The following is a 461373-nucleotide window of genomic DNA, read 5'->3' as shown; positions in this document are numbered from 1 at the left end:
ATCGTAAAAACTGTAGGTTGTTTCTGGAAGCAACAGGGGTAGGTCCTGGCGGAAAAAAGCCATAAAGGCTAACGCCAGTACTTCGTCGGAGCCGTTACCCACAAAGACGTTGTTGTACTCAAGTTGAAAATGGTTTGCCAGTGACTGCTTTAAAGCCGTTGCGTCCGGGTCACAATAGAGTCGTAAACGTTCAATAGGGTAATTACGAATGGCCTCTTCGACTTGTGGCGAGGGAGGGTAAGGGTTTTCATTTGTATTTAGCTTGATCAGGTTATCAACTTTGGGCTGCTCTCCCGGAACGTAAGGGGTCAGCTGGTTGATTGCCGGGCTCCAGAATTTGCTCATGATGGATCGCGGGTCGCTTTTATAAAGAGGTTGCAGGAAGTGAGCTACATAGTAGCACTGGTAAGGATCAAGCATATCAAATAGGGGGATGTTCCCGCTATATGCGATTTAGAGATGGAGAGAATAAGCCAGCTATTTCTTTATAGAGGTTGAAACTGCCAGTAGCAGAAGTCAGATATTGGGCTAAAGCCCGGGGCAGGCGTAGGCTCTTTTCTTTGTTCAGAATAAAAAACTGCCCGGTAGGAAGGGGTTCCACCGGGCAGTTGTAGTTTACATAAAGCCTTAAAAAGACCCTACATAGTACGTTGATGTATTGGTTTAGAGACAACTGTTCAAAAAAAGTTCAGTAAAAAAATAATTTAATTACATTAATCGAAGCGGTTGCTTATAAGAGGCGGTTAGCTTCTTAGTGAGGTATATGGGGCTACAATAAAAAAAACTGCCCGGTGGAAAGGGGGGCCACCGGGCAGTTCTCTGTCTTGCGTAGTACGTTGATGTATATATATAGAGACGATTGTTCAGATAAAGTTCAGGAAAAATTCATTTTTTTTGAATTATTTTTAACTTTTCTATAACACTATGATTTATATTGATTTTTACTAATTAAGTATATCAATTTATAGTGTTATAGACCTGTCTGATAGATCGGTTGTATCTGGTAGGGGTCAGGCTGCTGATTGGTCGTAACGCCCGACGAACATCGCTGTTACGGTATCCATTGTTGAAATATGATTGATCAGCCAGTCGCACAGTGTTTTATCTACATAAGCTGCCAATTGATTCAGGTCACCGCTTTCTTGCCATTGTTGTAGTACCGAGCTGAGTTCTTCAAGAACTCGTTTGTGCTCACCACTATGGCAGCCATACGCTGGGAAATTCACCCGCATCATCTCAGCCTCTTCACGGGCAAAATGAGTTTCACTGTGCTCATACATCGCTATCAACAGTGGCTCAATTTTTTCTTGCGATGATAAGTCGCCAGCTAGTCCGTCTTTGATCAACTGGTCTAAACTATTTATCTGTTGGCTGGCTTCGGCATGATCGTGGTTCATGAAATCAAGTTCTACCGTTGGGATCTGTGTCGCTGTTAACCGTTCCATATCTGTATCCTGAAAAATGGTTTCTTGAGCGCCTTTATCAAAGAGCGTAATAGAGGACCTTATAAATAACCTTTAACAAGAGTACTTAAATTGCTTTGTGATACCTTGTCTAAAATCAAGGCTTAGGCTGAAGGTTGAAAAGTTCTTCATCAGGAGGAGGGGTGTGGAATGATAACCCAGTGAAAAGGTCTGCCTGGAGGTATGACCGTATATGATTCAGAAATGCACATTTAGAAGGCAAAAAAAAGCCCCGCTAGTGCGGGGCTTAAAGGGAACTAAGTGAAAATTACTTAGCTAACTTGGAAACTTCAGCCAGAGCTTCTTCACCAGACTCTTTAGCCAGAGAAGTGAAGGCTTCGCCTTGTGCTTTCAACAGTTCGAACAAAGAAGTGTTAGCTTCAACGTTGAACTTAACTACGTCTTCAGGAGTTTTCAATTCTTTAGCTTTTTCAGCTTCAGTCTTGAAGAATGCAGCCAGCTCTTCGCCAGATTGCTTCTGCAGTTCAACAGATTTAGTGATGACAGCAGCTTGCATTTCCATCAGAGTTTTTACAGAGTCGAAAGACTTTTGAAAATCGATTGTGTTAGTCATGGTGTTTCTCCAGTAAGTTATGGTGCAGTGCACAATGAAGCCTATTGTATGCATCTCTGCGGGTAAGTCAAATACTTTTTTTGTGCACTGCACAAAATAATTAAAAAATAGCCTCTCAGAGGCCTAACTGCTGAAATTCAGCCGAAAAAAAACCCGGTAGTGTTAGCTACCAGGCTTTTTGAAAAGGGTTCGCTTAGCTAGCCATTTTCTGGATTTCAGCCATCGCTTCTTCGCTAGACTCTTTAGCCAGAGAAGTGAATGCTTCACCTTGAGTCTTCAGCAATTCGAAAAGAGCTTTATTAGATTCAACGTTGAATTTAACGAAATCTTCTGGAGATTTAAGTTCTTGAGCTTTTCCAGCTTCAGCTTTGAAGAAAGAAGCCAGTTGCTCACCAGCCTGCTTCTGCAGTTCAACAGTCTTAGTGATGGCAGCAGTTTGCAGGCCCATCAGAGTTTGAACAGACTCGAAAGGCTTCTTGAAATCGATGTTAGCGTTGATCATGGTTATCTCCTAAGATTAATGGTGCAGCGCACAATAAAGTCTATTTTAGAGTAAAAAGTGCTTCGGTCAAGTTTTTTTGTGCAGCGCACAAAAAAATAATTTATCGACTGCATGTTATCAGTCTGGTGTGACACTTAGGTGACAATGTGAAAGTAAGGGAAAAATTGTTGCCTTGTGTAGGTTGCGCAGAGCTGGCGAAGGGAAAGCGGCACTCATAGACTTTTTCTTACGTCCAGAGTGCGTTTCGAGCTTCTTAGCTGATATCCAGTGCTTCTTTCAATTGTGCAATTACTTTCGTGGAGAGACGATTAATTCGCAATGAATTTGTTTGCGCATCAAATTCTATTTCACTGTCGGTATGAAGGTGGCCCAGAGAGCGGCGGGCAAAGTCTAATTGCCAGTTATCCATTTTGGTTTTAACCTGCGTGTAGGCGTTTATCGTGCTGGTATGAGGCTGGAATTCCTGGCTTACCTGGTAATCTTCGGAGTTGGCAAACTTACCAAAAGCGCCCGTGGCTTTTTCAACGTGCTCTGGGGGCAAATGATCATCAAAGATTTTTTCAACGTCTGGCAGGTACGCGGACTGTCGGTCTTCTCGCTGGCGTGACAGGTAGCTAACGACATCTTCAACGATCTCATCCTGTTTTTCCTGCAGTTGATAACGACGACAGAAATCTTCGCTGGCACGGATAAGGTCGGATGTAGATTTTTTCGAGGGTACAACATCGGTACAGCCAAGGGCATTGGAAAAGTAGTGGGTAATATTGCCTTGCTGACGGGTGCCGATAAAGCTTAGATAACTATCACTATCTTCTTTATAGGTGGTGATATTTATTTTGGCCGCTTGGTGTAGCTTTTCCAAATCGACTTCGATGACCTTCGTGGGGTTCAGTTCTTCATCAAAAGCGAGTCCGGTTTTGTCTCGCACTAAAGCAATTAACAGATAATCAAATACATCAGATGAATAGTAGATAAAGATCGCATAGCCGCCGGTCGCTGAACGGGCTGAGGGTTGCTGAAGCGAGGCAGCCAATTGGGCCAGCGCCTGGTCACAGAGATGCAGAAACTTACCTTCGTCAACAGGGCCTTTAATGAAGTTTTCGAATCCCGAAATGAATGGGTAACCTTCACTATTTTCCTGGTTGAACGAACCGTGGGTGAGAGTCGATCGTCGCCCATAAGCGGTAACCAGCGCATTAAACAGTTGTTGAGCCATCGGATCAGAAACATCTAACGGGCCACCTTTTTCGCTGATGGTTGCAACGCTGTCGTCGGCTTCTTTTATCAGTTCTCGGATAGCTAGAAATTTAAGATCCATAGGGTGTGTTCCGGTTGTATATTCGGTTGTTCATAATGATGACGGGCAAGTGTAGCTTATTCAGGGGGGCGATCAACTACCTGGCGCTGTTTCCAGTTCTAATTGGGTCAGGATTTTAAGTGCTTGGTGGCGCTCCTCACCGCAATGTTCTTCATTGGGCAGAAATGCACGACAAAGGGGAGGGTAGTCTAAAGTGTTCCATATTCTGCAATTCAGGTGTTCATCTAAATTTTTGCAGGGGATCCCCGCAGGCTTGCCATCAGGCATATTGGGAATAGGGGTGCTGATGTGCGGTGCAATACAGCAGGCGGCGCAACCTGAACGGCATTTCATATAACAATATGTTCCCATGTCTAAATCGCTATAATAGCGCTGCTTGCTCATCAATATAAGCTCACAATATAAGCTCATCGACAAAAAGGCGTACTTGCATGGCACTGAAGCCAACAATTTATAAAGTAGAATTGCAACTGAGTGACACGGATAGACATTGCTATGAAACTTGTCATATGACTCTGGCGCAGCACCCCTCTGAGACGTTGCAGCGGATGATGGTACGCTTGATGGTTTTTGGTATTAATTACCATCAGGATTTGAGCTTTACCCGGGGGCTATCGAGTACAGATGAACCTGAACTCTGGCAGGTGGGGCCTGATGGTCAGATCGAGCATTGGATAGAGCTGGGGCAGGCATCGCCAGACAGGTTACGTAAAGCGGTAAGCCGAGCGCCCAAGATCTCCCTTTACGCGTACGGCCGAGAGGTTGATACCTGGTGGGAAAAGCAGGGGCAGGCTATTTCAGGTTTGCCAAAGGTGACGGTGTGGCGGTTTGAGGACCGTGAAGTAGAGCCGCTAGAAATGTTCGTTAGTCGTTCGATGCAGCTTTCTTTGACGATTAGCGATGGCGAGCTGTATTTGAGCGACAGTAATAATCATCTGAGCTTGAAAGCGGTACAGCTTCACTTTGAAAAATAATAAAACCTGGACAGCGATGCTTAAGATGAAGAGATCCGGGCCCTGCAGCATAAATCAGGCTCTGCTGGAAAGAACCTAGCGTCGATTTGAGAAGGGCCCGGATAACCTTCAGTCTATACGGTAAAAATTTTGGTGCAATGATTCGGTCTGAACACGGGCTGAATCATTTCTCAAAGTGGGTAATTATAGGGTTACAGGTGGTTTGTTTTTATCCATTGCTTCCATCATGGCCAGCTCAGGTTGTGTGAACCCCGCTTTGAGTCTTTCTTCATAGTTAAACGGCCCTTTCAGAGGCCCTTTCATATATTTCCAAAGCAGATTTATAAAGGTCTGATTCGGATCGAGTTGGCGTTTGTTGCATTGATAGTGATACCAGCGAGTACCGGAGCTCACATGGCCGACCTCTTCATTAGCAATCATAGTGAGAACGTCGACCATTTTTTTGTCGCCTAATTGATCGAAGCGCTGAACCGCTTTGGGTATCACATCCAACGCTCTGGCTTCAAATACCCGATGAACGATACCCATTCTTTCAAGCATATCATCGCCGGTATCAACGGCCATGCTCCAAAGCTCCCCGTGAGCTGAAAAACTGCCGTAGTCATAACCCATCTCTCGTAAACGGCCACGCAGGGCTATAAAATGATTGGCTTCTTCTCCAGCGCATTGCATCCAGTCAGCGTAAAACTCTTTGGGCATATCACGGTAGCGGTAAACAGAATCTAACGCCAGGTTGACGGCTGTCAGTTCGATATGCGCCAGCGCATGAATGAGTGCCGCGCGTCCTTTTTCCTTTCCAAATTTTCGCTTGTTTACCTCAGCAGGGGCCACTATTTCAGGTGTGTCGAGTCGACCAGGCTGGTTTAAAAGCTCCGGGCGGGCCCCCTCAAGCCATTCAAGTTCACCCGCATTCCACCGGCTGACAACCTGCCGGGTTTGCTCGATCTTCAGATCAGGGTCCGCGGTGAGGAAAGCTTGCTTGGTTTGTTCGTATAGGTTTTGCAAAGGAATACCGATTTGACGAAAAAATTTCAGCAATTGTACCTTCTGGAAAGCCTACATTGGAGAGTTAGGTGGCTTTTTTATGATTTGAATCGCCGCTGTTCATACGGAAAGAGTGAACATTGTGCGTAATAACGTCATTACCAATGATTGTAAGAACGCTGGTGACGAAATTTACGATAATCATAATGTCGGGAGTCACGAATAATTATTTGTCGATTGTGGCGGTGGTTATTGAAACGTCGATTATGCCCAGGGCTTTTGTAGTGTCTGGAAGAGTAATGCTTTCTATATTGCTTATGATCGTTATAACTATGTTTTTTGTATCCACGATTGTTATAGCTACGATGACCGCTGTTGCGATAGTAATGCTGTGATCTATAGCGATCTGACCTGTGATTTAATCTGTCGTTATAGAAATCATTACGTCCGAAGTATAGATGGCTACTAAGTTGTCGATCGCTGAGATATAGACGTACATTGCCCGTGTCGATAGTGATGCCGGCATGGACGCGGATATCGCTATCTGCCTGAAGGCTTAGTGGAAGGCAGCATAAAATTAATAACAGGCTTCTTAGATAATACATAATTCAACCTCATCTCTGAGTTAAATTTTAGTCTATCCAGAAGCCTGGTGAGTCACTTTCAAGTGGATCATTTTTCAGCTTAAACTTTACGTGATTCAGCCTGTGTACAGCTATAGCTCGGGCACAAACCTGGCAGGCCAGCTGCTGCGAAGAGCCCCAAAGATTAATCGTCGTAGTTTGTACCAATAAGTGCCGAACAGAACGATGAATACGCCAAAACCGATAAAAATGATTAGTGGCAGGTTACTGCTATCGAGAAGGTTGCTGCTGACAACCTGAAAGATTGCATAGATTGCGTATGACAGGCTGGAGACCAGCATCGCCCGGCGGTCGACAAAGAGTGCGGTGAGCAGAAAAAATATAAAGAATATTAGTAGTCCGATCTCGCGGTTGGTGCCGGCTTCGAGCAAGCCTGTTTCACTAAACAGCAGAGTGGTCATCATGCCATGGACAATTAATGGTGATGCCAGCAAGTGGAGCCAGAATCCGCAATCGCTGGCCCGCAGCTGGCGTTTGCGATCGCGGGCATCAAAGCCCATTGCGGTGATGAAAACGATGAGTCCAAGCGCAGTAAACAGTATCTGATGTTTAAACATATCAATACCTACAGTGCTGACCGTTGCGGCGACAAGCCCTGCTGCGACGGGTAACAGGCTGAAAGGCATCCGGTAACGCAGGTAAAACAATAATGAACAACCACTGAGGGTGATAAACTGCAAGCTTGCCGTTTCAAACTCAGAAATACCCAGTGCTTTACTGAGAAAGTAGAGTGTTGATATCAGGATGGCGATACCTGGGAGCGCCAGTCTGCGAATACGTACAAGCCATTCGGCAGCGCCCAGAAAAAGAGCTGCCGGCAGTAGCCATTGTAGCTGTGTCAGATCCATTGCCGCGACAGAGAAGGTGACAAACAGTACGCCTAAGGTGATAAAAATATCACCAAAATTTCGCACGAAGCGTAGCTGTTCTTCGCCAACGGGTTCATCGGAACCTTCAGCAGTACTGAAAACGATTAATTCTTTCAGCTGTTGTTGAGATATGATGCCCCGCCGGGCCGCTCTTTCCAGAGTCTCTCTGTCCACAATGTTTCCTAAAGGCATTTAAAAGCAGTAGCTTAGACCTATTTTGCCGTATAGGTAAGAGGGAGGAGGGTATTGCCTCCTTTAGCGGCGGCGAATACTTATTCTTCGTCCAATATTAGTCGGCATCGAGAGGTTGGACTGTTGCTCTGCCATATTGTTAATTGTCAGGGCTATCGCCTCTGGAAACGCGCAACTGCTGCGGCTATTGAGATCAACACACATCGCCATCTGTTCCAGAGTTGAAGCAAGGTACTCTGTTCCATCTTCCGCCTGGGCATACATCTCAAAGTAGAGGTGCAGGCGCTTAGTATCATGGTCTATGAGCTGGCAGCGGATCTCAACTGGCTGGTCTAGTACGACTTCACTGTTATAGGTGATGTGATTTTCCAATACCATCCAGGAAATGCCCGTAGCCTCAGTGACTTTTTCACTCAGCCCTAGTTGACTGACCAGCTCAACGCCTGCCAGGTCAAATATCAGGACATAGTAAGCAACGTTCATATGGTTATTATAATCCAGCCACTCTTGTTTGATCTGAGTGCGATAGATAACCGGCGCCTTATTGGACATCAGTTCAGCCTCTTCGTTAAGTTGATTCAGTCTTGTTTTTTTGGGTTTCAGATTCTTTTAATGCTGCTTGCTCTGCATTCCAGGTTTTCAGTTCTTCGAAGTAAGTATCCCATACACAGGGGGAGCATTCGCTTTCGCAACATTCAGAGTTGGCGGGCGGGGTTGGTTTTTCTCGGTTCATCATCGCTCTGCATACTTTGTAATGGCCTAAATCCGAGTATTTTACTGTGTTTTTGCCCTCGCGCCCAGTAAACATCAGTGTAGGCCGTATTTTTACTACCTGTTGGTAGCGCTTTCTGAGACAATAAACATCCTCGAATTATGTCGTCTCGCTGAACTTCCATGAAAAAAACTGCGCCTGATCTATTTTCCTATCCTCGCTACTGGGCTGAATGCTTTGGTATCGCTCCTTTTCTGCCAACCAGTCGCAAGGAGATGGAGCAACTAGGGTGGGATAGCTGCGATATTGTCATTGTTACCGGTGATGCTTATGTCGACCACCCCAGTTTTGGTATGGCTGTGATGGGGCGTTTACTTGAAGCACAGGGTTTCAGAGTCGGGATTATCGCTCAGCCAGACTGGCGTAGTGCAGATCCTTTCATGGCGTTAGGAAAGCCCAATCTCTATTTTGGTATTACGGCGGGTAATATGGACTCCATGATTAACCGTTATACGGCTGATCTTCGGATGCGTCATGATGATGCTTATACTGCTGGGGGTAAGGGAGGGGAACGTCCCGATCGGGCGGTCATCGTTTATAGCCAGCGTTGTAAGGAGGCTTATACCGATGTACCAGTGGTACTGGGAGGTATTGAAGCCAGTTTGCGGCGTATCGCACAGTATGATTACTGGAGTAATAAGGTTCGTCGTTCAGTGTTGATGGATGCGACGGCTGATATTTTGCTTTATGGCAATGCGGAGCGGGCGATTGTTGAATTGAGTCACGGACTTGCAGCCGGTAAAACCCTGGATGAGCTCTGGGATCTGCGTGGAACGGTACATATTCGCCAGGCCCCTCCAGCAGGCTTTGTTGAGCTGGACTCAACCCGGATAGATTGGCCGGGAAATATCGATAAGCTTCCCAATCCTTACGATTTTGGCAACGATCAGAGTGGTGCGGATAAACTACTGGACCCAACAACCAAACGTTGTGGTGCTGATAATTCGGTTAATACACAGTCTGAAGATGATCACGTAGCGCCGATACGTATCATTCCAATGCCGTTAAAGCGCAAAGAAAAACTCGATGCAGCCACGACTTATGTACGTCTGCCATCCTTTGACAAGGTCGCTAAAGATTCATCGCTGTATGCCCACGCATCCCGGGTATTACATCAGGAATCAAATCCGCATAACGCCCGGGCACTGATTCAGAAGCACGGGAACCGGGAGATCTGGGTCAATCCGCCGCCGATACCGCTGGAAACTGCTGAGATGGACGGTGTCTTTGGTTTGCCTTATCAGCGGATTCCGCATCCCCGCTATGGTAAGAATAAGATTCCTGCCTATGACATGATCCGCTTTTCGATCAATATTATGCGAGGCTGTTTTGGTGGCTGTACTTTCTGTTCTATTACCGAGCATGAAGGACGGATTATTCAGAGTCGATCCCATGAGTCGATTTTGAGCGAAATTGAGGATATTAAAGACAAGGTGCCTGGTTTTACCGGGTCTATTTCGGACCTTGGCGGGCCGACTTCAAATATGTATTTTCTTAATTGTAACGATGATGAAATCCAGTCGAACTGCCGTAAGCTTTCCTGTGTCTATCCGGTCATCTGTAAGAACCTGAATACCGATCACAGCCCAACGACTCAGTTGTATCGTAAAGCGAGAAAGATGGAGGGGATTCATAACATCGCTATCGCTTCAGGCTTGCGCTATGACCTCGCGGTAAAAGACCCTGATTATGTGCGTGAATTAGTAACTTATCACGTTGGTGGCTATCTCAAGATCGCCCCGGAGCACAGTGAACAGAACACCCTGAATAAAATGATGAAGCCGGGTATGGATACCTATTACGACTTCAAGAAAATGTTTGATCGCTTTTCCCGTGAGGCAGGTAAGAAGCAGTACCTGATTCCTTATTTTATTGCCGCACATCCGGGTTGCGAAGATGAAGATATGCTTAATCTTTCACTCTGGCTGAAGGACAATGATGTCAAAGTAGATCAGGTGCAGAACTTCTATCCATCGCCGATGTCTCTGGCGACGGCGATGTACCATTCTGAGAAAAACCCGCTGAAGCAGGTAACCTACAAGAGTGAGACGCTTTATATTCCCCGGGATAAGGACCAGCGCAAAGCCCATAAAACACTGCTGCGCTACCATGACCCGGAAAACTGGCCCGCCTTACGGGTGAAGTTAAAAGAGATGGGACGCGAAGACCTGATTGGTTCCCGGCCAGGGCAGCTGGTTGCGCCTGAGGAAGAGCCTAAGCGACGGGATGCTGGCCTGAAGACTAAGCTGCGAAATAAGCCTGCTCCTATGGCAAAAAATGGAGTCAGAGGGAAAAAAACCGCTGCTTCGCGCCAGGGTAAAAAGCGCAAGAATACGGGACAAAGCAGCGTTAAAAAGCAACAGCGCTGAGCGCTGGTATGGGAACGTGGCACGTCAGGCTCAAAGCATGTCGTAAGATTCGGTTATGCGGCGTTTGAGTGAACGTTCTTCTATGTAATCTTCAATCATCTGACGGTTAGGTTTTTTCCGGTTGTTCCGTTTTTTACGTTTAGATTCGGGGCCCAGAAAATGGTCGCTATCGATATCACTCAGATCATTAATTATCAGGTCATCCAGACGAATTTTGCTGCTCATAAATATCTACCAAAGGTTGTATTTTGTTTTTGAGTAGACCCTTTGCAGATTAAAGTTGGGTGACGGATTGATGAAGCTTTGGTAACAGATGCACTTATTTTTTTATCCGATATGAAAAAGGGCAGTATAGAGCCGCCCTTATCTGTTTTCTCTCGAATGCTTAATCATCATAGAATTCACGAAGCTCGCGTTCCAGTGCACGTTCTTCTCTCAGTTGTTCAATACGTTTACGTTTCTCTGTATCGCAGCAATACTGCTTTTCAATAGCATCCATCTCAATATCTGTGTCTTCCATGATTTCATTGATATCGAGGGGGTCGGCTGTTGTACTTTCTGCTTTCTCTGTCATGGCTTCGCTCTCTCATGCAAATGGCTTAATGTAACCAGCCAGTACTGATGAATCACATGATCAAACCTGCCTGCCTTGCAGGTTCACGTCTATCCTGATTATGGGACATTATTTTTCTGGGTAAAATGATATTTTTGATATTAAAAGGAAGAATTTGTTGAATAAATTTCGAGATTAATTAATGGAAAAAAATGAGATTAATGCTAGTTGTAGGCATGCAAAAAAAACGCCCCTCAGGGCGTTTTAATAAAGAGTATGCGACTAGCGACTCTGAAGCGCTGCGATACGATCATCTAATGGTGGGTGAGAGGCCATGAGAGCCATCAGGCCGTCTTTCATATGACTGCTGATGCCGAAGGCGGTCAGAGTCTCGGGCATCTGATCAGGGACGTTGTATTCCGCTTTCAGTCGTTGCAAAGCGCCAATCATGGCGTGAGGGGAGGCCAGTGACGCGCCTGCCTCATCCGCTTTAAATTCTCTGCGGCGACTGAACCAGCAGACAATCGTTGAAGCGAGAACGCCTAGTACAATTTGTGCCACGATAGTGGTAATCAGATACCCAATCCCGTGTCCCTGCTCGTTTTTGAGAATAACCCGGTCGACGAAGTGGCCAATAATGCGGGCGAAAAACATAACAAAGGTATTCACTACCCCTTGAATCAGCGCCAGTGTCACCATATCACCGTTGGCAACGTGACCGATCTCGTGGGCGAGGACCGCTTTGATCTCTTCTTTACGAAAACGTTGTAAAAGTCCGAGACTGACAGCAACCAACGCACTGTTTTTATTCCAGCCGGTGGCAAAAGCGTTAGCCTGTTGAGCGGGGAAAATACCCACTTCAGGCATACCGATCTGTGCTTTGTCAGCGAGCTCTTTAACGGTATCCAGGAGCCATTGTTCGTCTGCGTTTCTCGCCTGAGTGATGATTTCAGTTCCTGTACCACTCTTTGCCATAAATTTGGAAAGCAAAAGAGAGATTATTGAACCTGCAAAGCCGAAGACCGTGCAAATAATTAGCAGGTTTCCAAGGTCGAGATCTATACCGTTAGCTTGTAGCGAGGAGCCAACCCCAAAAAAGCTTAAGCCTATACTTAGCAGTAAGATAACTGCCAAATTAGTTAGAAAGAAGAGACCGATTCGCATCATAGTAGTGGTAGCTCATTTTTAGTTACATTGTTCATATAGATATAGGCGATGAGATTAAGTTTCAACTGCATTAACTATCTAAAGGATAAAAAACTGGCTCGCAGATAAGCAGATCTCTATAATCGCGACTTTTTACGATGTGATGATGCAAACGGATCTTTCATGCAGGTAATTTTTGACTCAATTTCAGCGCAGCTGGCAAGCACTTCTGGTGAGGTTCGGCGCTTGTTTCACGGCCGTGGTCGCTGCTTTCCCGGTTACGAACAGTTGGTTATCGATTTATTACCGCCGGTGGCGGTTATTCGATTGTTTACTGAGCATCCACCTGAGCTGCTAGAACAGCTGAATCAGTACTTTCAGCAGCTGGATGAGAGGGTAAAGCCTGATGTGCTTGTTGTTCAGCACCGTTACCGTCGAGAGGGCTTAATTGAAGTGCTCTGGAACAATAGCGAGATTGATCCTGAGCAGTTGCTACAGGTCAAGGAGCTGGGGCTGAGTTATAATGTTCGTCCGCTAAAAAATCAAAATAGTGGACTGTTTCTGGATATGCGCGAGGGTCGCCGCTGGGTTAATGAGAACAGCAAGGGCCGGAATATTCTTAACCTGTTTTCTTATACCTGTGGTTTTTCCGTCGCGGCAATTGCTGGTGGTGCCGAGCGTGTTGTTAACCTTGATATGAGCCGTAGTGCGCTGAGTGCTGGTAGAGAAAATCACCGGCTTAATCAGCATCCTATGGAAAAGGTAAAGTTTCTCTCCCACGACTTGTTCCGTTCCTGGGGAAAGCTCAGACGAGAAGGGCCCTATGATCTGGTTGTGATAGATCCCCCTAGCTTTCAAAAGGGCAGTTTTGTCGCTACTAACGATTATCGAAAAGTATTAAAACGCCTTCCTGAACTGACGAAAGATCAGGCTGAGGTGCTTTTGTGTCTTAATTCGCCTCAGTTGGATAGCCAGTTTTTGATTGGGCTCGTAGAAGAAAATTGTCCTGAATTCGTGTTTATTGAACGAATCAATAACCCAGAAGATTTTCCGGATCAGGACGATGAGCAAGCCCTTAAGGTTTTGTTATTCAAAAAGACAGGCTAAACGCCTGCACGCAAAATATTGATGTTTATAGGACTGCTATGAAATTAATCTGCCTGGATCTGGAAGCTAGTGGCTTAGGGCCTGGCTCCTATCCGATCGAAGTTGCGTGGAAAAGCACTGAGCACGAGTGCGATAATTTTTTTATAGATCCCGGCTCAGTTCCAGGATGGGATTTTTGGGATGATTTTGCCGAAGAGATGCACGGTATCTGTCGTGCTGAACTGCATCAGAGTGGTATTTCTGTTACCGACGCTTGTGATCGTTTAAATGCAAAGCTTCAGGGGCAGGATGTTATAAGTGATGCCTGGGAATTTGATAGCTTCTGGTTAAGGCGTTTGTTTGAGGCAGCCGATAGAGCGATGATGTTCAGGTTGATCGGGTTATCTGAAGTGCTGAGTCCTGAGGAGTTGATCCAGTATCGCTTTGTTTGTAAGGCTCAGTTACGCAGGCATCGCGCGATGGCTGATGTAAACCATATCTTGCAAGCTATACACAGTGTGAAATATTCAGCGGATTAATGAAGAGAAAAGGCAGCTAAGGCTGCCTTTTTAGTGATACCGCTTTAAACCTTTAAATCAAACCATCCAGTCCGGATTCTATCTGCATCGCTTCTTCAGAGACGGCTGCAATATTGGCCGGAAGACCAGCCAGTTCAGCTTCCGCAGAAGGGAACATTGCGATGACTTCTTCCAGCGGTTGTTGTTTGCCTATAGCGGCATTGATATAACAGGCGATGTGTAATGTTGCACACAGTGGCGAAGGCGCTTCTGCGCTCAGTGGTTGTCTGTGATAGCGTACGGTGTCGCCAAGGTTTTCTGGAAATTGCCAGAGCGCTAATAGTGCCTGGCCTGCTTCTGGCGTGGTGAAATTTAGTCGCTCCATTTCAGCATCAGAACGGCTGCAGTCAGATTGATCAACCAGTGTCTGGATCGCTTCTGCCAGTTTGGGTTTGGTGATGTGTAATAACAGTCGGCCGATGTTGTGAATAAGGCCAACCGTGAAAGCGGTGTCTGGGTCAACGCCGGTACTTTTTTCGGCGTACCATTTTGCGAGTGCGGCAACCCGGAAAGAGTCAGACCAGAATTTTTTTAGATCCAGACCATCGACTTCTTTTACCGAGCCTGCAATACCTGAGGCGATGACCATGGTTTTTAACTGGGTCATTCCCAGCATCACAACGGCTTCATTGATTGAAGAGACTTTACGGCTCAGTCCGAAATGAGCGGAATTGACCAAACGCAATATCTTCAGTGAGAGGGTTTGGTCTTTAATGACTTTGTCAGCAATATCTCCGTAATCAGCATTAGGGTTGTTCAGTTGCTGAATCAGTTCTCGCACAATATCGGGTACATTGGGCAATTTATGTGTTTGTGCTAATAGTTCACGGACTTCCATAATCACTCCTTAGATACTCAAAGCGAAAGGGCTTTCTGTGATAGAAAATGCCTTTATCACGCCGCTTTGATTTTAGGTTTTGCCTTTATCTATAGAGTCTGCCGAATAGGACGTGTTTGCAACAATAATGAAACTCAATATGGGAGGTCTGCTGATCCGGTTTATGAGTCCGGATCAGCAGCGAGTGCAGGCGAAATACTTAATGATATATGGCCCCGCTCTGATATTTGAGCGTTAGTGCAGGGGCTGACTTGTCAGGTTGGGAATCAGAGATTTAATACGTGCTTTTCAATATGTCCACGTATCTCTTCGTACTGGCCCATCTCTTCAGGCGTGAAGTAGAATTTGTAGAAGTTTCGCTCTACCACGCTGCCTTTACTGTCGCCGATTCGTTCTTTCGTGCTGGCGTATGTGTAGGCCATCTGTAAATGTATCACGCGGGTGTGAGGTGCCACGGTGATAGTGTGGTTTTCGAGATCAAAGCGAGTCTTCGTTTCTTTTATTGTGTAAAACGAGATTTCAGCTGCGTGGCCAAGGTTGATCAGGAAGTTACTGGTAACTGGCATGATATGGTTTTTCTCCATGCCATTGTGTTCCATATAGATACCGCAATTTTTTTTGATCTTAATAAACATACAGTTTCCGCGAAGTGAGTTGAGAGTTGATTCTGGTTAACCGGTTGTTATTGTTTCCAGAGTATATGTCTGTTTTATAACAGAGAGATTACAAAGTATAGAGCCTGAGACGGAAATAAAAAAAGCGATACAGTGATCGCTTTTTCTGGAGGCTCATTCCTGAGAGTAATTTTTCAGGAATTGTGCGATGCGATCAATGGCGTCACAGAGCTCATCTTCCCTGGGTAAAAATACCAGCCGGAAGTGCTGTGTATCCGTCATATTGAATCCACTTCCCTGAACAATCAGTATTTTCTGTTGCTGTAATAGATCCAGAGCCATCTTCTCATCGTTCTTGATGGGATAGATGTCAGGGTCTAGTGTGGCAAACAGGTACAAGGCGCCTTGAGGTTTAACGCAGGATACGCCAGGAATTGCATTTAATTTTTGCCAGGCAAGGTCTCGCTGATCATAGAGTCGTCCCCCAGGGACGGTTAATTCATTGATGCTTTGGTAGCCACCTAACGCGGTCTGGATCGCATGTTGCGCAGGAACGTTAGCGCACAGGCGCATGCTCGCAAGCATGTCGAGTCCTTCGATATAGTCACGGGCATGGTGCTTAGGGCCGGTGATAATCATCCAGCCGGAACGAAAGCCAGCTGCCCGGTATGTTTTAGACAGTCCGTTGAATGTCAGGCAGAGAACTTCGTCGCTGAGAGATGCCAAGGGAATAGCTTTAGCGTCATCATAGGTGATCTTATCGTAGATCTCGTCAGCAAAGATAATCAGGCTGAACTCTTTAGCCAGGGCAACGATCTGTTTTAGTACCGCTTCGGGATAAACCGCGCCGGTCGGGTTGTTAGGGTTGATAACAACGATGCCCCGGGTTCGCTCGGTAATCTTACTGCGAATGTCGTCTATGTCGGGCGCCCAGTCCTTTTCTTCGTCGCAACGATAATGAACGGGGTTGCCCCCGGAAAGGCTCGCGGCGGCCGTCCATAAAGGATAATCAGGGGCTGGGATAAGCAACTCATCGTTATCATTAAGTAAGCCCTGGGTTGCCATGACGATAAGTTCACTGACACCGTTGCCGAGGTATATGTCTTCGATGCCAACGTTTGGAATACCTTTTTTCTGACACTCTTGCATGACTGCTTTGCGGGCAGAGAAGAGACCTTTAGAATCACAGTATCCCTGCGCTGAAGGCAGGTTATAAATAACGTCCTGAACAATCTCTTCTGGTGCTTCGAAACCAAATGGGGCTGGGTTGCCAATGTTCAGTTTGATGATTCGTTGGCCCTCTTCCTCCAGACGTTTAGCTTCCTGAAGGACGGGACCACGGATGTCATAGCAGACGTTGATCAGTTTGTTCGATTTTCTGATAACGGACATGGATTAATCCTGTAGTGGTTCCCTTTAATATTCTATTATCGGTAAGAACGATAAAAATTAAGTTATAACGAGTTACCGAAGAGGCGAAATAATACGCTGTTTGGCGGTTGTTGGACAGTAACAGATTGATCTTTTCGTTTTGCTTATCTGTATTGGAGTTTTTTATGGCAGGTGATGATTTTAAAGTGAAAAAAACTGATTCGCAGTGGCGTGATCAGCTGACCCCCGAGCAATATTATGTTTGTCGTGAAAAGGGCACGGAGCGTCCTGGCACGGGGAAATATGATCAGCATTTCAATGCTGGTGAATACCATTGTGTCGCTTGTGGTGAAAAACTGTTTGAGAGCGAGAGTAAGTTTGATGCGGGTTGCGGCTGGCCAAGCTTTGATGCACCAGCTGAGTCAGACAATATTAAAGAGAATGCTGATAGTTCCCACGGCATGATTCGCACTGAGGTGGTGTGTAATAGTTGTGGTGCGCATTTGGGACACCTGTTTCCAGACGGGCCTACGCAAACCGGTATGCGTTATTGTATTAACTCAGTGTCTATAGATTTTAGCCCCGAGGAGGATGGCGAGTGAAAACCTTTAGTTGGATCTACGAGCATGTCGTCGCTCACAAAGCCGGAGAAGATGTTGAGGCACTGTTGCCACAGGTTAAGTCAGCGGAAGAGCTCCGTGCTATCGGTGACGACAGGTTTCTGTCACAGATGCAGCTACGAATTTTCCGAGCTGGGTTGAGGCATGCTGTAGTCGATGCCAAGTGGCCCGCATTTGAGCAGGCTTTTTTTGGTTTTGATCCCAATAAAGTGAGTTTGATGAGTGACGAGCAATTAGAAAAGCTGATGCAGAATGAACAGATAATTCGGCATTGGGGAAAAATTAAATCGGTGCGGGCTAATGCTTTGATGGTGACTGAGTTGGCAGAGCAGCATGGGAGCTTTGCGAATCTTATCGCGGATTGGCCGGAAACCGAGATCACAGAGCTTTGGGCTTTTCTCAAAAAACAAGGACAGCAATTAGGAGGGAGGTCAGGCGCATATTTTCTGCGTCAGGCTGGCAAAGACACATTTATCCTGACTGATGATGTCGTGGCAGCGTTGAAAGCTCAGGATATTATAGACAAGCCGCCAACGGCAAAACGTGACCTGCAGAAAGTGCAGGAGTGCTTTAACCAGTGGCAACAGGAATCAGGTCGGCCGATGGCGCACATCAGCCGGTTACTCTCATATACGGTAGGCTGGTGAGCGCATAAGGAGAAAAACTCTCAGGGTGTCGCTAGAAAGTTAATTAGCTGGCTATCATTAAATGCCCGGCTTATCGTCATTAGCAGTATCTCATTAACCATCTTTTGGTTATCTGCCAGCTTGGGTGTTGTCGGGTACTGATATTCTTTTTCGGTGCTGTAGTTGCCGCTATAGCTGTCGCCCTGTTTCTCGGCGGTGACGGTTATTGATGCTTCCAGTCTGACTTTTTGTAATGCGCTTTGTGTAGCGCTGTACTCAAGATCTGTCAGCTTGACTGTTAAGTGTGTATCGGCAGAGGTTACCGGTGTGGCTCCCAGTTTCACGACCGCGATTCTGGCGCCTTGCTTAAGTGCTTCGGCTGCCGGCAGGGGGAGGTTAACTTCTGCTCTATCGCTGAAGCGGCTGATGCGAAATCCGATGAGGCCTGAGGAGCGCATGTCCTTGCTGAGTATCTGAATTTGCAAGTCGGCAGGTAAGCTCGATTGGTTTGTTATAGACGGGTGTAATGGCTCAACAGAAACCTGGTGGGGGGCGAATGTACTGCAACCGGTTAGCAGAATAGCTCCGGTAATGACCGATAATATTGCTTTACGCATTGTTATTGCTCCAGATCTGGGATCGGTTTTGGTGTCAGTTCGTTTAAAAATTGCTCCAGGGAACTGGCTAACTTCATAATGGGTTTCTTGCCGGGCTGTTCAAGCCAGACCTCTCCAGTTTCATTGTCGATGGTTAAGAACTTCTCTCCATCGGGTTCTGTACAGGCAAAAAACAGTGAGGCAGGCTGTTTTTGTTTTTGCTTAGTCATCAGGTGGCCCAAGAGGTTCCCTCTTAGTCGCTCACAATCTTTTTCGTTCCAGATGAATATCAGGCTCAGGTCGCCCCACTGGGAGGTAGCGGGTATTGGGTCTGCCCAATACTGGCTGAACCAGGTTTTAATATCTTCGTGAATGGTATATTCCAGCGCCAGCTCCAAACGCTGGAACATATCATGACAGAGATTACTTTCCTGAGATTGCAAAATAGGTTTCCAGGGCACTTGCTGACCTTCTTCCGCCGTGGACTGGTAACACTCAGAAGGCCATTCAGCATCATAGATTGTTAAAGGCAGGCGGCCTTGTTGATCCAGTTGTAGTTTGAGAGCCTGGCTAATAAATGAGTCGATTCTGTCGATTAGATTCTTTGACATGGGGCCTGATCCGCTAGCGCGTTGTTTGTATGTTGGGTATACAAGCGAGTTGAATAAGCCGAGTTTATCAGAGTCCGCTGGGGTTGGCTTAAATCATCCATGTCTAAGCATTCCTGTTTGATGTGTACAGAGGGTGCCAGGGAGCAAAGTGGATAAAAATTATTTGAGATAAACGTTTGACATGGCAAACAAAATCCGTAGAATTCGGCTCTCGATTTGGGGCGTGTAGCTCAGTTGGGAGAGCGTCGCCCTTACAAGGCGAATGTCGGGAGTTCGAGCCTCTCCACGCCCACCAAGTCGAAAGTAAAAAACGGAGTGGTAGTTCAGTTGGTTAGAATACCTGCCTGTCACGCAGGGGGTCGCGGGTTCGAGTCCCGTCCATTCCGCCACTTTCTTTTCGAAGTGCTGAAAAGATCGTATTAAAGCCATCTGCTTAGTGGGCGTGTAGCTCAGTTGGGAGAGCGTCGCCCTTACAAGGCGAATGTCGGGAGTTCGAGCCTCTCCACGCCCACCACTAAGCTGAAACGAAAGTTTCAACCACTGCGGAGTGGTAGTTCAGTTGGTTAGAATACCTGCCTGTCACGCAGGGGGTCGCGGGTTCGAGTCCCGTCCATTCCGCCACTTTCTTTTCGACGTGCTGAAAAGATCGTATTAAATCCATCTGCTTAGTGGGCGTGTAGCTCAGTTGGGAGAGCGTCGCCCTTACAAGGCGAATGTCGGGAGTTCGAGCCTCTCCACGCCCACCACTAAGCTGAAACGAAAGTTTCAACCACTGCGGAGTGGTAGTTCAGTTGGTTAGAATACCTGCCTCTTAGTAATCAAGGGATCTAGGGTCGCGGGTTAGAGTCCCGTACCACTGCGTATTGGTGGTCTAGTGGTCTGATCATCTGTCTGTCACTTACAGGGGATCGATGGACGCGGATCCGAGTCCCGTACCACTGCGGAGTGGTAGTTCAGTTGGTTAGAATACCTGCCTGTCACGCAGGGGGTCGCGGGTTCGAGTCCCGTCCATTCCGCCACTTATTTTCCTTTCTTTTCGACGTGCTGAAAAGATCGTATTAAATCCATCTGCTTAGTGGGCGTGTAGCTCAGTTGGGAGAGCGTCGCCCTTACAAGGCGAATGTCGGGAGTTCGAGCCTCTCCACGCCCACCACTAAGCTGAAACGAAAGTTTCAACCACTGCGTATTGGTGGTTTACTGGTTTGATTATCTATCTGTCACTTATGTGGGGATCGATGGTCGCGGGTTAGAGTCCCGTACCACTGCGTATTGGTGGTTTATTGGTTTGATTATCTGTCTGTCACTTATGTGGGGATCGATGGTCGCGGGTTCGAGTCCCGTACCACTGCGGAGTGGTAGTTCAGTTGGTTAGAATACCTGCCTGTCACGCAGGGGGTCGCGGGTTCGAGTCCCGTCCATTCCGCCACTTTTATCTTAGTTTTTTTCCTCTCTGTTACATGTCTCTTCGGCCTTCTTTCTGTTCGTCTTTTTCCTTTTTTTCCTGAGATATATCGATTTTGGTTTTTCAAGCTGTCACTTTGAGTATCGGTTGTGATGTTATTGGCGTTGGTTGTGATATAAACATCGTTTGATTTTTGCTCCCGTCCTGTTTATTTTGAGGTCTTGTCGGAGTTTCTGGTCCATTTATTGTTGGCGCTACTTAATGCACATTAATATCAATCAGGCTGAATTGATTTCAATCTGTCCTGATCCTGTTATTGCTATTAACAGACACGGAGCTATCTCTGTGTTTAATCCTGCGGCTGAAAATTTGCTGGGGTACGCTGCTGATCAGGTTATAGGGACGATGAATATTCGTGAAATCTATCCCGGTGAAGATGAAGCCCGGAAGATCAAGCGACTAATGATGGATGCGGAATTACAGGGCGTTGGAAGGGTTGAAGGTTATGAAACCTATGTGCTCAACAGTAAGCGTGAAAGGGTGCCCATTCGTCTATCTGCAGCGGTGTTGATGAAAGAAGGTCAGTACCGGGGCAGTGTTGGTTTTTTTCATGATATGACCCGACAGAAAGTACTGGAAACCTCTTTGTTGAAACAGTCTATTACGGATGAGCTTACCGGTTTGTTTAACCAGCGTCACTTCTATGTACAGGTTGCCCGGGAAATGGTTCGGACAAGCCGCTATGGTGGAGAGTTGAGTCTGGTATGTATTGATCTTGATGGTTTTAAACGGGTCAATGATAATCTGGGGCATCTTGAAGGTGATCAGATTCTTCGTCAGATTGGTAACATCCTGACCGATGGCATGAGGGGGTCTGATCAGGCTTTTCGTTATGGGGGGGATGAGTTTATGATTTTGCTTCCTAGTACATCGCTTGATGAAGCCTTGCTTCTGGGTAATCGTGTCAGAGAGCTTTTTAATTCAGAGTGTGTCTATTCACCTGACTCCCAAAGCGGCAATGGGATTGTTGTTTCTATGAGTGTCGGGGTTTCTAATAGCGCTGGTGGTGATCCGGTCGATTATTTTGTGAAAAAGGCCGATATGGCTATGTATAATGCAAAGCAATCCGGGGGGGATTGTGTAAAGTCCTTTGCTGGCTGATCAGTGCTAATGCCTGTTTACATCTCTGTCCCTTCATCATAGTTATCGTCGTCATCGTATTCTTCGGTCAGGCTTTCCAGTAACAACTCTTCTGTGTACTCTTCCATCGTAATTTCCTCCTATCTGTTTGGGGAGATAATATTGCTTTTTTATGACTAAATAATGACAGGCTTTTTACCGCTTTATGAATGTTAATGAGTTTCCTTTTTCTTCCAATCCATCGGTGCCCGTTGTTACCGTTGAGCTTGCTGATTTTCAGGCGGCAGGTGTTCGTTTAGATCTTTTGCGTCTCGATCGCGTGCACCCCATGATCAGTGGAAATAAGTGGTTTAAATTGAAATACGCGTTTGAGGCCGTTTTGCGCTCAGATTGTCAGCGCGTGCTTAGTTTCGGCGGTGCCTGGTCTAATCATATTCATGCGCTCGCGTTCGCAGGCAGAGAGAGAGGTGTGGAGACTATCGCTGTCATACGTGGGGATGAGCCCGTGAAATTATCGGATACGCTACAGGATGCTCAGCGCTGGGGAATGTCGCTGGAGTTCGTTTCGCGGGCGCAGTATCGCAATAAGTATGATGAGGTCTTTCTTCAGTCGTTGCGGGCCAGGTACGGGGAATTTCATCTGCTACCCGAAGGTGGTTCAGGGGAGTGGGTAGTTGCGGGGTGTCGTGAAATACTCTCCTTGTGTGATATTGCTGACTATGACCTTGTCTGCTGTGCTTGCGGAACAGGAGGAACGCTGGCGGGGCTTATAGCAGGTAAGCCAAAAGGGCTGGCTGTTCTTGGCGTGCCAGTGCTAAAAGGTGGTGATTTCTTGTATCAAGATATTCGCAATATATTGTTCCGGGCTGGTGTTGACGATCCGGGGGGGTGGGAGCTGGATCTCGAGGGGCATGAAGGGGGATATGCAAAGATAACACCAGCGTTGGCGCTCTCAATGCGGTATTTTTTTGAGGCGACAGGTGTTGAGCTGGAGCCGGTGTATACAGGCAAAGCATTTCTAGCGTTGCAGCGGAAGTTATCTGCTGGTGAGCTGGCTTGGGGAAGCCGGGTTTTATTGATTCATACCGGCGGTATGCAAGGGCTTAGAGGTATGCAGGAAACCCTGTCTAAAAGACTCAGCCAAAGCAGAGAAAGCAGCTAATATGCTCTAATTGTGAGTATAATGTTTTAAAACAATCGGATAGGTGTGATTGCATCATAATCATAAAGGTTCAGTGAAATGGCAATGGATAACTTTCGAAATATTGGTTTAATCGGGCGGTTGGGTAGTACCAAGGTTATAGATACCCTTAAACATCTGATTCGATTTCTTGATGAGCAGGGGTTGACCCCGATTCTTGATGAGAAAATTGCGGGAGTCATGCCTGGTCATAGTCAGCAGACCAGTACGCAGCGCTTGATGGGTGAGATCTGTGATTTAGTGATTGTGGTTGGAGGTGATGGCAGTCTGTTAGGCGCTGCCCGCAATCTGGCGCAGTCTAATGTGCCGGTATTAGGTGTGAACCGAGGTAATCTGGGGTTCCTGACTGATATTTCTCCCGCTGAGATTGAAGCGAAAGTTGGTGAAGTCCTTAAGGGGCAGTATACCGTTGATCGTCGTTTTTTGATTGATGTAGTGGTAAAGCGAAACGGCGAGCCAATCGGTGAGTCTACCGGACTGAATGATTGTGTGCTTCATCCGGGTAAATCAGCTCGGATGATCCAGTTTGAACTTTATATTGAAGGCCAGTTTGTTTATACCCAGCGTTCTGATGGACTGATTGTAGCAACACCTACGGGGTCTACCGCCTATGCGCTGTCGGGAGGAGGCCCAATCATGCACCCTCGACTGGATGCTTTGGTTTTGGTGCCAATGTTCCCACACACGTTATCAAGTCGTCCAATTGTGGTAGATGGGAACAGCGAGCTTAAGTTGGTGATTAGTAAGGGGAACGAAACCTACCCAACGATTAGTTGTGACGGTCAAAAGCATATCAACTGTGCCCCCGGAGATACTATAACCATACATAAGAAGCCCCATAAGCTAAAACTGCTCCATCCACTTAGCCATAATTTTTACCAGACCTGTCGGGAAAAACTGGGCTGGGCGACTTCGCTGATCGACTGACCGGAACTGCTATGAGAGAAGCGTATAAAGGTTATGATTTGATTGGAGATGTGCATGGTTGTGCGCTTTCCCTTGAATTATTATTGCAAAAGCTGGGCTACAGTCGAAAGGCGGGTGTATACCAGCACCCTCAGCGGCAGGTTGTTTTTCTGGGCGATATTGTCGATCGCGGTCCCCGTATCCGGGAGGCGCTGCATATTGTCCGGGACATGGTTGAGGGTGGTCATGCTCAGATCGTGATGGGCAATCATGAATTTAACTACTTGTCCTATTTGACGCCTGGGCGGCCCGATTCCGGAATGGAGTATCTGCGAACCCACAATCGGCGTCATTTGCGGATCTTAAGTGAAACGCTTGAGCAATTCGCTAACCATTCTCAGGATCAGAAAGATTTTCTGCAATGGATTATGGAGATGCCACTGTTTCTTGATTATGAACAGTTCAGAGTTGTTCATGCCTGCTGGTCTCAATGGCATATAGACGGCTTTGTGAGCGCTCAGGGAGGGAACCAGATAGATGAGGATTACCTTCACCGATCAGCCCATTACGGAACGCAAGAGTGGGAAACAATGGATCGGTTACTCCGAGGCACTCATCTGAAGATGCCTAACAATGAAATTATGGTAAGTAAGGATGGCTACAAGCGGCATTTTTTCCGCACGAAATTCTGGGCAAACAAACCGCAGAACTATATTGATGTTGTTTTTCAGCCTGATCCACTCCCTGAACATGTTGCTCGTTTACCGCTGACCGAACAAGACTATAAGGATCTGCTTTACTACAGTGATGAAGAACCGCTTTTGTTTGTCGGCCATTATTGGTGTGATGGTGAGCCAAAGCCGGTGGCTTCGAATGTGGCCTGTATCGATTACAGTGCTGTTAAGTTTGGTAAATTAGTGGCCTATAGGCTGGATCAGGAAACCGTACTTGATCCGGGAAAATTTATCTGGGTGGATGTCTTGAAGGAAATTCGAGATGAATCCTGATTCGCTGCGGTACGTATAGATAGATTATGAATGAAGTATTCAGAGTTCCATTGAGCGAGGACCTGAGTGGTTTTACTGCGATCCTGTGGCAGCATAAAATTCCTCATAGGGTTCTCGAACAGGACGGTGAGCAGCGTGTGCTGGTGCCGTACAATGTTGATGCTGAGCAAATTGCTCAGTTGTTTCAAATGTGGAAAGAGGGTGCCGATCTCTCAGGCTTACAGGTGCAGCGGTCAAGTCAGCAGGAAGGTCTCAGGGGGATTCTGCGAGCAAAGCTAAGCTTATTTCTAATTGCTGTCAGTGTCATCATAACGCTGATGGTTTCTTTAGGCGATAACCTGCAATTAATGGGGTGGTTTACTATCGTTGAAATACAGATAAAAGGTAACCAGGTTTATTATGCAAATCTGTTAGCAACGCTGACAGATGGTCAGGTCTGGCGCTTTTTCAGTCCGGCCTTTATGCATTTTAATTTAGCACACATCGCTTTTAACCTCCTCTGGGTCTGGGTGGTTGGGCGACGAATAGAGTTGCTACTTGGCTGGCCTGCATTGCTCGGTTTATTTCTGTTTTCTGCATTGGCCTCTAACATTGCTCAGTACTGGGTGAGCGGGCCGATGTTTGGTGGTATGTCGGGTTTTGTTTTTGCGCTACTGGGTTTTGCCTGGTTGTGGGACAGAGTAATGCCAGCTCGCATGATAGGCTTACCGCAAGCGCTGATGGGATTTATGATGATTTGGCTGGTGCTGGGTTTCAGTGGTGTCCTCGCGTCTTTCGGGCTGGGCTCTATTGCGAATACCGCCCATCTGGCTGGCTTAGTTGCGGGCCTTTGTTTTGTTCCTATTGTGAGCCTGCTACAACGACGATGAGCAGGACGTTCCTATGATATTATGGCCGCCTGTCGCGGAGGAAAAATAATGAATTTTGAAAAGATGATTGAGACGATGACACCTGAGGTGTATCAGAGTCTGAAAACGGCGGTAGAGCTGGGTAAGTGGCCAAATGGTGTGCGGTTGACCAGCGAACAGCGGGAAACCAGCCTCCGGGCGGTGATCGCCTATGATCAGACGAAGCTGCCTGAGCATGAGCGTACCGGTTATATCAACCGGGCTAAGAAAGATGGTTCACAACACGGTGAAGATCCGCTTGAGCCTCAGATCCTTAAAATTTTGAACGATAACTGATGCAGTTAATTGCGCAAGGGCCATTGCAGAAAATGCCCGCAGAGCTCGCTACTGAAGTTAAGTATCGATTACAGTTGGGAGATCAGTCCGTTGATCTGAACAGTTATGTGGGCCAATCCATCAGGCTGGCGTATCAGGGACAGATTCATTGTACTCATTGTGGCCGTAAGACTAATAAAAGTTTTGCTCAAGGGTATTGTTACCCCTGCTTTAAAAAGCTTCCGCAGTGCGATCTTTGTATCATGAGTCCTGAAAAATGCCATTTTGATCAGGGTACTTGCAGAGATCCGGACTGGGGAGAGCAATTCTGCTTCCAAAGTCACTATGTCTATTTAGCTAACTCATCGGGTATCAAAGTGGGTATTACCCGGGGTACACAAGTTCCGACTCGCTGGATAGATCAGGGTGCGATTCAGGCATTGCCGATCCTGCGGGTTGAAACGCGTTTTCAGTCAGGTGTAGTGGAGCGGGTGTTTGGTGAACACATAACGGATAGAACCAACTGGCGGGCCATGCTTAAAGGTCAGGTCGATCCGCTCGATCTTGTCGCTGAGCGGGAGAGATTGTTTGAGTTGTGCCGTTCAGAGCTAACAGAGCTGGAGAACCGTTTCGGCCTTCAGGCACTGCAACGTCTACCTGATGCTGAAGTATTGGAGTTGAACTATCCTGTATTAAATTATCCGGCCAAGATTAGCAGTCTTAATTTTGATAAAACTCCGGTTGTTGAAGGCGTATTGCAGGGAATTAAAGGCCAATATTTGATCTTGGATACCGGCGTGATAAATCTCAGAAAGTTTACCGCGTATGAAGTTCAGTTCAGCGGCTGAGATCGGTTTGTAAATTGTTAAATTGTTATTACAGGTACTTGAATGAATCAGCCAGCCACAGAGCAGCCCAGTGTTATCTATTTAAAGGATTATGAAGCCCCCGCTTTTTTGGTAGAGCAAACCGATCTGCGCTTTGAGTTAGAAGAGGAGCAAACGCTGGTTCGTTCACAGGTTCGTTATAGTCGCAATCCTGGCTGTGTAAGCCGGCAGCGGCCGTTGGTGCTTGATGGCCACGAAAGTCTCGAGCTGCAACGGTTGAGCATTGATGGTGAAGTGCTGAGTGCTCAGGACTATCGTCGCGAAGGTGAGCAGCTTGTTATCCCTGATTTGCCGGATAGCTTTACGCTGGAGTGTGTCACTCGTATCGAACCACAGAATAATACCGCTCTCGAAGGGTTGTATAAATCTGATGGAATGTTTTGCACTCAGTGCGAAGCGGAAGGCTTCAGACGAATCACTTTTTATCAGGACCGGCCCGATGTGATGGGGCTGTTTGAAACCACAATTGTAGCCGATAAACAGCGTTATCCAGTGCTTCTATCCAACGGAAACCTGGTTGATGGGGGAGATGAAGAGGGTGGAAAGCATTGGGTTCGCTGGCAAGATCCCTTTCCCAAGCCTGCATACTTGTTTGCACTGGTGGGGGGGGATCTTGAGTATGTGGAAGATCGTTACACGACCTGCAGCGGAAGGCAGATAGCGCTTAAAATATTTGCTGAAGCAAAAGATCTGGATAAGCTGGAATACGCCATGACCTCACTAAAGCAGTCGATGCAGTGGGATGAGCAGGTGTATGGTCGCGAGTATGATCTGGATATCTTTATGATTGTTGCCGTCGATTTTTTCAATATGGGGGCGATGGAAAATAAAGGCCTGAATATTTTTAATACCTCTTGTGTGCTGGCTCATCCGAAAACAACAGTAGATACCGGATTTCAACGGGTCGAGGGTGTTGTTGCCCATGAGTATTTTCATAACTGGTCGGGTAACCGGGTTACCTGTCGAGACTGGTTTCAGCTAAGTCTGAAAGAGGGTTTTACGGTCTTCCGTGATGCAGAGTTTTCTGCAGATATGAACTCCCGTACGGTCAAGCGTATAGAGGATGTCACTCTTTTACGTACCGCGCAGTTTGCTGAAGATGCAGGCCCTATGGCGCACCCGGTACGTCCTGCGTCATTTATTGAAATTTCAAACTTTTATACGCTGACTGTTTATGAGAAAGGATGTGAAGTGGTGCGGATGCTACGCACGCTGTTAGGGGCAGAGACTTTCCGTAAAGGGTCTGATCTCTATTTTGATCGCCATGATGGTCAGGCGGTCACAACTGATGATTTTGTTCAGGCAATGGCAGATGCCAGCGGTCGTGATATGAGCCGTTTTAAGCTTTGGTATAGTCAGTCGGGTACGCCGCAGCTTTCTATCTCCGGTGAATATGACGCCGAACATCAGCGCTACACTTTACATATGCACCAGAGTTGCCCTGCCTCTGCCGATATGGCAACGAAACAACCTTTTTTGATACCGGTGGCTGTTGGGTTGCTTGACCCTCAGGGTGGTGAGATTCCGCTAAATGATGGGGCTACGACAGAAGTGCTTGAGTTGATAGCGGCTGAACAGAGTTTTGTGTTTGAAAATATACCGGTAGAGCCGATTCCGTCACTACTGAGAGACTTTTCTGCACCAGTGAAATTGCAGTTCCCTTATAGCAGCGAGCAGTTAGTGTTTTTGATGCAACATGACAGTGATGGGTTTAATCGCTGGGATGCAGCGCAGCAGTTAGCTGTTGGTATTATGTCTGGTTTGATTGGCGATTATCAGCAGGGCCGGGAATTGAGGCTTGAGCCAGCTTTGATTCGAGCATATGAGCAGGTTTTGAGTAATCAGGGTCTGGATAAGGCGATGGTAGCTAAGGTGCTGACACTGCCAACAGAGGCTTATCTGAGTGAGTTAGCCGAGGAGATAGATGTTGATGCTATCTACAGTGTTCGTCGTTTTGTCAGAGAGACGATTGCTGCAGCCCTCGCACCTGTTTTTCTACAGGTATATCACGATAATAACCTGGTTGAAGAGTATAGTCCGGACGCCGCTTCGGTTGCTCGTAGAAGCTTGAAAAACCTGGCGCTGGCTTATCTGATGGCGACCGGGAAAGAAGACTATTTAATGTTGGCGCAGCAGCAGTTTGACGAAGCAGATAATATGACAGACAGTCAGGCAGCGCTCACTTTGATTGTTCATTCAGAGCATCGTCAGGCCGCTTCTGTTGTGCTGGAAAGCTTTTATCAACGCTGGCAGAATGAATCGTTGGTGGTTAATCAGTGGCTTGGGGTGCAGGCGAGCGACCCTACAGCAGGAGCGTTGATGCGGGTGCAGGCGTTATTAGAGCATCCGGCATATGATTCAACCAATCCGAATAAGATTCGCGCATTAATTGCTGTTTTTTGCGCACAGAATATACTGAATTTCCATAATTCTGATGGCAGTGGCTATCGTTTTCTTGCTGATCAGATTATTGTATTAAATACGCAAAACCCTCAGATTGCGTCACGCTTACTTACGCCACTGACTCGCTGGAGAAAATATCCTGCTGAGCGCAGTGCTTTAATGAAAGCGGAGCTGGAGAGAATTAGTGTCAGCGGCAATCTGTCCCGTGATGTTTTTGAAGTATTGAGTAAAAGTCTGGCAGGCTGAAACCTGCGATTTAAAGGATATTAAAAATGCCAAGAACGATTTCCGAACAGGATAAATTTGAACTGCAACAAAATTTCCGTCGCTATCTGAAATATCAGGATCAATATGATAGCGCGTTTAGTACGCTAAAGCAGTCTCGGGCCAGTAGGGTCTGGCTGGCGGGACTCGCTACATTGTTAATCAGTTTTGGGTCCGAATTCTTTCTCGGTGCTTCAGCCGCGCTATTTGGCGTTTATTTTTATCGAATAGCGACAGCCTGGTATAGCAGTTTTCAGGTTGATGAAGGGCGGGAAGAAGTACTTCGCTGGTTTTCCTCTAAGGGATTGAAGTTTGAGGGCCGGATTCTTTACTTTCGGGATGACCAGAAGCTGGAAAACCCCGTTGATCCTTTTTCAGACGAGGTTTACGCTTAAGGACGCTTCAGTCTAACCTGTTTCTGTGGGGGCTTAAGCTGTCTGTGCTCAGAGGAATAGACGTAGGCACAAAGTATCCATGCCGGGAGTTAGCCCGATGTCCGTACAACGAGAGTACAGAGGTATCAGTCAGCGGGCTAAAAGTCTGCTGGCTAAACCGGAAGGTATTGATGTTGATTTCAAGCGTGAGATTAACGGTATCAAAAGCCGCGACCTGGTTTCCTTTGCTAATTCGTTGTACGGCGGAGCTATTCTGGTCGGGGTTGACGAATATACCAGTAAAGATGGTTTGCAGCGTGGTCGTGTGGTCGGCTGTGATGTCGATGATAGTTCCCGCCTCAGCCTGATTAATAAAGCAACCGACTGTTACCCCATTGTTGATATCGAACTGATTGTTGAAAATATCAGCCGTAAACCTTTTTTTCGTATTGAAATTTCCCCTGGTGCTAAACGACCCTATTGTACTCAGAGAGGGGAGTACGCAATGCGTGCGGATGCTCGCTCACGGGCGCTCTATCCTGAAGAATTGTTGGCGATGTTTATGGACCGCGAAGGTGAGCTTTTTGTTAGCCGTTTTCGTGAGGCGGTGGCCCAGCTTGAGCACCGCCTGGGGGTAATGGATCATGCCTTTGGCTCAGGTATGGTGCAGCTCGTGTCGCACCTGGATGAGCTTGATGGTCAGGTGCGCAGGACGTTGAACCGGGTCGATCAGATGACGGACAGCGCTAAGAAACGCTCTCGAAATATGCTTCAGGCGTTAAAAGATTCGCAGGATAGTATTGCGGGTCTTGAGTCTTTGTTACTGGCGCAGAATGGACACCCTGCAGGAAGGATAGAGATGCTGCGTGATATCCGTAGCCGCCTTGATCTTTTGACAGAGAACCTAACGCCAGAGCATGTTGATCAAGATTTATCAGATCCTAAAGTAGATGACAGGAATGATTAAACATATTCGGGACGCGAAGTTCTGGGTTTTCGATCTGGATGGTACTCTGACCCTGCCGGTTCATGATTTTGAGTATATTCGTTCAGAGCTGGGATTGCCTTCAGGTTGCGATATTCTGGCGACCATTGAAGCGCAGCCAGCTCCTGAACAGTTACTCCTGAATCATCAGCTTGACCGGTTGGAATACTTCTACGCGGATAAAGTTGTACCGGCAGAAGGGCTTAGCGAGCTGTTGGGCACGTTGGTGCAAGCTGGATGTCACTTAGGAATTTTGACCCGAAATAAGCGGGAAGTTGCGCTACACTGCCTTGAGGTAATGGGTGTTGATCATCTTTTTCATCGTGATGCGGTATTAGGGCGTGACGAAGCGTTGGCAAAACCAGATCCGGAAGGTATCCATATATTGCTGGCTCTGTGGCAGGCCAACCCGACTGAGGCTGTTATGGTGGGTGATTTTCGTTACGATCTTGAAGTGGGGCGGGCTGCAGGACTGGCGACGATCCATGTGGATTCGCGTCAGGAAAGAGGCTGGCCAGAATTAACCGACCTTAAAGTAAGTTCACTGGTTAAGTTAGACCAACTGCTACATTTCTGAATAGAGAGTTTTTGATTCCGGTCAAGATCACCGAGAAAAGCTGAGGTATAGTATCTGTTCTCACAGGAGGGTGTTATGACTGTATTAAAAGAGTTACATCAGGATCATGTAAACCTGAATAAGTTACTTGCAGTGTTGGGTTATAAGTTGGATAAGCTCAAGCAGGGAGAGATGCCTAACTTTGTGTTGCTGAGTGATGCCGTCGATTATATCAGTAACTACGCAGATGCGTACCATCATCCCCTTGAGGATCAGATGTATGATTACTTCAAAAATTCAGGTTGTCCGGAGCTGAATGAAGCGATTGTTCAATGTGGCGATGAACATAAACTGTTGAAGCAGTGTAGTGAAGAGCTTATTGAAGCGGTTGACTGCATCCTGAATGATGCGGTTGTACCGATGGATCAATTTACAGCGAAACTGGAACATTTTCTTGATCGTCAGGTAGAACATCTTAATTTGGAAGAGGGAACGCTGTTTCCGCTTCTGGATGACATCGCTGATGATGAGCAATGGAAGGTGCTATCCAAGCAGTTACCAAAAATGGATGATCCTCTATTTGGCGAGCAACAGAAGCAGCGTTATATCGATCTTTATTCTGAGTTATTACGGGATATGCAATAAACTCACCTGTCGTTGAGGCTGGTGCTCAAACTGTGAAATAGTTCCGGCTTCATGTCAGGCAGGGAGCGGTATTCGATACGATTTCTGCCCTTGTCTTTCGCCTGATATACCGCTTCATCAGCTGCTTTTAGCAGTGTATGAGCCTGGGCGTCCAGATCATCAAAGGCAAAGCTCTCCGCTGTACAACTGGTTACGCCGATAGAGGCGCTGATTCTGAAAGGTTTGCATTCATTATCATGAATCACCATATGAAGAATTTTCTGGCGCAGTTGATTGCCAATTTCCATGGCTTTTTCAGAATCACAATTGGGCAGTAATATCGCAAATTCTTCACCACCATAGCGGGCGATGAAGTCGGTTTTACGGAGATTTTTCTTCAGCAATGTACCGACGGCTTGCAATACTTTATCGCCAATCTGGTGGCCAAAGTTATCGTTGACCAGTTTAAAAAAATCCAGATCGATAAACAGACAGCTCAGCGCTGTTTTATGGCGACTGGCCCGGGAAAGCTCTTTAATGATTTCCTGGTCAAAGGCGCGCCGGTTATTCACTTTGGTTAGCATATCGATAATGCTGAGACGTTTAAGGTTCTGTTGGTTAATACAGTTTTCGATACAGACTGAAATCACCGATGCCAGATGGCCAATATAATCATAATCAAAGTGTTCACTATAGCGGGTCGGATCGTTACTACCGAGATGGAGGCTGCCGATCAGGCAGTTATGGCGAACAAGTGGTAGCAGAGCGCTGCTTAATACTGATGGAGTACTTGGGAAGGCAATGCTTTTCAATGGGGCGCTGAGTTCACCAATTCTAAGTTTGGGAGTGGGGAACAGGCTTTTAAGCAGGCGTTGATTGTTGACGAAGCGAAGTGAGTGGCCGGGTTCCGGTGGCGTGTAATCATCCAATAGAGTGCGGGCGGCGCTTTCCGGGTCAAGTAATATCAGATTAACAGCTGTTAGCCTGAAGTACGCCCGGAACTCAATTAGAATGAGATCGAGCAGTTCATCTAAACTGCTACAACTGAGTAATCGAATTTCCATTTCAAAGAATGAACGAAGAATAGCCTCATTCCGTTCGACCTTACTGGTCAACAGATGAAGCGATCTGCGCATCTCTTTGTTTTCTTTTTCGATTGATCCCATACAAAGCCCGTTTTGCTCTGTGTTATGAAAGGGTTATCGGCCACGGGGATCAACTATAGAGGAAAAAAAGCCTGAGTAAGAGCAGAAAGTCTGGCTTATTTGAAGAAAAGCGACGTTGTTTGACCGAGGTGCTTGTTTTACGGGGCATCTGGTAAAAAAGCCCGCTACTCAAAGTGAGTAGCGGGCTTATGATTGATGATTGTTAAATCTATTTCAGGCAGCCTGACCGGAGCTTTCGGGATGGGTGCTGATGAAGTGCTTCAATACTTTGCGAAGAACCTCTTCGTGCGCCTTATCGCCTTTGCGCTGCGCAGCGGCAATGTCATCAATAATGATCTTTTTTACTTTAGCTTCGCCTTGATGGGTACACAGATAGTTGCCTATCGCCATGGCGATGATAGGGTCTGTGTGTTCATGTTCTGCGATCGCCTCAACCTCATCCTGGGTGAGGTCGCTCAAGTGAAGGCACTCTTCATAAGTAAGCATTGTATTGTCCCCTTATTATTCTAATGCGGTTTTCTAGCTATGCTTTTTTAAAAGGCTCATAAGAAATTATGTACGGCCGCCTGCTACTTACAATAGTAGGACGGAGGCTAACTTTTCTCTAACTATTTTGAGGGGTTTCTTATATAACTTTCTTCTTATAAATAAGTAAATGATATATCTGGTAGTTATAAAAGCGAATGCTGCCCTAAGCGCAATTCTGCATGACTGGCTGTTATCCCGGGTAAAGACATTTTCTCTGTATTATTATGCTGAAATACTGCTAAATTAGCTTATTCTAAATTAGCTTTGCTGGTGGTGCTTGCCCGCCGGTGATCGGCTAGATTTATCACTTAGTTCGCGGTTGTGTTAATCGTAGAGTAATAGGAAAAGTACAGATGAAAACTCGAGCAGATGGAGCTGTTGCCAAGCCCGTACGGAAGCGACTTTGGCTATTAGTCATTATGATCGCCTGGGTGGCGGGGTTTCTGTTTTCCCAAATGTTTACCGCCTCGCAAGGGTTGGCGGTGACATTTCATAACAGTAGTGAAGTGATGATTGACTCGATTCAGCTTGATTTTGGTAGTTCAGATACTCAGTCGCGTATTCAGGCATTTCGTATAGCCGCAGGTGAGGAGCGGCTGTTGCGTTTGAATCATGAGGCTGGCATGGGCTTTAATGTGCTGGTCAAGTACCGAAATGGTATAAAACAAGAGTTTTGTGCTCTGCGGAGTGATGAGCAGTCTGAGCCAGTTATTCATCTGCGGCCCTGATGAGAATCTATTTTTTCTTAAAAGGTAATCGCTGTCTGAGGTGTTCCATGTCCTGCCGGAGCAGGTGCTCTTCTTCCTCGGTAAAGCGTTGTATTGCGCTCTGAAAGCCTGGGTGAGTAACCCAGTGCGCTGACCAGGTTTCGATGGGCTCAAAGCCTCGCTGGATTTTGTGTTCGCCCTGTGCCCCCGGGTCAAATCGTTGCAATTGGTGGCGGATACAATATTCAATCCCCTGGTAGTAACATGTTTCGAAATGGAGAGAGTCGTATTCGGCCTGTGCTCCCCAGTAGCGACCGTATAAGGTCGAGCTTCCCTGCAAAAACATCGCTGCTGCAACGGGCTCTGTGGAACTAAGATTAAGATCAAAGGCAAAGCAAATATGCAGTTTATCGGCTAGTGAATTACGCAGTAGTTTGAAAAAGTGCCGATTCAAATACCCCTGGCGGCCCCGCTTTAAATACGTAATTTGATAGAACTGATAAAACTGATCTAAAAGCTCATCTGTCAATTCCGTGCCACTGATAAATCGGTGTTGGATATTCTGTTCAATGATTTTACTACGCTCTTTGCGCAGATTCTTTCGTTTACGGGAGCTGAAAGTATCGAGAAAGTCATCAAAACAGCTGAAGTTATGATTAAACCAATGATACTGAGTGCCCAGTCGATAGCTAAGTTCGCTGAACGATTTCTGTTCCAATAACGCACCATCAAGAAACAGTCCGTGCCAGCCTGACGCGTTGTATTGCGATGCCAGTTGTTGAATTGCAGCGAGACTTTCCTGAATGAGTGATTGTCGATCAGCCTGACTCAGGTGATCGGCAAAAATTTGTCTTGGTCCATAGCAGGGAGTGAAGGGGATCGCCGTGACTAATTTTGGATAATACGCGATGTTATTGCGCTGATACGCTTCAGCCCAGCTCCAGTCGAACACATACTCTCCGTAGGAATGGCTTTTAAGGTATAAAGGCATAACCGCCAGCGTTTGATCGCCCTCTGTAATCTGAAGGTGGCAGGGTTGCCAACCTGTTTCAGCTGTTACGCAGCCGGATTGTTCGAGGCAATGAAGGAATTCATAGCTGATGAAAGGATAATCAGCGGTGCAGAGACTGTTCCATTGTTGCTCTCCAATGGCGTCGATAGCGCTGTGAAAATTGAATTGCGGCATTTTGTCCTATACTGTTCAGAGCCTGTTCTTATTATCTAACTGCCCGATAATAAAGCTAAAATTACAATGTAAATGTATCTACTGGTGGTGCAAACTTGGAGGGTGATATCCAAGATAGCATGTTTGCCGGTGTATTTACGCCAGGAGAATAAAAATGGATGAACTGGAATTAGAATTTGAGTTGAACGCGCGTCTGGAACAGGATTGTATTACGCTGGGCGATTTTCCGCTGTCTCGCTTATTACTTCTGAATGATGCTAATTTTCCCTGGTTTATTCTGGTTCCCCGAAGGGCTGAAGTCAGTGAGGTCTACCATCTCTCTTCGGCCGATCAGGCGCAACTATTACATGAATCATCATTTCTGGCGGAAAACCTTCACGATGTCTTTGATGCGGACAAAATGAATATAGCGGCGATAGGTAATATGGTAAAGCAGCTGCATCTCCACCACATTGTTCGTTATGAGAGCGACAAGGTCTGGCCAGCGCCTGTATGGGGTGCGCTGCCTGCTGTTCCCTACACTGATGAACAGGTTCACGAAATACATCATAAATTACAGATGATGATGCCTCAGGAGGTTAATTTCGTGGCTAGTGATCTGCTTGGCTGATTTCTCTTCTAAAATGGCCTAATTGCCCCTGTCAGCGGGCAATATTTCAGGTATAATTCGCGCTTTTCTTCGCAGAGTGTTTCTGCGTGATTGTCAGCGTATTGCGCTGTGTGATTGTATTGATGTGTTGTTCAAACAACATTGTTTTCAGAGGTCGTGTTGCTGATTATGCCTATCTTTGATTTTGAATGCCGTCAATGTGGTAATGAATTTGAAAAACTGGTGCTGAAAACGACTGCGCCAGTACCGGAATGCTCTGCATGTCAGTCAGCAGACGTTGTAAAAAAAGTATCCGCTCCTGGTTTTAGACTAACCGGAAGTGGCTGGTATGAAACCGATTTTAAAACCGGAAAGAAAAAGAACCTGGCGAATGGTCAGGGTGAATCCGGAAACTGATTTTTAATTTGTCTGAATGTAAGTTGATTCAGCGTGCTAAGTAACAGGAACATTTAACTATGCGCAGTCATTATTGCGGCGATCTTAGAAAAGAACATATCGGCGAAGATATTACACTGACCGGCTGGATCCACCGTCGTCGGGATCATGGAGGGGTAATTTTCCTTGATCTTCGTGATCGTGAAGGTCTGACTCAGGTGGTGTTTGATCCTGATCGTGAAGAGAGCTTTGCACTGGCAGATAGCTGCCGTAATGAGTTTGTGGTTGAGATTAAAGGTACCGTCCGTAACCGCCCTGAAGGCACCGTTAATTCCGAGATGCCGACCGGTGAGATCGAAGTGCTGGGTAAAGAGATGGTTATTCTGAACAAATCAGAAACCCCTCCGTTTCAGTTGGATGAGCATCAGCAGGTAGGCGAAGATGTTCGTCTGCGTAACCGCTTTATCGATCTTCGTCGTCCTGAAATGCAGGAAAAGCTACGGTTTCGTTCTAAAGTCAGTAACTCTATCCGTAACTTTCTGGATGATAATGGCTTCCTGGATATTGAAACCCCGATTCTGAACCGTGCAACCCCCGAAGGCGCGCGTGACTATCTGGTACCAAGCCGGGTGCATGAAGGTCATTTCTTTGCGTTGCCACAGTCGCCACAGTTGTTTAAGCAGCTGCTGATGGTTGCGGGTTTTGATCGTTACTACCAGATTGCTAAGTGTTTCCGCGATGAAGACCTACGTGCTGATCGTCAGCCAGAATTCACGCAGATCGATATTGAAACTTCTTTCATGAATGAAGAAGAGATTATGGGCATCACTGAAAAGATGATCCGTAAGCTGTTCCTTGAATTGAAAGGTGTAGAGCTGGGAGAATTCCCACGCATGCCATATTCCGAGGCGATGTTGCGTTTTGGTTCTGATAAGCCAGATCTGCGCTTCCCAATGGAGTTGGTGGATGTTGCTGATCTGATGGCCGAGATTGAGTTTAAGGTATTTGCCGGCCCTGCAAACGACCCTAAAGGTCGTGTGGCTGCTTTGAAAGTACCGGGTGGCGCTAAGCTAACGCGTAAGATCATTGATGAATACACCAAGTTTGTTGGTATCTATGGTGCTAAGGGTCTTGCCTGGATCAAAGTGAATGAGCTTGAGAAAGGTGCAGAAGGTCTGCAGTCTCCTATCGTGAAGTTCCTTGGCGAAGAGGTAGCAATGGCTATCATGACGCGTTTGGGTGCTGAAAACGGCGATATAATTTTCTTTGGTGCTGATAAAGAAAAGGTTGTCTCTGAAGCGCTGGGGGCTCTGCGTATAAAGGTAGGTGAAGACCTTGAGATGTCAGAAGCTGAGTGGGCTCCTCTATGGGTTGTTGATTTCCCAATGTTTGAAGAGACTGATAAAGGTGGTCTGACCGCGTTGCATCATCCATTCACGGCGCCAAGCTGTAGTCCTGAAGCGCTTAAGGAAAGCCCGCTGAACGCGCTTTCCCGTGCTTACGATATGGTCTTGAACGGTTGTGAGTTGGGTGGTGGTTCTATCCGAATTCATGATCAGCAGATGCAATCAACAGTGTTGGAGATCCTGGGCATCGATGCTGAGGAAGCGGATGATAAATTTGGCTTCCTGTTGGATGCGCTTAAATACGGTGCTCCACCGCACGGTGGTCTGGCATTCGGCCTTGATCGTCTGATTATGCTAATGACAGGTTCTGATTCTATCCGTGAAGTAATAGCTTTCCCTAAAACTCAGAGTGCTTCCTGTCCGTTGACGGAAGCGCCGGGTGAAGTGAGTGCGGCCCAGTTACGTGAATTGAACATTAAGCTGCGCAAAACGCCTTAATAAGTTTCGGAGTTATTTTTAAAGCCGTGCTCTGCACGGCTTTTTTTATGCCCGGATCTGGGGTATTGTACTCTGTATAAATAAACAGTGTTTTGAGTTGATAAGCGGTTATGTTGATTTTAGGTATAGATCCGGGTTCACGAATAACCGGTTACGGTATTATCAATTCAGTTGGGTCTAAAAATGAATATGTGGCCAGTGGCTGTATCCGTATTAAGGGTGATGCATTACCTGAAAGGTTGCAGCAGGTTTATGCCGGGGTGACGGAGGTTATTGAGCAGTATTGTCCTCAGGAGATGGCCATTGAACAGGTGTTTATGGCCCGCAACGCTGATTCCGCACTTAAATTGGGGCAGGCTCGTGGCGTGGCAATTGTTGCCGGAGTCAATCAAGGGTTAGAGGTAGCGGAGTATTCGGCCCGAAGAGTTAAGCAGGCGGTGGTGGGCAAAGGGTCTGCCGAGAAATCTCAGGTACAGCACATGGTGACCTCCATTTTAAAGTTGCCAGGGGTGCCGCAAGAGGATGCGGCTGATGCGTTGGCCATTGCTCTTTGCCATGCTCATACCCGCAGTAGTCTCATTATGATGGCGGGTGCTAAAAGCAGCCGCGGAGGGCGGTTGCGTTGAATGAGTACATTGCCACTGAACAACTAATCTATCTGTTTGATATGGCGGGAGTAGCTGTCTTTGCGATAACGGGCGCGCTGGCTGCCCGGGGGAAAAAGCTCGATATCCTGGGGGTTGTGGTGCTGGGGATAGTCACAGCACTGGGAGGCGGTACCATCCGTGATATCTCTCTGAATGATCATCCGCTTATCTGGGTTGAGGATACTGCCTATCTATGGACAGCGATTATATCGTCTGTCAGCGCTTTTATCCTGTGTCGCTATCTCGCCTACCCGCGCAGGTTGATGTTGCTTTTGGATGCTCTGGGGATGGCTTTGTTTGCGGTGTTAGGTGCGCAGAAAGCGATAGCGCTGGGAATGCCTCCGGTTATCGCAGTGATGATGGCGATGATTACCGGTTGCGCTGGAGGGATGATTCGCGACATTTTAACTGGGCAGATTCCGTTGATTTTGCAACGAAATGGTGAGCTCTATGCAACCTGTGCAATGCTGGGTGCCATCGTATACATAGCCTTTAGTGGCCTGGTTGATGGCGGGTTGCTGATGTTGGTCTCTATTATGGTTGCTCTGGTTGTACGGCTGGCATCGATGTATACCGGGCTTGAGTTGCCAGAATTTGTTATGAAAGGGCACAAGCTTGAGCCCAAAGATAAAGTTAATCGGGAGAGATAGTAACCGTGATAGGACGACTCAAAGGTGAATTGTTAGAGAAGCATCCGCCGCAACTCGTTTTGGATGTGAACGGTGTGGGGTATGAAGTTGATGCTTCAATGAATACCTTTTATCAGTTGCCTGAAGTGGGCAAACAGATCACCTTATATACTCACTTGGTGGTAAGAGAGGATGCTCAGTTGCTGTACGGTTTTTATGACCGCTCTGAGCGTTCGTTGTTTCGTACTTTGATTAAAGTGAATGGTGTCGGGCCTAAGCTGGCTCTCACTATTTTGTCGGGTATCAGTGTGAATGAATTTGTTCAGTCGGTGGAGCATCAGGATACGGTTGCATTGGTGCGTTTACCGGGTGTTGGCAAAAAGACGGCTGAGCGACTGATAGTAGAGATGAAAGATAAACTTAAGGACTTTCATTTCACGGATGCCGATGAGTTTACTTTGACGGGTGATCTGGGTGAAGGGCCTCAGGCATCATTAACTGATCATAGGGCTGAAGCGGAAAGTGCGTTGGTTGCATTAGGGTACAAGCCGGTTCAGGCGACTAAAGCGATCTCTCAGGCGGAGAAGGTTAAGCCGGGGGCCAGCTGTGAGGAATTGATTCGGGCGGCACTGAAAAGTATGGTGCAGGGTTAATAACAGAGTTTAACGAGTAGAGTAGTGACTATGATCGAAGCTGATCGCTTTGTTTCTCCGGTAAGTGCGCCCCAGGAAGAGGTGCAGGATCGAGCTATCCGACCCAAAACGTTGCAGGATTACGTGGGTCAGCCGGTGGTGCGCGAGCAGATGGATATTTTTATCGGCGCGGCCAAAAAGCGAAAAGAGGCACTGGATCATACTCTGATTTTCGGTCCTCCGGGGTTGGGTAAAACGACGCTTGCCAATATTATCGCCAATGAGATGGAGTGTGATATTAAAACCACATCGGGGCCGGTATTGGAAAAAGCGGGTGATCTGGCTGCGATGTTAACCAATCTCGAGCCCGGTGATGTTCTTTTTATTGATGAGATTCATCGATTAAGTGCGTCGGTGGAAGAGGTGCTTTATCCGGCGATGGAAGATTATCAGCTTGATATTATGATAGGTGATGGGCCCGCGGCGCGCTCTATTAAGCTGGAATTGCCTCCCTTTACGCTTGTTGGGGCTACGACACGAGCAGGTTTGTTAACATCTCCTTTGCGGGACAGATTTGGAATTGTGCAGCGTTTAGAATTTTATAACATCGATGACCTTACCTCGATAGTTGAGCGTTCTGCGCGGCTTTCAGGTAGCGGTGTTGATCATGAAGGGGCTATCGAAATTGCCCGTCGTTCACGGGGAACTCCGCGAATAGCTAATCGCTTACTGCGGCGATCCAGAGATTACGCCGAGGTTAAAGGGGATGGCAAGATCACCCTTGAAATGGCGGACTTAGCGCTGAATATGCTCAACGTCGATGAGCATGGATTTGATCATATGGATCGTCGGTTATTGTTGGCTATGATTGAGAAGTTTGGCGGAGGGCCGGTCGGAGTCGACAGTCTGGCAGCGGCTATCAGTGAGGAGAGGGACACCATTGAAGACGTGCTTGAACCTTACCTGATACAACAGGGCTTTATGATGCGGACGCCTCGTGGCCGCGTTGTGACTGATAATGCGTATCGTCATTTCGGCCTTGAATTGCCTGACCGGGATCAATAGAAAGGGGATCTGCCTTCCAGAACTGATTTATATCAAAGCACAAACTGGTTTCAGGGTTTAACTTTTAAGTTGTAAGCATAAAACAATAATGTTTAAAGCGTTAGAGGTGAAAACCATGAACCCTTGTTGCCTGAGTGATTCGCAACTAAGTACCCTGAAGCGCGAAGTACAGTTTCTGGAAGAGCAGTTACAAGCGGACCTGAAAAATGAGAAGTGTGATAAGACGGCTGAATTAAGCCTGGTTGCATCCAGTGAAGTTCTGGATCGTGCTGAAGCGGTCAATGTTATGGCGGGGCAGCAGACCGTATCGTCTCACATTAAGCAGCTTGAAGAAGAGATTCTTGAGTGTAAAAGTGCGCTTCATAGAATTGAAGATGGTCGTTACGGGGGTTGTGAGAACTGCGGCGAGGAAATTGAACTGAACCGTTTGATGGCGAACCCTGTGGCTGTGTTGTGTGTCGGATGTCAGTCCCGCTATGAGTTATACCGCGCTGGTGGAAAAGCTGCCTCTTTTTGATCAGGCCCTCAATGTTATATTAACCGCCAGTCTGGCGGTTTTTTTATTTTCCTTTCCCGTTTTGAATTGAACTTAAATGGTTGTAAGCCATCCAACCGACGGGTGCCTGCCTGGGTTTTGTCTATGTTGAAGCCCTAATGGCAAAGAATCACTATTAATACAGTTTTATGTTAGAAAAAATACAGATTTTGAACGCTGATCTCGCTACTATCAGAGCCTGTTTGTCAGCTTTCTACAGAAGGGGTTAAAACGTGCCGGATAAAATGTCGATCTGGAGCTTAGTGGTTAATGCCAGTTTAGTTGTTCAATTGGTTATGGTGATATTACTACTGGCTTCAGTGATTTCCTGGGTAATGATTTTTCAGCGTCATTTTATATTACGACAGGCGCAGCGTAAGTTACGATCATTTGAAGACCGGTTTTGGTCTGGTGTCGATCTGAGTCAACTATTCAGGGAAGTAAATGCAGACCCTGATAGTGAGAACGGCGCTGAGAATATCTTTCGTGCAGGTTTAAAAGAGTTTAGCCGTCTGAGTCAGCAATCCGGTGCTGACCGGGATGCAATTATGGAAGGTGCTCAGCGAAGTATGCGAGTGGCACTGGCACGTGAAGAGGAAAAGCTGGAACAACACTTACCCTTTTTGGCAACGGTGGGCTCAACCAGCCCTTATATCGGTTTGTTTGGTACCGTTTGGGGAATTATGAATTCTTTTCGCGGTTTGGCTAATGTTCATCAGGCAACACTGGCATCTGTTGCGCCGGGTATATCTGAAGCATTGATTGCCACGGCTATCGGCCTTTTTGCCGCGATTCCTGCGGTTATTGCTTATAATCGATTCTCTGCTAAAACTGAAACGCTGATGAACAGTTACGAGACCTTTGCAGATGAATTTTCCAGCGTGTTACACCGTCGTGTGCACACATCCAGCTGATCTGTAACGGGCTGATATTATGATTCGCAGAGCTAAAACGAAACGTAAGCTCAATGCCGATATCAATGTTGTACCCTACATTGATGTGATGATGGTGTTGCTGGTTATTTTTATGATTACCGCGCCGATGTTAACCCAGGGCGTTGACGTTGAGTTGCCTAAAGCAAGTTCAGATCCGGTTGATACCCAGGACAGTGAGCCGGTTATTGTGACTGTTGATAAGGACGGGCAGTATTTTATCGATGTAGGAGGAGATCCGCTTGCACCGGTTTCTGGTGAAGTTGTAGAGGAACGGATTAGCAAGATTCTCAGTAGTAACCCGAAGAAGCTTTTATTGGTTCGAGGAGATAGAGGAGTTGATTACGATCATGTGATACAGCTGATGACCCTGCTTCAACAAGCCGGCGCAGAAAGTGTCGGGTTGGTTACAGAGTAGAGTGTTGTGAATTTACGTAGTTATCTCCTACCGGCTTTCCTTGCGCTGATTCTTCATTCGGTCATTCTGAGTGCGCTATTTTATAGTTGGTTTGGCTATGCTGAGGATCATCGGCAGCTGACTCCTCGTCATGTTAAAGCGCAAATGGTCGACCTTAAAACGCAAATAAAAGCTTCGCAGCAGGCAAAGCAGGCGGAAGCGCGTAAGAAGGCAGACGCGAAGAAAAAAGCGGATGCTAAGAAAAAGGCAGATGCGAAGAAAAAGGCAGATGCGAAGAAAAAAGCAGATGCGAAGAAAAAAGCGGATGCGAAGAAAAAAGCGGATGCGAAGAAAAAAGCAGATGCTAAGAAAAAAGCAGATGCGAAGAAAAAAGCAGATGCGAAGAAAAAAGCAGATGCGAAGAAAAAAGCAGATGCGAAGAAGAAAGCAGATGCGAAGAAGAAAGCTGACGCAAAGAAACAAGAAGCGCTTGAAAATGAGCAGGCGCGTAAAGAAGTAGAAGAGAAGCTTGCAGAGCAGCAGCGCCGGGAGAGGGAAGAGCAGGCGAAAGCACAGCGAGAGGCTGAGTTGGATGCTGCAATGGCTCAAGAAGAGCGGGAAATGCAGGCGGAGCAGGAACAGCAAAGTGTCGCAGGTTATCGTGACTATATTGCTTACGAGATAGAACAAAACTGGAGACGTCCTCCAAGTGCCCGTAACGGCATGAAAGTTTCGTTAGCACTGCATCTCTTGCCGACCGGGGAAGTTGATAATGTTTACGTGGTTAAAGGCAGCGGCAATAATCATTTCGATGAAAGTGCAATTCGTGCAGTAAAGCGTGTTGGACGTTTTTCAAAGTTACAGGAAATGGACCCGGTTCTGTTTGACCGATACTACCGAAAGTTTAATTTAGAATTTATTCCGTCAGATCTACGCAGGTGATCAGTGATGCAACGTAGTTTTATGTTTATCTTTTTATGTTTCTTTAGCCTGCTGGTACGGGCCGAACTCACCATAGAAATTACTCAGGGTGTGGATGAGCCAACGCCGGTTGCTGTTGTTCCTTTTGCGTGGAGTGGAGTTCAGGCGCTGCCGGAGGATGTAGCTCAGGTGATCAGTGATGATCTGTACCGCAGCGGTATGTTTAAGCTGATGCCGCGGGACAATATGCTGAGTTTTCCATCTGATAGAAGCTCCCTGTATTTTCGTGATTGGCGAATCAGTGGTAGTGACTTCATCGTTATCGGCCGGGTGAGTGAGGCCGACGGACAGCTAAGTGTTGCTTTTGAATTGTATGACATCCTCAAAGAGGAACGTATTCTAGGGGAGGTTGTTAAGGCTAATAGAACGAACCTTAGAGCAGTTGGTCATTATATCAGTGATAAGGTGTTTGAGGCGCTTACTGGCGTGCGGGGAGCTTTCTCTACACGAATTGTTTATGTAACCGCTGAACAACCGCGGCCTAAAACCTATCGTTATCGTCTGATGCTTGCCGATGCCGATGGTCACAATCCTCGTACGATTCTGGAATCGAAAGAGCCTATTATGTCTCCTGCCTGGTCGCAGGATGGTAGTAAATTGGCGTATGTATCGTTTGAGTCAGGCCGGCCAGCAGTCTATATTCAATATTTAGCGACGGGTAAGCGTGAGAAAGTACAGTCATTCCGGGGGCTTAATGGCGCACCGGCCTGGTCACCTGATGGGAAAAAACTGGCGTTAGTGCTATCAAAGGATGGAAACCCCGAAGTTTATATTCTTGATCTTCAACAGCGACGCCTTAATCGTGTAACCCATCACTTTGGTATCGATACCGAACCTTCCTGGTCACCGGATGGTCAGTCGTTGATCTTTACTTCAGACCGTGGCGGGCAACCGCAGATCTATTCAATATATCTGCCTACCCGTGACGTTACCCGTTTGACCTTTGAAGGCCAGTATAATGCTCGGGGACGGCTGACTCAGGACGGTCGCTTTCTGGCTATGGTGCATCAGAATAATGGTTCATTTCATATCGCAGTTCAGGATCTTCGAAGTGGGCGGCTGGATCTGCTGACTGAAACCTTTATGGATGAGTCTCCAACGATTGCACCCAACGGTAGTATTATTCTGTATGCAACCCAGGAAGGTGTGCGTGGCGTGTTGTCAGCGGTGTCGCTTGATGGACGGGTTAAATTCCGTTTGCCCTCTACTAAGGGGGATGTTCGTGAACCTGCCTGGTCGCCATTCCAATAATGGAAAAATGGGTAAATCTTTGAGTAGTGACTGCCTTGAGGGACAAGGTGACTGCTCAAAGGTACAAAGTTAAATCAAATAGTTAGAAATGTACTTCGATTGTCGCACGGCTCTTGCAATCAGGCCGAGCAAGCTTTACTTTAAGCAGGATTAAGGTTCTGTTTGTATTAAATTGGATAAACATATTAGGAGTTTTCGATGCGTGCTATGAATATTGGCAAGGCCACTGCTTTGGCCCTGACAGTCGTTTGGGCTGCAGGTTGTAGTACTACAAATACTTCAGATACAGGTAGCATGGGCGGCGACTCTGCGGCAACTACTACTGAAGCGACTTCAGGTTCTTCTATGTCTGGTACCTCTATGGAAGACATTAAGAATCTGGCGACAGTCTTCTACTTTGACTTTGATACGTCTCAGGTGAAGTCAGAAGCGGTTGTGGCTCTGCGTGGACATGCGAAGTATCTGGTTGCTAACCCTTCTGCAAGTGTTGTTCTGGAAGGTCACGCTGATGAGCGTGGAACCCGTGAGTACAATATCGCTCTGGGCGAACGTCGTGCACAGGCAGTTGCCCGCGTACTGACTGTCAATGGTGTTTCCAGCAGCCAGATTGAACTGGTTAGCTTTGGTGAAGAAAAACCAGCGATAATGGGCCATAACGATAGTTCATGGGCTCAGAATCGTCGTGTAGAACTTAAATACTAAGCGCCCTTTGGTAAATAGTGTTTATGCGAAAAATATCTAGTCTTGCAGCGGTACTGGTGCTTTCAAGCGCCAGTGCTTATGCAGCTGATCCCGTCCCTGTTATTGAATTGCAGATAGAGGATAGCTCAGCTAATCGCTCGTCTATCAATAACCCCTCCGGTCCGCTTCAGGGCAGTGGCAATGATATAATGCTATTGCAGCAGCTTCAGGATGAGGTGCGGGTGCTTCGTGGTATGGTTGAACAGCAACAATATCAGATTAGACAGATGGAACAGCAGCAGCGGGACCGGTATCGTGATCTTGATCGACGGATAGCCGCTGGACAAAATCAGCCAGCGAATGGCTCTGCATCCTCTTTATCTCAGCCCATATCGGGTGGTTCGGTGACTGGTAGTGCGTCAGCAGGTTCGTCTGCGCCTTTACCCGCCGCTGATAGTACTCCGACTGATGCGCAGGCCTACCAGCAGGCGTTTTCACTCGTAAGACAGAAAAACTTTCCTGCGGCTTTAGCTGAATTTGATAAGTTTATAGAACTTTATCCAGACAGTGTTCGTCTCCCGAATGCATATTATTGGGTGGGTGAGGTTAACCTTGCCGAGCAGAAACTTGAGCCAGCAAAAGTGGCTTTTGAGCAGGTTCAGCAAATGTTTCCTCAACATCGCAAAGCTGCCGATGCTTCCTATAAGTTAGGCGTGATCTACCATCAAATGGGAGATCAGACGAAAGCTGATGCAATGTTTAAAGACACTATCACCCGTTATCCTGAGAGTTCGGCAGCCAATCTGGCGCGTGACTATTTAAAACGATAACAACTGAATAATCCTTAAGGTTTTACACATGAGTACTCCCACCGACAATGCTGTCGTATTGTTATCTGGCGGTCTTGATTCAGCGACTGCGCTGGCGATGGCTTCCGAACGCGGTTTTAATTGCTATGTGCTGAGCTTTGACTATGGTCAGCGTTCACAGACAGAGCTTACAGCAGCGAAGAAAATTGCTGCGGATCTAAAGGTAAAAGAACATCGCATTGTACGTCTGAATCTGGAAGACTTTGGCGGCTCTGCGCTGACAGATAGCAGTATCGATGTACCTGATCATGAGGAAGAAGGGATTCCGGTGACTTATGTGCCTGCCCGGAATACTGTATTTATGTCCCTGGCGTTGGCATGGGCTGAAGTACTGCATGCTCAATATATCGTCATCGGTGTCAACGCCGTTGATTATTCGGGCTACCCGGATTGTCGCCCTGAATATATTGCGGCATTTGAGCATATGGCCAACTTAGCGACCAAGACTGGTGTTGAAGGCGAGCGACTGAGTATTGAAACGCCGTTGATCGATCTGACTAAGGCTGAGATTATTCGGGAAGGAACTCGTTTGGGAGTGAATTACGGCCTGACAGTTTCCTGTTATCAGGCAGATGATGAGGGCAGGGCGTGTGGCGTGTGCGATAGTTGCAGACTGAGGGCAAAAGGCTTCGAAGATGCAGGCGTAGCTGACCCAACGCCTTATATGCCAGGGGTGTAAATTAAGACTATTTCATCTGTTTAAGAGAGAGGAGCTGATTAATAGCTCCTTTTTTGCTGCTGCTTGATCCTCTTTGCATTGATTTAACATTTCCAGTGACGCGGTGATGGTATAAAATCTATCCGTTTCAAGCCCGTTACTGTTTCATTACCCAATTAAGAATATTTATTGATGTTGAATAAAGAAGAGTTGTCAGATCGTATTCTGGTTCAGGAGTATTTTGCTAGAGAACACCTTCCTGGTGAGCTGAATACATTGCAGCAGGATGAATACAAGAACCGTATCAAGCAACTTTTGAAAGAGAAAGATGCCTGTCTGGTCGCACACTATTATACCGACCAGGTTCTTCAGGAACTGGCTGATGAGACGGGCGGTTGTGTCTCTGACTCTCTTGAGATGGCCCGCTTTGGTAATACTCATCCAGCTAAAACGCTGATTGTTGCTGGCGTGAAATTTATGGGTGAAACGGCCAAAATACTGAATCCTGAAAAGCGGGTTCTTATGCCGACGCTGGAAGCGAACTGCTCACTGGATATCGGTTGTCCGGCAGAAGAGTTTACTGCGTTTTGTGATGCGCATCCTGATCATGAAGTAGTGGTTTATGCCAATACCTCTGCTGCGGTTAAAGCCAGAGCAGATTGGGTAGTGACATCAGGTATAGCGCTGAAAGTTGTTGAGCACTTAGCTGATCAGGGTAAAAAGATTATCTGGGCCCCGGACAAACACTTGGGTGCCTATGTACAGAAGCAGACTGGCATCGAGATGCTTATGTGGGATGCTGCTTGTATCGTGCATGATGAATTTAAAGCACAACGCCTGCTGGATCTTAAAAAAGTGTATCCCGATGCAGCTGTGCTAGTGCATCCGGAATCACCTGATCCCGTTGTCGAATTGGCGGATATGGTGGGTTCAACAACGCAAATTATCAACGCTGCACGCGATCTGCCTAATAAGCAGTTTATTGTCGCTACAGACCGGGCCATATTTTATAAAATGCGTCAGGCGGCGCCCGATAAAGAGTTTATTGAGGCTCCTACCGGTGGTTCTGGGGCAACTTGCAGAAGTTGTGCTCACTGCCCCTGGATGGCAATGAATGGTCTTGAGAATGTGCTTCAGGCACTGGAAGAGGGTGCAGACGAGATTCTTGTTGATGAGTCGTTGATCGATGATGCTCGCCGGCCGCTTCAGCGGATGCTGGATTTCTCTGCTAACAACGGTTAAATAGTACTGATAACTATGCCAAATAAAAAAGCCTGCAGTCAGCAGGCTTTTTTGTTTTTTGAAGAGGGTTGGTTATGCGTCGCGCTTATCAACCATGTAGATACCGTAGCCGGTAGCTACCAGCTTTTCTCCAACGTGTACATCGGTACGCATCTTAACCCGACGACGCTTCTCATCAATTTCTTCAATAGTGCCGGTCGCTTTGGCGGTATCACCAATGTAGACAGGAGCTTTGAATTTAATTGACTGCTCAATATAGATGGCACCTGGCCCTGGCAGACGAGTGCCTGCGACTGTAGAGATCAGAGCTGCTGAAAACATACCGTGAACAATGCGGTTCTTGAAAGGCGTGGTGGCTGCATATTCGCTGTTGATATGAATAGGGTTGTTGTCCCCGGAGATGCCAGCAAACATATAGACATCGGATTCAGATATTGTTTTGGCATATGAGGCGCTCATGCCTACTTCTAAGTCTTCCAGGTAGTAACCGTGCAGTTCATCCATTTTTAATTCCTCTTTTTTCAGGGTGTTGCAATCAGCCTAACGGTTGTAAACGCGGGGCTCAAATATGACAGAAGTAGAGATCGAAGAGCTCACATAACACAGGTGACGATCTGTAACGATTTACTCTGTTAATAGCCAGTAAGTAAAACAGGTTTTTGTTGCAGTGCGAAGTATTAATTTTTAGTTTCACTAATGCAATCCCCAGAGCAGGTTATTAAAGTCTTATTAGTCAGGAAAAGTCTAAGCAAGCTTTCTGAATCAGGGGGTATTTATCCACTAATGCTAACTTTTGCCGTTCTGCTGTTGCAGTTTCAATGGGGCTATGGACAATGGCCTTTTAAAAGGGGTGGGGTTGAACAGTGTATGGTAACTAAAATAGTCCTGACGTTGCTGGTTATACTGGCCGCCTATATCTATCTGAAGCGCAGAAGAGTTATGACTCAATCACGCGTAAAGCCTGTTGAAGTTAGTCAGGCTTCAGATGGGCCTTTTCGTCTTATTGCGATCTTTCTTCTACTGATGTCTCTGGCCGGGACATCGGGTTATGTTATTTATCACTGGATCGATGGTCGTCAATTGCTTCAGGTTACTCTGGTCTCGCCTGGAACAGAAAAACCGCAACTTTATAAAGTGTATAAGTCTGAGTTGAATGAGCGTAGTTTTACAACTGTGCAGGGACAGATTATTCGCATCAGTTCACAGGATCGGTTACAGATTGAAGCGTTGCCCGACTAAAAGAGTTGGCCGGTTTATTATTTGTGTGCAGTGTTTGAGAATGAGATGCTTTTAGTTTCTAAGCCGATATAATGTTTCGTGCTGCAGCTGCGTAATTCAGGTTCAGGGTTGCGCTTCAATAACATCTATCTATTAATCGTTTCTATTTTCAGATTGTCAGTATTCAATACTGAGATTGTAGTCTTAACATTTTGCGGGCAGAACAATGCTGGCTTAATGTTTCAGGGATTTTTATGTTTCAACGAACGAGTCTTCATAGCCATAAAGAATTACCTTCCAGTATTAATAGTGCGGGAGATCATAAGCTGCTGGCCAGCTCTGGCTATCAGTTGCCGTTGTGTTGGCTGCTGCTGTTTCGTGAAAGCGATCTACAGATACAAAAAGTGTACAGTTATGAAGGCGAGCAAACCTGTGAATACACTACGTTAATCTGCTCGAAGTCCGATGCTCTGCAGCGCTATCAAGATGCTGCAGAACGTTTTAAAAGTTTACTGGGTAACCGTTGTGGCACCTATTTTGATTATTGGCACCAATACCTGGAATACAATGCTGATGATTACCTTCATCTGGATGCCTCAGCGCTGTGGATGAACGGCGATGCGAAAGCTTATCTCGATAATCTTAACCTGAGTTTAAGCGGAGTGAGTTGGGTGACATCTGATGAGTGTCGCTGGAAACGTAGCCGGCTTGAATCATTGCCTTTCCTGGGGCGTGTATTTGACCCGATTGAACCCGCCCTTAAGCATAATGGTGTTCGCCACCTGCTCTCGCAATGCGGTGTGTTAGATGCAGATGGTGGGATCTATATAGATAAGTCGGTATTGCAGGGCGACGTCTGACCTCAGCGGCGTGTTAATCTGTTAACGACGATAAATATACGGAATTTTATGAATCGTAATGTGATCTTGTTATCGCTATGCCAGGCTCTGCTGACAACCGGTAATGTACTGCTTATCTCGGTCAATGCGTTGATCGGTCAGCAGCTATCTCCCTCGCCAGGATTGATTACGCTGCCGGTGGCGATGCAGTTTGTTGGACTTATGTGTGCGACTATCCCTGCTTCTTTGGTGATGGCGCGCATTGGCAGAAAAAATGGCTTCTACCTTGGCAACTCCGTTGGCATAGTTGGGGCTCTTTGTTGTATTTTTGCTCTTCAGCAGTCACAATTTTTTACCTTTTGTCTGGGTACCTTTCTGCTGGGTATCGGCATTGGATTTGGTACCTTGTATCGTTTTGCAGCAGTAGAGGCTTGTCCGGACGAGCAAAAAAGCCGGGCGATCTCCATGGTGATGGCCGGTGGTGTAATCGCCGCTGTGCTGGGGCCGAATCTGGCTATCAGTAGTCGGGACTGGCTCGATGATAGTGTGTTTACGGGTGCATTTGTTGGTTTGGCAGTTCTCTATGTCATTGCGTTGGTTTTACTTTCTTTTATCCGAATAGCGCCGCAAAAAGTAAGTGTTGATCAGCATAAAAATAGCCGGCCAATACTGGATATCGTTATGCAACCGGTGTTTATAGTAGCCGCGACAGTAGGGATGATCAGTTATGCGGTTATGAATCTGATCATGACTGTCACGCCGGTGGCCATGGCTCGTTGCGGTTTCGATTTCAGTACCGCCGCCTGGGTTATTGAGTGGCATGTATTAGGCATGTTTCTGCCTTCATTTATTACGCCTGTTTTGATTCGGCGATTTGGGTTATTGCCAATGATGATTCTGGGGGCGTTGTTTATGCTGGCCTGCATCTTCCTCAACCTGCATGGTGTCAGCCAGTGGCATTTCTGGGCGGCGTTAGCTTTGTTGGGTGTTGGCTGGAACTTTATGTTTATTAGTGCCACGCAGTTGGTTACTTCTGCTTATCGAACAGAGGAAAAAGCAAAAAGTCAGGCGGCCAATGAATTTCTGGTATTTGGTATGGTCACGGTATCGGCGTTTAGCTCCGGCTGGCTTGAGTCGAGTCTGGGGTGGCAGGTGCTCAATACGCTAATGATTCCCGTCGTCATCTGGGCTGTTGTGGTTGTTCTGTGTTACCGAAAGTCGGTAAATCAGCATCTAAAAGCTCTGTAAACGAAGCAAAAAAAGGCCACCGACTTTCGCCGGTGGCTCACTAATTGTTGATGAATACTACTTATATAATACTACGTTACTGGGGAGACCTGTTTTAGAAGTCAACCTTAAGTCAATCTTAAATATGAGCCTTGTAAAACATTGCGTTTGCCGTCGGCAAGCGCTTCTTCTTTAACAGGGATTTTTAGTATTGGCCGGGATCCTTAATTCGTCAAGAAAATATATTGTTATTAGCTTATATCAAATTTTTAATGGGTCTTGAGTTTACAATGTCAGGATGCTCCGTTTAGCTGATCCAGCTATGCGTGCAGAGCTTGTGTAATTCTGTAAACTAGTGTGCAATGCCGCTTATCAATTGATTATGGAATGCGTTAATGAAGAGTTACCTGTTTACCACTGAAACTGATCGTGGTGGCGTTATGCTGTGCGATATTGAAGAGTTTGATAAAGCGGTTAGCTATCTGTGTAATCGTTTTGATGGCGTCGTTAAGATCGAGTCTGCGGAGGAGGTGTGGCAACTGGACGGTTCAGAGCCGTCAGCTTCTTCGGAGTCCGTTGATTCAGCATCGGGCGCCTCAGCGCCTCAAATGCCGGAGCAAAGCGGGGCGCCTGCTGAATCTGACGATCTTTTCGCGTAGTCGATAAAACCGGTACATCCTGTTAGCCGCATCAGGTATTCTTACAGTCAGTAAAATCAAAGGATTACACAGGGCTGGCTGAATGTTTCAGATCTATCATTCCAATAAGCTTGATCTGCAGAAAGACCTGCTGGTTGAGATGATTAGTCGTCACCCTATTGAAGACCCGTTTCAAGCCGAAACTATACTGGTGCAGAGCCCTGGTATGGCCCAGTGGCTTAAGCTGGAACTTGCCGATAAGTTACAGATAGCCGCCAATATCGATTTTCCACTACCTGCCAGTTTTCTCTGGAGCAGTTTTACCGCAGTGTTAAAAGATGTTCCTGCCCGTTCTGCGTTTAATAAAGAAGCGCTGACCTGGGGATTGATGGAGTTACTGCCTCAGCAATTAAGTAAGCCTGAATTTGCTCCTTTACAGCGCTATCTCGAAGAGGATCAGGGGCAGTTTAAGCTCTATCAGCTCTGTGGCAAAGTAGCTGATATATTTGACCAGTATCTGGTCTACCGCCCTGAATGGATAGCGGCCTGGGAAACCGGTGATGATCTGTCAGATATCACTGCTGCACAGCCATGGCAGCCCATTCTATGGCGGCTTTTGCAGCAGCATATTCTGGGTCTGGGGCTGTCTCACTGGCACCGGGGTAATATGTTCAGTGGTTATGTGGAGGCGCTGAATCGGGGCGATTATGATTCCGCAGCGCTGCCTGCGCGATTATTCGTGTTCGGTATCTCAGCGTTACCGCAAAACTTTGTAGAAGCGTTGCAGGCGCTGGGTCAGAAAATAGATGTTTTTTTGTTGGTGACAAATCCCTGTCGTTATTTTTGGGGCGATATTGTTGATCCTAAATATCTTGCCCGGTTGAATCAGCGCTGGTTGGCTAAGCCCGGTATGACCGCTGAGAATTATTACAGCCAGGGGAATCCGATACTGGCTTCGATGGGGAAATTAGGAAGAGATTATCTATATCAAATACAGGATCTGGGTGCGCCTGAAGTCGAGTTGTTTGAAGACTTTGGCCGCCGCACGCTTTTGAGTTCGGTGCAGCAGGATATTTTGCAACTCGAAGACCCATCGGCCCGCGCGGCGCTGGACAATGAACAGAAACAGTTATTGCTGGCGGATGACAGGTCTTTACAACTACACAGCGCGCACAGTCCGTTACGGGAAGTCGAGGTGCTTTTCGACCAGCTGTTGTCGATGTTGGATGAGCAATCTGAACTGTCTCCCAGAGATATCATTGTCATGATGCCAGATGTTGCTGCTTATGCGCCCTATATTGAAGCGGTATTTGGTAATGCGCCCTTTCAACGATATATACCTTTTTCAATCTCCGATCGTACTCTGCAGCAGGAAAGTCCGCTGTTGCAGAGCTTTCTGCGTCTGCTGGGAATGCCGGAGAGCCGGGTAACGGTATCTGAAGTGCTGGAGATTCTTGAAGTCCCTGCGGTGTTGCGAAAATTTAGTCTCGATGCGCAGCGGTTTGAACGTATCTGTCATTGGATTGAAGCCTGCCAGATTCGCTGGGGGATAGATGCAGCCCAGCGTGAAAATCAGGGTTTACCTGCTTTTGAGCAGAACAGTTGGCGTTTTGGTTTGCGCCGTATGTTGGCGGGTTTCGCCTTAGGGCAGACAGATGAACTCTGGCAGGGCATCGATCCTTATGCCGAGATCGAGGGCCTTGAAGCAGAAGATCTGGGCCAGCTGGCTGAATTTGTTGAATTGCTGGAATTCTGCAGTGACGCCTTAAAGCAGGATCAGTCAGTAGCTGACTGGTTTGACGTGATTAATGAAATTATTCAGCGAGCTTATCAACCCGATGAGCAAGATGAAATCCTGCTGATGCAGATTCGTCAGGTACTGGAAAAGCTTCAGCAGCAACTCAGTGATAGTTGCTACGAAGAGCCTCTCAGTTGGGCGATAGTACGTGATTACCTGACCTCTGAACTGGGTAACAGTAAGTCCAGTCAGCGTTTTATGATGGGGGCAGTGAATTTTTGTACTTTGATGCCGATGCGCTCCATTCCATTTCAGGTTGTGTGTTTGTTAGGCATGAACGATGGTGTCTATCCACGCGCGATACCGCCTATGGGCTTCGACCTGATGGCAGATTTTCCCCGCCGTGGAGATCGTTCCCGACGTGATGATGATCGCTACCTGTTTCTGGAAGCACTGCTCTCCGCCCGGCAAACTCTTTATATCAGTTATATTGGCCGTAGCGTTCAGGATAACAGCCCTAAAGTGCCGTCAGTATTGATCAGTGAGTTGCTGGAATATTGCCAGCAGAATTACTGTTTTGAATCTGATGCTGATACAGAGGTTTTTCTTAATAAAATATTGGTTCAGCATCCGCTACAGCCGTTTAATGAGCAATATTTCAGGTCGGACTCGCCTCTGTTCAGCTATGCCAGTGAATGGCTGCCGCTGTTGAAAGATGAGGAGAAAGTTGAGCAAAGCTTTATTACCACGCCATTGGCCGCAGAGCCCCTGGAAGAATTGGAGTTGTCTGAATTACTGGCATTTGCGCGTAATCCAGTTAAATACTTCTTTCAACGCAGGCTTAAAGTGTTCTTTAATGATGCGACCATTGAACAGCAAGATGAAGAACCGTTTCAGTTAGATGGTTTAACCGCTTACCAACTGAAACAGCAGTTGCTGGATGCGGCAATCAAAGAGGATCTGGATCACTGCTTTAACCGTATTGAAGCCTCGGGACTCTTACCTGTAGGTATTGCTGCACAGTTGCAGACACGGAAGCTGCGCTTTGACTGTCAGGATATGGCGGAAAAGATCCGCCCCCATCTTGATCAGACAGATAGAGCTGAGTGCCAGTTAGTGATAGCGGGCATAAAATTGAGCGGTTGGCTCACCGGGCTTCACTCGTCTGGGTTAGTGCGTTATCGGGCGGCTAATGCGAAGGGTCGGGATATCATTCATCTCTGGTTGGAGCATCTGGTTTTGTGTGCCAGCGGGCAAAGCCTTCAATCCTGCTTCTTTGGTCTGAATGGTCGACACTGGTTTGAAGCGCTGGATCAGGGGCGGGCAATGGATTACCTACAGGAATGGCTGAATGCATATCGGCAGGGTTACTGTGAGCCGTTGCCATTACCCGCAGATACCGCCTGGGTTCTGGAGTCGAAGACCATTGAGAAAGGCGAAGAGAGGGGGATGGCTGAGGCAGTGAAGTGTTTTAATATCGATGCGTTTACGTCTATGGGCGAGTCCCGCGATCTGTATATTAGTCGTGTGTATCCAGAGTTTAGTGCATTGGGCCCCCGGTTTAATGCGCTCTCTGAGTTGCTCTACCAACCTGTAGCTGAGTTATTGCTACAGAGTGATGGTAAAGGAGAGGCTGGTGATGAGTAAGGTGCAGCTTCTTGACCCCCTCAGTTTTCCGCTGTCAGGCCGTCGTCTGATTGAGGCCAGCGCTGGTACCGGCAAGACCTATACGATTACCGCGCTGTATCTGCGTTTGTTATTAGGCACTGCTGAGGCTGACTCTGCCTTGCGTGTTGATCAGATTTTGGTTGTGACCTTTACCGAGGCAGCGACAGAAGAGCTTCGCGACCGTATTAGAAACAGGATACAGGAAGCCTGTCAGGTCTTCAGAGGTGCTGAGACTAAAGACCCTTTCCTGCGGCAGCTCTGCGAACAACAGAGTGATCTGTCACGCTCTGCGCAATTGCTTGAACTGGCGGGGCGGCAGATGGATGAAGCTGCGATCTTTACCATCCACGGTTTTTGTCAGCGGATGTTGCGCCAGCATGCGTTTGAAAGCGGCAGTCTGTTTGAGACGGAGTTGGTTACTGATGCCGGGCCTCTGTTGCGGCAGGCCTTGCTTGATTGTTGGCGGGGACTCATCTATCCAGCGGAGAGTCAGCTGAGTGAAGCGATTCAGGCGATCTGGCCCGGACCAGATTCGTTGTTGGCTGCCCTCAGGCCATTGCTGGGCCGCCCTGGCTTACTGCTTGTCCCAGCATTAGAAACCGATAATCTGCAGCAGTTATGGCAGGAGAGTCAGAACTGGCTGACAGGCTTCCGAGAGCAATGGCTGAGTTACGTACAGGAACAGCAGATTGACCTGGCGGATGTGATTCAGGCGTCTGGAGTCAATAAAAACAGCTATCGGAAAACCTCGGTTCCCAAATGGCTGGCAGCCATTGATCAGTATGCACGTGGGGATACTAATAATGTACCGGAAACTGAGATTGGTAAGTTTTGTCAGTCATTGTTAGAGGAAAAAACATCGGCGGGTAAAAAAGTGCCCGAACACCCGTTATTTGAGCTTTGTGAAAGCTATTTCGAGCATCGATTACCCCTGCGAGAATTATTGCTGACTTATACTCTGCAAAAAGTAGAACAGCGGTTCAACAAGCTTAAGCAGGATTACCGTTTATTATCATTTGATGATCTTCTCAGTCAATTAGACGCTGCGTTGCAAGGTGGTAGTAGCGAAGCGTTAGTTAAGGCGATTAATACGCAGTTTCCGGTTGCGATGATTGATGAGTTTCAGGATACGGATCTGCTGCAATATCGGATTTTCAGTACTCTCTATCCAGATAGCCCGGAGCGTGGACTCTTTATGATCGGCGATCCTAAGCAGGCGATCTATGGTTTTCGGGGTGCGGATATTTTTACTTATATTAAAGCACGCAGGGAAGTCGCCGAACACTATACGCTAGGCACCAACTGGCGCTCATCGAAAGCGATGATAGCGGGGGTTAATACGCTCTTTGGCGGCTGCGATACTCCGTTTATATACAACGATGATATTCCTTTCCTGCCGGTAACGGAGGGAGGTAAAGCAGATAAGACCCCATTTTCCCTGTATGGCCGACAGTCGGCCTCTCTACAATTTTGGTTTTGCGATACGCCGGTACTGAGTAAGCAGGATTATCTTCAGCAGATGGCAGATGCTTGTGCCTGTGATATTGATACTAAACTGGCAGCCGCTTCTGAAGGTGAAGCACTGATCGGAGATCAGCGGCTACTGGCGAAAGATATCGCCGTGCTGGTGCGAAATCGACAGGAAGCTGCTGCTGTCATGGGGGCATTGTCCGACCGCGGTGTACACAGCGTTTATCTCAGTGGTCGGGACAGTGTTTTCAGTACCCGGGAAGCCTATGATCTGAAACTACTTTTGTTGGCAGTGGCAGAGCCACAGAATGAAAGTCGTCTTCGAGCAGCGTTAGCGACCGGATTGATGAATTATCCGGCAGCCTGGTTAGATCGTTTAAGTATCGATGAGCAGCTCTGGGAACAGCTGGTGGCGGAGTTTGGCGAATATCGGGATGCATGGTTAGATCTGGGCGTACTGCCTATGCTGAGGCGGCTGATTCGACGCCGTCATCTGGCAGAGTCGTTACAGCGGCAGGTTCAGGGGGAACGGCGCCTGACAGATCTTTTACATCTGGGGGAAATTCTGCAACGTGCCAGTATGGAACAAGAGGGTATTGCCGCACTCCTGCGTTGGTACAGTGATCAATTACTGAACCCTAATGGTGAGAGCGATGAACAGCGTTTACGTCTTGAGAGTGATTCCGGTCTGGTCACGGTTATCACGGTACACAAGAGTAAGGGGCTCGAGTATCCACTGGTCTTCCTGCCTTTTGCCTGTACTTTCATTAAGGCTCGTGAGCCTCTGTTCCACAATCAGCAGGATCAGCTTTGTTATCACCTCGACAGCAAAGATAGCGATAGTCTTGCGCTGGCTGAGCGGGAGCGTCTGGCTGAAGATCTGCGTTTACTCTATGTTGCGCTCACCCGTTCGGTATACGGTTGTTACATTGGTCTGGCAAATATTGCCGATGGCCGGTCTAAAAAGAGTGGCTTGCACCGGACCGCACTGGGTCACCTGTTATTGAATGGTGCGGATAGCAATGCAGAATTATTGAGTCGTTTAAGTCTTTTATCAGAGACTGGCTTAGTGGCGCTGTCTGAACCGCCACAGGGCGAGCAGCAGCGAGGATTGTTTGACCTGCCAGAGCCCAGGCTTCCCGAATACCAAGCGCGGCAGTTTAAACGGCGCTTACGACGAGACTGGCGTATCTCCAGTTATTCGGCGCTTGTTAGTCATCACAGCGCTGCGCCACCACTTCCCGGGCTTGATCTGGAAGTGATTGATGAGCAGGATCTGCCGGTTGTTGAGCAGGATGAAACGGTACACAATATTTTCAATTTTTATAAAGGAGCCCAGGCAGGTACCTTCCTGCATGAGTTGTTTGAAGAGATCGACTTCACTGATCACCGGAACAACCTTACTCCGCTGTTAGAGCAGAAATGTCAGGTTGCCGGTTACGAAGAATACTGGATTCCGGTACTCGAACAGTTACTTGAAGACGTGCTTTACACCCCGCTGTTGTCAGCCTGTCCGGCAACAGAAAAGAGTCCGTGCCTGGCGGATATTTCAAATGCTAAGAGATTGGTTGAAATGGAATTTATGTTTCCTTCTCAAGGGCTTAATGCTAATAAGTTAAACCAAATTATAAAGATTAACGACCCGCTGTCTAAGTCGGCAAGTGATCTTGTGTTCGATGATTTGAAGGGCATGTTGAAGGGATTTATCGATCTGATTTTTGAGTATCAGGGGCGCTATTACATTCTCGATTATAAATCGAATCACTTAGGTCATCAGCCGGAAGATTACCGAGTAGAGGCCCTTGAAGCAGCGATGTTAGATCATCGTTACGATCTTCAATACCAACTATATACCCTGGCGCTGCATCGCCTGTTGCAAACCCGCTTACCCGGTTACGATTACGAGTTGCATTTCGGTGGAGTGTTTTATCTCTTCTTGCGAGGGATGAAAGCTGAATCTGCCGGGAGTGGTGTTTTCCATTGTCGGCCAGCGATAGAGATGGTTGAGCAATTAGATCAGTTATTCCGGGAGGGGCGATAATGCAGCTGCTGCAACAGTTACGTCAACAGCAATTGATTCGTCCGCTGGATACGCAATTTGCCCGTTTTATCAGGGACGAGGAGTTGTCGATTAGCGGGCAGGCTGAAGTGAACGATGCTTTACCGCTATTGGCTGCGCTGGTGAGCCTGCAGTTGGGGCGAGGGGAAGTCTGTCTGCCGCTCAATGGTTGGGGGGTGTTGATGGAAAACTGGCCCTCAGTCTTGCGTAAGCCAGCAGAACAACTGTTGCAGGGGCTATGCGAGAATACTTTAATCGGCTTTTCTGTTATCACGGATGGCGCACAGGAAGCACCATTGGTGCTGAGCAGTGGGCGGCTCTATCTCTATCGATACTGGCTTTACGAAACCGACGTTGCGGCCAGAATTCAACAATTAGCGGCCCCGATTCCGCTGAATCGGGATAGTATCAAAGCGGGATTAAGACGACTATTTATTGATCGGTTAGCCGGTGAAATAGATTGGCAACAGATCGCTGTTGCGATAGCGATTAGTCGTCGCTTTAGTGTCATTAGCGGCGGTCCGGGAACTGGTAAGACCACCACTGTTGCGCGTTTGCTGGCGCTCTATGCCGAATCATTCAGTCAGCAGATGCAGCGTGCGCCTCTGATTAAGTTAGCGGCCCCGACTGGAAAGGCTGCAGCCCGGTTGAGTGAATCCCTGGCTGGTGCCCGGGAAGGGCTTCCGGTTAGCGATGCTATTTGTGCCATGATCCCTAACCAGGCGGTGACGCTGCATCGGTTGCTGGGACCGCGTCCTGATAGTAAAAACTTTCGGCATAATGCCGAGAATCCATTGCATTTGGATCTGCTGGTGGTCGATGAAGCGTCAATGATCGACTTGCCAATGATTTATCGTTTGTTGTCGGCACTACCTCCGCACGCGCAATTGATCATGATTGGCGATCGGGATCAGCTGGCCTCCGTTGAGGCGGGCAGTGTATTGGGTGATATCTGTTCCTGGGATAATCAGGCAGGAGTGTCAGTTCAGGCTTCAGACTCAGAAGTGTCAACAGGGTTGTGCTACAGGCCTGCACAACTGGAGTATTTACAGGAAGTGTGTGAACTGCCAGCGCCGGTATCTGCGCCGGGGAGTAGCTCTATTTCAGATGCTTTGGCGTTGCTGCGACGAAGCTACCGTTTTGATGAAAGCAGCGGTATAGGCTATCTGGCCAGAGCGGTGAACAGGGGAGATGGTCTGCAGGCAATGCAATTGTTTGATCAGCCCTGGGAAGATATTCGCTTTATGGCGTTGTCAGACGAAGGCTATGAAGAGATGGTGTCAGAAGTGTGCGCTGGTTACGCTGTCTATTTAAAGCAGCTACAGCAGCGCTCTGAGCCCCGGCTTTTATTGAAAGCCTTTAATCAGATCCAGCTATTGGCGGTGGTCAGGCAGGGGATCTACGGTGTTGACGGGCTGAATCAGGCCGTTGAAGAGCATTTGCAACGACAGCGACTGATCAGTCTGACAGGCGACTGGTATATAGGCCGGCCGGTTATGATTATCCGTAATGACTACCAGTTAGGCTTATTTAACGGGGATATCGGTATTACGGTTGCGGATGAAGATGGGCGCTTGCGGGTCTGGTTCGAATTATCAGATGGGGAGATGAAAGGGGTGTTGCCCGGCCGCCTGCCTGAGCATGAGACTGTGTACGCTATGACAGTGCACAAGAGTCAGGGATCAGAGTTTGATCAGGTAGTGATGATATTGCCAGCAGAGGATACGCCACTGCTAACCCGTGAGCTGATCTATACCGGTATTACCCGGGCGAAATCAAAATTCGCGTTGCAGGCAACGCCGCAGGCATTTATCAAAGGTAGTCACCGACGCACAGAGCGCGCCAGCGGATTAAGCTGGCGTTTGTGGCAGGCGACCGGGGCATCTGCAACTGAAATCTAAGTTAACAGAGGGTGATTCAAAGCCTTATTAATCAGGCTTTGGCTTCTTCAGCATCAACAAATGCGGCCAGCTCGGTGAATCCACCAATATGTTCCTGACCGTGGAAAATCTGAGGAACGGTATCTACTGGTTTACCGACGGTTTTCTCCAAGTCTTCCTTGGTGATGCCTTCTTCATGGATGTCGATGTAGCGGTGTTCGATATTCTTCATTTCACACAGCTGTTTAGCTCGGGTACAAAATCCACAGCCTTTACGACCAAATATAGTAATTCGTTGCATATATTGCTCTCCTTAAATCTGTTTGAATGTATTGAAACAGGTAAAGAAACACAAGACCAATTGCCTTTTTTAATGTTTTAGATAGGCAAAGGTTATCGTTGTGGCATTCTTGGTTTAAAATGATATTGATATAGAAACGAACGGGTAGCGTTGTGCCAGAGAATATTCCGATCCACCGGCTAAAAGATATGCCGGTTTTTGGTGGATTACGTGACGATGTTGTCAAGCAGATACTTGAGGGTAGTCACTACGTTGAGCGTGAAGCTGGCGAACCGTTCTTCCTTGAGGGGGAGCGGGGGGATTCTTCTTTCATTGTTGAGACGGGCAGTGCTGCTCTCTTTAAACTGGGTGAGTCAGGGCAGAGCCATCAGATTCGCTCTTTTTTACCGGGTGAATGTTTTGGCGCAATGGCGTTACTAGGTGTTTATCCTCGTAGTGGTGTGGTGAAAGCGCTGGAACCTTGTCGTGCCGTAGAGATTAAAGCGGATCAGCTGTTTACCATGTACCAGGCTGATCCTGAGCAATATTTGCTGATGTTTATGAATATGGCCAGAGACCTAAGCCGGCGCCTGAGAGATACTGATGATCAGTTAGTTGTCTGTCTGGATGAACGGATTCATGCGGAGTAATAGATCAAAACAGGTTTTGGCAGTGCTGATTCAACTGTAGAAATTAATCAGTCTTTACTGATTAAAAAAGGGTAGCCACTGGCTACCCTTTTTTATTTGTTTGGTTTGCTAAGCAGCAATCAGGCACTTACCAGGTGTCATGACGTTTTCTGCGTTTTGGCAGGTACGGTATCATCAAACCTAAAATAAGCCCGCCAAAGGCAACTAAGCCGCCGTAAGTGAACCAGCGCATCAGATTGCTCTCGTCCATACCGTTAATGGTTCTGTTCAGGCTAACGATCTGTTCCTCAAGGGCGGAAACTTTTTCCGCATTCCCCTGATTTTGTCGTGCCAGTGTTTGATTTTGCTGTTTGAGCACACTGACTTCTTCGGCCTGGCTGTTTAGACTGCCTTCATTCTGCTTTAACTGTTCTTCTAGCTTAGGAAAGCGGTTAGCCAGACTGGTGCCGGTAGAGACCTTGTCAGCGCTGATCCAGCCAACTTTACCGCTGGGAGTCTTAATTCTGAGAAAATCAGTTTTTTCATCGCGGCTAAGTACGGTTACAGGGGTGCCACTGCGAATACGCCCTGTAATGCGGTACTCGGTGCTGGGGCCACCGTGATAAAAGGTGAATACATCATCGCTGATGTAGTTTGCCGCTTCAGCTGAAGTAGCCAGTAACATAGCGAAGAGATAAGTAATGAGTTGTTTACTTGGGAGTCGATTTAACGAATTCATGTTGTTCCTGTTTAAATATGCGTTCAGCTTTCCCCCCCCTAAAACCGAAATGTAGTTTTCAGGCAAAGCTGGTCAGGATAGACCTGTAAGCGATAGATTAGTTCAGTGGATTAGCAAAAGAATTAGGTATTATACAATTAATTTGTGATTGTATAAGCCGTGTTTTTTGTAAGGATAAGATTTAAGCGGATAGTGGTATACTACCGCGCGAAATAGAAGGCCGTTCAACGGCGTCAACCCAGGAGTTATTATAGTGTCATTTATTCGTTGGTTTTTGGGTAGGATTATACTGCTGTTAAATTTTATTTTTAGCCCGCGTCGTCTGAAGCGAGAGCCAGACTTACAGCGTGCTTTGGATCTGCGGACTGCTAACCTTTCGTTATACCAGTATGAAGCTTGTCCCTTTTGCGTCAAAGTGCGCCGATCTTTGCGCCGTAATAACTTAAATGTCGAGTTGCGGGATGCGAAAAAAATAGAGCTGCATCGAAATGAGCTGCTCGAAGGCGGAGGTCGGTTAAAAGTGCCTTGTCTGCGTATCGACGATGTAGATGGTGAAGTTCGTTGGATGTACGAGTCATCTGACATCATCCATTATCTGGAACAGACCTATGTAACTGTATAATCTCTGGTTTATTAAAAGCAGCCATTGGCTGCTTTTTTTATGCCTGGAGCTGGCGCTTGTTCGTTGTTTAAGATAATTTATCTGTATATTTAACCAGTACTATTGCCTATGATTTTATATATTGCAGAAAAGCCCAGCCTTGCCAGAGCGATCGCTGAAGTATTGCCAAAACCCCATAAGAAACAGGACGGCTATATAGAGTTGGGCAATGGTGACTGCGTAAGTTGGTGTCTGGGGCATCTGTTGGAACAGGCTGATCCTGCAGATTATAATCCTGATTTCAAGCCCTGGCGATTTGAACACCTACCGATTATTCCAGACGAGTGGAAGCTGAAGCCCCGCAGTAAGACCCGCTCTCAACTGGCGGTATTACGCCGGCTAATTCGTCAATCTAAGCAGCTGGTCCACGCGGGAGATCCGGACCGTGAAGGGCAGTTACTAGTGGATGAGGTAATTAATTATCTCGGTGCCAGTGCCACGAAGAAGCGGACGGCTCAACGGGTGCTGATTAGTGACTTGAACCCTAAGGCTGTTACCGCAGCATTAAACAGTTTGAAATTGAATACTGATTTTATACCGTTATCTACTTCGGCGTTGGCGCGTTCGCGGGCTGACTGGATTTACGGCATTAATTTAACCCGGGCGTATAGTATTCAGGGCAGAAAGGCTGGTTACAACGGCGTATTATCGGTTGGCCGGGTGCAGACGCCCTTACTTGGGTTAGTCGTACGGCGTGACAGAGAGATTGATGAGTTTGTCTCCAGGCCTTTCTACGAAGTACAGGCGATAGTGGAAACTGAAGCGGGTGAGAGTTTTAAAGCTCGCTGGAAACCCAGCGAAAACTGCCAGCCTTATCAGGATGAAGAGGGGCGGGTGCTAAACCGTAAGCTAGCCGAAAATGTGATAGCGCGGATAAAGGGAGAGCCTGCCGACTTGGTAAAACTCACCCAGAAACGTAAGCGTGAAAATGCGCCGCTTCCTTTCAGTTTGTCTGCTTTGCAGATTGAAGCGGCTAAACGCTTTGGCATGAGCGCTAAAGCAGTGCTTGATACCTGCCAGGCATTGTATGAACGGCATAAGTTACTGACTTATCCGCGTTCGGATTGTCGATACCTGCCCGAAGAGCATCATGCCCAGGCAGGAGATGTGGTTAATGCGATTACAACGAATCAACAAAAGCTAAAAGAGTTTCTCCCGCAGATTAAAGTCTCACGCCGCTCATCGGCCTGGAATGATAAAAAGGTCAGTGCTCATCACGCCATTATTCCGACGACGCGACAGGCCAGTCTGGCAACATTGAATCAACAGGAATCTCAGATATATGAACTGGCATGTCGGTATTATCTGGCTCAGTTCATGGCTCCTTATGAATATGATGATACCCGGGCAGAGCTGAAAATTGCGGGCGGGGAATTTATAGCCACAGCTCACCAAACGCAGGTGACAGGTTGGAAGCCGCTACTGTCATCATCCGGGGTTAAGAAAAGTGCTCTGCCTCCGTTAACTGAAGGGCAATCATTGCGAAGCACAGAGGGAGTGCTGGACGAAAAAAATACGCAGCCGCCTAAGTACTTTACCGATGCTACGCTGCTTGCAGCGATGACCGGAATAAGTCGTTATGTCGCGGATGCAGATATCCGTAAAGTATTGAAGGAAACCGACGGGCTGGGCACCGAAGCGACCCGAGCCGGGATGATTGAACTTTTGTTCACCCGCAACTTTACCCAGCGTGAGGGTAAAACAATCCGTGCCACAGAGATCGGTCGCGCCTTAATTGATTGTTTGCCCGATAGCGCGACTATTCCGGATATGACCGCTTTGTGGGAATCAGAGCTGGGGCGAATCAGTCAGCAGGAAACCAGTTATAGCCACTTTATGCAGCCTCTGACAGAACGACTTCATGAGCTGATCGCTCAGTCCGCTCAAGTGATTATTCCGGATACCCTGAAAGCTTTAAGTCCTCCGCCGAAAAAGCGTTCTGTTCGACGTCGCAGTAGTGCAAAGAAGCCCGTCGGTGGAAAACGCGGAACCGCTGCTAAGGGTAAAAGGTCGGTTAAAGCAAAGTCGACTTAACGATAATGTTCAAGTATTAGCCAGCTCTGAGTTAGCTTGTTCTAAATGAGCGCTCTCCGGTTTTGTTACCCGGCTTTTCAGCTATTTTTCAGACATACGAACTACGCTTTTCTTAAGTATTTGAGTTACCTGAAATTGATGTTTCAGTAGCTCAATTAATGAGGAGTTTTCTTATGAATATAGGAAAAAAAATTACAGTGCTAATTATAGCGTCGTGTTTGTGGGGGAGCAGCGCAGTTGCAGAGGTGCCATTTGGCGATAAAGACTCGGTCAGTTACGCAGATGATCTGTGGAGTTTCATGATAGAGCATAAGCTTGCGGGGCATAATTCGATTATGACTCGTCCTTATACCGGAGCCCCTCCCCACGGAATGATTCTTGAGCTGATTGAGAAAAAAGCGACGTTGATGGGTGTCAGTGGTGAACTGGTCGTAAAACGAAACTATGGTGGTGATGGGCTGACAATTGAAGATGTGATCAATAACCCTGACAAGTATCTTCAGGCAGTCACTGTGATGTTTCAACGTGAGAAAGGCTACGACAGCGATAACAAAAACTGGTTTTACGCGAAATATGCCCCGGATGGCTCGTTGATGAAAAACCCTAAAGGGATACCATTAGCCGGGCGTGTGGCAAAAGGGATGCCTACAGGCTGCATCGCTTGTCATAAAGCGGCAAGTGGGGGCGACTTTATTTTCAATCATGACCGCTACAATAAAATGTAGTCGCTAACGTCATACCAATAGAAAAACGGCGCATATAGCGCCGTTTTTTCTGACAGGTTTACCGAGTCTGTTAATCTAGTTTCGGCTCGTGCCAGTTGATGCACTTGAGGAATTTATGAGCAGGGTAGAATTTACCATCTTTACCGGTCTGATCTTCGGATGATTTGATAAAAGCTTTTGGTAACTCACCGCCACTGTACACATCCAGGCCTTTTTCCGATCGGTAGTAAGCCAGTGTCTCTTCAACTTCTGCTTCAGTTTTACAAAGCTTTGATAGGTTACTGTCCTGTACTGCGGCCATATCTTTGTCCGCATCGATACCCAGCACATGGGCCATACCGTAAGTCACTACCAGGATGTCGGCAACGGCATCCCGTACTTCTGACATGTCCTTGTTTTGGATACCTTCAACCAGCTCAGCAAGCTCCTCCTGAATCAGGTGTAACTGCTTGCCTGATTTTTCCCAGTCAGGGTTGTTCATGCTGCCTAATTGATTGCCAAAAACAGTGTTCAGAAAGGAAACGTCGGTGAAATTACTCATGGTTGTATCTATACCGTTAACAGTTAAAAACGAACTGTATGATGACGGTTTAGAAGCTTATTCGCAATCATGAAAGTTTCTGGACTAGATCTTTCTCTCAGTCAATTGAGTCTCTTAATAATATTCAGAATATCTTGTAGCAGGCAAATACGGATATTCCTGACTTTGATTATTTGAAGCATTAAATCTCGCTTATCTGCTATGAGATTGATGCTTAACGTAACCTAAGAGTTTGCTATGTAAGGAGTTCCTGTCGAAAGTGATTATTTTCAACACGCGGATACATAATGAGGATAAATTTGCTGTCTGAAATCAACGCTTTTTGTAGTGATTGCTTATGAGATGAAATTACCAGTTAACAGAGTCATTATAAAATAATAGAAGGAGAGTGGTTAAATATTTTGGTCGTTTTTATTTGATTTTATATTTGAATCTTAGCTGATAGCTCGAACACAGGGGCGACGGTGGTTGTTCTATATTCGAATTTTGTTTTAAACATATGTCGACATTAATAACGGGTGTGTTTATTATTTGACCATAATCAATGGGGGCAATAAGCATGAAGCACATAATAAAAAATAAGATTTGTACACTAACTCTTGGTTCGGTGATGTCGTTAGGCGTTGTGGTGCCCAATCAGGCCGCCGCCGGGATCGAACCGTACTTAGGTGAAGTAACGCTTGTTGGGTTTAATTTCTGCCCTCGGGGAACAGTTGCAGCCGAGGGGCAACTACTTCCTATTTCTCAATGGTCAGCTCTATTCTCACTTTACGGCACTATGTACGGCGGTGACGGCAGAACCACATTCGGTATGCCTGATTTGCGGGGACGTGCACCTATTCACGCAGGAAGTGGACCCGGTTTAAGTAGTTATACCATGGGTCAGCGCGGCGGTTCAGAAAGCCTGACGGTGGGTGTGAATAATATGCCTGCGCATAACCACGGCGTTCAGGCTACAAATGACTTTGCGAACAAGCCAGGTCCTGGTAATAAATTATTAGCCGCTGATAATACGGGTGTGAATAAATACACGACGGTTGATGGATCGACTTCTTTCAAAACCATGAATAGCGCGATGATAACAAACACTGGTGGCGGGCAGGCGATTACAAAGCGTAGCCCTTATTTAGCGATGAGATGGTGTGTAAACACAGTTGGTATATATCCATCAAGATCCTAGCAGGAAACTCTGATCCTGCTCGCTGATCTCTTCCAAGTATTGGGATTTAATCGCTATACGATATGCGATAGAGGTCTTGGTTAAATAATCGATTACAACGTGGAAAAGAGAGGCCTGCAGAGAACGTGATCTGTAGGGAGATCAGCGATTGTCGTTGACAATAAATAGGTTTGTTTCTTTTCTGCTCCATTTTGGAGAAGGTTGGTATGTTACACATGAATAAAAGCAAAATATATTCCGTTACCCTTGGGTCAATATTCTCTTTAGCCATAATGAGTCCAAATATAGCTCAGGCTGATTCTAATCCCTATATTGGTGAAATTATGGCCGTTGGCTATAATTTCTGCCCCCGTGGCTGGGCTGATGCAGATGGTCAGCTGCTCGCTATTAACTCAAATACGGCCTTGTTTTCACTTTTCGGTACGATGTACGGGGGTGATGGAAGAACGTCATTTGCGCTGCCAGATCTACGCGGTCGAGTTCCCGTTAGCCAAGGAACTGGGCCGGGCTTATCTAGTCTTAGCCAAGGTCAGCGAGGTGGTTCTGAAAGCTTTACTATGACAGTTAACAACCTGCCAGCGCATAGTCACGGAGTTCAGGCTACAAATGATTTTGCCAATAAACCGGGTCCTGGTAATAAATTGTTGGCAGCAGATAATACTGGTCTGAATAAGTACACTACGGTTGATGGTTCTACTTCTTTTAAAACCATGAGTAGCACGATGATAACAAATACCGGCGGTGGTCAGACGATAGTAAAACGAAGCCCCTATTTGGCAATGCGTTGGTGCGTATCGCTCGTAGGGGTTTTCCCGTCAAGGGATTAGTATTAACCGTTGTTGATCTGGTCGTGACCCTTCGGGGTTACGGCTGGTAATCTGTGCGTTAACATACCTCAGGTGACTAAACCGGTATGAATTTTAAATTTCTAGCGTATGGACTTGTGCTTTCGATGCTGGCAGTTGCTGTCTTTATTGATGAAGCAGATAAGGAAGTGAAAAGCTCTTCAGAATACTCCTCGAAATCCGAGATTGTGACAAACAGTAAGCTGGATCGGCAGGTTGCTAATTCTCGTAAGCTTGGCTCCGATAGAAACGTTGATGAGAGTGAAGGCTTCTTTATTCAACCAGGTAATTTCTCCGTTTCTTCTCCTCTTTCCCAAGATGCTCATAATATCGACTTCGTTCAGGGTGATGTTCTCGAGGGGTTTATTCGGGGGATGCTTATCGATCCCGATCCTGAACACCGCATAGTAGCGCTTCAGGAAGTTTACCGGTTAGATGAAAGTGCTGCTGTTCGCCTGCTTCATGAAGTGCTTCTTAAAGACGAAAATGGAACTGTGGTACAGAAAGCCTCATCCGTTTTGATGGATATCGCCGGAGAAGAATCGGTTGCGATGGTAACAACTGCGCTTGGTGATCCTGATGTGACTGTGCGAAGGCAATCCATAGAGGCTCTAGGAATGCTTGGGGTATATGGATACAGTTTGCTGGGACAGGCACTGTTAGTTGATCCGGACCAGGCTTTGCGTCTGCGAGCACTGCAATTGTTGGCAGCTGACGGAGGTCCAGCAGCGCTGGCGTTACTCCAGGCCGTGGCTGACGATGCTGACCCTGCGATAGGGAAGGCCGCAAAGCAGGCATTACTTTCTCAACAGAGTTCTCTTGATGAATGGATGAGCGAAGGAGTGAATGAGACACTCTATTCATGGAGTACCGAGCTTCCGTTTGATCCTGAAAATCCGATATTTGGCTTAACTTACAATAGCTCATCTAGTGAAAGGGCTGAAGTGCTTTGGGATCTGCCGCACCTAGACGAAGAGGATGCTTTACGCACTCTGCAGGTAGTACTGCAGCAAGATAAAGATGTGGCAGTACGGGAGCAGGCTCTGGCTGTTTTGGATAGCATTGGTGGAGAACCAGCCACTTCAGTTATGTCGGAGGCTTTTGGTGATGACTCTTCCTCTTTGAGACGTGCTGCGCTTGAAGCTATTTGGAAGTATGAAGTTTCAAGCAGGTTGCCGATTGTTGGACAAGTTGTTTTTGGTGATCCTGACCCGGTGGTGCGTTTAGCGGCGGTTCGTCTGCTAGGAGCTGAATCAGACCCAATAGCCCGCTCATTTCTTATTGCTGCTCAGGAGGACTCCGATGAGCAGGTTAGTCAGTACGCTAGCCGGTTGTTGAATCAGTAATACCTGAATCTTTTTTACTTCAGAACTAAGCTCGTTATATATCTAAGCCGATCAGTCTTTAATGATGCTGCTTTTTTAATTTGTCCATAATTCGATCTATAAAGCTGCATATGTGTATAGGTTAGGTTTTGGCAAAGATTGGGAAGAGAAGCTGAAAGGGTTAGAAAGCGGTTACCTATAGTAACCGCTTATACTTTGAGGCTTATTTCTTTGTGCCTTTTTTTTGAATTACAGTCCCAGCTTCTCAGCTACGTAATCGGCGTCTTTGTCTCCACGCCCGGACAGGTTGATCAGGATGTTCTGATCTTCTGACAGGGTGGGTGCAACACGCATCGCCCAGGCAACAGCGTGGGCGCTTTCCAGTGCGGGGATGATACCTTCAACCTGAGACAGGCTCATAAAGGCGTTGAGACACTCGTCGTCAGTGACAGAGTGATATTCAACTCGCTCGATATCTTTCAGGTAGCAGTGCTGTGGGCCGACACCCGGGTAATCGAGACCCGATGCGATAGAGTGAACCGGCATAGGTTCGCCGTCTTCCGTTTCCAGAACATAGCATTTCATACCGTGGATCTGGCTTGGCTTACCCAGGGTCATCGTCGCCGAGTGCTTGTCTGTATCCAGTCCTAAACCGGCAGGCTCAACACCGACAATCTTGACCTCGTCATCATTCAGGAAGGCCGTGAACAAGCCCATGGCATTAGAACCACCACCTACGCAAGCGGTGATGATGTTCGGATTTTTGCCGTGTCGATCATTAAACTGCTGGCGGGCTTCGCGGCCTATGATGCTCTGGAAATCACGCACCATTTTCGGGAACGGGTGTGGACCAACGACTGAACCGATGGCATAGATGAACTCTTCAGGGTTTTTCAGGTACTCTTCAAAGGCGCTGTCGACAGCGTCTTTCAGGGTGGCGGTACCGCGGGTGACAGGTACCAGCTTGCAGCCGAGGATTTTCATCTTAGTAACGTTTGGGTGTTCTTTCTCGATGTCCACCTGACCCATGTGGATTTCACAGGGGATGCCTACCAGAGCACAAGCCGTCGCCAGTGCAACACCGTGCTGACCAGCACCGGTTTCAGCGATAACTTTCTTTTTACCCATGAACTTGGCTAACAGAGCCTCACCCAGGCAGTGGTTTATTTTATGTGCGCCGGTGTGGTTCAGGTCTTCACGCTTTAGGTAGATCTGCGCGCCACCCAGTTGATCACTCAGGCGTTTTGCGTGATAGATAGGGCTGGGACGGCCAACGTAGTCCTGATTCAGCTGCATTAGTTCAGTCTGGAAGGCTTCCGTCTGACGGATTTCTTCGTAAGCCTGGTTAATATCATCCATCACTTTCTTAAGCTCTGGAGGAATAATCTGGCCACCGTAGTTACCGAAAAATCCGTCTGTATCAGGCATTGGGGCAAAATCAAACTTACTCATAAAATCTCTCTCTCAATTCAAATGGCGGAAATTTAACCGATGCCGCCCGTCACGCTATGTGTAATATTGTTATATAAAGGAGAAATATATCGTTGCTGTGGTTGGATGCCAACCATTAGCGAGTAATTAATTTGTTAACTAGGTAAGAGAGGTGTCGGCTATCAGCCAAAGTCGAGTTCGATCTGCTGCTCTTTAGAGACGGTTTTCTTATATCCGAGGGATTTTTGCTGCCGGCTGATCTCCCTGAGTTGTGCGCGGGCTTCATGGTAGCAATGAAAAATAGTGTGATTAATCGCTTCTTTCTCATTCAGGGTGTTCCCCCAGGACTCGCTCAGCACCCAGTCCCCCATCAGATCCTGATAGAGTCGGACTATGAAATAATCCTTTTGTTTACGCCAGCGAATAATCAAAAAATAACCTGAATGAATTTGTCCGGAAAATGATGTCAAACCGTAAGGCGGGCAATTATAATCGGCGTTTCGTCCCTTAACCAGCTGATTTTTAACCTTTGGAGCCATCTTTGAAGCTAACCAACCTGAATATCGTCGCAGATGAAAATATTCCCGCACTGGATCGCTTGTTTGGTCACTTTGGTAAGATTACCAGATTGCCGGGCAGGACTATTCAGAACAGTGATCTTCAGGAGGCTGACCTTCTGTTGGTGCGCTCGGTAACACAGGTTAGTGAGCAACTGATAGCGACATCCCCTGTTCATTTTGTGGGCACGGCGACGATAGGTACTGACCATATCGATAAAGCGGCTTTAAAGAACAGAGAGATTGGTTTTTCCAGTGCGCCAGGCTGTAATGCGGATGCGGTTGCAGAATATGTGGTAAGTAACCTGTTGCTAATTGCCTCAGAGAAGGGCTTTAAGCTGAAGGATCAAACTGTGGGAATCGTCGGTGTCGGCAATGTAGGTCGACGCTTGCAACAGCGATTGGAAGCGCTGGGTATTAAGTTGCTGTTAAATGACCCTCCCCGTGAAGCCGCCGGTGATCAGGGCTTTGTCCAGCTTGAATCATTACTGCAACAAGCCGATATTATCTGCCTGCATACTCCCTTAATAAAGGAGGGAAGGTATCCTAGCTATCACCTTCTTAATGCTGAAAACCTGCCAATGGTTAAACCGGATTCAATCGTGCTGAATGCCGGTCGGGGGCCCGTTATTGATAATGTGGCCCTGTTGGACTGGCACCGGAAGCGCCCGGATGTCACGTTACTGCTGGACGTGTGGGAAGAGGAGCCCAAAGTGGACCCTCAGTTGGCGCAGCAGGTGCGTATTGGTACGCCACATATTGCTGGCTATAGTCTGGATGGCAAAATCAGAGGCACATGGATGCTCTATACTGCTTTTTGCCAGCATGTGGGGATACAACCTGAGATTGAACTGGCTGACTGTCTGGCTGAAGCTGACAGTCCTCTGCAGATTGTGCTTGATGGGAGCGAAGACCTGGCCACTATTGTGCATCGGGTTTATCAGCCTGAAGCGGATCATCAGCGATTCATCGATTCGTTGATAGATACCGGCAGCCAGCCGCAGAGGTTTGATTTGCTGCGTAAACGGTACCCGGTACGCAGAGAGTGTGCAGCAGCGAAGCTTCAGGGCGTTAAACCTGATAAAGCGCTGGCTGATCAGCTCAAAGCCGTTGGGTTTATCCTGGAATAAGGCTTTGTTGCGTTATAACTTTATTGGATAATGACCTACTTATACGCCTAAATGGATAGGGTTTAATGACCTTGCAACTTGAATCAGCTCAAACCGATAAACCGCTATCTGAATTACGGCTTCAGATTGGCGAGCCTGTCCGCGTTGAGATTCGCTCACCCCGGGCACGCTTTACCGCTAAGTTACTGGGTTACTCTGAAAACAATGGTTTGATGATTTCAGCTCCTTCAATAAAAAGTGGGGCTTCTTCACTGATTAATGAAGGTAATATTGCCAGTCTGCGTTTGGTTAGTGGTAATCGGATCTGTAATTTTAGTTGTAAAATACTCAAACAATATGATCAGCCGTTTGGCTACTGGGTATTGGCATACCCGGAACAGATCGAGCAGAAGCGAATTCGGGAGCACTCCCGTATAACGGTACGGCTTAGCTGTTCAATCGATGATTATGATGAGATGGCCGAGCGTGAAGGCCTGCCTGCCGGTGCGCTCTGTATTGATATCAGTCCTGGGGGCGTGTGTTTGCAACTGCCCCGGTCTCTGGGTACCGCTGGCGATCGTTTTTACCTGACTACCCGGCTTGCTATCGCCAATATTGATCAGGTACTGCTAGTGCCGATCGAACTGCGAAATGTACATTCAACCTCCGTTGAGTCCGGTAGTGTCTATAACCATGGTTTTAAATTTTTTGATCTGGATGAGGATACCCGTTTGATTCTCGCTGCATTTGTTTACCAGCAATTTCTCATTGAAACGGGCAATCTTGATCATTTCGGGCAGGAGTTATAAGTGTTTCGTTTAGGTTTAATCATAAATCCACTGGCGGGTGTTGGCGGCAGTGTTGGGTTGAAAGGCAGTGATGGTGAAGCCACTGCAAAAAAGGCCTTAGCACTGGGTGCGGAACCAAAGGCAAACTTGCGTAGCCAGCAAGCTCTGGAACCGTTAAAAGGACTGGAGATTGAGCTGATAACCTATCCCGGTGAAATGGGTGAAGATTGTGCTCGCGTTGCAGGTTTCGATCCACAGGTGTTAGGCGCTATTAAACAAGGGCACACCTCTGCGGCGGATACTGAACGGGCCGCGCGCGAAATGGCTGCTCTGGGGGTGGATTTGATTTTGTTTGCCGGCGGTGATGGCACCGCTAGGAATATCTGTCATGCCATCGGTGATTCAACCCCTGTATTGGGTATCCCGGCCGGGGTAAAAATCCATTCAGGTGTGTACACGGTAACACCAAAAGCGGCGGGTGAAGTTGTGGCTATGCTGGTGCGTGGAGAATTAGTCACTTTGGCGGATCAGGAAGTGCGTGATATAGACGAAGAGGCTTTCCGTGAGGGCCGGGTTCGAGCTAAGTATTATGGTGAGTTGCTGGTCCCGGAGGAGGGGCGCTTTATGCAGCACACTAAAGAAGGTGGCCGTGAGATTGAAGAGTTGGTGCTGGACGATATTGCCGCCGATTTTACAGAAACTATGGAAGATGATGTTCGTTATATTATGGGATCGGGCTCCACTGTACAGGCCTTGATGGAACATCTGGGGTTGGACAATACTCTTCTGGGCGTCGATCTGATTGAAAACGGTAAGTTAATTGGTAGCGACCTGACAGCCCAACAGCTATTGGCCATGACCGAAGGGCGTAAAGCCCGTTTGGTGATAACCGTTATCGGTGGTCAGGGACATATTATTGGTAGAGGGAATCAGCAGTTGAGTCCTGAGTTGTTAAGGCGTTTGGGGCGGGATAATATCATCGTCGTTGCGACTAAAAGTAAGTTAAAAGAGTTGGACGGACGGCCTTTGATCGTGGATAGCGGTGACGTCGAACTTAATCATCAGCTATCAGGCTTGATTCGGATTATTACCGGTTACCGGGATGCCGTGCTTTACCGTGTGGCGGACTATTAATCGATTTATAGTCGTCAGCTTTTTTGGATTTCATTAAGTCATAGCAAGCAATTTCCCCAATCTTTGATAAGCTGAAATGAGGCGTTTCAGATGGAGGTGATAATGGGGTTTGAGCTGTTTCGATTCTATTTGTTTTTGCTGCTACCTGAATGGATGGGAAGCCGGCAGCCGGATAGTCGTCATTTCTTTCGTCGTAAATTTACCTCTGCCTATCGTGCCCGGCTTCGCTGGGTACGCCGTTTGTGGATCGCTTCGGGTTTGTTGATGCTGATACTGCCTATACCGCCAGTTGTCATTACACTGGGACTGTTCACGACCTTTCTTTCCTTTTCTCTACTGGATGAAACCTGAGGGCCTGCATAAAGGTTCAGGCCGGAAACAAAGGTTTTATCACGGATACTGCTCTTGTCATCAATACGACATATTAAAGCAACCAATCTGTCATTTTAACGCTTTACCCTTCGGGTGGAATTTATGAGTGCCGAAAGCTAATAGCTTTCGGCAGATAAGATAACCCCTGGGGAAAAATATGTCCTTTTTGAAAAAAGCAGCTATAGCTACAGCTATTACAGCGGTAACGCTGACAATGACGGCTTGTCAGACACAAGACGTAAAGCAAGAAATGGCGACCGCACCTGAGTTGAATAACCAGGATCTGTACGAAGTTGATCATGAAGGTCGTCACTATGTGTTTGATGACTTTGCGACGTATCAAGAATTTCTTACAGTGGGTGAGACCTCTTATCGTAAAGTTTTAATCGGTGAAGGCCCTAAGAATGAGACTCTGGTATTTGGTCTGCGCGCCGAAGATAAGAAAAAATTGTCAGGTATCGCGGGTGTAGAGATGTATAGCGGCAATATGCCTGCTGACGAGACTTTTTATGGTGAGATGCGTGCAGAAGATGGTCGCCTGTATGTCTTTAGTACGTTGGAAGATATGGAAGCGGTACGTGCTACCGGTGAAGCGGCCTACCGTTTGACCCAGATAGGTACCGGGCCTCAGGGGCAGTCGGTTGTTTTTGTGCTGAACAGTGGTAATAAGAAAAAATATCCCGCAGCGCTGGTTGAGCGTTTTAAAGAAATTAACGCCCTGTAACATAAGCGTTAACTGTTTTTTTAAACATCTGACTCTATAGTGTGAAAGCCCGCGTTTAGCGGGTTTTTTTATGCCCGTTTTGCGCCTTCCTGAGGGCTTTTGACCGGTTACGTTCGAGGTTGGTTTGCTATAGTCATAAGCATTATAACAACGCAGCGATGTTGAAAATTAGTCTCTGTAGCCGTTAATGAACTGTGTTTATATCAACTTCGAACCGGCTTTATGATTTCGGTCACAAAAGTTGTCGAATACGTTTTATGCTGCACCTGCGTAATGTAGAATGACAGCAGTATTTATATCAGGCCGTGGCGGCCTGTTTCCAGGTCATCGGAGAAAGTCTCTTGAGTACACAATATCTCAAACGTTTTTTTAAGCCTAAATCGATTGCGGTGTTTGGAGCATCAGAAAAAGAGAACAGCATGGGAGGCATCGTCCTCCAGAACCTGCTGGATGGTGGGTTTGAAGGTAAATTAATGGCGGTCAATAAGCGGGGCTATGATCAGGTTTACGGTGTGACCTGCTATAAGTCGTTATCAAAGTTGCCGGAGATGCCTGATCTGGCAATTATCTGTTCACCGGCCGGGTCGGTAGCAGAGCTGATTCGTAAATTAGGCGCGAATATGGTGAAGGCAGCGATGATCCTCACCGGTGGTTTGTCCCGCGCCAGTGAGCCGCTGGGCCGGAGTATGCGTGATGAGATTATGGAGGCCGCTAAGCCTTACGGCATCCGTATATTAGGGCCTGATTGCATGGGTATGTTGGTGTCAGCCCATAAGATGAACGCCAGCTATTCACACCTGAATATTCGTAAAGGTAAGGTCAGCTACGTTGGCCAATCGGGTTTACTTGGCACGGCTATGATCGACTGGGCGAATGGCCAGGAGATTGGTTTCTCTCATTTTCTAACGCTGGGTGAAGGGGTGGATGTTGATCTTCCTTCTATCATCGATTACTACGCACAAGATCCTTACACTCAGTCAATTCTGATACAGCTGGATCACCTTGTCGGCTCTTCCCGAGACCTGCTTAGTTCATTACGGGCGGCATCGCGGAACAAGCTGGTGCTGGTGCTTAAATCCAATATGGTGTTTGAGGACGAAAAAGTAAATCAGCCAGCGCTGGGCATCAAAGATGAAGATCTCATCTATGATGCGGCACTGCGTCGTGCCGGTGTGGTTCGCGTTGATACGGTTGACCAGCTCTACAATGCGCTTGAGACTCTGACCCGTATGAAGCCGATGCGTGGTGAACGCCTAGCGCTGGTGTGTAATGGAATGGGGCCAAATGCACTGGCGACCGATCAGTTGCTGCGCAGTGGTGGTGAGTTATCTGAACTCTGTGAGGACACGGTCACAGCCCTGCGGGAAGTGTTGCCGGATCACTGGAACCTGAAAAATCCGATTGATATGCATTCCGATGCAACACCGGAACGCTTTGCTAAGGTAACTCAGCTGCTAACCAAAGATCCGAATGTCGATGCCGTGTTGGTGCTGCACGCGCCGACTCGTTTGGCGCCAGGTATTGATGTCGCTGAAGAGATCATCAAAGTGGCGCGCAATACACCTCGTAATATCCTTACCTGTTGGATGGGACGAAGCACTGCCATTGAGTCACGAAATCACTTTAATTCAGCAGGAATTACAACGTTTATTACGCCTGAGGAAGCGGTTGATGCATTTATGCATATGGTTGAGTTTCGCCGTAATCAGGCGGTAATGAAGCAAACACCGGCTCCTTTTGTAGATCAGAACGAACAGAATCATCTGCGGGCGAAAAAGCTGATTGCCGATGCGCTGGCAGAAGGGCGTGATTACCTGACGCACAATGAAGCCACTGACCTGTTGGACCAGTACGATATTCCCGTCTCCCACACGCATTATGCGGATGATGTGGAAGGTGTTGTCGATATTGCGACAAAGTTAGGTGGCGCGGTTGCCGTTAAAGTGATGCACCGGGACAATATTTATCCGTTTAACTATGACAATAAAGACAAGCCCCGTTGGAAAGACCTGGCCCTGGATCTGTTTTCCAGTGCTGACGTTAAGCAGGCGGTTACTCAGCTTACGTATAGGGTGAGGGAGCGCTTTCCAGAAGATGATGTGCAGGGTTTCTGTGTACAGCAAATGAAGCGGGGTTTTCAGTCACTACAGATCAATATGGGGATCACCCGAGATCCGGTATTCGGTCCCTTACTGGTGTTCGGTAAAGGGGGGTATTCAGTCGATGTTCTGGCTGACCGGCAGGTTATGTTACCGCCGCTGAACCTCAGTCTGGCGCGTCAGCTAATCAGTACTTCGCATATCTATTCGGTTCTGAGAGAGAATAGTGAGCAGTTAGAACGGGATTTGGAACAGCTGAGTAATCTGCTCATTAAGCTTTCACAGATGGTGGTTGAGTTACCTAACCTGAAAGGCCTGGAAATTAATCCAATGCTGATCAATCGTCGTGGTGTGTTAGCGGTGGATGTTGCTGTTTCTCTGGGAGAGCCTTCGGTACTGGCAATTTCGCCATACCCAGAGCATCTGAGCGAACATGTAACATTACGTAAGTCCGGCCGTAAAGCTGTATTGCGGGCGATACGGGGTGAGGATGAGCCCAATCATCTGGAGTTTTACAATCAGCTCAGCCCGGAATCGATCCGTCTGCGATATTTTTACAGCAGGGGGATTCCGACGCATCAGGAGTTAGCAAACTGGACTCAGATCGATTATGACCGGGAGATGGCATTTATAGTCACCTCTCCGCGTAAAGACGAGCCCGGTTGGGAAACTCTGGGTGTGGTTCGGGCAGTCACCGACGCCGATAATATTCGAGCTGAATTTTCGGTGGTTATTCGTGATGACCTTCAGGGAGAGGGTTTGGGTATCGTGTTGATGCAAAAAGCGATCGATTACTGCAAAGCGCGGGGTACCTTGCTGTTTATGGGGTCAACCCTGACGTCTAACAAAGGGATGCAGGGATTAGCGCTGAAACTTGGATTTAAAAACCACTACAACATGGATGAGGATGTAGTGGAAATGGAGATGATGCTGAATGAGCCGACCGAAGATTGGCAGCGGTACCGTTTACAGCATTAAAGATTAGTTGCAGGCTGGCTGCTAAGCGTCAGCCATTGAGCGCTAAAAAAACCACCTGGCCGGGTGGTTTTTTGTTGTAGCATCAGACTGTCGGGCAAAACATCTCATGTAGAGTGTGAATGATTCGCGTGGCAGTATCGCCTGAGAGAGAATAGTAGATGGTTTGTGACTCTCGTCTAGTATTGACCAGGCCATCTTTACGCAGAACGGCCAAATGTTGCGACAGGGCTGACTGGCTCAGGTCCAGACACTCATTTAGTTCGGTCACTGAAAGTTCTTTCCCGTCCAGATAACAGAGAATCAGAAGTCGACTCTCATTACCTAAGGCTTTCATCAGTTTGGCAGCCTTACTGGAGTTCTCTTTCATCATCGCCAGCGTTTCTGGCGTCATTTTCTGGGTAGCCGTATTCAATCTGTTTTTCCGCCTGTTCTTATTATCGTGCAGGGTGTTGGAGCTTCTTGATTTTTCCCTACAATACATAGGTTATTCTACTGTAGAGATGGCTAAATCTCAATTTACTAATGTAGTACTTTTAAATATTAGTATATTCTAATATAATGGGTAAATTGATCGTTTAGTTATAAGTAAAACAGGACCTGCAGATGCTCCAATCGACACTGATGAATCTTGCCATGAATCGCCCTAGATGGGTTTTTATCGGGGTGATACTGCTGGCAGCGCTGGCAGGATTTCAGATACCGTCAATTCAGGTAGATACTGACCCGGAAAACATGCTGCCCCATGATAATCCCGCCAGAGTTTTTCATGACGAAGTGAAGCAGCGGTTCGGATTGCACGACATGATCGTTGTCGGGGTGGTCAACAACTCCGATAAGGGCGTGTTTAATCGGGAGAGTCTGTCTGAACTGAAGCAACTGTCTGATGCCATTGTGCAGATGGACGGGGTTGTCGGTCAGGATATGATGTCGCTTGATCGTGTTGATAATATAGGTCAGGAAGCGCCAGGCACGATCCGTTTTGAGTGGATGATGAAGTCTGTACCTGAAGATCAGGCTGGCATTGATCAAATTCGCCAATCGGTAGAACGGTTGCCTCTGCTGAATAATACGCTGGTTTCGGGTGATGGAGAGGCTGCTGGCATCTATATCCCCATTAAGCAGAAATCTGAAAGCTATCGAATTGCCGGAGAGATCCAGTCTGAAATAGCTCAGTTGAGCGGTAATAATCAGTATTACATCTCAGGCTTACCGGTGGCTGAAGATACTTTTGGCGTTGAGATGTTTATTCAGATGGCGATCTCAGCACCTCTGGCCGGACTCATGATCTTTATTCTGATGTGGGTCTTTTTCCGTAGCTTCCTTCTGATCACCGCACCGATGCTGGTGGCGATGGGCTCAGTTATTATCACGATGGGCTTGCTGATTGGGCAAGGATACACCGTGCATATTATGAGCTCGATGATTCCTATTTTTCTAATGCCTATCGCGGTGGTTGATTCGGTGCACATACTGTCTGAATTTGCCGATAGATATCGTCCGGGAGATGATCCGAAAAAAGCACTGGCGGATGTTTTAAGTCACTTGTTTACACCGATGTTGTTCACATCAATCACCTCTGCCGTTGGTTTTGCTTCGCTGGCTTTTACGCCGATTCCCCCGGTACAAATTTTCGGTCTGCATGTGGCGTTCGGTATTATGCTGGCATTCCTGTTAACGATTACCCTGGTTCCTGCGTATATTGTCAGCCTTTCGCCTCAGCGTATGGCTCAGCTGCAAGATCATAATATCGAAGAAGATGACAGTTCTTTGCTGGGTCGTTTGCTCATCTCTACGGGCCGTTTCTCTATTGCCCGCGCTAAAACGCTGTTGGTTTTATTTATCTTAATTCTGGTTGGCAGTGGTTATGGTGTGGCGCAGATTCAGATAAATGATAATCCGGTGCGCTGGTTTAAACCGGACCATCCCTTGCGGGTTGCTGATCAGGTGATGAATCACCATTTTCCGGGAACCTATAATGCGTTTCTTGTGCTGGATAAAAAAGGGGATTTGGAAAGCGGATTAAATCAGCAACTTCTGGCTCGCGCATCAGAAGCAGGCGTGGATTTGCAAGCCAGGTTAACGGGTGCTGCTGCGGCTGATTTTACTGAATATACCAATGAGCTGGTTTATCTTTTTGATGAGTTAAGCTATGAAGATTCTGCTAATGAAAATCTCTGGCTATCGCTAATTGATATGACTGAGCAAGCTCAGATCAACAGTAAATATTTCCTGACGCCTGAGGCAGTAACCTATCTGGATAATCTTCAAAGCTATCTGGATCAGTCTGACTATATCGGTAAGAGTAATGGTTTGCCTACGCTGTTAAAAACCGTATACCGCGAATTGCAGGGTGGTGAAACAGAGTTTTACCGACTACCGCCATCCGCTGCAGCGGCGGCGCAGACAGTCCTGAGCTTCCAGGGTTCGCACCGACCTGATGATCTGTGGCATATGGTGACTCCGGACTATCGTTCTACTACTTTGTGGCTGCAGCTTAGTAGTGGTGATAATCAGGATATGAGTGAGGTGCTGGCCCTTGTTGAAGACTATGTAGAAGGGAATCCTTTGCCTCAGGGGGTTGAGCTCAATTGGGCGGGACTGACTTACATCAATGTGGTTTGGCAGGATGAGATGGTTAACGGCATGTTAAACAGTCTGATGGGGGCCTTTTTGATGGTGTTGCTGATGATGATGTTGCTATTCCGTTCAGTCAAAATCGGCCTGCTATCAATGTTACCGCTGACGGTCACTATATTGTTTATATACGGGCTGATCGGACTAGTGGGTAAAGACTATGATATGCCGATTGCGGTTTTATCAGCGTTAACACTGGGCTTATCGGTAGATTTTGCGATTCATTTTCTTGAACGTACCCGGGCGATATATCGGGAATGTGGAGATTGGCAGCAGACCGTAGCTGAAGTATATAAAGGGCCTTCCCGGGCAATCAGTCGTAATGCGGTGGTTATTGCTATCGGCTTTACGCCCTTACTGTTTGCTCCACTGGTACCCTATATTACCGTTGGTTTCTTTCTGGCAACGATTATGGCGGTATCCGCAGCAGTGACAGTCATGCTGTTGCCTGCGGTGATGCAACTGATTAGTAACAAAGATGCTCTGTTTGGCGTAAAGCCAGCTAGAAAGGAGACTCACCATGTTTAAGCAACTGGCTTCAATTTTTTCGATATCACTGACAATGCTGTTTACGACAGCGGTCTGGGCTGAAGATCTGACGGATGTAAATGTCATTATCAACCAGGCGACTCTGGCTGCCTACTATCAAGGCGATGATGGCCGTTCCGAAGCTCGGATGGTGATTGAGGATGCGCAGGGGAGAAAGCAGCAGCGCCAGTTTACTATTCTGCGGCGGGATCATGAAGATGGCGGCGATCAGCAGTTCCTCGTGGTATTTAGCCGACCAGCGGATGTTCGCAATACTGTTTTTCTGGTTGAGAAACATGCACAGGGTGACGATGATCGCTGGCTCTATCTGCCGGGACTTGATCTGGTGAAGCGGATCTCTGCCGGAGATAAACGTACCAGTTTTGTCGGTTCACACTATTTCTACGAGGATGTTTCAGGTCGTAATTCTGATGACGATAATCATCGGCTGATAGAAACGACAGAAAAGTATTACCTGGTAGAAAATACGCCTAAAGATGCTAATTCAGTCGAATTTAGCCGGTATCAGGTATGGATTGAGAAGGTCAGTATGTTGCCGGTGAAAATAGAGTATTACGACAGTAGTGACAAGCTCTATCGTCGGGTCGAAGTCCTGGGTACAAAAGAGGTGCAGGGAATTCCTACCGTGACAAAATCACGGGTGAGCGATCTTATCAGTGGTGCGAGCACGACCATGGAGTTTCGATTTATTCGCTATGATATGGGCATGGAAAGCTCTGTCTTTTCTGAACGTTCACTGCGCAATCCACCGCGTCAGTGGTTGAAGCGTCCAGAGTAACATTAAACGGGTCTGAGATAATGACAATAAAATACTGGCCTCTGATGGCCGCTATAGCGCTTTCAACGCCAGCGGTTCTCGCCCAAGAGGCTGTTAATGAGTCAGTCCGTGAAACGTCGAACGGTGACGACTGGGGTGATGAGAGCTGGAATGACGATAGCTGGACAGAAGAGCAGAGCGGTAGTAACTGGCATGGGTTTGTTGAAACGGCGCTGGGAATGAGGCTTCAGGAAGATTCTGCCGTTGACGAGCAATTTTCCGCTGTTGATGATGCGACCCTGGCCGATCTTCGTTTACGACTGGAAACAACCGGTTTTATTGGAGATAACCGCTATACCATTAAGGCAGACCTGTATGCCGATGGGGTTGTACAGGGAACCCGGGCAGACCTTCGCGAAGCGTCATATACTTTCGGGATCACAGAGCGCACCGATGTCAAAATTGGCCAGCAGGTACTCACCTGGGGTACCGGAGACCTATTGTTTCTGAATGATATGTTTCCTAAAGACTGGCAGTCTTATTTTTCCGGGCGAGATACCGAGTACCTTAAAGCGCCGGTGGCGGGTGCTAAAACAAGTTATTACGGCGACTCAGCCAGTTTAGAGTTGGTGTGGGTGCCAGTGTTTACCTCGGACAGGTTTATAAATGGCGAACGTTTCTCCTGGTTTTCGCCTCAGACAGGGGAGAACGTTGCAGCACCTTCCGGGCGTATTGTTGCTGAGGATCCGGCAAATAGTTTTGCCAACGGCGAATTTGCCACCCGCCTTGCCGGAAATGCCCGCGGTACCGAGTGGGCTCTGTATGGCTACCGAGGCTTTCAGAAGCAACCGAATGCCCTGAGTGCAACCGGACAGCCGGAATTTACCCGATTGGATGTGTTCGGCGCCAGTGTGCGGGGAAATCTTGGCACCGGCTTAGCAAATGCTGAAATTGCCTGGCATCTGGCAGAGGACAGCGCCGGTAACAATCCGTTGAAACCTAATGATCAGTTTCGTTTCTTGCTGGGATACGAGCGGGAGTTACTGCCCAGGCTAACCCTGGGTTTACAGTATTACCTGGAACAAACGCAGGACTATACAGCCCTGAAGAAAGCTTCAGCGTCGCCTTATAACCCGGCAAAGAATCGTTATCTGTATACCGTCAGGCTCAACTATCGAATGCTTCAGGACAACCTGATTGGCTCACTATTTACCTATTATTCACCCAGTGACGACGATTACTTTATTCGTCCAACGGTTACTTATCGCTACAGTGATAATCTGAATATAGTGGTTGGAGCCAATGTTTTTGGTGGGGAGAAATCGCATACTTTTTTCGGTCAGTTTGAAGATGCGAGTAATGTTTATGGCCGGATTCGATATGCGTTCTGATAGGGGTAGTGCAGCGCGCAAATAAATAAACCGGACGTTGCCCGGTTTATTTGTTTTTACTTGGCGTGAGCGTACTACTCGGGTACTGCAGTATCTCCTTCGCTTACCTCAGGGTTGAGCAATGTATCGATCAGCGCGGTTAGCTTTTCCTGAACCAGATCATAAGTGGTATCAATGTTAGAGGCGATATCACCTTCCAGAACTTGTAAGCCATCGAGAATGTCGCGGGCTTCACTAAAACCCTGATCTATACCGCCAGCAATCAACTCAACGAAGCTGCGTACCTGAGTTTCGTAATCCATCTCGGGGTGCTGGTCCTGATAACTGCTGAAAAAGTTAGCGCTTAATCCGACAATGCGTTCCGCTGTGGCTGCAGGGCTCATGTCCACCCCAGAGTCGTAAGCTTTTTGTATAGCAGAAGGTCCCATGTCCGCTTCAAGCACTTGATTGAGTTCACTGACTACGCTGCTGTATAGCAGAGCCAGAGAATCATTACCTGAAGATATACTGACATCCAGAGAGGCTTGGAGGATTGCCCTGTTCTGTACGTCTTTATCGAGTACAGCCTGGGATTGTTTTGTTGCCAGGTTCGCATCTGCCGCTGGTTGATTCTGTGTTGATTTGATTTCCATTCCCGGTCCTCCGTTTGAGTTTCAGGACCACAATAATGTTGTAGTTCACCTAAAGAGTAGATTGGTTATCGGCAGATAAACCGATTACATGTGTGAAACATATTCATGTTGCCGCGACAGTTCTACGTTTACGGGGTTGAGCTATGTGACAGGCCACTGAACGGTTTCGACCTTGTTGTTTGGCAAGATAGAGCGCTTCGTCGGCTTGTTTAATAACAGACTGGCTATCTTTGTGGTCATTCATTTTTTGGCACAGACCGATACTGATAGTGACCTGAGCGGTGCCATCATCTTTATTTTTTCGGCCTCGCTGCTTACGCCCCTGTTTTTCATCGCCAGGCCGGTTTTGATCGCGAATCTGCATAGGGTATTCAGCAACGCTGGTTCTTACTTTCTCTGCAATTTCAATCGCTTTGACTTCATCCATTCGTTTGAACACGATAGTGAACTCTTCGCCTCCGTAGCGATAAACAGTGGCTCCGCGGGCAGCCTGACGCATCTGACTGGCAACCATTCTTAATACCTGATCTCCTACATCATGACCGTACGTATCATTGAATTTTTTAAAATGATCGATATCTACCATCGCGAGGGTGTAATGACGGCCAGCGCTATTGAGTGTGTTTTCCAGCGCCCGTCGCCCAGGCAAGCCGGTAAGCTCATCGATAAACGCCATACTGTAGGAGTTAAATAGAACGGTAAAAAGTATCAGTATCAGTGACAGACTGCTGCTCAAGGCTGAAATATTGGACTCACTGAATAAGGCCAGCATAACGGCAACCGCAAGCGTTACTAATACCAGGCAAGCATCGGCCAGAGTGCCTCGAAACCAAAGAATGAGTAGGCTCAACAGGATAGATAAACTGAAGGCGAAGGTTGTCCATTGGCTAAGTAAATAAGGGTCGGCAAACATCTGAATTAATCCCATTGGCAAAGATGTAAGCCAATGAGCGAGTGCGTTGCTCTGAGCTGCAAGCCACAGTATGGCATACCCGCTGAGTACCACCGGGGTGTATCTGAGAATCCAGCGAAGGCTCAAGCCTCGTTCCGGTATGAAGGCAATAAATAGCTGAAGCACTGGAAAAAGAAGACTGACCAAACTGAATAATACGAAGTTTCCTGGCTGGTTCAGGCTGCTTTGCAACTGATCTTGTATCAGTAAGAATAATCCAGTTAGATTGAGTGTCGAGAGTAGCAGTCGACTCTGGTTAAAGCTGATGCAGAGCGTTAATGAGAGTAAGGCAAGTAATGGGGGAATATAGCCCAGTAGTTGCTGTTGTCCAAAAGTAAGGTTGTTAAGCTGACTGTGAATGAAGGGCGACAGTGACAGCAGAATGAAGCCAGGCAACATCAGCTTAAGAATTTTCTGCAGATTGTAAAGCAGCACCCGGTCTCTCCTTTGCCCAATGTGCTTATCCTACTCATGGAGAGGGTGCATGGGAAGCCGCTCAGTTACCGGATTGGGTAATCCTGGGGTATTAAAATGATAAATGCCGCGGAAGCGGCATTTATCATTAATAATAAGCGCTGACTCGGTGAGAATATCTTCTTGAAATCGAATGCTTAAGCTGCTTTTTTGAAGCCGATAAGTCCGGCGATGGTGAAGGCAGGGCACCATCCAGTAAATGCAGATTGAAGCAGACTGGCACCAAATGCCGCTGTTAGATAGAGAATCCACTGGGGGGCAGCAAAGAACATAAACGCTGCTACTGTCAGGAGAACACCAGTGCCTGCGATAATGCGAACACCCTGATGAATGCTCATGCCTGTGTCGCAGCTTTGCTCTGTTAACTTCAGCATACGAAAGGCGGTGATGGCCGGGCACCATTTAGTGAATCCAGACTGTAAAAGGTTAAGACCGACGAACCCGGTTAGGTAGTACCAGGCAGGGTGCATATAAGTACCTAAAGCTAGGCTTAACAGAATTACGCTTCCTGCCAGAAGACGAAGTGCGGCATTAAGAGACATGATCTTTACCTCAACGATGTTAGTTATGTGAATATCTGTCGAATATTATATATTAGTTATATTTAATATAAAGCGCTAAGTTAGAAAAGCTTAATATTATGTTCTTTGTGCCAGATCAAGAGATAAATTTGCAAAATTCCGGCTCTTGCTCATGCTTAGTAAATGTAGAGCGGAGGTGTTGCGGTGGATATCCGAAAAATTCTGGTCAATGTCGAGCAGGGGAGAGATTGCTCGTTGCTGTTGGAGAAAGCATTACGGCTGGCTGAAGGAAGCGGGGCCAAGGTTGAACTATTTCGATGCTGTTACAATAGCTCTTTACGAAACAGCTATCTGTTGGACAAAGAGTCTTTGATCAGAGCTGAACATGGTTATATGCATCAGGCTGAAGCTGAATTGGAACAGTTACTTGAACCTTTTGAAAGCCTGGGTATTGAGGTGGATCTGGATGTGTGTTGGCAGCGACATCATGCTGAACATATTATTCGCAAAGTACTGCGCTTCGAACCGGATATCGTTCTGCATCAGGTCGCACAGCACAGCCGGTTAGGGCACTATATCTTTGATCAGAGTGACTGGTTATTGATCAGGGAGTGTCCGGTACCTCTCTTGTTACTGAAGCAAAAAGCCTGGTCCGATGGCGGACATGTTGCTGCTGCGGTTGATCCCTTTCATGAATGTGATAGCCCGGCGGGAATGGATACAACTATTCTGGAATGGGCCCGGCGAATGGTACAAACTATTGAGGGCGATCTTAAAGTTGTCCATAGTTTCAATGTATTACCCCACTCTGCAATCTTTGATGAGCATCTGGTCACCGATTTTGACGGGATGCAGCGTAAAGTCAGAGAGGAGCATATAACGGCACTGGATCATCTGCTTCAACCTTTTGGCCTGAGCACAGAGAGCGCCGCGGTTTGTCTGAAAGAGAAAGAAGCGTATCAGGGCTTGTTGGAATATGTAGACGAAGCACACATTGATATATTGGTAGTAGGTGCTGTGGCCCGGGGATTATTAGATCGTATACTGGTGGGTAGTACTGTTGAGCGCATTCTGGATCAGCTGCATTCAGATTTGCTGGTGGTCAAACCCCCCGGGTTTGAGAGTTCGATAAAAGAATAAACAAAAAGGGCCTTAGTTATGGCCCTTTTTAGTGAGTTTTGAGTCAACGCGTAAAGCGACGGCTAGTCGAAGTGGGCCCAGATAGGGGCGTGGTCAGAAGGTTTTTCCATGCCGCGAATTTCGTAGTCGATATCCGCATCACTGCAACGATCAAACAGGGATTGCGTGGCCAGTACGGCGTCAATACGCAAACCGCGTTTAGGCTCTGCTTCAAACCCACGGCTGCGATAATCAAACCAACTGAAACGATCATCGCTATCTGGATTGATTTTACGGTAGGTGTCCTGCAATCCCCAGCTTAACAGGCGGGCTAGCCATTCTCTTTCTTCAGGCTGGAAGCTCGCCTTGCCTGTTTTCAGCCAACGTTTGCGATTGGGCTCGCCAATCCCGATATCGATATCTTCGGGTGATATATTCAGGTCGCCCATAACGACCAGAGGCTGGTCTGGATCGCATTGATCTTCAAGATAGGCCTGCAGGTCAAGATAGTATTTCCGCTTGGCCGGATATTTCGTTTCATGAGCAATGTTTTCCCCTTGAGGAAAATAGCCGTTGAGTACTTTTACCCGTGTGCCTTCAATTTCATATTCGCCGATGATCATCCGTTTCTGGGCGTCGTCATCATCACCGGGAAAACCTTTCTCTAAAGTAAGTGGAGGCTGTTTAGAAATCAGACAAACACCGTAATGCCCTTTCTGACCGTGATATTCAACGTGATAGCCAAGCTCTGTGATCATATCGATCGGAAACTCTGAATCCTGAACTTTAGTTTCCTGAATACCGATGACATCGGGTTGGTGCTTTTCGATTAACGCTTTTATCTGATGTGGCCGGGCGCGCAGACCGTTGGTATTAAATGAGATAAGTTTCATGGTGATCCAATGGGAGGTCTGATTGAGAATACAATAGAAGCTGCCTAACTTAACCTCCAGCGATTGAAAGTGCAATTGGATTTGACTGTAATTCTTGCTGTTCTTTGTGGGTTATAAAGCGAGCCGGCTTGTATCATTTGAGTAAGAACAAAGGACTCTGCTCAGGTTTCTTGTATTAACAAACTCTATTACGGTTTTTGCCTATCTTTATTGGCATCAGTAAGCGACAACAGGTAGATTAGGCTCGGTAGAATTGTACAAAGCAGAGTAGGGGGCAGTGCCTGCCTGCTTGTTAATAGTTAACAGTGTTAAGGGGATTCCTGTGGCAGAGTTTGATTTTGATCTGTTTGTAATTGGTGCCGGTTCTGGCGGTGTGCGTGCCGGGCGTATGGCTGCAGCTATGGGGGTTCGCGTAGGTATGGCTGAGGATCGCTACCTGGGCGGTACCTGTGTCAACGTTGGTTGTGTACCAAAAAAATTATTTGTTTATGGTTCCCATTTCAGTGAAGAGTTTGAAAATGCGGCTGGTTTTGGCTGGAATGTTGGTAAATCCAGTTTTGACTGGCCAACTCTGCGGGATAATAAAACCAAAGAGATTGAACGCCTGAATGGTATCTACCGAAATATGTTAGTGAACTCAGGGGTTAACCTGATAGATGGCCGAGCAAAAATTGCCGGACCTAACAGTGTCGAAGTTGCCGGGAAAGTGTACACCGCTGAGCGGATATTGATTGCTACGGGCGGCTGGCCTTATGTGCCCGAGTTCGAGGGCAGTGAGCATGTCATTAGTTCAAACGAAGTGTTTTATCTAGATGAGTTTCCAAAGCGCGCAATCGTAGTAGGTGGTGGTTATATCGCCGTTGAGTTTGCCGGGATCTTTGCGGGTCTGGGTGCAGAAACTTCACTGATCTACCGCGGCGACATGTTCCTGCGAGGTTTTGATCAGGAGGTCCGTGAGTTTACCGCTGAAGAGGTTGCCAAGAAAAATGTCAGCCTGCGCTTTAATAACAATATTGAAAAGATTGAAAAACTGTCCGATGGATCGCTATTGGCGCATCTGACTGATGGCTCTACTTTGGCAGCAGATACCATCATGTATGCCACAGGTCGTGTACCCAACGTGATGGATCTCGGTCTGGATAATATCAAGTTGGAGCAAGCAGATAACGGTGCGATTGTTGTAAATGATCAGTTTGAGACTGCGGAGCCTTCGGTTTATGCCATCGGCGATGTGATTGATCGAGTTCAATTAACGCCGGTCGCTCTTGCTGAAGGGATGGCTCTGGTACGTAACCTTTACGATGGCCAGAATCAGCAAGTTGATTATGACTTGATTGCAACGGCAGTGTTCTGTCAGCCGAATATTGGTACCGTGGGGTTATCGGAAGAAAAAAGTCGTGAACTCTATACGAACGTTGATGTCTATAAATCTACGTTCAGAGCAATGAAGCACACTATCAGCGGTAGTGACGAGAAAACCTTCATGAAGATGTTGGTTGATCGTGATAGCGATAAAGTACTTGGGGTGCACATGGTTGGCCCCGACGCCGGCGAAATCATTCAGGGCATAGCGGTTGCTCTGAAAGCTGGCGCCACAAAAGCGGTATTTGATTCGACGATCGGTATTCACCCGACTGCGGCTGAAGAGTTTGTAACAATGCGTGAACCTGTGAGTTAAGCGATCTTCATCGACTATTCCCCCGGCTGCTCTGCAGACCGGGGATTTTTTTGTCTGGACGTTCTGTTAACAAGGGGCTGATAAACAGATGGACAAAAAAAAGCGCCCTGAGGCGCTTTAGTAAATGATTTAAAGAGTTTCTTTAGTGGCTAATCTGCACGTTGTTTCTGCCTGCATCTTTTGCTTTATAAAGTGCGGCATCAGCTCGCTCGATCAGACTCTCGGGTGTTTCATCTGGAGCAAGGCGCGCGACACCGAAAGATGCGGTAATGGAGCTGATGACTTCGCCCGTTTTCTTCTGTTTGATACGAATTGCTGCAATTTTCTTACGTATCTTTTCGGCTAACTCTGCCGACTCTTCGTTACTCATGCCAGGCAGTAGCAGACAAAACTCTTCGCCTCCAAAGCGCACGGGGAGCAAGGGTTCAGAGCACTCGTCTTTGATTAACTTAGCGACATACTGAAGTACTTTATCGCCCATTTGGTGGCCATAGTTGTCGTTAAATTTCTTGAAAAAGTCGATATCAACCATAATCAGTGATACATCAGGCTCGGTATCAGCGGCTAGTTGATTGACCTCTGCATCAAAAACCCGACGGTTAAATAAACCGGTGAGAGGATCAACACTAGCGTCCTGGCGAGTTGTCTCCAACTCTTGCTTGAGGGCCTTGATCTCAGCCTGGGCATCATCAATTTTTTTCTGGAACTGGCGTGCACTTTCACTGATGGTTTCTGTATTGACTGTTAGCTTCTGAATGATGCTTTCCAGAGACTGGTCATCGCTGCTATGTCTGAGTGCACTCAGGCTATCCTGCAATACCTCATTGTAGGCTTCAGTATCCTGCATCGTTGACGAAGCACTGCTCTCAAGGTCGCCCATGACAGAAAATAGAGCGTTTTGAATCACCTCGGCGTTTTCAACTTCATCGTTAATCAGAAAGTCACGAAATAGCTTTTCACTGATTAAGTTAGGGCAGGTGCCATAAATTTCCAGGGTTTTATCCATCTGATTATTGAGTTCAGGCAGAACATTGGAAACATAAGCGTACCAGAGCGCGTAATTGAGCGGATTTGGTGGTACGCGGTTTTTTATCATCAATGGAATGGCTTGACGAAGGTACTCCGTCGCTTGCTGGGGATTGTCTGCGAACTTCATAAAACCTCTTCTGGCTATTTCGCGGAAATCAGTTAGTGCTACAAAACTCAAGCAAGAATAACATTTTTTAATGCCGACGGAAGGAGTCCTCTACCCAAAACGTGAATATTTTAGAACGATTGTTTGATTCTGATTCAAGATGGCCGTCAGCAACAAGACTAAGTATTTATTGATTTAATCGGCAGTCCATGTTCTTTGATAAGTTGTATGCAAACTGATCAACTTTGCAGTAAATTAGAAATCTATATAATTAAAACAATACCTTAGAACGGGTAAGCTATGTCGTTAATACATGGGCTTCACTTTAAAAATATTCGCGGAGACCTTTTAGGTGGGTTGACGGCAGCTGTAGTTGCGTTGCCGCTGGCGCTGGCTTTTGGAGTTTCTTCCGGTGCGGGGGCGATTGCTGGCCTCTACGGCGCTATTTTTGTAGGGCTGTTTGCGGCACTTTTTGGAGGGACCCCAAGTCAGGTATCGGGTCCTACAGGGCCGATGACTGTCGTTATGGCATCGGTCTTTACGCAATTCGTCGCTATTGATCCCCAAAGTGGCCCTCTGTATGCGTTTACGGTGGTTATCATGGGTGGTTTGTTGCAGATGTCATTCGGCCTGCTGAAACTAGGTAAATATGTCACCCTGGTACCGTTTCCTGTTATTTCAGGGTTCATGACCGGCATCGGTCTTATTATCATCCTTCTAGAGTTGGGACCTATGTTTGGTTTTCCTGGTGCCTCCAGTGCCGAAATGGCATTGCGTGAAGTCCCTCTGTACCTAAGGGAAGCTGACTCGGCGGCGCTGCTTTTAGGCTCAATGACGCTGGCTATTGTGATGTTTTGCCCTAGGAAAGTCAGTGCGATCATTCCGCCTACTTTGCTGGCGCTGGTCATAGGAACGCTGATCTATCAGTTGTTTCATGGTGAGCGAAATCTTGCGGTTATTGGTGATATTCCAACCGGCTTACCGGCGCTGGTAATGCCGGCTTTTTCTATGGAAATCCTGAGTGAGATGTTTCTTGCGGCATTGATGCTGGCGGTACTCGGATCTATTGATTCTCTGCTGACCTCCCTGGTTGCGGACAATATGACCAAATCACATCATGATTCCGACAGAGAACTGATCGGTCAGGGTATTGGTAATGTTTTTGCAGGGATGTTTGGAGGATTACCGGGAGCCGGGGCTACCATGCGAACGGTAGTTAATATTAAAGCGGGTGGCAGCACTCCATTAGCCGGTGCTTTTCACGCGGTTGTTCTCAGCGGTATTTTATTAGGGGCTGCTCCTTTAGCAGAAAACATTCCCCACGCTGTCTTGGCGGGTATTCTGCTTAAAGTGGGCCTGGATATTATCGATTGGCGATTTCTGCAGCGGCTTCATCGGGCACCACTTTTTGTATCGGGTCTGATGTTATTGGTACTTGTTCTGACGGTTATGGTTGATCTTGTAACCGCTGTTTTTGTTGGGGTGTTTATCGCGAATGTAGTGACTGTTAAACGGCTTTCAGATAACCAGTTAGACAGTATCCGAGTCATCGACAGTCATGCCGGTAATGATGAAGGGCTCACTGAGCGAGAACGCCAGTTACTGGCTGAAACTAAGGGAAGGGTTGTCTTGTATCAATTTGACGGGCCGATTAGTTATGCTGCAGCTAAAGGTTTGTCGACGAAGTTAGAAGGTCTGCGTCCGCATGATGCTTTGTTAATGGATTTTAGTCGAGTGCCTTTGATTGATGTGTCCACCGCGCTAGCGATTGAAGATATGATACTGGAGGCACAACAGGTCGGTCGGGATGTTCATCTGATCGGCCTTAATCCGATCGTTAATGACATTCTCAAGCGCTTACGGATTCTTGATCTGGTGCCTGTAAATAATTGCCATAAACAACGTAGTAAAGCTTTGGAAATGGCCCATTCAATGGTTTTCAGGGACGAACCTAACTGATTTTGAGCTCTATCAGGTGCTGGTAGGGGGTCAGGGCTTGCCTGAATTCAACTTCCAGAGAGGTGGCGAGCTTAGCTGTTATCAGGAGTTGAGCATTGAAACTACGTTCGCAGTGAGTCAGTTTGAATTGAGAGATGAGCTGCTCAACTTCGCCAGTAAGGTCATAAGGCGCAGTGAGCGCCACATCAAGCATGGGTACAACTAGTTGGGTAGGTAGTTCTTTAAGCGCTTCCTGTACCGCTTGTGAGTATGCCCGGGCAAGGCCGCCGGTTCCGAGTTTAATACCTCCGAAATAACGTGTCACGACCGCGCAGATATTACCAAGATTGTTATGTCGCAGCACATTCAGCATCGGCTGGCCAGCGGTTCCTTTTGGCTCACCGTCATCACTGGCGTTCCATTGATGCACATCATCGGCTGGACCGGCGATATAGCTCCAGCAGTTATGGTTTGCTTTTGGGTGACGCTGACGAATCTCGGAGATAAAACTGTCGGCTTCTGCCCGGTTGTTAACCGGTTGCACATAACAGATAAACCGACTTCGATTGATCTCAATCTCGCTATGGTGAGCGCTGGCTGGGCGTTTATAGCTCATTATAACTTAGCGGGTTGTGTGCCCTGCCAAAGGTGGATGCTTCTGAACCATTCATGCTGTTGGAATAACTGGTTAAGCCGGGACTCCAGATCGTCTAGGTCAATGCTCTTGTTAACAGGGTTATCCAATAGCATTAGTTCTATTTCGACTGAGTCGTTGCGGTAGAAAAGTACCAGGCGACTAATGCCCAGATCAGGTTGGCCAATCTCGTCCAGATGTTCCCATAGCAGGTGACTGATTTCGGTGCGCACCGGGAGGATGTGAGACCCGTTGAATTCGGCTTCATCATCGTATGTATCAATGTGGAAGATAATGTGGCCGATATCTTCAAACTCGCTCATCAGCATAATGACAGCTTTATCACCTATAAAGTGACCCTCGGAGGCGCTAAGGTGAGGGGCTACTTGCAAATGCATCTCTAGCAGGCTCTGGCTGCCCATGGTACGGCTTTTGAAACTATGGACGCTGAGGATTCCCTCAACTTTCATAATAACATCGGTATAGGCGGTTATTTTTGCTTCTGGAAGGGCGGTGTCGACCAATTCCTGGATGCTTTTCCAGGTCAGTTCCCAGCCTATCTTGGCAACAATGAAAGCCACGATGACGGCAGCCAGAGCATCGAGCCAGATTAGACCGCTCATTGCGCCAGCTACCCCGACAAATACGATGATGGATGAGAATGCATCGGTTCGGCTATGCCAGGCATTAGCGATAATAAGATCAGATTTAATACGCTTACCAACGGCCAATGTGTAACGGAAGATCACTTCCTTAGCGCCTACAGATATTGCGGCGATGACCAGTGCGGGCCACTCGGGAAGAGGTATGACTTCACTTTTAATGAGTGTAGAGATGCTCTCAAAGGCCATGGCACCGGCAACGGCCACTAATATACAGCCGAGAATAACAGTACCAATCGTTTCGAAGCGGGCGTGCCCCCATGGGTGCTCTTCATCGGGTTCCTGGTGAGAGTATTTTATAATGGCAACCACGAGAAAATCAGTTAACAGGTCTGACAGTGAATGAATACCATCAGCAACTAGCGCACTGGAGTGAGCAAGTATGCCAAAGATAATTTTTAGAACACCCAGAACAGCATCTATTGCTGCACCAATAAGTGTTATTCGTTGAGCCTGATACTGTTTATCTGGAGACTGTTGCATAGTAAAAATGGGTCCGATTTTAGGGCAGGGCATATGTTAAGTGGATCGGATTCAATTAACCAGTTTGTCGCGGTCTTTTTATTGTGTTTTATTTCAAGAAAAGTATTGACTTCTTTAAGTCACAGTAATGACGCTGAATTGAAACAAATATTGGATAAATAGTTGTCCTGTCACTTTTGATCCAGATCAATGGGTTATAACTCATTGAAAAATAACAGGAATAACTTCTGGTTAAAAAATAACCAGTTTATCTGGGAAGGCTGGTTTCCGGGTACTGCGGAGGTGAATATCGAGTGTACCCACAACGTTATCCACAGCTTGTGTGGGTAGATTGAGACAGCCCTTTAATTCTCTATAATCCGGCGGTTGAAATGGCTCACGGCTAACCCTAATATAAGCGTTCTCTAAATTATCTGTAGGAACGTTCTGAATGGAAGGTGGCAATGCGCTTTCACTTTTATTACCGGTGGCTCTGTTTATCATTATGCTGGGTATGGGACTGACACTGCAGGTAACTGCCTTTTCCCAGCTATGGCATCGGCCAAAGCCGATTGTTGCGGGCCTCATTCTGCAACTCATTATGCTGCCTGTTCTGACTTTTATCCTGGTAACGGCTACTAAGTTACCCGGTTTGCTTGCAGTAGGTCTGCTGATAGTTTCTTTTGCGCCAGGTGGTGCAACGTCGAATATGATCAGTCACTTGTGTCGCGCTGACACGGCTTTATCTATTGCCTTAACATCATTGAGCAGTTTGATCGTTCCCTTTACTTTGCCATGGCTTACCTGGTTAAGTATGAAGTATTTTCTGGGTGAAGGGGTAATGGTGGAGTTGCCGTTATTGATAACCATAATGAAACTGGTGATCGTGACTCTGGTGCCTGTGGCCGTTGGGATGATAGTTAACCATATCTGGCCAGAAGTTTGTCGCCGAATAGAGCGTCCGGTAAAAGTATTGTCGTTAGTCTTTATGTTCACTGTTGTTGTGTTGATTAGCTGGGCTAATCGAGCGGTGTTGCCAGAGTTGATACCGGTACTTGGCCCTGTTGTTCTTATGATGGTTAGCAGTGCTATCGCTTTGTCGGTATTTGTTAGTCGCTATTTGCTCCGACAAAGTACGGAGACGTCTCTCACGCTGGGTATTGAAACCGGTATTCAGAATGCTGGCACAGGGCTGCTGGTGACCGGCGCCCTGTTACAGCAACCGGAGATGTCGTTAGCGGTACTTCTGTATGGCATCCTGATGCAGTTGCCCATTGTGGCACTGATTTTGTGGCGCAACAGTGCGCATAGTCTTAAAGCGGTTTCAATCAATGCCAAGTAACTTATGGGTTTGCAAGCTTAGCTTCCATCGCGGGTATTGGAGACAGTATTGAATAGCATCCTGAGTATGGATGCGCTGCATGGGGCCGTCCATCGGTTGCAGGTAGAAGTGTTCGAAGTCCAGCGTTTTGAATAGTTCAGGTGCGGCCAGTGATTGAGGAAAGACCAGCTTAAGTTCATCACCACTTTTCTGGACTAATTCCGCATCCGCTTTCGGGCTGACACAGATCCAGTCGATACCCTCGGGTGCTGCAATAGTGCCGTTGGTCTCTACAGCAACTTCAAAGCCGGCCTGGTGAAATGCTTCTACCAGGGGTTGGTCAAGTTGTAAAAGAGGCTCTCCACCGGTGCAAACCACATAGGGACGCCCTTCATTTTGCGGCCAAAATTGTTTTATCTCATTAGCCAGCAGTGTTGCAGAGTCAAACTTACCACCGTTCTGGCCATCCGTGCCGATGAAGTCTGTATCGCAAAAATCACACACTGCTTTAGAGCGGTCCTGCTCACGACCTGACCATAAATTGCAGCCCGTAAAGCGACAGAACACCGCCGGACGTCCCGCTTGTGCGCCTTCACCCTGAAGGGTGTAGAAAATCTCTTTAACGCTGTAAGTTTTTGGCATCATAATACCTGACCTGATAGAAGGGCGTAGTCTACACAGTGATCAGCTCAGTTCAATAGATTCGTTGCATAGATTCACTGCAGGTTCTCTATTTAATTACCGGATCGGTATCAGACTAAATCACTAGTGCGCAAAGGTGACCCGGTAATTTGATTGCTGTATAAATGTGTTATAACTTACAGGGATTAGCTTATAACTTTTTTGTTCCTGGGTTTTATAATAATTAACTGAATTGATGGTGTCGAAAATGATGAGAAAAGTGTTTGCAGGTGTTCTGCTGGGGGCAGTTATTGCCAGTTCTCCTATAGCGATGGCAGAGGGGAAAAAGGCAAAAATATCGCCAGAGTTATTCTCTTTCAATGTGACCCATGATGGTGAAACCGTTGAAGTTATGCGTAACCAGGATCCTGAGAATAAAATTTCTGAACTGTACAACACTACTTTTCGTGGTATGCCGCAGGCAATGAATCCTTTTGCGCCTCATGAGGTTGAGACGCTGGGAGAGCGTGAGTTTACCGCTTACATGATCGATGCTCAGGAAGACGAGAGTATCATGATCGTCGATACCCGAACCGAAGGTTGGCATTTTCGTCTGACGATCCCTGGCTCAGTCAATTATCCCTTTACCCTGATGAAGGAAAAGGAAGATATGGAAGATGCTCTGGATGACTTTGGTGTCGCGATTGATGGTGAAAATTATGATTTCGACGGGGCGAAAACATTAGTGATGTTCTGTAATGGTTACTGGTGTGGCCAAACGCCAACCATGGGGCGAGCGTTGTTAGCTGCGGGTTATCCGGAAGAGAAGTTGAAGTATTACCGCGGTGGCATGCAGGCCTGGACTAGTCTGGGTCTGACTGTGGTAGGCGAAGCTGCAGAGTAAGCCTATTACTTGAATACTAAAAAGCCGTGCTGAGCACGGCTTTTTTGTTTTCAGTCGTTTATTTTAAGGGCGTTGAGCTTCGCCACCAAAAGCTTCAGTTAGCGCCGGAATCAGCCGGGTGAGTTCGAGTGACATTTGAACGAATTCAGCATCGAATTGTGCAAAAGCTTCATCCGGACTTTCCTGATCAAGTTTTTCTTTCAGCTGATCTGACAGTTTGATCCGCTTAATACAGAGATCATCCTGGAGAATGAAGTTAATACTTTCCTGCCATTCTAAAGCTAATTTAACGACACGTTTGTCTGCTTCGAGGTGCTGTCGAATCTCATCACTGCCCAGGTCCTGTCCTTTACATCGAATTACCCCCGTTTCAACAGTGCTATCACGTAGTTCGCATTCATCCAAAGGCTCCAGTCCGGTGTAGCGCTCTTGTGGGTGCTCTAGCCAGGTAGACATAACGGCGGAAGGTGACTGGTTAACATCGGGTAGAACAACAGGCAGAGAGCCCAGCAGGCTTCTTAGATGGCTAAGTAGATCTTCGGCGCGTTTATGGCTGCTAGCATCGACGATTAAGAGATTTTGAGCCGGGGCGATCAACGCCCAGGTTTTTTGATATTTACTAAAAGCGCGGGGTAATAGATCAAGCACAATTTCATCTTTCAGCTGATCTTTCTCTTTTTTATAAACTTTACGTGCCTGCTCGTCTTCGATGACTTTTACCCGGGCATCAAGTTGCTGTCGTATAACAGCAGAGGGGATTATTTTTTCCTCTTTCTGGCCAGCAATCAGCATAAAACCATTACCTGCATGTACCAGCATATCAGAGAGATCTCCCGCCGGGCTGACCCAGCCGAAACGGCTTAACTCCTGGCTACCGCAAGGGATGAATGCTTTCTCTGTGAGCTTTTCTTCGAGGGCTTCAGGGGTGTAGCTGAACGGCTGACTAAAACGATAAAAGATGGCATTTTTGAACCACATGGAATAAGCCCTTTGTGTCGAATAAAAAAAGAAGGCTATTGTAAAGAGATATGAGACTCCAGAACAGGACTGGTTGAAAAGATTATCAGTGAAGACTGAGAAGCTGGCTGTAGGCTTGGTCTATCGCTTTATCAACGTAATAACCATACATATCAACCGTATTAATACCGATCATTCTATCAGTGAGCTCGGAGCCATCACGAGGATCGATAAATAGCAGTGTTGGCGTGAGTGAATTGCTGTAGCGCTGGGCAAATTTATTAGCGGATAGTTGTTTTCCATCTACTGTTGTTAAGCGGCGACCATCATTGATAATGAGGTTGCGAAAAAGTAAACGGTCTTTGTACCGGCCACTGACCTGCATGGGCTTGAGAATTTCATCTTCTATGAGTCGGCAATAGCTACAATCTGGCTGGCTGATCAATACCAGCAGAAACCGTGAACCGGCTAGCTGTTGATCTTTTTTCATATTTTCCATCACTGGTATTTCAGAAGCCTGAATAATAGTACTGAGAAAGAAGACGGTTATCAGGCTTAGCCGGCTTAATAGCGGAGTCATAGTTGGTCCAGAAATTCGATAATGCCCTCTACGACTTCGTCTGCATATAAATCTCTGAAATAGTGATCAGCGTCCTCAATCAGGAGTGTCTTAGTATTAGCATTGTGAACTTCCGCCATCGCTTCAGGAAGGTTACTCACGGTCTGATCTTCAGAGCCGATAATTACCAGACTGGGGAGGGTTGTTTCCAGCAGTAAAGTTGGGGTGTTAAACCGAGGGTCGGGACGGTAATAATCGATAAAGCTTCCGGCTGTGGCTTTGGTATCAGCGCAGTAGATAAAATCGGTGGATATCATCATATCATCGGATGCTGCCTGTTTAGCTTGATTGAAAGCTGACACAAGTGGCTTGTTATAACGTTGTTCATAATTTTCACGTGCCGCCGCTTCACTCCAGGTTGCAGGGGCGATCAGTACCTGAGCAATTGCGTTATTTGGATGAGTGTCACTGTACCAGGCTGTTTGATTGCCTCCGCGAGAGTGTCCTACGAGAACAATTTCATCCGCGCCATGGTCTTTAAGCCATTTAAGCCAAAGGTCGATTTCATTGAGAGCGTCGGAATGCTTATGTTTGTGTGGAGTGGTGCAGTCGTACATCCCATGGCGGTTATCTATACCAAGGCTAAGGTTTATCGCCAGACTTGGAAGTTCTTCATCAGTGAGTAAGCTTTGCAGGGTGGAGATTATCTCCATCTGGTTATGCGCCAGTGTTCCATGGGTGATTAATGCAACTCTTCCGCTAAGAGGCTGTTCATCAATCCGCTGCAAATTGGCATTAAGGATAAGATTTTCATGCTTTATATTGACCTCTTCCGCGTATGAATGGCTGCAAAACAGAACTGAGATGACTAGAGCGGTGATATAGGCAGGCCGGTTAAACATAACGGTTTACTCTTACTTATATAGTATTTTTATCATTGTTATATTCATATAACCTAAAGAAATATGCAACTGTATAATAGTCGCAGATATTTTTGAAAGAGGATTGGAGGAGCGTATTTATAGTTGAATCATGCAGGGAAGCAGTCACGGCAATTGCTATCAGGAAGATAAAAGTACCGGACGCTGATACTAGACCAGGGAAGACCTGTAAAGCCATCCCCGGTGATAGGGTCTTTGATTAGAGTCCCTCGTAGGCGAGCAGCGCATGGACAGGTATGCCAGACTGCTGAATTTTTTCAGAGCCTCCAAGATCGGGCAGGTCAATGAGGGTTGCCGTTTCGTATACCTCTGCGCCTAACTCTTTAATAATAGTGCAGGCAGCGAGGACGGTGCCCCCTGTGGCGATAAGGTCATCAAACACAAGAACTTTATCTCCTTCAGTTACCGCGTCAATCTGCATCTCTACAGCGGCGGTACCGTATTCCAATGCATATTCTCGCTGAATTGTTTTACCGGGTAATTTCCCTTTCTTACGTACCAGGACCAATGGGATATTGAGTTGATATGCCATGATAGAGCTGATGAGAAAGCCTCGGGCGTCAATGCTGGCTATATGAGTAATATCAGTATCGATATAACGCTGGATAAATTCATCAGAGATCATGCGTAGCGCTTTTGGATCTTTAAACAGAGGGGTGATGTCTCTGAACATGACGCCGGGTTCCGGCCAATCCGGAATCGTGCGCATGACTGACTTTATGTAACATTCATCGAAGCTCATCAGAATTACCTTAAAACAGAATGACTTTGGAGACAAAATAATACCCGCTAAGTGCGGGTATTACTTTGCTTCAGATGGGAAGTTAAGTGCTAGGGCAGGATTTCTCTTCACAGGTTTCTTCTTCCTGTGATTCACCCGAGAGTTTGAAAATCTCATCAATATTGGTTAGCTCAATCTCTTTACCATCGACCCGAACCAATTCCATTTTCTGGAACCGGGTAAAGATCCGGCTAACAGTTTCGACCGCAAGCCCCAAATAGTTACCGATTTCGTTACGGGACATTGAAAGCCGAAAACTAATGGCTGAATAGCCCCGTGCTTTGAAACGGTTAGATAGCTTAACCAGAAATGTCGCGACCCGCTGTTCCGCGTTTTTCTTACTTAATAACAGCATCATCTGCTGATCATCGCGAATCTCTTTGCTCATCGTACGAAGGATCTGGCGGCGCAGTTCTGGAAGTTGTCCAGAAAGGTCATCGAGTCGCTCAAAGGGGATTTCGCAGACGGTGGTGGTTTCCAGAATTTTTGCCGATACCGGGTATTCTTCATTATCAAAACCACTCATTCCAACCAGTTCACCTGGGAAGTAGAACCCGGTGATCTGCTCTTCGCCCTCGTTAGTCAGAGTATAGGTTTTGATCGTGCCCGCACGGATAGCATATACAGATGAAAAAGGTTCGCCTTGGTGGAACAGGTGTTCACCTTTTTTGAGTGGGCGGCTTTTATCGATAATATCGTCAAGCCGGTCCATCTCTGTCATATTGAGGGACACGGGTAAGCACAGTGAGCTCAAGCTGCAAGTACCGCAGTGGACCTGTTGCAAGCTATGTAGTTTCCCTTCAGATGCCTTATGGTTACCCATAAATGATGTCCTGTATTCGTTGTTATAGACGTAGCTAACACAAGATTATCTACTAAAATTCGAGCCGGGTGAAGCTTTTCCCGTATCAAATGATGCGGGAAAACCCCTTTGTCGGCGACTGCTTTGGAATATACGCGTCAAATGACATGCATATTCTGCGGATCAGCAGCCGTCCTGCCGGGGTCACTTCAATGTTGTCATCAGTGAGTACAACCAGGCCATCCCCAGTGAATTTTTCCAGTTCCTGCAGTTCTTCAGTAAAGTAGTCAGCAAAGGATATTTCAAACTGATCTTCAATATCTTTTTTATGTAACTGGAAATGACAGATTAATTGGGTAATCACTGCTCGGCGGATTCTGTCATCCCGTGTCAGGGTGACCCCGCGCTTAATAGCATCATTACGTGATTCTACTGCAGCAGAATAAAGGGCGATGTCATGTTCATTCTGATAGTAAACATCACCAATCTGGCTAATAGACGACACACCCATGGCTACCAGATCGCAATCACTGTGAGTCGTATACCCCTGGAAATTTCGATGTAACTTCCCGCTTTGTTGAGCCAGGGCCAGTTCGTCATCAGGTTTAGCAAAGTGGTCCATGCCGATATATACATAACCTGCATCAATTAGTTTGCTAATCGTTGTTTCTAGAATGGCCAGCTTAGTCTCAGGGCTAGGCAGATCTTCAGCTTTGATATGACTTTGTGACCTGAATCGGTCTGGCATATGAGCATAGTTAAATACCGATAAGCGATCAGGGTCGAGCTCGATAATGGTATCAAGGGTTTTCGTGAAGCTATCCAGGGTCTGGTGTGGGAGACCATAAATAAGGTCGATGTTAATTGAGCGGAACCCCAGGCGACGAGACTCATATAATACATCGGCGATCTCTTCTACGGGCTGCACCCGGTTCACCGCTTCCTGCACTTTAAGCTCGACATCCTGAACACCAAAACTTACTCGATTGAAACCGATTTCACGCAGGACTTTTAACATTTCGTGATCGACTTCACGGGGATCAATTTCAATTGAATAGTCTCCGGAGTCATCATCCAGAAGCTTGAAATTATCACGCAACTTCTGCATCAGCTGGATCATCTGATCATTACTGATAAAGGTCGGAGTACCTCCGCCAAAATGGAGCTGCTCAACAACGCGATCTTCGGAATACCATTCTGAAAGCTGAGCCATCTCTTTATACAAGGTATCAAGGTAGGGTTGTGCTTTCTTTCGGTTGCGTGTGATTACCTTATTACAGGCGCAGTAATAACAAACGTGAGCACAAAAAGGGATATGTACATAGAGTGACAATGGGGTATTAAGGTCAGCAGTTTGTTGGCCTGTGTTAACCAGTTCGCTAGCAGAAAGTTCAGGATCAAACTGTATTGCCGTTGGATACGAGGTGTAGCGCGGGCCTGATAGGTCATAGCGGCGGATCAGATCGAGATCCCATTTAATCAGATTGTTCTGGTTCACAACATTTCTCACTTCTACAGCAAAGGGTCGATTATAGAGCTTTAAATCGTGCCGGTATTGATGTTTATCAAGCTAGTGTAAGTCCGAGTCCCTGCCAGGGGATGGTATATAGCCCAAAAGCTATGATCATAACGCCCGCAACGGTTTGGGCTTTGCGGTTTTTTAACAAGGCTTGTACCTGACTGGCGAGCAGGCCCGTTGCAAACATGGCCGGAAGGGTGCCCAGGCCGAAACTAGCCATCATTAACGCAGACTCTGTCCAGTCACCAGCGGTGGCACTCCAGATGAGGGTGCTGTATACCAAACCGCAGGGTAGCCATCCCCAAAGTAATCCGAGTGCTAGTGACTGAAGAGGTGTTCGTACCGGGAGCAGTTTACGGCTTAATGGCTGAATATGTTTCCACAAATGACTACCTTGCCGTTCCAGGTAGCTGAGACCTTTCCATATCTGAGCAACATACAGGCCCATCATAATGAGGATTGCGCCAGCCATACATCGCAGAAATAATGATACCTCAGGAGAACGAATCAGCCATCCAATGCTTCCCACTATGGCTCCCGCCAGTGCGTAGCTCAGGATGCGGCCTGAATTGAAGCCCAGCAGTAGTAGCGCTGGCCGTTGGTTCTGCCGGTCAATGCCCATTGCAACAGCACTGGATATTCCGCCACACATGCCCAGACAATGGGCGCTTCCCAGCAGACCAAGGAAAAGGGCAGTAACAACGGAAAGAGGCTCAGTCATTCGTTTTTTCTATAGGCTTTGCAGGGGATTTAGCATCGTCGGGAATGAGGTGCTCATCGTCATCATAAAGAATACTATGGGCAGGTGATTCAAGATCATCATACTGACCGCTATTCACTGACCAGAAAAATCCCCAGATAGCTAAGCCTGAAAATACAATAGCGATAGGGATAAGCAGGTATAAAATATTCATGGTGTAGTTATCTTTCTTGATGGTTCGGGTAATTCTACTTGATTGCTAGGGGGAAGTTTAGACAGTCTAAGGGCGTTACCTACGACGACTAAAGAGCTGGCAGACATACCAATAGCCGCCATATAAGGGGCTATCATACCGGTAGCAGCAAGCGGTAGCGCAATCATATTATATAAAATTGCCCAGCCAAGGTTCTGGCGGATAATGTGTTGGTTTTTTCTAGCCAGTTGCAAGGCCTGGGGAAGTCGTTGGAGCTCTCCTGAAATAAGGACCGCATCAGCATTGGTCTTAGCTAAGTCGGTGGCTGAGCCCATCGCAATGGAGGTCTGTGCTCCAGCCAGTACAGGGATATCATTGATTCCATCGCCTACCATAATAACACTGGCGCCTTGTGCCTGAAGGGATTGGATATGTTCTAGTTTTTGTTCTGGCGAAACGCCTGAAAGAGTGTTTTTAATACCCAGTTCTTTAGCAATATGGCTGACAGCGGCGGAACTGTCTCCAGTGAGCATCTCAACTTGCAAACCCATGCGGGTGAGTAGATTAAGGGCGCTTTTTGCTTGTTTTCTTGGTGCGTCACTCAATCCTATCCAGGCAACAGGTTCTGCGTCAGAAGCTAGCAATAGCCACTGCCCGTGGGCATCCGGGGCATCGTCATAGCTGAGTATTTGAGAGCAGTATTGGCTGGCAAAGGCGGGTTTACCAATAAGATAGCGTCGTCCGTCCACTTGCCCCTCAAGACCTAACCCAACATGATTGGTTATTTCGGCGGCCTGTACAGGTTCCATCAGTTTTGCCTGTACATGGAATGGTTTGGCAATTGGGTGTTCGGAATGCGCTTCCAGCGCACAGGCGATCGCTAGCGTCTGTTCATAGTTGGCATCACCAAGTGGGATAACGCTCTGGAGCGAAAGGTTACCTTCTGTCAGTGTGCCTGTTTTATCAAAAACGATGTGAGTCGCTTTAGCGAGGCTTTCCAATACATGGCCCCGGGTTATTAAGAGACCGTTTTGACGTAGGGTGCCAGTAGTAACGGTTAATGCTGTCGGTGTTGCTAAAGATAGCGCGCAGGGGCAGGTGACTACGAGCACTGACAGGGTGATCCAGAAAGCGTGTTCGGGCGCTATAAACCACCAGCTGATCCCAACAATTAATGCTGTTATTAATACAGCGGCAACAAAATAACCCGCGAGTTTATCCGCGATCTGGGCTGCTTTGGGTTTATCTTCGTGTGCGCGTTCCAGAAGCCTGACAATAGCGGAAAGTTGTGTGGCTGCACCGACCTGAGTAATTTCGACTTGTAGCGGGTTTTCAACATTAAAGGTGCCACCAACAATCGTATCTCCGCAGGCCTTGCTGACCGGTAGGTATTCACCGGTAAGAGCAGACTCATCAATGCTACTCTGGCCTTTGAGAATGATGCCGTCAGCCGGTACGGTATGACCCGGCTTAACGAGGATTCGATCGCCAACGTTCAGTTCATTTGCCGGGATCATTAGCTCTTCGTTATCTCGCAACAGGATAGCGCTGGCAGGTAGCAGGTTAAGCAGAGAGTTTCCTGCACGGCCTGTACGGTGTCTGGCTTTCATCTCCAGAAAGCGTCCGATAAGCAGAAAGAATGTAAACATGGTAACCGAGTCAAAATAAACCTCGCCTGATGCGGTTACAGTCGCCCATACGCTAGCCAGATAGGCGCCGCCGACAGCGAGTGACACGGGTACATCCATAGTCAGATGACCGGTTTTAATATCTCTGATAGCGGCACTGAAAAAAGGCCGGGCAGAGTAGATAACAACAGGGGTAGCTAAGACCAGGCTTGCCCAACGAATAAAAGTGACCAGATGGCCTTCTAAGCCTTGAATGTCACCGGCGTAAAGGGCCATAGCTAACATCATCACCTGCATACAGAAAACGCCCGCAATCCCCAGTCTTCTGGTTGCTTTTCGGGTTTCTGATGCTAGCATCTGTTCCTCTTTATCAGGGTGGTACGGGTGTCCCTGATAGCCGATACGATAGATCGATGTGAGAATGCTGCTAAGCGGTATTTCGGCACTATTCCAGCTTAATTGTGCGCGATGGTTGGTCAGATTTACGGATGCCTTGGTTACGCCTGGCAGGTTACTAATATGATGTTCAAGCAGCCAGACGCAGGCGGCACAGGTAATACCTTCGATAACGAGTGATGCCTGCTTGATGCCGTCTTCATCTTCCGTAACGAATGATCGCTGTATCGAAGGCTGGTCATACAGAGCGAGCTCAGCGAGTAGTTGTTCAGGAATTGAGACGTCTGTGAATTCAGGTGAGCGTGTTTCACCAGTACGGTGTTTATAATAATTCTCGAGTCCGCCATCTGAAATTGCCTGAGCGACAGCCTGGCAGCCAGGGCAACACATAGGCTGGGGTTTGCCGTTGATCAGAGTAACAAAGTTAGAGTGGGGGGGGATATCAAGGCCACAGTGAAAGCAGCCTTGATCGGTTTTACCTGTTTCTTGGTGGGCATTCATGAATAGCGTTTACTCAGAGCCGAGTTTAAAAATCTGCTCGTCGTAAGGCGGTTCTACTTCAAGTCTTAGTTGCCACGCTTTATCAGCGGGTTGAATAATCAAAAACTTACGGCCTTGTAAGGTTTTATCGAGAGAGCCGGTATAGTAACCAGACTGAAGTTCACGCAGGGGTACCAGAATGTCCAGTGATGCTCTGGAAGGGTGGCCAATAATCAATTCCAGCTGAGGCGGTAGTGAACCGGCTTTTGAGGTATTAAGTTTAACAACGACATCGCCGGTTAATTGATCCAGCTTCAGGTCGCCATATAGTCCTATGTTACGTGCTGCTTCGATACGTGAGTTATCAGCATGAAACGCTTTCGCTTTTTTGGTGTACTCATCAAGAACGACACCATCGTTGGTGACAATAGAGGCGGTGATATAGACAGTTGAGTACAGAACAGTGGCGATTAGAGGCGCCAGAATGAACCATAACCAGGGTTGTTTATGCCATGGGCCGGAGTGTTGATCAGTCATAAGATTCCTTATTAAAAAAGAAATAGCTGCTCGGAAATAATTCCGGCAGCTATTTTAACTCAGTCGGCTAAGAGAGGGTAGTTTTGCTTAGTGCGATACCGGACCAATAAACCGGTTTTCCTCATTAATCAGAATGCTTTCATCATCTAAAGCCTGAACCCTGAACATTATGTTGTAGTTGGGGCGTTCCAGGTAGCGGGGATCTGCTTGCAGACTGATAGGGTGGTCGAGTAATTCACCAGCGCGAATAAGTACTTCGCTGGCTCCGCTCATGGTCAACCCATCAATACCGGTTACCTGAATGCTAAAGCGATGATCATCCTGAGACTTGTTAGCAAGTTTGAGAGTATATACGTTTTCAATCATGCCGTTGGATGCTTCAACATAAAGTTGACCCCGGTCACGAAGAATATCAACTTCCAGAGGAATCCTGCTATACAAGGTGTAACTGAACGCGATGAACATGGCGCAGATAGCGATGAAATATCCGATTAAGCGAGGCCGGAGGATATGAGTCTTACCTCCTTCCAGGGCGTGTTCGGTTGTATAACGGACCAGACCGCGCTCATAACCCATGCGATCCATAATGTCATCACATGCATCGACACAGGCGCCACAGGCAACGCATTCGTACTGCAGGCCGTCCCGGATATCGATACCCACAGGGCAGACGTGGACACAGTTATCGCAATCGATACAGTCACCAAGGCCTTCGGCTTTATAGTCAGAATTTTTCTTACGCTTACCGCGGTTTTCGCCCCGGGTGTCATCATAAGAGATGACCAGTGTGTCCTGATCAAACATAACGCTCTGGAAGCGAGCGTATGGGCACATGTAAATACATACCTGTTCACGAAGCCAGCCTGCGTTGGCATAGGTTGCTACGGTCAGGAATCCGATCCACCAGGTTTCCCAGGGGCCGAGGTCCCAGGATAAAACGGACGGTATGAGTTCACGAATCGGAGTGAAATAGCCCACGAAAGCAATAGCTGAAGCAGCTGCAATCGCTATCCATAGGAAGTGTTTCGTTGCCTTTTTGACAAGTTTTTTGCCGCTCCAGGGGGCTTTGTCAAGACGCATTCGCTGGTTTCTGTCGCCTTCTGCGACACGTTCAGCCCAGATGAAAAACCAGGTCCAGACAAACTGAGGACAGGCATAACCGCACCATAAACGTCCAGCAAATACGGTTACAAAAAAGAGTACAAAGGCAAGAATGATCAGGAGCCAGGAAAGTAACATGAAATCCTGAGGCCAGAAGGTAAGGCCAAAGATATTAAACTGACGACTTGGCAGGTCAAAGAGAATAGCCTGATGACCATCCCATTGAATCCAGGAGAAACCGTAGAACATTGCCAGCATAATAAAGCCGGATATGGTGCGTAGATTTTTAAAAAAACCTTTATAAAATTTTACATAGATGTGTTCGCGTTTTGCATAAAGGTCGTATCTTTCATCGCCCTTGTTGCTCTTGGGTGTTACATCCTTAACTGGTATTTGATTCATACCATTCCTCACCATCAAATAATCATAATTCTGCCTTCAAAACCAAGCTCTACAAGGTTTATTAGGAATTTTGAATATTATACTCGGTTTGCTGCAGTAGTTAAGCTCAAGCGTAAAAAAAGGCGATATGATTTGCATCATATCGCCTTTTTTGTTGATCTGAACCTTACTTGTTAGAAAGGCTGTACACGTAAGCAGTGATAAGTTGAATCTTATCATCGCTTAGCAGATCTTTGTGTGCTGGCATTACGCCATTACGACCAGTACGGATTGTGTGGCTTACTTTTTCGAAAGTAGAGCCATACAGCCAGATGTCATCAGTCAGGTTAGGAGCACCCAGTGCCTGAACGCCTTTACCATCTGCACCGTGACACGCTGTACACAGAGCCTGGAACTGTTGCTCACCGCGAGCAGCTGCATCAGCATCGTGATTGGATGCGCTCAATGACAAAACGTAGTTAGTCACATCGCGAACACCTTCTTCACCCAGAACCGCACCCCAAGGTGGCATTGCACCCTGGCGACCATTTGCAATAGTCTGTTGGATGGTTGCCGGAGCACCACCATACAGCCAGTCACTATCGGTCAGGTTAGGGAAGCCGTGTGCACCAGCGCCAGTGGCACCGTGGCACAAAGAGCAGTTGTTAGCGAACATACGCTGGCCCATTTTCAAGCCTTCAGGCTGCGCCTGAAGATCTTCAATGGACATGGTTGCGTATTTAGCGAAAATAGGCTTGTAAACCTCTTCCGCATGCGCCATCTCTTCTTCCCACTGATTTGTTGACGTCCAGCCCAGAACTCCTTTGAAGTTACCGAGGCCTGGATAAAGGGTCAAATAAACCAAACCGAAGATGATGGTTGCAATAAACATATTCAACCACCAGCCAGGTAAAGGGTTATCAAACTCTTCAATCCCGTCAAATGCGTGACCCAGGGTTTCCTCGGTCGCTTCTTTGTGCGGTTCGCTGCGGCGAGTTACAAGCAGCAGCCATGCACATCCTAATATAACTGCAAGTGTAATTACAGTTACCCATGCGCCCCAAAAAGCACTCATTGTTCTTTTCTCCCGTTATCAGTTCCTAGAGTCCGCTGATCCTGCTCATCATCTTCGAAGGGCAGGTTAGATGCCTCGTCAAAGCCTTTGCGGTTACCTGGTAATAAAACCCAGATAAATAGACCGATAAAGGTGATCAGCATCAACACCGGAAGGTAAGGACCGTAAACTTCGTAGCTCACTCTGATTACCGCTTGTTGTTGTAAACAGAGTGGGTTTTGCCAAGTGCCTGAAGGTAAGATACCAGAGCATCAATCTCTGCTTTTCCTTCAACCTGTTCGCGAGCGGCAGCGGCATCTTCCTCGGTGTATGGAACACCCAGTTTAGCCAGAACCTGCATCTTAGCGGCAGTGTCTGCACCTGACAGTTTGTTTTCAAACAGCCAAGGATAAGACGGCATCTTAGATTCAGGTACTACGTCGCGTGGGTTATACAGGTGCGCACGATGCCAGTCATCACTGTAACGACCACCGACCCGGGCCAGATCTGGACCGGTACGCTTAGAGCCCCATAGGAAAGGGTGCTCCCAAACGTGCTCGTTGGCAGTTGAGTAGTGACCGTAGCGCTCAGTTTCGGCACGGAAAGGTCGAATCATCTGAGAGTGACATACGTTACAGCCTTCACGGATGTAGATGTCGCGCCCTTCAAGTTCAAGCGCAGAGTATGTGCGCAGACCTTCGATCGGCTTAGTTGTCGAATTGCTAAAGAACAGAGGTACGATTTCAGCAAGGCCACCGCCACTGATCACCAGGATGATCAGCAGGATCATGATGCCAATATTCTTTTCAATCGTTTCGTGTTTGATCATTTCAATATGCTCCTCTGATCCTTAAGCTGCTTGCGTAGAAGCGTCAGCTGCAGGAGCTGTGCTGTCTTTGCGTACAGTCTGCCAAACGTTGTATGCCATTAACAGCATACCGGTCAGGAAGAATGCACCGCCCAGGGCACGAACGAAGAAGCCAGGATGGCTTGCTTCCAATGCCTCTACGAAGCTATAGGTCAGGGTGCCGTCAGCGTTAACTGCGCGCCACATCAGACCTTGCAGGATACCGTTTACCCACATCGCACAGATGTACAGTACAGTACCGATAGTTGCCAGCCAGAAGTGGGTGTTTACCAGTGACATGCTTGCCATTTGAGCTTTACCCCAAAGACGTGGAATCATATGGTAAACCGCACCGATAGAGATCATCGCAACCCAGCCCAAAGCACCCGCATGTACGTGACCGATAGTCCAGTCAGTGTAGTGGGATAGAGCATTTACGGTCTTGATAGACATCATCGGGCCTTCGAAGGTAGACATACCGTAGAAAGACAGAGAAACAACCAGGAAACGTAACACAGGATCTGTGCGTAGCTTATGCCAAGCACCAGATAGCGTCATCATACCGTTGATCATACCGCCCCAGGAAGGAGCCAGCAGAACCAAAGACATAACCATTGCTACAGACTGAGTCCAGTCAGGCAAGGCAGTGTAGTGCAGGTGATGACCACCAGCCCACATATAAGTAGCAATCAGAGCCCAAAAGTGAACGACAGACAGGCGATATGAGTAAATTGGACGCTCAGCCTGCTTCGGTACGAAGTAATACATCATGCCGAGGAAGCCTGCTGTCAGGAAGAAGCCTACAGCATTGTGTCCGTACCACCATTGAACCATCGCATCTACAGCACCCGGATAAACCGAGTAAGACTTGAACAGAGAAACAGGCATCGCTGCGCTGTTTACAATGTGCAGTACTGCAACAGTGATGATGAATGCCATGTAGAACCAGTTACCCACGTAGATATGAGATGTCTTACGCATCTTCACAGTACCCAGGAATACGATAGCGTAGGCAACCCAGACTACAGTGATAAGCAGGTCAATCGGCCATTCCAGCTCTGCATACTCTTTAGAAGAGGTCAGACCCAGTGGCAGGGTGATTGCTGCGCTCAGAATAACCAGCTGCCAGCCCCAAAAGGTGAAGGCTGCCAATTTATCAGAGATCAAACGGGTTTGGCTCGTACGCTGTACGACGTAGTAAGAGGTTGCGAACAATGCGCAGCCTCCGAATGCAAAGATAACTGCGTTGGTATGCAACGGACGCAGGCGACCGTAAGTCAACCAGGCAGTATCAAAGTTTAGTGCAGGCCATACTAACTGGGATGCGATTAGCACTCCAACGGCCATTCCGACAATTCCCCATACCACTGTCATGATGGCGAATTGACGCACCACCTTGTAATTGTAGGTTGGGTGTTCAGCTGCTGTGCTCATATCAGGCTCTCATCAACAAGCTATTAGAAAGGTTTAGAAAGTAAATTTCCGCTGGCTATTATGTTGAAACAGCGATGAAATTTCAATGCGTCAACGGTATTAGTTGCGACATAGTGCCGCACTGCAAAAAAATAGGACTAAAGTTTATTGTCTTTATTTATAGTAGTTGATTTTTAATCAACTAATTGATTAATAACGTTATTAATCGTTATTGTTGGTTTTAATTAAAGAGTATGAAGTGCATGTTTTTGCTGTTTTGGTCATAAGTTGTTCGTTATTAAGCCAGTATCAAAAGTTACTATTTTGTATTTTCTTGATGTGGATCAAGCGCTGTCTGGGGCATAATTGTCACTTTCTAGAGTAACGGGATAAATAATGCTGATTGAAGGCAAGCCAGATAAAGGCAGAATATTGTTGGCGCACGGTGCCGGAGCGCCAATGGATAGCCTGTTTATGAACCAGATTTCAGCAGGTTTGGCGGCCGGGGGGCTGGAGGTGGTTAGGTTTGAATTTTCCTACATGCAACAGCGACGGATAGACGGTAAGCGTCGTCCCCCTGACCGCCAACCTAAGCTGCTAGACTTTTTTTCTGGAATGATTGAGTCTTTTGCGGAGCCTGGCATACCGCTTTGGCTGGGAGGGAAGTCAATGGGAGGGCGGATGGCAACCCTGTTGTCGGAGGATCCAAGAGTTGCGGGGTGCTTCGTATATGGTTACCCCTTTTACGCGCCAGGCAAGCTGGACCGACCGAGAACCGAACATCTTGTTTCAATGACTAAACCGGTGCATATCTTTCAGGGCACCCGGGATGTGATGGGGCGTCAAACAGTGGTTGATGACTATCAGTTGTCAGATTCCGTTACGGTTCACTGGCTTGAGGATGGTGATCATGATCTAAAGCCATTGAAAAGAACTGGAATAACGCAGGACGAACACATTGCTCATGCAGTAGAATCCACGCTCGCGATTATCCCTGATTGAATTGTTGAGGTACTACCCTGTGAATCACTTACTGCTTTATTGCCGCCCGGGTTTTGAGAAAGAATGTGCTGCTGAAATCCGTGAGTTGTGTGAGCAACAGGGGATCTATGGCTATTGCAAGCTGGAAGAGAATACCGGGTACGCCCTGTTTATAAGCCATCAGCCTGATGGCGCGAGTCTGGCTGTAGAGCAGCTCGATTTCCATGATCTTGTATTTACCCGGCAATGGATTGCGTGTCTGCCCATACTTGATGAGGTTGATACAAATGATCGCATCGCTTCGTTGATTGGTTATGTTACCGAGTTGCCAGAGTGTAATGAGTTGTGGGTCGAACCGTCAGACACAACTGAAGGTCGAGAGATGCAGCGTTTTTGCAATAGCTTTGGCTCAGCGTTTAGTCAAACTTTACGTAAACAGGGGATGCTGCCCCGTAAAGCGGCAAACCGGCTGCATATTTTTGCGCTCTCTGGCAGCCGTTTTTATATCGGCTTTGCTCCGGTTGCGAACTCAGCACCCTGGCCGATGGGTATTATGCGTCTGAAGTTTCCACACCAAGCGCCTAGTCGTTCAACGTTAAAGCTGGAAGAGGCATGGCATTGGTTTATACCTCAAAAACAATGGCATCAATTTATCAGTAGCGGCAAGCGAGCTGTGGATTTAGGTGCTGCACCCGGAGGCTGGACATGGCAACTGGTGAATCAGAATATGTTCGTAACGGCGATTGATAACGGCCCTATGGCCGAATCTTTAATGGAAACAGGTCAGGTGACTCACCTTACAGAAGATGCCTTTACCTATCAGCCGTATAAATCATTTGACTGGATGGTGTGTGATATTGTCGATAAACCTACCCGTGTTATCCGACTGATGACACGTTGGCTGGTTGAAGGCTGGTGCAGGGAGACTGTGTTCAATCTGAAGCTCCCTATGAAACAACGTTACCCAGAAGTTAAAGGTTGTTTAGAATACTTGCATAATGAACTGAATGCCGCCGGCCTTAAAGCTCGGGTTGCTGCAAAGCATCTGTATCATGATCGTGAAGAAATTACGGTACACGTTCGGGTATTGGACCGAAATTAATGTAGCTGCCACCATTAAGGCCACTCTCCTTAATGGTGGTGCATATATAAACTGCGATGGATGTTTCCGGCTTGTTGTTAATGCTCAAGGACCGTGATTTTTTCATCAGTTTCCAGCATTGGCATAATCGCTTCCATAATCTCTTTACGCTCTTCTGATGAAAACCATCGCTGCCAATCCTGAAGGGTGCGAAAGTTTGCCATGATAAACCTGTGATTATGGTTATTGCTGTTCTTTAACGATTCACCAGAAATGAAACCGTGGGCTTGCATCGCTTTTTGTAAGGTGTTTCGGGCAGCTTTTTCATAGTGCTCTGCCAGGTCATCAGCAATATGGCGCTCAATTATTACTCTAATCATCATGGCTCTCCATAAGTTGAACAAAATTATTTTCATTTATTTCAATATAATAGCTCAAATCAAGCGGGTAAAATGTTATCAGGCAAAAAGATGGGTTTTTCTATGCGGCTGAATTTGCGACAATATGTCCCCTGATGTATTAGAGGTATTGCTGATGGTTGAAGTAAAAGCGGATAAAGAAATGGATGCAACTGGTCTGTTCTGTCCCGAGCCGGTAATGCTGTTGCACAACAAAGTGCGCGAAATGGCAACAGGTGAAGTGTTGCAGTTGACTGCAACGGACCCTTCAACGCAGCGAGATGTCCCCAAGTTTTGTACCTTTCTGGGGCATGAGTTATTGGCTCAGGAAGCGGTAGATAATCAATTTTTGTATTTGATCCGTAAGGGAGAGTAATCCTGTTTGTTAGGGATCGAATTCCGATAATTTTAGAGGCCCTGAGGGTCGCACGATAAACAGTTGAGAGAAGCTTACTGTGACAGCAACAGAAATCGCGGATAAATCAAAATCCCGCACCCGTTCCAAAAATCGGGCAGCAAATCAAGCTGCCTTGCAACTGCTGTGTGATGCGTATCCGGACGTTTTTAACCGGGAAAATATGCGTCCACTTAAAATTGGTATTCAGGAAGATCTGATTGCTGATGAAAAATTAGCTAAAAACAAAATTAAGCGGGCTCTTGCTTCTTATGTTCGTTCTCCATATTACTTTCGGAGTTTGAAAGAGGGCGCTGATCGAATTGGTCTAGATGCGCTGGCCTCGGGTGCTGTCACTGAATCAGAAGCGGAGCACGCCAAGCAGCAGCTTAAAGAGATTAATAAACTGCGCCAGCAAAAGCAGCAGGAAGATAAAGCTCAGCAAAGAGTTAAGCAGAAGGAAGAGCGCCTTAATAATAAGCTTGAGATGCTGCTGACAAAGCGAGGTTGATCGCGTTGTTAAGCAAAAAAAACCGCCTTATGGCGGTTTTTTTGTTTTAAGGTCACTATCTATGCCTTTGAAAGGCGTTGAGTACCAGAAAAGCTAGCGGTATTTACAGCTGTTCGGGCTTGCCGTGAATCCAGCCCTGGGAGCCATCCACCTCAAGCTGGCGCAGGTGGTTCAACTGAGAATCTCGCTCGACATGTTCTGCATAGGTCATGATATCGAGGCTGTGGGCCACCGTGACTAAACTCCGGACAAAGAAGCGATCTTCTGCGCTGCTGTCCAGCTCTCTTATCAGCGAGCCATCGATCTTAATATAATCAGGGTGGACCGTATAAAGGTAGCTGAATCCGGCAGGGTTTATACCGAAATTATCAACGCCAAATCGAATACCAGACTGTTTCAGTTTATCTCTGAAGAGGTTTACCTGACTGAGATTGTTTAGTACTGAGGTTTCGTTTATCTCGATACAAAGGTGCCCTGGCTGGGGCAGAGTCGATGCTGCGCTGATGAGCCAGTCACAGAAATCCATATCGCGCACTGAGTCGTTACTCAGATTCACGCCGAGTGTTAAATCAGGGTCTTTGATGAGTCGTTCTAGGGCTAAATTCAATACCGATTTATCCAGTGCGGTCATGAGGTTCAGTTGTTTGACAACACTGATAAACTCGCCGGCCATACAGGGATGATTATCCTGATTGAGTATTCGCGCATAAATTTCGTGATGGAGCACGCCATTGTGATCAGCTACCTCTCTAACGGGCTGAGCCTGGAGGAAAATGTCGCCGCTGACAATCTTGTTGCTGACGTGCTGATGCCAGTTTGCCTGGCTCTCAGGGCTAGTAGTATTTTGACAGAATAGGGGGGTGTTATCGTTACAGGCCTTCTCCGTTGCTTGTCGGGCTTTAACAAGTAACTCTTTCGAGCTGCCCTGTTCATCGTAGGCAGAGACACCGATAAAGAAAATACTACGTTCAATCGTGTTGTTTAGCTGGCGATAGCAATCCTGAAGGTTGTTGGCTATTTTACTGAGCTCTTTCTGTAACTGGTCGGGGTCTGTAATATCACTAAGCAAGATGAGTTCAGAGATGCTTATGCGGCCAATGACAGGTTCTTCTGTCTGTCTGGCCAGCTCTTTCAGTTGGCCTGCGCAGGCAAGGATAAAGTTATTCGCTTTTTCCAGTCCAAGTTCCTTGTTGAGTTGCTGGAGATCTGCAATTTGTAGATGGATCAGGTTTCCTGCTCCAAAGTCTCTTCGGTAATCGATACGTTCATTCAACTGGTTGAATGTTGCTCGCTGATTTGCCAATCCGGTAAGGTCATCCTGGTATGCGGTACGTCTGATTTCCTCGATATTTTTAGCTTGTTCATCGAACATGGTTCGAACCCGACGAACCATCATGTTCATTGCCAGTACTACCTGTTTAAGCTCCCGGGTGCCGGGAATATTATCTTGCTCAATATATTTTTGCTGTGACAGTGCCAAAGCTTGTTTCTCAACACCTTTCAATGGATTGAGTATGTAACGCATCAGTAAGCTGATAAAGAACATGCTGAGCAGCGAAAGCATGACAAACCAGGCAAAGGTATTTTCTGCACCACGCCATAGTTGTTCATAGGCATAGCCTGCACGACTTTGAACAAAAATGGTGCCGGCCTTTTGCCATTGGTTTGTTATTTCGCGTGTCATTTCTGGCGGGGTGATCTCAACCAGATTAACAAACCAGTCAGGCACGCTTTCACTGATTTTGGCGGGCGTGTTTTTAACGAAGAGTGGTTGGTTATTCGCATCTACTACCCGAATCTGTTGGTAGAAGCCGCTATCAAAGATAGCATTGACCGTGGTTTCAATGGAGGCTAAATCCCGCTCTGCCATATAAGGTGCAAGATAGAGCCCCAGATGTGTGGCGGTATCCTGACCATGTGACTCAAGCTGATGAATCAGCATCTCTTTAGAGCTATCGGACATCAGGTATACCGTGCCGGAAACCAATCCGATCAGTACGGCTAAAACGGCGGCCATTAGCTGATTAACGATTGACATGCGTGATTCCTCTTTTTCTCAAAGATCAGGTTAGTAGTCCTGATGTTCCATTCGTGATTGTAATTGCACCCAGGGTTTCAGTTGATCTGATGTCCCTACGAGGGTGCTACGACGCCCTTTTTTTGACAGCCATAGGTTGTCGCCATTAAAACTGTATACGTGTTGCAGATCCAGGCGACGGTTGGCTGGCTTTATCTCAGGGATCAGGTTGTCCAGAATTAATGGTGTTTTTCCGGGTGACGGATAATAAGTCAGTACCATGTGTGCCTGATTCAGTTTGAGCGCTTTTACGTAGGCAATGCTCAGCTTTTCGATTGGCACCCCAAGCTGGCGCAGGGTGTAATACTTGGCGATGGAGAAATCTTCACAATCACCACCATTAGTGATTAAAAACTCGACCGGGCTAGCCCAGTAGTCTTTCTTCTTCCAGTGAATAATGTCGTCGATAAAACGGAGCTGATTGAAAAAACGATTAACCCGGTGAAGTTTTTCATCTTCATCAAGGCTGGCGCTATCGATGATAAGATTTTGCCATGCTCGCAGGCGGCGCTCAGCCATCTCACCATATTTTTGGCCAAGTTTTTTAATCTGAGCTTCAGACATTTTAATGCTGAAGTCAGGGGCTGCAGTCAGGCTATAAGCAAGCGAAAGAAAAATAAGGCCGAAGAGTGCTGACAGGCGTGATGAAGGTCGGCCTGAGGTAGATCTGTGCTGAGTCTTTAGAGTGTCTCTGGCCACGTGAATTATTGCTTAACACTTCTGATATCAAAGGGAATCTTCATTGTTTCACAGCTGTAGAGTTAGCGCTGCTGTTATTTACTCAAAATGGGGTTATCGGCTAAGAGGAGCCTGGCATCAGATTGCATTGTCGTAAGAGTGTTTGCCAGGCGCGGGTATGTCGGTCCCGTGCCTGAATATAGCTTATCCAGTGGGGTGCATCTGTCGCGAGTATAAGGTTGTGGTACTTTTGCATCGGTTGAGGAATGCTGCTGAAGTTATGCAATAAATTACGATTGAGTTCAAGCCACTGTTTTCCCTCGCGATCTATACGTGCCATATAGGGCTGCAACTGGCCTGCGTAGTATTTGTTGAAAATGTTTATGACGATACGGGCTTTCGGTGTTGTTTGCTGCTGATAACAGAGAGGGCGTTGTTCAAGGCGTTGTTCGATGACTGCCGTGCTGTGTTCCAGTGTTCGTCTTATGAGGCTTATAGAGCGCAGCCAGCGACTGCCATAGCGGTTGTTGTAAAGGCTCTGGTAATGGATTTCAAGCTGTTCGAGTGAGTCCGGTTCAGACCATTGATCTTGAGTGTTAGTTAGTTTTGCTACTTGGTTGAGTGCATTCAGTGCCTGTCGGCTTAGGCTGAATCCATTATCGCCTTCAAGGGGTAATGCTGGTTCTGACAGGGAGAAATTTCTTTCGATAGCTTCACTGGTAAATATGCCATTCCAGAGGGCTGCTTCAAACTCACTTTCTTTAACGACAAAAATAGCCTGAACCTGCTGAATCAGGTTTATATCCGCGTCGTTACTGTTTAAGGTTTTTAAGCAACGTCTGAGCCCGCTATATAGGCGGATTTCATAAACCATTCTTTTAGAGGGTTGCATGACTTTGCCAAGTGAGCTGTTGCGTTCTGCGATAAGGTTTAATAGCTGGCAGTGACGTAAGTTTAAGACCTCTACTAGCCCTTGGCGCAGATCTGTGACAGGTATTATGCGTTCACGGCGGCGTGGATACGGGGGGAGTTGAAGAGGCTGGCTTAGATTCAGTTCTGAATCAATATCCAGACTGTTAGCGAGGCGGTTGCTGTAGGTTTCTAGCATCTGTTCCGGCTGCTGACTGTCACAGCCGGACAGCAGTATGCAGGGGATCAGAATGATCAGGCAGTATCGAAATTTTGACATTGTTTGCGAATACTCCGGTATCGCATTATTAATAGTATAGCGCTGATCGTTAAGCCCGCGACCAACCCCATCCAAAAGCCCTTAGCACCCATCGCAGGGGTCAGTATATCGGTCAATCCTAATAAATACCCTATGGGCAGGCCGATCAACCAGTATGAAATAAAGACTAACAAGAGAGGGGTCTCGGTGTCTTTATGTCCCCGTAATATACCAATAGCGGCAACCTGAATTCCGTCGGGTATCTGAAAAAAAGCCGCTATCAGTAAGAGGCTGCTGGCAAGTTTAATGATCTCCTGCTGCTCGGAGTAAAGTTCGGTAATTTGTACTGTTAAGAGAGAGATTAAGGAGCAGGAGATAATGGCTGTACAGAAAACGATTGCGAATCCCGTTATCGCAGTAGTGTTGGCTCCGGTATTACTACCCTGGCCCAGTCGCTGGCCTACACGGATAGTTAGGGCCATTGAGATACTCAAAGGAATCATAAACACAATGCCGGTAAAGCTCAGTGTAATTTGATGAGCAGCTATAACAGTTTCACCCAGGCGGGCTATCAATAAGGCGATAGCGGTAAACATACTAACTTCAATAAACAGGGTGAATCCAATAGGGATGCCGATGCGGAGCAGGTTGTAGAACTGCTTGAGCTTGAATCTGGGTGTGTTAATTAGCTTAAGTTTGCGAAAGTGGTGAGATTTCTTAAGGTAGATGACTGATAGGATAGCCATCACCCACATTACGATAGTGGTTGCCCAGCCGCAGCCTTCGCCGCCCAGCTCAGGAAAGCCAAAGTTACCGTAAATTAGCAGCCAATTGAGCGGGATATTACAGACTAACGCGAAAAGCCCTATTTTCATGAGCGGTTTGGTTTTGCCAAAACCTTCGCAATAGCTTCGGCATGTTTGATAAAGCATCATGCCGGGCAGACCCCATGAAAGCGCTTCAAGATAACTGATTGTTTTTTGTTTAAGGCTGCCGGAGACATCCATTAACTCGAGTAGCGGGGCCATATTACGTAGCACTAGCCAGGCGACGATACTGGCTATTACCGAGACCAGTACACCCTGGTTGAATATAGAACGTGTTCTACGCAGGCGTTCGTTGCCCACCTGCTGGGCTACCATCGGCGTTATGGCCATCAAAACGCCACTGAGGGAAAGCATTACGGGCAACCAGATGCCTGATCCCAGTGCGACAGCAGCCAGGTCTTCAGTGCTATAGCGGGCTGCCATCAGCGTATCAACAAAGCCCATTGCGGTTTGTGATAGCTGCGCAATGATGATCGGCACGGCTAGCGCAAGAATCTGGCGGCTCTCTTGAAATGATATTTGGTTTGAGTGTTTCAATGGATAGCATGGCCGTTGGTAGGGGGCTAAGGCAAAAAAAAACCGGAGCATAGGCTCCGGCTTATTATCGGCAGTTGAGTTAATTAGTCAACGCGAGTTGCAACGTACCGGCCAGGAGCTGGTTCGATAACTTTGAATTCGGCATTGCCAAACTCTTTAGGCGCATCGACTTTTTTGCCTGATTTAGGCTTCAGCCACTTAGTCCAGTTTGGCCACCAGCTGCCTTCCTGTTTTTCGGCAGTTTCAAACCAATGGTCAGCACCTTGTCCGAGCTCACCACCCGTCCAGTAGTTACGGCGATTTTTAGACGCAGGGTTAATGACGCCGGCTACATGGCCGCTAGCACCCAAGACAAACTCAATATTGCCTTGCATTGTCTCGGTACCCTTAAAGGTACCTTTCCAGGGAGCGATGTGGTCATCAATCGTTGACAGGAAGTACACTGGAATCTTGATATTACGCAGGTCAATGGACTCGCCGCAGATAGTCAGGCCACCAGGCTTAGACAGCTTGTTATTGATGTACATCTCATTGATGTAGAAGTTGTACATGTTAGCTGGCAGGTTGGTGGAATCGCCGTTCCAGTACAGGATATCAAACGGAGCAGGATTCTGACCCTTAAGGTAGTTGTTGACTACATACGACCAGACCAGATCATTTGAGCGTAGCATGTTGAATGCTGTAGCCAGGTTGCGACCGTTTAGCAGGCCTTCATCATCTACTTTCTGAGTGAGCTGCTTAACTTGCTGCTCATCGATAAATACGCTGAGCTCACCTGGATCGGTGAAATCGGTCAGTGTTGTGAGGAATGTAGCTGAATTAATGGAGTCGTCTTTACGCGCAGCCATAACAGCGAGGGTGGAGGCCAGAATAGTACCGCCAATACACCAGGCGGTAGCATTGATTTTGCTTGTGCCAGAGATGCTTTTGACAGCATCTATTGCCTTCAGTACGCCATCACCAACATAGTTGTCCCAGCTGATTCCGCGCTGATCGACTGTCGGGTTGACCCATGAAATCAGAAATACCGTTTGACCCTGATCAACACAATATTTCACATAGGAGTTGTGCTCCTGCAGATCCATAATGTAGAACTTGTTGATACAAGGAGGCACGATCAGCGTCGGACGTGAATATACTTGTTCAGTCGTTGGCTTGTACTGAATGAGCTGTAGCATTTCGTTTTCGAAGACAACGGCGCCTTCTGTTGTTGCAATGTTCTCACCCAGAGAGAACGCGGACTCATCGGTCATAGTAATACGACCTTTATCCATGTCGCCCATCAGGTTCTGCAAACCATCGATTAAGCTTTGACCTTTAGAGTCCAGAGCTTGCTGAAGTACCTCTGGGTTGGTCATTGCAAAGTTGCTTGGGGACATTGCGTCAATATACTGCTGAGTATAAAACTCCAGCTTTTTCTGTTCGCTCTCATCCAGATTAGCGGTGGCCGCCATCTCGTTCATGAGGTTGGATGTTAGCAGGTAAGATTGCTTGATGTAGGAGAAGACAGGGTTCTGACTCCACTCTTCAGCAGCGAAACGACGATCGCCTTTTTGAGGTGCCGCAACAGGCTTATCCATTGCTTTGCCAGTAAGAATGTTCTGCCACAGGTTCATCTGAGCCTGTTGGTAATCGGTGATGGCGCGTACCCATACCGTTGGATCTTCGAATGAGCGTGAAGCCAGCTCAGTCCATGACTGAGTGAAATTTTTGAACAGATCTTCACTACCAGTTTGAGAGTACATCTCCAGAACTTTCTGGCTCTCCTGATTCAGATAGTTAATGAATTCTTGTGGGTTAGAAAGGATATTGCTGTTGTTTTCCATAAAACTGCCTTCTCTTTGAGCCTAACTTAGATGTTTTGCTAACTTCTTTGATTAGCTTCCACATACGGAGGATTAGTTAAAAACGATTAAATATATAAATTGCTCTCTAAACTAATCCGAACCTTTAATAATATTGGCTATTTATCATACATAGCCCATGAGCATAGCTACATTGATGCAGCGCAGCAAGCGTAAATTGCCCTACTTTAGTTACAAATTCAGGCTTCTTTAAGATTACATCGTTACTGATTCATATTAATAATAAGCCTGGGTGGTAAAATCGGCTGTGTTTAGCTGTTACCTGTGAGCTTGCAAGGGACTGTTGTTGGGGCGAAAAGTCTTCAGATTATTAGAGTATAAAGACTCTTTAAGACTTGGTGATGAACCGTCTCAATGGCTGGATTTATTATATAATTATCTGATTTTTTTGTACTTTAAGGTTTAAAGGAGCGGTTATGCGTCAGTTTCTATTGATGGGCAGTGCGGGTTGTCATCTGTGCGATGAAGCGGCAATTGTTATTGTCAGTAGTCTTGATCCTTTGAAGCATTGTGTTGATGAGGTTGATATTGCCTATGATGATCAGCTGATGGATCGCTATGCTTTACTTATACCTGTGCTGCAGGATGAGTTGAGCGGAGCAGAGTTACGCTGGCCTTTTGATACCAGTCAGCTACAGCGGTTTATTGCCCAATTTGATTAAATCGAAACAGCCGCTCACCGTTTTCTTCGACCTGCTGTGCTAGCTCGGTTGGGTCAATATTCCGGGCTTGAGCAATTTTTTCCAGAATATGGGGTAGATAGCGAGGCAGGTTTCGTCGGCTTTTAGGTTTGGGTTTTATATCACGGGGAAGCAGGTAAGGTGCGTCAGTCTCTATTAATAATCGTTCTGAAGGAATGTCTTTCAGCAGGGCTAGCAGTTCTACACCCCGGCGCTCGTCGCAGATCCATCCGGTGATTCCGATATACAGATCCAGATCGAGATAGTTATATAGCTCTTCGCGACTTCCGGTAAAGCAGTGAGCTACCCCGCCGGCCGTGTAATCACGAAAATGGCGAAGCATTTCTACTTGCTTATCATGGGCGTCCCGTTCATGCAGGAATAGTGGAAGATTCACTTCGGAGGCCAGCTCAAGCTGTTGTTCAAATGCATAAACCTGCTGTTCTGGCGTTGAAAAATTCCGATTAAAGTCCAGGCCTGCTTCCCCTACGGCGAGGACTTCAGGTGCTTGGAACAGGTCTGCCAATGTCTGGCGCGCTGCCGGTGAGAACTCTTTACTATAATGGGGGTGAATGCCAGCAGTACAGAAGATATTTTCTCCGAACTGTTGGCACATCCTAACAGCTTCCTCGCTTTCAGCCGCCGTTGTTCCCGTTATCAACAAACGATGAACCCCTGCATTCAGGGCGTCGCTAATAACCTGTTCTCTGTCAGGATCAAAAGCACTGTCCGTGAGGTTAATACCGATATCGGTGAGCGTATATTTACAGTCACTCATCATTGGGTCTGAGTCGCATTGTTATTGGTTTGAACAAACTGTCTTAAGCGTTCGGCCTGCTGAGCGCTGGTGGCCTCCGTCAAAGCAACACGAAAGGCAGACTGATCCTCAATAACGTGTGATGGCTGGCCCGCTAACGTGCGATAAACGGCATGGTAGGCCATTACGTTCATCACGTAGTTACGGGTTTCTTTGAACGGGATCACTTCTATCCAGATGTCGGTGGGAAGGTTGCCGCGCTGTTTTAACCATTTTTTTACCCGATGAGGACCTGCATTGTATGCGGCTGTAGCGAGGACCTGGTTGCCATTGAATTTTTCCTGCATCTCTGCAAGATAGGCAACGCCAAGATTAATATTGGTTTCAGGCTGGTAGAGTTCTGCGATATTTTTGTAGTTGATATCGTTACGCTTAGCGGTAGATCGTGCCGTTTTTGGCATAAGTTGCATCAAACCCCGGGCGCCTACGCGGGAGCGGGCATAAGGCTGGTAGGCGCTTTCCTGGCGAGCAACGGCCCTGGCCCAGTTGGTATCGATATTAAACTGACCGGCTAGCTTGTCGAAGGTCGTCGAATAGGGCATTGGAAATCGCAGGCTGATGTCGTCCCAGAATTTAGCTTTAGCTACTCCGGCAATGGCCATATTGTGCCAGCCCCAGCGATGCAGGACGGTTGCCGCCGTTCTTAACTGGGCTTTGTCAAAACCACGAGTGAACTGATTCCATTCCCTGCGAGCAAGGTAAAGATTATTAAGTTGATACAGTTCATGCATTCGAGCTACGGCGGGGTTGCTGGATACTTCCTCCAGTAACGATTCTGATACTTTATCTTGCTGCGGATTTAAGTGAAAACGGGTTTGTAGTGTCCGTGAGGCAAGTAAGCCGTAATAGCTACGTTCTTTACTGAGATTTTCAAAGGCATCGGAGTAAGCTGGCTTTAAGCCTTTAATATGGCTGGCGGAGATGGTTTTCCAGTAAACCCATCGTTCTTGTGTTTGCTCTTCCGGCGAGAGTTGATCGATTAAGCGGTGAACTTTCTGCCAGTTTTGTTCGGTTAGTGCCAGCTTGAAGCGAAGATTGTGGATATATTCATCAGCAAACATATTAAGCTGGCCCAATAGCGAGTCAGTTGTCTCATTAGACTTGCTGGCTAACCGCCGGGCAATATTTCGATTGAGTTTCTGTTGTTCCTCGAAACTGAAAGATAGTTTTGTGCGCACATTAACCCAAAGGTTAGCCGCTAACAGTGGATCTTTTCGAGAAAGTTTATCCAGTCCATATAAATATGTCTTTCTGCTGGAAAGTGCATCGCCGGTCATGAAGCCAGGATTTTTGAGTAGAGAAAGGTCTTTAGATACCTGAAAAAAGCGGTTGGTTGCCTGTTGTTCCTTCTTGGTTTTTATAAAGCGTTGAAGGTAGCGGGCGAGGGCGATATTGTTCGTTTCAGTCGCTCGCCAGAATCGCTGGTAAGCAAGGGCGCTTTGTGGTCCCTGTGATTTCGTAATCCAGTAATTAAACACATAATCACAAGCGCGGGAGATGGAGTGTCCGGCGTTCCAAAGGTCATTTATATCTTTAAACGCACGTTTTGGTTGTGCTGTTTCCAAAAGTGCGTTGCGGTAGTGACACTGATACAACTCACCACTGTTGGGGCTGGATTCATATGCCGTTATATATTGCTTCCAGTGTTTTTTTGATGCCAGGTAACGGAGCCAGTTTTTCTGCAAAATAGAGACCGATGGAATTTCATTGTATTGTTCTGCATACCGGTCAATCTGCTGCTGAGTCACTTTTTCAAAATCGTGCTCAAACTCTTGCTGCTCTAAATAGGGGTAAAGGGGGTAATGGGTGAGTTTAGTTTTTATTTGATAATACTTATCGAGATTATCAGCTTTAAGTGCTGCCGAAGCCTGGCTATATAGTTGGCGGGAGTCCGCGATTATTTCAGCTGTAGCTAGGTTGGGTAGCACGCAACATGCGATGACCCAGAAGTAAAAATTCACAAGATTAAGTCGCATTGAAGTATCAGGCCTTTAGCAAAATTTCTATTGTCACCGATAGGTTCATCATAGCGGTAAAGTGAGGGTAAATTCGAGAGAAAAATATGCAAAAAGGGTGAATTGTCTGTCGGAGAATGAAATTAGAATAATTGGAAAAATATATTTCTTAAGGGTGGCACGCCTGAGAGTTTTTTTCTGTAGAATGTGCGGCCAACGTTTTTGGTGGATTTAAGCATGGCTCTGATCAGACTTGATAAAGTCTCTGTCGCGTTTGGCGATAAACAACTACTCGATCATATCGATTTTCAACTGGATAAGGGTGAACGGGTTGCGCTGGTAGGTATTAATGGTGCAGGTAAGTCGACTCTGCTAAAGGTTATCGCCGGTCATCAGGCTACTGATGATGGTGAGCTTTGGCAGGATGGCGGTGCTCGTATTGCTGAGTTATCGCAGATGTTGCCTGCAGCAGATGATCGACAGGTCAGAGATGTTGTTGCTTCGGGGTGCGCGAAGACAATGGAACTCCTGGTTCGTTATGAAGCTTTGGCCCTGAATCACACTGATGCTGACATGGCTGAGATGGAACACCTGTTGCATGAGATAGATCTGGTTGATGGTTGGCATCTACAGCAAAAAATTCAGCAAGTGTTGGAACGACTTGAGCTGGATGGCGATAAAATGATGTCCGACCTGTCTGGAGGCTGGCGTCGCCGTGCCGCTCTCGGTGCTGCACTGGTGCAGGAGCCTGACATACTATTACTCGATGAGCCGACTAACCATCTGGATATTGAAACCATAGAGTGGCTCGAAAAACAGATTTTAGAGTTTCGGGGCGGCGTTCTGTTTATTTCCCATGACCGTTCTCTGGTGGAAAGGTTAGCGACCCGGATAATCGAATTAGACCGGGGCAACCTGACCTCTTTTCCAGGAAGTTATTCAACTTACCTTGAACAGAAAGCAAAACTGCTTGAGGAGGAAGAGCGTAATAATGCCTTGTTTGATAAACGGCTGGCTGAGGAAGAACGGTGGATTCGTCAGGGCATAAAGGCTCGTAGAACCCGTAACGAAGGCCGGGTCAGGGCGCTTAAAGATTTACGTGTTGAGCGTTCACAGCGGCGGGAGAAACAGGGCAAAGCTAAGTTCCAAATTGAGAAAGCGGACCGCTCGGGCAAGCTTGTTATTGAGCTTGAAAATGTCAGCCAGAGCTATAATAACGAGCCGGTTATTAATGACCTTACGCTTTCTGTGCAGCGGGGCGATCGCATTGGCTTGATTGGTCCTAACGGTGTAGGTAAAAGTACTCTGTTACGTATTATGCTAGGGCAGTTGACGCCCGAACAGGGGGTGGTAAAACTCGGAACCAGCCTCGATGTTGCATATTTTGATCAGCTGCGGGGCAAGCTGGATCCTGAAAAGACGATCATTGATAATATTTCGGAAGGCCGTGAAAGTATCAGTATCAATGGAAAGTCGCGGCATATTATCAGCTATCTGAGTGATTTTTTATTTTCGCCAGAGCGAGCGCGTACGCCGGTTAAGGCATTATCCGGCGGTGAGTGTAATCGGGTTATGTTGGCGAAGCTGTTTAGTCAGCCAGCCAATTTGCTAGTACTTGATGAACCTACCAATGATCTTGATATCGAGACTCTGGAGCTACTGGAAGAGATTCTATTAGAGTTTAAAGGAACGCTATTGCTGGTTAGCCATGATCGGGCGTTCCTTGATAATGTCGTAACGTCCACTGTTGTGTTTGAGGGCAATGGCCGACTTCAGGAGTACGTTGGTGGTTATGAAGATTGGTTGAGACAGCGTCCTGATCCTGGTAGTGAGCCTGAGATCAAAGAGACAGCAAAAGTTGTTGTTACTGAAGTGGCTAAGGCTGAACCGGTCAAGAAGAAACTGAGTTACAAGTTGCAGCGAGAGCTGGATATGCTTCCCGCACAGCTAGAGCTAGTGGAGTCTGAGCTAGAGCAGCTACACCTGGAAACCGGAGCGGCTGACTTTTATGCCGGAGATCAGGCGCACGTGAACGCCAAACTGTCTGAATTACAGGCCAAAGAAGCATTTCTCGAGCAGCTGATGGAGCGTTGGGTCGAGTTAGAAGGTATGTAACGAGAAATAGAGGCTAGCCTCTATTTCTCGGAACCAACGCGGATAGCCAGAACGTCGCACTTGGCGCCATGTAAAATGCCGTTAGCCGTTGAGCCTAATAGCAGTGCGAGTCCGTGGCGACCGTGGCTGCCAACAATAATCAGGTCACATTGATTCTCGTCTGCAACCCTGTGGATCTCAGTTTCAGTGTGTCCTGATACCACGTGACACTGCTTCACCGGGTATTCCAGTTGTTTTCGGTAACTGGCCATTTTGCTCTGCGCATGCTCGTCGAGCTGCGTCTGAATGGCGGTAAGGTCCATCGGAACATCTCCCCCGTAAGCAAAGCTGAGCGGTTCAATTACATGGATCATTGATAGCTCTGTTTCAGAGCTTTGGGCTAGAAGTTTCACCTTGTTGATCAATTGGTCTGTGTCTTCTGACAGATCGATCGCCAAGAGAATATGGTTGTATAGGGACATCAGATTTTCTCCTGTTGCTTCATATCATTGAGAGTAGCATAGAGTGTCTGGTCTTTAAGATAAGTATAGCGTTTCCGGTTTGAAGTCTGACCGGGATCAATGCAGGCAGGGGAGTATAGGAAATGAAATGGGCAATTATTGTTCTGATTATGATGTCACTACTGGGGTCTATGATGTGGGTAATGCCCAGCCCTCGTCAGCGTTTCCTCGCTAAATTGCGTTTACAGGCTTCACGTCAGGGCTTCCATGTTCAAATCGTGCGTGTCACGCCACCCAGAGCAGCAGGACAGGTAGAGCCAGAGGTGTTATCAGCAACTGCGTATCGTCTGCCTCGATTTAATCTGCAGAAAAATGAGAGGGATGGTTTTACCGAGTGGCAGGTGTTTCGTCAGACCGCTATTGCCGATACAGGCCTTCCTGAAGGCTGGAGCTGGGGAGCCGGGGAGCGTTGTCTCAGTGAATCGCAATTGAACATGCTTAATGAGCTGATAGGCGCGCTCCCTGACGGGGTCTCTTCAATTGAATCGACACCGGTACATTTTTCCCTGTTCTGGGATGAGAAAGGGGATGAGAGTTCGCTGGACAGACTTTATCAGCTCATGCAACCGATAATGGAACAGAAATTTTAAACGTCAGGGGTAGTATGACACTTCAAACAGGCTTATATAAACATTACAAAGGCTCAGAGTACCGTGTGCTTCATCTGGCGCGACACTCTGAAACAGAGGAGTGGCTGGTGGTATATCAGCAGTGCTACGGGGATGAGGCAGTTTGGGTTCGCCCATTGACTATGTTTACTGAGCAGGTAACTATTAGCCCAGGAAACAGGGGCCCTCGTTTTGCCCTGGTTAAAGCGGATTAAACGTTTTACTCGTCACTGTTCTTCTGTGTTGCCAGTTCATCGAGTGACGCCGCAAGATTTCCGGTAGCCATTGCGCTGCTGGGTCTGGCCTTATTGAGTAACTCTCTTATTTTGTCGACATAATCTTGTTTTTGTTTTTGCGGTACGTTGGTTCTGGCAATAATTGCCTTCGCATGTTTGTAATGTGACATGGCGACTAATTTGTCATCACGTGCCATGTAGTAATTTCCCTGCTCGATATGCGCGTCAGCAAATACACAGACATGTAACCAGTACAGGTCGTGCTGGTACTGCTTTGCACGGGTCACATTCAACTTTCCTTGTTTGGCTAATTGGATGCAAAGTTTCTCAGCATGCTGGATATGTATCTGGGCCCGTTTCAATGCCCTGTCATTGGAAAACCCGCCAGGTATGGGGCTGGCTCGGTCAGCTCCTTCTTTCTGCGCGCTGATCTCTTGTAAAAGATCTGAGTTAGGTGCGAGTTGAGCGATCTCTTCGATCATGCCGATGATATAGCTGCTGAGGGCGTCGGTAATTTCATGACGACAGTTGGCTTCTCTGAGGACCGCCAGTGTCGTCAAAGCATCATCAGACTGCTTACGCAGCTCTTTTAAGCGCTTGGCTCGGTATTCCTGTTGATGCTCTCTGGTAGAAATAAAATAGTTCACCAGCAGTGCAACAAAGCCCACAGCGATCAAAGAAAAAAGAAAAATCAGGTTGTCTTGCAGCATATTCTCAGGTAGTTGTAATTAAAGAGACTAATAATGGCGGCAGCATACTGTATTTAAGCTACCAGAAAAATACCTTTATTAGCCAATATTCTTAACTGGTTAGCGTGTTTTTTTCTACATTAACTTGACCCGGCTTCTCTGAGCCCTTATATATGCACGCTGTTTTGTATTGCTACCTCGTCCTTTAAGGATTTTATTTATATGGGCAAATCCCTAGTTATTGTAGAGTCACCTGCTAAAGCAAAAACCATAAACAAGTATTTAGGTAATCAGTTTGTGGTGAAATCAAGTGTGGGGCACATCCGTGACCTTCCCACCAGTGGCTCTGGCAATGCAACCGCATCAGACCCTAAAGAGCGTGCTCGTCAGGCAGCCATAACCCGTAAATTGGCGCCGGATGAGAAGATTAAGCATAAGGCCGCAAAAGCGAAGACGCAGCTGATTGCCCGGATGGGGGTTAACCCAGAGCAGGACTGGGATGCCCGCTATGAAATCTTGCCGGGTAAAGAAAAAGTCGTTGATGAACTTAGACGATTAGCTAAAGATGCCGATACTATCTATCTCGCAACCGATTTGGACCGCGAAGGGGAAGCCATTGCCTGGCACCTGCGGGAAGCGATTGGTGGTGACGATGATCGATATCGCCGGGTTGTCTTTAATGAGATAACGAAAAAAGCGATACAGGAAGCTTTTGAGCAGCCAAGCGAGCTAGACCTTAATCGGGTAAATGCTCAGCAGGCAAGGCGCTTTCTTGATCGTGTCGTTGGTTATATGGTCTCGCCATTACTGTGGGCCAAGGTTGCACGTGGACTATCCGCTGGCCGGGTACAATCTGTTGCCGTGCGACTACTGGTTGATCGGGAAAAAGAGATTCGTAGCTTTATTCCGGAAGAGTTTTGGGAGATGCATGCCGATGTACTTTCGAGTAAGCAGGAATCGCTGCGACTTCAGGTTGATAAATACCAGGATAAAGGTTTCAGGCCAGAGAGCGGTGTAGAAACAGAGGCTCATCTTGAACAACTGAAACAACAAGAGTTTAAGGTAACAAATCGCCAGGATCGACCTACTAGCAGCCGGCCGTCGGCGCCGTTTATTACATCAACGCTTCAGCAAGCTGCGAGTACGCGACTCAGTTTTGGTGTTAAGAAAACGATGATGCTGGCTCAGAGGCTCTATGAAGCGGGTTATATCACGTATATGCGAACCGACTCGACCAACCTCAGTGCGGAAGCGGTTAATAATTGTCGTGACTACATCAGCGACAATTTTGGTTCCAAGTATCTGCCTGAAAAGCCTAATTCCTATAGCAGCAAAGAGGGCGCTCAGGAGGCTCATGAAGCGATCCGGCCCTCAGACGTGTCAATAGAGGCGACATCTCTAAAAGGGATGGAGCGGGACGCTGAGCGCTTGTATGAGTTGATTCGTCGTCAGTTTGTTGCTTGTCAAATGACGCCGGCGCTTTATACCAGTACGCGGGTCACCGTTACCGCAGGCGATTTCGAGTTACGCACGAAAGGGCGTATTTTGCGCTTTGACGGTTACACTAAGGTGTTTAACAGTCGCGGTAAGGATGAAGATGTCATTCTGCCGGATGTGCAGCCTGGAGATGTATTACAGGTTCAAAAGCTGGATCCTAAACAGCACTTTACGAAACCTGCTCCTCGTTTCACTGAGGCCAGTCTGGTTAAAGAGCTGGAGAAAAAAGGTATAGGTCGACCCTCTACTTATGCGTCGATCATCTCAACAATTCAGGATCGAGGCTACGTAGAGGTTCAAAATCGTCGTTTCTATGCTCAGAAAATGGGTGATATTGTTACTGAGCGACTGGTCGAGAATTTTACGGATCTGATGGATTTTGGCTTTACTGCCAGAATGGAAGAATCGCTGGATGATATCGCAACGGGTAGTGCTGATTGGAAAGAGTTGTTGAATCAGTTCTACCAGGGCTTCAGCAATCGTTTGGAGCAGGCGCAGCATGCGGAAACGGGAATGCGCCTGAACGAACCAACCGAAACGGACATTCCTTGCCCGAGTTGTGAGCGTAAGATGATGATTCGTACCGGTACTACAGGTGTTTTCCTGGGATGTTCCGGATACTCGCTACCACCCAAAGAACGCTGTAAAAGCACGATGAATCTTGTGCACGGCGATGAAGTGGTCAGTGTTGATGGAGATGAAGAAGAAGAGTCGCGGATTCTGCGTAATAAACATCGTTGTAAGATCTGTGATACCGCGATGGATAGTTATCTTATCGATGAGCAGCGTAAGTTGCATATCTGCGGTAATAATCCTGACTGTGCCGGTTTTGAGGTAGAGCAGGGTAGCTTTAAGATTAAAGGCTATGATGGCCCAGTGCTTGACTGCGATAAGTGTGGCGCTGAGATGCAACTTAAAACCGGTCGGTTTGGCAAGTTCTTTGGTTGCACAAGTGAGACCTGTAAAAATACTCGTAAGTTATTGCGAAGTGGAGAAGCAGCGCCGCCGAAAATGGATCCTGTACCTATGCCTGAACTGGCTTGTGACAATGTTGAAGATACCTTTATCTTGCGGGATGGTGCATCAGGGCTGTTTCTTGCGGCCAGTCAGTTCCCCCGTAAGCGGGAAACTCGCGCACCTAAAGTCGCTGAGTTGTTGCCGCATAAAGGGGAAATTGATCCTAAGTATAAATTCCTCTTCAGTGCGCCGGTTGCCGATGACGAAGGTAACCCAACAGTTGTCCGTTATAGTCGTAAAACAAAAGAGCAGTACGTTATGACGGAAGTCAATGGCAAAGCCACTGGCTGGCGTGCATTCTATACCGGTGGCAGTTGGAGCATTGAAGCTGCTAAAGCGAAGAAGAAAGCGACAAAAAAGAAATAATCGGAGACTCGAATGAGTGGCGTTTATCTTACCCGTACCAATCAGAAGTTAAACTTTACCCGTATCCATCTGGATGCGCTTAAAGCGGCACAGGAATCAACTGGTTGGAGTAAGCATGCTCTGATCGAGTCCTATAACGAGTCGGTATTGTTTCATATGGTATCGGCCTATAGCTCTTTGTTGCGAGAGATTGCGGAGCAGTACAGTTTTGATGCTAACCGGATTACTAAGCTGAGTCAGCTGGTTGAGCAGATGGAGTCTCAGGGGCTTGAGGCACCTGAGGTTGCAGAGCTACAGCAACTCCATAATGATCCTGAAAGTTGGTTGCACCATTTGCTGGCGGCTTATAAAGGCTGTTGGCGTGCAGAGGATCACCAGGCGTCAGCTGGGCAGGCTGAGAGTGTATCAGAGATACATGTGATGCAGATTAATCCGAATCATGCAGAAGATGGCGATATCATTCGTGAGTATCAGGAGTGGTTTGGTCAGTTTAAAGCGTTGATCGAGCGTCTGCGTGTAGGTATGCAGGAATGGTGATCGAGAGCTAATTGAAGCTTCATTAAAGGTTATATTGAGATAGTTATGTCAGATATGTTTCTTGAAATAATTGAGCTGGAGAATGGTCAGATCGCGTTGCGCAGAGCTGATTCAGATGATGAACCTATCATGCGGATCTGTTTTTCTGATGATGTCAGAGCGCAGTTGGATGATGAGTGTATTGATGTCGCTAAAGTGATGTTGACCGCAGGAATTCATATGATCTCTGATCTGAATGTTAAAGCTGCGGGTGCCGCGGATGCTTTAGACTCAGAGCCTGAAGATGAAAATGAATCCCAGCATCATGTTATTCACTAGCAAGTATTTATAATTGCGTAAAAAAAACAGCGCCGATGCGCTGTTTTTTTGTGTGTGTATCTAAGCAGCCCTTCGATCGCGAATGACTATCCCGTGGCTTTGGCCATTCTCGGCGGCATCTTCAAGTCCACTAAGCTCAGCGCTGCTGAGCGCGCCAGGCCAGCTGATAACGGCATGGCATGTTCCGGCTTTTAGTGCCTGGCAAGCCAGTTGGTAAGTTGAGTGCCCCTGATCGGGTTGAAGTAACATGACTTTATTTAAGTCAATACCCGCTGCTTCGAGCAGGTCTTTAGGTAGTGTTGTGGGCGGTGCGATCCAGGCAAACCAGCGATCATCGTTACTTAGCTGTGCAAGCAAGGGCAGTAGCATAGTCATCTGCTCGAAATCACTGTTCTGTAGAACGATTTCGGTCACTTTTCCAGCCAGTCCGGAATGATCAGCCTGCGGGGCAATCGGACGGATTAAGCTGGGTAGAACGGGCTCTGAACGGGTGAGTTTGCTAACTGCTTGCAACATGATTACTGTCCTCTTCTGATAACTCCGACCCCGAGGCCTTCGATTGATAGTTCCTGTTCTTGCAGGTTGACTACAATGGGCTCGAACTCTTCGTTTTCTGCAACTAGGTACACGATGTTACCTTCGCGCTTAAAGCGTTTGACGGTGACATCGTTGTCTATTCGGGCGACAACGATCTCGCCATCTTTTGCGGTCTGGCATTGATGTACGGCTAATAAGTCACCGTCCATGATGCCGACATCTTTCATACTCGTACCCCGTACCTTCAACAGGTAGTCTGCAGGGGGATGGAAGAAGTCTGATGCGATTGTAATTCTATCTTCGACATTCTCTTGCGCCAGAATCGGCTCTCCAGCTGCAACCTGCCCGACGATTGGGAGGCCGGGCTCTTCATCATCAAACCCTGGAATACGGATTCCCCGTGAGGTGCCGGGGATCATTTCAATGGCTCCTTTACGGGCAAGGGCCTTGAGGTGTTCCTCCGCAGCGTTGGCTGATTTAAACCCCAGCGCTTTAGCAATATCAGCACGGGTAGGCGGATAGCCGGTAGTGCTAATGCAGTGTTTAATGCATTCAAGTACATCTGTTTGGCGTTGTGTCAGTTTCATGATGAACTCTGTTTTTTTATCCAGTAGCTGTAACTATATACAGTATTTTGGCTTTGTAAACTTTTTTCTGTCTATTTATCCAGTATTATTGCTAGAATGCACGTGGTTAAAGCGTATTAGGGCGGTTAGGTGCTTTCAGAAGAGATAAAAAAAGAGATACAGGGAGCGTACCGGCGTTTTTTAGATAGCCGTCAGCTGAAACCACGTATGGGGCAGAAGCAAATGATTGCCGAGGTTGCTAAGGTGCTTGGTGCTATCCTTGAAGATGAAAAGTCTCATCGTCTCGGTGAAAAACACATCAGTGTGATTGAAGCGGGTACCGGTACAGGTAAAACCATCGGTTATCTGTTGGCGGTCTTACCTATTGCAAAGGCGAAGGGTAAGAAAGTTGTTCTCTCTACAGCAACGGTTGCTCTGCAGGAGCAGTTGCTTAATAAAGACCTGCCAGAGGTGGCTGAACACGCAGGCCTGTCTGTTACTTTTGCTCTGGCAAAAGGGCGGGGTCGATATTTTTGTATCAGCAAAGCGGAACAGCATCTGGATGCTAATGGCTCAACGGGACAGCAGGCACTGTATGAAGACGAGTTGGCTTTACGATTAGATACTGAGACGGTCGAGTTTTATAAAAGTTTGCTGAATGAGTTTGCGGCAGGCCGTTGGGATGGTGATAGGGATAACCTGAGTCAGGATATAAGTGAAGAAGACTGGAGGCCTTTAACCAGCGATCACCTTCAATGTACCAATCGTCGTTGTAGTAATTTTTCAGCCTGTAGCTTTTTTAAAGCGCGTAAAGATCTGGATCAGGTCGAATGCGTCATCGCTAACCACGATATTGTTCTGGCCGACCTCGCATTAGGCGGTGGTGCAATTCTGCCTGACCCCGCAGAAACTATTTATATTTTCGATGAAGGTCATCATCTGTCTGATAAGGCCAGTGGTCACTTTTCTTTTAATATCCGACTTAAATCAACCGAGCGTTGGCTGGCGAGTAATATTAAGCAGTTAAGTAAGATGCTCGATCAGACAGGCAATCCACAACTACTCGCTGATTATGTTAAACAGCTACAAAAGCCCGCTGAAGACTTGCAAGTTGTTCTCAATAACTGGGCTGAACTTATCAGACCTGTACTGATGGATGAGTCCTTCAAAAGGCCTCGGGAACGTTTTCGTTACACTGGCGGAGTTGTTCCTGAGGAGGTTAAGCAATTTGGTTTACAGGTAGAAAACCTTGCAGCAAGAATGGCTTCCCGGTTGGAGATGATCCTTGATCTGCTGAAAGAATCGCTGGATGGTGACGGAGGGATCGATCGTCAGCCGGCAGAAAGCTGGTATCCCCGGCTGGGTATGATGGTGGCCCGGATGCAGAGTATTACGGGTCTGGGTCGATCAATGGGTCACCCTGATGCAGAGAACAGCACGCCGACAGCGCGCTGGATTAGCCTTGTCGAAACCGCACAGGGATATGATTTCGAGTGCAGCACAGCACCGGTCTCGGCTGCTGAGATGCTCCAAATGAACCTTTGGCAGCATTGCTATGCGGCAGTTGTTACCTCTGCCACGCTGACAGCACTGGGGCGGTTTGATCGTCTTCTGGGTGATCTTGGGCTGCCGCAGGAAACGCCTTGTCATAGTCTGGCGAGTCCGTTTGACCACTATCATGCGGCAGAGCTCTATGTACCCTCAATGAAAGTTGAAGCGAATGACCCTGAATTGCACACTCAGGCCGTTGGCGATTACCTTAATTCTGAGCTTAAAACCGATACTGGTACGCTGGTTCTGTTCAGTTCATGGCGTCAGATGAGATCAGTACTTGCCAGTCTGGACGAAAAGCTCAACAATAGGGTTCTGTCGCAGGGTGATTTTAGTAAGAATGAAATTCTGAAACGCCATAAAGTTGAGATCGATGAGGGGCGAGGCAGCGTAATATTTGGCCTTGCCTCTTTTACTGAAGGTGTTGATCTGCCCGGTGATTATCTCACTGAGGTTATTATCACTAAGATCCCCTTTAGTGTGCCGGATGACCCGGTTGACGCCACCATGGCTGAGTGGATTGAACAGCGTGGGGGTAACCCTTTTATGGAATGGTCGGTGCCGATGGCATCGGTACGGTTAACCCAGGCCGCTGGTCGGCTGCTGCGAACGGAGCAGGACAGGGGGCGGATTGTACTTCTGGATAGACGTGTTGTAACCCGGCGTTATGGTCGGCAGTTACTTGACTCCTTACCTCCATTTCGAAGAAATATTAGCTAACCGTTCGCTGATGCGAATAAGGTATGACTTTGTTAAAAAAATATTTAAGCGTTCAGATGATAATGTTCCTGCAGCAACTGACTCTGGTGCCGGATCGACTAATGAAGATTCTTCTGCGCCTGGTGAAAAAAGGTCTCAACGAATGCCTAAAGATAAGCCTGTTAAAGAGGGCTCTCGGTCAACCAAGAATGTTTCAGCTTCAAAAGCGAAGCCAAAGCCAGCCAAGGCCTGGAGTCGTGATCAGTTTCCGGTAGAGCCTGTAGAAGGAAAGCAACGTTTCCATGATTTTGATCTACCGGATGCGGTTATGCATGCGATAGCAGATCTTAATTTTAAATACTGCTCTGATATTCAGTCAGCAACCCTGATTGAGTCCCTTGAGGGTAGGGATATGATCGGTAAAGCCCAGACCGGCACGGGTAAAACTGCTGCGTTTCTGATTAGTATTATCACGGATTTACTGGACTATCCGCTTGAGCATAAGGCTGCTAAAGGAGTTCCTCGTGCATTAATCATTGCGCCTACCCGTGAACTGGCATTACAGATTGCGTCTGATGCAGAAGAGACGGGTAAGTACGCTGACATCAGTGTGGTAGCACTGGTGGGCGGCATGGATTATGAAAAGCAGCGTAAGCAGCTTGCGGTGCGTCCTGTTGATATTATTGTTGCTACCCCTGGCCGTTTAATCGATTTTATTCGCTCCTCTTCAGTAGATTTGGGTGATGTTGAAGTGTTGGTGCTGGACGAGGCAGACCGCATGCTTAGCATGGGCTTTATCCCGGATGTACGCACGATTATTCGTCACACGCCGAGAAAAGGTGATCGTCAGACGTTACTTTATAGCGCAACATTTACCGATGATATTATGAACCTTGCGCAGCAATGGACAGTTGATGCCAAGGTGATCGAGATTGCACCGGAACAGAAAAGCACCGATTCGGTAAAACAGTTGGTTTATCTGGTATCCAGGCAGGATAAATACAAACTATTGAGAAATTTTATGCAGCTTAATCAGTTGCATCGGGTTATTGTTTTCGGTAATCGCCGTGATGAAACCCGTCGATTAGCCGAGCGGTTACAGAAGGATGGTTTGAAAGCGGCGTTGATGTCTGGTGAAATTGCTCAACAAAAGCGTTTGAAAACCCTGGAAGATTTCCGCGAAGGAAGGATCAACATTCTGGTCGCTACAGATGTCGCTGGGCGCGGTATTCATGTTGATGCCATCAGTCATGTGATTAACTATTCGTTACCGGAAGATGCTGATGATTATGTGCATCGTATCGGCCGTACCGGAAGGGCTGGATCTAAGGGAACCTCGATCAGTTTCGCAACTGAAGATGATGCCTTTCTGCTACCAGAGATTGAAGAAGTGGCGGGTGTTAAGATGGAATGTGTCTATCCGGACCCGAACTTACTTGAGCCTGTCTAGTAACGACGGTCGCTGATAATGAGCCGGAAGGGTTTGGATGAGCTATTGCTGGCAAGCCGGTTCAGTCAGTTACCCGAGTCTTTTTACAGCCCTGTTTCCTTGCAGCCCCTTAAAAATCCGCATCTGGTTGCTTTCAATACTGACGCTGCCGACCTGATTGGGCTGGACCCCTGTCAGGCAAGCCCGGAACAACTCAGTGATCGATTTGGTGGTCACCAGCCCCTTGTGGGCAGCAATCCCATCGCGTCAGTTTATTCAGGGCATCAGTTTGGTGGTTACACACCACAACTTGGAGATGGCAGAGCCGCTTTATTAGGTGATGTCACAGGATGTGATGGACAGCGTTGGGAGTTACAACTCAAAGGCAGTGGTAAAACACCTTATTCAAGGCATGGTGATGGCCGGGCTGCTCTGCGATCAGTCATTCGTGAATACCTATGCAGTGAAGCTTTAGCTACATTAGGTATACCGACAAGCCGTGCACTCTGCATCATTGGCAGTGAAACTCAGATCTATCGTGAGTCGATTGAATTCGCCGCCAGTATGGTGCGAATCTGCCCCAGTCATATCCGCTTTGGTCATTTTGAATATTTTTATTATACCCGGCGTCCGGAGCAGCTAAAACAATTGGCTGATTTTGTTATTGAACATCATTATCCGGATTGTGCAAAGATGGATAATCCCTATCTCGCAATGTTTTCAGTCGTGGTAGAAAGGACTGCAAGACTAATTGCTCAGTGGCAAACAGTAGGTTTTTGTCATGGTGTAATGAATAGCGATAATATGTCTATCCTGGGCTTTACCCTTGATTATGGCCCGTTTGGTTTTTTGGATGATTACCAGCCTGGCTATATTTGCAACCGAACCGATGAACATGGTCGTTATGCTTATCAGCAACAGCCTTCTGTAGCGATGTGGAACTGCGTATGTCTGGCTCAGAGTCTGACAGGGCTGATCAAACAGGCTGATCTTGAAGTGGCGCTTAAGCGTTTTCAGCCGGTCTATGCGATTGCGTATACCGAGCAAATGAAATTACGACTGGGTATGGCGGGCAAAACAGATGCTGATGGGAAAGTAATTGAAGAGTATCTGCAATTACTGGAACAAGCTGAATGCGATTATAATGCTGCTTTTCTTGCTCTAGAAAAAGCGGTGTCCGGGGATGCCGAAGCGATTACTCTCTTGCTTGGGAGTACCTCGGCAGTCACTCAGTGGCTGGCTGTATATCTTGAGCGTGTTGAGAAAGACGCATTGCCGTTAATGGCGCGGAATAATCCACGAGTAATTATGCGAAGCTATCTTGCCCAGCATGTCATTGAACGCGCTGAACAGGGAAACTTTGATGATCTGGCTCAACTGCAAGCAGCACTGAGAGATCCCTATAGTGACAATTTCGATATATACTCTCAACCAACCCCTGAATCGGGGAAAAATATCTCGCTTAGCTGTTCTTCGTAATAGATAGCTTGTGAGTATTAAAATGGTTTTCAAAAAAATATTGTTTGATGGGTGTGTTGTTAAAGATGGCAGTTGATAAACATAATACGGGTCGAATTAGTCAGATTCTGGCCATTGTTGTTGCTCTTTTTTTCTTTTTATCGCTTTCAGCGGTTATCAGAGAACCGGTGATGTAAGCCTTGCTCTAATGTTCGGGCTGTTAGCTGTGCTGGGTTATTTTATTGTGAAATTACTCTTTATTGGTGTTAACAAACTGCTAGATTCCCTCGATAGAAAAGCGGATAAAAGTTAATAACAATCAGCAGCATCATGTGTAGTCTGATTTTGATTCAGCTCCGCAAGTAATAAAACCTACAGAACAGATAAGGATTTACCGATGGCAAATAAGGCAAACGTGGCGGTGCTGGGTGGTGGTAGTTTCGGTACTGTTATTGCAAACCTGATCGGTAGTAAGGGTGAAGCAGTCAATCTTTGGATGCGTAATGCAGAGAGAGCTGAAGCAATTAACAGCACTCGGGAAAATAGCCGTTATCTGCCGGGTCGCAAACTATCTGATTCACTTTATGCCACATCAGATTTGAGTCTGGCTGTAGCTGATGCTGACATTATCTTTGTGTCTATTCCCAGTCAGTCTTTTCGTGAAGTCATTCGCCAGGCGAAGCGATTTATCCGTCCTGAACAGATTGTTGTCAGCACAACTAAGGGAATTGAGGCCAATACGTTTAGTCTGATGAGTCAGATTCTTATGGATGAGCTCCCAGAGAACCCTATCGGTGTTATCAGCGGCCCTAATTTGGCAAAAGAAATAGTACAGCAGCAACTCACGGCAACGGTGATCGCCAGTGAAGATGAGCGGGTACGTAGCGCGGTCCAGGAAATATTGCACTGTGCTTATTTTCGCACATATGCCAGCACCGATATGTATGGCGTTGAACTGGGAGGGACGTTAAAAAATATCTATGCGATAGCATCGGGTTTGAGTGCAGCGCTTGGCATGGGTGAGAATACTAAAAGTATGCTGATGACCCGTAGCCTTGCAGAGATGAGTCGCTTTGCGGTTCAGCTCGGTGCGAACCCTATGACATTTCTTGGATTAGCAGGTGTTGGTGACCTTATTGTTACCTGTTCTTCGCCGCTTAGTCGTAATTATCGGGTTGGTTTTGCGCTGGGAGAGGGTAAGAGTCTGGAAGATGCGGTGACGTCACTGGGCGAAGTCGCGGAAGGTGTTAATACTCTGCGCTATGTTAAAGAGAAAGCAGACGAAATGGAGATCTATATGCCGTTAGTCAGTGGTCTCTATGAAGTAGTATTCAATGGAGCTCCGGTGTCTCAGGTGGCTAAGATGATGATGCTTAATACCCAGAGTAGTGATGTAGAATTTATCCTGCCTCGGGATGATAGCTGATGCGGCTGCTTTTGCTGCGTCACGGTGAAGCAGGTTTTAATGCGATCAGTGATGAGCAGCGCAGCCTGACAGAGAGTGGTAGGTTAAGAGTGCTGCAGATGTTGAAAGCGCATCAGCCCCTGCTAGAGGGCGTTGAGCGAATAATACATAGTCCATACCTCAGAACCTGCCAAACCTCCGATCTGGTGCGTGAGGTTAAGCCGGTGGAAATGCTTTCTTTGTCGCAGCTAACGCCAGAGTCACCACCACAACAGGTTATCGACTGGTTGACTCAGCAACCCGATGCGGTGCTTATGCTGGTTACTCATCAACCGCTTATTGGGGATTTAGTTTCTCTGCTATGTGCAGGCAATCTTTCCCGACCAGAACCCATGCTACCCGGAAGTATGGCTGTTATTGAGCTGGAATTTCCGGCAGCGGGGCTTGGGACTCTGCAACACTTGGTACGTTAGTTAATGAGTTGAGTGTTGAGTTACTTACTTCATTCTCTTTTGTTAATTATTTGCAGCATTTCTAATAATACGAGCGCTTTCTTTTAATCTATCTATCCTGGGATATCTTGCCAGGCCATCTTCAATGGTTTCAATTGCTTTCGCTTTATCTCCGGTCGCCAGGTATGCGCGGGACAAGTCGATGTAGAGTTGGGGCATAGGAGTGTACTCTATATAGCTGGATGCCCAATCGATAAATTGGGGAGCAAACTTTCCCTGTCGAGCATCAAGTTCCCGTAATAGTAGTGTACGCATGAAGTAGAACTCGGCAGTGTTGCTGAAAAATGGGTTGCTTAATGCGGGTTGAAGCAAAGCAGGTTCTGCCATGCCTTCTTTTAGAAAACGGATAGTATTGTGATTTGCCTGAATTGTCTGAAGCATAACAACTGTAATACCTAAACTCAGTATAGTGACAGACCACCTAACCGTTAATTCTGCCATGTGGCTTAGTACAAATGGCTTAGACTTACAGTTGTGACTCAATATCAGAAAGATTAAAAAAAGCAGCAGAAACCATGGGATATTGCTGATGTAAAACGGAAGCTCTACCAGAGTGTGTAGACCAATTGGGATTAATAGCGCTATATAATTTAAACCACGACGCCAGCCGCAGCTGAATGACGCGTAGATAATAGCGATCACTGAAATCAGAATTCCCCCTATGGCGATTCCCCCTCCTTCAACCATCCAGAACAATAATTCATTGTGAGGGTGGCTGAGTCGTGCGGCAGGGAGGTTGGCTTCAGGAAAACGTTCTAGGTAATCAGCTTTCTGCTCATGCCAGACTTTTTGAAAGCTACCAATTCCATGACCATTAAGCGGTTGCTGAAGAAACACTTCAATAGATATTTTATATATATTGATGCGGCTATTAGAGCCTGATTCGGCAACGCCTAAGCTGTTTTTCACTGTTAGGTCTTCGAGTTTTTGCGAACCACGTTGAAGCCCTTGGCTTCCAAAAAACAATGCAGCAATCACTGATATCAGTACTGCACTGGATAAATTTTTGCGATTAAGAAAGCTGCGCCAGTTGCACAGGGTCAGTATGATGACGCCGACTCCAGATGCTAGGAGCCCTGTCCGCGATCCTGAGTAAGCAACGGTAAAACAGCTGAGAAAAATACTACTCACTAGAATTAATTTAAGCACCGGGCCGCTTTTAAGAGTAACCGGGCGACTTAGTAGGTAAAAGCCGACAAGAAGGATAGTTGCCTGGAATGATGCGTGCATGTTGATCTGTTGAAAAACGCTGTATGGGATTTCATTGCTTGGGGTTATCCATAACGGCAGAATGTTAGGCCAAAAAATTTGAGAAGCCCCGTAGAATCCGTGAATAATTCCCGATATCAACAGTATGAAGAGAACTGTTTCGATATCCCGGTTAGTAAAATGAAATTGGAAAAGCGCAATAAGAAAGAGAAAACCACCCAAAATATACAGTTGCCGGAATAACCATTGGGTGGGTAGGAAGCTATCAACGATATAGCCTAGCATAATCATGCTCATAGGAAGAGCCGCCATCGCCAACCAGACGCTGGGAGATGAAAACTGCTTTGATTTGAGTAAGACAAAAGTTGCTGAGGATATAACTAGAACAGCTGCGATCCAGACTGTGATGTTATGGGATATCGACATACCTATCCCGCCGAGGTTAGGCTGGAAGAAAAGCGTCGCAGGCAGAAACAGGATACCCAATAATATCAGGCCGAACTGCTGTGGAGTCATCCGCAATATCTTGTCAGTCATTAAAACCCTCGGGAAAGGTCGATTAGCTATCTGTTTTAAAAGAAAAAAACACTGGTGATACTACTCTATTTTTGTATGCTGTTATAGATGATCCTGGGTTGTAAAGCTTATGGTCGCTAAGAGGGTTGCAGATAGATGGGTAATACATTGCAAACAGATGAACTGCGTTTTACGGTAAATGATCACCAGATGGTGGCCAAGTGTTGGGGGGAGCCTGATGCTAAACCGGTATTGGCTCTGCATGGTTGGTTAGATAACGCCGCGACGTTTAATCGCTTAGCACCACTGTTACCTGATGTTCGTTTTATTTCGTTAGACCTGATGGGGCATGGTTTTTCCGATCACCGGCCTACTTCGACGCCCTATTATATTTGGGATAACGTGCAAGATCTGATGATCGTTGCCGATCAGTTAAAATTAGACAGATTTACGCTGCTCGGGCACTCAATGGGAGCCAGTATCGCGACATTGTTTGCCGGGGCCTTTCCCCGGCGAGTCGATAAACTGGTATTGATTGAGGGTGTAGCGCCGTTGGTCACTGAGCCGGATGCCGCTGCAGAGCAATTGGCTCTGGCAATCAAAAAACGCATACGAATGCAGGGGCGGCCACAGAAGCCCTATCCGGACTTTGACTCTGCAGTTTTAGCGCGTATGAAGGGCCGCTGGCCTGTCGATGAGTGTGCAGCTCACGGATTACTTGAGCGGGGAGTCATTCAGCGTGAAGATGGTTTTTATTGGCGCAGTGACCCTAAGCTTTTATTACCTTCAGTATTAAGACTGTCAGAGGAGCAGGTAGAGAGCTTTATTCGAGGGGTTACCGCATCCGTGTTATTAGTATTGGGAGAGAGCGGTATCCCGCAAAGTGATCGACGGATCGCTAACTTTCGTACGATCAGAACAGAGAGTTTATCCGGCGGTCATCATCTGCATCTTGAAGAGCAGGCAGCCGGACTGATTGCTACAATGATAAATGAGTTTATTCGGGTTTAACTATCAAAGGGTTATCCATGCGGATTCGAGCAATTGTACAGATAGGATTTGTCCTGCTTCTTAGTGTTGCAGTGCAGGCTGAAGAGGATGTCAGGGGTGGTGAGGATCCTCAGCAACTCCCGCGGTTTCCATTAAGCTGGATAGTCAGTTATAGCGAGGAAAAAGTGCCTGAGTATGCCCTGGCGACAGGGCCGATGAAAAAACTAGAGGGCGTAATTTCCCCAGAGAAGATCGAGATTTCAAAGGGTTTACTGACGCGCGTTACTTATCGCGTGCCTGATGCTCACACTCCCAAAAAGATTTTTGCGTATTACTTGAAGAATTTACAAAGCATTAATGCTGAAATTCTGTTCCAGTGTAGTAGTCGTCAGTGTGGTAGCAGTAACCAGTGGGCCAATAACTACTTTGAGGTGGCTGAACTGTATGGGATCGACAGGACTCAGTATTACCTGTCAGCAACGACTGGCAATATGCAGTTGGCTCTCTATACCGTCAAAAGAGGTAACCGCAGGGTCTATATTCATTTAGATATTCTTAAGCCTGCGGAACAGACAGAAGAAAGCCTCGCAGCAGATCTGCAACAGCAGGGTTTTAGCTGGCTGGATGATTCGGAAAACATAAACCCCATTACTAATTATCTGGTACGTAATCCGCAGCAAAAGATTTTGATCGGTAGCTACGCTCGTACAGCAGGGGAAGGTGTGTCTGAGCTTCTTAGTCGCAGTAATGACGCTGCGAATAAGCTCGCAGAACAGCTAATTGCAGCCGGTGTTGAGACGCAGCGAATCGAAACGGTGGGGGTGGGGCCTGCAGTGCCAATAGCGGGTCGGGGCAAAGATTCAGGTGTATGGGTACAGTTACGCTGAGCTATATATTCGATAGCGTATTGGCGGGCTTATTAACCAGAGTGGAACAAAGGAACTGACCTATGAAAACGACAGTCTCCCTGGTACTGGGTAGTGGTGGCGCCAGAGGTTATAGCCATATTGGCGTTATCGAAGAGCTTGAGCGCCGCGGTTATGAAATTATCTGCGTTGCTGGCAGCTCCATGGGTGCGCTGGTGGGGGGGATGTATGCCGCGGGCAGGCTGGAAGAATACAAAGACTGGGTGATCAGTCTGAACCGCATCGATGTCTTTAGAATGATGGACCTTACGTTAAGAGGCGAAGGTACCATTCGTGGTAAACGATTAATGGCTAACCTTCGTGACATTGTCGGTAATCCGCTGATCGAGGAGCTGCCGATTCCCTACACAGCGGTAGCGACTGACCTGACACATCAGAAAGAGATCTGGTTTCAAAATGGTTTGATGCTCGACGCGATCAGGGCGTCCATTGCGGTGCCCGGTTTTTTTACCCCGGTGTTTGAAGAGGAGCGGGTGTTAGTGGATGGGGGAGTTCTTAACCCTATACCTATTATTCCCACGGTGGCAGCACATGCAGATCTTATTATTGCAGTAGACCTCAACGCTGAAGCCTGTCAGCCTCGTATCGCTATGCCGGAAACGCGTTATCTGGATCGTTCAGGTTTTAGTGATGAATGGCATCTGGATGGCGCACCCCAGGCTGAAGATGATAAAGAGCAGGAGTGCGTATCACCGAAAGCCACAGGCAGGCTTGATGTTCTGTTGAATGCCGTTGAGGTGATGCAGGAGTCCCTGGGTAAATACAAAGTGGCTGGTTATCCCCCTGATATGTTGATAGGTATTCCCAAAGATGTTTGCAGCTTTTATGAATTTCACCGGGCCACGGAGATGATTCAACTGGGCCGGGAGCTGACAGAAAAGCATTTGATTGCTCTGGAACAGTCGATGCGCTGAGTTTGCTCAGCGGGAGCAAGATAAAATAAAGGAGCCAGCTGGCTCCTTTATGTGTAACAGAAAAGGGTGAAGCAGGGAGGGCTGAATATCAGTTAATCAGCGAGAGAAACTCTCCCCGGGTGGACTGGCTCTTTCTGAATGAGCCCAGCATCATTGATGTTTTCATGCTGCTGTTTTGCTTTTCTACACCGCGCATCATCATGCACATGTGCCGTGCTTCAATAACAACACCCACGCCATCTGCACCAGTCGCCTGCATAATCGCATCGGCAACCTGCTTGGTCATGTTTTCCTGGATCTGTAATCGACGGGCAAACATATCGACTATCCGGGCGATCTTGGACAGACCAATAACCTGGCCTTTAGGGATATAACCCACATGGCATTTCCCGATAAAGGGCAGCATATGGTGCTCACACATAGAATAGAGCTCGATATCCTTAACAATCACCATCTCACTGTTCTCGGTTGGGAACATAGCGCCGTTGATGACTTCTTCAAGGTTCTGATCGTAACCACGAGTGAGAAACTGCATCGCTTTGGCGGCGCGCTTTGGAGTGTCGATCAGGCCTTCGCGAGTGATATCTTCACCCAACTGTTCGATTATGCTGGCAAATTCTTTTTCCATTACAGTGAGTAATCCTGTCTTGGTCTGTCTACGCCTGCGCCAGGCACGATAAGTGCGAGGCAGGGCTGTTAAAAAGGGTGCTAACTTACGTGATTAGCATTCATAGGTAAAGTCTACAGAGCGGTTTATGAGCTTTATTTTGCGCGCTTAAGTAATACATAGAGTGCGCCGGTACCGCCATCTTTCGGTTGTGCTGACGAGAATGCGATTACCTGGGGCATCTGTTGCAGCCAGTCATTCACATAAGACTTCATCAGTGCCTGCTGTCCTTCTACGCTGTTTGACTTGCCGTGGACCACCATGACACAGCGTAACTGTCGCAAGCTGCACTCACGAATGAAGCTGCTTAGCTCAGTGCGAGCGTCGTCCAAAGTATAGCCGTGAAGATCCAGCCCTGCATCCCAGGGTAAATGCCCCTGTTTGAGCTTCTTCATTACTTTAAGCTGTACACCTGGCGCGGCGTAGATGAGTTCATCTTCAGTTTCTACCAGATTAATAACTTCTGATGTGAGGCCGTCGACAACCATCTCTTCATCCTGAACGGCCACCTGTCGTTTATAGCGGGTGGTTTCATCGTCAGCTAACTTTAACTTTTTTGGTTGCCCGCGAAGATCAGCCCGATCATCGGTATGACGGCTGACTCCCTTCATGGCAGCAGAGAAATCTAATTCATTTTCATCAGGCAGATCGTTTTCAGACATAGCGTTCGCAGAGAATATTAATTAACATACACAGCCTGTAATAAAGCAGGCATCAATCAGTGAATTATCCATCCAGATATGACCATCAATCAAGCACAGACGCTTAAAGAATTACATACAATACGCGATTATGTTCGTTTCAGCATGAGCCGTTTTTATGAATACGACCTTTATTTTGGTCACGGCACCGATAATCCATGGGATGAAGCGGTTCAGTTAGTGCTGGGTGCGTTACATCTCCCGTGGAACAGCAATCCGCAGTTGCTGGACTCCCGCCTGACATCAGACGAGAAGTCACGTGTATTGGATTTCCTCGAGCAACGGGTAATAAAACGCCGGCCGCTGCCCTACATTATAGGCGAGGCATGGTATGCGGGTATGCCATTTTATGTTGATGAGCGGGTCTTGATTCCTCGCTCACCAATACAAGAGCTGATCGAACAGCAATTCAGCCCCTGGTTACGGGAAGGACCGGTCGATAGAATTTTAGATCTTTGTACTGGCAGCGGTTGTATCGGAATAATTTGCGCCTATGCCTTTGAAGAGGCCGAAGTTGATCTGGCGGATATCTCAGCAGAGGCGCTTGAAGTTGCCCGCCGGAATATCAGTCGGCATGAGCTGAGCGAACGGGTGACTGCGATTGAAAGCGATCTGTTCAGTAGCTTAACTGGCCGTAAATATGATCTGATAGTGAGCAACCCTCCGTATGTAGACAGAGCAGATCTGGCGAGCATGCCCCAGGAATATCAGCATGAGCCGGATCTGGCGTTGGGATCAGGGTCGGATGGTTTGGATATAACCAAGCAGATTCTGCGTCAGGCTGAGCAGTTCCTGGCAGAGGATGGTTTACTGGTTATCGAAGTGGGTAACAGCGAAGTTCATCTGCAGCAGCAATATCCCCACATCCCATTTACCTGGTTAGAGTTAGAAGCGGGGGGCAATGGCGTCTTTTTGCTTAGCGCCGCTGAGGTTAAACAGTATTGCAGCTCTGTCTGAATGACTAGGGTATAATCGACTAAATTTTTGTTTTGAAATCGGGAACATACGATGTCAGGAAACACATACGGTAAGCTTTTTACCGTCACCACCTTCGGCGAAAGCCACGGCCCGGCACTGGGTTGTATTATTGATGGCTGCCCTCCGGGTATCGAGCTGACAGAAGCCGATCTGCAAAGGGATCTGGATCGGCGTAAGCCGGGTACTTCCCGCCATACGACACAGCGACGCGAAGCGGATGAAGTGAAAATTCTCTCCGGTGTGTTTGAGGGAAAAACCACCGGTACGCCTATCGGCTTGTTGATTGAAAATACCGATCAGCGCTCTAAAGACTACTCTAATATCGAAGAAACCTTCCGTCCGGCACATGCTGACTACGTCTACACCCATAAGTATGGCTTTCGTGATTACCGGGGTGGGGGACGTTCATCGGCTCGTGAAACGGCAATGCGAGTTGCTGCCGGCGCTGTCGCCAAGAAGTTTCTTGCACAAAAAGGTGTTGAAGTACGTGGCTACCTGTCACAGTTAGGCCCTATCAAAATCGACGCGTTTGACTGGGACCAGGTAGAACAAAATCCATTCTTTTGTCCCGATGTGGTGAAAGTCATTGAAATGGAAACCTATATGGATGCCCTGCGTAAAGAGGGTAACTCTGTCGGCGCTAAGATCTCTGTATCAGCTACCGGTATTCCTGTGGGCTTAGGCGAGCCGATTTTCGACCGGCTGGATGCCGATCTGGCACATGCACTGATGAGCATCAATGCGGTCAAAGGCATCGAGATCGGTGATGGATTTGCCTGTGTCGAGCAGAAGGGTACTGAGCATCGTGATGAGATGACTCCGGAAGGTTTCCTGTCAAACCATGCCGGCGGTATCTTAGGGGGGATCTCTACTGGTCAGGAGATTACGGCGCATATCGCGTTGAAGCCCACCTCTAGTTTACGTCTGCCGGGGCAGAGCATTAACAGCCGGGGTGAAGCAATTGAAGTGGTCACTCAGGGGCGCCATGACCCTTGTGTTGGCATTCGGGCTACGCCGATTGCCGAAGCGATGATGGCCATTGTGCTGATGGATCACTTTCTGCGGCATCGTGCACAAAATGCCGATGTGACTTGCGAAACACCGGTGCTTAAAGGGTAAAACCCTGAACTAAATTTTTTGTAACCCCTATCGGCTGATGCTTGTATCAGTGGATAGGGGTTTCTTGTTATTAACTCTGGCGTATTTGACGCCTTTAGTTGTGGTGCATATAGCTATGACAGTCTATAAAGAAACCCTTTACGATGGTTACGGCCAGGCTTTTGATGTTGAAGAAGTACTGTTTGAACAGCAGACAGACTCCTGGCATCTGATTATCTTTCGTAACCCTAAATTCGGCACCGTCATGGCGCTGGATGGCATTATTCAGACAACAGAGAAGGATGAGTTTATCTATCACGAGATGCTCACCCATGTGCCTCTGTTAGCCCACGGAGCCGCGAAAAAGGTATTGATCATTGGCGGCGGTGACGGCGGTATGCTGCGCGAAGTGCTGAAACACCCAACGGTTGAAAGTGCGACTCAGGTAGAAATTGATCAGGCTGTTATCGACATGTGTGTTGAACATCTGCCAAATCATTCACAAGGTGCTTACGATAACCCCAGGGCGAAGATCGTTATCGGCGACGGTATCGACTATGTCTGTCAGAGCGATGAAAAGTACGACGTCATCATCTCGGATTGTACCGATCCTGTAGGGCCGGGTGAGGTGCTGTTTAGTAGTCGCTTCTATGAAGGCTGTAAACGCTGCCTGAATGAGGGGGGGATCTTTGTCGCACAAAACGGTGTGGTCTACATGCAACCGGAAGAGGTGGTAACCACGCGTCAGCGACTGAGTCCGTATTTTTCAGACCAGACTTTCTATACAGCGGCAGTGCCGACCTACATCGGTGGGGCGATGACTTTTGCCTGGGCCTGCGATGATCATACTGTTCGTCAGCAATCAGTAGAACTGATTACCGAACGCTTTAACGCCAGTGGCATTAAAACCCGTTATTATAATCCGGCGATCCATGTTGGCAGTTTTGCATTGCCGCAGTACATACTCGAAGAGTTAGGCGACGCTTAATCGCACTGAAAGATAACGGCGCGTATGATTGCTGCGCGCTTCTGAAAAATCCACCCGTTGAATAAACCGGTGGATTTTTACATCTCAGAGCCGCTAATCTGTTGTAGTTAGTTTTAATCTCTTTATAAGACAGGAAGGCTCACCGCCGGCTGATGAAACTGAATACCTATACCCGCCTCTCGGGCTTCTATTTCTTTTACTTCTCGCTGTTAGGTGCGTTAGTGCCTTACTGGAGCCTGTATCTAAAATCCTTTGGCTTTGATGCAGAGACTATCGGTGGGCTGATGGCCATCCTCATGGCCTCGCGCATTGTTGCACCGAATCTCTGGGGCTGGCTGGCAGACCGCACCGGGCAGCGGATACGCATTGTTCGCTATGGCTCATTTTTTACCTGTCTGATTTTTGTGCTTATTTTCTGGCAAGAGAGTGCGCTGGGTATCGCGCTGGTGATGCTCGGTTTCAGCTTTTTCTGGAATGCGGTGCTCCCCCAGTTTGAGGTGTTAACCCTGATTCATCTGGGTGAAAAGAGCGAGTTGTATAGCCGTATCCGCCTCTGGGGCTCTATCGGCTTTATCGTCACGGTGTTGGCGATAGGCTGGCTGCTGGATGTGATCGATATACGCTGGTTGCCCTGGCTGATGTTGGGGCTGATGCTGCTGATCTGGCTCTCCTCACTGTTTGTTCAGGGTAAAGCGTTGACGCGTCATAGTGATGAAAGCGGTTTTATGCAGCAATTGCTGCGCCCACAGATTATTGCGTTCTTCGTTATCTGTCTGCTGATTCAGTTCAGTCATGGACCATACTACACCTTCTATTCTGTCCTGATGGAAAGCCTGGGGTATAGCCGGGCAGAGATTGGCATGCTCTGGGCTGTCGGTGTTATTGCTGAAGTCATCGTATTTATCTATATGCACCGTCTGATTGGTCGCTTTGGTCTGCGCCGATTGATGATCGGTAGTCTCATGCTTTGCGTGCTGCGCTGGCTGCTGATCGGCCTGATACCCGAAAACCAGGCTTTGATGTTATTTGCACAGAGCCTGCATGCCGTGAGCTTTGGTGCCCTGCACGCAATCGGCATCGCCTTGGTACATCATTACTTCTCACCTGCTAATCACGGACAAGGGCAGGCGATGTTCAGTAGTGTTGGTTTTGGTGTGGGAGGTGCTCTGGGGGCATTGTGCAGTGGTTTTCTCTGGGAATCCCTGGGTGCAGCTGCAACATTTATTGTGGCGGCAGGTGCGGTGTCTTTAGCTGTTTTGTGCGCAACTATTTGGATAAAACCAGAAAATTGTGCAAATACGAATCGGTAAATTTGTTTTGCACCGCAGTTGGTATAGTATTAGAGATAGAGTGGATAAGTTGTTGAATCGCAATTTTGCAGTATAAATGTACGCGTAATCCTGAGATCGGTTGATCTGATCGTTGAGAGGTGCACATGAATTTCAAAATAGATGTTGAAATGACCCCGGAAGAGCTCCGTAAGGTATTAGGCCTTCCTGATGTTGAATCGTTTCAGAATGACATGATGAGCAAAATACAGGAACGGATGGACGCAGGGGCTGATGGATATGATCCGTTAACCTTGTTTCAGCCCTATATGGCGACGGGTCTTGGATCGATGGATACGATACAGAAAATGCTGATGAACATGATGTCGACTTATACCAACAGCAGTAAAAGCGCTGAAAAAAAATAAAGCTGTTGGCTGATCTTTATGCGCATCGCAGAAGACAGAAACAGAACATAGAGAGAGAAAATTTTGAGAATTCTCAGAAAGTACACCAATCGCCGCTTATACGATACGTCACGCAGCTGCTATATCACTCTCGAAGATGTAAAGGAGCTAGTACTGAGTCAGGAGAACTTTCAGGTTCAGGACTCTAAAACCGGTGCCGACCTGACCCGTAACATTTTGCTTCAGATTATTAGTGAGCAGGAAGCGTTGGGCCACGGTACGCTACTAACCAATCAGGTACTGCAGCAACTGATCCGCTTCTACGGTGACAGCATGCAGGGGATGATGAGTCAGTATCTGGAGCAGAGCATCGCCACCTTTATCGATCAGCAGGAACGTATCCGCGAGCAGATGCAAAACATGATCGGCGCGAGCAATCCGCTAAATATGATGAACAAAATTGCCGATCAGAATATGGCAATGTGGAACATCTTCACCCCACCGGGTGGAGAGAAGCCAGCAGAGAAAACCGCCAGCAACGATGCGGAACCGCCAAAAGAAGATAAGTAGTTTTTACTGCTTAACGAAGCCCGCTTCCTGTTCTTAATAACCTGAGCGGGCTTTTTCGTGTTTGCAGTAGGTGCAGCAAGGAGCTGTTCCAGGTTTTTGTAATTGAGCAGTGAATCTACTATGATCCTGTGATCAAGTGCGTAAATATAATGGATTATATAGTCGATGGAACAGACGCCCAGGCAGCCTGAGAAACAGGCACAAGCCTCTCATTTTAGAGTTACAGCCTTTCTTCGACGGCTTTGCACTAAACAGTATCTTTACGGCCTGAGTCTTTTTTCATATCTTCCTGAGAACAACACCTTCCCCTTTACCAAATACGGCGTTATCGACGCGGTAGTCGATAACGTCTCCAGCGATGCTACCGCTGATGAACAGCGCGGCCTGATCTACAAAGCCCGCATGCTGATGAAAATCAATACCCTCTGGGTGGATGGCCGAGAAGTTAATCTGGTGCCGGGTATGAGCATTAGCGCCGAGGTGCTGACCCCATTGATTCGCATTGTCTAATTTCTACATGTAATTGTGAGTTGTATAAATGAGTACGAACTTGATAATAAAGTATTTTCTATTCTGTATTGCTGCTTTTCTGATATGGGTTTTTGTTAGCAATATATATGATGATTTAGAAGTGCGTAATTTATACACTTTTTTTAGCGAATTTTTCTTGTTGTCATTTTCATTTATATCAGGGCTTAGGTTATTTCTAACATTTTTTTTAACTTTAGGTTATTTAATGGGTCGTGCTGATGTGAGTGTGCGTAGAAGTTTGGGTGTACGGTCTGCCAGAGCTTTTATTTGGGACGAAGTTTTTATTGATGATGATTCTGAATAATAGATAAATTATATTGTCTAATTGATTAGGCTGGTTTCCCTAATTTTATTTAGAGGAAAAATTATTCGATAGAAAAAATCACGGAATCAATAGGGTCAAAATCAATAGGGTCAGAGTCATTGGTTTTATATTTTTGAAGGGCTAACTTTGTTTTCTATAATTTATATGGAGATAAATTATGGCACGCTTACCTCGATTATTTTTTTGCCAGGATATCCTCAGCATATCATTCAACGAGGCAATAACCGTCAAGCTACATTCTTTACTGATGAAGACTATAAAGTGTATCTCGATAAACTCAGTTTATACGCTGATAAACATAAGGTTCAAATCCATGCCTATGTGCTAATGACTAACCACGTTCACCTGCTGCTGACAGCAGTCGATGAGTGGAGTTTTAGTAAACTTATGCAATCACTGGGCGGTACTATGTGCTTTATATTAATAAAACATACCAGGAATCAATAGGGTTAGAGTCATTGATTCTATGGTTCCCGGTATGAGCATTAGCGCCGAGGTGAAAACCGGTAAGCGGTATTTGATTGAGTATGTATTAACGCCGTTGCTGAGATATAAGAATGAGAGTGTTAGGGAGCGATGAATATTGTAAAGTATGTTGCGGAATTAATTTAACGTTTTATTTGGTTTTGGAGTATAAGAATGTCATTTATAAATGAATATGTTACTGAGGCGGATATTGAAAAATATGGTTTGTTTGATGTTAAATGTTCAGCAAAACCTTCTTTGATTAAGCGAGGGTTGCCTTCTGGATTTAAGTATCATTGGACCGTTGATAAAGAAAGAAATATTTATCTGATGCTACTTGGAATAGGTAAAGAAGAGTTTTCAAATCGTTTTAAATGGGTTCTTAATATAGATGGAATGGAAATCGTTTTTGAAACAGATAAGTCTTCAAAGGGTTCGGGTAATATTTATGATCGACCATATTTGGTTATTTGGGATCTGATTGCTGGTAATAAAAATAATTATTTAAATTCTATGAATGAAGATGAGTTTAATATCTTAAAGGAAGCTATTGAGTGTTTTGGGTGTTTTGGCATTGTAAATGAATTAGACGATGTTGTTGTTCAATTAATCAGATAGTTTATAAATAAAGATAAGGATATCGAATGATTACTACAGTAGCTGAAGCAAATCAAAGATTAGCTGGTGTCGTGAATAATAGCACTTTATCAAAGATGTAAAAGGTAGTGAAGGAAAATCAATAGGGTCGAAAATCAATAGGGTCAGAGTCATTGATTTTATAGTTTTGAAGGGCTAGCTTTGCTTTTTATGATTTATATGGAGATAAATTATGGCACGCTTACCTCGATTGTTTTTACCAGGATGTCCTCAGCATATCATTCAACGAGGCAATAACCGTCAAGCTACATTCTTTACTGATGAAGACTATAAAGTGTATATCGATAAGCTCAGTTTATACGCTGATAAACATAAGGTTCAAATTCATGCCTATGTGCTAATGACTAACCACGTTCACCTGCTGCTGACAGCAGTCGATGAGTGGAGTATTAGTAAACTTATGCAATCACTGGGGCGGTACTATGTGCTTTATATTAATAAAACATACCAAAGGACGGGCACGCTTTGGGACGGGCGCTATAAATCTACGTTAGTCGATAGTGATACCTATTTGCTGACAGTGATGCGTTATATTGAGTTGAACTCAGTCAGGGCTGCTATGGTTGAGCATCCAGTTGAATACCCATGGTCAAGCTACCAAGCGAATGCAGTAGGTAAGTCGATTGTATTGATTAGTCCTCATGAGGTATATCAACAACTAGGTAAAACGCAGGCTGAAAGGCTCAGTAGTTATGTTTCTTTATTTGATAATAATATAGAAGAAAACACATTGGAAACGATTAGGAATTCGACTGACAAGGCCTGGGTGTTAGGGACTGTGCGCTTCAAAGAGCAGGTCGAAGAACAAACTAAGCGTCGTGTTGCTGCCATTCCACGAGGAGGAGGCACGAGGAGGAGGCACGAGGAGGAGATAGGAAATCCGAGGCATACCGTGAACGAGCTAAAAATCAATGACACTGACCCCATTGATTCGCGCCATTGATTCGAACAAAATTTGTAGATGAAATTGAAGGGATAACAGGGAGAAGGAATGAGCAACAAGGACAGGGAAGGCCAGTCAAAGGGTAATGGTATGGGTAAAATAGATCTGTCCACTTTATTTAAACTTACTGCTCGATTTTTATTAAGAAATTTTTTCTATATTTTGTTTGTTATTATTTTATTGTTTCTAAGTTATTGTGAACAGGATTACTATGTTCCAAGTCAGAAAGATTTATCATTGTCAGTTGGGTTTATTGAAGTCCATAAGCCAGGACGGTCAAGTTCTGTATCACGTGTAAATATGATTAATAGCAAATTATCTTTTGCGGCTATAAATGTTTATGGAAGGGTTCTTAGCCATAAAGACAAAAGAATTAAGGTTTATTGGTATGAATTTGACACGTGTTGTTTCTTGTCAGATGGTGTTTTTGCTTTGTCATTTAAACGTGCAGAAGATGATGTTGTTATTCTTTCATATAACGAAATGATTCGTAAATATATCTCTGAGAGAGATAGGTTGTCTAAGAAAACTTCAATTATGTTTTTCTTTATTATTTTTATTATTTTTATTCAAGTTTTAATTGATGAAACTAAGAGGTGGCGAGCTTGAATGAATTAACCAATTTGAATGCTTTTCCCAGCAAGTCGCGAAGCGACGTCTAACCACTAGCGACTAGCAGGCGCGCAGCGCCGTTCTAAGTAAAAAAAGCCCGCAACGCGGGCTTTTTTTTACTTGCCTTTCATATCCGGCATGTTCCGGCCATAGAAGATTTCGTTCATCTCTTTGTAGAGACGTTCGTTAATCTCTTCAACTTCACGTCCGGTGAGGTCGGCGGTGGTGGTGCCAAACAGGTAGGTGTTCAGATCAACATCGTTGAGCATCATCTTGGTGTGGAAGATATTTTCCTGATACACGTTCACATCGACCATCTGATACTGATCGCGGATATCCTGGCTGATGAAGTTCTGGATCGAGTTGATATCATGATCGATGTAATGTTTTACGCCGTTTACATCACGGGTAAAGCCACGGACCCGGTAATCCATGGTGACGATATCGGAATCCAGTTTATGGATCAGGTAGTTCAGCGCCTTTAGAGGCGAGATGATGCCGCAGGTAGAGACTTCGATATCGGCTCGGAAGGTACATATTCCGTCATCGGGGTGTGCTTCAGGATAGGTATGTACGCAGATATGACTCTTGTCCAGGTGGGCAACTACCGAGTCTGGCAATGGGCCTGGTTTCTCTGTGGTATCAACATTGTCTGAATCTTTAATCGGTTCTTCCGCGACCAGAATGGTAACGCTGGCACCCTGAGGCTCGTAGTCCTGACGTGCAACGTTTAATACAGTGGCGCCGATGATCTCGCAGGCTTCTGTGAGGATCTCCGTCAGACGGTCGGCGTTATACTGCTCATCGATATATTCGATGTACTCCGCTTTCTGCTCTGCGGTCTGGGCATAGCAGACATCATAGATGCAGAAGCTCAGGCTTTTTGTGAGGTTGTTAAAACCCTGTAGTTTGATTTTTCCGTTGGATGGCAACGTCGTAAACTCCAGCTAAAACCAGTCGGTCTTTGTGTACGAGAAATAATGGGCGGATTTTAGATGAGAAGTCCGGCGGAAAAAAGCAAAATTTTCAGTTAGCGATGAATTAAAGAGGGCATTAATTCATCGCTAATCATGCTCTTTAAGCCACTCGGCGATGTTGGGCGCTACTTCGGTTTGTGATTTGCTGGATACGAACACCCCGATATGACCGGAGGCAACTTCATACTCAGTATAGTCGTTGCTGGCGGTTAAGCCGCTAAGGGCTCGGGAGGCAGCAGGGGGGACCAGATGATCAGAGCTGCCAAACACGTTCAGCAGCGGCTGGGAAATGTTCTTCAGGTCCACTGGCTGATTGGCGACGGTTACCGAGGCATTGAGGAAGCCGTTCTCTTTAAAGAAGGTGGTTAAAAACTGACGAAACATCTCGCCGGCCTGGTCTGGGCTGTCATAGATCCACTTCTCCATGCGCAGGAAGTTCAACGCTGAAGCCTGATCTTTCAGTTGTCGGGGGATATTCAGGTTTTTCTGCAGGCCAAGTCGCATCGGCATCAGCGCATTGTAAGCATCGTTTAGCATGGCGCCGGGGATATTGCCGTAGGTCTCTACGGCAAGGTCTACATCGATCTGCTGGGTCAGGTGGCTGAGCATATTGTCCGGGGTTTTAAAATCTACCGGGGTGACCATTGTGATCAGATTTTTAACTTTGTTTGGGTTGAGCGCGGTATAGCAGAGGCTGAGAGAACCCCCCTGACAGATACCCAGCAGGTTGATCTTCTCCTGGCCTGAATTCTGGCGGACCTGGTCGACACAGTTATTGATATAGCCGTTGATGTAGTCATCCATATCCAGATAGCGATCAGCCGCGTCGGGATAGCCCCAGTCGATCAGATAGATATCGATGCCGAGCTCTAACAGGCGCTTAACAAAGGAGCGCTCCTGATCCAGATCGACCATATAGGGACGGTTAACCAGTGCATAGCAGATCAATAAAGGTGTTTTACAGCGTTTACGTCCCGGTGTTTTCTCACTTTGGTAATGAAACAGTTGCAGCTTGTCTTCGGTGTAGATGATCTCTTTAGGCGTCTGACCGACCTCTATATCATCGAGGGATTGCAGGGTACTAAAGCTTTGCAACAGTTGTTCATTGAACTGGCTCAACTCTTCGGTGAGCTTCTCCGGGCTGAATTTAAATCCACTCATTGAGGTTTACCTCTGCTGCTTTTCTTACCGGATGACGTTCTGGGTTTCAGCTCGGTGAGCATACTGCGCAATTCGTCGATCTCTTGCTGCTGCTGTCTCAGGTGTTTACGCATCTTATGTTGCTGGCGTATAGTGCTATCGAGTTCTTCCCGGGTGACCAGACCAAGCTCTTTAAGCTTTTTGTCACGGCTGCTGAATGCCAGTTTGCGCACCCGATTAAGGCTGTTGCTGATGCGGCCGTGGCTGTTCTGATATTGATCGGTAAAGACTGTGTCACGGTAGGCATTTTCGTAACAATCAACCCAGAGGTTTTGCAGCGCTTTGACGCTGTCTATCTCAGTGTTCTGATTTTGCAGTAGCTGCTTGAGATCATCGCCGGTCTGACTGAAGATTTGATCATATTGTTGTAGATAGTCGCCTAATGCATCCTGATAATCGATGCAGGCCTGAGCGATGGATCGCATTTGAGCAGGACTGTATGAGCCGCTGCCAATTTCGGGAGACTTTGCCAGCTGTTCCAGCATTTCACGCATGGGCGTTGATTCGAGTGACTCCGCCGTCAGAAGTGAGTTCTTAAACATTGATGCTAATGGTTCGGGAATATTCCATTGGCGACTCAGTAGTTCGTTACACTGAGCTTGCATATAGTCCTGGAACTGATCAACCAGTACCTCTGTATCCAGAGCCGGTTGCTTTTTTGATTGCAGAAGAGCCTCGGTAAAGCGACTGAACTGATCGGTTTGCGTTTTGACCAGACCGATCAGGTTGGCTTGCTGATCCGAGAAGTCTGTCATATCGGGGGCTTGGATGCTGTTTAGAAAGCTTTGCCATGATTCTCCCGCTGCCGGGTTGTTTGCCTGCAGCGTCTCCTGCCATTGCTGCAACTGCTCTTGCAGCCAGCTAGTCGCATTTGAGTCGGTTCCTGTGTCAGAGCTATCAGTCATCATCCGTTTCCACGCTTAAGGTCTGGTAATCATATTAAAGAACTGAGTTAGGTTTATGAACCCTTTTCTGCCGCTTGATCCAAAAGGTGTATAAAGCGTCTTGCAGCATTACTCAGCGTTCGCTCTTTATGTGTAATGTAACCCAGCTCGCGGGTGACCGGCGGGGCATCGACATTTAACACGCTGAGACTGTGCTCACTCATGGTTTCCGGTAGCAGTGACCAGCCGAGTCCGATCTCAACCATCATCTTGATCGTGTCCAGATAATTGGTCGACATAGCGATATCCGGTTGCAGGTTAAGTTTGGCAAAGGGTTGTTCAGCGATGAGGCGGGTGAAGGTGGCGGTTCCGGGCAGAATTGCCGGATAGTCAGTGAGCTGTTCCAGGGTTACCTGCTTTAATTTGGCTAGTGGGTGATCGGAGGCAACCACGTAGTGTAGCTTATCCTGCCAGACTGTCTGGGAGAGAATATTCGGGTCCGGGTTCGGAGACAGGGTGATGAGTGCGATCTCAAGGTTGCCTCTGAGTACGTTGTCATAGGCAATTTCTGATTCATCAAAGCGCAGGTCCAGTTTAACCTCTGGGCACTCCCGGGTGAATTGGCGCAATATCGGAGGCAGGCGATGCAGGCTTATATGATGGCTGGCAGCGACGGAGAGGCTGCCGCTTATCTCACCGCTCAGATTACTCAAAGAGCGACGGGCATCTTCCAGTGCCAGTAATATTTTGCGTGCTCGGGGCAGGAGCTCCTGTCCGGCTTCTGTCAGGCTGACTGTTCGACCAATGCGATCAAACAAACGGCAATCGAGCTGCTGTTCCAGTATCGATATACGTTTACTCATGGCTGACTGTGTCAGAAAAAGCTGTTCGGCAGCACGAGAAAAAGAACCGGTTTCAGCGACGGCAACGAACGCCTGTAATGAGCCTGTATCCATAATGACCATCCTGTGTTGTTGGGAATAGTGTAGATATTCCTAAATGGAATGCAAACTATAAAAAATATGAATTTGTTTTCTGGTTAATGCTGCACTAGGATTGCAGCATACTAAAGGCTGTGCGTAGAACAGCCGGTTTCAAAGATGCAGTGAGGAATCCCACATGGCTGGACAAACGTTATACGACAAACTCTTTGAGTCGCACTTAGTGCGTACCAACGAAGATGGTAGTTCATTGATCTATATCGATCGTCAGGTGTTACACGAAGTGACGTCACCACAAGCGTTTGAAGGGCTGCGAATTGCCGGTCGTAAACCATGGCGTATCGATGCAAACATCGCAACACCGGATCATAACGTGCCGACGACTGAGCGTTCCGGTGGTGTAGACGAAATTATCGATCCGGTTTCTAAGATTCAGGTTAAAACACTGGATGAGAACTGTGATGAATTCGGCATCCTTGAATTTAAGATGAATGATCATCGTCAGGGTATTGTGCACGTTATGGCTCCGGAGCAGGGCGCTATTCTGCCGGGCAGCACTGCTGTCTGTGGTGATTCCCATACCGCTACGTTGGGTGCGCTTGGTGCGTTAGCGCACGGTGTAGGTACTTCCGAAGTAGAGCATGTACTGGCGACACAGTGTCTGATTACTAAACAGATGCGCAACATGTTGGTACGTGTAGATGGTGAGCTTGGCCTTGGGGTAACCCCTAAAGATGTTGTGCTGCATGTTATCGGTGTAATCGGTACTGCCGGCGGCACTGGCTATGCAATCGAATTTGGTGGTGATGTGTTCCGCGCGATGTCGATGGAAGGCCGTATGACCGTGTGCAATATGGCGATTGAAGCCGGTGCGCGGGTCGGTTTGGTCGCTGTTGATCAGATTACCATTGATTACTTTGAGGGCCGTCCATTCTCACCGAAAGGCGAGCACTGGGATGCTGCAGTGGCTGAATGGCGTGATCTGGTTTCAGATGCTGATGCTGAGTTTGATGCGGTGGTCGAAATAAATGCTGCGGATATTGAGCCACAGGTGACCTGGGGAACTTCACCAGAGATGGTGGTCGGGGTTTCCGGACAGGTGCCTAATCCTGAGGCAGAGAAAGAACAGGTTAAGATCGATGGTATTAACCGGGCCTTGACCTATATGGGTCTTCAGGCGGACCAGAAGATAACGGACATTCAGTTAGATCGGGTGTTTATCGGATCTTGTACTAACTCCCGAATTGAAGACTTGCGTGACGCGGCTAAGGTTGTTGAAGGGCGCAAAGTTGCTGAAAATATTATTCAGGCGTTGGTGGTGCCAGGCTCTGGGTTAGTTAAGGCGCAAGCTGAAAAAGAAGGTTTGGATAAGATCTTCGTTGCGGCAGGGCTTGAGTGGCGTGAGCCAGGCTGCTCTATGTGTCTGGCGATGAATCCGGATAAGCTGGGTAATGGTGAACATTGTGCTTCTACCTCTAACCGTAACTTCGAAGGTCGTCAGGGCTTTGGCGGCCGTACCCATTTGGTAAGTCCGGCGATGGCAGCCGCTGCTGCGGTTACCGGCCACTTTATCGATGTGCGTGAGTTGATTAAATAAGGTAGCGGAGAGCGACATGAATAAGTTTACATTGCACACAGGTATCGCCGCTCCTATGGATCGGGCCAATATTGATACTGATATGATTATCCCTAAACAGTTTCTTAAATCGATTAAGCGTTCCGGTTTCGGTAAGAATCTGTTTGACGAGCTGCGTTATCTGGATGAAGGTCAGCCGGATCAGAGCTGCGAAGGTCGTCCGTTAAATGAAGAGTTTGTGTTGAATCAGGCCCGTTATCAGGGCGCCAGTATACTACTGGCACGGGAGAATTTTGGTTGTGGTTCCAGCCGTGAACATGCGCCATGGGCGTTGGATGATTACGGTTTCCGTTCGGTGATCGCACCTAGTTTCGCAGAGATCTTCTACAATAACTGTTTCAAGAACGGTCTGTTACCGATTGTGTTACATGACGATAAGGTCGATCAGCTCTTTAAAGAAGCCGCGGCTACCGAAGGCTATCAGCTGACAATCGATTTGGAACGCCAGCTGGTGGTGACGCCATCCGGTGAAGAGATGTCGTTCAGCATGGATGATTTCCGCAAGCATTGCCTTCTGAATGGGTTGGACGATATCGGTCTGACGCTGCAACACGGTGATGATATTCGAGCTTACGAAGAGAAGCGCCGTCAGCAGGCACCCTGGTTGTTTGACGCGATTAAGTAATCTGATAATGAAATTCAGGCTGCTGGCTTATGTCTGCAGCCCAGTTTAAGGAAGCAAAGTAATGTCTAAGAATGTATTGATTTTACCTGGTGATGGCATTGGTCCTGAGATCGTTGCGCAGGCCCGTCGTGTATTAGAGCTGGTAAATGCGCAGGATAATTTGGGTTTAGAGCTGACTGAAGCGTTGGTTGGCGGTGCAGCGATCGATGCGGACGGTGTCCCTCTGCCGCAGGCAACGCTGGATGCGGCTAATGCAGCGGATGCTATCTTGCTGGGTGCTGTGGGTGGTCCTGAGTGGGATACTAATCCAGATTTTCAGATTCGCCCTGAAAAAGGCTTGCTGGGTATCCGTTCAAACCTGGGTTTATTTGGTAACCTGCGTCCGGCAATTTTGTATCCGCAACTGGCTCACGCGTCTACGTTGAAACCTGAAGTTGTATCCGGTCTGGATATTCTGATCGTACGTGAACTGACCGGTGGTATCTATTTTGGTCAGCCACGGGGTGTCCGCGAGAAAGAGGGTGGTATACGCGAGGGGTACAATACTTATGTGTACGATGAAAACGAGATCCGTCGTATCGGCCGTGTTGCGTTTGAAGCAGCCCGTGCCCGTGATAAACGTCTCTGTTCCGTCGATAAAGCCAATGTGCTTGAAGTAACTGTGTTGTGGCGTGAAATCATGGAAGAGCTGTCTAAAGAGTACCCAGACGTTGAGCTAAGCCATATGTATGTTGATAACGCGGCGATGCAGCTGGTGCGTGCGCCAAAGCAGTTTGATGTGATGGTAACCGGAAACATGTTTGGCGATATTCTGTCTGATGCTGCAGCGATGCTGACTGGATCAATCGGTATGTTACCGTCAGCCTCTCTGGATGTGAACGGCAAAGGTATGTATGAGCCTTGCCATGGTTCAGCGCCTGATATCGCGGGTCAGAATCTGGCCAATCCACTGGCAACTATTATGTCAGCTGGCATGATGTTGCGTTACTCGCTGAACGAGGGTGCGACTGCTGATCGTATCGAAGCGGCGGTTAGTGCGGTTCTTGATCAGAACCTGCGCACCGGTGATATCTGGTCTGAAGGTATGCAGAAGGTTTCGACATCTGAAATGGGTGATGCGGTAATTGCCGCGTTACAGGCATAAAACGGTTTTTAGGCTGGTAACTGGCTATAAATCGCTCTAAATCAGATAGTCTATGTGACTAAATTGTTGCATAATTATATGGCTCCGGAACGTCCGGAGCCATAGTAAGCTGTCACAGGTAATATGTGGCGGCTTTATTATTTTATATTATTCCTAGTTTTTGGTGGAACAGATGAAGCGTGTAGGTTTTGTAGGTTGGCGCGGAATGGTTGGTTCCGTGCTGATGCAGCGCATGATGGAAGAACGTGACTTCGACTATATCGATGAGCCGGTCTTTTTTACAACGTCCCAGGCAGGTCAGGCAGGTCCGGATATCGGTAAAGATATTCCTGCGCTGAAAGATGCAACATCCATTGATGAACTGAAACAGATGGATGCCATTATTTCCTGCCAGGGCGGCGACTACACGAAACAGGTCTACGGTGCTCTGCGTGAAGCCGGCTGGAAAGGCTACTGGATTGATGCAGCTTCCTCTTTGCGGATGGAAGATGATGCGATCATCGTGCTTGACCCTGTCAACATGAATGTCATTAAAGACGGCCTGGCTAACGGTGTAAAAACCTATGTTGGCGGTAACTGTACTGTTTCCCTGATGCTGATGGGTCTGGGCGGTCTGTTTAATTCTGGACAGATTGAGTGGATGACCTCCATGACGTATCAGGCAGCATCGGGTGGCGGTGCGCGTCATATGCGTGAGCTGATCTCTCAGATGGGTGTGATTAAAGACTCAGTTGCTGCTGATCTGGCAAATCCTGCCAGCGCTATTCTTGATATTGACCGTCAGGTTGCACAGACGATTCGTTCTGGCGATATGCCAACGGATAACTTTGGTGTGCCACTGGCAGGGTCACTGATTCCCTGGATCGATACCAAGTTGGATAACGGCCAGAGTCGTGAAGAGTGGAAAGCCTATGCTGAAACGAACAAGATTCTGGGCTTGAACGACAGTCCTATTCCTATCGATGGCACGTGCGTGCGTATTGGTGCAATGCGCTGTCACAGCCAGGCTTTCACAATTAAGCTGAAGCAAAATCTGCCAATGGATGAGATTGAATCCATGATTGCTGAAGCAAACGATTGGGTGAAAGTAATTCCAAACGATCGTGATATTACGTCCAGTGAACTGACACCGGCTAAAATCACAGGTACTTTGAATGTGCCTGTTGGTCGCCTGCGTAAGATGAATATTGGCGATGAATACCTGAATGCTTTCAGTGTTGGTGATCAGCTGCTTTGGGGAGCGGCTGAGCCGTTACGCCGGATGCTACGGATCTTGTTGGAAGACTGATCTGCATCGAATTAAAGATAACCGGCTGATATAGCCGGTTTTTTTTTGTCTGGGTCAGGCTGATTCATATCAACTAATCTCCTATAAAAGAAATTCACACAAAGGTGATAATCACAGTCCCCAACTTAGGTAGTGTAAATTTCTGCCTGCTCAAATTGATTTATAACGGGTGTAATTTCTATAGATGGCTTCTTAAGTTTATGTATTATAAGGGTTATATTGATTTCATTAGCTGTTTTTCGTGTTTGTATAGCAAGTGTGTGCAGGAATTTTAGGTTTTTAATTCTCAAGATTGCCTCTATCAGGTCGATCTGAGTTGTTGATTAAACAGCAGTTTTAATGAATACTTTGGCCATTAATACTGGATACGTAACTTTCTGAATATTGACGCTTTTTATCAATTTCAGAACCGGGGAAATTAAGGAAGCGAAAATATGCTGCGCAAATTAGCCCTAAGTTTGGCAATTGCAGGTGCACTAGGAACCTCCAATGCATATGCACTGGGTCTCGGTGAAATTAAAATAACGTCAGCGCTGAATGAGCCTCTGCAAGCAGAGATACAGCTTCTTCAGATGCGAGAAGTCGACCCACAACAGATTCAACCCAGCATGGCAAATATCGATGATTTTGCCCTGGCGGGAATAGAGAAGTTACGTTTCCTCTCCGATGTGTCATTTGAGGTCAAGCCGAGTTCTTCTGGGCGCGGATCTATCGTGATGACTTCGTCAGTACCGGTGAAAGAACCGTTTCTGAACTTTTTGGTAGAGGTTAACTGGCCGAGTGGCCGGTTAGTCCGTGAATACACGGTCCTGCTCGATCCTCCTGTCTACGATCCTACGCCAGCGCCTGTTGCTGTTCAGCCTGCGCGATCTGCTGCGACGCCGGTTTCCGCCCCTGTTGCTGCTAAACCGTTAGCCCCGCAGAAACCAGCTAATAATATTCGTACCCGGATGACTGACGGGCAGGTTTATGTAGATGTAAATGACACCTTGTGGGATCTTGCCAAGCGTCATAAGCCCAGTGCCAATATCACTGAAGCTCAGATGATGCTGGCATTACAGCGCAAGAACCCTGAAGCCTTTAGTAATAATAATGTTAATCAGCTGAAGGCTGGGGTTGTATTAGACCTGCCTTCCGAAGCAGAAATAAAAACGCTGAGTCAAAAGCAGGCCAATGAAGAATTCTGGCGCCAGACCCAGATGTGGAAGCAGGGTGTTGTGAACCCAGCGGCTGAAGTGGAGCAGATGGATGCCACAAGTGCTGAAGATAAAAAGGCCGCTTCCGGAAAAAAGGGTGAAGAAGTTGCAGCCAAGTCGGCCCAGGGGCAGCTTAAGATAGTTTCTCCTGATACTGCTGCAGATGCAGGAACTGCCTCAGATCAGGCGGCCGATATTGACACTAGTACTGCTGATGCTGCGTTGCTGGAAAAAAACAAGCAACTGGAAACGGAACTTGCTTCGGCACTGGAAACAGTTGACCAGATTAAACGTGAAAATGAAGAACTTTCAGGCAGAGTTGATGCGCTTGCCCAGCAGATGGAAAGTTTACATCGACTGGTAGAGCTGAAAGATCAACAGTTGACTGATCTTCAGGCAGAGCTGGATGCCGCTAAACAACAGCCAGCTGTAGCGCCTGTGCCGCCAGCACCGGAAGCTAAGCCTAAAAGTCTGTTAGAACAGTTTGGCCTCTATATTGGTGCCGCTGGTGGTGCAATTGTTGCGTTCCTCCTGGCACTGCTTCTGTTGCGCCGTGGCAAAAAAGAGGAGCCACAGGCAGCGCCTGTTTCTGAGGAAACAGCAATAGTTGATGAGCAGCCTCAAGAGCAGGAAGCGATTGAAGAGGTTGTTGCAGACGCCGATGTTGAACCAGAAGCGGCTGAAGAAGAGAGTGACCTGGATGATCTCGACCTTGATCTCGATATGGATCTGGATAAAGTTGATGATGCCGATGAGCAAATAATTGACGAAGATGAATTCGATCTTGGCTTTGATGATGCGGTGTCTGAGGTTCCGTCTGAGCCCTTAGCAGAAGAAGTTGAAGAGGCCGAAGAAGAGGTTGATGACGCTTTAGATTCGATTCTGGGCGAAGAGACAGAGTCTCTGGATCTTGATGATCTTGATGATGACCCACTTGCAGATAGTCTGGCAGATCTGGCAGATGAAGAGCCTGAGCTTGATAGTCTGGAAGACTTGCTGGCCGAAGTAGATGATGCGTCTGGTAGCGGTGATGAGCAAGAGACGGACGATCTTGAATTTAATGTTGCTACGCCTGCTGAACTTGATATTGAAGAAGCTGTAGAAGAGCTTGTTGATGAGGCCGAAGCACCGTCAGAAGATGAACTGGATCTTGATTTCGATCTTGATCTTGGTGAGACCGATACGGTTGCTGCTGATGCTGACTCGGAGGATGAACAGGCTCTGGGCGACATGTTGGCTGAGGATGAGATCGAGATTGATGATCTCGATGCGCTGCTGGCGGATGCAGACGCTTCTGAGGAGGTTGTTGATGCCTCAGATGAAGAGTTTGCTGACCTTGAAGAACTGTTGGGTCAGGAAGATGAAGCTGATACTGATGTTGAGGATGATCTTTCTGAGTTGCTGGCCGGTGTCGATGAGTCTGACGTTGAGGAGCTGGATGTTTCTGAAGAATCTTCCAATGCTGATCTTGATGCTGATCTGGCAGCGCTTCTTGATGGCGCGGCAGGTGATGAGATAGTGCTTGATGAAGAAGTGCTGTCGCCACCTAATGCAGAGGAGCAGGATTCGGCAGTGGCAGATGACTTAGATGCCGAGCTTGATTCAGAGCTAGAGATGTTATTGAGTGATGCTGGTGGTGATGAGCTTAGTCTGGATGCAGGAGATGACAGCGAAGATGATTCTCTTGATGGTCTGAACCTACTTGAAGGTGCTGACGAAGTAGAAACTAAACTGGATCTGGCGCGGGCTTATCTCGATATGGAAGATTTTGATGGCGCTAAGGATATCCTTCAGGAGATTCTGAAAGAAGGCAGTGATGCTCAACAAACTGAAGCGAATAGTTTGCTGGGTTCAATTAATAGTTGAGATAAGACGTTATATGCAACGGGATAAAACCCAGATAGAAAAGCAGCAAGAGGCGACTTCGGTCGCCTCTTCTAGTTTCGGGGTTAAGCAGGTAGAAGTGGCTGATTCAAAGCTTAAGCGTTATGCGTTGTGCGTCGAGTATGCAGGTGCTGCATATCGGGGCTGGCAGACGCAGAAAGAGAAAGATGTTCCTTCCATACAGGAAACAGTTGAAAAAGCGTTATCTAAAATAGCGAATGGGCCAATTAAAGTGATCTGTGCGGGTCGAACTGATGCCTGTGTCAGTGGTACCTATCAGATAATACATTTTGATACTGACGCCGTGCGGCCTGACAGAGCCTGGGTCAGGGGGACGAATACCCACCTTCCTGATGATATTGCTATTCGGTGGGCTAAGTCGGTGGATGATACTTTTCATGCTCGCTTTTCGGCTATGGAGAGGCGTTATCGCTATCTGATCTATACCTCGCCGGTAAAACCAGGTTTGTTAAGCAGGGGCGTCACTTGGACTCATAAAAAACTGAACCTCTTCCGGATGCAAGAAGCCGCAAATTACCTGGTAGGTGAGCATGATTTTACCTCTTATCGGGCGATAGCTTGTCAGGCTAACAGTCCGGTTCGTGAGGTAAAAGCGATGGAGCTTTATCGCGCGGGCGATCTTATCGTGATTGATGTACGGGCAAACGCTTTTCTGCATCATATGATTCGTAATTTTGCCGGTGTTTTAATGACTATCGGGGCAGGTGAGGCGGAGCCGCTTTGGGCCAGGCAGGTGCTTGAAGCGCGTGACCGCACTCGAGGCGGAGTGACGGCGCCTCCTTATGGTCTGTATTTTGTCGATGTAAAATACCCGGATCAATATGATTTGCCAAAATCAGAACTGGGGCCTTATTTCCTGACGCAAAACGGTTAACCTCAAGGCCTGCTATCTGTTACTATTACTCTCTTTTAAAGTAGTCTGATCCAAGTGTTGAGAACTCGCGTAAAAATCTGTGGTATTACAAGGCTTGAGGATGCGCTGGCAGCGATTGACGCTGGCGCGGATGCGCTTGGCTTTGTCTTTTATCCGCCTAGTCCCAGATCTGTTGAAGCGACTGTTGCTGAAGCGATAATTAAGCAATTGCCGCCTTTTGTTACGACGGTAGCATTGTTTGTAAATGAATCGCCAGACCAGGTAAGGGCTGTTCTTGATCAGACAGGTATAGATCTGTTGCAGTTTCATGGTGATGAATCACCAGACTATTGTAACCAGTTTGAAAGACCCTATTTTAAAGCGCTGCGTATGTCTCCGGATATTGATGTGGTGGCTGAAACTAAACGCTTTGCTTCAGCAAGTGCTGTGCTGCTGGATGCTTATAGAGCTGGAATACCAGGTGGTACCGGTGAAGCGTTTGACTGGGATCGCATCCCGGCTGATTTGAGTAAGCCTCTCATTCTTGCGGGCGGACTCGATCAGGATAATGTGAAACAGGCTATTGACCATGTTCGCCCCTATGCTGTTGATGTCAGTGGTGGGGTTGAAGCAGCTAAAGGCCTGAAAGACAGTTTTAAAATAATATCATTTATGAATGAGGTATCTCGTGCCAACTAAAGAAGATCTCGCGATCGCAAAGCAAATGCCCGATGCCGGTGGCCATTTTGGTCAGTTCGGGGGACGTTATGTGTCTGAAACTTTGATGGCTGCTCTCCAGCAGTTAGAGCAGACCTACGAAATGCTTTGGCGGGATCCACAGTTTCAGGCCGAGTTTGACCGTGATTTAGCCCACTATGTAGGCAGACCGTCACCGCTTTATCATGCGGAGCGTCTTTCCCGGGAGCTGGGTGGCGCTCAGATATACCTGAAACGTGAAGACTTAAACCATACAGGCGCGCACAAAGTAAACAATACGATTGGCCAGGCGTTATTGGCAAAGTTTACGGGGAAGCCTCGAGTAAGCGCTGAGACAGGGGCAGGGCAGCACGGTGTTGCAACCGCAACGGTTGCTGCCAGGCTCGGTCTTGAATGTACCGTCTACATGGGCGAAGAAGATATTCGTCGCCAGGCATTGAATGTTTATCGGATGAGATTGTTAGGTGCTGAAGTTGTTTCTGTTACATCGGGTACTCGTACGCTGAAAGATGCGATGAACGAAGCGATGCGTGACTGGGTTACCAATGTTGATAATACATTTTATATCATAGGGACAGCGGCAGGCCCGCACCCTTACCCTAAACTGGTACGTGATTTTCAGTCCATCATTGGTCGGGAAGCACGTCAGCAGTGCCTGGCTCAGGCCGGTAAGCTTCCTGATGCTTTGGTTGCCTGTGTTGGCGGTGGTTCGAATGCGATTGGCTTATTTCATCCATTCATCGAAGATGCAGATGTACGCATGATTGGTGTTGAAGCGGGTGGCTATGGCATTGAAACGGGTCAGCACGCAGCACCGCTAAGCTCGGGCTGTCATCCGGGTGTGTTGCATGGTAACCGTACCTGCCTGATGTCAGATGATGGCGGTCAGATTATTGGCACACATTCTGTTTCAGCGGGTCTTGATTATCCGGGTGTAGGGCCTGAGCATTCCTATCTGCAGGATATTGGCAGGGCTGAATATACCGCGATTAACGATGATGAAGCGTTGCATGCATTCCGACACCTGACCCTGACTGAAGGCATTATGCCTGCACTGGAATCCAGTCACGCAGTGGCTGAAGCGATGAAGATGGCGCCAACAATGGACAAAGATCAGATTATTCTGGTTAATCTGTCTGGCCGTGGTGACAAAGATATCCATACTGTCGCTGAAATCGATGGCATTAACTTTTAGCCCTGACTGAGTGAAGATTAAGATGAGTCGTATTACTGAGTGTTTTAATAATCTGAAAAGCCAGGGCCGCAAAGCGTTGATTCCGTATGTCACCGCGGGTGATCCTGATCCAAAAGTAACACTGCCATTAATGCATGCGCTGGTTGAGTCTGGTGCTGATATTATTGAGCTGGGTATTCCTTTTTCTGACCCTATGGCCGACGGTCCTGTCATACAGCTGGCTTGTGAGCGCGCGCTGTTACACGGTACTCGTCTTACTGATGTACTGGATATAGTTGCAGAATTTCGTCAGACAAACCAAACCACACCTGTTGTGTTGATGGGGTATCTGAATCCTATTGAAGTGTTAGGTTACTCAGTGTTTGCTGAGAAAGCTAAGGCGGTTGGTCTCGATGGTGTTCTAACCGTTGATCTGCCTCCTGAAGAAGCCGGTGAATTTAACCAGTTGATGAAGGCTGCAGATATCGATGTAATCTATCTGTTGTCACCTACAACTGAAGTAGAGCGGGTTAAATTGATCTGTGCAGCTGGAAGCGGTTATGTCTACTATGTATCAGTCAAGGGCGTAACCGGGTCAGCATCCCTGAATGTTGAAGAAGTGGCAGAAAAGCTTCAAATGATTCGTCAGCACACAGATATGCCGGTCGGCGTTGGCTTTGGTATTCGTGATGATGCTTCTGCTCGAGCGGTTTCAGAAGTTGCTGACGGCGTTATTGTAGGCAGCGTATTGGTTAATAAGATTGCCGAGCTTGCGGGCGATCAGGATAAGATCCCTGATGCAGTTGCAGCGATTACTGCTAGTATGCGTCAGGCAATGGATAAATAAGGCTGCCGTTGAGCAGAAGCTGGAGTAATAATGAGTAACTGGCTGGATAAAATTGTTCCCTCTTTGGTTCGCTCTGAGAAGAAGCGAACCAATATTCCTGAAGGCCTTTGGAAAAAGTGTCCAAAGTGCGAATCTGTGCTGTATCGCCCGGAGTTGGAAAAAAATCTCAATGTGTGTCCCAAATGTGATCACCATATGCGGTTAACTGCACGGACCCGCCTGACAGCGTTTCTTGATGATGGGACGTTCCGTGAGATCGCTGCCGAGGTAGAGCCGGTAGATCATCTTAAGTTTCGTGATACCAAGAAGTATAAAGATCGTTTAGTCGCCGCGCAGAAAGCGACCGGTGAAAAAGATGCCTTGATCGCTATGCGTGGTGAGGTTAATGGGTTGCCGATCGTTGCTGTTGCCTATGAGTTTAAATTTATGGGTGGTTCCATGGGTGCGGTTGTTGGAGAGCGTTTTGTACGCGCTGCTAATATCGCCCTGGAAGAGGGGATTCCAATGATCTGCTTTTCTGCCAGTGGTGGTGCTCGTATGCAGGAAGCACTGTTTTCGCTAATGCAGATGGCTAAAACAAGTGCGGCGCTGGAAAAGCTTAAGCAGGCGGGAATTCCTTATATCTCTGTTCTGACCGATCCCGTATATGGTGGTGTTTCAGCGTCATTGGCGATGCTGGGAGACCTGAATATAGGTGAGCCTGGAGCTTTGGTTGGTTTTGCTGGCCCCCGGGTTATTGAGCAAACAGTTCGTGAGAAGCTGCCGGAAGGGTTTCAGCGCAGTGAGTTTCTACTTGAGCATGGTCAGATAGATATGATCATCTCCCGTGGTGAGCTGCGTGAGCGTCTCTCTTCTGTGTTGCGTATGATGCAGGGGCTTCCTGCTGTTTCAGCGCCGGCTTCAGACTCGGTCTGATATTAACCCTTAAATAAGGCCGCTGTATTAATATTGGCGGCCTTTTTATTGTCTGGAATAAACTGAAGCACTATGTCCGAAGTACACTTTAATACCCTGCCGCAGTGGCTTGAATGGATCGAAAGTAGCCATCCCGTCGATAAAATCGAATTGGGGCTTGATCGGGTACGCACCGTTTTTCAACGTATGAAGCTGGATTTGAGTGGTAGTCAAAAGGTTATTGTTGGGGGGACTAACGGTAAAGGGTCAACCATAGCGATGCTGGATCAGGTGCTTCGGGATCAGGGTGAAACAGTCGGTTGCTTTACTTCGCCTCATTTTTTGCGCTACAACGAGCGTATTAAGTTGAATGGTCAGTCTGTAAGTGATGAACTGATAATTCGGGCATTTATGGCGATTGAGCGTGCTCGGGATCAGGTGGCTTTAACCTATTTCGAATACAACACGCTGGCAGCACTGCATGTTTTTGCGACCGAGAAACCGGATGTTATGTTGTTAGAGGTCGGTCTGGGAGGGAGACTGGATGCGATCAATATTGTTGATGCCGATATCTCTGTTGTCACGACGGTTTCAGTTGATCATATTGATTGGTTAGGGGATGACCGAGAGCAGATCGGCTATGAAAAAGCAGGCATCTATCGTCCCGGTTGTCCGGCAGTGTGTGGTGATTCTACCCCCCCGCAGCGACTGGTGGCATATGCCAATGAGATCGGTGCTGAGCTTTATCTGCGAGATCAGGCGTTTACCGTTATGCAAGAGGATCAGAGTAGCTGGACCTGGCAGTCTAAGCAGGCAGATGGAACGTTACTGGCTTTCTCAGGTCTATCTGAGCTGACATTGCCTAAAGCAAATGCTGCCACAGTAATACAGGTGCTGCAGATACTCGATAGGTTGCCGCAAGCGGAGCTGTTAAGTAATAGTCTGAAATCAGCATCACTGACAGGGCGCATGCAGGCGGTCTCTCAGAATGGTATACAGTACACTCTGGATGTGGCTCATAACCCGGAAGCTGCAGAATATTTGTCTGAACAGCTAAGAGCTAAGCCCGTAAAAGGGCGAACGTTTATGGTGCTGGGGATGTTGGCAGATAAAGATATCGATGAAGTATTAAAGCATCTTACGTCGGTTGTTGATCGTTGGTATCTGGCGGGTTTGGATGTCCCTCGGGGTCAGACAGCAGAAGCGCTGGGCGAAAAGCTTAAACAGCAGGGAGTTATCGTTACTCCAGAGTCTGCTTATGCTACTGTTCGGATTGCACTTAAGGCGGTTAAAGCATCGGCTAAACCTGATGACAGGGTAGTTGTAGCGGGTTCTTTTTTTACGGTGGCTGAGGCATTAACGGTATTGAATATGGATGATAAAAACTAGTGAATGACGGCTTTAAACAGCGTCTTGCCGGCGCAGCAATTCTAATTTTGGCAGCGGTGATTCTTATTCCGATTTTCTTCGATGGCGCCGGTTATCGAGAGCGCCAGCTGGAAAGCGCGATACCGCCGCCGCCGTTTGAGCCTGAGCTGGTGACTATAACGCAGGAAGCCGAACAGCTGCCGGATACGACAGCCCCCGCACAGCCTGCTGAGCCAGTCACTGTCGCTGTCGTACCGCAGAAGGTGGCTGAAGAGGTGGCTAAGCAGAAGCCTGTTATAACGCTCCATGATGATCCGCCTGCGCTCGATCAGCAGGGCGTGCCGGTTGCCTGGAGTCTACAGCTGGCAAGTTTTAAAGATGAAGATAATGCGAAAGGATTACGGCGAAAGCTGATTAAAGCGGGTTATAAGGTCTATATTCGTAAGACCGGTGACTTGCTAAGAGTGTTCGTTGGGCCTGATATTCAGAAAACCAGACTCACTGAGTTGCAGGAGAGCATTCAGAAAGAGTTCGGTCTGGATGGCATTATCGTCCGTTTTACTACACGATAATCGTTGGGTTAAGGTGAGAGCTCTGGTAGAATCCGGCTCTTAATTTAGACCTTGATGTAGAGATTTGGAATGGTACTAAACTGGGCCGATTGGGCGATTATCGGCATCATTACAATTTCTGGCTTGTATAGCTTGCGTGGCGGTTTCATGAAAGAAGCGCTGTCGTTGGTTACCTGGGTTACCGCCTTTATAGTTGCCCGGCTGTTTGCTCCGTCATTGAGCACGCTGCTGGATGATCTTCTGCAATCTCCTTCGCTGCGTATTGGTGCAGCCTTTATTCTTCTCTTTATCGCTACACTGATGGTGGGCGCCGTGATTAATAACCTTATTAATATGTTGGTCAATGCTACTGGGTTGAGCAGTACTGACAGGATTTTAGGTATTGGTTTTGGTGTGATCAGGGGTGGCCTGATTGTAATTGTAATCTCTGCGTTATTGGTGCGTACACCAGTAACTCAGGATATCTGGTGGTCTGAGTCGCAGTTAATTCCTCATTTTTTACTGATGGAAACCTGGACGCGGGAAACCGCTGCTGAGATAGGTCAGATGATCTGGAATCTCAGCGGAAGTACAAGTTAATTCGTTTTTTTAATTTATACTTGCTGTATCTAACTTAATACCTGAGGTAGCGCAAATGTGCGGTATAGTTGGCATCGTAGCCAAATCTAATGTAAATCAGACTATTTTTGATGCATTGACAGTGCTACAGCACCGTGGCCAGGATGCCGGCGGTATGGTGACCTGTGAGGCTGATCGCTTCTTTATGCGTAAGGACAACGGTCTGGTAAACGAGGTGTTTCGGACTCGTCACATGAAACGCCTGCTGGGTAATATGGGTATTGGTCATGTGCGCTATCCGACAGCGGGGAGCTCCAGTTCAGCGGAGGCTCAGCCATTTTATGTCAATGCTCCTTACGGTATCGCGCTGGCTCATAATGGTAATCTGACTAATACTGCGGATCTGCGTGAGCAGATGCGCAAAGAAAATCTGCGTCATATTAATACCACCTCAGACTCAGAAGTATTGTTGAATATTCTGGCTCATGAGCTGCAACAGATCGGTAAGCTGGTGCCAACGGCTGATGATATATTTACGGCTGTTAAGGCTGTTCATAAGCGCTGTACCGGGGGCTATGCGGTAGTCGCCGTTATTACCGGTTATGGGATTGTTGCTTTTCGTGATCCGCATGGTATTCGTCCGTTGGTGTATGGTCAGCGGGAAACGGCCGATGGTCTGGAGTATATGGTTGCATCTGAGTCTGTGGCCCTGGATATCTCTGGTTTCACGCTGGTGCGTGATATTGAGCCGGGTGAGGCCATATTTATCTCACAAGAAGGTGAGGTGCGTACCCTGCAGTGCGCCGAATCGGCACAACTTCACCCCTGCTTGTTTGAATACGTATATCTGGCTCGTCCAGACTCGATTATCGATGAAATTAATGTCTATAAATCGCGTATGCGCATGGGCGTAAAGCTGGCAGAGAAGGTGGTTCGTGAGCGCCCGGATCACGATATCGATGTGATCATTCCGATACCCGATACCAGTCGTACCTCGGCACTGGAGATGGCTCACCATCTGGGTGTTAAGTTTCGCGAAGGTTTTATCAAAAACCGTTACATCGGCCGTACCTTTATTATGCCAGGCCAGACACAGCGTGCTAAATCAGTTCGGCGCAAGCTTAATCCGATTGAGCTGGAGTTTAAGGATCGCGTTGTGATGCTGGTTGATGATTCTATTGTTCGTGGGACTACCTCGAAGCAGATAGTTCAGATGGCGCGCCAGATGGGTGCTAAGAAAGTTTATTTTGCTTCAGCAGCGCCAGCTGTTCGCTATCCTAATGTCTACGGTATCGATATGCCTTCGGTCACGGAGCTGATTGCTCATGGTCGTACGGATGATGAAGTGGGTGAAGAGATAGGGGCTGACTGGATGTTGTATCAGGACCTTGATGATCTGAAAGATTGCTTGCTGGCAGGTAATAGCTCGCTCAAAGGCTTTGATGCTTCGGTATTTGATGGGCAGTACATTACCGGCGATATTGATGATGCGTATCTTCAACGTATCGATGATGAGCGGAATGATAGTGCTAAAGGTGGTAGCAAGAAATCCACCACCAACCAGAATGCTGACCTGCACGCGACCATAAGCTAAGCAGGTTTTATTCGTATTGTTGTTATAACGGGAACTATGGCAGATGTCCAAGTCCAGTTTTGAACGTCCGGAGCGGATACAGTTTGAAGATGCTGACTATGAATTCAGCACTTTGGCTATTCGCGCAGGGCAACAGCGGAGTGATGAGGGTGAGCATAATGATGCGATCTATCCTACCTCCAGTTTTGTCTATTCCAGCGCCCGGGAAGCCGCAGCGCGTTTTGGTGGTGAAGAGGAGGGAAATATCTATTCCCGCTTTACCAATCCAACGGTTCAGGCGTTTGAAAGGCGTATGGCTGCGCTTGAAGACGGAGAGCGAGCGGTAGCAACATCCTCAGGTATGGCGGCTATACTCAGCACCTGTCTGTCTCTGCTTAAGCAGGGTGATCATGTGATCTGTTCTCGCAGTGTGTTTGGCTCCATCGTATCGTTGTTTGATAAGTATCTGAGCCGTACAGGCATCAGTGTCACTTATGTAGATCCAACCGATTTAGATGCCTGGTCTGCAGCTATAACACCAGCAACCCGCATGTTTTTTCTGGAAACACCGTCTAATCCACTGGCTGAGCTGGGTGATATTGAAGCGGTATCCCGGCTTGCGCATGATATTGATGCGCTACTGGTGGTTGATAACTGCTTCTGTACACCCGCGTTACAACAGCCCTTGAAGCAGGGGGCTGATATTGTCGTTCATTCGGCTACTAAATACCTGGATGGTCAGGGGCGTTGTGTCGGTGGTGTTGTTGTTGGTCGTGATAAAGAGATGGAAGAGATCTATGGCTTTATCCGTACCGGTGGGGCTTGTCTGAGTCCATTTAATGCCTGGGTCTTTATGAAGGGTCTTGAGACGCTTGAGCTTCGTATGAAAGCTCATAGTGCTAATGCGCTAGAGATGGCGGAATGGCTAAAGCAGCAGCCGGGCATCGATAAAGTATATTACTCAGGTCTTGAAGAGCATCCGCAACATGCGCTGGCAACAAAGCAGCAGCGAGCGTTTGGTGGCGTACTGGCGTTTGAAGTCAGTGGCGACCAAGAGGCTGCATGGCGTTTTATTGATGCGACTAAGATGATCTCAATTACCGGTAATCTGGGTGATGTGAAGAGTACAATTACGCATCCGGGTACTACGACTCACGGCCGTATGAGTGCTGAGGCAAAAGTTGAGGCGGGGATAAAGGATAATCTTATTCGCCTTTCCGTTGGTCTGGAATCGGTAGATGATATTAAACGAGACCTGCAGCTAGGGCTGGCTGCTATCTGAAATATTGCATTCAAAAATACCCGCCTGATGAAGATCGGAGCGGGTTTTTTTATTTTATATCAATAAGATGGCGTCTCTAGTTAAACTAAAATATTGATCAGGAAGTGAGCGTGAGAATAGTATTGGCACCGATGGAAGGTGTTGTTGATGCGCCGATGCGTGAGATGCTGACACGAATAGGTGGAATAGATCAGTGCGTCACAGAGTTCGTGCGGGTATCTGAACGGGTTCTGCCAGCAAAAGTATTTCGCAAAATCTCCCCTGAACTATTTAATGATAGTCGCACCAGTGCAGGGACGCCGGTGGTGTTGCAGCTGCTGGGAAGCGATCCGCAAATACTGGCCGGCAATGCACGTAAAGCGGTGAGCATCGGTGCAAATGGTATCGACCTTAATTTTGGTTGTCCGGCAAAGACGGTCAACAAAAGCAAAGGTGGGGCTATTTTGCTTAATGAGCCTGAGTTGGTACACAAGATCGTTTGGTGGGTTCGCCAGGCAGTGCCCGATCATATTCCAGTGACGGCAAAGATGCGTTTAGGTTACAGCGATAAACTGCTGGCACTCGAGAATGCATCAGCCATTGCAGATGCCGGGGCTTGTGGTCTGACAGTTCACGCCAGAACAAAAGAGGAGGGTTACCGCCCGCCGGCCCATTGGGAATGGATCTCAAAGATAAGAGAGCACCTGTCTATTCCGGTGACGGCGAACGGAGAAGTCTGGAACTGGCAGGACTATCAGCGCTGCCGGGAAGTTAGTGGTTGTGATGATGTGATGATTGGTCGTGGATTGGTCGCTGCGCCTGATCTGGGACTGCGAATCAAAGCGCTGCAGCGGGGTGATGATCCTGATCATCTATCCTGGGAGGAGATGCGGTTATTGTTGTTGCAGTTTCTGGATATGGTTGAGCAACAGCTTGCACCTAAGTACGTGCACGGCCGTATTAAGCAGTGGCTGAAGATGATGTCCAGAGAATATCCCGAGGCGATGCCTATGCTGCAGGATATGAGAGCGTTAACACAGGTCGAAGAAGTCAGACGATTTCTTTACCAATATTCATAAGAGTGGCGGTTCAGGTAAAGCGCAGGGGCTGACGCCGTGCTCCCCAATGGCCCGGTTCTGCTTCAAATTTTCCTGCTAGTGGCGTTTGGCAATCATTGCAGCGGCCATGCGCATCCAAATTCCATCTGCCCAGCTGGTACTGATCGCGTGCGATCAGCAATTGCTTGCAATGGCTACAGTAAGTTGAGCCGCTGTCGATAGCTGCTACGTTGCCGGTATAAACATGTTTAAGGCCGCAGTCTAATGCTATTCTTCGGGCACGTTCCAGTGTTTCCAGAGGCGTGCGGGGGTGTTGGAGCATTTTATAATCGGGATGAAACGCGGTGAAATGTATTGGTACATATGCGTTCAGATTGTCCCTGATCCACTCACTCATCGCCTGAAGTTCGGCTTGGTTATCATTTTCGCCGGGAATAATGAGATTGGTGATCTCGACCCAGCAGTTCGTTTCATGAACCAGGTAGGTCAAGGTATCCAGAACATTTTGCAGGTGGCCTCCACAAAACTTCCGGTAAAATTTTTCACTGAAGCCTTTTAGATCTATATTAGCGGCATCCATGTGTTGGAAAAACTCGATTCTGGGGGCGGGCATTACAAAGCCTGCAGACACAGCGACTGACTTAATATTTTGTTCGCTACAGGCCTTGGCTACATCGATGGCGTATTCCATGAAGATGATCGGATCATTATAGGTATAGGCAATTGATCGGCAGTGGGTTTTAACGCAGGCGTTAGCAAGTGTTTCCGGTGTTGCCTGACTGGCTAGCGTATCCATCTGTCTGGATTTACTCATATCCCAGTTCTGGCAAAACTTGCAGCTTAGATTACAGCCTGCTGTGCCAAAGGAGAGTACCGGTGTGCCAGGTAAAAAGTGATTAAGAGGTTTCTTCTCAATCGGGTCTATGCAGAAACCACTGGAGTGGCCGTAGCTATAAAGAACGACTTCTCCTGCTTCATTGCCGCGTACATAGCATAGCCCCCGCTGCCTCTCTTTTAGTTTGCATTGATGAGGGCAAACATCACACTGTACTCGTCCTTCTTCTACAGGGTGCCAGTAATGAGTTGGGTGTTGCGGCTTCAAGATTGTCATAGGGCTTAACGTCCGGCTCAGGACTATACTCAGTGTATTGCTGTCTTTTATAGGATCAGTGTATATGAGAATTAAGCAGTCTGCCGTCGCAGGCATGTTCTATCCCCAAAGTCCTGATGAGTTGGCTGTCATGGTGAGTCAATTACTTGCTGATAATCAGCATCAGGGTTGTATGCCTGTCGCTATTATGGTGCCACATGCAGGGTTAGTGTATTCAGGAGGGGTTGCTGCCGGTGCCTACAGCCGTATTCGGCCGTACTTACCTATGATATCCCGTGTTGTTTTGATGGGACCTGCCCACCGGGTTCCCCTGCTGGGTATGGCGGTGATGAGTGCCGATTTGTGGCGAACGCCGCTGGGGACAATAAGGCTAGATCATCAGCTGAGCTCTGTGCTTACTCAAGAAGAGCGCGTGGTGATCAACGATGTGGCTCATGCGCGTGAGCATTGTCTTGAAGTGCAGCTTCCTTTTCTGCAGTTACTTGATGGTGGCTACTTAGTACTCCCTGTTTTGGTGGGACAGACACCAGTAAATGAGGTTGCTGCACTGATCGGCCGAATATTGATGGAGCCAGAGACGCTGATTATTATTAGTAGCGACCTGAGCCATTTTCATGAGTATGACGAGGCAATGGCAATAGACCGGGCAACACTACAGCAGATCAACCAACTCAAGCCTGAGATTCAACCACAGCAAGCTTGTGGTTGTTATGCGTTGAATGGCTGGTTGGCCTATGCGGCAGAACAAGGACTGCAGGCAGAGTTTATAGATTATTGTAATTCTGGGGATACTGCGGGTGATCGAAACCGGGTAGTGGGATATTCGTCTTATGCCTTTTATTGAACAGTATACCAATCAAGAGCAAGCGTTGTTGCTGTGGCTTGCCAGAGAATCTGTTGCCAGAGGGGTATATGGAAAGGGGGTTGAATCCCTGATCGAGTGTGACGTTTCTGTCAGGCTAAAAAAAATCGCGCCTGCTTTGTGACACTTAAAGTTAACGGCCAGCTTAGGGGTTGTATAGGCAACCTTGAAGCGAATAGCTCCCTGGTTGATGCGGTTGTACGGAACAGTTATCTGGCTGCTTTTAGGGATCAGCGTTTTCAGCCGGTTAGTGAGGCGGAGTTAGCGGTGCTTGAGTATGAAGTGTCGGTACTCACGCCGATGGTTTCGCTTGATATTGTCAGTGAAGCTGATCTGCTTGCTAAGATCAGGCCGGGTATTGATGGATTGGTGTTTGAAGCTGAGGGCCATCGGTCCACGTTTCTTCCATCTGTGTGGGAGCAGCTCACTCAGTCGGAAGAGTTTCTCAGCCAGTTACGTAAAAAGGCGGGGCTTGCAGCCAATTACTGGAGCGATAATGTCCAGTGCTGGACATACCAGGTGATTAAAATAGGAGCGCCGATTAGTGATCCGTGTTGAAGTGGGTGATATCACTATGTTGCGCAGTGAGGCTATCGTGAATGCTGCGAATAGTACGTTGCTGGGGGGAGGGGGTGTCGATGGCGCTATTCATCGTGCTGCGGGACCTCAGTTATTAGCTGAATGTAAAAGCATTAAGGGCTGCCCTACAGGGCAAGCTTGCATGACGCTGGCGTATGACCTGCCAGCACAATATGTCATCCATACTGTAGGCCCTATTTGGCATGGGGGTGGACGTAATGAGGCCCGATTGCTGGCATCCTGTTATGAGGCCTCTTTAAAGCTGTGTCTGGATAACGGTATTCAGCGGGTTGTGTTCCCTGCAATTAGTTGTGGAATCTATGGTTATCCAAGAGAGCAGGCGGTTGATATTGCGGTTTGCACTGTCCTGGATCTGTATCAACGCTGTGGTTTGGTTGAAGTTGTTTTTTGTTGCTTTGATGAGAGTATGGCTTCGCTGTATCGCCAACGGTTGTCGAGATAGTGGAGGCCGGAGCAGAGGTGGCTGGCTGACCGGAAGTATTCAACACAGGGAGTCATAGACTCCCTGATATAATCGCTCGGACTAGCTCGCTAGCTTAATTGATAGTAATTGCGCGAGGTTTCATGGCTTCTGGGATTTCCTGAATTAGCTCAACATGCAGTAAGCCATTTTCCATTGATGCATCAGTAACCCGGACATGATCAGCTAATTGGAATTTACGCTCAAATCCCCTCGCTGCGATGCCTTGATGCAGATATTGCCGCTCGGTTTCATCAGCTTTTTTGCTGCCACTCACAGTGAGCATCCCGTGCTCGGTGTTGATAGATACTTCGGATTTATCGAAGCCGGCAACTGCCATCGTGATGCGGTAGGCGTGCTCGCTGATCAGTTCAATGTTATAAGGGGGATAGCTGTTCTGAGCTTGTTCGTTGCGGCTGGCGTCATCAATCATAGAAGCCAGGCGGTCAAAGCCGATTGCAGAACGGTAAAGTGGGGTCAGGTCAAATTGACGCATAATAATATCCTCTAAAGCAATATGTTATCAGTTGCCTATCTCAATGATCAGGCGATTAACGGACCTCTCTTGAGCCTCCGTTAACTTACTTTATGAGGACAAAAAAAAGCCTTTCAAGGGAAAGGCTTCAGAATATTATTCAAACAGATCAGGCTTAATGTTTAAAATCATCGACATCATTAGTAATTTCAACGTCTACCTGTTCCGCGGGTATCTTGAAATCATAGACGCGTTCCCAGCCCTCTGATTCAGGAGTTCGCTCCCAAACGGTACCGGCATTAAACTCAACCAGTTCGGTGAGTGAGGCGTCGAGCTCGGTCATTTTTTCAAGCTTAACCGGTAATAAGTTAATGGCTTCATTTTCAAGGAATTCAGGAGTTTCATAACCCGTAAACATGCGCCATCCGGTATCGTTCAGATGGGCGGGAACGGTTTTGTACATGAAGCGTACCGGTAAATTTTCCTCAAAGACTAATTTAGATACCAGCGCGAGAAAGCCATTCTTGGTCTGGGCTGTTTCGTCTTCTGTACTTAAAGGCTTATCGATATCTTCGAGACTCATAACGGCTCCGGCCTGATGGATTTAAAGCCGGGTATTTTACGCTGTTTTTCAGTGGAAGTTTAGGGCTTGGCTTTGATCGGTTGAAAGTAGGTGGGCGTTAGTAGAAAAAATACCAGCGGGTGGCCCCGCTGGCAGTGATGAACTTAACTGAGCTTATCAATAAGTGTTTTAAGGTTTGCCTTAAATTGACCTGCCTGCTCTGCGGGTATCTGAGAAAGCAGGGCTGATTCTTCTTTAATTGCCAGTTCCTGCATTTTGGTGGCGGTCTCTGTTCCTTTATCGGTAAGCTTCAGGGTGTCTGCGTTAGCATACTCAACCAGGCCTTTCTCAACCATCCAGTCAGCGGACTGTCGTAAGGCGATTTCAGGTTGCATAACGATATCCGTCAGGTCGCTTATCTTGGTTTCAGTGCAACCGATCATTCGCGCCATGATACGCCACTCTTCGGGATTAACGCCACACTCTTGCTGTAGTTTAGGGTAAAGGTCAGCGCTGAAATTCTGATAAGCTGTGCGAAGCAGGTAGAGGAGATAATCACCAACAAAACCACCTTCAGCAGCAGTGTTTTCACATGGACTGGAAGCTTTAACCATTTCAGGGTGCTGTGCAGAGATTGCATAGCTTCCGCGGGCAAAGACCAGCGGCTCTACGTTATCGTTGTAGCGGTAGTCGATGACTTCCCCCACCAGAATCAAGTGGTCTCCGCCGTCGTAAACGGCCCAGGTTTTACACTCAAATTGTGCCGCGTATTCGTCTAGAATGGGAGCGCCGCCTAAGCCAGCAGAGTAAGCTGCGTTGGCGAATTTGTCTTCACCCCGGCTGGCAAAGTTATTCGAGGTAGCGACCTGGTCTTGTCCAAGAACATTAACTGCAAAATTTTCTGCATTTTCGAATGCAGAAAGGCTGTGCGCACCTTTGTCTATGCTCCACAGCACCAGAACGGGATCCATTGACACAGAGTTGAAACTGCTGGCCGTAACACCGACAGGCTTTCCTTCAGCATCCAGAGTTGTGATAACTGTTACACCAGTCGGAAACTGAGATAACGCACGGCGGAAATCTTTAGGGTCAAATGCTGTCTGAGACATGGAGGTCACCTTTATATTAATAGGAGTCGCTTTGATTATTATGTTTCTGTATGCGCCAAGCTACGCGAAACTTCATATGTTAACTAATTATAGGTTCAATACAGATAGATAACATATGTTTTTCATTGCTTTGTTTGTACTTTTCACAGTTTAAAGAATTATCCAGAAATGCCAATAAAAGATAAAATAAACAATAACATTTTGTTTATTAGGACTATTTTACTTTTTCTCTATATTCGCTAGCAGTCTCACCTGCATTTCTGCGAAAAAAACGGGCAAAGTATGCCGGGTCTTTAAAGCCTAGTTGATAGCTGATTTCAGTAATAGGCGCTACTGAATAAGTGAGTTGTCGCCTGGCTTCTTGCATCAGTCTTTCCATAATTAATCGTTTTGAGGGAAGCCCAGCAAGACGACGACAGATCTCGTTTAAGCGAGCCTCAGTAACACTGATCATGTCTGAGTATTGAGTCAGTGTCAGGTGTTCACAGTAATGAGCTTCGATAAGTTCATTGAAGCGGTGAAATATTCGAACGTCCTCTTTTCTGGTTTTCTGTTTCGGTTGTTTTTGATCAGATAGACGGGCTATGTCAATTAATACTAACTGCAATAAAGCTTTAAGTGCCAGGGAGTGTTCCATGCTGGTGTGGTCATTTTCATCAGCCATCAGTGTTAACAGATGCAGCATACGCTCCGCTGTAGGGTCTTTCTTGGGCTCAAGAGCGACACAAAGAGGGCTATTCATAAAGCTTTTGCTGGCCAGTCCCGTCGGTATCATTGCCCCCATTAGTTCCCATACTAATTGCTGTCGGGCGGTTATTACGTGCCCAGTTGCATTATTGGCAGTAACAAAAGCATGAGGGATGGTCGGTGGAGTGAAGAAAAACATGGGTCCTTTAACGGTGTAACTGGTTTCATCCAGGTGGACACGCACCGTACCGTTTAGAATTACGTGTACCTGATAAAACCTGTCATGGTGATGTACTGGCATATTCCGGCCAAAGAAATCAGCCATTTTTTCGTGGTGCTCGTAATGGATCTCTGCATCTACATAATGCTGATCATAGGCATGGCCTATATCAATATTAGGGATAGTGTCAGTATTAGCCTGTTTACCGGATGGACTTTGGGCAAGGGGGGAGTTACTACTCATAGGCAGCCTCAAAGTTAGATGATGAAGCAATTTCACTGATACAAATATTGCTTGGATATAGATGCAGCGCTTTGTGAATTATTCTACCCTTTGTGCAATTTACTTATAACCCTGTTCGCGTCTAATTTATTTTTCCCTATAAAACATATAGTTATCTTTTATATTATTCTCTAAAAGCGAGATAAATCGTCATTATAGTTCATATGTTAACTATCAAAAGTACAAGCGACCCTGTGAAACATCCCTTTAATTTAGTTAACTTGTGAACAATAATGAGTTCATCATTAAGGCAGCATGTTCAGCAAATGACTATTGAACACGCTGTGTTGTCACAACAGAATAATACAAATAAGGTGCTGAACGATGGAAAGAACAAATCCAATGTTAGTTGAATTGAAAAAAATTCTACCTGCAATCGCTGCAAATGCTGTACAGGCTGAACAGGAACGTAAAGTACCTGACGAAAATATTCGTCTTCTGAAGTCAATTAACCTGCATCGTGCACTTCAGCCTAAGGCTTATGGCGGTCTTGAGCTGTCTCTGCCTGAAGTTACTGATTGTGTTGCTGCACTGGCCGGTGCTTGTGGTGGTACAGCATGGGCTTTCAGTCTTCTGATTACACACAGTCATCAGATGGCTATGTTCTCTAAAGAGGCCCAGGAAGAGTTCTGGGGTGAAGATCGTGATGCAACGGCTAGTTCCTCGATTGCACCTTTTGGTAAAGCAGAAGAAGCTGAAGGTGGCGTTATTTTCAATGGTGACATGCGCTGGAGCTCTGGTTGCGATCATGCTGAGTGGGCAATTCTTGGTTTCCTGCGTGATAACAAAGAAACGGGTGTAAAAGACTACAGCTTCGGCGTTATCTATAAAGATGATTATGAAATCATCGATGACTGGTATTCTGCAGGTATGAAGCCATCAGGAACGAAGACCCTGAAGGTTAAAGAGAACACATTCATCCCTGAGCATCGTATTGAGAAAGCTAAAGCGATGATGACTGGTGAGTCTGCTGGTTTCGGTCTGTATCCAGACAGCAAAATTTACTACACCCCATACCGTCCTTATTTTGCATGTGGTTTCGCTTCGATGGCGCTGGGTATTGCTGAGCGTATGCTAACAGTATTTAAAGAGCTGACTCAAAATCGTACTCGTGCCTACACAATGGCGGCATCTGGTAAAGAGATTCCACCACTGATGCGTCTGGCTGAATCAACTCATCAGGTAATGGCTGCACGTGCATTCATGGAAAAAACCTGGGACGAGCATAAAGAGTTTGGTGAGCAGAAACGTTACCCTACGGATGCAGAGTTGGCTTTCTGGCGTACTAACCAGGCATACGCGATCAAGATGTGTGTTGAAGCTGTGAACCGTTTGTTTGAAGTATCCGGTGGCTCTACCTGGATCCATGATAATGAGATCCAGCGTCTATGGCGTGATGTGAACATGACTGCTGCACATGCATACACTGACTACGATGTTTGTAAGCAAGTTTTGGGTCGTTCTATCATGGGTATGGATCCGGATCCAACCATGGTTTAAACTTGTAAGGCATAAAAAAACCCGCGACTATCGCGGGTTTTTTTGTTAAAAATTATTTTGTAATCAATCTCTTGAGGCGATAAGTTAATGTTGATCTGTCATTTTATCTTTGTACATAAGTAGATCTGATTTTTCTAGTAAACGGCTAAGATCATATTCTTTGCTGAAATCAACAGGAAGGATGCCGGCGCTAAATTCCAGTTGGTATTTAAGACTGGATGTCTCATTAAAGTCGTTCACCTGATAGCGTAAGCGTAACAGTGAATTTTGGGCTTGCTCCTCTGTTGTATTTGTCAGAAGAACTGAAAACTCGTCACCTCCCATTCGAGCAAACAGATCTGATTCACGGAAAGTATTCTTCAGTATGTCGGTGAAAGCGATGAGTGTTTTATCGCCCTCGGCGTGGCCAAAATGATCATTGATCTGTTTAAACTTGTTCAGGTCGATCGCAATCAGTGACGCAGGTAAGCCGTTTCTGGCGGACATTTGTAGTGCTTTCTCGGCCAGTAGAGTGAAGCCTCGACGATTAGATATCATCGTGAGGTCGTCTAATGTTGCAAGTTGAGAGGCAGCGAGTTCTTGTTCTGCCATATGAGCGAGATCTTTAAGGGCCTGCAAATCTTCTTCGCTTAAGGTTCTGGGTCTTTGATCTATTAGGCAGAGGGTTCCCATTTTGGCGCCATTAAGGGCCTTGAGAGGGCAGCCGACATAGAGTCTTATGCGAGGGTCCTGAGTGACCAGAGGGTTGTCTGAAAAGCGTTTATCCTGGGTGGCGTCGGGAATATTTAATACTTCGTCTTCCAGAATGGCGTGGCCACAAAAAGAGATATCTCTATGGGTTTCTGTGGCGTCCAGGCCGGTGGCAGATTTAAACCATTGTCTTTGTTCGTCCACAAGGCTGACTAAGGCGATCGGGACATCAAACATCCTGGCGGCCAGCCGCGTTAAGCGGTCAAAGCGCTCTTCTGTAGGAGTGTCAAGAATCTGAAGTGAGCGAAGGGTATTGATTCTACTGACTTCGTCGATAGGTTTATCGGGTTTCTTCACAAGAAATTCCTTATAAAAATTAAGGAGATATCGAAGTATTATTGTTTATACAGTATTGCATAGAAGTGGGTTAAAAGAATCTCTAGGTAACCATTTAGAGTTTATGAATTAGTTGTAGAGACTGCTCGACCTCATCTCTTGCTGGAGATTTCATCATAGGGGTTGTCAGGGTAATAGAACTGATCCACATCATTATTGCGTAATTTGGCTGTAGTTGAATATCTTATCGAGGAAGACAAAGACTTTTTACGGTTCAAAAGTGCTAGTATTATCTGGATTTGTAACTGCCGTAACAGGCTTTTCTCTTATCTCTATCAAATAGGTTTGCATGAAAGCACCAAAATCTCTCCATGGGCTAATTGATGAAGGTTTGATTGATGAAGTCATTAGCCGTCTCATGAGCGGCAAAGAAGCTGATATCTACATCGTTAATTGTTCTGGTCATATTCGTTGCGCTAAAGTTTATAAGGATGCTGTAAAGCGTAGTTTTAAAAATGCAGCGCAGTATCAGGAAGGCCGTAAAGTGCGTAGTGGTCGCCGGGCCCGGGCTATGGAAAAGAACTCCGCCTATGGTCGTAAGCAACAGGAAGAGATCTGGCAGAACGCTGAAGTGGATGCGTTGGCCAGGCTACATCGTGCAGGGGTGCGAGTACCAGAGACTTTCGGTTGTATCGATGGTGTCTTGTTGATGGAGCTCGTTATAGACGATGAAGGTGATGTTGCGCCTCGTTTAGGTGATGTGCTGTTAACAGAAGAGCAGGCGATTGAAGATCATACGGTGATGATGCATTACGTGAAGCTGATGCTTTGTGAAGGTATTGTTCATGGCGATCTTTCCGAATTTAACGTACTGCTTGATGAGTATGGGCCGGTTATTATCGATCTGCCTCAGGCAGTTGATGCCTCAGCCAATAACAGTGCGCGGTCGATGTTGTTACGTGATGTCAATAATATGACCCGTTACTATTCGCAGTTTTCACCGCAGTTAAGTTTGTCTCGCTACGGTGAAGAGATGTGGTCAATGTACGAAGAGGGTGAGTTAAAGCCTGAAACTGAATTGACCGGGCTCTATGATGGTGATGCCGAGAGTGCTGACGTAGATACCGTGCTGGATGAGATCAAAGCGGTGATGCAGGAGGAGAGGGAGCGTCAGGAGCGATTAAAGGACGCAGAAGAGGCTTAAAATACTAGCGCTTAGAAGTGTTGATGGCGCTTTTGTATCAACTAATTTAAGCAAATAAAAAAACCGCCTGTTGGCGGTTTTTTTGTCACTATCTAAAGTTTACGCAGTTGCGATAACAGTAAGATATTTTGCCGATGTAATAATCGATCTTATCAACGTTCAGCATAGTGCCCCAGAAGTTCAGCAGCCTTTACGTAGCTAAACACCTGGGAAGTAGCTTAGTGATCCACTGGATAGCGGGTCTTTGATATTTTTACTGTCCGGGCTGTAGTCCGCCTCGGACGCATATATAAAAAAACAGGGCTACGATGCCTGATCTGAGATCTGATAATCGCTGCCCTGTTTCTCAGACCGGTTGTGCCCGGCCATCATTATTACCTGTTTTGTTAAGTATTCGAGGCGATAATATCTCGTAACACCATCGGTAAGATGCCTTTATGACGTATTTGATCCAGCTCTGAAGAAGTATCGACACGTGAAGTCAGCTTCAGCTGCTGTGATGAGCCATCCGCTCTGTTAATGGTCAGGTCCACAACGCCACGAGGCTCTAGGGTATCAATACCATTCAGATCGAAGGATTCTGTGCCATCCAGATTAAGAGAAGCGCGTGTCACACCTTCTGGTAGTTGCAGGGGTAAAACACCCATGCCCACCAGATTAGATTTGTGGATACGCTCAAAACTCTCAGCGATAATCGCTCGGACACCCAGTAGAGCAGGGCCTTTTGCGGCCCAGTCTCGTGACGAGCCAGTTCCATAAAGTTTGCCGCCAAATACCACAGTGGAAGTGCCTTCTTCACGGTAACGCTCAGCTGCGTCGTAAATAGACATTTGCGCTGGAGCGCCTTCAGATGGGTAATAGTTTGTTACCGCGCCAGTGGTGCCAGGCAGCAACAGGTTTCTGGCTTTACCATTGCCGAAAATACTGCGCAGCATTACATGGTGGTTACCACGGCGTGACCCAAGCGATGTCATATCGGTATCGGCAACACCTTGTGAGCTCAGGTATTCACCTGGAGGAGAGTCTGGGCGTATACGGCTTACCGGTGAAATATGGTCGGTTGTTGTGTTGTCATCACACATCACCAGCATGCGTGCCGCTGAGATATTGTTTAACGCGTCCTGTGGTATTTCCAGTGAGAAACCGTCGAAGAAAGAGATTTCCTGGATGTAGGTCGAATCTGGATCCCAGTCATAAACAGGGCCAGTAGGGGATTCCAGGTTCTGCCAGGTATCAGGGCCATCGAGCGAGTTTTCATAGGTTTCTCTGAAGGCTTTCGGATCCATGCACTCAAGCATGGTCTGACTGATTTCAGCGTTGCTTGGCCAGATATCCTTAAGGAAAACATCGTTTCCTTTGGCGTCCTGACTAATGGGTTGAGTGGTAACATCGATATTGACGTTACCCGCCATCGCCATAGCAACGACCAGCGGTGGTGACATCAGGAAGTTGGTATCAACATCCGGATGGACGCGGCCTTCAAAATTTCGGTTACCGGATAAAACTGACGCAGCGATAATATCGTGGTTTTGCAACGCTGCCTCGATGCTTGGTGCCAGAGGGCCAGAATTACCCACGCAAGTAGTACAACCGTAACCAGCGGTATTAAAGCCCAGCGCATCCAAATGTTGCTGTAGTCCAGCCTTGGTTAAAAAGTCGGTGGCAACCGGTGACCCCGGTGCCAAAGATGTTTTAACGCCATCAGGTACTTTCATCCCAAGCTCATTGGCTTTCTTGGCAAGCAGGCCAGCCGCAATCAATAAGCCAGGGTTAGATGTATTGGTGCAGGCCGTAATCGCCGCAATCACGATATCGCCGTCTTTTAACTCCCTTTCAGGTAACGCTGCGAAAATGCCTGCTTCGTCTGCTCTCATTGGCGTTACGTTAACAACTTCAGGCTTGCGTTCTCCTTCAGTCGACGCTTTTCTGAAAACGTTGCCTAGCTCAGCCAGCGGCAGCCTGTCCTGAGGCCTTTTAGGGCCAGCCACAGACGTTTCAACAGTGGATAGATCAAGCTGAAGAAGATCAGTATAGCGTGGAAGAGCCTGGCCCGGCTTCCAGGCCATGTTTTGCGCTCGATAAAAAGCCAGTGGCAGATCACCATCCCTGCCGGTTGCTTTCATATAATCGGCAGAGACTTCGTCAAACGGGAAAAAGCCCATAGTTGCGCCATATTCCGGCGACATATTGGCGATGGTTGCACGGTCAGGCAGAGAAAGGCTGGCACAGCCCTCACCGATATATTCAACGAACTTACCAACAACACCCGCTGGGTATTTTCTCAGCATTTCAGTAATCGTTAGCACCAGGTCGGTTGCGGTGACGCCTTCTCTTAACGCGCCTGTGAGTTCAACCCCCACCACTTCTGGTGCCAGCATTTGCATGGGTTGGCCAAGCATAGAGGCTCCGGCTTCAATGCCGCCAACGCCCCAGCCCACAATACCTAAAGCGTTAGCCATTGGTGTATGGCTATCCATACCAATGAGGGTGTCCGGGACCATCAGCCCTTTAATATTGAGATAGCCTTGTGCCAAATACTCAAGGTTAACCTGATGAACAATGCCGGTTTGTGGTGGAATAATCCTAATGGTATCAAACGCCTGTGCGCCCCATTTCAAGAACGCATAACGCTCTATATTCCTGTCAGCTTCTAATTCACCATTGATTCTCAGCGAAGCGGGGCTACCTGTATTGTCCATTGTAACCGTGTGATCGATAACAAGGTCTGCACGTACCAAAGGCTCAATAATTGTGGGGTCCATGCCCATGCGCTGAACCGCTGAACGCATAGCTGCAAAATCCACGATGGCTGGTGTGCCACTCAGATCGTGCATAATGACGCGACCTGCCGTGAAAGGGATTTCTATCGGCTTTGTGCCCTGATGTTCAGTCCAGCCTCCAAGAGCCTGAACCTGTTCAGCGGTTACGCCGTTCTGGCCAACATTTCGAGCGATGCCTTCCAGGATAGGGCGAAGCGAAAAAGGGAGTTCATCAAGCTTTATACCAAAGTGTTCAGCGGTATCTGGAAGGCTATGGTAGCTGTGTGTTGTTCCGGGAATTGTTTTAATGGAACGGGATGGATCAAAATCGATAGGACTTGTCATTTTTATACCTCACGCAGATGGGGCGTTTCTGAACCTAAAACCTTTATTCGCACGAGTCTCCAGTCATTATTGGAGCTGCTCGATCTCCTTATGAGTCATATGTTCAGCCGTCAAACGAACCGCTATTAGCAGTAACAAAAATCATTACTTTCTTAAGATTGTCGACAATATTAGCTGATAAGAGTCTTAAATCAAGTGATCTTGAAATGTTTTCGCTTGAATTTCATACAATCTACGACTATTTGCTAGTGCATATGGACTTTTTTGATTAGTTTTGAAGCGGTATCGGGTCAGAGAGCATGCTAACAAGTCTTATGCGCCTCAGATTTACAGAGGCGTAATGAATATATTTGTACCTTATTTAATCAACAGTGTAATAAAAAACGATTGACTCACCCTGGCCGGCCCTTGAAATCAAGCTTTCTTCCTAAATGATTATTATTATCAACAAGAGAGTGAGGCATCCTTATTTATAAAAAGATGCCTGCCTACAACCAATGTATACCATCTGAAACGCGTTGATTTTGCTACTATTTATTTTATTTATACCGACTATCAGCTTCATTTAAATTGTTTTCATTGAGCTGTTAGTAACTTTTTCCTTATAATCTGTTACAGATTCATAATTAGAATTAATTGAGACGAGACGCTTTACGCTATGAGTTATTATTCTGACTACCTAGAAGAAATAGAGGTTCGTAAAAAGGACCTTGGCCTGAATCCAAAACCGATTGATAGCGCTGAGCTACTTTCTGAAATCATTGCCCAGATTAAAGACGTTGGTAATGAGCATCGCGAAGCATCTTTGAACTTCTTCATCTACAACATTCTACCCGGTACTACTCCAGCGGCTGGCGTTAAAGCGACTTTCCTAAAAGACATCGCTCTGGGTAAAGAAACTGTTGCAGAGATTTCTGCTGAGTTTGCTCTTGAGCAACTATCTCACATGAAAGGCGGTCCTTCTGTTGAAGCACTGCTGGATATCGCACTGTCTGACGATGCTCAGGCGGCTGCTGCGGCTGAAGTTCTGAAGTCTCAGGTATTCTTGTACGACGCAGACAGCGCTCGTCTGGCTGACGCTTTCAAAGCGGGCAATGCCATTGCTAAAGACATCCTGGAAAGCTACTCAAAAGCTGAATTCTTCACCAAGCTCTCTGACATTCCAGAGACCATCAAAGTTATTACCTACATTGCAGGTGAGGGTGATATCTCGACTGACTTATTGTCTCCGGGTAATCAATCTCACTCGCGTGCTGACCGTGAATTGCACGGCAAGTGCATGATCTCGCCAGAGGCTCAGCAGGAAATCGCTGAGATGGGCAAGCAAAACCCTGATGCTAAAGTGATGCTGATCGCTGAAAAAGGCACCATGGGTGTAGGCTCTTCCCGTATGTCTGGTGTTAACAACGTTGCACTGTGGGCTGGTGAAAAAACGTCTCCATACATCCCGTTCATCAACAACAACCCGGTTGTTGCAGGTACTAATGGTATCGCTCCTATCTTCCTGACGACTGTTGGTGTGACCGGCGGTATCGGTCTGGACCTGAAAAACTGGGTTAAGAAAACTGACGCAAACGGCGAAGTTGTTCGTGACGCAAACGGCGACCCAGTACTGGAAGAAGCATACTCAGTTGCTACGGGTACCGTTCTGACCATCGATACTAAAGCTAAGAAACTGTACAACGGTGACCAGGAACTGGTTGATATAGCGGATGCTTTCACGCCACAAAAAGTGGAATTCATGAAAGCTGGCGGTTCTTACGCGGTAACCTTCGGTAAGAAGCTGCAAACGTTCGCAGCTGAAACTCTGGGCGTTGAAGCTCCGGCTGTATACGCACAATCCAAAGAGATTTCTCATGAAGGTCAGGGCCTGACTGCTGTTGAGAAGATCTTCAACCGCAATGCAGTGGGTGTTACTTCTAAGACTCCTCTGCACACGGGTTCTGATGTTCGCGTTAAAGTGAATATCGTAGGCTCTCAGGATACTACGGGTCCTATGACCTGTCAGGAACTGGAAGCCATGGCTGCTTCTACTATCTCTACAAGCGTTGATGGTGCTTTCCAATCTGGTTGTCACACAGCATCTGTATGGGATAACAAAGCTAAGGCAAACACGCCTAAGCTGATGGCGTTCATGAACGCGTTCGGCGCAATCACAGCACGTGACCCGAAACATGTTTACCACTCAATGACTGACGTTATTCACAAAGTACTGAATGACATCACAGTTGACGACCGCGCAATCATCATCGGTGGTGACTCTCACACCCGTATGTCTAAAGGTGTCGCGTTCGGTGCTGACTCAGGTACCGTTGCGATCGCACTGGCGACTGGTGAGTCTGCAATGCCAATCCCAGAGTCTGTGAAGGTAACCTTTAAAGGTTCTATGAAGCCTCACATGGATTTCCGTGACATCGTTCACGCGACTCAAGCACAAATGCTGAAGAAGTTCGGTGGTGAAAACGTATTCCAGGGTCGTGTAATAGAAGTACAGATCGGTACTCTACTGGCTGACCAGGCCTTTACCTTCACTGACTGGACTGCAGAGATGAAGGCGAAAGCTTCTATCTGTATTTCTACTGACGACACGCTGATTCAGTCTCTGGAACTGGCTAAGTCCCGTATCCAGATCATGATCAACAAAGGTATGGAAAACGAAGCGGGTATGCTGCAAGGTCTGATCGATCTGGCTGACAAGCGTATCGCTGAAGTGAAATCAGGCGAAGCGCCTGCTCTGGCTCCGGACGACAACGCTAAGTACTATGCTGAGCTTGTTGTTGATCTGGACGTAATCGAAGAGCCAATGATTGCTGACCCAGATGTAAACAACGAAGACGTCTCTAAGCGTTACACCCACGATGTGATCCGTCCTGCTTCATACTACGATGGCCGTAAGGTAGATCTGGGCTTCGTTGGTTCTTGTATGGTTCACAAGGGCGATATGCAGATCATCGCTGCGATGCTGCGTAACCTTGAGAAGAAAGGTCCTATCACCTTTAAAGCACCACTGGTTGTTGCGCCACCGACTTACAACATCGTTGACGAGTTGAAAGCAGAAGGCGATTGGGAACTGCTGGAGAAATTCGCTGGCTTTGAATTCTCTGACGAGAATCCAAAAGAAGCAGCGCGTACCAAGTACGAAAACATTCTGTACCTTGAGCGTCCTGGATGTAACCTGTGTATGGGTAACCAGGAAAAAGCTGAAGCGGGTGATACCGTGCTGGCTACTTCTACTCGTCTGTTCCAGGGCCGTGTTGTGGAAGATACTGCAGAGAAGAAAGGTGAGTCTTTGCTGGGCTCTACCCCAATGGTAGTTCTATCTTGTGTCCTGGGTCGGTTCCCGACTCTGGAAGAGTACAAAGAAGCGGTTGAGGGCATTGACCTGACTACTTTTGCTCCACCTAGTGAAGACTTGAGTGTAGCGTCTACAGCTATCCCAGCTGCACGTATCTAATTACTGATAACGTGACTAACAAAAAGCCCTGATTATTCAGGGCTTTTTTTGTTTACGGGTTAGTTTTTCATTCTGAGCTTTTAATTCTGAAGTAAGTGATTTAAATCATCGTAAACCGCGGCTTTTAGCCGAACCTGCCGTAGCATGAATACTTCTGGAACCACCGCCTTGTGCTTGATCTGTGTTGCTACCAGTCATTACTCTTAGCTGTACAGCAATATATTGTATGTCTCTTCATCAAGTGATGTTAGAACGCTTCTAACCCCCGTTTTTTCTTATAACTGCCCCAGTATTCAAGTAGATCAGAACTCTTCTTACGCGCCTGTTGAGAGGCCTTGATTCGGACTAATCGATCATGTTGTTCATGGTGTTTAATCTTTTCTTTAACTCGATTTTTTTGTTTCGGCAACAGCAAGTAACGCTGTTTATCCTGTTGTGAAAATATATACAACAGATCAGCGCTCCAAAAGCCTATATCCAGCAGAGTTGAATGATCGGACCTCATCTCCGATGAAGGTCTCCGCTAAGGGGGGAGAGCTCCAGGTGATACGGACCGTATTGAGTATCAGGGATGATATGAGAACGCACATTGATCAATGCAACCAATCGCATCATTGGGTGTGGTATTGGGCGTTTTGATCGCAAGTGCTTTCTGTCTGGACAGGGTGGTAATAGTGCGGATTATTAGTCTTTATTCATACGTTTGTATAACTTTGCCTACATGATGCAGATCAAAGTTATACCTCTATTGAAGTGCAAGGTGTAACAAAATAGGTATGATGCGTTTTCATTACCTAAAATGTGTAGTTTGGATTACTCAAACGCATGTTTATATATTATCTTTAGTTCCTGATTATAAGATGTCGGCCATTTATATATATCGCTGACGGATGAGATGACATTAAAGTAGTAGAGGGCGGACTTGTGAATTCACCTATTTGGGCAGCAGTTTCCGGTTGGGAACTCAATGCAGAGCTTGAGGGGCTAAATGCCCTTAATATTGAGACTCTTTTTACTGCGTTAGAAGGTAAAGGGCTGATCTACGACGGGCCGCACAAGTCAGTATTACTTCATCACTATAATCGCTTAGTCGCGTCTGCTCCGAATAACCTGCGCAGCCATGTTCAACGGGTCTACTTATCTGTTCTTTGTCAGGATGGCGTTGAGTTAACGGGCGCGCTAATGGATCTTTTTCTCATCCTGGAAGAGCGGGGGCTGGCGTTGAAGCAGCGTTTGTTAGATCAGGGGGCTCCACTACTTAATCCTGATGATCTGGAACTGTTTAAGTTAGTCATAGAAGAGGGTGATAACACCAGATTGTTATCATTGAGTCCGCAGAAGTCTGTTGTCATTAACGGTCGTTTTTCACTGCATTGATTGATTATTGAAACTGACTAAACAGGGCGGGACTAGTTGTGGGAGTATCTCATATCAAACTAAACAAGCGTGCAGCAAGCAAAGTTATCAAGCTGGGTGTGGTTGGCTTTGAGTTGCAATCCAAATCAGCGATTGATCTGTTCTTTATGCAGCATCAGGAGGAGTACCGTATGGTGCCGACTGAGCAGGCTGAAGTATTGATAATTGACATGGAACATCCTGCCGTTAAGCCGGTCATTGAGACTTATCAAAATAGTCGTCCAATCATTGCTGTAACCTCGACCGAGCGTAAGTTTGATGGTTTTGAAACATTGAGCAAACCATTGGAAGGCAAGCGCCTGATTAAAGCCATTAAACAGGCAGCGGAAAATTTTGTACCGGTTAAAAACGAACAGGCAAGCTCTCCAAGTGTGACTAATGAAGGGGAGAAGGCGTTTCAGGAATATCAAAAGCGAGTTGCTGCTGGCCGCCAGGCGATGTCTGATTACAACGACCTTACAGCGGAGCGGGATGATGTTTCTCAGCACGTGCGTAGCCGCTTCCAGCTAAGTGATTCTCAACCAGCTTCGGCAACGCCAGAACCTACGGCTTCACCGCTGGGTTCTGTGAACAAGGCGACTGAAACTAAGAGTGTTACCGCTGCGCGCCCTAAGGCAAAAGCAGCTACTCCGCAGCAGCAGAAAAAACCTCAGAAAAAACCTGAAGAAGTGAAGGCTAAGCTTTCCTATCAAATGGTGTATGAGTGCTGTGGTAATGCCCCTGATGTCAATATGCATGAGCCAGACCAGCGCCGCCGGGTCTTTTTTAAAGATGACTCAACCTTGCTGGCTATTCTCCTTGAAGTGATAGACGAAGGTGAAACTCAGGGAATACCTGTTGAGATAACAGGGTTGCCGGGGACTTTGGCTTACCTGCCTGAGCATAAAAAGTTTTTATTCGATTTTAGTGAAGAGTTACTCGTGCCTTTGGCGCTGACGCGCTTTGGTTATCAGGAGTTGACACTTAAAGTGCGTCCTGACCTCGATGTTGATCGTCCGAGTATATCGGGCACCAAGGTGGTCGTTATTAATAGTGATGAGCTGATATGGAAATTAGCACTCTGGACATCTAAGGGTCGGTTGAATCGTAGTATTGATCCTGAAAAACCATATCGCTTATCGAAGAAGCTTGATTTTGATGACTTACTGGCAATTCCCCATGCAACGACTATTGCCAGTTTATGGGGACGTCATAGTTTATCGGTTTTAGAAGTGGTTAAAGTGCTTAAGATTAATCAACGTTATGTGTTTTCGTTTATGACCGCAGCAAATGCTGTTGGTGCATTCAAATAAGTTCGATGAAATAGGGTAGCCCTGAGAAGAGTTCCGCACAGTGATGTGGATTATAAGGGCTATGAAATAATGACTAAAAGTATCCGGAGAGTAATAGGTGGGAGATTTCAATCAGGACTCCATTCGTTATATCGCAATAACCCCTAGCGGTGCTTTTTTTGCAACCCTGAATTCGGCCCCTGATGACGCGAGAGCGATGCTATTGCAGTTGTTGTCGACTGATTTCGAGCTACTGTATTCTCTCGAATTGATTGCTGAGCTTGCAGATCTTGAAGAAGTACAGGCTATGGGGTTGTTTCAACAGTTGCTAGACAGGGGGTTTGTGTCGTTATCAGAAACGCCTCCTGAGATTAAACGAGGGCCTCTTGAAGATGCTTTGCCTGATCTGTTAATGCAGTTATCTGACAGTGGAAAAGCGTTACTTGCAGATGATCAGGGTTTTTGCCTTTCATCGACAGGTTACCCCTCAGAGCATGCTGAAACTCTGGCCGCTTTGGCCGCAGACCTTATCTCGCTCCAGGAGCGTCATAAAAAGGTTATCAGTAACGATCTGGAACTGGCGGGAGATTCCTGGGGCATTATGAATGCAGCAGGGCAGAGTCAGGTGGGGTTCTGGGTTGTTCACATTGGTCATCAGCGTTTTAGTCTGGTGATCTCAGATATGCCAAAACTTAATCAGCAGGCATTTGCAGAATTGCTGAGTTGTTTGGCGCGTCGTTATCTCGATTATTAATAAATTAACTAATTGTTTTTTGCTCCCATAAAGGGAGACATTACTGAAGGAGTGTTCTATGCGTTCTGAGATGCTTACCTCAATTTTGAGTGATCTCAACGGTACATCAGCTGATATCGAAGCCTCTGCAGTTATCTCTACAGATGGTCTGATGATTGCGGCGTTGTTGCCATCTAGTATGGATGAAGACCGTGTCGGTGCGATGAGTGCTGCTATGCTTTCTCTTGGCGAGCGAACAGCTAAAGAGCTGGCCCGTGGAGAGCTTGAGCAAGTACTGGTTAAAGGTGATGAGGGATATATCCTGATGACCCATGCAAACCAGGACTCTGTACTGACTGTTGTTGCTAAACCAAATGCTCGTCTGGGTTTGATATTTCTGGATGTTAAGCGTGCGGCAGAGGCGATCGGTAAGATCCTTTAATCGTTAACATAGGTTCCCATATATTGTAGAAGCCGTCATTGGCTGTGCAATAAAATGTGCCCGAACGAAGAAGGCTTGAAGTATGTCTGATCAAGACACAAGTGAAACCCGTAGTGTTGAAATAGCGTATTTTGATGGAACTGTGCGTACAGCCACGATCGTCAACAGGGAAGTTCCATACCCTGATGGTAAGCTGATTGTATCGCGGACAGATCCAAAGGGAATTATAACCCACGCAAATCAGGCATTTATTGACATGTCTGGTTACAGTGAAGATGAGTTGATCGGTGTTAACCATTACATTTTACGTCACCCTGATATGCCAGCAGTCGCTTTTAAAGGGCTTTGGGATACGATTGGAGAGGGGACGAAATGGCATGGTTATGTTAAAAACCTACGTAAAGATGGCGCTTATTACTGGGTAAAGGCTACAGTAATCCCCAATATTCGTAATGGAGAGCTGATGGGCTATACCTCAGTCCGGCGTAAGCCTTCACGTAGCAAGATAGAAGAGAGTGAAGCGCTTTATAAAACTTTGTTGGCTGAGGAGTGAGACCTATGACGTTCAACTTGACGGTCAGCCCTGATTTCGCGCCTGACCATATCTCCGGGTGGTATTTTTTTAATACCTGGCTTCAGCGTCAGCTGGAAACCGGTATTCATCTGGAGCTCTATGATAGCTTTGATGCGCAACGTACTGATATTCGCGCTGAAAAATTTGATCTTATCTATGCAAATCCATATGACGCTTCTATGTTGGTGCGTGAGTTGGGGTTCCAGGCGGTAGCAAGACCTGCCAGTAAGTCTGATGAAACAGTGATTGCGGTTAATGTTGAATCTGATTATCAATCTGTAGAAGACCTTAAAGCAGGTGCGCGGATTGCTACGACAGATGATCCTGATGTTCATACCATGGGTATGATTATGTTGGAGTCTGCTGATCTGGATAAAACCAATACCGAGATAAAAGAGCAAAGCAGCTATATCGTAGTCGCCAAAAATTTACTCAATGGTGGCGCAGATGCGGGGTTCTTTTTAAAGGAAGCGTATGATGAGATGTCTGATCTGATTCGCTCAAAAATGCGAGTTCTAGTTAGTAGTCAGATTAGCGTTGTGCATCACTCCTTGTTGGTTGGTCCGCGTATGGCGGAGTATATTCCTGCTATACAACAAGCTTTACTGACAATGCAGGATAACGATAAAGGTAAAAGTGTGCTGGAGAGTATGGATGTCAGCAACTGGGAGCCGATGGACTCTGAACAAACGGAGTTTATGATCGATCTGATAGATACACTTATTGACTAAAAAAAGCCCCGTAAGGGGCTTTTTTTATTCAAACAACATGCACCTCCTTACTTTTCCCGCTGCGCCCTGACGATTATAAGAGCGGCGCTTTCAGGGGCCTTCTTTTATGTATAATTGCTGTCCGTATTTGAAATAACGATACCGCCTTAAGTACCTGTTGATCTGTCCTAATGTTTTATATGCAAGACTGTTAGCAGATGGTTTAGTTAGCATCTGCTGTTCTCCTGTTTTCAGATAAATCAGGTTAGTGCTTTTGTGGAGTACTAACCTAACTTTTTTGAGGACTTAAAATGAAAACTATTGTTATCGTAGGAGGTGGCGCCGGAGGTCTCGAGCTGGCAACCCGACTGGGTCATAAGTTAGGTAAAAAGAAGCGGGCGCAAATTATTCTGATCGATCGTAATCGACAGCATATCTGGAAGCCGCTTCTGCATGAGGTTGCGACGGGCTCGCTGGATATCAACAGCGACGGGGTTATCTATCGTGCGCATTCTGCTGCCCATCACTATCAGTTTCAATTAGGCACCATGATCGGTTTGAATCATGAGACTAAAACAATCTGTTTGCAGTCGTTGCTTGATGATAATGAAAATGAAGTCCTGCCTGAGCGAGAGATAGCTTATGATACGCTGGTTATGGCTGTTGGAAGTGTAAGTAACGATTTTGGTACGCCCGGAGTGGCAGAACATAGTTATTTCCTCGATTCTCATCAGCAGGCTCAGCGCTTTCATCAGGCTTTGCTCAATCAGTTTTTGCGTATCAATCAGAAGTCTGCTGAAGCGGAGCTTCGTTTAGCGATTGTAGGTGGGGGCGCTACAGGCGTTGAGCTGGCTGCTGAGCTTAATCATGTTGCAGACCTGCTCAGGATCTATGGTATGCCTGATATGTCTGCTAAGCGTCTCAGAATTGATCTGATTGAGGCAGGCCCCCGTATTTTGCCAGCGCTGCCTCAGCGCATTGCGGCCGCGGCTAAAAAAGAGCTGAATGCCCTGGGTATCACTATTCATGAAAATGTGCGGGTAACCAGTGCCGATAAAGATAGTTTCATTACTTTAGATGGTGAGCCGATAAAGGCGGATCTTAAGGTCTGGGCCGCAGGTGTTAAGGCACCTGACTTTATAGAAACGATTGGTTTGTTTGAGACAAACAGGAATGGACAGATCGTCGTAAAGCCAAGTTTGTTGAGCACAGTTGACGATTCCATCTTTGTGATTGGTGATTGTTGTGCATGCGAACAGCCAGATGGCAGCTGGGTGCCACCGCGGGCGCAATCAGCGCATCAGATGGCTAGTTTGGTATATAAGAATATCCTGATGACAGAACGGGGCAAATCGTTGCATGAGTACCTGTATAAAGATCATGGCTCATTAGTAAATTTAAGTCGCTACAGCACGGTAGGGAGTTTGATGGGAAATCTGACAAAAGGATCTATGTTTATCGAAGGCCGAATAGCCCGGTTGGTGTATGTCTCATTATACCGAATGCATCAGATTGCTATTCACGGTTGGCTGAAAGCTTCGGCTGTATATTTTGCCCAGAAGATTAGCAGTAGTGTGAAGCCTAAGATGAAACTCCACTAGTTTTAATCTAAAGGTGTAGAAATAAAAAACCGGGCGAATGCCCGGTTTTTTTATACGCTTTATACCTTATTCAGGTATTAAGAATTTAGCGAAGCTAACGCGTTATTCAAGGTTTCACTTGGACGCATAACTTTCTTAACTCTCTCACGAGTGGCGTGGTAGTAACCACCCAGCTCTGCAGGAGTGCCTTGTACAGCGCTTAGCTCACCAACAATCTGAGCTTCGTTTTCAGTCAGATTTTTTGCCAGTGGGCTGAAGATAGCTGCCAGCTCTGGGTTTTCAGTCTGAGCTGCAACTTCCTGTGCCCAGTACATACCTAGATAGAAGTGGCTGCCACGGTTATCCAGTTCGCCGGTTTTACGAGATGGAGACTGGTTGTTTTCAAGCAGAGTTCCGGTTGCTTTATCAAGGCATTTAGCCAGGACTGAAGCGCGCCCGTTTTCTTCTTTGATGCCCAGTTCTTCAAGCGATACGGCCAATGCCAGGAATTCACCCAGAGAGTCCCAGCGAAGATGGTTCTCTTCTTCTACCTGTTGAACGTGCTTAGGTGCAGAGCCGCCAGCGCCAGTCTCGTACATACCGCCGCCCTTAAGCATAGGTACGACAGACAGCATCTTAGCAGAGGTGCCCAGTTCAAGAATTGGGAACAGGTCAGTCAGGTAGTCTCGTAACACGTTACCGGTTACGGAGATAGTATCGTTACCACGAATCAGGCGGTCCATAGTGTAACGGATTGCCTGACTGTAAGACTTGATGGAGATGTCCAGGCCGTTAGTATCGTGATCTTTCAGATACTCTTTAACCTTCTTAGTCAGCTCCAGATCGTGAGCACGTTCCTGATCCAGCCAGAAGATCGCAGGAGTGTCAGACTGACGTGCACGAGTCACGGCCAGCTTAACCCAGTCACGGACAGGCTCATCTTTAGTTTGACATGCGCGCCAGATATCGCCTTTCTCGACTTCATGTTCTGTCAAAATAGTGCCATCTGCTGCTACAACACGCATTACGCCATCTTCAGTTTCAAATGTCTTATCGTGTGAACCGTATTCTTCAGCTTTCTTAGCCATCAGGCCAACGTTTGGTACGGTACCAATGGTAGTAGGATCGAATGCACCGTTGGTTTTACAGAAATTAATCATGTCCTGATAGATACGTGCGTAGGTTCTTTCTGGCATTACCGCTTTCGTATCTTTAGGACGGCCATCAGGTCCCCACATCTTACCGCCGTTACGGATCATTGCTGGCATAGATGCGTCAACGATGACGTCAGAAGGGACGTGCAGGTTAGTGATGCCTTTAACGGAGTCAACCATCGCCATTTCAGGGCGGTGTTCGTGACAAGCGTGAATCGCTTCTTCAATCTCTTCCCGCTTAGAGCGAGGCAGAGTAGCAATCTTGTCGTAGACGCTGCCGATACCGTTATTCGGGTTAACTTCCAACTCTGTAAACAGGTCAGCATACTTTTCAAAGAGTTCTTTGTAGAACACTGTAACCGCGTGGCCGAATACGATTGGATGAGATACCTTCATCATGGTTGCTTTAACGTGCAAAGACCACATGACGCCAGTTTCCTGAGCATCGTTCAGAGATTCTTCAAAGAAGTCACGCAGTGCTGTGCAGCTCATACGCATGCTGTCGAGAATTTCGGCTTTTTCAAGGCTCAGTTCTTTCTTAACAGTAACGTCGCCGTTAGGAGCTACGAATTCAATACGTACATCGCCAGCTTCTTCCATAGTGAAAGATTGCTCACTGGAGAAAAAGTCGCCATCGCGCATGTAATCTGCATGGGTGCGGGATGCTTTGCTCCACTTGCCCATAGAGTGAGGGAATTTTTTAGCGAAGGCTTTTACTGCACCCGGTGCGCGGCGATCAGAGTTACCTTCACGCAGTACAGGGTTTACAGCAGAACCCAGAATCTTGGAGTAGCGAGCCTGGATCTGGCTTTCTTCATCAGACTTTGGCGCCTCGGGATAATTAGGAATATCGTAGCCCTGAGATTGTAGTTCTTCGATACAGGCTTTTAGCTGGGGAATTGAGGCAGAGATATTCGGCAGTTTAACGATATTGGCATGTGGGTCCTGGGTTAACTTACCCAGAAAGGCCAGGCCATCTTCAACTTTTTGATCGTCGGTTAGATTATCGGGGAAAGTAGACAGTACACGGCCTGCCAGAGATATGTCGCTGATCTTAACGTCGATGCCTGCAGCGCCGGTAAATGTTCTGACAATCGGTAGAAAAGAACATGTTGCCAGTGATGGAGCTTCGTCGGTCAGGGTCCAGTAAATAGTTTGATTAGTTGTAGTCATTTTATCCCCTTGTATTTTTGGCAGATAAGCCAGAGGCTTAACAGGGCAGCTTGTGGCTGTCCGTTACATCTTTGCGTAAGCCTTTTTAATTTTTTATTCCGCGGGGCATTATACGTTAAAAAATTACCAATACTGAAGTAGTAAGGCCGACTCAGTTGGGAAGTATCGACTAAATGATAGTGTTGCTGTAGTTTTATTACCGCAGTGCAGCATAGAATTTAGCGTTTTATCGCTTGTGGCAATAAAAAAGAGACCCGAAGGTCTCTTTTTTTAACGCTTAGTTGAACTAGCGAGTTGGGAGAACTACTTTCAGTTTATTATGCATATCCAGCAGTGTTTTCTCAGTTGTATCCCAGTCAATGCAGGCATCAGTGATTGATACGCCATATTGAAGGTCTGAAGGATCTGCAGTCATCTTCTGGTTACCCCAGCCCAGGTTAGACTCAACCATGAGTCCGATGATTGATTTATTTCCGTCAATAATCTGGTTGGTGACATTTTCCATTACCAGAGGCTGCAGTGCTGGATCTTTATTAGAGTTAGCATGGCTGCAGTCGATCATTACGTTCTTCTTCAGGCCTGCCTTATCAAGTGTTTGCTCACAAACGGCGACATTCACAGAGTCATAGTTTGGTTTGCCATTACCACCACGAAGAACAACATGGCCGTACTTATTACCTTTAGTGCGGACGATGGAACACTGGCCTTCTTCGTTAATACCGAGAAAATTGTGCGGGTGAGAAACAGATTCCAAAGCATTGATCGCAACGGTCAGGCCGCCGTCAGTACCATTTTTGAAGCCGACAGCGCCAGACAGTCCGCTGGACATCTCCCGGTGCGTCTGAGATTCAGTGGTACGGGCGCCAATTGCGGACCAGGAGATCAGGTCTTGCAGGTATTGCGGTGAGATTGGATCCAATGCTTCAGTCGCAAGAGGTAACCCGGCTTCTGATAGTTGAATCAGCAGCTCACGGCCTATGTGCAGACCCTCTTCGATCTCAAATGAGTCATTCATATGTGGATCGTTGATCAAGCCTTTCCAGCCAACAGTGGTGCGAGGCTTCTCAAAATAGACGCGCATAACCAGATAGAGAGTGTCTTGTACTTGCGCAGCAAGCTGTTTTAGCTTCTGGCCATATTCGATTGCCGCTTTGGTGTCATGGATAGAGCAGGGGCCCACCACAACAAACAAACGCTTATCTTCACCCTTAAGGATGTTCTTTATTACCTGGCGGCCTTCCATAACAGTAGCTGTTGCAGATTCAGACAGGGGAAGCTTAGTTTTTAGCTGGTCAGGTGTGACCAGAACCGTATTACTCTCAATATTGAGGTTTTCGACTCGGTTATCAGACATCTCAATTTCCTAAAGTGCACAGCCTTTACTCTGTACACCCGTTAGCGCTTTCGTAAAGGAGGTACTTTGTAACATATTAAGCGGAAAGGTTTAAGTGCTGAGCTAAGTGATCAGATGATACAATCGTCTTAAAGCTATTGATCTTTTATATTACTTAAGGTTATTAAGATATATAAATAAGTTTGTTTGATCGTTTTTCGTACCGTTTATCGAACTCCTTTGATAGATTGCTGTCCATAAAACTGTCTGATATTGCTTATAATTTAAGGGGTTACCGTGCCTGAAGTTTTTCATCGTCTAACAGTTCCTATGATAGCAGTGTTGATGTTAGCACTGCTGCAGTTCAGCCTGCCCGTACGGGCGGGGCTGTTTGATAACGCTAATCCTTTTTCTTCTCAGGAGGGGCCTCTTCCGGTTGAGAAGGCGTTTGTCTTTGATACTGAACAGAATGACGGTAGCCTCAAACTGATCTGGACGATTCCGGATGACTATTATCTGTATCGGGACAAAATTGAGTTAAATTACGGGCCAGAAATCAGAGAGCTGAGTCGCGATTATTCTCCAGCGACTGAGAAACAAGATCCCCTATTTGGTCAGGTCTGGGTTTTCCATAATCAGGCTGTTGTTAATGTTGCACTCTCAAGTACCACCGGCCAGCCGGCAGACTCAGTGGTTACCATTAATTATCAGGGTTGCTGGGAAGGGGGGATCTGCTATCCCCCGGTAACTAAGACGATCAGCCTGAGTCAGATACCGCTTCAAACTCAGCCCGCCAGTACGACAGCGACCAGTGAGAATGCTTCTGGGGTAATACCGGCACAATTCAGTCAGCCTGCTTCTATTCAACTCAGTGAGCAAGACAGATTTGCGGCACTTATTTCCGGCAGTAGTCTGTTTCTTACGCTTGGTGCTTTCTTTGTTGCCGGTCTCGCATTGGCGCTAACGCCTTGTGTGTTCCCGATGATTCCGATTCTCTCTAGTATCATTGCGGGTCACGGGCATAAAACCACCGCCGCTCACGGTTTTATGTTGTCGCTGGTCTACGTATTAGCGGTTTCGGTAACCTATACCGTTGCAGGTGTGATTGCCGGGTTGTTTGGTGAGAACTTACAGGCAGCGTTTCAGAATGTTTGGATTATCAGTTTCTTCAGCTTTATTTTCGTTTTACTGTCGTTATCGATGTTCGGCTTCTATGAGCTTCAGCTACCCTCCGCTTTGCAGAATCGATTAAACAATCTGAGCAGTAGTCAGAAAGGCGGCACGGTAATGGGTGTCGCGGTAATGGGGTTCTTGTCGGCTTTGATTGTGGGGCCCTGTATGGCCGCTCCCTTGGCTGGCGCTCTTATTTATATTGGTCAGAGTGGTGATCCACTATTAGGTGGAGCAGCCTTGTTCAGCCTGAGTGTCGGTATGGGAGTACCGTTACTGGTGATTGGTGCTTCAGCGGGTAAGTTGTTACCTAAAGCCGGTGCCTGGATGGAAAGTGTTAAAGCGGGCTTCGGTGTGATGTTGCTGTTACTGGCTGTGTGGATGCTGGATAGGGTCATTGCCGATAATATCGCTTTGCTGCTTTACGCCGTTATCCTGCTGGTGGCCGCTGTGCATATGAAAGCGCTGGACCGTTTAAAAGATAAAGCCGCTGGTTGGAGCTATTTCTGGAAAGGGATAGGCGTTGTATTGCTGCTATATGGCGGCATTCTGTTTATCGGTGGTTTGACGGGCGGAAAGAGTCTGTTAAAGCCATTGAACGGTATCGCTGGTGGTCAGCTTCAGGCTTCTTCTGAGATGGTCTTTGCCAGGGTGACCAGTAAACAACAACTGGATCAATTACTCGACGAAGCGAAGTCTAAACAACAGCCGGTAATGTTGGATTTCTATGCTGACTGGTGTATTTCCTGTGTTGAATTAGATTATGTCACCTTTGCCGATAGCAGAGTACAGGCAGGACTGAGTGGGTTTTCACGTATTAAGGTCGATGTGACAGCTAATGATGAGGCGGCTAAAGAGTTAAATCGCCTTTACAGTGTTATAGGTCCACCTGCGCTGATCTTTTATGACAGGGCGGGCGAGTTACAGCCAGGTATGACACTGATCGGGGTCATAGACCCTCAGGTATTTGTAAACCATATTGCTGTACTGAATTGATAGGGAGTGTTGTGCTGAGTTAATAACAGCACAGCGAAGCAGATCATAAATGCCTCCCTCAATATAATAAAAAGTCTATGGAGGACTCTATGAAAAAAATTCTACTTGCTGCGACTGCATTCTGTTTAGCCTCTGGGCCGGTATTGGCTGCCGACCCGGATACGGGCAAAGAACTGTACGATGAAGTGCAAATTGAGCGGACTTACCAGGGTGAGCATCGTACCGATATCGACTGCGAAACCTGCCATGACACTGATTTCTTTACCCGAAGTGACCGCAAGGTGACTACTTATGCCAAACTCGAGGCGATGGTTGAAGGCTGTAATACTAATCTCGACGTAGGTTGGTTCCCAGAGGACGTTGCTGATGTGACGGCGTATATGAACAATGAGTTTTATCAACTTCCGCCTCCTGAGTAGAGTGCTGAGGCGGCGATTTCAGCTTCTGTCTATGGTCAAAATTGAAAGGCTAATGTTTACTGCAGTAGCTTTTTTTATGGGTGATTAAGTAGTAATTTCAACTCACAGAAATAAAAGAGGTAACAGGGAACGCTATACATTTAATGTCAAAAAAAGGGCTATCCTGTTCTGATACTCTAGCTTATCACTCTGTTTCGGCCGGCTCTTTTTGCTGTATACAATCTTTCATCAGAATGTAGAAGGGCTTGGTCAAAGCTTTCTGTAGGTAACCATTCAGATAAACCAATACTCACCGTTATTTTAAACTCGTTATTCTGTGGATCGGTAAGAATCAAATCTTCCACGCGTTGTCTTATTCTCTCAGCAATTATTCGAGCACTGCTAAGATCTGTTTCAGCTATTAATAGAGAAAATTCTTCTCCACCTATGCGGCAAAATTTATCTTCTGTTCTGAGGAGTTTTCTCACCGTCTGGGCGAACTCGAGCAAGACGTAGTCGCCAGTTTTATGGCCATATAAGTCGTTTACATTCTTGAAATGGTCCAGATCCAGCATGAAGACAAAAAGACTGCCTCCTGATTGTTCTGCGAGTCGTTTCTCTTCTGCTGCATATGTAAATAATGCTCTTCTGTTAGCGCAGCCTGTTAACGTATCGTGTGTAGCTTGCTCGAATAAATCATTCTCTTTTGTTTTAATCGTAGCGGCCATATTCTCGAACGTATGCAATAGCCTGCCTATTTCATCGTTACGGGATTTGACGCTCTTATGACGATGTTGCCCCCGGGCTAAAGATTCCGCTTGTTCTGTTAAGTGAATAATAGGGCCGGCAATGCTTTGTGCTAACAGGAAGATCAATAATGTAAATACCAGGGCGATAACAGAGGCCCAAATAACGACTTCAGCAAGGATTTGATCGCACCGGCGCTGGAGCTCTGCTGCGGGAATATACATGAGCAGGCTTATTCCGCTTTTAGGGTCACTCTTAGCCAGTTCTTCCGGGTTATGCAAACGATTGTTGATGTGATCATGGGTTTTAGTTATCAGGGTGCGTGATGTTTCTATCGGTAAACGAAGCGCAATACCTTCTATGTCTTGCCTGACATTTACGCTATCTGAAAGCTCAGGGGTTAATGTTTTTAATAGTTCGGGATTCAGCGTGCTGCTCTGAGTGAGGAACTCCCCCGAACGCTCATTGATGAGTGCAATTTCAGATAAAACTATACCGTTACTGAGAAGCTCTTCCTTCAAACTGTATACGAAGTCTTCTAATAAGGTGCGGTCCATGAAGGCAGAATAGTAACCCTCAAGGTTGCCAGAGTCGCAATTGAGTATGGGTCGGGAAAAAATATAAGTATCCATATTAAAAGGCAGGCCTAGACTGACGGCTTGACTGGCCCCGCCCAGAATTACCTGAGTATAGGGTGACTTGAGTCGCTCCCGAACATCCAGGAGCTTTCGCTGAACGTGTCGATATCTTTCCGAATTATTCTCGCCACGGGCTTTTAGTTCTGCTTCATCTGTCAGTAGTGCTACTTGCTGGTTTGTGTATGTACTTTGTTTTGCGGTCCATGTTTGATAGCGATGAAACAGATCATCTAACTCAGCTTCAGGGAGAATGTACTGACCTTTGATATTCTTTTGCAGGACGTGACGATTACTATGGTTTGATGAGAGTTGAACATGGGTGACTAGCCCGTCCGGGCCTGAACTGATAATAGCGGAAAGCCCCGAAGTTAAACGTAGGGCCGATGTTACAGTTTCCTCAAAAGGGTGGCTCTCTTTATCACACAAGTTAATGGCAGAGCTGAGCAATTCAAATTCTTGTTCACGCAGGTGAAAAAAATGCTCTAACTCTCTGGCCCCCAACGTTGCTGTCATCAATGCTAGTTGTTGTACGGTGCTGGTTGCCTGTGCTTCTCGCACATCATAGTAACTCTTTGCCAGAAAGAGCGTCGTTAATATCAATGGCAAGAGCCATAGAAAAACTTTGCTGCGTATAGAGTGCATTCTATCGTTTATGTCGCTGGTCTTTAGGGCTTACAGTATTCAGCGTTTCGATAACATTCAGCTCCCCGACAGAGAACTTAGCCAGAAACATTGGCAGGTCAAAATGATGATCAGGTCTGAGCCTTACTTCTGCTTCATTTGCATATAAAGTAAGGTCTTCAAAAGCATCGACAACTTTTTCCTGCTCAATAGTTCCAGCTTTTTTAATCGCTGATTCTAGAAAGTATACGAGGTCGTAGTGAGACTTGCTTGCGTAGGTGACCGGCTTGTCTTTACCAAATTTTATCCCGTACTCTTTTACAAATTTATCAAATACCGGATTTGACCAACTGCTAAAAAAATGTAGCGCGGTCATCACGCCTTCCAATGCTTCAGGCTCAACCTGGCTTAAATAAGTTTCATCAGCCGCAAAAGCTACTGTTTTTATGTCCCGTTCAAAATCAAAGGCCGCCATCTGGTTTAAAAAATTAAACCCATCTTTTCCCGGCAGAATTAGCATGAGATTATCAGCGCCGGATGCTTTTATCCGAGTGAAAACCGGGGTGTAGTCGGTGACATCGAAGGGAGTAAATTCGACGCCTTTGATCTCTCCACCATGTATGCCGACCTGCCTGCTGATTTCTTCAGCCATGTTATGGGGCCAGATATAATCGTAGCCAAAAATAAAGTATTTTTTGCCGGAGTTTTTAACTAAGTACGGGACGACCGGCCAGATATAGTGCTCAGGTACAATACTGTAGTTAATCAGATAACGGTTGTAATGGTGACCCTCATAATCGATGCCATAGAGTAAAGGGGTTTTATGCTGTTCTGCAACTTCGCTCATGGCGAAGCGGGCAGCGCTGCTAACGGGGCCCATTAGCGCAAAAACATTGTCTGCCTGAATCAGTTCTCGAGAGTGCTGAACGGCTAGCGTGGGGTTAGTTTGGTTGTCTCGAACAATAAGTTCCAGGGGGCGGCCCAGAACGCCACCAGAGGCGTTAATCTGGTCTACAGCAAGCATCGCACCTTTAAGTCCCTGCTCTCCATAAATCTGGAAGGGGCCGGATAAAGGCAGTACGACACCAATTTTTACAGGATCATTCGGAGGAGAGGAGCAACCCGCTAAAAGCAACAGAAGTACGTACACCACACCTACGGATAGACCACGATACATCTGGTAAGCCCTAATGCTGGAGAGTTTATTCAAGCTTTACATTCTATTTCATCATGATTCTAGGATCTATGCGTAAAGTCACTATTTAGTCGTAAACCTTTGATGCAGATAGTTGAATGGTGGGTTTGGGGTTGTTTTATAACGATTATCTAAGGGTACCGGGCAGTATTTGCAGGAGGAATGACCATGGGGGGGGCGAAACTCAAGTGTCAGACTAATTCAGCTTGCTATGACTCTGTAGCGTTTAAAGGTCAGCTTGAAGCAGGCTGAGACCAATCTTCAAATAAAAAAGGCCGATGCATCAAGCATCAGCCTTTTCTGTCGAACCGTTGTTATTAGCACGATAGTCTGTTGATCACTACCGGGCGGCTTTTTCTAGCCGCTAACAACTAGCTACTGCCTTTAAGAGAAGACCATCTCTGGAACGTTATCGGGTACTACCAGCTTGCCTTCAGTCTTCGATACGATCTCTTCAACTGAAACGCCAGGAGCACGCTCTTTCAGATGGAACGCGCCATCTTTAATTTCCATATAGGCGAGATCGGTGAGTACCTTCTTGATACAACCGGAACCTGTCAGCGGCAGTGAGCACTCTGTCAGAAGTTTAGATTCGCCATGCTTGGATGCGTGGGTCATGGTGACGATGATGTTATCAGCACCGGCTACCAGATCCATTGCGCCGCCCATGCCTTTGATTAGTTTGCCGGGAATCATCCAGGAAGCGATGTTGCCGTTTACATCGACTTCAAATGCACCTAGTACGGTCAGGTCTACATGGCCGCCACGAATCATTGCAAAAGATTCAGCAGATGAGAATATTGATGCGCCAGTGGCTGCGGTAACGGTTTGCTTACCCGCGTTAATCATATCCGCATCGATTTCATCTTCGGTAGGGAAGGGACCCATTCCGAGTAAGCCGTTTTCTGATTGCAGCATTACTTCTATTCCATCCGGAATATAGTTAGCCACCAACGTTGGGATACCAATACCCAGGTTAACGTAAAAACCGTCTTGTAATTCGCGGGCAATACGCTGTGCTATCTGTTCACGTGAGAGTGCCATTGTCTTTCCTCTTCTTCCTGATAGCGCAATTCTGCCGCTATCCGAAATTAAATATGTTTACCGGAGTGTCGTATCAGCCCTGACGCACAGTGCGCTGCTCAATACGTTTTTCGAAACTGCCTTTAATCACACGATTGACATAGATGCCAGGTGTGTGAATTTCGGCTGGGTTCAATTCACCAGGCTCGACAATTTCTTCCACTTCTACCACCGTAATCTTGCCAGCTGTTGCTGCCATTGGGTTGAAGTTTTGTGCGGTATCACGGTAAACCACGTTGCCGTAAGTATCAGCCTTCCAGCCTTTTACAATGGCAAAGTCTCCGGTGATGGACTCTTCCATAATGTACTTGCGACCACTGAATTCACGAACTTCTTTGCCATCGCCGACGGGAGTGCCGTAGCCAGTAGCTGTATAAAATGCTGGAATACCTGCACCACCCGCACGCATTTTCTCAGCCAGAGTGCCCTGAGGTGTAAGTTCAACCTCTAGCTCACCTGCTAACAACTGTTTTTCAAACAGTGCGTTTTCACCGACGTAGGAAGAGATCATCTTTTTGACCTGACGATCTTCAAGCAGGATGCCCAGACCAAAGCCATCGACACCGCAGTTATTAGAGACAAAGGTTAGCTCCTTGGTGCCCATAGTCTTGATCTGTGCGATCAAGTTTTCTGGAATACCACAAAGGCCGAAACCCCCGGCGATGACTGTCATGCCATCTTCAAGGCCCTCCATCGCTTCTTCATAGCTGTTTACAACTTTATTGAAACCTGACATCGGTGTAACTCCGCTTTTTTGGTTTTGTTATCTTAGACCTGCACTTTTTTAAACGCTTTATAGTTGGCATCCGGCTGGGACAATTCCGTTCCCGGAACACCGGATACCTGTTTTGCGAATAGGTTTAGTCTCTTATAGGTTGTATTATTTAGCAAATTTAATGATTTAAACTATTTATAAAATTTGTTTATATATAGGTTGATTGTGATTTAGTTGGATAGCGTGAAATGGCCAATATTACCCTGAAGCAGTTAAGAGCTTTTGTCGCAGTTGCCCGTACGCAGAGCTTCACTGAAGCCTGTGCTCAGGTGCATCTGTCCCAGCCAGCATTGAGTATTACGATTAAAAACCTTGAAGAGGAGGCGGGCGGTGCATTATTCAGCCGGACGACCAGAGCAATTGCACTGACGCCTGAGGGTGAAGAGTTTTATCCGGTCGCACAGAAGATGATTCATGATTATGATGCTGCACTTGACGATCTGACGCAGCGCTTTGCACTGAATCGTGGGCGGGTGGTATTAGCTGCGATGCCGTCATTTGCAAGTAGTTTACTGCCGGGTATTATCAGCGATTATCGTTCGCTCTATCCTAATGTAAGCGTGACAGTGAATGACGTTATCGCTGAAGATGTCGTAGATATGGTAAGAAACGGGCAGGTTGAGGTCGGTGTAACCTTCGATCCGGGTCGGTTTGATGATCTGAGTTTTACACCGTTATTTGATGATCGGTTCGTAGCGGTTGTCTATCCGGATCATCCGTTAGCTCTTCAGGAAAGGGTGGCCTGGCAGGCGCTGTTAGACAACGATTTTATCGCGTTGCAGCGGCCGTCCAGTATCCGTTTATTGATCGAAGCTAAGTTGCGGCAGTTGGGCTTACAGGTATTGCCTGAATTTGAAACGCATCAATTGGCCACTATTGGCCGGATGGTGGCAACCGGGTTAGGGGTGAGCGCCGTTCCTTCTCTCTGTATTCAGCAGATGCGTGAATCAGGTGCTATATGCCGAGAACTTGATACGCCGGTTATGTCACGGCCGGTAGGGATTTTAACCCGCAAACGTTACCCTCTGTCTAAAGCAGCCGTCAGCCTGGTTGATATTATTCAAGGGGCTGCTGCCGATCTTTCTGAGCGGGTAAAGCTATAGTCTTTAAGTGAATACGCAAAATATAAAAAAGCCACCGTATCAAACGGTGGCTTAGCGGGTGTAGCAGTATCTAATCCGTACAGCTATATCAACGCGCGTAGTTGATACTGAATTCTCTGAACTGATCGGTACCTGCTGTCTGTATCCACTCAAAGCCAACCATCTCTTTGGTTACAATATGAATGCCACAATGACGCATTCGCTCGAGGGCCATCGCCTTATCTGCTGGGTTGCGAGAAGAAACACAGTCAGCTACGACAAACACTTCGCGGGCCTGCTGTTTAATCTGGATAGCGGTCTGCAGTACACAAACATGAGACTCCATGCCGACAATGACCACCTGATTAGGGCGAATGCTATTGATCTTCTCGTTACAGCCAGGATCAGACATACAGGAGAAATGGAGCTTTTCCATATAGCTATCTTCAGGGAGCACATCGCGAAGTTCCTTAACGGTCCTTCCTAAGCCTTTAGGGTATTGCTCCGAAGTCAGGATAGGAACATTAGCCAGCTTTGCGACTTCCACCAGCCAGCGTGCGTTTGCAACGACTGTTTCGCACTCGTGTATCGCCGGGGCCAGTTTCTCTTGTATATCAACAACCAGCAAGCACGATGAGTTTGGATAGATCAACATAAATATTCTCCAGCGAAAAGATACCAATAGAGTAGCGAACAGTCGTACAACAGGCGTTACTTTCACATGAATATTCGTAAAGATAAACCCTTAATAAAACTTTGATGTTGGGTTCAGGCCAAAGTTAGTTTTTGCTTATTGAGGGTTTAACCAGTAGCACGAAGCACAACAGAGAAAGGCTTCCCATTAACGCAATCGTCACTGCCATGGTGGTTGGTGTGCCGCTATGATAATGCCCGACCAGCATACCGGTAGTGGCGGCGATTACTGATTGGGTGAAACCCAGCAGGGAAGAAGCGGTGCCGGTTATTTTAGGGAAAGGTATCAGTGCGCCTGCCATCGCCTGGGGCATTATCATACCGACACCGATCATATAGATGATCTGAGTTAGCGCTGTTAGCCAGAGGTTGTGGAAGTTAAGCAGGGCGGGAATGAGCATCGTTATTCCAGCAACAACAGCAAATAATGAGCCGCGTTTAATAACGCCATTAATACCCACTCGAGAACCGATGCGCTGGGCAATGATAGTGCCGGTTAAAAAACCGCAGGAGGCAATAGCATAGAAGATACCACTGTGTTCCGCTGGAAACCCAAAGTAGTCGATGATGACGAAAGGGGCGCCTGAAAGAAACGCAAACAAGCCGGAGAAAATGAAGCTACAGCTGAGCGTATAACCCATGAAGACAGGGTTTTTTAAAAGAGAGCCGAAGTTTTTTAAGATAGTCCAGGGATTGAGTGAGCTACGATTTTCAGCGGTCAGGGATTCGGGCACTTTGAACACAATCAGTATAGTGATTAAAACACCGTAGATAGTGAGGAAGATAAAAGTAGAGGTCCATTCAAACCAGAGAATCATCCAGCCGCCAATAATCGGGGCTATCACCGGTGCAAGCGCCATAATACTCCCCATCATTGAGAGCGCTTTAGCGGCATTAACGGGGCCATGAATATCACGCACCATGGTTCGGGCCAGTACCTGTCCACCGCAAGCGCCAAGGGCTTGAAGGAAGCGAAACACTATCAGCTCGTCGATGGTGGTTGACTGAACGCAGCCGATAGAGCTGAAAATGAACAGTATCAGTCCGCCGAGCATGATGGGTTTTCGGCCAAAACGGTCCGCCAAAGGGCCGTAGACTAATTGAGCGAAGGCAAATCCATAAAGGTAGACGGAAAGTGTTACCTGTACTCGATCGATCGTCGTATCAAATACCGCAGTCAACCCTGGCAGGCTCGGCAGATACATGTCCGTCGACAGAGGCCCCAGTGCAACGGCTGCTGCGAGAATGATAATGACTGAAATCGATTGAGGTTTAAACATCTTCTTCCTACAAGCGCCTCTCAGGGTATGAAGGCCGTTTTATTTTGATAAGAGCTTATTTAATTAGCATGTTAATTATTTTATTGGAAAATAGGAAGGCTAGCGACGCTGTTTCTCGCTTAACATCGAGCCAGAATACGTCTGGAGGGAGATGTAAAAATATGCGAGAGTGAGATCGTTATCCGTCTTAGCCAATTAGACTCCAAGTAATAGAGGTTCTGAATCATGGTCAACCCAATGCAAGGGGAGTGTCAGTGCGGTCAGGTGAAGTACGAGCTGACAAAGCCGGCTTTCGTCGCTTATACCTGTCATTGCCGTGCCTGCCAGAAGCTTTCGTCGAGCGCTTTTAATCTCTGTATGCAGGTACCGGCTGAAGCGCTGGCTATCTCTCAGGGGAATGCCGCTAGCAGAGTCAGGGTGGCAGATTCGGGCAATGAACTGACAAGCTGGTTTTGTACCGCCTGCGGCTCGGCATTGTTTGCACAGAACTCAGCTCGCCCGCGTATCAGGACACTCTATGCCGGTACTTTAGACAACCCCGAGAGCGTGGAGGTAAGTGCGCATATCTGGGTTAAACGAAAACTCCCCTGGATTATTCTGCCGCAAGAGCATCGTATCTTTGAAGGAGCAGGTGACTGGACCGAAGATTATGCTGACGATATGAGTCGATATAAGCCTGAAGGTTAATAAAGTTGCTAGAACGTCGCATTGCGGCTGTTAGCCGCTAGAATAAGCTAAATTGAGTTCGTAGGCTGAAGTAAGACTCGAAGCCCAGATGATCAATGCTACGTACCCAAGTGTGTATCTGAACGATCAGAGCAGAAATTAACGTTTTCGCATTTTACTAGCAGAGTAGCTGCATTTCCTGGCAGAGGGTCGATTCAAAAAATCTTCAAAACCTGTTCTCCAAAAGCGAGCTATGTGCAGGGGGCTTGCTTATAGCTATATCAGCTACTTGTTGAGTAGTGCTTCAATCCGGTAGAATCTGGCGCACATAATTTGATAGCGCTTTTTGCTAAATAACTAAAAATACTGGAGTCGCTTGTGGAACTCGCATGTCTTGACCTGGAAGGTGTACTGATCCCTGAGATCTGGATCGCTTTCGCTGAAGAAACCGGAATCGAAGAGCTTAAAGCGACTACCCGTGATATTCCTGACTATGATGTGCTGATGAAGCAGCGTCTGCGTATCCTGGATGAACATGGACTGACACTGCCACAAATTCAGGCGACTATTGATCGTCTGTCTCCTCTGGAAGGTGCCGTTGAATTTATCGATTGGTTGCGTGAGCGTTTCCAGGTCGTGATCCTGTCAGATACCTTCTATGAGTTTGCCGCACCATTGATGAAGCAGTTGGGTTATCCGACTCTGCTGTGCCATAAACTGGAAGTGGACGAGAGTGGTCGCATTACTGACTACACCCTGCGTCAGAAAGACCCTAAGCGTCAGTCTGTTCGTGCTTTTCAGCTGCTGAACTACCGCGTGATTGCTGCGGGTGATTCCTATAACGACACGACGATGCTGACTCAGGCTGAAGCCGGGGTATTGTTTCATTCGCCGCAGAACGTAATTGATGAATTCCCGCAGTTTCCAGCGGTGCAGACCTTTGAAGATCTGAAGAAAGAGTTTATCAAAGCCAGTAATCGGGACCTTTCGCTCTAATTTGTCCGAATCAGCTTCGCATTAGCCCGTGATTTATCACTGGAAAGCACGGCAGTTTTAATCTTGATTGCAAAGTTAGCCTGAGTTGAAGGCATAAAGAAAAAGGCTGATGTTTATACATCAGCCTTTTTTTGTTTCTGTCAGTGGGCTAATGACAGTCAGAATTTGCCGTTGTTATTTTTCCATTCACTGCGCGGCGGTACTGTTTCAACGGTATCCCAGTGCTCAGCGATACAGCCTTCTGCGACACGATACAGATCATAAAATGATGAGTGATTGCCTTCTCTGGAGCCTTCACTGACAGTCAGGACAAAATTGCCCTCTGCTAATATTCGGTGGAGGCGATCATATCTCAGGGTATAGCCCTGTTCTGATTTAAAGTTCAGGGCTGAGCTAAGCGACTCTGCACCATCCGTTAAATAGGGACTGTGTTGCGTTAGTTTGCCATCAGAAAGGTAGTTATCCAGCTTATCCAGTTGTCGTTTAATCAGAATGTTTTCAACGAAAGATTTCACCATCTCCCGGTTAATCTCGGTCAGATGACGATCAGTTAACTCGCTTTCCCCGTCAACCATACTGTGACCAGATGCATTAGGGCCTTGCCGTTTTTGAATGTTGTCCCAATGCTCTACCGCCTGGCCATCTTCAAAACGAAAAACCTCAAAGCCAATGTTGGAGTTGGCGAAATCATATTCAGTATGACCAAATACATAATCACCATCTTCAAAAATACGTACAATATTGACCCGGGGTGAGGTTTTTGAAATTCGTTTGAATAGGGCCGCCAGCCCCTCACTGCCTTCATGAGTCTCAGGGTTGTGCTGAATATATTTGGCTTCATTCACAACCGCTACCGCTTCAGTATTACCGTTTTCAAGGCTTTTAAGCAGTGCTTGAATTTGATCTTTCCGTGTTGATGGCATCAATATATCGTCCTGTCATGAGAAGCTGGCTAAGGCTTGTATTAAGAAAACTTAAGCCGTTGAAGGGGGCTGCATCAGTTAATGGCTTGAGTGCGATAGCACGAGAAAAGAATAGCTTAATTAGATGCTAATATCATAGTTTCATATATCATCACTTGTCTCGGTAATCACCCGTCCTGGTCGAGCTAACATTGAGTATAAATGAAGAGACCAGCGAGCATGTGCAGGAATTGTTGATCGTTTGTAAACGGTTCTTTCGCTTCTCAGAAAAGAGTCGGCCGCCATCAAAATCACGAAGCTTCTTCAGGGAGTCGGTCGAGCACTACGACGAAAGAAAATATAGGATGACAGGTTATTTATAGATGTAATAGTTTGCTTTAACTGTGCTTGGTTAACTTTTTGATTTTATATATTTTTTGTCTGTTATTTTTGAAGAGTTAGTTTGTTTAATTGCTTATGAAATTTGCAATCATTACCTCAGCCTGTATCTATCTATTACAGGAAATCTGGGCGTAAATAGTGTTGTTGAGGGAGTAGTATTTGTCAGATTCTGATGCGAATTTGCATGAATTAAATCACCAGAATATATGGGCTGGCTTTAAACAGTTGGTGCCGATTTCTCTTTTTGTTGCGGTGTTCGGGCTGGCTTTTGGGTTGGCTGCGACTCAGGTCGGTCTGGATAATCCTTCAATCATTGCGATGAGTGCATTTGTCTTTGCTGGGGCGTCACAATTTGCTGCGCTGGAACTCTGGGGAGCACAGATAGCTATTATTCCCCTGGCTATGACGGTATTCGCCATCAATGCCCGGCACTTGTTGATGGGTGCTACCTTGTATCCCTGGTTATGTCATCTTCCTCCGGTAAAACGTTATGGTGTGATGTTGTTTGTCACAGATGCTAACTGGGCGATGTCGATGCAAGCCTTCAATCGCATAGAGCCTGCTATGGGGCTTTTATTCGGGGGCGGTATTGCGATCTGGCTTTTTTGGATACTGGGTACATGGCTGGGTATCTATTTTGGCAGCGCCATTCAGGACCCGGTCAGTCTGGGACTGGATATGGTCATGGGCTGCTTTCTGTTGGCGATGGTATTGGGGGGTGAAAAAAATCTGCGCATTATCATCATCTGGATAGTCGCTGCGGTCGCATCGCTGCTGGCATACTGGTACCTGCCAGCCAACAGCCATGTGGTTATTGGCGCTTTAGCGGGGGGGATTTTAGGCGCCGTATGGATGGGGAAGAGCAGTGATGGTTGAAACGACTGGCTTCGGTGTCCTGATCATCGTGCTGGTGATGGCGATTGTGACATTGATAACCCGCTGGGGTGGTGTTTATGTAATGTCATACGTACCCATTAGCTACAGAGTAAAACAGTTTATTAGCGCCATGTCCGGCTCTGTTCTGATAGCACTGCTTGCGCCATTGGCGCTGAGCGGTGATAACGGCGCTCGGTTAGCGTTATTGACCACAGCAATCACTATATTGCTGATTAAAAAACCACTGCCAGCGATTGCTTTGGGCATACTTGCAGCGGCGCTGTATCGGCAGATATGATTTTTTAAATTAGCCGGTCCCGAAGAGAAGGCCGAGAAGGAGGATAGGTCAGGGGAGAGTCTGGGCTGTATTAAGTGATTGTGCGAGCCCGTGTTGGCGTCTTAGTAGTCCTGATCAGCTTTTAAACCTGCATATTTCTGCTCAAACTGATCGGCAGGTATCGGTTTACAGAAGTAATAACCCTGACCATAGTCACAGCCCCACTGAGTCAGCAATTCCAATTGCTCTTTAGTTTCAATCCCTTCGGCAATCACTTTGATGCCGAGTTTATGCGCCATGGCGATAACTGACTCACAGATGGCGGAATCATCACTCTCAGCGGTTAAGTTGCTGACAAAGGCTTGATCAATTTTGAGGTAATCCACGTCGTATTTTTTGATATACGAAAGTGAGGAGTAACCGGTACCAAAGTCGTCCAGGGCAATCTGCATGCCTGCATCACTCATGGCAAACAATTTACTCGCGACAACAGGGCCTGAATCCATCAATAATCCTTCGGTCATCTCAACCACAATGGCCTCGCCCGATAGCCCGTGTTGGGCTAAATAGTCAAACCAGTTTGATAGATGAACGTCCTCACTCTTGAATTGAATCGGTGACTTGTTGATGCTTATTTGAAAGTCAGAGGCAATCGTTTCGCGCCAGGACTCGACCTGTTTTACGGCCTCAGTAAATACCCAGTTACCTATCTCAATAATCGCTCCCGTCGCTTCTGCCACAGGAATGAAGTCAGCCGGGCTGATGATCCCCTGCACTGGGTGGTACCAACGGATCAATGCCTCGGCTTTATGTACATTCTGTGTTTTTAAATCAATGATCGGCTGATAGAAGAGACGAAACTGATCGGAGGCCAGTGCCTTTCTCAAGTCGGTGCTCACTGCATACTTATATTGCGTGGATTGCTTCATTAGCGGTACGTAATGACTGCGTTGATTACGGCCTTGTTGTTTTGCGTTCTCCAGCGCCAGATTAGAGCATTGAATCAATACTTCAGAAGTAGAGGCATGGGTCGGGAAAGCGGCGATGCCGATGCTGCTGGTCAGATAGATATTATGATTGTCGATTTCGCATGCGGTTGCCAGTGCTGCCTGAATGCATTCTACAATACGATCTATTTCATCCTGACGCTCTTCGCCGGGCAGAATAACCGCAAATACATCCCCCGCAATACGTGCCACCAAATGGGGAGCCTGCAGGCAATCTTGAATTTTTACCGCGGATTGTTTTATCAGTTCATCACCCACAAGGTATCCGAGGCTGTCATTAATGTCAGTCAAGCGATCTAAATCGATCAGTAACAGCTGGATTGGATCTTCTAGTATGAGAGCAAGATCTATTTGGCGATTCAAATGCTCAATAAACATGCGCCGGTTAGGCAGGCCGGTAAGATTATCAAAATTTGCTTGTCGTTCTATCAAGCTTTCAGACGCTTTACGCTGTGAGATATCACTGAAGAGCGCGATGCGCCGATAGGGTTGGTTGTTCTCATCGCAAATAGTGTTAACTGATAGCCATTCGGCGTATATCTCACCATTTTTACGCCGATTTGATATCTCACCTTCCCAACGTCCTGTCGTAATAATTTCATGCCACATCTTTTGATGGAAGCGTTTGTCATGTTTGCCGGATTTCAAAATACTGTGGGTTTTTCCCAGTACTTCCTCTTGAGAGTAGCCTGTGATTGTTGAAAAAGCCGCGTTGACGCTCAATATAGTGCCCGACTCATCCGTTACACTCATCGCTTCCTGACTATTCTCATATACGGAAGAGGAGAGTCGCAATGCATCTTCTTTTTGCTTTAGGCTGGTAATGTCCAGCGTGGTAATTAACACAATGCCCATCGAATCTTCATAGCCAGGCATAAGGGCATGACGAACTTCAATCCATCGTCGCTCACCGTTCAAATCGACAAAAATGGATTCGCACTCTTTGACCTGCTCGCCCTGAGCAAAGGTCTCAATGACGTCAATAAACTGCTCAATGGTGGACTGATCAAAAAATTGAGTTATACCATCGGTCAGCTGGTCTTTCGATGCAGCACCTGAGAGTTTTAGCGCCGCGTCATTTACGCCGACTATTTTAATTGAGCTAACCAGCTCCCAGGCCTGGTCTCGATGCTGTTTAAAGTATTCGGATATAGAAACAGCAGGGTGGTCGCGCTGGATATTTTTCAGAGCGTTACTCACTGCTGACCAGTCCTCCTCCCAAATAGCCGCAGGGGCATGATAGTAAAGTCCCTTCGTGCGCTCTTCGCTGAGAACCAATGCTTTGGACAGCTGTGCTTGCTTTAAACGATCTATAAACAGATAACTGAGCATCATTGTTGCGAGTGGATACAGGATTAAAACCGGTAAGAGGATAAGCTCAAAAATCTGTAACGCCTTGTCGAGAGGGAATAAAAATACTGAAGCAAAATATGCGAACTGAAGAGCGAAGCCAAAGCACCACAGTTCTGTAAGTGAGAGTTTTACTAAGCCTTTCGGAAGTCGGTATGTACGCCAGAGCACGCCAATAATTCCTGACGAAACAATAATGCCGATACCTGGAATAACACCGTCTCCGGCTAAAAAGATTCTGACGACGACGGCCATCAATATAGCAATAAACGTGGGTATTACACCAAGACAGAGGCCTGAGACACCCAGTAAGACAGAGCGGGCATCAAAGATGATACCCTCTTCGTATTGCCATGATGTCAACATGATGATGGTGACTACCAAGCCAGCAATGACGCCTGTGACCAGGTCTCTGAGGCGCTGGTTTTCTGTATCCCACTGGCGAGAGATAAAGTCATAGATAAACAGCATTGCTATTAGCAATGCTGCATTCTGGGATAGAACCAAAAAAACCGAATTGATCAAACCGCTGTTATCCTTAGAATTCCGTACTCTAACAAATGATCATCTACTTCCGTGCTTTTTCTCGAATGACCGGCGGCTAAGGCCTGAGCGCAAGAGGGTGAAGGATGTTTCACAGCTCTACTGTTGTCGGATTCTGTACACTGATACTGACAGGTCAAATGAGTCAAAAAGCGAGTATTCATTATACCCACAATTAAAACAATGATAATTATCAAGTACCGTCAGCGAGTGGGGTTTACGCGTAAGTTGCGAGTGGTCAGGCGTGGCTTCGCCACTTGCTAGAGAAAGATTAAAAGTCGTAGCTCGTTGTTCGAAAAAGCATTTGTCCGTAGGCTAGGGTGGATAAGAGGCCAGAAAACAGGCCTCACGGTGAAGAAATCGACAAAGCTGCAGCCGAATTTGTATTATTCAAATGTAACTCAATCATTAAACAGTTTGAGGCATAGCTAAAAAAGGCAAAGCCGCGGATTGTGGCACTGTGTGCTCTTCGCCGTGATTTACGGCGTTAAATCAATAATTGGAAGGTAATTCCCCCTAAATATATGAATATAGTTCTCTTAACTCACCAGCGAGAGGTGTCTAAAAAGACCAATACAGGATCTTTGGTTGCTGACGTGCTGGGAGAAAACGCAAGCGTTGTTATCTGGGAAAGGAAAAATCCAGATTCTGGAATAATGGAAGCAATAGAAAAAGGTAAAGTTGCATTGCTTTATCCAACTGATGATAGCAAAGCCGTCTCTGCGGAATGTGATTTTGAAAGTTATATTGTCATAGACGGTACGTGGCAAGAAGCACAAAAAATATACAATAAAAGTCCGTATCTTAAAGACCTTCCTAAAGTAAAAATCGAAACATCCATTGAATCAATATATAAGCTAAGACGTAACCAACGCCCTAATTGTTTATGTACGGCTGAAAGTGTTATCGAGCTGCATAAAGCAAAGGGCTTTGCAGAGACGGCGGATGAATTACAGTTAAAGCTGATAGAGTTTGTCGCTGATACAAGTAAATAAATCTTTGCAAAGGGGTGAGTAATTAAAGGGCTATGATCCCTTTAGTCTTTAAAGGCTATTGATCGTTGCTCGAACGTCACAAAAAAGCGTGACTTGCTGGTGGCTTGAAGGAGCCGTTTTAATCGCTTTATCAGCAACCGTTTAAGTTAAGTACGCTGAAAGAAAACTGTTTGTATTTACAGTATATTTTGTCTCTTCCAGCAGTTATGCTCGTTTTATCGTTAGATAAAGGCTCGTTTTGCTGCTGAGTAAGTTTTGCAAAACGATAGAAATACAAAGGGATAGGTAAAAAACGCTGGTGAGATAGCATGCCGGGTAAAGAATGCATATGCGCATTCTCGTTTTTGTCTTAAAGGAGATCGCAATGTTCATAATTTCCTCTCTAAGATCTGATAGTTATCATTCCTTTTGTGACTTTAGCTCGGCATGCATATGCGCCGGCGTAGTATTAAAATGTTATATTACCAAGGAGTGGAAATGAAATTACTAATCTCTACATTAATTATTCTTTTATTATCTGGTTGCGCATCAACAAGTCCATATGTTCCTTCATCGACGTTAAATGAAAGCAACGCATCTGTTGTTTATATATATCGAACAGATGTTGCTTATCATTCTATGAACCCTGAAAAACCTTTTTTCTTCGTAGATGGTAAGTTGGTCGACAAACTCGGTACAGGGCAGTTTGTACGATTCATTGTCGAGCCTGGGAGTCACACCCTTACTTCAAGAGAATCCGTGGTATTTGCACCTGGCCGTGAGAGCGGAAATTTACAAGGGGAGTTCGAGTCAGGTAAAACTTACTACTTCAGATACTCTAAGAATTTAACGAGTATGTACCATACTGGCGTAGCTTTTGTCATGTCAGATAGCTCTTCTCTTAGACCAGTTACTAAGACAATGTTTGATGAACGGTCTTAATATAACAAGTCAATTAAATCGCTTCGCTTGGACGCGCTTTGCGCGCCATTTATTGAGGCGTTAGGTGTCTGTATATGAAAGCTGTGGTGCTATCAATTTTAGGGCTGGCTTCATTTTTATACTTTCTCTTTGCTGAAGCAGACTCAGATACATATTATCTATCCATATTTGGCATGTTATTTTGCATTTTCTTAGAATATGGTTTGGTTACCACCCTAATATGTTTTATCGGCTTTGCTTCATGGCATTACACAATTTTCTCGTCAAATTCATGGGTTGAGTTTTTATTGTTGCCACTTATTTCTGCAGGTTGCTTTTTATACGCAGTCTGTAACATGTGCTTGCTGCAAAGTGCCTTAAGAGGGCGCCCTATTGTTTACGGTTCTGCCGATTTCAGTGATGATTCTGATGCATAGCCACCTAACAAATTGCTCAAGTACGTTCCGGCCGCATACGGCCTTCACGGGACAAGCTGCTGCGCAGCTTGCCCCTTAGCTTTGCGTTATGTGTCATGAGGTCATGTAGATAATTATGAGTGCAGGAATACCACTGTTTATTTTGAGTGCTTTAGCCTCAGTCATTCTTGTGCTCTGGTCTCGCGGTGGAGCTGGCGACAAAAGTAGCAGGATCAAAATAGCGGTTTTCACTTTGGCTATTTTGGTTGCTTCATGGGTCGCTTTATTATCTCTCGGAGTGTTTCACCCAGTTGGTTTATGGGGCATGAGTGTAGGCTTTATCATATCAATAGCCTCCTTATTTGTACCTGTGGTTTATAACAAAGTACGCAGTAATGAAAACACATAACAAGGCAATGAAAAATCGCCCACAAAAGACGTGGGCTGGACTCGCTAACGCTTGCATTTTATTGCGACGTTAGCAGTATTAAATTATGAGCAAATGTAAAGTATGTAACTGCGATCTAGGCCCTGTACCCATGTGCTTTGGCAGCGGTTCTCCTGCAACTCTTATGGTTGCCCCTGAAGAGCTTTCGGTGCGAGTCGAAGAAAACTCTGATCAGTGTATCGTTGATGGTGAGCACTTTTTTGTTCGAGGTCACATAGAGCTTCCAGTTGCTGGAGCAGATGAACCCTTTATATGGTCGGTTTGGGTTTCATTAAGCGAGCAGAGTTTTGACCATATGAGCGAGCATTGGGAGTCAGAAGGAAGGGAAAACTGCGAAGCATATTTTGGGTGGTTAATGACTAATCTCCCCTGCTACCCAGAAACTATGCACACTGAAAACCAGTGTTCAATCTCAGCCTGTTGGGCAAGTCCCACTAGTTTCTCTGGAGCCATCTGACCACCCTTTATCAAAAGAGCAGCAGTCGGGCATTACAATGGAGCGTGTTCATGAAATCGTTCATCAAGTTTTGCAGCACTAACCAACTGCTAACAAGGCGTTCAACTTCGGCCAGCAAGCTGGCCTGGAACTCCAAACTGCTGCGCAGTTTTCCGTCCCGTTAACGCGGCGTTAAGCATCAAAGGAACACTGAGCATTGGAATTAGCTTTTCCCAAAGAAATTAGAAACAAGTGCATACTTACATGGTGTATCTGTATTTTTCTGCTGGTCGTATCTTGGCAGTTAAATGTTCTGGAATTAATTAATACTACGAACTGGTTTTCTCGGTCCGGCTCCCTTGTTGCTATAACTGCGGCGCTTTCAGAGTTGTGGCTTCTAAATAGAATCAAGAGGCATCACAAGTGGGTGCAACAATGTAGCATTGTCCATAAGCAGTCACCGTATCGCCTTGAGGCAGAACAGGAAATATCTGACACTTATATTGAGCCAGTCGAAAAAATTGCAAACGTGAGTAATGTAGTACTAATCGTTTTGGGTACAGTTGTTTGGGGGTATGGTGACATACTTTATAAATCAGTCAGCGGCTAAATGCTTAACAAGCAAAGGCAGCATCGCCCTTTGGGCTGGACGCGCTAACGCGCGCCGCTGCTTTGGGCGTTAAATGTCATGGAGAGTTCGGTGAGTAAATTGCTAATCATAGGGATATTGCTCCAGCTATCGGTAGTTACGTGGGCAAAAGATAGCTCGCCTAAATACCAACGAGGTGACTGTATTACTCCTGTGGCTTCAACTTATTCTTGGCATGGAAAGTACGCAACGGTTGAGGCATTCACTTCGATCGATGGATTAACCAAAGAAAAGTCGTATATCTTGGCTTTTCCATTCAGTGGTTCAAGTAGTACTATTTTCGATAAAGAAATTGAGGCCGCCACTAAAAAGATAAGCCAATCTCTATGTGGCAATTAGCAGGCAAACATTTAACAAGTCGCTGTAGTGGATCGTCGCTGCGCTCCTCACCACTAGGCTAGGCGTTATGAGCTTCGAGGTAAATAATGATTAAGACTCTCCTGAAAGGGCTTATCTTTGGGATAGGCTTTATTACAGCAATATTCATTGCGGGATATGTTGGTTTAAACTATTTCAGTAATGACCTTGCCGATATAAATAAAAAACTTGAAATATGGAATAGCCTTACCGAAGAAGGAAAAATAAAGGCCTCATCTGCAATCATCGTAGTTAGATTCTCTGAGGGTGAAGATAATGTTAGATTGGCATCAATTTCTAATATCTACACTAAGCCTTCAAGCGCCTCCACCGACCTCAAAGTCGGCCAACTTTATCCTAAAGCGAACTATTACCCTCTGAGCAATGATGAGAACCGGTCTGCATCAATATTACTGTTTATGAGTGATACAGACTCTCCAACTACAACATGGCATGCTTATAATGAAATAATTCCAGCAGTGGGCAATATGCCAGTCGAACTTCTAATTAAGAAATTTAAAGAGTAGCAAGGTGTTTGAACACGCTCATAACAAGGCGTTCAACTTCAGCCAGCAAGCAGGCTTGGACTTCCAAACCGCTGCGCGGTTTTCCAGCCCGTTAACTCGGCGTTATAAGTCTTGCCCCTTATGTTTGAATCAACAACAAATGTTTGAGTAAAGCTATGAATGAAAATAAATTAGTCGGTGCGTGGTCACTGTTTTCTTCGGTTCAATCTCGGAACGGTATCGCATCTAAAACATTTGGCGATCCGCCGTCAGGCCAGATTCAATATACGAATGATGGGCGTATGTCTGCATTTCTAATGGACCCATGCTGGAAAAAAGAGGGTGTAAACGCATCAAAACAAGCCGACTTGTTCTTTTCCTATGCTGGCCAATGGGAAGTAAAGGGGGATGAAATACATCACTTTGTTGAATTTTGTTCTGCGCCGTCAAAGATAGGGACGACTTTTGTTCGCAGTATTCGATTCATCAATGAAAATGAACTCGAACTTTCTACAGCACCTGAAACATCCCCCTCAGGGAATGTTTATGAAACAAAGCTTATCTGGAAACGGTTCTCATAAATACTGTCTCTGCTTAAGCCGCTTTTAACAATCTAGAAAAGCAGAGGAAAAGAGGGCATATCTGTTTCTTGCCCCCTCAATTTATTATCTCCACTGAATCAGTGTTTTTTATAGCAAGCGACGCAGTCGCGTTTAACAACTAGCTAGCCGCGAAGCGGCGGTCTAGCTACTGCTTTTATTGTCTTTCATCGTCTTTTCCAGCCCATGTAACAAGTTGTTCACCTTGTTATAAGTTTCCTGATATTCATCTGCTGTGATGGAGTCAGCGACGATGCCGCCACCAGCCCAGCAGTGAATCTTATCGTTCTGGCAGATCAGCGTGCGGATGGTGATGCTGGTGTCCAGTTTGCCTGAGAAACTCAGGTAGCCGATCGAGCCGCAATAGATGGAGCGGCGGTGGGGTTCCAGTTCTTCAATGATCTCCATCGCGCGAATCTTGGGCGCGCCGGTGATAGAGCCACCGGGAAAACTGTGCTCGAGAAGACTGAGTGGGTTCTGGTCGCTGGAAAGCTTACCGGTGATGGTGCTGACCAGGTGATGAACATTGGCGTAGGATTCTACAGCAAACAGTTTAGGTACTCTGACGCTGCCATGCTCGCAGGCTTTACTGACATCATTACGCATCAGGTCGACTATCATCAGGTTTTCAGAGCGATCTTTTTCACTGTCATGGAGTGCAAGTTTTAGCTGTGCGTCTTCTGCCGGGTTGGCTCCCCGGGGCAGGGTGCCTTTGATCGGTTTAGTGGTAACGCGCCCTTTATCGACTTCAAGAAACTGTTCGGGTGAGTGCGACAGTATTGCACCTGATTCGGTTTCGATGAAGGCGGAATAGGGTGTCGGGGCGTGTTCACGCAATTGTTTGTACGCGCTCCAGGGGTCTCCCTGGCACTCTGCCGTAAAACGCTGTGAAAAGTTAACCTGGTAGCAATCGCCACCCTGAATGTAGTCGCTGATACGGCTGAGCGAATGGTAATACTCTGACTCAGACATATTGCTCTTGAAGCGTGATTTGAGCGTGAAGTCATCATTCCCTTTTGCCGGGGGAGATTGAAGCAGCGCTAGATAGTGCTGAGCGTCTGTTTCGTCGACCAGGGGAGAGGTCACAAGGACGGTTTGTTGTTTCAGGTGATCAACCACGACAGCCCAGCTGTAGATACCTACCTGCATGTCAGGCAGATCAATATCGCACAGGGTCTCATCAGGCAGGGCTTCAAGACAGCGGCCTAAGTCATAGGAGAAGTAACCCAGCAGACCACCACAGAATGGCAGTGCTTTTATTGCTGGCTCTTTAGGCGCAGGAGAGCGTTGCTGATACTGTTCAAACACCGCTTGCAGGTGCGTGAATGGGTTTCCGCTCAGTTTCTCTTCACCGGTGTCACGGGTAATGCGGGTGAGCTTATCGCTGTAACTCAGTTTAACAGTGGGATTAGCGGCAATGATGTCGTAGCGGCCATAACGCCCCGCTGGTTTTCCGCTGTCGAGATAGACCGGCGCAGGCAGATGACGGATGCGTTCGAAATAGAGAGTGCTGTGTGCCAGATATGGGAGTGGGAAAAGTCTATACACCCGATAACCCTTAATACTTGCCTTGCTTAGATAAGATAGGCCGTTAGAGGTTGCCTGCCTGATGTAACTACAAAAAACGATATACAGGATGGCTCAAAAATGGATTGTAGCGAGCCATTAGACTTAAAGCGAGGTGGAACGCTGATATTTCTCTTTTAGTCAGTGTGGGAGGGGGAATTCTCACGCACAACAGGATAATATCGATGTTTTAATTCGCAACCTGACTAGAACGCCTAATTCATGATGAAGCACCCATATAAGATTACTCAGCACCAGCTTAACCTTTCTGATCAGCAGGTTAGTTATCAGCTTTATAAGAAAGCCGGTGAGGGGGCTCCTCGCCGTCTTGTACTGTTACATGGTGCGGGGGTGGCCGGAGAGGACACCTGGTCAGCGATTGCCATGATGCTGACACAGTGGGATGAAATTCTGATTCCTGATCAGCGGGGTACCGGTAATACGCGTTATCCTGACGGCGAAGAACATCCGTTTACCGTGAATGAGTTGGTCAATGATATAGGATCGCTGGTGGACCACCTGGGTTGGTGGCACTTTGATCTGGCCGGCTATTCCATGGGCGGGATGGTTTCATTGCTTTATAAGCAACGCTATCACGATCGGGTCAAGAAGCAGTACCTGATGGAGGCAGCCGTGCTGGATCGTCCGAGCTGGGAATCAACCGTCAGTCTGCGCCAACAGTTTAGTACCGCAGCCGAACAGTTGAAGGGTAATCAGGCTGAAACTGGAATTAAAGCTTTTCTGGATACGATATCGCCGAACCGAAAAGTTGCTCCTCAAGCCGAGTTGTTGACAATCCAGCGTTTGGGCGAGCGGCCGTTAGGCTTTGCTAATGCGCTTAACTGCGTGACTGAAGCGATTAATAGTATCGATCGGGAAGCATTGGTGGCCGCTCAGGGTGATGTGACCAGTTTTATCGGCGGCCACAGCATTGATCTGATGCACCAGTATCAGCGAGACCTCGCTGAGCGCCTGCCCAACTGGCATTACTTCATGGTGCCGGGCACTGATCATTCGTTGCCATTTCAGAAACCGCGTCAGATCTCCCGTGTTATGGAGGCTGAGTTGCTGCGCTTCCTCGCCTGATTTATGATAATCGTCTAGACTGAAAGCCCCGGATAACGGGGCTTTTTTATAACAGTAGTACTGATCAGGGCAAACCCCTATACTTTTGTAGTATGTTGACAGTTTTTGCCTTTAGTCGAGTTGACGCTGGTCTTATTGGGCTGTATTGTTAGTTCAAGATTCAGATTGTCGACAATCCAGAGAGAAGGTTGTAATGGCAGAGATCATAGAAATAACAGAAAGCACCAGTGAATTACGTACCCTTGCAGACAAAGTCTGTGAGCAACTGGTAACAGCGATTGTGCGGGGTGATATTCCCCCGGGTCAGAAGATCAGTGAGCCCGAGCTGGCGCGCACTTACGGTATTAGCCGGGGGCCGCTTCGTGAAGCTATTCGTCACCTTGAAGGTCTTCGACTGGTAGTCCGGATTCCACATGTAGGTGCCCGCGTTGTATCACTGAGCCCGGAAGAGCTGGTTGAGATTTACCGTATTCGTGAAGCACTTGAAGGCATGGCGTGTCGTCTGGCCGCTGAAAATATGTCGACAGCCGAGATTGATAGCTTACGGCAGCTGCTTTATCAGCATGAAAAGAATATTGAGGAAATTGACGGACGTGCCTACTTCCAGAAAGAGGGCGATCTGGATTTCCACTACCGCATTGTTCAATCCAGCAAGAACACAAAACTGTTCGAGTTGCTGGGTGGCGAACTTTATCACCTGGTACGCATGTACCGTTATCAATTCAGCGTTTCTAAATCACGTCCACAGCGCGCCCTGAAGGAACACCATCGCATACTTGATGCGATTGAAGAAAGGGATGGCGAACTGGCGGAAATGTTGATGCGCCGCCATATAGGTCGGGCCCGTCGTAATATTGAAGAAAGTCTGAATCCAAAGAACAAAGAAGAGAGGGAGTAACCCATGAGCAAACTGACCGCAGGCGGCCGTTTCCGCAAAGCACTAGAAGAAGCAAATCCACTACAGATTGTTGGTACAACTAACGCATATCACGCCATGATGGCTGAGCGTGTAGGCCACAAAGCGATCTACCTTTCAGGTGGTGGTGTTGCTAACCATTCATACGGTCTGCCAGATCTGGGCATGACGTCTATGAACGATGTACTGGCTGATGTTGCCCGTATCACGAGTGCTGTTGAAACCCCTCTTATTGTTGATATCGATACCGGTTGGGGTGGTGCTTTTAACATCTCCCGTACCGTTAAAGAGATGACTAAGTATGGCGCTGCAGGTTGCCATATTGAAGATCAGGTAGCGCAAAAGCGTTGTGGTCACCGTCCTAACAAAGAGATCGTTACTCTGGAAGAGATGGTTGATCGTGTTAAAGCAGCGGTTGATGCTAAGACTGATGATGACTTCTTTGTAATCGCGCGTACCGATGCGTTCCAGATGGAAGGTCTGAACTCTGCAGTTGAACGTGCGCAGGCATGTCTTGAAGCGGGTGCTGACGGCATCTTCGCTGAGGCTGTACACACGCTGGATGATTACAAAGCGTTTTCTGACGGTATCAACGGTTCACACCTGCTGGCGAACATCACTGAGTTCGGCGCTACGCCACTGTTCAACGTAGAAGAGCTGGCTGAAAACGGCGCAACTATGGTGTTGTACCCGCTGTCAGCGTTCCGTGCTGCGAACCTGGCTGCATTGAATGTTTACGAAGCGCTGTTACGCGATGGCGATCAGAAAGCTGTTGTCGATACCATGCAGACACGTATGGATCTATATGATTTCTTGAACTACCACGATTTCGAGCAGAAATTGGATGCGTTGTTCGAAGAAGGCAAGAACAAGTAATTAGCCGCAGAGCTATCTCCCGCTGATCTGTTCAGCGGGAATATATACAGAATTACAGCAAAAAATACTGTAACGGGTAAGCATTATTATTAAGCCCGAAAGCAGAGATAGAGGAGAGATAGGATGGCTGAAGCTAAGAAATTAAGCGGCGCTGGCTTGCGTGGACAGTCCGCAGGTGAGACTGCACTTTGTACAGTAGGTCAGACCGGTGCAGGTCTTACTTACCGTGGCTACGACATTAAAGAACTGGCTGATAAAGCACAGTTTGAAGAAGTTGCGTATCTGCTGCTGTACGGAAAATTGCCAAACCAGGGCGAGCTGACTGCTTATAAAGCCCGCCTGAAAGGTATGCGTTCTTTACCTGACGCGCTGAAAACAGTTCTTGAGCAGATTCCTGCGGACGCTCATCCGATGGATGTGATGCGGACCGGTTGTTCAATGCTGGGTAACCTGGAAACTGAAGCAGATTTTTCTGAACAGCATGATCACATAGATCGTATGCTGGCTGTGTTCCCGGGAATGATTAACTACTGGTACAACTTCAGCCACAACGGTAAGCGTATTAACGTTGAAACTGATGCGGATTCTATCGGTGAACAGTTCCTCTGGACGCTGCATGATAAGAAGCCAGAGCCTCTGCATGTTGATGTAATGCATGCGTCTCTGATTCTGTATGCAGAGCATGAGTTCAACGCTTCAACCTTTACTGCGCGTGTTTGTGCATCGACTCTGTCTGATATCCATAGCTGTGTTACTGCAGCAATCGGTTCTTTGCGTGGCCCACTGCACGGTGGCGCTAACGAAGCGGCGATGGCGATGATTGAGAACTGGCGTTCAGCTGATGAAGCTGAAGCAGAAATCATGGGTATGCTGGCACGTAAAGATAAGATCATGGGCTTTGGCCATGCTATCTACCGCGAATCTGATCCGCGTAATGCGATTATCAAAGAGTGGTCTGAGAAGTTGTCTGCCCAGGTCGGCGATGAATACCTATACGCTGTTTCTGAGCGTGTAGAAGCTGTTATGTGGCGTGAAAAGAAACTGTTCTGTAACGCGGACTTCTTCCACGCTTCTGCTTACAACTTCATGGGTATTCCGACTGAGCTGTTTACGCCAATCTTTGTTTGCTCTCGGGCCGCAGGCTGGACAGCTCATGTGATGGAGCAGCGTGCTAATAACCGTATCATCCGTCCATCTGCTGATTACTCTGGTCCAGAGTCCGCTGAATGGATCGATATTGCTGATCGCCCATAGTCGCGTTTAGCTAGACAGGGAAGGGGTTATGCCCCTTCTTGCTGAAGACAATAATTACTCATACAGGTGTTATATGAACACTGAATACCGTAAATCCTTAGCCGGTACCGGCCTGGATTACTTCGACACCCGTGCGGCTGTCGAAGCGATTAAGCCTGGTGCCTACGCTACATTGCCTTACACGTCACGTGTACTGGCGGAGCAGCTTGTACGTCGTTGTGAGCCATCGGCTCTGACTGACTCATTGAAGCAGCTGATAGAACGCAAGCAAGATCTTGATTTTCCATGGTATCCGGCGCGGGTTGTGTGCCACGATATACTTGGCCAGACAGCACTGGTAGACCTTGCCGGTCTGCGTGATGCGATTGCTGACCAGGGCGGTGATCCGGCTAAAGTAAATCCGGTTGTACCTACCCAGTTGATCGTTGACCACTCGCTGGCAGTAGAAGCGCCGGGTTTTGATGCGGATGCCTTCCAGAAAAACCGTGATATTGAAGATCGTCGTAACGATGACCGATTCCACTTTATCGAGTGGTGTAAAACCGCATTTGATAACGTTGATGTGATTCCTGCGGGTAACGGCATCATGCACCAGATCAACCTGGAGAAGATGTCTCCGGTGATCCAGGCGCGTGATGGTGTTGCTTACCCGGATACCTGTGTTGGTACCGATAGCCACACGCCACACGTTGATGCACTGGGTGTTATCGCCATTGGTGTCGGTGGTCTGGAAGCTGAAACCGTCATGCTGGGTCGTCCTTCAATGATGCGCCTACCGGACATCATCGGCGTTAAGCTGGTTGGCAAGCGTCAGCCAGGTATTACCGCTACCGATATGGTACTTGCGATTACCGAATTCCTGCGTAATGAGAAAGTCGTTTCATCATACCTTGAGTTCTTCGGTGAAGGCGCTAAAGCACTGACTATCGGTGACCGTGCCACTATCTCTAACATGACGCCTGAGTTTGGTGCGTCTGCTGGTATGTTCTATATCGATGAGCAGACAATCGATTACCTGAAGTTGACCGGTCGTGAGCCTGACCAGGTAGCACTGGTTGAGCAGTACGCTAAAGAAACTGGCCTTTGGGCAGATGATCTGGTTGAAGCTGAGTATGGCCGAGTGCTGGAATTCGATCTGTCGACTGTTGTCCGCAACATGGCAGGTCCATCAAATCCGCATCGTCGTCTGCCAACCACTGCGTTGAATGAGCGTGGTATTGCGAGTGATGACTTGCTGGCTGCCGCTAAAGCAGAAGAGGCCGATGGCCTGATGCCTGATGGTGCTGTGATTATCGCTGCTATTACCAGCTGTACTAACACATCCAACCCGCGCAACGTTGTTGCTGCTGGCCTGGTTGCTAAGAAAGCTAACGAGCTGGGGCTGGTACGTAAGCCTTGGGTTAAGACCTCTTTTGCTCCCGGTTCTAAGGTTGCCAAGTTGTACCTTGAAGAAGCGAATCTGTTGTCAGAGATGGAACAGCTGGGCTTCGGTATCGTTGGTTATGCCTGTACTACCTGTAACGGTATGAGTGGTGCGCTGGATCCTAAGATTCAGCAAGAGATCATCGACCGTGACCTTTACTCGACCGCAGTATTGTCGGGTAACCGTAACTTCGATGGACGTATCCATCCGCACGCCAAGCAAGCGTTCCTGGCGTCACCACCACTGGTTGTGGCCTATGCGATTGCCGGTACTATGCGTTTTGATATCGAAAAAGATGCGTTGGGTACCGATAAAGACGGTAACGCAGTGACGTTGAAAGATATCTGGCCAAGTGATGAAGAGATCGATTCAATTGTTGCTAAGGCAGTTAAGCCTGAACAGTTTAATCAGGTTTATATCCCGATGTTTGACCTCGGTGATGTAGCTAAATCGCCAAGCCCTCTATACGACTGGCGTCCACAGACCACCTACATTCGTCGTCCTCCCTATTGGGAAGGCGCGTTGGCAGGGGAGCGTACCATGAAGGGTATGGTGCCTCTGGCAGTGCTGGGTGACAACATTACTACGGATCACCTGTCGCCTTCTAATGCGATTCAGGCGTCCAGTGCGGCCGGTGAATACTGTGCCAAGATGGGCTTGCCGGAAGAGGACTACAACTCTTACGCAACTCACCGTGGTGATCACCTGACTGCACAGCGTGCAACCTTCGCTAACCCTAAGCTGCTTAACGAGATGTGTCGTGATGCCAGCGGTGAAGTGAAGCAGGGCTCTCTGGCGCGTATTGAGCCAGAAGGTACTGAAAGCCGTATGTGGGAAGCAATTGAGACCTACATGGATCGTAAGCAACCGCTGATCATCATTGCCGGTGCAGATTACGGTCAGGGTTCTTCCCGCGACTGGGCTGCTAAAGGCGTACGTCTTGCGGGTGTTGAAACGATTGTTGCTGAAGGCTTCGAGCGTATTCACCGTACCAACCTGGTAGGCATGGGCGTGTTGCCACTGGAGTTTAAAGCCGGTGATAACCGCAATACCTATGCGATTGACGGAACTGAAACCTACGATGTGATTGGTGATATCAGTCCGCGTAGTGATCTGACGGTTGTGATGACTCGCCGTAATGGTGAAGTTGTTGAGATCCCAGTGACCTGTCGTCTGGATACTGCTGAAGAGGTTCATGTGTACGGCGCCGGTGGTGTACTGCAGCGCTTTGCTCAGGACTTCCTGGAAGCGAACGCATAATAGATTTCCGGTGTACGCCGTCGGAAGTCCTTAGTGTCAGCCTGCAGGCTGGCACTAAGAGCGGTGGCGTACATTGGAATCTTTTTTAATTAAAGCAAGTTAATGAGAGTTCTTAATATATTCATCTAGATAGATGATTTTATTAAGGTTTTTCTGAACCAAAAGAGTAGCTAAAAGCTGCTCAGCGATACAGGATTAAATATTATGGCTTTTGTTCCTCAGATTAAAATTCCCGCGACCTACATGCGTGGCGGTACCAGTAAGGGTGTATTTTTCCGTCGTCAGGATTTTCCTGAAGCGGCCCAGCAGCCGGGTGAAGCACGCGATAAAATTCTGATGCGGGTGATCGGAAGTCCTGATCCATATGGCCAGCAGATCGATGGTATGGGTGGTGCGACTTCTAGTACCAGTAAGACCGTTACGCTGGATAAGAGTGAACAGCCAGATCACGATGTTGATTACCTGTTTGGTCAGGTAGCGATCGACAAGGCGTTTGTCGACTGGTCTGGCAACTGCGGTAACCTGACGGGTGCTGTGGGTGCCTTTGCGATTACCAATGGTCTGGTAGATCCTGAGCGCATTCCTGACAATGGTATCTGCACCGTTCGTATCTGGCAGAAGAATATTAAGAAAACCATTATCGCCCATGTGCCGATTACTAACGGTGAAGTTCAGGAAACCGGTGATTTTGAGCTGGATGGTGTTACGTTCCCTGCGGCTGAAGTTGTGATTGAGTTTATGGATCCGGCTGATGGCGAAGGCTCCATGTTCCCAACGGGGAATCTGGTCGATGATCTTGAGGTGCCGGGAGTAGGTACCTTCAAGGCAACCATGATTAATGCGGGTATCCCGACTATCTTTCTTAATGCGGAAGATATCGGTTACACCGGAACTGAGCTGCAGAAGGATATTAACTCTGATGCTGCTGCCCTTGAACGGTTCGAGACTATCCGTGCCTATGGCGCAGTCAAGATGGGCCTGATCAGCGATATCTCAGAGGCTGCTGCGCGTCAGCATACCCCTAAGGTCGCTTTTGTTGCCCCAGCGACTTCCTATGTCGCTTCAAGTGGTAAGCAGATCAACGAATCTGATATCGATCTGTGCGTCCGCGCCCTGTCTATGGGTAAGCTGCATCACGCCATGATGGGTACCGCTTCGGTCGCGATTGCAACCGCAGCGGCTGCACCTGGCACGTTGGTTAATCTGGCCGCTGGTGGCGGTGACCGCGATTCAGCAACCTTCGGTCATCCTTCAGGCACTCTGAAAGTAGGTGCTGCGGCCGAGAAGAAAGCCAATGGTGACTGGACGGCGACCAAAGCTGTTATGAGTCGAAGCGCGCGTGTTCTGATGGAAGGCTTCGTGCGCATTCCAGGGGATACATTTTAACCACGCTTAAGCATACGCAACTCATTCTGAATTATTAGCTTCCGGGCAGCTTCATTGCCTGCCCGGGGACTACCGATGTCGAAGTGGCAGTCAGGCGTTCATCCCTCCCTATCAAGGGCTGGACGTTTCACTTCACACCTTAGGCCCCATATGAAAGTATGGGGCCTTTTTTTATCATCAAATTTATGCCCATTTTATTGAACATCCCATGCTTGCTGTTTGAGTCTCAGGTCCTCGACCTGTCTCTGCTATCTGACGCATTGCATTCAGGAGTTCAGGTATTCGCTCAGATGCATCACCCATACGCGCATCATCAAGCCTGCCTCGATACTGTAATTCTCCCCGGTGGTTAAAACCAAAAAAGTCAGGCGTACAGACGGCACCGTACTGTTTTCCCACAGATTGGTCTTCATCGACCAGATAGGGAAAAGGAAAGTCGTGTGATTTAGAAAATTGCTTCATGTTTTCCGGAGAGTCCGCCTCAACGAGGTGGTAATCGTTCGACATAATCGCCAGGACATTGATACCTTCTGCCATCAGTGTGCGAGAGTCTTCCGATAGCCGCTGCGCAATACGCTGCACATAGGGACAATGATTGCAGATAAAAAGGATTAGTAGTCCTTTATCGCCGAGGTGATCTCGCATCGCAAAGCTTTCACCGTAAGGGTCTTGTAACCTGAAGTCGGGGGCCTTCCAGCCAAAGTCACAGATTGGAGTATCCAGGAGCATGCTTATGTTTTCCTGTAATAAGCTAAATTCTGACAGCGAAAAGGGTGCTTATCATTACAGCGCGCGCTGATATCCGCGCTGTAATGATAAGTTCTATCAGCCTGTTATAGACATTTCGTTGACGGTGAAGTTGTCTACTGCACCCTCTGTAGCTGCAGCATAGGCTTTGATATGCTGAGTTTCCATGTGCGCGAGCCAGAGCTCACGAGATTTCCAGTTCTCATATAAGAGAAACAGTGAGGGGTTATTAATATCCTGATGCAGGTCGTAATTGATACAGGCATCTTCGTTACGGGTGGGCTCAAGCAGCTTTATTAATGCTGACCTGACCCGCTCTGTGTGCTCTGGCTTTGCTTCGATGCGGGCAACGATGGTTAGCTGTGTTGTCATGGTTTGCCTCATTTATGGGTGCTTGGTTAACGTTATTAATGCTGACTCTGAAGCGCAGCTTAGAATCCTTCCAGCACTATCTTTCCGATGGTCTGGCCATTTTCTAAGGTTGCATGGGCTCGCTTCAAATTATCGGCGTTGATTCGGCCATAATTTTCACCCAGTGTTGTTTTTATCTTTCCGGCATCAATCAGATCTGCAACGCTGTTAAGCAGTTCGTGCTGTTTCTCAATGTCATGGGTGTTAAACATCGAGCGGGTATACATAAACTCCCAGTGCAGCGAGATCGCTTTAACTTTCAGCTTCATAATATCGAGTGGCGTTTGCGGGTCGTCAATCAGTGCGATTTTCCCCTGGGGTTCCAGGCTTTCAACAATCTCGTCGAAGTGCTGGTCGGTAGCGTTGAGGGATATCACATGCGATACCTGATCTATACCGATGCGTTTGAGTTCCTGACTTAAAGGCAGGCGGTGATCAATAACATGATCTGCCCCAAGGTCGGTTACCCATTGGCGGCTTTCAGGTCGGGAGGCGGTACCGATCACTGTGGCGTTGGTTAGTTGTGCTGCCAGTTGAACTAAAATTGACCCTACGCCACCGGCAGCCCCAATCACTAATATGCGCTCTTTAGGTTTATTCGACTGGTTATCCGGCTGCATGGTTGTGTTTTGTTGCAGTCCCAGACGATCAAACAGTAGCTCCCAGGCAGTAATCGCGGTGAGAGGAAAGGCTGCGGCTTCAGCGTTAGCGATAGAGGAGGGCTTTCGCCCTACGATGCGTTCATCAACCAGGTGGTATTCTGAATTTGCACCGGGGCGGGTCAGATCGCCAGCATACCAAACCTTATCGCCTTTTTTATAAAACTGACTTTGATCGCCGGCATCAACAACTTCACCGACGACATCCCAGCCCAATATTTTGTATTGTTCATCTTCCGGTGCAACGTTAGCGCGAATCTTGGTATCGACAGGGTTTACGGAAATGGCTTCGACCTTAACCAATATGTCCCGACCTGTGGGTGTAGGTACCGGCAATTCAATATCAACCAGTGAATTCTGTTGTGTTATTTCGAGAGAGTTAAGGTATCCAATTGCTTTCATGATCTGTCTCCTGTGTTTTGATAGAGGCATTGTGTCGAATACTGCCTAAACTAAAAACAGGCTAAAGATGTAATTACTTTCAATATTTATTTGATAATAAGTTCTTTTGGTATTTAATAAGCTTCATATTTAGTGGCTTTGTTAATGAGTGTCTCTAGCAATGAATATTTCAGATCTTTCTCTGTTTGTCCGAATCGCGGATAGCGGCAGTATTACTGCCTCTGCAAAGCAGTTGGATATGACGCCCGCTGCGGCCAGCGCTGCTTTGAAGCGCTTAGAAAAACAGCTGGATTCACAGCTCTTTATCCGCTCAACCCGACAGCTTCGTATCACGTCAGAAGGCGAGCGCTTTCTGCTCTATTGCCGTCAGGCACTGGCAGCGATCGACGAGGGTAAAGCTTCACTTAATTCGATGCGGGGTAAAATTGCAGGTGAACTACGGTTCTCTGTGTCATCAGATCTGGGGCGGAATATTGTATTACCCTGGTTGAACGATGTGATGGATGATCATCCTGAATTAACTTTGCAGCTGAGTGTAGGGGATAGCCTGTCAGATTTTTATCTTGATCGTGTCGATGTTGCGCTGCGCTACGGCGAGCCTGAAGATTCGTCTATGGTGGCGTTTCAGATCGCCACCGTGAAGCGGGTGGTATTTGCCTCTCCCGAGTATCTGTCTCGTTGCGGCACTCCTGATCAGCCTGAAGACCTGCTTCAGCATAACTGTATGAGTTACCTGATTAATAGCCGTGCTTACAATCAATGGGAGTTCATAAAAAGCGGGGTGCGACAGAAAGTACAGGTCTCGGGTGATAGGGAGTGTAATGATGCTGATATTGTTCGACGCTGGGTAGTGGCTGGGAAAGGTATAGGTTATAAATCGATATTAGATATTAGTTCTGATTTGAAAGCTGGCCGGGTTGTAAGGTTATTAACTGAGTATGAGACCGAGCCTCTTGGTATCTGGCTAATCTGTCATAGCCGAAAACAGGTAACCCCTGCTGTATTGATGCTTAGAGATCTATTGCGAGTGAAGTGTGCAGAGGTATTAGAGGTTACAGAGCAATTAATGCCGGGCTAATTACATTTGTTAGCTCTGCCATAAAATATTAGTTAAGCGACGCCGGGTCAGAAGGATATTAGTTATACTGCTTATGCAAATCACTGGAGATTGTCCCTATGGATCATCAGCATGAGAAACTGAATTATGTGGAGTTTGGCTCCACTAATCTGGAAGGCTCTAAGGCTTTCTTTGCAGCGACATTTGAGTGGAACTTTACCGACTATGGCCCGGAATACACCGCATTTGATTTTCAGGGGCTAGAAGGCGGCTTTTTTTCTTCAGATCGGGTAGCCAGCCAGGAACTGGGGAGTGCACTGCTGGTGTTCTACAGCCATGATCTTGAATCAACGCTGTTAAAAGTCGAAATTAATGGCGGTAAGATCTGCAAAGATGTATTTGATTTTCCCGGAGGAAGACGGTTTCACTTTACAGAGCCTGGCGGTAATGAGTTTGCGGTGTGGTCAGGTACCTGATTAGTCCGGCATTATGCAGCGTTATTTTGACTTCTTCTGGCCTAATACTTCGGGCGGATACTCTTGTGCAATCAGCTGTAAACTGTCTTCAGCAAAGCCGGTACCGGCTTCTTTATAGAAATTAAATACCTTATGGATACCGGTATCCAGCAGCTTTTTGCGGTCATCTTCGTAGCGAGCAATGGCTGCGATACGGCCTTCATAGCCTGCATTAAGTAATTGCACGGTGATATTCCGGCTGTCCTGAATTGAGGGGAGGGCTAGCAGTATCAGCTTAATGTCAGAAGTGTCGAAACTTTCCCAGAAATCGGCATCTTCTCCATCGCCAAAACAGATGTTCATACCTTTCTCCTGTAGATCAGAGGTACGAAAACGGTCGGAGTCCAGGCCCGCAACACGGTAATCCAGCATATTCTGTAGTGATTTATAGGCGCCTTTACCAACACGGCCCATGCCTATTACCAATACTTCTGCATCCGGTAGCTGCTGAACGATGTCCGTTTTCAGGCGCTCACTGCTTTCATATCGTTTCAGACGGTCTTTGTGCAGCATATAGAACCGGTGAGCCGCCGGATATAAAATGCTGGTTAGAATAAATGAGAGTGAGACTGCTAATGCAAGAATCACCAGCCATTCACGGCTGAGCCAACCTGAATCGACACTCAGCGCAGCAACAATGAGGCCAAACTCACTGAAGTTACTTAGCGCTAATGATGCAAGGTAAGCGGTACGGCTGCGCAGTTTGAGACGGGTAAACAGGGCAAAAAACAGGATGAATTTAATACCAATCAGTAATGTGATCAGGCTGGCGGTTGCTAGCATTGACCAGGTAGGTAGTGCGGTAAAGCCAATAGACAGGAAAAAACCGATCAGGAACAGATCCTTGAAACTGAGAAGAGACTTGGTCAGCTCGGTAGCTTTAGCGTGCTGGCTTAACAGAATACCAAATACCAGTGCGCCCAGGTCGCCTTTGACGCCGACCAGCTGGAAAAGCTCATAACCCCCTAAGGCAAAGAAAAAACCCGTTAGCGGGAGCATCTCACCGTGACCGGCTTTATCCAGTAGCTTGTATAGCAGAGGTCGGGCAAAGATAAGGCCGAACAGCAGCAACGCCCAAAGCGAGGGCAGCTTTCCGGTCGCTACTACCAGGAAAAGCACAGCGACGATATCCTGCATAACCAGAACGCCGATGGCCACCTGTCCATGCCGGGTTTGCATCTCACCATTTTCTTCCAGCAGTTTTACGATACATACGGTACTACTGAAACTCAGAGCAAAGCCGATCAGGGCGGCGGTAGTGAGATCGATCTCAGTGTAATAGGGCACTGCTATAGCGCCCATCAGTAATGCGAAAGAGCCAAACAGAACAATCCATACCGTCATATGGGTGAGTGTGCTGGCCCATACTTCGCGTCGAAGCAGGTCATCAATATGGAGTTTAAGGCCGATAGTGAAAAGCATCAGAGTAATGCCAAGGTCGGCGAGGGTTTCCAGACTGGCGCTGGGTTCAACGCCAAGGAAATGAAGGAGAAACCCGGCTAGCAAAAAACCGATGAGAGGTGGCATTCCTGTCATTCTTACAGACAGGCCGCACAGATAAGCAAACAGAATCCAGATAAAGTCCATAATAAATAAGTGGCTGTTATTTCAAAGGTTTATTTGTAGATATGGGCGCTATGCTAACACTTATAGGTAATCAGTAGCTAGGACGCGCTTCGCGCTTACTCGTGGCGAGACGCGACTGCGTCGCTTGCTAGAAAAGCGTGAAATTAGCGTATAGGGGGTGGTTTGGGCTTTTACCTGCCATGTAGTATTTGCAGTTAAGTCTGGCTATAGAAAGTATCTACAAATAGGGGGAAGGGGGCGCTGGCAGAAATAACACTGCGTTAAGGGGCTCGTCCGCTGCAATGCTTGGTTATATTGCTATAAATTTAAACCCAAAAAGATGTTCCTGAAATTGGGTTGTTCGTTATGGGGGGGTGCTCAACAAATCCATATGACCTGTATAATTTCAAGGCAGCTTTGAACTCTGGCAGCACATCTAAACAGATTTTCTTGTAGCCACTGAGAACAGCCTCTTGCAGCACTCTGTCAACTAGCTTGTTACCCAACTTATGACCACGAGCACTTGGTTGGATATAAACCCGCTTCATTTCACAGACAGACTCATCCAATCTCCGAAAGGCAGCACACCCAACAGATTTTCTGCCTTTCTTCACCAAAAAAATCTTCGACTCTTCAGAGCTATACTTTTCAGGCAAATGAGTAAATTCCTGATCATTATCTTGGAAAGAAAGATCTACAGAGGTGCTGGCAATATACTCGCGGTACAAATCAAGGACTTCTTTTAAGTCATCAGGAAAAACTGCTCTTACTACCTTAAACACTTCACTCTCCTAGCAGCGCTTTGTTATGTGATTAGTCCGTAGTAGTTGTTTAATGCTGTGGCAATCAAACTTCCCGCTACCCCCAACTCAATCTGCCAACTGGTATCAATTGCTTTAGATAACATAGACCGCATCCACGATTTTACCGAGGGGCCGAATTTATCCTTTTCAGTTACCGGAAAACTCGAATCACTATCAATAGCGTCTTTAAGTAAAGTGATGTCATCATCGGAAACATCCTTATCTTTCAGAGTTCTCGCTAGTGATTCGAAGTCATTTTTTACGATACTGTTAGTTACCTTTTGAAGGTTTTCTGTTCCTAACAATATGGTGACGTTGTCTCCGAATATTGCATTGTTAAAGAGATTTGAGGCATCAAATTTTCCGGCTGCTTCTTTAACATCTTTATCAGATTCTAGATCAGAAAATTCCGAACTCAGCTCAAGAATAAAATCCAAAAGACGTGATCTCACCTGCATCATAATATTTGATACACCAGCGACTGGTATTTCAGACCAAGCTCTTTGAACCATATAAGAATTGGCCAAACCTTTACCTAACATTCCGTTCGCTTCCATTGGGATTGGTGATTCAAGTGTGTCACCATCGTTGGAAGTTACAATTTTTTCTATTACAGCAAGTGAATGGTTTAACTTAGCCTGTTCCCACATATCCCTAAACTTTTTATCAATATGAGACATCGGGACTGGATGCGATCTTACTTCGTATGCACCATTTGTTGCGGACACAAGTACTTGGGCTGGAATTATTCGATAGTCAGGAAGTTCATCACCTTCACTGTACCCATTCAGCTCTTTGTTCACCCAAGCCACTAGTTCTTTGTGGCCAATTTTATGCAACAGAACTTTTGTTTTTACCAGCGCCTCGGTCAATACACCATCGTTAGAGCTTAATATTTCTACAATTTCATCTGCTAGCTTCATTAATTTCTCTCTCGTGCTGCTTCACATAACGCCGTGCTTAAGGGGCCAAGCGAAGCGACTACGGCACCTTGTTATATTCTATATGCCAACAATATTCTTAATATCTCTGTCATTGAGGAAAAATATTGGGGCGCCAAGTGCTTCATTATGGTTGTTCATGACGCATAACCCAGAATATAGTCCTTCAGACAAGAGAAAGTTTTCGTCTTCGGGAACCTCAAAGGGTTGCGCGAAGTGAAAACCGTACTTTTCATAGAAGGCTACTTTGTCCGAAGGACAGAGCAGACAGATCTTGGGTTCATTTTCTGCAAGAGACATTAGTATTTGCTCACCTATACCATGTCCACGGAACTCTTCTCTTACATATATTTTATGGAGATATTTTGGAAACTTAGGGTCTGGATGCACAAAGAGCATGGCATAACCATATAGTTCTAGATCATTGTGAGAAATTGCAATTCGCAAGTGGCCGGCCTTATAGCATTCATCCAACACCGAGATTATGTAGGCCAATGCGTTTTCACGATCACCTTCATCAAACGTAATGAAATGTGTAAAAAGGCTCGGGCTTAGAGCTAAGTCTGAGAGCATACCCGAAGACTCAAGATCATATATGTCATTTATAAAATAATCAGCGGTGTATTCCATGCAGGACTCCGTTCTTGAGGAAAATATAACGCCCGCAGCTGCGGACGACTTGTAGCGACGAAGGAGCGGAAAGGCGTTTCGACAGCCTGCGCTTGTTATGGCTTAGTTCCAGCGCTGATAATTACAACAAAGAATAAAACCCCCAGAATATACTGCGTATACCTTCTGTAAGATGCGTATTTATTAAGCTGATTATCACTTAATTCTTCCCATTGTTTCTTTGCCATAAACTCCGTGTACTTCGTAAACGACTTATTTGGGCTAAGATCTCGGATAATTAATTTTGTAGATATCGGATACATTGTAAACACTCTAGGCCCACCAAGATCGCTATATAGCTGAGCGTGGCTATTTTTCAACCGCTCTAAGAATTTACCATGAAAGTGAAAACCAATGGCTACGAATAATATGCCGACTACCCAACAAGTTAAAAAGACCATGTTTCCTCAAAAGCCATAACGCAAGGCTAAGCAGCGCAGCTTGCTGCGTCCTTGCTTGTGCGTTTTGTTATACGTTAACTTTGTACTTAAGGTCATTAGCTTCATCACCTGTCATACCACGAAAACCCCATTGGTGAGGCGCCTGCTCTTTAATGGTAATCTCAATGTCTACTGGCGAGATTGAAAGTTTATTTTCTATCTCTTGGAAAAGAGCTTTAATCAGCTTTTTCTGAGTTTCTGCCTGCCGACCAGCCATCATATTTATTTCTATGACTGTGTAAGAATCACTTCGACCACCAGGATAGTAGAAGTCTTCTTTTTCCATGGGAATAAAACGATGTGCTCGCTTATCCTCTGGCATGCCTAGAACCAATTGCATACAGTTATGAATAACATCGGATAACTCTGTTTTTATTGGATTTAACTTTTCCCTTATCCCGAATATTACGATCATCTTAGTTCCTTGATTACGTATAACAGCTACTTATTGCGCCCTTTGGCACTATAACTCCCAGGCACTATAGTTCTGGGAATCTAATAACCAAAAGAACATATTTGTATTATAAATCAGCAGGATAGCAGGTGTTAAAGGCGAGCAATAAAGAGATATAGTACCGACTTATCAGTAGAAATGGCCGCATCCGTGCTAACAATATGACCTGAATAATAATATCAACGTATCTTTATATCAAAGGGTTAGACCGGCTTTCGTGTTTTTCTCTGTGTTCTCTGTGGTGCAGAAAAGGGGTTGAATCTTTAAGCAAATCACAAAGTAAACATAGAAAAGACTGAGTAATCAAAAGGAGATTTTGATTACTGTGTTAAAGAGGGTGATTAATTAAGATCAAACTCGATCAGCTGTTCACCCTGTTCTGATGCTTCCAGATACCATCCGGTTCTATCCCAGTCACCCAGAACGATACGACGCTTGTTGTTATCCAGCTGATGAACAGCAGGGCGGTGTGTGTGTCCATGAATCAGGAGGTCAGTTGTCGCTGCTGTCATCGCATCAGCTACCGCCTGTGGATTGACATCCATTATCGTCATGGCTTTTCCAGCGGTATGGGTATCGCTGGCCATGCGCAGTTGCTTTGCCATCTCAAGGCGCTCTGGGACTGATTTGGCTAATACTGCCGCCTGCCATTGCGGACTTCTTAATTGCTGGCGCAGCGCCTGATATTCCAAGTCATCGGTACACAGCTGGTCGCCATGCATTAATAATGCGCTGCCGGAGGCTAGTTGGATAATTTCGCTATCGCCCAGCAATTTAGCGCCAGTCAGTTCTGCGAATTGACTGCCGATCAGAAAGTCTCTGTTACCATGCTGAAAGTAAATCTGGCAGCCGGAATGGGAAAGTTTGCTGAGGGAATCAATAACCGGTTGAAGATCGTCAGGGATAAAGTCATCGCCAATCCAGGCTTCGAACAGGTCGCCGAGAATATACAACTGATCACAGTCTTGAGCGGTCGTTGAAAGGAAATGCAGCAACGCCCGGGTTAAATCCGGGCGCCCGCTATAGAGGTGTAGATCTGATATGAACAGTTTACGCATTATTCAGCGGTATCTGCTTCCACGATCTCTGCAGAAGTGATGATGACATCTTCTGCTGGTACATCCTGATGTCCGCCACGGAAAGTGGTAGATACCGCTTTAATTTGTTCGACTATATCCATACCGTCGGTTACTTTGGCAAATACGGCGTAGCCCCAGCCTTCAGTAGTCTTAGCGGTATGATCAAGGAAAGTGTTATCACTAACGTTGATAAAGAATTGAGCAGAGGCGCTATGTGGGTCCATAGTGCGGGCCATCGCCAGCGTACCACGTTTGTTGCTCAGACCATTATCGGCTTCGTTTTCAATGCACGCGCCGGTTTTCTTACTGACCATGCCAGGTTCAAAGCCGCCGCCCTGAATCATGAAACCGTCGATAACACGGTGAAAAATAACACCGTCATAGAAACCGTCTTTAACGTATTTTTCGAAGTTAGCTGCGCTCCCCGGTGCCTTTTCAAAATCCAGTTCGATTGTGATATCGCCGAAGTTAGTGTGCAGTACGATCATACTTACGTTTCCTCTGCTGAAGCTTTTTTGAGTGTAGGGGCGATTATACTAAAGAATCAGAGGCGGCGTAACAAGTCTAAGTTCTTTCGTGTCGATTCTTTAGTAACGATTTTTAGTCTTGCCCGGTTAGATGAGTACTATATTTCATGAGCGGTTTCATGCGCGACCTGCCTGATGCTGTTATTGACGCAGGTGAAGGGAGGTTAACAGTCTGTGTTTATTTCGTTATCTGTACCATTAATTTCAGCTTACTTATGGTTGTCTTCAGGGCATCTGTCTATAATATTCGCCTACTCGATTTAAGCCGGAATTTAAGACGCCTCTATGAGCAACAACGACGCAACTAATACTGCTAAGCAGCCTACCAATTTTATTCATCAGGTTATCGAACAGGATTTGCAGCAGGGACTGGAAAAAGTAGTAACACGCTTTCCACCTGAGCCGAATGGTTACCTGCACATTGGTCATGCCAAATCGATCTGTGTGAACTTCGGCACAGCGAATAAGTACAGCGGTGAATGTAACCTGCGTTTTGACGATACCAATCCGTCAAAAGAGGAGCAGGAGTTTGTTGATGCCATTAAAGATGATGTGCGCTGGCTTGGGTTTAACTGGGCAGGCGAAGTGCGTTATGCCTCTGATTATTTTGATACTTTCTATTCATGGGCACAGCACCTGATTCGGGAAGGTAACGCCTATGTGTGTGATCTGAGTCCTGAAGAAGCCAGTGAATATCGCGGCTGGGCGACCACGCCGGGTAAAGATAGCCCGTTCCGTAGCCGTACCGTTGAAGAGAATCTTGATCTGCTCGAACGGATGAAAACCGGTGAGTTTGAGGAGGGGAGTCGGGTATTGCGTGCCAAAATTGATATGGCATCACCGAACATGAATCTCCGCGATCCAATTCTTTACCGTATTCGTAAAGCAACCCATCACCAGACAGGTAATACATGGAGTATCTATCCAAGCTATGATTTTGCTCATGGTCAGGAAGATGCGATTGAAGGGGTAACCCACTCGATCTGTACCCTTGAGTTTGCCGATCATCAGCCTTTGTATGAGTGGTTTCTGGCGAACCTGCCGGTACCCAGTACGCCGCGCCAGTATGAATTTGGTCGTCTTAACATCAATTATACGGTCACCAGTAAGCGTAAGCTGAAGCAGTTGGTTGATGAAAATCATGTAAGCGGTTGGGATGACCCGCGTCTGCCGACTATTCAGGGTATGCGTCGCCGTGGTTACACGGCTGATGCCGTGCGTAACTTCTGTGACAGCCTGGCCGTTTCTAAGACTGACGGTGTGGTTGATATGGCGCAGTTCGAGTTCTTTATCCGTGAAGATCTGAACGATAATGCCGCCCGCGCTATGTGCGTGCTTAATCCACTGAAACTGGTTATTACTAACTTCCCCGAAGGCGAGGTTGAGACACTGAGCGCACCGGTGCACCCTCAGAAAGAGATGGGGACCCGTGAGCTGCCATTTACCCGTGAGCTCTATATTGATCGTAACGATTATAACGAAGACTCAACACTGTCCCGGAAGAAATTTAAGAAGCTGGTACCTGGCGACTTTATGCGTCTGCGCGGTGCTTATGTGATCAAAGCAACCGATTTGGTTAAAGACGCAACCGGCGAAATCACCGAGGTTCATGCTGAACTGATTCCTGGTACCGTTGGTGAAAATCCACCGGAAGGTATGAAGCCTCGGGGTGTCATGCACTGGGTTTCTGCTACTGAAGGTAAGCAGGCTGTTGTGCGGGTGTATGACCGCCTGTTTAACGTTGAGTCACCTGACAAAGGCGAAGGTAACTTCCTTGATAACATCAACCCGGATTCTTACTCTGTTATTGAAAACTGCTGGATTGAACCGGGTCTGGTAGACGCAGCACCGGAAACCGGTTTTCAATTTGAGCGAGAAGGATACTTTGTGGCTGACCGCTATGAGCATTCAGCTCAGACACCGGTATTTAACAAGACCATTGGGTTGCGTGATACCTGGAAAAAGTAAGCTGATTACTGGTCATTCGTATAAAAAAACGGTCACCCTGGGTGACCGTTTTTTGTTTAGTGCAGACTGCTACCAATATGGGCTACGTAGTTAGCCTTAAATATAGGCAGAGATTTTTTTGCATATCGTGCCGGGTATGCAGGGTGATGCCTAAAGATTCTAAACCGGTGTCTTTGAGTATCTCTGCAGACAAGGGAAGAAAGGCATCCTCTTCGTAGTGAGCGTGAGCCAGATAGTTCTCAGCCATACTCACCGACGCATCTTTGTCCAGCTTTGAGAACTTTCCCTTTGCCAGCTTCTTCACATCAGCTTCTATACCTTTCCACTGCTTTTCCAGATTGCGGTGTTCCTGGGTAAGCCGCTCAACCATTGCTTTAGCCTGAGTCAGCTCACTTCCAGGTTTAGCGCAATCCAGAACGACATTAAAGAGCTCCTGCTCTTCCTCCTGGTGGTGATTGAGGACCACTTCTTTATAAAACTGTACCAGTCTTTTTGCGCTCGTCTGAATTTCAGGCGACACAGGGTCAGATATATCGGACGTACCAAGTGCTTTCAGGGCTTCAAAATTCTGAATAATGCCTACGTGACACTGGGAAAAATCATTAACGGGGCTTTGTGCTTCTGTACTCATATATTCACCTGTAGGCTGTACGCGCATAGGCTACTGCGTAGCAAATGTTCACGGAATGATAAAACTATAGTAGTACGCTTGCTCTAATACTTTACTGATATTCGTCAATAATCAGCAGCTATATTTACTAATGGCTATCAGACAACTTTAAACAAGCCCTGGAAAGGGCTTGTAACTAGGTGAAATTGTTCAAAATAAACAGTTACTTAGGTATTGGGGCTTCCTCCCAGTCCATCTCTGCCATTTGTTGGTAGCGTTTGAATCGTTCACTGACATCATGCTGAGCTTTATCCAGGAAAGCTGCGGCTTCTGCTGGGTGGGCCTTTTGTAGTGAACTAAAGCGGGTTTCTTTACTGGCAAATTCAGCATAGGGAATAGAGGGTTGCTTTGAATCCAGTTTCAAGGGGTTCTGGTGCTCATCTGCTCGCCGTGGATCATAGCGAAACAGTGGCCAGTGGCCGCTGTCGACGGCTAATTTCTGATGTAGATGATTGTCTTTCATCTCGAACCCGTGCGCTATACAAGGGGAGTACGCGATGATCAGGGAAGGGCCGTCATAGGATTCTGCTTCAAGAAATGCCCGCAGTGTTTGTACATCCTTTGCAGCGTACGCGACATGAGCGACGTACACATGTTCATAATCCATGGCGATGCGAGCCAGGTCCTTCTTAGCCACCGACTTTCCTGAGGCGGAAAACTTAGCTACCGCGCCAACCGGTGTTGCTTTTGAAGTTTGCCCCCCTGTATTGGAGTACACCTCAGTATCCAGTACCAGAATATTTACATTGCGGCCTGATGCCAGCACGTGGTCCAGACCGCCAAAGCCGATATCATAAGCCCAGCCATCGCCTCCGATGATCCAGACGCTCTTGCGGCTGAGCTGGTCGGCCAGATGTCGCAATTCTATTGCCTGACTACCAAAGCTGTCATTGTCGCTCAGACTATCCAGCGCCAGTTTCAGTTTCTCGATTGATTGGCGCTGGCGTTCAATACCCGCCTCATCTGTCTCTTTCTCTTCTATGAGGTTTTGAACGAGTTCTGAGTCCAGCTGTGGCTGGAGTTCGAGCAACAGAGTGCCTGCGTATTCTTTTTGTTTATCTAATGCGACTCGCATGCCCAGCCCAAATTCTGCATTGTCTTCAAACAATGAGTTGTTCCAGGCCGGACCCCGGCCATCAGCATTTTTGGTCCAGGGTGTTGTGGGCAGGTTACCGCCATATATAGATGAACACCCGGTTGCGTTAGCGACCAGCATCCGGTCACCAAACAGTTGGCTGGCTAAGCGAATATAGGAGGTTTCTCCGCAGCCGGAGCAAGCCCCACTGAATTCAAAAAGAGGCTGGAACACCATAGAACCTTTTAGTGTTGCATTTTTCAGGGTGGTACGGTCGAACTCCGGCAGTGACAGGAAAAAGTTCCAGTTGTCTTTTTCGATGTCAAAGGTTTGATCTTTTGGCACCATGTTGATCGCTTTATGTTCCGGGTGCTGTTTATCGACTATAGGGCAGATATCAACACAGAGAGTGCACCCGGTACAGTCTTCAGGAGAAACCTGATAGCTCATATAGCTGTTTTCAGGGAAGTCCTTTGCGCCCTTAATGGGTACTGCTCTGAAGCCATCGGGCGCTTGTTGCAGTAAAGAACGATCGAAAATCTTACTCCGAATAACACTGTGCGGGCAGACCAGCACACACTTACCACAATGGGTGCAAAGCTCTTCATCCCAAAGAGGGAGTTCGGTGGCCAGATCCCGTTTTTCAAAAGCGGTAGTCCCAGTCGGCCAGGTGCCGTCTGCTGACAGGGCGCTTACAGGCACCTTATCACCATGACCGGCTATTAATTCGGCCGTTAGCTGACGGACAAAATCGTTGGCGCTATTGGCGCTGAGTTCATGCATTGGAATTCGGCTGGTCGCTTTCGCCTGTAAGGGTATTGAATGAAGCTCATTCAGGCTGGCATCGATCGCTTTCAGATTAAGCTCGATCACTTTTGGGTTGCTGCTGTACGATTTTCGCACGGCATCTTTGATCAGTTCTGTTGCCTGATCAATTGGCAGGATATCGGAGATCTTAAAGAAACAGCTTTGCATAATCGTGTTGATCCGCTTACCCATGCCGCAGGCGAGTGCCACTTTATATGCGTCTATCGCGAACAGACGGATCTGCTTTCTGATCAGTGTCTGTTGCACCGGTTCTGGAAGCGTATCCCAAAGTTCATCGGGCGATGCGCTGCTGTTGAGTAAGAACACAGCACCGTTACGTGCTTTGTCCAGCATTGGGTAGAGATCCAGAAAACGGGGTTGGTGGCAGGCGATGAAGTCAGCCTGATCTGTCTGTATTTCATACGCTGAATGAATCTTGCGGGGGCCAAAACGCAAGTGTGAAACGGTGACTGCACCGGATTTCTTGGAGTCATATACGAAGTGTCCCTGGGCATAATAATCTGCCAGGTCACCGATAATTTTAATACTGTTCTTGTTGGCACTGACGGTGCCATCGGCTCCTAAACCATAGAATACAGCCTGGTAAGTGTCTTTATGGGCGTCAGTTATGAATTGTTCATCGTAAGTTATGCTGGTGTGGGTCAGATCATCGTTAATACCAACGGTAAACAGATTCTTGCTGTCAGTTTTATTCAGTTCATCAAATACCCCCTTAATCATCGCCGGGGTAAACTCTTTGGAAGACAGGCCAAAACGGCCGCCAATCAGCTTAGGCAGTTCGGTTGCAGACTGCTGGCCTGAAAGGATGGATTGCATGAGGGCGGTGGTAATATCTTTGTACAGGGGTTCTCCATCAGCACCAGGTTCTTTGGTGCGATCGAGAACCGCGATCTGTTTAACGCTGTCTGGCAGGGCATTAAGTAAACGGGTTGCATCAAATGGCCGGAACAGCCGAACTTTCAATACGCCGGTTTTGGCCCCTTGTTTATTCAGGTAGTTGACAGTTTCATCAGCAGTTTCAGCTCCGGATCCCATTAGAATAACCACCGACTCTGCGTCAGCAGCACCTTCATATTCGTACAGCTTATACTGGCGACCGGTGATTTTGGCAAAATGGTCCATAGCCTGCTGTACCACTTCTGGAAATGCATCGTAATAGGGGTTACAGGCTTCACGGGCCTGGAAGAAGATATCAGGATTCTGTGAGGTGCCTCGCACCACAGGATGATCCGGCGAGAGGGCACGGCTTCGGCAATCGCGCACCCGCTCCATATCAACAAGTTGTCGCAGCATTGCTTCTGTTACAACTTCAACTTTGCTGACTTCGTGACTGGTACGAAATCCATCAAAAAAATGCAGTACCGGAACCCGGCCGTTGAGTGTTGCCATCTCTGCAATGGTGGCCATGTCCATCACTTCTTGTACCGAGTTTGATGCCAGCATGGCAAAACCCGTTGCCCGGGTAGCCATCACATCACTGTGGTCACAAAAGATTGAGAGGGCGTGGGTTGCCAGGGAGCGTGCAGCAATATGAAAGACTGTCGGGGTTAGTTCGCCGGCAATTTTGTACATATTGGGGATTTTCAGGAGCAGTCCCTGTGATGCAGTAAAAGTGGTCGTTTTAGCGCCAGCTTGCAATGCACCATGGACAGCACCGGCAGCACCGCCTTCACTCTGTAGTTCTACAACATCAGGAACGACTCCCCAGAGGTTTTTAACCCCTTCTGAACTCCAGCTATCGCTCATCTCTCCCATCGGTGAAGCCGGCGTTATCGGATAGATGGCGATAACATCATTTAGTTGATGGGCTATATAGGCTGCAGCTTCGTTACCATCCATCATACGAAATCTGGCTGTGCTCATGGCGATACTCCTGAACAAATAGGGCGACTATTGGCTGCACTCGGCAGATCAGAACTAGCTTTATATTAGTTTATTCTTATAAAGCTGCCATGGATTAACTATCAGTGCAGTGATTGTTCTGGATCAAATATCCTGACTGCTTTTTCAGAAAGCTGACAAGCTATAAAAGTTATTTACGTCGGGTTGTTAACTCTTGCCCGGTTTCCTCTATAATGGGCAGCTGTTTTTTATTCGATTCTTAACGTTGCCAGAGCCATAAGCGAATCCTGATGCTGCAGATCTATAACACCCTGACTAAAGAGAAAGCCCCCTTTAAACCACTGGAAGAGGGCAAAATCAACATGTATGTGTGCGGTATCACCGTATACGATTTCTGTCATATCGGACATGCCAGGGTTATGGTGTCTTTTGATGTCATTACTCGTTATCTGCGAGCGCGTGGATGGGATGTTACTTACGTCAGAAATATCACTGATGTAGACGATAAAATTATCAAGCGTGCGGCGGTCAATGGTGAAAGTCCGGATCAACTGACCGGGCGCATGATCGATGCTATGCATGAAGATGAAGATAAACTCAGTGTGTTACGTCCTGACCAGGAGCCTCGTGCGACGGCTCATATCCAGGATATCATCGACATGGTGGGCGTTCTGATAGGTAAAGGTTTTGCTTATGCTGCAGATAACGGTGATGTCTATTACCGGGTTGAGCGATTTGCCGACTATGGCAAGCTGACCAATAAAAATGTTGATGATTTGCGATCCGGTGCCCGGGTGGAAGTACAGGATGCAAAAGAAAGCCCATTAGACTTCGTTCTCTGGAAGGCGGCGAAAGAGGGTGAGGTAAGCTGGGAGTCTCCGTGGGGGGCTGGCCGTCCCGGTTGGCACATCGAGTGTTCTGCGATGTCTAAATGCTGCCTGGGAGATACCTTTGATATTCACGGCGGTGGGCCAGATCTGCCTTTCCCTCACCACGAGAATGAGATTGCACAGTCCGAAGCTGCGAACGGGGTTAAATTTGCTAATACCTGGATGCATGCGGGGGCTGTTCGTGTAAACGCTGAAAAAATGTCTAAGTCTCTGGGTAATTTCTTTACGATCCGGGATGTATTAGAAAAATATGATGCTGAGGTGGTCCGTTACTTCCTTTCATCCGTACATTACCGTAGCTATATCGATTATTCAGAGAGCAGTCTGAAAGAGGCACGCAGTGCGCTGGAACGTTTTTACCAGGCGCTTAATGGTGTAGATGTTGTAGCTGCGGAACTGGATAACGATTATGACGCGCGCTTTTATGCAGCAATGGATGATGATTTTAATACTCCGAAAGCGCTGGCGGTGCTGTTTGAGTTGGTGAATGAACTTAACTCTGCCAGCCGGGCCGGTGATGCTAAAGCATCTGCGTTAGCTGCTCAGTTGGTTCAGCTGGGTGGTATTCTGGGCTTGTTACAACAGTCGCCTGAGGCGTTTCTTCAGGGTGAAAGTAAAGCCGGCGAGATTACTCCGGAACAGATTGAAGCGCTGATACAGCAACGGGCTGACGCTAAAAAAGCGAAAGATTTTGCAACGGCAGATCAGGTGCGTGAAGATCTGGTGGCACAGGGGATTATCCTTAAAGATAGCCGTGAAGGCACTACCTGGTTCCGCGAGGGCTGAGTTCGCATTCAACAGATAGAGTAAATTTACCGCTAAGGCAGCTTTTTTGGCTGCCTTTTTTATGCGTGAGGACAGAGTGAATGAGTCAACAGACAACCCTTGTTATCTTCTGTAAACGGCCCTTACACGGGCAGGGCAAGCAGCGGATTGCTGCGACACTGGGTAAAGATGCGGCCTACCAGGTGGCTTGTGCGTTATTGAATTGTGCCCTTGAAGATTCACGTAGCTGGCCGGGGCCAGTGGTTCTTTCTCCGGGAAGTGAGTCTGATCGTGAGTGGGCTGAAGATCTCTTGCTGATGCAATACCAGGTAGTACCTCAGTGTGAAGGTAACCTGGGGCATAAGCTTAACTATGTTGATCAACTACTGCGCCAGCAGGGTGCTTCCCGGTTGCTGTTTATTGGCACCGATGCCCCGGAGCATACGGAGCGGTGTTACGTAGAATTTGATCAGTTACTGCAGGAGCACGACATTGTACTTTCTCCTGCAAATGATGGCGGAGTGACTGCAATGGGGGGGCGACAGCCCTGGCCAGCATTGGAAGGACTTCCCTGGAGTACACCCGCGTTAGGCGAACAACTTGGTCAGGCCTGTGAGGCATCAGGTTTTCAGGTTGCTTTCAGCTCCGCTGGGTACGATGTCGATACAGAAGCTGACTTGCACCGTTTACTTAATTCATTAGCACATGATTTAAGGCCTGCGCGCCAACAGCTGTTACAACTCTTAAAAGTGCTGCTTGATAGAAAGGAAACTGGTTAATATGGAGCTGATTCGTAGTCGTGACTGGTATACGACAACCGATGGTTCAGATCGCGGCTATATTCGTCCGCATCTGCTTAAAGAGTTATGGTTTCATACGGGCACAGCCTGTAATTTAAGCTGTGATTTTTGTCTTGAGGGCTCTGGTCCAGGTGATCAGCGTTTGGGCCTGGTCAAACTTGCGGATGTTCAGCCTTATATCGAACAAGCTTTAGAGTTGGGAGTTGAACAATTCTCCTTTACCGGTGGAGAGCCATTTCTGGCCAAGGATTTGGTTAAGATTCTTCAGCTTGCGTCAGATCATGCTCCATGCCTGGTTCTGACTAATGGCACCGACGCCTTGCAAAAACGTCTTCATCAGCTGGTCGGTTTGATACAGACAAAGTATCCGGTGAGCTTTCGGGTGAGTATAGATTCCCCTATCGCGGCTGATCACGATGCCGGGCGTGGAGAGGGGATGTTTGATCTGGCCCTGACCGGGATGAAAGCACTGTCTGATATGGGGTTTAATGTCTCAGTTGCCCGGCACATGGCTGATGGTGAAGATACGCCCAGTGTAGAAACACAGTACCGGGAAGTCTTTCACGCCAAAGGACTACCTGAGAATATAAAGTTCGTCGCATTTCCTGATTTTCTACCACCGGGTAGTCATGGCCACGGGCCGGACATCACCACAAACTGTATGACTCAATACCATACCGAAGAGTCTCGAAACAGTTTCATGTGTGCATTCAGCAAGATGATCGTTAAGCAAAATGATCGAATGCGAGTATATGCCTGTACGCTGGTGGACGATGATCCAGAATATGATCTGGGGGGGAATTTACGAGAAGCATTAGAACAACAGGTTAGTATGAAGCACCATCGTTGCTTTTCTTGTTTCAAATATGGCGCCTCATGCAGCGAAACTTAATTGGATCAGCGCCTGAAACCGCTTTGATGGCGATAAAACCTCGGTTAAAGCGCTTGCCTACGCAATTAACCTTCGCTTTTTCTTTCCGTCTTTCCTTGTCTAAACGGTCACTTGTTTTGGCTGACCTAAGGACTGGAGCGGGTATTTGAACAATATCTCTGTAGTTATCCCGGTGGGGCCGGCTGAAACAAATCTGGACCCCATGTTACGTCAGTTAATCTATATGGGAGATGCCAGCCAGGTCATCTTTGTCTTCTGTCCTCAGTCTGAACACCTGATGACTCAGTTGCCTTCACATCAACAGATTAAGTTCTTAACCGTTGAAGCAGGACGCGCCACCCAGTTAAATGCCGGTGCAGCGCAAGTTGATAACGGTTATATTTGGTTTCTACATCTGGATAGCCTGATTACGAATACACAGTGGCAGATGCTGAATCAAAGCCTTCAACGTAAACCTGATTGCCTTCATTACTTTGATCTTCGATTTCAATCTGATGGTAATGGGCCTATGTGGTTGAACAGCCAGGGAGCGAACTTGCGCTCTCGCTGGCTGGGTTTGCCTTTTGGTGATCAGGGATTTTGTCTCTCAGTTAATCAGTTTGAGAAGTTGGGGGGCTATCCTGTTGATGCTCCCTATGGTGAAGACCACCTGTTTATTTGGCGGGCTCATCAAAAGCGCATCAAATTAGCCAACACCGGCGCAGAGCTCAGTTCCAGTGCACGAAAGTATGCAGCAACCGGCTGGGGTCGGCTTACGCTGATCTATCAGTTATATTGGATTAAGCAGGCGCTGCCGCAACTATGGATTCTTCTTAAGCGCAGGGTTGCCTCGTTCTAGCCGTACCGGCTCTTCATGACAGCAGCCACAATTGGATGGCATTATGAATAAGTTTTCGACACTGACACAACTGCTGCGTTTTATGCTGCCTTATCGTCGCTATTGGGTGGGTGCCATGATCGCATTGTTCTTTACGGCCGGCATCACCCTGGCAATAGGGCAAGGCGTGCGTCTGGTGATCGACAATGGCTTTGTCGCCGGATCTGTATCGCAGTTAAATCAAGCGATTTTTCTGTTAGTGGTGATGGCGATCTTAATGGCCTGTGGCACCTTTATTCGGTTTTACCTTGTCTCATGGTTAGGAGAACGGGTCACCGCTGATATTCGCCAGTCGGTGTTTGATAACGTGATCGGTCTTCATCCCAGTTTTTTTGAAACTAACCGCAGCGGCGAGATAATGTCCCGACTCACCACTGATACTACTTTGCTGCAATCTATCATCGGCAGTTCTTTTTCCATGGCGTTACGCAGTCTGGTCACTACATCCGGCGCGCTGGTTATGCTGTTTGTCACTAACATTAAGTTGTCTCTTATTATTGTTGCCGGTGTGCCACTGATTCTCCTGCCTATCCTGATCTTTGGTCGCCGTGTTCGTTCCTTAGCGCGTAAAAGTCAGGACAGTATTGCGGATGTTGGCAGTTATGCTGGCGAGGTGATTCAGCAGATTAAGACCGTACAGAGCTATACCCAGGAAGCCCGGGAAAGTCATGCTTTTGGTGTTGAGGTTGATCGGGCATTCAGGGTTGCGCAACACCGTATTCGTCAGCGAGCTATGTTGATGGCGATGGTGATATTACTGGTGTTTGGTGCTTTATCAGGAATGCTCTGGGTCGGGGGTTATGATGTTATAACCGGAGCAATGTCAGCAGGAGAGCTTGGTGCCTTTGTCTTTTATGCGCTGATTGTGGCGATGGGGGTCGGGACAATGTCGGAAGTTTACGGTGAGTTGCAGCGGGCGGTCGGTGCAACAGAGCGCTTGATGGAGCTTTTGCATGCTGAACCCGAGATTAGCTCTCCCTCTCAGGACGCTGAGCAAACAACGATGGATACTTCTGCGCTTCGGGCAGAACTATCCCTGGAAGAAGTTACTTTTAACTATCCTTCACGTCCTGAGCAAGCGGCGCTTGAAGCTTTCTCCTTAACTCTGAAGGAGGGTGCTATAACGGCTTTGGTGGGGCCGTCTGGCGCGGGTAAATCTACTGTATTTGAACTGTTGCTACGTTTTTATGACCCGCTTAAGGGGCGGGTTTGCTTAGACTCAGTTAACCTGCGAGATTTTGATCCCCGTGTACTCAGAGAACAGATAGCACTGGTCTCACAACAGCCGGCACTTTTTACGGCGAATGTTATCGATAATATTCGTTACGGAAGAACTGATGCCAGTTATGAGGAGGTCATTGCTGCAGCAAAGGCCGCTTATGCCCATGAATTCATTGAGCGCTTACCGGATGGTTATGAAAGTGATCTGGGTGAGCAGGGCGTTCGCCTGTCTGGGGGCCAGAAACAGCGCATCGCGATTGCCCGAGCGATCCTGAATGATCGTCGGATATTGTTACTGGATGAAGCCACAAGTGCCCTGGATACAGAAAGTGAGCATAAGGTGCAATTAGCATTAGATACCCTGATGCAAGGGCGAACTACGGTCATTATCGCTCACCGCCTTTCGACAATATTACATGCAGATCAGATTGTAGTGATGGATCAGGGGCGGGTGGTAGCAACCGGGCGGCATGCAGAACTGTTAGAGAACTCAGAACTCTATGGCCGACTGGCAAAGCTGCAGTTCAAACGTGACTCCAGTACTCAGGAGTCACGTTTGTCATAATGGCGAGTTAGCTTTCCGAGGCTATTTTCCCTGATAATTCGGTGTGCGTTTCTCGACAAAGGCATTGACGGCTTCTAAGTGATCTTCAGTGTTGTGACAGATGCCCTGCATCAGTGCACAATGATCAAGGAATTCCGGAAGCTCCATTTTCTGAGCTGTTTTTAGCAAGCGTTTAGTCATACGCAACGCTTGGGGTGGCTTATCTGCCATTCGGTTTGCCAGTTCCGTTGCTTTTTCAATGAGCTGATCAGGTTCGACTACCTCAAGCAGAATACCCAGATCTTTCGCTTCATCTGCACCTATGACACGACCGGTCAGCGTGAGTTCAGCCGCTTTTTGATAACCGATTAGACGCTGTAGGAACCAGGCTCCGCCGTCGCCAGGGATGATACCCAGATTAACAAATGTTTCACCCAGAAGAGCTTTCGAAGAACCGATACGAAGGTCACACATGCAGGTAAGATCAAAGCCTGCCCCAATAGCCGGACCATTGACCGCAGCGATCACTGGAATGTCGATCTTTGCCATCGCCAAAGGGATACGCTGGATGCCCAGACGATATTTATTCTGTACGGTATACACGTCACCGGCAAAAGCGCCTTCTTTATGCTCGCCGTCACGCTCACTCATCTCCTTGATGTTACCGCCAGCCGAGAACGCACTGCCATCACCGGTAATAATAAGTACTGAAACATCTGGCGTGTGATTTACCCACTCGGCAACAGTAACCAGGTCATCGATTAAGGCTGTACCTGTAAGTGCGTTACGAACGTCATGGCGCTGAAAGGTAAGGGTAGCAACGCGATTATTTAGGACTAATGTGCTGTCGCTGAGTACTGGGAGTTGTAGTGTGTCAGTCATCTTCATTCCATGGCGGTTATTACTGGGCGGAGCTGGTGTTACATAGCAGCTACTTATAAGGCCTAAAAGTGTATCAGATCTGTTGTTTTTCGACAGTGTTTAGTCCGCTCAGATTATCCATAATGTATTGCTAGCCAAATGCAATCTTCGGTAGGAGATGTCCATTCAACCCGGTGTTTACGATGCGCCGGGATATGAAGATACTGTCCGGCGCTAAGTTCTACCGGCTCACTATCACAGTAAGCTATCCGAGCGCGGCCCTGCACTAATAAGACCCACTCATGACGATCCTGATCATACCAGTCGTTTTCAGGTGTCTGCTGGCCTCGGGACACAATCCGTTCAATTGTGAGATGGTCATTTTCTAACAAAACAGTGAATAACTCGTTAGGCAGGTCAGAAGGGATGTTAGTGAATAGATTTTGCATCAATTTGTCCGATGATCTTTAAGATCAAGGGTAGACCATAATTGAGAAAGTAGACTGAAGATTAAATCTTTCAACTTATAAAATATAAATCAAAAGTTACTGAATGCTAATTTATGATGATTTTGGTTGTACATATAGTGGCTCTTCAGGTTAAAGGAATTCAGCAATATAATTCCTGATAGAAAGCGTAAACGCGAAAAGGGTAAATGAGAAATCTGTGACTTTTTAGCTGGATATGCTGAGATGGATATTCCACCCCAGCATTAGGACTGCATTTCGCTTAAATTAGAACTTGTAGCCTACCCCAAGCATGAAAACGGTAGGGTCAATTTCAAGGCCGCCCATGTCTGTTCCATCGACTTCAACATTGGTATCGATATCCATTTTCCAAACGGCAGCATTTACTAACCATTGGTCATTAATAGAGTAATCGACACCTAGTTGAGCGCTGAGCCCCCAGGAGTCATCCAGCTTTAATTTGGTGCCTGCCAATGCTCCTGTTGTACCCTCAGAGAAGAAGGCTGTGTAGTTGATACCAACGCCAATGTAAGGCTGTAGAGGTGAACTGCTCTCCATAGGGTAGTACTGAATAGATAGAGTCGGTGGGAGATGCTCAGTTTCACCAACCTTTGTTCCGTCTAGTGTAATGTCATGTTTGAATGGTGTTGCTGCCAGCAATTCGACACCAATATTGTTGGTCAACATTAATGTTCCGGCTAAACCAATCTGGGTGTTATCCTCAACATCTAAGCCCGGTACTACAGTATTGTTTGTGGTGTCTGGGTTAACGTTGGCAAGCCCTATACGCAAAACCATATCACCAGCTTCATATGCCATACAGTTTGCTGCTGTGGCTAATGAAGCACCCATTACTACTGCAGAAATTACTTTTTTGTTCATCGATATATTCCCTTAATAAGCGTCAGTAAGTAAGACTCAGCTATTTGACGTTATTTATCCTGGAGGAATATTGATTTAAGACAGTTTTAGAAAACTGTAGAAATGTATCTTGACTAAAAGTTGCGCTACGTCAATTTAACCATGCAATCTATAGGGGTATTTATCGATTCGTAAAATTTAGCAGCTTCTGTAGAAAAACAGTGGGACTAATAAGCGTTATCCGTTAAGTGCTATCCGTTATCTAACTGACTATTTAAATGTCTATCGAGGTAAAATTTATGTCTGAGTGCTGCTGTTATATTTAAGGAAGGAAGTCAGCACAATCCCCGTCAAAGTTAACAGCGCAGCAAGCAGGTAGCCCGATGAAAAGGTGCCGCTTAACTCGGCCAGATAACCAGCCATCGTCGGCCCGCCAATTTGTCCTACACCGAAAAAGAAGGTCACATAACCGAATACTTTTCCAGCTTCAGAAGGCGGCAGCATATCGCTAACCATAGCAGCAATAATGGCGGGAATACTGAAGGCGGTAAGGGCAAACAGTATCATTGACAGATACAGCGAATATTCGCCTGACATTAATGCGACCAGCAGATAAGAAACTGTCTGAAGGCTATATACACCAATCAGTCCTGCTTTACGGCCAAAATGGTCCGAAATCCAGCCAAATAAAGCGCCGGAGAATACACTGAGTACACCGATTGTCATCCAGAGCGATCCGGCTTTAGCCTCACTAAATCCATATTCATCGACTAACGTTGTGACGATAAAAGTTGCGTAAATAACGTAGGTAAAACCAAACACGAAATAGATCGCGCCAATATGAGCAATCAGTCTTAAAAGGTTGTCCGGTGCTTGTTGTACATTGGATGCAGCTGTTGCTTCTACGGGTTCTTCACCCAGCGGGCTTATAGATAATGCATGAGGATTGTTGCGTACCAGCGCAGCGATAATCAATGTTAGTAAGGCAATAATAATCGAGAATGAGGCCCAGCCGATACGCCACCCAGAGTCGCCCCAGTTGCTGTTTAACCAGGGTATCAGCAGGCCGCTTGCCATAATTCCCAAACCATTACCAACAATCATATAGCCAGCAGCACGGCCGCGATATTTCTTGGAAAACCAATGGGCAACGAGTGTCATTGCCGTGATATTTGCCGCACCACTACCTATACCGGTAATGAAATACATTATAACAATCAGCCATAACTGTTGGCTAAGGCTCACAATGAGCATGCTGGCTGATATTAAAATCAGACCAACAACGATGGTTCTGCGTTCTCCAAAACGGGTGATCATCTTGCCGCAGAGAAATACCGACAGCAGATAACCGACAAAATTACCCGTGCTGATAAAACCCATTTCGGAATAACTGAGAGTAAGCGTTGTTCCCATGGATGGCAGTAACATTCCCAGAGCAAAACGCCCCAGTCCCATGCAGCAAAACAGGGTCAACATACCGGAAAATACGATTATCCAGGCATAGTGAATTTTGTGGACAGTCGTTGATGATCCTCGATTCATGAACATATAAAGTAATTATTCTCGGTAATCTTCTCAGCGTTATGCTTTGTAGTGAATTGAAGGGAGTAGAAAGTATGTTCGCGGTGATTTTTAATGTTCAATAATACAGCGACTGAGATGACCGAGTAAAATATGATTTAGTCGTAAGAGCAGGGTAGAAAGTTCAGTCAAAAAAACGTTGTCGCTGGGGTTATTCGAATAGAGTTCTGAAATAGTAAGAAATATGACAGGCAAAAAAAAGCAGCCCTAAGGCTGCTTTTTAAGATGTTAATCGCTTAGTTAAACTGGTTAGAGGTGTTTTTCGCACCGCCAGCTTTCAGAGCGTTCTCACCTGCAAAGTATTCTTTGTGGTCGTCGCCCATGTCAGAACCAGACATGTTCTGGTGCTTAACACATGCGATACCCTGACGAATCTCTTTACGCTGTACGCCAGCAACATAGCCCAGCATACCTTCGTCACCGAAGTACTCTTTAGCCAGGTTGTCAGTAGACAGCGCAGCGGTGTGGTAAGTCGGCAGAGTGATCAGGTGATGGAAGATGTTCGCTTCACGGGCAGAATCAGCCTGGAAGGTACGGATCTTATCGTCTGCATCAGCAGCCAGTTCGGTGCTATCGTAATCAGCATTCATCAGATCAGCACGATCGTAAGCAGATACATCCTGGCCAGCTTCAACCCAGCGGTCGTATGCTTGCTGACGGAAGTTCAGAGTCCAGTTGAAAGAAGGTGAGTTGTTGTAAACCAGCTTCGCATCCGGAATCTCTTTACGTACTTCGTTCATCATGCCCGCGATGTCAGCAACGCTTGGTGTCGCAGTTTCGATCCAGATAAGGTCAGCACCCGCTTTAATCGCTTCGATGCTATCAAATACGCAACGCTCTTCACCGGTACCCTGACGGAACTGATACAGACCAGAAGGCAGACGCTTAGGACGAACCAGCTTACCGTCACGGTTGAAGCATACATCGCCTTCAGCCATTTGAGATACGTCGATCTCTTCAACATCCAGGTAAGAGTTGTAACGATCACCCTGGTCGCCAGGCTCTTTAACAACAGCGATCTCTTTGGTCAGGCCAGCACCTTCAGAGTCGGTCCGTGCAACGATAACGCCGTTATCAACACCCAGCTCAAGGAATGCATAACGTAGCGCACGTAGCTTGGTGTGGAAGTCAGCGTGAGGTACGGTTACTTTACCGTCCTGGTGGCCACACTGCTTTTCGTCAGCAACCTGGTTTTCAATCTGCAGGCAGCATGCGCCAGCTTCGATCATCTGCTTAGCCATCAGGTAAGTCGCTTCAGCGTTACCGAAACCAGCATCGATGTCCGCAACGATTGGCACTACGTGAGTAACATGGTTGTCGATCTGATCCTGAATTTTAGCTTCTTCAGCAGTGTTGCCAGCTTCACGAGCAGCATCCAGCGCGCGGAACAAACCGCCCAGTTCACGTGCATCAGCTTGACGCAGGAAGGTGTATAGCTCTTCTACCAGGCCAGCAACAGAAGTCTTCTCATGCATAGACTGATCAGGCAGAGGACCGAAATCAGAACGCAGAGCAGCAACCATCCAACCTGAAAGGTACAGGTAACGGCGATCAGTCTGGCCGTTGAAGTGCTTTTTAATAGAGATCAGCTTCTGCTGACCGATAAAACCGTGCCAGCAACCCAGAGACTGAGTGTACTTGGTTTTGTCAGCGTCAAAGGCAGCCATGTCAGCGCGCATCAGATCCGCGGTGTATTTAGCGATGTCTAAGCCAGTTTTAAATTTGTTCTGAGCACGCATGCGGGCAGCAGACTCTGGGTTGATGGCATCCCATGGGTTACCAGCAGCGGCTTTTAAACCGGCGATAGTATCAATGTCCTGGTTTAGTGTAGACATGGTAAATCCTCAGCGTAACTATTTAGTAAATTGAATGTGGCTCATTAAAAATCAAGCCAGTGTTTCCCTAAGCCCAACTTATTATTTGAATAATCGCCACGAACGATATTCAGGCCTGGCAGATTGTTGAGTCCTCTGTCAGGTAATAGTGCTGAATGATGATATTATTTCGCAGCTGCGTCAAAGAGATTTTTGTGCAGGTGCGTAATTGTAGTTTTGCTACATACTCTATGTCATAGGCCTGGTTGATTTATTAGCTTAGCAAAGCTCTCTATAAGCCCTTGAAGGTCCATGAGCAGGGCGTTTGAGGAGATAACTCAAAAGGGTTACGACTTTAGTCGCGGGAAATTTCGCTGAATTAATAATGTATTTGGTTATTAAAAATGGTTTTTATATTCCAATAAGTTCCTATCGAATTTGACTACAAAACCCCACCTGTATCCAAAATTTAAGTAATGCAGCGCTTGTCAGGTCGTTGCTAAGGTATATGAAGGCGTACAGACGTCGTCGCTTATTAGAGGTTTATCACAGGCAGGGATCTGCAGACCAGATAGCAGTGATGTCAGAGGTTCTGTCTTAATACTTAAATAAGCCGAGATGACTGCTTGGTTAGTTACTTGAACTTGGGGCTAGGCTTTTTTGCGGTTGCAGCATAGATATCAAGGCTGCTTTATGCTGCGCTGCACACTGTATTTTTTGATAAACGGTTAAGCGGTTCTTTCTGCTGTTACGGCCGTTAACTGTAAAGCAGGCGAGGGGAGATTATTTAAGCCTGAGGTATTATTTCATCATTCTATTGTTTCTATGGATGGAAATAACCCAGTCTGTCGCACTGACTGGGCTAATGAAAAAGAACACTGGGTGTCCTTTTTAGATCTATTGAACGCTATCGCTAGTCAGTAATGAGCGTCAGATATGAAGCGTCAATATCCACATTGACGTAGGCCATGCCTAATTTGTTCAAGTACTCTAGTCGGTCGGCCTTCATCAAATCGATTTCAGGAGCACCGAACCCGTTGCTCTGATAAATACCAGCAAGGAAAGCCATAAAGTTTTCCCCCTCTTTGACTAACAATAAACTCGCTGCACCGACATCAGGCTTTACCTTAATGTTTTGCTCTTCAGGGAGTTTTATTTCAAACACAACAGGCTGCTCTTCACCCTCAATTCGAACGCTGCGGTCTCTCACCGTTTGTTCTGCCCAGTAAAATGCTAACTCTTTACTCTGTGTTAAAAAAACGGGCTCAATAGACTCTGTATAACTATTCCCGATCGTGGCCATTGTTTTTTTGGCAGCTGCCTTCAGTGCTTTATCACCGGAACGTTTTAACCCCTGCGCTTTTATTGAATCAATCAGCGCCGATGAGGTGCCGTGGTACCAGGTATCGCTCGTAGCAAGCCCCTGTTCGGTTAACAAATCTTTTGCATCTTGTAGGGAAGCAGGTGTATTAGTCATATTCGAAATCACTTAATCAGTTTGCAGTAGAAAGCAGATTGGATTTTAACGTAAAAAGCCATTCGATTCTTTCATAGGTTGCTACCTTACTTATAAAAAAGGCGGCTCCTAATTTAAGGACCGCCTTTATATCCAAAGATGGATGGTATCCCGGTGGTGCCTGAGCATTAGCCGGGATACTTCATTCTAACTAATTCAACTTAGTTGAACTGGTTAGAGGTGTTTTTCGCACCGCCAGCTTTCAGAGCGTTCTCACCTGCAAAGTATTCTTTGTGGTCGTCGCCCATGTCAGAACCAGACATGTTCTGGTGCTTAACACATGCGATACCCTGACGAATCTCTTTACGCTGTACGCCAGCAACATAGCCCAGCATACCTTCGTCACCGAAGTACTCTTTAGCCAGGTTGTCAGTAGACAGCGCAGCGGTGTGGTAAGTCGGCAGAGTGATCAGGTGATGGAAGATGTTCGCTTCACGGGCAGAATCAGCCTGGAAGGTACGGATCTTATCGTCTGCATCAGCAGCCAGTTCGGTGCTATCGTAATCAGCATTCATCAGATCAGCACGATCGTAAGCAGATACATCCTGGCCAGCTTCAACCCAGCGGTCGTATGCTTGCTGACGGAAGTTCAGAGTCCAGTTGAAAGAAGGTGAGTTGTTGTAAACCAGCTTCGCATCCGGAATCTCTTTACGTACTTCGTTCATCATGCCCGCGATGTCAGCAACGCTTGGTGTCGCAGTTTCGATCCAGATAAGGTCAGCACCCGCTTTAATCGCTTCGATGCTATCAAATACGCAACGCTCTTCACCGGTACCCTGACGGAACTGATACAGACCAGAAGGCAGACGCTTAGGACGAACCAGCTTACCGTCACGGTTGAAGCATACATCGCCTTCAGCCATTTGAGATACGTCGATCTCTTCAACATCCAGGTAAGAGTTGTAACGATCACCCTGGTCGCCAGGCTCTTTAACAACAGCGATCTCTTTGGTCAGGCCAGCACCTTCAGAGTCGGTCCGTGCAACGATAACGCCGTTATCAACACCCAGCTCAAGGAATGCATAACGTAGCGCACGTAGCTTGGTGTGGAAGTCAGCGTGAGGTACGGTTACTTTACCGTCCTGGTGGCCACACTGCTTTTCGTCAGCAACCTGGTTTTCAATCTGCAGGCAGCATGCGCCAGCTTCGATCATCTGCTTAGCCATCAGGTAAGTCGCTTCAGCGTTACCGAAACCAGCATCGATGTCCGCAACGATTGGCACTACGTGAGTAACATGGTTGTCGATCTGATCCTGAATTTTAGCTTCTTCAGCAGTGTTGCCAGCTTCACGAGCAGCATCCAGCGCGCGGAACAAACCGCCCAGTTCACGTGCATCAGCTTGACGCAGGAAGGTGTATAGCTCTTCTACCAGGCCAGCAACAGAAGTCTTCTCATGCATAGACTGATCAGGCAGAGGACCGAAATCAGAACGCAGAGCAGCAACCATCCAACCTGAAAGGTACAGGTAACGGCGATCAGTCTGGCCGTTGAAGTGCTTTTTAATAGAGATCAGCTTCTGCTGACCGATAAAACCGTGCCAGCAACCCAGAGACTGAGTGTACTTGGTTTTGTCAGCGTCAAAGGCAGCCATGTCAGCGCGCATCAGATCCGCGGTGTATTTAGCGATGTCTAAGCCAGTTTTAAATTTGTTCTGAGCACGCATGCGGGCAGCAGACTCTGGGTTGATGGCATCCCATGGGTTACCAGCAGAGGCTTTTAAACCGGCGATGGCATCAATGTCCTGGTTTAGTGTAGACATGTACGTCTCCTTCTATCATTCGCTTGGCAGCTGAATTGCCGCTCTGTTATTTAATATGGGACTCATTCTATGCTTGTGATTAACATAAAGGAAATAAATGGCTATTATATGGAGTATTCATAATATGAATATATTGTGCTTGTATTGGTATAAAGAGGCTTAGTATGAACCTGGACAAGATCGATCTTAACCTTTTGGTATATCTGGACGTGTTACTGCGTGAGCGAAATGTGACCCGCTCAGCAAGCTTGCTGGGCATTACGCAGCCAGCAATGAGCAATGGATTGAGGCGATTACGTGAAACCTTAGCTGATCCGTTACTGGTGCGCACCAGTGAGGGCATGGTACCAACTGAGCGGGCAAGTACATTGCAGCCGCTGATTCGTGAGGTGCTGGCTTCTATAGAGCAAGCGGTAGAGCCGGATGTGGAGTTTGATGCCAGTTCAAGTAGTCGGGTATTTCGAATTATGACCAGTGACTATGGTGAAGCAACGCTTTTGCCCCGTTTGCTAGAGCGACTACGCACAGACGCACCCAATGTGGTATTAGATATACTCACGCCAAGTGATATGAGCTTTTTAGAAGTTGAAAGGGGGCAGGTAGATCTTGTGATCAACCGCTTTGATGCGATGCCCCAGTCTTTTCATCAGCTGACGCTTTGGAAAGATAGCTTCTCTTGTTTGTTGAGTGCTGACAATCCAATCGTTGATCGTTTTGATTTAGCATCATATCTTCAGGCAAATCACGTGTGGGTCAGTAAAACGGGGATGGGGGCAGGGATGGGATTAACACCTCAGGATACTAAGCGCTTAGGCTGGGTAGATGAAGCGTTGCAACGCATTGGTCATCGACGCCATATCACCGTATTTACCCGTCATTATCAATCGGCGTCATTGATGGCGGAGCAAAAATCTCTGGTAGTGACTATCCCAACGAAGGCTGCGCAGGCCCAGGCTGATAATACCAGGGTAGTGATTCGTGTGCCGCCCTTTGATGTGCCTGAATTTGAATTGAAAATGGCCTGGAGTCCATTGTTACAGCACAATAGTTCACATAAGTGGATAAGGCGCTTAATCGCAGAAGTGGCAAGGGATATCGAAGTTGAGGCCGAGCCTTATTAATAAAGGCCAGCCTCCGTAGCAAGCGTATGATCGCTATTATTCAGTATAGATCGAACCTTGGTTATACAGGTCTGCCAATAACTGCAGCTGCTGATCGCTCCAATCTCCCTGATTGATAACAACGAGCGGGGTTTGACACAGGCTTGTTGCCAGGGAAGCAGTGGTGCCAGATACCTTAAAACAGTTCCCATCGGCATAGAGTTGAATATCGTCTTCTGTACCTGCACTATAAGAAAATCGGCTGCCTTCGTTGCGGATAAAGCATAGATCTCCATCTTTCAGTGCCGTACGAATTTCATCTACCGATGCAGGCTGCTCAGGTTCCTGGTCAAGTTCAGGATACTTGGGGTCGGTAACAAACTTACCAAGCCACTCGCCCAGGCGGGCATCATCCTGTAGATAGCTGGTGAAAATCTCACGAACTTTTTCTAATGCTTCGGCTGGGATCTCTCCCGGGTTGTCTTGCAGTAGCAAATCCGGGTCTGTGTAACGAGATTCGGAGGTTAGCTTTTCGCCTATGAAGTCAGTAAAGCTGCGCATAATTTCCGCATGAGAAGGCGCGCGGAAGCCTACAGAGTATGTCATGCAGTCATCGGACTCACCGATACCATTATGGCCAACCTGGGGCGGAATATACAGCATGTCGCCGGGTTCAAGTACCCAGTTATATTCTGGTTCCCACTCAGTCATTATCATTACGGGCGTATTGGGACGCCGAGGTGAATTCTGATCATAAAAACCACCTACTTCCCAGCGACGCTGGCCCTGGGTCTGGATAAGAAATACGTCATAGTTGTCGTAATGAGGGCCAACACCACCGCCCTGACTGGCAAAGCTGACCATGAGATCGTCGTAACGCCAGTTAGGAATAAAGCGGAACTGCTCAACGATATCGCTGGCCTCGGGGACCCAGTGATCAACCGCCTGAACCAACAGTGTCCAGTGACTTTCAGGAAGGCTGGAAAAGGTTGCTTCGTCAAAAGGACCGTGTTGAATATCCCAGTCTGCACCATCAGGGCTTTGGATAACCAGACGAGACTCTACGTCCTCTTCCAGAGAAAGGCCTGCCAGTTCATCTGCTCCCACTGGTGCTTCAAGATCAGGGAAAGCATTTCGTACTAATAGAGGCTTTTTCTGCCAGTAATCACGCAGAAACTCCTCAATTGAGATATCGCCGAAAGGTGAGTCGCTCATTGCTCTGATCCTTTATCCTGATTTTGTTCGACAGATTTGCTGTTAATCGTTAATTTAGCCGCGGTCTCATCGATTGAAGTAAGTATTCCCCTGAGCATATTCAGCTCAGTGCGTTCGGGGCGGGAACGATTAAAGTAGCGGCGTAATTTCTCCATCACCTTGCCTTCGTGCTGAGGAATGATAAAGCTGGTTTTTCGTAATGCGCTTTCAAGGTGGTCATAAAACAATTCAATATCGCGAATCAGCGGGTAGGGCTGTTCCTGATCTATGTAATCGTTCTTCTGATGCGCCTGCCAGATTTCATAACAGACCAGCTGAATAGCGGCTGACACATTAAGTACCGGGTACTCCGGATTAGCGGGTATGTAAACGTGATAATTACACTTCTGCAATTCTGAGTTATGCAGCCCCATCGTTTCACGTCCAAATACAATAGCGACCTTACCATGAACCGCTTCACCAACAACTTTCTTAGCACAGTCGTGAGCATCAAATATTGGCAGATCAAAGGTACGATTACGGGCACTGGTACCGATAACAAGCTGACAATCAGCTATCGCTTCATCCATGCTATTAACTACCACGGCGTTCTCGAGTAGCTCTTTGGCACCGGCCGCACGAGCATCCGCTTCTGCATCCGGAAATACGCGAGGGTCAACCAAATATAGTTGGCTAAGGCCCATGTTTTTCATCGCCCGGGCGGCAGCACCGATATTGCCGGGATGGTAAGTGTTGATCAGTACGATACGAATATTATCGAGCATAGGGTCACGCTGTATGTGTCAGGCAGTTATCATAATCAGTTACTGCCTGAAGGTTATTGTTTCAGATCAGCCTTCAAGCTTCTGAGCGAATTGCTGTAAGTCCCAGATAAAGCGTTCACGATGGAAGAGGTGCGGTGAATGATCCGATGCTTCATAAATATGCAGCTCTGTATTCGGGATGCTGTCACGCACATATTCAGCCACTTGCTGCGAATAGAACTGGCTTTCATCACCATATATAAGCAGAGCAGGGACGCTGATTTGCGGCAGTACCGCACGGAAGTCCGCTTGCGTCAGACTTTCCCAGCACTTGACTAAAGGCTCTCCTTCAAGGGTTTCAAGATGTTGCCGTAACCGTTGAAAGCTATGAGAGTTCTGATGGTAATTATCGTATGACTTTTTATTGTAGCCATTCGCTACCAGTTGTAATAACCCTTCGGCAAAATTCTCGCGTAATTGAGCGATCAGCTGTTGATTTGCTTGCTTGTCGAAATTGCCATAGACGCCTTTCTGCCACTGGTCATCAGTGACCAGCTTTGGCGATTGATCAATAATACAGACACCAGCAAGCAGGTCGCAGCCAAAATCCTGAATATATTGCCATAACGTTAGTGCGCCCATGGAGTGACCCAGCAACAGAACATTCTCTAGCTGATGATGTTTGATAAGCGCTTGCAGGTCTGCAGCCATATCCTGTACATGAGTACTGGTGCCTGACTCCAGCGGATGTCCGCCATGGCCACGGGCATCCCAGCAGAATACTTCATGGTTTTCAGCTAGCTCTGATGCAAAAGGTAACCAGTCTTTGCCGCTAGAGCTCCAGCCGTGTAGAAAGATAATTGGACGACCTTTACCGAATCGAAGATAGCGTAAAGATGAACCATCCTTAAGAGTTATTTTTTCCATAATTTCAAACACTTAAATTAGAAAGTTAAAGCAATAAAAAAGCAGAGCCGGAGCTCTGCTTTTTCATGCCAAGTGACGATTAGATCGCTTTGGCCTGGTCTACAGCATTGCCAATATAGCTATGAGGCGTTAGCTGCTTAAGTTCTTCTTTAGCCGCTTCTGGCATATCAAGAGTATCAACAAAAGCCATAATGGTTTCTTTGTTCATATCCTGACCGCGGGTCAGTGCCTTAAGCTTTTCGTAAGGCTCTTCGATAGCGTATCGGCGCATCACTGTCTGGATCGGTTCAGCCAGTACTTCCCAGCTATTTTCCAGATCAGCGTCCAGGCGAGCGGGGTTCAGTTCCAGTTTGCTAATGCCTTTCAGGCTGGACTGATAGGCGATCAGGCTGTAACCGAAGCCAACACCCATGTTACGAAGAACAGTGGAGTCGGTCAGGTCACGCTGCCAGCGAGAAATAGGTAATTTGGCTGCCAGGTGCTGCATGATAGCGTTAGCAATACCCAGGTTGCCTTCAGAGTTTTCGAAGTCGATTGGGTTAACTTTATGCGGCATAGTCGAGGAACCGACTTCACCGGCGATAGTCTTTTGTTTGAAGTAGCCCTGGGAGATATAACCCCAAATATCACGATCAAAATCGATTATGATTGTGTTGAAGCGGCATACAGCATCAAAAAGCTCAGCAATATAGTCGTGTGGCTCAATCTGAGTTGTATATGGGTTAAAGCTTAGTCCCAGGCTTTCAACAAACTCTTGCGCATTCTGAGCCCAGTCAACATCAGCATAAGCGGAGATGTGTGCGTTGTAGTTACCAACAGCGCCATTGATCTTACCCAATAACTCAACTTTCTTAAGTTGGTTGATCTGACGCTGCAGGCGGTAAGCAACGTTAGCCAACTCTTTACCAACGGTGGTAGGTGATGCAGTTTGGCCATGGGTACGGGACAGCATCGGCTGAGTTGCGTAATTACGTCCCAGCTGTGCGATTTCATCAGTCACCTGCTGCATAACTGGCAGCATGAGTTCCTGGCCTTCTTTCAGCATTAGTGCGTGAGATAAGTTATTGATATCTTCAGACGTGCATGCAAAGTGAACGAATTCACTGATAGCAGCCAGCTCTGCATTTTCAGCAATACATTCTTTAATCAGGTATTCAACTGCTTTGACGTCGTGGTTTGTGGTGCGCTCAATCTCTTTAACCCGGTTTGCTTCCGCTTCGCCAAAGTTATCGACCAGAGCATTCAGAACCGCATTAGCGGCATCGCTTAATGCAGGTACTTCAGTTATTTGAGGGAGAGCAGCAAGTTTCTGCAACCAGCGAACTTCTACGGTAACTCGGGCGCGAATCAGGCCGAACTCACTGAAAACAGGGCGCAAGTCAGCTGTTTTGCTACCGTAACGACCATCAACCGGAGAGATCGCAGAAAGAGAAGAAAGATCCATATCGAGTAAATACCTGACGGAGTTAAATTTTGAGCGCGAATTATAGCTAAATTCAGCGCGCAGGGAAAATGTGAAGCGTGTTTTTTTGTTGAACAGACTTATCTGTCTCAGGATAGGCTCATGAATCAGTTACGCTGACTGATCCGTTTAACCGCAGGTCGGAGTCTGGATTTAAAAAATAGCAGGTGCCAGCGCTTTCCACCAACCTGACGCCAAAGCATCGCGGCACGAATACCCGCCAGTAATAAAGCGCGTATCTTTGCTGCATTTTCAGCATTTTGAAGATGCCGGGGCTCACCGGTTACCTGAATTCTAAAATTGAATGTGCTCAGAGTGTCCTGATATAAGCTGGCAAGATTGGCAACCACAGAAGGGTGGGTAATAGCACCCGGGTTTTCGGTCAGCTCAGTGCCCGCTTCGGAAAAATAGTTCGCCTGCTGGGAAATGGTATCAATACGCTCTCCAATCTTTTGTAGCAGGTCGGGGCGCTTGCTTAGCTTGCGCTCAAGATGCATCAGGCTTAAGCCATAGCGAATAACGTCAGCGTTCTGGTCTGATCTGGACTTGTCCAGTAGCTCCTGTAGTCCCCGTAAACCCTGGCTCAGATTGATTGATAAATCCTGAGCGCCGCCGTATATCTCTTCTGTAGAATCAGGGTTTGTCACAAATATACTGGCCAAAGAAGTTTCAAAGCTATTTTGAGGAACCATGCCGCGGGTTGAAATCTGCTCAACCAGGCTTGCTGCCTGGAATAGTCCCGCTAGCGCTATAGCCTGCTGATCATCTGTTCTGGACATATCGCTTACCTGTATCCTTATACTTTGCCAGTGGTTTCTATAACGCCACCGCCGAGACAAACTTCGCCCTTGTAGATGACGACAGACTGGCCTGGAGTTACCGCTCTTTGTGGCTCTTCGAACTCGATTCTGTACCCATCGCCCTCTGCCATCACGGTACAGGCCTGATCAGCTTGTCGATAGCGGACTTTTGCCCGGCAGTTGAAAGGTAGGGCTGGTTTTTCGCCATTGATCCAGAAGAGATCACTGGCATCCAGCCAATTGCTGAATAGCAGATCATGCTGCTGCCCCTGAACAGCGACTAATACATTGCGTTCCAGGTCCTTCTCGGCCACAAACCAGGGCTCTTCGGGATAGTTTTTTAATCCGCCGATACCTAGCCCCTGACGCTGACCAATGGTGTGATACATCAGCCCCTGGTGCTGGCCAATTACATCGCCCTCAGGTGTTTCAATTTTACCCGGTTGAGCAGGCAGGTACTGTTTAAGAAAATCCGTAAATCGGCGTTCACCAATGAAGCAGATACCCGTGCTGTCTTTTTTATCATGCGTTATCAGATCGTGCTGTTCTGCCAGTCGGCGTACCTCTGGTTTTTCCAACTCTCCCACCGGAAACAGAGTTAGTGCCAGTTCGTTACTGCCGACCTGATGGAGGAAGTAACTTTGATCTTTGTTATTATCCAGACCCTTTAATAAAGCGGCTGTTCCGTTCTGGTCTCCACGGCGCACATAGTGGCCAGTGGCTATCATGTCGGCACCCAGTACCTTCGCATAGTCTAGAAACGCCTTAAATTTTATCTCTCGATTACAGAGAATGTCAGGATTCGGGGTTCGACCAGCCTTGTACTCTTCAAGAAAGTGCTCGAACACATTATCCCAATATTCAGCAGCGAAATTGGCGGTATGGAGCTTTATGTTCAGTTTATCGCTGACCGCCTGAGCGTCAGCCAGATCATCCATGGCCGTGCAGTAATCGGTACCGTCATCTTCATCCCAGTTTTTCATAAACAGGCCTTCGACCTGATACCCTTGCTGTTGAAGTAAGAGTGCTGAGACTGATGAATCAACGCCGCCGGACATGCCGACGATAACTTTAATATTTGCTGGATCTGACATAGGGCGTTTAGATGACCTTAATAGCAGTTAGATACTTTTATTAATATGCGACCAGAGTCGCCGATTTCAATGCTGAACGGATAGAAACTAATTAAACGGCATTCTCTTCGATGATCAGCTCGAGAGGGTACCGGGCACCTGACATATAATCATCGATGCATCGGGTAACCATAGGGCTTCGCAGTTGGCTCTGTCGTTGCTCCAGCTCTTCTCTGCTTAGCCATAGGGCCTGTTCAATGCCGGTGTCCAGTGGCAGGTCGGCATCATAAGAAACCGCTTGAGCAACAAAGCAGTAACGGTGATAAGTGATGCCATTAGCTGGCGCGGTATAGATATAAATACCCACTAATGCGGTCGGTGTTACTGTCCAGCCTGTCTCTTCAAGCGTTTCACGAATGGCTGCCTGAATAAAGGTTTCACCTGCTTCTATATGTCCCGCAGGCTGGTTAATAACCAACTCCCCACGAGAAACAGATTGTTCTTCGACACAAAGAAACTTTCCATTCTTTTCAATTATCGTTGCCACAGTGGCGTGGGGTGTCCAACGCATTCGGTATTCCGTATATTAAAAGCTTGTGACTACGCCTGCTATGCTGAAATAATTGATCTCAGTATAAAATAACCATCAATTGGTTTTTAGCAGGCAGATTAAGCGGATAACTTTATCATTTAACACCGCTTTTGGCTGTAGTTTAAGGTGTGGTTTGGAGAGAGCTTTGTTTACAGACAGTATATCAATTCAGAAAGAAGATTTTTCTATCGCAGAATTGTCTGATCAGGTACGTGCTAACGATGCCAGTAATGGTGCGATCGTAACTTTCACCGGTGTTGTGCGGCAACTGGAAGGCGATGTTGAGCTTGACGCTATGTATTTAGAGTATTATCCGGGCATGACAGAGAAGGCGCTCATTAAAATAGCTTGTGAAGCTCGTGAACGCTGGTTGTTAGGCAATATTGTGATTGTCCATCGCGTTGGCCGGTTGGCGCTGAATGAAAACATTGTATTTGTCGGTGTCGGTAGCGCTCATCGAACTGAAGGATTTCAGGCTGCTCAGTTTATTATGGATTTTCTTAAGCGTGATGCGCCTTTTTGGAAAAAAGAGATCACTGTTGAGGGCGAGCACTGGGTCGAAGCGAAAAAAACAGATCTGGATGCCGCAGATAGTTGGTGAAAGGCCGCTTAGCGGGGTCTCCTGTTCGAGCTTCTTCTGGTTTTTGAATTTGTTGCAGGTTGCGGCTTTTGTTTAGGGTTGGGTATATTGACCTGCTCGGTTCTATGCTCACCTGGCTTTAAGCTATCCAGCCGCCAATTGCCAATCGCTACCCGAATTAATCGAAGAGTAGGGAAGCCGACAGCCGCGGTCATGCGTCGTACCTGGCGGTTTTTTCCTTCGCTGATCTTTAGTTCAATCCAGCTAGTAGGCTGGTTCAGTCGCTCACGAATAGGTGGGGTGCGTGGCCAGATACGCGGTGCTGGCAGCTTTTTGGCTCGAGCCGGGCGGGTTTTGCCGTCTTTAAGTTCAACGCCTTTGCGTAGCCGCTCTAGCGCCTGGTCGTCAATATCACCTTCGACTTGAGCCCAATATGTTTTTTCAAGCTTAAACCTGGGGTCTGCCAGTTGATGTTGCAGCTTGCCATCGTCAGTTAGGATTAACAGCCCTTCGGAGTCGTAATCTAACCGGCCTGCTGCATAGACTCCTTTGCGCTTAATAAAATCGCTGAGAGTGCGTCGGTCTTCAGTATCAGTAAACTGAGTAAGTACTTGAAAAGGCTTGTTAAAAATAATTATATCAGACATTGCTCTGATCTGTTTTCGCAACTGGATTGATCGAAAAGGCAGGGTAGCAGCGTCTGAGAGGGTGTTGCAAGGTTAAAAAGTGAAAAGTGAGGGGATTATAAGAAAGGCTATGATTCGGCCTTCCTTATAATTATCCAGGGGATGTAGAAACATTTGTTGGAGCGCTGTTATTGGCTTACCAGGATAACCTGAGCGCTAGGCCTCCTCTGTTTCAGTTAATGTGGTTGGCTTGATATTTATTGCATGTGTTCCTTTCGGTCCTGGTGTTGTTTCAAATTCAACTTCCTGACCTGCTTTGAGGCTTTTATAGCCATCGGCTTGTATAACAGAAAAGTGAGCAAATAAATCTTCGTCAAAATCAGGCGAAACGATAAAACCAAATCCTTTCGCATTATTAAACCATTTGACTTTCCCTGTGTGCATTGGTGTCCCCCAATATCCGAATTACCGCGGCCCGAATTTACCTTTGGGCCTGTTACCGCAACAAACTCTCTTGCTACAATGTTGCAACAAGAGTGAAAGTTCCTTGTCAAACGCAGGGACAACCGATACTACTTATACTCTTACTCCTGCAAATGTGAGTATAACATTGGCCCGGAACCCCCATGCAATAAGGGGTACCCAAAATGAGGTGTTATTTTTTGTACAATTTTTTGAGATGTGATAAGCACACAGGGTTTAATGCAATAAATATGTCTGGTGATGCTGATGAGTTTGCTGATGATCATAATACCGGGTTGGTCACAGAAGAAGCGAAGCCAGAACTTAAACGTCCATCGATGTATAGGGTCGTTTTAATGAATGATGACTATACCCCTATGGACTTTGTGGTGGAGGTTTTGATGGGTTTTTTCGCAATGAATCAGGAAAAAGCTACACAAGTGATGCTGGCGGTCCATACTAAAGGGAAGGGTGTGTGTGGAGTATTTACCCTGGACATTGCTGAAACTAAAGCAACTCAAGTCAATCAATATGCCAGAGAGTGTAACCACCCTCTATTGTGTGAAGTAGAAAAAGCGTAGCGGAGCATTAGGTATGTTAAATAAAGAGCTTGAAGATACGCTTAGCGTCGCCTTTAAAAATGCGCGCGCTAAACGCCACGAATTTATGACTGTAGAGCACTTGTTATTGGCTCTGCTTGATAACTCAGAAGCACGGGCTGTGCTTGATGCTTGCGGTGTTGATCTTAATAAAATGCGCAGTTTGCTGAGTGCGTTTATTGAAGATACAACTCCTTTGCTACCAGATGACATCCCTGATATTGAAACTCAGCCTACACTGGGCTTTCAGCGGGTTCTACAACGGGCTGTTTTTCATGTTCAGTCATCAGGTAAAGGCGAGGTGAATGGCGCTAATGTTTTGGTGGCTATCTTTAGTGAGCAAGAGAGTCAGGCTGTTTATGTATTGAACCAGCAGGGCATTGAAAGAATCGATGTTGTTAATTACATCTCCCATGGCATCTCTAAAATTGAAGAAAACGATGGCCATGCAAGCGAAGAAGGCTTGCTGGAAGGGGACACTGCTGTCGAAAAAGACAAAAGTCCGCTGGCTAATTTCTCAGTTAATCTTAATGAACAGGCAATGTCCGGTCGCATTGATCCTCTGGTAGGGCGCGATGACGAGGTTGAGCGCGTCATTCAGATTCTTTCCCGGCGACGTAAGAATAATCCATTGCTTGTTGGTGAAGCCGGTGTTGGTAAAACCGCAATCGCTGAAGGTCTCGCAAAACATATAGTTGAAGGGTTAGTGCCTGATGTTATTGCGTCTAGTACCGTTTATTCGCTTGATTTAGGTGCTTTGCTTGCAGGCACTAAATATCGGGGCGACTTTGAAAAGCGCTTAAAAGGCCTGCTAAACGAAATCAAAGATCAGGAGCATGCCATCCTGTTTATTGATGAAATTCATACCATTATAGGTGCTGGTGCTGCATCCGGTGGCTCGATGGATGCATCCAACCTATTGAAGCCCTTGTTGAGTTCTGGTCAGCTTCGCTGCATTGGCTCGACAACATTCCAGGAGTTTCGTGGTATTTTTGAAAAAGACAGAGCGCTCGCAAGACGCTTTCAAAAGGTCGATATTCTTGAGCCTTCTGTTGAGGATACCATTAAAATTCTGCATGGCCTGAAGAGTCGTTTTGAAGGTCATCATAACGTCAGCTATACCGATGAAGCATTACGTGCTGCTTCTGAAATGGCCGATCGTTATATCAATGATAAACATATGCCTGATAAGGCAATAGATGTTATTGATGAGGCGGGTGCCTATCAGCAGCTGCTAAAAGAGAATGAGCGTAGCGCCATTATCGATGTTCGCGAAGTGGAAGTTGTTGTGGCAAAAATAGCCAGAATACCCGCTAAGAGCGTATCAGCTTCAGATAAAGAACAGCTCAAAAAGCTCGACAGCAATCTTAAAATGGTTGTTCTTGGGCAGGATGAGGCGATCAATACATTATCTGCTGCGATTAAGCTGTCCCGCGCAGGCCTTAATGAGCCGAATAAGCCGGTAGGCTCATTCCTCTTCTCCGGGCCTACGGGCGTGGGTAAAACCGAGGTAACCACCCAGTTGGCCCGTATTATGGGAATTGAGCTGATCCGCTTTGATATGTCTGAGTATATGGAGCGTCATACGGTTTCTCGCCTAATTGGAGCGCCTCCTGGTTATGTTGGCTACGATCAGGGTGGTTTATTGACGGAGGCGGTAACTAAGTCGCCTCACGCAGTGCTTCTGCTGGATGAGATAGAAAAGGCGCATCCAGAGGTGTTCAACCTGTTATTGCAGGTAATGGACAACGGTACATTGACCGATAACAATGGGCGTAAAGCTGATTTCCGTAACGTTATACTGGTGATGACGACTAATGCCGGCGCTGAGCAGATGGCCCGAACTTCTATAGGATTCAGTCAGCAGGACAACACAACGGACGGCATGGAAGCGATTAAAAAGCTATTTACGCCTGAATTTCGTAACCGGCTGGATGGTATTATTCAATTTAAAGCGCTATCGCCTGCTGTTATCACCGGCGTGGTTGATAAGTTCCTGACTGAGCTTCAGGCGCAGCTTGACGATAAGGGCGTAGTCCTCAATGTAGATGACGATGTGCGTCAATGGTTTGCTGATAAGGGCTATGATGCCACGATGGGCGCCCGGCCGATGAAGCGCTTAATTCAGGAGAAGCTGAAGAAGCCTTTGGCTGAGATGATTTTGTTTGGTGAGCTGGCTGAAGGAGGAGGTGAGGTGGATATCACCATCAATAGCGAGAATGAAATTGAGATTAATGCAGTGGTTGCCGCTTAACTCAGCGGATTTGCTTTAAATTAGAGATAAAAAAACGGCCCGTAGGCCGTTTTTTTTATTAGCGTGCGCGGTAGGTGATGCGCCCTTTGGTAAGGTCGTAAGGTGTTAGCTCTACCTTTACTTTGTCACCGGTCAGGATGCGGATGTAATTCTTACGCATTTTGCCTGAGATGTGTGCGGTTACAACGTGACCGTTTTCGAGTTCTACCCGAAACATTGTGTTAGGCAGAGTGTCGGTCACAACGCCTTCCATTTCAAAGCTGTCTTCTTTAGCCATTCTACCTACCTAAATTTAATTAATTGCAAACTCTACATTTTGCAGCGCAGTATTCTGCCTTACTTTTCTATAATTATCAAAGAGATTTAACGGTTTTTACTAATCCACAAGGATCCATTGACCATGAAGCAGCATCTCAAGCGGATTGTAAGCGACTTTGTAGGACATTTTCTGGCATTCTCGAATCCAATAACCCAGGTATAGGTATTCAAGCTCAAGACGTTTGACCTCTTGGAGCTGCCAGAGAATGGCATAACTTCCCAGGCTTCGACTGCTCTCTTCAGGGTCAAAAAAAGTATAAATCGCCGAAAGCCCCTGGGTCAGATAGTCAGTTACAGCCAATGCGACCAGTTTTCCCTGTGGATCTCTGAATTCGTAAAAGCAGCCCTGCTGGCCTCCTTCAATAAGAAACGCGCTGAATTGCTCAGGAGTAGGTGGGTACATATCACCATCACTGTGACGGGTGTTTATGTAGTTGGCATAGAGCGCATAGTATTCATCAGTAAACTGAGCTGGAACAGCAACAGCGGTCAGATCTTTATTCTTATTGAGGACTCTTTTTTGGCTTTTACTGGGAATAAATTCACGGCCATTGACTCGAACAGAGATACAAGCCTGACAATGACTGCAGTAAGGGCGATAGATATGCTTTCCGCTACGACGAAAACCAAGGTCAGACAGCTGGCTATATGCGTCTGTGCTGATAATCTCCTGAGGATCAACAAATAACGTCTTTGCGTCGAATCCTTCAAGATAGCTGCACTCATGCTCTGGTGTAGCATAAAAGTGGAGGGTTTTCAGGTTGGTCACTCAGTTATCACCACGTCTTCTTTATCTATATCAAACTGCCAGCTATGACAGGTTTCCGGTGCTAAATTTCGCATGAGGTAGCGTTGAAACTCTGCTCTGGTAATCGTACTAGCTCCCAGACTTGTCAGATGGTCATTTTCAATCTGACAATCAATTAAAGCATAGCCCCATTTCTCTAATTGTCTGGCAAAAAAAACAAATGCTATTTTAGAGGCATTGGTTGTTTTACTAAACATAGATTCGCCGAAGAAAAGTCGCCCCATAGCGATACCATAGAGTCCGCCGACTAGATCGCCATTTTGCCATAGCTCTACCGAATGCGCGTGCCCCCGGCGATGCAGGTCGGTATAGGCTTCCAGCATCTGATCACTTATCCAGGTATCTGTACTGTACTGTCTGGGAGCAGCGCAGGCTTCGACCACCTCAGAAAACGCCTGATCAAATGTAATATCGAACTCAGTTTTACGTATTGCTTTACGCAGGCTTCGGGAGATATGTATATCTGCCGGCGCAAGTGTACAACGGGGGTCTGGTGACCACCATAAAATAGGCTCGCCGGGATTAAACCAGGGAAAGATTCCCCGCCGATAGGCCTCTAGTAAACGTAGAGCACTGAGATCACCACCTGCAGCGAGAAGCCCATTAGGCTCATCTAATGCATCGCTGACGGGAGGGAACTCAGTGCTGTATGGGTCAAGCCAGGGAATCATAGAAAGCCAGTATTATTCCTGATTATCCAGATAACGTTCAGCATCCAGAGCGGCCATGCAGCCAAAACCCGCAGAGGTAATTGCCTGGCGATAAATATGATCAGCTACATCGCCGGCTGCAAATACACCTTCTACCGAGGTTTGAGTGGCGTTACCCTCAGTGCCTGAGTGTATCTTCAGATAGCCATCTTTCATTGCCAGCTGATCCGTAAAGAGCTCTGTATTAGGCTTATGACCTATCGCTACAAAGACCCCCTGAAGCTTTAATGACTGGGTTGAGTCATCTTCAGTGCTTTTGATACGGATACCTGTCACACCCATTTCATCACCTAAAACTTCATCAAGCTGATGGTTCCAGAGGATGTTAATATTGCCGTTTTCTGCCCGCTCCAGGAGCTTGTCCTGCAGGATTTTTTCAGAGCGAAGACTATCACGACGATGAATAAGGGTTACTTCCGCTGCGATATTTGACAGGTAAAGGGCTTCTTCAACAGCGGTGTTTCCACCACCAATAACGGCTACTTTCTGGCCCCGGTAAAAGAAACCATCGCAGGTTGCACAGGCGCTAACACCTTTACCCATAAAGGCTTCTTCGGAGGGCAGGCCAATATACTGAGCTGAAGCACCGGTACAGATGATCAATGCATCACAGCTGTACTCGCCCATATCGCCTTTGAGACGAAACGGGCGGTTCTGCAAGTCTGTCTCATTGATATGATCAAAAATTACCTGAGTATCGAAACGCTCAGCATGGGCCTGCATGCGCTGCATCAGTTCTGGCCCCTGTACTCCTTCAACATCACCAGGCCAGTTATCGACTTCGGTAGTGGTTGTCAGTTGACCGCCAGCTTGCATGCCAGTAATAACGACTGGATTTAAGTTTGCCCGGGCAGCGTAGACGGCAGCGGTATATCCGGCTGGACCGGAGCCCAGAATAATCAGTTTATGGTGTTGTATTTCGCTCATTGGTGATCCGTTATCTGTTCACACATATTGTTGGCGCCTATTATGCCCGTTTCCGCTAAAGGACAAAACCGCGATTAAGTCTGAATTTTTTATTCCCTCTCGGGTCATAAACCCCGCATCCATATGCTGTCGTATATATGTCGGTCTGTTCAGTTTCTGCTCAGTGATAAGCGGTAAGCTGAATATAGGATATAAAAGTCAGCTTTGTAGCTGGGGAGCTGCGCTGAAATATGTTATTTTTGAAGGAATTTTTATGGATAGGTGTAAGGAACTTTTTCTTGGCTCATAGTGGCGAAACAAACAATACTGAATCAAATACCAGAGAACTTAAGGATGCCTCCTTTTCTGACTTGCTAAGCCGGGTCGTTAAAGAGGGTGGGCTTATCGTTATTATTGGCTTTGCTGTGTTCCTGTTATTAGCGCTGACAGGCTATGATAATCGTGACCCGGGCTGGTCTCATCTCGGATATCAACCCGAGGCCCGTAACTTTACAGGTTATGTTGGCGCATGGCTGGCAGATCTGTCGCTTTCTGTTTTTGGTCTGGCGGCCTGGCTCATTCCACTGATGTTATTTTTGCCCGCATTGCGCTTTATGCTCCGTAGTCATGTTGCTTTGCTGGATGGTATCCCATTTATGATGCTCCGGATCACGGGAGCTATATTGGTATTATTAAGTCTGGCCACTTTGGCTGCTACTCATCTGTCAAATGCTGATGGGCAGCTTCCGTTCAGTATGGGAGGGTTGGTTGGACAGGCGGTATCAGATCTGGCGGTGTCGCTGTTTAGTCTGATTGGTAGCTCGGTGGTGCTCTGGACAGCATTACTGTTTGGTTTAACGTTACTTCTGGAGCTGTCCTGGTCTCAGCTATTAGAGCAGCTGGGCAAAGCGGTGTTTGGACTGGGTACAAAGCTTAAACCGGCGCCCCGTGTAACAGCGGCCCCTGAGGAATCCAATCCTTATGCCAGTGAGGATGAAGAGAAGCGAAATCTGCTTCGAGCAGCGGCTCGACACGGACCTTCAGATAGTTTGATTCAGGCAGATCCTGCCGCCGTCTCACCCAGATCAGCACGCAGGGAACCCGTTTTCTCTCAGCCTGCAGCGGAGACAGGAAATCAGCCTTTTGATGACTCTCTACCAGAATTTAAAGCAGGAAGTGCACCTCTGATTTCAGCGCCAGATGAGCTTATCAAGACGGCGCAGAAGCCGTCTGCTGTAACATCCACAACGATGGAAATGTCCCCCGAGGATGTTTTCCAAGCCGGGGGCCAGGCTGCTTCTCGGATTTCAGATACCGTTGATCCCGAGTTCAGCCACGGATCAGATCCACTTGCAGGCATCGATTCAGAAGCAGCTGATCGTAAAAGTCTTAAGGTGGTACCGCTCTCAGAAGCACATACCCCGATGAAAGACAGCGAGCTGGGGTTAGATCACATCACTCCCGCAGCCCGTAAACGTCAGCCTCGTAGAAAAATTCCCTCTATGGATCTGCTGGATGCACCTGAACTCAAACAAGGTCATTGTTACAGTGACGAACAACTTGAACAGATGTCGCGGTTGCTGGAAAGCAAGTTAAAAGACTTTGGTATTGTTGCGGAGGTGGTTGAAGTTAACCCAGGTCCGGTTATTACACGTTTCGAAATGCAACCCGCGCCGGGGGTAAAAGCCAGTCGTATTACTAACCTGGCCAGAGACCTAGCTCGTTCAATGGCGGTGATGAGTGTTCGGGTAGTTGAGGTCATTGCCGGTAAATCAGTCATCGGTATAGAGATCCCCAATGAAGAACGACAGATGGTTCGCCTTAGTGAAGTACTTAATTCTAAGCCCTACAAAGAGGCGTCATCTAAACTGACGCTTGGCCTGGGTAATGACATAGCCGGTAATCCGGTTGTCGCAAATCTAGCTAAGATGCCGCACTTATTGGTAGCTGGTACGACAGGCTCCGGTAAGTCTGTCGGCGTGAACGCTATGCTGCTCAGCCTATTGTTCAAGGCGACGCCCGATGAAGTCCGGCTGATGCTGGTAGATCCAAAAATGCTTGAACTCTCTATCTATGAGGGGATTCCGCATTTGCTGGCTCCTGTTATCACTGATATGAAGGAGGCAGCAGGGGGCCTGCGCTGGTGCGTTGCAGAGATGGAACGACGCTATAAACTGATGTCCAAGATGGGCGTGCGGAATATTGCAGGTTATAACGACAAGGTAACAGAGGCCCGAGAGCGAGGAGCCCCTTTGCTCGATCCACTCTGGAATCCTGAAGAAGAGGGTTTACCCTCTGATGCACCGGCGCCTTATTTGGAAACGCTTCCCTATATCGTCGTTTGTATCGATGAGTTTGCCGATATGATGATGGTAGTCGGTAAAAAAGTTGAGGAATTGATTGCTCGTATCGCCCAGAAAGCACGGGCAGCGGGTATTCATCTGATTCTGGCCACTCAGCGTCCCTCAGTAGATGTTATTACTGGTTTGATTAAGGCCAACATCCCTACTCGAATCGGCTTTCAGGTGTCCTCTAAGATCGATTCACGTACCGTGCTTGACCAGAGTGGTGCAGAGCACCTTCTGGGCAACGGTGACATGCTTTACCTACCTGCGGGTAGTAGTTTGCCGAATCGGGTTCACGGTGCCTTTGTTAGTGATGATGAGGTACACCGGGTAGTTGAAGCCTGGAAGAAGATCGGTGCGCCGGATTATCTGATTACCGACCTGTCTGATGTTGTTGAGGGCGGAGGAGGGTTTGCTGGCGGTGACTCAGACGATGAGCAGGACGCTTTGTATGATGACGCGGTTGCCTTCGTAACTGAAACCCGTAAGGCCTCAATTTCATCAGTACAGCGCAAATTAAAAATCGGTTATAACCGCGCCGCCCGAATGATTGAATCAATGGAAGCAGCAGGAGTAGTTACTCAGGCTGGCCATAATGGCGCCCGGGAAGTTCTGGCACCACCACCGCCTAAGGATTAAAGATGATATTAAAGACATTAACGGCAGTACTGCTGGGTTGTACCCTTAGTTTATCAGCGGTCGCGGATATCCAGGAGAATGCGGGGGCCCAGCTCAACAGCTTGCTCGCGGGTTTTGAAAGTTTTAGTGCGGATTTTAATCAGGTATCCGGCAGTGAAGATTCCCGGCGCATGGAGGAATCCCGTGGAACCTTATTACTGGCTAAACCCAATCGTTTTAGCTGGACAGCGCTCGAGCCCTTTCCTCAAACGCTGGTAAGCGATGGTGAAACTCTGTGGATCTATGATCCGGACCTGGAACAGGCTACGCGTCGTCAGGTATCAGGAAAGGATACCGGGATACCGGCACTGATTCTCAACGGACAGATCGATGAGCTACAGGCAGAGTATAAAATTCGTTTGTTACAAGAGAAGGATAATAACCAGCTATTCGAGCTTCTACCGATTGATGAAGCGAGTGTGTTTACTCGCATTCGATTGCTCTTCACCGATGGGCTGATCAAAGAACTTCAGATGGGTGATTCTCTGGGGCAAAGGACGTCAATACTGTTTGAAAATCAGATTATTAATCCTGTTTTTTCAGATGATGCATTTAATTTTGAACCACCGGAAGGGACCGATGTTATAGTCGAAAATCAAGCGGAGAGTGCCGACTGATGGCTGATCTGTTTGATGATCTGCAGCCTGGCTATGAGCCTCTGGCCGCACGGATGCGGCCTCGCACTCTGGAAGAATATTGTGGTCAGCAACATTTGCTGGGGCTTGATAAGCCGTTACGGAAAGCACTGGAGCAGGGGACGGTTCATTCTATGATACTCTGGGGCCCTCCCGGAGTAGGCAAGACCACGCTGGCTCGCTTGCTGGCACACCAGGTTGATGCTCACTTTATCATCTTATCGGCGGTGCTATCCGGCGTTAAGGATATCCGTGCTGCTGTCGATCAGGCGCAACAAGTCAAAGCCCAGTCAGGCCGGCAAACTATTCTTTTTGTCGATGAAGTACATCGCTTTAATAAATCACAGCAGGATGCGTTTCTACCTTTTATCGAAGATGGTACTTTTTTGTTTGTCGGGGCAACAACGGAAAATCCCTCTTTCGAGCTGAACAACGCGCTACTGTCCCGTGCACGTGTCTATCTGTTACGCAGCCTGGATCTGGCCGATATTCAATCTCTACTGCAGCGTGCATTGAATGACCAAGAGCACGGTGTTACTCAGCAACCTCTGGTATTTGAAGATGGCGCACTGGAGAAGCTGGCTTCAGCTGCTGATGGGGATGGTCGCCGAGGATTGAATTTGCTGGAAATTGCGGCGGATCTGGCAGACTTTGATGGTTCCGCCTATACAATTGGGCCGCAAATAATTGAAGAAGTACTCAAGTCCAGTGCCCGACGCTACGATAAACAGGGTGATTTGTTTTACGATATGATCTCAGCCTTTCATAAATCAGTCCGGGGCTCGTCTCCCGATGGTGCGTTATATTGGTACTGCCGGATGTTGGATGGAGGTTGCGATCCCCTGTATATTGCCCGTCGCTTGGTGGCAATTGCATCTGAAGATATTGGTAACGCTGACCCCAGAGCGATGCAGGTTGCGTTGTCAGCCTGGGATGCCTTCGAGCGGGTAGGGCCTGCGGAAGGCGAACGGGCGATCGCTCAGGCAGCTATTTATTGTGCCAGCGCGCCTAAGAGTAATGCGGTTTATCGCGCTTTTAATCAAGCGATGTCCGATGTCCGCAACGACCCTGGTTATGAAGTGCCAGAGCACCTGCGGAATGCACCGACCAATCTTATGAAAGATTTAGGCTATGGGGCAGAATATCGCTATGCTCACGATGAACCTGATGCCTATGCAGCAGGGGAAGCTTATTTGCCTGAAGATATTGCTGACCGTCAGTATTATCAGCCCGAACCCCGGGGCTTAGAAATTCGTATAGGTGAAAAACTAAAGCACCTGAAGACACTGGATCAATCCAGTCATAATCAACGATATAAGGACTAGCTCATGCTACACCTGTTTTCAATCGCTGCCGGCGGTGCGGTTGGCGCACTCGCCCGCTATTGGGTGAGTGCTGTAGCCGTTAATAATGCTCAATTCAAATTACCTTACGGCACTATGCTGTGTAATGTGCTGGGATCGTTTCTGATGGGTATTTGTTTTGTTGTTATTATGGAAAAAGCCCGTATTAGTCCTGAATTCAGACCTATTTTGATGGTTGGTTTTCTGGGGGCATTTACAACTTTTTCTACCTTCTCACTGGAGGCCGTGACCATGCTGCAAGAAGGGCATATAATGTCGGCCGCAATTTACATTATTTTGAGCGTAGTGCTCTGCATAACCGCTTTGTATGGCGGTTTATGGTTTACTCGCCTGTTCTGACTTTAAGGTTGTATCTGACATCATGCTAGATCCAAAAAATATTCGTTCAAACCCGGAAGAAGTAGCGCAGCTGCTGACCATAAAAGGCTATCAATTTCCTGTTGATGAGTTCAATGCACTGGAAAACCAGCGCCGTGAAGTTCAGGTTGAGGCAGAACGCCTGCAAAGTGAGCGTAATACCCGCTCCAAGAACATCGGTAAAGCAAAAGCGGCTGGCGAAGATATCCAGCCGCTGTTGGCTGAAGTCAGCACCCTGGGTGATCAGTTAGATGGTGCTAAAGAGCAGCTGAAGATCGTACAGGATAAGATGGATGCTCTCTTGATGGGCATGCCAAATATTCCACATGAGTCGGTACCGCCGGGCGTCACCGAAGACGACAATATCGAGATCCGTAAATGGGGTGAACCGACCGCACAGGATTTTGAGCCTAAAGATCATGTTGATCTGGGTGAGCAGAATGGTGGGCTGGATTTTGCCAGCGCCTCTAAAATAACCGGCGCTCGTTTTGCTGTATTACGTGGAGGTATAGCCCGTATGCACCGGGCACTGATTCAGTTTATGCTGGATACTCATACCGCCGAGCACGGCTATGAAGAGACTTACGTTCCTTACCTGGTTAATGCGGATTCGCTACGCGGGACCGGTCAGCTGCCTAAGTTTGAAGAAGATCTGTTTAAAGTTCCAGGTGAGCGTGATTACTATCTGATTCCAACAGCTGAAGTACCTGTTACCAATATTGTTCGTGATGAGATCGTTGACGCTGCTCAAATGCCGTTGAAGTTTGTGGCTCATACTCCGTGTTTCCGCAGTGAAGCGGGCAGTCATGGCCGTGATACCCGAGGCATGATTCGACAGCATCAGTTTGAGAAAGTTGAACTGGTTCATATTGTTAAAGCGGACCAATCCTGGGATGCGCTGGAAGAGTTAATCGGCAATGCAGAAAATATACTGCAGAAACTAAATCTGCCTTATCGTGTAGTAACATTATGCGGCGGCGATCTTGGCTTCAGTGCAGCTAAAACCTACGATATCGAAGTGTGGTTACCAGGCCAGCAGAAATACCGTGAAATTTCTTCCTGCAGTAATATGGCAGATTTCCAGGCACGTCGCATGCAAGCCCGCTGGCGTAACCCAGAAACTGGCAAGCCTGAGTTGGTGCATACATTGAACGGCTCCGGCCTGGCAGTGGGCCGTACCCTCGTTGCTATTCTGGAAAACTACCAGACCGCGGAAGGTACCGTTAAAGTACCGGAAGTATTGCTACCCTATATGGGTGGTATTACTGAGTTGTAATTTGCTCTGGTTAAGTTGAAACAAAAAAAGCGCCTGGAGCGCTTTTTTTGTTACTGAAACCTGAATTACTGATGCATCGCCTGCATCGAGCTTTCAGTCCAGTTAATACTGTGACGGTAGGCCGGTTTAAAGAGCATCATCGGAATACCGCTTCGCTTAACGACACTCCATTCTCCATTTTCAAAACTGATCACCGCATGCAGCAACTGGCCTATCGGGCCATGATGATTCAGAACCGCTTCTTTCACTTCATCATCAACTGATATCTGATCCAAAATAACATCGAGTCGCGTCTCCAGCAGCAGATCGAGCTGAGAAAGCATACCAGCCAGAAAAGCGGTCTCAGGTTTAGCAACACGGGTAAGTTCCGCCAGTAGCTCACACATACGTGCCCTGGCGATCAGATTACGTGACCATTCTTCTGGTTTGCCGTCCTGGTTGCTGAGCATAATAATCATCGCCCAGCTTCTGATCTGATCGAGCCCCAGCATAACAATCGCCTGCTGTAAGGATTCAATCTTGGTTTCCAGATTATAAGCGGCTGAGTTAATAACTCTAAGCATCTTAAAGCTCAGAATAGGATCAAGAATAACCAGCCCTTCGATCTGTTTAGCGGTGATATCTGGTTGCTGTAATGCCTGAACCAGCTGGAGAAGTGCCGCACTTTTAGTTGATATAGTGTCTTTTTCAATAACGACTGGCTTACTGATAAAACCACCCTGAAACAGTTTGAAGCCTGCGCTTTTACAGAGTTGTAATGTTTTGAAATCAGGTATGTTTTGAGCCAGCAGCGTGCCTTTTAATTTAACTAAAACCTTGAGCATTCCAAGCAGCTTACTGCGGGGGATTCGTGCCATATCAACTTTAATGATACTGGCAAAGCGAAGCAGCGGAAATAGCTCTTTCTGTAAGGCAAAACCGTCCAATACAATACGATAGCCTTGCTGGCGTAAGGAGGACAAACTGAATAATAACCCGCGGGTAACTTTTGTAGATGGAGGAAGCTCTATCAGCATCCTCTTCTTGGGCAGCTGCGGAAGCTCGGTTTCGGTTAAGAGTTCTGCTGAAAACGGGAGAAACAGAGGGACTTTACGAATACTGCCATCCTGACTAAGGCTGGCATAAGTACTGAGTAGAATAGTTGCGGTAGAAGGGCCGTCAGAAAGAATTGCGTTCCCAGGCTCCAGGCTATCTTCGTAGCGGAGTTGGTAAGAGACAATCTTTAACTGTTCATTGAAGATTGGCTGTCGCACAATCAAGCCGCTACTGTCTTCGGACGATACTTCCATTTGTTGTTCTGAATTCAATTGACCATGCCTAATGATTGGTTGTATTCAGCGAGTACAGCAAACCCCACACCCTGTGTATTTACAATTACCATAGAATACCAGATCTTGCATGGTTTGATGTCCCGTTTTAGGCTTATTTCTTCACCTTAGCGAAACAGCTTCAGAAAGCACAGGGGCAAAGGTACAATCTCAAACGGTTAACGAAAGTTATAAATCTGCTGCGGAGCAAAAATGAAAAATCGCTATGATCTGTTAATTGTCGGAGGAGGTATGGTCGGTGCTACCATCGCTGTAGCCTTAGGTAATACAGACCTGAAAGTAGCCGTAGTCGAGCAACAGTATCCTGGTGAGTATCAGCCGGAATCAGAACATGATCTAAGAGTGTCTGCCCTGAGTATTGCCTCGGAACAGATTTTAAAAAATCTTGATGTCTGGGAAGGTATTCTTGCTCGACGAAGTTGCCCCTACCGGCGCATGAAGATATGGGAAAGTAACGAAGAGCAAGCTTCGACAGAATTTATTAGTGATGATATTGGTGCTGACCATCTGGGTTTCATTGTTGAAAACAGAGTTATCCAGTTAGCATTGTTAGAAAAGCTAAAACAGTTCGATAATATTGAGCTGATCTGCCCGGCTAATACTGTTTCTATCGATTATTCCCCCGGCTGCAGCCTGGTGCAACTGGCTGATGGGAGGGAGTTGATTGGAAAATTATTGGTGGCTGCCGATGGCGGCTCATCAAAAGTCAGAGCCGCGGCAGGTATTGGCGTTCATAGTTGGGATTATGATCAACAAGCGTTAGTTGCGTCGGTTGTAACTGAGCTGCCCCAGCAAGACATCACCTGGCAGCAGTTTACCCCGAACGGCCCGCTAGCCTTTCTGCCACTGTCTGGTAACCGGGCATCATTAGTTTGGTACAACCGTCCCGCAGAAGTAAAACGACTCTTACAGCTCGATGCTGCTGATTTCACCCGCGAGCTGGCAGACACCTTTCCGGCTCGTCTTGGTTCGATTGAATCTCTTTTATCTCGCGGTGCATTCCCGTTAAGACGGCAGCATGCTCAGGCGTATGTCAAAGAGGGGGTCGCTCTGGCAGGTGATTCAGCCCACATGATTAATCCTTTAGCGGGTCAGGGCGTTAATATTGGCTTACTGGATGCTGCAGCACTGGCCGAAACAGTTTTGGAAGGGCATAAACAAGGTATAGATATCAGTGACTTGAGGCTACTGAAGCAATACGAACAACAGCGCCGTAAACACAACTTGATGATGATGCAGTTAATGGACGGTTTTTATCGTATCTTTTCAAACGACCTGTTACCGCTGAAGCTGTTGCGTAACCTGGGACTCGGCGCAGCAGAGAGACTAACACCGGCTAAAAACAGAGTTATGCGTTTTGCCATGGGGCTGGAAGGGCGATTGCCTGCGCTTGCTCGAAGCGAAAAGCGTTAACGGTTTAAACCAACGCAATCTGAGCAAACAAAAAACGGAGCCAACAGGCTCCGTTTTTTACTAAGAAAGATATGTTTACTTAGCTTCAGTTTTTACTGCTGCAGGCTTAGCTGGTGCTGCTGCCTTTTTAGGTGCTTCAGCTTTAGGCGCTGCTGCTTTTTTTGCAACTGGCTTAGGTGCCGCAGCTTTAGCAGCAGGGGCTGGCTTTTTAGCCGCTGGCGCTGCTGCTTTTTTTGCAGCTGGCTTAGGTGCTGCAGCTTTAGCAGCAGGTGCTGCTTTTTTAGCCGCTGGCGCAGCCGCTTTTTTAGCAGCAGGTGCTGCTTTCTTAGCCGGTGCTGCTTTTTTAGCTGGTGCTGCTGCAGGTTTAGCTTTAGTCGCTGGCTTTGCTTCAGCTGCCGGTGTCATGAACTTGCTCAGGTCTTCAAAGTAGTTCATATCTTTAAGGCCTAGACCTTCAAAGCTTTTGCCGATAATTGCGGTCAGCTCTTCTTTAGCAGAGCTTAATGCAGCCATCTCTTCTTCTGCAACACTGGTCAGTTTGTTCTCAAGCTGTTTTACGTACTCAACTTGCAGCTCAATCGCTTCTTTAGGATCTTTGATAGAAGAAAGGGCCTGCATCTGAGCCATGGTGGCATTTACAAAGTCGGAAACATAACCAGACTGCAGCTCGATCAGCTTCTCTGCTGCTTTCTTGTTGATTTCAGCCAATTCAACAACTGGCTTCATGTTCTCCTGAACATCCTTCATCATATCTTCGTACATGTTTGTCACCTGTGGTCGCAAGAGTTTAGTCTTTGTGCGTTGCAGCAAATTTTTACATACTATATTGATCGTACATAATAAAGTCAATTATTTTGTTGCACTGCAACAAGAGGCGAATCGGTCGCCGCTTGGCTAAATAGTCGATGCTATTCTGCTGAGTAACCTAATGACTATTCATGAACAAATGATGACATCAGTAGAAAAAGCTCTGCGTTGCACTTGTAAGACTGTTTTGTTGTTAAACAAAGTAATTAAAATGCAGCATATATCCGGTCTCAAAGGGATATGAATATACTTTTCACGACACGGGCCAAAACTGGCATATTTGGTTACAATGCTCACAACGGATAGATCGCTAAGACATTATAGACACTGGATAACTACATGACCCGTCAACCGGCTTTTCAGCTTAAGCGTACTGAGACAATTGAATCATTGGGAATCGATGTGCAGGAGTACGTGCACAGCCAAACAGGCGCTTTGCATTACCATATTGCCGCAGATAATCAGGAGAATGTATTTCTGGTTGCATTTAGGACTGTCCCAGAAGATAACACCGGCGTTGCTCATATACTCGAGCATACCGCGCTATGTGGTAGTGAAAAATTTCCGGTTCGGGATCCGTTCTTTATGATGACCCGACGTTCGCTGAATACCTTTATGAATGCTTTTACCAGCAGTGACTGGACCGCTTATCCATTTGCCAGTCAAAACCGTAAGGATTACTTCAATCTTCTGGATGTTTATCTGGATGCAGCATTTTTCTCTCGGCTAGACCCTTTAGATTTTGCTCAGGAAGGTCACCGTGTCGAGTTTAGTGAAGCAGGTAATACCAGCAGCCCTCTGGTCTATAAAGGCGTGGTATATAACGAGATGAAAGGCGCCATGAGCTCCCCGGTGTCTACCCTATGGCAAACCCTGACTCGCTATCTCTTTCCCTCTACAACTTATCACTTTAATTCCGGTGGGGATCCTGAAGCGATTCCAGACCTTAGTTATGAAGAGCTGATAGCGTTCTATAAAAGTCACTATCATCCATCGAATGCTGTCTTTATGACATTTGGTGACATTCCCGTTGAGGAGTTGCAGCAACGCTTTGAAGAACAAGCTCTGTCTAGATTCGAAAAACTTGAAGATGAGATTAAAGTCGATGATGAGAAACGCTATTTCTCACCGGTTCGGGTTGAAGAGGCTTACGCTTTAGACGAAGAGGAGAGCAGCGCCAAAACCCATCATGTACTGGGGTGGTTACTTGGGCCAAGTATCGATCTGGAACAACAGCTCAAAGCCCATCTGTTATCTCAGGTTTTGTTGGATAACAGCTCTTCACCGCTGCGCTATGCGCTAGAGTCAACAGATCTTGGTCTGTCACCATCACCACTCTGCGGATTAGAAGATTCCAACCGGGAGATGGGCTTTATGTGCGGCATCGAAGGGAGTGAGCCTGAAAAAGCAACGGAGTTCGAAGAGTTGGTGATCGCAACACTGACAGAGGTTGCAGAAAACGGTGTACCACAAGTTCACCTGGAAGCAGCATTGCATCAGCTTGAATTAAGCCAGCGAGAAATCAGTGGTGATGGCTATCCCTATGGTATGAGCCTCATCCTTAAGTCGCTCTCTTCCGCTATTCACCACGGTGATCCGGTTGCATTGCTTAATCTGGACCCGGTGCTTGAAAAAATGCGTGAGGAGATTCAGTCGCCCGATTTTATTCCAACGCTGGTACGCGAGCTCTTATTGGATAACCCTCATCGTGTTCGGCTGACTCTGAGACCTGATGCAGAATTAGCAAACCGTCGTGATGTCGCAGAAGCGGTCGCGTTGGAGAAAATCAGACAATCCCTTGATGAAAGCCAGGCTCAGGCGATTATCGATAAAGCTCAGGCCCTCGAAGCACGTCAAAGCCAGGTCGATGATGAATCACTCCTCCCCAAAGTGACTATTGCCGATGTCCCAGCCGAAATGAATATACCCCAGGGAACTGAGGCATCTCTGAAAGATTTTAACTATAACTACTATGCTCAGGGCACTAACGGGTTAGTGTATCAGCAGGTCATTATGGAGTTGCCAGCACTGACGGATGAAGAGTTAAAACTGATGCCTCTCTATAGCCACTGTATGACAGAACTGGGCTGTAATGGAATGAGTTATCAGGACACTCAGGCATGGCAGTCACAGGTCTGTGGCAGTATCAGTGCCTATTCATCGGTACGCGGTAATATCGAAGATGAACAAAAGGTGACCGGCTATATGACGCTGTCAGGTAAAGCGCTGCTTAACAAACAGTGTGATCTGACAGAACTGATGTACAAAACCCTGAATACGGTTCGTTTCGATGAGCTCAGCCGCATTCGGGAGCTGGTATCTCAACAGCGTACCCGCAAAGAGCAAAGTGTTACAGGTCAGGGACACAGTCTGGCCATCATGGCGGCCGTAAGTCTGTTATCTCCAGCAGCCCAGTTGTCGCATAATCTTCGTGGCTTGCAAAGTATTCGCGAAGTTAAAGCGCTGGATGATAGCCTGAATGATGAACAGAACCTGATAAAACTAGCTGGCCAGTTAGAGCAGATCCATCAAAAAATTATAACCGCGCCACGTCGATTTCTGATTGTTGCTGAACCAGAGCATCAGCAGGTACTGGCAAGCAGTCTGGCTCAACAGTGGGACACGGCGCCTGATGATAGTCAGTTTACGCCACTGAACTTAGCGCCTGTACGACAAGGTGTTAAACAAGCCTGGACCACCAGTACCCAGGTTAATTTCTGTGCTAAAGCCTACCCAACGGTTCCCGTTGAACACCCGGATGCTGCTCCGCTAACAGTGCTTGGTGATTACCTTCGTAATGGGTTTCTTCACCGGGTGGTTCGAGAGCAGGGCGGTGCCTACGGCAGTGGGGCAGGACAGGATTCAGCTGATTCTGTCTTCCGGTTCTTCTCGTACCGCGATCCGCGTTTGAGCGAAACCCTTAATGATTTTGATGCTGCCCTTAGCTGGCTCATGTCTTCTGAGGATGATGAGCAAAAGCTGGAAGAAGCCATACTGGGGATTGTCAGTAGTATCGATAAACCTGGCTCACCCGCCGGCGAAGCTAAACAGGCCTATCACAGCGCTTTATTTGGCCGTTCAATGGAACAGCGAAAAGGATTCCGCCAACGGATTCTTCAGGTCACGGTCGCTGATGTTAAGCGTGTTGCACAGGAATACCTTAACCCTGAAAACGCCAGCGTAGCCGTTGTCACAGGTCCTGCCGCAGCGGCAGAGCTTGACGATAGTTTTGACGTGATCGCTATTTAACGATCTTTCACTGCTTATTTTCAGGAGTGAACAAGCCCTGCTTTTGTGGGGCTTTTCTATTTATGAAAAACAATGATTTCCTGCTCGGTGCCGCTCTGATACTCGTCTCCGAAATATTTCTAGTGCTCTCAGGCATGGTTATTAAGCAACTTTCCGGTGAGCTACCGACCGAAATGATTGTGTTTTTCCGAAACTTTCTCGGATTAGCGCTATTTATTCCCTGGCTGATGCGTAACGGGGCTGGTGCATTGCGTACCACGAAGTTACGTTTTCACATTATGCGTGCTTCAGTTGGTGTCACTGCAATGACCTGTCTGTTCTATTCATGGGGTCACCTGCCGCTGGCTCAGGCTGCATTATTGAAACAGACAGCGCCGTTCTTTATGCCGCTGATAGCATTTTGGTGGTTAAGGGAACGGATAAACCTACAGGTAAAGCTGGCAATAATAGTGGGATTTGTCGGTGTAGCATTCATCCTTAACCCTCAAGAGTCAGCGGTCAATATTGGCATTCTGATTGCACTTGTGGGTGCTTGCCTAGGTGCGCTAGCGAAAGTAACCGTTCGCCGAATGCGAGATACTGAATCACCGCAATTGATCGTGTTCTACTTTGCTTTCTTTGCCGCACTTTTATCCGCTATACCGGCTTGGTTAAGCGGTGCCAGCTTAACGCTAATACAATTTGGCTGGTTAGTTGTGCTGGCGGCGACTTCAACAGTAGCTCAGCTTCTGTTGAGCAAAGCCTACGGTATGGCACCAGCAGGTCAGCTGGCACCTTATACTTATGGGTCGGTGGCAATGGCTGCATTATTTGGTTGGTTGATATGGGGCGAATTACTGGGGCTTAACAGCCTGTTCGGCATCCTGCTGGTCAGCTGTGCGGGTATTGTAGCGATGATAGGCAAGCCGCAACCTAAGGTTAAGCCAGTCTGATCCATCTCCAGGTGTCGCGAATGCTATTCTGGCAATGTATCAGATTGCTCTGATAACTCTTGTATGGGTGAATCACTGCGGTAGGGCACCTGACTGCTGGGTACCTGTTTTGATGCATTAACCAGATGAACGGGTTGATCATCGAAAAAAATATGAGGTTTCAGAGCGCTCAGTACAGGCTCTTTACTGGTTCCGCCAAGAAAGAATGCCTGGTCCACAAATACACCCCATTGCCTCAGTGTTTTAATGACCCGTAAATGCGCGGGTCCATTACGTGCAGTGACAATCGACAGTCTCAAAGGGGAACGATCAGCGCCGAGTTTTTCATTTAACCGCGCGAGTAACCTGACCAGTTTGGCGAAAGGGCCATCGGGTAGTGCGACATCTTCGTTTTCTGACTCATTTTGCTGAAACCGGGCCAAACCTTCTGTTTTAAAGATATATTCAGATTCGTCAGAGAAGAGCACAGCATCAGCATCAAAGGCGATACGTATTGTATCCCGGTCTGGCTGAAAACTTTCAGGCGGGTCATAGATAAGTGCAGCAGCACAGTCTTCAGTATCGATCGCCTCCTGAGCATCATCAGAATGGCGTGTTAACAGTAAATCAACACTGTAAGCGGCGACAAAAGGAGCCAGTGGTTCGCCTCCGGTAAAAGCTGAGCGGGTTATATCCAGGCCGTGGTGTTGTATCGACTTCAGCACTCTTAAACCGGTATCGGGGCTGTTTTTTGACATCACGACGACCTCAACCAATCGCTCGTCAGATAGCTTGTTGAGGCTGAGCAGAGCATCGACCAGGTGAAAGGCAGTACCTTTTTCTAAGACCTGGTCTTCCTGTTCTAACTGAAAACGCCGATAAGCGGCAATATCCTGCTGTAAATAGATACTGTTCTCGTGCTCAAGATTAAACAGTGCCCGGCTGGAAATGCCAATCACCAGTACTTTTTCAAGATCGATAGCCATTGAACGCAGTCCGTTTGCTGTATTCTGATGAGTAATAGTTAATCACAGTATTGATCGCTATTCATCTGCTAATATTGTTCAATAATTAGTCAGCTTTCGGTATGATCCACTTCTTTCTGCTGTATCGGTATCTCACATTGCCTGTTTCCCGTTTCTCTGTTCGTAAATGGCTTATACGCAGCCTGCTTGCTCTGGTAGTCCTGCCTGTTTTACTGGTACTGATGCTGCGCTTTATAGATCCTGCGATATGGATGTGGAAGATTCAGCGTACCTTAAACCCGCCAAAACATTATCCGGCTGAAAGTCACCATCAATGGGTTGCTTTAGAGCAGATAGCGCCAGCGATGCAGTTAGCCGTCATCGCCGCTGAAGATCAGAAATTCCCGCATCATTGGGGGTTAGATTTTGAATCGATCTCCAAAGCGATAAGCAACAATCAGAAAGGCAAAGGAATTAAAGGCGCAAGCACTCTGAGCCAGCAGGCAGCTAAGAATCTGTTTCTCTGGCCGGCTAAAAGCTATCTGCGCAAAGGGCTCGAAGCGGGATTTACTCTGTTAATGGAAACCTTATGGGATAAGCCAAGAATTCTTGAGGTCTATCTTAATATTGTTGAATTTGGGCCTGGAATCTATGGCGTTGAAGCGGCAAGTCAGGCTTTCTTTGATAAACCGGCAAAAAATCTTACGACCACTGAGGCGGCTCGGCTGGCTGCGGTTTTACCTAATCCTTACCGGATGAGCGCTGCCCGCCCCAGCAGCTACGTCTGGCAAAGAACTGCCTGGATAAAGGATCAGATGCGCCTGTTAGGCACAGAGCACTGGCATCACTAGATAAATTTCTCCTATTCATAGAGAATCAGCAGTTATCGGAACTTTTGTGCCTTCTGGCTCATGGCGATCCTGCCAATCAATGCTTTAAATAGGAATGACTTCTATGGAAATGGAATTTTTCAGCGCGTCTCTTATCAATCTGTTGTTGAACTTAAGCTACACCGTTATCGCCCTAATTGTAGGTGTATATGCTCTGTTGTGGATCGATAAACGTTTGCTTAAAAATATCGATATAGAGGAGGAGATGAAGAAAGGCAACCTAGCCGTTTCAATTTTTGCATCAACCATTCTGATCTTTGTCGCCATCATAGTGGCGTCCGGACTAAAAGGTTAATTAGCATGCTAAAGCGCCTGGGGCAGGGCGTACTGTTTCTTGTTATTGTGGTGCTGACCTCTTTATTGCAAGAACAGAAAGACTCTACAGATCTTATGATTGCCGAGGCGACGGAGCAACTGACAGTACCCGCCAACCCAGAAGTGTCACCGGGATTGATGCGGCCCGGAAGCCTGCAAATATCAAACACCCGGTTAACCCTGAAGCCTCAAGATCTGAAGAAAATATTAAATAAGCGTAGAACCGGGACCGGTATTTATACCATGCGCAATAGTAAAACCGGTGCTTACACGATGATCGCGCCGGGTATTGATCAGCGTTATCACCTGGTAAACAGCTACTTTGATGGTTACTTGCCTTTCAAGGTGGATAATCCTGTACTGGCCCTATATGCCATCTCACAGCGCAAGCGTTATCAGTACGATCACATCACCTATCCGGGGCGTCCTGAGGTATGGCAAAGCAGCAGACAGGCTTTCTATCAGAAAGTAGGGGATTGCGAAGATCACGCTATTCTTCTGGCCGACTGGCTGATCGGTTTAGGCTATGATGCCCGGGTGGCGGTAGGAGATTACAACGGTGAGGGGCATGCCTGGGTGGTGTTGTTTGTTGATGGCAAAGAGTATTTGCTTGAAGCAACCCGAAAGCGAGGCTTAAAACGCTTAAAGGTTTTTCCTTTAGCCCGCTTGCAGGGCAAATATCATCCGACTCATATGTTTAATAATGAGTTCTTTTGGCAGAATACGGGCTCGAAATTCACCACTCGCTATAGCTCTGCTAACTGGGTGAAGAAAAGTCAGTATAGAGTTAATTAAGAGGCTAACTCTCGAGCAATAAAAAAACCGCCGATGGCGGTTTTTTTAACGGTATAGAATGATGATTCGATTAGCCGTCTTCTGGCTCATACCCCAGGTTTGGGGCTAACCAGCGCTCAGCAACCGGTTTTTCCATGCCGGTACGATGAGCATAGGATTCAACCTGATCTTCACCAATCTTTGCCACACCAAAATACTGCGACTGCGGATGACTGAAATACCAACCACTGACTGACGCAGTAGGCAACATTGCATAGCTGTCTGTAATGGTCATGCCGGTTCGGCTTTCAACATCCAGTAGTTTCCATAGCAGACCTTTCTCAGTGTGCTCGGGGCAGGCTGGATAGCCTGGAGCAGGGCGGATACCCTGATACTTTTCTTTTATCAGTGCATCGTTGTCGAGGTTTTCATCTGATGCATATCCCCAGGACTCTCGACGGGTACGTGCGTGCATGTATTCGGCCAGCGCCTCAGCAAGCCGGTCTGCCAGAGCTTTGACCATGATGCTGTTATAATCATCGTGATCAGCCTCGTAAGCATCAATCATCTCCTGATCGCCGAAGCCGGCGGACACTGCAAATGCACCAAAGTAGTCTGGCTTACCGCTATCTTTTGGCGCGATAAAGTCAGTAAGGCACATATTTGCTTTGCCATCGACCTTCTCAACTTGCTGTCGCAGGTTATGCAGTGTCATTAACACCTCAGACCGGCTGTCATCGGTATAGAGTTCGATATCGTCATCGTCAATGCTGTTTGCCGGGAACAGACCAACAACAGCGCGTGCTTCAAGTTTACGATTGGTGATGATGTCATCCAGCAACACCTTCGCATCGTTGAACAGGCGAGTGGCTTCTTCACCAATAATCTCATCCGTCAAAATACGCGGATAGCGACCAGCCAGCTCCCATGAATGGAAGAATGGTGTCCAGTCGATATAGTCTCGCAGCTCATTCAGATCGATATTTTCAAACTGCTGAATACCCAGTTGAGCAGGGACTGGTGGGGTATAGTTTTCCCAGTCTATTTTGAATTTATTCTCTCTAGCCTGAATAAGCGAAACCCGGCGCGCCTGGTTTTGACGCTCAGCAAAACGTTGACGTACTGCTTCATAATCTTCTTGTATCTCTTTGACATAAGAAGGTTTCTTATCTTTTGAAAGCAAGGTGCTGGCGACATTTACAGCACGGGAGGCATTGGTAACATGGACGACCTGATCCCGGTTATATCCTTTATCAATTTTAACAGCGGTATGCGCTTTTGAGGTGGTAGCCCCGCCAATCATTAACGGGATATCAAACCCCTGACGTTCCATCTCTTTGGCTACATGAACCATCTCGTCCAGAGAGGGGGTAATCAGGCCTGACAGACCGATGATGTCGACATTTTCTTCACGAGCGGTACGCAGAATCGTTTCGGCAGAGACCATAACGCCGAGATCGATGATCTCGTAGTTATTACACTGCAACACGACGCCAACGATATTCTTGCCGATATCGTGAACGTCTCCTTTTACAGTAGCCATGAGAATCTTGCCATTGGTTTGACTACCGGCGCCTTCTTTTTCTAATTCGATAAAGGGCATCAAATAGGCAACAGCTTTTTTCATTACCCGTGCAGATTTCACCACTTGTGGCAGAAACATCTTACCGGCACCAAACAGATCGCCTACGACCCCCATACCATCCATCAATGGGCCTTCAATAACCTGGATAGGGCGGTCGAACAACTGACGGCACTCTTCGACATCTTCGTCGATAAATTCAGCAATACCTTTTACCAAAGAATGAGAGAGTCGCTCTTTAACCGGAAGGCCACGCCATTCCAGTACCTTTTCTTCGGTTTGAGCGCTACCATCCCCACGGTACTTTTCAGCGATCTCGAGCAGTTTGTCGGTGCCTTCATCGTCGGTATTAAGAATTACGGCTTCTACAGCAACTCGCAGCTCTTCTGGTAAATCATCATAGATCGCCAACTGACCAGCGTTGACGATACCCATGTCCATGCCCTGTTGAATGGCGTGATAAAGAAAAACACAGTGGATCGCTTCGCGCACCGGGTTATTGCCGCGGAAAGAGAAGGAAACATTCGATACGCCACCGGAGATCATCGCATAGGGTAGATTCTTCTTAATCCAGCCGGTGGCGTTGATGAAATCAACCGCGTAGTTGTTATGCTCATCAATTCCGGTGGCGACAGCAAATATATTAGGATCGAAGATAATATCTTCCGGTGGAAAACCAACCTGTTCTGTTAATACCTTATAAGAGCGTTCACAGATCTCAATCTTACGCTTCTCTGTATCGGCCTGACCATCTTCATCGAATGCCATTACAACCACAGCCGCACCGTAACGACGCAGCAGGTTTGCCTGTTTGATAAATTTCTCTTCACCCTCTTTCAGGCTGATAGAGTTCACGACACCTTTACCCTGAATACATTTCAGGCCCGCCTCAATAACCTCCCACTTAGATGAGTCGATCATAATCGGCACACGGGAGATATCAGGTTCAGAAGCGATCAGTGTAAGGAAACGTACCATCGCCGCTTCAGCATCCAGCATCCCTTCATCCATGTTGATATCGATGATCTGAGCACCGTTTTCAACTTGCTGACGAGCAACATCCAGAGCGGTTTCGTAGTCACCTTCTTTAATAAGGCGTTTAAACATCGCAGAGCCTGTAACATTGGTACGTTCGCCAACGTTTACAAACAGGGTATCACTGTTGATGTTTTGTGGTTCAAGACCTGCCAGGCGGCATTCAACCGGGATCTCTGGAATCTGACGGGGAGGGTGCTCATTTGCAGCATTACCCATCGCCGTAACGTGTTCAGGAGTAGTACCACAACAGCCTCCGATAATATTCAGAAAGCCCGAAGCGGCCCAATCGCGGATCTCTTTAGCCATCTGCCAGGGTGTTTCATCGTATCCACCGAATGCGTTAGGCAAGCCAGCGTTAGGGTGAGCAGAGACATAAGTATTGGCGATCCGTGACAACTCTTCAACGTACTGACGCAACTCCTGTGGCCCCAGCGCACAGTTAAGGCCGATAGACAGAGGCTTAATATGACGCACGGAGTTCCAGAAAGCTTCTGTTGTCTGGCCGGACAAGGTTCGCCCTGATGCATCGGTGATAGTGCCAGAAATCATAACGGGCAACTGCATCGCATGATCTTCAAAGTACTGGTCTACCGCAAAGATTGCAGCTTTAGCGTTCAGCGTATCGAATATAGTTTCAATCAGGATAATGTCGGAGCCGCCTTTTACCAGGCCATCGATGGACTCTGTATAGGCTTCAACCAGTTGATCAAAACTAACATTACGAAAGCCTGGATCATTCACATCGGGTGAGATAGAGCAGGTACGGTTGGTTGGCCCCAGGACGCCGGCTACGTAACGAGGTTTAGCCGGATCTTCCGCGGTTATCTGATCAGCTACCGTGCGTGCAAGCTGTGCTGCCACTAAGTTTATTTCATGGCTGATCGATTCCATCGCGTAATCGGCCATAGCGATACTGGTAGCATTGAAAGTATTGGTTTCAACTATATCGGCACCGGCTTCGAAATAAGCTCGGTGAATCTCACTGATAATATCCGGCTGAGTCAGTACCAGCAGATCGTTATTACCTTTCAGATCGATATCCCAATCGGCAAATCGGTTACCGCGGTAATCCTCTTCTTCGAGCTTGCGATCCTGAATCATGGTGCCCATACCACCATCAAGAACCAGAACGCGTTCTGCCATTGCCTGTTTAAGCTGCTCGGTCTTATCGGTTTGAATTGCTACTACCACGGTGAAAACCTATCTATAACCTATTGTAAAGGCGGCTATTTTATAGGAATTTCACAGGTTTTGGGTGAGTTAGGCTCATCTGTGCATGAAAAACTTTTAGGTTAAGTGCGATTAAGAACAATAGCTTAGACCCCATCAGCGCTAAAACTATGCAATCACCGCTCAATATCTACAAAAGTTATAGGGATTAGCCCTTAATATTTAAAAAATTGCTGGTACAATTGCCCTCCAATTAAAGGTAAGTAATGTATTAACTTAAGTTATTACGCTACTTAACTGTTTTGATCCCGCAACTGAGGTTGCGAAGAGACCAGCCATCAGCAGATGGTGAAGCAGTAATGCTGGGGTTTGGTGCTGATGATTCATGGTGAAGTGTCACCTTAGGATCTAGGTAAAGAGATGCTGAGCTTCGGCTCAGCGGTATTAATGTCCGGCTTTGCCGGCAAATTGAGACGCAGGTCATTAATATGCTGCAAACATTCTTAAAAGCTAAATTGCACCGAGTAACGGTCACCCATGCGGAACTTCATTATGAAGGTTCCTGCGCTATTGATGGCGTTCTACTCGAAAGCTCCGGCATTAAGGAGTATGAGCAGATTCATATCTACAACATTAATAATGGCGAACGTTTCACAACCTACGCAATTCGCGGGGAAGATAACAGCGGCATAATCTCTGTTAATGGCGCCGCAGCGCATCTAGCCTCAAAAGGAGATCTGTTAATCATTGGATCTTACGTGCAACTGGATGAACAGGAAGCTGAAACCTTTCAACCAACACTCTGCTATTTTGAAAACGCGAAGAATGAAAATGATGCTCACCGAGTAAGCGATGAAGAGCTTCATCAACGCAATATCATGACCGGTATTAAAAACAGCATTGCCGTTCAGGAAAGTAATTAGAGTACTGGTTATCCAGTAATATTAAAGCCACCTTCGGGTGGCTTTTTTTATGCACTAAGCTTTCGTAACAATCTTACTTCCCGGACAGGATTGTCGACAATCTAAGTGGTTTATCTAATTATTTTACGGTATTAGATCAATAAACTACCTATTATTGATAATAATCACATATATAGTAGACAATTTAGCCTTTTGTAGTAGTTTAATTTTAGCCTTTCTCCGTTAGAGTGGTTTCAATGAAGGAGCGAACAGAGACGGAAGAGTCCTGTTCACACCTTCCTTAAGTGGTTACATCTGCAAACACCATGATAGGTCTCGATAACAATAAGCAGGTGCTACCGGTCTGAAACATATAATAATGGTTACAGCGAAGGGCCAGTGCTATGTCCTATAAAGACGAATACAAAAGATCAATCGAAACTCCAGAAGCCTTCTGGGCAGAAAAAGCTGAAGCGGTTAAGTGGTTTAAAAAACCAGAAACCATCCTCAGTAAAGATGAAAATGATATCTACCGCTGGTTTGCAGACGGTGAGATGAACACTGCTTATTTAGCACTGGATTATCACGTTGAAACAGGACGTGGTGATCAGGATGCACTGATTTATGACTCTCCTGTAACCAATACTAAACAGCGTTACACCTATTCAGAGCTGCGTGATGAAGTTGCGAAGTTTGCCGGGGTCCTGAAGGCTCAGGGCGTTGAAAAGGGTGACCGTGTTGTTATCTATATGCCAATGATCGCAGAAGCAGTTATTGCGATGCTGGGTGTTGCCCGCCTGGGTGCAATTCATTCCGTTGTATTTGGTGGTTTCGCGCCCCATGAACTGGCGGTTCGAATTGATGATGCAGAACCGAAAGTTGTCGTTACCTCATCCTGTGGTATCGAGATTGCTAAAGTAATCGCATACAAGCCCCTGTTAGATGAGGCGATTGAGAAGTCTGCCCATAAACCTGACAGCTGTATCGTTTTCCAGCGTCCTGAAGTAACGGCTACTCTGATCGAAGGTCGCGATCTTGACTGGACTGAGGCGATGGCAACGGCAGAGCCTGCTGATTGCACCCCGGTTAAAGCAACAGATCCGCTCTATATTCTCTATACGTCTGGCACCACCGGTAAGCCTAAAGGTGTTGTTCGTGATAACGGCGGCCATGCTGTAGCATTGAAGTACAGCATGAAAGCGATTTATAACATGGAGCCAGGCGACGTATTCTGGGCAGCATCAGATGTTGGCTGGGTTGTTGGACACTCCTATATCGTATACGGGCCACTGCTGGCAGGTTGTACTACCGTCGTATACGAAGGCAAACCGATTAAGACACCTGATGCCGGAGCATTCTGGCGTGTATGTGAAGAGTATGGAGCAAAAGCATTGTTTGCTGCGCCTACTGCCTTCCGTGCGATTAAGAAAGAAGACCCTGATTCCGAACTGCTCAAAAGCTATGACTTAAGCAAGCTGGAAACTATCTTTATGGCAGGTGAGCGACTCGACCCTCCCACATACCACTGGACTAAAGATACCCTGGGTAAGCCTGTTATTGATCACTGGTGGCAGACTGAAACCGGCTGGGCAATCTGCGGTAACCTGACCGGTGTTGAGATGCTGGAGCCTAAACCTGGTTCATCAACGGTGCCTGTGAGTGGCTTCGATATTCGCGTGCTTGATCACGAAGGTAATGAACTACCTAATGGCGAGCAGGGTAATATTGCAATTAAACTGCCGATGCCTCCAAGCTGTCTGCCAACAGTCTGGGGTGACTTTGAACGCTTCCGTACCAGTTACCTATCTGAGTTCCCCGGCTATTACTGCTCTGGTGATGGTGGCTACAAAGATGATGATGGTTACGTCTTCATCATGGGTCGTACTGATGATGTTATCAACGTTGCAGGGCACCGTTTATCGACAGGTGAGATGGAAGAGATCGTTGCAGATCACCCAGCCGTAGCAGAGTGTGCAGTTATCGGTATCAACGATCCTCTTAAGGGACAACAGCCTGTTGGTCTGGTTCTGTTGAAGAACGGTGTAGAGATCGACGATGCTCAGATTGAATCTGAGCTGGTGGCCATGGTGCGTAAAGAGATTGGTGCCGTAGCCTGCTTCAGACGAGCGATCGTTGTACAGCGCCTGCCGAAAACCCGTTCAGGTAAAATTTTGCGTAAGCTGCTACGTCAGATTGCCGATGGTAAAGAATACTCAATCCCTTCTACCATTGATGATCCGGCTTCTTTGCCAGAGATTCAGGAGATTATGGGTCGCAACGGGCTAGTTAGTTAAACCCAAAAGCACCTGTAAGCAGTACTACGTAAGGCAGCCTTCGGGCTGCCTTTCTTATTTATAAAAGTATTTTCCGCGGCTTATCTCTGGCCTCATAGAGCGGTAAAGAAACTCCCAGAAGCTATTTTTCTAACGTTATCTCATCTTCCATCGTGCGTATAAAAACAGACTTTTTCCTATTTACTGTTTTCTGCCGTTCATTAAAACTGACCTAGAGATGAAAAACTATTGCGTAAGTATCGGTATTTCTTGATTTTAACTGATAGTTCCAGAGGCTTATATGCTAAAGGAAACAACAAAAGAGAAGTTCACTCTCGAATTTATCGAAGAGAGAATTGAAAATATACCTGCGTTTCCTTACGTTGTTTGTGAGCTCATTCAAATCTCTCAAGACGCCCATAACTTTTTTGAGAAAGTCGAAGACCTTGCTACAAAATCTCCTATTCTTGCAACGAAAATTCTTAGTTTTGCCAATTCTGTAGCTTCAGCCTCATGTAACCAGATCACCAATCTTCAGAATGCACTTATTCGTCTCGGAGTGTTTAAGACGCTGTCATTGATTACGGTCGTAACTTTCACACACAGTCTTCCTCATTCGAAATCTCAGCATAAAGCAATCTGGCGCCATTCGTTAGAAACAGCATATTTGAGTAAATACCTGGCTGAAAGTCTTTCTGATTTACGAATGGATAAAGATTTAACTTACCTTTGCGGGTTATTGCATGATCTAGGCCGGTTTGTGTTTCTTCATATAAGCTCAAAAATAGTGGATGTCACAGACTCTAAGTGCTGGAATCATACTTGTTCTCTGGCTGAAGTAGAGCATGAGTTATTTGGCTTTACCCATGCAGATACGGGCTATCTTGCTGCAAGAAAATGGCAACTACCCGGAACAATTACAGACGTAATACAACATCACCACCGGGATGACATTTGGCAGAAAGAAGAGGGGACAATTGAGTTCAGACAACGATTAACAATAGTGCAGTTTGCCGATGCTATCTGCTCGTTAATTCAGCATAATCCAGAATGGCGTAGCTGGCCTGATCATCTGCTAAGGGAACGGTTAATCAATGACTGCATACAAGAAAGCTGGCCCGCTATAGACTTTAAAATTGATGAACTAATATCAAGTCTCCCCGATCTGATAGCCGAGTGCGATAAAATCTCAAAAGAGATGGGGGTACACCAAAGCGAAGTGTCTGATAAATAGTATTTGCCTGTCGTTTCTCGCTTCTTTTCTGTTAAGTATCAGGCAAGCAAAGTGGAACCTTCTAATCGTATCCGACCAGGTGCTCCATATTCTCAGTTTTCGTCACCTCCCTTATAGACCCATTTTCAGATCATAAATAGCGAACAACACAACCATAATAGCAACAAGCTATCTTTTTTATAAATATAATTAAATTTATAAATCTCAATATTCTCCTAAGCTGAATACCAGACCTAGCAGGAGATCATCATGAAAAACAAATTAACAACAGCAACCGGTTGTCCGGTAGCAGATAATCAAAATGTCGCAACAGCGGGGCCCCATGGACCCCAGTTACTACAAGATGTATGGTTTTTGGAAAAGTTAGCTCACTTTGATCGTGAAGTTATTCCAGAACGACGCATGCACGCTAAGGGCTCCGGCGCTTATGGAACGTTCACTGTTACTCACGACATTACAAAGTACACCCGCGCCAAAATATTCTCAGAGGTAGGTAAACAGACTGAAATGTTCGCACGTTTTACCACCGTAGCAGGTGAGCGGGGTGCTGCCGATGCTGAACGGGATATTCGTGGTTTTGCGCTGAAGTTTTATACTGAAGAAGGTAACTGGGATCTGGTTGGCAATAACACACCGGTATTTTTCCTACGTGACCCACTCAAATTTCCAGACCTGAACCATGCCGTGAAACGCGACCCGCGTACCAATATGCGTAGTGCGCAGAATAACTGGGATTTCTGGACCTTGCTCCCTGAAGCTCTACACCAAATCACCATCGTTATGAGTGATCGTGGTATACCGGCATCCTATCGCGAGATGCACGGATTTGGCAGCCATACTTTCAGTATGATTAACGCTGATAATCAACGCACCTGGGTGAAATTTCATTTTAAATCCAACCAGGGCATCAAGAACCTGACCGATGAAGAAGCTGAGTTATTGGTAGGGAAAGACAGAGAAAGCCATCATCGCGACCTGTATGAATCAATCGAGAAAGGCGATTATCCTTCGTGGGCTCTGTCAATACAGGTGATGAGCGAAGAACAAGCTGAAAACAGCCCATTCAACCCTTTCGACTTAACCAAAGTCTGGCCCAAAGGAGAGTACCCCTTAATAGAAGTCGGTACGATGGAGCTTAATAGTAATCCAGCGAACTTCTTTGCTGAAGTCGAGCAATCGGCATTCAATCCAGCCAGTGTCGTCCCCGGCATTAGCTTTTCGCCGGATAAAATGCTGCAGGGTCGCCTGTTCTCATATGGCGATGCGCAACGTTACCGTCTGGGCGTGAATCATCATCAGATTCCCGTCAACAGACCTCGCTGCCCGGTTCACAGCTACCACCGTGATGGCGCCATGCGGGTAGACGATAACTACGGTGGAACCATCGGTTATGAGCCGAACAGCCAGCACCAATGGCAGGAACAACCGGAATACGCTGAACCGTCACAGCCTGTCACAGGCGCGGCATCGCGCTGGAATCACCGTGATGATGAGGACTACTACTCGCAACCCGGTGCATTGTTCAGGCTAATGAACTCTGCGCAACAGCAAACGCTATTCGACAATACTGCCCGCTCAGTAGGAGGAGCATCCGTTGAGATACAGCGGCGGCATATTGCTAACTGCCTGCAGGCTGATCCAGCCTACGGCGCGGGTGTCGCCAAGGCTTTAGGAATCTCCCTGAAATAGACGAAAAGCATTGGCTCAGCATCTGATCGGCCTGAGCCAATGCTCAACTTTTTCAAAGTTATTGAGTACGACTTTTTTGTTACTAGTGCCATACAAGCCATTAGCAATACCTCACTCACGCCAGCGCAGTCCAGTTTCACTTGCTGTCAATGCTTCCTTATCCACCTTCTCATCGTATCAGGATGGCACCAAAGTGCTGCCTTACTTTTCACCTCTCAGTGATAAACTGTTTGTTAAAACAGTATGTTTACCATTAAGGATTTGCATCTTTATGACTGAGACATAGCGCATGTATTTTAAAATACCGCCTATACGGAGGGCTTTAGCTTTTTCGCCATCACGGGTTTTGATCTGTCTATTCACTTTATTATTGTTTGCAGGGGCTGCCCAGCCAAGCTTTGCGCACGGTGTATCGGATAGCGATGCTGTCTTTATTCAGCAGGCTTATGGAATGCAGTTGTTTCCGTTTTCTTATATTGGCGCGAAGCACATGGTGACTGGATACGATCATCTACTGTTTCTGACCTGTGTTATTTTTTTCTTCTACCGTATGAAGGAGGTGTGCATCTATGTGACGCTGTTTGCCATCAGTCACAGCGTAACGCTTTTATATGGCGTATTGAGTGAGGTGCAGGTTAATCCTTATATTATCGACGCGATTATTGGCTTCTCGGTTGTCTATAAGGCATTAGATAACCTCGGAGCTTTTAGGCGCTGGTTCGGCTTTCAGCCTGATACGAAAGCCGCCGTAATTGTATTTGGCCTTTTTCATGGCTTCGGTCTTGCTACCAAGCTCCAGGATTTTGCTCTGGCAGAGGAGGGTCTGATTGCCAATATTTTAGCCTTCAATGTTGGTGTCGAAGTCGGCCAGCTATTAGCCTTGGGGGCCATTCTTATTTTAATGAACTTCTGGCGAAAAACGAATGCCTTTCCCCGACAGGCTTTTGCCGCCAACATCATTCTTATGACTGCCGGCTTTGTCCTGACGGGCTATCAGTTAACCGGCTATTTAACTCTTTCCTGAGGCATCAAATATGCACGATATCTCTGACTTGAACCAGGATACCCCCCCCTCAACGATGACCTTAATTAAAGCGACTGTCCTGGCCGCTATCGCAGGTATCATAATACTCATTACGACTATTTTGCCTGCGGAATATGGTGTCGATCCAACGGGTTTGGGTGAAAAACTAGGGCTGGCGAAACTCCATAATGAACCTGTAATTGAGTCAAAAGACAGCGTTCTGCTCTCTGCACCATCTGCCAGTTCGTCTGGCATACCTGTTCCACCCATTTGGATAAGTACGACAGCCTATCGCTCCGATGAGATCTCTTTGATTTTACAACCAGGAAAAGGAGCTGAAATCAAAGCCCGAATGAAGGTGGGCGAAAGCTTTGTTTTTAACTGGAAAGCGGAAGGAGGAGATCTGTACTTCGACATGCATGGGGAGAAGATCAATGCTGGAGATGAATTTACCAGCTATTGGCTAGAACGCGCAAGATCCAGCGCCAGTGGTGCCTTTGAAGCCCCATTTGAAGGAACGCATGGCTGGTATTGGCAAAACAATAGCTCCACACCCGTGACTATTCACCTGGAAACCAGTGGTTTTTATAAAGAGCTCTACAAACCCTGACTACATAATTTCAGCATCACCCGATCAGTGTGCTAGTCCTACCATTTTGTTAGTCCGTTTTTTCGAACCTCAAACAAGCGAAGTGTTCGGACCAGGCTTCTTACCTAAGAGACGCCTTCGGACTATAGCTACTATTTATTCTCAGAAGCGGACGCTTTTAATAAGAGCCAGTCGAGCATTCTGGTCGACAGAATACGTCGAAGAAAACCAAACAGGTGAGTGGGGAAGGTGACGTAATAGCGGGGTTTAGGCCGCTTACTTTCCAGCGCTAGAATAACTTTATCTAACACGGACTCTGGCCCGAGAGTAAAAGGATCATCGCCTTTGTCTTCTGTATTTAAGCGCTGTAGTACTTTCTTATAGGTCTCGTGGAATGGGCTGGATTCAATATCGATATTGTCGCGAAAGGCTTTGGCGGCGTTATCCCGGAACTTACTTCTTACAGGGCCGGGCTCAATGAGAGAGACATGAATATCGGTATCAGCCAGTTCTTGGCGAAGGGTATCCGTATAGCCTTCCAGCGCAAACTTACTGGTATTATAGGCTCCCCGAAAGCGCATGGTGATAAGCCCCAGAACCGAACTGTTCTGAATAATGCGACCATAACCCTGACGGCGCATCAAGGGTAATACTCGGCAGGTGAGCTCATGCCAGCCGAGTAGATTAATTTCCAGCTGCTGTCGTAGCAGATCGCGGCTAAGGTCTTCAATGGCACCTGGCTGGCCGTATGCACCATTGTTAAAGAGGGCATAAAGCTCGCCACCGGTTTCAGCTTCAACCCAGTCCATTGCTTGCTGAATTGATTCAGATCGCTCCAGATCAAGTTGAGTTGATTCCAGCCCCTGTTGTTTCAGCAGCTCAACATCTTTCAGTTGTCTTGCGGTGGCAATAACGCGATAGCCTCGTTGTTGCAGGCCGATAGCAGCATAGTGGCCAATACCACTGGAGCAGCCGGTGATCAGTACAGTTTTCATCTAACTCCCTTAGCGTGTTACAGATAGCTTTAACTTTAGATCCGGGTAGCAGCAGATATTAGGCTGTCTGTTCTGATCAGGCCAGTGCTTCTTATACTTACTGATGATTAGTGCTGTTTTAACATCGAGAGGAAAGAGTGCTCGGGCACTCCCTTACTGAAAAGAAAGCCCTGGGCATAGAAGCACTTTTCATCAATCAGAAATTGACGCTGCTCTTCAGATTCCATGCCTTCTGCGATTACTTCCAAACCAAGACTATTTGCCATCGCTATAATCGCTCTGGAAATAGCCTGATCATTGTTGTCTTCGGGAATATCAGTAATAAATGAGTGATCAATTTTAAGCCGGTCGAGAGGGAGCTTTTTCAAATAACTCAGAGATGAGTAGCCGGTACCAAAATCGTCAATCGCCAGGCGGATGCCCATCTTACGCAGCTGTTCTAATTCATTACCTGCGTTGTTTGGGTTGTTCATAATGACGCCTTCGGTGATCTCAAGCTCGATCATCTCACTGGCGCAGTCGTTACGTTTCAGTATGTCTGCCACTTCACCCGCCAATGTATTCGAACCGAAGTGCCGCGTAGAGATATTGACTGAAATTCTGGGGACGTTATAGCCCGCCTGTTGCCACTCGCTGATATTACGACAAACGGTATCCAGCACCCAGCGGTCAATCACCTGGATCATGCCGGTTTTTTCTGCCAACGGAATAAAGCGCCCGGGTTCAATCGTTCCCAATTGCGGGTCTTGCCAGCGAATCAGGGCTTCGGCTCCGATAATACTGTTATCTCTCACATCAATTTGAGGCTGATAGTGCACAACAAACTGCTCGTGCTCTATGGCGTTACGCATAGCGCCTACCATCAGAATCCGTTCGAAAGCCTGATCGGTCATATCCTGAGTATAAAAATCATAGCGATTTTTGCCTGAGGCTTTTGCCCGGTACATCGCAGTGTCGGCATTACGGATAAGTGCTTCTGTAAACTCGGCATCTTCGGGATAGAGACTAATGCCAATACTGAGGCTGACATGTAGCTGATGCTCATCCAGCTCAATCGGGTGATTAAACGCATCCAGCAGGTTTTGCGCCACCAGTGCTGCGTCATTCGGGTGAGTAAGGTCTTCTACGATGATAGTGAACTCATCGCCACCTAAGCGGGCGATGGTGTCATTGGCGCGGACATGCTCTTGCAAACGTGCCGATACTTTTTTCAGAAGCTGATCGCCCAGGTTATGACCAAAGCTGTCATTTATCTCTTTAAACTCATCCAGATCGATAAATAACAGCGCCAGGCCTGTTTTTGTTCGCTTTGCATGACGTAATGCCTGCTTCAGACGGTCAGAGAAAAGTAAGCGGTTGGGGAGCTTTGTTAGCGGATCGTGATGCGCCAGAAAATCCAGGCTCTTTTCTTTCTCCCTAAGTCTTTTTTGAATCCGGATATGTTCAGTAACATCCCGACTCGATTCCACCAGGCCGGTAACCTGACCTTCGGCATCGTATAAAGGACTCGCCATTAGCTCAAAGGTCCGCTTTTCACCCGAACTGATAACATGTTCATGTATACGCGTGGTGGGGCGCTTATGCTCCATTACCTCTTTGAGCGGACAGATCTTGCAAGGACTACCGGTATCATCTACTTGTAAATAGCAGGGGACATCTTCTTGCAGCTGACAATTAAAAAAGTAGTCATTGGCTGTCCGGTTAGACTTGATAACCTTATAGTTGGTGTCGATCACCATGACAGGATCACCGATACAATCGATTACCGCCTGGAGAAAATTACTTTCCTCCCGAGACTTTAACTCGGCTTGCTTTCGCTCCGTTATATCCCGAACCGTGTAGAGCACAACTAGCTGGTCATTGGCTTGCTGAAGGGTGGCGCTGATTTCAACGGGAACTCGCCGACCCTCTGAGGTTTGATGAACCTCTTCAAACAACCCTCCTTTTTCGTCCGCTTGAATCTTCGCTATCTGCGCTTGCCACTTTTCAATACTGGAAGCGTCTTCGCTAAAGTTCGTTACAAATGTCTGCAGCAACTCTTCCCGACTGTAACCGAGATAGTCACAGCTAGCCTGATTAAGATCGATTATCTTAGAGGTAGCAGCATCAATGACAAACAATGCATCATTACTGCGATCAATCAGCTGCCTGAATAGACGCAGCTGCGAGTCAATCCGATGTTTTTCGGTCAGATTGGTCAGCAAGCAATGGGTTTGAACTAACCGCTGCTGATCATCCAGCACCAACTGCGCATCAATTTGAATATCAAGCGTTTGGCCATCTTTTGTCAGCAGCTGGTAATAAACATCTGAGGTGGCTCCTTTATCCATCAGCGAGCTAAAGCAATGGTTAAATTTTTCTTCCTGCCCGTCTGCAAGCAATGTTTTGAACGCTGTACCAATGATTTCATGGCTGCTGTAGCCCATCATTTCACGCCAACAAGCATTGACTTCAAGAATATTCCCTTCGGCATTCAGTGACTGGTAGGCGAAAGGAGAGTTTTCAAAAAAGCCCCGATAATGGGTCTCTTTATGGCGGCTGCTTTGTAACTGATGATTCAGGTTATCAATAGCATCCTGCATCATTTTAATAAAATGGGTTTGCAACCGGTCAATCAGATGCTGACGGGTTAACAGGCCTTGGATTTTCTTATCGTCATCACAGACTAATAGCCGCCGAACCTTTTTTTCTTCCATTATGTGGCGAGCTTCCAGCAACGAAGTGCCGCTTTGGATCATTTCTACAGGGCTACTCATATACTGGCTGACCACTGCATCATCCAGATTGACCTGCTCATCAAGTAGCCTGACCACGTCGCGTTCGGTCAGAATTCCCTCGGCAACTCCTTCGTTAGCAACCACCACGCTACTGATCATTTCTTCGTTCATAATCTGGAATGCATGGCGCAGGCTGCTATCGGCTGAAACGAACAAAACACTCCGTTCCATTACTGCTTCCACGTGTTTGATCTCGGCCAGATACTCAAACCCCAGGTGTTGAACAAAATCTGTTTCTGTCGCGATTCCTCTGAGACTACCGTCTTTATTGGTGACGATAATATGCCGCAGATTCTCTTGTTGCATCTGCTCGTATGCCAGTTGAAAATCACAGTCTGCATACATGGTTTTAACGGGGGAGGTCATAATATCGGCGGCAGTGAGTAGTTCCAGATCGGGATCACTGGTACTCACCAGGCGGATAATATCTTTCTCAGTAATAATGCCCAGTGGAGCATTCTGCTCAATGATGACAATAGAGCTGACATGAGATTGACGCATCCGGCGAAGGATGACTAATATTGAATCCTGGGGAGCGGCATGGAGAACGTCAATACTGCAAATAGTGTTCAATGTTACTGCTACTTCTGACATCCGTACTGCTTCCTCAGATATGCTCGCTGGCCAAGCTCATTCGTGAGCTTAAAAAAGGGGGTAAATTATCACAGGAGAGGAGGAGGTATATTGATGCGGCTCTTATAAAACGCAATTAGCGGCCATTTTCGACTATTTTTCTTTACTCTGCGGCTTTAAACCTGTTTTTATTACAGGCTATACCCATAAAAAAGACAGCTATTAGAGCTGCCTTTCTATAACTTTCTACTTTTTTGGTTTCTTCTTAAAAATATTCAGTAGTTTTTGCTTAGGATCCCGCTCTTCGGTTGGCAAGGCCTTCTCAAATTTATCTTTCATCTCACTAAGACGCTTCTCTTTGCGTTTGTGGCGCAAATCATCACGCTTACTATTGATGTCGACAACCTTATCACTCATATATGAACACTCGTTGAATCTCAGGGCTTACCAGCAGTTTAGCTCTGTAGCACCTTCAACGGAAGCCCCAGCAGCGCATCACCCATACCATGAAAATACCAGATTATCGCAGTCAGCCCCCCCAGAGTAAGACTGTACCAGAGTGCAGAGACGATCTGGCCGTAGCGATCCAGAGGCAACAGCAGGCTATGATGTCGACCTCGCCACTCAAAAAATACCTCCACACTGCCAATAATCAGCAGAAAGCCCAGTAACGCCAAACCAAAGTAATAACTTAACCATATTCCACCAGCAGCTGCGGCTCCACAGACTAACAGTCCGGCCAGCGAATTCATTGAAAAAGCGATACTCTTCAGCACATGGCCGCCATCCAGTGGCAGAATAGGTAACAAATTAAACAGGTTCAGCAAAGCATTAAAGGCGCTTAAACCGGCAAAGAACATAGAACCCGTCACCCAGTAGGCAATCAGGCTTAGCAGAGAGAGTCCTAAGCCGAAAAAGGGCCCCATCAGGGAGATACACACATCCTGCCAGCGAGTATTAATCCGCTCATCACTGAGCGCAAGGCCGCCAACAAAAGGAATAAGGTAGATCCCTTTTGTTTTTAAGCCGAAGTGTTTCATCGCTCTGATATGCCCATATTCATGTACAACAAGGCAAAAGATTAGTGCCAGGGCAAAAGGGATCGAGAAAAACCAGGAGTAAGCAGCCAGACTTGCGCCGGCCATCACGACTTTTATAACTTTGGCGCTCTTGAGCAGCTTTAAGCCCAGTGCCCCAAGTCCAATAATACTGAACGACCGCTTTTCCTGACGAATAGGCGCCTGAGGCACCTGCTTTTCCATCAGTTCGCGACCATGCTCTCCGTCCGCAACCAGCTGTTCACCCATATAGAAACGGTAACTGACCTTTACCGGATCCCATAACACCTCTGTTTCCAGCCGGCACTGCAGGGTTTCACCTTGCTTATTCTGTAACTCAAACTGATGTTCGCTGATGCCATCAAAATCGCTGCCCGCATCACGCCGGGAGATCGGCGTGTTATTCCAGAACAACAATTGCCAGCCTGCCATTGAGCCTTCCAGCCGCAGGCTCTGCCCCTGGCAATCCAGATTAAGTAATTCCACATCCGTTTCCTAAAATTAGATATTGGCGGGCATAGTTGCATAACTGAGTAGCAGTTTAAAGTGACTTCTTCTGCCAATCCGCTAGACTGCGGTTTTTGTCATCTGCTGTACACACAATCTTATGAACACAAAGCACCCCATACTCTATTCTTTTCGTCGCTGCCCCTATGCGATTCGTGCCCGGTTAGCCATTGCAGGTAGCGAGCTGGCAGTTGAGCTGCGCGAAGTTGTACTGAAAGAGAAACCCTCAGCGATGCTGGAGATCTCTCCCAAAGGCACGGTGCCGGTTTTACACTTAGCTGAGGGCAGGGTGATCGATGAAAGTCGGGATATTATGCGCTGGGCTGTGCGACAGAACGACCCTCATAACTGGCTCTGTAGTGATAGCCCCGATCTGTTATGGCAGATTGAAGGTTTGATTCAAGAGAATGACTTTGTATTCAAGCAGCACCTGGACCGTTACAAATACTTTGAGCGTCATCCGAATCATCCGCAGCATTACTATCGGGAGCAATGTGAAGTCACGCTGGTTAAACTCGAACGGTTGCTGCAGGCGCATAGCTTTCTCGTGGGAGAGCACTGTAGTCTGGCGGATATGGCGATCTTTCCTTTTATCCGACAATTCGCCCATGTTGACCGAGACTGGTTTTATGCCGCGTCATATCCAGCCCTGCAACGCTGGCTTAAGCATCACCTGGAATCTCCTCTCTTTACCGTTGTAATGCATAAATTCACACCCTGGAAAGAGGGTGATACGCCGCTATTATTTCCAGACAAAAGCCTATAAATCAGATTAATAAAACAACTTAATTTATTGTTAATGAAGCAATAATATTCATGCTTTTATTGCTTCAGGATTTCACCCGGGGCAGCTGATTCCAGCGGGTAGTGTAGGCAGGAGACAGTCGATTGCGTTGCATCTGCCACCCGGTGCTCAGCATCTCTCCGGCAAAACGAATCTGACCATGACTACCCTGATTGATGCTATCGACTACCTGCATTAAACGCATTGCGACAGGTGTTTCTGGTGCATCAAATAGTGAGGGCTGAAAGTGCCCGGGGAGATACAAGTCGGATAGCATTATGCCCGCCTTCATATAACGGCAATCGGACTGCCAGATCGATTTCAATAATTTCATAGCAGTACCACAGAGTCGTCGTGAATCAGCACTGGGGACACTCAGAATCCGACTGGCACTATTACTATAGAATCGCTCATGCTGACTATGTGGGTTGGTACGGATAAAAACAGTGACCACTCTGGCTAAGCTACCTTGCTCCCGCAGCTTTTCCGCTGCCCTTGCCGAATATTGAGCAATCGCAGCGCGCATATCTTTGTACTCTGTAATGCGACGAGCAAAAGAACGACTACAAAGTATCTGTTGACGGGGAGGTGGGCAGGTCTCAAGATCCATACAGGACTGGCCGTTCAGTTCCCGGACAGTGCGTTCCAGCGTGACGGAGTAATGATTGCGAATCCACCCGGGATCGCAGTCAGCCAGCGCTAAAGCGGTACTGACACCTTGCTGCTTAAGTCGTCGCGACAAACGCCGACCCACGCCCCAGACTTCCTGTACGGGTAGCAAGCTAAGTAAACGTCGTTGCCGTTGTGGGTCACTCAGGTCTACCACACCCAGGGTCGCCGGATACTGCTTCGCGGCATGATTAGCGAGCTTCGCCAGTGTTTTTGTCGGCGCGATACCCACACAGACATGAATGCCGGTATATTGATACACCAGCAGCTTCAGCTGCTGCCCATAATCAACCAGCGAGTAATTAGCTTCGAGCCCGCTAAGATCAAGAAAAGCTTCGTCGATCGAGTAGACTTCAAGTGCCGGGGCCTGCTGTTCCAGAACACTCATAACCCGGGCGGATATATCACCGTAGAGAGCATAGTTTGAGGAGAATACCGCAACATTTTCCCGGTCAATCTGCTCCTGTACCTGAAACAGCGGAACCGCCATCTTTATACCCAGTTGTTTAGCCTCTGCACTACGAGCGACTACGCAGCCATCGTTATTCGACAGCACCACAATAGGTCTGCCTTGCAGATCTGGCCGGAATAATCGCTCACAACTGGCGTAGAAGTTATTACAGTCAACCAGCGCATACACTGACACTAACCCCGCTGGCGAACAGAGTGGACTACCGTTGTAACCACACCAAACAGTTCGAGAGTGCTTTCTGCGTCTAACCGAATCGGCGCATAGGCCGGGTTGTGCGCCAATAATTGCAGAGCAGGGCGAGTGCTCAACTCTTTCACGGTAAACTCCCCATCAAGGCAGGCTATTACTATATCCCCGTGTAGCGCCTTTAATGAACGGTCCACCACCAGCACATCGCCAGAGAAAATACCGACCCCTTCCATCGAGTCGCCATCGGCCCGGACAAAATAGGTTGCCGCTGGATGCTGAACACAGAGATCATTCAAATCCAGAGTTCGTTCGATGTAATCTTGTGCGGGGGAGGGAAAGCCTGCTGCGACACCATTCATAAACAAGGGTAGGGCAACAGGAGCAGAAGGACGCAAGTAACGCCCTAGCCATGAAATCTGCATAATTAGATAAACCATACTGTATATATAAACAGTATATTAGTAACAGCCAGTCGCTGAGTAAAGCTGTTTTATCAAAGCTATCTGGAAATAATCCGACATGCTGTATTATAAATACATAATACATATTTTGTTTTATATAAATACCCTGCACTATTGCCGGTGTGAATCAGGGAGAGAATAGCCCCACAGACGGTATCCAATAACAAGAGTATTAACAGTCCACCAGACGATATTCTCTCTATGGCAGGGTAGTCGTCCCTAAAAAGGGATCACCACTCACAGGGCTATTTCGCTACCTTTGGAAGAGCGTTATTAGCGGAAGCTGTTACTTATATTAAGGCTGGGGCCAACACTATTGTTGTTTAACTTTAGGTCCTTTTCAGGCTAAGCTGCTTACTGAAAACAACATACCAATATCGCTATAACAACGGGCTATTGCCCTTTCTATAGGAGCCTGGATATAACTTTTTATTCGACATAGCAGCGTAAAAGAGGTGTACCGTTTCTTATAGATATTCAGTGGCTGTTGATAGCAACCGGGATGATAGAGGTGCAGACTATACTGCGCTCCAGAGACGAGGATGCCAGAATTAAATTAGCGTCCAAAACCCCAAAAAACACCCCATAAACAAAAGCTATCATAAGTTAAACTATATTATAGGTAACCTTATTATCCATTTGTTTTATAAAGAATTAGATTCTCTATTTAATTCTGGTATTTTTAGCTATTTTCGAGCCTGAACCCTACCTTGATAGTCACTTGGAAGTGCCCGATTTTACCATTTTCAACATGCCCTCGTGTTTCAACTACCTCAAACCAGTCAATATTTTTTAGCGACTTATTGCACTCTGCCAGTGCGTTACGAATCGCATCATCGGTTCCCGTTGCAGAAGAACCAACGATCTCAATTTTCTTATAAGTATGATGATCAGACATAACCTTTATTCCCTTATATTTATGACGAGCAATAAATATAAGCGTAGTAGAAAAACAGCATCGATACGGCGTTATGTTTGAAATAATGATTCAGCTGAGCTCCTGTACTGCAAAAAGCCACTCACTAGCGAAGCTAATTGATCAATAACAGCGACGCGGTTATCTGCGACATAGACTATATTTTTAAAACCTCCCGGATAACCCGCCTCTCAAAAGGAGCCCGTCATGCATAAGAACAACAGTCCAGCCTCTACCATTAACATTCCGCAAGAAGCATTTGACTGGTATGACGAGTACGCCCACGGGGATATTGATAGGCGAACCTTCCTGAAACGGCTCGGCACACTGGGCATCGCCGGACTTACCCTCAGCTCTATTTCCGGGGTATTACTGCCCGACTATGCGCTGGCAGAACAGGTCTCTTTCAATGATCCTGATATCAAAGCAAGCTATCTGGCTTTTGCTTCACCTGAAGGACATAAAACTGGACGCGGGTATTTCGTTGTGCCCACCGGAGTGGGAGCGGAAACACCTGCACCAGCAGTACTGGTCGCCCATGAGAACCGGGGGTTAAATCCTTATATAGAAGATGTGGCTCGACGCTTAGCCAAAGCGGGGTTTGTGGCTTTTGCACCGGATGCTCTGTACCCGCTAGGGGGCTATCCGGGCAATGATGATGAAGGCAGGGCGATGCAGAAAACCCTGGAGCGAAACAAAATAGAAGCCGATTTTGCGGCGGCAGCAAAAATGCTGACCACACATGCACTGACAACGGATAAACTGGGTATGGTGGGCTTCTGCTTTGGCGGCTATCTGACCAATCAATTATCCGCCATGCTACCCGACACTATCGACGCTGCAGCGCCTTATTACGGTACGCCACCAAAACTTGATATTGCCAATATTAAAGCCCCTTTACAGCTACATTTTGCAGGACTGGATAAGCGGGTTAATAATTACTGGCCCAGTTATGAAGCCGCCCTGAAAACAGCAAAAACAGAATACACCGCACATGTGTACCCGGATGTGAACCATGGTTTTCATAATGACTCTACCGCTCGTTACCATGAAGGCAGCGCAGAACTAGCCTGGCAGCGTACCCTGGCATTCTTTAATCAACACCTAAACCAGAGCGGGGGATGATAACCAAAGGTTGACTACCAGGGTGTTGAGATCAAAAGAGAAACTGATAGAAAGCAGTGCTCTGTCGGGCGTATACTGGGGCCCATAGCCGCACTTAAACCACCTCTCTTTGAATAAATCTATATGCCGAGCCACGTAAAACTATTCAGTCTGTTCGTTGTTGCCGCTTGTTTGATACTGGCTGTCAATTTTGGACTGCGCTCATCAATGGGGTTCTTTATGGCGCCCATCTCCGGTGAATTCGGCTATGGACGTGAAGTATTCGCCTTCTCTTTAGCTTTACAAAATCTCTGCTGGGGTCTTTTTCAACCGTTTACAGGGGCGTTTGCGGATCGGTTTGGCACTTTCAGAACCTTAATTATCGGCACGCTGATATATGCACTGGGCATCTACCTGACCGCTACTGCTGACAGTGCCTGGGCGCTTCACAGTGGTGCCGGCATTCTGATCGGCATGGGCATTGCCGGAACAGGTTTTGGCGTTATTCTGCCAGCCCTGGCGCGAATGGTGGCACCGGAAAAGCGAGCTTTCGCACTGGGACTGGGTACTGCGGCGGGGTCCGCAGGACAGCTAATAATCATCCCGGTCGCACAGGCATTTATTGCCAGCTATGGCTGGCAGACCGCTTTGTTACTGATGGCAGGCGGGGCGCTCTGTATGCTGGTACTAGCCACGCCTTTTCGCAATGACTCAGCGGCAAACGAAGCTGATATGGATACCTCTTCACAGTCGCTTAAAGAAGCTCTGCAAGAAGCGGGAGGCCATTTACACTATTGGTTACTGATTGCTGGATTTTTTGTTTGCGGCTTTCAGCTTGCGTTTATAACGGTGCACATGCCGTCATTTTTGACGGATAACGGCTTTGATGCCTCAGTCGCAGTCACCAGCCTGTCGCTGATCGGGTTATTTAATATTTTTGGCTGCTTACTGTTTGGCGCCTGGTCGGGTCGTTACTCAAAGAAAAACCTACTGGGTATTATCTATGCGCTTCGCGCCGTGGTCATAGCGCTGTTTATGTTACTGCCCATCACAACAACCTCCGTATACCTGTTCTCAATTGCTACCGGCTTTCTCTGGCTGGCAACGGTGCCGGCAACCTCGGGGCTGGTCGCACAGATGTTTGGCCTTAAACACATGGGAACCCTGTACGGTATCGTTTTTCTGAATCACCAGCTAGGCTCATTCACGGGTGTATGGATAGGCGGTTATATGTTCGATCAAACCGGTAGCTATAATAGTGTTTGGTGGGCAGCGGCAGGGATCGCTTTAATAACGGCCATCATTCATATCTTTATCGATGAGCGCCCGGTAAAACGTTTACGTCAAAAGCACTGCAACAGATTATCAGCAACCTGAGTCAGTTATGCAGACTTTAATGCCCAGCTATCTCTCTATAGAGAAAGGGGAAAAGCAGCTCCTTCAAATAAAGGAGGGGGTTAATAACAACATCGGCCCTCAATCCTATAGACTAGGGGCTATCGAAATCCGGCTAAGGCTATATTCAGGCCCTTAAAGCACTATGATTCTTATCGCTCAGTAATTATTATGGCAGAACGACCTCTCTGTTATTCACCAGGACTCGTTAAAATACATATGACTAAACATGCATTCTTGTTACTCGCACTCTGCTTACAGAGCCCATGGGCAGCCGCTGGCGTCGACTGGTTTAAAGATGAAGATGGCAAAACTAAGTGGCAGCATCTGGCTAACTTCAGTAGCGCAACACTTATCATTATTCTATCGATCACGGCGATATACCTGCTGATCTACAGCCGCCGCGCCCATAAAGCTAATCGTGAATTAACGACGATTAAGCAAGAGCTTGAGCAGCGGGTCAAAGAACGTACCGCTACCATTGATGAGTCCAACAAGAAACTTACAGAGAGTAATCAGTTACTGGAGTCTGAAGTTTCGCAGCACGTAATCACGTCAGAACAGTTACGGGCGTCTGAGTCCTATATAAAAGACATACTCACATCGATGCCGCTGATGCTGGTCGGCCTGAATAAAGAGGGCCAGGTAACCCAATGGAACAGACGGGTTGAAGAGCTGTCAGGGGTTTCGTCTGAAAAAGCGCTTGGCAAAACCTTATGGGAAGCTTACCCAACCATGACTGTGGTGCCAGAACATATCCAGCAGGCTATTGAACAGAACAAAACGATTCACCTGAAACAGAGCCTTCGCAGCCTGTCTCATTTCGACATTACCATCTACCCATTGCAAGGCCCTGAAGCCGGCGTTGTTATTCTGGTGGATGACGTATCGAAACAAACCACGGCTGAAAACCTGCTAATTCATAATGATAAAATGTCATTTATGGGCGAGCTGGCTTCGACTATGGCGCATGATATTAATATCCCGTTGCAATCGATTCTGATGGACCTGAAACGCTTTAAAAACATAATGGCGGCGACGCCAGCACTGGAGCAGGACGGTAGTGATAAATCATCCCAGATGGATGCTATCTACAAGGATATGTCCGACAAAGGCGATCAGGTTTCTAAGATTATTCATAACCTGCTGACCTTTGCCCGCAACCGCCAGGCCGAAAAGCAAATGGCTAATATTGTTGATGTCATGGAACATACGGTCAATCTGGGTAAAGAGGTTATCTCTATCTCCGAGGGACTGATGTTTAAAGAGGTAAAACTTGAGTGGCTGATTGAAGATGGCTTGCCCCAGGTGCCTTGTTACATCACCGAACTACAGCAGGTATTCCTCAGTCTGTTCCGTCACGCCTGTATTGCGATGCAGGGGAAGCTGGGCAGTACAGGCTTTGAGCCGACCATCAAAATCATTCTGTCAGAGAGTTATGACAATCTCTGGGTGAAAATACACCATAACGGGGTAGGGCTAACCAGCGATGAGCAGATGCGCTTGTTCGAGCCATTTTTCAGCAACAGTACACAGGCTGAAGATTTCGATACAGGGCAGCACCTGTCTTTCTCATACTACATCATCACCGAACAGCACCAGGGCCATATGGCGGTAACCTCAGACCCAGAACTGGGGTCAACTTTCCATATGCAGCTGCCAATTAATCACTAGGCCGCTACTTAGCCTGTGCCCAGAGTGGATTAAGGTAAATGACAGGGAGGTAACAACCGATGGAACCGCATACCGGGGCGTTGGTAGCCTGGAAAGATGACAAAGGGTATGGCTTTATCAAGCCTGTAGATGGCGGTAAAGACCTGTTTGTCCATATCCGGGATTTCGGTAGCATCTCCCGTAAACCCCGCATCGGCGATACAATTTACTACCAGCCGATGAAGGACCACGATGGCAGGTTGCGTGCGGCTGATGTTAGCATCGCGGGCGTACCTCGTAATACATCACCGACAAAATCTCACAAACACACTCAAAGCCGTCCATCGGGCTTGTCCTCGAATAAACACAAAAGAAAAATCCGTCTGACGGCTATCGTCGTATTACTGATAGGGCTCGGGGCAGTTGGGGTCGAGGGTTACAACAGCCTTACCCGTGCCTCCAGACCGGCAGTAGCACCATTGAGCTCAGCAGAATTTGCCGGTGACAGCATTCTGCAACGGGCATACCAGCAGCGCCAAAGTGATCTGCAAGTCAGCGCCGCCGGCACCGTCTCACGCATACTCCCTGACGACCTCAAAGGCAGCCGTCATCAACGTTTCCTGGTACGCATGCCATCAGGCCAGACAATATTGATCGCCCATAACATCGATCTGGCACCGCGTATCAATTCGTTGAAAGAGGGTGATCATATTCGCTTCAATGGTGAATACGAGTGGAATAACAAAGGAGGAGTGGTGCACTGGACACATCACGATCCGGGAAATCGTCATATCCATGGCTGGTTAATACACGAAGGGCGCAAGTATCAGTAGTGTCTGGCTAAAGAAGAGAGTTATAAAAGAGAGCTGTATAAGAGAGTTACACAAGAGTAAAAAGGGTGAGGGAGCGTTATATCCATAAAACCCTCCCCCGATCAGCGATCCTTTTCCATGTAGCCGATGCTTCCTGCAATCCTTCTGGCTACCCTGCTGAGTTCCACAACCTGATCCCTGGGTGTCCTGAACTTGTGCGGCATAGTAAGGCCCGTTCCGAAGAAAGTATCTAAGACAAATTCCTATTTTTTAATCCAAATTAATTAATCAGTTAAATTTCTTGATCTGGGACAAGAAGAACGCACTGTCGGATATACTAGTCAGCAATGATGTTTCATTTTTGTTTTCAACGAGTTGTAGCGCTTCGCCTATTCGTGTCTATACTCTATCTCCATAGAATATCTATAAAAACAGTTAAAACAGCCTCTGAAAAGCCCCTCTTAAAAACTTAGGGCGGAGCGTTTAGATCAAATCGATATCAGGCCTTAATATGACGCATACCTGTCATGTCGCACATGATTAAATAAAGGGAGCAACAATGAAAACAAAAATAATAGAACCGACCGCAAATGCCCATGCATCTCCATTACTCATCAAAAGCTTACTGCTCTCAGGTAAGCGATATAACCCTACCCAGGAGATCGTCTACAGCGATCTGTTTCGATACGACTATCAAACCCTGTATAAACGTATCTGTAAGCTCGCCAATGTCTTAAGTGATGCCGGCGTACAGGCAGGGGATACAGTCGCGGTAATGGATTGGGACAGCCATCGGTATCTTGAGGCTTACTTTGCAGTGCCGATGATCGGCGCTATTTTGCATCATGTAAATGTTCGCCTGAGTGCAGATCAGATACGCTATACCATGAACCACGCAGAAGATAATCTGGTGCTGGTGCATGATGATTTTATGGTCATTGCTGAACAGTTGGCCGAGCAGCTTCCCAGCGTGCGCGGCTATATTCAGCTGAGCGATGAACAACAACCGGTCACAACATCATTGAACACCCGGGGTGAATATGAAGCCTTGCTAGAAAGTGCCAGCGATCAGTATGACTTCCCGGATTTTGATGAAAATTCAGTGGCAACGATGTTCTATACCACGGGCACAACCGGAAATCCCAAAGGAGTGTACTTTACCCACCGTCAGTTAGTGCTGCACACGCTGGCCGAGGCTGCCACACTGGGCTTGTATAATGGCCAGCCGCTACTGCGCTCAGACGATGTCTATATGCCGATGACACCGATGTTTCATGTGCATGCCTGGGGCGTCCCCTATACGGCCACTATGATCGGTGTAAAGCAGGTTTATCCGGGGCGCTATGAACCCAATAAGTTAGTTAAGCTGTATCGCGAAGAGAAGGTGACTTTCTCACACGGTGTACCAACGGTACTGCAGATGATCCTCGACTGTGAGGAAGCTAAACATACCGATATGACTGGGTGGAAAATGCTCACCGGCGGCAGTGCACCTACCATGGCGCTTGCGCAAAAAATGGCCGACAAAGGGATCCTCTTCCATACCGCCTACGGTATGTCAGAAACCTGCCCAATACTAACAATGACCAGCTTACGCCCATCCGAACGGGAGCTAGAGATCGACGACCAGATGCCCGCCCGGATAAAAACAGGGGTCCCCACCGCCCTGGTAGATCTCAAAATAGCAGACCCGGCAGGCAATGATCTCCCCCATGATGGTGAAACTGTCGGTGAAGTTGTGGTTCGCTGCCCCTGGCTGACACAGGGCTATTACAAAGAGCCCGAAAAGAGTCAGGAACTGTGGCAAAACGGCTGGCTACACACCGGTGATGTGGCCTCTATCGATGAGCATGGAGTATTGCAGATTAAAGACCGGATAAAAGATGTCATTAAAACCGGAGGCGAATGGATCTCTTCCATCGAACTTGAAAGCCTGATCAGTCAGCATCCTCAGGTTTCAGAAGTGGCGGTCATTGGCGTTCCCGATGAGAAGTGGGACGAACGTGCCTTTGCACTGGTTGTTCCCGTCGCCGGTGCAAAGGTTGATACCGATGCAATTCAGGCGCACCTGCAGCAGTTTGTTGAAAGCGGTCGAATCAATAAATGGGCGATACCTTCAGAGATCAGTTTTGTCGCAGAGATACCCAAAACCAGCGTAGGGAAGCTGAATAAGAAAGAGATTCGCTTACAATACGGCGAGGGAAGCTGAACGAAAACAATAACGGCTAATCTGCGAGTCGACTACCAACAGGCGCCTTGCTGGCGCCTGTATCAACATGATAATTCCCATGATTCACTGACTTTTAGTCAGATAAACACAGTACTCAGTGCATAAAACAGTATCATATTGAGGATTAACGCCGCCCATGTTTTCAGACGAAAGCCTGGCTTGACCGTTTTATGATTAAAAAACTGTTGTGAGACCAGGGCACTGGCAGCGCCGCCGGAAAACGCTAAGCTATGCAACACCGCTTCAGGAATCCGGGTCGCACTCTGACGGCATGATTTACGCTTATCGAGCCAGTAAAACAAAGGCACGACAACCAGATTAAGCCCAACCATCAAGACGGTTAATAAGCCCCAGCCATTCAGCTCGGCATACAGATTCAGCTTAAAGCCCAGGCTGGCTATCAGTGTTGCAGCGATTGCAGTGAGAAGAAAGGCATTTGCCAACCAGGTTGCCATAACAGCAGAAGACAGCAGGCGAAGTAGCAACCATAATGCTCCCCAGGTAAAAAGGACGCTAATCAGCTCGGCGCCCGTTGAGCCGAGTAAGCTAGAGAGTTCGTTGTCCATTAACCTTCCTTGTTATTAAATTCCCTCGAGTACAAATATAAACATAAACCCTGTAACGGGCTATTTCGCCTGGCGCTCCAACATCACTTTAATCTGCTCCAGCTGTAATTGAAGGTCGGCAATGGTCGGCTCATGGGCATCTATCGCTTCCTGCTTTCTGATCTTTTCGTGCTCTTCGTCTAACACGTTAACCACAATACCGATCACCATATTCAAAAAGGCGAAAGCAGTGAAGAAAATAAAGGTCAGATAGAAGACCCAGCTCATAGGATAAACACCCATGGTTTCGTACATCACATCAGTCCAGTCCTCAAACGTCATCACCCGGAACAGGGTGAGTAGTGAGATAGTGATGTCGCCCCAAAGCTCAGGATTAATATCTTCGAACAGAGTGCTACCGATCGCAGCATAGATATAAAAGATGATGAACATCAACAGGATAACATAACCTAATTGAGGCATCGCTTTAATAAGAGAGTTAAGCAATAAGCGCAACTCAGGTATCACAGAGATCATCCGCAACACCCTGAAAACCCTGACCAGACGAGCAACCAGTGCCATATCAGTATTATCAATCGGCACCAGACTAATAGTCACGATCAGGGTATCAAAAATGTTCCAGGGATTTTTAAAGAAATCCTTTTTATGCTCTTCACCCAGAAAACGGATGCTGATCTCAATCAGAAAAAAAGCCGTAATAAAGCGATCCATCCAGGTCACAAGCGTAAGAGACAGAGGAGATAGCTCATAGGTTTTGGCGCCAACCAGCAGAGCTGAGCTGATAATGACAAACACCACAAACAGCTCAAAGGCTTTATTACTGCGCAGGGTGGTGAATTTAGACTGTAACTGGGCAAAATTAATCATGGTCACACAAATCCATATCAGCTCATCCGCAATGAATAAGCGATAACAAATGAGAGGCTAACGTAAGGGGGTTTAGAGCGCCATTTTAAACAGAGATAGCGATGATTTGAAACAATTTTGAGGCACATTAACAACGCACACTAAATAATAGAGAGAAACAATTACGAGAAGGCACTTTATTGAGCGCTTAATAATGTGACCACACTAATGATCATAAAAGCTTAAGCTGATAAATAAATCAAAACGATATGCTCAGCCATGGATCATAAACCTGTAAAAATAGGCTAAACCTCTTGCCCCTTAGCACTGGATGCCCGTTCCATATTATCCGAATCTACATAAAGCTCATCGGTGGTTCTGATACTGCCGTGACCCAGATCTGCCTGTACATGGGCAAGGTTTCGGCCTGCAGCGACTTCCATGGACGCACCGGTATGTCTAAGCCAGTGCGTAGTAGCGGCACGTAACTCAGAGGCTTCTACATCAAAACCATCCTTGATGAGGGAATGGCAGCCTTCATCTAAAGCATACTCGACGATATTACGTAGCTGACGACTACCCAGTCCCCGGTTATTCACCCGGGACTCAACAACCGGCTCCAGTGAGTCTTTGGAGGGAAGGGGAGTCAGACCTCTGTGCTGACGGTAACGTTTAAGAAACACGATATATTCATTCGAAATCGACACATCACGTTCTTTAGAGCCTTTGCCGTAGGTCCTAAACCACCAGTTACCTTCATGATCCCGGTGGAAATGAGACATAACAGGTAGCCAGTTAGGGCGCTCTGAAAGTTCTGAGATACGCAGCTTCAGAGATTTAAGCGTGGCAATCACAAACAGCGTTCTTTCATATTGTGGGTCGGCATTTGCCAGAGATTTAGCCGAACTTAGCAGGTATTCCCACTGCAGTTCTGATAACCGTCTTGCGGTATTAATACCGGTTTCTTGTCTAAGATAGGGGCAGTTCTTCTTAACAATCGGAATATGATTACCCGGTGCGTAATCCTCAGCCATCAGGTAATTAAAATAGACACTGAGATTTGAGAACAATCCCTGCCAGGACTTAGTATTAAGCCGGCCTTTACCACCGCCAGCAGCCCGGAAAGGGCGCCAATCCCTGTTGGGCTCACGGGTGCCGCTTGCACTAAGGAACCTGCGCTGGGTGGTTTCTCCCTGCCAATGAGGTTCAGGCTTAGCGACGAAGTCTGTGTACTCTTCGAGGTCACGGCGACGCAGCAGGACAACAGACTTGCGCTTGATCAACCAGGACCATAATAAAAGCCGCTCAGCATCGCCTCTGAATTTGTCATAGGTATCCTGGCTCTTTTTGCTGTAACTAGTGAGGAAATCTTTGGTGTAGCGATAATCATCGACAGCACCCTCGACACCCAGATTCAGCACAAAGGACTCGACTGCAGGCGCCTGATCAGGGAACAGTTCATTCCTGGGGATCTGATTAAAGTGTTTAGCGGAGTCAAACAGTGGCAGGCCAGGAAAGTTGTTGGTCGACACAATAATGATGCCTTCGAAAGTTGGTTAGCAGAGATATAAGCCATGATTGTAGGTGCTACCCGCCTTAATTACCAGTAGTGTCTACTACTGGTAATTGAATAACCCTCGATGTAATGGCGTGTTACGGATAAACTGTAACCAGGTTTACTTAAGCGTCGGACTTAACTAAATACGCTTCCAACCAGCTCTCAAGTTAAGCTATCAGGAATTGTTAGCCTAAAACTAATTACAGCCTGAACAGTATCACCGCCCAGGCGCACGTTCTGTTGCAGGACTTGTTTATAGCCGCTCCTTTATAACTACTCACTTATATAAATCCATGCTGATAGTCATCCTATGTAGAAATGCCTCTGTAAAACAATACCGGTCAAATTTACTGCGGCTTATAAATCTGGATATGGAAAAAAAAGCAGCTCGTGTTTTGGAGAAATGTAATTAGCTAAAAGTCATCTTCAGCAGATGCCAGCCAGATTGTTCTGAATGTCTCTCGGGCACAGGTTTTCAAATTAAGGACGCTCTCCGTACCAAACGTTTATTACACAATAAAGTTGAAGCGCGAAACTATAATCAAATAGAGCATTATCTGTTGGTGTAGCTATAAAACTGGATCAGGGTAAACGGTCTCTTGTCGGCGCTAAGTCGTTCATTACTGCTTGAACGCGCGGAGCTAAAAAACCAATTCTGATAGTCAGGCTTAGACAAAGAATCAGAGAGAAAGGTAGTCTGATATGTCCACGTAAGGAGATTGCACGCAGCGACGGATTACCCACAAAACTAAAATCTTCGACGCTCTCCGCACGCTCTTTAATTAAGCTAGAAATAGCACAACTATTCGCATAACTGCGATTACGCTAAATACCATCCTAAACGACATCTCATATTTCAGAGGGGCACCGAGTATCATCATTACAATTACTACATTTAACATAATATAGATTATGCGCAATTCACTTTAGATAAGAAATGGCCGTAATTCCTAAGCCGAAGCAACAGTCAGTACTGGCTCACGATATCCAAAATAAGGCCTAACCGGTGGAACATATTTGCAGATCTGGTATGCAATCGTCCAAGGAATTAACGCGACAAGGTTCTGCAACGAAAGCCCCTTCTTTGCCTTTTCAAGATACCGACCTTTCAAGTGCCAGGGTGTCAGATAAGTAAACGGCGCTCTCATATCAATGGGTTCCTCCTTATCCTTTACATACATGACATCATCTTTGAAAACCTGCTCAGTATCATAAGCATTAAACAACTGTTTTCGAGAAACCCACTTACCGACATACATACCACGAACTGATTTTCCATAGTACGCATGAGCAACAAACAACGTTGGCGGCTTAACCTTTAAGACCCGTATACGATCCAACCGCGAACACTGAACGAAATGATCAAAAAGCGTATTCTGAAATTGCGAATCCATAAAGTCAGCGTCTTGAACCATAAAATACACGTCCCAACGCTTCTTCCTGGCATGCAAAAACCAGTCTAAAAGCTTCTGACGATCTTTATCCCGCCAATCTCGAGAATTCAACCATGTCAGGATCTCATCCAATACTAAAATCCCATTACGCTTATCATTAGGCCCGTCTTCATCATGGCCCAATCCCAGCATTTCCAAATCCATAGCACGAGGTTTATCAGGCACACGAACAATAGAAGCGTCTTTATTGAAATCAGATAAGCCAAGGTTTTCTGGCCAGATATCTAAATTGGTGGCTATCCGTCTTCCCTCAAAAAGCGCTTGCTGAATGCGGTTCATGCAAGCGATACCCTTGCCCGATCCCAGAGGACCAGTGACAACATAATTAGGCATAAAGTTACTCCTTTATCAACGCACTGGCCCGGAGGTCCAGTGAGTCGATAAATGATTTATAAACGCGATTTAATAGAAGCGACAATAACAACCTGTCGATAGACATATGCCGCCGCTTCCGCTGATACGCAAATAGCGATGCACTCATCGGTGTTGGTGGGTAGCATCGAAAAGATATCGGCAACAAAACTCGGAAGAGCCGTGACCAATGAACCAATCAGAATATTAATCACCGCAAGAAATGCCGCGGCTGATGAAACGTAAACACCAACAAGAACGACCAATAAGGCAAACTTAGCCCCTACTTTTGCAGCAATGAAAGCAAAGACAGAAGTAAAGCCCGTTGTGAATAAAGCAACCAAAATCGGCATTAGAACGACCTCGTTGTTTCTTCTCTATAAACCGTCCAGCAGTAAAAAAGCTGTCAGCACACCAAAGAGCCAGGTACAAAACGGATTAATAATGTCACGCGCAATATCGCAATGCTTATCGAACGTTTCATCAAAGGTATAAATTGAACCGAACGGAACAATAATTCTTATACCGCTACAAGATTCTGAACCACCAAAAGCAACCGGCAAAGAAGGCAACGAAGGCAATAGCGGCTCAGTATCTTTTATCGAATCCTCAACCTTTTTAATCTCATCAATAACCGGCGCATGATTTGGCGCAGGAATTTCAGGAACAGTGTTTAAAGTATCTCGTATTTCTTGAAGCGTATTTTCGCGCGCATAATCATCTGGAAATTCAAGATTCACATTAACAGGATTAGCAATATTAACCGTAGGCGTTACCGGCCCAGTAGAAACATTTACAATCATCCCATCAGCATCAAGGACTAATTTTGATTGCTGGATAACCTCTTCGCCTTCAGCATTTTCAGTTGTACGTTCATTAGTAATATCTATACCACCAAGCGAATTAGGTTCAGCAGTAATTATTACCGTTTCACCTTCATCATTTGTAAAAACTGAAAGACCATTGTTATATGGAAAAGTTAAAGACGTATCTAAAGGAACAATCCGTCCATCTTTTAAATTAATTGCAGACGGATCGACACCAAATAACTCCTGAGTAGTTTGCGAACAACCTGAAGGTGCTGGCTGACCACTACAAAAATATTGATGAGAATATCCGGGATTGATCCAATTTCCCCAACTTAAAGTCTCACAACGACCATTAGCTACCCTCTCAGTTACGCCACAGATCGAACTCAATGTCGGGCCTGTTTTACCACTATTAGAATGATACCAATAGCGCCCCTCAACATAAGTACCGTCATCAATTAACACATCAGCTGGAGCATTATCACCCATGAACAATTCGAATAAAGACTTTTCTTCTAACTCCTTTAATTCGTCTTTCCAAATCAATGAAGCACCATAAGTACCCGCTGCAAACAATGCGCCTGGCACGCCGCCGCGACCAAGCGTTCTAAGATCAACAAGATCACCTGTTCCCTTTTTCATTTGAACCGCTACCCGCTTTGTCTTACCACCTTTTGCCCAGTAATCAGGATCCCCCTGAACCCAATCTTTATAAGCATCATATTCAGAAGCCGCGTTCGATAGACCAGAAACAGAAAAGGCGACCAAAGCCGCCATGACTAAGATCGCCTTTTTCATAGCTAAAAGCCCCCTTTACGCGCGCGCACCACGTTTAAGGAACTTAGGAACCAGCGCAAGGCCAAGATTCCACAACATAGCAACGGCCATAATAGACACCGCACCACCACCGACAGCCGCCAATAACAGCAACGCATCAGCAACAAATGCAATAATAGCATCTGTAATTTCAGTTGGAACGGCCGCATTCGCTGAACCAGACATAACAGCTAAGCCAGCAACAGATCCCATTGCTGCATTCTTCATGCTCAAGCCTTTTGAGCGCAAAATACCAAACATATTTTTAGTTTTCATAATCAGAGCCCCTGCCCCATACGTTTAAATTGAAGTAAAAAGATGCCTAACTTATAACCAGCAAACCAACACAATGTAGCGACACCAAAAACATATATTGGATTCATCTTTGCTGACCTCCTATAAACCCCAATCCAAAAGCCAAGATACAAACACCGGCAACCATCAAGAGGTAAATATCCCAAAGAACCGCCGAGATATCAGCAGTCTGTTTATCGGCAATAACTTGGTTTTGAGCCGATGTAACCGCAAAAGCCTCTGGAGCCAAAGCCACCAAAGTTATGAAGAGAAACCCACCGAGAAAAAAAGCCAAGTTACGCATAAAATCAACCTGCCTGACGTGCTGTTTCAGGCTTTGACTGTGGCAAAATCTTTTCACCTTTAGGGATGAATACAGATAACCACGCTCCAGTCTTACCGCCCTTTCGGGCACTCGGCACTACACGGACAATGACATCCTGACCTTTGAGAATGTCACATTGCTTTTGAATGACCTGAACGTCATCAAGACTGACATCAACCTCTGTTACATCAGTTTGAGCATTGCCCCAGTCGTCCTCATAAGTACGAGCAATACCAACACGATGATTAAATTTAGTCGGATCAGAAGACCACGGAGTGCTCTTAAAACCCTGTAACGTGCCAGCCAGATAAAACCCTTCAAATTTCGCCATGTCATTCACCATGTAATTACGCAACTGCAATCAGTCGCTGATCGTAGGCCCACTGAGGAATCTCAACGGGTTTTGCTTCCAGAACCTTAAGCATCGGTACAACGTTGCTTGAAGCAGCTACTGGAGGCGGGTTCGATATATCAACGCCATGCTCTAAAAGCTGTTTGCGGTGTCGATAAAAAGTAGGTTTAGGAAGCATGTCAAAAGGCACCATGCCCTGCTTCCACATCAAATAAGTACAACGAGCAGACCGAGGAATAGCCAGCGACTCTTCGTCATTTAGAATTACTTTCTCGCCCATCTCTAATCTCCCGATATACTCGTTGTATATCTCTTTTACACGCTCAGGACGGAGATCTTTCGCCTTTACAATCCCAAGCTTTCTCAATTCCAATTGTCTAAGGGTTAGCTCTAATCTCAGCTTATTCTGTACCCAATCTTTTAGTTTCGTAAAACGATCGCCTTCAGGTAAACGATGCTTTTTACCGCCTTCGATCTCAGCTGCTTTGCAATAAGCTTTCAACGACCATCGACGAGAATTCTTACCCCAGTAAACCGTCCCTTTACTATTAACCGCCCTGCCATGGCGTGTATGGCTGTTGTACTCAGCAGCTCTAAGCCAAGCGTTCACATCAGACCGAGAAGGAAGCTCAAACATATAATTAATATCAATTCGATCTATCTCAAAATCACCATTTGAAATAGCCGGGTAATCCATCGAATTAGAGAGAAATACTGAAGCCGCCCCACTCTCAATCAGAAAAGAAACGATGCGGTGCGCGGCCATGTAAGTTATTTCTGATATGTCATCAGTGCCAAAAACGTTATGACCCTGGACGAACTTAGTAGGGTTACCATCAACGTGTAAAAACTCAGCATGACCCTGACCATCACTACCTAAAGACTTAACATTAATTGAAGACTCGAAAGAACCAGTGATAGCCACACGCAACAAAGTAGACCATTCAACTTCACCTTCTGGTGAAACCTTCATAACAGAGCCCGACTTCAGTGGAGCATGAAGGCAAGGTAACTTTCCTGTGACCCAATCAATCATATCTAAGTTTCTAAGAATTTATATTTAAAGCAATTCTAAGTTTCTTAGAATCTAATTGTCAAGTAATAAAGAATATAAGCCTTATAATTGAATCAAATACCATGAAGAGCAGAACGAAATGCCAACAAAACATATTGATGACAACACATGGAGAAAAGTCGAAAAGGAAACCGTAAGGGCGGTAGTCAGCTCTCAGGTTGCATTCAAAGACACAGAAGTTCTTAAGATATTGATTCTTAAGGGATTAGAGGAAATATCAGAGGAAGAATACAAGGTTTACGCGGCAAAAAATAAAGGCAGGTAGTATCAAAAGTGAGACAAAAGTGCAGTATTACAGAACCTGCACTTCTACGCTTCGCTGCGCGCTGCGCTTGCCTAACGCCCTTCGGTTGTTGGACGAGTTGCGAACAGAAGATAAAAGCGTTCTTCCATTCTCACGCGTCGGGCATTCACATGAATTGAACTGACGCATAATCCCAGATTATGTATAAAGAAAAACCCCGTAAGAGAATGATTCTACGGGGTTTTTTTTGTCTGCGGATGCATAACATAATCAACGGATCATTATGCGTAGTTATATAATTATAAATAATTACAGAACTCAGGCTTCATAATGAAAGCGATGACTTACTACGTTTTTACTCGATTAGAGATTTAATAGCGTGCGCTACGTCAATTGTTTGAAGGTTTTGGCGGTAACCATAGCCAGAGATAACTCTCCGCACGGGATCTTTTCTGTAAGGAGGAATGATCACCTGCCCGACACAAAAGCATTGAATAAGACAGACCAGGCTGAGGAAACGAAGTAAGTAACGACTCGATATTATGGAATATTCAGGAGATAAGGATGGGCTGTTCAGGACACTCGTAACTGCACACCAGGTATGGCGATACAGCAATCAGTTCTTTGGTTTCATAGGACTGAACAATCAGTTCCTGAGCGCCGCAGGTTTTATCGATCTTAGCCAATACCTGGTATGGCGCCCCTTTGCACAAAGACCGACGATTGCCAACATAGAAGTCAGCATCCAGATAGATTTGATCACCGACATTAATTTCACGCCAGATAAAGTCAGCTTCAATAATAAGTTCGGACTGATCCTGATCGTACATTGGCTCTGCCTCATATTGTATGCGCTGTGCGCAATTAACCGCCCGAACTTAAATTATTCAGGCTTGTACAATATTATGACGAATAGCGATATGTACAAGTTCAGAATTATTATTAATACTCAGTTTGCGCATGATATTGGCGCGATGAGCATGAACTGTTTTAGGGCTTAAGAACATCATTTCAGCAATGGAGGCAACGGTCTGGCCTTCAGCCAGGCAGGAAAAAATCTGAAATTCACGTTTGGTGAGCTTATTAAAAGGAGAGCTGCTATCAGAGGCGCCGGGAGCCAGCATTTCACGAATGCTCTCAGCGTAGTACGTACGCCCTTCTGAAACCTCATAAACAGCCTTAAGAAGCTCGTCAGGCGCGCAACGTTTAGTTAGATAACCCGACGCACCCGCTTGCACTACATGTGCAGGAAAAGGCTCGCTCTCCATCACGGTGAGCACAAGCACTTTGGCTTCTGAGTCTTTAGCACGAATAATACGAATAGCTTCCAGCCCTCCGTATGCTTGTGCAGCATCATTCTCAGCGGTATCAGTCGGCATGGAAAGATCCATGATGACAACATCTGGATGAACTGAAAAATATTTATCTATGGCTTCCTGAGCGCTACTGGCTTCAGCAACGATATCTATCCGGCTATCATTATCAAGCAGGCGCTGAAAGCCTGCCCTGACAACCGGATGGTCATCAACCAGCAATACCTTGATCGTACTCATAAACAATTCAGTTCCATTTGAAAAACGTTGAGGTTGAGCAATTATACCGGTCGATGGATGGGATTACAGCGACTACTTTAGCCGCGTAAGAGGAGTAATCAACTACGCTTGATCACTGTCAGTATTTATTAAACTGTCCGCCCCCCGATAAACCCCATGGGTTTCAACATCTAAGGCGACCGCTGGCGAAACATCATCTGGCCGTACAACAACCGGCATAGCAACCAGCTCATCACTATAACCTATAAGCTGAATCCCCTCTTTTCGGCAATGCGACATGACTTTTTCAAGCGCACGAATGACCGCTGTCTGACGGGTGCTAAGATGGCTATCACTGGGCCGGTCCTGAGATGGCTTTTTACTGCTTACCTGGCGAATGGCATAACCCTGCTCATCGACCAGCTGCAAAGTAATCCCGGGGATTTTTTCTTTAACAAGAACCACCTTCGCTAACGAAAAAACAGTCTCATCGGTGCAGCAAACAGCACCCCTGGGATCGCATTCCTGAATCCCTGAAAGAATATCTTCATATGCAGAACCGTTATCAAGATAAGTATCCATAGTCTCAATTATTCAATTAGTTAGGTCTTAAAGTTAAAGTTTTGCAAAAGATTATGAAGTCGTTCAATTTCACGATCTTTTTCACCCAGTCGCGCTTCAATTAGAGGGGCTGCAGCGTCCTTACTGAGGCGCTGCTCCAGCTCACGATATCGAAGATCTTGCTGACTTATTACCTGCTCCAGCTGATGCTTCTCTTTCATCGCCTGCCGCTCTACCTCGAAAAACCTCTCTTTCAATTGCCGATTTTCATCAAGCAAGCCCTGAGCATGCTTTTCCAGCCTTGAGGACTCCCCTTCAAGGTACTGATTTTTATGCTGATATTCCAGTAATTCTTGTTGCTGATTAGCGCCACTACCCTGTTCTAGTTGTTTAAGCGCTATCTCATACTCTTTTACCTTGCGACGATAATCACGATTTTCCGCTTCCAGACGCATCTCTCTCTCTTCCTGAGCCAGCTGTTTTTTCTGTAGCTCAGAAATATTCTCCAGGAAGCGCTGGTTCTCAGTCAGGAGCCGATCGGACAAATCCTGCAATCTCCGCACATCTTCACGCTCTACCGAATTTTGCCCATCAAGCTCCTCTTTCATCACCAGGTATCGCTGCTCCAGCTGTACACGCTGATCACTTAACTGATGCTCTGCATAGGCTAACGCCTGCTGCCACAACGCATTCGCACTATCAAACACCGGCTCAGGTATATCCGGCCGCTTTCCCTTTTCAAGCAAGCGCTGCCCCAAACCCTGCCACCAGTCATTCAGCGCTTTATTGATGGTTGTCAGGCTACCTGTTCCTAACTCATTTCTAACCATCTGCTGGGTCGGCTTCTTACCCTGTGCTAATAAGCTATCAGCAACTTCTAAAACCTTTTCATACGTTGTCATAATATGGATAACACCGCTTCAGAATGATATTAATAATACATAATACATATTTAGTACAAAATATGAAATACAGACGTATCCCCGCCTGAGAGGCTGCAGCGCTTAACATGCATAGGATAACGCTTTGTTTTCATTCAATATCACTTTATGCTGAATACAGAGTCCCGTATCACAAGGAGAACGCCATGCCTATCAGAGTCGCTATCAACGGTTATGGTCGTATAGGTCGTAATATACTGCGCGCCCTATACGAATCAGGTAAAAATCAGGCCATTGAAATAGTCGCTATTAACGATTTGGGGGATAGTCGCGTCAACGCCCACCTTACAGAGTTCGATAGCGTACACGGACACTTTAACTTTCCCGTTAGCGCTAACCAGGATGTCATGGAAGTTGCTGGAGATAAGATCAGAATATTAAGCGAGGCAGACCCGCACGCGCTACCCTGGGGCGAAATGAATATCGACATCGTGTACGAATGCACTGGCCACTTCACTAGCCGTGAGGCCGCAGCAGTTCATCTCGAGCAAGGCGCTAAGCGAGTCCTCGTTTCGGCGCCCGCAAAGAATGCAGATGCCACCATTGTATACGGGGTTAACCACGCTGAGCTCAAGCCAGACCATCAGATAATCTCTAACGCCTCCTGTACCACCAACTGCCTGGCTCCCGTTGCAAAAGTACTCAATGACAACATTGGTATTACCGAAGGGATCATGACCACTATTCACGCTTACACTAATGATCAGCACCTCTCCGACGCTTACACCAATGACATCTATAGAGCCCGGGCAGCGGCGCTATCAATGATTCCGACCCGAACAGGAGCCGCCGAAGCAGTCGGTCTTGTGATGCCAGAACTAAAAGGCAAACTGACCGGTATGGCAGTAAGAGTACCGACGGCCAATGTATCCCTGGTCGATCTCTGCTTTACACCCAGCAGAACAACCTCTGTCGAAGAGATCAATCAACTGATGCTGGAGGCATCAAAGGGCAGCCTGAAGAATATTCTTGAATATAATGAGCTACCGCTTGTTTCAGTCGATTTTAACCATCACCCTGCCTCATCAATCTTTGACAGCACACAAACACGGGTTATGAGCGGAGTAGTTAAGGTATTTGCCTGGTACGACAATGAGTGGGGGTTTTCCAATCGTATGCTGGATACCACACTGGCGCTCTTTAAAGAGGAGAGGTAAAGCTACGTACAGAGAGTTAAGACTGGAGCGGAATATCGGGCTCGAACCGACGACCTGAACCTTGGCAAGGTTCCGCTCTACCAACTGAGCTAATTCCGCTTTGTTTGTCTTACAGAGTATAGATGATTATCTATAAATGGTGCCCGGAGCCGGACTTGAACCGGCACGAAGTTTCCTTCGGGAGATTTTAAGTCTCCTATGTCTACCGATTCCATCATCCGGGCAGAAATATGGAGGCGCGGGTCGGAATCGAACCGGCGTTCACGGAGTTGCAGTCCGCTGCATGACCACTCTGCCACCGCGCCTAAAGAACAACTTACTTACGAATTAGTTTTAATATCAAATAATAAAACTATTGGAGCGGAATATCGGGCTCGAACCGACGACCTGAACCTTGGCAAGGTTCCGCTCTACCAACTGAGCTAATTCCGCCTACTTCGTAAGAAGTGGTGCGTATTATAGACAGCTCACCTTTTATGTCAACAACTTTTCCGCAGGAAAAAAGTGCAATCAGATTAATAAGTTAGATCTGTATAACGATTAATCAAATATCGTCAGTCAGGTCTGGCCAGGCCGCTTTCAGATAGACATACATCGACCAGAGCGTCAGAACTGATGCGAGGTACAGCGCTCCAATGCCAACCCAGGAAACAACCGTATAAGGCACAGCACCCAGCATAATAAAGATCGATAGCATCTGCAGCGCTGTCTTAAGCTTGCCAATGTACGAAACAGCTATATTAGCCCGCTTTCCCAATTCAGCCATCCATTCGCGAAGCGCTGAAATAACAATCTCACGACCAATAATGACGCCTGCGGGTATCGTTATCCAAAAAACAGAGTAGGTATCAATCAGCATTACCAACGCTGTCGCCACCAGTAACTTATCAGCAACCGGGTCCAGAAAGGCCCCAAAAGGTGAAGCCTGATCGAGCTTACGCGCCAGGTAACCATCAAACCAGTCTGTCACTGCTGCAAATGCAAACACTGCGGCAGCGGCCATAGGCCCCCAGGCATAAGGAAGGTAATAAACAACAACACATACAGGAATCAAGAAGATACGCAGTAGAGTCAGAATGTTAGGTATTTTCATCGACGTACAATTTTCCTGTGACAACGGGACAATTAACAGCCTCATTGCTGCAGTTATGGGTCCGGATGCAGAGTAGCATATATATCTTCTGCAATTTTGCGGCTTATAGTAGAGACTTTTCCAATTTCTTCAACACTTGCCGTCTCAATAGACTGCACACTGCCAAAATGTTTAAGCAACTCTCTGCGCCGCTTTGGACCCACTCCGGGAATTCCCTCAAGTGATGACTTACGCCGGGCCTTGCCTCGCCGGGCTCGATGACCGGTAATGGCAAATCGATGAGCCTCATCACGAATATACTGTATCAGATGAAGCGCTGGAGAGTCAGAACGTAAAACAACTTCCGTGCCGGTATCGCCGATAATTAAGGTCTCAAGGCCCGCTTTACGATCGCTGCCTTTAGCTACACCGATAATAAGCACTTCATTAATCTGTAGCTCTGACAGCACTTCAACCGCCTGAGTCACCTGCCCTTTACCGCCATCAATCAGAAGAATATCAGGCAGCTTACCCTCTCCTTTTTTAAGACGCGTATAGCGGCGACTAAGCGCCTGATGCATTGCAGCGTAATCATCGCCGCCAGTTATATCTTCAATATTAAAGTGCCGGTAGTCCGATTTTAACGGGCCATTACGATCAAAAACCACGCAGGACGCTACGGTAGCCTCACCCGAACTATGACTGATATCAAAGCATTCCATCCGCTGAGGCACGGTATCCAACTGTAAGGCACCCTGAAGCGCCAGGTAACGGTTATAAGTATTCTGCTTGCTGGCCAGATGGCTTTGCAGATTCTGCTCTGCATTGGTTTGTGCCAGCTTTTGCCATCCCGCTTTGTCAGAACGCACCCGGTTGACCAATACAACCTTACGCCCACTCCGCTCTGCCAACGCCTCTTCCAGGACTTCACGATCAGCCGTTTCTTCGACAGTAATCAGGACCGGAGGTATTTCCCGGCCGCTACCCAGATACCACTGCGCGATAAATGCAGAGAGCAACTCAGGGGTTGTTTCTTCGATACCAAACCGCGGATGATAGACTTTACTACCAATAACGCGCCCTCCCCGGACAAATAACATATGTATACACACTGCACCGGACTGATGAGCACAGCCAATCACATCTGCATCACCACTGGCGCCACTGATATGCTGCTGTTCCTGGACCTGCTGTAAGCTGGAAATCTGATCTCTATAAATGGCCGCATCTTCAAAATTAAGGGACATTGAAGCGCTTTCCATCTGCTCGGCCAGCTCCGTCATGATGGTACTGTTCTTTCCTTCAAGGAACATCATGGCGTGGCGTATATCGGTTTGATACACCTCAGGGCTGGGAATCCCCACACAAGGGGCACTGCATCGCTTTATCTGATATTGCAGACAGGGGCGAGACCGGTTTTTGAAGAAACTCTCTTCGCACTGCCGAATACGAAACACCTTCTGCATAATAGCGAGGCTATCGCGTACCGCACCACTGCTGGGAAACGGACCAAAATAACGCCCCTTCTGTCGTTTGGCTCCCCGATGAAACCGTACTGCAGGATATTCCTGCCCGGTCGATACGAAGATATAAGGGTAGGATTTATCATCCCTTAGAAGAATATTGTAGGGTGGACGATTCGTTTTAATCAGATTTTGTTCTAATAACAGCGCTTCAGTTTCGCTATTAGTCACCGTTACTTGTATATCGGCAATCCGGCTCACCAGAGCCAGGGTCTTAGTGTTCAACCCGGTACCCCGGAAATAACTGCTGACCCGGTTCTTTAGATTTTTAGCTTTGCCGACATAAAGAATCTCTCCTTTAGCATTGAACATCTGATAGATACCCGGCCTGCGGGTTAATCGGGAGAGGAACCCCTTGCTATCAAATACAGCTAAGGAGCCTGGTGCATCTTGTTTATGCAGTTCAGTCAGGGAGTCGTTGTCTGGGGTCTCATTCATCGGGCTATTCTAACTGCGCGCTGTTCTAGACCTCAAGGATATTCAATAACTTATTCGCATCCATATGGATATGTGTAGCCTCTTTATGAATGACTTCCAGCTGCTTCCTGGTGCTATCTGAGATTCCTGCACCACGGGACAGGCTAACCTCTAAAAAGACACTAATTTCTGCATAATAATACAACCGCGCATTAAAGCTCTGCGCCCGTTTCAATTTGGTTAAAGCGATCTGCGCGCCGTTGAGCAAAATAGTATTAATATCCGATTCACCCATCATAGGATGACGGTCTTGCTCACTTAATGGCACTTTGTATTCTGTTACGCGATTTTTTGAAGCCATGAGACATCCCGGTAAAAGTGGAGTAAAGTTACAAATATTGTATTACTGTATGAGCTTTTGGCAGCAATGTGAACCTATGCTTTATGCGCAGAATGGTATGAGTAGACAGTCTGAACTTTGCTCTGACAATCCTCTGGATGCAGGCACCATTTATCAACAAGAGATCGTTCGCGATCTGTTTTGGCTCTTATACAGCCCCTCCCTTATGGAGCTGCCCAGCAGTCTATCTGTGGACTGGCTGCTTGATACACCTGAGATCGAAGAGCAGCTTGAGTTCCTCGATCAGAACCCCGAACAATTACTCAATAAACTACGCCAACAAGCACGCTTCAGACTGGGGTATTATTTTGAAGATTTAGTGAGGCTATACCTTAAGTTATTCATCCAACCTTCTGATATAAAAAGCAATATACAAGTATCCAGAGACAAGACAACCGTTGGCGAATACGATTTTCTGTTGGCACTAATGGATGGTAAAAAAATCCATCTGGAAACCGCTGTTAAATACTATTTATGTACATCTGAAGCCCCGGACAACTGCCGACTTGAAGACTTTATCGGCCCCAATTGCTCAGATCGCCTGGACCGTAAATGGCAGCGTTTAACCACTCATCAAATCAATCTATCAAATACAGCAGCCGGCAAAGACCAGGCTATCGCACTGGACCTGCTGCCTGATGAGCGTTCAATCTTATTACGCGGTTATCTTTTTTACCCACACCAACAATGGCAAGATTTTCAGGCCCCCTCACCTGTCAGCCCACACCATCTGCGAGGATGGTGGATTCGTGACAATGCTGTTGAGTCACTTAACCAAACCAGCCGTTATGTGGTTCTGATGAAGCCCCGCTGGCTGGCTCTGGCCCAGTGTAACTTCCAGGAAACCATCTCTTTTACTGAATTGGCCAATACTACCGCAAGTATTACGACTCCTTTGCTGGTTGCCCGGTTGGAGTATGATGAGCTTAAGCGATTATGGCTGGAAGCCGATCGGGGCTTTATCGTTCAGGATAACTGGAACCTACAGACATAAAAAAAGCAGCCATAAAGGCTGCTTTTTAAATCTGATCAAACTTATTTTGCGCTTTGAGAAGCTTTAGCAGCATCTTTTGCAATGCACTTACGCAGGTAATGGATTGCAACAAAGCTACCTACTACCATTATCCCAACAAGCGCTACGCTTGGCGCAAAAGAGATCATTGTATACTTATCGGCCATAGAACTATCCTCACTCGTCTCCGTAATTATAAATACGGATGTTATATGTGGTTTTTATCATAATTAGTTATAAGGCGCGATTATAGAGTATTCGCCCTCAGGCACAATAGCCCTAAAGGCGTATTAAAAAATTTCACGCAAAGGGGAACTCACCATTGCGTGCTTAATTCTGTGCTTATTGTTCCAGGCGCTTAACTAAACTGGAGGTATCCCAGCGATTTCCTCCTAACTTCTGTACCTCTGCATAAAACTGATCAACCAGCGCTGTCACAGGTAACTGAGCGCCATTAGTGCGCGCCTCATCAAGAGTGATATTCAGATCCTTGCGCATCCAGTCGACAGCAAAACCAAAATCAAACTCGTCCTCTATCATCGTTTGATGACGGTTAACCATCTGCCAGGAGCCTGCCGCACCATGCTGAATGACATCAAACACCGCTGAAGCATCCAAACCCGCCTGCTTGGCAAAATGCACCCCTTCCGCAAGACCTTGTACCAAACCAGCGATGCAGATCTGATTAACCATTTTAGCCAGCTGACCACTACCGGCTGGCCCCAGTAGTTTTGCCGATTTTGCATAACAATCAATTACCGGGGCCACAAGTTCATAAGTTGACGCTTCACCACCGATCATAATACTCAGCACACCATTCTCAGCGCCTGCCTGACCACCGGAAACCGGGGCATCAAGAAAACCAAAACCCTGATCAGAAGCAGCCTCTGCCAGTTCACGGGCCACTTTTGCTGAAGCCGTAGTGTGATCAACCAACACTGCAGTTGATGCCATAGAACTGAAAACACCCTGTGCGCCAGTCACGACCTGACGAAGATCATCGTCATTACCAACACAGGTAAAGATGATCTCTGCATCACGGGCAGCTTCGGCTGGCGTTACAGCACTGTTGCCTTTGTAAGCCTGACACCACTGCTCTGCTTTCGCCGCTGTTCGGTTATAAACGGTGACTTCGTGTCCGGCTTGCGCCAGGTGACCTGCCATCGGATAGCCCATCACGCCCAGACCGATAAATGCAACTTTCATACGTTTCCTACTCCACCCAGAGGCTGACTGTTGTTATCATCAGAGTATTCTATGCTATGAATAGTCTAGAAACACCACTATTTTTCAGGGCCCTGTGATGCCATTAAAAACATTTCAAAAAAGCATGCAACAATTCTGCACCGCAACGCTATTAATTATTTTATGCGCTTTAGTAAACACAGCGTCTGCATCAGACAGTTTTTATGACAAGCTTCAAGTGACTGATATAGAAGGCAGTAGCGCCGATCTAAACACCTATAAAGGCGGCGTAGTTCTGGTTAATTTCTGGGCTACCTGGTGCCCACCCTGCATAAAAGAGATGCCCTCGATGCAGCACTTACAACAGCAATTTGATCCAGAGAAATTTCAAATAATTGCTATCAATATGGGCCAGAGTGCGACCACGGTAGAAAGCTTTCTGATGGAACAAAGTTTTGAATTCGAGCTCCCCGTTTACCTTGATGACATGGGCCGTGCCTTTGCTGATCTGAAAATCCAGGGCATGCCTTCCAGTTTTCTTTTAGATACGAAAGGACAGCTGATCGAAACAATTGTCGGCTCCCGCGAATGGGATCACCCCGATAACGTAAAGGCCTTGCAGGCGCTGATTGATCAACCTAAAGAATAGCGTTAATAAAAGGCGCAAAAAAAGGGCTATCCAATAGCCCTTTTTTCTGACAATTAGCTAGCGATTAGCTTGAATAAACCGCTTCTGCCGCCGCTATCGCCCGGTCTTTGGTGATGTTCGCACCCATTGCCGACAGTGTGTTTTCCAACGCACTCAGGCACAGCAGTACATTCTGCTTATTACAGGCTGAGCCCATCAGACCGATACGCCAAACCTTACCCGCTAAGGCGCCTAAACCCGCGCCGATTTCCAGATTGTAGTTAGCCAATAGCTTACTTCGCACTTCAGCTTCATCAACGCCTTCAGGTACGAACACTGAGTTAAGCTGCGGCAAACGATAGGCCTCTTCTACCAGAAAGCCAATACCCATCGCTTCCAGGCCTGCACGCAAAGCGCTGTGGTGGAATTGATGACGTGCCCAGGCATTTTCCAAACCTTCCTCTTCTAACATCACCAACGACTCATGGAATGCGTAAAGAGAGTTCACCGGCGCCGTGTGATGATAAGCGCGTTTAGCACCCCCGCCCCAGTAACCCATGACTAATTTCTGATCGAGGAACCAGCTGGGTGTTTTAGATTCACGCTGCTCTATCACTTCAACAGCCCGCTGACTGAAGCTGACAGGTGATATTCCAGGAGGGCAAGACAAGCACTTCTGTGTGCCGGAGTACACTGCATCGATGCCCCAGCCTTCCACATCCAGCTCAGAACCCCCTAGCGAAGTCACCGTATCAACGATGGTCAAAGCGCCGTTATTCTGAGCGATCTGACACAGACTTTTGGCATCAGACAAAACGCCTGTCGAGGTTTCCGCATGCACAAAGGCCAGTAACTTAACATCGCTATTGGCTGCAAACGCGGCTTCAACCTTGGCCGGGTCTACGGGAGTACCCCACTCGTCTTCCACCATGATTGCGATGCCACCAAAACGCTCGACATTTTCTTTCATCCGCCCACCGAAAACACCGTTCTGACAGACGATCACTTTATCGCCTGGCTCAACCAGATTAACAAAGCAGGCTTCCATACCAGCAGAGCCTGGCGCTGAGATCGGCATTGTTAAAGGGCTACTGGTTTTAAACGCGTACTGCAGCATCTCCTTAACTTCATCCATCATGCGAATAAACTCTGGATCGAGGTGGCCAATCGTTGGACGGGACAGTGCAGCCAGGACCCGAGGGCTAACATCTGAAGGACCTGGGCCCATCAGAGTGCGCAGCGGTGGATAGAAAGATTTTGTCATTTTCCGTTGCTCTTTATCGTTATTTTAAAATGTTATTGGAGGTGAGCTGGCTTAACTCTTCTTACGTTAAGCCGCTTCATCAGAAATAGTCTGAACAATCGCCATCACCATCTCTGCAGAATGTTTGGCCGCAACCACTAAGAACTGTTCAAAAGAAAGGTTTGATTCTTTGCCAGCAATGTCAGACAACGACCGTATTACAATAAACGGGATATCAAACTGGTGGCAGGTCTGAGCAATCGCCGCAGCTTCCATCTCTACCGCTTTCATTGCAGGGAAGTTCTCGCGGGTTTTGGCTACCCGCTCAGGGCAGTTCATAAAAGAATCACCGGTGGCGATTAAACCTTGCACGGTTTTAATGCCCTCCATACGCGCAATACACCGCTGCGCGACGTCTGCCAAAAAACCATCCGGAGTAAAGGCTGCTGGCAACCCTGGGAGCTGGCCATGCTCATAGCCAAATATAGTCACATCTACGTCGTGATGACGAACTTCAGTCGAGATAACAACATCTCCCACTTCCAGTTCTTCAGAAAAGCCGCCAGCCGAGCCGGTATTAATCACACAGGTGGGTTGAAACTCTTGAAGCATCAAAGTCGTTCCAATCGCGGCATTTACTTTACCAATGCCTGACTTAAGCAGCACCACCTCAATTCCATGCATAGAGCCGGTGTAGATACTGTAACCGGCAACAGTATGCTCCTGTCGTCCCTCCAAAGTTTCTTTCAGCAGTTCGACCTCTTCATCCATAGCGCCGATGATACCGATTTTAAGCTGATTTGACTGAGCCTTAAGTCGCTCAGAAAAGGAGGTGTTGTTGATCATTCAGGGTGATTCCATCACTAGAGATATAAAGGGCTAAGGATACGCAATTTGTACCGCTGGACAATAGTCCTAAAGCAGAAAAGCGCCAATTCGGCTAAATATTATTCAAGAATTTCAAACTTAAGCCCTTTCGCCCTCAGCCGATCCCCTCGCTCATTTATAAACCGTTGAAATTCTGGCTCACGTAAATAAGCTCCGCTTGAAACATACTCTAATGCACTATTGAAATGAAAAGCTCGGACATAAGCATCAATACGCAGCTTCTCTTCTCCGTTTGCATCCAGTAACAACCAGGCTGGAAAATAGGACAAGCCCAGGTTAGCGGCCCATGATTTTGCAGTTACCTGGCTACCATCCGGTAATATGACTATCGGGTTAGCTTTGAGATCAATGGTTAAATATGAAAATTTGTCGAGCTGCTGAAGAGTGTCTGTGCGTTTCAGAATATCGGTTTCAAATTCAAGACAATGGGAACAGCCCTCACCGATGAACCGTAACGCTATAGGCCTGCCTGACGGAATATTCAGCTTCTGCGAAGAGATTGTACTTGTCTGCAAGTCTTTTGCCTGTGCCGGAGCCTTGCCCTCCATTTGCGCCAGCTGGTTCAAAAACAGATCAACAGGACGGTAACCATCGATTCTTAATTGCGGCGAACCATCGCTATCCAGAAAGATGAGTGTCGGTGTATATTGCACCTTCAATCTTACCGCAAATGTTTTTTCTGTCAGCTCACTACCGTCGGGCAGCGTAACTGTTCTGTCACCCCAGAGATCCAGCGCTACCAGATCATACCGCTCCTGCATCCGCGTATTTACATCAGGATGAGTAAACACCTGTGTAATCAGGTTATAGCAATAGGGACAACCTGCCTGGTGAAAGTAAAGCACCAGGTTACGCTTTTCATCAGCCGCCTCTTCAAGATCTTCTCCAATATCAAGAAAGCTATCTTTAAACCAATCCGGTTGCGGTATTTGCACACCCTTTTCCAGATTCATCATCTTATGTTCAGCGACGACTACAACGGTCTGCAACAGTAAGAGCACAAGTAATATACAGCGTCTGAGCGAAAACACAGGCATGTCCATCCCTTTATGTCAGTCTGGAGATTTACCTTTAGTGTGGCGGTAATTCAGTATCCTGCAAGTTTTCAGGCGCAGGATAGAGCCCCTGCCAGCCAAACTCTGAGAATAATTGATCGACCCATCCGGTAACCGGCGCCTCAATAACAACCGACTGACCGGTGAAAGGATGAATAAACGCCAGCTGAGTTGCCATCAATAGCAGCCGCTCCAAACCAAAATTATTCCGGAACAACGTATTATGCTTCCCATCACCATGCTTGGTATCACCGACTAGAGGATGAAAAAGGTGCTTTAGATGGCGACGAATCTGATGTTGACGACCTGTTTTCGGCTTAACCTCGACCAGGGAGTAGCGCGCAGTGGCGTAATTACCTACAGGCATTGGCAGTTCAACGGTGCCTAATCGACGATATTCACTTACCGCTTCTTTTGCTGGTTTATCAAGGGTCGTTCTCTTATCAGAGACCTTATCAACGATCTCCTTCAGGGGATGATCTACCACCCCCTCCGCTTCTGTATATCCGCGACAAACACAGAGATAGGTTTTCTGCACCCGCCGCTCTGCAAAGCAAAGATTAAGCTTATTCGCTGCCTCTGAGGATTTAGCAAATATCAGCACCCCGGATGTCGGACGATCCAGCCGGTGAACGGTATAGGCTTTAATACCCATCTGCTCTCGAATCAGCGCGATCGCATTGGTAGCTCTACGCTCTATGGGGCTGGGGTGAACCAACAAACCGGCTGGCTTATCGATAGCAAAATAGTGCTCATCTTCAAAAAGGATGTTGAGGGAATACATCGTTTTAACTTATCTGGATTGATCAAGCCGCAAAGCTTACCAATAAATCATCAGAATATCCTATGAACCTCTTTATCCAGATCGAGTCATACTTATTATCACCTATAGCCTGTATGGTTGAAATCCTGATAAAAACCTATATATATAGAGTAACTAAAATTTTAACTGGCACCTAACGCCTTAATTTTCAGAGGGATAAGATGCGTAATATCGATACAATGACCGTCCGTTCAGAGGAATCTGTACTGTCGACCAACAAGGTAATTCGTAATACCTATATGCTGCTTGCGATGACGCTGGTATTCAGTGCGGTTACCGCTGGCATTTCCATGATTATCAATCCACCGATGCTAATCGCTATCGGCGCTCTGATTGTTGGCTTTATTCTGTCCTTTGTCATCGCTAAGAAACAGAATAGCGCTGCAGCACTGCCACTGGTGTTTGCATTTACCGGGCTGTTTGGCTTTGCATTAGGGCCTATTCTAAACAGCTATCTTGCTATGGCTAATGGCGGCCAGATCGTTATGACAGCCATGGGTATGACTGCAGCCACTTTCCTGGGCCTCTCTGCCTATGTACTGACTAGCAAAAAAGACTTCAGCTTCATGGGCGGCTTCCTGGCTGCAGGCATGATGGTTGTAATGATTGCGATGGTGGCATTACTTGTCCTGCCTTTCTTCGGCGTTCACATTCCTGCGCTGCACCTGGCCTTTTCTGCAGCTGTCGTCTTGTTAATGGCTGGCTTCATCGTGTATGACACTAGCAACATCGTCAACGGCACCTACACTAACTACATTATGGCAACCGTAAGCCTCTACACCAGCATCTTCAACTTGTTCATCCATTTGCTGAGCCTGGTTGGCTTCCTGAACGACGACTAAGTCTTTGATATAACGGTAATGTGAAAGCTTAATCTAAGCACTTCACAGACTGAAAAGACCATACAAAGCCCTGCAATCCTGATAAGATTGCAGGGCTTTTTTAGTTAACTGAAAACAGAATACTATGATTTTTTCTATTGTTGTTACCGGCGCACCCTATAGCTCACAAGCGGCGGATAGCGCCCTGCGTTACTGCAAAAGCCTGTTAAAACTCGAGCACCAGATACACCGGGTGTTTTTCTACGCTGACGCGGTACACAACGGCTCTGAACTGGCTGCGCCGCCTCAGGACGAAACCAATATTCCCACTGAGTGGGCAGCCTTATCTCAGGCTCATAACCTTGATCTGGTCGTATGCATCGCTGCTGCGGTTAGACGCGGCGTTCTTGATGAAAGTGAAGCCAGCCGCTATGAAAAAAGCGGACACAATCTTACCTCCCCTTTTGTATTATCCGGGCTGGGGCAGCTTGTTGAAGCGGGCATTGTCTCTGATCGCGTTGTAACGTTTGGAGCTTGATAATGAGCGAGACAAAGAAATCATTCCTGGTTATTAATCGTAAAGCACCTTATGGCAGCAGCGCTGCCCGTGATGCATTAGATGTAGCGCTAACCATCTCTGTGTTTGAACAGCCCTTGAGCCTGTTATTTATGGACGACGCTGTGCTGCAACTATTACCGGCACACAACCCTTCAGGCATCGGCCAAAAGAATTTATCAGCCAATCTGGCGATGCTGGAGATGTACGATATTGACCAGCTTTACGTATGTAGCGACGCGTTAGAGCGACGAGCTTTGCGCCCGGACGATATAGAGCTAAACATAAAACCGCTTAATCAGAGCGAAATTGCCGCCCTGATTAAACAACACGATCAAGTCCTGAGCTTTTAATATGACCCTGCACACGATCAACAAAACCCCCACAGAAAGCGGCGCACTCAAAGACTGTCTGGCGTCACTCTCAGATGGCGATGCCCTGCTGCTAATCGAAAATGGCGTTTATGCCGCTATGCCAGGCTATGCAGAACTATTCACCCGCCTGCCAGCATCAATTCAGTGCTATTTACTGGAGGAAGACGCATCCGCACGGGGGTTGAAAGCCCTTAACCCGGATTTTGGCATTATCGATTACGATGGCTTTGTAACGCTCAGCTGTCGATACACTAAAGTACTGAGTTGGTTTTAGCATGAGCGATATTTTGGTAAAGGGTCAGGCTGTTGCAGTGGACTCTGAAGGCTTTCTACGAAATATGAATGACTGGAGCCAGGATGCCGCTGAACAGATAGCCTCGCAGGAAGGCGTTCAACTTACCGAGGCTCATTGGGAGATCCTGAATGTTTTACGACAGTTTTATCACACATTTGAAATGTCACCGGCCATGCGCCCCTTGGTGAAAGCCGTTGCTGCAGAACTGGGAGCAGAGAAAGGAAAAAGCATCTATTTGATGTCATTATTCCCAGGCAGCCCAGCCAAACTGGCCAGTAAAATTGCCGGGCTACCTAAACCGACTAACTGTTTATAAGAGATAAGCATCATGCAGATCGCGTTTCTGGGAATAGGCCTGATGGGGCGCCCGATGGCCATCAACCTTCTACAAGCCGGGTATCAACTTACCGTTTGGAATCGCACGCAAAGCAAGGCTGAAGCGCTCCTCAGCCACGGCGCAACCCTTGCATTCAGCGCCGCTGAAGCGGTTGCCGATGCAGACATTATCATTACGATGCTTGAAAACGGCCCCATTGTTGACCGGGTTTTATTTGATTCAACTGCCGATATAAGCTTCAAGCACGGCAGCACGCTCATCGATATGAGCTCAATCCCCCCTGAACTGGCTAAGCAACACCACCATGCCTGCCTCGCCTTAAGTATTAACTACCTTGATGCCCCCGTTTCAGGAGGAACCGTTGGCGCCGAGCAAGCAACGCTTTCCATTATGGCCGGTGGAGACAAAGCCGTCTTTGACACTGTCCTACCTATTTTTACCGCCTTAGGAAAAGCAACCTATATTGGCCCTGCAGGCGCAGGCCAATTAGCTAAATGCGCTAACCAGGCCATAGTAGGCATTACCATTGGCGCGGTCGCTGAAGCGCTTCTACTGGCAGCTGAGGGCGGAGCTGACCCAGCTGCAGTACGTGAAGCACTAATGGGCGGTTTTGCCAGCAGTCGCATTCTGGAGCTACATGGACAGAGAATGATTGACCGCGAGTTTAATCCGGGTGCGACCTCCAGAGTTCAGTTAAAAGATCTACGCACTATTCTTGATACTGCCCGGGCTCAAGAGCTTAGCTTGCCGCTGACACAGCAAACTTTTAATCAATATCAGGACTTGGTCAGCAAAGGGTTCGAGAATGTTGATCACAGCGGCCTGCTACTTCAACTGGAGATGCTCAACGGCAACCGTAAAATCTCTGACAAACCAACCCGCTCCCCCTACTCTGAACAGGAAACATCAAAGGTAGATAGTGATGCCTGATTTTGCCGTTAATCTAAGCATGCTATTTACCGAGGTTCCGCTCGCCGAACGCTTTAGTCTGGCAGCCGAGCAGGGGTTCCAAAAAGTAGAAATTCAGTTTCCCTATGAGCTTCCGGCCCCGCAGATCGCCAGCCTCCTGCAACAAAATAATCAGCAGCTGATATTACTAAACGCACCTGCCGGTAACTGGCAAACCGGCGATAGAGGCATTGCCTGCCAACCCGATCGAATCGAAGAGTTCCGTCAGGGCATTACTCAGGCAATCTCGTATGCAAAAGAACTAAAGTGTTCAAATATCAATATATTATCGGGTATATCTCCAGAAAGTTATAGCCTTGAGATTATTGAAAACACCTTCATCGATAATCTTAGGTTCTGCGCAGAAGCCTTTGCTCAAGCCGATATTCAGCTATTAACTGAAGCGATAAACACCCAGGACATCCCCGGTTTTTTCCTCAGCAGCAGCGCTCAGGCTTTCGATCTTTTCAGAAAAGTTGACCACCCAAATATCCAGCTCCAGTATGACATTTATCATATGCAGATTATGGAAGGAAATCTGATAAACACCCTCCAAAACAACCTTGATAAAATTGGGCATATTCAGTTCGCTGATGTCCCTGGAAGACATGAACCCCAAACTGGGGAGCTAAACTTCGGCAATATTTTTCAAGCCATTGATGATATGGGATACTCCGGTGTTACTAGCCTAGAATATAACCCTTCGACCAGCACTGCAGAGAGCTTACGCTGGATAAAACTGATAGCAGAAAGAGAGTGATCTATGGGTCTTGAAGACGCAGCAGCGCAATTACAGCAGATTCAGGCTGAGCTAAGCTCAGATAGCTATGAGTTAAACAAAAAGAATGCCGACACTGAAATTTATCGTAAATGGGCGACCTTCACCATTGCTGACGAACTCTATGCTGTCGATGTAATGCAGGTAAAAGAAGTCCTTCGCTTTACCGACATAACACCAGTCCCTGGTGCGCCTGACGGAATTCTGGGAATTATTAATCTGCGCGGCAGCGTTGTAACGGTCATCAGCTCCAGAACTCTTTTCAAGCTTGAGGATAAAGAGATCGATCATAATACACGTATTATGGTTGTTGAATTTGACGATCAGGAAGTACTGGGAATCCTGGTCGATGGCGTGGATGAAGTTCTCAACCTCCCGGATAGCGAAACAGACCGGGCACCGGGCGTCATGCATGAAGATACGCAACATCAGTTTGTACAGGGTGTATGCTATCGTGAAGAGCAGCTGATCATCCTGCTGGATCTGGAAAAAATGCTGGCTGGAATGAAGCTACACATTGCTGAAGCACAGTAAGCATCAGACCGAGCCTGTTTAACTAATATTTACTGCTATCCGTCGTAGCTGATCGCTATGGCGGTGCTCCCAACAGAAAACACCCTGCCAAACCCCCAATAGCATCAGCCCATTCTTCACCGGTATCGATAGCGTCGTAGCGGTTAAGGCTGACTTTATGTGCGCAGGCATATCGTCTTTACCCTCAAATACATGGGTATAAAGGGAATCCCCTTCGGGCACAAGGCGATTTAACCAACGCTCCAGATCATACTGAGCACTGGGATCTGCATTTTCTTGTATCGTCAGGCTGGCGCTGGTGTGCTGAATCAACAGTGAGCAAAGCCCTTCTTCCACACCACTTTTCGCGACCAACTGTCGTAGCTGATCCGTAAACTCGTACAGCCCCTGTCCCTGGGTTTTAACGCTGATGAGCTCAACCACTGCTAATTACCTCCAATAAAAATGCCCCGCCAGAGTATCTCCGACGGGGCATTATAATTACAGTATAGAAACTAAAATTTCTACTTAAAGCACCCGGTTGTTATTCATAAACTTGCTTTCCGCACTGGGCCCAGAGCCATCTGCATACAGAGTTACACCGGATTTCAGGCAGATTGTCAGGTTCATATGCGAGGCTTCTGTTTCTTTCGGTAGCAGGTGCTCAACGACCGACTTCTCTTCCAGTAACTCGAGTTCTGTCGCTGTCAGCTGTTTACGGCTGAAGTCGCTAATATCAAGACCATGTACGATCTGATAGCGTCCGTAATTACAGCGCACAGGAAAAGAGAAGAAAACGCCCTTTTGAATGCCGTAGCTACCATCACTGAGAATACCCATACTGACGATCTCACCCGGATCAGTACCCTGGCTCCAGTTATGCATCTGATCAACAATCGCCTGCGCTGCTGAGGCCGCGCTGGACAAGCCCCGCGCCTTAATAATCTCACTACCGCGCTCTTGCACCCGGGGAATAAACTGATCCCGATACCAGGCCGTATCAATCTGCCCCATTGCAGGCACACCAAACACCGTGGCATGGTGAAGATCGGGATACTGAGTCGGAGAGTGATTACCCCAGATGATAATATTCTGAATATCACGAGCGGTCACACCGCACTGACTGGCAAGCATACCTCTGGCACGGTTATGATCTAAACGTGTCAGACAGGTAAACTGAGAGGGACTGAGATCCGGTGCATTTCGACTGGCAATGAGAGCGTTCGTATTAGCCGGATTACCGGTAACCAGAACCTTGACGTCACGGTTGGCAAAATCATTAAGCGCCTTACCCTGACGAGCAAATATCTCTGCATTTACTTCAATCAAATCACTGCGCTCCATACCCGGACCACGGGGACGGGCACCAACCAGCAGCGCAAAATGACAATTGCTGAAGCCTTCTTCTACATTGTCATGCAATGTAATCGTGTGCAGCAATGGATAAGCACAATCTTCCAGCTCCATCGCCACTCCGCGCAGGGACTCCATCGCATCAGGTAACTCAATCAGCTGAAGAATGACCGGCTGGTCCCTGCCCATCATCTCGCCGGCAGCAATTTTAAACAATAAACTATAACTAATGGCACCCGCAGCGCCTGTAACCGCTATTCGAACTGGCCTTCTCATGCTCTATCACCTATTCATTATTTTTATATTCTTATTAGCCAAGCTAATACGAAAGTATAAAGCATAGTTTTTATATTGTAACTACTTCAAATTGATGAATCAGGCTCAGGCTTTAGTACTGACAACAGTATTGAGAAGGGAGTGAAAACCTACAAACCTCTGTAGGATTCCTGCCGAAGGATAATACGTTCTGGCGTATCGATAGCCGTTCTGAGCTGTCCGAGCATCATCTCGAGATCCTTGTTCAGAACCCCCTTTAATACCAGAAAATTAGAGGCATGATCACTGCGAAATATGGTTTTATCGAGCTTGAGCTCAGATAACAGAAGTTCCATCTCCTGAAACAGCTGACGCTGAGTCAGCAGCGTAAAATCCCCACCATAGCCTTCAATTAAGCGTTGATGACCACTTCTGGAAAATAAAACAAGTGTCGACAGGAAATCAGGCTTCACCTCGTTAATGAGGCGTGCTGAAGAAAGCGCATGCTGCTCACTAAAACGTACACCACCCAGGCCATTTATTAGCATGACAGAGGTTCGAATTCCCCCCTCTTTAGCTTTTAACAGCGCATCTCTTGTACTGAGATAGGTTTCACCTTTCTTAATATAACCCAGCACTTCGTCATCCCCGCTTTCTGCACCGACATAGATAAGCGTCAGACCCAGCGCACGCAATACACCGAGTTCTTCTGCACTTTTATTCTTAAGGTTAGAAGGCAAAGCATATGCTGACACCCGGGTTACATCTGGCAAATAAGTACGAATAGCTTCAAGAATTTTTTTCAAACGTTTAAAGGAAAGCACCATTGCATCGCCATCCCCCAGAAAAACTCTACGTACCCCCTGCAACTGCTCTGAGCAGCGGATAATTTCTTCGACTATCTGAGATTCGCTCTTTGGCCTGAACTTTTTCTGAGGGTCAGTGTACATATCGCAGTAAGTACACAGGTTCCAGCTACAGCCATTGGTGATTTGTAAAATCAGCGAATTAGCTTCGCTGGGAGGCCTGAAAACCGGTTCAATATAGTCCAAAGGTGGGTAAATCATATTCACTTAGCCGCCGCTTTATTGAAAAGCCGATCAAAATTATTAGTCGTTATCTCGGCCACTTCCTCAATGCGCAGCCCTTTAATATCAGCAACACACTGGGCCACTTCAACAACATACTGGGGCTCATTAGGCTTGCCACGAAAAGGAACCGGAGTGAGATAAGGCGCATCGGTCTCAATAAGAATACTCTCTATCGGCACCTGGCGAACAACCTCGCGTAACGCTTCAGCATTGCGAAATGTGATAATGCCCGAGAACGAGATCATATAGTTCAGATCCATCGCTTGTCGCGCCATTTCCCAGTTTTCAGTAAAACAATGAAGAACACCACCCACTTCAGGATCGGCATGCTGTCGCAGAATACTTATAGTATCCTCACGGGCATCCCGGGTGTGAACAATAACCGGCAATCGAGTATCAGCTGAAGCCTGAAGATGACGGATAAAACTCTCTTTTTGCAGTTCAACCGTATCCTGAGAATAAAAGTAATCGAGCCCGGTCTCCCCCAATGCAACAACTTTAGGGTCTGCTGCATACTCCAATAAGAAGGCACGTTCAGGAATCCCATCCGCTACATGTAAAGGATGAACGCCCACGGAGGCATAGACATTATCGAAACGTTTGACGGTTTGCAGCATATATGGCAACTGCTCCATATCGATAGCCACGCAGAGCATGCGAGAAACATCTCGGGAAGCGGCAGCATCAATAACGGAAGTCAGTTCATTATTTCGGGCAGACAGGTCTAGCCTGTCCAGATGACAGTGAGAATCTACAAACATTGAAAGGAACTCTGAATTACATGGTATTAGTGCGTCGACCTGAATTCAGCTGAGCTGCAACATAAGTTTCTATCTTAGAAACTAACGTAGCATCATCCTGTGATAACTGAATGCCGATACCAGGCGTGCGACCACCCTGAGCAGCACGAGGCGTTACCCAGATAACCTTACCGGTGACCGGGATTTTGTCATCTTCTTCGATCAGACTCAGAAGCATAAAAACTTCTTCACCAAGCTGGTAAGTGCGGGTAGTAGGAATGAATAGTCCGCCATTTTTAACATACGGCATGTATGATTTATAGAGATCTTCCTTGGTCTCAATTGCCAGGGACAGAATCCCGTGACTCATGCGTGGCACAACTGACATAGGCTGTAGAGCCTCCCTTGTACTAATTTCATCCAGATTAAGACTGGTTATATATTACTATCGCTTTGTGCTGCTGTATATCCTGTTCGACCGCTTAGTTATCCTTTAGGTAAGGAATACCATTCGCCCAATACCTTTTCCATTAATAACTGCTTATTAGGGTTACGGCGGAACATCAGGTCCCTGCGCGCTTCCTGCACCAGGTCTGCGTAGGCATAAAGTTTTCGACTACTCACTTTACGTGCCAGAGCCAGCAGCATGTTGCGGGCATCATTGTGACGCAAGACCTCGGGATCCGCTTCACTTTCCGATGATCGGGCGATGTCGACCATCCAGCTGTATATCCAGCCCAGAATAAGCTCCAGATCTTCTTTAAACAGTTGCTGAGCAACTTCAACTGAGCTACTTCTGTTTTTAAGAATGTCCGCCAGTCCTTTTAATACTTTGGCTCGCAGACCAAGCAGGTCGTCCTGTTTATAAGCCAGAGCCTGCAACGGAGAATTATGTGTGATAACCAGTAGTTGAGCCGCTTCTTCCGGCTCTACCTCTAACTGAGTGGCGACCCACTTAGTCGCGATAACGGCGTCAGCTGGCGGCATATCCACTCGCTGACAACGACTCTTAATGGTTGGCAACATCTGACCCAGACGATGACTCAACAGCATCAGCAATGTATTTTCACCTGGTTCTTCAAGCATTTTAAGTAATGCGTTCGCCGCATTAATATTCATACTATCGGCTGGATCGATAATCACGACCCGATAACCACCCTGCTGAGCGGTCGAATAAATAAACTCTGTTAATTCACGAATCTGATCAATTTTTATTGGTTTGCCAGGCTCATCAGGATGCAGCTGGTATAGATCTGGATGATTTCCACTTGCTGTGAGCTCGCAACTACGGCACTTACCGCAGGCACTGCTGTCCTGAGGGTTTCGACAGAGGACATAATTAGCAAGTGCCAGCGAAAAGCAGGCCTTGCCAATACCCTCAGGACCATTGATCAAAAGCGCATGGGGAAAGCGATTCCGTGATTTAAGGTCCAGCAGATGCTCCCAACGGTCTTTTAACCAGGGCAAAACGAGTGGTCGGTTCAACCAGAGATCCTCACTCACAGGCAGCTCCCTGCTTTTGCAGATAACACTCAAGCACTTCGGAGATCTGCTGTTGTACCTGCTCTAGCGTGCCAGAGGCATCAATCACAGCAAACCGCTGTGGATCGGCATTGGCCCGATCCAGATATGCCTCTCTTACCCGCTCAAAGAAACCCAGGCGCTCATTCTCAAAACGGTCCAGCTCACCCCGCTCACGCGCTCGGGCTAAGCCGATTTCTACAGGCAGATCCAGCAAGATAGTTAAGTCAGGCTGCAAGCCCCGTTGAACCACTGCCTCCAATTGAGCGATCATATCCTTACTAAGCCCACGCCCCCCTCCCTGATAAGCAAAAGTGGCATCGGTAAAACGATCACATAAGACCCAGCTGCCTGTTTCCAGCGTTGGCCGTATCACCCGCTCAAGATGCTGGGCGCGGGCGGCAAAAACGAGCAACAATTCTGCATCATCAGCTACCTGCTCGCTTCTGTTAGCCAGCAACAGCTCCCGAACCTCTTCAGCCATAGGCGTTCCACCTGGCTCACGAGTCAGCTTATAGTTAATTTGATGCTGCTGTAATACTGACTCAATAAACCGCAGATTGGTTGACTTACCAACGCCTTCGGTACCTTCCAGTGTGATAAAACGTCCAGAACTCATCGTATTAAACTCGCCGTATTCAAGCCTATATTCTTAATCGGAGCACTACTGGTCAGGACTGGAACGGTAACCGTTCCGACGTCTCAACTGATATTCTTTAACCGCTCTATTATGCTGCTGAAGCGTGGCCGAAAACTGATGACTGCCATCGCCCTTAGCAACAAAGTAAAGCCACCTACCCTCTACCGGATGCAGTGCTGCCTTTATCGCCTCTCGACCAACCAACGCTATAGGCGTAGGAGGCAAGCCCGAAATTGTATAAGTATTGTAAGCAGTCGGCCGTCGCAAATCAGCGCGGCGAATATTACCCTTATAGCGATCCCCCATACCATAGATCACTGTTGGATCGGTCTGCAACCGCATCCCTTTGTTCAGTCGACGGACAAATACACCGGCAATCGTCGGCCGCTCTGTACTTAGCCCGGTCTCCTTTTCAACGATTGATGCCATGATCAACGCTTCATATGAATCTTTATAAGGCAACTTTTCTGCTTTGCTCGCCCAGGCATCATCCAGCTCTGACTGTAACAGAGAATGAGCTCGTCGTAGCAGATCCACATCAGTTCCGTCGCGCTGAAATTGATAAGTGTCTGCCAGGAACATCCCTTCAGGATGTTTTCCTTTAAGCCCAATAAGCGCCATCACTTGCTCATCAGTTTTATCATCCAGAGTGTGTTTTAGTTGAGAGTTAGCTTTTAGAGAGCTTCGTAATTGCTTGAAAGTAGAGCCTTCAATAATAGTGAACTTATAAGTCAAACTCTTGCCTTCAATTAACTGAGCAACCAGAGATCTCGGCGTTGCCCCCTGAAGGATTTCATATTCACCCGCCTTAAGCAGATGGCCCACTTTCTTTAATCGAATAAAAAATGAGAACCAGTCTGGCTTTTCCAACACTCCTTCTGCTGCCAAACGATTCGCAATTCGACCAAAACTGCTACCGGATTCAACCATTACAATATGCGATTGATCTATTTTCAGTGGAGTATCCAAATATGACTCTAATGAACGCCATCCACCGTAAGCAACCGCGATAACAACAACCAACGTGATAACAAAAGAGACTACAACTTTACGCACTAATATATTCCTTCAGCAGCCAGCATGGACTGCAACTTACGTGTCATCGAACCGATAGACCAACTAAGTCTGTTGTTTTCATGCATAACGGCACTCACAACGGGCCAGACGCCAATAACACTATTGCAGACAATAACCTCATCAGCAGAAACAAGACAATCAGGCTTATAACGACCGATACTTAACTTAATCCCCTGCTCTTCCGCAATAGCAATAATACGCTGCCGGACAATGCCATTAACACCACACCGATCCAGTTCTGGCGTATACAACGTGCCGTTTTTGCACCAAAAAAGATTACTCATGGTCCCTTCAGCAAGAAAACCCTCTGCATCCAGGACTACGCCTTCGCGAAAGTCAGAAGACTGCCACTCAGCGCGCGCGAGCACCTGCTCAAGACGATTCAGGTGTTTGATACCAGCCAACTGAGGAGCAATAGCCAACCGGGTAGCACACAGCCTCAGGCTAATCCCTTTTTCAGAAGGCTTATCAGGATAATCAGGAAAAGGATTTAACTGCACTATTCTGTTAATAGAGACTGAATCATCAACAGAATACCCGCGACCGCCACAACCCCGGGTTATCGTAATTTTCAGTACGGAGCGATCCAGAATGACAGATTGTAAGCGCAAGAGCTCGGTCAGATCCTGCTCAAGCAATTGATCGATATCAGCAGACAAAGAGATAGCGAGACGTTCAGCATCTGTTCTAAGGCGCGCAAGATGGGCTTGCCATGCAACTGGGGTACTTTGATTCAGCGCTATAGTTTCAAATAAACCATGACCATACGCCAGCCCCCGATCCGTTACCGGTACCGACTGTTCAGACTGACCATTAATCAGAACGCTGTATGTCATATAGAAAGGACGGGCGCGAAGAACGCGCCCGTATACTCAAAGCTTGCGGAATACCAGGGTACCGTTAGTACCACCGAATCCGAAAGAGTTAGACACAGCAGCTTCGATAGCCGCCTCTTGAGCGGTGTGCGCAACGTAGTTGAGATCACAGCCTTCTGAGGGGTTGTCCAGGTTGATCGTTGGCGGAGCCACCTGATCCCGGATTGCCAATACAGAAAAGATCGCTTCAACCGCACCGGCAGCCCCTAAAAGGTGACCGATCATCGACTTAGTTGAGCTCATCCGGACATCTGCTGCAGCATTACCCAATACTCGTTTAGCCGCATTCGATTCAGCAATATCACCCGCTGGCGTTGAGGTGCCATGGGCATTGATATAATTAACCTGATCCGGATTCAATCCAGCATCTTTAACCGCATTAGCCATCGACATAGCTGCACCAGCGCCATCGGCAGGCGGTGAAGTCATGTGAAAAGCATCATCACTCATACCAAAGCCAACCAGCTCAGCATAGATGGTAGCGCCACGAGCTTTTGCTGCTTCATACTCTTCAAGCACCATTACTCCGGCACCATCACCCAGTACAAAGCCGTCGCGGTCACGATCCCAGGGACGACTAGCGGCCTGAGGATCATCATTACGCGTAGACAGTGCACGTGCGGCAGAAAAGCCACCCACACCCAGCGGCGTAGTTGCCATCTCAGCGCCACCGGCAATCATCACATCCGCATCACTGTTCTGGATCATCCGGGCAGCAAAGCCAATATTATGAGTACCGGTAGTACAAGCAGTGGTAATGGCGATATTAGGGCCTTTAAAGCCATACCTGATCGCCAGATTACCGGAAATCATGTTAATAATACTGCCGGGTACAAAGAACGGAGATACTCTGCGCGGGCCGCTTTTGTTCAGCGTGTCATGGGTTGCCTCAATCATAGGCAAACCGCCGATACCTGAACCAATGGCAACCCCGATTCGGGGTGCATTTTCTTCAGTCACTTCCAGCCCGGCATCTTCAACTGCTTGAATAGCAGCGACCATACCGTACTGAATAAATAGATCCATTTTCCGTGCATCTTTAGGGCTCATATAAGCGCTAAGATCGTACTCTTTAACAGAGGCGGAAAAGCGGGTGCCAAACGGTGTGGCGTCAAAGTGGGTGATTTCTGCTGCACCACTTTTACCGTTTAGAATATTGGTCCATGTCTCCTGGACAGTGTTACCTACCGGGGTCAGCATCCCCATTCCAGTAACAACGACTCTTCTGCGAGACATCAAATTCCTCCTGGTTTACCGGTCTTAATAAAAGAAAAGCCGCACTATATTACTATAGTTGCGGCTTCTCGGTATTCTGGTTGTGTCGATTACTGATGTGCGTTGATGTAATCGATTGCCAGCTTAACTGTGGTGATTTTCTCTGCTTCTTCATCAGGAATTTCAGTTTCGAATTCCTCTTCCAGAGCCATAACCAGCTCAACAGTATCCAGAGAGTCTGCACCCAGGTCTTCAACAAAAGAAGCTTCGATGGTTACTTCTTCTTCTTTAACACCCAGCTGTTCTGCAATGATTTTCTTTACGCGATCTTCGATGTTGCTCATAACTCTTCCTATTTTTTATCGACATCCACATCCTAAGATGTGAACAGGGATTTTATTAGAATCCGCCGCTCCGAATCAAGCCTGACGGCGACATTTCTCCAGTGAGCTGCGGCTCATTATCAACATTTTTGCAAAAAAAACAATTCCCTAGGGGAATTCTTTACGACATATACATGCCACCATTGACATGAATCGTGTCTCCGGTGACATATCCACCGGCTTCACTTGCCAAAAAACCAACAACTGCAGCAATCTCTTCCGGCTGACCTAAGCGGCCCAACGGAATCTGTTTCTGCAATACTTCCTTGTGTTCTTCTGCCAACCCGCTGGTCATATCAGTATCAATAAACCCCGGCGCGACACAATTAACCGTGATATTTCGTGAAGCAACTTCACGCGCCAGTGCCCGACTAAATCCTTCCATACCCGATTTAGCAGCAGCGTAGTTTGCCTGACCCGCATTACCCATTGAAGCAACAACTGATGAAACATTGATGATGCGACCCCAACGAGCTTTTGTCATGCCGCGCAGACAACCTTTCGCCATACGATAAACCGACTTAAGATTGGTATTCATGACAGAATCCCATTCATCTTCTTTCATGCGCAACATGATATTATCGCGGGTGATACCTGCATTATTGACGATGATAGCAACCGCACCAAACTGCTCCTGAACAGATTTCAATACACTATCAACAGACTCATTAGAGCCTACATCCAGACAGAAACCAGCGCCTTTTACGTCAGCGTTTTTCAGGTACTCTGTAATTGAAGCGGCACCGTTATCACTCGTTGCAGTTCCAACTACAATCGCACCCTGTCGCCCCAACTCCAGCGCAATCGCCTTACCGATACCTCGAGTTGCTCCTGTAACCAGCGCAACCTTGCCTTCAATACTCATAATTCCAGTTTCCTTAATATCAGAGATTAAACGCCCTGCGCTTTTTCAAGACCTGCTACATCGTTAATTGCAGCAACAACTAAAGGACGGTGAACCTTCTTATTCAAGCCAGACAGCACCTTACCAGGGCCACATTCAGCAGTCGCTTCGACCCCTTGCTCTATCATATTTTGCACTGAGTCCGTCCACAGAACCGGACTATAGAGCTGCGCCAGAAGGTTATTAATCAACTCATCCACTGAAGCGGGCACTTTAGCAGTAAAGTTTTGAATGACTGTAACATCTGGCATCGTTACTTCAATGTTTTTTAGCTCTATTGCCATTTGCTCTGCAGCCGGCTTCATTAACACGCAATGAGAAGGCACACTGACCGGCAAAGGGATAGCCCTTTTCGCGCCCGCTGCCTTACAGCCTTCAATAGCACGCTCAACGGCCGCTTTATTACCTGCTATGACAACCTGCCCCGGACAATTAAAATTAACCGGAGAAACGACTTCATCACCTGCTGCTGCATCACACGCCGCCTGAATCGCATCATCTGCCAATCCCAGGATAGCGGCCATAGCGCCCGTGCCTGCAGGCACAGCCTGCTGCATAAACTCACCACGTAGCTTTACCAGATTAACAGCGTCTTTAAAGTCGATAGCACCGGCACACACCAGCGCAGTATATTCACCCAGACTGTGACCGGCCATCATAACAGGCTGCTTGCCACCCTTCTCCTGCCACATGCGCCATAAAGCGACACCGGATGTCAGGAGCGCAGGCTGCGTGCGATCAGTTTGATTCAGATCCGCTTCCGGACCGTTCTGGGTCAGATCCCAAAGATCGTAACCCAGCACCTCAGAAGCCTCAGCAAAGGTCTTCTCAATAATAGGATTTTCGGCCGCTATCTCAGCCAACATTCCAAGATGCTGAGAGCCCTGACCAGGAAAAACAAACGCGAGGGGTTGTGACATTGTTACCTCAATTTACAGATAAGCGCATAACAATTTAAAGATGGTAGTTTACAGGAATAAACATGAAATAAAACGTTTGTCTTATGCTGGTAATCCTATAATAAATAACAGCATTAAGAATCAAATAGCCTGTGACTCTAAACGCCTGTTAATACTGCCCGGCACATCCATCTGTACCTCAGCGACAGCCTGATCAATCGCGTACCCAAAACAGGTACGATCAGCCGATCCATGACTTTTAACAACAATTCCCTGAAGACCTAACAAGCTCGCACCATTACGCCGAGCCGGGTCGATATGCATACGCACTTCATCAAGCACAGGCTTCGCCAGCCAGGCGATAAATCTACGCACTGGCGAGTCCGAAAAACTGGTTCTCAGCTGACGCCCAATAAGACGCGCGACGCCTTCACTACTCTTCAGCGCTATATTACCAACGAAGCCATCACACACAACGACATCAGCCTTGCCGGTGAAAATGTCATCACCTTCAATAAAACCGATATAGTTCAGATCTCCATGCTCACGAATAAGACGAGAGGCAAGCTTGACCTGCTCATTACCCTTTATCTCCTCTTCACCAACATTCAGCAGCCCTATACGAGGCTCAATTATCCCTTCAACCGCAGTTGTCATCACCGAGCCCATTATTGCAAACTGCAACAGATGCTCCGCACTACAATCAACATTTGCCCCAAGATCCAGCATATAACTGGCACCATCAACTGACGGAATAGCGGTAATAATAGCCGGCCGATCTATACCCGGAAGCATTTTTAAGGTAAATCGCCCCAAAGCCATGAGCGCTCCGGTGTTACCTGCACTGACACAGGCCTGAGCAGCTCCGTCAGCAACCTGACTGATTGCGCGAAACATTGACGTATCACTTCGCTTACGAAGGGCGCGTGAAGGCCGTTCATCATTCGCTATTACATTAGCTGCATCAACAACGGTAATTCGAGAAACACAGGATTGCGCAGAGCTATTTTTCAACGCATCCGCTAATAAAGGGGTGATAACATGCTGCTGACCAACTAATTGCAGGGTCAGGTGAGAGTGACGCTTTAACGCGTCTACTGAGGCGGGAATAACAACGCGGGGACCAAAGTCCCCGCCCATCGCGTCAACCGCGATACAAATGCTGTCTGACAAGCTTACTCGTCGTCTTGCTGTGCAACAACCTGCTTACCACGGTAGAAACCATCCGCACTTACGTGGTGACGAAGGTGAGTTTCACCAGTAGTTGATTCTACGGAAAGAGTTGGGTTGCTCAGTGCATCGTGAGAACGACGCTGACCGCGACGTGAACGAGTTACTTTGCTCTTTTGTACTGCCATGGGTATATAGCTCCTATTTCACTTATCAGCCTTCAGTGAGGCTAATACACTGAAAGGGTTCGGTTTATCAAAATCAGTTTCTGTGTCAGCCGTAGCCTCGTCACCGAAAGAAGTCTGAACACTGCAGTCATCGTGGTATGGCACAATCGGAAGCGACAAAATCAACTCCTCTTCTACCATTGGCAACAACTCCAGGTCGTCCTCTACAATCAAAGGATCATAGTATTTGGGCAACTTCTTTGCATGCTCCTCAGTGGGAGCAACAGCCAAATTGAACTTCGCTTCGACTTCAATCTCAACTGGCTCAAGACATCGCTGACAAGTCATACTAACCTTGCCTTGAGCACTGCCTTTAATTGTACGAATACGCAGCTCATCGTTATCAAACTGCAGATCAACAGAAATGACTGCCTGAGAATCGGTCAGCATTGTGACCAGATTCGGCAACAGACTCACGTCTGCCTGACCTTCAATCCGTACTCCCCGCTCAGCAAGCTTACGCGGGTCAATTTTCTTTGGTAATGGGGTGTTCGACATAAGCGCGCAATTCTAGGGATCAATAACCTGTCTGTCAAAGGAAATAAGGCTTTTAAAGCGAAAAAAACAGGCTAATATCTGCAGCTTAGTACAACCGATACTGTTTTGGAGATTTTCAAGCATGACACAGCTGATCCTGGCTTCCAGCTCCCCCTTTAGAAAAGAGATTTTGAATAAGTTAAACCTGACGTATAAAGCAATTTCGCCCGATGTAGATGAAACGCCGTTAGACACAGAAATACCTATCGATTATGTTGCCCGGTTATCTCAGGCCAAAGCTAAAGCCCTCCAGGCAGATCACCCCACAGCCCTGATCATTGGCTCAGATCAGACGGCGGTTATAAATGGTGAGATTATTGGAAAGCCGGGAGATTATAACAATGCTTTTAAACAGCTATCTGATGCATCCGGTCAGAAAATAACTTTTTATACCGGCCTGACTCTGCTTAACGCAAGCACCGGCATGCTTGACACCGACGTAATTCCTTTCCATGTTCATTTCCGCATCCTGACTCCGTCAATGATTGAACACTATCTCAAAGCAGAGCAACCCTATAACTGTGCCGGCAGCTTTAAGTCAGAAGGTCTTGGCATTGCCCTGTTTGAAAAACTTGAAGGCGATGACCCCAATTCATTAATAGGCCTGCCGCTAATCAGACTTATTAGGATGCTGGAAGAGCAAGGAATCAACGTTATATAACTCCTTAGGTATTAATATTTAATACTCCAATCATTTCCATTCACGAAAAGAATTAATAACAGCAGAATCAACTCCATCGAATTAGCACGACTGGAGTTGAACATGAAAGATAACGATCTGACCCGCCTGGAAAAACAAGTAACCGCCCAACTACAAGAGGGTGATATTTTATTTATCTCTATTGATGCGTTTCTATATAAACAGGTTGCGCGGGGTACTGGCAGCTGGAGCTCACACGTTGGATTTGCAATAAAAGAAGACAACCAGTGGCTGGTGATTGAAAGCAAAGTACCTGTTGTTAGCAAAACGCCTCTGCGAAAATTTCTTAGTCGTACCTGTAATGGCGAAGTCTCTGTCCGTCGACTCAAAGCTCCCCTTACAACCGCCGAGATAACCCAGCTAAAACAATCCGCCGATAAATTAGCCGACTCTTTAAGCAGCAAGCTTTATCACCTTGGCTTTGACTTCAACTCCAAGCGTCAGTTTTGCTCAAAATTCGTCCACTTAGTCTATCAGGACGCTCTGGGCATTAAATTAGGCAAAGTAGAAACGCTCAGACAACTTCTGAATGACAATCCACAAGCATCCGTTCGCTTCTGGCGCTGCTGGTTTTTCGGCTTTATACCCTGGAAACGCCAAACACTGACCCCCGCAAGCCAACTTAAAGATCCGCAATTAGATACCATTTTTTGCACGGTTTAACCTATACCCAGATAGCTTATTCTTAGAAGGACCTACGCAATGAAGCCAAATGATCTCAATCAGCTCGAAGTACAGGTTAGCGCTCAGCTACAAGAGGGTGACCTTATATTCACCGCAATAGATTTGCTGGTATGCCGGCAAGTGGCCAGAGAAACCGGCAGCTGGAGTTCGCATGTCGGTTTTGTATTAAAAGAAAATGATCAATGGATTGTTGTAGAAAGCAAGGTCCCATTCGTTTGCAAAACACCCTTAAGAAGATTTCTGCAGCGCACCCGAAACAGCCAGGTAATGGTGCGTCGCCTGAGACAAACAGTAACCTCAGAGCAGATCAATACTATTAAACAGCTCACGGAGCGCCAAATCGGCAGACTATATCACCCAGGTTTCAAGTTAGATTCTGAACGACAGTTTTGCTCCAAGCTCGTTTACTCTATCTATAAAGAAGCCATCGGCATTCAGCTTGGAAAAATATTAACGATTGAGCAGCTATTAAATGAAAACCCTCAAGCCTCTTCAGCTTTATGGCGCTTCTGGTATTTTGGCACCATCCCCTGGCAACGCCAGACATTAACGCCTGCAAGCCAGCTTAAGGATCAGCAACTGCAAACGGTTTTCAGTACAGTTTGATCACCTGAGATAACAATCTGAACGAGAATCATGTTCAAGGCTGTTTTTCAAATACTTTAACGCCGTCGGGTATGTCATACCAGTCCTGCTTTTCACTGACCCAGAGATGGGCCGTGGGATTGATAATACTGGTATCAGAGAGATTAGAGGGTTTGAGTTTTATAACATCCGGCTCAGCAGGATTGAAGTGATAGATGCGATTTCCGCAGCTAGGGCAAAATCTGGCGGCACTGATATTGCCACTATCTGCAGGTCGGATCCACTCTAACATCTCTCCTTCAAATATTATCCCGGACGCCTTCACCATCGCTGTGATACTAAACGCACTGGTGGAGAGCTTCTGGCACTCTTTACAGTGACATGCGACCACCATCTGCGGAGCTTCAAGCAAGCGGTATTTAACTCCACCACACTGGCAGCTGCCTTCAATTGGATAACTCATAGCTTAACTCCTCTATTAATTAACAGGACGGGCAACAGATACTTATGGATGTAATAAAGCACAAAAAAAGCCGATACACTAATGTATCGGCTTTTTATCATCCCACTGAAAAACTAACTGTATCAGTAAAGTATTCAGCGCAACTGCACGGCCCCATTAAGCCCTAACTGAGTTGCCATACTCTTTGCGAAGCTAACACCGAGCTGATCAATCAGCTGCTCAAAGGGAGTCCCTTTAGGTGTATAGTCGACAAGCTTTTCAGCACCAATAATCTGACGCGCAACATAACTACTGCTACCCAAACCATCAACCAATCCCAGATCGACAGCTTGCTCTCCTGTCCATACCAAGCCACTGAACAGTTGATCATTTTCTTTCAAACGATCTCCCCGCCCTTGTCGCACCTGTTCGATAAACTGCTTATGGGTGGTATTCAGAACAGTCTGCCAAAACGCACGGTCTTTATCTGACAAAGGTGAAAAAGGGTCCAGGAAGGTTTTATTTTCCCCTGCGATCAGGTTTCGACGCTCTACGCCAACCTTTTCCATCAGATCAACAAAACCAAAGCCTGATGAAACAACACCGATAGACCCCACCAGGCTTGCTTTGTCTGCGTAGATCTCATCGGCTGCGGCTGCGATATAGTAGGCACCTGAAGCGCCAATATCAGTAATAACCGCGTATGCTTTTTTATCCGGGTGAAGCTCCCTCAGACGCTTAACTTCATCATAAACATATCCCGATTGAACAGGACTTCCACCGGGACTGTTAATCCGCAGAATAACCGCTGTAGAGTCCTCAGCCTTAAACGCTTTTCTCAGTGCATGAATAATAGCGTCGGCACTGGCTTCTTCACCATCAGCAATGACCCCTTTTACCTGCACAACCGCGGTATGAGGTCCGCTTTCGTCTATCTCCGGCGCAAAACTATCAGCAAATAAATAGATACCGAGAATCACGAACAGGTATCCGAACGTCAAGAGTTTAAAGAAAATACCCCAGCGTCGGGCACTGCGCTGCTCTTTCTGAAGACCCAGAACAACGCGCTCTATTAACCGCCATTCCTTTGTTTTAGTCTCGTATTTCTTGATCGCTTCAGCATCCTTACTATCATCAGCTTCCCAGGGATTTAAGCCCACTTGCTTCTCCTTAAATTACTTAACGGTTGCTTATACTTGAAAGTGTTTCTTAGCTAGCCAGCTTTCCAAATCGGGAAAGTTATTCATTACCAGCACAGGCTTATAGGCTTTTAATCGGTCAACATGATGCGCACCATAACTAACAGCTATCGTATCCATTCCAGCTCTGACACCCATTTCCAGATCAAATTCAGTATCCCCGATCATAACAGCATCGGCAGCATTCAAGCCGGTTTCCTGAAGAATCTCTTCCAGCATGTGTGGATGCGGTTTCGACGTCGTTTCGTCAGCACAGCGAGACGTTTCAAACAGGTATTCCAGCCCCGTATCTTCAAACACCCTTTGCAAGCCACGTCGACTCTTACCAGTGGCTACCGCCAGCCGGTAACCCTTATCTTTTAGATTATTGAGGGTTTGCTCTACCCCCTCAAATAACTCTGTTGGAGTATCATCAACACCGAGATAATAATGACCGTAACGCTCTCGCATCTGCGGAATAACAGACTCGTCTACACCAGGAATAAGCACCTGAATCGCTTCGGGTAAACCCAGACCGATAATATTTCGTACCGCTTCATCAGTCAGCTCAGGCTGACTAAGATCCTGTGCTGCTTTTTGCATACTGGAAATAATCCGGGCAGCTGAATCAATAACCGTTCCATCCCAATCAAATATCAGTAGTTTGTACACAATTATCATCCAATACGATTAATTGAAAAACACCCGGAGCTGATCTTACGTCATCGACAGTTTAAAAATAACCATGCTGTAAACAATAATTCCGTGAAAAAACCTTCATATTTTCGAAATTTCACTGAACATATGTCCTAAACAACCCATTTTGGGGACTCAAGCAGTGTTAAACATATATTTCTTATCTATATATTGGGTTGTACAACAGACGTTGTCGCTTGTTGGGGGGGGAAGTCAAATGCAGATCAAGAAGTTCTGCATCAACTTAACTCAATAAGTAAGGTGGATTGTATGAGTCCTTTCTCTACAGGCTTTTCCAGCAAGCTCGCCATTATATCAGTTATCTTTATATTGCCTCTGAATTCTGCTGTCGCAGAAGACCCAACTGTGAACCGTATGATTGCAGCTCAGTGTGCCCAATGCCATGGAACCAACGGCTATGCCAGAGGTTCTTATCCAGACCTTGGTGGTGACGAAGCTAAAGATCAGGCTGATCACCTTCTCGATATGAAAGGAGAAGATCGCGCTGAAGACATTATGGATCACCAGGCCCTCGGTTATACCAACGATCAAATAAGACGAATAGCTCAGTATTACTCCACCCTTCCTGAAAATGGTGATGATTAAGAATCTTCGAGCTCGTTCGTACACATCGATATAGCTTGCCATTAGCAGGCTGGAGGGATTAAAAATGTCTTTAACACGTCGTAATTTTATCCAGATGGTGCCAGCTTCCGCTGCAGCACTCGCACTTACTAACGGCTCAACCGCTAAAGCAGCTGAGCCTATTCACCACGTAACGGTCCTGGGCGGCGGCTTTGCAGGCTGCACCATCGCTAAGTATATTCGCATGTGGAGCGAAGGACAGATTGCCGTGACCTTAATTGAACCCAAAGCAAAGCATGTATCCTGCGTAATGAGTAACCTGGTTTTAAACGAGCGATTAAAGGTTGCAGATCTAAAATTTGAGTATAACGATCTGCAACTGAAATACGGTGTTAACGTAATAAGAGATAAAGCTCAAAAAATACTGGGACCAGAAAAGCAAATAAAGCTAAAAAATGCGGGTTGGATATCCTACGACAGCTTAGTGGTCGCCACAGGTATCAGGTTTGATAAGATCCCGGGGCTTGATTTTAAAAAAATTCACCATGCCTGGATTGCAGGCGGTCAGACTAATAAGTTACGTAATCAGATACGCGCCATGCCAGATGCCGGCACCTTTGTGATGACCGTGCCTAAATCGCCTTACCGCTGCCCTCCCGGGCCCTATGAACGGGCTTGTGTAGTAGCAGACATTCTTGGCCGGCGAAGCGGTTATCTTGATGGGAGCGGAAGCACTCCGCCAAGAGTAGTTGTTTTAGATGCCAACCCGGGCATTCAGGCAGAGAAAGGCACCTTTACCCGCGCATTTAATGACCTGTATGGCGACATTATTGAATATATTCCAGATGCTCAGGTTGAATCTGTCGACTCAGACAATAAAGTAGTCCATACAACTCAAGGCAGCTTCGAAGGCGATGTTGTTAATGTCATTCCCACCCACAGCGCCCAATGGATACTAAAAGCAAGTGGCCTGACCGGAGACTCTCGCTGGGCAGACGTTGACCCGGTTACCTACGCAACCACGAACACTCTGTTTCAGGATGTGTATATTATTGGTGATGCGCAGGGTACTGCTCAGCCTAAATCAGGTCATATGGCTAATGCTCAGGCCAAAATTTGTGCTGACAGCATTATTCGTACCGCCCATGGGCAATCAAGCTATACCGAAGAACGACTACAAAATATCACCACTAACTCGGCCTGTTTCAGCCCTATCACTTATGATCAGGCTTCCTGGTTAACGGCGGTGTACAGCTACGATCCTGATACCGGATCCATGCGGCTTGTCCCCGGATCACTCGGAGAAGCACATAACTGGAGCTCTGGTAACTTTAACGACATGTTCGATTGGTCGAACAACCTGTTCGCGGATACGTTTAAATAATCATAACCACTGCGTTCATAAAAAAACCTCTGCAGGCGATACCTGCAGAGGTTTTATAGTCACGAGTCTGACATAAACCTTAACGGCTTTTACTTTACTTCAAGTTTTTCCGGCGATACCAGAATGCCATTATTATCGGCGTAGACATACTGCCCTGGCTTAAAGGTTACACCCCCAAAAGTAAGGTCAACATTTAACTCACCCAAGCCTTTTTTCTCAGTCTTCATGGGATGGGTTCCCAACGCCTGTACACCCAGGTCGGTGTCACTGATCGCATTTACATCACGAATCGCGCCATAAATAATGATTCCAGCCCAGCCGTTTAGCGCTGCTTTTTCTGCCAGCATATCCCCCAGCATCGCTTTACGCATTGAGCCGCCACCGTCAACGACCAACACCCGGCCTTCACCTGCCAGCGCAACCTGCTCACGTACCAGTGAGTTATCTTCGAAGGCTTTTAATGTAACGATCTCGCCACCAAAACGCTCTCGCCCACCAAAATTGCCAAACATCGGCTCCACAACCTGTACCAGCTCAGGAAACTGGTCACACAGTTCAGGTAATAAATCGTCCACTACGGGCTCCTTAAATTGATCAGTTATTCATTTCACAGGATTATAAATCATCGCAGACTATCATCACTGATATACAATTTTTTTGCACTTGCACTATAGGAGGAAACCCCTTTGCCATGGAAGCTATTTCTGAAAAATATAGCTATCCATCGGCTCTTCTTTTTCCGTCCCGTCTTCATACTCAATCAGCGAAAGCTGCGGCAGACTATTAAGCAGTTCGCCAGGCTTTAAACAGAACCGCTGTGAAAAACCGGTTTGACGGTGATGATCCTGATTAAAGGTCGATATAAATAAACGGCCTGAGGGGACCATAAGATCAGGAAGTTGTCGTAGCAGAGAAAGCTCCGGCAAATAACGAAGAACAACTATATTATCAAAGCGACCCAACGCAGATAACGCTCCTTGAACATTGAGATCTAACTCATGGAGCTCCACATTAACCCTCTGCTGCTCTGCAAACAGTTGCAATCGATTCAACCCCTCTTGTGCAAAATCAACAGCAACAACATCATGTCCTTCTGCAGCAAGCTGTAGCGAAGCGGCCCCCTCTCCACAAGCCAGATCCAGCGTTCTGCCCTTACGCAGCTGCTGCAACTTTGCCTGTAATCCGGTAGGCAATGGGGCAATCATTTTCGCTTTACTGCGATAACGTGTATTCCAAAGCGCAGATCTATCAGCCGCCTTACCATCAGTATCTGTCATCGCATTTTTCCGCAGAAGTTAAAGTCATTTAAGGTTAATATAAGCTAAATTTAGCTGAGAGACTGCATCCTGTGTTTGAAGAATACAAACTGATTATCGTCATTATATTTGTTGCGGTCATGTTTATTCCTGTCACCTGGCAGGCACTACAGCGTCGAAAGCTAAATCCGCCCCCCATGGCTAGCAATGATCGTAAGCTTTTTCGTCTGTGGCGCTCAGACCCCAAGTCCTACGAACGTCAATATGGCGAGATGGATCGAAAATATATCGAAGCCCAAAAAGAAAAAAGCCAAAATACAAAGTAGTACTTCAGCTTTATGATGGCCTTATAACAGAGTTTAAACAGGTGTCTTTAAAAGACTTAACAACACCTGGGCCGGATGAGGAATCTGCTTTTCATCTAAGCGCTTAACCTGACTACGACAAGAATAACCACTGGCAACAAGCTTATCTTCATTAGCAGGATCAGCCACCACTTCAGCCCAACTCAGATCATAGATCTTTCTGGACGTATCGAAATTCTCAGTTTCATGGCCATAAGTCCCTGCCATACCGCAACAGCCGGTCGCCTGAAGCTCAAGAGTCTGCCCTAAAGCCTGATAGACCTGTTTCCAATCTGCCATAGAGGCGGCTGCAGATGTTTTTTCGGAACAATGCGCCAGCAGTTTATAGCTATTTTGTGGAAGATCAGCTGCTTTGAGGTTTAACTGATCACAGTGCTTAACCAACCACTCCTGCAATAACTGCACCTCTATTTTAAGACGAGTCCCATCATCGACATACTCTTGACGATAGGTCAATGTCATAGAAGGGTCTATACCAATCATCGGTATTCCACTGCTGGTAAACTCTTGTAACATCCGCGTATTGGCATCGGCTGCTTTATTAAATGCGCCTTTGAAACCATGTACATGCAACGGCTTACCATTAGGCTTAAACGGTGCTATCAGCACGTTAAACCCGGTGCGCTGTAAAAACTCGATAACGTCTAGCACCAGTTGGGTTTCAAAATAGCTGGTAAAAGCATCCTGGACGATAATAACTGAACGATCACGCTGATCAGGTGCAATTGCCGATAGTGCTTCAGCGCTGGCAAATTGTACATTACGCTCATCCATGCCCTGTTTTAAGCTGTTAGTACAGATAGGAGGACTATCGATCATACCCACCCATCGTTTGAACACTGAGCGAATAACGCTGTTATTCATCGTACCGTTGTAGATCGCCGGGAAACGCGCCAGATAAGGAATCATATATTCCAGCCCGCCCACCATATAATCCTTCATCGGCCGCAGATAACGACTGTAGTAGGCTTCCAGAAAACGGGAACGAAAATCAGGAACATTAACTTTTATCGGGCACTGAGCCACACAAGATTTACATGCCAGGCAACCCATCATCGCCTCATGAACCTCGTGGTTGAAGTCATACTGCCCCTGTTTTTTACGCCAGCTGTTCTTCATTCTTTCTGGCAAACTGCCCAGAAAAGAGCCGTAACGCACCTTACGGCCTTCGGCGACAATATCGACCCCTTGCAAGGACATCAGGCGCAACCACTCCCGAACCAATGACGCGCGCCCTTTCGGTGAATGCTTACGCTCTCGGGTAGCTTTCCAGGAAGGACACATAGCATCATTCGGATCAAAGTTATAACAGCCGCCATTACCATTACAAAACATCGCCTGCGTATATTCATCACGGGCAGCAGCAGGAATCTGACGATCAAACTGACCTCGCGTAGGGACCTCATCAATCTTAAGCAGTTCAGCACCATCAATCATCGGGGTACAAATTTTACCCGGATTCAGCTGATTCGCCGGATCAAAAGTACCTTTAATACGCTGCAGTTGTGGGTAGAGCTCACCGAAAAAAGCGGGCGCGTATTCAGAACGAACCCCTTTACCGTGCTCTCCCCAGATCAAACCATTATATTTCTGAGTCAGAGCCACAACCCCGTCGGAGATAATCCGAATCAACCCCTCTTCAACCTCATTTTTCATATCGATCGCTGGCCGCACATGCAATACACCGGCATCAACATGACCAAACATGCCGTAGGCTAAATTGTGGCTATCGAGCAGTTCACGAAACTCTTTGATATAGGCAGCAAGATTTTCTGGTGGAACAGCCGTATCTTCAACAAAGGGAATTGGACGCTGTTCACCCTTAGCATTACCCAACAGACCTACCGATTTCTTTCGCATCGCCCAGATTTTATTAACCTCGACTGATCCGAATACAACGGAATAGCCGAAAGCTTTCCCGGGCTGATCTGAAACCGTATCCAGATAAGCGGTTAACTTATCGATTTTTTGCCGTAAAGACGCCTCATCATCACCTGTATACTCGACCAGATTGATTCCCTGAATAGCGGGCTCTCCCTCTTGCTGAGGAAAATAGTCTCTGACTGACTCCCAGATAATGTCATTCATCGCCAGATTCAACACTTTAGAGTCAACGGTTTCGATGGAGGTTGGCCCCCATGTCATTAGATCAGCCGCGTCTTCGAGTGACGCCTGAAAACCGGCGTACTTAAGATTGACTAAGGCCGAGTATTTAGGGATTGGTAAGACATTCAGTTTCGCTTCGGCAATAAAGGCAAGCGAACCCTCGGCACCACAAAGAACAGAGTTAAGATTAAAGCGTCCCTCTTCATCACGAATATGAGCCAGGTCATAGCCGGTAAGGCAGCGGTTTAATTTGGGAAATTTTGCATCGATCAGTTCGCTGTTCTCAGTAAAAACCTCATCAACAACCCGATGCACATCACCAACACGGTCATCACGTTGTTTAACCTGCTCGAGCGCTTCATCATCAAGCGGGCCAGAACGCCAAAGAGTACCATCAAGAAAGACAGATTTTAGCTCAAGTACGTGATCCCGGGTCTTTCCATACATACATGAGCCCTGGCCACTGGCATCAGTATTGATCATGCCGCCAATCGTTGCCCGGTTGCTGGTGGAAAGCTCCGGCGCAAAAAATAGTCCGTAAGGCTTTAAAGCAAGGTTCAATTGATCTTTAACCACCCCACCCTGAACCCTGACCCAGCGCTCCTCAGCGTTGATTTCTAGAATTTGATTCATATGCCGGGATACATCGACAATCAAACCATCACTCAATGACTGACCATTGGTACCCGTACCTCCACCCCGGGCACTGAGCACTATTCCATTGAAGCGAGGCTCCGCTGCCAGGCCTGCCAAGACAACCAAATCTTCAACTGATTTAGGATAAACAACACCCTGCGGCAGAACCTGATAAATGCTGTTATCCGTAGAAAGTACAACTCTGTTCGCATAATCAGGATTAAGTTCACCATCAAAGCCACTGTTTTTTAAGGCTTCAATGAATTCCAGATAATGTTTCTGGGTGTTATCAATCTCAGCAATGCGTGGAATCATCTTTCAACCTGTCGGATCAGTGGTAACTAAATTGCTGGTCATAATGCAGAAAAATCATTTATCATTCAAACGATAAAATATGATCAATTAATTGGCACAAACAATAAATGTCCGGAAATCTCTCAATACGCCATCTGCGAGCATTCACAGAAGTCGCTCACTGCGGCAGCTTTACTCAGGCTGCCAACAGGCTTCACCTGACCCAATCCAGTCTTACAGCCACCGTTAAGCAATTGGAGCAATCGGTTGGATTAACCCTGTTTGACCGAACCACCCGGCGGGTACTGCTGACCCACGAAGGCGAACAATTTCGTCCGGTGGCCGAAAAGCTGATCTCTGATTTTGATACCGGCATAAACGACCTGAAAGCGATTGCGGGGCAACAACAAGGACAAGTTGCCATCGCTGCCTCCCCTTCTACCATCAGCCGCCTGCTACCGCCCGTGGTGGATGATTACCGTAAACAGTTTCCGGATATTGCTATCTCATTACACGATGATAGCGCCGGACAGATCGAACAGAAAGTATTGGATAACAACGTTGATTTCGGGATCGGAGCCAACCATTCAGCCCACCCGGAACTCAACTATCAGCCCGTGCTAACAGATCGATACGGCGTGGTCGTGCCGGCAACCCATCCATTTAGCTTGCTACAAAACATTAATTGGCAACAATTGGTTGAAGAAGACTTGCTGTTTCTTTCCGCCGATACCGGCATTCGGGCTCAATTGAATCAATTTAAGCAAGCCGGCCAGTTTAAGCTGTCAGATCGAAAAGCGATGCTTGAAGTATCGAATCCAGCCGGTATGGCCGCACTAATCAGGCAAGGGATCGGAATCTCAGTACTACCCGCCCTGGCAGCCAGTACTGAGTCGTTTAAAGAACTACGCTTCGTACCTTTAATTGATCCCCTTATGCGCAGGGAAATCTGTCTCGTCAGCCGTAAAGGCCGCTCACTGAGCCCGGCCGCTTCTACTTTGCTCAGCAAGGCCCGAGACTATCTTTTCAATATGCAACTGCCGGCATATCTGGAAAGCCTTGCGGAGAAAACAGACTAAGTAGTGTTCTTTTAGATTCAGACGTTAAAAATCAAATAGACCAAAATCAGAGCTTATAAAGTCGACAGTTTTCACCCTCAAGCGCATTGATCTCTTTGATCATATCCAGGCCCTTACGGATCTTTTTCATCTCCGCTCGATGTCCGGTTTTAAGGCTCTTACGAATCTTTCCTTCGATGAAACGTTTGATCTCTTGTTCATCTTCAAGAATTAGGCCGGGGACAGGCACAGGCTTACGAGTATCTTCATCCATCGCCACCATAGTGAAATAGGAAGTATTTGTATGCTTCACTATCCCGAGGCGAAAGTCTTCAGAAACAACCTTAATGCCGATCTCAAGTGACGAATTACCGACATAGTTAACCGAAGCCGATAGGGTGAGAAGATCACCTACTTCAACTGGATTTAAAAAATCGACAGAGTCAACAGAGGCCGTAACACAGTAACCTTTCACATGTGATGCTGCGCAGGTATAAGCGATCTTATCCATCAACGATAGTATAAAACCGCCATGAACCTTACCACCAAAGTTTGCATAGGATGGCACCATCAGCTCTTTAAGTACCGTCTGAGATGCTTTAACTGTTCTATACTCGCGTTCACTCATGAATTTAAAACCTATCAAATTATTTTTTTATTCAGCACGGATAATACCCCGTTACCAGACTTAAGTAGAAGGTTTTAAAACGGGAATATCAGCGGCGTTATCAGCAAAGTGATGATCATCGCCATAATCTGTAACGGTAACCCCACCTTCACGAAATCGATAAAACGGTAATTACCCGGCACCAACACCAAGGTGTTCACCGGAGACGCTATTGGCGTAGAAAACGCGGTTGACGCTGCTATTGCAACGGTCATCATAAAGGGCTCTGGGTTCATGCCTAGCCCCTGGGCTATCGCAATCGCGATGGGAGCAATCAAAACCGTCGTGGCTGTATTAGAAATAAACTGACTCAATACCGAGGTAAGCACAAAAAGACCCGCACAGATAAGGATCGGTGTACTGCTGCCCAATATCGAGAGCAACCCATTTACAATAAGATCCAAAGCGCCACTTTTCTGTATCGCCAGCGCCAAAGGCAGCATACCGGCAATCAACACCAGACTGGTTGCATTTAGCGAGCGATAGGCTTCATTCATATTGATGCAACCGGTAAGAACCATCGCAACGGCAGCCAGTAAAATAGCACTCAGGCTCGACAATACACCGCTGATCATTAACACCAGCATACTGAGCATGATAAATAGTGCGACCGGAGCATGCCCCCATCGTGCGGATTTTTCCGTCATTTCAGCAGGAGTTTCCAAGACAACAAAGTTATGCCGTTCCTCCAGCGCCTCGATATAACGCCAGCCTCCGGCCAAAAGCAGTGTGTCACCAAAAGCAAGCGGCTCTCCGTTATAACGGGTGGTAAGTGGCTTGCCGTCGCGTAATACACCAATCACACTCAGATTGTATTGCTCCCTGAACCGGGCCCCCTGAATGGTTTTGCCAACAATGGGCGATCGGTTATGCAGCATCACCTCGGCTACCCCAAATTCTTTATCCATTCGGGTACGTTCATCGTCCGGAAAGCCAAAAAACATGCAACCGGTTTGAATGCACATCTTTTCTATCCCTTCCGGCTCGCTATATGCGAGCAGGATGTCACCCCTTTCTATGAGCGTCTCACTTAATACCGGCATCAACGAAGACAGGAGCTTTCCATCTCGCCGAATAGCAAAAACTGTCACCTCGAACTGGGTGCGAAGACGGGCCTCAGAAACGGTTTTGCCAACCAGCTCTGAATCATTTCTGACTCTCAGTCGATAAAGGTTATCCTGAATACCGTAACGTTCAGCAAACTCTTTCAAATAGGGATGGACCGCTTCCCTCACACCCGAGTCAGGCAATAATGCGGGAGCAATAAAGACCAGGTACAGAGTACCAACGAGCAGGATAATGCCGCCAATCGGCGTAAAATCAAAAAAACTGAAGGGTTCCAGCCCGGCTACCTGTAACTGGGTACTGGCAACCATATTCGGTGGTGTACCGATCAGCGTCATCATGCCACCGATCAGTGATGCAAACGACAGCGGCATCAGCATTCGCGAAGGTTGAAGTCGGGCTGAGCGGCAGATACTCAATACCACTGGAATAAACAGAGCTACGGCACCGGTGGAACTCATCACGGCAGACATACCCGCAACGACCGGAATTAACACCAGTAGCAATTTTTTCTCACTCTGCCCGCCCATCCGCATAATCCAGTTACCGACAGCAGCGGCAACACCGGTACGAAACAACCCTTCACCCACCACAAACAAACCAGCAATCATCACGACCAGTGACTGGCCAAAGCCAGATACCGTCTCAGCCGGAGTGATAATGCCTGAAACGGCCAAAGCCACAACAACCATCATTGCCACCAGGTCCATCCGGATACGATCCCAGATAAATAAACCGATAGTGACCAATAGCAAAGCGAAAACAAACAGCACTTCAATATTCACAAGATGTCCGATAGATCAGAAAATAATCAATTGAGGATGTAAGTAAAGCTTATGCCGATCTTATTTTTGCACCAGGTTTCAGTACCAGATATACACCGCAAACAGTAACCATAATGGCGGCCACCTGAATCCAATTTAACGATTCGCCAAAGAGAATCCAGGCTTCCAGTGTCGTCACGGGGGGGACCAGGTAAAAATAACTTGCCACACGGGCAGCCTCACCTTCGCGAATCATAAACATAAGCAGCAGTATTGCCGAGATAGACAGACCAAACACTAACCAGCCAAGAGCCAGCAATAAAGTTGGGCTCCACACCACATGGCGCTCTTCAAAGAAAAATGCCAGTATCCCCATCACTACCGCAGTAGCCAGATACTGCCAGATTGAGCCGGTCAAAAGGTCAACCTGCCCACCAAAACGCTTCTGATACAGCGTACCCAGCGAAATACCCACCAGAGCCAACAGTGCGGCAACAATAGCCTCCGGCCGAATGATCAGCGTGTCACTATTCTGACCGCTGAGCAGAATAGCGATGACACCCAACAGACCTAATATCAAACCAATCCATTGCAATGAGCGTAACCGTTCCCCCAGCCACTGCCAGCCAATCAGAGCGGTTAGCAAGGGCTGTAAGCCAACAATGATCGCGGTAATACCTGCCGGCATCTGCCACTTAATCGCTGCAAAAACGCCACCCAGGTAACAGGCATGCACGAGGAACCCAACAACCGCCTGATGCCCTCCCTGTCGTAACGAGGGCCATTGGGAACGATACACCAACGCCAGACCCGTAAACACCGCCAGAGTTAGCAACATCCGAATAAACAGCAGATAAAAGGGCTCTATATAAGGTAGCGCGTACTTTGCACCAATAAAGCCGGTGCTCCAGAGCAGAACAAAAAACAAAGGTACTAAACGAGCAAAACGGGAATGGCTCACGGAGGTCACCGGTTCTAAATAAAACAGTTGTAATTAATCTAAGGATGAAACGCTAATGACTAGTGATCATTACCCGCATAAACCCACATCGGCTCGGTTTTCCCTGCTCGGGTAAAGCCCAGCGCCTGATAAAAGCCAACAGCATCGCCATCAGCAGTCAGCATCTGTTGATGGAAACCCTGATAGCGCTGCTGCATAACCCGCATAAGCTCTTTTCCAACGCCCTGCCCCTGATATTCAGGCAGAACGAGTAGATGAGGATAATACACCACTAAATGGCCATCAGATATTGCATTTCCAAGCCCGATTAACTTACCGCAGTCCCGGGCCGTTACCAGGCTATGGGAAGCCTTCAAAGCAGCCATCAGTTTTTCGGGTTTATCAGCGGCAGACCAAACGTTAGCCCGGTAAATATCGATTACCTCACTCTGCGCAAGAGTGTCATTCAGGCTGATGTCTATGCTCATTAAAATATTCCTTTTTTAATATAGGGAAACCGGTTGGTAATAGCAGAGTTCAAAATGCTCTTGTGCGTCGATAAACTGGTTACGCTGATATTCTGCAAACGCGGGCGTCACACCAGCTTTAAGTCCGGAATGTGATAACCACTCGTTCTGCAAGCGAGTAATCCAAGGTAACAAATCACCATACTGTCCACTAAATCTGAACCTTGCATGGAGCCCACCAGGAATGACCAGTGAGTTTACCAGACCTCGGCGGGAAATTGGCCGATCAATACCGAGGCAGGCAACATAACGGCACTGGTCTAATGGCGTTAATGCCGGATTAGAATGATGCAGCCCTATCTGCGGACCAAAAGGCCGACCTTCAGCGACAGCCCAGGCTTGCAGAATTTGCCAGGCTGTTTTGATCGAACGGCCGTAACCCAAGTGACGAATATAGGCCACCGGCTGATCTGGTAGCTCAAGAAGGTCTGGTACAGGTAACGGGTACCCGGCTATTCGTTTGGCACCCGCTGCAATTTCGGGATCAGTATTATAAGGCAGCATCTGCGGAGTTTCCTGATGTCGCCAACGACCGGGACTGATTCCAAATTGCTCGCCAAATATCCGGGTGAAAGAAGCTAAAGAACTATAGCCAGACTTCAAAGCGATATCACGTACCGGCGAATCGGGTTCAAACATCAACAGATTTGCCGCCTGCTCTAATCGAATCCGCCGAATATACCGATGTAGAGACTCACCGGTAACACGTTGAAATACACGGTGAAAGTGCTGTTCTGAATAAGCAGCAACACGCGCTAGAACAGCCCCAGTTAGCGGAGCACTCAGATCCCGATGAATATAATACAGAACATCATTAATTCGCGCGTCTTGTTGTATGGCAACCATATAGACTCAGTAAATAACCGATTAGCATATTTGAATAAAAAATAGATCATATTTGGATAATTAACAAAGCATAAATGAATAAATTTACTGCCTTTCTCAGGTATAGACTCTGGCAGTAATTAAATAATGCATCCTGAGTAACCTTATTATGGAATTTTCCAGATCCGCAGACTCCCTGCAGCCATCCTATATTAGAGAGATTTTAAGGGCCGCGAGCCAACCAGAAATGATCTCAATGGCAGGCGGTTTACCTGCTTCATCCTTACTGCCGGTAGACCTTATCCGTGCATCATGTGTATTACTCACCGATAAGACAGAGCTGTTCCAATACGGTGCCAGTCGTGGCTACGCTCCTCTCATCGAAACACTAACGAAGCAGCATCCAGAACAGAATGATAAATGGCTTATCTGTAACGGCAGCCAACAGGGATTGGATCTGATCTCACGTGCATTCCTGAATCATGGGGACGGCGTAGTTGCAGAAATTCCAGCATATCTAGGTGCACTACAAAGTTTTCAACTGGCGGGCGCTGAAATATACCCGCTGTACCAGGGCAGTGAGAAAAGCCACAATCAATCACAGCCGGACCTCATTCAACTTGAAAACCATTTCAAAACAGGCAGGGTAAAGCTGTTCTATGCCGTACCAGATTTTCACAACCCCACTGGGCGTGTATGGTCAGAAGAGACTCGAACTGGGGTTTGCACCTTGTGCCGCCATTATGGCATTACCCTTATTGAAGATGCGCCATACCGGGAATTACGCTTCAGTGGGGATCAACACTCTTCGCTGATAACACTATACCCGGAAGGTTGTATCCAGCTTAAGTCATTTTCAAAAACCGGTTTTCCTGGTATTCGAATGGGTGCGATGAATGGGCCGGCTGAATTTATCACCATTGCTGAACGTATTAAGCAAGCAACTGACCTGCATACGGGTTTACCGCAGCAAGCGATGATCAACACTCTGCTGAATCATGCTGAATATCCCAACCATTTAGCACGTTTACAAGACAGCTATAGAGAACGCTATCAGCAACTTACGTCCGAACTCATTCGACAAATGGAAAAACAAGTTCAGATTGAAGTGGTCGAGGGGGGTATGTTTATCTGGCTCAAGCTAACCACTGGCAGCGGCTCTGAAGTTGCTGAAAGAGCCTTAACACACAAATTGGCGGTAGTACCCGGAGCGGCCTTTTACCCTAAGGGACAAATCGTAGAGGATAACGCTATTCGGCTTAATTTTAGTAATACCGACCCCATTAATATTACTGAGGCCGTATCCAGATTAAGACGATCATTCTGAATGACCTGAACCATTAAACATACAGAGATCGGCGGATTGCACAACCTGCACCCAGTTTGGCCGATCTCTGAATACTTTTGCTCAGCTATTTTTATCTATCGACTCGACCCACTCGCCTTCCCGAGCTTCACTACCATCGCTGATCGCGTCGACAACCTCAGAGGCTGCATCGGGAATATTTCCAACCACTGCGATGGCAACATCTTCGATATTATCCGGAGCAGCTTCACTGAGCCTGTTCACCACTTCTACTGCCTCTTCAATTTCACTGGCAGGCTCTTCGACAATCCCACTACTCTCTTCATTATGGCTTTCATGCAACAATCTGGAGACCTCAGCCGCTACATAGCCGGCGCTCTCAGGCACTGCTTCAACAATTTTAACCGCAAGATTAAGGGACATCTCCGGTGACAATTCTGACATGCGGGTTAACCACTCGACGGCTTTTTGGTGCTCTTCATCCTCAACTTCCGTTTCTTCTTCACTTAAATTTGACACTTCATTGATCTCGTCGGCAACCTCTTGATCCTCCTCGGAAACGGACAGGTATTCCTCCGTGACCTCGAGCATAGATTCCGGTGCCGCTTCAACCACAGTTGCAGCAACATCCATTGCCTGATCAGGGGCTGCTTCTGACAGTCTCGAAACCCACTCAACCGCATCTGAATACTCTTCTGAGTCCATTTCCGACAAGTTAGATTCCGCCGACATGCTCCCCTCGACAGAATCCTGTTCATATTGAGACATAAACTCTTCTGTCATTGGCACTGCGGTTTCCGGTACCGATTCAGCAACCGCAACCGCAATATCCAGTGCCTGATCCGGTGCTGCTTCTGACAGCCGGGATACCCACTCCACCGCCGCGGGATGCTCACCATCGCCTACTGCTTCAGCGCTCACGTCACCTTTCAGGCTTTCATCCTCTGTACCCTCAGGTTCATAGTGCGCCATGTAGTCTTCAGTCATTGGCACTGCCGTTTCAGGTACTGACTCGGCTACCGCAACGGCTATATCAAGCGCCTGATCCGGTGCAGCCTCTGACATCCTTGAGACCCATTCAACCGCATCTGAATACTCACCGGGCTCGGCCTCTCCTTTATCTAATGAAACGCTACTCTCATCAGTATCCTGCTCATAATTCACCATATACTCTTCGGTCATTGGAACCGCCGCATCAGGGAATGATTCTGCCACGGTTACCGCAATATCTAACGCCTGATCAGGGTTAGCATCCCACAATTCAGATGCGATGTTCATTACATCAGATTCACTGGTATCCTCTTCTCTATCCGCTGGACGGATCGCTTCCCGCTCTTCAGCTAACAACCCTGAATAATACTCTGCAACCTGAGTCGCTGATTCTGGTGCTGATGCCACAGCAATTCGCGCCATCTCAATCCGCATATCTGGAAACACTCTACCCACTTCAATAGCCACCGCTATCACCTGTTGCGGATACCATTCTGCCAGTTGTGATATCAACTCAGGTGCAAGCTCTGGCTTGGCTTTCACAATGGCCTGGGTAATCTCTAGTATCTGATAAGGGGCCGTCTCTTTCATAACCTCATAGAGTCGCATAACATCTATACCCGGTACGCTTGCTACCGCTGCGGCCACTTCGGTGCCTTTCTCCGGGTTATTCAGGGTTAAAGCGCGCGCCATTTTTACCGCCGCTGCAGGGTCGGATTCAGCAATCAGAACAGCTGTTTTCGCCGCGGAACTGGGGATTGCATCTGGCTCGGTATACTCGGTTCGTGGATCCAGATTAACCGAGGTAGAAAGCGCTGCGTTCTGCATGACAAAATCTTCCTGATCGGACACCGGTAGCGCCTTACTGACAGTCATTCGATACAGCGTAAACAGTGCTAATAAAATCTGAAGAATAGCGAGGAAGTAAAACAAACTGGAACTTCCGAAGACCTGCATCACCACTGAAGCAGCATAAGGACCGATTGCCCCACCAATACCAAATGCCAGCAGTAGACTTCCCATTGCTGAAACCATCTCGGACTTTTTCAACTTATCAAAAGACTCGGCAACACTCAGTGGGTAATAACAGGTAATGATACCTGCAGCTATACCATTAACTATAAAAATGCCGATCGTCATCTCTCGTTCAGCCAACGGAATAACCGCGATTCCCAAAACAGACGAGAGCAACAACAGCACAAATAAAATTGAACGACGATCGAAGCGATCGGACAACAGTCCTACCGGAAACTGTAGTGTAAAGGCGCCAATAATCGCACACCCCATAAACAGAGAGAGTTGAAAACCGTTTATATGGTATTCCGCGGCAAACACCGGCAGCATATTAAACAACGCAGAATAAACAGCCCCTGCGGTCAGGCAAGTAGCCACCCCCAGCGGTGAGGTTTTAAATAGTGAGATGACAGACATCGGAGCAATCGTTTCAATAACAGGCCCTTGTACGCGGCTGAAAAGTATGGGCAATGCAGCCATACAGAAAAGCATTCCAACAATGATGAATAACGTGTTATCAGAGGGCTCTGCCACCCCCATCAGAAACTGTCCGCCAAATAGCCCGCCCAGAATACAAGCGTTATAGACCGCTAGCACTTTGCCCCGATTTTCTTCAGAAGCACTATCGCTCAGCCAGCTTTCCATCGCCGTTAACAGACAGGCATGGCTAAAGCCCAACAACACCCGTAAAACGCCCCAAAGCAAGGGGCTGGTGTCTAGTGTAAAGGCGAGAATACAGATCGCTTCAATGGCGACGCTACCAGCCAGGGCCCGAATATGACCGACACGTTTAACCAGCTGTTTACTATAGATGGCACCGGCAAACAGTCCGACAAAAAACATCGACAAAACCATACCGATGGTATCGGTAGACATGCCTTCCAGCCCCATTCGGGAGGGCACCAAAATATTCATAAGCCCGATGCCCAGATAAAGAATCACTGCGCTGGCAAACAAGGTGATTAATGGCAACAGGGTATTTCGCACTAAACGTATTCTCTAAGACTTTGTCTGAATAAAGGTTTCAAAAAAAACAAAAAAGCCGGCTTCTTAAGCCAGCTTTGTATGAGGGCAGTCTAGCACCACAACTGAAAATGAAACACTATATAATTATCTAATTACGACATAACCAAAGACGTTTTAACTAAAATTTAATCTATGTTAATAAACGATTACTAAGCACCGACATCGTCAGTCGAGAAATACAGATCGCTTTGCCATTTTCATCTTTTATTCGGATATCCCAAACTTGAGTTGAACGACCAATATGTATCGGTGATGCTTTGCCATAAACATATCCGGTACTGATACCAGACAGGTGATTAGCATTCACTTCAAGACCCACACATGCATGCCCGGGTTCAGCTGCTAACTGTGCAGCAACACTGCCCAGCGTCTCAGCTAATACCACTGATGCGCCACCGTGTAGCAAGCCCATTGGCTGATGAGTGCGGGTATCAACCGGCATAGAAGCACAAACATAGTCAGGGCCGATTTCAGTGATCTCAATCCCCAGATGATCGACCAGGGTATTTTTGACAAAAGACTGTAGTTGATCGACACTCATCTCTGTTTTCCAGATAGGCATAATCTGTTCCTCTAATTAGAAAGAAACAATTTAACCCGAGCCTCAAGGCGGAAAAAGGACATATTCTGTCAGAAAAGTAACATCTACGGTCATTCCAACCTGAGCTTTACAGCACTGACGATATAGCCTCTGCGGATTCTATAGACGGCCCTCTCTGCGTAGCCGCCGCTCGACCCACCAGTGGTACAGATAGCTGGTTAACGTTCGAACTATCGGCAGGCCGAGCAGCCAGCCAAGCCACTTCAGACGTGGTACCCGGCCCATCAACAAGCGATAAGCCGCCAGCTCAGAATAGAGTTTACCCTGAGAGTCACGAACATGTAGCTCCAGCAAGGCTTTATGCGGATCAATCCCCCACTCTCTTAGCTGTTGCTCCTGTCCTGTAATATCAAACCAAATAACGCTTTGATCATCTGCGGCCCGCAAAGACTCGTAGTACCGCCGGTCCCGCTCGCAAGAAGGGCAGGATCCATCATAAAAAACGGTTATCGAATCTTTAGCAGACATAGCCATGCACACTCACTCAGAAGACCGGGCCAAAGCGGTCTATACAGGTGAGATAAAGCCTCAGATCCAGCTCGAGCTGATGATAGTCAGGTTCCATATGCTGGCAGAGTTTATAGAAAGCACGATTGTGTTGTTTTTCCCGAATATGCGCCAGTTCATGCACGACGATCATGCGTAAGAAAGGCTCAGGAGTACGCTTAAACAGCGAAGCGATACGGATCTCCTTTTTAGCTTTCAGCTTGTTCCCTTGCACACGAGAGATATGAGTATGTAACCCCAGCGCATTTTGGATGACATCGATTTTATCATCATACTCAACCTTGCTCAGAGGTGCTGATTGCCGCAGGTAACTACTCTTTAGCTCCAGTGTATAGTGATATAACGCTTTCGAGCTGGTGACAGAGTGGTGACCGGAATAGCGCTTGCGAAGATAGTCCGGTAATTTTCCTGACTCTATAAGTGTATCAGCCTGCTGTTGCAGCTCGGCTGCATAGCCCGCCAGATAATCAACTTTTTTAGTCCTGCTCATTGTTGCCCTTCCAGCAATGCCCGTAGCTGCTCTGCCCGTTTACGATTCACCCCCATGTCGGAATAACCCACCCTGGAAGCAGAACGAATATGGATCACACCGGCTACGCTGTCTTTGCGTAACTCCAGATCATCGACAAAACCAAACACACTGGAGCTGAACTCTGCAGCCAGATAACCGGTTTCAACATGGATGACCTTACCGCCCAAAGACTCGACATCAGCTACGACTGAAGACATGCTAAGCAAGCACAGACCCACCGGTTCAACAAAGTGCGCAGTATCAGTACCCGTTTCACTGCACACTGCATTCGGTTTTTCACCACAGGGGGTTAATCTGCCATCAGATAAGCCGGGAGGGCTATCACTTCGAGAAAGATACCCCTGAAGCATCAGATAGCCTGATATAAGCAATATCAGCCCCAATACAGCGACGAGCGCGATTATAATAAATTGTTTCATTTCAATACCCAGAATGAAAAGCAGCCTGCAATACCGGGACTAGCCGAACACGGTATAGATCACCCATATAAGCAATCTGTGAATACCTAGTATAAACTAGCCCTCTCCCAATCATAGCGAATCTGACCTAAAACAGTGCTAAGCCCTCAACTGATGAACTGGCTCCTTCTCAGTATCCTGATTGCTATCTGGGGCACCTCCTTTATGGTGACCTCCATTGCGATCGAAGGAGGCCTCACAGCAGTTACCATTACCCTGCTTCGTGTCGGTTTAGGTGCGTTAGTCGTCACGCTATTTGCCTATTCAAAAGGACTGCGCTTACCGTTGAATGCCAGGAGCTGGGGTTGTTTTATGCTACTGGGACTGTTCGGCAGCGCCCTCCCATTTATGCTTATTTCATGGGGACAGCAATCAGTTCCATCAGCCAGTACCGGTGTGCTGATGGCTGTCATGCCCTTTGTTACCATGCTAATCGCGCACTATTTCGTTAAAGGTGAACAATTAAACCGCTACAAAATCATCGGTTTTATTCTCGCCTTTACCTGCGTTACTATTTTACTCAACCCTTTTGCGGCAGGTAGTGTAGACCTGTTAGGCGCACTCGCCATTCTGGCAGCAGCCAGCAGCTACGCAATAAACACAGTACTAATAAGACTACTGCCTACGTTTAATCCGCTAGTGGCAGGCGCAGGCATGTTGATATGCGGCCTTCTGCTAACACTGCCACTGGTATTTTCTGATCTGGGGAATATTTTTGATGAGTTGATATATGCAGCAACTGCGGATGCTCTCATGGCAGTGGCCTGGCTGGGACTAATGCCGGCAGGCTTTGCTTCTATCATCTACTTCATCGTTGTGAACCGCGCTGGCCCCAGTTTTCTCTCGAACTGCAACTTTCTCATCCCTGTGGTAGCGTATTTCGCGGGCACTTTGATTCTGGGTGACGCTGTCCCTTCCGCAGGCCTGATAGCCTTAGCTGGAATTCTCGCTGGTATCGCCATTACCCGCATTTCGCGGTGAGATGTGACGATAAATCATCGCTTCTTTATCGCGAAAGAGCATCCGCTTTTCAAACCTCGCGCCCACGGCTTCCGCCAGCGTTCTTGACGGTAAATTTTTCTCGAAGATAAGACTAATCAGATGCAGTTCTGGTAAGAACTCTGCCGCCATGATTCTGACAGCATCTGCAGCTTCCCGGCCATAGCCCTGGCCAGTGAATTGAGGAATTAATGCCCACATTATTTCGGGCTCAGGCCAGTCACCTGGATACCAGAGCCCGATAACACCAACCACCGTACCACAGTCTTTAAGCTTAACCGTATAAGGCCCGTAGTTATGGATCTCCCAATGCCCAATAAGCGCAGCAACGATACGCCAGCTTTCTCCTTCGCTTAAAGGACGGCCAGTGGTATACCGTGTCGACTCGATATCCCGGTAGTACTTATGCAGCTCAGGCCAGTCATCGATGTTAACTTTATCGAGTTGCAACCTTGCAGTTTGCACCTGTACAGGTGTTTTATATGTCACTTACATCTCCAATTTGATAGTCGTTACAGTCAGCGAACCCGTTTAGCCTGGCGCTAGCTACAGCTGTTATACCAAGACGTAACTGATCCTTAAAGAGCCTACGCTGATTACACTGCTAACCTACCCTCAAATATTATTAAGACCTAAAGACTGATAACGGTATAAATATCACAATATAATACGTTCCCTGAGATTTACGGCTAATTCTATGTTAAAACACAACTTTATAATTGCTCGGAATATCTGTGATGGCTCAAACCGCTGCATTGGTACAAACATTAAAAAAACAGCTTAAAGCTCAGGGTAAAACCTACATCGATGTCGCTGCCGCCCTGGATCTGAGTGAAGCCTCTGTTAAACGACTATTTTCAGAGCAGAACTTTACGCTGCAACGCCTTGAGGTAATTTCAGAACTAGCCGGACTGGAATTGACCGGGCTGTTTCGGCTCATGGCACAGGAACAACAACGACTGACATGCCTGACCCGGGAACAGGAACAAGAGATCGCCTCAGATCTGGAACTCTTGCTGGTAGCCGTCAGTGTCATCAATGGCTTTAGCTATTCTGACATTATTACCCATTACGAGCTGGATGAGCATCAGTGCATTCGCAAGCTTGCACAGCTTGATCGACTAAAAATAATAGAGCTCCAGCCCAACAACCGGGTAAAACTGTTGGTCGACCTTAACTTTTCCTGGTTACCCAATGGCCCGATCCAACAGTTTTTCCAACAGAAAGTAGAACAGGATTTCTTTCGCTCACGGTTTGATAAGCAACATGAAAAGCTAATCGTTTTGAACGGCGTCTTAACACCTGAAGCTAATCTCGCTATGCAGAAAAAGATGGAACGGATCGCAGAAGAGTTTAACAGTCAGATTCGCGATGATGCTCCCCTGCCGATGGAACAGAAACATGGCAACACTATGGTGCTGGCGATTCGTCAATGGCAATACAGCCTGTTTAAAAACTATCGTAAAAGCTGACAGGATGTTTCTGTTAGTTAAGGTGTAATTTCCTCAACGTCGGGTATCACTATCTGATACCCCGACTGTTTATCTACTGTTCTGTTTGTTCATATCCCATTATCCCTCCGACATTGATCAGCCGATCTACAGAGGACAATATGAACATCAAATCACTTTCCGGCGCTATCGCCATAGCCGTTACACTTACCGCAGGCTCCGTAGTCACATCTTCTGCTGACGCAGCAGGGTTACTAAAACCAGCCAATTCAAGCCAGCCCGATCTGAGCATCAAAGAACACCATGTCAATGTGGTGCTTGAACACAGTTATGCTGTCACCAGCGTAGAACAGGTATTTCATAACCCCAGTAATAAGGCACTCGAAGCGATATATAGTTTTCCAGTACCTGAGCATGCGGCCGTTGGCGAGTTTACCTACTGGATTGATGGTAGGCCCGTTACCGGCGAAGTCGTAAAGAAACAACAGGCACGGCAAATTTATGAGCAGGAAAAACAGGCAGGACGAGAGACAGCATTAGTTGAGAAAGACAGCCATAAAACCTTCGACATTAGCGTCACACCAGTACAGCCAAACAGTGATGTGCGAATCAAGTTAGTCTATATTCAGCCTGCTCATGTCGATTCCGGCATCGGACGCTATGTTTACCCACTAGAAGATGGCGGCGTTGATGACCAGAAAAACGCATTCTGGAGCAGAAATGAAGTCGTCGATGAAAAATTCAGCTTCAACATGACGCTGGGTTCAGGTTACCCGGTCGACTCTATCCGCCTCCCACAACAGCCTCAGGCATCGATTCAGCAGCTTAACCCTACCCAATGGCAGATCAGCATGGCGAACCAGTCAGGGGCCCTTTCAACAGACGCTTTAGCATCAGATGAGCCTCAACCTATTGAGCAGGATCCAGAAGTACAGCAGTTAAACCCTGTCCTGGCGCAAACAGCCGGGATATTGCCCGCAGCCAGTCTTAATCAGGATATCGTTGTTTACTGGCGCCTTAAGCAAGATCTTCCCGGTAGCGTCGATCTGATAAGTTATAAAAAAGCGACGGACTCTCAAGGCACATTTTTAATGACTCTGACCCCTGGAGACGACCTTGCGGCTGTTCAGGGAGGACGAGACTGGATCTTTGTGCTGGACGTATCCGGTTCGATGCAGGGTAAATACAGCACTCTGGTTGAAGGCGTACGACAAGGGCTGGGGAAATTACAGTCAGATGACCGTTTCAAGATTGTTCTGTTTAACAATTCAGCAACTGACTTTTCGAAGGGGTTTCAGGCAGCCACTCCCGAAATTATTAATCCACTATTAAATCAATTGGAACAGTATAAGCCCCATGACGGCACCGACCTCTATGCCGGTATATCAGAAGGCTTAAAGCACCTGGATGCAGACCGAAGCAACGCGATGATACTGGTCACCGATGGTGTTGCTAATGTCGGTGTTACCGAGAAAAAACGCTTTCTGACGCTGATGGAAAAAGCCGATATCCGACTGTTCACTTTCGTGATGGGTAATAGTGCAAACCGTCCTCTGCTGGATGGTATGACCGATGTCTCTAACGGGTTTGCAATCAGCGTCTCTAATGCCGATGACATCGTTGGTCAGCTAATGCTGGCCACCAGTAAGATGACACATCAGGCGCTTCGGGATGTTGAACTGAAAATTGATGGCGGCAGAGTTACCGATCTGACTCCTGAGCAGATTAATTCCCTCTATCGGGGCGAGCAGCTAACAATCGCAGGACACTACCACAAACCAGGGCCCGTACAGGTCACACTTACAGGTAAAATTGGTGATCAAAAACGACTATACAGTACTGAAGTAACGCTCCCGGAAAGCAGCCTTTTACATCCCGAGCTGGAGCGAATCTGGGCCTATTCCAGCATTGAAAACATGCAAGCTAAAATGGATTATCTTGGGGAAAGTAGTAACGAAGATACTCAACAGGCGATCACCGATCTGGCCATCCAGTATGACCTCGTAACAAACTACACCTCTATGTTGATTGTCAGGGACGAAGTGTTTAAACAACTCAATATAGACAGAAATAACCAGCAACGTACGGATACTGAAAACAACGCCCGTCAACAACGGCTACAGCAACCGGTAAAAACTGTACGGGCTGACAACCAGAAACCTATGTTTAACCCATCGAATAACCGGGCAACCCTGGGCGGTGGTTCTGGCGCTATCGGTCACTGGGTACTTCTCCTGATCGCTGCCCTGCTACTGGTTCAATTCAGTAACAATCGCAACCGTAAGCGGTCTTGAGGCGACTATGAACCTCTGGCTATATAATACACTCACTGGACAACAGCACCCTCCCGCTTATGCGGGAGGTGTTAGCTTCATACCGGTGATTACCCTCAGTATCATCTTTCTCGCTTTCCCATTCAGCCTCTCAACTGAACTCTTCCAGCTAGGCTACTTCGACCAGAGACTGATTAGTGAAGGTGAATTATGGCGGCTTATCTCAGGACATCTAAGCCATACATCAACAAGCCATCTCAGCTGGGATATCCTCGCTTTTGCACTGGCAGCTGGCTATCTGGAAAGGTATTCAAAAAGGCTGCTATTACTATCAATACTGGGAGGTTTGATCACTGTAAACGGGTTACTGTTATCACCCTGGAGCGGTGTCAGCAGCTACGCAGGGTTATCAGGCATTCTCTTTGCCCCGCTGTTTATCAGTCTACTGCTATTCGCACGCAAACAACCGTCATTGAGTGGCTGGCTGCCGATGCTGATCTGCATAGGTAAAGTCATCTGGGAGCAGTTTAGCGGCCAGGCGCTGTTAAGCCAGAGCCCCTGGCCACCCTATCCAGCGGCACACCTTGCCGGAGTATTGGGCGGCTTATGCTGCCTGTTTATACCGATGACCAAAGCACGTGATATGAATAAACCAGCTTAGGTAATGTACAAACAAATACCTTTAACCCCTACTGTAAAAGTGGGTCGGTCTCAAATTCAGTCTGTTTTATAGCGATAGGAAAGACAAGCTGTTTGAAAATAACGCATAGCAGAATAAAGGTTGGAAGACCGATCACCTGGCGTATCCAAACATGCTCACCACTCATGTAAGAGGTCGCAGGATAAACAATACCCGCCATCAGCATCATCCAGACACCGAGCATAAGAACCGCATAAAACGCTTTAAGGTTTGGTAGTTCTTTACGGAACTCAATCAAAACCCAGGCGGCAAATATGGCGAAATAAGTCAGGTAAAACTGCTGCTGTCCGGCCTTATAGAACATAAGGAGCGCGGTAAAACCCGCTAGAAAGGCGGCATGTTGTTCCAGTTTTCCTTTACGAAAACGCATAAATACGAAGAAAACCGTACCGATGGCAAGCGGCTTATTTAATGAAATCAATAAATTACTAATGCTTTGGAATGGAAAATAATCACTATACAAAAACATCATAATCGAAAATAGTGTTGGATTTCGACCATTAGCCTTACCGAAAGCAACCAGGAACGAAGGCCCCCAGATAAGATAGGTAATCAAATACACCGCCAACAACACCACCATAAAGATAAGAATATTGCGGCGGATGTTCTTCCAGCTTTTGCTTAAAAACGGCAACAGAAAGAGCGGATAAATTTTGGTTAGAACACCAATTGTCAGAATTAATAGCGATGTCTTGCCATTACCCTTAACAGCAAACAATACCCCAAGAAAACAGAGCATACCCACCAAACTATCATTAAAACCGTAAAAAGAGGTGCTGACTATAAAGAACGGATTTAACAACCAGAACGCCGCAAAGAACCACTTCACCGTAGCACTTACGTTTTTCAGAGCACTGAAATAACGAACCGTATAGAGCGCTACGGCCAGCCAACAACTCACAAAGATCAACTTAGGCAGCTGGCTATGCAGCGCGTAGGGCAATGCAAAAATATTATAAACAGGACCATATGCGTTAGGGGCATCGATTTTTGCCCAGGGGTCTCCACCACTCAAAATCAGATCCCAATGAGCAAAATAGAGCGCATAATCATGCATAGGCGCAATTAGAAAGCTGGCAATCAGTACTACGACTGCGTATACGCAAAGAATCACGTCAAGTAATTTTGATGGGGCTGTCTTTGGCATATAAATCCATTGCTGAAATTACTTATTAGAGACCGGCATAATAATTTGTTGAAGATGGTATAACAAGTGACAGGCGGAAGCGCTTTGCACACTTCAATGATCCCCCTGAAGAAAGCGCCACGGATTAAAACTCAGTGTTCGCGACCATAGCAGTATTAATTGTATTATTATCTTGATATCTATAGCATTATCCTATTTTTCCCTGAGTGATATAGCGATATATGTCTGACATAAAGATTTCCATCGTAATACCAACCTATAAAGAAGTTCAGAACATTCCTCTGATTTGTGAACAGGTTTCCAGTTCACTGGATGGTCAATCGTTCGAAATTATCTTTGTTGATGACAACTCTGAGGATGGCTCCTGCGAAGCAGTAAAAAACATTTCTGACAGGATTCCTGCCAGAATTATTGTCCGTACGGAAGAACGCGGCCTCTCTACTGCAGTAATCAGGGGTATTGAAGAGGCTAAGGGAAAATATGTTGTCGTTATGGATTGCGATCTATCGCACCCTTCAACGGCCATCCAGCCAATGGTAGAAAAGCTGGAGACTAATCAAAACGATTTTGTCGTGGGCTCCCGGTACATTCAGGGTGGCTCGTTTGATGATGACTGGGGCTTCTTCAGGCTTCTTAATTCAAAAATTGCTACCTGGCTGGCCCTACCCCTTTGCCATATTAAAGATCCGATGTCTGGCTTTTTCGCCTTTGAACGGGAAAAGTTTGAAACCTGCGCACACCTGACGCCTGCGGGTTACAAAATCGGCCTGGAGATCATGGTCAAAGGCGATTTCAATACGCCTGGAGAGCATCCAATACACTTTAAAGACAGAGAGCATGGTGAAAGTAAGCTGAGCTTAAAAGAGCAGTTTCTGTACCTGAGGCATCTTCGTCGCTTATATAAATTCAAATACCCCACGGTCTCTGAATTTGCACAATTTGGCATTGTAGGCGGAACAGGTTTTATTGTTGATAGTTTGATCTATTTTGCTCTGCAGCTCTATTTTGGCCTCGGTCACAACCTCTCACGAGCGATCTCTTTCTGGCCAGCAGCAACCTGGAACTGGTTCTGGAATCGAACAATTACCTTTACCGATCGTAAAAAAACGCACCACGTAACGCAATGGTTATCATTTATAACCACTTCTCTTGCGGGCTTTGCGATGAATTTTGGTACATACACGGTACTAACCTCTTACGTACCATTCTTTATCGAGCATAAGTTTAGTGCCCTGATTATTGGTGTATTAGTCGGTATGGGCTTTAATTTCATGATGGCCAGAATTTTTGTGTTCAAACCACTTGATGAAGAGATCCTGGAAGAGGAAAAAGAGCCTTATCATTTGAAATAACAAGGGCTATACAAGCTATATACCGATCAGACCAACAAGAGTCACTTGTATCACCGCTAATAACTTAAAACAGCGCAATCTCGGCAGCCGTCAAAGGCCTGTATTCTCCAGGCCTCAATGACGGATCAAGTACCAAATCTCCGATACGTTCACGATGCAGCTCTGTGACTTCGTTATCAAAGTAACCAAACATTCGCTTCACTTGATGGTAACGTCCTTCATGGATTGTCAGACGTGACTGACAGGGCCCTAGCCGTTCAAGCTCTGCCGGGCGGGTGGTGATATCTTCGTAACTAAAATAGATCCCACGGGAAAAGACCGCTTCCGCATCGCTGGCAACCGGATCTTTAGTTGTCACCCGATAAACTTTGGGAATGGTTGATTCCGGCTGCGTCACCCGGCGAGACCAGCGGCCATCATTGGTCAGTAACATCAGTCCTGTGGTTTTAAGGTCAAGACGGCCGGCAAGGTGAATATCGGATCGTACCGTCTCAGGGAGCAGATCAATCACTGTTCGATGCTCGGGATGCTCTGTCGCACTAACAACGCCCGCAGGCTTATAGAGCATGAAGTAATGCCCTTGTACTTCTTGTAGTAACCGCCCTTCCAGTTCAACCCGAATAAACCGGTCGACCTCAAAAGTAGCCTCAGTTACCACACTCCCAGCCACTGTCACCTGCCCTTTAGCCAACAGCAGTTGTATCTGCTGTCGACTGTACGGGCTGTTTAACTGGAGAAACTTAGCGAGGCGCATTGGAAATACAGAGCATGTAGATAACGGTATAAATAATTCAGCTAACTAATTAACCGGACTATCGTCACTGTCATTCGCCAGGAAAAACCAGGTATCCAGAACACTATCAGGGTTAAGAGAAACCGAGCTAATCCCCTGTTCCATTAACCACTGCGCAAGATCCGGATGATCTGACGGGCCCTGGCCACAGATACCAATATACTTGCCTTGTGCTTTGCAGGCTTCGATAGCCATCGACAACAACTTACGTACCGCTTCATTTCGCTCATCAAAAAGATGGGCAATAATACCGGAATCACGATCCAGACCCAGCGTAAGCTGTGTCAGGTCATTCGAACCGATGGAGAAGCCATCGAAATACTCAAGGAACTGCTCTGCCAGCAACGCATTTGAGGGAATCTCGCACATCATAATCAGCCGTAAACCGTTCTCGCCTCGGCGAAGACCGTTCTCAGCCAATAATTCGGAAACCTGTTTGGCTTCACCAACAGTACGAACAAAGGGTACCATCACTTCAACATTGGTAAGCTTCATCACATCGCGCACATACTTCAGTGCCCGACACTCTAACTCAAAACATTCACGGAACGAGTCTGAAATATAACGACTTGCCCCCCGGAAGCCGAGCATCGGGTTTTCTTCGTGAGCTTCATACGCATCACCACCGATCAGGTGGCCATACTCATTGGACTTAAAGTCTGACATCCGCACAATGACTTTCTTCGGATAGAAGGCAGCCGCCAGCGTCGAGATACCCTCCACCAGCTTAGCAACGTAAAATTCAATAGGGCTGGGGTAACCAGCAATGCGTCGTTCAATAGTTTTTTGCAGACCACTGTCTAACTGATCAAAATTAATCAGCGCCTTTGGGTGAATACCGATCATGCGGTTGATAATGAATTCCAGGCGGGCAAGCCCTACCCCGGCGTTCGGCAATGCCTGAAAATCGAATGCCCGATCAGGATTACCCACGTTCATCATAATATCGAAGGGTAACGGCGGCATCGAATCGACCTTATTGGTCTGATGCTCAAAATCAAGACGGCCTTCATAAGCGCGACCGGTATCACCTTCAGCGCAGGAGACAGTCACATCCTGACCGTCTGTCAGACGCTCAGTCGCATCACCGCAACCCACAATCGCAGGAATGCCCAGTTCACGGGCGATGATCGCAGCATGGCAGGTACGCCCGCCCCGGTTGGTAATGATAGCAGAAGAGCGCTTCATCACCGGTTCCCAGTCCGGATCGGTCATATCCGTTACCAGCACATCGCCGGGCTGAATCTTATCCATATCGCTGAGACTCTCAACAATACGCACCGGGCCACTGCCAATTCGATGGCCGATAGAACGCCCTTCCAACAGTACCTTACCGGTTTCAGTTAGCAGATAACGCTCGATAACCGCCGCTTTATCGCGGCTTTTAACAGTTTCAGGACGTGCCTGTACGATATACAGCTCACCGTCATCGCCATCTTTGGCCCATTCAATATCCATCGGACGGCCATAATGTTTCTCAATGGTCATCGCAATCGATGCCAGTTCCTCAACATCATTATCAGAAATAGAGAAGCGCATGCGCTCTTCAGCCGGCACTTTCACCGTCTCGACTGCGTTTGCGGTAGTGCCTTCACTGCCGTAAACCATTTTTATCGCTTTCGTGCCGATACTACGGCGGAGAATAGCCGGAGCCCCCTGACGCAAGGTCGGTTTATAAACATAAAATTCATCAGGATTAACGGCGCCCTGAACCACCGTTTCACCCAGACCATACGCTGAAGTAATAAACACAACATGCTGGAAGCCGGACTCAGTATCCAGGGTAAACATGACGCCGCTGGCACCGGTTTCACTGCGTACCATGCGCTGTATACCGGCAGACAGGGCTACTTCATGATGTTCAAAGCCGTGATGTACCCGGTAAGAGATAGCGCGATCATTATAGAGTGACGCAAAGACGTCGTGTATGGCGGCTTTGACATTGTCCAGTCCGCTAATATTGAGGAAGGTTTCCTGCTGGCCTGCAAAAGACGCATCCGGAAGGTCTTCAGCGGTTGCTGAGGAACGTACAGCCACGGCCATATCGCTATCACCCACCATCTCGGCAAAGGCCTCTTCTATGGCCTTATCCAGCGCCTCAGGAAAAGGCGTTTCCAGTATCCACTGACGAATCAGACTACCGGTTTTAGCCAGCGCATTAACGTCGTCAGACTGAAGCTCCGCCAGAATATCATTGATGCGTTTATCGAGTTGATTATGGGCAAGGAAATCCCGGAATGCAGTAGCGGTCGTAGCGAAGCCACCTGGTACCTTAACACCCGCTTCAGAAAGCTCAGTGATCATCTCGCCAAGTGAGGCATTTTTGCCACCCACCTGCTCAATATCACCCATACCTACCTGATCCAGACGAACGATATAATCCTGCAAAATGCTGCACTCCTGAATTGCGCTACTTTTTGTTATAGCCGCATCATACTTCAAATCACCCGCCTGTGGCAGTTAGCAGATCAATTTTAAGCTTAATCTATTTACTGGCTATACACAGAAGACGGTTGCCGCAATAATAGAGGCCCTTCAATACATTTTGATGAAGCAGGATCTCTTTATCTTATGAAACGCACCGCTTTTTTTATCTCTGATGGTACCGGCATAACCGCTGAAGCGCTGGGCAACAGTCTACTCGCTCAGTTTGGCTCAATCGCGTTCAATAAGGTGACCCTGCCCTATATAGACAGTATCGAAAAAGCGGTCGCCGCAGTTGATATGATAGACCAGGTGATGGAGGAAGACGGACAACGTCCGATCGTCTTTGATACCGTCGTAGACGAAGCCACCCGTGAGGTTATTTCCACCAGCGGCGCCTATAAAATTGATGTTTTCTCAGCCTTTCTCAAACCGCTGGAACTGGAGCTCGGTAGTCATTCCTCATATAGCGTCGGTAAATCCCATGCGATAAACGAAGTCACCAGCTATATGGATCGAATTGAGTCGGTTAACTTTGCTATCGATAATGATGATGGCGCCAGAACTCAGCACTACCATAAGGCCGATATCATTCTCACCGGCGTTTCCCGTTGCGGTAAAACCCCGTCCTGTCTCTATATGGCACTACAGTTCGGGGTGCGAGCGGCTAACTACCCGTTGACCGACGAGGACCTGGCCAGCGACAAACTCCCCGAAACACTACTACCGTATCGGGATAAGCTCTACGGGCTGACGATCGACCCTTTTCAACTGGCGTCGATACGCCATGAACGCCGCCCTAACAGCCGTTACTCTTCCCTGGATCAGTGTGAAGATGAGGTCCGTATCGTCGAGCGGATGTTCCGCACCGAAAAACTACCCCACATCAACACCACCCTGTTCTCAATTGAAGAGATTGCCACACGTATCATTGCCGAGAGAGGTCTGGAACGCCGGCTAAATTAACGGCTAACCTTACCCCGGCTATAAGAAAACCAGGCCGCCATAAAACTGTACGCACAGGCAATGGCAAAGCCTAATTTCACCACTATCATCAGGTCAGGGTAACGCTCTGGCATGATCTGTTCACTTCCCAGCCATTGACTCATTAGCAACATAATTATCGCCATACTAAACATGTTACCGCTGGTCCGGGACAGGTTGAGCAGTGCCGACGCGATACTCAGCCGGTCTTTAGGCACCGAGCCCAGCGCCGCATTATTATTTGGCGTAGAGAACAAACCAAAGCCAATCCCCAGCAGACACAGCGAGACAATCACATGATTGAGCGCGCTATCTGACTGAAGGAAAATTAGTGTCGCAAAGCCCAGGCCAAAGAAAATACAACCCAGGGTGGCGATCAGACGGGGCTCTATACGATCAGACAAGCGCCCTGATATCGGCGCCAGAATCGCCATAATAAGCGCCTGTAACAGAATCAGCTGGCCGGCCTCGCTGGGGGATAATCCCTGCAGATATTGTAGGTAGAGGCTGAGTAAAAAAAGCACCGGAAAATGCGCGCCGTACATAAAAAAACTGGCCAGCAGCGAGCGGTTTAAAACCCGGTTCGCCGCCAGAAGACTGAAGCGCACCAGAGGGTATTCACAACGATTCTGCTGCCAGACAAACACAAAGAGCAACCCGATACCTGCCAGTAGCATTAACCAGTTGAGGAGCCCCGGCAAACCCGACAAGCCAAACAATAACAATGTCGCCAATACAACAAACAGCAGAGAACCCTGCCAATCGAGGGGTTGAATAGGCTTGTCTTTATCCCGATCGTTTCTGACATAGATCATCGCCAATACGATAGCCACCAGTGCCAGTGTCACCGGCGCCCAAAAGACACTGCGCCATCCCAGGCTCTCGGTTAACCAGCCACCGATAAGCGGCCCACAGGTAAGCCCCAGATAAACGGACGTTGCGCCTAATCCCAGCGCCGTTCCCCGACTCCGGTCACTGAAGACCGCAGCAATAATCGCCATCGCCGTGGCAAATACCAGACTACTGAACAATCCCTGCAGTACGCGAACGAGGAGTAGAAACTCGATAGAATCAACGGCAAAAATCATCAGGGATGACAGCGAATAGCCCACCACACCGATAAGATAGATCGGCTTTCGGCCAACCATATCGGCGACCCTGCCAGCCGGTAGCAACAGCACAATGCTCCCCCACAACGTTGCCGAGGGTATCCAGCTGACTAATACCGCATCAGCCTGCAGGTCGATAGCGATCGAAGGCAACGCCATATTAACCGACGAAAGGGTCATGGGGATTAATAACATCGCCAGGCAGATACTGGCTAATACAAACCAGACCGCCCGGGGGTTGGCTTGATAGAACAACGTTTCGTTTGAAGACACAGACAGACCTCTTTGACAGAGGCGGCAGTATAGCAGCTAGATGCGCGACAAATACCCTGGCGGTGACGCTTTAAGACAACTATCTATAAACCCGATTGTAAAACCAGACTCAGCGGACAAAAAGTGGCAGCTAATAGTAATTCTGTGTAATATCCCTGTTCCAGAATCGGACGATAAACAGCGCCGTTCATCCAGCTCTGCAATGAACCCAGCTATCACGCCCACCCCGGTGCTATTGACGCACTACCCGCCGCGAAAAGCAGCGGCTTTCTGGTACCCTACTCTCTATTTATTAAGCTATACAGGACAGTTTGCAATGAGTCTTGCTGATAAGGTTTTGGCAGTAAACAATGATCTGCCGATCCGTACCGACCTGCCGGTACACAGTGGTAAAGTACGTTCCGTTTACTGGCTAACCGAAGCCGACAGTCGCCGCCTGATTCAAGAAAAAGGCTATGACGTTGCTGAAGATGCGCCATTGGCAATTATGGTCATCAGTGACCGTATATCCGCATTCGAGTGCATCTGGCACGGTGAAGGCGGTATGAACGGTGTGCCGGGTAAAGGTGCAGCACTTAACGCAATCTCTAACCACTGGTTCAAACTGTTCCGTGAGAACGGTCTGGCCGATAGCCATATTCTGGATATCCCCCATCCGTTTGTCTGGATCGTACAGAAAGCTAAACCGGTTATGATCGAAGCGATCTGCCGTCAGTACATCACCGGGTCTATGTGGCGTTCTTATGCCAAAGGCGAGCGTGAGTTCTGTGGTATCCAGATAGCCGACGATCTGCAAAAAGATCAGAAGCTTCCAGAGCTGCTGATTACGCCATCCACCAAAGGCATTCTTAAAGATATCCCTGGCGTGCCCGAAGTTGATGATGTGAACATTACCCGTGATGACATCGTTAATAACCACGAAGCGTTCCAGTTCCGTACCCAGGACGATATCGCTGTTTACGAGAAGCTGCTTAAAGAAGGCTTTGATGTGATCAGCAACGAACTTGAGAAAATCGACCAGGTATTCGTCGATACTAAATTCGAGTTCGGTTATGTGACTGATGCATCCGGCACTGAGAAACTGATTTATATGGACGAAGTCGGCACCCCTGACTCCTCCCGTATCTGGGATGGCGCGTCTTACCGTGAAGGTAAAGTGGTTGAAAACTCCAAAGAAGTATTCCGTCAGGAACTGCTGAACCACTTCCCGGATCCGGATATCCTGATCAACAAAGACCGCATGGAAGAGCGTTACGCGCTAGCAGAAGACAATGCGCTGCCTGCTGCTCTGCTGCAGAAAGTGTCTGACACTTATGTGGGTATTGCTGAGAAGATTACCGGCGAGAAGCTGACGCTGTCTGAAAACCCTAAAGCAGAGATCGTTGAGATCCTGCGTACTGACTACGGCCTGATCGATTAATCATCATTCCCCGTAAGTCGATAGAAAACGCCGCCTCTTATTGCTAAGAGGCGGCGTTTTTTTATGCATCGTTTTCGCAAGTCAGCATAACCACAGGCTCAGGGCCTTCCAGTTGCAGATCAACGGTTATCGGTCTGCAACATACCTGACAGTCTTCAATATATTGCTGATCCCCTTCTGTACAATCCAGTAATAATTCAATCGGCTCGCCGCAATAAGGGCAGGAACGAGACACAGTTTCCAGACTTTGCATCATTGACACCTCAGCTCCAGGCTAAGTTTACAGATTATCTTAAAGCGAACGCTGGCAAAGCCCCTAAATCAAGATTAACGATTCAGCCCCCTAGCCCCTGCCACATCACTGCAATATAATTCTCTCTATCAGCTTAGTCCGGTTTAAGCCATTACGCTGAGCAGGGACAATATCTCTTTTTAAACACTCGTCACCAAGGATGCTTTATGACTTTAACTGCCTGGCTTTCACTGCTCGCCATCTGTTGCCTGGGGGCGATGTCACCCGGCCCAAGTCTGGCGGTAGTGCTGAAGCAAACCGTCGGCAACAGTCGCCGTCATGGCTTGGCGGCTAGCTGGTTCCATGCTGCTGGTGTCGGCCTCTGGGCCTTTGCGACTATTTCCGGTCTGGCTATTCTGGTAGAGCAATCTGAGATAGCTTTCAAAATCATCACCTGGCTCGGTGCCGGATATCTGGCATGGATCGGTGTGAAAGCGATTCGGGCTGGGCGCAGCGGTAATCTTGAAGTCGAAAGCACCGAAAAAGGCACAATATTATCAGCAGGGTTTGAAGGTGCGATGATCTCAGTGCTTAACCCTAAGTTGGCGATATTTTTTATCGCCCTGTTTTCGCAATTCATCAGCCCCGATGCAGGCATAGTCGATCAGCTGATTATGACCGCCACAGCAGCCCTGGTAGACGGTATCTGGTACAGCATCGTTGCACTACTGCTATCCCACGGCCCGGTGCTTAAAGCGCTGCAGCGGCGCAGTCAGCTGGTAAATCGATTAACCGGGGGGATACTGATAGCCCTGGCCGCCAGAGTCGTCACCTTATAATTTGGTAAGAACCTGTCAGATCACAGCTGATCGGCAAAATAGGCAAATATCTCGGCCTCTGTCATCTCTGCGGTCTGATTCGCAAAGCAGTAATACCCAGGGCGTTTATCGCTGAAGTATTGCATACTCATCTCCAGCCCCTCTAAATCGGGAAACAAACCTACCGGCATATTGTAACTACCCGTCTTTTTTAAACGATAGAAGAGATGGGTTCCGCAATTGGCACAAAAACCCCGTGATGCCCAGGCCGAAGAATCGTATTCTTTAACCGATTCAGCCCCCTCAAACTTAACACCGGTCCCACACTGCACCGCAAATAGCGGCCCACCACCCCACTGGCGACAGCTATCGCAATGGCAGACGGTAAACTTTGGGTTAATATCAGCCACTTCGATTTTCACACTGCCACAGACGCAACTGGCTTTATTGATCTTTGAATCGCTCATGATGATACCCTGCTATGCTTTGGGTGAAAGGTAATTGATACAGTAAAACAGCCTTTTAATACAAAGGTTCACCACAGAGAACACCGAGGGCACAGAGAAAAACGTTAAATGAACTTAAAGGGCTCCAACTCCTTTAACGCCGATCAATGAAATGCTTATTTATATAGTTGCACCATGCTTCGGAGTCACGAACCGGCACCTCAGCATTACCTCGTATACCAAGCTTAAACTCAACAACTGAGCGCCACTCCAGAGAACCTGAATCGGGCCCATGCCCCTGGCCATCACCGGTTGGAACCTTCTTCTCTACTAGGGTAAACCATTCATGCGAGCAGCCCGCAATTTTATCATTCTGTTTATCAATGCCCGTACAACTGGTGGATGCCATTACAAGAATGGCGTAGATAACGATTTTTTTTGCTTTCTTTATATTCCTACAGCGCATTGAAGTAATGACCTCTCACAAGAAGCACACTTTGACTTTTTAAGGTTAGCTAAACTCAAAGTTTAAAGGACTCTGTCCTCTTTAACACTTGACTCCCTTTGCCTAGCCCTTTAGCTCCCCCTCTAATGCTTCCTTTTTTTGCTTCTTTGAAGAAAGATAAATAACTCCTTCTACTAATAGAATGATAAAAACAGCGTATACGATAACCGGTGCACCCAATAGAAAAATTGAAATAAAGAGCACGCCATACAAGCTCTCCGATACTAGTCGTAAAAAAGACGTATCAATGATGCATTGACTGACGCTCATGTCGTTTGTACCCCAGCCGCTACAATTAAACGTTGCCATTAACGGTAGAATAATGGCAAGACTGTACACGGTAATTCTTAGTATCTTTTTGCTTTTCTTATCCATTGTGGTCCATCACTGTATAACGAGAGCAATCCATATTAGGGACAGTATTACTGTCCTGCTTGAATGATCGCTAGCGCTTTATATTAATTAACGAAGCTGTTTAGAAACTCAATACGTTTATCGGTCTCTTCTTTAACGCATATCGAAACGAAATGGGTAACCCAAAGATTACTGCCGCCTTCCTGTGCGCCAACAAAAGCGCAATGCTCATCACGATATTTCAACCAGGCCTGCTGCGCCGATACTAGTTGATGGCGCTCTTTTCGAAGGTCAGACTCATCATTTTCCGGGAGACGCTCAATAACCCGGTCATATAACTGATTTAACGCTACATCCTGCTCTTTAAGTTTAAGGCTAAGGCATTGAACTTGCTCAATGTGTGAGCTTCCTCGACAGGCATTCGCCTGTTCCGAAGCGACAGGCTGAGATACAACTTCAGATTCCAAAGGCTGTTTTGACTCAGCATTACAAGATACCGACGCTGTCGTTAAAGCGAGTACTGAAAGTAAAAAAAATGGTAAGCGCATATTTTATCCCTTATAAATAATGAACGCCGCAGAGGCTCGACAGAAAAACACACCGTGTTTTCTCAGTCATTTCATCTCCCTTAATTCGTTGAACCATTCTATTCTGATGCACGGATATTATCCGCAGTTAAGCCGTGCAATTTGTATGCTATGGCAACTTTTCTACATTGTCTTTTGACGGTGCCTTTAGCCGCGACTCAATATATAGATAAACCACAAACATCATCATTACCCAGGTCAATAAACGGGTGTTCAATTGACCAACTTTAAGTTTCACTGCGATGAATTTATTAGATACTTGAAGTTGATGTCAGCTGTCTCGATTTTCACACTGCCGCAGGCACTGCTGGCTTCATTGACCTCTTAAGTAGCGATACCGGCCTCTCTATATGGCTGGTTAAGATAATTGATGCGGTAGAAGAGCGTAGATATAAAGAGGTCACCACAGAGAACACCGAGGGCACGGAGAAAAACGTTAAATGACTTAAAGGGCTCTGACACCGTTAACCTCCTCCTTTAACTAACACTTTAACCAACCCTTTAACCCAGAAAGTTAGCACAGACCCTTTGATCCGTTTACTGGCACGCAGCGTCCTGAGTAATATGACCTTGCTCATTGAGTTTGAAAGATAACCAGAGGGTATTGAGACGCCCCTCTTTTTCATATGCTGCAAAGTCAGGCGAAAGCTCATTAAGTATCTCTATAGCCTCTGGCTTTGGCAAACCACTGACGAGTTTATTACACAGACTCTCCAGTGCCTCAATTCTATTCCTCGCCTCATACTCACCCTGCTGCCGATACTTCTCGGTAACCGCAAGATCAACTGCAGAATAGATCCACAACCCATTTGTAACTAGCAGTAACACACCAAAAATAAATGCAATCCATTTAGCCAACCTAAATCTCCTTAGGTTTTTAAAAAACCTTCCTTGAGAAACCAACATGCTGAACCTGCCAGCACCTGCCCCCTTTCACCTGCCCCTTAGATCACACAGAGTCTTAATCAATAACCCAATGCATGGATTTTGCAGAGGCCAGCTTATTACCCTCGCTATCTTCGACAGTCGCTTCGAAAAACAGCTGACGTTTCTTTTTCTCAATGAATGTTGCGGTCACATAGATATAACCAAGATCAGGCGTGACAACTTTCCCGTATTTCATCTCCATATGACGGGTAAAGTTAGGCGGTGACACCAGCATACTCAGCGGGCCAATCGTATTATCAACCGCTGCCGCTACGATACCGCCCTGCATACTGCCGTATGGATTCAGGTGTTCGTCTAATACGGGGAATCTATTTACTAACGTTGTGCTCTCAACGTCATAACGAATAATCTCGCCTCTCAGTGCTTCAAATACCGGCGGCGGAAAGACTATCTCGTCGGTCAGCCCTTTAAAGTGTTCCTCTAAGATCGCTAGAAACTCTGCAGGTATTTTGTCTGTATCGATCATCTCTGACTACCTTTGAACATTGACTCTGCTCCCGGTATCCGCAGCCATAGCGCTTTTTGGGGGAGCAGCCATTGATCTGCTTCTTAAGTGCTTACGTGCTGATTACTGTAATGATGGTTCGACAGCCTCAACCTCACCGGCTTCTTTTCGCAGAAAGAACTCAACGGCTATAAATGCAAACGGAACCAGAGAAGCAACGAAAACAAGCAACCAGACAGCGACAGACCAGTTTTGTTTATTGGAGACATTAAGCGATAACATCATATACACCATAAACAGGACACCATGCGCCATACCCAAAACGGAAACATAATCCCGACTAATGAAACCCAGCGTAACACTCAGTATCAGCAGGTAAGAGATACCTTCTGACAGACTCACCAATCTAAACAATTTCAATTTATAACCCTTCTAATAACGACGTAAAAAGATCAAAGCCCTTTTTATCTGCCATGTTGATTTCAATTCTTAGCGTTACTTAATAACTCGCTGATGCCACTCCGCAAGCGATTCTTGCGGGTACAGTGTAAACTGACTGTCTGTTGATTCAACACTAGCCTTTACCCATGAAGCCTTTGATTCCAACATCATATGCGTGCGCTCTGGCGGTATTGGAAGCTCCGTATCGATAGCCGAGGCAAATGGATGCACCTGATCCGGCCACCTTGGATCCCATAACCAGAGCGCACTGCCGCACTGTTTACAAAAATGCCGCTTCCCGGGGCTTTCCCTCTTACCTCCGGTTTCCGGGTCATCAATCATCGCCTGATAGACACTGATGTACTCCTCCCCTTTAACTTGAAGGGTTGAATAGTCCGCACCCAGGTTAATAGCATAACCACCCCCGCCCGCCGTCTTACGGCAAATAGAGCAGTAACAGTGATTAAATGGATAGGGCTGTCTGGAATCAACGCTGAAGCGGACGCAACCGCAATGACATGAACCTTCGAGCTGCATGATTGACGCTCCCGATTTTCATCTACAAGGTCTGTGGTGAGTACAAGCTAAGATGACAACTGTAACAGATATGGCCCGCAGGTAAATAAATGTACTCTGACCCCATATATTCTTTATTTATTAAGCATTATCCAATAACAAAATAGCTTTTCATCCAATCTAAAACTTTATCTGCCGTCACCTCATCAAAGGATACTTCCGTGAAACCATTCTCAGGATCTTTGTTACGCCAAGCGAACTGATAGTTGATCACATCAGGGTGTGCATCATGCAATATCAGGATAATCCTCCTGTCATTCTTCAGACAATCGATCGTCAGTGCATCAGCTGGCACGCCATTCGCGCGCATGTTTTGACTGACGCCAACAATGGGATCAATGTCTGCTATTTCTACCTGAAAGCTCGTATGAGCATCAGTCACAATATCGCATAGCTTATGAAGATTCTTGTGAGTCATGTTGTTACGTCCCTAAGACTTTCCTTAAGCCGGTAGTCTCGCGTTCAATGCAGCGAAGCGGAGCAATTATTAATGTGGTTGATAGCTGTCACAGCCCTTAAGTGTCTGATCAGGAACTATAGAGAAATCAACGACTCTGGACCCATTGATTACTACAGATCAAACAGGGGTAGAACTAACTTTTAAACCAGGAAAACTCTTTTTGTTCAACTGGTCAATCGAACTGGCAACCACCCGGTTACGCCCACCCTTCTTGGCTTCATACAGTTGCATGTCGCAGGCCTTCATCCATTGCTTCCAGTCTTCCGCTGAATCCAGGCCAGCCACCCCGATGCTGACGGTTATCTGTCGGTCGGGTATCAATGAAAGGCTTTCGATACTCCTCCGTAATTCTTCCGCCTGGTGGACGCAGTCGGTTTCCACGGTGTTGTAGGCCAGTATCAAAAACTCCTCTCCGCCGATTCTGAATACCTTGTCACTCTCGCGAAAGAAGCCCTTTAAAAACGCCCCGAGCTGCACCAGAACCTGATCACCCATATCATGGCCCAGTTCATCATTTATCTTCTTGAAATGATCGATATCCATGACGATGAGCGTAAATGCCGTTTGGGTACGCTTGGTTTTACGGATCGCATGAGTCAACGAATCCTGAAGCAGTGTTCTGTTATACAGACCGGTGAGCTTATCGGTGATCGCCTGATGGGTAAGTTCACTATATTGCTTGGTGATGACGCGCAGAAAAATAGCCGAGTAGATACAGACTAACAGGAATGTGACCGTGAACCGGATGGCCTCGGTTGTCTCCAGAAGTTGCCACACGACAGGAAAATTGACCAGTATAAATAAGAGATTGGACAACCAAGCCTGTCGCTCCGACATCATAAAGTAATACAACAATACCGTTGAATAGCACCAGTAGGTACCACTGATTCCAATTTTATTCGTCAGGTAAGCGACAAAAACGGTCGTGAAAGGAGTCAGCCAGATAAAGGTGTAAATGGTTTTATAGCTCTTCCTGTAAATGAGCCCGGCAACCAGGAAAAGACTCAGCGAGGTTATCAGCCCGCCGATACCGATTCCCAGGTCTTGATATACCAAATGATAATAAGCAAAAGGCAAAACCAGGGTTCCGGCAGTGATACAAAGCCAGAACGTGGATTTAAGATGAAAATCTGTTTCGTGCAGAGAAGTTATTATTTTCATGATTTCATTTTACAACTCAATGATTACTACCTTTCTGCTCGTACAGACCCAAACACTGTTTCATCGCGATGCCAGTTTCTTGTTGCCGTATTCCTGCAGGATATGTAAATTTCTTCTACTTCCACACTAAGGTGAGCTTTGTAATTCATTAATAACAGCCTCAATTATTGCTGCCCCTTCACCCTTTAAGTACGTTTTGGTCGTCGTCATTAAAGACTGGATATTATTCGGATCGATATTATCCATCTGGCTTTGACTGTATGTGAGTTTTGGTTCCAGACGATAATATTTGAGTCCAACCTGTTTCAATGCGGTTAACCGACTGTACGGCATCTAAAATATGCTTATTAGTACTCCCCTGCTGTGATCGGAACCTTCAAGATCATCCAGTTTCTCGACCATCCAGGGCAGCGTACTCCAGTTACCTTGCTTAGGAACGATATCTTTTACTGCATTACTATCAATACCAACACCCGCACCACCTTCATAGATTCCCGTTCCCAGAGAAATAACAATTATATCTTCCAAACGTGAGGCTATGCCGGTTCTCAAGGCTTCAGTTACACCCCAGATTGCCGGATTATTCGACATAGTTCCACCGTCCACTACCCATTTGTTGGATGCTGATGATCTGGGGGATGTTCCTCCACCGACATTGGCAATTGGGAAATAGATGGGGGCGGCGCTTGTCCCTCTGACGGCCTCCCACACAGCGTAGTTGTCAGCATCGGGCTGATTAACAGAACAACAAAGAGATTTAGTACCTACTTCCAGTAGAAGGGGCCGCTTCCATGCCAACAGCTCGAACTCAATAGTATATCCACTGAGAATTAAACCAAAGTTAAAAAACGGCGCAGGGTGCGCCTCCTACAAGAACCAATCGCCGTGAGGGCACGGCTCCTACAGAACAAACCAAAACTTATGTCTGCATCGCTGCTGGAAGCAGCTCCTACATGAACCTATCGCAGTATTTAACCGATATTAAACAGCTGTCTCTACGGTTTTTCCTTCGCTTCTTCTAGCAAGTCGCGCAGCGACGTTCTAACCACTAGCCAGCGGCGAAGCCGCGATCTAGCCACTTTCCTCGCCCCATAAAAAAAGGCCGATGCATCAACACCGGCCCTTTTTATCCAACGAAGATCGTCCCGAAATTAATCCGGCATCTCAACGTTATGGTAGATCTCCTGAACATCTTCGACGTCGTTCAGCATCTCTAAGAAGGTTTCAAACTGTTCCAGGTCTTCACCGGCCAGCTCGACGTAGGTCTGTGGAATGAAGGTGATCTCTTCCACGTCTACTTCCAGATCCGGGTAAGCTTCATGCAGCGCGGTCTTGGTTTTAAAGAATTCCGTATGCGGGGCATAAACCGTGACATTACCCTCTTCGCTTTCAACTTCGGTCACATCGACGTCGGCTTCCATCAGCATTTCAAGGATTTCATCTTCATCCTCATGGGGGAATACGAATACCGCCTGATGATCGAACATGTGGGCTACTGTGCCCTGACCGCCCAGTTTCGCTTTACCTTTGTTGAACGCCACACGGACATCACCAAAGGTACGATTGTTGTTATCGGTAAGACAATCAGCGATGACCATGCAGCCGCCCGGACCGAAGCCCTCATAGCGCGTCGGGACGAAGTCTTCGCCACCACCGCCTGCTGCTTTGTCGATCGCCTTATCGATAACATGTGCCGGAACCTGATCTTTCTTTGCTTTCTCGATAAGACGACGCAGTGAAAGATTACCTTCAGGATCTACGCCACCATTTTTGGCAACCACATAGATCTCTTTACCGTACTTGGCATATACCTTGGATTTAGCTCCCTGCGTCTTCGCCATGGAAGCCTTACGCACTTCAAACTTTCTTCCCATTGAAACATCTCTTTTTTACTTTAAAGGCAGAGGCACATTCTAATCGCTGGCCCGCCTAAGCTCTAGTGAATACCGGGAATATACCCACAGATACCCTGCCTTATGCAGGCTAATCACCGGTTCAATGATATACATACAAAAAACGCGCCCGGGGCGCGTTTTTTATCTTTTCAACTTTTACTCTTCAGCCGCCGCTTTAGGCGCATCCAGGTTTTCGTAGATCAGAATAGGATCAGAGTCACCCGTGATCACACCCTCATCGATGACAACCTTAGAGATACCTTCCTGCGATGGCAGGCTGTACATGATGTCCAGCAGGTTCTCTTCAAGGATAGACCGCAGGCCACGGGCACCGGTTTTACGTTCCAGTGCTTTGTTAGCAATCGCCTTCAGCGCCTCTTCACGGAAATCAAGATCTGCACCTTCCATACCGAACAAGGCGGCATACTGCTTCGTCAGTGAGTTCTTAGGCTCGGTCAGAATCTGTATCAGTGCGTCTTCGTCCAGCAGACCCAGTGTTGCGATCATCGGCAGACGACCAACAAACTCAGGAATCAGACCGTATTTAACCAGATCTTCCGATTCAAGATCAGCCAGCACATTGGTGACCTTGTCATCTTCTTCCTTACTGCTGACAGAGGCGTTAAAGCCGATCGAGCTTTTCTCGCTACGATTCTTGATCACCTGATCCAGACCGGCAAATGCACCACCACAGATAAACAGAATATTTGAGGTATCTACCTGCAAAAACTCCTGCTGTGGGTGTTTACGACCACCCTGAGGCGGTACCGATGCAACCGTGCCTTCGATCAGTTTCAGCAATGCCTGCTGCACACCTTCACCGCTTACATCACGGGTGATAGATGGGTTGTCAGACTTACGGGAGATCTTATCGATCTCATCGATGTAAACAATACCCAGCTGGGCCTTCTCAACATCGTAATCACACTTCTGTAACAGCTTCTGAATGATGTTCTCGACATCTTCACCCACATAACCCGCTTCAGTCAGCGTGGTAGCGTCGGCAATCGTAAAGGGAACATTGAGCATCCGCGCCATCGTTTGCGCCAGCAGTGTCTTACCACTACCGGTCGGACCGATCAGCAGGATATTACTCTTACCCAGTTCAACACCGGTATCACCCGCCGTTGCCTGAAAACGCAGACGTTTATAGTGGTTATAAACCGCCACGGAGAGTACTTTCTTAGCCCGTTCCTGACCAATAACATACTCATCAAGATTGGATTTAATTTCAGCCGGAGTCGGCAGACTATCACTCTCTTCCTGAGTTTCTTCAGCGTCCTGAATCTCTTCTTTGATGATGTCGTTACACAGATCGACACATTCATCACAGATAAAGACAGACGGACCTGCTATCAGTTTCTTAACTTCGTCCTGGCTTTTACCACAGAAAGAGCAATACAGCAGTTTGCTGTCATCGCCACCCTCTTTGCCGTTGTTATCGTCGGACATTAAACTTCCTCAGTATATCCAGAGCATACCGGCCCCGGACCAATAATTTTTCAACTGCTTTGCGCAAAGTATAGCGGATAATGTGCACCGCTTTGAATCAAAATTCAAGTGCGGTGCCACGCACCTGCAACCTTAGCGACTCTTCATCACCTGATCAATCAGGCCATATTCAACCGCTTGCTCCGGCGACATGAAGTTATCACGGTCAGTATCTTTACCGATCGTTTCCATATCCTGACCCGTATGATGGGACATAATGGTATTCAGCTTCTCACGAATCGTCAGAATTTCCTGGGTATGGATCTCAATATCAGTCGCCTGACCCTGATAGCCACCCAATGGCTGGTGAATCATCATGCGAGAGTGAGGCAGGCAGTAACGCTTACCTTCAGCACCACCGGTTAGCAGTAACGCGCCCATGCTGGCCGCCTGACCAATACACATGGTGCTAACATCCGGCTTGATGAACTGCATCGTGTCATAAATGGACAAGCCTGCGGTGACGGAACCACCCGGAGAGTTAATATACAGGTGAATATCTTTGTCTGGATTCTCTGATTCCAGAAACAGCAGCTGAGCAACAACCAGGTTTGCCATATGGTCTTCAACCTGGCCTACCATGAAGATAACGCGCTCTTTCAGTAATCGGGAGTAGATGTCGTATGAACGTTCACCACGGGCAGTCTGCTCGACAACCATGGGTACCAGGCCACTGTTCGTTATTACGGTAGGCCCATTATAAAAATCCGACATTGAATGCTCTCCTAAGTCCTTATAAACCTATAAACACAGGTTAAGAAAAAAAACGGCAGCCGACCTAAGCCGACAGCCGTTCTTTTATAAACGCAATTAAGCTGAAGGGCAATTAAGCCTCTTCGTCAGCAGCCGGTGCCGCTGGCTTGATTGCATCTTCGTAGCTTACTTCAGTCTCGCTAACTTTAGCAGAGCTCAGTAGCAGGTCCAGTACCTGATCTTCCAGAACCAGATTCTGGATCTGGCTCAGCATTTCCTGGTTACCGTAGTACCAGTCAATAACCTGCTGAGGCTCCTGGTAAGTAGCGGCTTGCTCTTCAACCGTGCTACGTACACGATCTTCGTCTACTTTCAGCTCGTTGGCTTTAACTACTTCAGCAACCAACAGACCTACTTTAACGCGCTTCTCAGCCTGAGCTTCAAACATCTCTTTTGGCAGCATGTTTGGATCGATGTTCGCATCCGGACCACCGAACTGCTGGATAGCCTGACGACGCATCGCGTCAACTTCACCATCAATCAGTGCAGAAGGTACGTCGATAGCGTTCAGCTCAACCAGCTTACCGAAAGTTGCTTCTTTCAGTTTAGCGGTCAGGGCCTGAGTCAGCTCACGCTCCATGTTCTTACGTACTTCAACCTTGAAGCTCTCAACGCTCTTCTCTTCGATACCAAACTTAGCGAAGAACTCTTCGTTCAGTTCAGGCAGAACCTGTACAGAAACCTTGTTCACCTTAACGTTGAACTTAGCATCTTTACCTTTCAGGTTTTCAGCGTGGTATTCCTCAGGGAAAGTAACGTTAACTTCTTTCTCTTCACCCGCTTTAGCACCTTCCAGCGCAGTTTCGAAACCAGGGATCATGGTGTTAGAACCCAGAACCAGATCCATACCGGTAGCCGTGCCACCGTCGAATGCTTCACCGTCGATAGAACCTTCGAAATCAACATTCAGCTGATCGCCTTCAACAGCAGCTTTATCAGCTTCTTCAAAAGCAGCTTGCTGCTTCTGCAGAGTTTCAATCATCTGTTCCAGATCTGCATCTTTTACTTCAGCAGATGCTTTTTCAAGCTCAACAGTTGAAAAATCAGCCAGGGCGATTTCAGGATAGACTTCAAAAGTAGCGGTGTAAGAGAACTCTTCACCCTCTTTATCATTCTTAAACTCAACGTTAGGACCGCCAGCAGGCGTCAGCTTTTCCTGTTGTACGGCTTCATAGAAGCTCTGCTGTACAACTTCACCGATAACTTCCTGACGGATACCCTGACCGTAGCGCTTCTTAACTACTTTAACCGGCACTTTACCAGGACGGAAACCATCCAGGCGAACGGTACGGGCTGTATCTTGAACACGTTTAGCTACATCGCTATCTACACGCTCAGCGGGTACAACAACGGTCATCTGACGTTCAAGACCAGTAGTGGCTTCTACGGATACTTGCATGGAATTCCTCACAAAATTATTTGTATCGTTACAAATCTGAAAATTGACCTGCTGTTTACCCCTTCTGTTTTGCAGAAGACAGGCCCCAACAGGTACCAGAATTTCTAAAGGCGGAAATTGTCCGGGAAGCGCTGCTATTAGTCAAGCGAAAAGCGTTGAATATCAATGGATACAGGGCAAAATCGAAACAAATCAAAGAGGTAGTATTTTATGTACAGAAAACAGACAGAAGAAAAGGTAAAAAACTGAGGGATATTGGGGTGGACGATGGGGTTTGAACCCACGACCGCCGGAATCACAATCCGGAGCTCTACCAACTGAGCTACGCCCACCAAAGAGGTACTTCCGAAGAAGTTAGATGGTGCGAGTGGGGAGACTCGAACTCCCACACCGTAAGATACTGGTACCTAAAACCAGCGCGTCTACCAATTCCGCCACACTCGCATAAAACATTTTTTGTCATTAGCAGGAAGCTGGTAAAGATTCCTATGACGTTGTATTGGGGTGGACGATGGGGTTTGAACCCACGACCGCCGGAATCACAATCCGGAGCTCTACCAACTGAGCTACGCCCACCATATCAATACACTTTGTCAGACCTTACTGGCGCGCCCGGCAGGGGTCGAACCTGCAACCGCTCGCTTAGAAGGCGAGTGCTCTATCCATTGAGCTACGGGCGCCTGACACTGCCCGACCTATCTAAAAGAAGTAACGACACAGAGTTCGTTGCCTGCCTCTCTTCAAGGTGGAGCGCATAATATATATCGCTTTATGTTCCGTCAACACCCTTTTTTAATTTTTTAATAAAATAAGAGACTTAGGCAAAATAAGATCGACTCTGATCAGCCCATAGAGCCCCACCGGCTTGCCGGTAACAGAAGGCTCAACCTGTCACCGATAACCTCTGTTATATGAACCGGGACACTTATTGTCGACTCTTTAGGGAACCTACGAATAAGTCCTAACGGTACTCTGGCTTACGGGAGAGTTCACAATCAAGGAAGAATTTTGCCGTAATGTCTAGACCTTATAATAAGTTCTGACACCGAGTGTGAGCTTTCCCGTAAGCCCCGCAGGGCAAGCCCTGAAGCCAGCATTTGCTTCGTTGAAGTCCTTATCAAGGACTATGGCCATTAATGGCGTACTTCGCCTTGCATCTGCAGACTTCAGGGTTTGCAGAGCACGAATTGGACTTGTTCGCAGGTTCCTTAGTTTAGCTGCTCTAAATAAAGAAGCCCTTCTGGCAATTCCCCTTGGAGGAAAGCGACAACCATGAGACAATCCGCGCCATCAAAAATATGACTGAGGAAAACATTCGAAAGATGAGCGCTCAGATAATCGATGGCAAACAGATTGCCCGAAATGTCCGCGAACAGGTTGCCGTGGGTGTAAAAGCTCGTATAGAAGCGGGTAAACGCGCACCTTGCCTGGCAGTAGTACTGGTCGGCTTCGACGCCGCCTCTCAGGTATATGTCAGAAACAAGAAGAATGCCTGTAAAGAAGTAGGCATCGAGTCTGTTTCTTACGACCTGCCCGCAGAAACCGGTCAACAGTCACTGCTAGAACTGGTAGATGAGCTCAATGCCGACCCGAAAATAGACGGCATACTGGTTCAGCTCCCTCTTCCTGAGCATCTCGAAGCGAATGAGATCCTCGAACGTATTCGCCCGGATAAAGATGTTGATGGCTTCCATCCCTTCAATCTGGGACGCCTGGCACAACGCTTGCCGGCCCTGCGCCCCTGCACACCTAAGGGCGTAATGACGTTACTCGAGTCCACCGGCGAAACCGTCCGTGGTAAAGATGCCGTTATCGTCGGCGCATCCAATATTGTTGGCCGCCCGATGACACTGGAACTATTACTCGCTGGCTGTACAACAACCACAACCCACCGGTTCACCAAAGATCTGGCGGGACATGTACAGCGTGCTGATATTGTTGTCGTGGGTGTTGGCATCCCAGGTTTAGTCAAAGGCGAATGGATTAAACCTGGCGCCATGGTTATTGATGTGGGTATTAACCGTCTTGATGATGGTCGCTTAGTCGGGGATGTAGAATATGACATCGCCGTTGAAAGAGCCGGCTGGATAACCCCCGTACCCGGCGGTGTTGGCCCTATGACCGTCGCTACACTGATGGAAAACACGCTGGAAGCAGCCAATAACAACGACTAAATTCGTTATTATCAATCAAGGCCTTTTACTCACCTTATTAAAGGAGTCGGTAAAAGGCCTTTTTTATTGGGCCGTTGAAATTACCTATAATAGCAATACGCCAGCCAGACAAATATTTTCAACTGATACAGTCAGTTATCGTCACTCTTTCAGGATATTTTCAGCTTTCTATGCGACTATCCCCTCAACCTTACCGCCATCACTCGCAAAGCAGACCTGCATATGAATAGTAAAAAATTAGCCCTCATCCTGATAATTGCAGCCTTGGTCAGTGCATTTTTTATCTTTGATCTTGGCAACTATCTGAACCTTGAGTACATCAAGTCACAACAAGACAGCTTGCAAGGCTGGGTAACAGAAAACACCCTATTGGCTTTCGGTGCGTTCATGCTGATCTACATTACCGTGACCGCCCTGTCCCTCCCCGGTGCAGCGGTCATGACTCTGGTAGGGGGTGCAATTTTTGGCCTGTTCGCCGGTTTAATCATGGTGTCCTTTGCCAGCGCTATCGGCGCGACGCTCGCTTTTCTGGTCGCCCGTTATCTGTTCCGCGAACCACTGACCAACAAGTTTTCCAACTATATCGACCCCGTTAACCGAGGCATCGAAAAAGACGGTATCTCCTACCTGTTCACATTGCGACTGGTACCCCTATTTCCGTTTTTCGTCATCAATGCCGTGATGGGCCTTACCCGCATGAGAGCCGGGACCTTTTACTGGGTAAGCCAGTTAGGCATGCTTCCCGGCACCGCTATATTTGTTAACGCAGGCACACAGCTTGCGGCTATCGAACAACCCGGCGACATTCTTTCTCCCGGGCTGATACTGTCATTCTGTCTGCTAGGGATTTTTCCCTGGATTGCCAAAGCGATAGTCAGCGCTGTGCAAAAACGCAAAGTATATAGCCAGTACAACAAACCTAAACAGTTCGACACCAACATGGTGGTCATCGGCGCAGGCGCGGGCGGCCTGGTAACCTCCTATATTGCCGCCGCAACAAAAGCCAAAGTCACTCTGATTGAACGCCATAAGATGGGCGGCGACTGCCTGAATACCGGCTGCGTTCCCTCCAAGGCACTGATCCGCACGACGCACTTTCTGGCGGATGTGCGTGACGCAAGAGACCTGGGTATCCGCAATGCCGAGGTTGAATACGATTTCGCTGAAGTGATGGAACGGGTTCAACGGGTTATCGAGACCATCGAGCCCCATGATTCAATCGAGCGCTACGAATCCCTGGGAGTCGACTGCGTAACCGGCAGCGCTAGAATCATTAGCCCCTGGGAAGTGGAAGTAAACGGTCAAATCCTTAAAACGCAAAACATAGTGATCGCAACGGGTGCACGCCCCGCGCTACCTCCAATTCCCGGCATCGAACTCGTTGAACCGTTAACCTCAGATACTATCTGGGCACTGCGCGAACGCCCGGAACGATTGCTGGTGCTCGGTGCTGGCGCGATAGGCTGTGAGCTGGGTCAGTGTTTCGCCAGACTCGGCAGCGACGTTTCAATACTGTTCCGTGGCAGCCAGGTATTAACCCGCGAAGACCGCGATGCCGCAACCGTTGTTGAGGAGCGCCTGACACAAGACGGCATCAACATCTGTTCCGGGCATACCCCAACTCACTTCCAAGTAACTGAGCAAGGTTACGAACTGGTATGCACTCATAACAAACAGGAAAAACGTATCGGCTTTGACAAGCTGCTGGTCGCTACTGGCCGCACAGCCAATGTAACCGGTTTCGGCCTTGAAGAGCTGGGTATCACTGCAGCACCCGGCGGCACTATTGAGGTAGATGAATACCTGCGTACCAAGATACCCAACATTCTGGCCTGCGGCGATGTAATCGGCCCCTATCAGTTTACCCATGCGGCTGCTCATCAGGCCTGGTATGCCTCAGTGAACGCGCTGTTTGGACAGTTTAAGCAGTTCAAAATCGACTATTCATTCATCCCCTTCACGACTTACACCAGCCCGGAAGTCGCCCGCATAGGCTTGAATGAGAAACAAGCAATCGATCAGGGAGTTGCGTACGAAGCGGTACGGTACAACCTCGACGAACTTGACCGTGCGATTACTGACGAGGCCGCCTACGGCTTCGTCAAAGTCCTGTTGAAACCCGGCAGCGACAAGATAATCGGCGTCACCCTGGTGGGTGAACATGCCGCTGAAATGCTGCCCGAGTTCGCGCTGGCGATGAAAAATAAGCTGGGACTGAATAAGATACTCGGCACGCTACACGCCTACCCCACCCTCAATGAAGCCAACCGCTTTGTCGCCGGGGAATGGAAAAAGAAACATGCTCCACAGAAAATTCTCGGCTGGTTAGAGAAATTCCATAGCTGGAAAAGAGGCTAAAAAAGCTTAATATAGATCTGCCTGCCGCACTTCTTCTATCGGGATGTGCGGTTTTTTTTGTTTTAGAACCCTTCTGATTAGGGAAAAACATGTCTGTAGTTATTCAAGAAGAAGCGACCGGATGCGGCATTGCGTCTGCTGCTAATATACTTGGTTTGTCATACGCTGAGGCAAAGGCCACGGCCAACTCAATGGGCATCTATGCCTCTGATGAAGCACTGTTCAGCGATACTGCCTACATGCGCCGTTTACTCGATGCCTACGGTGTAAAAACTTCTGCTGACGAAACTCTTTTCGCCGGCTGGAATGCGCTACCCAATACCGCACTGCTATCGATTAAACACCATTACGAGAACGGCAAACCTTTTTGGCACTGGGTCGTTTTTAAACGAACATCTGCAGGTGAAGTGCTGCTAGATTCAGCAGCCTATTTAGACAATAACGAAATAACAGATTTCTCCGCGATCAAGCCTACATGGTATATTTCGGTATCAGCCTGACGGGCAGTGATCATAAAAAACATCACTAACATCCTTATTAAAAATACAAGCATTCATTTATAAACAGTAACTTATATTTTTTTATTAAAGTATTACATTGATTAGGAAGCACCCTGTTGAGCACAGACCCTCAATCCACTTTACGACTTAGATTCTGGAACCAGATAAAGCCTTTGTTTGAATGGAACGATCACAAACGCCCATTAGGCTACCTTATCGTTTCAGCACTCGGAGTGGGTATTCCTGCATTTTTTTGCCGCCTGGTTAGGAGAGTTTTCTGCTGGCATGCTGGCCTGTATGGGCGGTCTGATTATTGTATATATGCGGCAAACGAATATTCCCCACCGTATGATGACCCTGGCTACCTGCGCTTTCGGATTTTCATTAAGCTTTGCACTTGGCGTCTTAACGAGCTTCGACCCATACCTGTCAGCTTTCACACTTCTGCTGACGGTATTCCTCGCAACCACAATCTGCAGATTCTATTCAATCCCACCCCCGGGAAGCTTCTTCTTCATCGTAGCCGCATGCCTTGCCCGCACCCTTCCCTTTGACATCTCTCTGACCGCCGAGCGAACCGGTATACTGATGTTTGGCTCCATGTGGTCTTGCCTGCTAGCCCTTAGCTATGGACTCGCTCAGAAATTTTTCTCTAAAAGTATCGATATAAAACCCTGCCAGACTGAAGACCAGCACGTCTTAGCTATTAGCATTGAATCAGCCGTTATCAGTATCTTTGTCGGTGGAGGTTACTTACTGGCTTTACTGACCAACCTGGAGAATCCTTACTGGGTTCCAATCTCTACTGCAGCCATCATGCAGGGCGCAACTTTTCGAGCAATCTGGCAACGAAACGTTCACAGAATATTTGGCACAGTCATTGGAATGGCGCTCGCCTGGATGATTTTCTCACTCGCTCCCGGGCCATGGGGGCTGGCCGGACTAATCATGATACTCACTTTTATCATCGAGCTTCTGATCACCCGAAACTATGGATTAGCGGTTATTTTCATCACGCCGCTGACAGTAATATTCGCTGAGGCAACAGTTGCTACAGCAGAACCTAATCAGCTGATACTCTCTCGCATTTTTGATATAGCCCTGGGAAGCTTCATTGGATACCTGGGAGGCTGGATTATCCATCACCCAAGGTTTGTTCAGACAATTCAAAAGTGGACAGCTTTAAGATAAAGCCGGGGGACGCTATGAATGACTCATCGGCCTGTAAAGTAATAAGCTTCGTCGGGACTTACCCCGACGAAGCTTAATATGGTGTTTCGTTTTAGTTAACTCCAGCCAGAGATCGCTTTCACCTCAAGAAAATCCTCCAGCCCCCAGACACCACCTTCGCGGCCATTTCCTGATTGCTTATAGCCACCGAAGGGCGAACCGCCCGCCAGGAATGTACCATTGATCTGCACCATGCCTGAACGCAGCTTACGGGCAACGCGATTAGCTTTCTCACCATCCTGCGTCTGAAGATAGTTCGTTAATCCGTAGGGCGTATCATTGGCGATACGTATAGCATCCTCTTCGGTATCAAACGGAATGATCGTCAACACCGGGCCAAATATCTCTTCCTGGGCAATACTCATCTGATTATTCACGTCAGCAAACACCGTAGGCTTAACAAAGTAACCTTTATCGAGCCCATCAGGCTTACCCGGACCACCAGCTACCAGACGAGCACCTTCAGCAATGCCTTTCTCAATCAGCGCTTGTATCTTGTCATACTGCAGCTGCGAAACGACGGGACCAATATGCCGCCCATCGATCTCAGACAGATCAACTGTGGTTTTGGAGGCGACGTCTGCTGCTACCTGAACCGCCTGATCATAGGCACTGCGCTCCACCAGCATCCGGGTTGGCGCATTACAAGACTGACCACTATTATTGAAGCACTGACGTACACCCCGGGTAACCGCTTTCTCATCAGCGTCAGCAAACACAATATTGGCACCCTTACCCCCAAGCTCGAGCGCGACGCGCTTCACTGTATCAGCGGCATTTTTAGAAATGGCGATACCCGCCCGGGTCGATCCGGTAAACGAAACCATATCCACTTCTGCGTGCCCTGAAAGCTGAGACCCCACCCCCATACCGTCACCATTAACCAGATTAAACACCCCCACCGGGAATCCTGCCTGATCAACCATATCAGCAAACAGCATAGATGAAAGCGGAGAGATCTCTGAAGGTTTAAGCACCATAGTACAGCCGGCAGCCAGTGCAGCGACCACTTTCAGCGTCACCTGATTCATCGGCCAGTTCCAGGGCGTGATCAACGCACAGACACCGACAGGCTCATGGACAATTCGGTTATCCAACGCACGGTCATTTAATGGACGCTCAAACTCATAGGCTTTCAGTGCACGAATCAGATTCTTAATATGCGCAGCGCCAGCACCACACTGAGCGGTACGCGACAAGGCAATCGGCGCACCCATCTCAGTAGAAATAGCCTGAGCCATCTCATCAGCCCGGTCACTGTAGATAGATAGTAGTTTTTCTAGCAGAGCAACCCGGTCATCTTTTGATGTCTGACTCCAGCTATCAAAAGCCCGTCGCGCTGCCTCAACAGCGGCATTGGTATCGGCTTCAGCACCTAAAGAGATAACATCACACACCTCTTCTGTTGAAGGGTTAATCACTTCAAAATCGTTCGATTGAGCTGGCTCAACCCAGCGACCATCAATATAAAAAAGGCGTGAATCTGACATTTGCATTATCCCTATCTTTATAATCGTTTAATACTTATTGCTGGCGACAACTGCAGCCTAAGCGTTACAATAAGTAATTACCCTTATTCTGACATCGAATCAATAGCAAGCCAAGACCACATCAACACGAAAGTATTAATCCGAAAACCTTATCCTACAGCGCGATATCACTATTGTATTCATCTGATACAAAGATGGAGAATAGCCGCCTGAATAATTCCACTACAGGAACCAGAGATGCATTATCTATTGCTGGGTCTGATCACCCTCGCCTTTCTACTGATCGTTTTTGAAGATGTTGTTCACCTTAACAAAGCGAAGTCCACCCTCTTTATTGGCACCCTGGTCTGGATCCTGGCCTTTGTCTTTCCTGAAAAATCTCCCCAGGCCATCCAGGAAGCGCTAAACGAACAACTACTCGATATCGCCGTCCTCTGGCTGTTTCTGATGGCCGCAATGACATTCGTAGCCTACCTTAACGAAAAAGGCCTGATCACCCAGCTGGTCTATCGAATGCTGCCCAGCGAGTTAAAACTCAGCACCCTAATGATTCTGATAGCGCTACTCGGCCTGCTATTCTCATCTCTGGCTGATAACATCACCGCATCTCTTATCATGCTCTCACTGCTCGCCTCCCTTAAGCTTGAGAAAAAAGATACGCTCAAGTTTGCCGCGCTGATTGTCTTTGCCGTCAACTCCGGCGGCGTTTCACTGATTACTGGCGATGTCACCACCCTAATGATCTTTCTGAACGGGAAAGTAACGATTCTGAATTTGATGCTTTTAGTTCTGCCAGCTATTGCAGGGGTCGCAATCCTTGCGCTGATTCTGATGCAAGGCTGCAACGAGATAATCACACTGCCTAAGTTTAAGCGCCCTATTGGCAGACGGGATAAGCTTATTGCTGCGCTCTTCCTGCTGACCATCCTCAGCACGCTGTACCTGAGCGTTATGTTCTCAGTCCCACCGGTACTGACATTCCTGTTTGGCCTGGCACTGATGTTTATTGTCCATCAAATTCTGTTCCGTAAAGAACAAAACCCCAATGTGCTTGAGTACGTACGCGAAATCGAATTCGACACGCTGCTCTTCTTCCTTGGCGTTTTACTTCTTGTGGGTATGTTAAAAGAACTGTCAGTACTTGAACTGTTACCAGAGCTTTATACATACATGCCGCCCGCCTTTGCCAACTATTTTATCGGCATCCTTTCGGCACTGGTTGATAACGTCCCATTAACCGCAGCCATCCTTCAATCCGATATCCATATGACACAGGCCGAATGGCTCGGGCTGACTTATGCGGTCGGTGTCGGTGGATCGATTCTGATTGTCGGCTCTGCCGCGGGGGTTATCGCGCTAAGCAAACTTGAAGAGCTGTCTTTCATCTCTTACCTGCGTTTTATCCATTGGCTACTGATCGCCTACACCGTTGGCTACCTTGCCGTGATGGGACTCACAAAGCTGGTTCTCTGAATAGCCATGACATTGAGCCGCGGAACTCGTCATTCCGCCGGCTCAATACCGAAATGGCCCCATAAAACCATCGCACCAGAATGGTGCGATAAAATCATAAAATCACAGTCTCCTTAAAGACACTGAAAAAAACCAGTGCAATACTGCCTCAGCAACCTTCCTTTACTAAGAACATTGACGGCGATGACGCTGCACGTCAGATAAACTGCTAACAACAACCTTGCCCAACACTTCGTAAGTACCGGTATATATGACTTTCAGATCAACAGAACCCCATTAAAGCTGATAACACCCCCTACTAAACAAGCAGTCAAAATGGGCTAAAGCGGCCCCCTTCTAACATCCAGAACACCTTCATCATCAAAAAAATAACGATAAACATACATTTTTTTATAAGTTGGTTTGATTATTGCTATTAAACACGCAATAGCTTGCTAGCTATTGGCTTATTCGGTTGTCACAATCAACCGATGCCAAAGTTCACAAACAAATATTGGATAGTCAGGGGAAGTATATGAGCGGAAATGAATCTCGTTTGAACGCGATAAACGAAATCACCAACGCAGCGCCATTTGAAACATCAATGACAAAGCCGCTTAAAGATATCTGGGCATGCGATGTATTTGGCTTAGAGCAGATGGAAGAGTCACTTTCTAAGTCTGCATTCAAAGCGATCAAGAAAACCGTACAGTCCGGTGCAGTTCTAGAGCCTGCTGTCGCTGATATGGTTGCTGCTGCAATGAAAGACTGGGCCATGACCAGAGGCGCTAAGTTTTTCTCTCATATCTTCTACCCAATGACCAACGCCACTGCTGAAAAGCATGATGGCTTTGTTGTTACTAACTCTGATGGCGGCGCTATCACCGAGTTCACCGGTAGCCTGCTGATTAAGGGTGAGCCAGACGGCTCTTCATTCCCTAACGGTAGCCTGCGTATGACCAACGCTGCCCGTGGTTATACCGCATGGGACCCTACCAGCCCAGCTTACATGATGCATACCGCTAACGGCGCTGTATTGATGATCCCAAGCGTATTCATGTCATGGACCGGTGAAGCGCTTGATAAGAAGATCCCTCTGCTGCGTTCAAATTCAGCAATGAACGCTGCAGCACAGAAAGTTCTGACCCTGATGGGCGAAGAAGAAATTGCTACGTTGAACTCCAGCTGTGGCGCTGAGCAGGAATACTTCCTGGTAGACGAGAAGTTTGCAAACGCGCGCCCTGACTTGCTATTAGCAGGCAGAACACTCTTTGGTGCATCACCTGCCAAAGGCCAGGAGTTTGATGACCACTACTTCGGCGCTATCCCAGAGCGAGTTCAGGTATTCATGCAAGACCTGGAAGACAAGCTTTACCGCCTGGGTATCCCAGCAAAAACTCACCACAACGAAGTAGCGCCTGGTCAGTTTGAAATTGCGCCTTACTTTGAAGCAGCCAACGTTGCTGCCGATCATCAGCAAATGATGATGACTCTCCTGAAAGGTACTGCAAAAGCTCACGGCTTCATCTGCCTGCTACATGAGAAGCCATTTGCTGGCGTAAACGGCTCAGGCAAGCACGTAAACTGGTCTGTAGGTAACGCAACCCAGGGCAACCTGCTTGATCCAGGCTGTACTCCAAACGAAAACCTGAATTTCTTGCTCTTTTGTGGTGCAGTAATTCGCGGAGTGCACAAATTTGGACCACTACTGCGTGCAGTAATCGCTTCCGCAGCCAACGATCACCGTCTGGGTGCCAATGAAGCACCTCCAGCCATCCTGTCTGTCTATCTGGGCACACAACTGGAAAAAGTATTTGATGACATCCGCACTGGTGAACTACACGTTCCTACCACCGGCGGTCAGATGGATCTGGGGCTGTCTCAGATTCTTAAGTTTGATCGCGATTCAGGTGACCGTAACCGTACTTCACCGTTCGCTTTCACCGGTAACCGTTTTGAGTTCCGCGCAGTAGGTTCTTCTCAGTCAGTTTCTGGCCCACTGGTAGCCATGAATACCATGCTGGCTGACTCACTGGAGTGGATCGCTGCTAAGCTGGAAACTGAACTGCAAAGCAACTCTGACAAAACAGCAGCGGTTTTCGCTGTGCTGAAAGAGCTGATGGAAGAGCACAGTAACGTTGTGTTTGGTGGTGACGGCTATTCATCTGAGTGGCACACAAAGGCCGTTGACGAGCGTGGCCTTAAGAACATCCCTACCACTGCTGACGCGCTTCCAGCTTTCAAGACCCCTGAAGTGATTGAGCTGTTCTCAAGCACTGGCGTTTTAAGCCCTGTTGAGCTGGCTAGTCGTTTTGAGGTCTATGCAGAACAGTATGTTCTGTCAATCGAAGTAGAAGCTAAGCTGGTTGTAGAGATGGCGACTACCATGATCTACCCAGCCGCTATCAACTACCTGTCCAGCATCGCCTCTACCGGTCTGCAACTAGAGCACTCTCCCGCAGATCGCGTTGCCAAGACCGCATCGGCTATGATGGCATCTGTTGAGAAACTGAGCGCCGCCCTGGAAGCTGAATTCGATTCAGAAGAAGCTCACATGAACTTCCTTGCTTCAGACGTATGCGGTCTGATGCTGGAAGTACGCGCCTCGGCTGATACGCTTGAGACACTGGTTGCCGATAACTTGTGGCCTCTGCCTAAGTATCGTGAAATGTTATTTATTAAATAACAGCTTCCTCACCCGGTTTCATGCAGATGAAGCCGGGGGCATAAAAAAAGCACTGACCTGACGGCCAGTGCTTTTTTTTCGTGTATAGAAAATTAGCGGTTTGAGAGACTACTAAAAAATGTCTAAATTATTCAAGAATTAAGACAGTATCGGACACCAATACCGTTTGAACTTCAGCACGCTCTATAATTTTCACGATAGCAGATTGAATAACATCATCTTCTCTGACATCAGTTTCACCGCTGAAGCGCTGCTCCTGAACCTCAGCCCCCTCTTCTAACACAAACTGAACACTCACCTGGGTAGCAATATCAGAGGTCTCACCAAAATAACTCAGCGCTATTTGCGGATAGCCTTTGAAACCTTTCTTGACGTACTTAGCAATACGCTTTTTTGCTTTATCCAAATTCATAGAGCGCCCCTGATATGTGTTCATTGAGTATCAATATGCAAGCTGCGTTTCTGAGTACAAGTCCTACAAACAGCTCAATCTGCTTTTTGGTTGCGATACCCCGGCTTAGCCATGATTTCTAAATAAAAAGACTCGACCTGATCTGCTTCAGCCTGCGTAATATATTTACTAATTTCTGAAAGATGAATGACTTCACTCGACGCTTCATCTGCACCAAAGCGGCAATCAAAATCCCAGTAATCAACACCCTCAGACAGCGCCTTATTACGCTCTCTTTTTATGTACTTTTTAACTTCGTGTTTGATTGCATCAACATGCCTTGCAACAGCCAGCTTTGGGTGAGACAACTTAAACGTCTTTTTCATAATGATTCCATAAAGTGAAACAGGCTTGCCGGTAACTTAGCAGCTGCCAGATAATGCCAGTAATAATCGGCGCACTTTAACACGTATGAGCACAAATCACTCAGGAGATTCACTAATTTTCAGCGTAAATGGCAGCTTACACTTTACTAACCAAAAATAGACCAGCCGGTATGCTCCACCAGCTTCTCCAGCGCCTCGGTACCCAGCTTACTGTTACCAACATCATCTAACCCCGGGGACCACACCCCGATCGAAGCTTTACCTGGCGCGATCGCTAAGATACCACCGCCCACACCACTCTTACCGGGCAGGCCTACACGGAAGGCAAATTCACCGGAGCCATCATAATGACCGCACATCAACATCAGGGAATTAATTCTTCGGGCGCGTTGTGGAGACACAACCCGGGCACCGGTTACCGGGTTGCGGCCATCATCCACCAAAAACAAACCTGCTTTCGCCAGTTGTTCAGTCGTCATCGCAATTGAGCAATGATGAAAATAAGTCCCTAGAACACAATCGACAGGGTTATCCAGGCGACCAAAAGAAGCCATAAAGTGAGCTAACGAAGCATTACGATCCCCGGTCGCCAATTCCGACTGAGCAACTTTATCATCGATACTAACGCTGTCATCGTCGGCAATAAAGCGGACGAACTGGAGAATTTCTGCCAATGTTTCTTTCGGCTGATGACCCATAAGAATCGCATCGGCAATCGCTATCGCACCCGCATTAATGAATGGATTTCTAGGTTTTCCGTGCTCATGCTCAAGCTGCACAATAGAGTTAAAAGGGTCTCCAGACGGTTCACGACCTACCTTAGACCAGACCGAATCCCCAAGCTTTCCTAACGCAATCGTCAAGGTAAAAACCTTAGAGATACTCTGAATAGAGAACAGTTGATTACTGTGGCCGGCACTATAAACACGCCCATCAGCCATAGCTACGGTGATAGCAAACTGATTAGGGTCGATACAGGCTAACTGCGGTATATAATTTGCCGGCTGACCACGGCTGTCACTAGCCCCGATTGTTGCAACAATTTCGTCTAAAATATCCTGCACTATGTATTTCCTGTTACACCAACGATTTTAGCTATAGAAGAAGAGAGGAACAGATCAGATAAAGAGAGTCAACTAAAGGCCAAACAAGGAATAAAATTGAAGAGGTAATAAGAGTTTATATTAGGCAGCAGGATCCGTTCAGTGCCCCATAAATTCATCGATCAGCTCTGCGAGCTTTTCAGCCAGATCCGCTTCAAACTGTTCCAGGCTTTGACCGAAAAGCGCAAAGTAACGCGTCGCCTGCGAGCTATTCACTCTTTTACTGGCAAGGTTATATTGAATTTCAGGCTGTTGTTTGTCTTCTCTGGAGATTATATTCCAGGCGATAAAGTCAGAATTAAAAGATTGAATCTTACCTTGCGCGAAGTCACAAAAAGCAGGCACGTAACACTCACCCTCAGGCCCAAGACAGCCCGACTCTACCCGGTACGTTACCAATAATTTCTTTTCGGCTGGCAAAGGTAAAGTGTAACTCATATAAACGTCTCCGATACGATAACCTTATGATACCTAGTAAGTATTTATGATTCCATATCCATAAGGCTAAATTTTCAGCACCTTTAATCATCGCCCCTGCCGCAAACATCTCACTATGGTAAGTCGGTAAGCCTGGCCTACCTCTTAATCAATTAAACACCGGTTTTTCCATATAACGACATATTAGCCAGAGACCATAAGCGGCGGCATAAGTAGGAATGACAGTAACCATGAGAACAATGAAATCATTTGTGCTGTTTTTCCCGGTATGCGCAACGCCATAACCAAACAGCACCACCAGATCGAACGCCAGCACGGCTAGCATTATGAAGACAAAGGCAGCACAAATAATGACCTGGATTACTTTGCTAGCTTTATAACTTCGGTATGCACAGAGGAATGAACGGCACATCGAGATAAAGCCAACAACGGGAAGCGAAACAATTAATAAGAAAAGAAAATTTTGCAACATCAGCCAAACCTCCCAACCTTACAGATTCAAGCACATCCTAACGTCGTCGTGATCGACCCCGGTTTTTATTTCGATTCCCGCGCCCGGCCTTAGGCTTTTGAGCAAAATCCTGTTCAAGACTAGGTTCATATCCTGGTAACCATTGCTGCATTAGCCGGGTGTCGATAATTTTATGTATCTCATCCAGTAACCAGGTTTCATCAGCACTGAGCAAGGAAATAGCCAGCCCCGTTTCGCCCGCCCGTCCGGTACGGCCAATACGATGAATATAGTCTTCAGCGTTGTGCGGTAACTCGTAATTAATAACATAACTGAGCTGCGGAATATCTAACCCACGTGAAGCAACATCCGTCGCCACCAGCACCCGAATTGAGCCATCTTTAAACCCTTCCAATGCACGTTCACGCGCCCCTTGTGACTTATCGCCGTGTATCGCTTCCGTTTTTAAGCCATCTTTGCACATCTCTTTGGCCAGATCATCTGCACTTTTTTTGGTCCGGGTGAAGATCAGTACCTGCTGCCAGTTTTTAGAGCCAATAAGAAAAGAGGTGATTTCACGTTTACGGTGCTTATCAACTTCGTAGGCAATCTGTTCGACCTGACTGGCCGTTGCATTCCGCTGATCTACCTCAATCAAAGCCGGATCATGTAATAACTTTTGACTGAGTTTAAAAATGGCGTCATCAAATGTTGCTGAGAATAATAGCGTTTGACGGGTTTCCGGTACGGATCGGAGGATGCGCTTAATATCATCTATAAACCCCATATCCAGCATCCGGTCAGCTTCATCCAGGACAAAGAACGACAAACAACTCAGATCAATCGCCTGACGACCAAGCAGATCAATCAATCGCCCAGGCGTGGCGACCAGAATATCCACCCCTTGCTTAACCACACTGAGTTGATTGTTGATACTCACACCACCATAAGCGACTACCGTACGTAGTGATGTATGCGCGCCATATTGCTGGAAGCTCTTACCCACTTGCTGAGCCAGCTCCCGGGTTGGCGTTAACACCAACGCCTGCACACGAGCATTGACCTCTTCTGAAGCCTCTAACAAATGAAGGATTGGCAATGCAAACGCGGCTGTCTTGCCGGTACCTGTCTGAGCCCCGGCCATCACATCCTGTCGGTTCAGGATGGCAGGAATCGCTTCTGACTGAATCGGGGTCGGCTGACTATAACCCTTACTTTCAATAGCCTGCAGTAAAGCGGGATTCAAACCAAATGACGCGAAACTCATAACCAATATCCATACATTAGAATAGGCGCGAGTTTAGCAGATCAGCCAGATGATTGCGGAGATTTAAGCGCAAACTTAAAGCTTATCGTTGAGCGATTTCTCATCAATGAAGATCAATAGCGATTTTGCTGAGCTGTCAGTCAGCGCTAAAGACCACTTACCATAAATCGGGGTCACACAAAGGGGCCACACAGGTTATCGCTAGCGGCGATTTATCAGTTTCATACTTACTCAATACTTTTGCTTGCCAGCCGAATGGATATTCCAACGGGTATCCTGGTGCGTATTGGCAGGCCGGTTCAGCGCTGAAACCAAAACGACTGTAATACCCAGGATCCCCATAAACAAAAACAACATGGACCTCCATACTTGATATCTGTTGCATGCCCTGAGCAATTAATTGCGAGCCAACCTCGCGCTTTTGATAATCTGGATGGACAGCCAGTGGCGCTAAAATATAGCCAAGGAAGTTTTCAGCGTCATCACTTTTGACTGGACTGAATGCAACATGACCGATGATCTCCCCTGCTGCTTCGGCAACAAACGAGAATATCGGCGGGGTAGCATTTTCATCAATCAATTCAACCGCCAGTTCTGAAACGATGATAGCCTCATCTTCAGAAAAGGCAGACTGATACACACGCTGGATACCAGCGCGATCCTTACTACTAGCTAGCCGGATATTCATGATCTCATTTATTACCTGCGTCAATTATGATGCCTCTGGTGCAGCTGACAAATACCAGAATGATCTCAGCAACGTCAGAGCGTTGGCTTTTCAAGCTCATCAATCAAATACCCCAACTCATCAGACTTTTCTGCGAACAACCTCTGCGCATCAGATAAACCACGATTATAGAATTGAGGGCCTATCTCTTTCGCAAAAAAATCGATCAGAAACTCCGCCTCGAAGCCACCGATTTCATGCCCCAGCTCATCATTGAAGTAGGCCTTCACCTTCGCCACGATCTGATCGGTCTCGTCTTTGGTAAATTTAATCTCGCTCATACTCTCTCTCATCCAGAGGTAACCATGAAAGGTCAAATAGTAATATCACTGTGTCTAATCGCTTGAGGTAGCGCTCAACAGCTCTGCGTTTGTTGGAAACTGCTCTAATAATTCAACCAGCTTTCTGGCTCCCTCGACAGGCTTAAGATGTGTGAGCCCCCTTCGCAATGCCCTGATGTTTTGAATATCTTTCGCATTCAACAGAAGCTCCTCCCGCCGGGTGCTGCTTTTGGCAATATCCAGTGCGGGAAAAACCCGGTAATTAGCAATCTCCCGTGATAGAACAATTTCCATGTTACCGGTGCCTTTGAACTCTTCAAATATGACCTGATCCATCCGGCTTCCTGTATCGACAAGCACGGTCGCCAAAATCGTAAGCGATCCGCCATTCTCAATATTTCTGGCTGCACCAAACAGTTTCCGGGGGATCTCTAACGCTCTGGCATCAACCCCACCCGACATCGTCCGGCCACTACTCTTCCGCTCTGCATTATGTACACGCGAAAGCCTTGTGAGAGAATCAATCACAATCATTACATCATGACCTTCACCCGCTTCTTTTCGGGCAACTTTAAGCAGGTCATTTGCTACACGGACATGTTGAGCATAGCTTTCATCCGAAGATGAGGCATGCACTTGTGCCGTCACGCTACGCTTAAAATCGGTCACCTCTTCCGGACGCTCATCAATAAGTAACGCGTATAGCTTTATCTCGGGATAAGCCTTACCCACTGCCTGACAAATATGCTTTAACGTAGTGGTTTTTCCAGACCCTGGCGGAGCAACAATCAGCCCCCGCTGCCCCATTCCGATGGGCGTGATCAGATCCATCGCTCGCATAGAGAGTTGTTGAGAACCCGACTCCAGACAGATCTGCGGAGCAGGATGGATAGCGACACCACTCATAAAACGTTTTTCCGGGTCACCCTGACACTCGTCCCGGGTCTCGTCATCCACAGGTTTTGTGTCTTTGTTTCTCTTTGTTTTCAAAGACAATATTTTTCTGGTCATAGTGTCGGTTTATAGCTCTTCAGAATCAGGGGTTTTGGATTAAATAAACTATTGTGATGTAACTATTACTCTTATTAACGGGCATGTAGAGCGGGTAAACATTTAAACAGAAAAATGACTGGTTAGTTACTTGTGACAAGCGGCTACAGCCAGCCAATTCCGTCGGACAAACATAAATAGCTATATTTACAATTCTCTCGACGACCAGACTACACTCATTGATCTTTTTTCTAGTAAACTAGCGTAATTTTTTGTAGTTAACTTCAGCAGGAACTTACCATTTTGCATACGCTTTCTGAACTTAAATCTGGCAAATTATCAGGCATTCAGCACTTAACATTATCAGAAAACCTAACATCGTTCCCTCTGGAAATCCTATCTCTTGCTGATACCTTAGAAATTCTTGACCTTTCCAACAACGAGCTGACCTCATTACCAAAAGAACTCGCTCAGCTGCGAAAGCTTAAAATATTATTTGCATCAAACAATCATTTTGAAACATTGCCGGAAGCGCTCGGGCAATGTGCCAGCTTAGAGATGATAGGGTTTAAATCAAACAAAATTGGCCATGTTCCTGAGAATTCATTGCCGACAGAGTTACGCTGGCTCATTCTAACCGACAATCAGATAAGCACACTACCTGACTCTTTAGGCGAGCGCCCCCGACTGCAGAAACTGGCGTTAGCGGGTAATCGTTTAACACAGCTGCCTCAAACATTAGCTCAGTCGAAAAACCTTGAGTTAGTGCGTATTTCAGCTAACCAGTTAGCTGAGTGCCCGGATCAATTGCTAAATCTGCCTAAACTCGCATGGCTGGCCTTTTCGGGCAACCCATTTAGCCTGTCAGATGAAAATACCCACTCAGTTCCAGAAATACCATCATCCAGCTACTCATTACAAGAGATCCTTGGCCGCGGCGCGTCAGGCATTATTTCAAAGGCTCACTGGAATGAACAACCGTCTAATTTCCCTGATGAAATTGCCGTTAAAGTATTTAAGGGACAGATCACCAGTGACGGCTACCCAAAAGACGAATTACAAGCCTGTCTGAAAGCGGGCCATCATCCGAATTTAGTTAAGTCTTTGGCACAGGTAAATGAAAGCGGCTATTTAGCATTACTGATGGAGCTGATACCTTCCCACTACAGTAATTTAGGCTTACCCCCCTGCTTTCAAAGCTGCACACGGGATAACTTTCCACTTGGCTTCACTTTAACCATTGAGCAAATTGAAAAAATTGTTACTCAAATGAAAAGTGTATTTGCACATATACACCTGAACCAGGTGTGCCATGGCGACTTATACGCGCATAACGCCCTGTTTGATGAGGAGGCCAACATCATCGTAGGTGATTTTGGTGCAGCTACTATGTATCACATGCTCAATGAGACACAACAGCAGCAGATCAAACAGATTGAGCAGCGTGCACTTAACCATTTCATCGATGATTTGTTAAGTATCTGCACAACAGAAGACCGACTCAGTAAAAAGTATCTACAGCTCAGAGAACAGAGCCGTACAGCCTGAAGCCTTAGTAGAAACTGACCATTGCGTCAGTTTCTACTACAGCTTTGAAGACCCGTTCTGCCGCTCTGCTCAGTAATGAAAGAAGATCCTTACGGTTTAAGCAAGCGCATTAAGCGCTTCAATTCCCGCTTCAGCACACTGAATATCTTCGGCTACCTTACCACCTGAAACCCCTATAGCTCCGACAACAACGCCTTCGCTCAACACCGGCAATCCACCCCCAAAAAGCGCTACTTTTTCATGTTGCGCCAAACCATTGGCAAGAACAGTCTGCCCCTCTAATACAGCAGACCATTTCTCAGTTGGTATTTTAAAGTTTGCAGCGGTATAAGCTTTCTTTTCAGCAAAGTCCATCGCCGGCATTGCAGCACCCGGCTCTCTCAACGAAACCAGCCTGTTGCCGGCACTATCAACTACTACAGCATTTAGTTTAACGCCCAGTTCATTGCCTTTACTAATGGCCGCCTGAGCGATCACCAAAGCAGCATCCAGTGTCAGTGATACCTGTACATGGGTCTTATTCATTTAGCATTCCTATGATCTCTGAAATTTAACATGACACACTATATCCTGTGGCCTTCCTGCGTCAAAGGCCCTCCGCCATGATCTTTTATTACCTGACTGTTATTGCCTGCTGCGCTTTAGTTATACGATAATAATTGCTTCAATAAATCGCATTCATCTATGATCTGCCACCGCCGACAAATTCAGGTATTACCATGACACAAACATCTACAGAGATTTCAGCCTATCATGCTCACGTCTATTTCGACGCACAGAGCCTCGACCAGGCGACTGAATTATGTCAACAAGCCCATGCCGTCCTGGGCGTGTCTATGGGAAGGATTCATCAAAAACCGGTTGGACCGCACACCGAGTGGAGCTGCCAACTCTCCTTTGATGCTAAAAAGATTGGTGAAGTACTGCCGTGGCTGACACTGAATAGAAACGGCCTGACCGTTTTTCTTCATCCAATAACCGGAAACGATCTTGATGATCACACCAAATACGTTATGTGGCTCGGCGACAGTAAACCCTTAAAGATTGCCATGTTCTTGTAACAGAGACTTATCCGTTTACCCACTCTGGCTTTTAGAAAGAAAAAAACCAGTCCTGAGCACTGGGTTTTACTTTACACCGTCATCATTAATAGATTTATTCCACCCATCGGGCGCCGCGGGCTTTATGCAGTTTCTTATAACTTTCGATCAATCTCAGGTGCTTATCTAAACCTTCCAGCTTCATGCTGGTGGGCGTCAGGCCATAAAAACGCAGGTCGCCATTTATTGTCCCCACTACAGCGCTCATTACCTCATCACCAAACATGCGACACAGGTTATAGCTGAAATCTTCAAGCTCAAGCTCATCACTCAGTAATATTTCCAGAGCGGCACTCATCGCCTGATAGAACATACCTCGCTCGACGGTATTATCGTTGTACTGCAGGAAGCTCTCCACCAGCTCCAGCGCCTCTTCAAACTGTTCCAGCGCCAGATAGATCAGGATTTTCAGTTCCAGAACCGTGAGCTGTCCCCAGACGGTATTCTCATCGAACTCGATACCAATCAGCGTTTTAATCTCTGTGTAGTTATCTTCTTCACTCTCTTCCAGCCGTTCCACCAGCTCAGCCAATTGCTCATCTTCAAGACGATGAAGGTTGAGGATATCTTCGCGGAAGTAGATCGCTTTATTGGTGTTGTCCCATACCAGATCCTCCACCGGATAGACTTCGGAGTAATCCGGCACCAGAATCCGGCAGGCAGCGGTCTGATAGCTGTCAGTCGCAAAGTCCTCAAAAGTGGCAACATACACCTCTTTACCCAGCGCTTCACAGATAGCCATCAAACTGTTGCATTCTTCTTCGTTAGAACCAGAAAAATCCCATTCAACAAACTCATACTCCGCCTTGTCACTGAAGAAACGCCAGGAGATCACCCCGGTAGAATCAATAAAGTGTTCCACGAAATTATTAGGCTCAGTTACCGCATGACTGTTAAAGGTCGGTTTGGGGACATCATTCAGCCCTTCAAATGAGCGCCCCTGTAGTAACTCGGTCAGACTACGTTCCAGTGCAACTTCAAAACTAGGATGGGCACCAAACGAAGCAAATACACCACCGGTCCGCGGATTCATCAGCGTGACACACATGACCGGGAACTGACCACCCAACGAGGCGTCTTTAACCAGTACCGGGAAGCCCTGGTCTTCAAGGCCCTTAATCCCCGCCTGAATACCGGGATATTTCGCCAGCACAGCCTCTGGCACATCCGGCAGGACAATTTCCTGTTCAATGATCTGACGTTTAACCGCCCGCTCAAAAATCTCAGAAAGGCACTGAACCTTTGCTTCAAACAGATTATTACCCGCGCTCATACCATTACTGAGAAACAGGTTTTCCATCAGGTTGGAGGGGAACCAAACGGTTTCACCATCAGACTGGCGCTGATACGGCAGTGCACAGATACCCCGCTCAACATTACCTGAATTTGTATCAATCAGGTTAGAGCCGTTCAGCTCACCATCCGGGTTGTAGATCTCCAGACAGTAATCATCCAATAACCCGGTAGGAATCGAATCATCTTCGGTCAGTGGAAACCATTGCTCATTGGGATAGTGAACAAACTCTGCATTAGCCAGCTCTTCACCGAAGTACTGATCGTTATAAAAGAAGTTACAGCTCAGGCGCTCGATAAACTCGCCCAATGCAGAACAGAGCGCACTCTCTTTGGTAGCCCCTTTACCGTTGGTAAAACAAAGCTCTGATGCAGCATCCCGGATATTCAGCGACCAGACGTTGGGGACAATATTTCGCCACGAAGTGATATCAATTTTCATGCCCAGCGCTTCCAGCACACCAGTCATATTGGCGATGGTCTGCTCCAGCGGAAGGTCTTTACCCAGAATACGGGTCTCGTGACCCTCAGCCGTAATCCCTGTCGCCATAATCGAAGCATCGGTATCCAGATCCTCCACCTCTTCGATCTTAAAGTCAGGGCCCGCCTGTACCACTTTCTTAACCGTACAGCGATCTATTGAACGCAGGATACCGGTACGGTCTTTTTCAGAAATAGATTCCGGCAGCTCAACCTGTATCTGAAAAATCTGGTTATAGCGATTTTCCGGATCCACAATATTGTTTTGTGACAACCTGATGTCATCAGTCGGAATATCACGCGCCTTACAGTAAACCTTTACAAAGTACGCTGCACAGAGCGCAGACGAAGCCAGAAAGTAATCAAACGGACTAGGCGCAGAACCATCACCTTTGTAACGAATAGGCTGGTCCGCGGTAACGGTGAAATCATCAAACTTTGCTTCAAGCCTGAGATTTTCTAAAAAATTTACTTTGATTTCCATTTGAATACTCTTTCCGAAATCGTTTAATACAAAATAGGCGTTAGGAACAGACTGTAGGCGCCTTGAATTGGCGGGCATTTTAGCACTAATAAGCGCATTAAAACGAAGACAATCTTGAAGGGCTTAACGATGTAAGATTCTCGAAAAAGAATATTCTTCTACCAACTCTCGTCTATGCCGTGATGAGCACACCCAACCTCATGAAACTGCAGAGTTCTTTCTTACCTTCCGCACGATAAGTACAGCTAAAGCGATAATTAGCAGCACAAAGAAAATTGTCGTAAAACCACTTTTCGCAATAGTGAAGCCACTAGAAATACTCACAACTATTTCAGATACGTCAGGATATTCATTAAGCATTAGGATAATGCCCAGATTTTCCAGGTAATCAAACGCACCTGCTAAAAGAGGAATAAACGATAGAGCGAATAGCGTTGAACCAAGAGGAAGGTACTGCTTGAGTATCCACGTGAAGAGCAAAGTATAGGAAACTGCAAACATCCCTGGATAGACAAAATCCAAAGGTATCTGAACGCTTAAATATGCATTCCGTCCTTCAGCTCTCAGCGACTGTAATAGATCAACCGCTTGCTCGTAACTATATCCCGCTGGAGACATATCAAACAGAATAGAATCCGGAGAAAAACTTAGCACCAAAGGGATTGAATAGCCCAGTATCACACCATAAATCAGGTTAGTCAGAACAAACAACGCTAAAACGGTTTTACCTTTCGAAGCACGCTGTAGCAAAGCTATTGCGATGTTCATCTACTCTTCCCAATTTTAAACATGAAAAAAATTTTATTACGGAGAGATAGTACCTACTTCCCAGTAGGCGGGGCCGCATCCATGCCAACAACATATCCTGAATCATATATCCAGGTAGATATAAATCAAAGGTAAATTGGCGCGGAATGCAGTCATACAAGACCCTATCACTGTGGGGGCAGGCACGGCTCCTACAATACAAACACAGCTTATATCTGTTACATCATTATTCCTCTAATCGCTGCTGGAATCAGCTCCTACAGGAGTCTATCGCAAGATTCAGGTGATATTAAACTGATGCTCTCAGGATGATTACAACAGATCATGTATGTAATAAAATATCAGATAAATCGCTAGCAGTACCGCTACCCAAACGACCATGGTTTCGGTTGGCCAGAGCCTTGCAAAATATCCTTTAGGTTTGCCTGACTCTGAATCATATGAATTCTGAACCATATGCCTGATCGAAATAGCCACTGACTTCTCAAAGCTGGCATATGAACCGTAGACTGCACTCGCAAGCCTTGTTACAAAAGCAGGCGCAAGCTTACGATATAACCAATCAGTATCAAGATTGGTCGATGGAAGCTCAGGTGGATACATATTACGCAGATTCAGCCATACAAAAGCGAGCGCTGAGAAAAACAGCAACTGAAGCTGAGTTAACACGTGAGTAACATCATAGGGCTGATAGCTATGCTCCCAGGGTAACAGGGCGTAAACCGTCTGGGCTGGGAAAGTACCTAAAACAACACATGCTATGGCTGCTAATGTCATCGCAACAAGCATATTTTTAGGCGGCTCTGTTGTACGAATACCCGAATCATGAGCAAAGAAAGCAAAGTAAGGGATCTTGATTCCTGCGTGGTGGAATACACCGGCAGCAGCAAACAGTAACAACAACCAAACCACATCATAGCCTTCAGCAACAGCAGCAGCCATGATCATCGACTTAGAGACGAAACCGCTGAACAGTGGAAAAGCTGAGATAGAGGCTGCACCGACAATACAGAGCACGGTGGTTTTGGGCATACTTTTATATAAACCACCCAGCTCAGAGCCATTGATTTTACCAGTCATATGCAAGACTGCTCCCATACTCATCATCAACAGGCCTTTAAAGATAACGTCATTAAAGGCGTGAGCTACGGCACCATTTAAGGCGATAGCAGTACCGATACCAATGCCCACTATCATAAAGCCGATCTGGTTGATCAGGCTGTAAGCCAGTACACGCCTCAAATCATTTTCGATTACGGCGAAGAATATTGGAAAACACGCCATAGTGACGCCTATCCAGACCAGAATTTCCTCACCAGGAAAACCCCGGGCGAAGGCGTACACGGCAACCTTTGTAGTAAATGAAGCTAAGAAAACCGTACCGCTTGGAGTCGCCTCAGGATAAGCATCGGTTAGCCAGTTATGCACAAACGGGAACGCACACTTGATACCAAAGGCAAAGAAAATTAACCAGGCACCAACCTGGGCTATACCTTCATGCTGCAAGCCGATCTGAGTAAACAACAAACTGTTATTTACCTGGGCGAAAATCAAAAGACCGACGAGCAACAAGACACCAGACAATACCTGAATGATCAGGTAACGGATGCCAGAAGAGTAAGCACGGTCCGTCCGGCGAGCCCAGACAAGGAATACCGAGGTCAGTGCGAGCAGTTCCCAGAATATAAACAGCGTCAGCAGATCGCCAGCAAAGACTGCCCCTACAGCACTTGCTGCGTAAGCCTGGCCTGCCACATGCTGGATAGTATCTTTAACATGAAGCGCATAAATAACAGCAATCAAAGAGGCAAGATGGAAGAGGTAGCCAAACATCAGGCTGAGTTTATCTACCTTGACCGGCTCCATGGCATAACCCATAAAGTCAAGGGACCAGAACACACCCTGCTCCATCCCCATCAGGTTCACAGCACCCAGGATGGGAGCTGCTATCATTATCAGATTACGCAACCACCCCCGCAGCACAATGGCCGCCAGAGCAGCCAACATCAAAGGAAGAAACGGTATCACACTATTCATCGTAGTAATCTTCCCCACGCATCAGGAATTTCCGCATCTCTTTGGCTATCAGTACCAGAACGACACAACCCACAAAACCATAAATTGCATAAAAGGCCGGGATGTTCTCCCAGTCATGGTAGACATGCCTGTGCACGATAAAATCAACCAAAACTAACAGTCCGCAGATAACATAAAAAACTCTTAACATTTTTCTTACGTTTTCTGGTTTATCAAACCAGCCATCTGAATGGTGATTATCAGACATCTAGCCTTCCCCCCTATTCGGTGATGCGCTCATATCCGTAGACGCTGTCATATCAATTGAGACTGTCATTTGGTTGAGACTCCCGGAATCAGATTAATAAGATCGACCAGGGGCTGAAGATAGAAGAACAGTGCCAGGCAACAGCCCGAAGTGATGATCAGGGCAACCAGTATCGGTAGCGGCGCTTCCTCAGTCTGCGACCAGCGCCATGGTTCAGCACCTTCAACAGGTTTACTAAAGAAGGCCTTGATAGGAATCGGTAACAGGTAAGCGATGTTCAATAAAGAGCTCACCATCAGTACCGCCACAATAATGAATTTATCCGTTTCTAGTGCACCAATGGCGAGATACCATTTACTCCATGTCCCCGCCATAGGCGGCAAACCGATAATACTGATAGCACCGATAGTAAACGCAGCGAAGGTAATGGGCATTTTGCGACCCAGACCAACCATATCGCTTATGTTTTTCTTATGGCTGGCAACCATAATGGCACCGGCACAGAAGAACAGCGTGATCTTCCCAACCGCATGCGTAGCGATGTGCAAGGCAGCACCGGCACTGGCGATCGAAGAAGCGAGAAGCGCACCTACCACGATATAACTAAGCTGGCTCACAGTTGAATAGGCCAGTCGTGCCTTCAGGTTATCCTTAGTCATGGCTATAGAGGATGACAGCACTATTGTCGCCGCACCGACATATAGCATGACATCGGTTGTCACCAGATCCTTCAGGCCTTCAATACCAAAGATATAGATAACGATTTTAAGAATACTGAATACGCCGGCTTTTACGACAGCAACGGCGTGCAATAAGGCACTTACCGGAGTAGGTGCAACCATCGCAGCGGGTAACCAGCGATGGAAAGGCATAATAGCCGCTTTACCAACACCGTAGCAGAACAAAACCAGTAGAATACTGAGAACCACTTTATTATGTGAGTCATCAAAAATACCGCCAGCACGAAAATCCAGCGTTCCGGTCAGAGCATAAGTGCCAAGTATCGCGAATAGTAAGAATGCGATTGAGGTACTCAGAAGAATACCCAGGTAGACCCGTCCCCCCTGCTTCGCCGCATCGTTGCCAGCATGTGTTACCAGAGGATAAGTGGAAAGGGTTAGCACTTCATAGAAAATGAACAGCGTCAGCAGGTTTCCTGAAAAGCAGATACCCATGACGGAACTGATTGACAGAGCAAAGCAACAGAAGAAGCGTGTCTGATTTATTTCATTATGGCCCCGCATATATCCAATGGCGTATATGCTGGTGACAATCCACAGAAAACTGGCCACCAGAGCAAACAGAACACCTAATGGCTCAACATTAAAGCTGATGCCAAGCCCGGGAAACAGTTCAACCACATCCAGCTGAAGCGTTGTTCCCAGGAAAGTATAATCGGTAATTGCCAGAACAATACTGAACAGTATTGCCGCCGTTATCAGTGTTACAGCTTCACGCAGGTTCGGTCTTTTCCCCGTTGCGATAACAAGCAGCGCACCAACAAATGGAATACAGATAGATAATGTAATTAACTGTGCAGGCTCCAGCGCTTGCCAGAGATTCATGAAGAAACCTCCTGCGCCCTTTCTTCCAAAGCACGGCCTTCCAACACATCGCCTTCCATCGCCTTGTTTTCTAACATATTGTTAGTTTGAAAAAGCCATTCTGAAGCACTGTTCGCCGCTTCAGTTGTCAGGCTGGTATCAACACCGAAGTAGATATTAGCAATAACAAGAACCCACATAGGAACCAGCATCAGCCATGAAACCTCTTTAATATCTTCTGAACTCCGTGATTCAGGAAGCTTTTGAAAGTAAGCAGCTTCAATAATCCGGCCAATATAAATAACAGCAAAGAGTGAACCGACCAAAACCAACGCAGCCACAAACCATTGATCCTGTTCTAGCGCCGCAATGACTAGGTACCATTTACTGACAAAGCCTACGGTAAGCGGCACACCAATAATACTCAGACCTGCAATGGTAAACGCCGCCATCGTCAAAGGCATTTTCCTGCCTAATCCGGCAAAGTCTTTGATATCGACAGAGCCAACGCGATAAAACACTGCACCCACAGCCATAAACAGGGCTCCCTTCATCAGGGCATGGTTGAAGATATGGATCATACTGGCCATGAGTCCGGATACACTGACCAGGCTAAGCCCCAGAACCATATAGCCAATCTGGGCAACACTACTGTAGGCAAGAACAGTTTTAACGTTGCTTTGTACGGTTGCCATATAGGAGCATTTGAAGATAGCGACAACGGCCAGCACCATCAGAATAAGCCCCATCCCCATATCAACAAACACATGATCAATGCCGAACACCGTGAAGATAAAGCGGATCATGACGTAGACCGCAACTTTTGTAGCGGTACTGGCCAGGAATGCTGTCACTGCCGAAGGCGCATGGGTATATGCCGGCGGCAACCACATATGCAGTGGAAATAGTGCAAGCTTGATACTGACGCCCACCATGATGAACGCAAGTCCGGTGTTAATCGTGCGACTGCTATCGTAAAAGTCGATTCTTTCTGCCAGGTCCAGCATATTCAGGGTGCCGGTTTTCATATACAGCAAGCCAACACCGATCAGAATAAAGGTCGCACCGATTGTACCCATTACCAGATAACGGAAAGCGGCGGTAAGACAACGCCTGTCTGAAGCCAGACTCACTAAGGTGTAGGTTGCCAGGGAAGAGATTTCCAGGAATACAAACAGGTTAAACGCATCACCTGTTATCAATATGCCTGAAAGGCCCGCCAGGCATAATAAGTGCGCGGTGTAGAAAAGAGTATGATTGGCAGCTTTCACCTCTTTTTCGATGCTGTGTTTCGAATAAACTAATACCAGTGTAGAGATGGCAGTTACCGCCAGCAATACAAAGGCATTGGCAGCATCAACTCGTAGTTCAATCCCCCAGGGAGGCGCCCAGCCGCCTACGGCATAGCTGAGCACACCATCAGATAGTGCTACTGCCAGGAGTTGCCAGGACAGCAGAAATGCCAGGCCACTGACCAGGGTGGCAAAACCCCAGGAAAGTATTGATCGCCCCAGGATAAGTGCTATTGGCGCAGCAATCAGGGGCAGAATAATAGGAAGTGCTGCTAAATGTTGTTCAAGCATCAGATAACATCATCCTTATTATCAAATTCATTCTCCTCAACAGTTCCATAAGCTCGTTTGATCCGAACAATCAGCGCAAGACCCACCGCCGTTGTGGCAACACCAACAACAATGGCTGTAAGAATAAGGACGTGTGGAAGAGGATTGGAATATTGAGTAACTCCCTCAACAGCGATAGGAGCTGTACCTCCGCTGACCTTACCCATAGAGATATAGAGCATGAAGACCGAGGTCTGAAAAATATTCAGGCCGACAATCTTCTTAACCAGGTTATTTGCAGAAATAACGATATAAAAACCGGCCATCATCAGAAATACGACGACCCAGTAGTTGTAGTAATCGAGAATAAAGCTCACTGGACGTTTGACCTCTCTGCCTGGCTGCCAAAGGCATAGAAAATATTCAGCATGACCGCAAATACGGTAATACCCACACCCAGCTCAATAATAATAATGCCGTAGTGCTGACCGGCTATCGGATCTGCGGCAAGTTGATTGTAATCGAGGAAATGACCGCCTCTATACATACTGTACAGCCCAACACTGGCATAGAGCAGCACACCAACAGCGGCCATCCACTGTAGGAATCTGGGCCCTACCACTGCAAATGCTTTAGGCAGCCCAAGAACCAGTGCATACAAAATAAAAGCAGCGGCTGCGATTACACCGGCCTGGAAACCTCCTCCCGGGCCGAAATCACCATGGAACTGAACATATAAGGCAAACAGAATAACCAGAGGGATAATGATTTTGGCAACCACATGCAGCACTCTATGTGATTCCAGACCCGACTCAAGGTCTTTTCTCTTCTTACGTCTTACTCCCAACAGTGAGAGAACACCAATAACAGCAGAGAATACTACGACCGTTTCACCCAGCGTATCGAAGCCGCGATAACTGGCTAACACCGATGTAACCATATTAGGTAAGCCGACTTCTTTCGGAGACTCTTCAATATAACGAGGTGCAACATGCTGATGCACTGGATTATCGGGATGTCCGAAAGGCGGCATATCAAGAGTGCCATAAATTAACGCAGCACCTGTGACCAGGACAACAAATAGCGGCAGTAGCGTAGAGTGTGTACTCTGTTTCTCTTTCCGGCCAGTCATTGCCAGGGTTACAAGCATCAGAACCGTAGAGATACCCGCACCAACAGAGGCCTCAGTAAAAGCTACGTCAACCGCATCAAGGTTCAGAAATATCAAAGCGGATAGAAAACTGTAGATACCGAACAGCATCACAACAGCAAACAGATCTTTTAAGAAAATGATCCGCAAGGCGGTCAGCGCAAGCATTGCCAACAGCACCAGATCAATAAACTCGGCCATTACTTAGCACTCTCCTGTTTATCTTGCGGGTTGGTTTCTGCCAGTGTAAGTAATCCACCATGGCGGGCAGATTTTGCCAGTGCATGGGAGGCCGTGGGACTGGTAACCATCAGAAACAGCAGAATAAACACTAACTTGGCCGTATTCAGATCAAATGAGGTTTGTAACAGTAAACCGCCGATAATCAGGATAGCGGCTATGGAATCAGTAACACTGGCTGCGTGTATCCGGGTAAAAAAATCCGGGAACCGGAACAGCCCGACAGCACCGCTCAATCCAAAAAACACCCCTGCAAGAAGCAGTATGCTGCTGACAATGTCCAGGAAATCCATGGCTTATCACTTATACTAAGTTGTTATTCAATGGGTGAGGTATATTCGAAGAATCGAAGTACCGCGACCATCCCAATAAAATTAATCAACGCGTAGACTATGGCGATATCCAGAAAATCAGGTCGACCCATCAGAAATCCGCTAACGGCAATAAACAGAACGGTCTTGGTGCCGAACATATTTACGCCAAGTACCCGATCGTAAACCGTAGGTGCCTTAAATGCCCTGATAAGGGCTAGTGCCATAACCACCAGAATAGCTATGCAGGCTGCTGCCAGAATGTCCGTCATTTGTTTTCGCCCCAGATACCGGTAATTTTCTTTTCCATCTGACCTTTTTGCAGTTCTTCGATTGACGATTTGTGCAGCGCATGAACAGTCACTTCACTTTCGTCCAGATCCACACTCAATGTGCCTGGAGTCAGAGTTATTGAATTTGCATAAAGCACACGGCTGCTTGCAGGTACGTCTTTTGCGTTAATTTTTTCGATGGCAGGCGAAACCTTATCAGGTGAACCCCAGATCAGTTTCGTGACATGGATAGCAGAACTAAAAATCTGCCCGATCAGCCAGGGGGTATACCGGATTAGTCGAATACTTGTACCTATCTGCCCGGGCTCATTTTCGACTTTATCCATACGCTTTAAGATAAACAGCACGATAACGACGGATATGGCACCGAAACTCAGTAAGAGCGGTTCGATGAAGCCGGAAAGCAACAACCAGAATATTGAAAGTACTACCGCCCATTTAGCAATATGCATGTAATACCGCTCCACTTTCTTCCCGAAACTGTTCTTGTTTTGTCCAGCAAGGCTAACCGATCTTAAAGGCCTTCAAACGCCCTTTTTTAATGGTAGCTCACTATCAATGACTACCAACGGAACAGTCTTTTATTATTCGCAAGAAATGCTCTCTGTGACTTCAGAAGACCTATAATTGTTCAATCCATTGCGGCTTTTTCATAATCCCAGATCAAACATAAGGCTTAATATTGCGATGCTACACCTGATAGCTCAATAGAGATTATTTAATTTTATTGATAGGATAATCCTATCAATGTGAGATTTAAACGCCTGAGGATTTACAATTATGGCCCTGGAAAAACCGACCATTAAACAGTTGGAATACTTTGTTCGCCTGGCCGAATCCACTACTTTCCGTAGCGCTGCAGAGCAACTCAAAATCAGTCAGCCAACTCTGACAGCTCAGATCTATAACCTGGAAAAAACCTTAAACCTGACCTTAATTGAACGTAGCCGCAGCGGGGCTACTCTAACCCCGGCAGGCAGGGATTTACTGTCAAACGCCCGTCAGGTTCTTGAGGAAATGAATGGCCTTCTGGATCAGGCAGCGATGATTAATCATGGACCTGGAGGTATCTTCCGTATGGGGGTATCACCCACCGTCGGCCCCTACCTGCTGCCGCATATCTTACCGGGATTACATCAAACCTACGCATCCCTTAAACTCTTTGTAAGGGAGAACACACCAAAAGCATTAGAGCTTGACCTGCTTGAGGGGCGACTGGACCTGGTACTGATTCCACGACCATTTAGCAACCCTCGCCTGACCACTGAAGTACTATTTGATGAACCACTTAAACTGATTACACCAGAAGATCATCCACTGGCTAAGCTGGAAAGAGTCAGCTCCCATCATCTGAAAGATCAGAACATACTGACACTGGAAAAACAGTACAGTAGCTACCAGCAGATGGAACTTCTGTGTTCCGAACTGGGAGCTACTATTGCCAGGGATTACGAGGGCAGTAGCCTGGATGCCCTGCGGCAGATGGTGATCATGCAGATGGGATTAACTTTCTTACCCTCGCTTTATATCTATTCTGAAATTCACCAGCCCCAAGGGTTGATCGTCAGAGATATTGAAAACCTGAATCTGTATCGCACCCATGTACTGGCATGGCGACAGAACTCACCAAACCGTAGTTTTTACAGGCAATTAGCAGAGCTGATACGTTCATTAGTGAAAACAAACCTACATGAAGCCAGGTTGAATTTCTGATCATTCGGTATGAATGAATAACGACTGGATTATTATTTCCAGGGAACGAACCTGAGATTAAGGAAAATACAAAGAATAGTTGAGTTCTATAAGATTTCAGAACCCTTTTACTCAGTAAAGACAATTAATGTATTAAATACAACGATGTATCGACGTATTTTAAACACTGACAAAACAGCCCGAAAGACCGCATGATTTGGCAGGCATTTTAACACTAACAATGGAATTATAACGAAGACTATTTTGAAGCCTATACAACAGGATTATTACTATTGATACATACTGGACACATATGCATGTTTAACTCATCAGCCGTTAATCTGATGGAAAACAGTATTCAGAAAAAATGATTTTATGACAGCCGTTATAATAACGGCTATCAGCCTGAACAGAGCGACACCAGGGTTTATCTAAAACATAAATTTGCCCATCGTGCCAAGCCTTCAGTCACTGAGCTCAGAAAGTTACCACTGACTATGGGTATATCAGGCAACACTGATTCCACAACTTTTCTGACAATAGGGGAACGCGCAGAACCACCAGTTATGTACACCACATCCGGTGTTACCTCCCCTTGTAGCAGTATTTCTTCTATCAATCCTTTAATCTGACGCATAGGCTCAGCAATAGATTTTTCCATCTGCTCTGATAATAGATGGATATCAACAGTCTCTGATAACAAATTGATATTCGCGGTATAGTCTGATTGATTTGATAGGGCAATTTTTGCCTTTTCAGACTCTCCGACGACCATATGACCCAACGCTTTTTTGTGCACCTGAATCAGCCTTTCAATTTTTTCAGGATGCTTGGCATCCATGCGTATTCGATTGAGTGCGTCCAAATTCTGATATGAGTAAAAGCTTCTTTGCGCATTTACATCATTCGTTGCAACCGCATCCCAAAAGGTCATCGTTGGTATCACCTTTCCTGATTTAAAGTCAGTTTCCTTGCCAAATTCCGGCATAAACCGCTGGAAAGCGATAGCAATATCCAAATTATTACCGCCCACTGACTTTCCAGCATGGGCCAAAAGCGTCTCTGCTCGATCCTTTTTCTCCAGCCATTCAGGCCCCATACGTATCAGTGAACAGTCAGATGTGCCGCCGCCAATATCGACCACCAATACATTCTTCTCGGAGGTTAAAGTCGACTCAAAGTCCAGGCCTGCGGCTACAGGTTCAAATTGAAATTCAATATGCTTGAACCCTGCCCTGGAAGCTGCTCTGCGAAGTATCCCTTCGGCCTGAATGTTGGATTTTTCACCCCCCAACGTATTAAAATTTATAGGCCTGCCGATTACCGTTTCACTGATATCTCGCTCTAAATACACTTCAGCTCTGCTTTTGACATTCGCCATCATGGCACAGACAATATTTTCAAACAGTGCAAGCTGAGTTTCACGCAGCTGCTGTGTGCCGAGAAAGGATTTCGGTGACTTAACGTAGTAGACAAAATCAGGGTCTTCCAGATACAGATCTAAAGCCTGATTGCCAAAGAGCACATCACCCAATTGGATGTTCAAACCCTCGGCACGGTTCTCGGCAATTGCATTTCTGAGCACCTCTTCACCAACACTGCTACCGGGTAAAATATCCAGGCAACTAAACAGATACTCGGAAACGGATTCACGGGTCGGTGCGCACAATGCCGATAGGATAAACGACTCGTTATCGGATAAAGGAATCGTTTGAACATGCCCGTTAATAACATGAGCAACCGAACAATTCGATGTTCCAAAATCAAAGCCAATCGCCATTACTCACCCTCAATTATTTATCTTTATTAAAAGACTCATTACGAATCATTTGTCTTAGTTAAAATTACTCTCCCAACGACAGCGGGATGGCATAGCGGTTAAATCGCTACCAACTGAAGAGCTGGAGGAATATCTGGACTTTATATGGAGACAACGGAAACTGGCCTGACAAAGCGAAGGCCTACTAGTCTCAATAGCTTCTAATGTAGGCGACCCGAAGTTATGAAAAAACAAATTCTCTTGGCTATAATTTCATAAATATACTATGTATTGGGATGTTTAAAACGAAGACAAAGTCAGGCTGTAGCCCACATAATTTGGCGGGCATATTAACACTAAATAATAAGATTAAAACGAAGAAATCCAGAAGCCACTCATTATACGACCTAGCTCACACGGTCGTACCCTGGCACTGCCCTCGCCGTCTCCCTGAAACAACATGAGATATCTTTTTTAACCGTTATTCAGCGGTCCAGAATATCTCTTCACAAATGCCATAGTGAAGCCGTTCTTGGTCTGCTCATAGACGCAGAGAAAAAACCAACAAAAAACCACTCCTACTAAACGGGCGACCAAATAGCCCATATCTGCGATAGGCTTGACGGCTTCTCTCTTTAATTCTTATGAGTATCGTTTGGACTTCATAAACACCTCTCGTAGAACACGGTTCTAACTTTAGTTGGTGTCTAGCAATCACTGGGAAGTTCAACTAGATACTTACATCGATGTAAATGAATCGCTTGAGCCTGTGAACACTGAGATTTTACGCCCCCAAACCACCCCTTGGCAATTCGGTTTTTCTAAGAGAATAATGATGAAGAAGGACCAAGTTACCCGACACATTCCTGCTAGCAGCAGAGTCTTTGTCCAGAGTGAAGGTGGCTTGCATTATGTATCCTTCCGGTATTTTACGGGTTAGGCATTTTAAGTAATGGCTTTGATATTGCCGTTAATCACTATACTGGTCATCAGCCGTCGTCAGCTAAATCAAAATCAGCCGGTAACTCATGTGCTATCCCTTTATGACAGTCGATACAGGTCTTGCCATCTCGCATTGCCTGCGGGTGCTTCTTTCTTGGTCGTCTTTGCTGTTGTTTAAAGTCCATCGCCTCAAAATCATGGCAAGAACGACATTCTCGAGAATTTGACTCAGACATGTATTGCCAAACGGTTTCAGCCATTTCGAGGCGATTGGCTTCAAATTTTGCTGGGGTATCGATGATACCGATTAGGTGGCCATAGATATCTTTTGCAGCACCAATTTTGCGGGAGAACATCGCCAGCCCCGTCTTTGGAACATGGCAATCGCTACAACCTACTCGGATTCCGGTGCGATTGTTATAGTGAGCTGTTTGCGTATATTCCTGAAAAACAGTGGTTTTCATCTCATGGCAGGATATACAGAATTCAGTAGTATTACTGTATTGCAAAAAAGCATCCGCACTCACCAGAAGAGCCCCTCCACCGAGCACCCCCGCTATGGAAATAAAGATAAAGCCGCCTGTGTAGTGTCGCCAGATCTGTTTAGTATGACCAATGGTCGACATTGTGTCTTTTTGTTGTGAGGGAAGTTTCATTTCTTTACTCCTTCAAGGAGAGGCAGTCCGAAGCAGGTAAGAGGGCAAGAAATGAGGTACCGGCTTCGGCCTTAGGACCTGATAGCTGTTGGGTTACCGGTCCTATAACATAAATACTGCGTAGGTTGCTATTCAGGTAAGGTCTGCATATAGGCGAGAAGATTCAGGATGATTTGATTGTCTAACACAAGCAATGCAGGCATATCTTCATCTGGCTGGCCGTTTCGGATCTTATGATATGCCTCCCAAGGGTTAGCATTTGCGACTTCACCCAGTGCTTCTCCATCCTCTACCCCTTTGCCGTCTTTTCCATGACATTTTGCACACACTGTATTGAATACTTTCTCACCCTGCACAATATCGCCGGCAACACGTTTGGTTGCTCGATCTATGTATTTATCCATGTTTACCTGTCCTTTACTGACAAACATGGCAAGATCTTCAAAATCCTGAGGATCCATCATTTCATCGGTGAAGCCGTGGGTACTATCTTTGAGTACGTTGATAACCATGGACAAATCAGCATTCTGGTAAGCCGTGATACCGGGGATCCCTGTTGAGTGCTTGCCGCTTGAATAGGCACCGTCTTTACCCATGTAATCCCAACCGTGGCACTCTTTGCAGCGCCAGTTACTTTTTGGTTTACTCGCGTAGGCTTTATCTGAGGGGTAGGCAGTATGGCTCTTCTGAGGCTCCTCAGCTCCAATAACCAGATACCACTTATCGTACAGTTGTCCACCGCGAGCAATGGATGACTCAATCTCTGCTGAGGCAACAGGCCCCGTGGCCAAAAGGCCAGCACAAGCAACCAGGAAAGAAGCAAGGGTCAGTAAAAACCTTTGCCTCAGGTAATCGAAATTGTGGTTTATGATATTCACAATGATCTCTCCTTTGTAAGAATCTTATCCGGGATAGTCTGAGTGGTATCAATCCCAGGTTTACTACGACGCTTTACTTTATAGATTGAAGCGACAGTATCTTTGGCAATATTAATTAATAAGCAAAAATCATTCCTGTAAATCTAAGTGATTATAATTCTTATTACAATTTATTAAGTGTGAATCGCATTCTCTTAAAAGCGACAGTTAAAAGAGTCTATTGAAAGTCATTTATGAGAGGGCTTAATGAATGGATGTGAACTA

General features: G+C 47.0%; 448 protein-coding genes, 16 tRNA genes and 1 pseudogene (1 of these 465 only partly in view). 224 read left to right on the top strand and 241 right to left on the bottom strand.

All coding sequences use genetic code 11. The features are described from left to right. The 6 genes from hisC to AMJAP_RS10225 all read right to left on the bottom strand — a co-directional run. On the bottom strand, positions 1 to 345 hold the beginning of the coding sequence (hisC, locus tag AMJAP_RS10250) for a histidinol-phosphate transaminase (protein WP_026339993.1). 717 nt of this gene lie to the left of the window's left edge; 345 of the gene's 1062 nt are visible here — the first part of the coding sequence; the start codon lies at positions 343 to 345; its stop codon lies beyond the left edge, outside the window. Positions 346 to 1010: 665 nt separating this feature from the next. Beyond that, the gene (locus AMJAP_RS10245) at positions 1011 to 1445 is read right to left on the bottom strand and encodes a bacteriohemerythrin (protein ID WP_019620668.1); all 435 of its coding nucleotides are present in this window, start codon (positions 1443 to 1445) and stop codon (positions 1011 to 1013) included. A 286-nt stretch (positions 1446 to 1731) separates the two neighbouring features. After that, entirely contained in the window at positions 1732 to 2037 is a 306-nt protein-coding gene (locus tag AMJAP_RS10240; RefSeq protein WP_019620669.1) for a hypothetical protein, read from the bottom strand. Between the two features lie 193 nt (positions 2038 to 2230). Next, positions 2231 to 2539, bottom strand: a complete 309-nt coding sequence (locus AMJAP_RS10235) for a hypothetical protein (protein WP_019620670.1) — start codon at positions 2537 to 2539, stop codon at positions 2231 to 2233. A gap of 253 nt (positions 2540 to 2792) precedes the next feature. After that, on the bottom strand, positions 2793 to 3857 hold the full coding sequence (locus AMJAP_RS10230) for a nucleoid-associated protein (RefSeq protein WP_019620671.1): 1065 nt from the start codon (positions 3855 to 3857) through the stop codon (positions 2793 to 2795). Positions 3858 to 3929: 72 nt separating this feature from the next. Beyond that, a complete protein-coding gene (locus tag AMJAP_RS10225) occupies positions 3930 to 4241 on the bottom strand; it encodes a YkgJ family cysteine cluster protein (RefSeq protein ID WP_236588718.1) in 312 nt (103 codons plus the stop codon). A gap of 47 nt (positions 4242 to 4288) precedes the next feature. On the opposite strand from AMJAP_RS10225, the gene AMJAP_RS10220 reads away from it, so the two are divergent. After that, positions 4289 to 4831 (top strand): YaeQ family protein, encoded by a 543-nt coding sequence (locus tag AMJAP_RS10220; protein ID WP_019620672.1) that lies wholly within the window; start codon positions 4289 to 4291, stop codon positions 4829 to 4831. 183 nt (positions 4832 to 5014) lie between these two features. On the opposite strand, the gene AMJAP_RS10215 is transcribed toward AMJAP_RS10220, so the two are convergent. The 4 genes from AMJAP_RS10215 to AMJAP_RS10200 all read right to left on the bottom strand — a co-directional run bounded on the left by AMJAP_RS10215 (position 5015) and on the right by AMJAP_RS10200 (position 8256). Next, entirely contained in the window at positions 5015 to 5869 is an 855-nt protein-coding gene (locus tag AMJAP_RS10215; RefSeq protein WP_019620673.1) for a ferritin-like domain-containing protein, read from the bottom strand. 661 nt (positions 5870 to 6530) lie between these two features. Then, positions 6531 to 7502 carry a hypothetical protein gene (locus tag AMJAP_RS10210; protein WP_019620675.1) on the bottom strand — a complete coding sequence of 324 codons (972 nt, stop codon included), beginning with the start codon at positions 7500 to 7502 and terminating at the stop codon, positions 6531 to 6533. An 81-nt stretch (positions 7503 to 7583) separates the two neighbouring features. Further along, a complete protein-coding gene (locus AMJAP_RS10205) occupies positions 7584 to 8072 on the bottom strand; it encodes a thioesterase family protein (protein WP_019620676.1) in 489 nt (162 codons plus the stop codon). 16 nt (positions 8073 to 8088) lie between these two features. Further along, positions 8089 to 8256 (bottom strand): oxidoreductase-like domain-containing protein, encoded by a 168-nt coding sequence (locus tag AMJAP_RS10200; RefSeq protein ID WP_156815108.1) that lies wholly within the window; start codon positions 8254 to 8256, stop codon positions 8089 to 8091. Positions 8257 to 8414: 158 nt separating this feature from the next. Here AMJAP_RS10200 and AMJAP_RS10195 point away from each other — a divergent pair, with 158 nt between their 5' ends. Then, a complete protein-coding gene (locus AMJAP_RS10195) occupies positions 8415 to 10661 on the top strand; it encodes a YgiQ family radical SAM protein (protein ID WP_019620678.1) in 2247 nt (748 codons plus the stop codon). A gap of 30 nt (positions 10662 to 10691) precedes the next feature. Here AMJAP_RS10195 and AMJAP_RS10190 read toward each other — a convergent pair whose 3' ends face one another. The 3 genes from AMJAP_RS10190 to htpX form a co-directional block, all read right to left on the bottom strand. Continuing rightward, entirely contained in the window at positions 10692 to 10886 is a 195-nt protein-coding gene (locus tag AMJAP_RS10190; protein WP_019620679.1) for a PA3496 family putative envelope integrity protein, read from the bottom strand. 160 nt (positions 10887 to 11046) lie between these two features. Beyond that, complete coding sequence (locus AMJAP_RS10185) at positions 11047 to 11235, bottom strand: hypothetical protein (protein ID WP_019620680.1); 189 nt, start codon at positions 11233 to 11235, stop codon at positions 11047 to 11049. A gap of 261 nt (positions 11236 to 11496) precedes the next feature. Continuing rightward, entirely contained in the window at positions 11497 to 12381 is an 885-nt protein-coding gene (htpX, locus tag AMJAP_RS10180; RefSeq protein WP_019620681.1) for a protease HtpX, read from the bottom strand. 162 nt (positions 12382 to 12543) lie between these two features. Between htpX and AMJAP_RS10175 the strand changes: the two genes are divergently transcribed. Both AMJAP_RS10175 and AMJAP_RS10170 read left to right on the top strand, forming a co-directional pair. Further along, positions 12544 to 13467: a class I SAM-dependent methyltransferase gene (locus AMJAP_RS10175; RefSeq protein ID WP_019620682.1), complete on the top strand. Its 924-nt coding sequence runs from the start codon at positions 12544 to 12546 to the stop codon at positions 13465 to 13467. A 38-nt stretch (positions 13468 to 13505) separates the two neighbouring features. Then, positions 13506 to 13985, top strand: coding sequence for a 3'-5' exonuclease family protein (locus tag AMJAP_RS10170; protein WP_019620683.1), 480 nt, complete (start codon positions 13506 to 13508; stop codon positions 13983 to 13985). A gap of 52 nt (positions 13986 to 14037) precedes the next feature. Here AMJAP_RS10170 and AMJAP_RS10165 read toward each other — a convergent pair whose 3' ends face one another. From AMJAP_RS10165 to AMJAP_RS10155, 3 genes are all read right to left on the bottom strand, one after another. After that, the gene (locus tag AMJAP_RS10165; protein ID WP_019620684.1) at positions 14038 to 14862 is read right to left on the bottom strand and encodes an HDOD domain-containing protein; all 825 of its coding nucleotides are present in this window, start codon (positions 14860 to 14862) and stop codon (positions 14038 to 14040) included. 266 nt (positions 14863 to 15128) lie between these two features. Continuing rightward, entirely contained in the window at positions 15129 to 15497 is a 369-nt protein-coding gene (locus tag AMJAP_RS10160) for a hypothetical protein (RefSeq protein WP_019620686.1), read from the bottom strand. Between the two features lie 153 nt (positions 15498 to 15650). After that, positions 15651 to 16868, bottom strand: a complete 1218-nt coding sequence (locus AMJAP_RS10155; protein ID WP_019620687.1) for a pyridoxal phosphate-dependent aminotransferase — start codon at positions 16866 to 16868, stop codon at positions 15651 to 15653. A 164-nt stretch (positions 16869 to 17032) separates the two neighbouring features. On the opposite strand from AMJAP_RS10155, the gene msrB reads away from it, so the two are divergent. Together msrB and AMJAP_RS10145 are read left to right on the top strand one after the other, a co-directional pair. After that, entirely contained in the window at positions 17033 to 17449 is a 417-nt protein-coding gene (gene msrB, locus AMJAP_RS10150; protein ID WP_019620688.1) for a peptide-methionine (R)-S-oxide reductase MsrB, read from the top strand. Next, positions 17446 to 18114 carry a DNA-3-methyladenine glycosylase I gene (locus AMJAP_RS10145; RefSeq protein WP_019620689.1) on the top strand — a complete coding sequence of 223 codons (669 nt, stop codon included), beginning with the start codon at positions 17446 to 17448 and terminating at the stop codon, positions 18112 to 18114. The genes msrB and AMJAP_RS10145 overlap by 4 nt, the downstream gene beginning before the upstream one ends. 20 nt (positions 18115 to 18134) lie before the next feature. Here AMJAP_RS10145 and AMJAP_RS10140 read toward each other — a convergent pair whose 3' ends face one another. Both AMJAP_RS10140 and syd read right to left on the bottom strand, forming a co-directional pair. After that, entirely contained in the window at positions 18135 to 18710 is a 576-nt protein-coding gene (locus AMJAP_RS10140; protein ID WP_019620690.1) for a YajG family lipoprotein, read from the bottom strand. 2 nt (positions 18711 to 18712) lie between these two features. Then, positions 18713 to 19300 (bottom strand): SecY-interacting protein, encoded by a 588-nt coding sequence (gene syd, locus AMJAP_RS10135; protein WP_019620691.1) that lies wholly within the window; start codon positions 19298 to 19300, stop codon positions 18713 to 18715. A 219-nt stretch (positions 19301 to 19519) separates the two neighbouring features. Between syd and AMJAP_RS10130 the strand changes: the two genes are divergently transcribed. The 20 genes from AMJAP_RS10130 (at position 19520) to AMJAP_RS10035 (ending at position 32233) form a co-directional block, all read left to right on the top strand. Then, positions 19520 to 19595 (top strand) — tRNA-Val (locus AMJAP_RS10130). Positions 19596 to 19612: 17 nt separating this feature from the next. Continuing rightward, a tRNA-Asp gene (locus tag AMJAP_RS10125) sits at positions 19613 to 19689 on the top strand. 49 nt (positions 19690 to 19738) lie between these two features. Beyond that, a tRNA-Val gene (locus tag AMJAP_RS10120) sits at positions 19739 to 19814 on the top strand. A gap of 30 nt (positions 19815 to 19844) precedes the next feature. Then, positions 19845 to 19921, top strand: a tRNA-Asp gene (locus tag AMJAP_RS10115). 49 nt (positions 19922 to 19970) lie between these two features. Beyond that, positions 19971 to 20046: transfer RNA gene (locus tag AMJAP_RS10110), tRNA-Val, on the top strand. 196 nt (positions 20047 to 20242) lie between these two features. Next, positions 20243 to 20319, top strand: a tRNA-Asp gene (locus tag AMJAP_RS10105). A gap of 58 nt (positions 20320 to 20377) precedes the next feature. Continuing rightward, positions 20378 to 20453 (top strand) — tRNA-Val (locus tag AMJAP_RS10100). A gap of 196 nt (positions 20454 to 20649) precedes the next feature. Continuing rightward, a tRNA-Asp gene (locus tag AMJAP_RS10095) sits at positions 20650 to 20726 on the top strand. A gap of 237 nt (positions 20727 to 20963) precedes the next feature. Then, positions 20964 to 21863 carry a GGDEF domain-containing protein gene (locus tag AMJAP_RS10090; protein ID WP_019622142.1) on the top strand — a complete coding sequence of 300 codons (900 nt, stop codon included), beginning with the start codon at positions 20964 to 20966 and terminating at the stop codon, positions 21861 to 21863. 184 nt (positions 21864 to 22047) lie between these two features. After that, positions 22048 to 23004 carry a 1-aminocyclopropane-1-carboxylate deaminase/D-cysteine desulfhydrase gene (locus tag AMJAP_RS10085; protein WP_019622144.1) on the top strand — a complete coding sequence of 319 codons (957 nt, stop codon included), beginning with the start codon at positions 22048 to 22050 and terminating at the stop codon, positions 23002 to 23004. A gap of 84 nt (positions 23005 to 23088) precedes the next feature. Then, positions 23089 to 23970: an NAD(+) kinase gene (locus AMJAP_RS10080; RefSeq protein ID WP_026340157.1), complete on the top strand. Its 882-nt coding sequence runs from the start codon at positions 23089 to 23091 to the stop codon at positions 23968 to 23970. A gap of 11 nt (positions 23971 to 23981) precedes the next feature. Further along, a complete protein-coding gene (locus AMJAP_RS10075) occupies positions 23982 to 24956 on the top strand; it encodes a metallophosphoesterase (RefSeq protein WP_019622146.1) in 975 nt (324 codons plus the stop codon). Positions 24957 to 24982: 26 nt separating this feature from the next. After that, positions 24983 to 25825 carry a rhomboid family intramembrane serine protease gene (locus AMJAP_RS10070; RefSeq protein ID WP_019622147.1) on the top strand — a complete coding sequence of 281 codons (843 nt, stop codon included), beginning with the start codon at positions 24983 to 24985 and terminating at the stop codon, positions 25823 to 25825. Between the two features lie 48 nt (positions 25826 to 25873). Continuing rightward, positions 25874 to 26140, top strand: coding sequence for a YeaC family protein (locus AMJAP_RS10065; protein ID WP_019622148.1), 267 nt, complete (start codon positions 25874 to 25876; stop codon positions 26138 to 26140). After that, entirely contained in the window at positions 26140 to 26967 is an 828-nt protein-coding gene (locus tag AMJAP_RS10060; RefSeq protein WP_019622149.1) for a DUF2797 domain-containing protein, read from the top strand. Before AMJAP_RS10065 ends, AMJAP_RS10060 begins: the two co-directional genes overlap by 1 nt. A 42-nt stretch (positions 26968 to 27009) precedes the next feature. After that, positions 27010 to 29655: an aminopeptidase N gene (gene pepN, locus AMJAP_RS10055; RefSeq protein ID WP_019622150.1), complete on the top strand. Its 2646-nt coding sequence runs from the start codon at positions 27010 to 27012 to the stop codon at positions 29653 to 29655. Between the two features lie 26 nt (positions 29656 to 29681). Beyond that, the gene (locus AMJAP_RS10050) at positions 29682 to 30068 is read left to right on the top strand and encodes a hypothetical protein (RefSeq protein ID WP_019622151.1); all 387 of its coding nucleotides are present in this window, start codon (positions 29682 to 29684) and stop codon (positions 30066 to 30068) included. 97 nt (positions 30069 to 30165) lie between these two features. Next, entirely contained in the window at positions 30166 to 31014 is an 849-nt protein-coding gene (locus tag AMJAP_RS10045; RefSeq protein ID WP_236588717.1) for an AlbA family DNA-binding domain-containing protein, read from the top strand. Continuing rightward, positions 31007 to 31609, top strand: coding sequence for an HAD family hydrolase (locus AMJAP_RS10040; RefSeq protein ID WP_019622153.1), 603 nt, complete (start codon positions 31007 to 31009; stop codon positions 31607 to 31609). The genes AMJAP_RS10045 and AMJAP_RS10040 overlap by 8 nt, the downstream gene beginning before the upstream one ends. Positions 31610 to 31684: 75 nt before the next feature. Then, entirely contained in the window at positions 31685 to 32233 is a 549-nt protein-coding gene (locus AMJAP_RS10035; RefSeq protein ID WP_019622154.1) for a hemerythrin domain-containing protein, read from the top strand. A 2-nt stretch (positions 32234 to 32235) separates the two neighbouring features. Here AMJAP_RS10035 and AMJAP_RS10030 read toward each other — a convergent pair whose 3' ends face one another. Further along, positions 32236 to 33378, bottom strand: a complete 1143-nt coding sequence (locus tag AMJAP_RS10030; RefSeq protein ID WP_019622155.1) for a DUF484 family protein — start codon at positions 33376 to 33378, stop codon at positions 32236 to 32238. 213 nt (positions 33379 to 33591) lie between these two features. Continuing rightward, on the bottom strand, positions 33592 to 33864 hold the full coding sequence (locus AMJAP_RS10025; protein ID WP_019622156.1) for a hypothetical protein: 273 nt from the start codon (positions 33862 to 33864) through the stop codon (positions 33592 to 33594). Between the two features lie 395 nt (positions 33865 to 34259). Here AMJAP_RS10025 and AMJAP_RS10020 point away from each other — a divergent pair, with 395 nt between their 5' ends. Continuing rightward, entirely contained in the window at positions 34260 to 34634 is a 375-nt protein-coding gene (locus tag AMJAP_RS10020; RefSeq protein WP_019622157.1) for a hypothetical protein, read from the top strand. A 7-nt stretch (positions 34635 to 34641) separates the two neighbouring features. Here AMJAP_RS10020 and AMJAP_RS10015 read toward each other — a convergent pair whose 3' ends face one another. Beyond that, positions 34642 to 35799, bottom strand: coding sequence for a GNAT family N-acetyltransferase (locus AMJAP_RS10015; protein ID WP_019622158.1), 1158 nt, complete (start codon positions 35797 to 35799; stop codon positions 34642 to 34644). A 154-nt stretch (positions 35800 to 35953) separates the two neighbouring features. Between AMJAP_RS10015 and AMJAP_RS10010 the strand changes: the two genes are divergently transcribed. The 16 genes from AMJAP_RS10010 to nadA all read left to right on the top strand — a co-directional run bounded on the left by AMJAP_RS10010 (position 35954) and on the right by nadA (position 49147). Then, on the top strand, positions 35954 to 36409 hold the full coding sequence (locus tag AMJAP_RS10010) for an HIT domain-containing protein (RefSeq protein WP_019622159.1): 456 nt from the start codon (positions 35954 to 35956) through the stop codon (positions 36407 to 36409). Between the two features lie 168 nt (positions 36410 to 36577). After that, positions 36578 to 36805, top strand: coding sequence for an FmdB family zinc ribbon protein (locus tag AMJAP_RS10005; RefSeq protein WP_040404626.1), 228 nt, complete (start codon positions 36578 to 36580; stop codon positions 36803 to 36805). 59 nt (positions 36806 to 36864) lie between these two features. Then, on the top strand, positions 36865 to 38628 hold the full coding sequence (gene aspS / locus AMJAP_RS10000; protein WP_019622161.1) for an aspartate--tRNA ligase: 1764 nt from the start codon (positions 36865 to 36867) through the stop codon (positions 38626 to 38628). A gap of 110 nt (positions 38629 to 38738) precedes the next feature. Next, on the top strand, positions 38739 to 39254 hold the full coding sequence (ruvC, locus tag AMJAP_RS09995) for a crossover junction endodeoxyribonuclease RuvC (protein ID WP_019622162.1): 516 nt from the start codon (positions 38739 to 38741) through the stop codon (positions 39252 to 39254). After that, positions 39251 to 39925 (top strand): trimeric intracellular cation channel family protein, encoded by a 675-nt coding sequence (locus AMJAP_RS09990; protein WP_019622163.1) that lies wholly within the window; start codon positions 39251 to 39253, stop codon positions 39923 to 39925. Before ruvC ends, AMJAP_RS09990 begins: the two co-directional genes overlap by 4 nt. A gap of 5 nt (positions 39926 to 39930) precedes the next feature. Then, positions 39931 to 40557: a Holliday junction branch migration protein RuvA gene (gene ruvA, locus AMJAP_RS09985; protein ID WP_019622164.1), complete on the top strand. Its 627-nt coding sequence runs from the start codon at positions 39931 to 39933 to the stop codon at positions 40555 to 40557. Positions 40558 to 40587: 30 nt separating this feature from the next. Continuing rightward, complete coding sequence (ruvB, locus tag AMJAP_RS09980; RefSeq protein WP_019622165.1) at positions 40588 to 41601, top strand: Holliday junction branch migration DNA helicase RuvB; 1014 nt, start codon at positions 40588 to 40590, stop codon at positions 41599 to 41601. A gap of 88 nt (positions 41602 to 41689) precedes the next feature. Next, positions 41690 to 42118 carry a TraR/DksA family transcriptional regulator gene (locus AMJAP_RS09975; protein WP_019622166.1) on the top strand — a complete coding sequence of 143 codons (429 nt, stop codon included), beginning with the start codon at positions 41690 to 41692 and terminating at the stop codon, positions 42116 to 42118. Between the two features lie 251 nt (positions 42119 to 42369). Next, positions 42370 to 43050, top strand: coding sequence for a protein TolQ (tolQ, locus tag AMJAP_RS09970; RefSeq protein ID WP_026340159.1), 681 nt, complete (start codon positions 42370 to 42372; stop codon positions 43048 to 43050). Between the two features lie 19 nt (positions 43051 to 43069). After that, positions 43070 to 43486: a protein TolR gene (tolR, locus tag AMJAP_RS09965; RefSeq protein ID WP_019622168.1), complete on the top strand. Its 417-nt coding sequence runs from the start codon at positions 43070 to 43072 to the stop codon at positions 43484 to 43486. Positions 43487 to 43492: 6 nt separating this feature from the next. Next, a complete protein-coding gene (gene tolA, locus AMJAP_RS09960; protein WP_019622169.1) occupies positions 43493 to 44407 on the top strand; it encodes a cell envelope integrity protein TolA in 915 nt (304 codons plus the stop codon). 6 nt (positions 44408 to 44413) lie between these two features. Beyond that, positions 44414 to 45697: a Tol-Pal system beta propeller repeat protein TolB gene (tolB, locus tag AMJAP_RS09955; RefSeq protein ID WP_019622170.1), complete on the top strand. Its 1284-nt coding sequence runs from the start codon at positions 44414 to 44416 to the stop codon at positions 45695 to 45697. Between the two features lie 198 nt (positions 45698 to 45895). Further along, positions 45896 to 46399: a peptidoglycan-associated lipoprotein Pal gene (pal, locus tag AMJAP_RS09950; RefSeq protein ID WP_019622171.1), complete on the top strand. Its 504-nt coding sequence runs from the start codon at positions 45896 to 45898 to the stop codon at positions 46397 to 46399. A gap of 23 nt (positions 46400 to 46422) precedes the next feature. Next, on the top strand, positions 46423 to 47208 hold the full coding sequence (gene ybgF, locus AMJAP_RS09945; RefSeq protein WP_019622172.1) for a tol-pal system protein YbgF: 786 nt from the start codon (positions 46423 to 46425) through the stop codon (positions 47206 to 47208). 28 nt (positions 47209 to 47236) lie between these two features. Beyond that, positions 47237 to 47926, top strand: coding sequence for a 7-cyano-7-deazaguanine synthase QueC (queC, locus tag AMJAP_RS09940; protein WP_019622173.1), 690 nt, complete (start codon positions 47237 to 47239; stop codon positions 47924 to 47926). A gap of 171 nt (positions 47927 to 48097) precedes the next feature. Then, entirely contained in the window at positions 48098 to 49147 is a 1050-nt protein-coding gene (nadA, locus tag AMJAP_RS09935; protein ID WP_019622174.1) for a quinolinate synthase NadA, read from the top strand. A gap of 72 nt (positions 49148 to 49219) precedes the next feature. On the opposite strand, the gene AMJAP_RS09930 is transcribed toward nadA, so the two are convergent. Next, positions 49220 to 49651, bottom strand: coding sequence for a MaoC family dehydratase (locus AMJAP_RS09930; protein ID WP_019622175.1), 432 nt, complete (start codon positions 49649 to 49651; stop codon positions 49220 to 49222). A 279-nt stretch (positions 49652 to 49930) separates the two neighbouring features. Between AMJAP_RS09930 and AMJAP_RS09925 the strand changes: the two genes are divergently transcribed. The 7 genes from AMJAP_RS09925 (at position 49931) to recD (ending at position 61905) form a co-directional block, all read left to right on the top strand. After that, entirely contained in the window at positions 49931 to 50386 is a 456-nt protein-coding gene (locus AMJAP_RS09925; RefSeq protein ID WP_019622176.1) for a hypothetical protein, read from the top strand. Between the two features lie 233 nt (positions 50387 to 50619). Continuing rightward, positions 50620 to 51225 carry a hypothetical protein gene (locus AMJAP_RS09920; protein ID WP_019622177.1) on the top strand — a complete coding sequence of 202 codons (606 nt, stop codon included), beginning with the start codon at positions 50620 to 50622 and terminating at the stop codon, positions 51223 to 51225. A gap of 48 nt (positions 51226 to 51273) precedes the next feature. After that, positions 51274 to 52452 carry an MFS transporter gene (locus AMJAP_RS09915; protein WP_019622178.1) on the top strand — a complete coding sequence of 393 codons (1179 nt, stop codon included), beginning with the start codon at positions 51274 to 51276 and terminating at the stop codon, positions 52450 to 52452. Positions 52453 to 52826: 374 nt separating this feature from the next. Beyond that, a complete protein-coding gene (locus tag AMJAP_RS09910) occupies positions 52827 to 53090 on the top strand; it encodes a hypothetical protein (RefSeq protein ID WP_019622179.1) in 264 nt (87 codons plus the stop codon). A gap of 82 nt (positions 53091 to 53172) precedes the next feature. Continuing rightward, positions 53173 to 56454 (top strand): exodeoxyribonuclease V subunit gamma, encoded by a 3282-nt coding sequence (gene recC, locus AMJAP_RS09905; RefSeq protein ID WP_019622180.1) that lies wholly within the window; start codon positions 53173 to 53175, stop codon positions 56452 to 56454. Next, positions 56447 to 59986, top strand: a complete 3540-nt coding sequence (gene recB, locus AMJAP_RS09900; protein ID WP_019622181.1) for an exodeoxyribonuclease V subunit beta — start codon at positions 56447 to 56449, stop codon at positions 59984 to 59986. The genes recC and recB overlap by 8 nt, the downstream gene beginning before the upstream one ends. Beyond that, positions 59986 to 61905 (top strand): exodeoxyribonuclease V subunit alpha, encoded by a 1920-nt coding sequence (gene recD, locus AMJAP_RS09895; RefSeq protein ID WP_019622182.1) that lies wholly within the window; start codon positions 59986 to 59988, stop codon positions 61903 to 61905. The genes recB and recD overlap by 1 nt, the downstream gene beginning before the upstream one ends. Before the next feature lie 31 nt (positions 61906 to 61936). Here recD and AMJAP_RS09890 read toward each other — a convergent pair whose 3' ends face one another. Then, positions 61937 to 62185, bottom strand: coding sequence for a GrxA family glutaredoxin (locus AMJAP_RS09890; protein WP_019622183.1), 249 nt, complete (start codon positions 62183 to 62185; stop codon positions 61937 to 61939). Between the two features lie 152 nt (positions 62186 to 62337). On the opposite strand from AMJAP_RS09890, the gene AMJAP_RS09885 reads away from it, so the two are divergent. Continuing rightward, the gene (locus AMJAP_RS09885; RefSeq protein ID WP_051088423.1) at positions 62338 to 62814 is read left to right on the top strand and encodes a Crp/Fnr family transcriptional regulator; all 477 of its coding nucleotides are present in this window, start codon (positions 62338 to 62340) and stop codon (positions 62812 to 62814) included. Positions 62815 to 62941: 127 nt separating this feature from the next. Here the strand turns inward: AMJAP_RS09885 and AMJAP_RS09880 are convergent, their stop codons facing one another. Next, positions 62942 to 63532 (bottom strand): TIGR04211 family SH3 domain-containing protein, encoded by a 591-nt coding sequence (locus AMJAP_RS09880; RefSeq protein ID WP_019622185.1) that lies wholly within the window; start codon positions 63530 to 63532, stop codon positions 62942 to 62944. A gap of 253 nt (positions 63533 to 63785) precedes the next feature. On the opposite strand from AMJAP_RS09880, the gene AMJAP_RS09875 reads away from it, so the two are divergent. The 3 genes from AMJAP_RS09875 (at position 63786) to AMJAP_RS09865 (ending at position 66952) form a co-directional block, all read left to right on the top strand. Further along, on the top strand, positions 63786 to 64154 hold the full coding sequence (locus tag AMJAP_RS09875) for a glutathione S-transferase N-terminal domain-containing protein (protein WP_019622186.1): 369 nt from the start codon (positions 63786 to 63788) through the stop codon (positions 64152 to 64154). Positions 64155 to 64262: 108 nt separating this feature from the next. Beyond that, complete coding sequence (locus AMJAP_RS09870) at positions 64263 to 66227, top strand: DNA topoisomerase III (protein WP_019622187.1); 1965 nt, start codon at positions 64263 to 64265, stop codon at positions 66225 to 66227. A 173-nt stretch (positions 66228 to 66400) separates the two neighbouring features. After that, positions 66401 to 66952, top strand: coding sequence for a cytochrome P460 family protein (locus tag AMJAP_RS09865; protein WP_019622188.1), 552 nt, complete (start codon positions 66401 to 66403; stop codon positions 66950 to 66952). 70 nt (positions 66953 to 67022) lie between these two features. On the opposite strand, the gene AMJAP_RS09860 is transcribed toward AMJAP_RS09865, so the two are convergent. Then, on the bottom strand, positions 67023 to 67493 hold the full coding sequence (locus AMJAP_RS09860; RefSeq protein WP_019622189.1) for a nucleoside triphosphate pyrophosphohydrolase family protein: 471 nt from the start codon (positions 67491 to 67493) through the stop codon (positions 67023 to 67025). A gap of 610 nt (positions 67494 to 68103) precedes the next feature. On the opposite strand from AMJAP_RS09860, the gene AMJAP_RS09855 reads away from it, so the two are divergent. The 3 genes from AMJAP_RS09855 to AMJAP_RS09845 all read left to right on the top strand — a co-directional run bounded on the left by AMJAP_RS09855 (position 68104) and on the right by AMJAP_RS09845 (position 70864). Beyond that, entirely contained in the window at positions 68104 to 68673 is a 570-nt protein-coding gene (locus AMJAP_RS09855) for a phage tail protein (protein WP_156815220.1), read from the top strand. Positions 68674 to 68888: 215 nt separating this feature from the next. After that, the gene (locus AMJAP_RS09850; protein ID WP_236588716.1) at positions 68889 to 69500 is read left to right on the top strand and encodes a phage tail protein; all 612 of its coding nucleotides are present in this window, start codon (positions 68889 to 68891) and stop codon (positions 69498 to 69500) included. Between the two features lie 86 nt (positions 69501 to 69586). After that, positions 69587 to 70864: a HEAT repeat domain-containing protein gene (locus AMJAP_RS09845; RefSeq protein ID WP_083935371.1), complete on the top strand. Its 1278-nt coding sequence runs from the start codon at positions 69587 to 69589 to the stop codon at positions 70862 to 70864. A gap of 228 nt (positions 70865 to 71092) precedes the next feature. On the opposite strand, the gene trpB (AMJAP_RS09840) is transcribed toward AMJAP_RS09845, so the two are convergent. Continuing rightward, positions 71093 to 72295, bottom strand: a complete 1203-nt coding sequence (gene trpB, locus AMJAP_RS09840; RefSeq protein WP_019622193.1) for a tryptophan synthase subunit beta — start codon at positions 72293 to 72295, stop codon at positions 71093 to 71095. Positions 72296 to 72456: 161 nt separating this feature from the next. Then, a complete protein-coding gene (locus AMJAP_RS09835) occupies positions 72457 to 72705 on the bottom strand; it encodes a hypothetical protein (RefSeq protein WP_026340164.1) in 249 nt (82 codons plus the stop codon). A gap of 110 nt (positions 72706 to 72815) precedes the next feature. Between AMJAP_RS09835 and pdxB the strand changes: the two genes are divergently transcribed. The 6 genes from pdxB to AMJAP_RS09805 all read left to right on the top strand — a co-directional run bounded on the left by pdxB (position 72816) and on the right by AMJAP_RS09805 (position 80035). Continuing rightward, the gene (gene pdxB, locus AMJAP_RS09830) at positions 72816 to 73961 is read left to right on the top strand and encodes a 4-phosphoerythronate dehydrogenase PdxB (RefSeq protein ID WP_019622195.1); all 1146 of its coding nucleotides are present in this window, start codon (positions 72816 to 72818) and stop codon (positions 73959 to 73961) included. 65 nt (positions 73962 to 74026) lie between these two features. After that, positions 74027 to 74749: a flagellar brake protein gene (locus AMJAP_RS09825; protein WP_019622196.1), complete on the top strand. Its 723-nt coding sequence runs from the start codon at positions 74027 to 74029 to the stop codon at positions 74747 to 74749. Further along, positions 74750 to 75862 (top strand): ATP-NAD kinase family protein, encoded by a 1113-nt coding sequence (locus AMJAP_RS09820; protein ID WP_019622197.1) that lies wholly within the window; start codon positions 74750 to 74752, stop codon positions 75860 to 75862. Between the two features lie 102 nt (positions 75863 to 75964). Next, positions 75965 to 76213, top strand: a complete 249-nt coding sequence (locus AMJAP_RS09815; RefSeq protein ID WP_026340165.1) for a hypothetical protein — start codon at positions 75965 to 75967, stop codon at positions 76211 to 76213. 178 nt (positions 76214 to 76391) lie between these two features. Beyond that, a complete protein-coding gene (locus AMJAP_RS09810; RefSeq protein WP_019622199.1) occupies positions 76392 to 76958 on the top strand; it encodes a hypothetical protein in 567 nt (188 codons plus the stop codon). Positions 76959 to 77299: 341 nt separating this feature from the next. Further along, entirely contained in the window at positions 77300 to 80035 is a 2736-nt protein-coding gene (locus AMJAP_RS09805; protein ID WP_026340166.1) for a bifunctional acetate--CoA ligase family protein/GNAT family N-acetyltransferase, read from the top strand. 82 nt (positions 80036 to 80117) lie between these two features. Here AMJAP_RS09805 and AMJAP_RS09800 read toward each other — a convergent pair whose 3' ends face one another. Then, entirely contained in the window at positions 80118 to 80426 is a 309-nt protein-coding gene (locus AMJAP_RS09800) for an ArsR/SmtB family transcription factor (RefSeq protein ID WP_019622201.1), read from the bottom strand. Positions 80427 to 80638: 212 nt separating this feature from the next. Between AMJAP_RS09800 and AMJAP_RS09795 the strand changes: the two genes are divergently transcribed. Genes AMJAP_RS09795 through AMJAP_RS09785 form a run of 3 tightly spaced genes read left to right on the top strand, consistent with a single transcriptional unit; the run spans position 80639 to position 85366 of the window. After that, positions 80639 to 83197 (top strand): efflux RND transporter permease subunit, encoded by a 2559-nt coding sequence (locus AMJAP_RS09795; RefSeq protein WP_019622202.1) that lies wholly within the window; start codon positions 80639 to 80641, stop codon positions 83195 to 83197. Further along, a complete protein-coding gene (locus tag AMJAP_RS09790; protein ID WP_019622203.1) occupies positions 83190 to 83996 on the top strand; it encodes an outer membrane lipoprotein-sorting protein in 807 nt (268 codons plus the stop codon). Before AMJAP_RS09795 ends, AMJAP_RS09790 begins: the two co-directional genes overlap by 8 nt. Before the next feature lie 20 nt (positions 83997 to 84016). Then, entirely contained in the window at positions 84017 to 85366 is a 1350-nt protein-coding gene (locus AMJAP_RS09785; protein ID WP_019622204.1) for a hypothetical protein, read from the top strand. 74 nt (positions 85367 to 85440) lie between these two features. Here the strand turns inward: AMJAP_RS09785 and AMJAP_RS09780 are convergent, their stop codons facing one another. The 3 genes from AMJAP_RS09780 to AMJAP_RS09770 all read right to left on the bottom strand — a co-directional run bounded on the left by AMJAP_RS09780 (position 85441) and on the right by AMJAP_RS09770 (position 87966). After that, positions 85441 to 85998: a DUF5610 domain-containing protein gene (locus AMJAP_RS09780; protein WP_019622205.1), complete on the bottom strand. Its 558-nt coding sequence runs from the start codon at positions 85996 to 85998 to the stop codon at positions 85441 to 85443. 103 nt (positions 85999 to 86101) lie between these two features. Continuing rightward, on the bottom strand, positions 86102 to 87385 hold the full coding sequence (locus AMJAP_RS09775; protein ID WP_019622206.1) for a GGDEF domain-containing protein: 1284 nt from the start codon (positions 87383 to 87385) through the stop codon (positions 86102 to 86104). Positions 87386 to 87561: 176 nt separating this feature from the next. Further along, on the bottom strand, positions 87562 to 87966 hold the full coding sequence (locus tag AMJAP_RS09770) for a YgaP family membrane protein (RefSeq protein ID WP_019622207.1): 405 nt from the start codon (positions 87964 to 87966) through the stop codon (positions 87562 to 87564). Between the two features lie 183 nt (positions 87967 to 88149). Here AMJAP_RS09770 and AMJAP_RS09765 point away from each other — a divergent pair, with 183 nt between their 5' ends. Further along, entirely contained in the window at positions 88150 to 89085 is a 936-nt protein-coding gene (locus AMJAP_RS09765) for a universal stress protein (RefSeq protein ID WP_019622208.1), read from the top strand. A 62-nt stretch (positions 89086 to 89147) separates the two neighbouring features. On the opposite strand, the gene xthA is transcribed toward AMJAP_RS09765, so the two are convergent. Beyond that, the gene (gene xthA, locus AMJAP_RS09760) at positions 89148 to 89957 is read right to left on the bottom strand and encodes an exodeoxyribonuclease III (protein ID WP_019622209.1); all 810 of its coding nucleotides are present in this window, start codon (positions 89955 to 89957) and stop codon (positions 89148 to 89150) included. A gap of 322 nt (positions 89958 to 90279) precedes the next feature. Here xthA and gorA point away from each other — a divergent pair, with 322 nt between their 5' ends. Further along, positions 90280 to 91635: a glutathione-disulfide reductase gene (gorA, locus tag AMJAP_RS09755; protein WP_019622210.1), complete on the top strand. Its 1356-nt coding sequence runs from the start codon at positions 90280 to 90282 to the stop codon at positions 91633 to 91635. 142 nt (positions 91636 to 91777) lie between these two features. Here the strand turns inward: gorA and AMJAP_RS09750 are convergent, their stop codons facing one another. Then, complete coding sequence (locus AMJAP_RS09750; protein ID WP_019622211.1) at positions 91778 to 92791, bottom strand: GGDEF domain-containing protein; 1014 nt, start codon at positions 92789 to 92791, stop codon at positions 91778 to 91780. A gap of 279 nt (positions 92792 to 93070) precedes the next feature. Here AMJAP_RS09750 and AMJAP_RS09745 point away from each other — a divergent pair, with 279 nt between their 5' ends. Then, positions 93071 to 94729 carry a SulP family inorganic anion transporter gene (locus tag AMJAP_RS09745; RefSeq protein WP_019622212.1) on the top strand — a complete coding sequence of 553 codons (1659 nt, stop codon included), beginning with the start codon at positions 93071 to 93073 and terminating at the stop codon, positions 94727 to 94729. On the opposite strand, the gene AMJAP_RS09740 is transcribed toward AMJAP_RS09745, so the two are convergent. Further along, positions 94722 to 95324, bottom strand: coding sequence for a YigZ family protein (locus tag AMJAP_RS09740; RefSeq protein WP_019622213.1), 603 nt, complete (start codon positions 95322 to 95324; stop codon positions 94722 to 94724). The two genes, AMJAP_RS09745 and AMJAP_RS09740, sit on opposite strands and share 8 nt — an antisense overlap. Beyond that, the gene (locus AMJAP_RS09735) at positions 95324 to 96487 is read right to left on the bottom strand and encodes a cation diffusion facilitator family transporter (RefSeq protein ID WP_019622214.1); all 1164 of its coding nucleotides are present in this window, start codon (positions 96485 to 96487) and stop codon (positions 95324 to 95326) included. Before AMJAP_RS09735 ends, AMJAP_RS09740 begins: the two co-directional genes overlap by 1 nt. Before the next feature lie 430 nt (positions 96488 to 96917). Between AMJAP_RS09735 and AMJAP_RS09730 the strand changes: the two genes are divergently transcribed. Continuing rightward, on the top strand, positions 96918 to 97808 hold the full coding sequence (locus tag AMJAP_RS09730; RefSeq protein WP_019622215.1) for a bile acid:sodium symporter family protein: 891 nt from the start codon (positions 96918 to 96920) through the stop codon (positions 97806 to 97808). Here the strand turns inward: AMJAP_RS09730 and queE are convergent. Next, positions 97791 to 98432, bottom strand: a complete 642-nt coding sequence (gene queE / locus AMJAP_RS09725) for a 7-carboxy-7-deazaguanine synthase (RefSeq protein ID WP_019622216.1) — start codon at positions 98430 to 98432, stop codon at positions 97791 to 97793. The genes AMJAP_RS09730 and queE overlap by 18 nt on opposite strands. Before the next feature lie 244 nt (positions 98433 to 98676). Between queE and AMJAP_RS09720 the strand changes: the two genes are divergently transcribed. Then, complete coding sequence (locus tag AMJAP_RS09720; RefSeq protein WP_019622217.1) at positions 98677 to 99312, top strand: rhodanese-like domain-containing protein; 636 nt, start codon at positions 98677 to 98679, stop codon at positions 99310 to 99312. A 63-nt stretch (positions 99313 to 99375) separates the two neighbouring features. Here the strand turns inward: AMJAP_RS09720 and rdgC are convergent, their stop codons facing one another. The 15 genes from rdgC to ccoN form a co-directional block, all read right to left on the bottom strand. Continuing rightward, positions 99376 to 100290 (bottom strand): recombination-associated protein RdgC, encoded by a 915-nt coding sequence (gene rdgC, locus AMJAP_RS09715; RefSeq protein WP_019622218.1) that lies wholly within the window; start codon positions 100288 to 100290, stop codon positions 99376 to 99378. A gap of 85 nt (positions 100291 to 100375) precedes the next feature. Continuing rightward, the gene (locus AMJAP_RS09710; RefSeq protein ID WP_019622219.1) at positions 100376 to 100849 is read right to left on the bottom strand and encodes a thioredoxin family protein; all 474 of its coding nucleotides are present in this window, start codon (positions 100847 to 100849) and stop codon (positions 100376 to 100378) included. Beyond that, the gene (locus AMJAP_RS09705) at positions 100846 to 101730 is read right to left on the bottom strand and encodes an alpha/beta hydrolase (RefSeq protein WP_019622220.1); all 885 of its coding nucleotides are present in this window, start codon (positions 101728 to 101730) and stop codon (positions 100846 to 100848) included. Before AMJAP_RS09705 ends, AMJAP_RS09710 begins: the two co-directional genes overlap by 4 nt. A gap of 238 nt (positions 101731 to 101968) precedes the next feature. Further along, the gene (locus tag AMJAP_RS09700; protein ID WP_019622221.1) at positions 101969 to 102511 is read right to left on the bottom strand and encodes an adenine phosphoribosyltransferase; all 543 of its coding nucleotides are present in this window, start codon (positions 102509 to 102511) and stop codon (positions 101969 to 101971) included. A gap of 82 nt (positions 102512 to 102593) precedes the next feature. Beyond that, positions 102594 to 103373, bottom strand: coding sequence for a fumarate/nitrate reduction transcriptional regulator Fnr (gene fnr / locus AMJAP_RS09695; RefSeq protein WP_019622222.1), 780 nt, complete (start codon positions 103371 to 103373; stop codon positions 102594 to 102596). An 85-nt stretch (positions 103374 to 103458) separates the two neighbouring features. Then, positions 103459 to 104850: an oxygen-independent coproporphyrinogen III oxidase gene (gene hemN, locus AMJAP_RS09690; RefSeq protein ID WP_019622223.1), complete on the bottom strand. Its 1392-nt coding sequence runs from the start codon at positions 104848 to 104850 to the stop codon at positions 103459 to 103461. A 67-nt stretch (positions 104851 to 104917) separates the two neighbouring features. After that, a complete protein-coding gene (locus AMJAP_RS09685) occupies positions 104918 to 105592 on the bottom strand; it encodes a sulfite exporter TauE/SafE family protein (protein WP_019622224.1) in 675 nt (224 codons plus the stop codon). Continuing rightward, on the bottom strand, positions 105585 to 105785 hold the full coding sequence (ccoS, locus tag AMJAP_RS09680; RefSeq protein ID WP_019622225.1) for a cbb3-type cytochrome oxidase assembly protein CcoS: 201 nt from the start codon (positions 105783 to 105785) through the stop codon (positions 105585 to 105587). The genes AMJAP_RS09685 and ccoS overlap by 8 nt, the downstream gene beginning before the upstream one ends. Beyond that, positions 105782 to 108289 (bottom strand): heavy metal translocating P-type ATPase, encoded by a 2508-nt coding sequence (locus tag AMJAP_RS09675; protein ID WP_019622226.1) that lies wholly within the window; start codon positions 108287 to 108289, stop codon positions 105782 to 105784. Before AMJAP_RS09675 ends, ccoS begins: the two co-directional genes overlap by 4 nt. Before the next feature lie 9 nt (positions 108290 to 108298). Further along, a complete protein-coding gene (locus AMJAP_RS09670) occupies positions 108299 to 108805 on the bottom strand; it encodes a FixH family protein (protein ID WP_019622227.1) in 507 nt (168 codons plus the stop codon). An 87-nt stretch (positions 108806 to 108892) separates the two neighbouring features. Next, positions 108893 to 110308, bottom strand: coding sequence for a cytochrome c oxidase accessory protein CcoG (gene ccoG, locus AMJAP_RS09665; protein WP_019622228.1), 1416 nt, complete (start codon positions 110306 to 110308; stop codon positions 108893 to 108895). A gap of 166 nt (positions 110309 to 110474) precedes the next feature. After that, positions 110475 to 111362 carry a cytochrome-c oxidase, cbb3-type subunit III gene (gene ccoP, locus AMJAP_RS09660; RefSeq protein ID WP_019622229.1) on the bottom strand — a complete coding sequence of 296 codons (888 nt, stop codon included), beginning with the start codon at positions 111360 to 111362 and terminating at the stop codon, positions 110475 to 110477. Further along, positions 111359 to 111544, bottom strand: coding sequence for a cbb3-type cytochrome oxidase subunit 3 (locus tag AMJAP_RS09655; RefSeq protein WP_019622230.1), 186 nt, complete (start codon positions 111542 to 111544; stop codon positions 111359 to 111361). Before AMJAP_RS09655 ends, ccoP begins: the two co-directional genes overlap by 4 nt. A gap of 5 nt (positions 111545 to 111549) precedes the next feature. Beyond that, entirely contained in the window at positions 111550 to 112170 is a 621-nt protein-coding gene (ccoO, locus tag AMJAP_RS09650) for a cytochrome-c oxidase, cbb3-type subunit II (protein ID WP_019622231.1), read from the bottom strand. 21 nt (positions 112171 to 112191) lie between these two features. Next, positions 112192 to 113622 (bottom strand): cytochrome-c oxidase, cbb3-type subunit I, encoded by a 1431-nt coding sequence (gene ccoN / locus AMJAP_RS09645; protein ID WP_019622232.1) that lies wholly within the window; start codon positions 113620 to 113622, stop codon positions 112192 to 112194. A gap of 375 nt (positions 113623 to 113997) precedes the next feature. On the opposite strand from ccoN, the gene AMJAP_RS09640 reads away from it, so the two are divergent. Both AMJAP_RS09640 and rlmM read left to right on the top strand, forming a co-directional pair. Continuing rightward, positions 113998 to 114603, top strand: a complete 606-nt coding sequence (locus AMJAP_RS09640; protein ID WP_019622233.1) for an alpha/beta family hydrolase — start codon at positions 113998 to 114000, stop codon at positions 114601 to 114603. A gap of 19 nt (positions 114604 to 114622) precedes the next feature. After that, the gene (rlmM, locus tag AMJAP_RS09635; protein ID WP_019622234.1) at positions 114623 to 115684 is read left to right on the top strand and encodes a 23S rRNA (cytidine(2498)-2'-O)-methyltransferase RlmM; all 1062 of its coding nucleotides are present in this window, start codon (positions 114623 to 114625) and stop codon (positions 115682 to 115684) included. 77 nt (positions 115685 to 115761) lie between these two features. Here the strand turns inward: rlmM and AMJAP_RS09630 are convergent, their stop codons facing one another. Next, positions 115762 to 116046: an antibiotic biosynthesis monooxygenase family protein gene (locus AMJAP_RS09630; RefSeq protein WP_328701997.1), complete on the bottom strand. Its 285-nt coding sequence runs from the start codon at positions 116044 to 116046 to the stop codon at positions 115762 to 115764. 151 nt (positions 116047 to 116197) lie between these two features. Between AMJAP_RS09630 and tusA the strand changes: the two genes are divergently transcribed. Both tusA and AMJAP_RS09620 read left to right on the top strand, forming a co-directional pair. Beyond that, the gene (gene tusA, locus AMJAP_RS09625) at positions 116198 to 116437 is read left to right on the top strand and encodes a sulfurtransferase TusA (protein ID WP_026340169.1); all 240 of its coding nucleotides are present in this window, start codon (positions 116198 to 116200) and stop codon (positions 116435 to 116437) included. A gap of 79 nt (positions 116438 to 116516) precedes the next feature. Continuing rightward, positions 116517 to 116966 carry a ProQ/FINO family protein gene (locus AMJAP_RS09620; protein WP_019622237.1) on the top strand — a complete coding sequence of 150 codons (450 nt, stop codon included), beginning with the start codon at positions 116517 to 116519 and terminating at the stop codon, positions 116964 to 116966. A gap of 103 nt (positions 116967 to 117069) precedes the next feature. On the opposite strand, the gene AMJAP_RS09615 is transcribed toward AMJAP_RS09620, so the two are convergent. The 5 genes from AMJAP_RS09615 to AMJAP_RS09595 all read right to left on the bottom strand — a co-directional run bounded on the left by AMJAP_RS09615 (position 117070) and on the right by AMJAP_RS09595 (position 124079). After that, the gene (locus tag AMJAP_RS09615) at positions 117070 to 119004 is read right to left on the bottom strand and encodes a bifunctional diguanylate cyclase/phosphodiesterase (protein ID WP_019622238.1); all 1935 of its coding nucleotides are present in this window, start codon (positions 119002 to 119004) and stop codon (positions 117070 to 117072) included. A 30-nt stretch (positions 119005 to 119034) separates the two neighbouring features. Then, positions 119035 to 119607, bottom strand: coding sequence for a transglutaminase-like cysteine peptidase (locus tag AMJAP_RS09610; protein WP_019622239.1), 573 nt, complete (start codon positions 119605 to 119607; stop codon positions 119035 to 119037). A gap of 235 nt (positions 119608 to 119842) precedes the next feature. Beyond that, the gene (locus tag AMJAP_RS09605; protein ID WP_019622240.1) at positions 119843 to 120910 is read right to left on the bottom strand and encodes a DUF3080 family protein; all 1068 of its coding nucleotides are present in this window, start codon (positions 120908 to 120910) and stop codon (positions 119843 to 119845) included. After that, positions 120886 to 122304, bottom strand: coding sequence for an MATE family efflux transporter (locus tag AMJAP_RS09600; RefSeq protein ID WP_019622241.1), 1419 nt, complete (start codon positions 122302 to 122304; stop codon positions 120886 to 120888). The genes AMJAP_RS09605 and AMJAP_RS09600 overlap by 25 nt, the downstream gene beginning before the upstream one ends. 32 nt (positions 122305 to 122336) lie before the next feature. Then, a complete protein-coding gene (locus AMJAP_RS09595) occupies positions 122337 to 124079 on the bottom strand; it encodes a PHA/PHB synthase family protein (protein ID WP_019622242.1) in 1743 nt (580 codons plus the stop codon). 455 nt (positions 124080 to 124534) lie between these two features. On the opposite strand from AMJAP_RS09595, the gene AMJAP_RS09590 reads away from it, so the two are divergent. Further along, positions 124535 to 124780 carry a glutaredoxin family protein gene (locus tag AMJAP_RS09590; protein WP_019622243.1) on the top strand — a complete coding sequence of 82 codons (246 nt, stop codon included), beginning with the start codon at positions 124535 to 124537 and terminating at the stop codon, positions 124778 to 124780. Here the strand turns inward: AMJAP_RS09590 and AMJAP_RS09585 are convergent. Together AMJAP_RS09585 and AMJAP_RS09580 are read right to left on the bottom strand one after the other, a co-directional pair. Further along, the gene (locus tag AMJAP_RS09585) at positions 124761 to 125576 is read right to left on the bottom strand and encodes a TatD family hydrolase (RefSeq protein ID WP_019622244.1); all 816 of its coding nucleotides are present in this window, start codon (positions 125574 to 125576) and stop codon (positions 124761 to 124763) included. The genes AMJAP_RS09590 and AMJAP_RS09585 overlap by 20 nt on opposite strands. Beyond that, positions 125576 to 127591 carry a transglycosylase SLT domain-containing protein gene (locus tag AMJAP_RS09580; protein ID WP_019622245.1) on the bottom strand — a complete coding sequence of 672 codons (2016 nt, stop codon included), beginning with the start codon at positions 127589 to 127591 and terminating at the stop codon, positions 125576 to 125578. Before AMJAP_RS09580 ends, AMJAP_RS09585 begins: the two co-directional genes overlap by 1 nt. 216 nt (positions 127592 to 127807) lie before the next feature. Here AMJAP_RS09580 and AMJAP_RS09575 point away from each other — a divergent pair, with 216 nt between their 5' ends. Next, a complete protein-coding gene (locus AMJAP_RS09575) occupies positions 127808 to 129685 on the top strand; it encodes an ATP-binding cassette domain-containing protein (RefSeq protein WP_019622246.1) in 1878 nt (625 codons plus the stop codon). Positions 129686 to 129705: 20 nt separating this feature from the next. On the opposite strand, the gene AMJAP_RS09570 is transcribed toward AMJAP_RS09575, so the two are convergent. Continuing rightward, positions 129706 to 130146, bottom strand: a complete 441-nt coding sequence (locus AMJAP_RS09570) for a universal stress protein (RefSeq protein ID WP_019622247.1) — start codon at positions 130144 to 130146, stop codon at positions 129706 to 129708. Between the two features lie 122 nt (positions 130147 to 130268). On the opposite strand from AMJAP_RS09570, the gene AMJAP_RS09565 reads away from it, so the two are divergent. Both AMJAP_RS09565 and AMJAP_RS09560 read left to right on the top strand, forming a co-directional pair. Then, the gene (locus AMJAP_RS09565; RefSeq protein ID WP_019622248.1) at positions 130269 to 130775 is read left to right on the top strand and encodes a hypothetical protein; all 507 of its coding nucleotides are present in this window, start codon (positions 130269 to 130271) and stop codon (positions 130773 to 130775) included. 14 nt (positions 130776 to 130789) lie between these two features. Then, entirely contained in the window at positions 130790 to 131008 is a 219-nt protein-coding gene (locus AMJAP_RS09560; protein WP_019622249.1) for a DUF1653 domain-containing protein, read from the top strand. A gap of 5 nt (positions 131009 to 131013) precedes the next feature. On the opposite strand, the gene AMJAP_RS09555 is transcribed toward AMJAP_RS09560, so the two are convergent. Continuing rightward, positions 131014 to 131739 carry a hypothetical protein gene (locus tag AMJAP_RS09555; RefSeq protein ID WP_019622250.1) on the bottom strand — a complete coding sequence of 242 codons (726 nt, stop codon included), beginning with the start codon at positions 131737 to 131739 and terminating at the stop codon, positions 131014 to 131016. Positions 131740 to 131940: 201 nt separating this feature from the next. Here AMJAP_RS09555 and topA point away from each other — a divergent pair, with 201 nt between their 5' ends. Genes topA through AMJAP_RS09540 form a run of 3 tightly spaced genes read left to right on the top strand, consistent with a single transcriptional unit; the run spans position 131941 to position 135453 of the window. Beyond that, positions 131941 to 134598 (top strand): type I DNA topoisomerase, encoded by a 2658-nt coding sequence (topA, locus tag AMJAP_RS09550; RefSeq protein WP_019622251.1) that lies wholly within the window; start codon positions 131941 to 131943, stop codon positions 134596 to 134598. Positions 134599 to 134610: 12 nt separating this feature from the next. Next, positions 134611 to 135135, top strand: coding sequence for a DUF6586 family protein (locus AMJAP_RS09545; RefSeq protein ID WP_019622252.1), 525 nt, complete (start codon positions 134611 to 134613; stop codon positions 135133 to 135135). A 45-nt stretch (positions 135136 to 135180) separates the two neighbouring features. Beyond that, complete coding sequence (locus AMJAP_RS09540) at positions 135181 to 135453, top strand: hypothetical protein (protein WP_019622253.1); 273 nt, start codon at positions 135181 to 135183, stop codon at positions 135451 to 135453. A gap of 60 nt (positions 135454 to 135513) precedes the next feature. On the opposite strand, the gene AMJAP_RS09535 is transcribed toward AMJAP_RS09540, so the two are convergent. Further along, on the bottom strand, positions 135514 to 135969 hold the full coding sequence (locus AMJAP_RS09535) for a cell division inhibitor SulA (protein ID WP_019622254.1): 456 nt from the start codon (positions 135967 to 135969) through the stop codon (positions 135514 to 135516). 2 nt (positions 135970 to 135971) lie between these two features. After that, a complete protein-coding gene (gene lexA / locus AMJAP_RS09530) occupies positions 135972 to 136577 on the bottom strand; it encodes a transcriptional repressor LexA (protein ID WP_026340172.1) in 606 nt (201 codons plus the stop codon). Positions 136578 to 136706: 129 nt separating this feature from the next. On the opposite strand from lexA, the gene dinG reads away from it, so the two are divergent. The 5 genes from dinG to sixA all read left to right on the top strand — a co-directional run bounded on the left by dinG (position 136707) and on the right by sixA (position 143571). Next, a complete protein-coding gene (dinG, locus tag AMJAP_RS09525; RefSeq protein ID WP_019622255.1) occupies positions 136707 to 138827 on the top strand; it encodes an ATP-dependent DNA helicase DinG in 2121 nt (706 codons plus the stop codon). Next, a complete protein-coding gene (gene rhlB / locus AMJAP_RS09520; protein ID WP_236588715.1) occupies positions 138790 to 140256 on the top strand; it encodes an ATP-dependent RNA helicase RhlB in 1467 nt (488 codons plus the stop codon). The genes dinG and rhlB overlap by 38 nt, the downstream gene beginning before the upstream one ends. Positions 140257 to 140274: 18 nt before the next feature. After that, positions 140275 to 141714 (top strand): protein adenylyltransferase SelO, encoded by a 1440-nt coding sequence (locus AMJAP_RS09515; protein WP_019622257.1) that lies wholly within the window; start codon positions 140275 to 140277, stop codon positions 141712 to 141714. Between the two features lie 376 nt (positions 141715 to 142090). Next, positions 142091 to 143119, top strand: a complete 1029-nt coding sequence (locus tag AMJAP_RS09510) for an NAD(P)H-dependent glycerol-3-phosphate dehydrogenase (protein WP_019622259.1) — start codon at positions 142091 to 142093, stop codon at positions 143117 to 143119. Further along, the gene (gene sixA / locus AMJAP_RS09505) at positions 143119 to 143571 is read left to right on the top strand and encodes a phosphohistidine phosphatase SixA (protein WP_019622260.1); all 453 of its coding nucleotides are present in this window, start codon (positions 143119 to 143121) and stop codon (positions 143569 to 143571) included. The genes AMJAP_RS09510 and sixA overlap by 1 nt, the downstream gene beginning before the upstream one ends. Before the next feature lie 42 nt (positions 143572 to 143613). On the opposite strand, the gene AMJAP_RS09500 is transcribed toward sixA, so the two are convergent. Further along, positions 143614 to 145356, bottom strand: coding sequence for a PglL family O-oligosaccharyltransferase (locus tag AMJAP_RS09500; RefSeq protein WP_019622261.1), 1743 nt, complete (start codon positions 145354 to 145356; stop codon positions 143614 to 143616). Positions 145357 to 145491: 135 nt separating this feature from the next. On the opposite strand from AMJAP_RS09500, the gene AMJAP_RS09495 reads away from it, so the two are divergent. From AMJAP_RS09495 to AMJAP_RS09485, 3 genes are all read left to right on the top strand, one after another. Further along, positions 145492 to 146346, top strand: a complete 855-nt coding sequence (locus tag AMJAP_RS09495; protein WP_019622262.1) for an alpha/beta fold hydrolase — start codon at positions 145492 to 145494, stop codon at positions 146344 to 146346. 17 nt (positions 146347 to 146363) lie between these two features. Further along, a complete protein-coding gene (locus AMJAP_RS09490) occupies positions 146364 to 147212 on the top strand; it encodes a DUF4892 domain-containing protein (protein ID WP_019622263.1) in 849 nt (282 codons plus the stop codon). Between the two features lie 62 nt (positions 147213 to 147274). Continuing rightward, positions 147275 to 148165, top strand: a complete 891-nt coding sequence (locus AMJAP_RS09485; RefSeq protein WP_019622264.1) for a patatin-like phospholipase family protein — start codon at positions 147275 to 147277, stop codon at positions 148163 to 148165. Positions 148166 to 148253: 88 nt separating this feature from the next. On the opposite strand, the gene folE is transcribed toward AMJAP_RS09485, so the two are convergent. Both folE and AMJAP_RS09475 read right to left on the bottom strand, forming a co-directional pair. Next, positions 148254 to 148793 (bottom strand): GTP cyclohydrolase I FolE, encoded by a 540-nt coding sequence (gene folE, locus AMJAP_RS09480; protein WP_019622265.1) that lies wholly within the window; start codon positions 148791 to 148793, stop codon positions 148254 to 148256. A 134-nt stretch (positions 148794 to 148927) separates the two neighbouring features. After that, a complete protein-coding gene (locus AMJAP_RS09475) occupies positions 148928 to 149494 on the bottom strand; it encodes a Smr/MutS family protein (protein ID WP_019622266.1) in 567 nt (188 codons plus the stop codon). 78 nt (positions 149495 to 149572) lie between these two features. Here AMJAP_RS09475 and prmB point away from each other — a divergent pair, with 78 nt between their 5' ends. The 11 genes from prmB to AMJAP_RS09420 all read left to right on the top strand — a co-directional run bounded on the left by prmB (position 149573) and on the right by AMJAP_RS09420 (position 158372). After that, positions 149573 to 150490 carry a 50S ribosomal protein L3 N(5)-glutamine methyltransferase gene (prmB, locus tag AMJAP_RS09470; RefSeq protein ID WP_019622267.1) on the top strand — a complete coding sequence of 306 codons (918 nt, stop codon included), beginning with the start codon at positions 149573 to 149575 and terminating at the stop codon, positions 150488 to 150490. Positions 150491 to 150541: 51 nt separating this feature from the next. After that, a complete protein-coding gene (gene aroC / locus AMJAP_RS09465; RefSeq protein ID WP_019622268.1) occupies positions 150542 to 151630 on the top strand; it encodes a chorismate synthase in 1089 nt (362 codons plus the stop codon). Between the two features lie 115 nt (positions 151631 to 151745). Continuing rightward, positions 151746 to 152597: a polyamine aminopropyltransferase gene (gene speE, locus AMJAP_RS09460; RefSeq protein ID WP_019622269.1), complete on the top strand. Its 852-nt coding sequence runs from the start codon at positions 151746 to 151748 to the stop codon at positions 152595 to 152597. A 152-nt stretch (positions 152598 to 152749) separates the two neighbouring features. Then, complete coding sequence (locus AMJAP_RS09455) at positions 152750 to 153907, top strand: MFS transporter (RefSeq protein WP_019622270.1); 1158 nt, start codon at positions 152750 to 152752, stop codon at positions 153905 to 153907. Positions 153908 to 154032: 125 nt separating this feature from the next. Next, positions 154033 to 154293 (top strand): DUF6489 family protein, encoded by a 261-nt coding sequence (locus AMJAP_RS09450; RefSeq protein ID WP_019622271.1) that lies wholly within the window; start codon positions 154033 to 154035, stop codon positions 154291 to 154293. Positions 154294 to 154356: 63 nt separating this feature from the next. Then, on the top strand, positions 154357 to 154842 hold the full coding sequence (phaR, locus tag AMJAP_RS09445; protein ID WP_019622272.1) for a polyhydroxyalkanoate synthesis repressor PhaR: 486 nt from the start codon (positions 154357 to 154359) through the stop codon (positions 154840 to 154842). Positions 154843 to 155007: 165 nt separating this feature from the next. Next, the gene (locus AMJAP_RS09440) at positions 155008 to 155352 is read left to right on the top strand and encodes a hypothetical protein (protein WP_019622273.1); all 345 of its coding nucleotides are present in this window, start codon (positions 155008 to 155010) and stop codon (positions 155350 to 155352) included. Positions 155353 to 155842: 490 nt separating this feature from the next. Beyond that, positions 155843 to 156145 carry a transposase gene (locus tag AMJAP_RS09435; protein ID WP_026340174.1) on the top strand — a complete coding sequence of 101 codons (303 nt, stop codon included), beginning with the start codon at positions 155843 to 155845 and terminating at the stop codon, positions 156143 to 156145. 192 nt (positions 156146 to 156337) lie between these two features. Further along, entirely contained in the window at positions 156338 to 156781 is a 444-nt protein-coding gene (locus AMJAP_RS09430; RefSeq protein ID WP_019622275.1) for a hypothetical protein, read from the top strand. A gap of 211 nt (positions 156782 to 156992) precedes the next feature. Next, the gene (locus tag AMJAP_RS09425) at positions 156993 to 157763 is read left to right on the top strand and encodes a transposase (RefSeq protein ID WP_236588714.1); all 771 of its coding nucleotides are present in this window, start codon (positions 156993 to 156995) and stop codon (positions 157761 to 157763) included. Between the two features lie 48 nt (positions 157764 to 157811). Continuing rightward, positions 157812 to 158372, top strand: a complete 561-nt coding sequence (locus AMJAP_RS09420; protein ID WP_019622276.1) for a hypothetical protein — start codon at positions 157812 to 157814, stop codon at positions 158370 to 158372. Between the two features lie 119 nt (positions 158373 to 158491). Here the strand turns inward: AMJAP_RS09420 and speD are convergent, their stop codons facing one another. The 4 genes from speD to AMJAP_RS09400 all read right to left on the bottom strand — a co-directional run bounded on the left by speD (position 158492) and on the right by AMJAP_RS09400 (position 162392). Continuing rightward, the gene (gene speD / locus AMJAP_RS09415; protein ID WP_019622277.1) at positions 158492 to 159307 is read right to left on the bottom strand and encodes an adenosylmethionine decarboxylase; all 816 of its coding nucleotides are present in this window, start codon (positions 159305 to 159307) and stop codon (positions 158492 to 158494) included. Between the two features lie 132 nt (positions 159308 to 159439). Then, entirely contained in the window at positions 159440 to 160513 is a 1074-nt protein-coding gene (gene phaC, locus AMJAP_RS09410; protein ID WP_019622278.1) for a class III poly(R)-hydroxyalkanoic acid synthase subunit PhaC, read from the bottom strand. Next, entirely contained in the window at positions 160510 to 161460 is a 951-nt protein-coding gene (locus tag AMJAP_RS09405; protein WP_026340175.1) for a poly(R)-hydroxyalkanoic acid synthase subunit PhaE, read from the bottom strand. The genes phaC and AMJAP_RS09405 overlap by 4 nt, the downstream gene beginning before the upstream one ends. Before the next feature lie 50 nt (positions 161461 to 161510). Further along, positions 161511 to 162392 carry a LysR family transcriptional regulator gene (locus tag AMJAP_RS09400; RefSeq protein ID WP_019622280.1) on the bottom strand — a complete coding sequence of 294 codons (882 nt, stop codon included), beginning with the start codon at positions 162390 to 162392 and terminating at the stop codon, positions 161511 to 161513. A 163-nt stretch (positions 162393 to 162555) separates the two neighbouring features. Between AMJAP_RS09400 and leuC the strand changes: the two genes are divergently transcribed. The 16 genes from leuC to AMJAP_RS09320 all read left to right on the top strand — a co-directional run bounded on the left by leuC (position 162556) and on the right by AMJAP_RS09320 (position 181067). Continuing rightward, on the top strand, positions 162556 to 163974 hold the full coding sequence (gene leuC / locus AMJAP_RS09395; RefSeq protein ID WP_019622281.1) for a 3-isopropylmalate dehydratase large subunit: 1419 nt from the start codon (positions 162556 to 162558) through the stop codon (positions 163972 to 163974). Between the two features lie 16 nt (positions 163975 to 163990). Then, positions 163991 to 164638, top strand: coding sequence for a 3-isopropylmalate dehydratase small subunit (gene leuD / locus AMJAP_RS09390; protein WP_019622282.1), 648 nt, complete (start codon positions 163991 to 163993; stop codon positions 164636 to 164638). Positions 164639 to 164699: 61 nt separating this feature from the next. Then, positions 164700 to 165782 carry a 3-isopropylmalate dehydrogenase gene (leuB, locus tag AMJAP_RS09385; protein WP_019622283.1) on the top strand — a complete coding sequence of 361 codons (1083 nt, stop codon included), beginning with the start codon at positions 164700 to 164702 and terminating at the stop codon, positions 165780 to 165782. 172 nt (positions 165783 to 165954) lie between these two features. Next, entirely contained in the window at positions 165955 to 167070 is a 1116-nt protein-coding gene (asd, locus tag AMJAP_RS09380; RefSeq protein ID WP_019622284.1) for an aspartate-semialdehyde dehydrogenase, read from the top strand. Between the two features lie 434 nt (positions 167071 to 167504). Further along, the gene (locus tag AMJAP_RS09375; RefSeq protein ID WP_019622285.1) at positions 167505 to 170132 is read left to right on the top strand and encodes a FimV/HubP family polar landmark protein; all 2628 of its coding nucleotides are present in this window, start codon (positions 167505 to 167507) and stop codon (positions 170130 to 170132) included. Between the two features lie 13 nt (positions 170133 to 170145). Beyond that, entirely contained in the window at positions 170146 to 171045 is a 900-nt protein-coding gene (gene truA / locus AMJAP_RS09370) for a tRNA pseudouridine(38-40) synthase TruA (protein ID WP_019622286.1), read from the top strand. A 57-nt stretch (positions 171046 to 171102) separates the two neighbouring features. Continuing rightward, on the top strand, positions 171103 to 171723 hold the full coding sequence (locus AMJAP_RS09365; RefSeq protein WP_019622287.1) for a phosphoribosylanthranilate isomerase: 621 nt from the start codon (positions 171103 to 171105) through the stop codon (positions 171721 to 171723). Beyond that, positions 171701 to 172936: a tryptophan synthase subunit beta gene (gene trpB / locus AMJAP_RS09360; protein WP_201356368.1), complete on the top strand. Its 1236-nt coding sequence runs from the start codon at positions 171701 to 171703 to the stop codon at positions 172934 to 172936. Before AMJAP_RS09365 ends, trpB (AMJAP_RS09360) begins: the two co-directional genes overlap by 23 nt. A gap of 22 nt (positions 172937 to 172958) precedes the next feature. Continuing rightward, positions 172959 to 173762, top strand: coding sequence for a tryptophan synthase subunit alpha (gene trpA / locus AMJAP_RS09355; protein ID WP_019622289.1), 804 nt, complete (start codon positions 172959 to 172961; stop codon positions 173760 to 173762). 30 nt (positions 173763 to 173792) lie between these two features. Continuing rightward, positions 173793 to 174677 carry an acetyl-CoA carboxylase, carboxyltransferase subunit beta gene (accD, locus tag AMJAP_RS09350; protein ID WP_019622290.1) on the top strand — a complete coding sequence of 295 codons (885 nt, stop codon included), beginning with the start codon at positions 173793 to 173795 and terminating at the stop codon, positions 174675 to 174677. A gap of 72 nt (positions 174678 to 174749) precedes the next feature. Continuing rightward, entirely contained in the window at positions 174750 to 176045 is a 1296-nt protein-coding gene (gene folC / locus AMJAP_RS09345; RefSeq protein WP_019622291.1) for a bifunctional tetrahydrofolate synthase/dihydrofolate synthase, read from the top strand. Then, entirely contained in the window at positions 176045 to 176596 is a 552-nt protein-coding gene (locus AMJAP_RS09340) for an SPOR domain-containing protein (protein ID WP_019622292.1), read from the top strand. Before folC ends, AMJAP_RS09340 begins: the two co-directional genes overlap by 1 nt. Before the next feature lie 69 nt (positions 176597 to 176665). After that, a complete protein-coding gene (locus AMJAP_RS09335) occupies positions 176666 to 177175 on the top strand; it encodes a CvpA family protein (protein ID WP_019622293.1) in 510 nt (169 codons plus the stop codon). 55 nt (positions 177176 to 177230) lie between these two features. Next, positions 177231 to 178748: an amidophosphoribosyltransferase gene (purF, locus tag AMJAP_RS09330; protein WP_019622294.1), complete on the top strand. Its 1518-nt coding sequence runs from the start codon at positions 177231 to 177233 to the stop codon at positions 178746 to 178748. 43 nt (positions 178749 to 178791) lie between these two features. Next, on the top strand, positions 178792 to 180009 hold the full coding sequence (locus AMJAP_RS09325; RefSeq protein ID WP_019622295.1) for an O-succinylhomoserine sulfhydrylase: 1218 nt from the start codon (positions 178792 to 178794) through the stop codon (positions 180007 to 180009). 110 nt (positions 180010 to 180119) lie between these two features. Next, on the top strand, positions 180120 to 181067 hold the full coding sequence (locus AMJAP_RS09320) for a tRNA dihydrouridine synthase (RefSeq protein WP_026340178.1): 948 nt from the start codon (positions 180120 to 180122) through the stop codon (positions 181065 to 181067). 10 nt (positions 181068 to 181077) lie between these two features. Here the strand turns inward: AMJAP_RS09320 and amrS are convergent, their stop codons facing one another. Continuing rightward, positions 181078 to 182157: an AmmeMemoRadiSam system radical SAM enzyme gene (gene amrS / locus AMJAP_RS09315; RefSeq protein ID WP_026340179.1), complete on the bottom strand. Its 1080-nt coding sequence runs from the start codon at positions 182155 to 182157 to the stop codon at positions 181078 to 181080. Between the two features lie 64 nt (positions 182158 to 182221). Here amrS and amrB point away from each other — a divergent pair, with 64 nt between their 5' ends. The 4 genes from amrB to AMJAP_RS09295 are packed head-to-tail and all read left to right on the top strand — an operon-like array spanning position 182222 to position 184061. Continuing rightward, on the top strand, positions 182222 to 183001 hold the full coding sequence (amrB, locus tag AMJAP_RS09310) for an AmmeMemoRadiSam system protein B (RefSeq protein WP_019622298.1): 780 nt from the start codon (positions 182222 to 182224) through the stop codon (positions 182999 to 183001). Continuing rightward, positions 182988 to 183143 carry a hypothetical protein gene (locus tag AMJAP_RS09305; RefSeq protein ID WP_201356367.1) on the top strand — a complete coding sequence of 52 codons (156 nt, stop codon included), beginning with the start codon at positions 182988 to 182990 and terminating at the stop codon, positions 183141 to 183143. Before amrB ends, AMJAP_RS09305 begins: the two co-directional genes overlap by 14 nt. Beyond that, positions 183140 to 183577 (top strand): AmmeMemoRadiSam system protein A, encoded by a 438-nt coding sequence (gene amrA, locus AMJAP_RS09300; protein WP_201356366.1) that lies wholly within the window; start codon positions 183140 to 183142, stop codon positions 183575 to 183577. Before AMJAP_RS09305 ends, amrA begins: the two co-directional genes overlap by 4 nt. Then, positions 183564 to 184061, top strand: coding sequence for an O-acetyl-ADP-ribose deacetylase (locus tag AMJAP_RS09295; RefSeq protein ID WP_019622300.1), 498 nt, complete (start codon positions 183564 to 183566; stop codon positions 184059 to 184061). The genes amrA and AMJAP_RS09295 overlap by 14 nt, the downstream gene beginning before the upstream one ends. Before the next feature lie 94 nt (positions 184062 to 184155). Here AMJAP_RS09295 and AMJAP_RS09290 read toward each other — a convergent pair whose 3' ends face one another. From AMJAP_RS09290 to hpaA, 4 genes are all read right to left on the bottom strand, one after another. Further along, positions 184156 to 184575, bottom strand: coding sequence for an Hsp20 family protein (locus AMJAP_RS09290; protein ID WP_019622301.1), 420 nt, complete (start codon positions 184573 to 184575; stop codon positions 184156 to 184158). A gap of 154 nt (positions 184576 to 184729) precedes the next feature. Continuing rightward, positions 184730 to 185137, bottom strand: a complete 408-nt coding sequence (locus tag AMJAP_RS09285; protein WP_019622302.1) for an immunity protein Imm33 domain-containing protein — start codon at positions 185135 to 185137, stop codon at positions 184730 to 184732. Positions 185138 to 185280: 143 nt separating this feature from the next. Then, positions 185281 to 186225, bottom strand: coding sequence for a flavin reductase family protein (locus AMJAP_RS09280; protein WP_019622303.1), 945 nt, complete (start codon positions 186223 to 186225; stop codon positions 185281 to 185283). Between the two features lie 214 nt (positions 186226 to 186439). Continuing rightward, positions 186440 to 187375, bottom strand: coding sequence for a 4-hydroxyphenylacetate catabolism regulatory protein HpaA (gene hpaA, locus AMJAP_RS09275; RefSeq protein ID WP_019622304.1), 936 nt, complete (start codon positions 187373 to 187375; stop codon positions 186440 to 186442). A 363-nt stretch (positions 187376 to 187738) separates the two neighbouring features. Between hpaA and AMJAP_RS09270 the strand changes: the two genes are divergently transcribed. Further along, a complete protein-coding gene (locus AMJAP_RS09270) occupies positions 187739 to 188914 on the top strand; it encodes a p-hydroxyphenylacetate 3-hydroxylase oxygenase component (RefSeq protein WP_026340182.1) in 1176 nt (391 codons plus the stop codon). A gap of 84 nt (positions 188915 to 188998) precedes the next feature. Here AMJAP_RS09270 and AMJAP_RS09265 read toward each other — a convergent pair whose 3' ends face one another. Continuing rightward, positions 188999 to 189961, bottom strand: a complete 963-nt coding sequence (locus AMJAP_RS09265; protein ID WP_019622306.1) for a sensor domain-containing diguanylate cyclase — start codon at positions 189959 to 189961, stop codon at positions 188999 to 189001. A gap of 328 nt (positions 189962 to 190289) precedes the next feature. Here AMJAP_RS09265 and AMJAP_RS09260 point away from each other — a divergent pair, with 328 nt between their 5' ends. Beyond that, positions 190290 to 191144, top strand: coding sequence for a PA4780 family RIO1-like protein kinase (locus tag AMJAP_RS09260; RefSeq protein ID WP_019622307.1), 855 nt, complete (start codon positions 190290 to 190292; stop codon positions 191142 to 191144). 386 nt (positions 191145 to 191530) lie between these two features. Here AMJAP_RS09260 and acnA read toward each other — a convergent pair whose 3' ends face one another. Then, positions 191531 to 194248, bottom strand: a complete 2718-nt coding sequence (gene acnA / locus AMJAP_RS09255; RefSeq protein WP_019622308.1) for an aconitate hydratase AcnA — start codon at positions 194246 to 194248, stop codon at positions 191531 to 191533. A 658-nt stretch (positions 194249 to 194906) separates the two neighbouring features. Here acnA and AMJAP_RS09250 point away from each other — a divergent pair. Next, on the top strand, positions 194907 to 197702 hold the full coding sequence (locus tag AMJAP_RS09250) for a bifunctional aconitate hydratase 2/2-methylisocitrate dehydratase (protein WP_019622309.1): 2796 nt from the start codon (positions 194907 to 194909) through the stop codon (positions 197700 to 197702). Positions 197703 to 197949: 247 nt separating this feature from the next. On the opposite strand, the gene AMJAP_RS09245 is transcribed toward AMJAP_RS09250, so the two are convergent. Continuing rightward, positions 197950 to 198207 carry a hypothetical protein gene (locus tag AMJAP_RS09245; protein ID WP_019622310.1) on the bottom strand — a complete coding sequence of 86 codons (258 nt, stop codon included), beginning with the start codon at positions 198205 to 198207 and terminating at the stop codon, positions 197950 to 197952. Between the two features lie 419 nt (positions 198208 to 198626). Here AMJAP_RS09245 and AMJAP_RS09240 point away from each other — a divergent pair, with 419 nt between their 5' ends. From AMJAP_RS09240 to AMJAP_RS09210, 7 genes are all read left to right on the top strand, one after another. Beyond that, positions 198627 to 199079 carry a hypothetical protein gene (locus tag AMJAP_RS09240; protein WP_019622311.1) on the top strand — a complete coding sequence of 151 codons (453 nt, stop codon included), beginning with the start codon at positions 198627 to 198629 and terminating at the stop codon, positions 199077 to 199079. A gap of 38 nt (positions 199080 to 199117) precedes the next feature. Then, the gene (locus tag AMJAP_RS09235; RefSeq protein WP_019622312.1) at positions 199118 to 200410 is read left to right on the top strand and encodes a hypothetical protein; all 1293 of its coding nucleotides are present in this window, start codon (positions 199118 to 199120) and stop codon (positions 200408 to 200410) included. A gap of 97 nt (positions 200411 to 200507) precedes the next feature. Further along, positions 200508 to 201143, top strand: coding sequence for a hypothetical protein (locus AMJAP_RS09230; RefSeq protein WP_019622313.1), 636 nt, complete (start codon positions 200508 to 200510; stop codon positions 201141 to 201143). 58 nt (positions 201144 to 201201) lie between these two features. Beyond that, positions 201202 to 201564 (top strand): roadblock/LC7 domain-containing protein, encoded by a 363-nt coding sequence (locus AMJAP_RS09225; protein ID WP_019622314.1) that lies wholly within the window; start codon positions 201202 to 201204, stop codon positions 201562 to 201564. Between the two features lie 82 nt (positions 201565 to 201646). After that, entirely contained in the window at positions 201647 to 202117 is a 471-nt protein-coding gene (locus AMJAP_RS09220; protein WP_019622315.1) for a PAS domain-containing protein, read from the top strand. Positions 202118 to 202122: 5 nt separating this feature from the next. Next, positions 202123 to 202869 carry a phosphate/phosphite/phosphonate ABC transporter substrate-binding protein gene (locus AMJAP_RS09215; protein ID WP_019622316.1) on the top strand — a complete coding sequence of 249 codons (747 nt, stop codon included), beginning with the start codon at positions 202123 to 202125 and terminating at the stop codon, positions 202867 to 202869. A 290-nt stretch (positions 202870 to 203159) separates the two neighbouring features. Further along, the gene (locus AMJAP_RS09210) at positions 203160 to 204449 is read left to right on the top strand and encodes an NAD(P)/FAD-dependent oxidoreductase (protein ID WP_019622317.1); all 1290 of its coding nucleotides are present in this window, start codon (positions 203160 to 203162) and stop codon (positions 204447 to 204449) included. Between the two features lie 77 nt (positions 204450 to 204526). Here AMJAP_RS09210 and AMJAP_RS09205 read toward each other — a convergent pair whose 3' ends face one another. Then, a complete protein-coding gene (locus AMJAP_RS09205) occupies positions 204527 to 206755 on the bottom strand; it encodes an NADP-dependent isocitrate dehydrogenase (RefSeq protein ID WP_019622318.1) in 2229 nt (742 codons plus the stop codon). Between the two features lie 286 nt (positions 206756 to 207041). After that, positions 207042 to 208109 (bottom strand): 3-deoxy-7-phosphoheptulonate synthase, encoded by a 1068-nt coding sequence (locus AMJAP_RS09200; protein WP_019622319.1) that lies wholly within the window; start codon positions 208107 to 208109, stop codon positions 207042 to 207044. Between the two features lie 276 nt (positions 208110 to 208385). On the opposite strand from AMJAP_RS09200, the gene dsbD reads away from it, so the two are divergent. Beyond that, positions 208386 to 210254, top strand: a complete 1869-nt coding sequence (dsbD, locus tag AMJAP_RS09195; RefSeq protein ID WP_019622320.1) for a protein-disulfide reductase DsbD — start codon at positions 208386 to 208388, stop codon at positions 210252 to 210254. Between the two features lie 89 nt (positions 210255 to 210343). Then, positions 210344 to 210673: a hypothetical protein gene (locus AMJAP_RS09190; RefSeq protein ID WP_019622321.1), complete on the top strand. Its 330-nt coding sequence runs from the start codon at positions 210344 to 210346 to the stop codon at positions 210671 to 210673. Between the two features lie 176 nt (positions 210674 to 210849). On the opposite strand, the gene AMJAP_RS09185 is transcribed toward AMJAP_RS09190, so the two are convergent. From AMJAP_RS09185 to AMJAP_RS09170, 4 genes are all read right to left on the bottom strand, one after another. Continuing rightward, positions 210850 to 212595 (bottom strand): sensor domain-containing diguanylate cyclase, encoded by a 1746-nt coding sequence (locus AMJAP_RS09185; RefSeq protein WP_169336964.1) that lies wholly within the window; start codon positions 212593 to 212595, stop codon positions 210850 to 210852. An 85-nt stretch (positions 212596 to 212680) separates the two neighbouring features. Beyond that, a complete protein-coding gene (locus tag AMJAP_RS09180; protein WP_019622323.1) occupies positions 212681 to 213835 on the bottom strand; it encodes a substrate-binding protein in 1155 nt (384 codons plus the stop codon). Positions 213836 to 214237: 402 nt separating this feature from the next. Then, entirely contained in the window at positions 214238 to 214897 is a 660-nt protein-coding gene (locus tag AMJAP_RS09175) for a CoA transferase subunit B (RefSeq protein WP_019622324.1), read from the bottom strand. A 73-nt stretch (positions 214898 to 214970) separates the two neighbouring features. Further along, positions 214971 to 215672, bottom strand: a complete 702-nt coding sequence (locus tag AMJAP_RS09170; RefSeq protein WP_019622325.1) for a CoA transferase subunit A — start codon at positions 215670 to 215672, stop codon at positions 214971 to 214973. A gap of 227 nt (positions 215673 to 215899) precedes the next feature. Between AMJAP_RS09170 and AMJAP_RS09165 the strand changes: the two genes are divergently transcribed. Continuing rightward, positions 215900 to 216814, top strand: a complete 915-nt coding sequence (locus tag AMJAP_RS09165; RefSeq protein ID WP_019622326.1) for a LysR family transcriptional regulator — start codon at positions 215900 to 215902, stop codon at positions 216812 to 216814. An 88-nt stretch (positions 216815 to 216902) separates the two neighbouring features. On the opposite strand, the gene AMJAP_RS09160 is transcribed toward AMJAP_RS09165, so the two are convergent. Then, positions 216903 to 217448 carry a hydrolase gene (locus AMJAP_RS09160; protein WP_019622327.1) on the bottom strand — a complete coding sequence of 182 codons (546 nt, stop codon included), beginning with the start codon at positions 217446 to 217448 and terminating at the stop codon, positions 216903 to 216905. A 124-nt stretch (positions 217449 to 217572) separates the two neighbouring features. Then, positions 217573 to 218766, bottom strand: coding sequence for a Bcr/CflA family multidrug efflux MFS transporter (locus AMJAP_RS09155; RefSeq protein ID WP_019622328.1), 1194 nt, complete (start codon positions 218764 to 218766; stop codon positions 217573 to 217575). A 225-nt stretch (positions 218767 to 218991) separates the two neighbouring features. On the opposite strand from AMJAP_RS09155, the gene AMJAP_RS09150 reads away from it, so the two are divergent. Both AMJAP_RS09150 and thrH read left to right on the top strand, forming a co-directional pair. Further along, a complete protein-coding gene (locus tag AMJAP_RS09150) occupies positions 218992 to 219453 on the top strand; it encodes a GFA family protein (RefSeq protein WP_019622329.1) in 462 nt (153 codons plus the stop codon). Between the two features lie 357 nt (positions 219454 to 219810). Next, complete coding sequence (gene thrH / locus AMJAP_RS09145; protein ID WP_019622330.1) at positions 219811 to 220428, top strand: bifunctional phosphoserine phosphatase/homoserine phosphotransferase ThrH; 618 nt, start codon at positions 219811 to 219813, stop codon at positions 220426 to 220428. Positions 220429 to 220586: 158 nt separating this feature from the next. Here thrH and AMJAP_RS09140 read toward each other — a convergent pair whose 3' ends face one another. Then, positions 220587 to 221351, bottom strand: a complete 765-nt coding sequence (locus tag AMJAP_RS09140) for a nuclear transport factor 2 family protein (protein WP_019622332.1) — start codon at positions 221349 to 221351, stop codon at positions 220587 to 220589. A gap of 540 nt (positions 221352 to 221891) precedes the next feature. Here AMJAP_RS09140 and AMJAP_RS09135 point away from each other — a divergent pair. Together AMJAP_RS09135 and AMJAP_RS09130 are read left to right on the top strand one after the other, a co-directional pair. After that, the gene (locus AMJAP_RS09135; RefSeq protein ID WP_019622333.1) at positions 221892 to 222608 is read left to right on the top strand and encodes an AzlC family ABC transporter permease; all 717 of its coding nucleotides are present in this window, start codon (positions 221892 to 221894) and stop codon (positions 222606 to 222608) included. Continuing rightward, on the top strand, positions 222601 to 222906 hold the full coding sequence (locus tag AMJAP_RS09130; RefSeq protein ID WP_019622334.1) for an AzlD family protein: 306 nt from the start codon (positions 222601 to 222603) through the stop codon (positions 222904 to 222906). The genes AMJAP_RS09135 and AMJAP_RS09130 overlap by 8 nt, the downstream gene beginning before the upstream one ends. 101 nt (positions 222907 to 223007) lie before the next feature. On the opposite strand, the gene AMJAP_RS09125 is transcribed toward AMJAP_RS09130, so the two are convergent. After that, positions 223008 to 225767: an EAL domain-containing protein gene (locus AMJAP_RS09125; protein ID WP_019622335.1), complete on the bottom strand. Its 2760-nt coding sequence runs from the start codon at positions 225765 to 225767 to the stop codon at positions 223008 to 223010. Positions 225768 to 226309: 542 nt separating this feature from the next. On the opposite strand from AMJAP_RS09125, the gene AMJAP_RS09120 reads away from it, so the two are divergent. From AMJAP_RS09120 to AMJAP_RS09090, 8 genes are all read left to right on the top strand, one after another. Then, positions 226310 to 226780 (top strand): tRNA-uridine aminocarboxypropyltransferase, encoded by a 471-nt coding sequence (locus AMJAP_RS09120; protein ID WP_019622336.1) that lies wholly within the window; start codon positions 226310 to 226312, stop codon positions 226778 to 226780. A 477-nt stretch (positions 226781 to 227257) separates the two neighbouring features. Continuing rightward, a complete protein-coding gene (locus AMJAP_RS09115) occupies positions 227258 to 227701 on the top strand; it encodes a DUF2846 domain-containing protein (protein ID WP_169336965.1) in 444 nt (147 codons plus the stop codon). A gap of 74 nt (positions 227702 to 227775) precedes the next feature. Continuing rightward, positions 227776 to 228117, top strand: a complete 342-nt coding sequence (locus tag AMJAP_RS09110) for a hypothetical protein (RefSeq protein WP_019622338.1) — start codon at positions 227776 to 227778, stop codon at positions 228115 to 228117. Positions 228118 to 228232: 115 nt separating this feature from the next. Continuing rightward, complete coding sequence (locus AMJAP_RS09105; RefSeq protein WP_019622339.1) at positions 228233 to 228505, top strand: hypothetical protein; 273 nt, start codon at positions 228233 to 228235, stop codon at positions 228503 to 228505. 85 nt (positions 228506 to 228590) lie between these two features. Beyond that, positions 228591 to 229001, top strand: a complete 411-nt coding sequence (locus AMJAP_RS09100) for a DUF2199 domain-containing protein (RefSeq protein ID WP_201356364.1) — start codon at positions 228591 to 228593, stop codon at positions 228999 to 229001. Then, positions 228937 to 229083: a DUF2199 domain-containing protein gene (locus AMJAP_RS17865; protein WP_376787808.1), complete on the top strand. Its 147-nt coding sequence runs from the start codon at positions 228937 to 228939 to the stop codon at positions 229081 to 229083. Before AMJAP_RS09100 ends, AMJAP_RS17865 begins: the two co-directional genes overlap by 65 nt. A gap of 971 nt (positions 229084 to 230054) precedes the next feature. Beyond that, positions 230055 to 230513 carry a hypothetical protein gene (locus AMJAP_RS09095; protein ID WP_019622342.1) on the top strand — a complete coding sequence of 153 codons (459 nt, stop codon included), beginning with the start codon at positions 230055 to 230057 and terminating at the stop codon, positions 230511 to 230513. A 155-nt stretch (positions 230514 to 230668) separates the two neighbouring features. Next, positions 230669 to 231073 (top strand): lipocalin-like domain-containing protein, encoded by a 405-nt coding sequence (locus tag AMJAP_RS09090; RefSeq protein ID WP_019622343.1) that lies wholly within the window; start codon positions 230669 to 230671, stop codon positions 231071 to 231073. 162 nt (positions 231074 to 231235) lie between these two features. Here the strand turns inward: AMJAP_RS09090 and pabB are convergent, their stop codons facing one another. After that, on the bottom strand, positions 231236 to 232639 hold the full coding sequence (gene pabB / locus AMJAP_RS09085; protein WP_019622344.1) for an aminodeoxychorismate synthase component I: 1404 nt from the start codon (positions 232637 to 232639) through the stop codon (positions 231236 to 231238). A gap of 240 nt (positions 232640 to 232879) precedes the next feature. Here pabB and AMJAP_RS09080 point away from each other — a divergent pair, with 240 nt between their 5' ends. The 6 genes from AMJAP_RS09080 (at position 232880) to prpF (ending at position 240858) form a co-directional block, all read left to right on the top strand. Beyond that, entirely contained in the window at positions 232880 to 233743 is an 864-nt protein-coding gene (locus tag AMJAP_RS09080; protein WP_019622345.1) for an alpha/beta fold hydrolase, read from the top strand. Between the two features lie 193 nt (positions 233744 to 233936). After that, positions 233937 to 234641, top strand: a complete 705-nt coding sequence (locus AMJAP_RS09075) for a GntR family transcriptional regulator (RefSeq protein WP_019622346.1) — start codon at positions 233937 to 233939, stop codon at positions 234639 to 234641. Positions 234642 to 234644: 3 nt separating this feature from the next. After that, positions 234645 to 235535, top strand: coding sequence for a methylisocitrate lyase (prpB, locus tag AMJAP_RS09070; RefSeq protein ID WP_019622347.1), 891 nt, complete (start codon positions 234645 to 234647; stop codon positions 235533 to 235535). A 123-nt stretch (positions 235536 to 235658) separates the two neighbouring features. Continuing rightward, positions 235659 to 236789, top strand: a complete 1131-nt coding sequence (prpC, locus tag AMJAP_RS09065; RefSeq protein WP_019622348.1) for a bifunctional 2-methylcitrate synthase/citrate synthase — start codon at positions 235659 to 235661, stop codon at positions 236787 to 236789. Between the two features lie 73 nt (positions 236790 to 236862). Then, the gene (acnD, locus tag AMJAP_RS09060) at positions 236863 to 239472 is read left to right on the top strand and encodes a Fe/S-dependent 2-methylisocitrate dehydratase AcnD (protein WP_019622349.1); all 2610 of its coding nucleotides are present in this window, start codon (positions 236863 to 236865) and stop codon (positions 239470 to 239472) included. Between the two features lie 204 nt (positions 239473 to 239676). Then, on the top strand, positions 239677 to 240858 hold the full coding sequence (prpF, locus tag AMJAP_RS09055) for a 2-methylaconitate cis-trans isomerase PrpF (RefSeq protein ID WP_019622350.1): 1182 nt from the start codon (positions 239677 to 239679) through the stop codon (positions 240856 to 240858). 183 nt (positions 240859 to 241041) lie between these two features. Here the strand turns inward: prpF and AMJAP_RS09050 are convergent, their stop codons facing one another. The 3 genes from AMJAP_RS09050 to AMJAP_RS09040 form a co-directional block, all read right to left on the bottom strand. Beyond that, positions 241042 to 241587 carry a thioredoxin family protein gene (locus AMJAP_RS09050; RefSeq protein ID WP_019622351.1) on the bottom strand — a complete coding sequence of 182 codons (546 nt, stop codon included), beginning with the start codon at positions 241585 to 241587 and terminating at the stop codon, positions 241042 to 241044. Positions 241588 to 241683: 96 nt separating this feature from the next. Beyond that, the gene (locus AMJAP_RS09045; RefSeq protein WP_019622352.1) at positions 241684 to 241977 is read right to left on the bottom strand and encodes a putative quinol monooxygenase; all 294 of its coding nucleotides are present in this window, start codon (positions 241975 to 241977) and stop codon (positions 241684 to 241686) included. A gap of 59 nt (positions 241978 to 242036) precedes the next feature. Beyond that, positions 242037 to 243077, bottom strand: coding sequence for a zinc-binding alcohol dehydrogenase family protein (locus tag AMJAP_RS09040; protein ID WP_019622353.1), 1041 nt, complete (start codon positions 243075 to 243077; stop codon positions 242037 to 242039). 160 nt (positions 243078 to 243237) lie between these two features. On the opposite strand from AMJAP_RS09040, the gene AMJAP_RS09035 reads away from it, so the two are divergent. Continuing rightward, entirely contained in the window at positions 243238 to 244155 is a 918-nt protein-coding gene (locus tag AMJAP_RS09035; RefSeq protein ID WP_019622354.1) for a LysR family transcriptional regulator, read from the top strand. Between the two features lie 98 nt (positions 244156 to 244253). Continuing rightward, entirely contained in the window at positions 244254 to 244610 is a 357-nt protein-coding gene (locus AMJAP_RS09030) for a VOC family protein (RefSeq protein WP_019622355.1), read from the top strand. Between the two features lie 21 nt (positions 244611 to 244631). Here AMJAP_RS09030 and AMJAP_RS09025 read toward each other — a convergent pair whose 3' ends face one another. The 7 genes from AMJAP_RS09025 to AMJAP_RS08995 form a co-directional block, all read right to left on the bottom strand. After that, positions 244632 to 246236 carry a cation:proton antiporter family protein gene (locus tag AMJAP_RS09025; RefSeq protein ID WP_026340186.1) on the bottom strand — a complete coding sequence of 535 codons (1605 nt, stop codon included), beginning with the start codon at positions 246234 to 246236 and terminating at the stop codon, positions 244632 to 244634. A 305-nt stretch (positions 246237 to 246541) separates the two neighbouring features. Continuing rightward, positions 246542 to 246997, bottom strand: a complete 456-nt coding sequence (locus AMJAP_RS09020; protein WP_201356363.1) for a GNAT family N-acetyltransferase — start codon at positions 246995 to 246997, stop codon at positions 246542 to 246544. A 23-nt stretch (positions 246998 to 247020) separates the two neighbouring features. Beyond that, entirely contained in the window at positions 247021 to 247941 is a 921-nt protein-coding gene (locus AMJAP_RS09015) for an AbiTii domain-containing protein (RefSeq protein ID WP_019622359.1), read from the bottom strand. A gap of 78 nt (positions 247942 to 248019) precedes the next feature. Beyond that, positions 248020 to 248589: a GNAT family N-acetyltransferase gene (locus AMJAP_RS09010; RefSeq protein ID WP_019622360.1), complete on the bottom strand. Its 570-nt coding sequence runs from the start codon at positions 248587 to 248589 to the stop codon at positions 248020 to 248022. 507 nt (positions 248590 to 249096) lie between these two features. Continuing rightward, complete coding sequence (locus tag AMJAP_RS09005) at positions 249097 to 249483, bottom strand: tautomerase family protein (protein ID WP_019622362.1); 387 nt, start codon at positions 249481 to 249483, stop codon at positions 249097 to 249099. Between the two features lie 380 nt (positions 249484 to 249863). Beyond that, complete coding sequence (locus tag AMJAP_RS09000) at positions 249864 to 250580, bottom strand: UDP-2,3-diacylglucosamine diphosphatase (protein WP_019622363.1); 717 nt, start codon at positions 250578 to 250580, stop codon at positions 249864 to 249866. Further along, on the bottom strand, positions 250580 to 251089 hold the full coding sequence (locus tag AMJAP_RS08995; RefSeq protein WP_019622364.1) for a peptidylprolyl isomerase: 510 nt from the start codon (positions 251087 to 251089) through the stop codon (positions 250580 to 250582). Before AMJAP_RS08995 ends, AMJAP_RS09000 begins: the two co-directional genes overlap by 1 nt. 324 nt (positions 251090 to 251413) lie before the next feature. Here AMJAP_RS08995 and AMJAP_RS08990 point away from each other — a divergent pair, with 324 nt between their 5' ends. Beyond that, positions 251414 to 253096: a glutamine--tRNA ligase/YqeY domain fusion protein gene (locus tag AMJAP_RS08990; RefSeq protein ID WP_019622365.1), complete on the top strand. Its 1683-nt coding sequence runs from the start codon at positions 251414 to 251416 to the stop codon at positions 253094 to 253096. Between the two features lie 82 nt (positions 253097 to 253178). On the opposite strand, the gene AMJAP_RS08985 is transcribed toward AMJAP_RS08990, so the two are convergent. Continuing rightward, positions 253179 to 253727 carry a hemerythrin domain-containing protein gene (locus AMJAP_RS08985; RefSeq protein ID WP_201356362.1) on the bottom strand — a complete coding sequence of 183 codons (549 nt, stop codon included), beginning with the start codon at positions 253725 to 253727 and terminating at the stop codon, positions 253179 to 253181. A 202-nt stretch (positions 253728 to 253929) separates the two neighbouring features. Beyond that, entirely contained in the window at positions 253930 to 257532 is a 3603-nt protein-coding gene (gene nifJ, locus AMJAP_RS08980) for a pyruvate:ferredoxin (flavodoxin) oxidoreductase (protein ID WP_019622367.1), read from the bottom strand. Between the two features lie 269 nt (positions 257533 to 257801). Here nifJ and cysS point away from each other — a divergent pair, with 269 nt between their 5' ends. The 5 genes from cysS to AMJAP_RS08955 all read left to right on the top strand — a co-directional run bounded on the left by cysS (position 257802) and on the right by AMJAP_RS08955 (position 263521). Further along, positions 257802 to 259187 carry a cysteine--tRNA ligase gene (cysS, locus tag AMJAP_RS08975; protein WP_019622368.1) on the top strand — a complete coding sequence of 462 codons (1386 nt, stop codon included), beginning with the start codon at positions 257802 to 257804 and terminating at the stop codon, positions 259185 to 259187. 80 nt (positions 259188 to 259267) lie between these two features. Continuing rightward, a complete protein-coding gene (locus AMJAP_RS08970) occupies positions 259268 to 259945 on the top strand; it encodes a TIGR04282 family arsenosugar biosynthesis glycosyltransferase (protein WP_019622369.1) in 678 nt (225 codons plus the stop codon). A 1-nt stretch (position 259946) separates the two neighbouring features. Next, positions 259947 to 260858: a radical SAM protein gene (locus AMJAP_RS08965; RefSeq protein WP_019622370.1), complete on the top strand. Its 912-nt coding sequence runs from the start codon at positions 259947 to 259949 to the stop codon at positions 260856 to 260858. A 145-nt stretch (positions 260859 to 261003) separates the two neighbouring features. Continuing rightward, positions 261004 to 261696: a glycosyltransferase family protein gene (locus tag AMJAP_RS08960; RefSeq protein ID WP_019622371.1), complete on the top strand. Its 693-nt coding sequence runs from the start codon at positions 261004 to 261006 to the stop codon at positions 261694 to 261696. Positions 261697 to 261739: 43 nt separating this feature from the next. Beyond that, positions 261740 to 263521, top strand: a complete 1782-nt coding sequence (locus AMJAP_RS08955) for an ABC transporter transmembrane domain-containing protein (protein ID WP_019622372.1) — start codon at positions 261740 to 261742, stop codon at positions 263519 to 263521. Positions 263522 to 263542: 21 nt separating this feature from the next. Here the strand turns inward: AMJAP_RS08955 and AMJAP_RS08950 are convergent, their stop codons facing one another. The 7 genes from AMJAP_RS08950 to AMJAP_RS08920 form a co-directional block, all read right to left on the bottom strand. Continuing rightward, positions 263543 to 264382, bottom strand: coding sequence for an enoyl-CoA hydratase-related protein (locus AMJAP_RS08950; protein WP_019622373.1), 840 nt, complete (start codon positions 264380 to 264382; stop codon positions 263543 to 263545). Between the two features lie 113 nt (positions 264383 to 264495). Further along, entirely contained in the window at positions 264496 to 264810 is a 315-nt protein-coding gene (locus tag AMJAP_RS08945; RefSeq protein WP_019622374.1) for a cupin domain-containing protein, read from the bottom strand. A gap of 285 nt (positions 264811 to 265095) precedes the next feature. Next, positions 265096 to 265680 (bottom strand): OmpW/AlkL family protein, encoded by a 585-nt coding sequence (locus AMJAP_RS08940; RefSeq protein ID WP_328702001.1) that lies wholly within the window; start codon positions 265678 to 265680, stop codon positions 265096 to 265098. A gap of 306 nt (positions 265681 to 265986) precedes the next feature. Next, positions 265987 to 267237: an MFS transporter gene (locus tag AMJAP_RS08935; protein WP_236588711.1), complete on the bottom strand. Its 1251-nt coding sequence runs from the start codon at positions 267235 to 267237 to the stop codon at positions 265987 to 265989. Between the two features lie 269 nt (positions 267238 to 267506). After that, entirely contained in the window at positions 267507 to 269105 is a 1599-nt protein-coding gene (locus AMJAP_RS08930; RefSeq protein ID WP_201356361.1) for an isocitrate lyase, read from the bottom strand. Positions 269106 to 269997: 892 nt separating this feature from the next. After that, entirely contained in the window at positions 269998 to 270573 is a 576-nt protein-coding gene (locus tag AMJAP_RS08925; protein ID WP_236588710.1) for a hypothetical protein, read from the bottom strand. Positions 270574 to 270761: 188 nt separating this feature from the next. Beyond that, positions 270762 to 272360 carry an isocitrate lyase gene (locus AMJAP_RS08920; RefSeq protein WP_201356360.1) on the bottom strand — a complete coding sequence of 533 codons (1599 nt, stop codon included), beginning with the start codon at positions 272358 to 272360 and terminating at the stop codon, positions 270762 to 270764. A 164-nt stretch (positions 272361 to 272524) separates the two neighbouring features. On the opposite strand from AMJAP_RS08920, the gene AMJAP_RS08915 reads away from it, so the two are divergent. Continuing rightward, positions 272525 to 273481: a LysR family transcriptional regulator gene (locus AMJAP_RS08915; RefSeq protein ID WP_019623279.1), complete on the top strand. Its 957-nt coding sequence runs from the start codon at positions 272525 to 272527 to the stop codon at positions 273479 to 273481. Between the two features lie 36 nt (positions 273482 to 273517). On the opposite strand, the gene AMJAP_RS08910 is transcribed toward AMJAP_RS08915, so the two are convergent. The 7 genes from AMJAP_RS08910 to AMJAP_RS08880 all read right to left on the bottom strand — a co-directional run bounded on the left by AMJAP_RS08910 (position 273518) and on the right by AMJAP_RS08880 (position 280251). Next, on the bottom strand, positions 273518 to 274675 hold the full coding sequence (locus AMJAP_RS08910; protein WP_019623280.1) for a ribosomal protein uL16 3-hydroxylase: 1158 nt from the start codon (positions 274673 to 274675) through the stop codon (positions 273518 to 273520). Beyond that, positions 274672 to 275439 carry a tRNA (cytosine(32)/uridine(32)-2'-O)-methyltransferase TrmJ gene (gene trmJ, locus AMJAP_RS08905; RefSeq protein ID WP_019623281.1) on the bottom strand — a complete coding sequence of 256 codons (768 nt, stop codon included), beginning with the start codon at positions 275437 to 275439 and terminating at the stop codon, positions 274672 to 274674. The genes AMJAP_RS08910 and trmJ overlap by 4 nt, the downstream gene beginning before the upstream one ends. Before the next feature lie 66 nt (positions 275440 to 275505). After that, positions 275506 to 276345, bottom strand: coding sequence for an alpha/beta fold hydrolase (locus AMJAP_RS08900; protein ID WP_040405142.1), 840 nt, complete (start codon positions 276343 to 276345; stop codon positions 275506 to 275508). A 79-nt stretch (positions 276346 to 276424) separates the two neighbouring features. Then, entirely contained in the window at positions 276425 to 277789 is a 1365-nt protein-coding gene (purB, locus tag AMJAP_RS08895; protein WP_019623283.1) for an adenylosuccinate lyase, read from the bottom strand. A gap of 125 nt (positions 277790 to 277914) precedes the next feature. After that, the gene (gene hflD / locus AMJAP_RS08890; RefSeq protein WP_019623284.1) at positions 277915 to 278586 is read right to left on the bottom strand and encodes a high frequency lysogenization protein HflD; all 672 of its coding nucleotides are present in this window, start codon (positions 278584 to 278586) and stop codon (positions 277915 to 277917) included. A gap of 17 nt (positions 278587 to 278603) precedes the next feature. Then, positions 278604 to 279701, bottom strand: a complete 1098-nt coding sequence (gene mnmA, locus AMJAP_RS08885; protein ID WP_019623285.1) for a tRNA 2-thiouridine(34) synthase MnmA — start codon at positions 279699 to 279701, stop codon at positions 278604 to 278606. 91 nt (positions 279702 to 279792) lie between these two features. Continuing rightward, a complete protein-coding gene (locus AMJAP_RS08880) occupies positions 279793 to 280251 on the bottom strand; it encodes an NUDIX hydrolase (RefSeq protein WP_019623286.1) in 459 nt (152 codons plus the stop codon). Positions 280252 to 280417: 166 nt separating this feature from the next. Between AMJAP_RS08880 and AMJAP_RS08875 the strand changes: the two genes are divergently transcribed. Beyond that, the gene (locus tag AMJAP_RS08875) at positions 280418 to 280873 is read left to right on the top strand and encodes a molybdenum cofactor biosynthesis protein MoaE (protein WP_019623287.1); all 456 of its coding nucleotides are present in this window, start codon (positions 280418 to 280420) and stop codon (positions 280871 to 280873) included. Between the two features lie 8 nt (positions 280874 to 280881). On the opposite strand, the gene AMJAP_RS08870 is transcribed toward AMJAP_RS08875, so the two are convergent. Beyond that, a complete protein-coding gene (locus AMJAP_RS08870) occupies positions 280882 to 281499 on the bottom strand; it encodes a pseudouridine synthase (protein WP_019623288.1) in 618 nt (205 codons plus the stop codon). Positions 281500 to 281694: 195 nt separating this feature from the next. After that, positions 281695 to 281922 (bottom strand): cold shock domain-containing protein, encoded by a 228-nt coding sequence (locus AMJAP_RS08865; RefSeq protein WP_019623289.1) that lies wholly within the window; start codon positions 281920 to 281922, stop codon positions 281695 to 281697. A gap of 269 nt (positions 281923 to 282191) precedes the next feature. Here AMJAP_RS08865 and clpS point away from each other — a divergent pair, with 269 nt between their 5' ends. Next, entirely contained in the window at positions 282192 to 282521 is a 330-nt protein-coding gene (clpS, locus tag AMJAP_RS08860) for an ATP-dependent Clp protease adapter ClpS (RefSeq protein WP_019623290.1), read from the top strand. Positions 282522 to 282534: 13 nt separating this feature from the next. Beyond that, the gene (gene clpA / locus AMJAP_RS08855; RefSeq protein WP_019623291.1) at positions 282535 to 284793 is read left to right on the top strand and encodes an ATP-dependent Clp protease ATP-binding subunit ClpA; all 2259 of its coding nucleotides are present in this window, start codon (positions 282535 to 282537) and stop codon (positions 284791 to 284793) included. 58 nt (positions 284794 to 284851) lie between these two features. Here the strand turns inward: clpA and infA are convergent, their stop codons facing one another. The 4 genes from infA to trxB all read right to left on the bottom strand — a co-directional run bounded on the left by infA (position 284852) and on the right by trxB (position 287556). Further along, the gene (gene infA, locus AMJAP_RS08850) at positions 284852 to 285070 is read right to left on the bottom strand and encodes a translation initiation factor IF-1 (RefSeq protein ID WP_019623292.1); all 219 of its coding nucleotides are present in this window, start codon (positions 285068 to 285070) and stop codon (positions 284852 to 284854) included. Positions 285071 to 285169: 99 nt separating this feature from the next. Next, positions 285170 to 285880, bottom strand: coding sequence for an arginyltransferase (locus AMJAP_RS08845; protein ID WP_019623293.1), 711 nt, complete (start codon positions 285878 to 285880; stop codon positions 285170 to 285172). After that, complete coding sequence (gene aat, locus AMJAP_RS08840) at positions 285877 to 286590, bottom strand: leucyl/phenylalanyl-tRNA--protein transferase (RefSeq protein WP_019623294.1); 714 nt, start codon at positions 286588 to 286590, stop codon at positions 285877 to 285879. Before aat ends, AMJAP_RS08845 begins: the two co-directional genes overlap by 4 nt. A gap of 12 nt (positions 286591 to 286602) precedes the next feature. Continuing rightward, on the bottom strand, positions 286603 to 287556 hold the full coding sequence (gene trxB, locus AMJAP_RS08835) for a thioredoxin-disulfide reductase (RefSeq protein ID WP_019623295.1): 954 nt from the start codon (positions 287554 to 287556) through the stop codon (positions 286603 to 286605). A 278-nt stretch (positions 287557 to 287834) separates the two neighbouring features. Between trxB and AMJAP_RS08830 the strand changes: the two genes are divergently transcribed. From AMJAP_RS08830 to serS, 5 genes are read left to right on the top strand one after another with little or no spacing between them, the layout of a single operon-like run. Next, a complete protein-coding gene (locus tag AMJAP_RS08830) occupies positions 287835 to 290519 on the top strand; it encodes a DNA translocase FtsK (RefSeq protein WP_019623296.1) in 2685 nt (894 codons plus the stop codon). A 2-nt stretch (positions 290520 to 290521) separates the two neighbouring features. Further along, positions 290522 to 291175, top strand: coding sequence for an outer membrane lipoprotein chaperone LolA (lolA, locus tag AMJAP_RS08825; protein WP_019623297.1), 654 nt, complete (start codon positions 290522 to 290524; stop codon positions 291173 to 291175). Beyond that, positions 291175 to 292518, top strand: a complete 1344-nt coding sequence (locus tag AMJAP_RS08820; RefSeq protein WP_019623298.1) for a replication-associated recombination protein A — start codon at positions 291175 to 291177, stop codon at positions 292516 to 292518. Before lolA ends, AMJAP_RS08820 begins: the two co-directional genes overlap by 1 nt. Before the next feature lie 3 nt (positions 292519 to 292521). After that, positions 292522 to 292896 carry a fluoride efflux transporter CrcB gene (crcB, locus tag AMJAP_RS08815; RefSeq protein ID WP_019623299.1) on the top strand — a complete coding sequence of 125 codons (375 nt, stop codon included), beginning with the start codon at positions 292522 to 292524 and terminating at the stop codon, positions 292894 to 292896. A gap of 22 nt (positions 292897 to 292918) precedes the next feature. After that, the gene (gene serS, locus AMJAP_RS08810) at positions 292919 to 294190 is read left to right on the top strand and encodes a serine--tRNA ligase (RefSeq protein ID WP_019623300.1); all 1272 of its coding nucleotides are present in this window, start codon (positions 292919 to 292921) and stop codon (positions 294188 to 294190) included. 65 nt (positions 294191 to 294255) lie between these two features. Here serS and AMJAP_RS08805 read toward each other — a convergent pair whose 3' ends face one another. After that, entirely contained in the window at positions 294256 to 295479 is a 1224-nt protein-coding gene (locus AMJAP_RS08805; protein WP_019623301.1) for an EAL and HDOD domain-containing protein, read from the bottom strand. 231 nt (positions 295480 to 295710) lie between these two features. On the opposite strand from AMJAP_RS08805, the gene AMJAP_RS08800 reads away from it, so the two are divergent. Next, positions 295711 to 296931, top strand: coding sequence for a UbiH/UbiF/VisC/COQ6 family ubiquinone biosynthesis hydroxylase (locus tag AMJAP_RS08800; protein ID WP_019623302.1), 1221 nt, complete (start codon positions 295711 to 295713; stop codon positions 296929 to 296931). Between the two features lie 75 nt (positions 296932 to 297006). On the opposite strand, the gene AMJAP_RS08795 is transcribed toward AMJAP_RS08800, so the two are convergent. Beyond that, the gene (locus AMJAP_RS08795; RefSeq protein ID WP_019623303.1) at positions 297007 to 297693 is read right to left on the bottom strand and encodes a phasin family protein; all 687 of its coding nucleotides are present in this window, start codon (positions 297691 to 297693) and stop codon (positions 297007 to 297009) included. Between the two features lie 384 nt (positions 297694 to 298077). Here AMJAP_RS08795 and AMJAP_RS08790 point away from each other — a divergent pair, with 384 nt between their 5' ends. Beyond that, positions 298078 to 300987, top strand: coding sequence for an insulinase family protein (locus AMJAP_RS08790; protein ID WP_019623304.1), 2910 nt, complete (start codon positions 298078 to 298080; stop codon positions 300985 to 300987). Positions 300988 to 301049: 62 nt separating this feature from the next. Then, entirely contained in the window at positions 301050 to 301919 is an 870-nt protein-coding gene (locus AMJAP_RS08785) for a DMT family transporter (protein WP_019623305.1), read from the top strand. Between the two features lie 23 nt (positions 301920 to 301942). Here AMJAP_RS08785 and AMJAP_RS08780 read toward each other — a convergent pair whose 3' ends face one another. Beyond that, a complete protein-coding gene (locus AMJAP_RS08780; RefSeq protein ID WP_019623306.1) occupies positions 301943 to 302884 on the bottom strand; it encodes a 5'-nucleotidase in 942 nt (313 codons plus the stop codon). A 101-nt stretch (positions 302885 to 302985) separates the two neighbouring features. On the opposite strand from AMJAP_RS08780, the gene mtgA reads away from it, so the two are divergent. The 3 genes from mtgA to AMJAP_RS08765 all read left to right on the top strand — a co-directional run bounded on the left by mtgA (position 302986) and on the right by AMJAP_RS08765 (position 304863). Beyond that, the gene (gene mtgA / locus AMJAP_RS08775; protein WP_019623307.1) at positions 302986 to 303714 is read left to right on the top strand and encodes a monofunctional biosynthetic peptidoglycan transglycosylase; all 729 of its coding nucleotides are present in this window, start codon (positions 302986 to 302988) and stop codon (positions 303712 to 303714) included. A 103-nt stretch (positions 303715 to 303817) separates the two neighbouring features. Beyond that, positions 303818 to 304048: a DUF350 domain-containing protein gene (locus tag AMJAP_RS08770; RefSeq protein ID WP_019623308.1), complete on the top strand. Its 231-nt coding sequence runs from the start codon at positions 303818 to 303820 to the stop codon at positions 304046 to 304048. 5 nt (positions 304049 to 304053) lie between these two features. Further along, positions 304054 to 304863, top strand: coding sequence for a transglutaminase-like domain-containing protein (locus AMJAP_RS08765; protein WP_019623309.1), 810 nt, complete (start codon positions 304054 to 304056; stop codon positions 304861 to 304863). A gap of 70 nt (positions 304864 to 304933) precedes the next feature. Here the strand turns inward: AMJAP_RS08765 and metH are convergent, their stop codons facing one another. Continuing rightward, positions 304934 to 308653, bottom strand: coding sequence for a methionine synthase (gene metH, locus AMJAP_RS08760; RefSeq protein WP_019623310.1), 3720 nt, complete (start codon positions 308651 to 308653; stop codon positions 304934 to 304936). Between the two features lie 467 nt (positions 308654 to 309120). Here metH and panD point away from each other — a divergent pair, with 467 nt between their 5' ends. The 6 genes from panD (at position 309121) to AMJAP_RS08730 (ending at position 316364) form a co-directional block, all read left to right on the top strand. Beyond that, the gene (panD, locus tag AMJAP_RS08755; protein ID WP_019623311.1) at positions 309121 to 309555 is read left to right on the top strand and encodes an aspartate 1-decarboxylase; all 435 of its coding nucleotides are present in this window, start codon (positions 309121 to 309123) and stop codon (positions 309553 to 309555) included. A 383-nt stretch (positions 309556 to 309938) separates the two neighbouring features. Next, the gene (locus AMJAP_RS08750; RefSeq protein WP_019623312.1) at positions 309939 to 311828 is read left to right on the top strand and encodes a propionyl-CoA synthetase; all 1890 of its coding nucleotides are present in this window, start codon (positions 309939 to 309941) and stop codon (positions 311826 to 311828) included. Positions 311829 to 312108: 280 nt separating this feature from the next. Next, positions 312109 to 313041 (top strand): HDOD domain-containing protein, encoded by a 933-nt coding sequence (locus AMJAP_RS08745; protein ID WP_019623313.1) that lies wholly within the window; start codon positions 312109 to 312111, stop codon positions 313039 to 313041. A 249-nt stretch (positions 313042 to 313290) separates the two neighbouring features. Then, positions 313291 to 314730, top strand: coding sequence for a catalase (locus AMJAP_RS08740; protein WP_019623314.1), 1440 nt, complete (start codon positions 313291 to 313293; stop codon positions 314728 to 314730). A gap of 289 nt (positions 314731 to 315019) precedes the next feature. Continuing rightward, positions 315020 to 315754 (top strand): HupE/UreJ family protein, encoded by a 735-nt coding sequence (locus tag AMJAP_RS08735; protein ID WP_019623315.1) that lies wholly within the window; start codon positions 315020 to 315022, stop codon positions 315752 to 315754. Between the two features lie 10 nt (positions 315755 to 315764). Beyond that, entirely contained in the window at positions 315765 to 316364 is a 600-nt protein-coding gene (locus AMJAP_RS08730; protein ID WP_019623316.1) for a hypothetical protein, read from the top strand. Between the two features lie 131 nt (positions 316365 to 316495). Here the strand turns inward: AMJAP_RS08730 and AMJAP_RS08725 are convergent, their stop codons facing one another. The 4 genes from AMJAP_RS08725 to AMJAP_RS08710 all read right to left on the bottom strand — a co-directional run bounded on the left by AMJAP_RS08725 (position 316496) and on the right by AMJAP_RS08710 (position 322232). Next, positions 316496 to 317338 (bottom strand): SDR family oxidoreductase, encoded by an 843-nt coding sequence (locus AMJAP_RS08725; protein WP_019623317.1) that lies wholly within the window; start codon positions 317336 to 317338, stop codon positions 316496 to 316498. A gap of 107 nt (positions 317339 to 317445) precedes the next feature. Then, positions 317446 to 320709: an EAL domain-containing protein gene (locus AMJAP_RS08720; RefSeq protein WP_083935433.1), complete on the bottom strand. Its 3264-nt coding sequence runs from the start codon at positions 320707 to 320709 to the stop codon at positions 317446 to 317448. Between the two features lie 225 nt (positions 320710 to 320934). Further along, a complete protein-coding gene (locus AMJAP_RS08715) occupies positions 320935 to 321105 on the bottom strand; it encodes a hypothetical protein (protein WP_019623319.1) in 171 nt (56 codons plus the stop codon). A 38-nt stretch (positions 321106 to 321143) separates the two neighbouring features. Beyond that, the gene (locus AMJAP_RS08710) at positions 321144 to 322232 is read right to left on the bottom strand and encodes a site-2 protease family protein (protein WP_019623320.1); all 1089 of its coding nucleotides are present in this window, start codon (positions 322230 to 322232) and stop codon (positions 321144 to 321146) included. A gap of 121 nt (positions 322233 to 322353) precedes the next feature. Here AMJAP_RS08710 and AMJAP_RS08705 point away from each other — a divergent pair, with 121 nt between their 5' ends. Beyond that, entirely contained in the window at positions 322354 to 323019 is a 666-nt protein-coding gene (locus AMJAP_RS08705) for a glutathione S-transferase (protein WP_019623321.1), read from the top strand. 64 nt (positions 323020 to 323083) lie between these two features. Here AMJAP_RS08705 and umuC read toward each other — a convergent pair whose 3' ends face one another. The 3 genes from umuC to AMJAP_RS08690 form a co-directional block, all read right to left on the bottom strand. Further along, a complete protein-coding gene (gene umuC, locus AMJAP_RS08700; protein WP_019623322.1) occupies positions 323084 to 324346 on the bottom strand; it encodes a translesion error-prone DNA polymerase V subunit UmuC in 1263 nt (420 codons plus the stop codon). 5 nt (positions 324347 to 324351) lie between these two features. After that, positions 324352 to 324789, bottom strand: a complete 438-nt coding sequence (gene umuD / locus AMJAP_RS08695; RefSeq protein WP_051088443.1) for a translesion error-prone DNA polymerase V autoproteolytic subunit — start codon at positions 324787 to 324789, stop codon at positions 324352 to 324354. A gap of 721 nt (positions 324790 to 325510) precedes the next feature. Continuing rightward, on the bottom strand, positions 325511 to 325726 hold the full coding sequence (locus AMJAP_RS08690; RefSeq protein ID WP_019623324.1) for a dodecin: 216 nt from the start codon (positions 325724 to 325726) through the stop codon (positions 325511 to 325513). Positions 325727 to 325951: 225 nt separating this feature from the next. Here AMJAP_RS08690 and AMJAP_RS08685 point away from each other — a divergent pair, with 225 nt between their 5' ends. From AMJAP_RS08685 to AMJAP_RS08665, 5 genes are all read left to right on the top strand, one after another. Next, positions 325952 to 326869 (top strand): dienelactone hydrolase family protein, encoded by a 918-nt coding sequence (locus tag AMJAP_RS08685; RefSeq protein WP_019623325.1) that lies wholly within the window; start codon positions 325952 to 325954, stop codon positions 326867 to 326869. A gap of 123 nt (positions 326870 to 326992) precedes the next feature. Beyond that, positions 326993 to 328225, top strand: coding sequence for an MFS transporter (locus AMJAP_RS08680; protein WP_019623326.1), 1233 nt, complete (start codon positions 326993 to 326995; stop codon positions 328223 to 328225). A gap of 237 nt (positions 328226 to 328462) precedes the next feature. Then, complete coding sequence (locus tag AMJAP_RS08675) at positions 328463 to 329917, top strand: two-component system sensor histidine kinase NtrB (RefSeq protein ID WP_019623327.1); 1455 nt, start codon at positions 328463 to 328465, stop codon at positions 329915 to 329917. A gap of 59 nt (positions 329918 to 329976) precedes the next feature. Beyond that, positions 329977 to 330729: a DUF3465 domain-containing protein gene (locus tag AMJAP_RS08670; protein ID WP_019623328.1), complete on the top strand. Its 753-nt coding sequence runs from the start codon at positions 329977 to 329979 to the stop codon at positions 330727 to 330729. Between the two features lie 538 nt (positions 330730 to 331267). Next, entirely contained in the window at positions 331268 to 332917 is a 1650-nt protein-coding gene (locus tag AMJAP_RS08665) for a fatty acid--CoA ligase (RefSeq protein WP_019623329.1), read from the top strand. 98 nt (positions 332918 to 333015) lie between these two features. On the opposite strand, the gene AMJAP_RS08660 is transcribed toward AMJAP_RS08665, so the two are convergent. From AMJAP_RS08660 to AMJAP_RS08615, 10 genes are all read right to left on the bottom strand, one after another. Further along, positions 333016 to 333504 (bottom strand): DUF1294 domain-containing protein, encoded by a 489-nt coding sequence (locus tag AMJAP_RS08660; RefSeq protein ID WP_019623330.1) that lies wholly within the window; start codon positions 333502 to 333504, stop codon positions 333016 to 333018. Positions 333505 to 333564: 60 nt separating this feature from the next. Next, entirely contained in the window at positions 333565 to 334371 is an 807-nt protein-coding gene (locus AMJAP_RS08655; protein WP_019623331.1) for an ion transporter, read from the bottom strand. Between the two features lie 284 nt (positions 334372 to 334655). Then, complete coding sequence (locus AMJAP_RS08650) at positions 334656 to 335882, bottom strand: tyrosine-type recombinase/integrase (RefSeq protein ID WP_019623332.1); 1227 nt, start codon at positions 335880 to 335882, stop codon at positions 334656 to 334658. A 976-nt stretch (positions 335883 to 336858) separates the two neighbouring features. Beyond that, positions 336859 to 337695: a zonular occludens toxin domain-containing protein gene (locus AMJAP_RS08645; RefSeq protein WP_201356433.1), complete on the bottom strand. Its 837-nt coding sequence runs from the start codon at positions 337693 to 337695 to the stop codon at positions 336859 to 336861. Positions 337696 to 337751: 56 nt separating this feature from the next. Next, complete coding sequence (locus AMJAP_RS08640) at positions 337752 to 338066, bottom strand: DUF5455 family protein (protein ID WP_201356432.1); 315 nt, start codon at positions 338064 to 338066, stop codon at positions 337752 to 337754. 24 nt (positions 338067 to 338090) lie between these two features. Beyond that, positions 338091 to 339320 carry a hypothetical protein gene (locus AMJAP_RS08635; RefSeq protein ID WP_201356431.1) on the bottom strand — a complete coding sequence of 410 codons (1230 nt, stop codon included), beginning with the start codon at positions 339318 to 339320 and terminating at the stop codon, positions 338091 to 338093. Between the two features lie 15 nt (positions 339321 to 339335). Then, positions 339336 to 339614 (bottom strand): hypothetical protein, encoded by a 279-nt coding sequence (locus tag AMJAP_RS08630; RefSeq protein ID WP_201356430.1) that lies wholly within the window; start codon positions 339612 to 339614, stop codon positions 339336 to 339338. Positions 339615 to 339717: 103 nt separating this feature from the next. Continuing rightward, positions 339718 to 339936 carry a hypothetical protein gene (locus tag AMJAP_RS08625; RefSeq protein ID WP_201356429.1) on the bottom strand — a complete coding sequence of 73 codons (219 nt, stop codon included), beginning with the start codon at positions 339934 to 339936 and terminating at the stop codon, positions 339718 to 339720. A gap of 4 nt (positions 339937 to 339940) precedes the next feature. After that, positions 339941 to 340288: a hypothetical protein gene (locus AMJAP_RS08620; protein WP_201356428.1), complete on the bottom strand. Its 348-nt coding sequence runs from the start codon at positions 340286 to 340288 to the stop codon at positions 339941 to 339943. A 16-nt stretch (positions 340289 to 340304) separates the two neighbouring features. Then, on the bottom strand, positions 340305 to 341345 hold the full coding sequence (locus tag AMJAP_RS08615) for a phage/plasmid replication protein, II/X family (RefSeq protein WP_201356427.1): 1041 nt from the start codon (positions 341343 to 341345) through the stop codon (positions 340305 to 340307). 118 nt (positions 341346 to 341463) lie between these two features. Here AMJAP_RS08615 and AMJAP_RS08610 point away from each other — a divergent pair, with 118 nt between their 5' ends. Continuing rightward, on the top strand, positions 341464 to 341649 hold the full coding sequence (locus AMJAP_RS08610) for a hypothetical protein (RefSeq protein ID WP_201356426.1): 186 nt from the start codon (positions 341464 to 341466) through the stop codon (positions 341647 to 341649). Positions 341650 to 342179: 530 nt separating this feature from the next. Here the strand turns inward: AMJAP_RS08610 and AMJAP_RS08605 are convergent. The 4 genes from AMJAP_RS08605 to AMJAP_RS08590 form a co-directional block, all read right to left on the bottom strand. Then, positions 342180 to 342458, bottom strand: coding sequence for a hypothetical protein (locus AMJAP_RS08605; RefSeq protein WP_019621856.1), 279 nt, complete (start codon positions 342456 to 342458; stop codon positions 342180 to 342182). Between the two features lie 57 nt (positions 342459 to 342515). Next, positions 342516 to 343181 (bottom strand): response regulator, encoded by a 666-nt coding sequence (locus AMJAP_RS08600; RefSeq protein WP_019621855.1) that lies wholly within the window; start codon positions 343179 to 343181, stop codon positions 342516 to 342518. Positions 343182 to 343283: 102 nt separating this feature from the next. Further along, on the bottom strand, positions 343284 to 343742 hold the full coding sequence (locus AMJAP_RS08595) for a hypothetical protein (protein ID WP_019621854.1): 459 nt from the start codon (positions 343740 to 343742) through the stop codon (positions 343284 to 343286). A gap of 20 nt (positions 343743 to 343762) precedes the next feature. Continuing rightward, positions 343763 to 344623, bottom strand: coding sequence for a DNA-binding protein (locus AMJAP_RS08590; protein ID WP_019621853.1), 861 nt, complete (start codon positions 344621 to 344623; stop codon positions 343763 to 343765). A 185-nt stretch (positions 344624 to 344808) separates the two neighbouring features. On the opposite strand from AMJAP_RS08590, the gene gap reads away from it, so the two are divergent. Further along, a complete protein-coding gene (gene gap / locus AMJAP_RS08585) occupies positions 344809 to 345819 on the top strand; it encodes a type I glyceraldehyde-3-phosphate dehydrogenase (protein WP_019621852.1) in 1011 nt (336 codons plus the stop codon). Between the two features lie 23 nt (positions 345820 to 345842). Here the strand turns inward: gap and AMJAP_RS08580 are convergent. From AMJAP_RS08580 to AMJAP_RS08550, 7 genes are all read right to left on the bottom strand, one after another. Continuing rightward, positions 345843 to 345918 (bottom strand) — tRNA-Gly (locus AMJAP_RS08580). A 38-nt stretch (positions 345919 to 345956) separates the two neighbouring features. After that, positions 345957 to 346043 (bottom strand) — tRNA-Leu (locus AMJAP_RS08575). A 7-nt stretch (positions 346044 to 346050) separates the two neighbouring features. Further along, positions 346051 to 346124 (bottom strand) — tRNA-Cys (locus tag AMJAP_RS08570). A 51-nt stretch (positions 346125 to 346175) separates the two neighbouring features. After that, positions 346176 to 346251: transfer RNA gene (locus AMJAP_RS08565), tRNA-Gly, on the bottom strand. Between the two features lie 112 nt (positions 346252 to 346363). After that, complete coding sequence (gene pgsA / locus AMJAP_RS08560) at positions 346364 to 346912, bottom strand: CDP-diacylglycerol--glycerol-3-phosphate 3-phosphatidyltransferase (protein ID WP_019621851.1); 549 nt, start codon at positions 346910 to 346912, stop codon at positions 346364 to 346366. Positions 346913 to 346965: 53 nt separating this feature from the next. Next, positions 346966 to 348852 carry an excinuclease ABC subunit UvrC gene (gene uvrC / locus AMJAP_RS08555; RefSeq protein ID WP_019621850.1) on the bottom strand — a complete coding sequence of 629 codons (1887 nt, stop codon included), beginning with the start codon at positions 348850 to 348852 and terminating at the stop codon, positions 346966 to 346968. A 25-nt stretch (positions 348853 to 348877) separates the two neighbouring features. Further along, positions 348878 to 349192 (bottom strand): hypothetical protein, encoded by a 315-nt coding sequence (locus tag AMJAP_RS08550; protein ID WP_019621849.1) that lies wholly within the window; start codon positions 349190 to 349192, stop codon positions 348878 to 348880. A 97-nt stretch (positions 349193 to 349289) separates the two neighbouring features. Here AMJAP_RS08550 and AMJAP_RS08545 point away from each other — a divergent pair, with 97 nt between their 5' ends. Next, positions 349290 to 350225: a DUF1853 family protein gene (locus AMJAP_RS08545; RefSeq protein ID WP_169336956.1), complete on the top strand. Its 936-nt coding sequence runs from the start codon at positions 349290 to 349292 to the stop codon at positions 350223 to 350225. A 41-nt stretch (positions 350226 to 350266) separates the two neighbouring features. Here AMJAP_RS08545 and AMJAP_RS08540 read toward each other — a convergent pair whose 3' ends face one another. Both AMJAP_RS08540 and AMJAP_RS08535 read right to left on the bottom strand, forming a co-directional pair. Then, complete coding sequence (locus tag AMJAP_RS08540; RefSeq protein WP_019621847.1) at positions 350267 to 350410, bottom strand: hypothetical protein; 144 nt, start codon at positions 350408 to 350410, stop codon at positions 350267 to 350269. A gap of 175 nt (positions 350411 to 350585) precedes the next feature. Continuing rightward, positions 350586 to 351461, bottom strand: a pseudogene (locus AMJAP_RS08535) (NAD(P)-dependent oxidoreductase); the annotation flags it as partial. Positions 351462 to 351546: 85 nt separating this feature from the next. On the opposite strand from AMJAP_RS08535, the gene AMJAP_RS08530 reads away from it, so the two are divergent. Then, positions 351547 to 352077, top strand: coding sequence for a TlpA family protein disulfide reductase (locus tag AMJAP_RS08530; protein ID WP_019621845.1), 531 nt, complete (start codon positions 351547 to 351549; stop codon positions 352075 to 352077). Positions 352078 to 352141: 64 nt separating this feature from the next. On the opposite strand, the gene AMJAP_RS08525 is transcribed toward AMJAP_RS08530, so the two are convergent. The 4 genes from AMJAP_RS08525 to AMJAP_RS08510 all read right to left on the bottom strand — a co-directional run bounded on the left by AMJAP_RS08525 (position 352142) and on the right by AMJAP_RS08510 (position 356026). Next, the gene (locus tag AMJAP_RS08525; protein ID WP_019621844.1) at positions 352142 to 353320 is read right to left on the bottom strand and encodes a pyridoxal-phosphate-dependent aminotransferase family protein; all 1179 of its coding nucleotides are present in this window, start codon (positions 353318 to 353320) and stop codon (positions 352142 to 352144) included. A gap of 66 nt (positions 353321 to 353386) precedes the next feature. Next, positions 353387 to 354145 carry a 5'-methylthioadenosine/S-adenosylhomocysteine nucleosidase gene (gene mtnN / locus AMJAP_RS08520; protein ID WP_019621843.1) on the bottom strand — a complete coding sequence of 253 codons (759 nt, stop codon included), beginning with the start codon at positions 354143 to 354145 and terminating at the stop codon, positions 353387 to 353389. Between the two features lie 101 nt (positions 354146 to 354246). Continuing rightward, on the bottom strand, positions 354247 to 355224 hold the full coding sequence (locus tag AMJAP_RS08515; protein ID WP_019621842.1) for a thioredoxin fold domain-containing protein: 978 nt from the start codon (positions 355222 to 355224) through the stop codon (positions 354247 to 354249). A gap of 34 nt (positions 355225 to 355258) precedes the next feature. After that, positions 355259 to 356026: a tRNA pseudouridine(65) synthase TruC gene (locus AMJAP_RS08510; RefSeq protein WP_019621841.1), complete on the bottom strand. Its 768-nt coding sequence runs from the start codon at positions 356024 to 356026 to the stop codon at positions 355259 to 355261. Positions 356027 to 356226: 200 nt separating this feature from the next. Here AMJAP_RS08510 and AMJAP_RS08505 point away from each other — a divergent pair, with 200 nt between their 5' ends. The 8 genes from AMJAP_RS08505 to AMJAP_RS08470 all read left to right on the top strand — a co-directional run bounded on the left by AMJAP_RS08505 (position 356227) and on the right by AMJAP_RS08470 (position 360708). Then, positions 356227 to 356907 (top strand): Bax inhibitor-1/YccA family protein, encoded by a 681-nt coding sequence (locus AMJAP_RS08505; protein WP_019621840.1) that lies wholly within the window; start codon positions 356227 to 356229, stop codon positions 356905 to 356907. 124 nt (positions 356908 to 357031) lie between these two features. Then, positions 357032 to 357424 carry a sulfurtransferase complex subunit TusD gene (gene tusD, locus AMJAP_RS08500; protein WP_019621839.1) on the top strand — a complete coding sequence of 131 codons (393 nt, stop codon included), beginning with the start codon at positions 357032 to 357034 and terminating at the stop codon, positions 357422 to 357424. A 2-nt stretch (positions 357425 to 357426) separates the two neighbouring features. Beyond that, a complete protein-coding gene (tusC, locus tag AMJAP_RS08495; protein ID WP_019621838.1) occupies positions 357427 to 357795 on the top strand; it encodes a sulfurtransferase complex subunit TusC in 369 nt (122 codons plus the stop codon). Position 357796: 1 nt separating this feature from the next. Then, positions 357797 to 358090 carry a sulfurtransferase complex subunit TusB gene (gene tusB / locus AMJAP_RS08490; RefSeq protein ID WP_019621837.1) on the top strand — a complete coding sequence of 98 codons (294 nt, stop codon included), beginning with the start codon at positions 357797 to 357799 and terminating at the stop codon, positions 358088 to 358090. 1 nt (position 358091) lies between these two features. Further along, positions 358092 to 358427, top strand: a complete 336-nt coding sequence (locus AMJAP_RS08485) for a TusE/DsrC/DsvC family sulfur relay protein (RefSeq protein WP_019621836.1) — start codon at positions 358092 to 358094, stop codon at positions 358425 to 358427. A gap of 12 nt (positions 358428 to 358439) precedes the next feature. Further along, positions 358440 to 359378, top strand: a complete 939-nt coding sequence (locus AMJAP_RS08480) for an NAD(P)-dependent oxidoreductase (protein ID WP_019621835.1) — start codon at positions 358440 to 358442, stop codon at positions 359376 to 359378. Next, positions 359371 to 360156, top strand: coding sequence for a hydroxypyruvate isomerase family protein (locus AMJAP_RS08475; RefSeq protein ID WP_019621834.1), 786 nt, complete (start codon positions 359371 to 359373; stop codon positions 360154 to 360156). Before AMJAP_RS08480 ends, AMJAP_RS08475 begins: the two co-directional genes overlap by 8 nt. Positions 360157 to 360159: 3 nt before the next feature. After that, the gene (locus AMJAP_RS08470; protein WP_019621833.1) at positions 360160 to 360708 is read left to right on the top strand and encodes a chemotaxis protein CheW; all 549 of its coding nucleotides are present in this window, start codon (positions 360160 to 360162) and stop codon (positions 360706 to 360708) included. An 18-nt stretch (positions 360709 to 360726) separates the two neighbouring features. Here the strand turns inward: AMJAP_RS08470 and AMJAP_RS08465 are convergent, their stop codons facing one another. The 16 genes from AMJAP_RS08465 to AMJAP_RS08390 form a co-directional block, all read right to left on the bottom strand. Further along, positions 360727 to 361131, bottom strand: coding sequence for a secondary thiamine-phosphate synthase enzyme YjbQ (locus AMJAP_RS08465; RefSeq protein ID WP_019621832.1), 405 nt, complete (start codon positions 361129 to 361131; stop codon positions 360727 to 360729). A gap of 84 nt (positions 361132 to 361215) precedes the next feature. Continuing rightward, entirely contained in the window at positions 361216 to 362316 is a 1101-nt protein-coding gene (locus AMJAP_RS08460; RefSeq protein ID WP_019621831.1) for a malate dehydrogenase, read from the bottom strand. Between the two features lie 149 nt (positions 362317 to 362465). Further along, the gene (locus AMJAP_RS08455) at positions 362466 to 363362 is read right to left on the bottom strand and encodes a radical SAM protein (RefSeq protein ID WP_040404380.1); all 897 of its coding nucleotides are present in this window, start codon (positions 363360 to 363362) and stop codon (positions 362466 to 362468) included. A gap of 2 nt (positions 363363 to 363364) precedes the next feature. After that, positions 363365 to 364147 (bottom strand): TatD family hydrolase, encoded by a 783-nt coding sequence (locus AMJAP_RS08450; RefSeq protein ID WP_019621829.1) that lies wholly within the window; start codon positions 364145 to 364147, stop codon positions 363365 to 363367. 16 nt (positions 364148 to 364163) lie between these two features. Next, positions 364164 to 364514 (bottom strand): PilZ domain-containing protein, encoded by a 351-nt coding sequence (locus tag AMJAP_RS08445; protein ID WP_019621828.1) that lies wholly within the window; start codon positions 364512 to 364514, stop codon positions 364164 to 364166. 98 nt (positions 364515 to 364612) lie between these two features. Beyond that, the gene (locus AMJAP_RS08440; protein WP_019621827.1) at positions 364613 to 365629 is read right to left on the bottom strand and encodes a DNA polymerase III subunit delta'; all 1017 of its coding nucleotides are present in this window, start codon (positions 365627 to 365629) and stop codon (positions 364613 to 364615) included. After that, on the bottom strand, positions 365622 to 366266 hold the full coding sequence (gene tmk, locus AMJAP_RS08435) for a dTMP kinase (RefSeq protein WP_019621826.1): 645 nt from the start codon (positions 366264 to 366266) through the stop codon (positions 365622 to 365624). Before tmk ends, AMJAP_RS08440 begins: the two co-directional genes overlap by 8 nt. Before the next feature lie 45 nt (positions 366267 to 366311). Continuing rightward, positions 366312 to 367343: an endolytic transglycosylase MltG gene (gene mltG / locus AMJAP_RS08430; RefSeq protein ID WP_019621825.1), complete on the bottom strand. Its 1032-nt coding sequence runs from the start codon at positions 367341 to 367343 to the stop codon at positions 366312 to 366314. Beyond that, a complete protein-coding gene (pabC, locus tag AMJAP_RS08425) occupies positions 367343 to 368200 on the bottom strand; it encodes an aminodeoxychorismate lyase (RefSeq protein WP_019621824.1) in 858 nt (285 codons plus the stop codon). The genes mltG and pabC overlap by 1 nt, the downstream gene beginning before the upstream one ends. A gap of 36 nt (positions 368201 to 368236) precedes the next feature. Continuing rightward, positions 368237 to 369475: a beta-ketoacyl-ACP synthase II gene (fabF, locus tag AMJAP_RS08420; protein WP_026340126.1), complete on the bottom strand. Its 1239-nt coding sequence runs from the start codon at positions 369473 to 369475 to the stop codon at positions 368237 to 368239. An 89-nt stretch (positions 369476 to 369564) separates the two neighbouring features. Then, positions 369565 to 369798 carry an acyl carrier protein gene (acpP, locus tag AMJAP_RS08415; RefSeq protein ID WP_019621822.1) on the bottom strand — a complete coding sequence of 78 codons (234 nt, stop codon included), beginning with the start codon at positions 369796 to 369798 and terminating at the stop codon, positions 369565 to 369567. Positions 369799 to 369958: 160 nt separating this feature from the next. Then, positions 369959 to 370702, bottom strand: a complete 744-nt coding sequence (gene fabG / locus AMJAP_RS08410; RefSeq protein ID WP_019621821.1) for a 3-oxoacyl-ACP reductase FabG — start codon at positions 370700 to 370702, stop codon at positions 369959 to 369961. 26 nt (positions 370703 to 370728) lie between these two features. Continuing rightward, positions 370729 to 371661, bottom strand: a complete 933-nt coding sequence (gene fabD / locus AMJAP_RS08405; protein ID WP_019621820.1) for an ACP S-malonyltransferase — start codon at positions 371659 to 371661, stop codon at positions 370729 to 370731. 120 nt (positions 371662 to 371781) lie between these two features. Further along, complete coding sequence (gene plsX / locus AMJAP_RS08400) at positions 371782 to 372813, bottom strand: phosphate acyltransferase PlsX (RefSeq protein ID WP_026340125.1); 1032 nt, start codon at positions 372811 to 372813, stop codon at positions 371782 to 371784. Between the two features lie 2 nt (positions 372814 to 372815). After that, positions 372816 to 372998 carry a 50S ribosomal protein L32 gene (gene rpmF / locus AMJAP_RS08395; protein ID WP_019621818.1) on the bottom strand — a complete coding sequence of 61 codons (183 nt, stop codon included), beginning with the start codon at positions 372996 to 372998 and terminating at the stop codon, positions 372816 to 372818. Positions 372999 to 373016: 18 nt separating this feature from the next. Next, positions 373017 to 373535: a YceD family protein gene (locus AMJAP_RS08390; protein WP_019621817.1), complete on the bottom strand. Its 519-nt coding sequence runs from the start codon at positions 373533 to 373535 to the stop codon at positions 373017 to 373019. A gap of 121 nt (positions 373536 to 373656) precedes the next feature. On the opposite strand from AMJAP_RS08390, the gene AMJAP_RS08385 reads away from it, so the two are divergent. From AMJAP_RS08385 to AMJAP_RS08375, 3 genes are all read left to right on the top strand, one after another. After that, entirely contained in the window at positions 373657 to 374235 is a 579-nt protein-coding gene (locus AMJAP_RS08385) for a Maf family protein (RefSeq protein WP_019621815.1), read from the top strand. A 102-nt stretch (positions 374236 to 374337) separates the two neighbouring features. Next, positions 374338 to 374937, top strand: coding sequence for a YiiX/YebB-like N1pC/P60 family cysteine hydrolase (locus AMJAP_RS08380; RefSeq protein ID WP_019621814.1), 600 nt, complete (start codon positions 374338 to 374340; stop codon positions 374935 to 374937). Positions 374938 to 374976: 39 nt separating this feature from the next. Beyond that, positions 374977 to 375564 (top strand): YiiX/YebB-like N1pC/P60 family cysteine hydrolase, encoded by a 588-nt coding sequence (locus AMJAP_RS08375; RefSeq protein WP_019621813.1) that lies wholly within the window; start codon positions 374977 to 374979, stop codon positions 375562 to 375564. Positions 375565 to 375598: 34 nt separating this feature from the next. Here the strand turns inward: AMJAP_RS08375 and AMJAP_RS08370 are convergent, their stop codons facing one another. From AMJAP_RS08370 to AMJAP_RS08360, 3 genes are all read right to left on the bottom strand, one after another. Then, a complete protein-coding gene (locus AMJAP_RS08370) occupies positions 375599 to 376006 on the bottom strand; it encodes a GFA family protein (protein ID WP_019621812.1) in 408 nt (135 codons plus the stop codon). A gap of 134 nt (positions 376007 to 376140) precedes the next feature. Next, complete coding sequence (sppA, locus tag AMJAP_RS08365; RefSeq protein WP_019621811.1) at positions 376141 to 377145, bottom strand: signal peptide peptidase SppA; 1005 nt, start codon at positions 377143 to 377145, stop codon at positions 376141 to 376143. A 30-nt stretch (positions 377146 to 377175) separates the two neighbouring features. Next, positions 377176 to 377844 carry an HAD family hydrolase gene (locus AMJAP_RS08360; protein WP_019621810.1) on the bottom strand — a complete coding sequence of 223 codons (669 nt, stop codon included), beginning with the start codon at positions 377842 to 377844 and terminating at the stop codon, positions 377176 to 377178. Positions 377845 to 378129: 285 nt separating this feature from the next. Between AMJAP_RS08360 and AMJAP_RS08355 the strand changes: the two genes are divergently transcribed. Beyond that, positions 378130 to 378465 (top strand): c-type cytochrome, encoded by a 336-nt coding sequence (locus AMJAP_RS08355; protein WP_019621809.1) that lies wholly within the window; start codon positions 378130 to 378132, stop codon positions 378463 to 378465. A 64-nt stretch (positions 378466 to 378529) separates the two neighbouring features. Continuing rightward, positions 378530 to 379828, top strand: coding sequence for an NAD(P)/FAD-dependent oxidoreductase (locus AMJAP_RS08350; RefSeq protein ID WP_019621808.1), 1299 nt, complete (start codon positions 378530 to 378532; stop codon positions 379826 to 379828). Positions 379829 to 379917: 89 nt separating this feature from the next. Here AMJAP_RS08350 and rraA read toward each other — a convergent pair whose 3' ends face one another. After that, positions 379918 to 380403 carry a ribonuclease E activity regulator RraA gene (gene rraA, locus AMJAP_RS08345; RefSeq protein ID WP_019621807.1) on the bottom strand — a complete coding sequence of 162 codons (486 nt, stop codon included), beginning with the start codon at positions 380401 to 380403 and terminating at the stop codon, positions 379918 to 379920. A gap of 123 nt (positions 380404 to 380526) precedes the next feature. After that, the gene (locus AMJAP_RS08340) at positions 380527 to 381105 is read right to left on the bottom strand and encodes a class I SAM-dependent methyltransferase (protein ID WP_019621806.1); all 579 of its coding nucleotides are present in this window, start codon (positions 381103 to 381105) and stop codon (positions 380527 to 380529) included. A 71-nt stretch (positions 381106 to 381176) separates the two neighbouring features. Here AMJAP_RS08340 and AMJAP_RS08335 point away from each other — a divergent pair, with 71 nt between their 5' ends. Further along, positions 381177 to 381410, top strand: coding sequence for a hypothetical protein (locus AMJAP_RS08335; protein WP_019621805.1), 234 nt, complete (start codon positions 381177 to 381179; stop codon positions 381408 to 381410). Between the two features lie 33 nt (positions 381411 to 381443). Here AMJAP_RS08335 and ydiJ read toward each other — a convergent pair whose 3' ends face one another. Continuing rightward, on the bottom strand, positions 381444 to 384506 hold the full coding sequence (ydiJ, locus tag AMJAP_RS08330; RefSeq protein ID WP_019621804.1) for a D-2-hydroxyglutarate dehydrogenase YdiJ: 3063 nt from the start codon (positions 384504 to 384506) through the stop codon (positions 381444 to 381446). A gap of 107 nt (positions 384507 to 384613) precedes the next feature. On the opposite strand from ydiJ, the gene AMJAP_RS08325 reads away from it, so the two are divergent. After that, positions 384614 to 385564, top strand: coding sequence for a LysR family transcriptional regulator (locus AMJAP_RS08325; RefSeq protein WP_019621803.1), 951 nt, complete (start codon positions 384614 to 384616; stop codon positions 385562 to 385564). Positions 385565 to 385610: 46 nt separating this feature from the next. Here the strand turns inward: AMJAP_RS08325 and AMJAP_RS08320 are convergent, their stop codons facing one another. The 5 genes from AMJAP_RS08320 to AMJAP_RS08300 form a co-directional block, all read right to left on the bottom strand. Next, positions 385611 to 386171 carry an acyl-CoA thioesterase gene (locus tag AMJAP_RS08320; protein WP_019621802.1) on the bottom strand — a complete coding sequence of 187 codons (561 nt, stop codon included), beginning with the start codon at positions 386169 to 386171 and terminating at the stop codon, positions 385611 to 385613. A gap of 74 nt (positions 386172 to 386245) precedes the next feature. Beyond that, positions 386246 to 388060: an SLC13 family permease gene (locus AMJAP_RS08315; RefSeq protein WP_019621801.1), complete on the bottom strand. Its 1815-nt coding sequence runs from the start codon at positions 388058 to 388060 to the stop codon at positions 386246 to 386248. Between the two features lie 49 nt (positions 388061 to 388109). Beyond that, positions 388110 to 389000 (bottom strand): DMT family transporter, encoded by an 891-nt coding sequence (locus tag AMJAP_RS08310; protein WP_019621800.1) that lies wholly within the window; start codon positions 388998 to 389000, stop codon positions 388110 to 388112. Positions 389001 to 389059: 59 nt separating this feature from the next. After that, positions 389060 to 389467, bottom strand: coding sequence for a GNAT family N-acetyltransferase (locus tag AMJAP_RS08305; protein WP_019621799.1), 408 nt, complete (start codon positions 389465 to 389467; stop codon positions 389060 to 389062). Positions 389468 to 389482: 15 nt separating this feature from the next. Next, positions 389483 to 390352 (bottom strand): AraC family transcriptional regulator, encoded by an 870-nt coding sequence (locus tag AMJAP_RS08300; RefSeq protein WP_019621798.1) that lies wholly within the window; start codon positions 390350 to 390352, stop codon positions 389483 to 389485. 235 nt (positions 390353 to 390587) lie between these two features. On the opposite strand from AMJAP_RS08300, the gene AMJAP_RS08295 reads away from it, so the two are divergent. Beyond that, on the top strand, positions 390588 to 391658 hold the full coding sequence (locus tag AMJAP_RS08295; RefSeq protein ID WP_169336955.1) for an aminotransferase-like domain-containing protein: 1071 nt from the start codon (positions 390588 to 390590) through the stop codon (positions 391656 to 391658). Between the two features lie 81 nt (positions 391659 to 391739). Here AMJAP_RS08295 and AMJAP_RS08290 read toward each other — a convergent pair whose 3' ends face one another. The 5 genes from AMJAP_RS08290 to AMJAP_RS08270 all read right to left on the bottom strand — a co-directional run bounded on the left by AMJAP_RS08290 (position 391740) and on the right by AMJAP_RS08270 (position 396726). Then, entirely contained in the window at positions 391740 to 394628 is a 2889-nt protein-coding gene (locus tag AMJAP_RS08290) for an MFS transporter (protein ID WP_019621796.1), read from the bottom strand. 169 nt (positions 394629 to 394797) lie between these two features. Continuing rightward, positions 394798 to 395229: a hotdog fold thioesterase gene (locus tag AMJAP_RS08285; RefSeq protein ID WP_019621795.1), complete on the bottom strand. Its 432-nt coding sequence runs from the start codon at positions 395227 to 395229 to the stop codon at positions 394798 to 394800. A gap of 138 nt (positions 395230 to 395367) precedes the next feature. Further along, positions 395368 to 395736: a thiol-disulfide oxidoreductase DCC family protein gene (locus tag AMJAP_RS08280; RefSeq protein WP_156815185.1), complete on the bottom strand. Its 369-nt coding sequence runs from the start codon at positions 395734 to 395736 to the stop codon at positions 395368 to 395370. 16 nt (positions 395737 to 395752) lie between these two features. Beyond that, complete coding sequence (locus tag AMJAP_RS08275; protein WP_019621793.1) at positions 395753 to 396265, bottom strand: M48 metallopeptidase family protein; 513 nt, start codon at positions 396263 to 396265, stop codon at positions 395753 to 395755. Further along, a complete protein-coding gene (locus AMJAP_RS08270; RefSeq protein WP_019621792.1) occupies positions 396262 to 396726 on the bottom strand; it encodes a DUF1499 domain-containing protein in 465 nt (154 codons plus the stop codon). Before AMJAP_RS08270 ends, AMJAP_RS08275 begins: the two co-directional genes overlap by 4 nt. 153 nt (positions 396727 to 396879) lie before the next feature. Here AMJAP_RS08270 and AMJAP_RS08265 point away from each other — a divergent pair, with 153 nt between their 5' ends. After that, positions 396880 to 397746: a DMT family transporter gene (locus tag AMJAP_RS08265; protein WP_019621791.1), complete on the top strand. Its 867-nt coding sequence runs from the start codon at positions 396880 to 396882 to the stop codon at positions 397744 to 397746. Here the strand turns inward: AMJAP_RS08265 and AMJAP_RS08260 are convergent. Beyond that, on the bottom strand, positions 397699 to 398253 hold the full coding sequence (locus AMJAP_RS08260) for a GNAT family N-acetyltransferase (RefSeq protein ID WP_019621790.1): 555 nt from the start codon (positions 398251 to 398253) through the stop codon (positions 397699 to 397701). The genes AMJAP_RS08265 and AMJAP_RS08260 overlap by 48 nt on opposite strands. A 248-nt stretch (positions 398254 to 398501) precedes the next feature. On the opposite strand from AMJAP_RS08260, the gene AMJAP_RS08255 reads away from it, so the two are divergent. From AMJAP_RS08255 to rrtA, 3 genes are all read left to right on the top strand, one after another. Beyond that, complete coding sequence (locus tag AMJAP_RS08255; RefSeq protein ID WP_019621789.1) at positions 398502 to 399236, top strand: hypothetical protein; 735 nt, start codon at positions 398502 to 398504, stop codon at positions 399234 to 399236. Between the two features lie 140 nt (positions 399237 to 399376). Further along, the gene (locus tag AMJAP_RS08250; protein WP_019621788.1) at positions 399377 to 401509 is read left to right on the top strand and encodes a VIT and vWA domain-containing protein; all 2133 of its coding nucleotides are present in this window, start codon (positions 399377 to 399379) and stop codon (positions 401507 to 401509) included. A gap of 7 nt (positions 401510 to 401516) precedes the next feature. Beyond that, on the top strand, positions 401517 to 402149 hold the full coding sequence (gene rrtA, locus AMJAP_RS08245) for a rhombosortase (protein WP_019621787.1): 633 nt from the start codon (positions 401517 to 401519) through the stop codon (positions 402147 to 402149). A 28-nt stretch (positions 402150 to 402177) separates the two neighbouring features. Here the strand turns inward: rrtA and AMJAP_RS08240 are convergent, their stop codons facing one another. Further along, complete coding sequence (locus tag AMJAP_RS08240) at positions 402178 to 403335, bottom strand: hypothetical protein (RefSeq protein ID WP_019621786.1); 1158 nt, start codon at positions 403333 to 403335, stop codon at positions 402178 to 402180. A gap of 221 nt (positions 403336 to 403556) precedes the next feature. Between AMJAP_RS08240 and AMJAP_RS08235 the strand changes: the two genes are divergently transcribed. Continuing rightward, a complete protein-coding gene (locus AMJAP_RS08235; protein WP_019621785.1) occupies positions 403557 to 404687 on the top strand; it encodes a glycosyltransferase in 1131 nt (376 codons plus the stop codon). Positions 404688 to 404751: 64 nt separating this feature from the next. Here the strand turns inward: AMJAP_RS08235 and AMJAP_RS08230 are convergent, their stop codons facing one another. Together AMJAP_RS08230 and ppsA are read right to left on the bottom strand one after the other, a co-directional pair. Then, the gene (locus AMJAP_RS08230) at positions 404752 to 405441 is read right to left on the bottom strand and encodes a pseudouridine synthase (RefSeq protein WP_019621784.1); all 690 of its coding nucleotides are present in this window, start codon (positions 405439 to 405441) and stop codon (positions 404752 to 404754) included. A 45-nt stretch (positions 405442 to 405486) separates the two neighbouring features. Beyond that, on the bottom strand, positions 405487 to 407832 hold the full coding sequence (gene ppsA, locus AMJAP_RS08225) for a phosphoenolpyruvate synthase (protein ID WP_376787807.1): 2346 nt from the start codon (positions 407830 to 407832) through the stop codon (positions 405487 to 405489). Between the two features lie 219 nt (positions 407833 to 408051). On the opposite strand from ppsA, the gene ppsR reads away from it, so the two are divergent. After that, positions 408052 to 408870, top strand: a complete 819-nt coding sequence (ppsR, locus tag AMJAP_RS08220; protein ID WP_019621782.1) for a posphoenolpyruvate synthetase regulatory kinase/phosphorylase PpsR — start codon at positions 408052 to 408054, stop codon at positions 408868 to 408870. Here ppsR and AMJAP_RS08215 read toward each other — a convergent pair. Then, positions 408867 to 410270, bottom strand: coding sequence for an MFS transporter (locus AMJAP_RS08215; RefSeq protein WP_019621781.1), 1404 nt, complete (start codon positions 410268 to 410270; stop codon positions 408867 to 408869). The genes ppsR and AMJAP_RS08215 overlap by 4 nt on opposite strands. A gap of 40 nt (positions 410271 to 410310) precedes the next feature. Here AMJAP_RS08215 and AMJAP_RS08210 point away from each other — a divergent pair, with 40 nt between their 5' ends. Further along, positions 410311 to 411690: a phosphoribosylaminoimidazolesuccinocarboxamide synthase gene (locus tag AMJAP_RS08210; protein WP_019621780.1), complete on the top strand. Its 1380-nt coding sequence runs from the start codon at positions 410311 to 410313 to the stop codon at positions 411688 to 411690. A gap of 61 nt (positions 411691 to 411751) precedes the next feature. Here AMJAP_RS08210 and AMJAP_RS08205 read toward each other — a convergent pair whose 3' ends face one another. Next, positions 411752 to 411946, bottom strand: a complete 195-nt coding sequence (locus AMJAP_RS08205) for a CPXCG motif-containing cysteine-rich protein (RefSeq protein WP_425304024.1) — start codon at positions 411944 to 411946, stop codon at positions 411752 to 411754. Between the two features lie 203 nt (positions 411947 to 412149). Between AMJAP_RS08205 and AMJAP_RS08200 the strand changes: the two genes are divergently transcribed. Continuing rightward, positions 412150 to 412761, top strand: a complete 612-nt coding sequence (locus AMJAP_RS08200) for a LysE family translocator (RefSeq protein ID WP_019621778.1) — start codon at positions 412150 to 412152, stop codon at positions 412759 to 412761. A gap of 20 nt (positions 412762 to 412781) precedes the next feature. Here AMJAP_RS08200 and AMJAP_RS08195 read toward each other — a convergent pair whose 3' ends face one another. The 19 genes from AMJAP_RS08195 to AMJAP_RS08105 all read right to left on the bottom strand — a co-directional run bounded on the left by AMJAP_RS08195 (position 412782) and on the right by AMJAP_RS08105 (position 424881). Then, complete coding sequence (locus tag AMJAP_RS08195; protein ID WP_019621777.1) at positions 412782 to 413207, bottom strand: GFA family protein; 426 nt, start codon at positions 413205 to 413207, stop codon at positions 412782 to 412784. 133 nt (positions 413208 to 413340) lie between these two features. Continuing rightward, positions 413341 to 413652, bottom strand: a complete 312-nt coding sequence (locus AMJAP_RS08190) for a hypothetical protein (RefSeq protein ID WP_019621776.1) — start codon at positions 413650 to 413652, stop codon at positions 413341 to 413343. Between the two features lie 102 nt (positions 413653 to 413754). Then, positions 413755 to 414066, bottom strand: coding sequence for a hypothetical protein (locus tag AMJAP_RS08185; protein ID WP_019621775.1), 312 nt, complete (start codon positions 414064 to 414066; stop codon positions 413755 to 413757). 83 nt (positions 414067 to 414149) lie between these two features. Next, entirely contained in the window at positions 414150 to 414593 is a 444-nt protein-coding gene (locus AMJAP_RS08180) for a lysozyme inhibitor LprI family protein (RefSeq protein WP_019621774.1), read from the bottom strand. Between the two features lie 576 nt (positions 414594 to 415169). Continuing rightward, positions 415170 to 415490: a hypothetical protein gene (locus tag AMJAP_RS08175; protein WP_156815184.1), complete on the bottom strand. Its 321-nt coding sequence runs from the start codon at positions 415488 to 415490 to the stop codon at positions 415170 to 415172. Positions 415491 to 415593: 103 nt separating this feature from the next. Continuing rightward, positions 415594 to 416046 carry a PaaI family thioesterase gene (locus AMJAP_RS08170; protein WP_019621772.1) on the bottom strand — a complete coding sequence of 151 codons (453 nt, stop codon included), beginning with the start codon at positions 416044 to 416046 and terminating at the stop codon, positions 415594 to 415596. Positions 416047 to 416148: 102 nt separating this feature from the next. Further along, on the bottom strand, positions 416149 to 416445 hold the full coding sequence (locus tag AMJAP_RS08165) for a DUF3817 domain-containing protein (RefSeq protein WP_019621771.1): 297 nt from the start codon (positions 416443 to 416445) through the stop codon (positions 416149 to 416151). 75 nt (positions 416446 to 416520) lie between these two features. After that, complete coding sequence (locus tag AMJAP_RS08160; RefSeq protein ID WP_019621770.1) at positions 416521 to 417003, bottom strand: GFA family protein; 483 nt, start codon at positions 417001 to 417003, stop codon at positions 416521 to 416523. Positions 417004 to 417130: 127 nt separating this feature from the next. Continuing rightward, positions 417131 to 417460, bottom strand: a complete 330-nt coding sequence (locus AMJAP_RS08155) for a hypothetical protein (protein ID WP_019621769.1) — start codon at positions 417458 to 417460, stop codon at positions 417131 to 417133. A gap of 159 nt (positions 417461 to 417619) precedes the next feature. Further along, positions 417620 to 418663, bottom strand: coding sequence for a GGDEF domain-containing protein (locus AMJAP_RS08150; protein ID WP_019621768.1), 1044 nt, complete (start codon positions 418661 to 418663; stop codon positions 417620 to 417622). Between the two features lie 333 nt (positions 418664 to 418996). Continuing rightward, positions 418997 to 419461, bottom strand: coding sequence for a patatin-like phospholipase family protein (locus tag AMJAP_RS08145; RefSeq protein ID WP_169336954.1), 465 nt, complete (start codon positions 419459 to 419461; stop codon positions 418997 to 418999). Positions 419462 to 419814: 353 nt separating this feature from the next. Continuing rightward, complete coding sequence (locus AMJAP_RS08140; protein ID WP_019621765.1) at positions 419815 to 420537, bottom strand: YebC/PmpR family DNA-binding transcriptional regulator; 723 nt, start codon at positions 420535 to 420537, stop codon at positions 419815 to 419817. A 177-nt stretch (positions 420538 to 420714) separates the two neighbouring features. After that, positions 420715 to 422010, bottom strand: a complete 1296-nt coding sequence (gene clpX / locus AMJAP_RS08135; protein WP_019621764.1) for an ATP-dependent protease ATP-binding subunit ClpX — start codon at positions 422008 to 422010, stop codon at positions 420715 to 420717. A gap of 132 nt (positions 422011 to 422142) precedes the next feature. Next, the gene (clpP, locus tag AMJAP_RS08130; protein WP_019621763.1) at positions 422143 to 422763 is read right to left on the bottom strand and encodes an ATP-dependent Clp endopeptidase proteolytic subunit ClpP; all 621 of its coding nucleotides are present in this window, start codon (positions 422761 to 422763) and stop codon (positions 422143 to 422145) included. Between the two features lie 112 nt (positions 422764 to 422875). Next, positions 422876 to 424201, bottom strand: a complete 1326-nt coding sequence (tig, locus tag AMJAP_RS08125) for a trigger factor (protein WP_019621762.1) — start codon at positions 424199 to 424201, stop codon at positions 422876 to 422878. 256 nt (positions 424202 to 424457) lie between these two features. Then, positions 424458 to 424533, bottom strand: a tRNA-His gene (locus AMJAP_RS08120). Positions 424534 to 424560: 27 nt separating this feature from the next. Further along, a tRNA-Leu gene (locus AMJAP_RS08115) sits at positions 424561 to 424645 on the bottom strand. Between the two features lie 56 nt (positions 424646 to 424701). Further along, a tRNA-His gene (locus AMJAP_RS08110) sits at positions 424702 to 424777 on the bottom strand. A gap of 28 nt (positions 424778 to 424805) precedes the next feature. Continuing rightward, positions 424806 to 424881: transfer RNA gene (locus tag AMJAP_RS08105), tRNA-Arg, on the bottom strand. A gap of 642 nt (positions 424882 to 425523) precedes the next feature. Here AMJAP_RS08105 and folD point away from each other — a divergent pair. The 4 genes from folD to AMJAP_RS08085 all read left to right on the top strand — a co-directional run bounded on the left by folD (position 425524) and on the right by AMJAP_RS08085 (position 430424). After that, positions 425524 to 426375 (top strand): bifunctional methylenetetrahydrofolate dehydrogenase/methenyltetrahydrofolate cyclohydrolase FolD, encoded by an 852-nt coding sequence (folD, locus tag AMJAP_RS08100; RefSeq protein WP_019621761.1) that lies wholly within the window; start codon positions 425524 to 425526, stop codon positions 426373 to 426375. Between the two features lie 222 nt (positions 426376 to 426597). Further along, a complete protein-coding gene (locus AMJAP_RS08095) occupies positions 426598 to 428733 on the top strand; it encodes an FAD-dependent oxidoreductase (protein ID WP_019621760.1) in 2136 nt (711 codons plus the stop codon). Between the two features lie 89 nt (positions 428734 to 428822). After that, complete coding sequence (locus AMJAP_RS08090; RefSeq protein WP_019621759.1) at positions 428823 to 429233, top strand: hypothetical protein; 411 nt, start codon at positions 428823 to 428825, stop codon at positions 429231 to 429233. A 285-nt stretch (positions 429234 to 429518) separates the two neighbouring features. Further along, on the top strand, positions 429519 to 430424 hold the full coding sequence (locus AMJAP_RS08085) for an FUSC family protein (protein ID WP_236588757.1): 906 nt from the start codon (positions 429519 to 429521) through the stop codon (positions 430422 to 430424). 95 nt (positions 430425 to 430519) lie between these two features. Here the strand turns inward: AMJAP_RS08085 and AMJAP_RS08080 are convergent, their stop codons facing one another. After that, positions 430520 to 431953 carry an aldehyde dehydrogenase family protein gene (locus AMJAP_RS08080; protein ID WP_019621757.1) on the bottom strand — a complete coding sequence of 478 codons (1434 nt, stop codon included), beginning with the start codon at positions 431951 to 431953 and terminating at the stop codon, positions 430520 to 430522. A 237-nt stretch (positions 431954 to 432190) separates the two neighbouring features. Here AMJAP_RS08080 and nhaD point away from each other — a divergent pair, with 237 nt between their 5' ends. Both nhaD and AMJAP_RS08070 read left to right on the top strand, forming a co-directional pair. Then, the gene (gene nhaD / locus AMJAP_RS08075) at positions 432191 to 433426 is read left to right on the top strand and encodes a sodium:proton antiporter NhaD (protein ID WP_019621756.1); all 1236 of its coding nucleotides are present in this window, start codon (positions 432191 to 432193) and stop codon (positions 433424 to 433426) included. 514 nt (positions 433427 to 433940) lie between these two features. Beyond that, on the top strand, positions 433941 to 436091 hold the full coding sequence (locus tag AMJAP_RS08070) for a glutamine synthetase III family protein (protein WP_019621755.1): 2151 nt from the start codon (positions 433941 to 433943) through the stop codon (positions 436089 to 436091). A 127-nt stretch (positions 436092 to 436218) separates the two neighbouring features. On the opposite strand, the gene AMJAP_RS08065 is transcribed toward AMJAP_RS08070, so the two are convergent. From AMJAP_RS08065 to rho, 9 genes are all read right to left on the bottom strand, one after another. Continuing rightward, the gene (locus AMJAP_RS08065; protein WP_019621754.1) at positions 436219 to 436503 is read right to left on the bottom strand and encodes a hypothetical protein; all 285 of its coding nucleotides are present in this window, start codon (positions 436501 to 436503) and stop codon (positions 436219 to 436221) included. Positions 436504 to 436577: 74 nt separating this feature from the next. Further along, positions 436578 to 436868 carry a DUF6172 family protein gene (locus tag AMJAP_RS08060; RefSeq protein WP_019621753.1) on the bottom strand — a complete coding sequence of 97 codons (291 nt, stop codon included), beginning with the start codon at positions 436866 to 436868 and terminating at the stop codon, positions 436578 to 436580. Between the two features lie 146 nt (positions 436869 to 437014). Continuing rightward, a complete protein-coding gene (locus AMJAP_RS08055) occupies positions 437015 to 437932 on the bottom strand; it encodes a glutaminase (RefSeq protein WP_019621752.1) in 918 nt (305 codons plus the stop codon). Between the two features lie 138 nt (positions 437933 to 438070). Then, complete coding sequence (locus AMJAP_RS08050) at positions 438071 to 438409, bottom strand: hypothetical protein (RefSeq protein WP_019621751.1); 339 nt, start codon at positions 438407 to 438409, stop codon at positions 438071 to 438073. A gap of 148 nt (positions 438410 to 438557) precedes the next feature. Beyond that, complete coding sequence (locus AMJAP_RS08045; RefSeq protein WP_019621750.1) at positions 438558 to 438881, bottom strand: hypothetical protein; 324 nt, start codon at positions 438879 to 438881, stop codon at positions 438558 to 438560. A gap of 37 nt (positions 438882 to 438918) precedes the next feature. Beyond that, a complete protein-coding gene (locus tag AMJAP_RS08040) occupies positions 438919 to 440127 on the bottom strand; it encodes a DEAD/DEAH box helicase (RefSeq protein WP_019621749.1) in 1209 nt (402 codons plus the stop codon). 157 nt (positions 440128 to 440284) lie between these two features. Further along, positions 440285 to 440815 (bottom strand): GNAT family N-acetyltransferase, encoded by a 531-nt coding sequence (locus AMJAP_RS08035; RefSeq protein WP_019621748.1) that lies wholly within the window; start codon positions 440813 to 440815, stop codon positions 440285 to 440287. A 74-nt stretch (positions 440816 to 440889) separates the two neighbouring features. Further along, positions 440890 to 441135 carry a DUF2164 domain-containing protein gene (locus AMJAP_RS08030; RefSeq protein ID WP_019621747.1) on the bottom strand — a complete coding sequence of 82 codons (246 nt, stop codon included), beginning with the start codon at positions 441133 to 441135 and terminating at the stop codon, positions 440890 to 440892. Positions 441136 to 441189: 54 nt separating this feature from the next. Beyond that, positions 441190 to 442146 carry a transcription termination factor Rho gene (gene rho / locus AMJAP_RS08025; protein WP_083935325.1) on the bottom strand — a complete coding sequence of 319 codons (957 nt, stop codon included), beginning with the start codon at positions 442144 to 442146 and terminating at the stop codon, positions 441190 to 441192. Between the two features lie 282 nt (positions 442147 to 442428). Here rho and AMJAP_RS08020 point away from each other — a divergent pair, with 282 nt between their 5' ends. Next, positions 442429 to 443673, top strand: coding sequence for a leucine-rich repeat-containing protein kinase family protein (locus AMJAP_RS08020; protein ID WP_019621745.1), 1245 nt, complete (start codon positions 442429 to 442431; stop codon positions 443671 to 443673). 96 nt (positions 443674 to 443769) lie between these two features. On the opposite strand, the gene AMJAP_RS08015 is transcribed toward AMJAP_RS08020, so the two are convergent. Further along, positions 443770 to 444198, bottom strand: a complete 429-nt coding sequence (locus AMJAP_RS08015) for a GlcG/HbpS family heme-binding protein (protein ID WP_019621744.1) — start codon at positions 444196 to 444198, stop codon at positions 443770 to 443772. Between the two features lie 194 nt (positions 444199 to 444392). Here AMJAP_RS08015 and AMJAP_RS08010 point away from each other — a divergent pair, with 194 nt between their 5' ends. Further along, a complete protein-coding gene (locus AMJAP_RS08010) occupies positions 444393 to 444734 on the top strand; it encodes a DOPA 4,5-dioxygenase family protein (protein WP_019621743.1) in 342 nt (113 codons plus the stop codon). 94 nt (positions 444735 to 444828) lie between these two features. Here AMJAP_RS08010 and AMJAP_RS08005 read toward each other — a convergent pair whose 3' ends face one another. The 11 genes from AMJAP_RS08005 to AMJAP_RS07955 form a co-directional block, all read right to left on the bottom strand. Beyond that, positions 444829 to 447030 (bottom strand): OsmC domain/YcaO domain-containing protein, encoded by a 2202-nt coding sequence (locus tag AMJAP_RS08005; protein WP_019621742.1) that lies wholly within the window; start codon positions 447028 to 447030, stop codon positions 444829 to 444831. Positions 447031 to 447228: 198 nt separating this feature from the next. Beyond that, the gene (locus AMJAP_RS08000) at positions 447229 to 447798 is read right to left on the bottom strand and encodes a hypothetical protein (RefSeq protein ID WP_019621741.1); all 570 of its coding nucleotides are present in this window, start codon (positions 447796 to 447798) and stop codon (positions 447229 to 447231) included. A 312-nt stretch (positions 447799 to 448110) separates the two neighbouring features. Continuing rightward, entirely contained in the window at positions 448111 to 449835 is a 1725-nt protein-coding gene (locus AMJAP_RS07995; protein ID WP_019621740.1) for a Na(+)/H(+) antiporter subunit D, read from the bottom strand. Beyond that, positions 449828 to 450082, bottom strand: a complete 255-nt coding sequence (locus AMJAP_RS07990) for a hypothetical protein (protein WP_019621739.1) — start codon at positions 450080 to 450082, stop codon at positions 449828 to 449830. Before AMJAP_RS07990 ends, AMJAP_RS07995 begins: the two co-directional genes overlap by 8 nt. Before the next feature lie 65 nt (positions 450083 to 450147). Next, the gene (locus AMJAP_RS07985) at positions 450148 to 451647 is read right to left on the bottom strand and encodes a monovalent cation/H+ antiporter subunit D family protein (protein WP_019621738.1); all 1500 of its coding nucleotides are present in this window, start codon (positions 451645 to 451647) and stop codon (positions 450148 to 450150) included. Next, on the bottom strand, positions 451644 to 453209 hold the full coding sequence (locus AMJAP_RS07980; RefSeq protein ID WP_019621737.1) for a monovalent cation/H+ antiporter subunit D family protein: 1566 nt from the start codon (positions 453207 to 453209) through the stop codon (positions 451644 to 451646). The genes AMJAP_RS07985 and AMJAP_RS07980 overlap by 4 nt, the downstream gene beginning before the upstream one ends. Beyond that, on the bottom strand, positions 453209 to 453565 hold the full coding sequence (locus AMJAP_RS07975; RefSeq protein WP_019621736.1) for a cation:proton antiporter subunit C: 357 nt from the start codon (positions 453563 to 453565) through the stop codon (positions 453209 to 453211). Before AMJAP_RS07975 ends, AMJAP_RS07980 begins: the two co-directional genes overlap by 1 nt. Further along, entirely contained in the window at positions 453562 to 454539 is a 978-nt protein-coding gene (locus AMJAP_RS07970) for a DUF4040 domain-containing protein (RefSeq protein ID WP_019621735.1), read from the bottom strand. Before AMJAP_RS07970 ends, AMJAP_RS07975 begins: the two co-directional genes overlap by 4 nt. After that, on the bottom strand, positions 454539 to 454871 hold the full coding sequence (gene mnhG, locus AMJAP_RS07965) for a monovalent cation/H(+) antiporter subunit G (RefSeq protein WP_019621734.1): 333 nt from the start codon (positions 454869 to 454871) through the stop codon (positions 454539 to 454541). Before mnhG ends, AMJAP_RS07970 begins: the two co-directional genes overlap by 1 nt. Before the next feature lie 23 nt (positions 454872 to 454894). Further along, positions 454895 to 455161: a monovalent cation/H+ antiporter complex subunit F gene (locus AMJAP_RS07960; RefSeq protein ID WP_019621733.1), complete on the bottom strand. Its 267-nt coding sequence runs from the start codon at positions 455159 to 455161 to the stop codon at positions 454895 to 454897. Further along, the gene (locus tag AMJAP_RS07955) at positions 455158 to 455634 is read right to left on the bottom strand and encodes a Na+/H+ antiporter subunit E (protein ID WP_019621732.1); all 477 of its coding nucleotides are present in this window, start codon (positions 455632 to 455634) and stop codon (positions 455158 to 455160) included. Before AMJAP_RS07955 ends, AMJAP_RS07960 begins: the two co-directional genes overlap by 4 nt. 328 nt (positions 455635 to 455962) lie before the next feature. Here AMJAP_RS07955 and AMJAP_RS07950 point away from each other — a divergent pair, with 328 nt between their 5' ends. Further along, entirely contained in the window at positions 455963 to 456895 is a 933-nt protein-coding gene (locus tag AMJAP_RS07950) for a hydrogen peroxide-inducible genes activator (RefSeq protein ID WP_019621731.1), read from the top strand. A 406-nt stretch (positions 456896 to 457301) separates the two neighbouring features. Here AMJAP_RS07950 and yegD read toward each other — a convergent pair whose 3' ends face one another. From yegD to AMJAP_RS07935, 3 genes are all read right to left on the bottom strand, one after another. Next, the gene (yegD, locus tag AMJAP_RS07945; protein WP_019621730.1) at positions 457302 to 458654 is read right to left on the bottom strand and encodes a molecular chaperone; all 1353 of its coding nucleotides are present in this window, start codon (positions 458652 to 458654) and stop codon (positions 457302 to 457304) included. Between the two features lie 968 nt (positions 458655 to 459622). Further along, positions 459623 to 460231, bottom strand: a complete 609-nt coding sequence (locus AMJAP_RS07940; protein WP_019621729.1) for a NapC/NirT family cytochrome c — start codon at positions 460229 to 460231, stop codon at positions 459623 to 459625. Positions 460232 to 460359: 128 nt separating this feature from the next. After that, complete coding sequence (locus AMJAP_RS07935; protein WP_019621728.1) at positions 460360 to 461109, bottom strand: c-type cytochrome; 750 nt, start codon at positions 461107 to 461109, stop codon at positions 460360 to 460362. Positions 461110 to 461373: the final 264 nt, after the last annotated feature.

The sequence above is a fragment of the Amphritea japonica ATCC BAA-1530 genome, from assembly GCF_016592435.1.
GTDB classification, from domain to species: Bacteria; Pseudomonadota; Gammaproteobacteria; order Pseudomonadales; family Balneatricaceae; genus Amphritea; species Amphritea japonica.
Note: the sequence above shows the minus strand (reverse complement) of the source record. Positions and strands in the feature narration are given on the sequence as shown.

Coding starts and splice junctions, on each gene's coding strand:
- topA (WP_019622251.1), top strand. CDS start 131,941: ATGGGCAAATCCCTAGTTATTGTAGAGTCACCTGCTAAAGCAAAAACC.
- AMJAP_RS09610 (WP_019622239.1), bottom strand. CDS start 119,607: ATGTCTGAAGCTCAGATTAAAAAACTTGGCCAAAAATATGGTGAGATG.
- uvrC (WP_019621850.1), bottom strand. CDS start 348,852: ATGAATGAGACCCCAGACAACGACTCCCTGACTGAACTGCATAAACAA.
- AMJAP_RS08050 (WP_019621751.1), bottom strand. CDS start 438,409: ATGAGTTACACTTTACCTTTGCCAGCCGAAAAGAAATTATTGGTAACG.
- AMJAP_RS08160 (WP_019621770.1), bottom strand. CDS start 417,003: ATGCAGCTCGAAGGTTCATGTCATTGCGGTTGCGTCCGCTTCAGCGTT.
- AMJAP_RS08970 (WP_019622369.1), top strand. CDS start 259,268: ATGAGTCAACAGACAACCCTTGTTATCTTCTGTAAACGGCCCTTACAC.
- AMJAP_RS09120 (WP_019622336.1), top strand. CDS start 226,310: ATGAATATAGTTCTCTTAACTCACCAGCGAGAGGTGTCTAAAAAGACC.
- AMJAP_RS08380 (WP_019621814.1), top strand. CDS start 374,338: ATGAAAGATAACGATCTGACCCGCCTGGAAAAACAAGTAACCGCCCAA.
- ccoS (WP_019622225.1), bottom strand. CDS start 105,785: ATGAATATTTTATACCTGCTTATCCCTATCGCTATTGTATTTTCAGGC.
- AMJAP_RS08505 (WP_019621840.1), top strand. CDS start 356,227: ATGCGTAATATCGATACAATGACCGTCCGTTCAGAGGAATCTGTACTG.
- pabC (WP_019621824.1), bottom strand. CDS start 368,200: ATGACATACAGCGTTCTGATTAATGGTCAGTCTGAACAGTCGGTACCG.
- cysS (WP_019622368.1), top strand. CDS start 257,802: ATGCTGCAGATCTATAACACCCTGACTAAAGAGAAAGCCCCCTTTAAA.
- ppsA (WP_376787807.1), bottom strand. CDS start 407,832: ATGGGTGATATTGAGCAGGTGGGTGGCAAAAATGCCTCACTTGGCGAG.
- AMJAP_RS08750 (WP_019623312.1), top strand. CDS start 309,939: ATGTCCTATAAAGACGAATACAAAAGATCAATCGAAACTCCAGAAGCC.
- AMJAP_RS09035 (WP_019622354.1), top strand. CDS start 243,238: ATGAATATTTCAGATCTTTCTCTGTTTGTCCGAATCGCGGATAGCGGC.
- AMJAP_RS09515 (WP_019622257.1), top strand. CDS start 140,275: ATGAGCCGGAAGGGTTTGGATGAGCTATTGCTGGCAAGCCGGTTCAGT.
- AMJAP_RS09090 (WP_019622343.1), top strand. CDS start 230,669: ATGAATGAAAATAAATTAGTCGGTGCGTGGTCACTGTTTTCTTCGGTT.
- AMJAP_RS09930 (WP_019622175.1), bottom strand. CDS start 49,651: ATGGATGAACTGCACGGTTACTACCTGGAAGACTTAGAAGTAGGCATG.
- AMJAP_RS10155 (WP_019620687.1), bottom strand. CDS start 16,868: ATGTCCGTTATCAGAAAATCGAACAAACTGATCAACGTCTGCTATGAC.
- clpP (WP_019621763.1), bottom strand. CDS start 422,763: ATGTCGGATTTTTATAATGGGCCTACCGTAATAACGAACAGTGGCCTG.
- AMJAP_RS09780 (WP_019622205.1), bottom strand. CDS start 85,998: ATGGAAATCAAATCAACACAGAATCAACCAGCGGCAGATGCGAACCTG.
- recC (WP_019622180.1), top strand. CDS start 53,173: ATGTTTCAGATCTATCATTCCAATAAGCTTGATCTGCAGAAAGACCTG.
- tusA (WP_026340169.1), top strand. CDS start 116,198: ATGGTTGAAGTAAAAGCGGATAAAGAAATGGATGCAACTGGTCTGTTC.
- AMJAP_RS08455 (WP_040404380.1), bottom strand. CDS start 363,362: ATGATTTACCCACCTTTGGACTATATTGAACCGGTTTTCAGGCCTCCC.
- ruvB (WP_019622165.1), top strand. CDS start 40,588: ATGATCGAAGCTGATCGCTTTGTTTCTCCGGTAAGTGCGCCCCAGGAA.
- AMJAP_RS07950 (WP_019621731.1), top strand. CDS start 455,963: ATGGCCCTGGAAAAACCGACCATTAAACAGTTGGAATACTTTGTTCGC.
- AMJAP_RS08690 (WP_019623324.1), bottom strand. CDS start 325,726: ATGTCTGATCATCATACTTATAAGAAAATTGAGATCGTTGGTTCTTCT.
- AMJAP_RS08080 (WP_019621757.1), bottom strand. CDS start 431,953: ATGTCAGATTCACGCCTTTTTTATATTGATGGTCGCTGGGTTGAGCCA.
- AMJAP_RS09335 (WP_019622293.1), top strand. CDS start 176,666: ATGGTACTAAACTGGGCCGATTGGGCGATTATCGGCATCATTACAATT.
- mtgA (WP_019623307.1), top strand. CDS start 302,986: ATGATCCACTTCTTTCTGCTGTATCGGTATCTCACATTGCCTGTTTCC.
- AMJAP_RS09165 (WP_019622326.1), top strand. CDS start 215,900: ATGGCCAATATTACCCTGAAGCAGTTAAGAGCTTTTGTCGCAGTTGCC.
- AMJAP_RS08360 (WP_019621810.1), bottom strand. CDS start 377,844: ATGATAATTGTGTACAAACTACTGATATTTGATTGGGATGGAACGGTT.
- AMJAP_RS10085 (WP_019622144.1), top strand. CDS start 22,048: ATGAATGTTAATGAGTTTCCTTTTTCTTCCAATCCATCGGTGCCCGTT.
- AMJAP_RS09605 (WP_019622240.1), bottom strand. CDS start 120,910: ATGTCAAAATTTCGATACTGCCTGATCATTCTGATCCCCTGCATACTG.
- yegD (WP_019621730.1), bottom strand. CDS start 458,654: ATGGCGATTGGCTTTGATTTTGGAACATCGAATTGTTCGGTTGCTCAT.
- AMJAP_RS08990 (WP_019622365.1), top strand. CDS start 251,414: ATGAGCAACAACGACGCAACTAATACTGCTAAGCAGCCTACCAATTTT.
- AMJAP_RS08765 (WP_019623309.1), top strand. CDS start 304,054: ATGCTAAAGCGCCTGGGGCAGGGCGTACTGTTTCTTGTTATTGTGGTG.
- AMJAP_RS10140 (WP_019620690.1), bottom strand. CDS start 18,710: ATGCGTAAAGCAATATTATCGGTCATTACCGGAGCTATTCTGCTAACC.
- AMJAP_RS08060 (WP_019621753.1), bottom strand. CDS start 436,868: ATGAAAAAGACGTTTAAGTTGTCTCACCCAAAGCTGGCTGTTGCAAGG.
- AMJAP_RS09630 (WP_328701997.1), bottom strand. CDS start 116,046: ATGATGATTAGAGTAATAATTGAGCGCCATATTGCTGATGACCTGGCA.
- purF (WP_019622294.1), top strand. CDS start 177,231: ATGTGCGGTATAGTTGGCATCGTAGCCAAATCTAATGTAAATCAGACT.
- AMJAP_RS08480 (WP_019621835.1), top strand. CDS start 358,440: ATGCAGATCGCGTTTCTGGGAATAGGCCTGATGGGGCGCCCGATGGCC.
- ccoN (WP_019622232.1), bottom strand. CDS start 113,622: ATGAGCACAGCAGCTGAACACCCAACCTACAATTACAAGGTGGTGCGT.
- AMJAP_RS08985 (WP_201356362.1), bottom strand. CDS start 253,727: ATGAGTACAGAAGCACAAAGCCCCGTTAATGATTTTTCCCAGTGTCAC.
- trpB (WP_201356368.1), top strand. CDS start 171,701: ATGAGGTATCTCGTGCCAACTAAAGAAGATCTCGCGATCGCAAAGCAA.
- AMJAP_RS08510 (WP_019621841.1), bottom strand. CDS start 356,026: ATGTATTCCCTCAACATCCTTTTTGAAGATGAGCACTATTTTGCTATC.
- syd (WP_019620691.1), bottom strand. CDS start 19,300: ATGTCAAAGAATCTAATCGACAGAATCGACTCATTTATTAGCCAGGCT.
- AMJAP_RS08705 (WP_019623321.1), top strand. CDS start 322,354: ATGAACACAAAGCACCCCATACTCTATTCTTTTCGTCGCTGCCCCTAT.
- leuB (WP_019622283.1), top strand. CDS start 164,700: ATGTCTAAGAATGTATTGATTTTACCTGGTGATGGCATTGGTCCTGAG.
- nadA (WP_019622174.1), top strand. CDS start 48,098: ATGTTGAATAAAGAAGAGTTGTCAGATCGTATTCTGGTTCAGGAGTAT.
- AMJAP_RS08515 (WP_019621842.1), bottom strand. CDS start 355,224: ATGCCTGTGTTTTCGCTCAGACGCTGTATATTACTTGTGCTCTTACTG.
- AMJAP_RS10200 (WP_156815108.1), bottom strand. CDS start 8,256: ATGATGAACCGAGAAAAACCAACCCCGCCCGCCAACTCTGAATGTTGC.
- AMJAP_RS08955 (WP_019622372.1), top strand. CDS start 261,740: ATGAATAAGTTTTCGACACTGACACAACTGCTGCGTTTTATGCTGCCT.
- AMJAP_RS08485 (WP_019621836.1), top strand. CDS start 358,092: ATGAGCGATATTTTGGTAAAGGGTCAGGCTGTTGCAGTGGACTCTGAA.
- AMJAP_RS08450 (WP_019621829.1), bottom strand. CDS start 364,147: ATGTTTGTAGATTCTCACTGTCATCTGGACAGGCTAGACCTGTCTGCC.
- AMJAP_RS08630 (WP_201356430.1), bottom strand. CDS start 339,614: ATGAAAACTAAAAATATGTTTGGTATTTTGCGCTCAAAAGGCTTGAGC.
- acnD (WP_019622349.1), top strand. CDS start 236,863: ATGAACACTGAATACCGTAAATCCTTAGCCGGTACCGGCCTGGATTAC.
- AMJAP_RS08615 (WP_201356427.1), bottom strand. CDS start 341,345: ATGATTGATTGGGTCACAGGAAAGTTACCTTGCCTTCATGCTCCACTG.
- AMJAP_RS08635 (WP_201356431.1), bottom strand. CDS start 339,320: ATGAAAAAGGCGATCTTAGTCATGGCGGCTTTGGTCGCCTTTTCTGTT.
- AMJAP_RS09210 (WP_019622317.1), top strand. CDS start 203,160: ATGAAAACTATTGTTATCGTAGGAGGTGGCGCCGGAGGTCTCGAGCTG.
- AMJAP_RS09110 (WP_019622338.1), top strand. CDS start 227,776: ATGAAAGCTGTGGTGCTATCAATTTTAGGGCTGGCTTCATTTTTATAC.
- trpA (WP_019622289.1), top strand. CDS start 172,959: ATGAGTCGTATTACTGAGTGTTTTAATAATCTGAAAAGCCAGGGCCGC.
- AMJAP_RS09730 (WP_019622215.1), top strand. CDS start 96,918: ATGGAAGGTGGCAATGCGCTTTCACTTTTATTACCGGTGGCTCTGTTT.
- AMJAP_RS09800 (WP_019622201.1), bottom strand. CDS start 80,426: ATGACGCCAGAAACGCTGGCGATGATGAAAGAGAACTCCAGTAAGGCT.
- AMJAP_RS09000 (WP_019622363.1), bottom strand. CDS start 250,580: ATGCGTAAACTGTTCATATCAGATCTACACCTCTATAGCGGGCGCCCG.
- AMJAP_RS09865 (WP_019622188.1), top strand. CDS start 66,401: ATGAATATAGGAAAAAAAATTACAGTGCTAATTATAGCGTCGTGTTTG.
- AMJAP_RS09640 (WP_019622233.1), top strand. CDS start 113,998: ATGCTGATTGAAGGCAAGCCAGATAAAGGCAGAATATTGTTGGCGCAC.
- AMJAP_RS09785 (WP_019622204.1), top strand. CDS start 84,017: ATGACAATAAAATACTGGCCTCTGATGGCCGCTATAGCGCTTTCAACG.
- AMJAP_RS09290 (WP_019622301.1), bottom strand. CDS start 184,575: ATGCGTCAATTTGACCTGACCCCACTTTACCGTTCTGCAATCGGCTTT.
- AMJAP_RS09405 (WP_026340175.1), bottom strand. CDS start 161,460: ATGATGACTGATAGCTCTGACACAGGAACCGACTCAAATGCGACTAGC.
- AMJAP_RS09140 (WP_019622332.1), bottom strand. CDS start 221,351: ATGCCATCAACACGGAAAGATCAAATTCAAGCACTGCTTAAAAGCCTT.
- AMJAP_RS10015 (WP_019622158.1), bottom strand. CDS start 35,799: ATGCCGCAATTCAATTTTCACAGCGCTATCGACGCCATTGGAGAGCAA.
- AMJAP_RS08660 (WP_019623330.1), bottom strand. CDS start 333,504: ATGGACAACGAACTCTCTAGCTTACTCGGCTCAACGGGCGCCGAGCTG.
- AMJAP_RS10010 (WP_019622159.1), top strand. CDS start 35,954: ATGGATGAACTGGAATTAGAATTTGAGTTGAACGCGCGTCTGGAACAG.
- AMJAP_RS08950 (WP_019622373.1), bottom strand. CDS start 264,382: ATGACTGACACACTACAACTCCCAGTACTCAGCGACAGCACATTAGTC.
- AMJAP_RS07985 (WP_019621738.1), bottom strand. CDS start 451,647: ATGAATCTCTGGCAAGCGCTGGAGCCTGCACAGTTAATTACATTATCT.
- AMJAP_RS08525 (WP_019621844.1), bottom strand. CDS start 353,320: ATGACAAAATCTTTCTATCCACCGCTGCGCACTCTGATGGGCCCAGGT.
- AMJAP_RS09215 (WP_019622316.1), top strand. CDS start 202,123: ATGACGTTCAACTTGACGGTCAGCCCTGATTTCGCGCCTGACCATATC.
- AMJAP_RS08730 (WP_019623316.1), top strand. CDS start 315,765: ATGCACGATATCTCTGACTTGAACCAGGATACCCCCCCCTCAACGATG.
- AMJAP_RS09590 (WP_019622243.1), top strand. CDS start 124,535: ATGCGTCAGTTTCTATTGATGGGCAGTGCGGGTTGTCATCTGTGCGAT.
- AMJAP_RS09200 (WP_019622319.1), bottom strand. CDS start 208,109: ATGTCTGATAACCGAGTCGAAAACCTCAATATTGAGAGTAATACGGTT.
- AMJAP_RS10005 (WP_040404626.1), top strand. CDS start 36,578: ATGCCTATCTTTGATTTTGAATGCCGTCAATGTGGTAATGAATTTGAA.
- AMJAP_RS08640 (WP_201356432.1), bottom strand. CDS start 338,066: ATGCCGATTTTGGTTGCTTTATTCACAACGGGCTTTACTTCTGTCTTT.
- AMJAP_RS08150 (WP_019621768.1), bottom strand. CDS start 418,663: ATGAAAATAATAACTTCTCTGCACGAAACAGATTTTCATCTTAAATCC.
- AMJAP_RS08625 (WP_201356429.1), bottom strand. CDS start 339,936: ATGCGTAACTTGGCTTTTTTTCTCGGTGGGTTTCTCTTCATAACTTTG.
- AMJAP_RS09685 (WP_019622224.1), bottom strand. CDS start 105,592: ATGACTGAGCCTCTTTCCGTTGTTACTGCCCTTTTCCTTGGTCTGCTG.
- AMJAP_RS09455 (WP_019622270.1), top strand. CDS start 152,750: ATGAAACTGAATACCTATACCCGCCTCTCGGGCTTCTATTTCTTTTAC.
- AMJAP_RS08675 (WP_019623327.1), top strand. CDS start 328,463: ATGACTAAACATGCATTCTTGTTACTCGCACTCTGCTTACAGAGCCCA.
- AMJAP_RS09245 (WP_019622310.1), bottom strand. CDS start 198,207: ATGAGGTCCGATCATTCAACTCTGCTGGATATAGGCTTTTGGAGCGCT.
- AMJAP_RS08735 (WP_019623315.1), top strand. CDS start 315,020: ATGTATTTTAAAATACCGCCTATACGGAGGGCTTTAGCTTTTTCGCCA.
- AMJAP_RS08035 (WP_019621748.1), bottom strand. CDS start 440,815: ATGAATATCCGGCTAGCTAGTAGTAAGGATCGCGCTGGTATCCAGCGT.
- AMJAP_RS09485 (WP_019622264.1), top strand. CDS start 147,275: ATGAAAACGACAGTCTCCCTGGTACTGGGTAGTGGTGGCGCCAGAGGT.
- AMJAP_RS09495 (WP_019622262.1), top strand. CDS start 145,492: ATGGGTAATACATTGCAAACAGATGAACTGCGTTTTACGGTAAATGAT.
- AMJAP_RS09010 (WP_019622360.1), bottom strand. CDS start 248,589: ATGGAATACACCGCTGATTATTTTATAAATGACATATATGATCTTGAG.
- AMJAP_RS08920 (WP_201356360.1), bottom strand. CDS start 272,360: ATGTCTACACTAAACCAGGACATTGATGCCATCGCCGGTTTAAAAGCC.
- AMJAP_RS09595 (WP_019622242.1), bottom strand. CDS start 124,079: ATGGAAAACAACAGCAATATCCTTTCTAACCCACAAGAATTCATTAAC.
- AMJAP_RS09910 (WP_019622179.1), top strand. CDS start 52,827: ATGAAGAGTTACCTGTTTACCACTGAAACTGATCGTGGTGGCGTTATG.
- prpC (WP_019622348.1), top strand. CDS start 235,659: ATGGCTGAAGCTAAGAAATTAAGCGGCGCTGGCTTGCGTGGACAGTCC.
- AMJAP_RS08095 (WP_019621760.1), top strand. CDS start 426,598: ATGAATAGTAAAAAATTAGCCCTCATCCTGATAATTGCAGCCTTGGTC.
- AMJAP_RS08205 (WP_425304024.1), bottom strand. CDS start 411,946: ATGATGCAAAGTCTGGAAACTGTGTCTCGTTCCTGCCCTTATTGCGGC.
- AMJAP_RS08295 (WP_169336955.1), top strand. CDS start 390,588: ATGGCAGGCGGTTTACCTGCTTCATCCTTACTGCCGGTAGACCTTATC.
- phaC (WP_019622278.1), bottom strand. CDS start 160,513: ATGAGTGGATTTAAATTCAGCCCGGAGAAGCTCACCGAAGAGTTGAGC.
- AMJAP_RS08235 (WP_019621785.1), top strand. CDS start 403,557: ATGTCTGACATAAAGATTTCCATCGTAATACCAACCTATAAAGAAGTT.
- AMJAP_RS08475 (WP_019621834.1), top strand. CDS start 359,371: ATGCCTGATTTTGCCGTTAATCTAAGCATGCTATTTACCGAGGTTCCG.
- AMJAP_RS10075 (WP_019622146.1), top strand. CDS start 23,982: ATGAGAGAAGCGTATAAAGGTTATGATTTGATTGGAGATGTGCATGGT.
- AMJAP_RS09115 (WP_169336965.1), top strand. CDS start 227,258: ATGAAATTACTAATCTCTACATTAATTATTCTTTTATTATCTGGTTGC.
- AMJAP_RS09870 (WP_019622187.1), top strand. CDS start 64,263: ATGATTTTATATATTGCAGAAAAGCCCAGCCTTGCCAGAGCGATCGCT.
- AMJAP_RS09260 (WP_019622307.1), top strand. CDS start 190,290: ATGAAAGCACCAAAATCTCTCCATGGGCTAATTGATGAAGGTTTGATT.
- AMJAP_RS09815 (WP_026340165.1), top strand. CDS start 75,965: ATGGGGTTTGAGCTGTTTCGATTCTATTTGTTTTTGCTGCTACCTGAA.
- AMJAP_RS09040 (WP_019622353.1), bottom strand. CDS start 243,077: ATGAAAGCAATTGGATACCTTAACTCTCTCGAAATAACACAACAGAAT.
- AMJAP_RS08275 (WP_019621793.1), bottom strand. CDS start 396,265: ATGAGCAGGACTAAAAAAGTTGATTATCTGGCGGGCTATGCAGCCGAG.
- purB (WP_019623283.1), bottom strand. CDS start 277,789: ATGGATCTTTCTTCTCTTTCTGCGATCTCTCCGGTTGATGGTCGTTAC.
- AMJAP_RS09170 (WP_019622325.1), bottom strand. CDS start 215,672: ATGTCAGGTTTCAATAAAGTTGTAAACAGCTATGAAGAAGCGATGGAG.
- AMJAP_RS08805 (WP_019623301.1), bottom strand. CDS start 295,479: ATGGAAGTATCGTCCGAAGACAGTAGCGGCTTGATTGTGCGACAGCCA.
- AMJAP_RS08140 (WP_019621765.1), bottom strand. CDS start 420,537: ATGGGAAGAAAGTTTGAAGTGCGTAAGGCTTCCATGGCGAAGACGCAG.
- AMJAP_RS08910 (WP_019623280.1), bottom strand. CDS start 274,675: ATGAGCGACTCACCTTTCGGCGATATCTCAATTGAGGAGTTTCTGCGT.
- AMJAP_RS08155 (WP_019621769.1), bottom strand. CDS start 417,460: ATGACTCACAAGAATCTTCATAAGCTATGCGATATTGTGACTGATGCT.
- AMJAP_RS08195 (WP_019621777.1), bottom strand. CDS start 413,207: ATGAGCGATTCAAAGATCAATAAAGCCAGTTGCGTCTGTGGCAGTGTG.
- AMJAP_RS08550 (WP_019621849.1), bottom strand. CDS start 349,192: ATGGCTTCAAAAAATCGCGTAACAGAATACAAAGTGCCATTAAGTGAG.
- AMJAP_RS09490 (WP_019622263.1), top strand. CDS start 146,364: ATGCGGATTCGAGCAATTGTACAGATAGGATTTGTCCTGCTTCTTAGT.
- AMJAP_RS09160 (WP_019622327.1), bottom strand. CDS start 217,448: ATGTTGATCTATCCAAACTCATCGTGCTTGCTGGTTGTTGATATACAA.
- AMJAP_RS08780 (WP_019623306.1), bottom strand. CDS start 302,884: ATGGCTATCGATCTTGAAAAAGTACTGGTGATTGGCATTTCCAGCCGG.
- trpB (WP_019622193.1), bottom strand. CDS start 72,295: ATGAGTAAGTTTGATTTTGCCCCAATGCCTGATACAGACGGATTTTTC.
- AMJAP_RS09860 (WP_019622189.1), bottom strand. CDS start 67,493: ATGAGTAATTTCACCGACGTTTCCTTTCTGAACACTGTTTTTGGCAAT.
- clpX (WP_019621764.1), bottom strand. CDS start 422,010: ATGTCCGACGATAACAACGGCAAAGAGGGTGGCGATGACAGCAAACTG.
- tmk (WP_019621826.1), bottom strand. CDS start 366,266: ATGAGTTCTGGACGTTTTATCACACTGGAAGGTACCGAAGGCGTTGGT.
- recD (WP_019622182.1), top strand. CDS start 59,986: ATGCAGCTGCTGCAACAGTTACGTCAACAGCAATTGATTCGTCCGCTG.
- AMJAP_RS09790 (WP_019622203.1), top strand. CDS start 83,190: ATGTTTAAGCAACTGGCTTCAATTTTTTCGATATCACTGACAATGCTG.
- AMJAP_RS07980 (WP_019621737.1), bottom strand. CDS start 453,209: ATGCTTGAACAACATTTAGCAGCACTTCCTATTATTCTGCCCCTGATT.
- AMJAP_RS08915 (WP_019623279.1), top strand. CDS start 272,525: ATGAACCTGGACAAGATCGATCTTAACCTTTTGGTATATCTGGACGTG.
- amrS (WP_026340179.1), bottom strand. CDS start 182,157: ATGACAATCTTGAAGCCGCAACACCCAACTCATTACTGGCACCCTGTA.
- tolB (WP_019622170.1), top strand. CDS start 44,414: ATGCAACGTAGTTTTATGTTTATCTTTTTATGTTTCTTTAGCCTGCTG.
- AMJAP_RS09450 (WP_019622271.1), top strand. CDS start 154,033: ATGAATTTCAAAATAGATGTTGAAATGACCCCGGAAGAGCTCCGTAAG.
- rpmF (WP_019621818.1), bottom strand. CDS start 372,998: ATGGCAGTACAAAAGAGCAAAGTAACTCGTTCACGTCGCGGTCAGCGT.
- AMJAP_RS08620 (WP_201356428.1), bottom strand. CDS start 340,288: ATGGCGAAATTTGAAGGGTTTTATCTGGCTGGCACGTTACAGGGTTTT.
- AMJAP_RS09720 (WP_019622217.1), top strand. CDS start 98,677: ATGATGAGAAAAGTGTTTGCAGGTGTTCTGCTGGGGGCAGTTATTGCC.
- aroC (WP_019622268.1), top strand. CDS start 150,542: ATGTCAGGAAACACATACGGTAAGCTTTTTACCGTCACCACCTTCGGC.
- AMJAP_RS07995 (WP_019621740.1), bottom strand. CDS start 449,835: ATGAATAGTGTGATACCGTTTCTTCCTTTGATGTTGGCTGCTCTGGCG.
- rho (WP_083935325.1), bottom strand. CDS start 442,146: ATGACCAGAAAAATATTGTCTTTGAAAACAAAGAGAAACAAAGACACA.
- folC (WP_019622291.1), top strand. CDS start 174,750: ATGTCCGAAGTACACTTTAATACCCTGCCGCAGTGGCTTGAATGGATC.
- queC (WP_019622173.1), top strand. CDS start 47,237: ATGAGTACTCCCACCGACAATGCTGTCGTATTGTTATCTGGCGGTCTT.
- AMJAP_RS07970 (WP_019621735.1), bottom strand. CDS start 454,539: ATGGCCGAGTTTATTGATCTGGTGCTGTTGGCAATGCTTGCGCTGACC.
- AMJAP_RS09770 (WP_019622207.1), bottom strand. CDS start 87,966: ATGTCTCTTAATGCCGCACTTCGTCTTCTGGCAGGAAGCGTAATTCTG.
- AMJAP_RS08595 (WP_019621854.1), bottom strand. CDS start 343,742: ATGGATACTTATCTTGATAACGGTTCTGCATATGAAGATATTCTTTCA.
- pepN (WP_019622150.1), top strand. CDS start 27,010: ATGAATCAGCCAGCCACAGAGCAGCCCAGTGTTATCTATTTAAAGGAT.
- AMJAP_RS09305 (WP_201356367.1), top strand. CDS start 182,988: ATGCCTTTTATTGAACAGTATACCAATCAAGAGCAAGCGTTGTTGCTG.
- AMJAP_RS10020 (WP_019622157.1), top strand. CDS start 34,260: ATGAAAACTCGAGCAGATGGAGCTGTTGCCAAGCCCGTACGGAAGCGA.
- umuD (WP_051088443.1), bottom strand. CDS start 324,789: ATGCAGATTTCATGGCTAGGGCGTTACTTGCGTCCTTCTGCTCCTGTT.
- AMJAP_RS08325 (WP_019621803.1), top strand. CDS start 384,614: ATGTCCGGAAATCTCTCAATACGCCATCTGCGAGCATTCACAGAAGTC.
- nhaD (WP_019621756.1), top strand. CDS start 432,191: ATGCATTATCTATTGCTGGGTCTGATCACCCTCGCCTTTCTACTGATC.
- AMJAP_RS09975 (WP_019622166.1), top strand. CDS start 41,690: ATGTTTAAAGCGTTAGAGGTGAAAACCATGAACCCTTGTTGCCTGAGT.
- AMJAP_RS10050 (WP_019622151.1), top strand. CDS start 29,682: ATGCCAAGAACGATTTCCGAACAGGATAAATTTGAACTGCAACAAAAT.
- AMJAP_RS09850 (WP_236588716.1), top strand. CDS start 68,889: ATGAATAAAAGCAAAATATATTCCGTTACCCTTGGGTCAATATTCTCT.
- asd (WP_019622284.1), top strand. CDS start 165,955: ATGAAGCGTGTAGGTTTTGTAGGTTGGCGCGGAATGGTTGGTTCCGTG.
- AMJAP_RS09555 (WP_019622250.1), bottom strand. CDS start 131,739: ATGCTGCAAGACAACCTGATTTTTCTTTTTTCTTTGATCGCTGTGGGC.
- AMJAP_RS09180 (WP_019622323.1), bottom strand. CDS start 213,835: ATGTATCGTGGTCTATCCGTAGGTGTGGTGTACGTACTTCTGTTGCTT.
- serS (WP_019623300.1), top strand. CDS start 292,919: ATGCTAGATCCAAAAAATATTCGTTCAAACCCGGAAGAAGTAGCGCAG.
- htpX (WP_019620681.1), bottom strand. CDS start 12,381: ATGATGCGAATCGGTCTCTTCTTTCTAACTAATTTGGCAGTTATCTTA.
- AMJAP_RS09400 (WP_019622280.1), bottom strand. CDS start 162,392: ATGGATACAGGCTCATTACAGGCGTTCGTTGCCGTCGCTGAAACCGGT.
- nifJ (WP_019622367.1), bottom strand. CDS start 257,532: ATGAGCACAGCCAGATTTCGTATGATGGATGGTAACGAAGCTGCAGCC.
- AMJAP_RS09675 (WP_019622226.1), bottom strand. CDS start 108,289: ATGAATGCCCACCAAGAAACAGGTAAAACCGATCAAGGCTGCTTTCAC.
- acpP (WP_019621822.1), bottom strand. CDS start 369,798: ATGAGCAACATCGAAGATCGCGTAAAGAAAATCATTGCAGAACAGCTG.
- AMJAP_RS10030 (WP_019622155.1), bottom strand. CDS start 33,378: ATGGGATCAATCGAAAAAGAAAACAAAGAGATGCGCAGATCGCTTCAT.
- panD (WP_019623311.1), top strand. CDS start 309,121: ATGCTGCAAACATTCTTAAAAGCTAAATTGCACCGAGTAACGGTCACC.
- AMJAP_RS08685 (WP_019623325.1), top strand. CDS start 325,952: ATGCATAAGAACAACAGTCCAGCCTCTACCATTAACATTCCGCAAGAA.
- pal (WP_019622171.1), top strand. CDS start 45,896: ATGCGTGCTATGAATATTGGCAAGGCCACTGCTTTGGCCCTGACAGTC.
- AMJAP_RS10065 (WP_019622148.1), top strand. CDS start 25,874: ATGAATTTTGAAAAGATGATTGAGACGATGACACCTGAGGTGTATCAG.
- AMJAP_RS09880 (WP_019622185.1), bottom strand. CDS start 63,532: ATGAATTCGTTAAATCGACTCCCAAGTAAACAACTCATTACTTATCTC.
- AMJAP_RS07955 (WP_019621732.1), bottom strand. CDS start 455,634: ATGCATATTGCTAAATGGGCGGTAGTACTTTCAATATTCTGGTTGTTG.
- AMJAP_RS09600 (WP_019622241.1), bottom strand. CDS start 122,304: ATGCTCCGGTTTTTTTTTGCCTTAGCCCCCTACCAACGGCCATGCTAT.
- AMJAP_RS10160 (WP_019620686.1), bottom strand. CDS start 15,497: ATGTTTATTAAGATCAAAAAAAATTGCGGTATCTATATGGAACACAAT.
- AMJAP_RS09580 (WP_019622245.1), bottom strand. CDS start 127,591: ATGCGACTTAATCTTGTGAATTTTTACTTCTGGGTCATCGCATGTTGC.
- AMJAP_RS08880 (WP_019623286.1), bottom strand. CDS start 280,251: ATGCGTTGGACACCCCACGCCACTGTGGCAACGATAATTGAAAAGAAT.
- hflD (WP_019623284.1), bottom strand. CDS start 278,586: ATGTCCAGAACAGATGATCAGCAGGCTATAGCGCTAGCGGGACTATTC.
- AMJAP_RS09560 (WP_019622249.1), top strand. CDS start 130,790: ATGACACTTCAAACAGGCTTATATAAACATTACAAAGGCTCAGAGTAC.
- AMJAP_RS08445 (WP_019621828.1), bottom strand. CDS start 364,514: ATGTCAGTTGTGCCACGCATGAGTCACGGGATTCTGTCCCTGGCAATT.
- AMJAP_RS09080 (WP_019622345.1), top strand. CDS start 232,880: ATGATGAAGCACCCATATAAGATTACTCAGCACCAGCTTAACCTTTCT.
- AMJAP_RS09225 (WP_019622314.1), top strand. CDS start 201,202: ATGCGTTCTGAGATGCTTACCTCAATTTTGAGTGATCTCAACGGTACA.
- ybgF (WP_019622172.1), top strand. CDS start 46,423: ATGCGAAAAATATCTAGTCTTGCAGCGGTACTGGTGCTTTCAAGCGCC.
- AMJAP_RS08270 (WP_019621792.1), bottom strand. CDS start 396,726: ATGAAACAATTTATTATAATCGCGCTCGTCGCTGTATTGGGGCTGATA.
- pgsA (WP_019621851.1), bottom strand. CDS start 346,912: ATGAAAATACCTAACATTCTGACTCTACTGCGTATCTTCTTGATTCCT.
- leuC (WP_019622281.1), top strand. CDS start 162,556: ATGGCTGGACAAACGTTATACGACAAACTCTTTGAGTCGCACTTAGTG.
- AMJAP_RS09150 (WP_019622329.1), top strand. CDS start 218,992: ATGGTCAACCCAATGCAAGGGGAGTGTCAGTGCGGTCAGGTGAAGTAC.
- AMJAP_RS08900 (WP_040405142.1), bottom strand. CDS start 276,345: ATGGAAAAAATAACTCTTAAGGATGGTTCATCTTTACGCTATCTTCGA.
- AMJAP_RS08170 (WP_019621772.1), bottom strand. CDS start 416,046: ATGATCGATACAGACAAAATACCTGCAGAGTTTCTAGCGATCTTAGAG.
- AMJAP_RS10240 (WP_019620669.1), bottom strand. CDS start 2,037: ATGACTAACACAATCGATTTTCAAAAGTCTTTCGACTCTGTAAAAACT.
- AMJAP_RS10025 (WP_019622156.1), bottom strand. CDS start 33,864: ATGCTTACTTATGAAGAGTGCCTTCACTTGAGCGACCTCACCCAGGAT.
- AMJAP_RS09015 (WP_019622359.1), bottom strand. CDS start 247,941: ATGAAGCTAGCAGATGAAATTGTAGAAATATTAAGCTCTAACGATGGT.
- AMJAP_RS08320 (WP_019621802.1), bottom strand. CDS start 386,171: ATGAGTGAACGCGAGTATAGAACAGTTAAAGCATCTCAGACGGTACTT.
- folE (WP_019622265.1), bottom strand. CDS start 148,793: ATGGAAAAAGAATTTGCCAGCATAATCGAACAGTTGGGTGAAGATATC.
- AMJAP_RS09095 (WP_019622342.1), top strand. CDS start 230,055: ATGATTAAGACTCTCCTGAAAGGGCTTATCTTTGGGATAGGCTTTATT.
- AMJAP_RS08785 (WP_019623305.1), top strand. CDS start 301,050: ATGAAAAACAATGATTTCCTGCTCGGTGCCGCTCTGATACTCGTCTCC.
- AMJAP_RS08590 (WP_019621853.1), bottom strand. CDS start 344,623: ATGACAACGTATGAAAAGGTTTTAGAAGTTGCTGATAGCTTATTAGCA.
- AMJAP_RS08655 (WP_019623331.1), bottom strand. CDS start 334,371: ATGATTAATTTTGCCCAGTTACAGTCTAAATTCACCACCCTGCGCAGT.
- AMJAP_RS09915 (WP_019622178.1), top strand. CDS start 51,274: ATGAATCGTAATGTGATCTTGTTATCGCTATGCCAGGCTCTGCTGACA.
- AMJAP_RS08945 (WP_019622374.1), bottom strand. CDS start 264,810: ATGCAAAATCTATTCACTAACATCCCTTCTGACCTGCCTAACGAGTTA.
- AMJAP_RS08930 (WP_201356361.1), bottom strand. CDS start 269,105: ATGTCTACACTAAACCAGGACATTGATACTATCGCCGGTTTAAAAGCC.
- truA (WP_019622286.1), top strand. CDS start 170,146: ATGCAACGGGATAAAACCCAGATAGAAAAGCAGCAAGAGGCGACTTCG.
- AMJAP_RS10220 (WP_019620672.1), top strand. CDS start 4,289: ATGGCACTGAAGCCAACAATTTATAAAGTAGAATTGCAACTGAGTGAC.
- AMJAP_RS09005 (WP_019622362.1), bottom strand. CDS start 249,483: ATGATCGTAATATTCGGGATAAGGGAAAAGTTAAATCCAATAAAAACA.
- AMJAP_RS10205 (WP_019620676.1), bottom strand. CDS start 8,072: ATGTCCAATAAGGCGCCGGTTATCTATCGCACTCAGATCAAACAAGAG.
- AMJAP_RS09535 (WP_019622254.1), bottom strand. CDS start 135,969: ATGTTGCAAGCAGTTAGCAAACTCACCCGTTCAGAGCCCGTTCTACCC.
- sixA (WP_019622260.1), top strand. CDS start 143,119: ATGCGGCTGCTTTTGCTGCGTCACGGTGAAGCAGGTTTTAATGCGATC.
- mtnN (WP_019621843.1), bottom strand. CDS start 354,145: ATGATCAACAACACCTCCTTTTCTGAGCGACTTAAGGCTCAGTCAAAT.
- AMJAP_RS09270 (WP_026340182.1), top strand. CDS start 187,739: ATGGAAAGAACAAATCCAATGTTAGTTGAATTGAAAAAAATTCTACCT.
- AMJAP_RS09205 (WP_019622318.1), bottom strand. CDS start 206,755: ATGACTACAACTAATCAAACTATTTACTGGACCCTGACCGACGAAGCT.
- AMJAP_RS10045 (WP_236588717.1), top strand. CDS start 30,166: ATGTCCGTACAACGAGAGTACAGAGGTATCAGTCAGCGGGCTAAAAGT.
- AMJAP_RS09700 (WP_019622221.1), bottom strand. CDS start 102,511: ATGAGCTTCGATGAATGTTACATAAAGTCAGTCATGCGCACGATTCCG.
- xthA (WP_019622209.1), bottom strand. CDS start 89,957: ATGAAACTTATCTCATTTAATACCAACGGTCTGCGCGCCCGGCCACAT.
- prpF (WP_019622350.1), top strand. CDS start 239,677: ATGGCTTTTGTTCCTCAGATTAAAATTCCCGCGACCTACATGCGTGGC.
- AMJAP_RS08285 (WP_019621795.1), bottom strand. CDS start 395,229: ATGCCTATCTGGAAAACAGAGATGAGTGTCGATCAACTACAGTCTTTT.
- AMJAP_RS09575 (WP_019622246.1), top strand. CDS start 127,808: ATGGCTCTGATCAGACTTGATAAAGTCTCTGTCGCGTTTGGCGATAAA.
- folD (WP_019621761.1), top strand. CDS start 425,524: ATGAGCGCTCAGATAATCGATGGCAAACAGATTGCCCGAAATGTCCGC.
- AMJAP_RS08790 (WP_019623304.1), top strand. CDS start 298,078: ATGACCCGTCAACCGGCTTTTCAGCTTAAGCGTACTGAGACAATTGAA.
- AMJAP_RS09565 (WP_019622248.1), top strand. CDS start 130,269: ATGAAATGGGCAATTATTGTTCTGATTATGATGTCACTACTGGGGTCT.
- AMJAP_RS09795 (WP_019622202.1), top strand. CDS start 80,639: ATGCTCCAATCGACACTGATGAATCTTGCCATGAATCGCCCTAGATGG.
- tusC (WP_019621838.1), top strand. CDS start 357,427: ATGAGCGAGACAAAGAAATCATTCCTGGTTATTAATCGTAAAGCACCT.
- AMJAP_RS08065 (WP_019621754.1), bottom strand. CDS start 436,503: ATGAATTTGGATAAAGCAAAAAAGCGTATTGCTAAGTACGTCAAGAAA.
- AMJAP_RS08745 (WP_019623313.1), top strand. CDS start 312,109: ATGCTAAAGGAAACAACAAAAGAGAAGTTCACTCTCGAATTTATCGAA.
- AMJAP_RS07940 (WP_019621729.1), bottom strand. CDS start 460,231: ATGAAACTTCCCTCACAACAAAAAGACACAATGTCGACCATTGGTCAT.
- ppsR (WP_019621782.1), top strand. CDS start 408,052: ATGAAACGCACCGCTTTTTTTATCTCTGATGGTACCGGCATAACCGCT.
- tolR (WP_019622168.1), top strand. CDS start 43,070: ATGATTCGCAGAGCTAAAACGAAACGTAAGCTCAATGCCGATATCAAT.
- AMJAP_RS09705 (WP_019622220.1), bottom strand. CDS start 101,730: ATGTTTAACCGGCCTGCCTATATCACCGCTCTAGTCATCTCAGTTCTG.
- AMJAP_RS08720 (WP_083935433.1), bottom strand. CDS start 320,709: ATGTCAGAAGTAGCAGTAACATTGAACACTATTTGCAGTATTGACGTT.
- AMJAP_RS08865 (WP_019623289.1), bottom strand. CDS start 281,922: ATGCACACAGGGAAAGTCAAATGGTTTAATAATGCGAAAGGATTTGGT.
- AMJAP_RS09740 (WP_019622213.1), bottom strand. CDS start 95,324: ATGAGCTATAAACGCCCAGCCAGCGCTCACCATAGCGAGATTGAGATC.
- fabD (WP_019621820.1), bottom strand. CDS start 371,661: ATGTCACAACCCCTCGCGTTTGTTTTTCCTGGTCAGGGCTCTCAGCAT.
- AMJAP_RS08350 (WP_019621808.1), top strand. CDS start 378,530: ATGTCTTTAACACGTCGTAATTTTATCCAGATGGTGCCAGCTTCCGCT.
- lexA (WP_026340172.1), bottom strand. CDS start 136,577: ATGAAACTGACACAACGCCAAACAGATGTACTTGAATGCATTAAACAC.
- AMJAP_RS10175 (WP_019620682.1), top strand. CDS start 12,544: ATGCAGGTAATTTTTGACTCAATTTCAGCGCAGCTGGCAAGCACTTCT.
- AMJAP_RS09825 (WP_019622196.1), top strand. CDS start 74,027: ATGACCTTGCAACTTGAATCAGCTCAAACCGATAAACCGCTATCTGAA.
- AMJAP_RS08085 (WP_236588757.1), top strand. CDS start 429,519: ATGCTGGCCTGTATGGGCGGTCTGATTATTGTATATATGCGGCAAACG.
- AMJAP_RS08770 (WP_019623308.1), top strand. CDS start 303,818: ATGGAAATGGAATTTTTCAGCGCGTCTCTTATCAATCTGTTGTTGAAC.
- AMJAP_RS09280 (WP_019622303.1), bottom strand. CDS start 186,225: ATGTCTCAGACAGCATTTGACCCTAAAGATTTCCGCCGTGCGTTATCT.
- trmJ (WP_019623281.1), bottom strand. CDS start 275,439: ATGCTCGATAATATTCGTATCGTACTGATCAACACTTACCATCCCGGC.
- AMJAP_RS10245 (WP_019620668.1), bottom strand. CDS start 1,445: ATGGAACGGTTAACAGCGACACAGATCCCAACGGTAGAACTTGATTTC.
- AMJAP_RS08070 (WP_019621755.1), top strand. CDS start 433,941: ATGAGCGGAAATGAATCTCGTTTGAACGCGATAAACGAAATCACCAAC.
- AMJAP_RS09100 (WP_201356364.1), top strand. CDS start 228,591: ATGAGCAAATGTAAAGTATGTAACTGCGATCTAGGCCCTGTACCCATG.
- leuD (WP_019622282.1), top strand. CDS start 163,991: ATGAATAAGTTTACATTGCACACAGGTATCGCCGCTCCTATGGATCGG.
- AMJAP_RS09050 (WP_019622351.1), bottom strand. CDS start 241,587: ATGCTCCTGGATACTCCAATCTGTGACTTTGGCTGGAAGGCCCCCGAC.
- queE (WP_019622216.1), bottom strand. CDS start 98,432: ATGATGCCAAAAACTTACAGCGTTAAAGAGATTTTCTACACCCTTCAG.
- AMJAP_RS08645 (WP_201356433.1), bottom strand. CDS start 337,695: ATGCCTAATTATGTTGTCACTGGTCCTCTGGGATCGGGCAAGGGTATC.
- AMJAP_RS08545 (WP_169336956.1), top strand. CDS start 349,290: ATGAGTAGACAGTCTGAACTTTGCTCTGACAATCCTCTGGATGCAGGC.
- AMJAP_RS09710 (WP_019622219.1), bottom strand. CDS start 100,849: ATGACTCCGCTATTAAGCCGGCTAAGCCTGATAACCGTCTTCTTTCTC.
- AMJAP_RS09920 (WP_019622177.1), top strand. CDS start 50,620: ATGTTTCAACGAACGAGTCTTCATAGCCATAAAGAATTACCTTCCAGT.
- AMJAP_RS09475 (WP_019622266.1), bottom strand. CDS start 149,494: ATGTCTGAAAACGATCTGCCTGATGAAAATGAATTAGATTTCTCTGCT.
- AMJAP_RS08180 (WP_019621774.1), bottom strand. CDS start 414,593: ATGCGCTTACCATTTTTTTTACTTTCAGTACTCGCTTTAACGACAGCG.
- AMJAP_RS08005 (WP_019621742.1), bottom strand. CDS start 447,030: ATGGAAATCAAAGTAAATTTTTTAGAAAATCTCAGGCTTGAAGCAAAG.
- recB (WP_019622181.1), top strand. CDS start 56,447: ATGAGTAAGGTGCAGCTTCTTGACCCCCTCAGTTTTCCGCTGTCAGGC.
- AMJAP_RS08300 (WP_019621798.1), bottom strand. CDS start 390,352: ATGGTTGCCATACAACAAGACGCGCGAATTAATGATGTTCTGTATTAT.
- AMJAP_RS10170 (WP_019620683.1), top strand. CDS start 13,506: ATGAAATTAATCTGCCTGGATCTGGAAGCTAGTGGCTTAGGGCCTGGC.
- AMJAP_RS09925 (WP_019622176.1), top strand. CDS start 49,931: ATGCTAACTTTTGCCGTTCTGCTGTTGCAGTTTCAATGGGGCTATGGA.
- AMJAP_RS08010 (WP_019621743.1), top strand. CDS start 444,393: ATGACACAAACATCTACAGAGATTTCAGCCTATCATGCTCACGTCTAT.
- AMJAP_RS09810 (WP_019622199.1), top strand. CDS start 76,392: ATGTCCTTTTTGAAAAAAGCAGCTATAGCTACAGCTATTACAGCGGTA.
- AMJAP_RS08385 (WP_019621815.1), top strand. CDS start 373,657: ATGACACAGCTGATCCTGGCTTCCAGCTCCCCCTTTAGAAAAGAGATT.
- AMJAP_RS10080 (WP_026340157.1), top strand. CDS start 23,089: ATGGATAACTTTCGAAATATTGGTTTAATCGGGCGGTTGGGTAGTACC.
- AMJAP_RS08375 (WP_019621813.1), top strand. CDS start 374,977: ATGAAGCCAAATGATCTCAATCAGCTCGAAGTACAGGTTAGCGCTCAG.
- AMJAP_RS09155 (WP_019622328.1), bottom strand. CDS start 218,766: ATGTTTAAACCTCAATCGATTTCAGTCATTATCATTCTCGCAGCAGCC.
- AMJAP_RS09735 (WP_019622214.1), bottom strand. CDS start 96,487: ATGCAACAGTCTCCAGATAAACAGTATCAGGCTCAACGAATAACACTT.
- AMJAP_RS09435 (WP_026340174.1), top strand. CDS start 155,843: ATGGAGATAAATTATGGCACGCTTACCTCGATTATTTTTTTGCCAGGA.
- AMJAP_RS08530 (WP_019621845.1), top strand. CDS start 351,547: ATGCCATTAAAAACATTTCAAAAAAGCATGCAACAATTCTGCACCGCA.
- AMJAP_RS08000 (WP_019621741.1), bottom strand. CDS start 447,798: ATGAACATCGCAATAGCTTTGCTACAGCGTGCTTCGAAAGGTAAAACC.
- AMJAP_RS08230 (WP_019621784.1), bottom strand. CDS start 405,441: ATGCGCCTCGCTAAGTTTCTCCAGTTAAACAGCCCGTACAGTCGACAG.
- AMJAP_RS09250 (WP_019622309.1), top strand. CDS start 194,907: ATGAGTTATTATTCTGACTACCTAGAAGAAATAGAGGTTCGTAAAAAG.
- AMJAP_RS08665 (WP_019623329.1), top strand. CDS start 331,268: ATGAAAACAAAAATAATAGAACCGACCGCAAATGCCCATGCATCTCCA.
- AMJAP_RS09545 (WP_019622252.1), top strand. CDS start 134,611: ATGAGTGGCGTTTATCTTACCCGTACCAATCAGAAGTTAAACTTTACC.
- AMJAP_RS08540 (WP_019621847.1), bottom strand. CDS start 350,410: ATGGCCGATAAGTATACAATGATCTCTTTTGCGCCAAGCGTAGCGCTT.
- AMJAP_RS10090 (WP_019622142.1), top strand. CDS start 20,964: ATGCACATTAATATCAATCAGGCTGAATTGATTTCAATCTGTCCTGAT.
- AMJAP_RS10235 (WP_019620670.1), bottom strand. CDS start 2,539: ATGATCAACGCTAACATCGATTTCAAGAAGCCTTTCGAGTCTGTTCAA.
- AMJAP_RS08995 (WP_019622364.1), bottom strand. CDS start 251,089: ATGATCGTACTGCACACTAACTTCGGCGATATCACAATCGAACTGGAT.
- AMJAP_RS08190 (WP_019621776.1), bottom strand. CDS start 413,652: ATGCGCTGTAGGAATATAAAGAAAGCAAAAAAAATCGTTATCTACGCC.
- clpS (WP_019623290.1), top strand. CDS start 282,192: ATGTCTGGTGATGCTGATGAGTTTGCTGATGATCATAATACCGGGTTG.
- mnmA (WP_019623285.1), bottom strand. CDS start 279,701: ATGTCAGATCCAGCAAATATTAAAGTTATCGTCGGCATGTCCGGCGGC.
- AMJAP_RS08250 (WP_019621788.1), top strand. CDS start 399,377: ATGAACATCAAATCACTTTCCGGCGCTATCGCCATAGCCGTTACACTT.
- AMJAP_RS08680 (WP_019623326.1), top strand. CDS start 326,993: ATGCCGAGCCACGTAAAACTATTCAGTCTGTTCGTTGTTGCCGCTTGT.
- AMJAP_RS08340 (WP_019621806.1), bottom strand. CDS start 381,105: ATGACAGATACTGATGGTAAGGCGGCTGATAGATCTGCGCTTTGGAAT.
- AMJAP_RS10060 (WP_019622149.1), top strand. CDS start 26,140: ATGCAGTTAATTGCGCAAGGGCCATTGCAGAAAATGCCCGCAGAGCTC.
- AMJAP_RS10185 (WP_019620680.1), bottom strand. CDS start 11,235: ATGACAGAGAAAGCAGAAAGTACAACAGCCGACCCCCTCGATATCAAT.
- rrtA (WP_019621787.1), top strand. CDS start 401,517: ATGAACCTCTGGCTATATAATACACTCACTGGACAACAGCACCCTCCC.
- AMJAP_RS09375 (WP_019622285.1), top strand. CDS start 167,505: ATGCTGCGCAAATTAGCCCTAAGTTTGGCAATTGCAGGTGCACTAGGA.
- AMJAP_RS09425 (WP_236588714.1), top strand. CDS start 156,993: ATGGCACGCTTACCTCGATTGTTTTTACCAGGATGTCCTCAGCATATC.
- AMJAP_RS10035 (WP_019622154.1), top strand. CDS start 31,685: ATGACTGTATTAAAAGAGTTACATCAGGATCATGTAAACCTGAATAAG.
- AMJAP_RS10195 (WP_019620678.1), top strand. CDS start 8,415: ATGAAAAAAACTGCGCCTGATCTATTTTCCTATCCTCGCTACTGGGCT.
- AMJAP_RS09745 (WP_019622212.1), top strand. CDS start 93,071: ATGTCGTTAATACATGGGCTTCACTTTAAAAATATTCGCGGAGACCTT.
- AMJAP_RS10070 (WP_019622147.1), top strand. CDS start 24,983: ATGAATGAAGTATTCAGAGTTCCATTGAGCGAGGACCTGAGTGGTTTT.
- trxB (WP_019623295.1), bottom strand. CDS start 287,556: ATGAGCGAAATACAACACCATAAACTGATTATTCTGGGCTCCGGTCCA.
- aspS (WP_019622161.1), top strand. CDS start 36,865: ATGCGCAGTCATTATTGCGGCGATCTTAGAAAAGAACATATCGGCGAA.
- prpB (WP_019622347.1), top strand. CDS start 234,645: ATGAGCAAACTGACCGCAGGCGGCCGTTTCCGCAAAGCACTAGAAGAA.
- AMJAP_RS09570 (WP_019622247.1), bottom strand. CDS start 130,146: ATGTCCCTATACAACCATATTCTCTTGGCGATCGATCTGTCAGAAGAC.
- AMJAP_RS08200 (WP_019621778.1), top strand. CDS start 412,150: ATGACTTTAACTGCCTGGCTTTCACTGCTCGCCATCTGTTGCCTGGGG.
- AMJAP_RS10040 (WP_019622153.1), top strand. CDS start 31,007: ATGATTAAACATATTCGGGACGCGAAGTTCTGGGTTTTCGATCTGGAT.
- infA (WP_019623292.1), bottom strand. CDS start 285,070: ATGGCTAAAGAAGACAGCTTTGAAATGGAAGGCGTTGTGACCGACACT.
- AMJAP_RS10230 (WP_019620671.1), bottom strand. CDS start 3,857: ATGGATCTTAAATTTCTAGCTATCCGAGAACTGATAAAAGAAGCCGAC.
- crcB (WP_019623299.1), top strand. CDS start 292,522: ATGCTACACCTGTTTTCAATCGCTGCCGGCGGTGCGGTTGGCGCACTC.
- AMJAP_RS09285 (WP_019622302.1), bottom strand. CDS start 185,137: ATGAGTCTCGAAGATATCGATAAGCCTTTAAGTACAGAAGACGAAACA.
- AMJAP_RS09670 (WP_019622227.1), bottom strand. CDS start 108,805: ATGACTGATCAACACTCCGGCCCATGGCATAAACAACCCTGGTTATGG.
- AMJAP_RS09750 (WP_019622211.1), bottom strand. CDS start 92,791: ATGAAGTTCGCAGACAATCCCCAGCAAGCGACGGAGTACCTTCGTCAA.
- AMJAP_RS08390 (WP_019621817.1), bottom strand. CDS start 373,535: ATGTCGAACACCCCATTACCAAAGAAAATTGACCCGCGTAAGCTTGCT.
- prmB (WP_019622267.1), top strand. CDS start 149,573: ATGACCATCAATCAAGCACAGACGCTTAAAGAATTACATACAATACGC.
- AMJAP_RS07960 (WP_019621733.1), bottom strand. CDS start 455,161: ATGACGGACATTCTGGCAGCAGCCTGCATAGCTATTCTGGTGGTTATG.
- AMJAP_RS09845 (WP_083935371.1), top strand. CDS start 69,587: ATGAATTTTAAATTTCTAGCGTATGGACTTGTGCTTTCGATGCTGGCA.
- AMJAP_RS08470 (WP_019621833.1), top strand. CDS start 360,160: ATGGGTCTTGAAGACGCAGCAGCGCAATTACAGCAGATTCAGGCTGAG.
- AMJAP_RS09500 (WP_019622261.1), bottom strand. CDS start 145,356: ATGACTGACAAGATATTGCGGATGACTCCACAGCAGTTCGGCCTGATA.
- tusD (WP_019621839.1), top strand. CDS start 357,032: ATGATTTTTTCTATTGTTGTTACCGGCGCACCCTATAGCTCACAAGCG.
- AMJAP_RS08870 (WP_019623288.1), bottom strand. CDS start 281,499: ATGTCTGATATAATTATTTTTAACAAGCCTTTTCAAGTACTTACTCAG.
- AMJAP_RS08040 (WP_019621749.1), bottom strand. CDS start 440,127: ATGAGTTTCGCGTCATTTGGTTTGAATCCCGCTTTACTGCAGGCTATT.
- fnr (WP_019622222.1), bottom strand. CDS start 103,373: ATGGGTAACCATAAGGCATCTGAAGGGAAACTACATAGCTTGCAACAG.
- fabF (WP_026340126.1), bottom strand. CDS start 369,475: ATGTCTCGCAGAAGAGTCGTTGTTACTGGAATGGGGATGCTGACCCCG.
- AMJAP_RS09855 (WP_156815220.1), top strand. CDS start 68,104: ATGTCGTTAGGCGTTGTGGTGCCCAATCAGGCCGCCGCCGGGATCGAA.
- hpaA (WP_019622304.1), bottom strand. CDS start 187,375: ATGAGTAGTAACTCCCCCCTTGCCCAAAGTCCATCCGGTAAACAGGCT.
- clpA (WP_019623291.1), top strand. CDS start 282,535: ATGTTAAATAAAGAGCTTGAAGATACGCTTAGCGTCGCCTTTAAAAAT.
- AMJAP_RS08185 (WP_019621775.1), bottom strand. CDS start 414,066: ATGGATAAGAAAAGCAAAAAGATACTAAGAATTACCGTGTACAGTCTT.
- speE (WP_019622269.1), top strand. CDS start 151,746: ATGACAGTCTATAAAGAAACCCTTTACGATGGTTACGGCCAGGCTTTT.
- AMJAP_RS08045 (WP_019621750.1), bottom strand. CDS start 438,881: ATGTTGCAAAATTTTCTTTTCTTATTAATTGTTTCGCTTCCCGTTGTT.
- AMJAP_RS08255 (WP_019621789.1), top strand. CDS start 398,502: ATGGCTCAAACCGCTGCATTGGTACAAACATTAAAAAAACAGCTTAAA.
- accD (WP_019622290.1), top strand. CDS start 173,793: ATGAGTAACTGGCTGGATAAAATTGTTCCCTCTTTGGTTCGCTCTGAG.
- AMJAP_RS09175 (WP_019622324.1), bottom strand. CDS start 214,897: ATGGCACTCTCACGTGAACAGATAGCACAGCGTATTGCCCGCGAATTA.
- AMJAP_RS08820 (WP_019623298.1), top strand. CDS start 291,175: ATGGCTGATCTGTTTGATGATCTGCAGCCTGGCTATGAGCCTCTGGCC.
- AMJAP_RS09585 (WP_019622244.1), bottom strand. CDS start 125,576: ATGAGTGACTGTAAATATACGCTCACCGATATCGGTATTAACCTCACG.
- AMJAP_RS08605 (WP_019621856.1), bottom strand. CDS start 342,458: ATGTACGATCAGGATCAGTCCGAACTTATTATTGAAGCTGACTTTATC.
- AMJAP_RS09430 (WP_019622275.1), top strand. CDS start 156,338: ATGTCATTTATAAATGAATATGTTACTGAGGCGGATATTGAAAAATAT.
- amrB (WP_019622298.1), top strand. CDS start 182,222: ATGAGAATTAAGCAGTCTGCCGTCGCAGGCATGTTCTATCCCCAAAGT.
- AMJAP_RS09045 (WP_019622352.1), bottom strand. CDS start 241,977: ATGACAACACAGCTAACCATCGTTGCCCGCATCGAAGCAAAGCCAGAG.
- AMJAP_RS09325 (WP_019622295.1), top strand. CDS start 178,792: ATGTCCAAGTCCAGTTTTGAACGTCCGGAGCGGATACAGTTTGAAGAT.
- AMJAP_RS08210 (WP_019621780.1), top strand. CDS start 410,311: ATGCGCGACAAATACCCTGGCGGTGACGCTTTAAGACAACTATCTATA.
- AMJAP_RS08265 (WP_019621791.1), top strand. CDS start 396,880: ATGAACTGGCTCCTTCTCAGTATCCTGATTGCTATCTGGGGCACCTCC.
- AMJAP_RS08940 (WP_328702001.1), bottom strand. CDS start 265,680: ATGGGTGCTTCATTAGCCACAGCAGCAAACTGTATGGCATATGAAGCT.
- tig (WP_019621762.1), bottom strand. CDS start 424,201: ATGCAAGTATCCGTAGAAGCCACTACTGGTCTTGAACGTCAGATGACC.
- AMJAP_RS09420 (WP_019622276.1), top strand. CDS start 157,812: ATGAGCAACAAGGACAGGGAAGGCCAGTCAAAGGGTAATGGTATGGGT.
- AMJAP_RS08670 (WP_019623328.1), top strand. CDS start 329,977: ATGGAACCGCATACCGGGGCGTTGGTAGCCTGGAAAGATGACAAAGGG.
- ruvC (WP_019622162.1), top strand. CDS start 38,739: ATGTTGATTTTAGGTATAGATCCGGGTTCACGAATAACCGGTTACGGT.
- AMJAP_RS08715 (WP_019623319.1), bottom strand. CDS start 321,105: ATGAGTGATAAGGTTGTCGACATCAATAGTAAGCGTGATGATTTGCGC.
- AMJAP_RS09105 (WP_019622339.1), top strand. CDS start 228,233: ATGAGTGCAGGAATACCACTGTTTATTTTGAGTGCTTTAGCCTCAGTC.
- ccoO (WP_019622231.1), bottom strand. CDS start 112,170: ATGATCAAACACGAAACGATTGAAAAGAATATTGGCATCATGATCCTG.
- AMJAP_RS08240 (WP_019621786.1), bottom strand. CDS start 403,335: ATGCCAAAGACAGCCCCATCAAAATTACTTGACGTGATTCTTTGCGTA.
- AMJAP_RS09440 (WP_019622273.1), top strand. CDS start 155,008: ATGGAACAGACGCCCAGGCAGCCTGAGAAACAGGCACAAGCCTCTCAT.
- AMJAP_RS08935 (WP_236588711.1), bottom strand. CDS start 267,237: ATGTTCATGAATCGAGGATCATCAACGACTGTCCACAAAATTCACTAT.
- AMJAP_RS10190 (WP_019620679.1), bottom strand. CDS start 10,886: ATGAGCAGCAAAATTCGTCTGGATGACCTGATAATTAATGATCTGAGT.
- AMJAP_RS08725 (WP_019623317.1), bottom strand. CDS start 317,338: ATGAAAACTGTACTGATCACCGGCTGCTCCAGTGGTATTGGCCACTAT.
- AMJAP_RS08800 (WP_019623302.1), top strand. CDS start 295,711: ATGAAAAATCGCTATGATCTGTTAATTGTCGGAGGAGGTATGGTCGGT.
- ccoG (WP_019622228.1), bottom strand. CDS start 110,308: ATGAATCAAATACCAGTTAAGGATGTAACACCCAAGAGCAACAAGGGC.
- AMJAP_RS09220 (WP_019622315.1), top strand. CDS start 201,647: ATGTCTGATCAAGACACAAGTGAAACCCGTAGTGTTGAAATAGCGTAT.
- AMJAP_RS08795 (WP_019623303.1), bottom strand. CDS start 297,693: ATGTACGAAGATATGATGAAGGATGTTCAGGAGAACATGAAGCCAGTT.
- AMJAP_RS09540 (WP_019622253.1), top strand. CDS start 135,181: ATGTCAGATATGTTTCTTGAAATAATTGAGCTGGAGAATGGTCAGATC.
- mnhG (WP_019621734.1), bottom strand. CDS start 454,871: ATGGATTTCCTGGACATTGTCAGCAGCATACTGCTTCTTGCAGGGGTG.
- AMJAP_RS08030 (WP_019621747.1), bottom strand. CDS start 441,135: ATGAGCGAGATTAAATTTACCAAAGACGAGACCGATCAGATCGTGGCG.
- AMJAP_RS08355 (WP_019621809.1), top strand. CDS start 378,130: ATGAGTCCTTTCTCTACAGGCTTTTCCAGCAAGCTCGCCATTATATCA.
- msrB (WP_019620688.1), top strand. CDS start 17,033: ATGGCAGGTGATGATTTTAAAGTGAAAAAAACTGATTCGCAGTGGCGT.
- lolA (WP_019623297.1), top strand. CDS start 290,522: ATGATATTAAAGACATTAACGGCAGTACTGCTGGGTTGTACCCTTAGT.
- AMJAP_RS09890 (WP_019622183.1), bottom strand. CDS start 62,185: ATGCAACGAATTACTATATTTGGTCGTAAAGGCTGTGGATTTTGTACC.
- AMJAP_RS08305 (WP_019621799.1), bottom strand. CDS start 389,467: ATGAGCATAGACATCAGCCTGAATGACACTCTTGCGCAGAGTGAGGTA.
- AMJAP_RS07990 (WP_019621739.1), bottom strand. CDS start 450,082: ATGTCTGATAATCACCATTCAGATGGCTGGTTTGATAAACCAGAAAAC.
- AMJAP_RS08740 (WP_019623314.1), top strand. CDS start 313,291: ATGAAAAACAAATTAACAACAGCAACCGGTTGTCCGGTAGCAGATAAT.
- AMJAP_RS08280 (WP_156815185.1), bottom strand. CDS start 395,736: ATGTCTGCTAAAGATTCGATAACCGTTTTTTATGATGGATCCTGCCCT.
- rdgC (WP_019622218.1), bottom strand. CDS start 100,290: ATGTGGTTCAAAAATGCCATCTTTTATCGTTTTAGTCAGCCGTTCAGC.
- AMJAP_RS08965 (WP_019622370.1), top strand. CDS start 259,947: ATGGAGCTGATTCGTAGTCGTGACTGGTATACGACAACCGATGGTTCA.
- tusB (WP_019621837.1), top strand. CDS start 357,797: ATGACCCTGCACACGATCAACAAAACCCCCACAGAAAGCGGCGCACTC.
- AMJAP_RS09190 (WP_019622321.1), top strand. CDS start 210,344: ATGAAAAAAATTCTACTTGCTGCGACTGCATTCTGTTTAGCCTCTGGG.
- AMJAP_RS09130 (WP_019622334.1), top strand. CDS start 222,601: ATGGTTGAAACGACTGGCTTCGGTGTCCTGATCATCGTGCTGGTGATG.
- AMJAP_RS09615 (WP_019622238.1), bottom strand. CDS start 119,004: ATGTCAATCGTTAATCAGCTAATGGCCGCCGTTTTAGCCGTACTGATC.
- fabG (WP_019621821.1), bottom strand. CDS start 370,702: ATGAGTATTGAAGGCAAGGTTGCGCTGGTTACAGGAGCAACTCGAGGT.
- ydiJ (WP_019621804.1), bottom strand. CDS start 384,506: ATGATTCCACGCATTGCTGAGATTGATAACACCCAGAAACATTATCTG.
- ccoP (WP_019622229.1), bottom strand. CDS start 111,362: ATGAGTGCTTTTTGGGGCGCATGGGTAACTGTAATTACACTTGCAGTT.
- AMJAP_RS09510 (WP_019622259.1), top strand. CDS start 142,091: ATGGCAAATAAGGCAAACGTGGCGGTGCTGGGTGGTGGTAGTTTCGGT.
- AMJAP_RS08600 (WP_019621855.1), bottom strand. CDS start 343,181: ATGAGTACGATCAAGGTATTGCTGGTTGATGACCATCCGGTTGTCAGG.
- AMJAP_RS08090 (WP_019621759.1), top strand. CDS start 428,823: ATGTCTGTAGTTATTCAAGAAGAAGCGACCGGATGCGGCATTGCGTCT.
- aat (WP_019623294.1), bottom strand. CDS start 286,590: ATGATTCCCTGGCTTGACCCATACAGCACTGAGTTCCCTCCCGTCAGC.
- AMJAP_RS09030 (WP_019622355.1), top strand. CDS start 244,254: ATGGATCATCAGCATGAGAAACTGAATTATGTGGAGTTTGGCTCCACT.
- AMJAP_RS08370 (WP_019621812.1), bottom strand. CDS start 376,006: ATGAGTTATCCAATTGAAGGCAGCTGCCAGTGTGGTGGAGTTAAATAC.
- AMJAP_RS09025 (WP_026340186.1), bottom strand. CDS start 246,236: ATGGACTTTATCTGGATTCTGTTTGCTTATCTGTGCGGCCTGTCTGTA.
- AMJAP_RS09075 (WP_019622346.1), top strand. CDS start 233,937: ATGGCAGAGATCATAGAAATAACAGAAAGCACCAGTGAATTACGTACC.
- AMJAP_RS08015 (WP_019621744.1), bottom strand. CDS start 444,198: ATGAATAAGACCCATGTACAGGTATCACTGACACTGGATGCTGCTTTG.
- AMJAP_RS08610 (WP_201356426.1), top strand. CDS start 341,464: ATGCCAACAAAACATATTGATGACAACACATGGAGAAAAGTCGAAAAG.
- AMJAP_RS10165 (WP_019620684.1), bottom strand. CDS start 14,862: ATGGAAGTCCGTGAACTATTAGCACAAACACATAAATTGCCCAATGTA.
- AMJAP_RS10225 (WP_236588718.1), bottom strand. CDS start 4,241: ATGAGCAAGCAGCGCTATTATAGCGATTTAGACATGGGAACATATTGT.
- gap (WP_019621852.1), top strand. CDS start 344,809: ATGCCTATCAGAGTCGCTATCAACGGTTATGGTCGTATAGGTCGTAAT.
- acnA (WP_019622308.1), bottom strand. CDS start 194,248: ATGACAAGTCCTATCGATTTTGATCCATCCCGTTCCATTAAAACAATT.
- AMJAP_RS08460 (WP_019621831.1), bottom strand. CDS start 362,316: ATGAGAAGGCCAGTTCGAATAGCGGTTACAGGCGCTGCGGGTGCCATT.